The following is a 383,307-nucleotide window of genomic DNA, read 5'->3' on the forward strand; positions in this document are numbered from 1 at the left end:
CACGAGTTCGACGTGCTCATCGACAGCACCGGCATCATGCCGGCCATCGAGACCGGACTGCGCTTCCTGCGCTTCCAGGGCCGGGTCGTTTTCGGCGGCTACTACCAGCGCATGAACATCGACTACTCCCAGGCCTTCCAGAAGGAGCTCTCCTTCATCGCCGCCAAGCAGTGGGCCAAAGGCGACCTGGAGCGTGTCCGCCGGCTCATCGCCGAGGGGCGGCTCGACACCGAAAAGATCTTCACCCACCACCACCGGGTGGACGAATCGATCACCGAAGCCTACCTGCAGGCCTTTACCGACCCGGACTGCATGAAGATGGTCCTGACCTGGAAAAAGGAGGCCGAAACGTACGCCAAACCCTGCCATACGGCACAACCCTGAGCCCCTTCATGGCAGCACGCACACTGGCGATCTACGGCAAGGGGGGTATCGGCAAGAGCTTCACGACGACCAACCTCAGCGCGACCTTCTCGCTCATGGGCAAGCGGGTCCTGCAGCTGGGCTGCGACCCGAAGCATGACTCGACCACCTCGCTTTTCGGCGGCATCTCCCTGCCGACCGTCACCGAGGTTTTCACCGAGAAGAACGCGCGCGGCGAAGAGCTCCGTGTAGGCGACATCGTCTTCCGCCGCGACATCCCCGATTTCCCCCGGCCGATCTACGGCATCGAGCTCGGAGGTCCGCAGGTCGGCCGCGGATGCGGCGGTCGCGGCATCATCTCCGGCTTCGACCTGCTCGAGAAGCTCGGCCTGTTCAAGTGGGATATCGACGTCATCCTCATGGACTTCCTCGGCGACGTCGTCTGCGGCGGGTTCGCCACGCCGCTGGCCCGCTCGCTCAGCCAGGACGTGATCCTGGTCACCAGCAACGACCGCCAGTCGATCTTCACGGCCAACAACATCTGCCGCGCCAACAACTATTTCAGGTCGGTCGGCGGCCGCTCCCGCCTGCTCGGGCTCATCATCAACCGCGACGACGGCAGCGGAGTCGCCGAACGCTACGCGGAAGCGGCCGGCATCAACGTGCTCATGAAGGTCCCCTACGACCTTGAAGCCCGCGATATGGATGACAGCTTCGATTTCGCCGTCCGCCTGCCGGAGATCGGCCGGCGCTTCGAAACCCTCGCCCGCGACTTCCTGGAGAACCGCATCGCAGCGTCGGAAGGCACGGGGCTCGAGTTCGGGGAGTTCGTCCGCCTCTTCGGAGAGGTCAACGAAGATCGCCCCCGTCCGGCAACCGAAGCCGAACTGTCCGGAACCGGAAGCTCCTTTGAAGAAAAGCCCCGGAGCGCCGGCACGGGAGATGAAGCCAGGATGGACGCTTGCGCATCGCAGCTCGAAGAGCGGCTGCAGGCGGTCTGGAGGATGCACGAACGGGAGGGAAGGAGCCTTATGGAGATCGCCGAAGCGCTGCACTGCGCGGAAAGCGAAGCGAAAGCGGATCTGGCCCGCGCCCGCAAGGAGCTGAGGAGGCTCTTCTTCAACGCCTGAGGCCTGCCCCTGAACCGACTGGAACCCGAACGCAAAAGCCCCTGCACATCACTCCGACGTGCAGGGGCTCTCCGTTTTGTGCCGTTGCGGCTTCTGGTCAGGCGTTCGCCTTCTTGGCGGCCCGCTCCCGCTGGTTCTGGTCGAGGATCTTCTTGCGGATCCTGATGCTCTCGGGGGTCACCTCGAGCAGCTCGTCGTCATTGATGAACTCGAGCGCCTGCTCCAGGGAAAGGATCCTCGGAGGGGTGAGGCGCAGGGACTCGTCGGTACCCGAAGAGCGCATGTTGGTCAGCTTCTTGGTCTTGCAGACGTTGATGGTGATGTCGAGTCCGCGGGTGGACTCGCCGACGACCATGCCCGCATACACCTTGGTGTTGGGGGAGACGAAGAATGTGCCGCGATCCTCGAGACTGCTCAGGGCATAGGCGACGCAGACGCCGGTTTCGGCGACGACCAGGGCTCCGGTTTCACGGCCGGGAAGCTTGCCCCGGAACGGCTGGTACTCGTGGAAGACATGGGCCATGATGCCCTCGCCCTTCGTATCGGTGGTGAACTCGAGGTTGTAGCCGATGAGGCCGCGGGTCGGGATCTCGAACTCGAGACGGACCATGCCGCCGCGCAGCGTGCCCATGTGGGTCATCTCGGCCTTCCTGCGGCCCATCTTCTCGATGATGACACCGGTGTACTCGTCGGGAATGTCGATGGTGACATGCTCGATCGGCTCGAGCAGCGCGCCCGCCTCGTCCTTGTGCATGATCACCTGCGGGCGCGCGATGGCCAGCTCATAGCCTTCGCGGCGCATGGTCTCGATGAGGACGGAGAGGTGGAGTTCGCCGCGCCCCGACACGCGGAACGTGTCGGCGCTCTCGGTCTCCTCGACGTTGAGGGCAACGTTGGTCATGACCTCTTTCATCAGGCGCTCGCGGATCTTGCGGCTGGTGACCTCCTTGCCCTCCTGGCCGGCGAACGGGGAGTCGTTCACCGAGAAGAGCATGGAGAGGGTCGGCTTGCTGATCTCGAACGACTCGAGGATCTCGGGGGAGTCGGGGGAGGTGAGGGTCATGCCGACGGTGGCGTCCTGGATGCCGGCGATGGCGACGATGTCTCCCGACGAGGCCTCCTTGGCCTCCACGCGCTGCATCTTGTCGAACTGGAAAAGCTTGGTCACCGTCCCCCTGCCGACGACGCCCTCGGGCTCGACGACGACCAGCTGGTTGCCGGGAGCGACCTTGCCGCGATAGATGCGGCCGATGGCGATCTTGCCGATGTAGTCATTGTAGTCGAGGCTGGTGACGAGCATCTGGAAGCCGCCCTCGTCGTTGGTCTTGGGAGCGGGGATCTCCTTGATGATCATGTCGAGGAGCAGGCTCATGTCACCGTCCTCGTCCGCCATGTCGTACTTGGCGATGCCGTTCTTGGCGGAGGTGAAGAGGTAGGGGAAGTCGAGCTGGTCCTCGTCGGCGCCGAGAGCGATGAAGAGGTCGAGCACCTGGTCGTGGACCTTGATGGGATCGGACTGCGGCCGGTCGATCTTGTTGATGACGACGATCGGCTTGAGCTTCAGCTCGAGCGCCTTGCGCAGCACGAACTTGGTCTGCGGCATGGGGCCCTCGAAGGCGTCGACGAGCAGAAGCACGCCGTCGACCATCTTCAGGATGCGCTCGACCTCGCCGCCGAAGTCGGCGTGGCCCGGGGTGTCGACGATGTTGATCTTGGTTCCCTTGTGCATGGCGGCAGCATTCTTGGAGAAGATCGTGATGCCGCGCTCGCGCTCCTGCGGGTTGGAGTCCATGACACGAACATCGACGTGCTGGTTCTCGCGGAAGGCGCCTGTATTCTGGAAAATCGAATCGACCAGCGTCGTCTTGCCGTGGTCGACGTGCGCGATGATGGCGATATTGCGGATATTCTTGTTCGTGCTCATCTTTTTTTCCTGTAAAAAAGTATATTTATATTCTATGACGGGCGGAATATACATCTTTTTCCTTGCTTTCCGAACGCTTTAGCGCACCGTACACATTTCCCGGAGACAGAGGCCGCTCCACCTGACTTCCGCGCTCCCCCACATATCTTAGCGATGAACAACATACTCTCCAGCAACTTCCCTCTCTTCATCCTGACGCAGGTCGTCTCGATGCTCTATATCGGCACCACGTTCCTCTACGCCGCGCACTTCTTCAGGGACTGGCAGCCGGCAAAGAAGTACAAGCAGCCCGCGCTGCTGCTCACCCTCCTGACCCACCTGGTCTACCTCGGGCTCCTGACCTCGATCGAGGGGTACCGGATCGGCTACTCCACCTTCAACATCATGACCATGGTGGCCCTCACGCTGACGACCACCTACTTCTTCATCGAGTTCACCACGAAGAGCGACAAAACCGGCTTTTTCGTCATCGCGTTCGCCACCGGCGCCGAACTGATATCGTCGATCATGACCGCCCAGGCACCCGGCGACGGCCAGATCTTCACCGGCATCGGCATGGGGGTGCACCTCGTCGCAGCCATCTTCGGCTTCAGCGCCATCGCCATCGCCGGCCTCTACAGCATCCTCTACCTCCTGCTCTTCCGCCAGATCCAGCGGAACCGCTTCGAACTGCTTTTCCAGCGGCTGCCGAACCTCGAGGTGCTCGAGCGGCTCATCATGCACGCCGTCGCCTTCGGGTTCATTTTCCTCTCCGTCACGCTCTTCGCCGGCATGCTCGAGCAGAACGCAACCGGCGGAGCGATCAACATCCTCGACCCCAAGCTCATCACGCTGATCGCGATCTGGCTCATCTACGGCGTGAGCATCTTCATCCGCCCGCTCCTCGGATGGGACATCAAGCACATGGCATACCTGCTCATTTTCCTCTTCGTCTTCATCACGCTCCTCATCACGCTGATGACCGTATTTTCTCCGACCTTCCACAGCACGACCCTATAAATCGTCCCCGCATTTGAAAATATGGGGGCAGTGAGATATATTTCAGACTCAGCTTTATGCCGGAATCCATGGATTTTCCACCATACCCCGCATAACCGGTTCACTAAAACAGCCCTGCTATGAACATCATTTCAGTCGGTGTCAATCACAAAACAGCACCCATTGAAATCCGGGAAAGAATCTCTCTTTCAGAAGTTCAGAACAAGGAGTTCATCACCGGTCTCATTTCCGGAGGACTGGCCCACGAGGCGATGGTGCTCTCGACCTGCAACCGGACGGAGCTCTACGTCGTACCGGCGATGCACGAGGTCACCGGCGAATACCTCAAGGAGTACCTCATCTCGTTCAAGGACGCCCGCAAGGACGTCCGTCCCGAACACTTCTTCAGCCGTTTCTACTGCGGCACCGCACGCCACCTCTTCGAAGTCTCCAGCGCAATCGACTCCCTGATCCTCGGTGAAGGACAGATCCTCGGCCAGGTCAAGGAGGCCTATCGCATCGCCGCCGAAGTCCAGGCCGCAGGCATCCTGCTGACCCGGCTCTGCCACACCGCCTTCAGTGTTGCCAAGAAGGTCAAGACCCGCACCAAGATCATGGAGGGCGCCGTCTCGGTCAGCTACGCCTCCGTCGAGCTCGCGCAGAAGATCTTCTCGAACCTCTCGATGAAGAAGATCCTGCTCGTCGGCGCCGGCGAGACCGGCGAGCTGGCGGCCAAGCACATGTTCGCCAAGAACGCGCGCAACATCGTCATCACCAACCGTACCCAGTCGAAGGCCGAAGCGCTCGCCGAAGAGCTCGGCACCAACCGGGTGCTCCCCTTCGAGAGCTACAAGGAGCACCTGCACGAGTTCGACATCATCATCACGGCCGTCAGCACCAAGGACTACATCATCTCGGAGGCCGACATGCACGCGGCCATGCAGAAGCGCCGCCTGAAGCCGGTCATCATCCTCGACCTCGGCCTGCCGCGCAACGCCGATCCTGAGATCGGCAAGCTGCAGAACATGTTCCTCAAGGACATCGACGCCCTCAAGCACATCATCGACAAGAACCTTGAGCGCCGCCGCCTCGAGCTGCCGAAGGTGCACGGCATCATCGACGAGGAGCTGGTCGCCTTCGGCCAGTGGATCAACACCCTCAAGGTGCGTCCCACCATCGTCGATCTCCAGTCGAAGTTCATCGAAATCAAGGAGAAGGAGCTCGAGCGCTACCGCCACAAAGTCTCCGAAGAGGAGCTCCGGCGCATGGAGCATCTCACCGACAGGATCATGAAAAAGATCCTGCACCACCCCATCAAGATGCTCAAGGCGCCCGTCAGCACCGCCGACAGCATGCCGAGCAGGGTCGACCTCGTCCGCAACGTATTTGATCTTGAAGAGCCCAACCAGTCCCACTAAATCACCAAATCCGTAACCGCCTTGAAAAAACAGCTTATCATCGGTACCAGGTCCAGCCCTCTCGCTCTCTGGCAGGCAGAATTCACGAAAGCGGAGCTCTCGAAGCATTTCCCCGACCTCGACATCACCCTCAAGCTGGTGAAGACCACCGGCGACGTGCTGCTCGACTCGCCGCTCTCGAAGATCGGTGACATGGGACTCTTCACCAAGGACATCGAGAAGTTCCTGATCGCCAAGGAGATCGACCTGGCCGTGCACAGCCTCAAGGACGTTCCGACCGCCACCCCCGAAGGGCTCATCATCAGCGCCTTCACCGAGCGCGAGGATACCCGCGACGTCATCATCTCGAAATCGGGCGCCAAGCTGCTCGACCTCCCGAAGGGAGCCAAGGTGGCCACCAGCAGCCTGCGCCGCATGTCGCAGCTGAAGAGCCTCCGCCCGGACTTCGAGATCTGCGACATCCGCGGCAACCTCAACACCCGCTTCAAGAAGTTCGACGAAGGCGACTTCGACGCCATGATGCTTGCCTACGCCGGCGTCTACCGCCTCAACTTCAGCGACCGCATCTCCGAGATCCTGCCGCACGAGATCATGCTTCCGGCAGTCGGCCAGGGCGCGCTCGGCATCGAGACCCGCGTCGACGACGAGCAGACCCGTGAGATCGTCAAGGTGATGAACCACTCGAACACCGAATACTGCTGCAAGGCGGAGCGTTCGCTTTTGCGCCACCTCCAGGGCGGCTGCCAGATCCCGATCGGCTCCTACGCCTCCTTCAAGAACGGCAACCTGCACCTGCTGGCGTTCGTCGGCTCCACCGACGGCACCGTCGGCATCCGCGACGAGATCACCAAGACCGGCCTCACCTCGCCGAGCCAGGCCGAGGAAGCCGGTATCGAGCTTGCCGAGATGCTCCTCGCGCAGGGCGCTGAAAAGATCCTCTCCGAAATCCGCAAGAGCTGCTGATGCCGACCGTTCTGGTCACCCGCCCGGAGCATCAGGCCGCGGCATTCGTCGGCGAACTCAGCCGGCACAATCTGGACTCGGTCGTCTTCCCGACGATCGAGATCCGGCCGGCCGCAGGCTGGACGGTTCCCGACCTCTCCCCCTTCAGCGGCATCTTCTTCACGAGCCCCAACAGCGTGGGCACCTTCATGCAGCGCCTCATGGACGAACGCCCCGACGAGCTCAAGCGGCTCCGGGAGGCCAAAGTCTGGGCTGTGGGAAAAACCACGGAGAAGGATCTCGGTAAGTACGGGGTAACCACCGAGCCCGTGCCGAGGATCGCAGACGCCGTCAACCTCATGGCCGGCATCCCCGACCAGGAGATCGAAGGCAGGACCTTCCTGTTCCTGCGCGGCAGCCTCTCGCTCGGCGTCATTCCCGAGGTCATCGCCGAACGTGGCGGGACCTGCGTGGAGATCACCGTCTACGAGAACAACCCGCCCTCGCTGGAAGACTCCGCAAGAATCCGCGCAATGCTCTTGGAAGGCCGGCTCGACTGCCTCTCCTTCACGAGCCCCTCCACCGCCGTCAACTTCTTCGACGCGATGGGCTCGACTGCCCTGCCCGAAGGGGTCCTTGTCGCAGCCATCGGCACGACCACCGCCGCAGCCCTCGAAAAGCTCGGCGTAAGGGTGGACGTGATCCCCGAATACTTCGACGGGCCGCATTTCGCCGAGGCCATCGCCCTGGCGCTCAAGTCGCGCTGAACGCCCCGATTCCCGCAAACAGCCAGATCTTTTCGACGCCACAGGCCGCCTGCAGCTGCAGGGCGCCGGGCTCGATTCGCCCGAACGGCGCCTGGAGGAAATCAGTCGACGTCGGGAAGGTCGTCTGCGGCATAGACCCGCACCATCTCCTCTTCGGGAGGCAGGGAAGGGGGCTCCGGAGGAGCGGTCGGAGATTCACGCGGGGATGGGGCGGCCGAAGGGAGGCGATCCTCCTCAAACAGCTGAAGCTGGCCTGATTGTTCAACGGAGGACGGCCACGGCCCGGCCTCTTCGGCAACTGAAGCCGGAGACCCGGCGCCCTCGTTCCCCGAAGAGATCGCCGGCTGCGGCGGCAGTTTCACGGCACGCCTCGGCGCCGGGGCCCGGCGGAGCGCCGCGACGCGTTTCGGCCCTGCCGGCGCAAAGGAGCCGACCTCCTCTTCGACGGCCTCGCGCAGCGACTCCTCGAGTTCGATCTTCATGGCGTGCAGGAGCTGCACGGTCTCGCTGCGGTGCTCGGCCAGCTCGCGGTAGATCTGCCGGCCCATCTCGTCGAGCGCCCTGCGTTCGCGGCCCGGCCAGCCGGAAAGCATCATGAGGAGGATGAGCGAGAGGAGGACGACAGCCAGGATCAGGAGAACGAGTATCATACGGCAGCCGGGATCAGTTCGTTTGGGCGATGGAGCGGAGCAGGCCGTCTCCGAGCTGGCCGTTGGCGCTGACGAGCCCTTCGCCACTCATCGTGGTCCGGCCCCGGTAGTCGAAACACTTGCCTCCGGCTTCAAGAACGATGGGGATGACGGCGGCGCAGTCCCAGGGGCTCATGATCTTGTCGACGGCCACCTCCGCCCTTCCCGAAGCCACCAGCATGTGGCCGTAGCAGTCGCCCCAGCCGCGCACGAGCCCCGCCTCGTGGCGGAGCCGGTCGACAGGATGCTCCGAAGGCGGGTCGAGCAGGTACTCCTTCTCGGTGAAGACGACGGTGGAGGCGGGAATGTCGGCAATGGAGGAAACAAAGATGGGCACGCCGTTCATGAACGCCCCAGAGCCCTTCCCGGCATGGTAGAGCTCGCCGAGCACGGGGAAGTTGATGACGCCGAGTTCGAGACGCCCCTCCACTTCGAGGGCGATCATGACGCCCCAGAGCGGAACGCCGTGGATGAAGGAGCGGGTGCCGTCGATGGGGTCGATGATCCAGCGCCGACCGTTGCCGGAGGGACGCTCTTCGAACTCCTCGCCGAAGAGGCCGTCTGCCGGATGGCGAGCCGCCAGGCCGCTGCGGATCAGCTCCTCGGCACGCCGGTCAGCCTCGGTGACCGGTGAAGCGTCGCGCTTGGTGTCGACCTTCAGCGACTTGCGTGAAAAATATTCGAGAGCCAGTTCTCCCGCCTCGAGGGCGAGGTTCCGGGCCAGCTGGAGATCGGTGTTCATAAGGGTTCAGGACTGTTGGCAGTGGCGGGACAAAAAAAATATAAGAAATTATTCCGCCTGCTCCGCCGGGAGCCCCTCCGCTTTATCCATGCCTGAACCGCGTTATCCCCGCCATCCCGAACAGGGACCCAAGAGCTGACTGCTAGAACCCCTTACAGGGAATCACCGTAACCGCCGCATTCGGGCGGCCCTCAACGAGCAGCGCTCCCGCCGCAGCCCTGATGCCGGTCAGGCACCCGGCATAGGGCCCGACACCACGGAATGTGAGTTGTATGCTCCCATCGGGCAGCGAAAGGGCGGAGGTCGCCTGAAAGTTCGAGGGCCCCGCACTGAAGGTTGCATAGAGCAGCCGAATATCCCCGGCACCGACGGCGGTCGCCGGGTCGGGGGTGATGGTGACCTGGAGGGATCCCTTGAACGCGGCGACATGCGTTATCGAAAAGAAAACCCTGCCAACGCAGGCACTCGTGCGGACGGTCCGGAATCCGGCCTGTGCCGGAAAACCGTACGGCCGGCCTGCGGACCAGCGCAGCATCTCGCGCAGGTACTGCGAGGAAACCGCCCCGCGCCCTTCCGGCTCCGTGCGCTCCATAAGCCGGCCTGTCCGTCCTTTTGCGCTTTCGGCGACGACGTTGATTCGATCCTGGGCAATCCCGATCATAACCGCTCCTTCGAATTTCGAAATTGAAAATGCTGGCGACGCTTCCCGCCGGACACTCCGTCGAGTGCCCACGGGCCTCGAAAACAAGACCAGCGAATATCTCATACCGCAACGACAGCCACAAGAGTACGCCGAAAATCGTACAAATTTCCATTTTGCGTATATCCGGCAAGGCGGAACGCCCGAAATCCGGCGTCCGGCAGGGGCTGCAAGGATATGTCTCAGGCAAAAACGGACGTCCGGGGGCGTTCGAGGAGAGTTGGATATGTCCTCGCCATTACCCTAATTAGGAACGTCGCACACAAAGCCCCCAAGCACAGAAAATCCACCCATGCAGTCCAGGCTCCGCCTCTCGCTTCCTTGCCTCATAGCGCCGCTCCTGCTGCTCTCCCTCCTGACTCTAGAAGCCCGGGCCGATACGATTGTTGCGGCAGGACAGAACAGCATCAACATCACCGCCAGCGTCTCGCTCCTCGAAGACCCGGACGGCACGCTGACGATTGACGAAGTCCGACGGTCGGCGCAGCGGGGAATGTTCCGCAGGGCCCCCGACGGCATCACGGCCCTCAACCTCGGCTATACGACCTCGACCTACTGGATCAGGTTCAGCCTTGCCTCGAAGGATCCCGCACCGGGCGACCTCCTGCTCGAAGCCGCCTATTTCGGCCTGGACGAGCTGACGCTCTATACCCCCGGAGGAAAAGAGCTCCGTTCGGGCAATGCACGCCCGCAAGCGGAACGCTACTGGCCACACCGCTACTTCATCTTCCCGCTGAAGCTCGAACCCGGGGCTGCGGCCGGCGACTACTACCTGAAGGTCTACAGCTCCGACACCCTCATTCTCCCCCTTGTCCTCTGGCACCCCATGGCCTTCATCGAGCATGTCGAGCACGACTTCATCCTGCAGGGGGTCTATTTCGGCGGAGTCGTCTCGCTCTTCCTCTACAGCATGCTCATGTTCGGGGCCCTCAAGGACCGGAAATACCTCCTCTACGCCGCCTTCATCGGCTCGACCGGCGCAGGCTTCTTCTTCCTGAACGGATACGCGAACCTGTTCGAGTCCGCTCCCCTGATCAGCCAGTACTCGACCAAAAGCGCCTTTGCCGCAGCGAGCATATTCGCGACACTCTTCGTCCGCGAGCTGCTGCAGACGAGGGTGAACTACCCACTGATCCACCGCATCCTTGCTCCGGTCATTGCCGTGCACTTCCTGATGGCAATCGCCCCGCTGCTCGGCATCCCCCCCCAAACGACCGGGGTCATGCTCTCGGCGACCCTCATTCCCACGGTGCTGCTGGCCCTCCTCGTCGCGATCCTCAGCGGCAGGGACAACCTTCCGGGTGCACAATATTTCCTGCTCGCGTGGACGCTCTTCCTGATCGCAGCCCTCATCAACAGCCTGTACAACTTCGGGCTCATCGCCGTACACCAGGATACGATGAGCCTCTTGCAGTACTCCAGCGCGTTCGACATGCTCCTCCTGACGATTTCCATCAGCCAGCGGGTGGAGGCCGACCGGAAAGCAAAAGAGGATGCGGTTGAAAAAGCCGCAGAATTCAAGGAAAAAATGATCAGGACGCTGACGGCCTCCGGCGAACGCCTCGAAAAGGAGGTCCGCAGAAGGACGCAGGATCTTGAAGACGCCCTCATGCTCGAAAAAGAGACGTTTGACCGCTACCGGAAGTTCGACGCCATGGTGACGCATGAATTCCGAACGCCCCTGGCGGTAATAGCAAGCCAGAGCCAGCTTGCCCTCAAGGAGCTGGAACACGGCATCGACAACACCTCCACAAACATGGAGGTGATCCGGCAGGCGGCATACCGGCTCAACATGCTCTACACACGAATGGAGGAGAAGGACCGGAACCTCGTCAACCACCACCACAGCGGATGGGAGCAGGTGGAGCTTGGGGAATGGCTGCGGGAGACCGCCCGGGAAATGGCCCGCGCCAGCCACCACACGATCAAGGCCGAGACCGGCGGCGAACCGCTCCGCGTCGAAGCGCAGCCCTTCCTCCTGCGTGTCGCCGTGACGAACCTCATAGACAACGCCGAGAAGTATGCTCCGCCGGGAAGCACGATCGCGCTTGCCCTCGCAAGAAACGGCACGCAAGCAACCATCCGCATCAGCAGCAGCGGTCCTGCGATCCCTGAGGCCTACAGGGAGAAGATCTTCGAAAAACACTACAGGATGCCGGAACAGCGCAACCTCCCGGGACGCGGGCTCGGGCTGTTCATCGTCAGGGACATCATCGAAACCCATAACGGCACCATCACCCATGAAACCCCCGGGAGCGAGGGCAATGCGTTCTGCATCTCCATCCCGCTTGCCAGCAGCGAAGCATGAGCAGCATTCTTGTCATTGAGGACGAACTCCACCTGCGCCAGTCGATCATCAAGTATCTGGCCCTCGAAGGGATGCAGGCGGACGGAGCAGCAACGGCGGAGGAAGCCCGCGGCCGCATTGCCGATGGCGGGTACCGCGTTGTGGTGCTCGACCTCAACCTCCCCGACGGCGACGGCATCGAGCTCGCCAGGGAAATCCCCGAAACAGCGGGCATCGTCATCGTGAGCGCCCGGGGAGCTCTCAATCAGCGGCTCGAAGGGCTCCATGCCGGGGCATACGCCTATCTGGTCAAACCGGTGGAGCTGGCCGAACTCGTCGCCATCATCCGCAACATCACCGCCCGGCTCGGCGACGCGGCCGAGCAGAAAGAGGCCTCCATCTTCAGCACTGCGGCCATAACCTGGAAAGGGGAGTTCTCCGCCGCTCCCCGTCGAACGGTTTCCGGCAGCGGGGAGTGCACCCTGGAGCTGCCGGAAGGAGGTACGGAGGCGGCAGGCTTCATAGAGTTCATGCCCGTCGGGCGGGATATCCTCGCATGCAGGGCGAATTACGCTCCCGAGAGAATCCCGGTCGGAGCATTTGCCGATATCGCCCATATGGAAACCGAGCTCTCGGAAGAGTCCGTCATCCTGACCTCCATGCAAACGGGAAGATGCCGCCTTTCGGAAACCGATACGGCGAGGGAGCACTTCCTGGCACCCGATATGCTGCTCTGCCGGAAAGGGCGGAAGATCTCGGAGCTGCTTTCGCTTGACGCACAGCGCCAGAGCAGCATGCAGACACTCTGCATCAGCAAAACACTTCTGGGCAACATCCTGGAACCGGAATACGCAAAGACGCTCGAAGAGCAGCTCGGCCTTGCCGGCCAGGCACCAGGAACCGTCCTGCGGGTATCGAAAATGATCGGAACGCTCTTCCACTCATGCCTGCCCGAAAACGCCGATGAAGAAAGCGGTCAGCTACCCAGGATCCACTCGAGGATACGGACCCTTATGGACCGGCTGGCCGAAGGGCTCGCACTCAAGAGCGAGCCGACCCCGCAACAAACGCTGCCGGTGCTGCTGGAGCGTATCCACCAGGAACTGCTCACGCCGTCGGCCAGCAACGTCACCCTCGACGAACTGGCGGCACGGTTCTGCTATTCGGCCAAAACGCTCAATGAGGGATTCCGGAAGAGCTACGGCCAGAGCATCGCCAGCTTCCAGCTTACCCGGCGGATGCTCGCCGCACACGACGAGCTGCTCCACACCGACGCCCCCATCAAGGCTATCGCCGCAAAGTACGGCTACACCTATGTCAACCACTTCTCGACAGCCTTCCGGAAACATTTCGGCCGGACTCCGGGATCGATCCGCCAGCAGGCAAAGCGAAAGCGATAAAACGACGCCGCCGGGGCGCCCGCCGCAACAGCAGCGCGTCCATGATTTTACCGGCGCGCGCTTCGCACTGTCTGCGGATTTTATTATTTTAAGGTTTTTTGAGCCGCACTTGCATTACTCAACCATAATCCAGCCATCAGCCCTATGAGCCAGCTCGACCTCCTCAACATCCCCCACCGCCCCAGAAGGCTCCGCAGGACTGCGGCCATCAGGAACCTCGTACAGGAACGCACGCTCACGGTCAACGATCTCGTCTACCCGCTCTTCGTCATGCCCGGCACCAACGGCATAGAAGAGGTCGCATCCATGCCCGGCAGCTTCCGCTACACGATCGACAACGCGGTGAAGGAGTGCCAGGAGCTCTGGGACCTCGGCATCCAGTGCATCGACCTGTTCGGCATCCCGGAACAGAAGACCGAGGACGGCAGCGAATCCTACAACGACAAGGGGATCATCCAGGAGGCCATCCGCGCCATCAAGGCCAAGGTGCCGGACCTGTGCATCATGACCGACGTCGCCCTCGACCCCTTCACCCCCTTCGGCCACGACGGCCTTGTCAAGGACGGCATCATCCTCAACGATGAGACGGTCGAGGTCCTCTGCAAGATGGCGATCTCGCACGCCAACGCCGGCGCCGACTTCGTCTCCCCCAGCGACATGATGGACGGCCGCATCGGCGCCATCCGCGAGTCGCTCGACGACGCGGGCTTTTCCGACGTCGGCATCCTCTCCTATGCCGCCAAGTACGCCTCCAGCTTCTACGGCCCGTTCCGCGACGCCCTGCACAGTGCCCCGCAGTTCGGCGACAAGAGCACCTACCAGATGAACGCCGGCAACACCGATGAGGCGATGAAGGAGATCGAACTCGACATCATGGAGGGAGCCGACATCGTCATGGTCAAGCCGGGCCTGGCCTACCTCGACATCGTCTACCGCGCCAAAGAGCGCTTCGACGTTCCCGTAGCCATCTACCACGTCTCGGGCGAATACGCCATGGTCAAGGCCGCCGCGGCCAAGGGCTGGATCGACGAGGACCGGGTGATGATGGAGTCGCTCCTCTGCATGAAGCGCGCAGGCGGCGACATGATCTTCACCTACTACGCGAAGGAAGCCGCCAAGAGGCTCCGCTGATACTGCAGCGCAACGGAAACAGGAAAGACAGTTCCAGGGAGAAAGGCCCGCGAGGATGTCCGGAAAGGCACCCTCCGGGCCTTTTTCCAAGATAACCCGTAAGAGATGATACGATACTTTACTGCAGGAGAATCCCACGGGCCGGCGCTCTCGGCCATCATCGAAGGCATGCCGGCCGGCGTCGCCCTGAGCCGGGAGGACATCGACCGCGAGCTCCATCGGCGACAGCAGGGCTACGGCCGGGGTGGACGGATGAAAATCGAGCAGGACCGGGCCGAGGTGCTCTCCGGCGTCCGCTTCGGCAAAACCATCGGTTCGCCGGTCGCCCTCGTCATCCGCAACCGCGACTGGGGGAACTGGACCGACAGGATGGCGCAGTTCGAGTCGAACGAGGCGACGACGGAAAAGATCTCCGTTCCCCGCCCCGGCCACGCCGACCTTGCGGGGCGGCTGAAGTACGGCTTCCGGGACATCCGTCCCGTCATCGACCGCTCCTCAGCCCGCGAAACCGCTGCGCGTGTAGCGGCGGGCTCGCTCGCCCGGACCTTCCTCCGCCAGCTCGGCATCGAGATCGGCAGCCGGGTGGCCAGCATCGGCTCCGCCGGCGACAGGGCTGCCGAAACCGTCGTTGCAGAACTGCTTGAGCGAGGCGCCGGAGCGCTTGCCGAAGCTGCCGACCGATCGGAAGTACGCATGCTGGATGAAGCGGCAGGCAAAGAGGCGATGGAGTGCATCGACCGGGCAAAAGAGGCCGGCGACACCCTCGGCGGAATCATCGAAATCTACGTCACGGGGGTTCCTCTGGGACTCGGAAGCTACGTACAGCACGACCGCCGGCTCGACAGCCGGCTTGCAGCCGCCGTCATGTCCGTGCAGGCCATCAAGGGAGTCGAGATCGGCCCGGCGTTCGAGAACGCCCGGAAGCCGGGTTCAGAGGTGCACGACGCGTTCATGCTGGAGAAGGGCAAGGGGCTCAGCCGGCCGACCAACCGCGCCGGCGGGCTCGAAGGCAGCATGTCGAGCGGTGAACCGATAGTGCTCCGCGCCGCGATGAAACCCATCTCCTCGATGCCCACCCCCCTGCAGTCGTTCGACATGGAGACGCTCGAACCCGTCGAGTCCCGCTTCGAGCGCAGCGACACCTGCGCCGTTCCGGCGGCAGGCGTGGTTCTTGAAGCCGTGGTGGCACCGGTCATCGCCAACGCCCTCCTCGAGAAGCTCGGAGGGGATCACATGGAGGAGATCCGGGACAGGCTCGAGCGCTACCGGGCCTCCCTCTGCTCCGCCTTCGGGGCCTGAAGCCCGCCCTCGGCGTTGTACTCCCCGACCAGGCGCTGGTTCATGTCGAGCGAAGGCTCGGCCACCTCGGTGCGGCCGACAATCACGGCCGGCACGCCGGCCACCGTGTAATGCGGCGGCACGTCCTCAAGGACCACGCTCCCCGCCCCCACCTTCGCACCCTCCCCGATCACCACGTTGCCGAGGATCTTCGCTCCGGCCCCGATCAGCACCGAGCGGTGCACCTTCGGATGGCGGTCGCCGGTCTCCTTGCCGGTACCGCCGAGGGTGACCTCGTGCAGCAGCGAGACGTTATCGTCCACCACGGCGGTTTCGCCGATAACGAGGCTCGTGGCGTGGTCGAGCAGGATCCCCTTGCCGATGACGGCCGCAGGATGGATGTCGACGGAATAGACCTCGGAGATCCGGTTCTGCATGAAATAGGCCATGGTCTTGCGCCCGTTCTTCCACAGCCAGTGCGAGAACCTGTAGGCCTGGAGCGCCTGGAAGCCTTTCAGGAAAAGCATGATCTCGAAGTAGTAGACGGCGGCCGGATCGCGGTCCTGCGTTGCGACAAGGTCGCAGACCGCCCATTCCACCCTGTCGGGACAGTCGCGGTAGAAGTCCTCGAGCAGCCCCTGCAGGACCGGGGGCGGAAAATGCTTGGAGCCCAGCTTCACGGCAAGCAGCATCGCAAGCGAGGAGGCGAAGTCGTCGAACTGCAGGATGTGCTGTTCGAGGAACATCCGGATGTCAGGATCGCGGCGGCACTCGGCGGAGGCTTCGCTGACGATGATCTTCCATATTTTGTCGGCGTCTGAAGGCATGGCGGAATACGGCGGCAGCCGTGGAATGGGTTCTATGGGTATGGCGGCATCCTGAACGGCCGCATGCAATGGAGAACAGCTTGCCGCGCCTAAACGATGCAACGGAGAGCCGTTACTGAATGTATGAAAAAATCAGGCGCCAGTCACCCCCTGACAGCGACCCGTTCATGCAGAGGCGCTTTCGAAACAGGGATTTTTTGCGTACACTTTGCTTGCTGAAACCGCCAACAACCCTTCCCCGACCGCCATGCGCATTTCACGCAAGATAGAGATCGATTACGGCCATACCCTGCCGAACCACTTTTCGTTCTGCAACCAGCTGCACGGGCACCGCGGCGTCGTGGTCGCCACCGTCGAGGGACCCGTCGTCGAACAGCGGGGCGACAGCCAGGAAGGGATGGTGATGGATTTCAAGTTCCTGAAGGAGATCATGGTGAAGCACGTCCACGACCGCCTCGACCACGGTTTCGCCGTCTGGAAGGAGGATCATGAAGATCTCGAATTCATCCTGAAGCGCAACACCCGCGTGCTCGTCACCGACGAGCCTCCGACGGCCGAGTACCTGGCCAAGTGGGCGTTCGGGGAGATCAGGAACCACCTGCCGGAAGGCATCGCCCTGAAGAACCTCCGCTGGTACGAGACGCCGAACAACTGGGCGGATTATGACGGACAGGGGGAAAAAGAGTAGGAGAAAAATCAGTCAAGGAGAAAAGCGTTCGACATGATGTATTCGATGATAATTATCGGGGTCCTGAGCATCGTCCCCTTCTGGTGCAAGGAGTTCTGGTGCAGGGAAAAGCCTCTCCCCCCCATTGAAGCCACCCGGAACGCGGTCGTGGACACTGAAAAACGATGCAGTACAGCCTACATCCATGAAGGCAACATCATGCGCACCCAGTGTTTTTTCGAATCGAATTTCGGCATTGCCGTACGGATGACGAAATCGGTTTTTCTGGAGAACGGAAAAGCCTTCACATCCGACTACTTTCTCGGATTCTATGCCGAGAACGAACCTGCCCTGACTGCAGTCAACCAGGAAATGGTCTCCCTGCATTTTGCCGATGGATCCAGCTATGAGGCAGCAGGCTGCAATGACGACAACTCCGTCTGCTCGCTGGTAAGAGAACGAGGGTTCATTCCCGACAACCCTGACGTCGACAGCTACAACATCTACGGAGGGATCGGAATGAAGGAGTCGAAAAGCGGCCTCCTCCACCGGCTGGGAAAGAAGCGGATCATCGCCGTCTCCATCCAGGGAGTAAAGCATCCTATCGACAATGAGACCGGGGAAAAAATCAGGACGGATTTCCTGAAGCTCACCACAACTCCCTGAACCGTTCCAGCCGGGACATGCACGTCCAGGCCGGCGGCTCAGCGTCTCGAGGCATGAATCGCCAGCACAAAGCGCGCTCCCCTGGAAGAAACGCCCTCGTAAAACAGCACCGCCCTGAAATCGGGGCGGCTCCACACCCACTCCTCCTTACCATACACGACCGAAGGAGCCCCCCACGAACGGCTGAGCGCGGCAATCAGGTCACGGCTGAAACCACGCCTCGGATCGGGACGGCTCACCACCTGCACGGAAACGACCCGACGCGGACTGGTGCTGTCGTCGCGCAGTGTAACGACTGTGGCGCTGCCAGGCATCATCCGGGTAAGCACGGAAGCCTCAGGCTCACGGCTTTCAGCAAACGGCTCGTTGGCCAGCAGTTCGTCATACCCCCTGCCGAGATAGCCGGCGGCATGCTCCCATTCGGCAAAACCCTGCCGCCGGAGAGAATCGGCGCTCCGGCCGAAAAAGGTCCGGAAAGCCGCTTTCCGGCGCTCCTCCATAGCGACTTCGGAAGCCGCCGCCCCTGAAACACGGTCCGAATCGGCCCGGGAATGCAGCGCCCTTACCGAAGCCGGATCGAGCAGGCGGAGATGGTCCGGAGAGGTCGAGAATACCTGGTCGATGATCGAAGAGGGAACATGCATCCGCGTCATGTAGCGGAGGCTGGCCTCATGAAGAAGGGCTTCCGCCGAACGGACCCGTTCAGGAGAACGCTGCTCGTGGAATGATTCGGGATAATAGGGGCAATGCACGGCCAGAAAGTCCCCTTCGCGCTTCACTCCGCCGATATAGACGAAAAAAGCCGCGCTGGCACAGGTGCAGTTCTTCGGATCGTCCGGAACGGGCCCTGTTCCGGAAGGGCCGCCGCACCGGGGCCGGTGTGACGGCGACATGGCCGGCGCAACCGAGGTGAGCTCCAGCCGACGCATGGCCATGCCGATCTTCATGGCCTCCACGACGCTGCCGCCCGGCGAAAAGACATACACCCTCGAAACCCGTCCCTCCCCGGCTTTGACCGCCCCGAGAAAAGCCTCGTAGTCCCCGCTGCGGATATGACCCTCGATGACGACGGCACGCGGAAAGCCCTCACCGGCATCGACGGTGCGGATATCGGCTGCACGTACGGAAGCGGAGAAAAAAAGAGCCGTCCACAAAAGCGGAGCCGCCCGAAAAAGAAAGGAAAGCCTCATTACATCAAGAGTTCGATACCGGGAATCATGCCCCGAGGGGGATACGTCCGCGCAATATACCATCCGCCAGCCCTAAGACGGAACCCTAAAAAACGACAGGGCCGGCCCCGTGGCCAGCACCGGCAGGGAGCCGGAGGAGTTGCCGCAGAGACCACCTGATACCCTCGGCAGCACGAACGGCATTGATAACAATGCTTAACAATGCTTGCTGAATATGCCGGCTATCATTATCTTTTCATTAAGCGACAGGAACTCTTCGCCTTTAGTACCCCAAAGCAGTACCCCCATGAAAAAGAACGCCTCCCCCATCACCTCCCAGCTGCACTCCACCCAACAGCTTGCCGGCAAACAACTCATCACCGCCATCGGAAAAGATGCTGAGCTGCACTCAAGGCACGGCATGCATGACTTCGAGAGCGACTACGATTACCTTGAGCCTCTTTCCAGGACCACAGACAGCGTGACGCATGGCCCCAGGGCCGTCGACCCGGACGATACACCGGGAGGAGCCGACCGAAGAGTGGACAGGATCGCTCCTGAAGTCGTGAGCTTCAGTCCTGCCGACGGCAGCCAGAACGTCGCGCTCGATGCCAATATCGTCTTCACCTTCAGTGAAACCGTCACTGCAGGCAGCGGGCTCATCGAGCTGCACAGCGCCTCAGCGACAGGCGACGTGCTCTACACCTTCGACATTGCGACCAGCGGCGCCATCTCAATTACCGGCAACGTCCTGACGATCGACCCCGCATTCAGCCTTGATGCCGGAACCCACTTCTATGTCACCATCGGTGAAGGAGCCATTACCGACCTGGCAGACAACAGCTATGCGGGAACCTCTACGTATGATTTCACCACCGTTGCGGCAACCGATGTCGTGGCTCCCACCCTTACCGGTTTCAGCCCGTCCGACGGCAGTTTCGACGTGGACCCGGATGCGGATATCCTGATTACCTTCAGCGAAGCTGTAACGGCAGGCAGCGGCCTCATAGAACTGCACGACGGATCAGCTACAGGCGAGGTGCTCTACAGTTTTGACGTTGCAGACAGCAGCGAGATCACGTTTTCCGACAACCTCCTCGTCATCGACCCGACCTTCAGCCTTGATGGCGGAACGCACTTCTATGTCACTATTGGAGCGGGTGCCGTGACCGACCTTGCCGGCAACAGTTTTGCAGGCACTGACGCCTACGATTTCACCACCAGCGTACCCGAAGCGACATGGGATCCGGTTTCCGGGTACGGCCTCGTCAATGTCGATGCAGCGCTTGAGCTTGCCACGGGACTTGAGATCGCCGATGCCGACCTCTACGGCGACGGTTATGGCGTATGGGACTGGGGTTTGAACCTCATCGAGGCCCCGGATGCGTGGGCAGCAGGATACACCGGCGAAGGAATCGTCGTGGCGGTCATCGATACCGGCGTCAACTATTTCCACCCCGACCTGTACGACAACATCTGGATCAACACGCTTGAAATCGAAGGAAACGGCATCGATGACGACGGAAACGGATTCGTCGACGACGTCTACGGCTACGACTTCGTAAACGATGACGGATACGCCTTCGACGACAACGGCCACGGCTCCCACGTATCGGGAATTATCGCCGGCATGTACGACGACATCGGCGTAACCGGCGTAGCCTATGATGCATCCATCATGGCCGTGAAAGTACTGGATTCGGACGGTAGCGGAACGTTCCTCGATGTCGCTTCTGGCATTTACTACGCTGTCGACAACGGCGCCGACGTCATAAACCTCTCCCTGGGGGCGTATGGCGTAATCTCTTCCGATCTGGCCCTTGCCCTCAACTACGCCTTCGACAGCGGCGTCATCGTCAGCATGGCCGCAGGCAACGACTATCTTTCATCCCCCACCTACCCCGCCACGCTTGCCGAGACCGACGGAGGGATCGCCGTCGGGGCCATCGACAGCACCGAAACCGTCGCAGCCTTCAGCAATGATGCGGGAACCACCGAACCCTACGACTACGTCGTGGCTCCGGGGGTAAGCATCTACAGCACCTACCTCGAGGACTCCTACGCCATCATGAGCGGCACGTCGATGGCGACCCCGTACGTTTCGGGCGTTGCCGCGCTGCTGCTCGATGCCCAATCCGACTTTGCCGCCGACTGGACGCTCGACCAGCTCGAGGAGATCATTGCAACCTCCGCCCAGACGCTTGACTCGCTCATCGAAGCTGCCACGGAAGGAACTGCGGCCGAAACAGGAGAGAGTGCGGATGCGGCGACGCAGACCGAAGCGAACCTTGATGGCGTCTTTGCCTCCGACGACAGCCCCATGGCGGAGATATCCCTGGACGGCATCACCTCGTTCTTCGATGAGCTTCCGGAAGTCTTTATCGCCTGAAGCACCCCATCCATCCATGGCGATATGCACCGGAAGAGCACCTGAACAGGACCCGTGCATATCGCTCCCGACGACGGCCCGTGTCCACGGGCCGTATCACGGTGGAACACCTTACCACAGCAGCCAACAGCGCATACAACGCTGAAGACATCCCTCCCCCTGCTGGCACGCGACTTGCCGAAGAAAGCTGAGCAGCCATTTTCAACACAAACAGGGAGCCGCCATGCAGAACGGATCGCTCTTCAAGAAACTCTTCGACTTCTCCTTCAAGGAGTTCGTCACGCTGCAGATCGTGCAGTACCTCTATGTGCTGGGGATCGTCTTTGCCGCCATCACGGCCCTCGGCACGATGGGTGCCGCCGTCGGAGCGATGCAGTACAGTTTCTGGCGCGGGGTGGGCGGGCTCCTGATGGGCCCCGTCGTCTTTTTCCTGCTCACCCTCCTGGCCCGACTTCTGCTCGAGGCGCTCGTGGCCACGTTCCGCATCGCCGAGAACACCACGATCCTCGTCGAGCGGAACGAACGGCTCTAGGCCCGCCTCAGCCGGCCACCCTCCGGCGCACGATACGGAGGCTCTGCACGAGGATGTAGAGCGCGAGCGCGATGAGGGTGAGGGCGATCGAGGCGAGCAGGTACTTGCCGGGCTCGGCCGAGAGGAACTCCCTGGTCTTTACGACAAGGGCGCTGATGGTGGTAATGAGCATGAGCACCGCAGGCACGGCCGTCAGCTTCCAGTTTCCGCCCTTCCTGAAGAGCCAGACGCTCGTGACGATGAACACGACGCTGGCCACCAGCTGGTTGGCCGAGCCGAAGATCGGCCATATCGATTTCCAGTTGCCGAGCGCAAGGATGGCCGAAAGGGTGCCGATCACGAGCGTCACGGCGTACTTGTTCTTCATGCCCGGAATGCCGAAGGTCTCGCCGAGCAGCTCCGTGCCGACGTAGCGCGTGATGCGCGTTGCCGAATCGAGCGTCGTCATGACGAAGGTCTTGAGCATCGTGATGCCGATGAGGGCGCCGAACGCGCCGAGCAGGGGCTTTGTCAGCTCGCCGTAGCCGAGCCCGAAGGTCTTGATCCATCCCCCCTTCTGGAACGCCTCCTGGTAGACGTAGCCGTGGGTGCCAGCGGGAAGCTCCTTCCAGTAGAGACCGGCCGTCACGGCGACGATGGCAAGGACCGCCAGCGCCGACTCGGTGACCATGGCGCCGTACCCGACGGCCCGGATGTCCTTCATGGTCGGCAGCTGCTTCGAGGTCGTGCCGCTGGCCACCAGGCTATGGAAGCCCGATACCGCGCCGCAGCCGATCGTGATGAAGAGCATCGGGAACATCCAGCCCTGGTCGGTGGAGAAGGCCACGACGGGAGGCGCATGGAGCTCCGGACGCGAGAGCAGGAGGCCGGCGAAGCCGAAGAACATGCCGGCGAAAAGCACGAGGGCCGCCAGGTGGTCGCGGGGCTGGAGCAGGAGGGTGACCGGCGTTACGGAGGCGATCATGCCGTAAAGGATGAGGATGAGGGTCCACCACTGTGCCGGATTCGAAACCGGCAGGCTCACCGGGTAGCGGTAGCCGAGCACGATGAGGCCGAAGAGCATGAGGACGCCGAGCACGGAGGAGATCGGAATCGAGAACCCGCGATGGTACATCAGCCAGCCGACGAGGGAGGCGACGGGAATGAGGCCGACGGTCGGCAGGACCACCTCGGGAGTGTTGGCCAGCGTCTGGCCGGCGATGGCGGCAAAGACCGCAACGATGAGGATGAGGGTCAGGAAGACGAACAGGCTGAAAACGATCTTTGCGTTCCGGTCGAGAATGTTCTCGGTCAGGTCTGCAATGGAACGGCCCTCGTTCTTGGCCGAAATGGCCAGGGATGCGAGATCGTGCACCGCCCCCATGAAGATGCTCCCGAAGACGATCCAGGCGAGCGCGGGCAGCCAGCCCCAGTAGAGGCAGGCAATGACCGGGCCGATGATGGGCGCCGCTCCGGCAATGGAGGCGAAATGGTGACCGAAGAGGATCAGCCAGTGCTTGGCCGGCACGAAATCCACCCCGTCGTGCTGCTTGACGGCCGGCGTCTCCTCGGCCTCGTCGATGCCGAGCTGCCGGGCCAGCACAGGACTGTAATAGCGGTAACCGAGATACAGCAGAAGCAGCGAGAGAGCCGCAAGAAGAATGGTGGTCATGGAGAGGGTCGGACGATGGGGTGAACGGTAATTATTGGGAAAATAGTCAATTCCACAAATATACGGCACGCTCTCCACCGGAAGCCCGGAGAAGCGGCGTCAAAAGGATATAGTGCCGTAAACGCCCCCGCCTGCGAATGGAAACAGAATGGAGAACATATGACGAGAAGAGTGCTGGCGATACTGCTGCTGCTCACGACGAGCGGCTGCTCCCTCCACCTCCGCAACCACCACGACCGGCGCGACCGCAACGACGACCGGCGGACGGAGGAGCGGGACCGTCGCGACGAACACAGGGATGGGAAAAGGGACGAAGGGCGTGACGAAAAGACCTGGGAGAGGGACGACTACAGATAGTCGGAAAACCGTCACGAACACCCGGCCGGAACCGGTTCGACAGGCATGGATTTGAGCGGGCTGCTTACTTCCGGAGTACGAAAAAGAGCGGCCTCTGGCATGGGGTTTACAAAAACCTCCGTGTCGGTATCGTGACTACCACTATGGGCGGAAAAACAAACCAGGTCAACCAAGGGGGCACCATCGCGGAAACGGTTGAGCAGAAAGCCGAGCCGCACCGCACACTCATCCTTGCATGAGTCCAAAGATCACTCCTCCCTGCTCGTCCAGTAGGCCTCCCCGGCCTGCTCGATGAGCCGGAACCGGCCGCTCTCGAAGAGCTCCCGGAGCCTCGACTCGGCTTTCCCCGGCTCATCGGGGAAACACTCCTCGAGGGCGCTTTGGAGCTCGCGCACCTGGACCGGGTGGCGGAGGGTGATCGAGCTGACCGCCTCGAGCAGGTCCGGGGCGCCCCTGAGATCCATCGAGCCCTTGACGGGATGGACGACAGGAGCGACCTCGTCGAAGAGCCGGACCGCGCGCTCGATGCGCTCCGGCTCCGGAAGCCGGACGTCCTTCTCGGTAGAGGGGCGGGTGGGGATGACGAGGTGCACCATGTCTGGCCCGACCTGGCGGAGCGCCAGGGCGATGTCCCGGAGGGCCTCCTCGGAATCGTTCACCCCGCCGAGCAGCATCACCTCCACCCAGAGCTTTCCCTTGTACACTCTCCGGAACGCCCGGAGTCCCTCCAGATGGCGTTCGAGGGTGAACCCCGGTGCCGGCCGGCTGATCTTCTGGTGAAGCTCCTCACTGCCGGCATTGAGAGACGGGAGCACGGCGTCGGCCCGGAGCAGTTCCCGGCGCACCTCGTCGAGATGGAAGAGCGAGCCGTTGGTGATGACGGCCACCGGAATCGGGGTGAGCGCCTTCACTTCCGCGATAAGATCGCCGAGACCCCGGTAGAGCATGGTCTCGCCGGAACCGACGAAGGTGATCCAGTCGATGTGCCGTCCGGAGTCGAGCGCCTCCTGTATCTCGGAGAGGATCTCCGCGGGAGGGAAGAACTCACGGCGTTCAACCGCGTACTCCTTCGTCCGGCCGAGCTGGCAGTAGATGCAGTTCCAGGTGCAGCTCTTCATCGGCAGCAGGTCCACGCCGAGCGACTGGCCGAGCCGCTTCGAGGGGACCGGTCCGAACACGTGGCCCGCGTGCGGGGCCTTTCTCTCTTCGAGGGGTGCCATAGTTCAATCGACTCCGCTGTTTGCCAGGACCTCCGAGAACTTCACCCGGCTCTCCTCCTCGAACGCCTCCTTCGATATCTTCGGCAAGAGCAGGCTCGCAAGTCCGAAGGCGGCGATCTCCAGGCCGAAGATCGCGCTGTATGCCATCATGTAGCTTCCGCTGAAGGCGTGCACCACGTCGCGGATGACGCCGGCACCGAAATGGCCGAGGAACATCGCAAGGCTCTGCGCGGTGCCCCAGAGGCCGATGTAGACGCCGCTGCGGCCGGCCGTCATGGTCATCATCATGGTGATGTTCGACACGCTCGAGGCGCCGAGCCCGATACCGGTGACGACCAGGCCGATGCGCAGCAGCTGCTCGTCGAGGCTGAAACCGGACACGATGACGATCGAGAACCCGACCATGCAGAAAAGATTGCCGATGAGCGCTCCGCGCTTGTTGCCGATGCGGCCGAGCAGGAAGCCGGTGATGAGCATGAAGACGAGCTGCATGCCGCCCATGGTCGGACGGAAGAGCTTGGTGGTCACACCGACCGGCATGGCGAAGACGTCTGCACCGAAGGGCTCCATGACGATCTCGTTGGAAAAGAGCGCGAAGATGGAGAGGAAAATGTAGAACGCGAAGAACATCGTCTTCGGAGAGCCGGAGAGCAGCCGGATGGACTGCACGAAGCCGAGCGACTCCTCCGCACGGCCTTTCCTTCCGACGGCGTTTCGCTCCTCGACGCCCGCAAAGGCCACGAGCCCGATGAAAAGGGCGACAAGACCGCCGACGACGCCGACCGCCATCAGCCGCTCGGGAGTATAGACGTCCAGGTAGGACCCGACGACGCGGGCCGAAATGATGGTGGTGAGCACCATGAGGGTCCAGCTCGAGGAGGTCACCTTGCCGATGTGCTGCTCACCCACGTAGTCGGCGATGAGCGCGTAGTAGGCGGTGGTGGCCACCTGCAGGCCGAAACCGAAAAGCAGGAACACCACCATGAGCTGCCAGAGGCCGAGGTCGAAGAGGACGGCCGGGAACAGGGTCGCGAAATCCGTTCCGCTGACCTGCACCTGGTAGGCCGCAACGGGAGCGTACATGAACGCAGCGACGCAGCTCAAAAGGCCGAGCAGGATGAAGGGGGAGCGCTGGTAGCCGAAAACGAGCGAGCGGTCGGAGAGATTGCCGGCCCAGACCTTGACACCGAAGACGGCCAGCAGCTCCTTGAGGCTGATGAGGCCGAAAACGATGGTGAAGGCGATGCCGAGCTCCTTGACCATCACGCGGTTGAGCGTATCGTGGAGAAAACCCAGCATGATGCCGAAACCCATCTGGAAGAGTGCGAGGCGGACCAGATTGAAAACGCGCATGAGAGCACAAAAAGATGTTAGGGAAACGGCGGGAAATATAACAAAAAAGCGGCGGCAATCAGCAGAGCCGGCCGGAGAGGGCGGCCGCGAGGCCCGTAAGCCGCCCCTTCGAGCTGCACCGGCCGACCGCAACCTGCAGCGCGCGCGGCTCACCGATCACCATCACCAGCTTCTTGCCGCGGGTGACCGCCGTATAGACGAGGTTGCGTTCGAGCATCGGGTAATGGAGCATCGAAAGCGGAACGACCACCGCGGGGTATTCCGATCCCTGGCTCTTGTGGATGGTGATGGCCCAGGCCGGGGCCATCTCGTCGAGCTCCGCCTGCAGGTAGCGGACCTCCCTCCCGTCGAAAAGCACCCGGAGCTCCCCCTCCTCGTGATCGATCGAGTCGATGATGCCGATGTCGCCGTTGAAAACCTCCTTCTCGTAGTTGTTGACGGTCTGGATCACCTTGTCGCCACGACCGTAGCCGACGCCGAACCGCTCGATGCGCTTCCCGCCCCCGCCGTTGAGCCGTTCCTGCAGGAGGGTGTTCAGCGACTGGGCGCCGAGCGGCCCCTTGTTCATCGGGGTCAGCACCTGGATCTCCTGCAGGGGGTCGAGCCCGAAACGCTCCGGGATGCGCTCGGCGACCACCTGCAGGAGCTTGCGTCGGATCTCTTCGGGCGTGGAGGCGGATACGAAGTAGAAATCCGAGAGTTCCCCACCCTCATGATGGAGGAGCGGCTCGCCGTGGTTGATGCGGTGGGCGTTGCGGATGATGAGGGAGCTCGCCGCCTGGCGGAAGATCTCGGTAAGTCGCACCACCGGCACCGCGCCGGAGGCGATGAGGTCGCTGAGCACAGCGCCCGGTCCGACGGGAGGCAGCTGGTCGACGTCGCCGACGAGGATCAGGGCGGCGCCCGTCGGCACCGCCGGAAGCAGGCGGTTCATCAGCACCACGTCGATCATGGAGGCCTCGTCGACGATGAGGAGGTCGGTATCGAGCGGATGGCTGGAACAGCGCCTGAAATCATAGGTGGCGGGGTCGAACTCCAGGAGGCGGTGGATGGTGCGCGCGTCTCGGCCGGTCGCCTCCGCCAGGCGCTTGGCGGCCCTGCCGGTCGGGGCGGCAAGCAGCACCTTGCGGCCGAAGACCTCGGGCACGGAGAGCAGGGTGCGGATGATGGTGGTCTTGCCGACGCCCGGGCCGCCGGTGATGACGAGCAGCTTGCTCGAGAGCGCAAGGAGGACGGCCTCACGCTGTGAAGGGGAGAGCTCGAGGCGGGAACGCTCCTCGGCCTCCCTGAGGGAGCGTTCGACGTCGATACGGCCCCAGGGCAGCTTCCCGCCGGCGATCCGGGTGATGGCGGAAGCGACCCCCTGTTCCGCAGCCCAGAGCGCCTCGAGATAGAGGTGTCGCTCCCCGCCCTCCCCGTCGGCGACGATACGCCCCGAGGAAAGCTCGGTACGGAGGGCATCCTGCAGGACGGCGTCGGGAATCTGCAGGAGCCGGCGGGCCGAGTCGAAGAGCATCGCCTCCGGAACCCGGCAGTGGCCCCTCGAAGAGAGCTCCTGCAGCACCCAGCCGAGTCCGGCACGGGCGCGCAGCGGCGAATCCTCCGCGATGCCGATGCTGCGCGCGATGGCGTCGGCCGACCGGAATCCGATGCCCGCGACGTCGCGGCTGAGCCGGTAGGGATCGCGCGTTATGAGGCCGACGGCTCCGGCGCCGTAGGCCTTGTAGATCTTCAGCGCCCGGGCCGTGCCGACCCCGTGTGACTGGAGGAACATCATGATCTCCCGCACCGCCTGGTGCTCGCGCCAGGACTCCACGATCCGAGCCTGCTTCTTCGGCCCGATGCCCGCAATGTCGCGCAGCCGTTCGGGCTCCTTCTCGATCACCCGGAATACGTCCGTCCCCCAGGCGCTCATCATGAGCGAGGCCAGGTGCGGCCCCACTCCGCCGAGCATCCCCGAGGCCAGGTAGCGTTCCATCCCCTCCCGGCTCTCGGGGGCGATGACCGAGAGGCTCTCGGCCCTGAACTGCCGCCCCCACTGCCGGTCGTCCTGCCAGTGCCCCAACGCCTCGACATGCTGCCCCTCCGTCACCGAGGCAATGCAGCCGACCACCGTCATGAGAGGCTCGTCCTCATCGACGGAAAGCCGGAGCACGGAGAACCCGGACTCGGGGTTGAAGAAGGTCACCTTCTCGACCACCCCGCTGAGCCGCTCCTGCGCCGTACCGTTGTCAGGCTGCTGCATCATTGATAAAGGACCTCCGGAAGAGTGCGCCGAACGGAAGGATGGCCGGACGGGGCGGATTTGCAAATCAGGGTGAATTTAAGTAATGTGAAGCGAACATACTCATCTTGGGGGTGCTGTCCGTGAGACGGCTGAGATCACACCCTTGTAACTTGATGCAGGCAATGCTGCCGCAAGGAAAGATGAAGCAGGACCCTCCGGCCGCAACGCCTTTCCCGCCCGCTTCACCTCCCGCGCCGCACCGCCTTCAGCAGAGAACCCTGAACCATGGCCCACTCCGACGCCGACCAGCACTGCCCCGACCGCCTCTACGGCAAGTCCTCGAAGAAGATCCACGTCGACGGAGCCATCTGGCCCCTGAAGGTCGGCATGCGCGAAGTCACCCTCTCGCGGCCCTACGTCTCGGGAGGACAGGAGTTCAGGACGTTCCCCCTCTACGACACCAGCGGACCGCATTCCGATGCATCGGCCAGGGTCGATTACGAAAAAGGAATCGCCCCCCTGAGGGACGGCTGGGGGTTCATCGGGCGCGAAACCCTGGAGGCTGCGGAATCCGCCCCCGAAGGCTCGATGACCCGGCGCATTCCGAGGATGGCCAAAGCAGGCTCCGCCGTCACCCAGATGCACTTCGCCCGCAACGGGGTCGTCACCCCGGAGATGGAGTACGTGGCCATCCGCGAGAACCAGCGGCTCGAGGAGTGGATCGCCTCGCACGGCCGCGGCGGCGTGCATGCAAAACCGGTCACCGCGGAGTTCGTGCGCAGCGAAATCGCCGCCGGCCGGGCCATCATCCCGGCCAACATCAACCACCCGGAACTCGAGCCGATGATCATAGGCCGGAACTTCAGGGTGAAGATCAACGCCAACATCGGCAACTCCGCCCTCGGCTCCTCCATCGCCGAAGAGGTCGAAAAGTCGGTATGGGCATGCCGCTGGGGCGCCGATACGGTCATGGACCTCAGCACCGGCAGGAACATCCATACCACCCGCGAGTGGATCCTGCGCAACTCCCCCGTCCCGATCGGCACCGTACCGATCTACCAGGCGCTCGAGAAGGTCGGCGGCGTGGCCGAAAAGCTCACCTGGGAGCTCTACCGCGACACCCTGGTCGAACAGGCGCTCCAGGGGGTCGACTATTTCACCATCCACGCCGGGATCCTGCGCCGGCACCTGCCGCTCGCACGGCAGCGCATGACCGGCATCGTCTCGAGGGGCGGCTCCATCATGGCCAAATGGTGCGCGGCCAACGGGAAGGAAAACTTCCTCTACGAGCACTTCGAGGAGATCTGCGAGATCCTGAAAACCTACGACATCGCCGTCTCGCTCGGCGACGCGCTCCGGCCCGGCAGCATCTCGGACGCCAACGACCCGGCACAGTTCGGAGAACTGAAGGTGCTCGGAGAACTGACGGAGGTCGCCTGGCAACATGACGTGCAGGTGATGATCGAAGGGCCCGGACACGTGCCGATGCACATGATCGAGGAGAACATGCAGAAACAGCTCGAGTACTGCCACGGAGCGCCCTTCTACACCCTCGGCCCGCTCGTCACCGACATCGCCGCAGGCTACGACCATGTCAACTCCTCGATCGGCGGCACCCTGATCGCCATGCACGGCTGCTCCATGCTCTGCTACGTCACCCCGAAGGAACACCTCGGCCTGCCGGACCGCGACGACGTGCGCGAAGGCGTGGTGGTGCACCGCGTCGCCGCCCATGCGGCAGATATTGCCAAGGGCAGCCCTGCTGCCTGGCTGCAGGACGAACTCATGAGCCAGGCGCGCTTCGCCTTCGCATGGGAAGACCAGTTCAACCTCTCGCTCGACCCCGAGCGGGCGCGCAGGCTCCACACCGAAAGCCTCAGGGCCGCCGGGCATACCGATCCCTCCCCGGACTTCTGTACCATGTGCGGTCCGGACTTCTGCTCGATGAAGAAAACGAAGGAAATAAGAAAGCCCGTCACATGACGGGCTTTTGAGTCAATTACGCACATCCTTTCTGGTGCGTCAGGCGATCGGCCACCCAGACCTTGATGAGTGACTGGCGGGAAACGCCCAACCGCTTCGCTTCCCTGTCGAGAGAATCGACCATCCACAAAGGCAACGCAACGCCCACCCTTTTCCGGGACTGATTGACACGCCGGGCATGCCCGAGATCGAGGAACGGGGTGATCTCCCTGTCGCCCTCGAATACCCTGTCGAACTCTTCGGCTCTCATAAATCGCAATCGTGTAGTAATGGCAAAGCCCGTCACGTGACGGGCTTCATGGGTTATGTCCTGAAATCCCGCCCTATCAGCAGGCGGCCCTGACGATGGCCGCGAAGTCGTCGGCCTTGAGCGCGGCCCCGCCGATAAGCCCGCCGTCGATGTCCGGCATGGAGAACAGCTCCGCAGCGTTGGAGGGCTTCACGCTGCCGCCGTACTGGATGCGAATCGCTTCTGCTGCGTCCGCTCCGTAAAGCTCAGCCACCTTCCGGCGGATGATTGCGTGCACCTCCTGCGCCTGCTCCGAGCTGGCGGTCTTTCCGGTGCCGATGGCCCAGACGGGCTCATAGGCGATGACGATATCCGAGACGCCGGCGACATCCTTCAGCCCGCCCTTCACCTGGGAGGAGACCACGGCCTCGAACGATCCGGCCTCACGCTCCTCGAGGGTCTCACCGACGCAGAGGATGACCTTCATGCCCTTCTCGAGCACTTTTTTGATCCGGAGGTTGACCGTCTCGTCGGTCTCGCCGAAATACTGGCGGCGCTCGGAGTGGCCAAGGATGACGTAGCCGCATCCGACGGCCTGGAGCATCGGGGCGGACACCTCTCCGGTGTAGGCGCCATCGTCCTCGTAGTGGCAGTTCTGGGCGGCAAGTGCGACTGCACTGCCTTCAAGTACGTGCCGGACGGTATCGAGCGCAAGGAAGGTCGGAGCAAGACCCACCTCGCAGGCGGAGCAGGAGGTGCCGAGCGCAGCAAGGACGCCCGAAGCGAGCTCCCTCGACTCTGCGACCGTCTTGTTCATCTTCCAGTTGCCTACAACAATTTTTCTGCGCATGAGGGTGTATGGTTAATACTCGGTTTTGATATCTGAATAAATCTTCTCGATCTCGGTGATGCTGAAGCGGTGGCGGCCCGAACGGGCGTCCTTCAGTTCGACCTCCGAGGCTCCGACAGCGGTAAGGGTGCCGTGCCAGACACGGGCTTCACGGGTGACGAGGTTGACTTCGCGGTTCAGGAGTTCCCGGTTGTTGGCAATCCTGTCGGGACGGTAGATGATTTGACGCTTGCCCATGTGAGAGATGGTTGAAGTGATTGGTGCAGTTAACGAAAATCTGCGGCGAATTCCTACTGCCGTTCTGTTACAAATTGCAGGAAAGCGCCTACTTCACGAAAATCTTCAGGATCTCATAGTGCAGCTCGCCCTTCGGCACCGTGATGGTGACCTTGTCACCCACCGCTTTGCCGATGAGCGCGCGACCCACCGGAGAGCGGACGGAGATCTTGCCGAGATCGCTGTCGGCCTCTTCCGAGGAAACCAGCGTGTATCCGATCATCTCCTTGGGATCGTCGAGGTTGCGCAGCTCCACCGAGGTGAGGATATAGACCTTGTCGGTCTTGATCTGCTTCGGGTCGAGTATGGTGGCCGAGGCCAGCTTGGTTTCGAGTTCGGCGATGCGGGACTCGGTCTGTGACTGCTCCTCGCGCGCCGCGTCGTATTCGGCGTTCTCGCTCAGGTCCCCGTGGGAACGGGCCTCGGCGATCTTTTCAAGAACCTCTTTGCGGGTTTCCTGCACCAGAACCTGCAGTTCCTCTTTCAGCTTGTTGTATCCGTCTCTGGTCAGGTAGACTCTGTCGCTCATCTCTAGCGTATTTGTTGTTGGGAAACCACCCTTGGCCATGCCGTCGAGCATAAAAAACAAAAAAAAGTAAAGTCAGCTGCTCATGGGGCTGACTTTACTTATGGAAATGTACAACACCGAAGGGCTTAAGGCAAAAAAAACTTACAGGTTGAAAGCAAAATAAATCTTGTTGCCCTGGCGGCTGACGAGAAGGAAAAGCAGCTCGCCCTCCTTGACGTTTTTGACCGCCTCGCCGTATGCGGCATAGGACTCGACGTTTCTGCGGTTGACGGCCAGAATCACATCGCCCTTGCGCAGCCCGGCCCGGTAGGCGTTGGAGGAGGGCTCGACGGAGGTGATGACGACCTTGCCGGCATCAGGGCTCACGCCGAGTGCGCCCGCCTCGGCAGCAGTGAGCGGCGCGGCGCTGTAGCCGAGCGCGCGGTTCGCCTCGCCGGCCGATGAAGCTGCCGTGGCCTCCGCAGCGGGCTGTTCGGCGAGCCTGACGCGGAGGGCACGCGTTGTACCCTCGCGCAGCAGGGTGATCTCCGCCTCCGTTCCGGGCGCCAGGCCGGCGATACGGTTGCGCAGCTCCACGCTGCTTTTGACCGGTGTTCCGTTGAAGCCGGTGATCACGTCCCCGGTGGCGACCCCCGCCTTCGCTGCGGGACTGAAGGCGACGACCGTGCCGACGAGGGCTCCTTCCGCCTTCGGGAGCCGCATTGCCCTGGCGAGGTTCTCGTCGACGTCCTGGATGCTGACGCCGAGATAACCCCTCGTCACCCGGCCCTTGGTGATGAGGGCGTCCATGACCTTGCGGGCCATGTTCGAGGGCACGGCGAATCCGATCCCCTCGAACCCGCCGGTGCGGCTGGCGATGGCGGTGTTGATGCCGACCAGCTCCCCGTTGATGTTGACGAGCGGGCCGCCGGAGTTGCCGGGGTTGATGGCCGCGTCGGTCTGGATGAAGTCCTCATAGTCGGCAAGGCCAACGTTGGCCCGACCCTTGGCGCTGACGATACCCTGGGTGACCGTGCGGGCAAGGTTCTCGCCGAGCGGGCTGCCGATGGCGATGACCCACTCCCCGACCCGCAGCCGGTCGCTGTCGCCGAGCGCGATGGGTTTGAGTCCCTTCGCCTCGACCTTGATGACGGCAAGGTCGGTCTTGGGATCCACGCCGATGACCTTGGCATCGAGCCGGCGGTTGTCGGAAGTGCGCACCGAAACCGTGTCGGCGCCGTCGATGACGTGGTTGTTGGTGAGGATGTAGCCGTCATCGGTCACGATCACGCCAGAGCCGAGCCCGTGGAGGACCTGCTTGCCCCCCTCCTCGGGATCGAGGCGGGGAAAGCTGAAGAGGTCGTCGAACTGATGGCCGAAAAAGTCGAAGGGCGAGCGGAGGCGCCGGCTGACGGTCTTTTCGGTATAGACCGTCACGACCGAAGGGGTGGCCGATTCGGCAATCTGCACGAAGGCCTCGTTGAAGCTCCTGAGCGACTGGACGGGATAGTCCTCTATGGTGTTTTTGGCCTCGGCGTAATGGGGTTTTCCCGAAAGTAAGAGGCCGCCGTCCCTGCCGGAACCGAATCCCGAGAAGCTGAATTCGAGGTTGCTGAAGACCAGGGCGCCGATGGCGATTCCTGCCAGAAGAAGCAGGAGAGGGTTCATGGTTTTACGATTCCTGTTCATCATGGGTGCTGTCTATGGTTATGGATACGGTACTTCGCGTCTTTACATGGGTGAGGCGAGACGCTCGACGGCGGTCAGGCCCGCCTTCATCTTGTTCATGGTTTCCTGGTACTCCGACTCCGGCACCGAGTCTGCGACGATGCCGCCCGCCGCCTGGAAATAGATGGTGCCGTCATGGACCACCATGGTGCGGATGGCGATGGCGGTGGTGAGGTTCCCCTTGAAGTCGAGATACCCCACGGCCCCGCCGTAGAGGCCGCGCTTCTCTTTTTCGAGCTCGTAGATGATCTCCATCGCCCGGACCTTGGGGGCACCGGTCAGCGTGCCGGCGGGGAAGCAGGACCAGAAGGCGTCCATGGTCCCGAGCTCGTCCTGCAGCTCCCCGCGCACGTTGCTGACGATATGCATGACGTGGGAGTACTTCTCGATGATCATCCGCTCGTTGGTATCGACGGTGCCGATCTTGGCGATGCGGCCGATGTCGTTGCGGCTGAGGTCGATCAGCATCAGGTGCTCGGCGCACTCCTTCTCGTCGGAGAGGAGCTCCTCGGCGATGCGACGGTCCTCCTCGAAGGTGGCGCCGCGGTGGCGGGTGCCGGCGATCGGGCGGGTGTCGACGATCCGGCGTCCCTCTGCGTCGCGTTCGACCTTCACGAGCAGTTCGGGAGAGGAGCCGACGATCTGGAAACCGTCGAGTTCGAAGTAGTAGAGGTAGGGCGAGGGGTTGACGGTGCGCAGCATCCGGTAGACGTCGAAGGGGCGCGTGTTGAGGGGGCGTCGCAGCCGCTGGGAGACCTGCACCTGGAAGATGTCGCCCGCCATGATGTGCTCCTTGGCCACGGCGACCTTCTGCAGGTAGTCCGCCTTCTCGGTGTTCGAGACGACCTGCTCGGGCTTCTCCGGCCTGAAGGCGATCTCGTCGCGCTCGAGCGGGCGGAAAATGCGCTCCGCGATACCCTCGATCTTCCGCTCCGCCGCCTGGCGGTCCGATTCGTCGAGGTGGTTGGAAACCAGAAAGAGCCGGCGCATGATGTTGTCGAAGACGACGAGCGTGTCGCAGAAGAGCAGGCAGACGTCCGGCATACCGGCCGGATCGGGCTCTGCGGCCTTCGGGATGCGTTCGACGAGGTGCATCGAATCGTACCCGAAATAGCCGAACACGCCGGAGGTGATCATCTGCGCCGAACCGTTCTTCCTGCCGGGGATGCTCTCGGTATCGAATGCCGCGAGGCACCGGTCGATCATTTCGCGCAGGCCGGAAGCCGAAGCGGCCACCCCCTCAAGGGCGCCGAAACGCGGATCCAGGACCTCCACGCCGCACTCCCCGTCCACGGTACCGGTGAGAACCGCGACAGGATCGAGCGCGATGTAGGAGAAACGCGCCAGGCGCTCTTCACCCTCGACCGACTCGAGCAGGCAGGTGTTCGGGCCCTGGAGCTTCAGGTAGACAGAAACCGGTGTTTCGGTGTCGGCGTGGATTTCGCGGACCAGCGGCTTGAGAAGAAAGGGGGCTCGGGTATCTGGCATAAATCGAAGCGTACTGGAAGGACCGGTATTCCGGCCCGATTATGAAAATTTTCGTATCATTGCAATCAAAAGAACGACTGCCGGCACCATCCCGGAACATCACCGGAGTCAAGCAGGAAACACATGGCCTCCCGCCCTCCCAACAGCAGCGCGCTCGGAAACTGGCTCAAAGCGCTCGCCCTCTCGCCGGGGGTGCTCTTCAGCGCAGCATACCTCACACTCCACCTTGCAGCAGCCCTCTACCTGAACACGGCCTTCAGGGCGGAGGTTGCCCGGGCGATCGAGCAGGAGACGAACCTGCAGTTCCATGCCGGCCTCCTCAGTGCGGGGCCCTCGCTCGAAAGCGTCACGCTGCGCAACGTCGAGCTCCGCTCCATACACCTTGGCCCCGGGGAACCGGTGCGCACCCTCAAAACGATCACGCTGCCGCTCGGGGATCGCGGCCGGAGACTCTTCAGCAGAAGGACGGCCGAGGCCCTGGAGCGCTCGGTCTGCAACGGCATCATCAACGCCTGCCGGCCGCCCCGCGCTCCGCAAGACCCGGATCAGTGAACCAGGAGGCCCGAGCGCTGCCAGCGGATCGAGCCGAGCTTGTCCAGCGGGTCGGCAAAAAGCGAAAGATCGGGGTTCCACGACCAGTAGACGAGCAGCGCGCGACCGAGCAGGTCCTTCGAGGGGACGAACCCCCAGAACCGGCTGTCGAGGCTGTTGTCGCGGTTGTCGCCCATGGCGAAATAGTAGTCGTCGCCGACCGTGTATGAGGTGGCCGGCACGCCGTCCACGAACACCTCGCCGGCGCGCATCTCAAGCCTGTGGCCCTCGTCGGCGATCAGCCAGGCGTACATCGGAAGCGTCGATTCGTCGAGCCGCAGGACGTCGCCCTTGTGGGGAATGCGGATCGGGCCGTAATTGTCCTTGTTGAAGCCCGAGAACTTCGGAAAGATCATCGGATCCGTCTCTCCCGCCGGCATCCGGCGGCCGATGAACTGCCCGTGGGGCGGCAGCGGCTCCTCGGTACCGTTGACGAAGAGGCGGCGGTTCCTGATTTCGAGCGTGTCGCCGCTTGTCGCCACGCACCGCTTGATGTAGTTGAGCGAACGGTCGTGGGGATAGCGGAAGACGAAGATGTCTCCACGCGAGACCTTCTCGACCGCAGGCAGGCTCAGATCCGTGAACGGGACCTTTGCGCCGTAGACGAACTTGTTGACGAAAATGAAGTCGCCGGCCATGAGCGTCTTCTCCATGGAGCCGGTGGGGATACGGTAGGACTCGACGACGAACACCCTCAAAAGCGAGGCCAGTATCGCCGCGATGATGAGGGCTTCGAACCACTCCCTCGAGTGCTTTTTCCTCTGGCCGTCAGTTGCTGTAGTCAAATGAATTCCGGGGTTAGGGTTACTGATGCTTCACGGCATCGGTACGCACACGTTCTTTGACGCCGTTTTTCCGCCATCCCTGCGCAGCCTCCGCCATGTTCATCGCCGGGAGCCTATTCGTCGATATTGAGGATGGCCAGAAACGCCTCCTGGGGAACCTCGACGCGGCCGACCTGCTTCATGCGCTTCTTGCCCTCCTTCTGCTTTTCGAGGAGCTTGCGCTTGCGGCTGATGTCGCCGCCGTAGCACTTGGCCAGCACGTTCTTGCGCATGGCCGAAATGGTCTCGCGCGAGATGATCCGGCTGCCGATGGCCGCCTGGATGGCGACTTCGTACATCTGCTTCGGAATGATGCCCTTGAGCTTGCCGCAGAGCTTGCGGCCCCACTCGTAGGACTTCGAGCGGTGCACGATGATGGAGAGCGCGTCGACCGGCTCGGCATTGAGCAGGACGTCGAGCTTCACCAGATCGGACTCGCGGTAGCCGATGTACTCATAATCCATCGAGGCATAGCCTTTCGAGATCGACTTCAGCCGGTCGTGGAAATCGAAGACGATCTCGGCGAGCGGGAACTCGAAGTGCATGTTCACCCGCTGGGTGTCCAGGTAGTCGGTGTTCTTGTACTCTCCGCGGCGCTCCATACCGAGCTTCATGATGTTGCCGATGTAGTCGGAGAGCGTGATGATCTGCATGCTGACATAGGGCTCCTCGACGTGCGTGATGCGCGCCGTCTCGGGCATCTTCGAGGGGTTGTCCACAACAACGGTCTCGCCGTTGGTCATGAGCACGCGGTACTCAACGTTCGGCACCGTCGTGATGATGTTGACGTTGTACTCCCGCTCGAGCCGCTCCTGGATGATCTCCATGTGAAGCAGGCCGAGGAAGCCGCAGCGGAATCCGAAGCCGAGCGCGGCGGAGGTCTCCGGGGTGTACACGAGCGAAGCGTCGTTGAGCGAGAGCTTCTCGAGCGACTCGCGCAGGTCCTCGAACTCGTCGGAGTTGATGGGATAGAGGCCGCTGAAAACCATGGGCTTCACGTCCTTGTAGCCCGAAAGCCGCTTTTCGGCAGGCGCTTCGGCGTTCGTGACGGTGTCGCCCACCTTTGCGTCCTTCACGTCCTTGATGGAACAGATCAGGTAGCCCACGTCGCCGGCCTCGAGCACATCCTTCGGCTGGCGCTTGAGAGCCATGGTGCCGATCTCGTCGGCAAGGAAGACCTTGTTGTTGGCGAAAAAGCGGACCCGGTCACCCTTCCTCAGCTTGCCGTCGACGATGCGGATATAGGCCACCGCACCGCGGTAGGCGTCGAAAACGGAGTCGAAGATGAGCGCACGGAGCGGCTGCTGGCGGTTATCGGCCGGGGCGGGAATGCGCTCGATAATGGACTCCATGAGCTCAGCGACGCCGAGGCCGGCCTTGGCCGACACCGGGAGGATCTCCTCTCGCCTGACGCCGATGAGGTCGATGATCTGCTGCGATACCCCCTCGACGTCCGAGGAGGGAAGGTCGATCTTGTTGATGACCGGAATGATCTCCAGGCCCGCCTCGATGGCAAGATAGAGGTTCGCGATGGTCTGCGCCTCGACGCCCTGGGTGGCGTCGACGACGAGCAGCGCCCCTTCGCAGGCCGCAAGGGAACGCGACACCTCGTAGCTGAAATCGACATGGCCCGGCGTGTCGATGAGGTTGAGCGTGTAGTCGAGTCCGTCGCCTGCCCGGTACTTCATCTGCACGGCATGGCTCTTGATGGTGATGCCGCGCTCGCGCTCGAGGTCCATGTCGTCGAGTACCTGCGCCGAATCCATCTGCGTGCGGTCGAGCGTATGGGTCATCTCGAGCAGGCGGTCGGCCAGGGTGGACTTGCCGTGGTCGATGTGGGCTATGATGCAGAAGTTCCTGATGCGGGTGACTTCCGGACTGGACGGGGCCATAGATAAAAAAGCGTTAGGTTCTCTAGTGGAAATGCACGGTGCAAAATATAGTCAAAATAACGGTGATTGCGTCATGGCTCCGGGCCTCAGACGAAGCGCATGGAGGAGAGTTCGGGGCGGAACCCCCGGATGAACTCCGAAGCCTGCATCGGACGCTTGCCCTCCTGCTGGAGCTCGAGCAGCTCGAGCCACCCCTCTGCGGCGCATGCATAGAGCCGATCGCCCTCGACCCGGAGGGTGCCGGGCTCGGAAACGGACGGGGCAAGATCTCCGGAGGGTGCCGAGCGGAAGATCTTCACGGTTTTGCCGTCGAGCGTGGTCCAGGCCGCCGGGCGCATGGCCAGGCCCCGGACGAAATCGTGCAGCCGGGCGGCGCTCCGCTGCCAGTCGATGCGGGTGTTCTCGCGCGTCAGCTTCGGCGCCTTCGAGACCTTCGACTCGTCCTGGACGGCAACCTCCGCGCGCCCTTCGGCGATGAGTCGGAGGGTGTCGACGACGGCTTCCGCGCCGATCAGGGAGAGACGCAGGGCCAGCTCGGTGGCATTCTCCATCGGACCGACCGGAGTGCTCCGCCTGAGGATGATGTTGCCGGTATCGACCCGGTCCTGGAGAAAGAAGGTGGTTACGCCGCTCTCGAGCTCCCCCTGGATGAGGGCGTGGTTGACCGGGGCGGCGCCGCGGTATGCCGGGAGCAGCGAGCCGTGGAGATTGAAGGCGCCGAACCGGGCTGCCTCGTAGACCGCCGGAGGAAGGATCCGGAAGGCCGCCACGACGATGACGTCCGGCTGCAGTTCACGGATCCGTCCGGCAAAAGCGGGGTCCTTCACGTCTTCGACCTCGAGCACCGGAAGGCCGAGCTCGAGCGCGGCCGTCTTCACGGGGGTCGGCTCCGCAGGGGCGTTCTTCCTGCGGCGCGGCCTGTCGGGACTGGTGACGACAGAGACGATCTCGAGGCCGCTGCCGGCAGCGGCAACGGCCCTGAGGGAGGGTACGGCGAACTCCGGCGTACCCATGAACACGATCCGCATGGCGAAGGGCTCCTTCAGTGGTTTTGGTTGCAAGGCATGGCGGAGGAGGAACGGCTCACATGCAGGCCGTTCCGTTCCCGGTGCGGGAGCACTCCCGGGCCAGGGGATAGTCTGTCGGGACCGCCCCCCGGGCGATGTCGTCGAGCTCGTTCTGGATCCTGCGGCGATCCCGTTTCTCCATGCGGTCGACGAAAAGGGTGCCGTTGAGATGATCGATCTCGTGCTGCAGCACGCGGGCCAGCATGCCGGAGAACTCTTCGGTATGCTCCAGGAAGTTCCGGTCGCGGTACTTGAGGGTGATTTCGGCGGGACGGGAGACGTCCCCCTGGACGCCGGGCACGCTGAGACAGCCCTCCTCCATGAGGTTCTTTCCGCGCACGGAGAGGATGTTGGGATTGATGACCACCATCGGCGGCACGTCCTCGTAGGACTTCATGCAGGAGAGGTCGAGCACGAGCAGGCGGATGGAACGGCCGATCTGGGGAGCGGCCAGGCCGATGCCCGAAGCGTTCTCCATCGACTCGAACATGGATTCTATGAGGGACTCGGTTTCGGCGTCCACACCCTTCAGCGGCTTGGCCTTCTGGTGGAGTACGTCGTCGGAATAGGTGTTGATCGGAAGAATCATGGGAGCGGCATTGAATATCTTTTCTCGAAACGTCTGAACGGCCGCCGGGGCGGCCTTTCCGTCCTCTGCACACCAACGCCGGCAGGGCGCGCAAAGTTGCCCCGGAAGCGGTTGGCGCAAGAGGATGAGGGAAAATAACAATATCCGGCAATTTTCCCCGACACCCCGCAAGGGGCCTCTGGGGAGGCGCGTGCGGGCACTTCTTGTTTTTAGTTTGTATATTTAAGCATGAAACAGGAAAACAGCGACAGCGGCCGGAAGCCGAAATCGGCGACCCGCCAGGCGGAAAAGCTCTTCCGCTCGTACATGAAGGCGGAGGGAATGCGCTGCACGACGGAGCGCATCGCGGTGCTGCGCGAAGTGTACGACTCCGGTACGCACCTCGACGCCGACGAGATCTACCGGCGCCTGAAGGAGCAGGGCACCGGCATATCGCGAGCCACCGTCTACCATACGCTCGACCTGCTCTTCCGCTTCCATCTCGTGACAAAGATCGACCTCGGCCACAAGCACACCCACTACGAACGTTCACACGGCGTGGCCAACCACCTCCACGTGGTCTGCGAACAGTGCGGAGCCGTCGTCGAAATCACCAGCGACGAACTCGGCGGGCTGCTCGAGCGGCTCTGCCGAGAGCAGGGGTTCCAGCTCGGCAGTTTCAGCCTCCAGGTGTTCGGCCGATGCATGGACGAAGCCGCCGGCGGGACCTGCCGGCGCCGCAGGAAAACCGAAGGGTGAGACGCAGAGCCCGCCCGGCATCCCTCACTTCTTTTTCTTCGCGATAGCCCCCGGAAAATGGATGCGGCGGTAGGCGCCGCCGAAAAGGCGCCCGAAGCGCTCGAGGGTGTCGAGCCCCTTGCGGAAGGCGTTTTCCGGCACTGCGTCCTCTTCGCTCGGCGTCTGGACAGGCCAGAGCAGGATGAAGCTGTTCTTCTGGAAATACTTGCCGAGATGCGCGGCGATCCGCTCCATCCCCTCCTGGTAGGAGCGGCAGTGGCGGCGGCTCATGACGATGACGAGGCTGTCGTCCGGCTTCACCTCCCCCGAGAGCGCGAGGAAGTCGCTCCAGTCCCGGAAGTGCCGGTACTCCGCCTGCTGCACCGCCGAGCCCCAGCCCTCCTTCAGGGCGGAAATGGTCTCTCGGGTCGAATAGACCACCAGGGGAACCCCCGTGTTTTTGACGATGCTTGAAATCCTGCCGATCCAGAGCCTGAATCCGGCCTCGTATTCGGCCTCGGGAGGGACGATGAGGATGGTGCGCCTGACGGTGTCGAGCGGCTGCACCGGACGGTAGATGTATGTGGTGACGTTGCCGCGACGCAGGAGGGTTTCGGAGGCCTCGCCGAGGAAGCTGTCGCTGAGCCCGCTGCGCTTCTGGTGCAGGCCGAGGATGAGATCGGTGATCTTGTGCTCGCGGATGACGCCGGAGATGCCGTTGGTGACATCGCTGTCGAAACGCAGCAAGGGGATCAGGGCGTTGTCGGTCGAGCTTGCGGCGACCTCGGCCTTCTCCAGGATCTTCCGCCCGCTCTTTTCACCAGCCTCGTCGCTGACGCCCTCATCGGCGACATGGACGGCGTAGAGGCCTCCCGGGATTCTGGGCGACTTCAGGGTAACGCTGAGGTTGATGAGCTCGTCGACCTGGTCCGGACGCCGCAGAGGGATGAGGAAGCGCTCCTCGGGCGCCGGGCCCGGGGATGCAGAGGGTTTCTTCTCCTCCTCCTCGGCATCGGCCGCTTCGGCGACCTTCACGGCGGCCTTCTCGCCGACGATCGAAGCGATGGTGCAGCTGACCAGGATGAAGACGATGGTGCCGTCGAGGATGCGCTCGTCGAGCAGGCGCACCGGAGCCCCGTCGACAGTGTAGCCGGTAACGATGCCGTAACCGATGAGGACCGTGGCGAGGGCGACGGCGGCGTGGGCGCCGATGAGGCCGTAGACGAGGTTGCGCTGGTCGGCGCTCAGGCGGAAGAACTTCTGGGTAAGCCGTGCCGAAAGGGATTTGGCGGCGACGGCCGAGGCGATGAGCACGAGAGCGACCCAGATGCTGCGGAAGTCGCTGAAGAAGCTGCGGACGTTGATGAGCATGCCGACCCCGATGAGGAAGAACGGAATGAAGATCGCATTGCCGACGAAACGGATGCGGTTCATGAGCGGCGAGGTGTGGGGAATCAGGCGGTTGAGGGCCAGGCCTGCGAAGAAAGCGCCGATGATGGGCTCGACGCCGGCCGCCTGGGCGAGGAACCCCGCCATGAAGACGAGAGACAGGACGAAGAGATACTGCAGGACGCTGTCGTCGAAGCGCTTGAAGAACCAGCGGGTGATGGCGGGGAACGCCAGGAGCACGACAAGGGCGAAAAGGATGAGCGAAACGACCAGCCGGATCCAGAATGCGCTCGTGAGCGATCCGGACGACATGCCGGTCACGACGGCAAGCAGGAGGAGGGCGAAGGTGTCGGTGATGATGGTGCCGCCGACGGCGATGTTGACCGCACGGTCCTTGGCGATGCCGAGGCGGCTGACCGTCGGATAGAGGATGAGGGTGTGGGAAGCCAGGATGCTGCCGATGAGGGTGGCCGAGAGCACCGGCAGGCCGAGCAGGAACACCCCCGCGAAGAGGCCGAAACCGAGGGCGATGAAAAAGGTGTAGAGGCCGAAGATGCTGCTGTTGCGGGTGTTCTTGCGGAAGTCGACGACGTCGATCTCGAGTCCGGCCATGAACATGATGTAGAGCAGGCCGACCGTACCGAAAAGCACGATGCTGCTGTCGCGGAGCATGAGGTTCAGGCCGTGGGGACCGACGGCGGCGCCGGCGATGATGAGGCTGATGAGGCTCGGGATCTTCAGCCGGGCCATGAGCAGCGGAGCGAAAAGGATGATGAGCAGGATCAGCGAATACTGCAGCACCGGGTTGCTGAGGGGAAGCGAGATGTCGACTGGACCCGTCAGGAGCATGTGGAATTCGTCATGAGTGTTCCCCCGCTCTGGAGGGTGGCTGATGCTACAGCTCAAATATGCACATCTTTTCAGCAGACGCCAAGCCGCCGACGACTGAAGAGAGAGTTCGTATATTGCACCCGGAAACCGGAAAAGACCCCTGAACGACACACCGCGAAGAGTATGCACTGGATAGCACTATTCATGGCCATCGCCACCGAAGTGGCCGGCACCACCTGCCTCAAGCTCTCGGAGGGGTTCACAAGACCCCTTCCGTCGCTTTTTGTCTTTATTTTTTACGTCCTCAGCTTTACCTTGCTCTCACAGGCGCTGAAGATCCTGCCCATCGGGATGACCTATGCCATCTGGGCCGGGCTCGGAACTGCGGCGGTCTCGCTCATCGGGGTCGTATGGTTCGCCGAAGCCCTCACCCCCATGAAACTCGTATTCCTTTCGCTCATCATCATCGGCGTCGCAGGTCTGCAGCTCTCACAGCAACACGGCGTGTAACAACTGACATGAAACAGGCACCCCCCATCTACCGCAAAATCGTCGTCAAGGTCGGCACGAACGTCATCACCGCCAAAGACGGCAGGCTCGACCCGGCGATCATCGCCGAGCTGACCCGTGGCATCGCCGAACTTGCAGGTGAGGGCGTGCGGGTGATCCTCGTCTCCTCGGGCGCCGTCGGAGCCGGCCGCAGCATCGTCAGGCCATCGGCCGCCATGACGACGGTCGAAGCCCGCCAGGTGCTTGCCGCGACCGGCCAGATCCGGCTCGTCAACGCCTACGCCGACCGCTTCGAGGAACACGGCATGCTGGCCGCGCAGATCCTCGTCACCCGCGAGGACTTCCGCGACCGGCAGCACTACCTCAACATGCGCACCTGCCTCACGGCGCTGCTCCAGCAGAAGATCGTCCCCATCGTCAACGAGAACGACGCGGTCGCCGTGACCGAACTCATGTTCACCGACAACGACGAGCTCTCCGGCCTCATCGCCTCGATGATGCAGGTCGACGCCCACATCATCCTCTCCAACGTGGACGGGCTCTACGACCTCTCGGGAGAGGAGAAGAAGCTCATCGCGGAGGTCGACCCCTCATCGAAAGACTTCAGCCGGTTCATCCGGCCGACCAAATCGGAGTTCGGCCGCGGCGGCATGCTCACCAAGTGCAACATCGCCCACAAACTCTCCCGTCTCGGCATCACCGTCCACATCGCCAACGGCACCACTCCCGGCGTCCTGCAGTCGATCGTCCGCGGCGAAGCCGCCGGAACACGCTTCCGGGCCCGGAAGCCGGAGCACGGCCGCAAGCAGTGGATCGCCCACAGCGAGGGGCTCGAGAAAGGCGCCGTCGTCGTCAACGAGGGGGCACTGGCCGCACTCACCTCGGGCGAGCGCGCAAACAGCCTCCTGCCGGTCGGCGTCACCGCGGTGGAGGGCTCGTTCTCGAAAGGCGACGTGATCCGCATCTGCACGGAGGACGGAAGGACCGTCGGCTACGGCATGGCCGGCTGCGGCGACGAGAAGGCCCGCGCCGCAATGGGAAAGAAGGGCGAGAAACCCGTGGTCCACTACGATTACCTCTACATCAAGCCCGAGTAAGCGGGAGCGAAGACAACTGTATCGAAAATAGTTTGGTTTACACTATGGAGTGGCTTAAATTACAGCCAATGACTCTCTGGAGTCAGATGGGCAACGCCCCGGGGTTTGCGCATAGCTGGCAAGCCGACATGTATTTCAAAAGGCCTGAGGAGACTCGGGCCTTTGTTTTTTCACCCCATTTCCATCGAAACAGCTATACTTGATGCCGAGAATAGGCCGCTCACTCCGACTCACATGACAATCAATGAGCTTGCCATGAGCAATCAGATCACAGTATGGCGGATACGTCATCTGGAATCCCCCCTTTGCCATCGGATAGAGCAGAAGATCTGCCACTTGGGCAAGCGGATTCGCCTTTTTTACCCGCTTGGCATCTCCGGAAATAATCCTGCAATAATCTGTGGCAGCCAATGGCTGGCATCCATTTGAAGTGGCAGCATTGAACGGGTTCCCATTCCTTTTCAGATCGCGCAAATACGAAGCGATATCCCGATCCTCGCGCTTACCCGATTCCTCAAAATGAATCTCCAGGCGCCGGCCATTCATTCCCGAGAACTTGGCCGCCCGTTCCGTCAAAATACAGAATGCCGTCCTGCACATTTGCAAGATCCTATCATCATATCGCTGTTTGTACCGTTCAACATAACCGGATCTGTGGACGACACAAGCAATACCGATAACAGGCAGGCACATAAGGTGCTGATTGAGCTCGGAAAAAAAGACATCCCTATCCGGAGAATCCTTCAGCCAACCGAATTTTCCATAGCCACCTCGAATTTTCGTTGAATGAAGCGGATAGTCAATCCCCCATTTATCCAGAAAAGCATTGTGAGTGTTATTGAGGGCACGGACATCCTCCCCCTTCACGAGAACCCCTCCCAGAGCAAACCAATCCATGGAATCGCGGCGAATGTTGCCCCGTGTGTGGTCAGGATTCCTACTCCCGCTGTCATCGAAGCAGAGAATATATTTTCCGCTCGATCCTGAATCCATTTACATATAACGCTTGCGTCACAGGAAGTACAAATAAACCACTTAACAAAACACACAAAAATCAGCCACAGGAAAGCGAAAAGATTCGTAAAAGAACGCTTCACGAATAGCAATCAATAGGAACCGGACCCACGAGGGTGTAGCAAAAGGCCGAAATGAAATGTAACTTGGGGTTTTTTACGGGCCCGTCTCCAGCCGGGCATGCCAACCATGCCGACCGGGCCTCATGAAACCCACAAGAAGAGATCGATATGAGCACCCTCCCCAACTGCCCCAAATGCAACTCCGAATACACCTATGAGAACGGCGCCCTCCTCGTCTGTCCCGAATGCGGCCACGAGTGGACGCCGGGCGAAGCCGCCCCGGAAGAGGGCACGAGGGTGTGGAAAGACGCCAACGGCAACGTCCTGCAGGACGGAGACACCGTCACCGTCATCAAGGACCTGAAGGTCAAGGGCGCCTCTTCGCCGATCAAGGGCGGCACGAAGGTGAAAAACATCCGCCTCGTCGAGGGCGACCACGACATCGACTGCCGGATCGAAGGGTTCGGGGCGATGCAGCTGAAATCGGAATTCGTCCGGAAAGCCTGAACGCCGAAGGCCAGGACATCGTTACCTGTACTTCACCGCTTCGTTACCACCTGAACCCCCGCAAGGAAACAGACAAGATGACCCTGCACGACACCATCATGGAACGGCTCGATGCCGTCCGGGAAGCGAGCCGCCGGCTCGTCACCCTCAGCGACAGCGAAATCAACGAGATCCTCCTCGACCTTGCCGGACGCATTCCGGAGCACGCACCGGCAATCCTCGAAGCCAACAAAATGGACCTCGGGAGAATGGAGCGCACAAACCCGATGTACGACCGGCTGCTCCTCGACGAAAAGCGCCTCGAGGGAATTGCCGCCGACATGCGAAGCGTCGCCTCGCTCCCCTCTCCCCTCGACATCACGCTCGAGGAACGCACGCTCGAAAGCGGACTCGGACTCCGCAAGGCCTCCGCGCCGATCGGCGTCATCGGCATCATCTACGAAGCGCGCCCCAACGTCACCTTCGACGTCTTCGCGCTCTGCCTGAAATCCGGCAACGCCACGGTGCTCAAGGGCGGCAGCGACGCCGATGCCTCGAACCGCGCGATTGCCGAACTCATCCACAGCGTGCTCCGGGACCACGGCCAGAGCACCGACACCCTCTACCTGCTGCCGTCCGAACGCGAAGCGGCGACCATCATGATGGGAGCGGTCGGCATGATCGACATGATCATCCCCCGGGGCAGCCAGAAGCTGATCGAGCACGTGCGCAATACCGCAAAGGTCCCCGTCATCGAAACCGGTGCCGGCATCGTCCACACGTACGTCGACCGTGCCGCCGACCTCGAAATGGCGAAGGCCGTCGTGGAGAACGCCAAGACACGGCGTCCGAGCGTCTGCAACGCCCTCGACACCCTCATCGTCCACAACTCGCGCCTCCCGGATCTCGGCGAGCTCTGCCGGCCGCTCGCAGAGCACCAGGTCATCATCCATGCCGACGAGCCCTCCTACCTCCAGCTGCTTTCCTCCTACCCAGAAGAGCTCCTCAAGCGTGCCACACAGGAACATTTCGGCACGGAGTTCCTCTCGCTGCAGATGTCGGTGAAAACCGTCGACAGCCTCGACGGGGCACTCGAGCATATCGCACGCTACAGCTCCCGGCACAGCGAGGCCGTCATCACCGAGGACCAGTCGGTGAAAACGGAGTTCTTCCGGCGGGTCGATGCGGCGGTGCTCTACCACAACGCCTCGACGGCCTTCACCGACGGGGCGCAGTTCGGACTCGGCGCCGAGATCGGCATCAGCACCCAGAAACTCCACGCCAGGGGCCCCATGGGACTCCGCGAGCTCACCACCTACAAGTGGCTGATCGAGGGCCAGGGACAGACCAGGCCCCTATGAGCACGCTCTTCGAAGCCAGGGGCATCACGAAATCCTACGCCCTTCCGGGCCGGGAACCGCTTCATATTCTCCGCGAAACCGACATCGAAGCCCGGGAGGGCGAGATGATCACCATCATCGGGGCCTCCGGCAGCGGCAAGACGACGCTGCTCAACATGCTCGGCACGCTCGATTCGCCCGACGGCGGCACCATCCGCTTCGAGGGAGAGGAGATTTTCGGCGGCGGGCGGTACCACATGACAAAAAAAGAGCTCGCGCGCTTCCGCAACCGCCGGATCGGGTTCGTCTTCCAGTTCCACCACCTCCTCTCCGATTTCACCGCGCTCGAGAACGTCGCCATGGCGGAGTTCATCGCCACGAACCGGCTGCAGCCTGCAAAGGAACGCGCCGGGGAACTGCTCGAGGGACTCGGCCTTTCAGAGCGGCTCAACCATCTCCCCTCGGAGCTTTCGGGAGGCGAACAGCAGCGGGTGGCCATCGCCCGCGCGCTCATGAACCGGCCGAAACTGGTGCTCGCCGACGAGCCGAGCGGCAACCTCGACAGCGAAAACAGCCTGCGCCTCTACGAGCTGATGGCCGGACTCTCGAAAGAGCACCGGACCTCCTTCATCATTGTCACCCACAACGAAACTTACGCCGGCATGTCCGACCGCTGCCTCAGGATGCAGGGCGGCCGGCTCAACCCCTGCCTCCTGCAGGACTGACCCCATAGACCGCATGCAAACCGCCAACCCGCACCGCCTCGGGCCGATCACGCTCGCCGACGGAGTCCTGCCGAAAAACGCCTGGACCTTCCTTTACGCCGCATTCGTCTCTATCGGCCTCGTCACCTTCATCTCCATCGGCCAGGCCTACATCCTCAACGAGCACCTCCATATCCCGATCGAAGAGCAGGGCACCATCAGCGGCAACCTGGTCTTCTGGACCGAGGTCGTCGCCCTGCTCTTCTTCGTGCCGGCCGGGGTCGTGATGGACCGCATCGGCCGCAAACCGGTCTACATCGCCGGCATGCTGCTGCTCGCCCTGGCCTACAGCATCTACCCCTACGCCCAAAGCGTCGCGGCCCTCACCCTCGGCCGCATCGTCTACGCCCTCGGCATCGTCGCCGTCACGGCAGGCCTTGCGACCGTCATGGTCGACTATCCGGCCGAACGCTCGAGAGGCAAGCTCATCGCCGTGACCGGCTTCCTCAACGGGCTGGGCATCGTGACCCTCAACCAGTTCTTCGGTTCCATGCCCGAAAAGCTCATCGCCCGCGGCATGACCGGCATCGAAGCCGGCACCGTGGCCCACCTCGGCATCGCCGCCCTCGCTCTCGTGACGGCGCTCATCCTCTCCTTCGGGCTGAAGGGGGGAACGCCGGTGCAAAGAGAGGAGCGCCCTGCGCTCGGCACCCTCATGAAAAGCGGCATCGCCTACGCCCGCAACCCCCGCATCATGCTCTCCTACGGCGCGGCCTTCGTCGCCCGCGGCGACCAGTCGATCATCGGCACATTCCTGCCGCTCTGGGGAACGACGGCCGGCATCGCCATGGGGATGGAACCGGCGGAAGCGGTGAAGAAAGGCACCCTCATCTTCATCATCTCGCAGGCGGCCGCGCTGCTCTGGGCGCCCATCATCGGCCCGCTCATCGACCGCTGGAACCGGGTGACGGCGCTTACGGTATGCATGGGGCTGGCCACCCTCGGCTACCTCTCGCTCATCCTCATCGAAAACCCGCACGAAGGGTACTCGACGATCTTCTTCGTCCTGCTCGGCATCGGACAGATCAGCTCCTTCCTCGGGGCGCAGTCGCTCATCGGCCAGGAGGCGCCGAAAGCGGAGCGGGGATCGGTAATCGGGATGTTCAACATCAGCGGGGCGGTGGGCATCCTCATCATCACCACCCTCGGCGGCAGGATGTTCGACCTGTTCAGCCCGAAGGCCCCGTTCCTCGTGGTCGGGGCCATCAACATGCTGGTGATGCTCGCAGGAATCTACGTAAGAATGAAAGCCCCCGGAACGGGGGCCCACACGGAAGATGAGGCGGTTGCCGGCTGAGCCTCAGGCGAGGATGACGGAAGCGACCCGCTCGATCTCCTCCTCCTTGAGGTAGGGGTGCATCGGCAGGGAGAAGACCCGCGAGGCCATGTCCTCCGTGACGGGGAAGTCGCCGGTCCTGTAGCCGAGGCCCGCATACGCCTCCTGCAGGTGCAGGGGGATCTTGTAGTAGATGACCGAGGGGATGCCCTCCTTCTGGAGCGCGCCCATCAGCTGCTCGCGATCTTTTCCGTCGCGTGCAAGCACCGAGTACTGCGCCCATGCCGAGCGGCTCCCTTCGGGAACCGACGGCACCCTAACCCGCCCTTCGAGGCGGCTCGAGTAGGCTGCGGCCACCCGGTCGCGCATCTCAAGCTCTTCGGGGAAGATCTCGAGTTTTTCGAGCAGGACGGCCGCCTGCATGGAATCGAGCCGTCCGTTCACGCCGATGCGCACGTTGCTGTACTTGTCGGCGCCTCCTCCGTGCACGCGAACCGACACCATCAGTTCGGCAAGCTCGTCGTCGTCGGTGAAGATCGCCCCTCCGTCACCCCAGCAGCCAAGAGGCTTGGCCGGGAAGAAGGAGGTGGCGCCGACCTGGCCGAACGCGCCGGCCATCCGGCCATCCTGCGAACCGCCGAAACCCTGGCAGGCGTCCTCGAGGATCCAGAGCCCGAGACGGCGGGCCTCCGGCTCGAGGCGGCGGTAGTCGGCCGGGAGGCCGAAGAGGTCGACGGGAATCAGGGCTTTGGGTTCAAGGCCTTTCCTCCGGGCCTCCTCCACGCCTTTCTCAAGCAGCGAAGGATCGATGTTGAAGCTCTCCGGCTCGATGTCGACGAAAACCGGCGTGGCGCCGGTGAGGCTCACCACCTCGGCCGTGGCCACGAAGGTGAAGGGGGTGGTCAGGACCGCGTCTCCGGGGCCGATCCCTTTCGCCATGAGAGCGATGAGCAGCGCGTCGGTGCCCGAAGAGCAGGAGAGGCAGTGCTTCGTGCCCGCATAGGCCGCCAGCTTCGACTCGAGCTCGGCCACTTCGGGGCCCATGATGAACTGCACGCGGTCCACGATGGACTCGAGACGGGCCATGACGGCGCCGCGGATCCGGTCTTTCTGGGTTGCAAGGTCGATGAATTGCATGGCGGTACGGGGTTGAACGGTTGAAGGCAGATCAAAAAAACTGTTTTTCAAAGTACGGATTCCGCGCATTCTTCACCACCCCAAAATACGCCCATCCCTGAACCCTCACTCGATCTCGATGCCGTATCCATCCAGCAGCGAAACCACCTCCGGAACGCTGAAGCGGGCGCCGCGGATCCGGTTGGATTCGGGGCTGAAGGCGTAGCCGCGGGAGGTGCGGAAATCGGCACGTTCGAGGTTGGTATGCATGAAGGTCGCCCGGCTGAGGTCGCAGTCGTCGAAACAGGCGCCCCGGAGGTCCGCCTCGCTGAAATCGGCCTCCTCGAGCAGGGATCGCACGAAACGGGTGGCGCGGATCTTCAGGCCGGCAAAGGAGGCGAGGCGCAGCATGCACTCCTCGAACGAGAACGAGAGCATCACCCTGCGGCAGCGGGCGAACTGCACGCCCTGCAGCCTGCAGCCGATGAACGACGTCTCCTGGAAGCTCGCCCCGTCAACCACCGCGAGGCTGCAGTCGCAGCCACGGAAGGTGCACTCCCTGAAGGTACGCAACGAAAGGTCTGTGCCGCCGAAAAGACAGCGCACGAACGAGCAGCCGTCGTAGACGCCCGGCTCCAGGGGGGAGTGGCGGAAATCCACGCCCTCGAACACCCGGTCCTCAATGACACCATCCATCATGCCAGGAAAAAAACGTTGCGGAAAAACGCTGAAACGGCAGGCGCCGCTCCCCCATCATACAAACGGCCCGGCAATGAAACAAGCCACGGCGGAGGAGAGCGGAGGAAACGGCTGAAACCGGAGCCTCTTTTCCCTCGAGGGGCATCTTCCGTTTTTTCGTATATATCACCAACGAACCAGAGACCGGCGGCACGAAGGGGTGCCGCCGGGACTCGCCCACACAGCACCGTCACCTTATGAGCTCCATCTACTTCATCGGCATCGGCGGCACGGCAATGGCCTCGGTCGCCGTCGCCCTCTCCCACCTCGGCCACGCCGTCACCGGCTCCGACACGGGTCTCTACCCGCCCATGAGCACCTACCTCGATGAACACAACATCCGCTACTTCCAGGGCTTCAGGAAGGAGAACCTCGAAAGCGTCCGCCCCGACCTGGTGGTGGTGGGCAATGCGGTGAGCCGCGGCAACGAAGAGCTCGAGTACGCACTCGACGAACAAATGGAGCTGGTCTCGATGCCCGATCTCGTGCGCCGGGAACTGATAGGAAAAAACACCTCGATCGTCGTCTCGGGCACCCACGGCAAGACCACGACGACCTCCATCGTCGCCTGGCTGCTCGAATACGGCGGGCTCCGGCCCGGCTTCCTCATCGGAGGCATTCCGGAAAACTTCGGGATCGGGTGCCGCCCTTCCGGGCGCAGCGAGAACGGGTTTTTCGTCAGCGAGGGCGACGAATACGACACGGCATTCTTCGACAAGCGCAGCAAGTTCCTGCTCTACCGGCCCGACATCGCCCTCATCAACAACATCGAATTCGACCACGCCGACATCTTCAGCTCGCTCGAGGAGATCAAGCGCAGCTTCCGCCTGCTCGTCAACCTCATCCCCTCGAAGGGGGCCCTCATCGTCAACGGGGACGATCCCGTGGCGATGGAGGTGGCCGGAGGAGCCCGCTGCAGGGTCGAGACCTTCGGACTCGGCGAAGGCTGCGACTGGAACGCGCGCGGCGTCACGGTGGAAGAGGAAGGCTCATCGTTCGACCTCTACTACAAGGGGAGCTTCGAACGGCGCTTCCGGGCACCGCTCTTCGGCAACCACAACGTTACGAACACCGTTGCCTCGATCGCCATAGCGACCCTGGCCGGCATGACGCTCGAGCAGGCGGCCGAGGGGCTCGAAGGGTTCCTGCGGCCGAAACGCCGCATGGAGACCGTCGGCACCTACCCGGGCAACATCACCCTCGTCGAGGATTTCGCCCACCACCCCACCGCCATCCGCGTCACGCTCGAGGCGGTGAAGGAGCGTTGGCCGAAGCGGCGCATCCTCACCTGCTTCGAGCCGCGCTCGAACACCACGACCCGCAGCATCTTCCAGCGCGAGCTCGGGGAATGCTTCGGACCGGCCGACGTGGTGGTGATGGGCAGGGTACACCGGCCCGAACGCTACGGACCGGGCGGCGCCCTCGACACCGGAAAAATCAAAGCGGCGCTCGAGGCGGAGGGAAAGAGGGTGTTCCTCGCCGGATCGGACCCCGACGACTACCCCGGCGACATCGTGCGTTTCCTCCAGGGCGAGCTCAGGGAAAACGACGTGGTGCTCATGCTGACGAACGGAAGTTTCGCGGGGCTGAAGGAGGCCTTAACGGAAAGTTTTCAAAAAAAATGAACGTCGACTCCATATTTCAACAATGAAAGTATATCTTCATTCATGTTTTTGCATTGAAATACCAAGCCATCCGCTTCAACGCATCAGACATTCATATCACACGCTCAACTAACCCATCACCCCATAGGACGCACATCATGACAAAAGTGAAAGTCGGCATCAACGGATTCGGACGCATCGGCCGTCTCGTCTTCCGCCAGGCCATGGACAATCCGAAATTCGAGATCGTAGCCATCAACGACCTCTGCGACGTCAAGACCCTCGCACACCTCCTCAAATACGACTCGACCCACAAGAAATTCCAGGGCGAAGTCTCGGTCGACGGAAACAACCTCGTCGTCAACGGAAGGACCATCACCATCACCGCAGAGCGCGATCCCGCCAACCTTCCATGGAAGGCCCTCGGCTGCGAGCTCGTCGTCGAGTCCACCGGCATCTTCACCTCGCGCGAAGCCGCATCGAAGCACCTGGCCGCAGGCGCCAAGAAAGTCATCATCTCCGCTCCCGCAAAGGACAAGATCGATGCGACCATCGTGCTCGGCGTCAACGGCGGGCTGATCACCGGCAGCGAAGAGATCGTCTCGAACGCCAGCTGCACCACCAACTGCCTCGCCCCAATGGTCAAGGTGCTCGAGGACAGCTTCGGCATCGAGAAAGGGTTCATGACCACGATCCACGCCTACACCAACGACCAGAACATCCTCGACCTTCCGCACAAGGACCTGCGCCGCGCCCGCGCCGCAGCGGCCTCGATCATCCCGACCAGCACCGGTGCGGCCAAGGCCATCGGTGAGGTGATCCCCGAACTTGCCGGCAAGCTCGACGGATTCGCAGTCAGGGTTCCCGTGGCAGACGGCTCCATGACCGACCTGACCGCCATCCTCAAGAAGCCCGCCACGAAAGAGGAGATCAACGCCGCAATGAAAGCCGCCGCGGAAGGCCCGATGAAGGGCTACCTCGAGTACTGCACCGACCCGATCGTCTCGCAGGACATCGTCGGCAACCCGCACTCGAGCATCTTCGACTCGCTGCTCACCATGAGCGCAGGCACGATGGTCAAGGTGGTCTCCTGGTACGACAACGAGCTCGGCTACTCGACGAGGGTCGTCGACCTGCTCGAAATCTACTCGCGCTTCGTCTGATCCCGGACAGCAGTCCACATACCAAAAAGAGGCGCCTCCCCCATGGCGCCTCTTTTTTTTCACCCCTCGAATTGAGAGCCGCAGCCTGAGAGGAATTGCAAGCTGAAAGGCCGGCCCTCCCCCCCCCTATCTCACCCTCAGCCGACAGGGCCTGCCGCAGGCGCCCCCCCGAAAAGATGCTTATCGGCATGATTTTTGCACTCCGGATCACGAAGCAGTAACGACCAACGCGACCCCAGTACAACCATGCCAGCAGAACCCAGCGGACCCGGAACGGCAAACCGGCAATCCATCTGCACCGCCCAACTCGAATCGCACGATAGCGATGCCGCAAGACACCTTGCATTGCTGGCGGAAACCGCCGGTGAACTGGCCGGCACCCCGACCGAGGGGATCGATGACGCCGTACGCACAGCACTTGCAAATCTTGGAGCGCTTTTGGCCGCCGACCGGGCTGCACTTTTTCTCGCCGACAGGGGGAGCCGGCGGCTTGAGCGCTCCCATGAATGGCGCTGTTGCGACGCGATTCCAGAGCTGAAGATATCGCCGACACGCCCGGACGTTCCCGTAGAACACAGCGAGCTCTGCAAGGTAGCGGTGGGCACAATGCCCGACAGCGCGTTCAAAAGGGCCCTGCAGGAACAGGGAACCACGTTCCTGGTCATCGTATCCCTGCAGAACGAACTGGGAATGATCGGCATCGAAATCAGCCGTAATCCCGCGGATATCAACGAATACCAGGAACAGATCGCCCTCATCAGCGCCCGGATGGTCGCAAATGCCATCGAACGCCGGGAATCGGCAGCAGAACGGCAAAAAATCGCCCATCGGCTGGAAAACGCCGTCAAAACAGGAGGCATCGGCACATGGGAACTGGATCTGGCCGGCGCCCGCTTCACCTGGGATGAAACCATGTACCGCATCTACGGCCAGAGCCCCGAATCATTTTCCGGACGCTATCAGGACTGGATCGAGCTGCTGCATCCCGACGACAGAGGCTGGGCGGTCGAAGAGAGCCACGACACGAAAAAGATTGTGCCCCAGCCGGTACGGGTCTTCAGGATCCTGCTTCCTTCGGGAGAAATCCGCCATATCAAGGCATCCGCCTCACTCTACCACGACAGCCGGGGGAGAGCCACACACCTGATCGGCACGAATATGGACATCACCGAGCAGATACGCGCCGAAGGCAAGCTGAAACATGAGCGGGACATCCTTTCGGCCGGCCCGGTCTTCACCATCGAGTGGTCCAATGAAGAGAACTGGCCGGTCACATTCGTATCCAGGAACGTCAAAAACAGCCTCGGCTACACCCCCGAAGAGATGCAGGCGGAGGAATTCCGCTATGCGGAACTGATCCACCCCGACGACCTCGACCGAGTCGTCAGCGAGGTGGGGGAACACATGGAAGGCGGCAAGGATCTTTTCGAACAGTCCTACCGGCTCAGGTGCAAGGATGGCCAGTACCGGTGGTTCTTCGACTTCACCCAGTTCCGGCGGAATCCCGACACCGGCAGAGTCACGGCCATCCAGGGCTACATGTACGAGCAGACCGAGCACAAAAAGATCGAGCAGGAGCGCGACCTGCAGCAGGAACGGCTTAGGGAGGTCCTGGAAGGAACCAGGGCCGGAACCTGGCAGTGGAACGTCCAGACCGGCCAGACCTGGTTCAACGAATACTGGGCCGAAATGATCGGCTACAGCCTCGAAGAGCTCCAGCCGCTCTCCATAGACACCTGGATGCGCTTCGCCCATCCCGACGATGTGGAAGAGAGCGGGCGTCTGCTTCAGGAGCATTTCAGGGGGGAAAAGCCCTATTACGAGTTCGAGTCACGCATGCGCCACAAAGACGGGCACTGGATCTGGGTGCTCAACAGGGGCAAGGTCAGCCGCTGGGGCGACGACGGTCGTCCCATCCTCATGAGCGGAACCCACCAGGACGTGACTGATCGCAAGCAGATGGAGGAAACGTCCCTGCAGAAATCCCGGGAAATGGCCGCACTCTATGACGGGATGCAGGACGGCATCGTCATCGCCGACGTCGCCACAAAGAAAATCCTGCAATGCAACCATATCATCGAAGAGATGACCGGCCGGAACCGGGCCTCCCTCGAAACGCTTAGCGTCGAAGCCCTCCACCCTGAAGACAAGCTTGCAGAAACCCTCAATGGCTTCAAACGCCAGTCGGAAGGACTGCAGAAGACCATAGAAAGCGAGGTGCTGCATACGTCGGGAAAAAGGACTCCGGTAAACATCATCACCTCGAGGATCACCTATAACGGGACTCGATGCCTGATGGGCATTTTTCGAGACATCAGCGAAAGCAGACAGGCGCGGGAACGGATCCAGTCGGCCAACATCCAGCTGAACGCCGCCAACCAGCAGCTCCAGGCCAGTGAGCAGCAGCTCATGGCATCCAACCAGCAGCTCCAGGCCAGCGAACAGCAGCTCATGGCAGCCAACCAGCAGCTCCAGGCCAGCGAGCAGCAGCTCCAGCAGACCGGCGAAGAGCTCAAGGAGAAACAGAAACTGCAGGAACTGCTGACCGGGATATCGGTACGCCTGATGAGCACCGACAGCAAACAGGCCGGCCATGCCGTCCAGGAGGCACTCGGCAGCATCGGAACGCATATGAGGGCGGCCCATATCACCATTTTTGAGCGCACCGTCGGCCGAAACGCGCTCTCCTCGACATTCTGCTGGCACACGGACGGAGAGCCCGGCCATCATGCAGACATAACGCTTGACCCGCATCCCCGGTGGATCGGTGAAAGCCTGAACATGAAACCGGTCTTCATCCCCGACATCGCCTCACTTGAGAAAAAGGAGCAGGCCGAGCTCCGCCAATGCTTCACGATGGAAAGCCGCGCACTCCTGATCCTGCCGATAACCGAAAACGGACAGCTCTCCGGAATCATCAGCCTCGAATGGGTCTCGAAACCCGCCATCATCGATACCCACCTCCCCCTGCTCCACATTGGAGCCGAACTGCTCTTCGGTGCGATCAACCGTCAACGGTGGGCGGAGGAGATCACCGAAAGGGAACAGCAGTACCGCTCGATTTTCGAAAACATCCAGGACGTCTATACGGAAATCGAGCTCAACGGCAAAACCATCACCGAAATCACGCCGTCGGTAAGGCAATTCGGGTACGGGCGAGAGGATGTCCTGCATACTGACCTGATGCAGTACTATCGCGACCGCCGTGAAATAACGCAGCTCTACCTCACCCTCTTGCGGCAACAGCGTATTGCCGATTATGAACTCCACCTGCAGAAAAAGAACGGGGAACGCTGCACTGTTTCATTCTCCGGGGAGGTCCATCCACCCGAAGGCCTCCGTCCGGCAAGGGCCGTCGGAACCCTGCGGGACATTACGCAGAGGAAACGCCATGAAGCGCAGATCCAGGAAAACATCCGCCTGAAGAACGACTTCATCTCGATGGTCTCGCATGAACTCCGCACCCCCCTGTTCTCCATCCTGGGATTTTCAAGCATGCTGCTCAAAGAAGCCGATACGCCGCGTACCGACACCCACCGGGAGTTCCTTTCGATCATCCATGACGAAAGCACCCGGCTCTCCACCCTGATCGAGGACGTGCTGACCATTTCACGCATCGATGCCGGCAAGGACAAATACCAGCCGAAACCGATCAAACCGGACCGCGCGATCAACGATATCATGAAAACCCTGCGTCGAAGCGCCCTGAACGCAAAGCTCAACATGACCAGCTCTGCAACCGCAGCAGACATCCTCGTCATGTTTGACGAAAACGCCCTCAAACAGGTCCTGATGAACCTGGTCAGCAACGCCATCAAATTCACGCCGGCAGGAGGATCGGTCACGATTCATCTGCGAAGTGACGATGAAAACGGCATCATCGAAGTCGAAGACACCGGCATGGGCATTCCGGAAAAGGATCAGGAGAAGATCTTCGACAAATTCTTCCGCAGCGAACACTCGGCAAAAAACACGAAAGGAACCGGCCTCGGGCTCGCCATCGTCAGGGATATCCTCACGAGCCTGAACGGTTCGGTCAGCGTGAGCAGCAAACCCGACAGGGGGAGCATTTTCAGGCTGAACATCCCGCTTGCCGAAGTCTCCTGCAGCGCACACAAGCTGGCGGCGGCACCATGAACAACAGCAGGGAAAAACCGGCGACGCAGTTGAAGGGATTCGCACGAACTGCAGTTGCGGCAGGCGCAGTCTATCTGGTTCTCCTCACCCTCATCCTTGCATTCAGCCAGAGGATGTACAACCAGCAAAAATCGGTATACGAAAAATCGGTGATGGGAAACCTGCAGTTCTCGCTGCAGATCACCGAACAGATGCAGAACGAATTAGCCCATCACTTCTTTGAAGACCATATCTGCACCCGGGAGGTCCTTGGACTTATGCGCCAGGCAAACATGGGCGACGAGAAGCTGAAAAAGATCGCGAGAAACCGCCTCTACAGGATCGTCCATCCACTCAGCGAGAGCCTGAAGCAGAAGCACTTCACCCACATCCATTTCCACCTGCCGAACAACGAAAGCTTCCTGAGAACCCATAAACCCGAACGGTACGGTGACGATCTGACACCCTGGCGCCCGTCCGTCGTCATAGCCAACAGGGACAAAAAACATACCAGCGGCTATGAACCGGGGCGGGTCCTCAGCGCCTATCGCAACGTCTTCCCCCTGATGGACCATGGCCAGCACCTCGGCAGCGTGGAACTCTCCATGGACCTGGGATACCTGCGGAAGTCGCTCGTAGAGGTCTTCCACGGCGAGTACGCCCTGCTGCTTCGGTCGCGAAAGCTGGACGAGATACTCTTTTCAGAGCAGAAACAGTCCTATCGCGGGGTGCAGCTGAGCAAAAACTATATTTTCAACGAGCCATCCGGCCCGACCCCCCTGCAGCAGGCGCTCAACAATACACTCAGGGATCGCATACCAGGGCTGATCGAGCAGGGAAAGGGCGGCATCCTGACGGCACGCCACAACAATGCGTACTACGCGGTAGCCTTCATGCCGCTGCAGGATACGCAACACAACCATATCGGCTACCTGGCATCCTACCGCGAGGACGACACGCTGCATAACTATTTCCTTGCGTTCATCTTCCGCTCCCTGCTGCTCACCCTTGTCGCAACGGCAATCCTGGCGATATACCTGATGAAACGGTACGGGTACAACCGCCTGCTAAAAGAACAGAAAAAACAGCAGCAGCTGGAAAAAGGGGCACAGGCCGGGGTATGGACCCTCAACATGCAGAACGGGCGATCGAGCTTCAACAGCGTCTGGTTCGACATGCTCGGCTATCCGCCGGAGGGCACCTACTCGCTCTTCGACTTCGTCGAACCCGAAGACCACGACAAACTGCGCGACGCCATCAGGGAGTTGAGAGGCAATAAAGAGGCCCCCCACGAACTCGAGCTCCGCCTGAGGCACCGTTCCGGCAAATGGATCTGGGTTCTCTGCCGCCCGGAAATCATCCAGCGCGACGGCCACGGGGCCCCCGTGGTACTGAGCAGCGTCACCCTTGACATCAGCGCCCAGAAACGGATGCAGGAGCTGATACGGATGAGCGAGGAACGCCTGAACAGGCTTTTCCAGGCGATCCCCGACCCCGTCGTCGTCTTCGACAGCCGCAGCCGCATGCCGGTCACCTGGAACCGCAGCGCCATCAGCATGCTCAACTATGATGGCTCCGCGCTCAAGAACGTCCGCCTCGAAGAGCTCGTCATGCCCGAAGAAAAGCCGGTCAACGAGTCCCGCGACAGAATCTTCAGCCCGGACGGAGTAACGGCATTGCCGGCCGAGATCCGCTGCAGCAACGGCAGGCGCGTTCCTGTCAAGATCTCATCGACGATGATCATCAGCGGAAGCGAAAACCTCTGCCTCCTGATCTTCAGGGATATCAGCCGGGAAAAGAAAAACGAAGAGCTGCTGATGGAGAACATCGAGATAAAAAACAATTTCATCTCGATGGTATCCCACGAACTCCGCACCCCCCTGTTCTCCATACTCGGTTTCTCAAGTACGCTCATCAAGGACAACGAGAAGCTCGACTTCGAGACCAGGAAAGAGTTCCTCTCGATCATTCATGATGAAAGTTCCCGGCTCTCCTCGCTGATCGAGGACGTGCTGACCATTTCACGCATCGACGCCGGCAAGGAAAAATACAAGCAAGAAAAAATCGACCCCGTAAAAACGCTTGAGGATGTAGTCGACCTGCTGCGACGCAGCCCCGTCAACCGGTGGCACAAGCTGACGCTGGAGCACCCTGAAACGGCACACGCAATCATCTTCGACCCGAGCGCCTTCCGGCAGGTCCTGATGAACCTGATCAGCAACGCCCTGAAATTCACCCCGTCGGGTGGAACCGTCAAGGTCAGCCTCCGCAGTGAGGGAGCGCGCGTATTGATCGAAATAGAGGATTCGGGAATGGGCATCCCTGCGGAAGACCAGGAGAGAATTTTCGACAAATTCTACCGCAGCGAGCACTCGGCCTCACAGGCAAGCGGAACCGGACTGGGACTGGCGATCGTCAGGGAACTGGTCGAGCTCCACAACGGATCCATACGCGTCAGAAGCGCCGTAAACCGGGGCAGCACGTTCACGGTAAGCCTGCCGGGAGCCGATGGCGCACCATAAGCCAACGGAGGAAGACGGAAAAGGGGGGATTCTCCCGGCAGCGCCAGGAGGCCATTAGCGTTTTTTTTGCCAATGTGTTATTATGACAGGACAATGAACCATCGGCCCCGGGCCGCAACCATCCATTTCACTCCATGACGCAACCCAGCAACGCGCCCATGCGGGCCATCATCCTCTACGACAGCAAGACCGCAGGAGGATCCACCGACCGGCTGATCGATTCCATCGGCATGGAACTGGCCAAAAGCGGCGCCTATGTCGAAAAGGCCAGATGCAAGGCCCAGGCCGACTACAGTTTCGTCCAGGAGTTCGATGTCGTCATCATGGGGGCTCCTATCTACTACCTTCTCGTCTCCTCGCAGCTGCTCGGCGCCCTCGTGCAGAGCAACCTGAAGAAGAACCTGAAGCGCAAGAAGATCGCCCTGTTCCTCACCTGCGGCAGCCCCGAGCCGATGGCCACCCTGCTCTACATGCCGCAGCTGAAGATCCACCTGGTGCCGAACAAGATCCTCACCGAGAAGATCTTCTCCCCGCAGCAGCTCTCCGACCCGGCCGTGATCGAAGAGTTCGTCGACGAACTGACGAGTGCCTACCGGAAAGCCACAAGAAAACGCAACTCCATCGTGAGCTGGACGGAAGAGGCCGAAGAGCTGCTCGACGAGGTCCCCTCGTTCTTCCGCCAGCGCATCAAGACCGCGGCGGAGGAGTATGCCGAAGACATGGGCTACACCTCGATCACCCCGGAGGTCATCGACGAGGCGAAAGCGGAGCTCGGCGGCATGTAGGAACGCCCCCACGCCCACAGGTAATGAAGAAAGGCCGGAATATCCGGCCTTTCTTCATTCAGCTCTTTCATGCGATCTGCTCAGCCGAAGATGTCGCGGGCTTTCTCGAAGAAGCTCTTCTCTCCTCCCGCGCTGTGCGCTTCCGGCGCGATGGAAGAAGACTTGCGCAGGTCGCGAAGCAGATCCTTGTCCTGCTGCGAGAGATCCTTGGGCACATAGACATTGACCCTCACGTACTGGTCTCCCCTGCCCGACCCCCTCAGGTGGCCGATGCCGTGTCCCGGGATGCGGAGCATGGTCTCGGGCTGCGTGCCGGCAGGAATGGAGAGCTTCACGGCGCCTTCGAGCGTGGGAACCTCGACCTTCGTGCCGAGCACGAGGTCGGGGAAACTTACGGCGAGGCTGTAGATAACGTCGTCGCCGTTGCGCTGGAAAAGGTCGTGCGGTTTCTCCTCGATCATCACGATGAGGTCTCCCGCCGCGCCGCCGCGGGGCCCTGAGTTGCCCTGGCCTCTCAGCGTCAGGTAGTTGCCGTCCTGCACGCCGGCCGGCACGTTCACCTTCACGGTCACCTCGCCCTGCTTGATGCCTTCGCCGTAGCAGGAGGGGCAGCGGTCCTTGACGATGCGCCCCTCGCCACCGCAGGTCGGACAGGCGGCGATGTTGACGAACTGTCCGAACATGGTCTTCGAGGCCTGGCGGACCTCGCCGGCACCGTGGCAGGTGGGGCAGGTCTCGGTCGCGCCGGTCTTCGAGCCGGTGCCGTTGCACTCCTTGCAGGGTACCTGTTTCTTGATCTTGATGGTCTTCTCGACCCCCTTTGCGATCTCCTCGAGCGTCAGCTTCAGCCGTATCTTGAGGTCGGTCCCCTGAATGCCGACCGAAGCCCTGCGGCGCTGCGAACCGCCGCCGCCGAACGCTTCCTCGAAGCCACCGAAGGGCGAACCGCCCCTGCGCCCGCCGCCGCCACCGCCGAACATGTCGTTGAAGGCGCTGAAAATATCGTTGAAGTCGGCTCCGCCGCCGTACTGGCCGCCGCCGCCCGATGCAGCCGAAGATCCGACGCCGGCATGGCCGAACTGGTCGTAACGGCGACGCTTGTCGTCGTTGCTGAGCACCTCGTAGGCCTCGTTGACCTCCTTGAAATGCTCCTCGGCGTCCTTGTTGTCGGGGTTCTTGTCGGGATGGTATTTCAGGGCCAGCTTGCGATAGGCCTTCTTTATGGCGTCCTTGTCGGCAGTACGGCTGACGCCAAGGACCTCGTAGTAATCTTTTTTCATCTCAGTCTCTCAGAAATTATATGTCTCGTTCACTCCTCGTTCTCTCCGCTCCCCCTATCGGGCCACAATGACCTTCGCGTGGCGCAGCACCCGTTCTCCGAGCATGTAGCCCGTCTGGTACTGCTCGATGATGGTCTCCGCTTCGGCATCCGGATGCTCCATCTGTGAAATCGCTTCATGGAAGTCGACGTCGAGCTTCGTGCCGACAGCCTCGATCGGCCTGACCCCTTTCGACTCGAGCCAGCGGTCGAGGTTCTTCTTGATGAGTTCTACCCCGTCGATGTAGGACTTCGCCGCCGGCGTGATCTCTTCGGGAGCGGGAGGGTTGGCAAGTACCCGCTCGACATCATCGAGGATCGGAAGCAGGTCGCGAAGAATGTTCTCGGTCGCGCGCTGCGAGGCCATGACGGCTTCGCGCTCCTTCTGCTTGCGGAAGTTCTCGAAGTCGGCGGCACGGCGGAGCAGTTCGTCGCGGAACTTCCCGGTCTGCTCCTTTTCGGCCCGGAGCTCGGCCTGGAGCTCGGCGACTTTCGGGTCAGGGGCCTGTGCGGCCGGCTCTTCCGGCTGCCCTTCGGCCTCCTGTCGGTTCAACTGCGTTTCCTGCTCCTGCAATGGTTCTTCTTTCTTCATCATTGGGACTGTATATCTATTCTGAAATTGTGGTTAGTTGACTTCCGACAGCGTCGAGGTCAGGCAATCCGCCATGTAGTTGAGCACGCGGACCGCGTGCTCGTAATCCATCCGTTTCGGCCCAAGTATCCCGAGCGTCCCCACCATGCTGCCGGCATAGTACGGCGCTGAGACGATGGTCAGGTCCTCGGCCTGTCGGGCGCTGTTCTCGCGTCCGATGCTGATCGAGACGTCGTGGCCGGCCGTGCGTTTCTCCGACGTCTTCGGTACGATGTCCTCGACGAGGCGCGCAACGCTGAGCTTGTCCTCGATCATGGTGATCAGCTCCCGCACCCGCTCCGGCTGCTTGAACTCCGGCTGCTCGACGATGTACTCGGCCCCCGAGATGTAGAGCCGCTCGAAAATGGGCGACTCGTCGAACAGGCTGTCGGCCGAGCGCACAATCAGCTCCTTCAGCTGGGGGTCGCAGCTGCTGCCGGCAAGGCGCCGGGTGATCGAGCGGCGTATCTCTGCAAGCGTCAGCCCCGAGAGCCGTTCGTTGAGCACATCGACCACCTCATCCACCTTCCGGCGGCTCAGCTCGTGCGGCAGCTCCATTACGATGGTCTTGACGAAGAGCGACTGGATCGAGAGCACCACCATCATCCTGGTGGAGCTGAGCAGCACCATGTCGAGCTTCTCGAAGACCGCGTTCGAAAGGGTCGGCGACAGCACCACGCTGAGCTGGCGGGAGATGCTTCCGAGCACCTTCGCGGCCGAGACCAGGACCTCGGCCGATGTCCCCCGTCCCTCCATGCTGATCGCACCGAAATCCGACTCCATCCGCCGTTTCTCCTCCTCGTCGATACGCTGGACCTTCATGATGAGGTCTACGTAGTAGCGGTACCCGAGGTCGGTGGGGATGCGGCCGGCAGAGGTATGCGGCTGGCTTATGTAGCCTTCGGCCTCGAGATCGGCCATGACATTGCGTATCGTGGCGTCGGAAAGACCGAGGTTGTAGTTCTTTGCTATGTACCTTGAGCCTACCGGAGCGGCAGTGACAACGTACAGCTGGATGATGATGCCCAGCACCTGCCGTTCCCGAAGGCTCAGCTCACGAGAACCCATCAGAGTGTTACCTGTTTTGATACCTGGCAGTACGCTGCCCGGAGAGAAAAGGGAATGTACGAAAAACACTTCACCGCACCAACAAGGGCACCGATCTCCGGACACGGGGGAAGCCACAGGGCTACCACACCTCCAGAACAAGCTGCGGGAGCAATTAATTTCATGCGGGACGCCGCCCGGAAACGATGCGGTCGTGGCCGGAGTAGTCCTTGGTAACGCTGATCTCCAGCAAGCCCGCTTCAGCAAGGAGCGCCTGCACCCCGGCGGCTCCGTCGGCATGGATCTCAAGCGCGATCCGGCCTCCCGGGCGGAGGAGGCGGCCGGCCGCGGCGGCAAGAGCCCGGTAGCACTCCATCCCCTGCGGTACGGTGAGGGCGAGCCTGGGTTCATGGTCCCGCACCTCCCGCTGCAGTTCCGGCCATTCGGCCTCGGGGATGTAGGGCGGATTGGAAACGATCATGTCGTAGGGGGCGGCGGGAAGGGAGAGGGAGGCGTCCGTCATGTCGCCGTGCCAGAACGAGACGCGCCCGGAGACGCCGTGGCGCCGGGCGTTGGCGGCGGCGATTTCGAGCGCGCCCTCCGAGAGATCGATGCCGTCGGCACAAAGATCGGGGTTCCGCAGCGCCATGGTCACGGCGATGCAGCCGCTGCCCGTGCCGGCGTCGAGGATGCGGGGCCCGCCCGGCGGTGCGGCGGCGTCCGCTGCCAGGAGCTCCAGCGCGTGCTCGACGAGCAGTTCGGTCTCGGGACGGGGAATGAGCACCCGCGAATCGACCGTGAAGGGCTGGCCGTAGAACCACTGTTCGCCGATGATGTACTGGACCGGACGGCCGGCGAGGCGCTCTCGGCAGAGCGCGCGGAAGCGCTCGAGCTCGTCGGCATAGACCGGCCGCTCATACTGGAGGTAGAGTTCGATGCGCTCAACGCCGAGCACGCTCGAAAGCAGCAGCTCTGCGCCGAGGCGCGCCTCGTCGACCCCTTTCGAGGCGAAGAATTCGGCCGTCGTCTTCAGCAGGCCGGCCACCTGCCACTCCTGTGGGGGATTCGTCACGCCTGAAGGATCGCGTTAATCGTTGCGCCGCTCCGCTTCCGGAGCGACCTGAAAAAAGAATGTACGCCCTCCCGGGCAGTATAAAAAACCGCGGGCGCGCCGGATGTCGGGAGATTTGCGTAGCTTTAGCGTCGAACCTGCCATGCGGCGCCATTCTTCACCACACCCGACACCGATGCCGAGACTGCTTCTGATCATCTTCACGATTCTTGCCGCCATGGCAACAGCCCCGAGCGGAGCCGCGGCCTTCACGGGGATCATGGAAATGCAGCTCACGATGCCCTCCGGGCGCTCCGAGCTCACCTACTATTTCGGAGAGCGTGCACAGAAAATGGAGATGTTCACCCAGCTCTCGAAGATCCCCGAGCCGCTGCGCACCGCCGTCATCACCCGCGCATCGGATCCCGACAAAGCGATCTTCATCAACCACGACAGCCGCACCTGGACGCCGCTGAACCTGCGCACGGCTGCCGAGAACGCCACCTTGCTCGACTTCGACAGCAACTACACCCTCGAGCGGCTCGGAAAGGCGTCGGTCAACGGCTACAGCTGTAAGCACGTCCGGCTGAAAAGCTCCACGGATGAACTCGAGCTCTGGATGGCCGAAGGACTCGGGGAGTTCTCCGCCTTCCGCATCCTGCAGTCGCAGAACCCGCGCCTCTCGAACACCTCGCTCTCACGGACGCTCGAAAAAGCCGGGATCAAAGGGTTCCCCGTCCGCATCACGCAGCGCTCCGGCAGAGAGACCTACCGGATGGAGCTCGTGCAGGTATGGCCGAAACCCCTTCCCGACACCGAATTCAGGGTACCCGATGACTACCGGAGGGTAACGGCCGACGACGCCCCCGTCAGCCCGGAGCGCAAGGCCCACCTGAAAAACCTGATGGAAAAGATGAAAAAGTTCGAGCGGTAGTCGTATATTTTTTCTCCGCAGAAGCCTCAACCCTAAGCACCTACATCCGTGGCAGACAAAATCACCGCACGAAACGAAGACTACTCACAGTGGTATATCGACCTGGTACGGTCGGCAAAACTCGCAGACTACTCCGACGTGCGCGGATGCATGGTCATCCGTCCGAACGGCTACGCCATCTGGGAGAAGATGCAGGCCGCCCTCGACCGGATGTTCAAGGAGACCGGCCACGTCAACGCCTACTTCCCCCTCTTCATTCCAGAAAGCTTCATCGCCAAGGAGGCCGAGCACATCGAAGGGTTCGCGCCGGAGTGCGCCGTCGTCACCCATGGCGGTGGAGAGGAACTTGCCGAAAAACTCTACGTCCGCCCGACCTCGGAGACCATCATCTGGTCCTCCTACAAGAAATGGATCCAGTCCTACCGCGACCTGCCGATCCTCATCAACCAGTGGGCCAACGTCGTGCGCTGGGAGATGCGCACCCGGCTGTTCCTGCGCACCACCGAGTTCCTCTGGCAGGAGGGCCATACCGCCCATGCCACCCCCGAAGAGGCACAGGAGGAGGTCATGCGCATGATCGGGGTCTACCGCACCTTCGCCGAAGAGTACATGGCCATGCCGGTCATCATGGGCCGGAAAACCGACAGCGAGAAGTTCGCCGGAGCTGAGGAGACCTACTGCATCGAAGCGATGATGCAGGACGGCAAGGCGCTGCAGGCCGGCACCTCGCACAACCTCGGCCAGAACTTCGCAAAAGCCTTCGACTGCCAGTTCCAGACCAAAGACAGCGGCCTCGACTACGTCTGGGCAACCAGCTGGGGGGTCTCCACCCGCCTCATCGGTGCGCTCATCATGGCACACTCCGACGACCGGGGCCTCGTGCTCCCGCCGAAACTGGCCTCGCGCCAGGTGGTCATCATCCCGATCCTCAGGGGCGACAAGGAAGAGGTGCGCGCCCATGCGCGCTTTATCGCAAAAGCGCTCAACCAGAAGGGCATCGCCACCTTCGTCGACGACAGCGAACAGAACTCGCCCGGATGGAAGTTCGCCGAATACGAGCTGCAGGGCATCCCGGTCCGCATCGAGCTCGGTCCCCGCGACATCGAAAAAGGCATCTGCATCGCCGCCCGCCGCGACTCCGGCGAGAAGATCGAGCTGCAGCTCGGAGAAGAGCTTCCAGCCGAGGTGCAGGGACTTCTCGACGCCATGCAGAAGGAGATGTACCAGAAAGCCCTCCGCTTCCGCGAGGAGAACACCGTGGAAGCGACGACCTACGAGGAGTTCAAGGAGGCCGTCGAGAAGGGATTCGTCATCGCCCACTGGGACGGCACCCCGGAAAGCGAGGAGAAGATCAAGGAGGAGACCAAGGCCACCATCAGAGTCATGCCCGAAGAGGCCGGATACATCGAGCGCTACGGCATGCACGAACCGGGCACCTGCATCTACTCCGGCAACCCTGCCGCCCGGAAGGTGGTCTTCGCCAAAGCCTACTGACCCCTCACGCAAAAACCGCCGTACGCAAAAAAGAGCCGCCGCATCCCGATGATGCAGGCGGCTCTTTTCATTCAGCCGATCCGTTCCGGACGGTTCCTACTCGTCGCGGAAGAAGTCTTTCAGCCCTTCGTCGGTCGGCTTCATCGCCTTGTCGCCCTTGTTCCAGTTGGCGGGGCAGACCTCGCCGAACTGCTCGGTGAACTGCAGGGCGTCAACCATGCGCAGAACCTCGTCGACGTTGCGGCCGAGACCGAGGTCGTTGACCACCTGGTGGCGCACGATCCCCTCCTTGTCGATGAGGAAGAGTCCGCGCAGGGACACGCCGGCCCCTTCGGCAAGCACGTCATAGTCTGCAGACACCGTCTTGTTGAGGTCCGACAGCAGCGTGTAGGTCACGCCCTCGATGCCGCCGCGGCTGCGCGGAGTCTGCAGCCAGGCGAAATGCGAGAACTTGGAGTCCACCGAGCAGCCGATCACCTCAACACCCCTCTTCCTGAACTCGTCGAGCTTCTCCTGGAAAGCATGCAGCTCGGTGGGACAGACGAAGGTGAAATCGAGCGGATAGAAAAAGAGCACCACGTACTTCCCCCGGAAATCCGACAACTTGCACGAATCGACGAACTCCCGGCCGTTGACGACGGCCTCCACATTGAATTCCGGCGCCGTGCGCCCGACAAGAACACCCATGACTCCCCCCTTTGGCTTTTTGGTTGACTTAAAACAGGACTTCTTTTATCCAATATAGAGGATCCAGCGGATTATCCAAAGAAATCCTTATCATTTACGACGGATAACGCCAAAAGGGACGCCACCATTCCGGAGAAACGCAGATGGGCATACACTCGTACTTCAGGTTCAGCGAGCACGGCACCGGGTACCGCCGGGAGCTGCTGGCCGGCATGACCACGTTCTTCACCGTCGCCTACGTCATCGTCGTCAACCCCGCCATCCTCGAGGCGGCAGGCATGCCGAGGGGAGCCTCGACCACCGCCACCATCCTTACCGCCCTCTTCGGCACGCTCCTCATGGGCGTCTATGCAAAACGGCCGTTCGCCGTGGCGCCCTACATGGGAGAGAACGCCTTCTTCGCCTACACGGTCGTGCAGGTGCTCGGATACTCCTGGCAGACCGCCCTTGCCGCCATCTTCCTCAGCGGCGCGCTCTTCACGCTGCTCACCCTGCTGGGGCTCCGGCGCTGGCTTGCCGAATCGATCCCCCTTTCGCTCAAGCACAGCTTCCCGGTCGGCATCGGGCTCTTCCTCGCATTTCTCGGGCTCGGCGACATGGGCGTCGTCGCGCTCGGCGTGCCGGGTGCTCCGGTCAGGATGGCCGACATCACTGCCCCGGGAACGCTGATCGGGCTCGGCGCACTCCTGCTCACGGCGGTGCTCCTCGCCCGGAAGGTCCCGGGAGCGATCCTCATCGGCATCGCCGCCGCCACCGCCGCAGGAATGATGGCGGGCCTCGTCGGGCTTCCCGCCGCGCCCTTCAGCCTGCCGCCCGACATCGGACCCGTGTTCCTGCACATCGACTTCAGGGCTGCCCTCGGCCTCGGCTTCCTCGGCGTCGTCACCAGCGTCCTCATCATGGACTTCGTCGACACGATGGGCTCGCTCTACGGCCTCTCGGCGCGGGCGGGCCTGCTCGACGGCCGGGGCAACCTTCCCGACATCGAAAAGCCGATGCTCGTCGACGCCCTCTCGACCCTCCTGGCCGCCATCCTCGGCACGACGACTGCCGGGATCTACATCGAATCGGCCACCGGCATCGAGCAGGGCGGAAGAACCGGGTTCACGGCCGTCGTGGTGGCCGCGCTCTTCGCCATTTCGCTCTTCTTCTCACCGCTGCTCACCGTCGTGCCCTCCTTCGCCTACGGTCCGCCGATGGTGCTCGTCGGCATGTTCATGCTCGCCTCCGTGACGAAACTCGACTTCAACGACCAGGCCGAGCTGGTTCCGGCCTTTCTCACCATCGCGCTCATGATCTTCACCTTCAACATCGGGGTGGGCATCACGGCGGGCTTCATCGCCCATATCCTCATGAAGCTCCTCACCGGACGCCGCGGCGAGCTGAATGCAGGAATGTGGGTCCTCGGAGCCATATCGACCATCTTCTTCATCTTCTACCCCTACCACTAAACCGTACCCGACACCATGCTGAACGCCAGACTGCACATAGCCCAGACGGACTGCACCCTCGCCAACTTCGAGGAGAACCTCGCCCGCCACTGCCGCCTCGCCGAGGAAGCCCTCGAAAACGGCGCCGACGCCATCGCCTTCCCGGAGCTCTCGCTCTCGGGCTACAACGTCCAGGATGCCGCGCAGGACATCGCCATGCACATCGACGACCCGCGGCTCGACCCGCTCCGGGAGCTGAGCCGGAGGATCACCATCATCTGCGGAGCGATCGAGCTGAGCCGGGACTACGGGGTCTACAATTCAGCATTCATGTTCGAGGACGGGGCGGGACGAAGCATCCACCGCAAAATCTACCTGCCGACCTACGGGATGTTCGAGGAGCTGCGCTACTTCTCGGCCGGCCAGGAGATCACGGCGGTGGACTCGCGCCGGCTGGGCCGCATCGGGGTCGCCATCTGCGAGGACTTCTGGCACGTATCGGTTCCCTACCTGCTCGCGCACCAGGGAGCACAGCTGCTCCTGGTCATGATGTCGAGCCCGCTGCGCATGGCCCCGGGATCAGGCCTGCCGCCGATCGTCACCCAGTGGCAGACGATCGCCTCGACCTACGCCTTCCTCTTCAGCACCTTCGTCTGCTGCGTCAACCGCGTCGGCAACGAGGACAGCTTCACCTACTGGGGAAACTCCTCCCTGACGGGGCCGGACGGCACGGCGCTGGCAACCGCGCCGCTCTTCGAGGAGAAGGTGCTCGAAACCGTGCTGGACTTCTCCGCGGTGAAGCGCACCCGGCTGCACTCGTCGCACTTCCTCGACGAGGACCTGCGGCTGATCTCGGCGGAGATGCAGTCGATCATCACGGGCCGCAAGGGCTGAAAAAGAAGAAATAAACCGGAGCGGCGGCCGTCAGGGCTGCCGCATGGTGAAACCGGGAGGGGTGATGTTGGAGGGGTAGGCGTCCGGAAGCGAAGAGAGCGCCTGCAGGGCCTCGTCCTCACGCCCGAAAAGCGCATAGACGGCCGAGCCGCTGCCCGAGAGCGATGAGAAGACGGCCCCGGCATTGAGCATGAGGCGCTTCACTTCCGCGACCATCGGGAACTGCTCGAAGACGGCCGACTCGAAATCGTTTTCGAAGAGGGCGAGCCGCTCCGTCTCATGGGTTGCGGAAAGGCCGGCGGCGAGCGTCTTGATGTCGGGACGCTCGATGCCGAACCGGCGGTGGAAGTTGCCGTAGGCCCAGGCGGTGGAGATGTGCTCCGAAGGAAACACCGTCACGACGTACCACGGCAGCGCAGAATCGAGGTCCGTCAGTTCGTCGCCGATGCCGCCCGCATAGGCGAGCCCCTCCATCTCGAAAAAATACGGCACGTCGGCCCCGAGCTTCACGGCCAGAGGGTGCAGCTCCTCGAGAGGGGCGTTGATGTTCCAGAACCGGTTCAGGACGCGCAGCACGGCCGCCGCATCGCTGCTGCCGCCGCCGAGGCCGGCACCGAACGGCACCCGCTTGTCCAGCTCGATCGAGACTCCTGCGGAGAGGGAGGCGTGCGCCTGCAGCGAGCGGGCCGCCCTGATGCAGAGGTTGCTGTCGTCGGTCGGGAGGTCTGCGTTGGTGCAGCGCATCGAAATGGTATCGGCCGGGCTGAAGCGGAGGGTGTCGTGCCAGCTGACGGGAGCGAAGATGGTCTCGAGGGTATGGTACCCGTCCTGGCGTTTTCCGGTGATGAAGAGTCCGAGGTTGATCTTGGCGAACGCGTTGACGGAAATAGGGTTCATCGGGGATATCCGGTTGTATTCAGGAACAGCGGGAAGGGTTCCGTTTGTATGAAAAATTTGTCATATTGACTGCGCTGGAAGACATACAGGCATACACAACCAACAACATCAACACGCAGTTACCATGCCCAGAGGAAAGGCCGGCTCCATGCTCCGTTCGTTCGCGCTCTGTATGGCGGCCTCGGCCGCACTGACGATGCTCTCCCCTGCAGCCCGGGCTGCGGGCGAGACCTCCTATGCGACCCTCATCCGGCAGTATGTGGAGCAAGATAAGACATATTTATTACAAAAAATCCGTCAAAAAGCCGTGGTACCTTCAGAGAAGGCCGTCATAGAGGCGCTCCTCTGCGAGGACGGGCCGAAGGCGGTCGCACTCTTCCGCAAGCAGCTGGTCATGTACCCCGATCCGGCCATCGACCCGATCAGCCACCGGCGCATCGCCGACTACAACCGCACCCTCACCGCAGAGGTTCCGGTGCCCCGCCTCTCAAAACCCGTTGCAACGCCCGTCCCCGCAGCTCCGCCGCAGCCGAAGGCCGCCCCCGCAGCGCCTGTGGCGGCAGCCGTGCCGCCGGCGCCCGCGGCCCCCACGCCCGCACCCGAGCCGCAGAAGCCGGCCCGCTACAGTACGACGGCCTACGCCCCCGGCGACACCCATACGCTCCAGTTCGGAAGCTTCAGCAGCCGCGCCAACGCCGAAGCGCTCGCCGACCGCCTCTCCGCTGAAAGTCAGGTCACGGTCGTCTTCGAGAGACAGATGTACAAGGTGCGGCTGGCAAGCGGGTTCAGGAGCGCCGACGCCGCCAAGTCGGCCGGCCGGCGCCTCTCGATTCCCTCCATCACGCTTCCCATCAGGTAGTGCCGCACACTACCGCTACAGCAACAGGCAGATGAAAAAAGAGCACGGCCTCATCGGAAATTGCGACCTCATGGTGCGGCTCGGCCAGTTCGCCCTCCAGGTCGCCGAAACCGACATCACGGTGCTCATCACCGGCGAGACCGGCTCGGGCAAGGAGGTGCTGGCGCGATTCATCCACAACCACAGCCGAAGGGCGTCGGGCAGCTTCATCCCGGTCAACTGCGGCGCCATTCCGGCAGGCATCCTCGAAAGCGAGCTCTTCGGCCATGAAAAAGGGGCCTTCACCGGCGCCGTGCAGGCGCGGAAAGGCTATTTCGAATCGGCCGACCGGGGAACGATATTCCTCGACGAGATCGGGGAGATGCCTCCGGAGACCCAGGTCAAGTTCCTCCGCGTCATCGAAAACGGCCGGTTCCAGCGGGTCGGATCGTCGGAGTCCATCTACTCCGACACCCGCATCATCGCAGCCACCAACCGCAACCTCATCGAGTCGGTCAGCCAGAACGAGTTCCGCGAGGATCTCTACTACCGCCTGCGCAGCGTCGAGCTCCACCTCCCCCCGCTGCGCGAACGCGGCAGCGACATCCTGCTGCTGGCAGAACACTTCGTGCACGAGTTCGAGTCGAAGCACCGCATCCCCTTCGAAGGGTTCAGTCCCGAAGCCACAGAGATGCTCCTGCGCTACCCGTGGCCGGGAAACGTCCGCGAACTGCGCAATCTCATCGAATCCCTGCTCGTCCTTGAAAAGGGACGCCAGATCACGCCCGACGTCCTCGACAAGCACCTGGTGCAGCGGAGCCGCTTCAAGAGCCTGGTCCACGATCCGGTACGCTCGGAAAAGAACGAGCTCCAGCTCGTCTACAGCAGCATCATCCAGCTCCGCCAGGAGGTGAGCGAGATCCGCCAGATGCTCCAGCAGCTCCTGCATGAGGGCCAACCCCGGCACTCCCGGCAGCTGCTCCTGCCCGACAGGACGGAGCCTGCCCGGGATGTTCCCCCGCCGGCGGATCCCGAGGTGCGCCCGCTCGAGGCGGCCGAGAGACAGGCGCTCGCCGAGGCGCTGGAAGCCTCGGGCGGCAGCCGGAGGAAAGCTGCCGCCGCACTCGGCATCACCGAGCGGACGCTCTACCGCAAGATCAAGACCTACGGCCTCTGAACACGATCCGGCGCACCCAGCCACCCCCGACGACAAGAAGCGACACCACGACGGAGGCCTTCGCCAGAAGGTCAGGATGGCGCGTATAGAAGCTCATGTTCCGTCCGAGCGGGACTTCGGCGTTCAGCACCCGCGCCTCCCACCACGGCAGGCTGGCGATGGTTCGGCCGAAAGGATCGATGCACTCGGTCACGCCGGTATTGGCGCAGCGGGCCATCGCGCGGCGGTTCTCGATGCAGCGAAGGCGGCCGATCGCAAGATGCTGCCACGGCCCGTAGGAGGTTCCGTACCAGCCGTCGTTGGTCACCAGCGTCAGCAGCTCGGCACCGAGGCTGACGAACCGGGAAACGTAGCCCGGAAAGATCGACTCGTAGCAGATGATATTGGCGAGCTTCACGTTCGCCCGCCCCTCCCTCGGAAGCTCCATGAGGGCCGGGCCCGGCCCGCGCCCCCAGCTCCCCACCCCGGCAAGGGAGAAGGCCAGGCGCTCGAGCACCGGGAAGTACCCCGAGTATGGCACCCGCTCGGCGAACGGCACCAGGTTCGACTTGCGGTAGATCTGCGGTTCTTCCCCTCCGGGGGTAAGCAGCATGGTGGCGTTGAAGACCTCGAAGTAGCGCCCGCTCGCCCGGTCGAACCGGCCCGGCCCCGCTGAAGGGGGGCGCTCGCCGGGATCGGCATAGACGATGTCCGAAAACCCGGTCAGCAGCGACACCCTCCAGAGCCGGAGGGAACGGCGGAGGGAGAGAAGGTAGTCGCCGTACCCGTCGTCGAGGATGTAGAACGGCAGGGCGGTTTCCGGCCATACCACCAGCTCGGGCCGGCTCTGCATGACGGCACGGTCGCTCAGGAGATAATAAAGCTCCAGGGTCTCGCGGCTGGTGTAGCGCTGCCACTTTTCGAAGGGGTCGATGTCCGGCTGCACGAGGCTCACCCGGAGCATACCGCCCTCGGCCGCCTCCCGGGGCGAGTGCAGGCGGAGGAAGCCGTAGGCCATCGGCACCAGCACCATGAGAAGAAGGACGGGGGCATAGCGCGAAAGCCGCCGCCGGCCGTCGAGCAGGAGGAAAAGGACGAGCACGTTGAAAGCGGCAAGCCAGAAGCTGATACCCCACACGCCGGTGATGTCGGCGTACTGCACCATCAGGAGAAGGTTGGCCTGGGAGTTGCCGAGCGTCAGCCACCCGAGCGAAAGCTCCTGCTGCATGTAAAGCCACTCCCACCCCGTCAGCAGGAAGGGGAATGACAGCAGGGCCGGCCGCACGCCCCAGAGCCTTGCGGCCATGAAGAAGAGCATGAAGGGCACCGAGAGGAACAGGGCCTCGGCCAGGATGGTGAGGAGGCCGCCGGGCAGGGTCGCAAGACAGACCCACCAGAGCGCCCCGGCCGAATAGGCGAGCATGGCGAGGAAGGTCTTCAGGAACACCGAGCGCGCCGACGGGTCCGGGGCGATCGAGTGCAGCAGCGGCACCAGGGCGACCCAGGCCAGCAGCTCGAAATGAATCGAGGGATAGGACGGGAAAGCGAGGGCCAGGAGGATGCCGCTGAGGAGCGGCGGAAGATACGGGGATCGCCGGAACCGGCCGGCCGTCGACGGGAATACAGTCATTGCTTTGGAGCGGTGAATCGATGGACAAAGCCAATGAACGCGGCAATTGCACGAAAAATTATACGACTTTTCGGGCTAAGAGATAAACGGGTGGGATATATTTTGCTTTTTTATTGATTATTTATTCTTTAAATTTATTTCAAGCTGTTATTTAACGGGGGTAGGCTTGCAGTTAAAACGGGCCCCTGCAAATATCCAATTTCAACGCCATCAGAAAAAGGAGAAATCATTATGGCTCTTTTCGGCACTAAAGACGCGACCACCGCTCACTCCGATTACGAAATCGTTCTCGAGGGCGGTTCGAGCTCATGGGGAAAGGTAAAAGCCCGGGCGAAAGTAAACGTCCCCCCGGCCCTCCCCCTGCTGCCCGCAGACTGCAACGTCAAGATCAACGTGAAGCCGCTGGATCCCGCAAAGGGCTTCGTGCGCTTCTCAGCTGTCATCGAGTCGATCGTCGACAGCACGAAGAACAAGCTGGTCGTCGAAGCTGACATCGCCAATGAGACCAAAGAGCGCAGGATTTGCGTCGGCGAGGGCTCCGTCACCGTCGGTGATTTCTCCCACTCGTTCTCCTTCGAAGGCTCGGTCGTCAACATGTTCTACTACCGCTCCGATGCGGTCCGCAGGAACGTGCCGAACCCGATCTACATGCAGGGCCGCCAGTTCCACGACATCATCATGAAGGTGCCGCTCGACAACAACGACGTCATCGACACCTGGGAAGGCACCCTGAAGGCCCTCCAGACCACCGGCGCGTTCAACGACTGGATCCGCGACTTCTGGTTCATCGGACCTGCATTCACCGCACTCAACGAGGGTGGCCAGCGCATCTCGAAGATCGAGGTCAACAGCATCGGCACCCAGAGCGGCGAGAAAGGACCGGTCGGCGTCACCCGCTGGCGTTTCTCGCACGGCGGTTCCGGCATCGTCGACTCCATCGCACGCTGGGCAGAGCTCTTCCCGGCCGACAAGCTCAACCGGCCCGCTTCCGTTGAAGCCGGCTTCCGTTCCGATTCACAGGGTATCGAGGTCAAGGTCGACGGCGACTTCCCCGGCGTCTCCGTAGACGCAGGCGGCGGACTCCGCAGGATCCTGAACCATCCGCTCATCCCGCTGGTCCACCACGGCATGGTCGGCAAGTTCAACGACTTCACCGTCGACACCCAGCTCAAGATCGTCCTTCCGAAGGGCTACAAGATCCGCTATGCTGCACCTCAGTTCCGTTCGCAGAACCTCGAGGAATACCGCTGGAGCGGTGGTGCATACGCCCGCTGGGTCGAGCACGTCTGCAAAGGCGGCACCGGCCAGTTCGAAGTGCTCTACGCACAGTAAGCACCCTCTCGGACAACGACAGAAAGACAGAAGACCGGCAACAGCCGGTCTTCTCGTTTTCATCCGAATCAACGTCCTTCCGCCCCGCCCTCTTCGCCAAGCCCGCTCAACCGAGCAGCTGCAGGATCTCCTCGATCTCCCGTCGAACCTCCCTCAGCAGCATGACCCTGCGCTCGTCGACCACCCGGTTCTTCCTGTCCGACTGGCCGATCTCATCCTGGAGCCGCAGGATCTCCCGGGTCCTGGGATCCTGATTCTTCGGCTTCCCGTCCCGCTTCATCAGTTCGCTGGCCTTGCCGAGCCGGTACCCCTGCTCGTAGACAAGGTCCTTGATGTGGAGAACGAGGGCCATGTCGGTATGGGTATACCGGCGGTTTCCCCGGGTATCGCGTCCCGGCCGGAGCTCCTTGAAGAAAGACTCCCAGTACCGCAGGAGGTAAGCAGGAACGCCGGCGATGCGGCTTACCTCGCCTATCGAGTAATAGTTCTTGCTGGAATCAAACGGCATCTGGCTCCCCCGTGTGGCATTGTTTTGTTTTCGTCATTCTTATTATACATTTACTACCGTCACTTCAACAACACGACGGATGAAAAATCTTCTCAGCCTCTGGCCCTACCTTTCGAGGTACCGCGTAAAACTGCTTGCAGGGTTCGTCTTCATCATCCTGACGAACATCTGCGCCGTCATCGGCCCACGCTACATCCGCCTTGCCGTCGACAGCATGAACGGCCCCTTCATGATCAGCGACGTGCTCCGCAACGCCGGACTCTACGTGCTCTTCGCCCTCCTCAGCGGTTTTTTCCTCTTCCTCGTCCGCCAGAGCATCATCGTCACCTCGCGCCATATCGAATATGATCTGAAAAACGACTACTACCGTCACCTGCAGAGCCTGCCGAGAGCGTTCTACAACATGACGAGCACAGGTGAGCTCATCTCGAGGGGGACCAACGACCTGAACGCCGTCAGGGAGTTCCTCGGACCCGGCATCATGTACTCGCTGAACACCTTCTTCCGGCTGCTCTTCGCGCTGGCAGCGATGATATCGCTTTCACCGAAACTCACCTTCTTCGCCCTCCTGCCGGCCCCGATACTGAGCTGGTCGGTCTACCGTATCGGACGCTCGATGCAGAAACGCTCGAAAAGCATCCAGGAGAGCTATGCGGCCATCACCAACCTCGTCCAGGAGAACCTCTCCGGCATCCGCATCGTCAAGAGCTATACGCGGGAGGCCTTCGAGATCGAGCGTTTCGAGAAGCTCAACGAGGAATATTACGGAAAGAACCTCTCCCTCGGAAGATTGCAGGCGCTGTTCTTCGCGTTCCTCACATCCCTGACCGCATTCTCGCTGCTGCCGGTCATCTGGATCGGCGGAGCGGGCGTCATGGAGGGCACGATGACCATCGGCGGCATCGCCCAGTTCATCGTCTACGTTACCATGCTCAGCTGGCCGATCATCTCCATCGGATGGGTTACGAGCATCATCCAGAAAGCCTCCTCAGCACAGGCGCGACTCGACGAGATCTTCGCCGCCGAGCCCGGCCCCGAGACTGCCGACCGGTCGGCTGAACGCCCTCGAGAACCCGTCCACGAAGGCATGCTCTCCTTCCACGACGTCAGCTTCAGCTATCCGGGAAGCGACGGACAGCCGGTGCTCGAGCACCTGTCGATCGATATCGAGCCCGGAACCAAAACGGCGATCGTCGGCGCCACGGGATCCGGCAAAAGCTCGCTCGTCAGCCTCATCCCGCGACTCTACGACCCGACTGCCGGCTCCATCACCCTCGGCGGGAGGGATATCCGCACCATCCCCGTCAAGGAGCTGAGGGAATCGATCGGGTTCGTGCCGCAGGTCAACTTCCTCTTCTCCGACACCATCGCCCGCAACATCAGCTGGGGAAGCCGCGAGAGCCGGGTCGACGCGGTACTCGAAGCCAGCCGCACGGCCATGCTCCACGACGACGTCCAGGACTTTCCCGACGGCTTCGAGACCATGCTCGGAGAGAAGGGCATCAACCTCTCCGGCGGACAGAAGCAGCGGGCCTGCATCGCCCGTGCGGTTGCCTGGAAACCCTCGATCCTCATCCTCGACGACGCGCTCTCGGCCGTCGACACCGACACGGAGGCGAAGCTCTTCGACGCCCTGCTCCAGCAGCTCCCCGACACCACGGTGATCCTCATCAGCCACAGGATATCGACGGTGAAGAACTGCGACAGGATCATCGTCCTCAGGGATGGCAGGATCGCAGAAAGCGGCACCCATGAAGAGCTGCTCAGCCAGGAGGGCATCTACTTCGAACTCTACAACCAGCAGCTCCTCGAAGAGGAGATCCTCTCCCTCAGCTGACAGGCCGCCGCACCTCTTCCAGGCCGCCGAGCGTGGCAAGCTGACCCATGAGGTCCCGGCGCGCCAGCCCGTACAGATGCACATAGAGCAGATTGAACGAGAGCACCGAGGCCCTGAGGGTGGGCGCCGCAGCTGCGCGTTTCAGGGCGTTGAGGGGGGTGAAAACGCGCCGGGTCAGGGCGGTGTATGAGGGAATGAACTCCTCGAGGGGAATGGATTTCGGGCGATAGAGCATCTCCTGGCCCCAGGAGAAGCGGAATGCGTCGTGGTTCGAGGGGTCGTGCAGGAGCCTGCCCTCGGCGGCAAGCCGGCTGAACAGGCCGGTTCCGGGGATCGGCCGGAGCAGGTTGATGCCCGGTACGTCCACCCCCGTCTCCTCGATGAACGCTTCGATCCGCTGCGGCATGTCCAGCGTGTCGCCGTCGAGGCCGTAGATGAAGCTGCCGTAGACGCAGATCCCCGCATCCCTGATCGCCCTGATCGATGCCACCTGGCGCGATGCCGGGTTGTGGAACTTCTGGTGGGCGTGGTTGCTCCCGTCCCCGATGCTCTCGATACCGACGAGCAGGGCGCCGCAGCCCGAACGGGCGAAGAGTTCGAGCAGGGCGGGGTTCTCGCCGAGCGAGGTGGTCGACTGGCCCACCCAGCGGATGCCGAACGGAATGAGCCCCGTAAAGAGCTCGCGTGCGTAGCGCTCGCTGGCGTTGATGGTATCGTCGAGAAAAAAGAAGATCCGCCGATCCTCCTTCAGGAACCCCTCCACCTCCCGCAGCACCTCTGCGACCGGACGGTGGCGGAGACGGTGGCCGTTCATCACATGGACCGTGCAGAAGTCGCAGCTGTAGGGACAGCCGCGCGTGGTCTGCACCACGTTGGTCGTAAAATAACTCTTCAAATCGAGCATCGACTTGCTGACCGGTCCCCGGCGCGAGAGGTCCGGCGGCACCGACTGGCGGTACTCCGCCCTCAGGGAACCGCGCACAAGATCCAGAAGCACCTCACGCCACAGCTCGTCGGCCTCACCCGTCACCAGAACGTCGGCATGCTCCCGGCAGCGCTCGGGAAAAAGGGTGACGTAGGGCCCGCCGAGCACCACCTTCACCCCGCGCCGGCGGAGGGCCCGGGCAAGTTCGAAGGCGGGACGGACAGCACCGGTCTGCACGCTGATGCCGACAAGGTCCCACTCCCTGTCGGCGGGGAAACGCTCGAAACGGAGGTCGCAGTACTCCTGGCGAACGCCCTCCACCTCGACGGAAGCGAGGATCATCAGCGAGAGCGGAGGGATGGCGAACTGCGCACGGCGGATGATGCGGCTGAAGAGGGTATCCCTGAGAGAGGAGAAGAGGCCCGGGGAACGCTCGCCCTCTGCGAGGAGGGAGGCGCCGTCAACGCCGCTGTCGGCCTGGATGAAGACCAGGAGGACATTCTTCTCAGCTCCGGCCATCGAGGTAGCCCTGGAGCTTTTTGAGTTCGAGCAGGGCGTCGATGGGCGTAAGGCGGTCGACGTCGATTGCCTGCAGCGCTTTCTGCAGGCGCGACTCCACGGCGTCGAAAAGGTTGATCTGCATGCTCTCCCGGACGGCGGGGGCCGCAGGAACGGCCACATCGTGCTTCTCGAGCCCGGCCATGATCTGGCGGGCCCGATCGATCACCTCCGGCGGCATGCCTGCCATCCGGGCCACTTCGATGCCGTAGCTGTTGTCGGTCGAGCCACGCACGATCTTGCGCAGGAAGATCACGCTCTGGGCCGTCTCGATGACGGTGGCGTTGTAGTTGACCACACCCGGGAGGCGCTCCTCGAGCTCGGCCAGTTCATGGTAATGGGTCGCAAAAAGGGTCCGGGCTTTGATGGTGCCGGCGATGTACTCGCTCATTGCCCAGGCGATCGACATGCCGTCGAAGGTGCTGGTGCCACGGCCGATCTCGTCGAGCAGGATGAGGCTCCTCCCGGTGGCGTTGTTGAGGATGCTTGCCGCCTCGTTCATCTCCACGAGGAAGGTGCTCTCGCCGGAGGCGAGGTTGTCGCTGGCGCCGACGCGCGTGAAAATGCGGTCGACGAGTCCGATCTCGGCAGATTCGGCCGGCACGAAACTCCCGGCCTGCGCAAGCAGGACGATGAGCCCCGCCTGGCGGAGATAAGAGCTTTTTCCGGCCATGTTCGGGCCCGTGATCATGAGCATCCGCTGCTGCTCGTCGAACAGGCAGTCGTTCGAGACGAACGGATCCTCGGGAGAAAGAAGCCGCTCGAGCACGGGATGGCGCCCGGCGGTGATCCTGAGATCGCGGCCCTCGTCGATCCCGGGCTTGCAGTAACCATATTCCTCTGCCGCGACGGCGTAGGAGCGGAGGCAGTCCAGCTCGGCGATCACGGCGGCATTCTCCTGCACCGCCGACGCCTCCCGGGCGATCATCCGGCAGAGCTCGCCGAACAGCTCCGATTCGAGCCGGAGGCTTTTCTCCTCGGCATGGAGGATCTTCTCCTCATACTCCTTCAGGGCGGGAATGGTGTACCGCTCGGCGTTGACGAGGGTCTGCTTCTTCTCGTAGAAATCCGGAACCCGGTCGAGGTTGGCCCGGCTGATCTCGATATAGTAGCCGAAGACGCGGTTGAACTGGACCTTGAGCGAGGAGATGCCGGTACGCTGGCGCTCCTCCTGCTGGATCTCCATCAGGCGGTCCTTGGCGGTGGAGGAGATGGCGCGCAGCTCGTCGAGCTCTGGGCTGTAGCCCTCACGCACGTAGCCGCCGTCGCGCATCGAGGCGCCGCACTCGGGATCGATCGCCCGTTCGACGCCGTCGGTCAGCGTACCGAGCTCACGGAGCCGTCGGCCGAGGGCGCGGAGCAGCTCGGAGGAAGATTCGGAGGCAAGGGACTTCAGGCCCGGCACCGTAGAGAGCGAACGGCCGAACTGGAGCACCTCGCGGGGAACGGTGCGCAAGGTGGCGATACGCGCAAGTGAGCGTTCCAGGTCGCCGACCGAGGAGAGCAGCTCGCCGAACGCGCCGCGACGCCGGCGCTCGAGCAGCAGCTCTTCGACGGCATCGTGGCGCATGCGGATCGGGGCGGCCGACAGCAGCGGACGCTGCAGCCAGCGGCGGATCAGCCGCCCGCCGAGGGGGTTGGAGGTACGGTCGATGACCTGCAGGAGGCTGCCGTTGAGCGAGCCGTCCTGCATGGACGAAATGATTTCGAGGTTGCGCTTCGTCTGCAAATCAAGCGTCATGTACTCCCCACCCTGCATCTCGGCGATCCGGGTGATATACTGGAGCCTTCCCTGGCGGGTCTCCTCGAGGTACTGGAGGATGACGCCGGCGGCAACCCGGCCGGCCCGGTTCCCCTCGATGCCGAACCCCTTGAGCGAATGGGTCCTGAACTGGCGCTGAAGGACCTCTCCGGCATGCTCCTCGCCGAACATCCAGTCTTCGAGTCCGGTCACGAGAATGCCGGCACTCCCCTTCAGCATGGCCTCCGCATCGGCTTTTTCCGACTGCGCGACGAGGAGCTCCGAAGGGTGGAGGGATCGGACGAAGTCGGCAAGCGACTCGGCAGGGATGGTGGCCAGGCGGAACTCGGCCGTCGTCACGTCGATATATGCCACGCCGGCGACCCGCTGCCTCCCCTCCTTCATGAGGGCGGCGGCACAGAGGTAGTTGTTCTGGCGGTCGTCGAGGATGCTGTCGCTGTAGGTGATGCCGGGGGTGACGATATCGGTGATCTCGCGCCTGACGATCCCCTTGGCCAGGGCGGGATCCTCGACCTGGTCGCAGACCGCCACCTTGAAACCCTTGCGGACCAGTTTTGCGATGTAACCTTCGCTGGCGTGGTGCGGGAACCCCGCCATCGGGACGTCGGCGGCCGAACCGTTCGAGCGCCGCGTCAGGACGATGTTGACCGCTGTCGATATGGTGCAGGCGTCGTCGAAGAAGGTCTCATAGAAATCGCCGACCCTGAAGAGGAGCAGATAGTCCGGATAGCGCTCCTTCACCTCAAGATACTGGCGCATCATGGGGGAATGCTCTTTCTTCCCTCCGCCCTTTTTTCCTGCCATGGGGGTTACTGGTCAGCCGTTCTCTATAGGATTTCGCCGGTGGCGCCCGCTTCCGGCGGGATGCCGGCCGGGCAAACAGGAAGCTACGGCAGACGCCTTAAATAAACAAGCATCCCCGGGCCGCTTGCCGCACTCGGCCGAGGGAACTATATTGGCACCGGACCTTCCTCCGCAACCCCTTAGCGACCCGACAGCATGTCCTTCGACCTCCTCCCTCTCCTCCGCATGGCGCACGTCGTCTCCTTCGCTGCATGGTTCGGCACCGTCCTGGCCTCCCTCTTCCTCCTGAAGACCCTGGAACCGAAACTGACGGGAGAGGATGGGGAGGGGGCCGCCAGAGAGGCCGCCCTTCTGCTGCGCCGCTATATCGGGCTGGAAACGAAGGTGGCCGACGGCGCCCTTCTCGGACTCGTCGCATCGGGCATCGCGATGGCCTTCCTCCACCACGGATGGACGGGGTGGGTATGGGCGAAAGTGGTGCTCCTCATCCTGCAGGCGGCCCTCACCATGGGCTGGATCATCCGCTTCATCCAGCCCATCACCTACCCCTGCACGCCACGGCAGTTCGCCGGCTGGTACAGGCTCTTCGCCCTCTCCCTCTCGATGTTCGCACTCGTGCTCTCGGTTGTTTTCCTCCTGCACTGAGCGCGAGCGGATAGGCCTCCGTTTTTAGCACTTCTCATTTTGAATTTGAGGAAAAAGAATACTATATTTGAGACCTTTATCATTAATACACTTAATACGAGCAAGATGCAGGCGCTGATCGAGATATCCGACAAACAGTATCTGGTGAGGAAGGGCGACACCCTTTTCGTCCCCAGGCAAGAGACCGCCATCGGCGAGACCATGGAAATCGGTTCCATGGCCACCATCGACGGTGCCAACACCGTTCTCGGCGCAGGAAGCGTCAAGGCGAAGGTTCTTGGCCATGTCAAGGACGACAAGGTCGTGGTCTTCAAGAAGAAGCGCAGGAAACGCTACCAGTCGCGCAACGGCCATCGCCAGCAGATGACCGAGATCGAGGTGGTTTCCATCTAAGAGAAGCAGCACAGGTTTTTTAACGATAATTTTCTTCCCATGGCTCATAAAAAAGGCGGCGGATCGACGAAAAACGGCCGCGACAGCAACCCGAAATACCTCGGCGTAAAGGCAGCCGGCGGATCGACCGTCTCGGCAGGCACCATTATCCTGCGCCAGAGGGGCACCGTCATCAAGCCCGGAACCAACGCAGGCATCGGCCGCGACCACACCATCTTCTCCCTTGTCGACGGGGTCGTGACCTTCCGCAATGGCAGGAACAACAAGAAACAGGTCGATATCCTTCCTTCCTGAGTTTGGCTTGCCATAAATAAAGGTTATATTTCTTTATAGCCGTCTTACCTTAAGACGGCTTTTTTTATGAAATCCCGGGTCCGCCCCGTTCGACGACTGGGGTAGGGACAGATTTTCAAAGGAGTGCCCGGGCACGGCATTCAGGATCATAGCAACTTGCACAGGGCAGCGCCCTGCCAGCGGAACTGACGAGGAAACCCGCCGAAGGCCCCTGCGCCCCGGCAGCCATTCAGCGCAGCATTCCGCCTGGGAAAAGAGCGCCGCAAAAGGGTTGCCTCGCTTCGTGTTGAAGTGCCGTCCGGAATCAATTCATTACACCATTTAAACTGACCGCTTTATGAAAATAACCGTTATCGGGGCCGGAAATGTTGGCGCTACCGCAGCGCTTCGCATTGCAGAGAAACAGCTGGCAAGAGAGGTCGTGCTGATTGATATCGTGGAAGGCATTCCCCAGGGCAAAGCCCTTGACATGTATGAATCCGGACCGGTCGCGCTTTTCGATACGAAGATCAAGGGGTCGAACGACTACAGCGACTCGGCCGATTCGGACATCGTCCTCATCACTGCAGGCCTGGCCCGCAAGCCCGGCATGAGCCGAGAAGACCTGCTGCAGAAAAATGCTTCGATCATCAAGGAGGTCACGAGCCAGGTGATGAAGTATTCGAAGAACCCCATCCTCATCATGGTCTCGAACCCGCTCGACGTCATGACCTACGTCGCCCGCCAGATCAGCGGCCTTCCCGAGGAGCGGGTCATCGGCATGGCCGGCGTACTCGACACCGCACGCTTCAGGAGCTTCATCGCCGAGGAGCTGCATGTCTCGATGCAGGACATCAACGCCTTCGTGCTCGGCGGCCATGGAGACTCGATGGTTCCGGTCGTCAAGTACACGAACGTCGCCGGCATCCCGATCACCGAACTCATGCCGATGGAGAAGATCAACGCCATCGTCGAGCGGACCAAGAACGGCGGCATCGAGATCGTCAACCACCTCAAGACCGGCTCTGCGTTCTACGCGCCGGCCGCATCTGCCGTCGAGATGATCGAATCCATCGTCAGGGACCGCAAGCGCATCCTCCCCTGCACCACCTGCCTGAAAGGCCAGTTCGGCATCAAGGACGTCTACTGTGGTGCACCGGTCAAGCTCGGACGCGGCGGCGTCGAGCAGATCATGGAGATCAACCTCTCCGAGGACGAGCTCAAGGCGCTCCAGCAGTCGGCAGCCATCGTGGAGAAGAACTGCCGCAACCTCGATACGCTGCTCGCCTGAAGAGAGTCAACGACCAGCAAGACATAGACGCAAAAAAGCGACCCAACGGTCGCTTTTTTGCTGAACAGGTGTCCCCCATTACACCTGTTCCACCTCACGGGCGTGAGGAATTTCATCAGGTTCATCGATATACCAGCAACCACCGTGCCAAAGCTCGAAAGCCCGCAGTTTCAGCCATCGGTCTGCTGCTCCCACCCCAATCTGCTCCATACTGAGACAATCCTGCACCAGACTGAACCAGCCGTCCCACTAGCGAACAGGCAAAAAAAAAGCGGCCTTGCAGCCGCTTTTTTTTCGAACAGGTGTCCCCCATTACACCTGCTCCACCCCACGGGCGTGAGGAATTTCATCAAGTTCATCGATATACTTGCAACCACCGTGCCAAAATCCCATCCGCCGCGTCCATCACCATTGGACCGGTAACGGCCGGCACAGCGTGTCCCGATCCGGGACATCACTGCTCCATCCTGCGCCTGGCGCCCCGATGCAGTTGGGACAAAAAAAAAGCGGCCTTGCAGCCGCTTTTTTTCGAACAGGTGTCCCCCATTACACCTGCTCCACCTCACGGGCGTGAGGAATTTCATCAGGTTCATCGATATACCTGCAACCACCGTGCCAAAGCTCGAATGCCCGCAGTTTCAGCCATCACTCTGCTGCTCCCGCCCCAATCTGCTCCATACTGAGACAATCCTGCACCAGACTGAACCAGCCGCCCCACTAGCGAACAGGCAAAAAAAAAGCGGCCTTGCAGCCGCTTTTTTTTCGAACAGGTGTCCCCCATTACACCTGTTCCACCCCACGGGCGTGGAGTTTCTTCAGATTCATGGATAGAGTTGCAACTGGCGTGCCAAAACATACGGCACGAATGAAAAGAGTGGAAAAAACGCACCGGCAGCATCTCTGCAGGAGCGACCGCTCCGAGGGTTCATGGAGAAGCCGTTGAAGCAACCGCTCAGAACAGGACAACCTGTACAGTTATGACACAACTGTTGCAGCAACTGACGCAGTACTGAAAGAGAGATGAAAGAGTGGATAGGTGGCTGGGCGGACGGGCCGCCCACGGGCTCATGCGTTCGACGGGGAATCTGCCGGCTCCTCGTGGGTAACGCAGTGGATGGCGCCGAGCCCCCAGATGAGATCGCTGCAGTCGATGCCGACGACCTCGCGGCCGGGGAAGCAGCCGCGGAGGACCTCAAGCGCCTCATTATCCTTCTCGCACCGGTAGACAGGCACCAGGACCACGCTGTTGGCGATGTAGAAGTTGGCGTAGCTTGCCGGCAGACGCTCGCCCTCATAGTAGACGGGATCCGGCATGGGAAGCTTCACGACGCGGATCGGCTCGCCGCCGAGGCCGGTGCACCCCTTGAGGAGTTCGTAGTTCTCTCGGAGCGGCCGGTAGTTCTCGTCTTCCGGATCATCCTCGACGGCGATGACCACGGTGTCTTCGCTGACGAAGCGCGCCATGTCGTCGACGTGGCCGTCGGTGTCGTCTCCGGCAATCCCCTCACCGAGCCAGAGCACCTTTTTGATGCCGAGCCACCGGCCCAACTCCCGTTCGATCTCCTCACGGCTCATGGAGGGGTTGCGGTTCGGGTTGAGCAGGCAGGCCGTCGTGGTCAGCAGGAGTCCCCTGCCATTGACGTCGATCGCACCGCCTTCGAGCACCATACCTGTGGAAACCGACTCGGTTCCGCGCATCTCGGCAATACGCGAAGGAACGGCATTGTCGTCGTCGTAGGGCTCGTATTTGCCGCCCCACGCGTTGTACTCCCAGTCGAGGATCACCTTCTCTACGCCCTCTCCGCCGACGGTCCTGTAGACGAAATTGGGACCATGGTCGCGGCACCAGGCATCGTTGGTCGGGATCCGGTGCAGGAAGATCCGCTCCATCTGCAGGCGGGGGTGGCCCGACTCGCTGAGCAGGCGGCGCACCTCCGCCTCCATCGCCAGGTCGAGTACGTTGATGTGCACCTCTTCCGAAGAGCTCAGCCACGCGGCGAGTTCAACGAAGACCGCCGGCACCGGCTCGAACTTCCCGGGCCAGGACTCGAGCTTGTGCGGCCATGAGAGCCAGGTTGCCCTGTGCGGAGCCCATTCAGCGGGCATGACATACTGCGGATCGGCCATGGATAGGGGAAGGATGGGGGTTGTTGGTTACCGGTCGGAGTGGACGAGCTGCTCCCTGATGCGCGCGATGCGCGCCATGACCGGAGGGTGCGAATAGGTCATGAAGACGTGGAAGGGATGCGGCGTCAGGTTGGAAAGGTTGCTTCGCGTCAGCTTTCGGAGCGCTTCGACGAGGGCCTCCCCGTGCGGGAAGGTGGAAACGGCGAAGCGATCGGCCTGGTACTCGTGGCGTCGCGAGAGCACCTGCATGAAGACCGAGAGGATGAACTCGACCGGCGTGTAGAGCAGCATGAAAAAGACCAGGCTGCCGTAGACGGAGAGATCCTGCATGAAGAACGCATCGAAAAGCTGGCGGTTGTTCAGGAAGAGGGAGAGCAGGAAGAAGAGCACGCCGAGGTTCAGGATGCTGAGTGCCATGCTGATGAGGATGTGCTTCTTTTTGAAATGGCCGATCTCATGGGCGAGCACCGCAACAAGTTCGTCGACCGTGTGGGCGTTCACAAGCGTGTCGAAAAGGGCGATGCGCTTGCGTTTTCCGAAGCCGGTGAAAAAGGCGTTGGCGCGGGCGGAGCGTGTGGAGCCGTCGATCACGTAGATTCCCTCAAGCGGGAACTCCACACCCCGGGCATAGCCGGTGATCGCCTCCTTCAATTCGCCGTCCTCAAGCGGGACGAAACGGTTGAAGAGCGGCATGATCCAGGTCGGGGCCACGTACTGGAGAAGCAGGCTGAACACCGTAAGGGCGCCCCATGCCGGCAGCCAGGCCATGGGCCCCGCCGTCTCGAAGAACCAGAGCAGGACGGCGACGACGGGCGCGCCGATGAGGAGGGTGAGCAGGAACGTCTTCAATAGATCGGCTGCGAACACCCCGGGCGTGGTCCGGTTGAATCCGAACTTCTCCTCGATGACGAAAGTCTTGTAAATGCTGAAGGGCAGTGAGAGAGCCGCCTGAAGGAGCATGAGCGAGCCGATGTAGAGCACTCCGGTCGGGATGGAGCCCAGGGCGAACCCGCGGAGGAACTGGTCGAGGATGTTGAACCCTCCCGCAAACCAGAAGGCGAGCAGGACGACGAGGTCGAAGGCGCCGCTGTAGAGAGAGAGGGCGGTCGAGGCGCGAAGATAGGCCTGCGACCTGCCATAGGCTTCGTCGTCGAAGATGCCCTCGAACTCTGCCGGCAGCGGGGCACGCGACGCACGGAGGTTGAGCAGCTCGGAGAGCAGGCGAACGAGGAAAGTCGCAAGCAGCGTGAAAAGGACGACGGCGCCGAAAACGTTCATCTCAGTCGGATGGATAGGGTTCACTCTTCGTCGAGAAACCGCTTCTGCAGTTCCCCGTAGGTTTCAATGCGGCGGTCGCGCAGGAACGGCCAATGCGAACGGTAGTGGCCGATCTGGCTCAGGTCGCACTCGGCAAGCAGGACGCACTCGCCCTCAGCCGGCGCAACGCTCTTCATGGAGCCGAACGGGTCGGTGACGAAGCTGTTGCCCCAGAACTCCAGATCCCCTTCGCGCCCGACCCGGTTGGCCGCGGCGACGAAGACGCCGTTGGCGACCGAATGGGACTGCTGGATGGTCTTCCAGGCCGCAAGCTGGGAGCGGCGGACCTCCTGGGACTCCTCCCCGGCTGCCCACCCGATGGCGGTCGGATAGAAGAGTATCTCGGCGCCTTTCAGGGCGGTCAGGCGCGCCGCCTCGGGATACCACTGATCCCAGCAGATGAGCACGCCGATATCGGCATAGCGCGTCCTGAAAACCTGGTAGCCGAGGTCTCCGGGCGTGAAATAGAACTTCTCGTAAAAACCCGGATCGTCGGGGATATGCATCTTGCGGTACCGACCGAGCAGGCGGCCGTCGGCGTCGATCACCGCCGCAGTATTGTGGTGCAGGCCACGGGCGCGCCGCTCGAAAAGCGAGGCGACGATCACCACCCCGAGCTCCCCGGCCAGCTCCTGGAGCACGGCGGTCGTGGGTCCGGGAACCGGCTCGGCAAGATCGAACGGTTCGTACTCCTCGGTCTGGCAGAAATAGAGCGAGGAGAAGAGTTCCTGCGTGCAGATGATTTTGGCTCCGGCTGCAGCGGCCTCGCGGATCCCGGAGAGGGCCTTCCGGAGGTTTTCCTTCGGGTCGGCCGTGCAGCTTGACTGTACGAGGGCGATGGTGACGATGTCTGAGCTCATAGAGGCTGTGGCTCGGTTAATGGATGAGGAGGCCCAGCGAAAAGAGGGCGCCGTAGACGGTCATGAGCCTGCCGGTGCCGGCAAGCACTTCGTTGAGTTCACGCCCCTGGCTCCGCTGGAGCGAGCGGACCATCCTGAAAGCGAGCGGAGCGGAAAGCAGTGCGAGAAGCGACCACGGGGAATAGCCGAAGGCGGTGAGGGCCGGCGGGACGAGGTAGGCCAGCACCGTCAGGGCAAGGTAGAGCATGCGGGCCCGCGGGGCCCCGATCCTTGCCGGCAGGGTCATCTTGCCGACCTTCCGGTCGGTATCAATGTCGCGGATGTTGTTGCAGAGGAGGATGTTGACCGAAAAGGCACCGGGAGCCGCCGCAGCCAGGAGCACCGGAACGGCCAGCGAACGGGCCTGCACGTAGTAGGTACCGCCGACAGCGACGAGACCGAAGAAGATGAAGACGAAGAGGTCGCCGAGCCCCGAGTAGGCGATCGGCCGGGGACCTCCGGTGTAGGCCCAGGCGAAAAGCATCGAGAGGAGGCCGACGAGCAGGATGGGCCATCCGGCAAGAGCGACGAGGTAGAGGCCGAGCAGGAAAACCGCCGAGAGCAGGATCACGGAGACCCGGATCATGGTCTTTTCGCTGATCAGCCCCGCCGAAACGGTACGCGTCGGACCGAGCCGCTCAGCGCCGTCGGCCCCCTTGCGGAAATCGTAGATCTCGTTGATGAAGTTCGTCGCCACCTGGATGCCGAGGGCGCAGACAAGGGCGACGACTGCCGGCAGGGGGCTGAACAGGCCGTCGGCGGCCGCCACGGCGGAGCCGACGACGACGGGAACCGCCCCGGCCGGAAGCGTTTTCGGGCGGATGGCCAGCAGCCAAGGACTAGGCATTCGGGGCCTCGCTCTTTTTTTCCCTGGCCATTTTGACGCTGCTGAAGGTATGGCGGATCTTCTCTCCCGGCTTGATGTAGGTCAGGCTGTGGCGGACGGCCATGGCCGCGTCGCTGAGTCCGGTCTGGATGATCTTCAGTTTTCCCTGGTAGGAGGCGATGTCTCCGGCCGCATAGAGCCCGTCGACGGTGGTCTTCATGTGGGAGTCGACGACGACAGCGTTGTCGACCAGTTCGAGCCCCCAGCCGGCGATCGGGCCGAGATTGGACTTGAAGCCGATAAGCAGGAGCAGCCGGTCCGCCTCGACGCTGAACGTGCTGCCGTCGCGCCGGCGAAAATGCACCGCCTTGAGCCCGTCCCCGTCAAAGTCGATCGAGGCGACTTCCGTATTCAAAGAAACGTCGATGGTGCCGGACTCCCTGGCCTCGTCCACCTCACGGGCGGTCTTGCCGTGCCCCTGGAACTCCTGCATCCGGTGCACGAGCGTCACCTTCCCGGCCACGCCCATGAGCCCGACGGTCCAGTCGAGCGCGGAATCGCCGCCGCCGACGATCACCACCTTCCTGTCACGGAAATCCGCGACGTTCTTCACCGCATAAAAAACCGAACGGTCCTCGAGCGGGGAGATGTCCCCGAGCTGCGGCAGCTTGCGAGGCGAGAACGCCCCGAGCCCCGCGGCCAGAAGCAGCGCCCTCGAGACGAAGGTCCGGCCGGAGGCCGTCGTCACCTCGAAATCCCCGCCCTCGAGCTTGCGGTATGCGGTCACCGTCTCCGAAAGGACCACCTCCGGGCTGTACCGCTCGGTCTGCTGCCAGAGGCTCTCGACGAGCCCTGCGGCCGGGACCTCGGGAAATCCGGCGACGTCGTAGATGTGTTTTTCGGGGTACAGGGCCGAAAGCTGCCCGCCGAGCTGCGGCATGCTTTCGATGATCCTGCAGCTGATGTTGTTCATGCCGCACTGGAATGCAGCGAATATGCCCGTCGGCCCGCCGCCTATGATGGTAAGGTCGGCTATGCCGTCAGGAGAAACGCGATGTGGTGCCATTCGGATGGAGCCCCGGTTACTGATTGGATTTTTTCAGGTAGATCATCCCCTCCGGATTGACCATCCCGTAGAGAATGGTGATCAGATGGTCGCCCTCGTCAAGCTCATGGATCTCGACGTGCTCGGCGTCCTGCTTCTCGACCTGGTTGCCGGCATTGTCCCTGAAGTAGAAGATGGCGCGCACGCCGCCGTGCGGGGTCGATCCCACGAACTGGTAGTTGCCGTCCTCGAGCTCTTCGAGGGCGCAGCCCGGAGTGCCGGCCTTGATGGGGCAGGAGGCGCACTGGGAGTAAAAGCCCTCCTCGGATTCGGCAAAATCGCAGACAGGAAATTTCATGACGGGGTTCTTTCTTTTTTCTTCGGCTTATTGGGTGCCAGCAAATATAATATTTACATTGTTTTTTTTACTGCTGCAGGCCCTAAACACCTCGGTTTTCCTGCCGGCAGCCTTCTTTCAACGGACTACGGAGTATTCACTGGGATGCTGGCAAAACGGATCATCCCCTGCCTCGACGTACGGGACGGCAGGGTCGTAAAGGGAATCAATTTCGAAGGGCTGAGGGACGCGGGCTCTATTCTCGAGCAGGCGCGTTTCTACAACGGTGAACTTGCCGACGAACTGGTCTTCCTCGACATCTCCGCTTCGCTCGAATCACGCAGAACAACGCTGGAGGAGGTGCTGAAAGTTTCTGGCGAGGTGTTCATCCCGCTGACCGTCGGCGGGGGCATCAACTCGGTCGAGCGCGCCCGCGAAGTCTTCCTCCACGGAGCCGACAAGGTCTCGGTCAACACCGCAGCGGTCAACGACCCCGAACTCATTTCGCGCATCGCCGAGCGCTACGGCTCACAGGCCGTGGTAGTGGCCATCGACATCAAGAAGGTCGACGGACGCTACATCGTCCATACCCACTCGGGCAAAAAGCCGACCACCTACGAAGCCCTCGAATGGGCACTGAAAGTCCAGGAGCTCGGCGCAGGAGAGATCCTGCTCACCAGCATGGACCGCGACGGGACGAAAGAGGGCTACGACAACGAGAGCCTCGCCATGATCTCCACGGCGGTACATATCCCCGTCATCGCATCAGGCGGAGCCGGGTCGCTCGAGCACCTCTACGACGGGTTCACGAAAGGTCGGGCCGACGCCGCCCTTGCCGCATCCATCTTCCATTTCCGCCAGCACTCCATCCGCGAGGCCAAGGAGTACCTTCGCGAGCGGGATATCCCCGTCAGGCTCTGAGCGCTTCGGGAACCGCCCTGTAGGCCCTGATCGAGCGGAGCTCCAGGCGGAACGGCCCGACCTCTTCCCTGGAAACCAGAAGGCCGATCTGCACGATCGAAGAGCGGTCGAGAGGTGTCGCCCCTTCGATGGAGCGGCCCCTGAACGAAGCCGAAAATCCCGAAAACGGCAGATCCACCTCCATCCACTTTCCGGCAACCGGCTCAAAATCGCTACGGTAGACGATGCCGTCGTAGCTGTCGTCGTTGCGGATGCGGAAACTGTAGCGGCGGCCGTCTCCCCGGACGAAAAGCCGGAGGCCGTCGAACCCGCTGAAGTCACGCTCTTCGGGAAACGTGCGCACCGAGGCGAACCCGCCGCCGTTCTCCGTGGAGAGCACCCCGTCGAACACCGCGGTGCCGGGATCTGCAATAGAGAGGCGGCTCACGGAAATCCCGCCCATAATGCCGTCGTCGACGCTGTGCCACTTGAGGCACCTGGTACTGGAGAAGTCGCAGAGCATCCGTTCCTGCATGCCGGTATGGGTTTAGGGGATTGATGTTTCGGCCGGATAAGAAGTACTGGAATAGTAAGGCATCCCTTCGTATTTTCAATGGCAACAACAAAAAACCGCCACCAAAAGATCCCGTCCTCATGCACCGACTGCTCTCATCAACCCGCTTTCTGGTCATCCTGGCCGTTGCAGCGCTCTTTGCCGCCGCCGTCACGCTGCTTGTCTACGGCGCCGTTTCGGTCGGGAGCCTCATAGTCCAGGCCATCCTCTCCGGATCGATCACGCCGAAAGGCGGCAAAAGCCTGGTGCTCGGCTTCATCGAAAGCGCAGACCTGTTCCTCGTCGCAACGGCCCTCTACATCATGGCGCTCGGCCTCTACGAACTCTTCATCGACGATACCGTTCCCATGCCCGCATGGCTGCAGATCCACACCCTCGACGACCTGAAGGAGAAGCTGGTCGGGGTGATCGTCGTCGTCATGGCCGTCGTCTTCCTCGGCCATGCCATCACCTGGCACGGCGAGAGCTCGATCCTCTATTTCGGAGGCGCAGTCGCGGCAGTCACCGCGAGCCTCGCGCTCTTCAACGGCCAGAAGAAAAAGAAGGACCCGAAAGCCTGAGGCCCGCTCAGAACCACTTCCTCGTGCGGAAGAAGAGGATCATGCCGATAAAAATCGAGGCCATGAGCCCGAGCACCCCGTAGTACCCCCACGGCCAGGAAAGCTCCGGCATGTAGCGGAAGTTCATGCCGTAGACGCCGGCGATGAAGGAGAGCGGCATGAAGACGGTGGCGATGATGGTGAGCACCTTCATGATCTCGTTCATCCGGTTGTTGGCGATGGCCAGCCAGGTATCGTACATGCCGATGACGATGTCGCGATAGGTCTCGACCGTTTCGATGACCAGCACGATGTTGTCGAGGATGTCGCGGAAAAAGGGCCCGCTCGCCTCGTCGTCGATCACCCGGTAACGGTCTCGGCCGATGCTGTTGATGATCTCGCGCAGCGGCCAGACCGACTTGCGAAGAAGAATCAGCTCCTTCTTCAGGGTGTACATCGCCGGAAGCGACCCCCTTGCCGCCGTCTCGGTCAGCAGGTCGTCGAGGGTCTCGATCCGGTCCTCGAAAGCTTCGAGAACGGCGAAGTAACTGTCGACCACCGCGTCGACAAGAGCGTAGGCCAGATAGTCCGCACCCTTTTTCCTGACATTCGTGCCGGCATTCTCCAGCCGCTCGTGGATGGAGGCGAAGAGCGGGCCCGGCGCCTCGCGGAAACTCAGGACGAAATCCTCCCCGACGACGATCGCCAGCTGCTCCTCGGCAAGCCCGCCCTCTTCGGCGTCCGTCTGGAGCGTCTTGAGGACGAGGAAGAGATACCGGTCGAAATCCTCGATCTTCGGCCGCTGGAGGGTATGGAGGATATCTTCGAGCGTCAGGGGGTGGAGCCCGAAGTGGGTACCGGCCTCCCCGACGAGCCCGACGTCGTGCAGGCCGTCGATGTTCACCCAGAGCACCTCGCCCTCCCGGCGCATCCCGAGGGCATCCCTGAGGTTCCCGACGACCGCGCGCCGCACACACTCCTCGCTGTAGCTGAAGACGGTAATCACCGGGCTCTCCATCTTCCGGCCGCCGGTATGGACGAGGGTACCGGGCGCCGTGCCGATGGTGCCGGCCATGCGGCCAATGATCTTTTTCATCGGCCGGCGGGAGGAAGCGGCTCCCGCCGGACGGACTCTGTTTTTTCGGGCATGCTTCATCAGCTCTCCGTTGGGGATTTCAGGAACGCGTCCACTGCCAGTTGCGGATTTCGGGCATATCCTCGCCGTAGGTCCGGATGTACTCACGGTGGGCGATGAGCATGTCGCGCACATGCTGCTTCACATAGGCCGCCTTCTGGCGGAGGCGCGGCACCCGCTCGACCACGTCGGCCACCAGGTGGAACCGGTCGAGGTCGTTGCGCACCACCATGTCGAACGGCGTGCTCGTCGTCCCCTCCTCCTTGTAGCCGCGCACATGGAGGTTGTGGTGGTTGGTGCGGCGGTAGGTCAGCCGGTGGATCAGCCAGGGGTAGCCGTGATAGGCGAAAATGATCGGACGGTCGACGGTGAAGATCTCGTCGAAATCCCGGTTCGCCAGGCCGTGGGGATGCTCTTCGGGCGGCTGCAGGGTCATGAGGTCGACGACGTTGACCACCCGGATCTTCAAATCGGGGATCTTCTCGCGGAGGATCTGCACCGCGGCAAGGGTTTCAAGGGTCGGCACGTCGCCCGCGCAGGCCATGACCACGTCGGGATCGCCGTCTTCGGTATCGTTGGAGGCCCACTCCCAGATGCCGATGCCGCTCGTGCAGTGCCGGACGGCCGACTCCATGTCGAGCCACTGCCATGCGGGCTGCTTGCCGGCGACGATGACGTTGATGTAGTCGCGCGAACGCAGGCAGTGGTCGGTGACCGAGAGCAGCGTATTGGCGTCCGGCGGCAGGTAGACGCGGATCACGTCGGCCTTCTTGTTGACGACGTGGTCGATGAACCCCGGGTCCTGGTGGGAGAAGCCGTTGTGGTCCTGCCGCCACACGTGGGAGGTGAGCAGGTAGTTCAGGGAGGCGACGGGGCGGCGCCAGGCGATGTCGTGCTTGCACACCTTCAGCCACTTGGCATGCTGGTTGAACATCGAATCGATAATGTGGATGAACGCCTCGTAACAGGAGAAGAACCCGTGTCGGCCGGTAAGCAGGTAGCCCTCCAGCCACCCCTGGCAGGTATGTTCGGAGAGGATCTCCATCACCCTGCCGTCGGGAGCGAGATGGTCGTCGTACGAGCGGACCTCCTCCATCCAGGTCCGGTCCGTCACCTCGAAGAGCGCGCCGAGGCGGTTGGATGCCGTCTCGTCGGGGCCGAACACCCTGAAGCGCGGCTCGCCGCGGTTGGCCTGCATCACATCGCGCAGGAACGCGCCCGTCACCCGGGTCGCCTCGGCCTCGACCGATCCGGGCTCCGGCACGGAGACGGCGTACGCCCTGAAATCCGGCAGCACAAGATCCTTCAGGAGCAGTCCGCCGTTGGCATGCGGGTTGTCGCCCATGCGACGCCTGCCTTTCGGGGCGAGCTCCTTCAGCTCCGGAAGCAGCGTCCCTTCCGGGGTGAAGAGCTCTTCGGGCCGGTAGCTTTTCATCCACTCCTCGAGCAGCCTCAGATGGGCGGGATTCGTGCGCACCTCGGCAAACGGCACCTGATGCGCCCGCCAGAAGTCCTCGACCTTCTTGCCGTCGACCTCCTTCGGCCCGGTCCACCCCTTGGGGGAACGGAGCACGATCATCGGCCAGAGCGGCCGTTCCACCCTGCCGCCGCTGCGCGCGGTGCACTGGATCGAAGCGATGGCATCGAGGCATCCGTCCACGGCGGCGGCCATCTGGCGATGCATCGCATCCGGCTCCGACCCCTCGACGAACCATGGAGCGTACCCGTACCCCTCAAGGAGACGGCGGAGCTCGTCGTGCGGAAGGCGGGCGAGCAGCGCGGGGTTGGCGATCTTGTAACCGTTCAGGTGCAGGATCGGCAGCACCGCACCGTCCCGACGCGGGTTGAGGAACTTGTTGGAGTGCCATGAGGTGGCCAGGGGCCCCGTTTCGGCCTCGCCGTCGCCGATGACGCAGGCGACGACCAGATCCGGGTTGTCGAAGGCCGCCCCGTAGGCGTGCGAGAGACTGTAGCCGAGCTCGCCGCCCTCATGGATGGATCCGGGCGTCTCCGGCGCCACGTGGCTCGGAACGCCCCCGGGAAAGGAAAACTGCCGGAACAGCTTCTCCATACCGGCCTCGTCCTCCGACACGGCGGGGTAATACTCGCTGTAGGTCCCCTCGAGCCAGACGTTGGCCAGGAGGGCCGGACCACCGTGGCCGGGCCCGGAAATATAGATCATCTCGAGGTCCCGCTGCCGGATCGCCCGGTTGAGGTGCACGTAGATGAAGTTCTGTCCGGGAGTCGTCCCCCAGTGTCCGAGCAGGCGCGGCTTGACATGATCGGCCGTGAGCGGCTCGCGCAGGAGCGGGTTGCGGAGCAGGTAGATCTGGCCCACCGAAAGATAGTTCGCCGCACGCCAGTAGGCGTCGAGTCCCCGGATCTCGGAGAGCTCCAGCCCCTTCTTTTCCGTTTCCTTTGCCATCGTTGCACTCGTGGTATTCATCACTTCGTCTCCCTGTGGTTTATCGGTTAGAGTGATTCAACAAGCTTCAATGCCTCGCGGGCGATCAGCTGCTCCTCGTCGGTCTGCATGACCCGTACCATGGCCCGTCCGGGCGAGTCGAGGGAAATCACCGCCGCATTCCCGCTGTTGCGTTCTTCGTCGAGCCGGAGGCCCATGCAGCCGAGGCCCCGGCAGATGCGACGGCGCACCTCGGGCGAATGCTCGCCTATCCCGCCGGTGAAGACCAGGAGATCAAGGCCGCCGAGAACAGCGAAGAGCGAGCCGAGCTGTTTTCGGGCCTGGTAGCAGAAGAGCTCCACGGCAAGGCGGGCAGCCGGGTCGGAAGCCTCCGCCGAGAGCAGGTCGCGCATGTCGTCGCTCCGGCCCGAAAGGGCGAGCAGGCCCGAACGGCGATTGACCATATCCTTGACCTCCGGGGGCGACATCCCCGCCTCCTCGAGCAGGTAGAGCACCACCCCGGGGTCGAGATCCCCGGTCCGGGTGCTCATGACGAGCCCGCCAGCCGGAGAAAACCCCATGCTGGTCTCGATGCTCCGGCCGTCACGAACCGCGGCCATGCTGGCCCCGTGGCCGAGATGGGCGAGGACGACCCGTCCGCTCACGGCGGCACCCACCCCCATCCGGCGGAGCTCCCGGAGCAGGTACTGGTAGGACAGCCCGTGAAAACCGTAACGCTCGACCCCCCGCTCCCTCACAGGGAGGGGAAGTGCGTAGGTCCTGGCGACCTCCGGCATGGTGCGGTGGAAGGCGGTGTCGAAACAGGCGACCTGGCGGGCTTTTTCCATGAACCCGGCGGCGAGCTCCACTCCCTTGAGGGCCGGCGGGAGATGTTCGGGAGCGTAGGGAACGAGGCGACGGATGTCGGCCGTCACCTCCGGCGTGAGAAGCGTCGGCTCGCCATAGCGGGGGCCGCCGTGCACGATCCGGTGGGCAATGACGTCCGGCCCGGGGCCCTCAAGGGAGCGGATCCGGGAAAAGATCCGGCGGAAGGCCTCCTCATGGTTCGCGGCATCGGCCGGCCCCGCCTCCGGGGAGGCGCCCGCTCGACGGAAACCGAAGGTGCCCCCTTTTGTGCCGATCCGGGTCAGCTCGCCGGCATACACCGGCCGGGAGAGCTCAAGGGAGCTGTAGAGCGCGAATTTGATGCTTGAAGAGCCTGCATTGAAGACGAGAATGTTTTTCATCGCGACAGGAAGTGGCCTTCATGAACGAGCTGTGGCATATGCAAACTACGCAAAGAACGGCACAAACCGATACGGGAGGCGACAGCGGCAGGGTACGCCGATATAAAAATGCGTCCCGCCCTCCGCTCCGCCCGGCCGACGAATTGCCTATATTGGAAAAAAGGTCGCAACCCGGATTCCCTACGGCCATGACGACAATGAGAGACTTCATCAGAGGACTGCCCAAAGCCGAGCTCCACCTGCACCTGGAGGGCACGCTCGAACCGGACATGATGCTCGAACTTGCCGCACGCAACTCGATGCAGGCACCCTTCCCGGATGTGGAAGCAGCAGAAAAAGCCTACCGGTTCACCGACCTGCAGTCCTTCCTCGACATCTACTACCGCTCGACGGCGGTCCTCGTGACCGAAGAGGACTTCCGCCAGCTCACGCTCGCCTACCTGCAGAAGGCGGCCGCCCAGAACGTCCGCCATGCGGAACTCTTCTTCGACCCCCAGGCCCACACGGCCCGTGGAGTCGCCTTCGAAACCGTGCTGAGGGGAATTGAGCGCGCCGCCGAAGAAGCCCACCGGACCCTCTCCGTCTCGACCCGCCTCATCATGTGCGTGCTTCGCCACCTCACGGAACGTGAAGGCATGCGGATGCTCGAGGAGGCCGTCCGATGGAAACGCTGGATCACAGGCATCGGCCTCGATTCATCGGAACGGGGCAATCCACCCTCAAAGTTCCGCAACCTCTTCCGCAAAGCGCGCGAGGAAGGGTTCCTGCTGACGGCCCACGCCGGAGAAGAAGGCTCGGCCGAGAACGTCAGGGAGGCGCTCGAGCTCCTGCATCTCGACCGCATCGACCACGGCGTGCACTGCATGGACGACCCGCAGCTCGTCCGGGAACTGGTGCGCCGGGCCGTACCGCTCACCGTCTGCCCGCTCTCCAACGTGAAGCTCGGCGTCTTCAGGAGCATGCAGGAGCACAACCTGAAAGCGATGCTCGAGAGCGGACTCATGGTAACGCTGAACTCCGACGACCCGGCCTATTTCGGAGGCTACGTCAACGAAAACTTCACCGCGGCGGCCGAGGCGCTCGGCCTCGACTTCCGCCAGATCGCCACGCTTGCCGAAAACTCCTTCAGGGCCTCATCACTCAACCCCGTGCAGAAACAGCTTCACCTCGACGAACTGGCCGGTTACGCCCGCCGCTGCGAAGCCTGCCGCTGAACCCGGAATCCGATGCAAAAAGAACGCCCCGAGCCTTTCATAACCGCCGACGCCATAGCGAAGCGGATCCGGGAACTCGGTGAGGCTATTTCGAACGAGTACCCCGACGCCACGGAGGAAAATCCGCTCGCCCTCGTCGCCGTCCTCAAGGGAGCCTGCATCTTCGCCGCCGACCTCATCCGCACCCTCAGCATCCCCTGCACCATCCAGTTCATCTCCGCCTCCAGCTACGGCTCGGGCACCGTCTCATCGGGCCAGGTCGAGCTCGACCACGACCTCGCCGTGGAGGGCAGGGCGGTGCTCGTCATAGAAGACATCGTCGACACCGGGCTCACGATCCTGAAAATCACCGAAACGCTCCAGGAACAGAACCCCTCGAGCCTGCGCATCTGCACCCTGCTCGACAAGCCCTCCGCACGCGTCCACCCCGTCAGGGTCGACCATGTCGGCTTCAGCGTGCCGGACCGGTTCCTCATCGGCTACGGCATCGACTGGAACGAACACTACCGCGAACTCCCCTACCTCGCCCTGCTCGACGCCTGATCCGCCCCGCCCGCCAACCCCGCACTCCCGCCCCGGGCCGGGGCCGCACGGGAGGCCGCACTGCGTCCCAGAGCAGAAATCACAGAAATGTCTGAATATTTATTTTATTTGAACTAAAAATCCTTATTTTTTAAGGAAACTAAACCCTATACACTAAATCACCCCGGCGACGACACCAGCCAACCCAACGGAATCGGAACATGACCACTTCGGCAGCCGCGGCCCCTGAATGCACCTCGAGGCCATGGATCATCGACACCACGCTCCGCGACGGAGAGCAGGCCCCCGGCGTAGTCTTCAGCGACCGGGAAAAAACCGACATCGCCCGCATGCTCTCCGAAGCCGGCGTCGATGAGCTCGAAGCGGGCTACCCGGCCATCAGCCGCGAAGAGGAGACGATCATACGCAGCATCGCCGCCCTGCACCTTCCGGTACGCCTCACCGGCTGGGCGAGAGCAAAATGGGAGGATATCGAGGCGGTCTGCCGAAGCGGGGTCGAAGGCGTCCACATCAGCTTTCCGCTCTCGCCGCTCTACCTCGAGCTCATGGGTCGCGACTACGACTGGGTGCAGGACCAGCTCCAGGACCTTGTCATACGCGCCAGGCGCTACTTCCGCCACGTCAGCGTCGGCGCACAGGACGCGACGCGAACCCCTCCGGAGACGCTGCGGCGCTTCATCGCCGACGCGGGAAGGGCCGGCGCAGAACGGGTCCGCATAGCCGACACTGTCGGCGTCTCCACCCCGCTTTCGATCTGCCGTCTTCTCGACCGGGTGCTTGTGGCGGGCGGGCCGATGCTCGAATTCCATGCGCACAACGACCTCGGCATGGCGACGGCCAACGCCCACACCGCCATAGAGGCCGGCTGCGGAGCCGTCAGCGTATCGGTAGGAGGGCTCGGCGAACGGGCGGGCAACGCCGCACTCGAAGAGCTCTCGATCGCCCTCCGGCTCTCCGGCAGGCACGCCACCGCCATCGACACCACCCGGCTCACCGCACTATGCCGGGCCGTCTCGGAGGCCTCCGGCCGCTCGATACAGCCGCAGAAGCCGGTCGTCGGCCGTGCGGCATTCCAGCATGAATCCGGCATCCACTGCGCCGCCCTCCTGAAGGATCCGCTCTCCTACCAGCCCTTCATGCCGGCGCTGGCCGGCATGGCGGAGCACGAACTCGTCATCGGCAAGCACTCCGGCAGCGCGGCACTCAAGGACTTTTTCCAGAAAAAAGGCATCGCGCTCACGGCGAACGAAGCCGCGGCGACCCTCAGCGAGGTGCGCAGGATCGCCACAGAAAAGAAGCGCTCGCTCCGACCCTCCGAGCTTGAAGCCATTCACGACACCCTCAAAAAAGGACTCTGAACGAAAAGAGGAGAGAGCGCATGCTGACACCCCAGGAGCAGGAGAACCGGAGCATCAGCCTCCTGGCGGAGGTCGGCCGGACCGTCACGAGCGAAAACGACATCGGCAAGGTGCTCACGCTCGTCCTCTTCATCATGTCGGAACACATGAACATGCTGCGCGGCATGATCACCATCCTCAACCGCGACACCTCGGAGATCGTCATCAACCACTCCTTCGGGCTCACCGCGGATGAGAAGGAACGCGGCCGCTACCGCATCGGAGAGGGCATCATCGGACAGGTGGTCAAGACCGGCCGGAGCGTCATCGTCCCCGACATCAGCGACGAGCCGCTCTTCCTCGACCGCACCCGCTCGAGGGAGAAGGAGCAGAAAAAGGGACTCTGCTTCATCTGCATCCCCATCCGCTCCGGAAGCGAGATTATCGGCACCCTCAGCGCAGACCGGCGCCTCAGCCACCCCGAGGAACAATCCGAAAAGAAAAGCGCCAAAAACCCGAACACCGAGGCCGACCTGCTGCAGCACTACGTCGACCAGCTCTCCATTATCGCCGCAATGATCTCGCAGGCCGTCCGCCTCCGCCAGCTCGCAAGCGAAAGCGACCGCCACGACCAGTTCCATCCACCGTCGATCCCCGCAGAGGAAGCGCGCGAAGAGGAGATCGTTCCGGAAGAGATGCGGCCGAAAAACATCATCGGCAACGCCAAGCCGATGCACGGCCTGTTCCGGCTGATCGACAAGATCGCCGGCACCAGCGCCACCGCGCTCATCCTCGGAGAAAGCGGCGTCGGCAAAGAGCTGGTCGCCAGCGCCATCCACTTCAGGAGCCGCCGTTCGTCGAAGCCCTTTATCAAGTTCAACTGCGCCGCGTTGCCGGAAAGCATCGTCGAGAGCGAGCTGTTCGGCCATGAAAAAGGCGCCTTCACCGGCGCCTCATCCACCCGCCAGGGACGGTTCGAACTGGCCTCCGGCGGCACCATCCTCCTCGACGAAGTCGGTGAACTCAGCCTCCCCGTCCAGGCCAAACTGCTTCGGATCCTGCAGGAAAAAGAGTTTGAACGGGTCGGGGGATCGAAGACCATCAAGACGGACGTGCGCGTCATCGCCGCCACGAACCGCAACCTGGAAAACCTGATCGTCGACGGACTTTTCCGCGAAGACCTCTACTACCGGCTGAACATCTTCCCGATCACCGTCCCGCCGCTGCGGGAACGCAAGACGGACATCCTCCTGCTCGCGGATTATTTCGTGGAGAAGTACAACGCCATGAACCAGAAGGGGATCCGACGGATATCGACGACGTCCATCGACATGCTGATGCGCTACCACTGGCCGGGAAATGTGCGCGAGCTGGAAAACTGCATCGAACGGGCCGTCATCCTCAGCGAAGACAACGTCATCCACGGCTACCACCTCCCCCCGAGCCTGCAGACCGCAGAGTCGAGCGGAACCCCCTGCACCGGCTCGCTGCAGCAGAAACTCGAGGCGATCGAGAAGGAGATGATCATCGAAGCCCTGAAAAGCACCAAGGGCAACATGTCGCGCGCCGCCGCCGAGCTCGGGCTGTCCGAACGGATCATAGGGCTCCGCGTCAGGAAATTCGGGATCGACTACCGCAAGTTCCGCCCGTAAAAAAACCACCGTTCCGTAGGAAAGCCCGCAACACCCCCACCGGCCCGGCCCCAGCCGAGCAACCGGCCACAGTTCCGGAGGCGCCGCGACCGAAACCTCCGCCCTCGCCCCGATCCACCCAAAGCAGCAGATCCGCCCCAACCCCCGCCGGGGGCGGACACGTCCCGAACGAAAGACATTTCCCACCATTATGTAGCCGATCGGACATTCCTACATCCCCGAAGGAAACAGGCGCGCGCAAAACGCCCGATACATCATGCGCAAGGGGACAAAAAAAAACATCCGGACTTTTTCCATCCCGACAGAAACCCTTCCATAACAACGCGTTACACACATCCGGATCCGACGCGGGACCCAACAGAAGAGCCAGCCCCGAACTTTGGCACGCATATTGCAATAGTATCCATAAATATTCAGGCGAAGAAAAATAAAAGCCTCAATATTTAAAGAAGGAAGCACAACAACCCTAAACACGAACCACCATGAGAAAAGTTGCGATTTACGGCAAAGGCGGCATCGGCAAGTCGACCACCACGCAGAACACCGTCGCCGGCCTCGCCGAGATGGGCAAGAAGGTGATGGTCGTCGGCTGCGATCCGAAAGCAGACTCCACCCGCCTGCTGCTCGGCGGACTCCAGCAGAAGACCGTGCTCGACACGCTCCGCGAGGAGGGCGAAGAGGTCGAACTCGAAGACATCATCAAAGAGGGATACAAGGCGACCCGCTGCACCGAGTCCGGCGGACCGGAACCGGGTGTGGGCTGCGCCGGCCGCGGCATCATCACCTCGGTGAACCTCCTCGAGCAGCTCGGCGCCTACGACGACGAGTGGGATCTCGACTACGTCTTCTACGACGTGCTCGGTGATGTGGTCTGCGGCGGATTCGCCATGCCGATCCGCGACGGCAAGGCCGAGGAGATCTACATCGTCTGCTCCGGCGAGATGATGGCCATGTACGCCGCCAACAACATCTGCAAGGGCATCCTGAAGTATGCCGACGCCGGCGGAGTGCGCCTCGGCGGCCTCATCTGCAACAGCCGCAAGGTCGACAACGAGCGGGAGATGATCGAGGAGCTGGCCCGCAGGATCGGAACCCAGATGATCCACTTCGTGCCCCGCGACAACTTCGTGCAGCGCGCAGAGATCAACCGCAAGACGGTCATCGACTACGACCCGACCCACCCCCAGGCCGACGAGTACAGGGCCCTTGCCAACAAGATCAACGACAACAAGATGTTCGTCATCCCCAAGCCGCTGGAGATCGAAGAGCTCGAGTCGCTGCTCATCGAATTCGGGATCGCCAACTGAGAAGCAACAACCAGAACCGGCGCCAGGCAAGGCGCCACAACCAAAACGGAGTATACCGCCAATGTTAATGATCAGGACAATCGTACGGCCCGAAAAGGCTCATGAAGTCATGCAGGCACTGCTTGATGCAGGCTACCCGGCCATCACCAAGATCTCCGTCGTCGGACGCGGCAAGCAGCGCGGCCTCAGGGTGGGCGACGTCGTCTACGACGAACTGCCCAAAGAGATGCTCTTCACCGTCGTGCCCGACGCCGACAAGGACTTCGTCGTCCAGGCGATCCTCGACAGCGCAAAGAGCCAGGGCGAGGGCAAATTCGGCGACGGAAAGATCTTCATCTCCGCAGTCGAGGACGTCTACACCATCAGCTCGGGTCTTCAGGAAAGCGAACCGACGCTCGCTGCAGCAAAGGAGGCCTAAGGATGAAAGAGATCATTTCAGTCATACGGATCAACAAGGTCAACGAAACAAAAAAAGCGCTCGTCGACGCCGGCATCCCCGGCTTCACGGCGACCGGCAGGGTCATGGGCCGCGGCAAGGGCCAGGTCCACTACGACATCCTCAAAGGTGCCGAAGAGGGCCATCCCGAAGCGATCGCCCTGCTCGGCGACACGCCGCGCCTGGTCGCAAAGAGGATCCTGACGGTGGTCGTGCCCGACGAGCTCTGCAAGACGGCAATCGAGACCATCATCAGGACCAACCAGACCGGCAAGCCGGGAGACGGCAAGATCTTCGTCACCCCCATCACCGAAACCATCAGGGTGAGGACCGGGGAAGCCGGAGACGAGGCGCTCAACTGAGAAAGACTATACAACAAGGTGTAAACGGAGAAATCTACATGGAGGCGAACAACACTATCCGGGATCCTCAGGCGATACGCGAGGAACTGGTACAGAAATACCCGGCGAAGGTCGCCAAGAAGCGGACGAAATCGATCGTCGTCAACGATCCCGAAACCGTCCCCGAGGTACAGGCCAACGTCCGGACCGTCCCGGGCATCATCACCCAGCGCGGCTGCTCCTACGCCGGATGCAAGGGCGTGGTGCTGGGACCGACGAGAGACATCGTCAACATCACCCACGGACCCATCGGCTGCGGTTTCTACAGCTGGCTCACCCGCCGCAACCAGACCAGGCCGGCCACCGAAGCGGACGCGAACTACATGCCCTACTGCTTCTCGACCGACATGCAGGAGGAGAACGTGGTCTTCGGCGGCGAGAAGAAGCTGAAAGTGGCCATCCAGGAGGCCTACGACCTCTTCCACCCCAAGGCCATCGCCATCTTCTCGACCTGCCCGGTCGGACTCATCGGCGACGACGTCCATGCCGCCGCACGCGAGATGAAGGAGAAGCTCGGCGACTGCAACGTCTTCGGCTTCAGCTGCGAGGGCTACCGCGGCGTCAGCCAGTCGGCGGGCCACCACATCGCCAACAACGGCGTCTTCAAGCACATGGTCGGCCGCAACAACGAGAAAAAGGAGGGCAAGTTCCGGCTCAACCTCCTCGGCGAGTACAACATCGGCGGCGACGCCTTCGAGATCGAGCGCATTTTCGACAAGTGCGGCATCACCCTGGTCTCGTCCTTCAGCGGCAACTCCACGGTCGGCCAGCTCGAGAACGCCCACATGGCGGACCTCAACGTCATCATGTGCCACCGCTCGATCAACTACATGGGCGAGATGATGGAGGCCAAGTACGGCATCCCATGGATGAAGGTCAACTTCGTCGGCGCCGAGTCCACCGCCAAGTCGCTGCGGCGCATCGCGCAGTACTTCGGCGACGAAGGTCTGAAGAAGAGGGTCGAGGAGGTCATCGGGGAAGAGATGCCGAAGGTAACGGCGGTGATCGAGGAAATCCGCCCCCGCACCGAAGGCAAGACCGCGATGCTCTTCGTCGGCGGCTCGAGGGCCCACCACTACCAGGACCTCTTCGACGAGCTCGGCATGACGACCGTGGCGGCAGGCTACGAGTTCGCGCACCGCGACGACTACGAAGGCCGCGAGGTTCTTCCCAGCATCAAGGTCGACGCCGACAGCAAGAACATCGAGGAACTGAAGGTCGAAGCCGACCCCGAACTCTACAGGCCGCGCAAGAGCGAGGCAGAGCTCGAGGCGCTGAAGGCAGAGGGGCTCGAGATCAGCGGCTACGAGGGCATGCTGAAGCAGATGTCGAAAAAGTCGCTCGTCGTCGACGACATCAGCCACTACGAGTCCGAGCGGCTCATCGAGATCTACAAGCCCGACATCTTCTGCGCCGGCATCAAGGAGAAATACGTGGTCCAGAAGATGGGCGTACCGCTCAAGCAGCTCCACAGCTACGACTACGGCGGCCCCTACACCGGCTTCGAGGGCGCGGTGAACTTCTACCGGGACATCGACCGCATGGTCGGCAACCCCGTCTGGAAGCTCATCAAGGCCCCCTGGCAGAAAGAGGACGCCGGAGAACTCGAGGCCTCCTACGCCGAAGGCTGAGGGCCGCAACCACCCTGAAACAAGTAAAAGGAGAGATTCTGAAATGTTACTACGACACACCACCAGCGAGGTCAAGGAGCGCGAAGGGCTCACGATCAACCCGGCAAAGACCTGCCAGCCGATCGGAGCCATGTACGCCGCACTCGGCATCCACGGATGCCTGCCTCACAGCCACGGCTCCCAGGGTTGCTGCGCCTACCACCGCAGCACCCTGACCCGGCACTACAAGGAGCCCGTCATGGCCGCGACCAGCTCGTTCACCGAAGGCGCATCGGTCTTCGGCGGGCAGGCCAACCTGCTTGCCGCGATCGACACGATCTTCTCGGTCTACGATCCCGACATCATCGCCGTGCACTCCACCTGCCTTTCGGAGACCATCGGCGACGACCTCCAGCAGATCACGAAGAAAGCGCTCGACGACGGGAAGATTCCCGAGGGCAAGCACATCATCTACGCCGCGACCCCGAGCTTCGTCGGATCGCACGTCACCGGCTACGCAAACATGGTGGCCGGCATGGCCCAGCAGTTCGCGGTCTCGACCGGCGAGAAGAAAGACCAGGTGAACCTCGTCGCAGGATGGATGGAGCCTTCCGACATGCGCGAACTCAAGCGCATCTCGAAAGAGATGGGGGCGAAGGTCGTCCTCTTCCCCGACACCTCCGACGTGCTCGACGCACCGCAGACCGGCAAGCACGAGTTCTACCCGAAAGGCGGCGTCACCGTCCCCGAGCTGAGGAGCACCGGCGACAGCAAGTGCTCGCTCGCACTCGGCTGCATCAGCGCCGAACCGGCGGCCGTCGCACTCGACAAGAAGTGCGGGGTGCCCTTCGAAACCCTCGACATGCCGATCGGCATCTCGGCCACCGACCGGTTCGTGATGGCGCTCTCGAAGGCCGCCGGCGTGAAGGTGCCCGACGAGATCACCGCCGAACGCGGCAGGCTGCTCGACGTCATGACCGACATGGAGCAGTACTTCCACGGCAGGAAGGTGGCGCTCTTCGGCGACCCCGACCAGCTCATCCCGCTCACGGAGTTCCTGCTCGACCTCGGCATGCAGCCGAAGCACATCGTCAGCGGCACCCCCGGCGCACGCTTTGCGAAGCGCATGAAGGAGATCCTCCAGCGCGCACCGGGCGCCAACTTCAAGAACGGCCTGAACGCCGACATGTTCCTGCTGCACCAGTGGATCAAGAACGAACCGGTCGACCTCCTCATCGGCAACACCTACGGCAAGTACATCGCCCGTGACGAGGACATCCCGTTCGTACGATACGGCTTCCCGATCCTCGACCGCATCGGCCACAGCTACTTCCCCTCGGTGGGCTACACCGGCGGGCTGCGCCTCGCCGAAAAGATCCTCGGCGTCCTCATGGACCGGCAGGACATGAAAGCGAAGGAAGAGAAGTTCGAGCTCGTCATGTAACACAACTCCCCCGACGTGCCGCCTGCCATAGGCGGCACCTGAAGGGAGCAGGCAACAAAAAACGCTCAGCAAAAGGACAACGAACAATGGAGCAGATAGGCATCCTCGAGGGAAGGGAGAAACAGATCTTCGAAAAGAAGGAAGGGGCCGCGGCGTTCGACATCTCGTGCGAAAAGACCAGCCTCTCCGGATCCGTCAGCCAGCGCGCCTGCGTCTTCTGCGGCTCGCGCGTGGTGCTCTACCCCGTCGCCGACGCCCTGCACCTCGTCCACGGCCCCATCGGCTGCGCAGCCTACACCTGGGACATCCGCGGATCCGTCTCTTCGGGCCCGGAGCTGCACCGCCTCAGCTTCTCCACCGACCTCCAGGAAATGGACGTCATCTACGGAGGAGAAAAGAAACTCTACCTGTCGCTGATCGAGCTGATCGAGAAGTTCAGCCCGAAAGCGGCATTCATCTACTCAACCTGCATCATCGGCCTCATCGGTGACGACATCGATGCCGTCTGCCGCAAAGTCCAGCAGGAAACGGGCATCCCCGTCCTGCCGGTCCACTCGGAAGGCTTCAAGGGCACGAAAAAGGACGGCTACAAGGCCGCCTGCACCGCCCTCATGAAGCTCGTCGGAACCGGCCCCATAGAGGACATCAGTCCATACAGCATCAACATCCTCGGCGAGTTCAACCTCGCCGGGGAAGCCTGGATCATCAGGAAATATTACGAAGAGATGGGCATCGAGGTCGTCTCCACCATGACCGGCGACGGCCGGGTCGGCGCGGTGCGCCGCGCCCACGGTGCGAAGCTCAACGTCGTGCAGTGCTCCGGCTCGATGACCAGCCTCGCAAAAGACATGGAGGAGAAGTACGGCATCCCCTACATCAGGGTCTCCTACTTCGGCATCGAGGACATGGCGGCGGCGCTCTACGACGTGGCAAAGCACTTCCCCGACCGGCCGGAGATCATGGAGAAAGCCAGGGAGATCGTCAGCCGCGAGGTGAAGACGCTCTACCCCGAGCTCCAGAAATTCAAGCAGGCCCTCAGCGGGAAAAAGGCCGCCATCTACGTCGGCGGCGCATTCAAGACCTTCTCGCTCATCAAGGCGCTGCGCTCGGTCGGCATGTCGGTCGTGCTCGCCGGCTCGCAGACCGGCAACAAGGACGATTACCTGGCCCTCAAGGAGATGTGCGACGAGGGAACGGTCATCGTCGACGACTCGAACCCGGTCGAGCTCTCCAAGTTCATTCTCGAAAAAGAGGCCGACCTGCTCATCGGCGGCGTCAAGGAGCGCCCCATCGCCTTCAAGCTCGGCGTCGCCTTCTGCGACCACAACCACGAACGGAAGATCCCGCTGGCGGGATTCGAAGGCATGTACAACTTCATCCTGGAGGTCTACCAGTCGGTCCTCAGCCCGGTATGGCAGTTCGCTCCGCGCAAAGGAGGCTCACTGTGAAACACGCGAAAACGGCGACCCAGAACGCCTGCAAGCTCTGCAACCCCCTCGGCGCCTGCCTGGCGTTCCGCGGGATCGAACAATGCGTCCCCTTCCTGCACGGCTCGCAGGGGTGCGCTACCTATATCCGGCGCTACCTCATCAGCCACTACAAGGAACCGATCGACATCGCCTCGTCGAACTTCAATGAGGAGACCGCCGTCTTCGGCGGCAGCCACAACCTGAAGCTCGGCCTGAAAAACGTGACGCAGCAGTACATGCCGGAGGTGATCGGCATTGCCACTACCTGCCTGTCCGAAACGATCGGCGACGACGTGAAGGGAATCCTCCGGGAGTACCGGAAGCAAACCGCCGCCGACTCCGGCGCTCCCGTCCTCATCCACGCCTCGACGCCGAGCTACCAGGGCAGCCACATCGACGGCTTCCACGCCGCCGTGCGCGCAACCCTGGAGGCGCTGGCCGAGAAAGGCGCCCCCGACAGCAGCGTGAACCTCTTCCCCAACATGGTCTCGCCGGCCGACCTGCGCCACATGCAGGAGATCCTCGACGACTTCCGGCTCCCCTCGATGATCCTGCCGGACTACTCGAAGACGCTCGACGGCGGCCCCTGGGCCGAGTACCACCGCATTCCGCCGGGCGGCACCGCGACCGCAGCGATCGCCCGGTCCGCCAGCGCCATCGGCAGCATCGAGTTCGGCTCCACGCTCGAGGCCTCGAAATCCGGAGCGGGGTGGCTGGAGTCGAAGTTCGGCGTGCCGCGCTACCACCTCCCGCTGCCGATCGGCATCAGGGAGAGCGACCGGTTCTTCGAGCTGCTCGAAACCCTCTGCCGGAAGCCGCGCCCGGAGAAGTACCAGGACGAGCGACGCCGGCTCGTCGACGCCTACGCCGACGGCCACAAGTACATCTTCGGCAAGACGGCGGTGCTCTACGGCGAAGAGGATCTCGTCATCTCGATGGCGGCCTTCCTGCGTGAGATCGGCGTCCGGCCGGTGCTCTGCGCCTCCGGCGGCAAGAGCGGGCTCATGAAGGCAAAGCTCGGGGAGCTCGTGGGGGACCTCGAGGGCGAGGGCATGAAAGTACGTGACGGCGTCGACTTCTCGGACATCGAGGACGAAACGGAGCTGCTCCGGCCGGACCTCATCATCGGCAACAGCAAAGGCTACACCATGTCGCGCAAGAGCAGGATCCCGCTCATCCGCATCGGGTTCCCCATCCACGACCGGTTCGGCGGACAGCGCCTGCACCATCTCGGATACCGCGGCACCCAGGAACTCTTCGACCGCATCGTCAACACCGTGATCGAAGGACGCCAGAACGACTCTGAAATCGGATACACATACCTGTAATACGGGAGGAACCAACCCATGAAACTCAAGCTCGAAAACCACCCCTGCTTCAACGACTCGGCCCGCCACAGGTTCGGCCGCATACACCTGCCCGTAGCCCCGAAATGCAACATCCAGTGCAACTACTGCAACCGGAAATTCGACTGCATGAACGAGAGCCGTCCCGGCGTCACGAGCCGGGTGCTCTCCCCCGGCCAGGCCCTGCACTACCTCAAGGAGGCCGTGGCGCTCACCCCCTCGATCTCGGTGGTCGGCATCGCCGGCCCCGGCGACCCCTTCGCCAACCCCCTGGAGACCATGGAGACGCTGCGGCTCGTGCGCCGGGAATACCCCGAGATGCTGCTCTGCGTGGCGACCAACGGCCTCGAACTGCTCCCCTACATCCCTGAGCTCAAGGAGCTCGAGGTGAGCCACGTCACCATCACCATCAACGCCATCGACCCCGCAGTCGGAGCGGAGATCTACGCCTGGGTCCGCCATGAGAAGCGCATGCACCGCGACACCGAGGCCGCAGAACTTCTCATCGGCCGCCAGCTCGAAGCGCTCCGGGCACTGAAGGAGGCCGGCATCACCGCCAAGGTCAACACCATCATCATCCCCACCGTCAACGACCACCACGTGCAGGACGTCGCACGCCACGTCGCCGGGCTCGGAGCCGACATCCTCAACTGCCTCCCCTACTACAACACCAGGGAGACCGTCTTCGAGAACATCGGGGAGCCGCCGGCGGAGATGGTGGCCGAAATCCAGCTTGCCACGAGCGCATACCTGCCGCAGATGAAGCACTGCGCCCGCTGCCGCGCCGACGCGGTCGGCATCATCGGCCACCTCAACAGCGAGGCGGTCCAGGCAAAGCTCCTGGAAGCGGCGGCCCTGCCGAAGAACCCTTCGGACCACCGTCCCTACCTGGCCGTCACGAGCCTCGAAGGGGTGCTCGTCAACCAGCACCTCGGCGACGCCGACCGGTTCCTCATCTACGGCATGGACCCCAAGACAGGCGACTGCACCCTCGTCGACAGCCGCCCCGCACCGTCACCGGGGGGCGGGCAGCACCGCTGGGAGGCCGTGGCGGACGTCATCAAGGACTGCCGCACCCTGCTCTGCAGCAGCGCGGGCGACAACCCCACCATGGTACTCAACACCCGCGGGATCGAGGTCATGGTGCTCGAAGGGGTGATCGAGGACGCCGTCGGCGGCATCTTCCGGGGAGAGGACATCCGCCACATGGCGCGCAACAGCCGCAAGCACGCCTGCACCGGCACGGGAGGCGGCTGCGGCTGAGAAGAGAGAACGAACCGTCAATCAACCCCAAACCAACAAACAGGACACCGACCATGGACAAACCCAAACACCACATCTTCGTCTGCGCCAGCTTCCGCGCACAGGGCGCCCCGCAGGGCATCTGCCACAAGAAGGAGTCGCTCTCGCTCATCCCCTACTTCGAGAGCGAGCTTGCCGACCGCGGCATGACGGACGTGGCCGTCTCGGCCACCGCCTGCCTGAACCTCTGCGAGAAGGGACCGATCGTCGTCATCTACCCCGAGAACTTCTGGTACGGCGAAATCGACAGCGAAGAGAAGGTCGACGAGATCCTCGACGCGCTCGAAGAGGGAGAGGCATGCCTGGCACACATCATCCACTGATTATCCTCAACGCGCTGTCTTTTCGTGATGGAAAGACAGCATTTTCCCCACTATTCGTTATATTCAAGAAGTTATAACGAATAGCAACCGAAAGACGACCGAAACCGATGCCCCACGCCAAACGCTATAACCAGAAATACATAACGGATTCCCCGGCGGCGCCGCTGATGACGCTGCTGATTGCCGGAACGCTGCTTGCCCCTTCCGATGGGGCCGCGCAGTCATCGGGCCCGGAGCTCTACCGGCACCACTGCAGCAGCTGCCACACAATGACGCCGCCTCCGGAAAAAGCCCCGCCGATCGTCGGCCTCGCCCACTTCTACCATAAGGCGTTCGAAAAGCGGGAGGACGGGGTACGCCACATCATGGACTTCATCGCCAGCCCCGAACCCGGCAAGTCGAAGCTCCGCGCCCCGGCCATACCCCGCTTCGGACTGATGCCGCCGGTCGAGCTCACGAAGGAGGAGCTCAGGACCGTCTCGGAATGGCTATGGGACAGCTACGAGCAGGCCTTCGTCCCGCCGGACTGCCCTGAATGAGCGGCGGCACGGCATTTTTTTTGGCCATCGCTATCACCTGAACAACACAACGCAACCAACCGCACCACACCGATGAAACTGACAGCCACACCAACCGCACTCGCCCTCACGGCGCTCCTGGCGGCAGGAACCGCCCGGGCCACCGAGGCGCCGCCCGACAGCACCCTCATCCGCTACACCGCCGAAGAGCTCACCGTCTCGGGAGAGAAGGGCGACATCCTCCGGCAGGTGACCGGAGACGAGTCGAGCATCCTCAACCCGTCGCAGATGTCGGTCTACAAGGTCATCAACATGATGCCCTCGCTCAGCCAGCAGAGCGTCGACCCGTACGGCCTCGCCGACATCGTCAACTACCATGAGGCGTTCCGGTTCCGCGGCGTCGAAGCCACGGCGGGCGGCGTGCCCTCCACCACGGCCAACGTCGAAGGGCTGCCCGTCACCGGCAGGCCGGGCGGCGGAGCGACGATCTACGACCTCGAGAACATGGAGAACATCACGATCTACTCGGGCGTCATGCCGGCAAACAGGGGGCTCGGCCTTGCCGACGTCGGCGGCAAGATCGAGATGGAGATCAAGCGCCCGCAAGAGGAGTTCGCGGTCGACGTGAAAGAGAGCGTCGGCAGCAACGATTTCCGGCGCACCTACCTTCGCCTCGACACGGGCGAGATCGGACTGGGCCTGAAGGCCTTCGTTTCCGGCTCGACGAGCTACGCCGACAAGTGGAAGGGGGAAGGAGCGAGCAACCGCAACAACCTCATGCTGGGCGTTTCGGAAACCTTCAGCGAGCGCGTCAAGCTTGAAGCCTTCCTCACCTACAGCAAGGGACTGATCCATGCCTACAGGGCCCTGGGCTACAGCGACATCAGCGACCTCGATACCGCCTACAGCAAGGACTACAGCACCGACCCCACAAGCGTCTGGTACTACGACTACAACAAAAACGAGTTCGAGGACTGGATGGCGATGGCCAACCTCGAGGTGAAGACCGGCGAACACTCGACGCTCAACATCAAGCCCTACTACTGGAGCGACAAGGGCTACTACCTTGAAACCGCCACGGCACCCGGCGGCAGCAACTTCATCAAACGCTGGGACATCGACCACGACCTGAAGGGCATCCTCACCGAGTATGCGACGAAGATCGGCGACGTCGACATCGATTTCGGGTACCTCTACCACACGCAGGAGCGGCCGGGACCGCCGACCTCATGGAAAAAATACTCGGTTGTGGGCGGAGAACTGAACTTCACCGGATGGGCGATCCTCTCGAACACCTCCAGCCACGAGCTGCACGAACCCTTCATCGAAGCCAGATACCGCACCGGCGACTGGACGCTGGAGGGCGGCCTGAAGTATGTCAACTACACCCTGCCCTCCATCATCACCTACAATACGACGGGCATCGGGGACATCAGCTATGAGGATGCGCTCGCAACGGATCCCGGTATCGTGGCGGCCAAAAGCGCCCTCGACGAAAAACGGTTCAGCAGGCTCTTCCCGAACCTGACGCTGACCCGTACGCTCAGCGACAACGCCACGGTGCACCTCTCCTACGGGGAGAACTACGTCGCCCATGTCGACATCTACCCCTACTACATCTCCAACTACACCGCCTTCAGTGACAAAGACAAAGGCATCACCTTCGAGCAGCTGTGGGACGACCGCGAGATGGAGATCTCGCACAACCTGGAGCTCGGCATCGAGCTCTCGGGTGACGACTGGAAGCTCGCGCCGACCCTCTACTACGCCATCCACAGCAACAAGCAGGCGGTGCTCTACGACTCTTCGATCGACGCCTACTACCCGATGAACGACGCCGACGCCAAGGGATACGGCATCGAGCTCGAGGGGGAGTACCGCCCGTCTTCCAAACTCAAGTGCTACGGCTCGTTCTCCTGGAACCGCTTCTATTTCGACCAGGAGATCGCCTCCGACGCAACGGGAAATGCGACCATCGACGTCAAGGGAGAGCAGGTGCCCGACGCGCCTGAATTCATGGCAAAAGGAATCGTAAGCTACCGCCTCGGCGACCTGACGATCTCGCCGGTCGCCCGGTACACTTCGACCCGCTACGGCGACGCGCTCCACGAGCAAAAGGTCGACGGCGCGACCCTTTTCGACCTGGACCTCACCTGGAGCCGGCCGATGCTCGGCTTCAAAAACGTCGACTGTTCGCTCTCGTTCATAAACATCTTCGACAGGAAGTACGTCAGCATGATCAGCACCTCGGACTACAAGACCCTGAAGACCTCCTACCAGCCCGGAGCGCCCTTCACCCTCATGGCCACGCTGGCCTTCCATTACTAGCGTTTCTCCGCAGTGCCTGTTCTTTCCTCGTTTGCACCTCCCGGCGTTTCTCCGGCGCCGGGATTTTTTATAGGACGGAAAGAGCCGCACCATGGCGAAAATCAAAAAAAATCGCAGCCGGGCCCTAAATCCAGCTGTTGAACGCCTCGATTGCCCTATATTTGAACTGATGTATAATGGAGCTAATACCTACGAACGAAGCAGAAGCAGGGAACACCATGGCCAAATGCATGCACGACGAAATCGGGCTCGAGGGCGACATCTGGTTCCAGAAGGACAGGAACCGCTTCCTCGGCGGAGACCGGATAGCACTTCTGGACAAGATCGAGGAGCTCGGCTCCATCAACAGCGCCGCCAAGGCGGTGGGCATCAGCTACAAGACCGCCTGGCACCTGGTCAACATGATGAACAACCTCTCCGAAAAGCCGCTGGTCGAACGCACCGCCGGAGGCAAGGGAGGAGGGGGCACCGTCCTCACCCGTGAAGGCAAAAAAGTGCTCGAACAGTTCAGGGTGGTGCAGGAGGAACACCGCAAATACCTGCAGAACCTTGAAGCACGGCTCGGCAACACGCGTCAGCTCCATCAATTCCTAAAAATGATCTCCATGAAAATCAGCGCACGCAACGTCTTCTCCGGCACCGTCGAGCAAATCACGCTCGGAGCCGTCAACGCGGAAGTGGTCATCAAGCTTTCCGGCGGAGCCCTCATCACCTCCATCATCACCAACGGCGCGGTCAGGAACCTGGCGCTCAAGGAGGGCATGAGCGCCTACGCCATCATCAAGGCCAGCTCCATCATCATCGGCAAGGACCTGCACGACGCCCACCTCAGCACCCGCAACCTCATGTGCGGCACCATCTCGAAACTGATCGAGGGCCCGGTCAGCACCGAGGTCGACGTGGAGATCGGCGGAGGGAACGTCATCTCGGCCATCATCACCCACGGCAGCTCCGAGCGGCTCGGCCTCAAGGAGGGCGGGCACGCCTGCGCGGCATTCAAGGCTTCGAGCGTCATCCTCGGCGTGAACTGAACGACGAAGCGCGCATAACCCGCCCCACCGGAGCCCCCGCACGACGGGGGCTTCGCCCTTTAAGTTGGCAACCACCCGAAGAAGGGATATCTTGTCCCCCTGTCAAGAACAACAAGGAATCCGGGTAACAGCGCCAATTGAACCTTTCACCAGAAAACATTCCCCCGCTTGAGGACCGCTACCGGCGGAAGATCAGCTACGCCCGCATAGCCGTCACGCGCTCCTGCAACCTGCGCTGCTCATACTGCATGCGCGAAGAGCACGAAAACGGCCAACCCTCCGAGATGATGAGCTACGCCGAAATCGGCTCCATCATCGAGGCCCTGGCCTCGATGGGGGTCGAAAAAGTGCGCCTCACCGGCGGCGAGCCGCTCCTGCGCCGGGACATCTCCGATATCGTCCGCAGGGCAAAACAGACTCCCGGGATTCGGCGCGTCACCCTCACCACCAACGGCCTCCTGCTCGACCGGCATCTGGACGGGCTGATCGAAGCGGGCATCGACGCACTCAACGTGAGCATCGATTCGCTCGATGCGCTGCGTTTCCGGGAGATCACGCGCCGCGACGAATTCGGGCGGGTGAAGGCGAACCTCGACCGGCTCATCTCGCTCGGCACGATACCGGTGAAGGTGAACGTGGTGATGCTGCGCAGCATCAACGACCAGGAGCTCCCCGCCTTCATAGAACTGACGAGGGACAACCCCGTCACCGTCCGCTTCATGGAGCTGCAGCCCTTCGACGACCACCAGATCTGGAGAACGGGAAAGTTCCTCGGCATGGACAAAATCCGCGAGCGCCTGCTCGAGCTCCATCCCGAAATGGAGGAGCTGCAAGGGTCGGGAACGCAGTACTACAGCTTCCGCCTTCCGGAACACAGGGGATCCGTCGCCATCATTCCGGCCTACACCCGAAACTTCTGCCAGAGCTGCAACCGCATCCGCATCACGGCCGGAGGCCGGGCGATGAGCTGTCTCTACGAAAAGAAAGGAACGGACCTTTTTGAGGTCCTCAGGAGCGGTACGGGAAATGAAGCGGAACGGCAGGATGCGCTGCGAGCGCTCTTCAGAGAGTGCATCGCCTCGAAGCCCGAAGACGGAAGGAAGATAAAGGATGCCGGCAGCTCTGCCGGCACGAGCATGTCGGAAATCGGAGGCTAGGCTTCGTCGATCTTCATGCCGGGCTCGACCCGACCCCCCTCGAGGACACGCGAGAAGATCCCCTCTTTCGGCATGATGCATTCGCCGGTCGCCACCTGGATGGGACATCCCCCGTTATGGCACTCCTTGCCGATCTGGGTGATCTCGAGCACCACCCCGCCCTCGAGCTTCAGCCGGTCGCCGACCGAGAGGGCCGAAAGATCGAACCCGCGGGTCACCAGGTTCTCGGCGAACATCCCATGGCTGAGTTCGGGCATTTTCGTGCGCATCCTGTCGATGCTCTCTCCGGCGAGCAGCGACACCTGGCGGTGCCAGTCGCCGGCGTGGGCGTCACCCTCGATCCCCCAGCCCTTGCGGAACTCCGCACGCTCCACCGGTGACTTCAACTCCCCTTTCTCGCTGCTCAGGCAGACCGCTTCGATATGTCCCATGACCGGAAGATTTTCAGGTTGGCATGGGGGAGGCCCTCCCGGGACCAGCCCCACACAAAAAATTCACTGGTAATAAACGCAATCGCTTGGAAAAAGCGAAAAAATGTATTAACAATTGTTAACAACGCAACAAAAAAAAGGATCCGATGCAACAGAACAAACAAAAGAGCCTCAACGAAGCAGGCATTCCGATGCCCATAGTAACCCTGAACCGCGCCCTGCTGCTCGGAGGCGTCCTGGCCGCAGGAGCGTTCAACGAGCCGCTCATCACGACGGCGCTCGTCCTCGTCATCCTCCCGGCCGTAATCTTCGGCAGGAAAGCGAGCCCCGTCTTCATCCTCGGCACCATGCTCTTCGGAGAGGGCCGGGAAGGTGCGGAAACCGAAAACCCGAAACTGATGCGCTTCAACAACGCGATCGCCCTCATCCTCCTCACAGGGGCCCAGGCCGCATTCCTTGCCGGAGCGCCCGCTGTGGGCTGGGCCCTCTCGGGAGTCGTCGCCATAGCCGCGGCGATGGCCCTCGGCGGGTTCTGCTTCGGCTGCGTGCTGTTTTACCGATTCAATCTTGAACGCCACAGACTGCTGGCAAAAACCCCATCCATAAAGCGATAAGCCATGAATACAGGAACACGGCGATTTGAAACCCTCGCCCTGCATGCAGGGCAGCAGACGGACGGAACCCTGTCGCGGGCAGTACCCGTCTACCGCACCAGCGCCTACCTCTTCAGGGATACTGCGCATGCCTCCAACCTCTTCGCGCTCAAGGAACTCGGCAACATCTACACCCGGCTGATGAACCCGACGACCCAAACCCTCGAAGAGCGCATCACCACGCTCGAGGGCGGCGCCGCATCGGTCGCCCTCTCCTCAGGGACGGCGGCGATCTTCAACACCATCGTCACCCTTGCCGAGGCGGGAGACAACATCGTGGCATCGCGCAACCTCTACGGGGGAACCTACACGCAGTTCGACGCCATCCTCCCGAAGCTCGGCATCGAGGTCGCCTTCGTCGACCCCTCGGAGCCGGAGGAGTTCGAGCGGGCGATCAATGAAAAGACCAGGGCGCTCTACATCGAAACCATCAGCAACCCGACGCTCGACTACACCGGCGTGCGCACCATCGCCGACATCGCCCACCGCAACGGCCTGCCGCTCATCGTCGACGCGACCTTCACCACCCCCTACCTCCTGCGCGCGATAGAGCACGGGGCCGACATCGTCATCAACTCGCTCTCGAAGTGGATCGGCGGCCACGGAACAGCCATCGGCGGCAGCGTCACCGACGCCGGGCGCTTCGACTGGGGAGGCGGGAAGCATCCGCTCTTCACCGAGCCGGACGCCAACTACCACGGCATACGCTGGGCCCGCGACCTTCCCGAAGCCCTCGCTCCGGCGGCCTTCGCCCTGAGACTCCGCACCGTTCCGCTCCGCAACCTCGGGGCCTGCCTCTCGCCCGACAACGCATGGATATTCCTCCAGGGGCTCGAAACGCTGCACGTGCGCATGGAGCGCCATTCGGCAAATGCCATGCATGTCGCCGAACACCTCCGGCGCCATCCGAAAATCGCATGGGTCCGCTACCCCGGCCTGCAGGACGACCCGTCCCACCCTGCCGCCGCCAGGGAGCTGCAGCAGGGGTTCGGGGGAATGGTGGTTTTCGGTCCCGAAGGGGGGTATGATGCGGCAATCCGCATCATCGACTCCATCGGCATCTTTTCACACGTAGCCAACGTCGGAGACGCCAAGAGCCTGATCCTCCATCCCGCAAGCACCTCCCACAGCCAGCTCTCCGCCGAACAGCTCCGTCAGTCGGGCGTGAAGGAGGACCTCGTCCGCCTCTCCGTGGGGCTCGAACACCCGGACGACCTCACCCGGGCGCTCGACCTTGCGCTCGAGGGCTGCTGAAGAGTGCATATCGGGAAGAAGGCGGGAGGATTATTGCAGAAACTCACTACCTTGTAAAAAAAAGACCGCCCATGCAGTTCGAAACCCTCGCCATCCACGACGGCCAGACGCCCGATCCCCATACCGGCTCGGTCACCGTGCCCGTATACCAGACCTCGACCTTCGCCCGGAGCGGGCTGGAATACGACGGCGGATTCGTCTACTCGCGCATCGGCAACCCCACCCGCCAGGCGCTCGAAAACGCGCTCGCCCTTCTCGAGGGCGGAGGCCACGCGCTCACGTTCGCCTCGGGCGCGGCGGCCACCATGGCTGCGCTGCACGGCCTCAGGCCCGGTGACCATATCGTCTCCGGCATCGACGTCTACGGCGGCACCTACCGCATCTTCAAGGAACTGCTCGCCCCGATGGGCATCACCACCTCTTACTGCCACGGCGGGACGACGGAAAGCTACCTCGAGGCCATCCGGCCGGAAACGAAGCTCGTCTGGGCGGAGAGCCCGAGCAATCCGCTCATGCGCCTGGCCGACATCCGGGCACTCTCGGCCGGTTGCCGTGAACGCGCCGTCACGCTCGCCGTCGACAGCACGTTCGCCAGCCCCTACTTCCTGCGTCCGCTCGAGCTCGGGGCCGACCTGGTCGTGCACAGCACCACGAAATACCTCGGCGGACACAGCGACCTCATCGGCGGGGCTGTCGTCACAGGCGACGAAGCCCTCCACCAGCGCCTGAAAACCTACCAGGCGGCGGCGGGAGCCGTACCATCCCCGTGGGACTGCTGGCTCGTGTTGCGCGGACTGAAAACCCTCAAGGTGCGGATGAAGGAACATGAGTCGAACGCCATGCACCTCGCCCGGTTCCTCGAAGGCCATCCGGCCGTCCGGCGGGTACTCTACCCCGGCCTGCCCTCCCACCCCCAGCACGAACTGGCCAAGAGCCAGATGAAGGGGTTCGGAGGAATGCTGACGATAGAGATGAAGGGGGGGATGGAGGCCGCCGGGAAACTTATTTCGGGGCTGAAGCTGTTCATACTTGCCGACAGCCTCGGAGGAGTCGAGTCCCTTGCGGCCTCGCCATCGAAAATGACCCTCTGGGCCCTCACCCCGGAGGAGCGTGCCGCCAGGGAGTGCACAGAGGGTCTCGTCCGGATCTCCGTCGGCCTTGAACACCCGCAGGACCTCGAGCAAGACCTCAAGAGTGCCCTCGAGGGATGCCGTTAGGCACGAACCCCGAAAATCAACCTGAAAGAACCCGCGAAGAAACCGCCCGAATGCTTACTATTGTACTGAACGGAAAACCCGAAACGGTAGCCGAAGGCTCGACAGTGGCCGACATGCTCGCCGCCGCCGGAAGCGACGGCAGGACCGTGGCGACGGTACTCAACGACCACGTCGTCCGCCCCCCGGAGCGTTCGGCCGCCGTCCTCAGGGAAGGCGACCGGATGGAAATCCTGGTGTTCGCCGGAGGCGGGTAGAAAGAATGATTGAAACGAATACAGCAGTTATGGACCCCATGGACCTCCTTCACATAGGCCCCCGCACCTTCAGCTCACGGCTGATCCTCGGAACCGGCAAATTCAGCAGCAGCAAGGTCATGCTCGAGGCCGTCAGGGCATCGAAGGCGGAGCTCGTCACCGTCGCGCTCCGCCGATTCAACCGCGAGCAGCTCGAGGACGACCTCTTCGGCCCGCTCAGCGAGCTCGAAGGCCTCACCCTCATGCCGAACACCTCCGGCGCCTCGACGGCCGCAGAAGCCGTCAAAGCCGCCCACATCAGCCGTGAGCTCTCCGGCAGCCCCTTCATCAAGGTGGAGATCCACCCGAACCCCCACCACCTCCTGCCTGACCCGATAGAGACCTTCGAGGCCTCAAGGATCCTTGCCTCGGAAGGGTTCCTGGTCATGCCCTACATCGCGGCGGACCCGGTGCTCGCCAAGCGGCTCGAAGAGGTCGGATGCGCTTCGGTCATGCCGCTCGGCGCGCAGATCGGCAGCGGACAGGGACTCACGACGGCCGGCATGCTCGACATCATCATCCGTGAAAGCACCGTTCCCGTCATCGTCGATGCAGGCCTGCGCGCCCCGTCCGAAGCGGCGCGCGCCATGGAGATGGGCTGCAGCGCGGTGCTCGTCAACAGCGCCATCGCCGCCGCCGCCGATCCTGCCGAAATGGCTGCGGCCTTCCGCGACGCCACGGCGGCGGGACGCAGCGCACTGCGCGCCGGGCTGATGACGGCCGGAAACGAGGCCGTTCCGACAAGCCCCCTCACCTCGTTCCTCGGAGAGAGCCGATGAAGGGCATTCCCGCATGGCTTTCCGATGAAAGCGGCACGGCCGAAATGCGCCGGATGCTTGAAGGCGCCCAGCCCTTCGACATCGAAACGCTCGCCGCCCGTGCCCGCTCGATCACCCTCCGCCGGTTCGGGCGCACCATGTCGCTCTACGCCCCGCTCTATCTCTCGAACCACTGTCCGAGCGGCTGCGCCTACTGCGGGTTCGCCTCCGACAGGACCACCCCGAGACGAAGGCTCGAGGAGGACGAGATCGGACGGGAGATCGCCGCCATGAAGGAGCTCGGCATCCAGGACATCCTCCTCCTCACCGGAGAGAGGACTCCGCAGGCCGGCTTCGACTACCTGCGCCGGGCCGTCGTGATCGCCGCCCGTAAGATGGCGCGCGTCTCCGTCGAAACCTTTCCGATGACGGTCGAAGAGTACCGCGAGCTGGCCGAATGCGGCTGCACGGGAGTGACCATCTACCAGGAGACCTACGATCCCGAACGCTACCTCGAACTCCACCGGTGGGGACCGAAAAAAGATTTCCTCCACCGGCTCGAAACCCCCGAACGCGCGCTCGAAGGGGGCATCAAGACCGTCGGCATCGGAGCCCTGCTCGGGCTCTCGGAACCGGTAGAAGAGGCGCTCAGGCTCTATCGACATGCGCGCCACCTCTCAAAGAAGTTCTGGAGGGCCGGCATCTCGGTCTCGTTCCCCCGCATGCGCCCCGAACAGGGTGGCTGGAAGCCGCCCTTCACGGTCGGCGACCACCAGCTCGCCCGCATGATCCTGGCCTTCCGCATCGGCCTGCCCGACATGGACCTTGCGCTCTCGACGCGGGAGCGGGCATCGTTCCGCGACGGGATGGCCGGGCTCGCAGTCACGCGCATGAGCACCGCCAGCCGCACGACCGTCGGAGGATACGAAGAGGGCGGCACCGGCGAACGGGGGCAGTTCGACATTTCCGACGAGCGGAGCGCCGAAGCGTTCTGCCAGGCGCTCAGGGAGCGCGGCATCGAACCGGTATTCAAGAACTGGGACGGCGCCTACAACGGTCCGGCCACACTCGCCCCGTCTGCGGAAGGGCCGAAGGAAACGGCAGCATGCCCCTGAGCGGGAGGGAACGGGAGCGTTACAGCCGCCACCTCGCGCTGCCCGAAATCGGCGCCGGGGGCCAAAAGCGGCTGAAAGCCTCCAGGGTGCTCGTGGTCGGCGCCGGCGGCCTCGGTTCCCCGGCGGCCCTCTACCTTGCCGCGGCCGGCATCGGCACCCTCGGCCTCGTCGACGACGACCGGGTGGAGGAGAGCAACCTCCAGCGCCAGATCATCCACACCGAGGCCTCACTCGGCGCCCTGAAGGTCGACTCGGCCGGAGAGCGGCTGCTCGCCCTCAACGCGGAGCTCCGGCTGGAAAAACACCCCTGCCGGCTGGACGAAGAGAACGCCGTCAGCCTCGCCGCAGCCTACGATTTCGTCCTCGACGCCACCGACTCGTTCCGTTCGAAAGCGCTCATCGCAAGGGCCTGCCACGAAGCATCGACCCCATACTCCCACGGCGGCATCAGCCGATTCAGGGGGCAGGCGATGACGGTCGTTCCCGGAAAAACCGCCTGTTTCCGCTGCCTCTTCGACGAGGAGCTGCAGGAGGAGGGTTCGGCTCCCGAAGGCCCGCCCGGCGCCCTTGCCGGCATCATCGGCTCCATGCAGGCCCTTGAGGCCCTGAAGGTGCTGCTCGGGATCGGCCGACCGCTCTTCGACCGCCTGCTTTCCTGCGACGCCCTCTCGATGGAGCTGCGCACCATCCCCGTCGACCGGGATCCGCACTGCCCGGTCTGCAGCGCCCCCCGGAAGGAGAAGAAAGGATGAGGAGCGCGGTTTGGACATCCACCGGGGGCGGCATACATTACGCATTCACCGTTCCGGAGCGCCCCGCTTCCGGACCCCAACAGCATCCCCGCACACTATGACGGCCAAAGGGAGAACATGGTTTCAGGCGCCCTGGCAGTACAGGGAATCAGCACTCACGGCGATCACAGCCACCGCATTCGGGTTTGCCGTGCAGTACACCCTCAAGGGCACCGGCATCGACATGCCGCAGTGGCCGCTGAACGGAGTCTCGCTCGCGCTCCTCGCCCTCGCCACCCTCACGATCGCCCTCGCCTTTCGGCGACGACCCTTCGTCCAGTGGCTCGGCGGCATCCCGCTCGGGCTCTCGCTCATCATCGCACTCGCCCTGATCTCCTTCATCGGCGGCATGGTCCCGCAGGGCATAGAGGGCTCCCCCCTTGCGCTCCGGCTCGGCCTGCACGCCGTCTTTTCGAGCTGGCCCTTCGCGTTGATCGTCGGGCTCTTCCTCCTCAACATCGGCCTTTCACTCGTCTGGAGGACGGTGCCCTTCAATATCGGCAACCTGCAGTTCATCCTCTTCCACGGCGGGTTCTGGCTTGCGCTCGCCTGCGGAGTGTTCGGCCGCTCCGACCTCGAACGGCTGATCGTACCCGTCTACGAAGGACGCAGCTCCAGCCACGGAATGATCTCCGGAGAAGGACGCGAGCTGCGCCGGCTTCCCTTCTCGATCCATCTCCACGACTTCTCCATCGAGGAGTACCCGCCCGAGATCCTGCTCTACGATCCGGCAGCGGACCGCTTCATCATGGACGAAAGCCAGACCATGACGGAGATCCGCCGCGGGGTCGCCCTCACATGGAAAGGCACCCGGGTCGAAATTCTTGACTACCTCCCCTCAGCCATGCCGGGAGCCGACGGCACCCCGGTCGCGGCCCCGACGGCGGCAGGCATCCCCTACGCCATGGTGCGCATCACGGGAACAGGAGCGCAGCCCGACACCTGGATCAGCACCGGAGGACCCGGCATGCGGCCCTACGCCGCAGAAGTCGGCTCGCGCTATCTCATCATGATGCCGGGCTCACCCAAAACCTACCGCTCGGCCGTCACCATCAGGGGGCTGGACGGAAGCTCGAGGGAGGCCCTGCTCGAGGTGAACAAGCCGGTGAATTTCGCCGGATGGAAAATCTACCAGATGGGCTATGACGAGGCCTCCGGCCGCTTCTCGACCCTCAGCCTGCTCGAGGCGATCCGCGATCCGTGGCTGCCGGCGGTCTATCTCGGGCTCTTCATGATCCTCGGGGGCAACGCGCTCTTTTTCTGGAACGGCATCAAACGATCGGGAGTAGAGAGATGATCCTAGATTTCACCACCGCGGCATACCTCTCCATCGCACTCTGGGCCTCCGGCACCATGCTTTCGGTCGCATCGAAACGGGCCCCGGCGTTGCAACGGCCCGCCACGGCGCTCAATCTCGGCGGCTCGCTCGTCATGATCGCCTTCATCGCCCTCTACTGGTCGGCGCTCGAGCGCCCGCCCCTTCGCACCCTCGGCGAGACCCGGCTCTGGTACGCCGCACTCATCCCGCTGGTGGGCCTGCTCGTCGAAGGGCGCTGGAAGATCTCCTGGCTGAAGTACTACTGCATGGCGCTGGCCTCATTCTTCCTCACGATCAACCTCATGCACCCCGAGGTCTTCGACAAGGCGCTCATGCCGGCGCTGCAGAGCCCGTGGTTCGTCCCCCACGTCGTCGTCTACCTCGTCGGCTACGTGCTGCTTGCCGCATCATCCGTTTCCGGATGGCACAACATCTTCCTCACCTGGAGGAAGAACAACACCCCGCAAAACGACGCGCTCGCCCACTACCTGGCGCTGCTCGGCTTCGTCTTTCTGACCTTCGGCCTGGTCTTCGGAGCGCTCTGGGCGAAGGATGCGTGGGGGAACTACTGGTCCTGGGACCCGAAGGAGACCTGGGCCTTCATCGCCTGGCTGATCTACCTCGGCTACCTGCACGCCTCGAGCTCGAGGGTGGATCGGCTCAAGCTCCAGTGGTACCTGGCGCTCGCCTTCCTCGTGCTCCTGGTGAGCTGGTTCGGCGTCAACTACCTGCCGACAGCCCCAAACAGCGTGCACACCTACCAGCAGAGCTGAGGGCGCGATCCTGCGCCCTCACTGCAGACTCCGGCACCAGACGTTCATGCTTTCGATTCCGCCCGAGATGTTCGTATTGTTGACGAGCGTGCCGCCGAAGAGGTAGCCTGCCCTGGCAAAGGTGATGTTCATGCCGGCCGAAGCGGCGCGGGCTATGGTATAGGCCGTCTTCATCCCCCGGGCGCGCATGCCCTCCTCCATCACCCTGAGCAGGTGCAGCCCGAACCCGTGGCCGCGCCACTTCGGCAGGGTCGCGAAATCGGTCATCTCCACATTCAGCCCATCCAGATCCATCTCCGACGAGGCAAGCGCCACGAGCGAACCCTCATGCTCGACGCCGTAGTAATCGACATGGGTCTGCATGGTTTCAAGGAGCCACCGGGGATCATCGATCGGAAAGGGGTAGGAGGGGAAGACCTCGCGGTATATCGCACTCATCACGGGAATGTCCTCAGGCGTACAGGGCCTCAGGCGGAACTCCGGGGGAAGGGCTTTCGACGGCCGGGCCCCCTGCGATCGGGCCAGGCGCTCGATATCCCGGATCGTTTCGGCGTCCGCCGCAACGGCCCGTTCGGGATCGAGGAAGAGGGCGAGGAAGAGAGCCGTTTCCCGGCCACCGTAAAATCCCGGCACACGGGCCTCCTCACGGAAGCCGAGTTCGAGGAAAGGAGCCGCGGAGCCCTCGGGGACCTTCGCGAAGATCTTGGTGTAGCCGTTCCGGCGGGCCATGTCGACCAGGCCGCGAGAAAGGGCGAGAGGATCGCTCCCGGCCGGATCCATCAGGTAGATCCGGCGGCTGAGCGGTCCGTGCTGGATGAGTGCGCCCTCGAAACGCTCTATCGTATCTCTTGTCATGACGGTCTTTTTGTATCGGGAAAGATGAGTGAAACGGGTACGAACAGCATCGCCGAAAAGAGGATGCCGTAGAAGGTCGGATCGAGGCCGACGGCCCCGAGGGCCGGGGGCAGCTGCCACAGGCCGTAAAGGAGGGTGAGGGTGAGGCTTCCCCCTCCAGCCATTGCGACAAGGGCGCCTGTCGACGAGGCGCGCCGCCAGAAATAGGCCCCGAGGGTCGGGACGAACAGGCCCGAAACCATGAAGGCGTAGGCCTGGAGGATGGCCTCGAGCACCGTCGTGAAACGCACGGCAAGCAGCACCGACAGGACGCCGACGGCGAAAGTCACGAGCATGGAGAGCCGCACCGAGCCTTTGCCGTAGGCGCCGTCCCTCAGGAGGTAGCGGCCGATGAGGTCGTTGGTGAAGTTGCCCGATGAGGCCATCATGCAGCTGTCGGCCGTCGACATGATCGCCGAGAAATAGGAGGCGATGACGATGCCGGCCACCCCGGCCGGCAGCACCCCGCCGATGAGCATCGGCATGGCCGTTTCCGGCTCGGCTTCGGGAAAGACCACCCGGGCGCACATGCCGAGGAACACTCCCGTGAAAGCCATCACCGGATACTCGAAGAAACCGGCCACGTACCAGGCTTTCCTGGCGTCGGCCTCGTCGCGGCAGGCGTACATCCGCTGATAGAGCGTCATGCCGACGAACCATATGGGGATGATGGTGACCATCCAGTTGAGGAAGGTCACCGGGTCGATGGCCGTCAGCGAAAAATACCTCGAAGGCAGCTGCTCCCTGAGCGCCTCAATCCCGCCGATCCTGGCAAGGGTCGCCGGCACCGTTACCAGGAGCAGTCCGCCGAGCAGGACGATCCACTGGACGGTGTCGGTGTAGATGACCGCCTTCAGCCCGCCGATCACGGTATAAAGCACCGTGACGACGGCAATGACGTAGAGCGAGAACAGCACGGGATCGATGCCGAAAGGGTTGCTCGGCAGGATGGTCGCCGAGGCGAGTTTCGCGCCGGCAAGCATCTGTGCGGCGGTGAAGCCGAGGTAGCCGAGGGCGGAGATGAGGGCGGCAAGGAACGCCACCCGTCCGTCGTAGCGGTGGCGGAGGAAGTCGGGGTAGGTCATGAACCCCTCACGCCGGTCGAGCCGCTTGATGCGCGGAATAAGCAGTACGGCCGAGAGCCAGGCGCCGACGAGGCCGGTGAAGAGCAGCCAGCTGCCCGAAAGACCCATGAGGAAACCCACCCCGCCGAGGCCGATCGAAAACCCTCCGCCGACGTCGGTCGCCACGATCGAAAGCCCCACGTGCACCGGGCTGATCTGTCGGCTGCCCACGTAGTAGTCCTCGGCGTCGCCGTTCCGCCTGAAATGATAGAGGCCGACACCGAGCACCGCCAGCATGTAGAGGCCGAAAATGAGGTAGTCGATCCACGCCATCACTCCCCGGCCTCCTCCCCCCTGCGCCTGGAATGGCGCTCGTTGGAGGAGGGTACCAGCGAAATGGTGGTATCGTGGTCCGAGAGCAGCTGCTGGATACCGATGGCCTCCATGGCGTCGGCGTCGTCGAGGTTGAGCTGCAGGTCGCACCGGTCGCAGTTGCGGTCGCAGAAGGTCGGTTCGTACGAATCCGGCTCCTTGTACGTGGTGATCACCCCCTCGTAGTTGCGCAGCACCACCTTGTTGGTCGACCAGGAGATCAGGTAGTTCGGCATGACGGGGATCTTCCCTCCGCCGCCAGGCGCGTCGATGACGTAGGTCGGCACACAAAAGCCGCTCGTATGTCCGATCAGGCTCTCGAGGATCTCGATCCCCTTGCCGACCGGCGTGCGGAAGTGCGAAAGCCCCTCGGAAAGATCGCACTGGTAGAGATAGTAGGGGCGCACCCGGTTGCGGACCAGCTTGTGGACGAGCGCCTTCATGATGCGCGGGCAGTCGTTGATGCCGGAGAGCAGCACGGTCTGGTTGCCGAGCGGTACGCCGCCATCGGCCAGGCGCGCCAGCGCATTCTTCGACGACTGCGTGATCTCGCGCGGATGGTTGAAATGGGTGTTCACCCAGACCGGCTGGTACTTTTTCAGCACCGCCACGAGCTCCGGGGTGATGCGCTGCGGCAGCACCACGGGAGTGCGTGTGCCGATGCGGATGACCTCGACGTGTTCGATCGCGTGCAGCTCACCGAGGATCCAGTCGAGATAGTCGTCGGAGAGCAGGAACGGGTCTCCGCCGCTGAGCAGGACGTCGCGCACCTGCGGCGTACGCCGGATGTAGTCGATGCCCTCACGGATGGCCGAACGGCCGGGAATGGTATCCTTGTCGCCGACCTTGCGCTTGCGGGTGCAGTGGCGGCAGTACATCGGGCAGGTGTTGCTGACAAGCAGCAGCACCCGGTCGGGATAGCGGTGGGTGACGCACGGTGCCGGGCTGTCGGCGTCCTCATGCAGCGGATCGGCCATGTCGCCATGCATGATCTCCAGCTCGCGGGGCGAGGGGACACTCTGCAGGAAGACCGGGTCGTTCTCCATGTCCAGGATATTGATGAGCGAGAGGTAGTAGGGGGTGATGGACATCGGGAACTTCTCGACGGCCTTGCCGAAGTCCCTCCGCTGCTCGTCGGAAAGGGTGATGCCGAGCAGGCGTTCGAAGGTGGCGAGGTCGCGGATGCTGTGGCGCATCTGCCACTTCCAGTCGTTCCAGTCCGCAACGGTTGCGGCCGGATCGATGCTCTTGATGATCTGCTGCTGTGTCGGAGAGAGAGGCATAGGGTTTTACAGGTGGACGATTTCCGGATCGAGATGGTCGGCGAGCCTGCCGAGCAGACGCGAGAGCTGCTCCTGCTCATCCAGGCTCATGCGGCCGAGGGCCCTGGCATAGGAATCGCGCATCAGTTCGGGCACCGAGTCGACGAGCGCCTGCCCCTCCGGCGTCACGGAAAGCAGGACCTTGCGCTGGTCCTCCTGCGAACGCGAACGGGAGACGAGGCCACGCGCCTCGAGCCGGTCGAGGATGCCGTTGACCGTGCTCGCACCGAGGTGCAGCTCGGCGGCAAGCTGCGAGAGGGTGCGCACACTCTCTTTCTCGAGGGCCTGCAGGCAGAGAAACTGCGGGGAGGTGATCTTCCACTCCCGGTAGAGCCTTCTGGAGTGCACGTCGAGCGCCCTCGTGATGCGTCGCAGGGCATGATACCCCCTGCCGTCGGGACTGCTTGGAGCCAACACGGAATGCGGCATGATCCACGGAAATCTGGTTATGAGAAACTTTCGCACACGATATTTTCGTACACGAAACATTCGATCATAACCTACACAAACCCGTCCAATAATGCAAGCCGTACGGAAAACAACCCCGGAAAGCCCCTCAGGGCTTGACCCACTGGCGCTGACGGTGGGAGGCCAGGCCGGCGGCGAGCACCTTCTGGACGACGAGCCCGTCGGCGAAGGAGGCCGCGTCGGGAATGCGCCCCTCACCGTTGCGCAGGGCTTTGACGGCCCGGTGGGCAAGGAAGGCGAATCCGACGGCGAAGATGCCGTGGACGGCCAGCGAAGAGTGGCGGATCTTCTCCTGCAGGACGAGCTCGTCCCAGGGGAGGATCGGCTCGACCTGCGTCCAGCGGGGTGCGTCGACGAGACTGCGCGACCCCTTCGAGCCGCCGGTCCCGACCTCCCAGAGCCGGCCCGCCCCGTCGAGCCGTATTGACTTCAGGCTGCCGGAGACCTCGAAGGAGAACCAGGTGTAGGAGCCGACCGTCGTGACCTGCATGAGGGAGGGGGCGGCGAGGGCGATCGAGGAGGGACCGAAGCGCATCTGCATCGAGAAGCTGTCGTCGGAGGTTGCCGCCCGCATCCGTCCCTCGCGGTCGGGCCGCTGCGGAACGCTGGTCGTGAGGTTGCAGGAGACCTCGGCGATCTCGCCGATGAGGAAGCGGTTGAGGTCTATGAGGTGCGAGCCGATTGCGCCGAGCGCTCCCCCGCCCCGCTCCCGGTCGCTCCACCAGCTCCACTGGAGATCGGGACGGCTGCGGCTCGAAAGGTTGACGATCGCGCGCACGTCGTAGACCCTGCCGATCTCGCCGCTCTCGATCATCTGTTTCATGGTGCGGACCGCCGGGTGCATCCGGAGCTGGTGGTCGAGGAGGGCGAGGCCCGGAGAGACGAGCGAAGCGTTGAACATCGATTCGGCCTCGGCGACCGAGAGGGCGAAGGGCTTTTCGCAGATGACGCTCCGGCCCCGCTCGAGCAGGGCCGTGACCATCTCACGATGCAGGAAGGGAGGCGTGGTCACACAGACGAGGTCCAGCTCGCAGTCGAGCAGCCGGCGCCAGTCGGCGAAGCCTTCCGTGATGGCGAAGGACTCCATGAACTTCTTCCGGTGCTTCTCGGTGGGACTGGCGACGGCCGCAAGCTCGGCATCGTCCATCAGCGAGAACGCGGGAGCCTGGGCGATACGCGACCACCCGCTTCCAAGGAAACCGACCCGTACCTTTTCTTTCATCGTCCGGACATAAAAAAAGGGTGACCGCAATCACCCTTTTCAGTTGGAATGGAGCCGCCTCAGAGAGCCTTTTCCTTCTGTTCCTTGGCGAGCCGGGCCTTTTCGATATAGCCCTTCTGGATATCGCGCGAGACGTTGTAGGCCTTCGAGAGGCTGTCAGAGCGCCAGAGCAGGGCGTCGAAGGCCATGCAGATGTTGCGCAGATAGGGGATGCCCGCCTCGGTAACCCTCACGCTCTTCTCTCCGAGAACGACCATGCCGTCGTTCTGCATGTCCTCGAGGCGCATGAGCGTGACGTCGAGCTCGTCGGTGTAGAGCTTCGGATCGGCCCATGAGGTCTCCTGGCGGCACATGAGGTTGAGGATATGGCGGCGGAGCACAAGGTCCTCGTCGGTAAGCAGGTGGCCGCGGTGCAGCGGGAAGCGTCCCTCGTTGACCGCCTTGATATAGGCGCCGTCGGTCCGCTCGTTCTGTGCGAAGGCGTACCAGGTGTCGCTGATGGAGGAGGAACCGAGCGCCAGCATCATCTGGGTGGTGTTCTCGGTATAGCCCATGAAGTTGCGGTGCAGGGTGCCACTCTTTGCCGCCTCGTAGAGCGCATCGCCCTCGATGGCGAAGTGGTCCATGCCGATCTCGTGGTAGCCGATCGACTCGAGCATCGCACGTCCCTTGTCGTAGAGTTCCTGCTTTGCGTCACCCACCGGAAGATCCTCTTCCTTGAAGCGGCGCTGCCCCTCGTACATATGGGGGTTGTGGCCGTAAGCGTAGAAGGCGAGGCGGTCGGGACGAAGCTCCATGACCTTCTCGATGGTGTCGGTGATGGTGGCGAGGGTCTGCTTCGGAAGACCGTAGACCAAATCGAAGTTGACGGAGGTGAAACCGATCTGGCGCGCCAAGTCGACCTTCTCCTTCACCAGCTCGAACGACTGGGGACGGTTGATCTCCTTCTGCACGATGGGGTCGAAATCCTGGATACCGAAGCTCACGCGGCGGAAACCGCCGTTATAGAGGGCCTCGAGATGCTCGCGGGTGGTGGAGCGGGGGTTGGTCTCGAAGCTGAAGATATGACCCTCCATGCGGTTGACGTGGCTGAAGAGGCCGTCGATGAGGCGGGTGAGGTTCCGGGGGCTGAGGAAGGTCGGGGTGCCGCCGCCGATGTGCAGCTCCTTGACGTTGAGCGTGCCGGGAAAGACGTCGAGGTACATCTGCCACTCCTTGAGGAGCGCATCGATGTAGGGATCCTCGTACGAGTGGTCCTGGGTGCGGTGGGCGTTGCAGCCGCAGAAATAGCAGTAGTTCTCGCAGTAGGGGATGTGGATGTACATGCTGATCCCGGAGGTCTCGTTGCTGTCGTTGAAGCCCTTGACCATCGCCTCCTTCCACTGCTCCTGGGTGATGCCGTCGGTGCTCCAGGAGGGAATGGTCGGGTAGCTGGTGTAGCGGGGACCGGGATTGCTGTATTTCTCTGCGAGATTTGTTGCCATTGCTGTCTTCCTCAAGAAATGAAATATTATTTTTTTAAATTCGACATTCTTCAAAATACACAAAACTCGGCAATTTCATAAACCCGTCAGGCACCGTGCCGCCCCCGGCCGGACTGCCCGGAAGCAGTTCCGCCTGCCATTATATTTCTTCAGGATATGAGCTTACAGCATACGGCATCAGCGACCCCGCAGGTCGGCATCATCATGGGCTCCGACTCTGATTTCGAGATCATGAGGGAGGCCGCGAAGGTGCTCGACGAGTTCGGCGTCCCCTCCGAAATATCGGTCATCTCCGCGCACCGCACCCCGCGCGACCTCGAAGCCTATGCCAGCGGAGCGCGCGCCCGCGGCCTCAGGGCAATCATCGCCGGCGCAGGCGGGGCCGCCCACCTGCCGGGAGTGACCGCCGCCATGACGGAGCTGCCGGTCATCGGCGTGCCGATCTTCAGCAAGAAGCTCAGCGGCCAGGACTCGCTCTACTCGATCGTCCAGATGCCGGCCGGCATCCCGGTGGCGACCGTCGGCATCGACAACGCCCGCAACGCCGCGCTCCTGGCCGTCCAGATCCTGGCGCTGGCCGACCCGAAGCTCATGGAGGCGTTCGTCGCCTTCCGAGAAAAGCTCGCGGAGGCTTCGCGCCAGAAGACCGAAAAGATCCGCCAGCGACTCGGTGAAAACGGCTGAGGAATGGATCGGAAGCCTCGGGCTGCGGCAGCATCCCGAGGGGGGCTGGTACCGTGAAAGCTGGCGCAGCGACGGCAGCTACCCCTTCGACGCCGGCAGTCCGTTCAAAGGTCCGCGCTCTTTTTCGACCGCCATCTACTACCTCTTGCGGGAAGACGAGCGATCCTGCCTGCACAGGATCGGCTCCGACGAGCTCTGGCTATGGCATGCGGGCGCTGCGCTGAGGGTGGACATGCTTGCAGGAGGGCACCGCGCATTCACGCTCGGTTCCGATCCCGATGCCGGAGAGGTCCTGCAGGGTGTGGTGGAGGCAGGAGCATGGTTCGGGGCATCCCTCGAGAGCCCCTCACCCGGCAGCTACGCCCTCGTCAGCTGCGTGGTGGCGCCGGGATTCGACTTCGGGGACTTCGTGATGGCGGAGCGCCGGGAGCTCCTGGAGCGGTACCCGAAAGAGCACGGAATCATCGAGAAACTGACGCGGTAATAATTGTTATATTCGCTCCAGATTTTCCGTTCTTTTTTTTACCTTACGGCACGTTACGCCATTTTTGCCCCCGACCCCGCAGGCACGGCGGCAGACACACTGATACCCTGAAAAATACAAGAGCCATGAAAAAGAGAGTCGTTATCGTCGGAGGCGGTTTCACGGGCATGAACGCAGCCCGCGTCCTCGGCAACAGAGACGATGTTGAAGTCACCCTTATCGACAGGCGGAACTACCACCTGTTCCAACCGCTCCTCTACCAGGTCGCCATGTCGGCACTCGACGAGGGAGACATCGCCGCGCCGCTGCGCAACATGCTCTCCATCTACGACAACATCACCGTCTACAAGGGCATCGTCGAGCGCATCGACGCTGAGAACCACACCATCCACACCGACTTCGGTCCGGTCGAGTACGACTACCTGATCCTGGCCTGCGGCGTGCGCCACCACTATTTCGGCAACAACCAGTGGGAGGAGAACGCACCGGGCCTGAAAACGCTCTCGCAGGCCAAGGAGATCCGCCGCCGCATCCTCGAAGCCTACGAGGCGGCCGAGCGCAGCAGCGATCCGGTCGAGCGCAAGAAGCTCCTCACCTTCGTCATCGTCGGCGGCGGCCCCACGGGCGTCGAGCTTGCCGGTTCGATCGGCGAGATGAGCCGCTACACCCTCTCGAAGCTCTACCACCAGATCGACCCGAAACTGACGCGCATCTTCATCGTCGAGGCCGCCCCGCGCATCCTCGGCTCCTTCGCGCCCGAACTTGCCAGCAAGGCGACCCGATCGCTCGAGCAGCTGGGAGTCCAGATCTGGACCAGCAGCATGGTCAGCGACGTCGACGAGAACGGCGTGCAGATCGGCAACGAGCGCATCGAAGCGGCCACCGTCCTCTGGGCGGCCGGCGTCACGGCCATCAAGCTCGGCGACAACTTCGGTGCCGAAACCGACCGCATCGGAAGGATCGTCGTCGAAGGCGACCTCTCCGTGCCGGGCCACCCCGAGATCTTCGTCGGCGGCGACCAGGCATGCTCCCTCAACGCGGAAGGCAAGCCCCTTCCCGGCATGGCTCCCGTCGCGCTTCAGCAGGGCAACTTCATCGGAAGGACCATCCTGCGCGACCTCAAGGGCAAGGCCCGCAAGGCGTTCCAGTACAAGGACAAGGGCCAGATGGCCACCATCGGCAAGAACCGCGCGATCGTCCAGATCGGCAACGTCAAGTTCGACGGCGCACCGGCCTGGTTCGCATGGCTCCTGGTCCACATCTACTACCTCACCAGCTTCAAGCACCGCGTCTTCGTCCTGATGCAGTGGGGATGGTCCTACTTCACCTTCGGCTTCGGCGCCCGGCTCATCGTCAACCGCGAGTGGCGGTTCTACCCCGAGGCCGGACCGCACCGCAAGGAGCCCGCGCCGTGACGGCACGCCGCTTTGCGCCCGCCATCGCAGGACTCCTGACCGGAACGGCATTCCTCGGCCTGGCCGCCTGGCTTGCCTTCACCATGGGAGGCGCTGAAGGAGGGCTGGGCACCGACCTCACCCTCTACTGCCTGCTGACGGGCTCGTACGGCGCATGGCGTATCCTGCGCTCCTGGATGCTGTGGCGACAGAGGGAAGAAAACGCTTGAAAGCAAGGCGATTCATCACTATACTTCTTCCCAAAGGCACTCCATCTCACCTGTAGTCCACTACCCGGCATGAACACTCTTGCAGTAACCCGCGAAACCGAAGAGCAGCTCTTTTTCCACAACTACTCCCGCCTGCCGATAGCCGTCACATACGGCGAGGGCTCGTGGCTCGTCGGAGACGACGGAACGCGCTACCTCGACATGATCGCCGGCATCGGCGTCAACGCCCTCGGCTACGGGGACACCCGGCTCGAGAAGGCCATCGCGGAACAGGCCGGGAAGCTCATCCACGCATCGAACCTTTTCCTGATGCGTCCCCAGTTCGAACTGGCGGCCAAGCTCATCGAGCTCTCCGGCCTCTCGAAAGTCTTCTTCGCCAACAGCGGGACCGAAGCCGTCGAAGCCGCCATAAAAATGGCCCGCAAGTGGGCCGTCGACCACGGCGACCAGGGGAAGAACGAGGTGCTCTCGCTGAGCAACTGCTTCCACGGCCGCACCTACGGCGCCATGTCGCTGACCGCCAAGCAGCAGTACGTCGAAGGGTTCCACCCGCTGCTGCCGGCCCTCGGCATGGTGGACTTCAACGACGTCCGGGACCTCGAGCAGAAAGTCTCCGACCGGACGGCAGCGGTGTTCATCGAGGCGGTCCAGGGAGAGGGCGGCATCCACCGGGTGTCGAAGGAGTTCTGCCATCGCCTGATGGAGCTGCGCGAGAAGCACGGGTTCCTCATCGTGGCCGACGAGATCCAGGCCGGCTGCGGCAGGACCGGAACGTTCTTCAGCTACGAGCAGCTGGAGCTCGAGCCCGACCTCGTCTGCCTCGCAAAACCCCTCGGCGGCGGCCTTCCGCTCTCGGCCGTCATCGGCAGCGAGAAGGTGCAGGGCGTGCTCACCTACGGCAGCCACGGCACCACCTTCGGCGGCAACCCGGTCGCCTGTGCGGCGGGCCTGGCCATGATCAGGGCCATCGAGGAAGACCGGCTGATGGAGCGCGCCCGGGAGACCGGAGAGTTCTTCCAGGAAGAGCTCTCGAAGCTCAGGGAGCGCCATGCCGCCATCACGGATATCCGCCAGTACGGGCTCATGATCGGCATCACGGTCGAAGGCGAAGCCCGACACTATGTGGAGCGGGCCCTCCGGCACCGTGTCATCATGAACGCGACCAGCCGCAACGTGATCCGGCTCCTCCCCCCTCTCGTCATCACGAAGGAGGAGGCGCAGCGCTGCATCGGCGTGCTCGACGAACTCTTCACCGAGCAGGAGAACGGTGGCTGAGAAGAAAAAAAGGACCGGGCGCCCGGAACCATCACGTGCGATGCCGCTCGGGCGGACAAACTATCTCGTCATTGCAGGCGGTGCGGCCCTGATCGTGCTCAGCTTCTGGGCGATGGCGATCGAGCACCGGGTCGACGGGTTCTTCGCCCTGAACGTCGCCCCGGTCCTGCTCGTCGGCGCCTATGCGGCCGTCGCCTTCGGCATCCTCATCCGTCCCCGCAGGCACTGAGCCATCTGCCGCCTCCGGCAGGAAGGCACCGGACAGGAAAGCAGGAGCGCCCCCGAGGGGCGCTCTTCGTGTTTCATGGGTGAACCGGGAAACCGCCCGAAGCGGCTGCGTTCAGTTGATCTGGAAGCGGATCGGCACGGTGAACCAGACCTTGATGGCCCGTCCGTTCTGCATGCCGGGAAAGTAGCGGGACTCCATGACGGAGCGGATGGCGACCTCGTCGAAGTGGGTGCAGTCGGCCGGTACGCGCTTCATCACCACAGCCCGCAGCGGACGGCCGTCCTCGCTGATGAGCACGCTGACAAAGACCTTCCCCTCGATCCCGGCGATGCGGGCCATCTCAGGATAATGCGGTTTCTTCTGGTCGAGGAACCCCGGCATCTTCTCGCAGGGGATGAAGACCGGCCCGCCCTCTCCCGTACCGTCGATGCTTTCGGTCTGTATGGCCTCGCGCAGCTCCTTCTGCGTAGCGATGGTCTGCTCGGCCGGCACCTCGTCCTCCTTGACCTTCCTGATCTTGCCGACGTTGGGAGCCGCTGCGGCAGGAGCCGCGGGGCGGACAGGAGCCGGCGGAGGGGCGGCGAGCGGAGGAGGAGGGGGAAGCTGGGTGACGCTGGTGACCACCTCGTAGCACTGGACCATCTGACCCGAGTGGCCGGAACCGCCGAAGAGCGAGGTGAGTCTCCCCCAGTTTGCCGCGAATACCCAGAAGACGAAAAGCAGAAGCACGGCGGTGATCACGCCGTGGGTCATGAAGATGTGCGCCTGGCGGCGGAGGGTGAGGTTGCCGTAGTGGATGCCGCGAAGGCGGTCGGTATCGAGATACTCCTCACCGAGCGACCATCGCGAGGCTTTTGCCTCGGCGTCGATTTCGCGATGTATGTTCTTGAGTCTTGACTGCACGGCTCGCCTGTTCTGTTCGGGTGAAGATTCGCCTATACGGCTTTCCTGATTTCCAGGTCGTCCTGGGGTGTGTAGTCGTCAAGGCTGAACCGGTCGATCTTCATCAGGTTCAGTTCGTCGATGATGTCGACAAGCTGCTTGTAGCGGGCTTTCTCGCCGATCTTGACAACGATCACCAGCTTGCTGTTCACTGTGGTCTGCTGGCGCAGGAGGCTGCGGAGCTCGCCGCTGAGCGAGAGCCGGGAATCGTCCTCCTCCTCATAGAGCGGAATGCGCTTCGGCCTGAGATCACCGAGGGAGCAGTAGGCCATGCCGTCGCCGGGAATGCGCAGCGTCAGGATGTTCGAGCCCGCCACCTTCACCTCGCCCCTTTCGGGAGGGATGTTGATCTCCATGGTGTTGGATTTGGAGAACGTGGTGGTCAGCATGAAGAACGTGAGCAGGAGAAAAGCCACGTCCACCATCGGGGTCATGTCGAGGCGGAACCCGATGCGCCGGTTCTTCCGCTTCCCGGCCTTCCTGCCGCGCCCCTCTCCCGGAGTGTCGACCATACCCATGCTAGCGGCCCTCCTTTTCAAGGACGGTGACGAGGTTGAAGGTCAAAAGGTTCGCCTTCTTGTAGACCTTGATGACGTGGTCCACCGCCTCGAAACCCGCATCGGCGTCGGCGCGAACGACGGGCCGAAGCCGCTGGTCGGCGAAGCGGGCCATCACGATGAAACGATGGAGCTCGCCGCGCTCGACCGGAAAGGTCTCGGCGAGGCGGAACCCGTCGAGCGAATCAGCCACGGCGGCCTCAGCCATACCCGCAGCCTCCAGCTTCGGACGGATGACGGCCTGGAAGAGCCGCTCGCGCGTCGACTGGGAGGAGACGCCCATATAAAAATCGTCATTGCCGCTGACCGTCACCGTCAGCACCTCCGACTCCGGAAGCTTCTGCTCGGAGTGGGACGAGGGGAGATCGATCTGCACCGGTTCGGGCGGACGGAACTTGGTGGTGAGCATGAAGAACGTCAGCAGCAGGAACGCGACGTCCACCATGGGGGTCATGTCGAGGCGGAACCCTACCCTTTTTGCCTTGATCCTTGCCATCTGGCCTTACCGGCTGGTTCCGGTTCCGAGAGTCTGGATGATGTAGAAGGCCGCCTCGTCGATCATGTAGCTGAAGCGGTCGACGCGGGTGGTGAAGACATTGTAGGCCACGATGCCGAAGATGCCGCCGACGATGCCGAGCGCGGTGTTGAAGAGCGCCTCGGATATGCCGAGCGACAGCTGCACGGCGTCCGGAGCGCCGGCGGTCGCCATGGCCTGGAAGGCCCTGATCATGCCCATCGTGGTACCGAGAAGCCCGACCATGGTGGAGATGGAGGCGATCGTCGATATGGCGACCAGGTTCTTCTCAAGCAGCGGCATCTCCATGGTGGAGGCCTCCTCGACTGCCTTTTCCATCTCGCTGATCCTCTTCTCGCGGTCGGTCACGTTGAGGGCCGCCAACTGGCTGTAACGGTCGAGGACCGAACGGAGCACCGCTCCGAGCGAGCTCTGGTGGTCGTCGCAGCGTGCGATGGCGCCCTGGACGTCGCCGTTGTTGATGTCCTGCTTGATGGCCTGGACGAACTCGGGGATGTTGCCCTTGCCGGCCGCCTTCTGGAGGGCGATGACGCGCTCGACCGTGTAGGCGATGACCATGAGGATGAGGGCCATCAGGACCGAGACCACCGGACCGCCCTTCCAGATCGCATGGAAGATGGAGTCGGGAGGAGTCGTGCCCATCCAGAGATAGAAGAGGAAGGATACGATGTAGGCCGCAGCGATGAGCAGGCCGGTGAAGAGTCCCTGTTTCATGGATAGTTGCTTTCCGTTAATTTGCTATACTGCAGAAGGAAGACCTCGGGGCCTCGGCCGAACGGGCGGAGCAGCTCGGCTGCAGGGGTATTGGTATTAAGTTAGTAAATAAGTTTACGATTTTTCAACACCTACCGTCATACTAAACGGCAAAGGCGGCAAAAAAAACGCGACGGATGATCCCCCATGAGACCATCGACGAGGTTCGCCAGGCGGCCGATATCGTCGACATCATCTCCGACTACGTCAACCTTCGGCAGGCGGGGCGCAGCTTCAAGGCGCTCTCGCCCTTCACGCAGGAGAAGACGCCCTCATTCGTCGTATCGCCCGAAAAGCAGATCTACAAGTGCTTCTCTTCCGGCAAGGGCGGCAACGTCTTCTCCTTCGTCATGGAGATGGAGAAAGTCTCGTTTCCCGAGGCCGTCGAACTCGTCGCAAAGCGCTCGGGCATCGACATCAGCCGCTTTACGACGAAGAACGCCGGGAGTGACGCGAAGGAGGACACCCGCACCGAAACCCTCCGCTGGGCCGCCCGCCACTTCCACTCGACGCTCGAGGCCGACCACGGCAGCAGCGGCTACGCCTACCTTGCCGCGAAGCGGGGGCTCACGGCCGCAACGATCAAAAGCTTCGGGCTCGGCTACGCCCCTCCCGGCTGGGACCACCTGCTGCATGCGGCCAAAACGGCGGGGATAGACCACAAGCACCTCGAAAGCCTCGGCCTCATCACCGAAAACCGCCAGAAAAGGTCCTGGTACGACACCTTCCGCAACCGGGTGATCTTCCCCATCTTCTCCATCGGCGGACAGGTGGTCGGCTTCGGAGGCAGGACCCTTGAGGACCGGCCGGACACGCCGAAGTACCTGAACTCGCAGGAGAGCTCCCTCTTCGAGAAATCCAAACTGCTCTACGGGCTACACGCCGCAAAAAACGAGATCCGCCGCAGCGGCCGCGCCATCCTCGTCGAAGGCTACATGGACGTGCTCGCGCTGCACCAGGCCGGCATCACCTCGGCCGTGGCCTCCTGCGGCACCGCCCTCACCCGCTACCAGGCCAAGATCATCCGCCGCTACGCAAAAAAGGTCCTCTTCGTCTACGACGCCGATCCCGCCGGCAGGAAGTCCATGATGGCAGGCATCGACATCCTGCTCTCGGAGAACCTCACCCCGGTCGTGCTCGTGCTGCCGCCCGGAGAAGACCCCGACAGCTTCGTCAGGCGGGAGGGCAAAGAGAAGTTCCTGGAGTTCAGCGGGAAAGAGAGCCTCTCCTTCCTGGACTTCCAGATCCGTTTCCACCGGGAAGCGGGCGACTTCGACACCCCGGAGGAGAAAGCCGACGCCATCCGCTCGATGGCCGCGACCATCGGCCGGGTACCCGACCCCCTGCGCCGGGAACTCTACCTGCAGGAGCTTTCCGAAAAACTCGGTATCAGCCTCCAGGCGCTGCATGAGCTGCAGGGGAAGGAACGCCCCGCCACAAGGGAGAGCGCCCGCCGCCCGGATCCGAAAGCGCAGCCGAGGGAGCAGAAGCCGCTCAACCGGGGACCGATCTCCGTCCTGGAGAAGACCTTCGTGAAGGCACTGATCGAAAGCACGGCCTACGGGAACACCGTCCTCGAGTTCGCAGCCTCGCACGAGACGATGCTGAGCCTGCGCCACCCGGCAGCAGAGCATGTCTTCCGGCATATGGTGCGGCGCTACCACGAGATTTCCGACGATCCCGACGCCCGCATCGACATGGCGACGGAAATCGGCCTCCTCGCCGACCCCGAAGCCGAAGCTCTGGCCTCGGGCCTTCTCATGGACCAGCCGGTCAGCAGCAAGTGGCTCGAAAAGACCGACCTGCACGCCGACAGCGCACGCCGCTGCCTGGCGATGTTCCTCGACGCCTTCAAGAACCTCATCCTCGAACCGCTCATCGACGAGAAGGACCGGCTGACGGAGGCGATACGGACCGAAGCGGAAACCAGCAGGGAGATCGAGCTTTCAAAGGAAAAAATCGCTCTCGACAAGAAGATCCGAAAAACCGCCCTCGAGCTCAACGCGATGATCGCCTCGATCCTCGACCACCGTCCGTAACGGCGGAAAGAGTCGGCGGCCCTGCGGTTGCAGAAAAAAAAAGAGCCGCTTTCGGCATGCACCGGAAGCGGCTCTTTCGTTTCGGGCCAGTTACCGGCTCAGGGGGTCATGCCGTAGCCGTCGAGCGGGTTCTGGAGACAGAGGGTGCGGATCTCCTCCTTGACCTCACGGCAGACGTTCTCAATGCCGGAAGCCGCCGCGCCGCTGATGACACGGTCGATGAGCTCGACGATCTTGGTGGCGTCAGCCTCCTGCATGCCGCGGGTCGTCATGGCTGCCGTGCCGACACGGATGCCGCTCGTCACGAAGGGCGACTTGTCGTCGAAAGGAACCATATTTTTGTTGACCGTGATGCCGGCATCGTGCAGGAGGTTCTCGGCGACCTTGCCGGTGACCTCCTTGTTGCGCAGGTCGAGCAGCATGAGGTGGTTGCGGGTTCCTCCGCTGACGATATCGTAGCCGAGGGAGATGAATCGCTCAGCCATCGCAGCCGCATTCTTGCGGACCTGCACGGCATACTCGCGGAACTCCGGCTTCAGGGCTTCGCCGAAGGCGACCGCCTTGCCGGCGATGATATGCATGAGCGGACCGCCCTGGATGCCGGGCATGACCTCGGCGTCCATGACCTCCGACATCATCTTCACCCTCGGGCCGTTCTTGGTCTTCACGGTGATGCCCATGGGGTTCTCGAAGTCCCTGCCCATCATGATCATGCCGCCGCGCGGACCGCGGAGGGTCTTGTGGGTGGTGGTGGTCACGAAGTGGCAGTGCGGCATCGGATCGGAAAGGAGACCTGCGGCGATGAGGCCGGCGGGATGGGCGATGTCGGCCATGAGGAACGCGCCGACCTTGTCGGCGACCTCGCGGAAGGCCTTGAAATCGAAGCCCTGGGAGTAGGCGCTCGCACCGCAGATGATAAGGCGCGGCCTGAACTCGAGGGCCATCTCCTCGACCTTGTTCATGTCGATGAGGCCGGTCTCGCGGTCGACTCCGTAGGAGCGGGCGTCGAACATCTGGCCGGAGAAGTTCACCGAGCTGCCGTGGGTGAGGTGGCCGCCGTGGGAGAGGTCGAGACCCATGATCCGGTCACCGGGCTTGAGGACGGAGAAGAGCACGGCCATGTTGGCGCTCGAGCCGGAGTGCGGCTGGACGTTGACATACTCGCAGCCGAAGAGCTTCTTTGCGCGCTCGCGGGCGAGGTCCTCGGCGATGTCGACGAACTCGCAGCCGCCGTAATAGCGCTTGCCGGGATAGCCCTCGGCGTACTTGTTGGTCATCACCGAACCGCAGGCCTGCATGACCGCGCGGCTGGTGAAGTTCTCGGAGGCAATCAGCTCGAGTGTCTCCAGCTGGCGGCGCGTCTCGCCGGCGATCGAACTGAAAACCTCGGGGTCCTGCATCTTCAGGATGTCGGTGTCCATCTTATGTCGTTCCTTTTTCCTTGTTGAATGGAAGTTTATGGTTGCGTTGAAATCAGGGGTTCACTGGTTGCGGTGGCACGAGCAGCTGATCATGTGGCCCATCTTGTCGCGCTTGGTCTCCAGGTAGAACTGGTTGACCTCGTTCGGTGCGATCTCGAGCGGGACGCGCTCGACGATCTCGAGGCCGTAGCCCTCCAGCCCGACCACCTTCTTGGGGTTGTTGGTGAGCAGGCGCATCTTGCGCACGCCGAGGTCCTGGAGGATCTGGGCGCCGATGCCGTAGTCGCGCAGGTCGGCCTTGAAGCCGAGCCGCTCATTGGCCTCGACCGTGTCGAGACCCTGGTCCTGCAGGTTGTATGCCTTGAGCTTGTTGATGAGGCCGATCCCCCGTCCCTCCTGCATGAGGTAGACGAGCACACCGCGTCCCTCCTTCTCGATCATGCGCAGGGCCGAAGCCAGCTGGTCTCCGCAGTCGCAGCGCAGCGAGGCGAAGATGTCGCCGGTGGCGCACTGCGAGTGCACCCGGACGAGCACCGGCTCGCCGGTGGAGACGTCGCCCTTGACGAAGGCCAGGTGGTTGTGATGGTCGATGAACGACTCGTAGGCGATGAGGCGGAACTCGCCGTGGGAGGTCGGAAGGTTCGATTCGACGGCACGGTGCACGAGCTTGCTCTGCTGCATGCGATAGGCCACGAGGTCCTTGATGGTGATGAGCTTCAGGCCGAACTTCTCGCGGAGCTTGAGCAGCTCGGGAAGCCGGGCCATGCTGCCGTCTTCGTGGAGGATCTCGCAGAGGAGGCCCACCGGGTTGCAGCCGGCGAGGCGGCTGAGGTCCACGGCCGCCTCGGTGTGGCCGACACGGCGCAGCACGCCGCCGTCCATGGCGCGAAGCGGAAAGATGTGTCCGGGGCGCGCGAAGCTGTCGGCGTGTGAGGCCGGATCGCCGAGCATCTTGATCGTCACAGCCCTGTCATAGGCGGAAATGCCTGTCGTCACCCCTTCGGCCAGGGCGTCGACGGAGACGGTGAAGTTGGTCTCGTGCTGTGAGGTGTTGCGCTGCACCATCGGATCGAGCTGCAGTTCGCGGGCCCGCTCCATCGTGACGGCCACGCAAAGCAGGCCGCGTGCCTCACGGGTGATGAAGTTGATCATCTCGGTCGTCACATGGTCGGCCGCAGCGATGAAGTCGCCCTCGTTCTCACGGTCCTCGTCGTCGATGACGATCACCAGTCGGCCCTGTCGGATATCCTCGACCGCCGACTCTATGGTATCGAATTTGATGCTGTCCATGTGGGGTAATACGCTGGTTGTTTCCTTGTACATCCTTATCCGAAAGCACCTGCAATGTAAAAAAATCCCCGTCCATTCTCACGCCGCCCTCCGCCACTTTTGTTATGGGGGCGCATTTTCGTATACTCTCCGGGCTTTAGAATAAGACCGTGAATCGTTACCTTTACAGTCAGCCCCGTCACAGAGCCATTTAACTCATTTCGAGACCGCATGAGCACACACGCTTCCGCCCTCGGCGCCAGAGTCGACGCCCTGGCGGCGAAACTCCCCAGGGAACGCCTTCAGGCAGCCAAGGAACACGGTTTTTCAGACACCCAGCTCGCAAACATCTTCAGTACCGAGGAAGCCGCGGTACGCCAGCTCCGCAAGCAGTACGGCGTCGAATCGGTCTTCAAGACCGTCGACACCTGCGCCGCAGAGTTCGATGCCAGGACCCCGTACCACTATTCCACCTACGACGAGGAGAACGAATCGGTCCGCTCCGAAAAGAAGAAGGTGATCATCCTCGGCGGCGGCCCCAACCGCATCGGCCAGGGCATCGAGTTCGACTACTGCTGCGTGCAGGCCGTCTTCGCGCTGCGCGAGGCCGGCTACGAGACCATCATGGTCAACTGCAACCCCGAGACCGTCTCGACCGACTACGACATCGCCGACAAGCTCTACTTCGAGCCGCTCACCTTCGAGGACACGATCCGCATCATCGAGCATGAAAACCCGCTCGGCGTCATCGTCAGCTTCGGCGGGCAGACGCCGCTCAAGCTCTCCGGCAAGCTCCACGACGAGGGAGTCACCATCCTCGGCACCTCGCCGGAAGGCATCGACCTGGCCGAAGACCGCAAGAAGTTCGGCGCGCTGCTCGACCGGCTCAACATCCCGCACCCCGACTACGGCACGGCCGTCAACCTCGAAGAAGCGCAGGCCATCACCCGCCGTATCGGCTACCCGGTGCTCGTCCGTCCCAGCTACGTGCTCGGCGGCAGGGCCATGAAGATCATCTACAGCGACGACTCGCTGAAGGAGTACGTCGACCAGGCACTCTTCATCAGCGAGAAATACCCGCTCCTCATCGACCGATTCCTCGAAACCGCCGTCGAATTCGACATCGACGCGCTGGCCGACGAAAGCGACTGCGTCATCAGCGGCATCATGCAGCACGTCGAGGCCGCCGGCATCCACAGCGGAGACTCGACCTCCATCCTCCCCTACCACAACATCAACCCGGAGGTCATCGCCACGATGAAGGAGTACACCCGCATCATGGCGGAGAACCTCAAGGTGGTCGGCCTCATGAACGTGCAGTACGCGGTGCAGAACGACAGCGTCTACGTCATCGAGGTGAACCCGAGAGCGAGCCGCACCGTCCCCTTCGTCGGCAAGGCGACGGCCATCCCGGTCGTCAAGATCGCCACCCGCGTCATGCTCGGCGAGAAGCTCTCGGACCTGCGCCGCGAGTTCGACCTCAAGGACTGCGACGAGCTCGGCATGAAGCACCTGGCCATCAAGGAACCGGTCTTCCCCTTCTCGAAGTTTGTCAAGTCCGGCGTCTACCTCGGCCCCGAGATGCGCTCCACCGGCGAAGCCATGAGTCTTGCCGACCAGTTCCCCGAAGCCTTCGCGAAAGCCTACCAGGCGGCCAACATGCACCTGCCGCTCTCCGGCTCGGTCTTCATCAGCGTCAACAACCAGGACAAGAACCCCCGCATCCTCGAAATCGCCCGCTCGCTCTACCGCATGGACTTCGACCTTGTCGCCACGGAAGGCACCTACCGCTTCCTCAGGGACAACGACATCGAATGCAAGAAGGTCTTCAAGGTTGGCGAAGAGGGACGGCCGAACATCTTCGACATCATCAAGCACGGCAAGATCAACTTCGTCATCAACACCCCGAGAGGCGAGCAGGCCCTGCACGACGAAGAGGCCATCGGCGCCGCCTCGGTGCAGAGCAACGTGCCGTTCGTCACCACCATCGAAGCCGCGGAGGCGTCGGTGCAGGCGATCGACTGCATCCGCCACCAGGAGTTCGGGGTGAAAAGCCTCCAGGAGTACGCCAGCTATCGCAACGCCCGCTGAGACCAGACCGATGAAAGAGACCTACCAGTACCACCTTGACGAATCGATCCGTCTCGAACTGAACCTTGCCCGCCTCTACACGCTCTTCCACGACGCGTCGGAGGAGGACGAGGAGTTCTGGTGGCAGCTGGCCATGGAGGAGCGCGGCCACGCCGCCCTCCTGCAGCAGGAGAAGAAGCAGCCGCAGCCGGAGACATTCTTTCCCGGCAACCTCCTCGCCAAGGACCTCGCCGCCCTCGAGGCCGCAAACCGCAGGATCAACGCCCTCATCGAATCGTTCCAGCAGCAGCCCCTTCCCCGGGCCGATCGGTTCCGGACCGCGCTCGAGCTCGAGCTCTCGGCCGGTGAGTCCCACTACCAGGAGTTCCTTGACAGCCCGACCGAATCTGCGGCCGCAAGCATCTTCAAGCAGCTGAACCAGGAGGACCGGGACCACGCCAAAAGGATCAGGGAATATATGGACGCAGAGGGGCTCGGGAACTGAGCCCCTTCCTTTTTCAGGGCATCACCGCAAAATGATGCCGGTAGGCGCCCGACTCGTCTATTTCGAGCAGGCTGTAGCGGTTGGGGCTGTAGCGGAAGCTGCCGCCGTTGATGAAGCGTATCCCCCCGAGAACATAGGACTGGAAACGGTGGAAATGCCCGTGAAGGACGATATCCGCACCGATCGCGCGCATCGCCGCGAGGAACTCCTGGCGGTTCTTGAGCTCCATCGTCCAGTCGAAGGCCTGGTCGAGCAGCGAATCGGTGCCGTACACCTTCAGTGCATGGTGGCAGAGTCCCATGACGAAACACCCCTGCATCGCCCGGAGCGCCTCGGGTGAGCGCACCGCCCGAAGCTCGGCCGGATCGACCTCTCCCCTTGAACCGAGCGGGTTCTCGGTCGGCGACCAGGCGCTGACGGAGTTGAAACCGGCGATGGCCAGTTTCAGGGAAGGAAAACGCAGGACCTTGATGAAGGGAAAGCCCGCGTCCCGGAGCTCGTCGCCGGTCACCAGGTCCCGGAAGAAGCGGGAGAAGCTTGCGGCCCTGGCACGGCATGCCCTGTCGCGCGCACCGGGCAGCGGGTTGAGGGCGTTGTAGAAACGCATCTCCTCCTCGAGGTTCGTAAGGTCGTGGTTGCCGGGAATCACCGTCGTACGGGCCCAGTCGTACCAGCCGTGGCGAAGGAGGAGCTCCCGGACGATTTCCCAGTCGGCCTCTTTGGCGCGGTCCGAGAGGTCGCCGGAAATAATCAGGTGGTCGACGCCCGAATCGGTGAAATGGCCGAGCATGCTGTCGAGGTCCTCCAGCTGCCGGCGATCCCCCTTTCCAGCCACGTGCAGGTCGGAAATATGCGCGATTGTAACAGTACCTTTTTCCATCAGCAAGAGAAGCTTGCGGTTTTCTTCTGTAAAAGAGTAAATTGAGCCATTAAAATTATGACGGCCCCCAAAAAGGCCGTAATAAACCTCACCACAGGAAGATACCAAAGATACTTCCTTTCATTCCAATCCGCGGCCTCCGAGCCGGAAAAATACCCCTCAAAATCATGCAGAAAAAGATAATTGCACTCAAAGAACTGGCCGGGAACCTCTGGTGGTCCTGGGATACCGAAGCGAAGCAGGTCTTCGAAGACCTCTCTCCCCTGCTCTGGGAGCGGAACAACCACAACCCCGTCGAACTCCTCCGCCACATCTCAAACGAGGAGCTCGCCGCACGATGCCAGTGCGAACTGGGAGAGCGCATCGAGAAGGCCCATGCCCGCTTCCGCGCCTACATGGAGAAAAAGGACACCTGGGCTGCCGGACATGCTGCGGAGCTGACCAAAAGCCCGGTTGCCTACTTCAGCGCCGAGTTCGGCATCCATGAGAGCGTGCGCATCTACTCGGGCGGCCTCGGCGTGCTCGCCGGCGACCACATCAAATCAGCCAGCGACCTCGGCATCAACTTCATCGGCATCACACTCTTCTACAAGGAGGGCTATTTCCGCCAGTACCTCAACCACGACGGCTGGCAGATGGAGGACTACCCGCTCCAGTACCCCGAGAGCCTGCCGGTCGAAAAGGTGACCGGACCCGACGGCAAGGACCTCATCGTCTCGGTCAACATCGCGCAGAGCGAGGTGTTCGCCCAGGCCTGGAAGCTGAACGTCGGACGCGCCACGCTCTATCTCCTCGACACCAACATTCCCGCCAACGAGTCGCACTACCGCGACATCTGCTGCAGGGTCTACGGCGGCGACCAGAACATGCGCATCAACCAGGAGATCGTCCTCGGCATCGGCGGAGCAAAGCTCATCTCGGCGCTCGGCCTGAAGCCTGCGGTCTATCACATGAACGAGGGCCACTCGGCTTTCCTCACCCTCGATCTCCTCGCCGGGGAACTCGCTTCCGGAAAGAAGATGGAGGATGCCGTCGCCGCGGTGCGCTCACGCTGCGTCTTCACCACCCACACCCCTGTCCCCGCCGGCCACGACCGGTTCTCGAGGGACATGATGCACTACACCTTCGACAAGTACCTGACCCTCACCGGCATGCCGTTCGAGGAGCTGATGGAGCTCGGCGCAGAGAACCCGGAGGGCAACGACGGGCTCTTCACCATGACGGTGCTCGCACTGAAGCTCTCGAGGACCGCCAACGGCGTCTCCAAACTGCACGGACAGGTGTCGCGCGAAATGTGGCAGCACCTCTACCCCGAGGCGAAGGTCGATGAGGTGCCGATCGGCCACATCACCAACGGCGTGCACGCACCGAGCTGGTCCTGCGGCTACACCGAAAACTTCTGGAGCCGCTTCAGCGAGGGCATCGAAGCAATGACCCTGTCCCGCGAATCGGCAGAGGCGGCGCTTCAGAGGGTCTCGGACGAAGAGCTCTGGTCGCTGCGCTACACCCTCAAGCGGAACCTGATCGACTTCATCTACCGCTACCTCTCCAACCAGCTCTTCCACCAGCACAGCATGTCGGGCTACAACCAGTACGACGCGGTGCATTCCGGAAAGAACACGCTCTCACCCGACGTACTCACCATCGGCTTCGCCCGCCGTTTCGCGACCTACAAGCGCGCCCCGATGATCTTCAGCGACCTTGAGCGCCTCAACCGGATCATCAACAACCCGAAGATGCCCCTGCAGATCGTCTTCGCAGGAAAGGCCCATCCGCACGACGATGCCGGAAAGGACTTCATCCGCCAGATCGTCGAGCACTCGCGCCGTCCGCAGTTCATGGGCAAGGTCATCTTCCTCGAGAACTACAACCTCGGCGTTGCCAAGCACATGGTCTCGGGCGTCGACATCTGGCTGAACAACCCGATCCGTCCGATGGAGGCCAGCGGCACCTCGGGTGAAAAGACCGTGCTGCACGGCGGCCTCAATTTCAGCGTCCTCGACGGCTGGTGGCCCGAAGCCTACAACGGCGAGAACGGCTGGTCGATCGGCCACGGTGAAACCTTCGAGAATTACGAGGAGCAGGACCGGTTCGACGCCGAGCAGATCTACCAGGTCCTGGAAAACCAGATCCTGCCGACCTTCTACGAGCGCAACGCCAATAACATCCCGACCCGCTGGATCAAGAAGATCCGCAACGCCATCGCCACCATCGCACCGGAGTACAACACCCACCGCATGGTACGCGACTACGCCAACAAGTACTACCTGACGGGCGGAGGGAAATAATGCCGCCATCCATGGCAGCTGAGAAGTGACGATGGAAGAGGGGCTGCCGGCAGAAGAACCGGCAGCCCTTCTTGTTTTCGGCCTGATCGGCCCTACAAAAACGAACCAACGCAGTCAACATGGGCAACAACACAGCAACGGCGGCCGCAGTCGACCTCGGCCGGGGGCTTCGGCTCAAGTCCCCCGTCCTGCTCGCATCCGGCACAGTCTCCTACGGCGAGGAACTCAGCCGGCTCACCGACCTCTCGAAAATCGGCGGTATCGTCACCAAGGCCATCTCGCTCGAACCGAGGGCCGGCAATCCCCCGCAGCGCATTGCAGAAACCCCGTCGGGGATGATCAACGCCATCGGACTGGCCAACGTCGGCATCGAGCGTTTCATTTCCGAGAAGCTTCCGTTCCTCCGCACGCTCGGCACTTCCGTCGTCGTCAACATCGCCGGCCGCTCCATCGACGAGTACGCCGAGGTGGTCTCACGGCTCGACGCCCTGGAAGGCCTCGACGGCTACGAGATCAACCTCTCCTGCCCGAACGTCAAGGGCGAGTGCATGATCATGGGGGTGAGCCCCGATGCCACCCGAGAAATCGTCACCGAACTGCGCACCGTCACGAAACGCCACCTCATGGTCAAGCTCACGCCGAACGTGACCTCGATCAGCGCGATCGCCCTGGCGGCCGAATCGGCGGGAGCCGACTCGGTCTCGCTCATCAACACGCTGGTCGGCATGGCCATTGACTGGAAGAACCGCCGCCCGCTCCTGAGGAACGTCACCGGCGGGCTCTCGGGACCGGCCATCAAGCCGGTCGCCCTGGCGAAGGTATGGGAGGTGGCCGGCGCGGTCTCGATCCCGATCGTCGGCATGGGCGGCATCGCCTCGTTCGACGACGCCATGGAGTTCCTCGTGGCGGGAGCGAGCGCCGTGCAGATCGGCACCATGAACTTCGTCGAGCCGGACATCGGGGAACGCGTCGCCACCCGGATGGAGGAGTTCTTCGGCGCACCCGGCGCCCCTTCGATGCAGGAGTTCCGCAAGAGCCTCGTCACCGGCTGAAGCGGAGCGGAGGAAACGGTTCAGAGCCTGAGGCTGCGGCGGCTGGAAAGAAACTGGCTGCGGCGGCGCCAGGCTCTTTTCGAACCCATGATCCGGTACTGCCGGATGATGCGGTTCTTCGAGAGGAAGGCGGTGTTGGTAAGCTGGGCGATGATGCGCGACTCCGTCTCGCTGACGTCGACGTCCGAGGGGCCGGCGTCGGAGAGCAGCTTGACGATGAGCGGAGCGCACTCGAGCGTGATGAAGAGCATGGTGATGAAGGCGATGGCATTGGCCGAAGAGCGGTCTGCGCCGTCGGAAGAGTGGGCGAGCTGCCCCAAAGCCCAGTTCCGGTCGGCGAATCCCGCCGTCGATGCCTTTCGGGCGAGCATCTCTTCGGAGAGCATCCGCTGGCGGTCGAGCCCCTCGGCCACCTTACGATCGGAAAGGTATCCCTGCAGCCCGGCAATGCGCGCGGCGAGGAACTCGAGACGCTGCTCCTTGGAGCGCACCACAGCCTCCTTGTTTTTCGCGTACCTGCCGTAACCCGGCACGCCTGAGGTCGTGCTGCTCGCCGAACCGAACACCTCCAGCTTCAGCTCCTCGCGCAGCCGGTCGACATCCTTCGAAAGCGCGTCGTACTCCGTCTGGAACCGCTCCAGCCGGGCACTCTCCATCCGGTACTTCTCATTGAAGGCGTCGCGAACCCCCTCGATCTCGGCCTGCTGGTCTGCCAGGTACTTCTCCTCGAGGCGCGAACGGATCTCCTTGTCGAAGATCTTCAGCTCCAGCGGCCGGGCGATGACGACGGCGATGAGGACAGCGAAGACGAGCCGCGGAGATGCCTGGTAGAACTGGCGCAGCCCGCGGGAGGTTTTCTTGATGCTTGAGACGATATAGCGGTCGAGATTGAAGATGGCAAGCCCCCAGACAAGGCCGAAAAGCACCGCCCAGAGCGCTGCGAGCGGGTTGCCGGAAAAGACGAAGAAGAGCGCGTAGCCGCCAGAAAGCGCGGCGAACAGCGCCGTGAAGAAGATGGTGGCACCGATACCCGTATATTTGCTGTGCTCGGTCGGGTACTTCTCGATGATCTCCAGGGGCGTACCCGAGGCGATCCAGAAAAAACGCTGCAGTCGGTTAAGGTTCATAGGGCCCTCGACGGGGGAATTCGGGAAAACTGTTTCGGGTTCAATGTACGCCGGGGGACGGGAAAACCAATCCCCGGGGAGGTTCGATTATTCAGCGATTTATCCTATCTTACGAGCCAGCATCGAACACCAACCAAACCCCGTAGCCACATGCGTATTGGAATCGGCATCGACGTACATCCGTTTCAGGAAGGCCGCAAGCTCGTCGTCGGCGGCGTCGACATACCCTCCCCGAAAGGCCTCGAAGGCCACAGCGATGCCGACGTGCTCCTCCATGCGGTCAGCGACGCGCTGCTCGGTGCGGCCGCACTCGGCGACATCGGCCTCCACTTCCCCAACACGAGCCCCGAGTACAAGGACATCGACAGCATGATCCTCCTCAGGCATGTCGGCAAGCTGCTCGAGAAGAACGGCTACCGGACCGTGAACGTCGACGCCATGCTGCTCATGGAAGCCCCGAAGATCGCCCCCTACGTGGCCGACATGCGACGGAACATCGCCCGCTGCCTCCAGATCGACACCTCCCTCGTCTCGGTGAAGGCCACGACCAACGAAAAGCTCGGCTACATCGGCCGGGAAGAGGGCGCCGCAGCCCACGCCGTCTGCATCATCGACAGCATCTGAAGCACAAAACGCAGTCCACTAGACCTCGCCGCGCAGCACCTGCACCGGCATATAGCTCGTCGCCTTGCGCGCCGGACTGAGTGAGGAGAGTACGGTGACGAAAATGCCGAAGGCGATCACCATGAGGTGCGCCTCCGGCGTCTCCAGGATGTTGATGCGGTCGGCCTTCAGCACACCGGCGGTCGTCGCCGCAAATCGGATCGACGAGACGAAATGGCAGATGACGTGCCCGACCGGGCTGCCGACGAGGACGCCGAGGATGCCGATCATGAGCCCCTCGAGCATGAAGATCCAGGTGATGCTTTCGGCCTGCACCCCCATCGAGCGCATGATGGCGATGTCCTTCACCTTCTGCAGCACCACGGTCGTCATGACCGAGGAGACGCCGAGCCCGGCGACAATGAACACGAACCCCACCAGCACCAGCGTAATGGCCGCATTGCGGTTGTAGAAATCGATCACGTTGCGGTTGGTCTCGTCCCAGCTTTCGCTGCGGTACCCGGTTGCCTCCTGAACGGCCGCGGCCGTCCGGGAAGCACGCTCCACATCCCCGACCGACAGGCCGATGCCCGTCACCGCGTTGGGAGCAACCGACTCCATGCGGCGGGCAAGCGCCAGGTTCACGAATGCCTCGCGCTCGTCCTTGGCATTGAAGCCGCTGCTGAAGCGCCCCACCACTTTCGCCGTGAACTCCCTGCCCTCTCGGTTGACGAGCACGATCCGGTCACCATGCGAGGCGCGGAGCTTCTGGGCAAGCAGGTCCCCCACAAGGATGCCGTCGGGCGTGTAGGCCAGCTCGTCGAGGGCATCCGGCTCGAGCAGGTTCTTCTTCAGCCCCGCGATGCCGCCCTCGAGCGAGGGCACCACCCCCTTCGTCACGCAGGGGGTGAAGCGGCTCCGGTTGCGGGCGATGAGGCGGCTTTCGACGAAAGGCGAAACCCCCTTCAGCCCCGGGACGGCTGAAACCGACTCCAGCACCCCCTGGTAGTCCTTGATGACCTCCTCCCGGTCGGGAGTGACGTTCTTCTCCACCATCGACACCCTCCCGGGCCGGGAGGGAACGACGAGATCCGGAACGAGCGGGCGCACCCGCTCGGCCTTCACCACGACGTTCGGGACGGTGTCGATCACCTTCCTGACGACGTTGGCCGACGACCCCTTCGCAACCGAGATGGTCGTCACGAGCATGGCCGAGCCCACCGCGACGCCGAGCGCGGTCAGCACCGTCTGGCGCTTCCGCTCCCTGAGATGTACCCAGGCAATCCGGAAATGATCGGTCCAGTCCATGGGGAGAATTAACGTTGAAAAATCACACAAAAAATCTATTTTGACTGCAGAGCGGAGGCCCCGGTCGGCGCAAGCACGGCACCGGCAGACCATGACATAATACGCAATTCCGCAGATCATAATCCACCCCTAAAGAGACAACAAGGAGATCGTTACGGTGAAAAAAATCGGCATCCTCACGAGCGGCGGCGACTGTGGCGGGCTCAACGCGGTCATCAAGGGCGCAGCCCTCATGGCCCATTCGAAGGGCCTCGAACTCTTCGTCATCCCGAACGGCTACGCCGGCCTCTACAACCTGATCGACCAGGAGTGCCTCGTCAGGCTCGACCAGGAGCGGCTCGACCGCTTCGACGCAACCTTCGCAGGCTCCGAAGCCGGACACTCCCGCGTCAAGATCAAGGCGATCAGCAATCCCGAGAAGTACAACCGCATCAAGGCCGGCATGAAGAAGTTCGAGCTCGACGGCCTCGTCATCAGCGGCGGCGACGATTCCGGCAGCGTCATGGTCGACCTCAACCAGAACGGGATCCACTGCATCCACGCACCGAAGACGATGGATCTCGACCTGCAGACCTACTCGGTCGGCGGCGACTCCACCATCAACCGCATCACCGAGTTCGTCCACGACCTGAAGACCACCGGAAAGACCCACAACCGGGTCCTCGTCACCGAGGTCTTCGGCCGCTACGCCGGCCACACGGCCTTCCGCAGCGGCGTTGCCGCCGAGGCCGACTGCATCCTCATCCCCGAGATCCCCGCAGACTGGGACGTGGTCTACCGCCACATCAGCGAACGCTTCACCCGCAGGATCCGCCAGAGCGACGTGCACAGCGGAACCTACACGATCGTCGTGGCCGAGGGCCTGAAGAACGCTGACGGCAGCGACATCGTCGACGAGGCTGCCGGCGTCGACGCGTTCGGCCACAAGAAGCTTGCCGGAGCCGGCAAGTTCACCTGCCAGGAGATCCAGAAGCGCATGAAGGCCGATCCGGCCATGCCGCTCTTCATGAAGGAGACCGGCATGTTCGTCGAGGGCATCTACGAAATCCCCGAGGTCCGCGAGATCCATCCCGGCCACCTCGTCCGCTGCGGCAGCTCCTCGGCCTACGACACCAACTTCGGATTCGAGGCCGGCGCAGCCGCCATCCTCCTGCTCCTCGACGGCAAGACCGGAGTCACCGTCTCGAAGGTCAAGGGACGCAAGGTCGAGTACATCGAGTCGGAGAAGGCCATCGTCCAGCGCCATGTCGACCTCGAGCAGGTCGCACTCTACGAGTCGCTCGGCATCTGCTTCGGGCGCGTCCCGGTCGAATACGACCCCATCCTTCGGGAAGTCGAGGGCGTCTACGATCGGATCTACTGACCCTCACGGTCCCTGCTGCAGCCCCGCAGTCGCCTGCGGGGCTTTTTTTTCGGATTTGTAAAATCCGCCGAACAACATTTATCTTTGTGCTGAACCGCAGGCAACGAACCAACACACACCAACGACCGCATCATGAACAAGTCGCATAAAATCTGGATGAACGGGGAGCTGATCGACTGGAACGACGCGAAGATCCACATCCTCTCGCACGTCGTCCACTACGGCTCGTCCACCTTCGAAGGCATCCGGTGCTATGAAACCTCGAAGGGATCGGCCATTCTCTTCCTCGACGAGCACATCCGCCGGCTCCGCGACTCGTCGAAGATCTACCGTATCGAGATCCCCTATTCGGAAAAAGAGCTGAAGGATGCCGTCATCAGCACCATCCATGCCAACGGCCTCAAGTCCTGCTACATCCGTCCCATCGTCTACCGCGGCCAGGGCGCACTCGGCGTCAACCCGCACCGCGCCTCGATCGAAGTCGCCATCGCCACCTGGGAGTGGGGTACCTACCTCGGTGACGATGTCCTCGAGACCGGCGTCGACGTGCGCGTCTCCTCGTGGAACCGCGTCGCCCCGAACACCCTGCCCGCTTGGGCCAAGGCCGGCGGCAACTACCTGAACTCGCAGCTCATCAAGATGGAAGCCCTGATGGACAACTACGCCGAAGGGCTCGCGCTCGACGTGAACGGGTACGTCTCCGAAGGCAGCGGCGAGAACATCTTCGTCGTGCGCGACGGTGTCATCCACACCCCGATGTCGGGCCAGTCGATCCTTCCGGGATTCACCCGCGGGGCGATCATGCACATCGCCGGGGAACTCGGCTACGAGGTGAAGGAAACCATGATCCCGCGCGAGGCGCTCTACGTCGCCGACGAGGTCTTCCTCACCGGCACGGCGGCAGAGATCACCCCGGTGCGCAGCATCGACAAGTACCCGATCGGTGACGAGAAACGCGGACCGGTCACCGAAGCCCTCCAGCACGCCTACCTGAAGGTTGTCCAGACGGGAGAGGATCCCTACAACTGGCTCACCTTCATCTGAGGCCCCCGAACGCATGAGCTGGAACAGGATCATCGGACAGAAACAGCAGGTCCGTGTCCTCTCAAGCGCCCTCAAGAAAGGACGCCTTGCACATGCCTACCTTTTCAGCGGCCCCGAAGGTTCCGGCAAGGAGATGACGGCATTCGAAATGGCCGCGACGCTCAACTGCCGGGCCCCGGACGCCATGGAGAACGGCGCCTGCGGCACCTGCCCCGACTGCCTGCAGATCCGGGAGTTCCTCCACCCGAACGTCGAGTATCTCTTCCCGGTCGAAGCCGCGCTGCTCGAGGGCGGCGGAGAACAGCAGAAGAAGGAGAACAAGAAGTTCACCGAAGCCAAAGAGCGCTTCCAGACACTCATCGAGCAGAAGAAGGAGAACCCCTACTTCTCGCCGGCGATGGACCGCTCGATGGGCATCCTCACCGAACAGGTCGTCCAGCTGCAGCAGAAGGCCGCGTTCATGCCACGCGAAGGATCAAGGAAGGTCTTCGTCATCTCGCAGGCCGAGAAGCTCCACCCCTCCGCTGCCAACAAGCTGCTCAAGCTGCTCGAGGAGCCTCCGGCCCATGTGCTCTTCATCCTCACGACATCCAGGCCCGACTCCCTGCTTCCGACCATCCGATCGCGCTGCCAGGAGATCCGCTTCCAGCGGGTGTCGCAGAACGACCTGCGAGGGTGGCTTGTCCGGCATCGGCCGGAGATCGCGGAGCCGGAGCTCGGCTTCATCGTGAACTTCTCGAGGGGGAACCTCCGCCTCGCCTGGGAGCTCATCGCCGGAAGGGAGGAGAGTTCGGAACCGCAGACCATCGCCCTGCGCCAGCTGGCGCTCGACTACCTGCGCAAGGTGCTCGCCCCGAAACGCTTCCACGAGGCGCTCACGGCCGCCGAAGAACATGCCCGCAACCTCTCGCGGAGCGAACTGACGCTCTTCATCGGAGCCATCCTGCTCTTCCTGCAGGACACCTGCCACCGCAGGCTCATCCCCGACTTCCGGAACCTCAACAACCCCGACATCGAGGATGCCGTCGACCGGTTCGCCAGGAACTTCCCGAACGCCGACTATCTGGGCGTGTCGAATCTGGCGGAGGAGTCGATCCGCTCGATCGAGCGCAACGCCAGCCCGCAACTCACGATGGCCGCCTTCACCGGCGCCCTGCGCCCCCTCCTGCAGCGGGCCTGAACGCTCAGCCCCCTTCCGAAGGGCGCACCGTCACGCCGCGGACCCAGTCGAGATACCCCTCCAGCCCGCCCGTCACCGGAAGCCGGATGATCTCGGGCACCTCGTAGGAATGGAACTGCCGGATGTACTCCTCGAGCCGCCGGTAAGCGGCATCCGTGGTCTTGATGAGAAGAAGGGTCTCCGGCTCACGCTGCAGCTCCCCCTCCCAGAGGAAGAAACTCCGGACCTCCGTCATCTGCACACAGGCGGCAAGGCGGTTCGAGAGAATCCCCTCGGCGAGCCCCTCGGCCTCTTCCCGTGAGGGAGCCGTCGTCACCACCATGCAGCAGCCCTCACGGCCCGCATCCACGGCAGTCACAGCTCGAGAAGCTCTTTAGGGAAGCGCTGCAGGGGGCGGGCGCCCCCGGCCTCCAGCACCACGGTATCTTCGATGCGCACGCCGAAGCGCCCCTCGAGGTAGATGCCCGGCTCGATCGTGAAGACCATCCCCTCCCGGAGCACGACCTCGCCATTCGGGCTGATGCGCGGCTCCTCGTGCACCTCGAGGCCGATGCCGTGGCCGAGCCCGTGGCCGAACGCCTCGCCGTACCCCTCTTCGGCGATGAAGCTGCGGACGAGTGCATCGAGCTCCGAAGCCCTCATCCCGCAGCGGGCGGAACGGAGACCGAGCGCCTGCGCCTCGCGGACCACGTCGTAGACCCGCCGCATCTCGCCGGGCACCCTGCCGAGCGCCACGGTTCGGGTCTGGTCGGAGGCATAGCCGCCGACATGGCAGCCCATGTCGATGGTGACGAGCGAGCCCTCCCTGAAGTGCTCGCCGCTCGGGCGGGCATGCGGCATGGAGGAATGCACGCCGCCGGCGACGATCGGCTCGAACGAGTCCTTCTCTCCTCCCAGCTTCCGGTGCAGGCAGGAGATCTCGGCGGCGATGTCCAGCTCGCTCACCCGCTCCGACACCATGGGAACCACCGCCTCGAGCACCCTGTGGCTGACGGCGGCGGCCTCCTGCATGCGCTCGAGCTCAAACGGGTTCTTCACCATCCGGAAGGGGGTGAAGAATCCCGCAACCGGCTCCAGCCGGCACCGGCCTGAGAGCGCCTCCATGAGCCGCGTGGCCTCAAGCCAGCCCACGCTGTCCGACTGCAGTGCGACCGTTCCCCGGAGCGGATGGCGGCCGGAAGCGAGCTCGGAGGCCACCGTCCCGGAAATGACGACCGTCTCGGAACCCGGGGCCTCAGCAGCCGCCTGCTCGCGGTAGCGGAAATCGGTGAACAGGCGACAGAGGCCGGAGGTCACCAGCAACCGCGCGCTCGAACCTGAAAATCCCGTCAGCCAGCGGATGGTGGGAAGGTCGGTCAGGATGAAGGCATCGTACCTGCGCTCCTCCATCGCCCGTCGGACGTCGGCGAGCGCCGCCGCCCGGTACTCCTCTGCTGCTGGCATACCCATGGAAACATGACTGATTATTTAGTATAAAAAACGTGCTGGCACGCTCTGGCACTTGCATAGCTGGCAATTCTTCTTAATATTGCAGATTTACGAATATTTCTCCCCATTTGCCAACAATTCAGTATTAATGCCCGCAAAGGAATTACTTGAAAAGCTCCAGGCCGGAGAGCAGCTTAGTGCCGATGAGACCAAACGCTGCATGGACGGCATCATGGACGGCCTGTTTTCGGAAGAGGCCGTCACCGGCCTGCTCACCCTCATGCAGAAGAACGGCATCACCGCCGACGAGATAGCCGGCGCGCGCCGGAGCATGATGCAGCGGGCCACGCCGATCCGTCTCGACGACCGGGCCGTCGACACCTGCGGCACGGGGGGGGACAGCGCGGGCACCTTCAACATCTCGACCGCGGCGGCGCTCGTCGCCACCGCCGCAGGAGCCTGCGTGGCCAAGCACGGGAACCGGTCCATCACCAGCCGCTGCGGCAGCGCAGACGTACTCGAAGAGCTCGGCATAGAAATCGAACTCCCTCCGGAGGCAACCGAAGAGCTGTACCGCAGGACCGGGTTCGCCTACCTCCACGCCCCGCTCTACCACCCCTCGATGAAAGCGGTCGCCGACATCCGCCGCAAAATCGGCACCCGCACCATCTTCAACATCCTCGGCCCCCTCATGAACCCCGCAGGGGTCACGCGCCAGATGGTCGGCGTCTTCGACCGCGAGCTCATGGATCTCTACGCCGAAGCGCTCCTGAAGACCGGATGCCGCCACGCCCTCATCGTGCACGGAGAGACCGAGACCGCCATGGCACTCGACGAGCCGAGCATCTGCGGCCGGACGCACATCATCGAGCTCCACAACGGAGAGCGCGAAAGCCACACCGTCCGACCGACCGAGTTCCACCTCCACGAATGGCCGCTCGAGGAGATCAGGGGAGGAAGCCGCGAGGAGAACGCCGAAATCATCCGCCTGATCCTTGACAACAAAGCTCCAGAAGCGCACCGCGAGGCGGCCATCTTCGCCGGGGCCATCGCCTGCTATGTCGGCGGCGTGGCCAACTGCATCGACGAAGGGGTCTGCATGGCCAGGGAAGCAATCGCCCACGGCACGGCCAGACGCAACACGGAAACCATCATCGAGGCAAGCCGCGAGCTGAAAGCACGGTACCGCTGAGGGGCGGCTGAAAAGCCTTACGGTTATTCTCAAAAAACTCGTATACTCTTGGACGTGGCCTTTTTCTGCGGATTTCCATCCACGGCACAAAGGCCGCCTGAAGCCGCCGAATGCTGAAGCGAGAAGAATTGCACCCCATGAACGGTTCCACCATGCCCGAGACCGACATCCAGCACGCCATCAGTGAAAAGCTGCGCCATTACGGCATCAGCGATTCCCGCCGGCAGCTGATATCGGAAGCGATCGAGAACGTCAACCGCCCCGGGTTCCGGATCGAACCGGGAGCCATCCTTCCGCTCATGAAGCCCGTCACCTGGTTCCCGCCGATGTGGGCCTTCGCCTGCGGCGTGGTCTCGACCGGAGAGAGCGTGACGGAGAACTGGTCCATCCTGCTCCGCGGCGTCATCCTGGCAGGCCCGCTCATGTGCGCCATGTCGCAGACCATGAACGACTACTTCGACCGCGAGGTCGATGCAATCAACGAACCCGAACGCCCCATCCCCTCGGGAAAGATCTCCAAATCGGCCAGCTGGCTGATCACCTTCAGCCTCATCGTCACCGGATTCCTCGTCGCCCTCTCCATCCACCCCTACGTGATGGCGATCGCCTTCGTCGGCGTCCTGATGTCGCACGCCTATTCCGGGCCGCCGCTCCGGGCAAAGCGCAACGGCTGGTTCGGCAACCTCATCGTGGGCCTCGCCTATGAGGGCGTAGCATGGCTGACCGGCAGCTTCGCCATCACCCAGGGCGTCCCTTCGGGCGAAACCATCGCCCTTGCCATCATCTTCTCTCTCGGAGCCCACGGCATCATGACACTCAACGACTTCAAGTCGGTCGTCGGCGACAACATCCGCAAGGTAGCCTCCATTCCGGTGCAGCTCGGAGAGCGCAACGCCGCCATCCTGGCCGCCGCCATCATGGACCTGGCGCAGCTTGCCGCCATGATCATCCTCTTCCGGAATGGCTCCACCGTCATGCTCGGCATCGCCGGATCGCTGCTCATCGCGCAGATTCCGATGCAGCAGATCCTCATCGCCAATCCCCGGCAGAAAGCAGTCTGGTACAACGCCTTCGGAACCCTGCTCTACGTGCTCTCCATGATGGTCGCCGCAATCGGCATCCGACCGTAGGCTAACATTCCGTTTCCTTTTTCTGAAACTATTGCTATATTGCGGTTCGTTTTTTCAACTCCACTAGAGATCGCACCATGTCCAAAGTCTGTGTACTGACCGGTAAAAGGCCCAAGTACGGCAATACAGTCTCGCACGCCAACAACCACCGCCGCACCCGTTTCGAGCCGAACCTCCACACCAAGAGGATCTGGATCGAGGAAGAGAAGCGCTGGGTGAAAGTGAAGCTTTCCGCCAAGGCGATGAAGATCATCGCGAAGACCGGCACCGCCGAACTGGCCAAACTGGTAAAGTAACACCCGCCCGCACCACCAGCGGGGAACCCTGAACAGTTCCTAGAAAGGCTCAATCCCCAAAGGTTGAGCCTTTTTTGTCGATGCAGAAAAAAATCACCATCTATACCGACGGGGCCTGCAGCGGCAACCCCGGAAAGGGCGGCTGGGGAGCAATGCTCATGTACGGCAGCGCCGTGCGCGAACTCTCGGGCCACTCCCCCGCCACCACCAACAACCGCATGGAGCTGACCGCCGCCATCGAAGCCCTCCGTGCCCTCAAGGAACCCTGCACGGTTGACCTCTACAGCGATTCGAGCTACGTCGTCAACGCATTCCGTGAGGGATGGCTGGATCGCTGGCAGCGCAACAGCTGGAAGACCGCCGCGAAGAAGAACGTCGAGAACACCGACCTCTGGAAAGAGATCCTCGAACAGACGGCGCGCCACCGCGTCACCTTCCACAAGGTGAAGGGACACAGCGACAACCCCTACAACAACCGCTGCGACGAACTGGCCCGACAGGCCATCCAGAAATAACCTCAACGGGAAAAGAGAGATGACGAGCACTCCTGAAGGAACCGCCCCCAGACAGAAGCGTTCACTCAAGAAAGGATCCGGGCTCCTCATGGTGATGAGCGGACTCGGCTTCCTCGGCTTCCTCTCCGTCGTCCTCTGGATCAACTGGCCGAAGGATCGCCCCGCTGCCGAACCGCTCTCCCCCTCCGTCCGCTCGATCGTCGAGCGCATCCCCGGCCGGTCCGACGCACTCATCTACCTCGGCATGAAGGATGTCAGGGAGAGCCGGTTCTGGAAGGAGGCGCTGCCCGACTCGCTGCGCGAGCTGCCGATCTTCGAGGCTCCCGGCAAACTGCAGCGGCTGATGACGGCCGCTTCGATCGATCCGGCCCGCGACGTCGACACCCTCCTTTTGAGCTTCCGCAAAAGCGGCTACCGCGACCAGCACTTCCTCTGCGTGGCCCGTGGACCCTTCGCCCGCAAACTCCCCGACTCGCTCCTCCGCCAAAACAGCCGCGAACGGGCCGATATCGCCGGACGGCAGTGCTACGGACTCGACAGCGCGCTCTGGGTGTGCCGCACGGCACCGGACGAGGCCGTGCTCGCCGACAGCCGCGAGATGCTGACCGGGTACCTCAGGCCTGTAGGCAGCTTCCTCGAGCGGGACTCGCTCGCCGCAGCCATGATCGAGAGAGCCGTCTACAAATCCCACCTCTGGTTCGCGCTCCCCTCGGCCGCATGGACCTCCGGCGCGCTGAAAAGCCTGACGTCGAAGAACAGCGACGTCGGCGCCCTCGGGAACCTGAACCGCATACAGCATCTGGCGCTTTCGGTGAAGCTCGACGATGCCCTTCGGGCACAGACCGAGTGGGTCTATCAGACTCGCCAGGCGGCCTGGTTCGCATCCACCTTCCTCTGGGTTGCCGTGAAACTCTCGGCGATCTCGACCGAAAGAACCTCGCCCGAAACGCGTGCCCTGCTCGAGAAAATCTCGATCGAGCAGAACCTCGAATCGGTGATCACCCAGACGGAGCTCCCCATCTCGCTCTTCACGAACAAAGCCGCAGGGGACAAAAGATAACCATACCGGCTGAGACCCGACCCTCAGGGCAGCCGCGAAAGGAAACAGACGCGGCCGCCCTTCCACACCGCCTCCATCCCCTCCGAGAGCTCCACCCGCCGTCCCGGCTGGGTTCCGAGAAGTGATGTGAGCCGGTCGAGCACCGCGGCATCGACCGGGAGTCCGAGCTCCGAAAGCGAACGTTTGAACACCTCCTTCCGCTCGAAGAGCGTCAGACGCCGAAGAGCTCCGACGTCGAGCCACCCCTGCTCCGCAGAGAGGCCCGGGTTCTTTCGGAGCAACCGCTCGAAATATCCCTCGAGAAACTCCTCCAGCTCCCCGGACTGCTCCGAAAGGCGCTGCATGGCCGGACGGAACCGCCCCGGGAACCGCTCCTCGATGAGCGGGATCAGACGGTTGCGGATGAAGTTGCGGTCGTAGCGGTCGTCGGCGTTCGAGGCGTCGAAGCGGCTCTCCACCCCCCGCTCCCCGAGATAGGCCTCGATGTCCCCACGCTGCATGAAGAGGAGCGGGCGGATGATCTGGCCGCGGCGCGAGCGGATCCCCCGCAGCGAAGGAAGCGAAGAGCCCCGGAACATGTTGAACAGCATGGTTTCGGCGTTGTCGCCGGTGTGGTGGCCCGTCGCGACCTTCGTATACCCCTCCTTTTCGAGCAGTTCGCGGAAGTACCCGTAACGGAGCTCCCGGGCCTCCTCCTCCACCGAGCGCCCGGCGGCTCCGGCCAGTGCGAGGGTGTCGAAGCGCCGGACGAAACAGGGAAGGCCGAGCGATTCGCAAGAGCGGCGTACGAATGCCTCGTCGCCATCGCTCTCAGCTCCCCGGAGGGTGAAGTTGCAGTGCACGACGGCGAGCGTACAGCCGAGCGCCCGGCGTACCGCCATGAAGAGGATGAGAAGGGCCATGGAATCCGGCCCGCCCGAAACGGCAAGGAGCACCCGCTCTCCCCGCTCGACGAGGCGGCGGGTGCGGACTTGCTCGAGGAAGCGTTTTTCGGTCGGATTCAGCCGAGGGGTCTTGTTCATGGCTTGGCTTGCTTTCAGCCAATATACGCAAGCCGGAGCGAAAGCCGCCCGGCGAAAAGATCCTCCGTTTTTATGCTGAACGGCCGAAATTCGTTATCATGCAACCAGATAAACTCACCAACCCCGCTTCCGCCATGTTCACTCCCTACGGCCGCTCCACGCTCCTGAAAACCGTCATCATCGCCCTGCTCCTCGGGCTCTCCGGGCTCCTCTTTCCGCCCGCCGCCGGAGCAGCCCTCGCTGTTCTCGCCCTCCTCCTCTCGGGCTTCGCGCTCTGGTTCTTCCGCGACCCCGAGCGCAGCCCTGCCGAAAGCGGCCGAGTCATCCTGGCACCGGCCGACGGGAAGGTCATCCTCGTCGAAGAGCGCGACCACCCCTTCACAGGAAAAGGCTCGACCCTTGTGAGCATCTTCATGTCCCCCCTCAACGTCCACGTCAACCGCATCCCGGTCAAGGGCAGGGTCCGCCTCCTCGAATACCACCCCGGATCGTTCAACATGGCCTTCGACCACCGGAGCATGGAAGAGAACGAGCGCATGGACATCGGCATCGAATCGGAGGCGGGGAAGGTCTTCTTCAGCCAGGTCTCCGGGTTCCTGGCCCGGCGGATCGTCTGTCCGCTCGAGCTCGGCGAAGCCGTCGAATGCGGCAGGCGGTTCGGCATGATCAAGTTCGGTTCGCGGGTCGACATCCTCATCCCCCCGGGCTCGAAACCGGCTCTCACGGTCGGAGAGAAGACCCGGGCGGGAGAAACCCTCATCGCCCGCTACTGAACAGCCGACGGGCTGCGGGGCCGAAAAAAGCTTGCGTAAGGCAGACCTATTGAGTATATAAGTATCAAGGTATAAAGCATTCACTATTTCAACCCCCTTTTTGGAGGAATCAACATGTTTGGACTAGGCGGCCAGGAACTGATTCTCATACTCATGATCATTCTCCTGCTCTTCGGCGCCAAGAAGCTTCCCGAACTGGCGCGGGGACTCGGCAAAGGCATGAAGGAGTTCAAGAAGGCCCAGAGTGAGATGGAAGAGGAGTTCAACAAGGCCATCGACGAGACACCGAAAAAGAAGAGTTCCGCAACGGACGGAGAATAACGCCAGAGAAAGCCCGACACCGGGCTTTCTGCTTCACTCCCATACCCAAGCGCCATGCTTCACAGCCTGTACATCAGAAATTTCGCCCTGATCGAAGAGCTGACGCTGGAGTTCCAGCCGGGCCTGACGGTCATCACCGGCGAAACCGGTGCCGGCAAGTCGATTCTGCTCGGCGCCCTCGGCCTCGTGCTCGGCGACCGGGCCAGCAGCGAGCTGGTTCGCAGCGAAGCCCCGAAGGCCGTCATCGAAGCCGTTTTCGGCAGCGACATCCCCGCCGCCCTCGCCCCCCTTCTCGAATCGGCGGGCATCGAAGCGATGGAGGAGCTCATCCTGCGACGGGAGCTCTCCGCCTCGGGCCAGTCGCGCTGCTTCATGAACGACACGCCCTGCAACGTGGCAACCCTGCGCAGCGCCGGCGACCTGCTCATCGACCTGCACGGCCAGCATGAGCACCAGATGCTGCTCAACCCCCAGACCCATGCCGGCATGCTCGACGGCTTCGCCGGCACCGCCCCCCTGGCCTCGGCATGCAGAACCCTTCAGGATGAGTTGCGCCAGATGCGCCGCGAGTGCCGCGAGATAAGGGAGAACGAGGCCGCCCTGCGCGAAAAGCACGAATTTCTCCTCTTCCAGCAGCAGGAGCTCGCAGAGCTCGGCCTCGGCGCAGGGGAAGCCGAAGAGATAGACCGGGAGATCACCCTGCTTGAAAACGCCGAGACCGTCGCCGAGCAGACGGCCGAACTCAGCCGGATCCTCTACGAGGGAGAACCGGCCATCTATTCGGAACTCGGCCGGGCCCGCCACCTGATCGAAAAGCTTGCGGCCCTCGACGCGCGTTTCGAGCCGCTCGCCACTGAGGCGGAAAACGCCCTCGGCGTCGTCGACGAGCTCTACCGCTTCAACCGCAGCTACACCTCCTCGATCGACTTCAACCCGACGCGGCTTGAGGGCCTCCGGGAGCGCCTGCACAAAATCCAGCGGACGGCGAAAAAATACGGTGTGGAGCCCGAAGAGCTCCGCGGGATGCTCGAGCGGCTCGAGGCCCGGCTCTCGGAAGAGGGATCGGGAGAAGAGCGCCTGAAGGAGTGCGAAGCGCTGGCCGAAATAAAACGCCGGGAACTCTCGGAAGCCTCGGCCGAGCTTTCAGCAAGGCGGCGAGAAGCCGCATCGGGGCTCGAGGAGGGCATCGCCAGCCACCTCGCCGAACTCGGCATCCCGAAAGCCGTCTTCAAGGTCCGCTTCAGGAGCGATGAGGATCCGGAAGGCGAAGTGGAGATCGAGGGAACACGCTACCGCGCCTCGGACGCCGGACACGAGACGATCGAGTTCATGCTCTCGTCGAACCCCGGCGAAGCGCCGCGGCCGCTTGCCAAGATCGCTTCCGGAGGCGAGATATCCCGCGTGATGCTCGCAATGAAGAGCGCGCTCGGCGGCGCCTCGGAACTGCCGACCCTCATCTTCGACGAAATCGACACCGGCATCAGCGGCCGCATCGCCCAGAGCGTCGGCAGCAAGCTGCAGGAACTCAGCCGCCTCCATCAGATCGTCGCCATCACCCACCTGCCGCAGATCGCCGCCATGGGCGCATCGCATCTGGCAGTGCGAAAATCGGTGGAAAACGGACGGACCGCCACAAGCGTAAAGGTGATCGAGGGCAACGACAGGAAGGAGGCGATCGCCGCGCTCATCAGCGGAGAACAGCTCACCGAGGCCTCGCTCGCACTTGCCGGAGAGCTGCTCGAGTCTGCGGGAAACGGAGCCTAGCGGCCGCCCCGGAACAGGGGCCCCCGGTGCAGCCGTTTAGAAAATCGGGAAGATTCCCTTATACTAGGGCACCCTGAACATCCACGATCGAAAAAAACAGAACACCGCATATGTCCACACGACACCTGACAGGCTCCGCCGTTGCGCTGGTCACCCCTTTCCATGCCGACCTCACGGTCGACCATGAAGCGCTCAGGCGCCTGGTGGAGTTCCATGTGGAGGCCGGCACCGACATCGTGATCCCCTGCGGAACCACGGGCGAGTCGCCCTGCCTCACCGAAGCCGAGGAGGCCGAGATCATCCGCACCGTCCGCGATGCGTCGAAGGGACGGGTCATGGTCGGGTCAGGAGCCGGCTCCAACTCGACGGTCGAAGCCGTCCGCATGGCCAGGAGCGCCGAGGAGGCAGGGGCCGAGACCATCCTCTCCGTGGCCCCCTACTACAACAAACCCTCCCAGGAAGGGCTCTACCAGCACTACCGCCGGGTCGCAGAGGCCGTTTCGATCCCGATCATCCTCTACAACGTCCCCGGCAGGACCGGATGCAACATCGAGGCCAAAACCGTCCTGCGCCTTGCCCGCGAGTTCGAAAACATCGCGGCCGTCAAGGAGGCCACCGACAACATGGCGCAGATCGCCGAGCTCCTCGACGGCCGACCGGAGAACTTCTCGATCCTCACCGGTGAGGACCCGCTCATCCTGCCGTTCATGGCCATGGGCGGCGACGGCGTCATCTCGGTCGCCGCAAACCAGATCCCTCGCGAGATCAAGCGCCTGGTCGAAAGCACCCGCGAAGGCCGTCTCGACGAGGCCCGCGAGCTCAACCGCCGCTACCGCCGCCTGCTCCGGCTCAACTTCATCGAAAGCAACCCCGTGCCGGTCAAGTACGCGCTCGCCCGGATGGGAATGATCGAGGAACACTACCGCCTCCCCCTCGTCCCGCTCACCGAGGCGTCGAAAGCAGAAATGGACCGCGAGCTCAAGAGCCTCGGTCTCGTCTGAGAACGACAGGGAAAGAGAATGGAGAAGAGACGAAAAAGGGCCGGCTGAACACCGGCCCTTCGGCATTGGATGGAATGGCGGAAGCGGATCGTCAGCAGAGCTCGGCGAGCGCCTCGGCGAACCGGTCGAGCTGCGCTTTCGTGCGCTTTTCGGTCACGGCGACAAGCAGCCCCTCCTCCCCGAACTCAGAAAGGTCGCAACCGGCGAACACCTTGCGCTCAAGCATCTTCGCGACGATTTCGGAAGGCGCGACGGGCGTATTGACGACGAACTCGTTGAAGAACGGAGCCCCGAATCGGAGCGAGAACCCCGGAATGGCGGTGATGCGCTCCGCCAGGTAGTGCGCCCTCGAGAGCGACTGGCCGGCGACCTCGCGAAGGCCCTCTTTTCCGAGAAGGGAGAGGTAGACGGCGGCCTGCAGGGCGTTGAGCGCCTGGTTGGAACAGATGTTCGAGGTGGCCTTCTCCCTGCGGATGTGCTGCTCGCGCGTCTGGAGCGTAAGAATGAAGCCGTCCTCGCCGTTTCGGTCCTTCGTCATGCCGACGAGACGGCCGGGCAGCTTGCGCACCAGCTCCTGGCGGACCGAGAAGATGCCGAGGTAGGGACCGCCGAAGCTCTGGGAACTGCCGAGCGGCTGGCCTTCGCCGACCGTGATGTCGGCGCCGTAGGTGCCGGGAGCCTCGAGGACGCCGAGCGAAACGGGATTGGCCGAAACGATGAAGAGCGCTCCCTTTTCATGGGCGATCTTCCCTATGGCCTCCACATCCTCCAGGCATCCGTAGAAGTTCGGCTGCTGGACGACGACGGCCGCGACCGTGTCGTCGACGATCCCTTCGAGCGAGGAGAGGCTGCCGACGCCGTCCTGAAGGTCGTTCTCGGCGATCTGGCAGTCACCGGACGCCTCGAGGTAGGTTCCGAGGACCGAACGGTTCCAGGGATGGAGCTTGCCGGCCACGACCACCTTCCGGCGGCCGTTGACGTTCATTGCCATCAGCACCGCTTCGGCAAGGGCCGTGGCCCCGTCGTACATCGAGGCGTTGGTGACATCCATGCCGTAGAGACGGCAGATGAGACTCTGGTATTCGTAGATCGCCTGCAGGGTTCCCTGCGAAACCTCAGCCTGGTAGGGCGTATAGGCCGTATAGAACTCGCTGCGCGAGACGATCGGGCGGATGGCCGTCGGCAGGAAGTGGTCGTATGCCCCGGCGCCGAGGAAGCTGACGTAGTCGGCCGTGCTGCGGTTGTGGGCGGCCATCTCTTCGAGCATGGAGCGGACCTCCATCTCGTCTGCAGCCGGAGCCAGCTCGAGCGCTTTTTTCAGCCGGACCTCCCGGGGGATGTCGACGATCAGGTCATCGAATGTCGACGCTCCTGCTGCGCGGAGCATCGACTCCCTGTCAGCATCGGTATTGACGATGAATGGCATCCGCTTACCCTCCGATCAGTTCGCTGTATGCGGCGGCATCGAGCAGGGCCTCGACCGACGCGGGATCTTCAAGCTTCAGCTTTACCATCCAGCCGCCCTCGTAAGGGTCCTGGTTGACGGTCTCGGCACTGTCGAGTCCGGCGTTGACCTCCAGGATCTCTCCCGCCACGGGAGCGAAGAGGTCGGCCACCGTCTTGACGGCCTCGACCGTTCCGAAGATCTCATGCGCCTTCAGGGCGGTGCCTGCGGGCTTGAGCTCCACGAAGACGATGTCGCCGAGCTCCGACTGGGCGAAATCGGTGATGCCGACAAGGGCGGTCTGGCCGTCCGGAAGCATCTTGATCCATTCATGGTCTTTGGTATAGCGGAGATCGGAAGGAACGTTCATGGCTGAAAAAGGTTACGTGGTTGAAACAGCTGACATACGGAAATCAAGTTAACACTTTTTTCCAAACAAACGCGCGCAGGCCGACTCTCAGGAGAGGCGCTGGCGCATGGCCTCGTAGAGCATGACGCCAGCCGAAACGGAGACGTTCAGGGACTCGACGCACCCGGCCATCGGGATGCGCACCGTCCGGTCGCAGAACTCCATGGCCTCGGGAGCGAGCCCCGAGCCTTCAGCGCCGAGCACGATGGCGGTCGGGCGGCGGAAGTCGGCGTCGGTATAGTTCGTTTCGGCCTCCATGTCGGTGGCCAGCACCTGGACACCCTGGCGGTGAAGCTCCTCGAGGCAGCGGACGAGGCTTTTGACCTTGGCGACCCGCATGTGGGAGAGCGCCCCGGCCGAGGCCTTGTGGACGACGGCGTTGACCGGGGAACCCTTGCCTTCGACGAGGACGACGCCGTCCGCGGCGACCGCTTCGGCGGTCCGGATGATGGCGCCGATGTTGTGGGGGTCGTCGAGCCCCTGCAGCACGACGAGGAGCGGAGCGGTGTTGCGCGGGACGGAGAGCAGCTCGTCGAGGCTGTAGTAGGTGACGGTGCTGATGAGCGCGCAGACGCCCTGGTGCTTCGTCGTGCCGGCGATGAGCGAGAGCTTCTCGAGCCGGGCCTTGCCCGTCACGATCTTCTGGCGTCGCGCCGTGATGAGGATCTCCTTCAGTTTCGGGTGCGAAGTGTTGAACTGGAAATAGATCTTCTCGACGCTTTCCGGCTTTTCGCGCAGAAGCTCGAGGACGGCGTTGCGGCCGTAAACGATGTTTTCGGAGTGCCCGACTTCCGTCATGGGTCTCTATGGGTAAAATGGCAGAATACGAAAAAAACGACCCGGAGGACAGATTCCGGAGCGAGTCCCCGCAAGCGCTGCGAGGCACCCTGAATGTAATTTAAATTCAGCAATATTAGATTTTTTTCTATCTTAACTATTCGCATAGAAACGAATCTCGCCCGGCGGAAGCAACTATTTCCCCTCCATCCGCAGTTGTTTCTGTCGTACAGCACTAGCACAGGCCTTTCCAATAAATACAAATCCAGTGACTGCCAGTATGAGCCGGACATATAAGACCATGGAAGGAAACGAGGCCCTCGCCTACGTCTCCTACCGCACCAGCGAAGTTATCTGCATCTATCCAATCACGCCGGCGTCACCGATGGGTGAATATTCGGATGCATGGGCAGCCGAAGGGCTCAAGAACATCTGGGGAACCGTTCCCAAGATCGACGAACTGCAGAGCGAAGCCGGTGCCGCTGCCGCTGTCCATGGCGCGCTCCAGACCGGCTCGCTGACCACCACCTTCACCGCGTCGCAGGGCCTGCTGCTGATGATCCCCAACATGTACAAGATCGCCGGCGAGCTGACTCCCTGCGTCATCCATGTCTCGGCCCGTTCACTGGCGGCCCAGGGGCTCTCCATCTTCGGCGACCACAGCGACGTCATGTCGGTTCGCGGCACCGGATTCTCGCTATTGGCCTCGAGCTCGGTCCAGGAGGCCATGGACATGGGCCTCATCGCCCAGGCCGCGACGCTCGAGTCGCGCGTGCCGATCCTGCACTTCTTCGACGGCTTCCGTACCTCGCATGAGATCGCCAAGATCGAGGTGGTCCCGGAAGCGGTCATCAGGGAGATGGTTCCCGAGGAGCTCGTCATCCAGAACCGCAGCCGCCGCATGACCCCCGACGCGCCGATCCTGCGCGGCACCTCGCAGAACCCCGACACCTACTTCCAGGGCCGCGAGACCGTCAACAGCTACTACACCGCCGCCGCCGAAATCACCGAGCGCATGATGGAGAAGTTCGGCGAACTGACCGGCAGAAACTACAAGATCTACCAGTACTACGGAGCCCCCGACGCCGAGCGCGTCGTCGTGCTCATGGGCTCGGGCGTCGAAACCGTCCGCGAAACGGTCGAGTACCTGAACAAAAGCGGCGAGAAAGTCGGCGTCATCAACGTCCGCCTCTTCCGTCCCTTCGACGTCGAGCGCTTCGTCGCGGCCTTCCCGAAAACAGTCAGGCAGGTCTCGATCCTCGACCGCATGAAGGAACCCGGCAGTGCCGGCGAACCCCTCTACCTCGACGGCGTCAACGCCCTTATGGAAGGCGTGGAGAAAGGGCTGCTGAAGGCCATGCCGGAGGTTACCGGCGGCCGCTACGGGCTCTCCTCGAAGGAGTTCACGCCCGCCATGGTCAAGGCCGTCTTCGACAACATGGCCGCAGCCTCGCCGAAGAAGCACTTCACCATCGGCATCAAGGACGACGTCACCAACCTCAGCCTCGACTACGACGCATCGTTCTCGATCGAACCCGACGAGATGTTCCGCGCGCTCTTCTACGGCCTCGGCTCGGACGGCACGGTCGGCGCCAACAAGAACAGCATCAAGATCATCGGCGAGAACACCCCGAACTACGCCCAGGGCTACTTCGTCTACGACTCCAAGAAGGCGGGATCCATCACCACCTCGCACCTGCGCTTCGGACCGAAGGAGATCCACTCGACCTACCTCATCTCGGAGGCGCAGTTCATCGGCTGCCACCACTGGATCTTCCTCGAGATGATCGACCTGGTGAAAAACCTCAAGAAAGGCGGCACGCTGCTGCTCAACTCGCACTACGCCCCCGGGGAGATCTGGGAGAACCTGCCGCGCATCGTGCAGGAGCACCTGATCGCCAAAGAGGCGAAACTCTTCACCATCGACGCGTACAAGGTTGCCGGCGAGAGCGGCATGGGCCAGCGCATCAACACCATCATGCAGGCCTGTTTCTTCGCCATCTCCGGGGTCCTGCCGCGCGAGGAGGCCATCGAGCAGATCAAGCACGCCATCAGGGTCACCTACGGCAAGAAGGGCGACGAGATCGTCAAGCAGAACATCAAGGCGGTCGACAACACGCTCACGAACCTCAACGAGGTCACGATCGGCGCAGTCGCCGACAGCAAGAAGACGCTGCGCGCGCCGATCGTCGGCGAGGCGCCCGACTTCGTCTGCAACGTGCTCGCCAAGATCATCGCAGGCGAGGGTGACGAGATTCCGGTCAGCGCTCTTCCGGCCGACGGCACCTATCCGACCGGCACGGCGAAGTTCGAAAAGCGCAACCTGGCATCCGTCATCCCGGTATGGGAGCCCGACCTCTGCATCGAATGCGGCAAATGCGCCATGGTCTGTCCCCACGCAGCCATCCGCGCGAAGGTCTACGACCCGAAATACCTCGAGAACGCACCCCGCACCTTCAAGTCCATTGAAGCGAAGGGCGCGAGCTGGAACGGCATGAAGTACACCATCCAGGTGGCTCCCGAGGACTGCACCGGCTGCAAGATCTGCGCACACATCTGCCCTGCACGCGACAAGTCGAACCCCGAGCGCAAGGCACTCAACATGGCCCCCCAGGAGCCGCTGCGAGAGACCGAAGTCGACAACTGGAACTACTACCTCCAGATCCCGGAATTCGACCGTACGAAAATCAATCCGAAGCTGATCAAGGAACAGCAGCTGCAGGAGCCGCTCTTCGAGTTCTCCGGCGCATGCTCAGGCTGCGGCGAGACCCCGTACGTAAAACTGATGACCCAGCTCTTCGGAGACCGCCTCGTCATCGGCAACGCCACCGGCTGCTCCTCGATCTACGGCGGCAACCTGCCGACCACCCCGTACACCTGCAACGCCCAGGGCCTCGGACCGACATGGTCGAACTCGCTGTTTGAAGACACCGCGGAGTTCGCGCTCGGCTTCCGGCTCTCCATCGACAAGCAGCAGGAGTACGCAGGCGAACTGCTCAGGAGAATGGCAGGCACCGTCGGCGACGGCCTCGTCGGCGAGATCCTCGAAGCCCGCCAGCTCACCGAACCCGAAATCTTCGAGCAGCGCAAGAGAGTTGCCGAACTGAAGCAGAAGATCTCCCAGGTCGACTCCTCCGACGCACGAAACCTCATGTCGGTTGCCGACATGCTCGTCAAGAAGAGCGTCTGGGGTGTAGGCGGAGACGGCTGGGCCTACGACATCGGCTACGGCGGCGTCGACCATGTCACCGCAGGCGACAAGAACGTCAACCTCCTGGTCCTCGACACGGAGGTCTACTCCAACACCGGCGGACAGGCCTCGAAAGCCACCCCGAAAGCCGCAATCGCAAAGTTCGCAGCCGCGGGCCGTCCGGTCACCAAGAAGGATCTCGGGCTCATCTCGATGAGCTACGGCAACGCCTATGTCGCATCCGTCGCACTCGGCGCCCGCGACGAGCAGACCCTGAGGGCGTTCCTCGAGGCGGAGGCCTACGACGGCCCCTCCATCATCATCGCCTACTCGCACTGCATCGCGCACGGCATCACGATGGAGCACGGCCTTGACAACCAGAAAGCCGCGGTCGACTCCGGACACTGGCTCCTCTACCGCTACAACCCGGACCGCCTCAAAGAGGGGCTCAACCCGCTGCAGCTGGATTCGAAGAAGCCGAAAATCCCGGTGACCGAGTTCCTCAACATGGAGAACCGCTTCAGGATGCTCAAGAAGAGCCACCCGGACATCGCCGAGGCCTACTTCGCAGCCATCCAGAAAGAGGTGGACGCCCGCTACGCGCACTACGAGTACCTGGCGGCGCGGACATTCGAGGCCAAGTAACGGCGCTCGACACCAGACAACAAGAAACGGCGGGAACCTCCCGCCGTTTTCTTTTTCATCTCTTTCTTGCCGCCCGTTCAGCCAATCCGGCCAACCCTTCCGATCACTTCGCGCCCCCGGAACCAGCCCGCTTCAGTTCCAGCTCAGCGGCACGCCGCTCCATTGCCGCCGCCTCATCACCCTCTCCCATCGCACGATAGAGCTCGGAGAGGTGGCGGAATATCTCGGGCTCGTCGGGCTCGAGCTCAGCCGCTTTGCGCAACCGCAGGAGAGCCTCGTCGAACGCTCCCTGGCGGTAGAGAATCCAGCCGAGCGTATCGAGAAAGACCCCGCTCAGGGGTTCTTTCGACACCGCCCCTTCGGCAAGCCGTCGCGCCTTTTCCAGCTCCGTTCCGCGCTCGGCGAGGCTGTAGGCGAGGTTGTTCATGACGAGAGCATCCTGGGGATCGAGCACGAGCAGCCGCTCATAGACCGGAATGCTCTTCGTCGACTGCCCGAGCGTGTCGTAGGCGAATGCCAGAGTGCTGAGCGCCCTGAGATGCAGCTCCCGCTCCCCTTCGATTTCCGGGGAACGGAGCGCACGCTCGAGCAGGCGGGCGGCACCCTGCGGGTTGCCGGACTCGTAGAGTACATATCCTTCCAGCACCCGGTATCGGAGCCGCTCGGCAGGGAAATCCCGCAGTGCACGGCGAACCGAGATGAGCGCTTCGGGGAACCGCTCCGAGGCCAGGAGGGCCGTAACCAGGCTCTGGCGCAGGTCGCTGTTCATTCTGTCGAGACGAACGGCCGCCCTGAAATCCTGCACCGCCCCCGGGGAATCGCCGTCCCGCAGGCGCACCCACCCTCTCAGCATCAGCGGTTCGGCATGTTTCGGATGGCGCCGGCAGCTCTCATCGAGCATGAGCCTGGCCGGAACGCGATACAGGGTGTCGGAAACGGACTCCGTCAGGTAGAAACGGGTCAGCTCGAGCTTCTTTGCAACGGTCGGGCGCACCGTATCGTAGAAGGCTGTAAGGTCGGAGCGGAAGGCGGCCATGTCGACGGAGCGGACGGATACCTCGAAAAGCGCCAGCCAGGCCGGAACGAAACCCGGGGCCGCCTGCAGGGCCTCACGGAAAGTAGCGGCCGCATCGGCGAAATCCCCGGTCCGCAGATAGATGCCTCCGAGCGTCAGCCGCAGCCGTCCGTCCCCCGCTCCGCCGGCGATCATCTCCTTGAGGGAGGCGATGGCCTCCGGATAGCGCTGCATGCGGATCTCGAGCAGCAGCACCTGGGAGCGTGCGGTCTCGTTCCCGGGATCGAGCCGGAGGACCCGGCGGAAGACCGCAAGGGCCTCCTCGGGCTCTTCGGCAGCGAGATGCTCCATGGCGAGCCAGCTCAGAAGCTCGGTGTTGACCGGGTCCATCTCCGAGAGCCGGCCGTAGAGTTCCACGGCCCGTTTGCGATCCCCCATCGCATGGGAGATGTCTGCGAGCAGGCCGGTGGAGTATCGGTTGGAGGTATCGAGAGCGAAGGCGCGCTCGCCATATGCCCTTGCCGAATCGAGCTCCCCGAGGGCCAGGAACTCTTTCGCCATGGAAAAGTGGAGCGCCGCATTCTTCCGATCAGCGGAAAGAAGGGATCGGTAGCCGCTGATGGCTGCCGGATGATCTCCTCCGGCGGCAAGGAACGATGCCCTGATGAACGCCTGCTCCCGGGCTGAGGCGAGCGAGTCGACGCCGGCGTCGACCTCGCTTCGACGTGCCGGGGCGGAGCTGCATGCGGAGAGCAGCAAGAAGGAGAAGAGCAGCAGCAGGAGCGGCGCCCTGTGCCGATGGCATTCAGTCGAAACGCGCTTCATCGAACAGGGTTCCGGAAATGGATGAGCTCCCGTCGGAAAAGCGAAGCTGCGCGCGCGGCGTCGCCACCCGCCCCCGAGGGGTGCGGGAGAGGTAGCCCGCCTGGATAAGATAGGGTTCATAGACCTCCTCGATGGTGTCCTGCTCCTCACCGACCGAAACGGCAAGCGACGCCACACCGACCGGACCTCCGCCGAAACGGTTGACGACGGCGTCCATAATCTTCTTGTCCATGTCGTCGAGCCCCTCTTCGTCGATCTCGAGGGAGTCGAGGGTCTTCATGGCGGTCCCGCGGCCGATCGACTCCATGCCGTCGACCTGGGCGAAGTCCCGTGCACGACGCAGCAGGCGGTTGGCGATGCGCGGGGTGCCGCGCGAACGGCCGGCGATCTCCATGGCGGCGTCGCGCTCGATGCCGATACCGAGAATCCCCGACGAACGAAGGATGATGGTTTCGAGCAGCTGGGGATCGTAGTAGTCGAAGCGGCTGGAGATACCGAACCGGGCCCTGAGCGGAGAGCTCAGCATGCCCGAACGGGTCGTCGCCCCGACCAGGGTGAACGGCTCGATCTTGAGCTGCACGGCTCGCGCCGACGGGCCGCTGTCGAGCATGATGTCGATGCGGAAATCCTCCATGGCCGAGTAGAGGTACTCCTCGACGGCCGCGGGCATGCGGTGGATCTCGTCGATGAAGAGCACATCGCCCTGCTGCAGGCTGGTCAGGATGCCGGCGAGGTTGCCCGCCTTGTCGAGCATCGGCCCGGAGGTCGCCTTCAGCGATCCGCCCATCTCGGCGGCGATGATGTGGGCGAGCGTGGTCTTGCCGAGGCCCGGCGGACCGGAGAGCAGCACGTGGTCGAGGGCATCGCCACGCATCCTGGCCGCGGCGATGAACACCTTCAGGTTGTCGGTCAGGCGCTGCTGGCCGGTGAAGTCCTCCATGCGCCGCGGACGAATCTCCTCTTCGAAGCGCAGCTCCTGTATGTCAGCGGGGGTATTGAGCAACTCTATTTTCAAGGCAGGCTAGGGTTTCAGAGCTTGATACGGGGATCGACGACGGCGTAGAGTACGTCGGCGATGAGGTTGCCGAAGACGATGAGGATCCCCGAAATGAACGTATTGGCGATGATAAGCGGATAATCACGCGCGAAAATGGCTTCGACCGTCACCCTTCCCATGCCGGGAAAAGCGAAAATCACCTCAATAAAGAGGGCTCCGCTGAAGATGAAGGGCAGCGAGCTGCCCATGAGGGTGATAACGGGCAGGAGGGCGTTGCGCAGGGCGTGGCGGAAGATGACCAGCCGTTCCGGCAGACCCTTGGCCCGGGCCGTGCGGATGTAGTCCTGGCGGATCACCTCGAGCATGCTTCCCCGCACGTAGCGCGCGATGCCGGCCGCGCCGTTGATGCTGAGCACCGTGACGGGCAGGACAAGGTGCCAGAGCCGGTCGATGGCGAAACCGAGGGGCCCGAACCCTTCGGCCCCCACCTCGTTCAGGCCCGAAGCCGGAAAGAGCGGAAAGCGGAGGGCAAAAAAGATAATCATCATGAGGGCGAACCAGAATTCCGGCATAGAATAGAAGAACAGCGCGGTGATGGTCAGGAAGCGGTCGAGGAAGCTGTTCTGGCGGACCGCCGAGATCACCCCGATGATGATGCCGAAGGTGAAGTTGGCCACGAGTGTGAGCAGGGCGATGGTGACGGTGATCGGAAGCGCAGAGGCGATGACTTCGATCACCGGCTGCTGAGCGCGGCTGAAACTGCGCCCGAAATCCCCCTGGAGGACATGGCCGAGCCACTTGACGTACTGGATCAGGAGCGGGTCGTTCAGACCGTACTGCTCGCGAATCTGCATGGCGACGTTGGGACTGATGCCCGGCTGGATGAAAAAAGCCGCCGGATCGCCCGGTGCAAGCCGGATGATGAAGAAGGTCAGGGTCAGGACGCCGAATATGAGCGGCACGGCGACAAGCAGCCGCTTGAGGATATAGGTCAGCATGCGATGGTTCTAGGGAGCAAAGGTTCCGGAAGGACTGAGCGTCCAGTCGTCGATGTTGTAAAATACACCGGAAATGTTGAGTTCCTCACCTTCGATCCGCCGGCTGAACCCCTGGGTCTCCCTGATCCAGTAGAGAAAGGTGACGGGCTGGTCGCGGTGCAGGATCTCCTGGTATGCCATCCAGGAGGGGCGAGCGTCGAGCGGATCCATCTGCTCCTTGGCGACGGCCGAGAGGCTGTCTATCTGCGAATTGCGGTAGCCCATGAAGTTGAAGCGGCTCTTTTCGAGGTCAGAGCCCCACACGTCCATCGGGTCGATCTCAAGCCCGATCGACCAGCCGGCCATCCAGGCGTCGAGACGGCGGTTCTGCAGGTTATCGAAGAACACATTCGACTCCTGGACCTCGAGCCGGCACTCGATGCCGACCGCGCGGAGGTTCTGCTGGATGATGACGCTCGCGTAGTTGCGCCGGGCGTTGCCCGCGTTGGTGTAGAGAATGAAGCTGAACCGCCTGCCGTCCTTCTGGAGGATGCCGTCCGGACCCGGGATCCAGCCCTCACGGCGCAGGATTTCGGAAGCCTTGCGGGGGTCGAACGGGTAGGGCTGCACCTTCGGGTTGAAGGCCCATTTCAGGGAGGGCGAGATGTCGGTGACGGCCTCGACGCCGTAGCGGCCGAGGTAGCCGTCGATGATCGACTGTCGGTCGATGGCCATGGTGAGCGCACGGCGCACGGGGGCGGAACCGAAGAGCGGATGGGGAACGATGCGGCCGTGCTGGCGGTACTCGTCGCGATCGATGTTCGACCATCCCACATAGTCGTAGACCCTGAGTCCGACGCTCTTGATGTCGACAGGGTTCTTCGCATGCTCGAGTCCCGCGAAATCCTCCGGCTTGATATTTTCGACCACATCCACCGCGCCGGTCTGCAGCTGGGCGAGTCGCACGGTGTAATCCGGCACCACCCGGAACGAAATCTGCGGGATATTGCCGGGCTTGGGAAGGTTCGAACGGTGGTTGCTCCGAAGCACCAGCTCCTGCTGCGCCTTCCAGGACTGGAGCCGGTAGGGACCGGCGCCGAGCGGCTTGCGGTTGAGCGGCGAATTGCGGAACTCGGCCGGCTTGACGTTGCGCCAGAAGTGCTCCGGCATCGGCGCCAGCGAGGTGTGGAAGAGGGCGAGGTACTCGGGAACGGGCTTGTGGAAGCGGAACACCAGGGTGGTATCGTCGGGCGCGGAAAGCGCCCTCCGGAAATCCACCTCGCCCTTCTCGGCACCCTCGAGTTCGGCGAGGTACTGCTGGCGGGGGCTGGCGATCACGGGATCGGCATAGAGGCGATAGGCGAAGAGGAAGTCGCGGGCGACGATCGGCTTGCCGTCGTCCCAGAAAGCGTCGTTGCGGAGCGTGTAGGTAATGGCGCGGTGATCCGGCGCCATCGTCCAGGTCCTGGCGAGCGCCGCCTTGGGGGTCTTTCTCGTCGTCCCGTCGGGCGAGGGGCGGAGCTGCTTTTCGAGCGCCATGTAGTTGAGCAGGCCGGTCGTGGTGTCGAACTCGCTCTGGAGCAGCGAAGGGTAGATCAGGCTGAAGATGTTCGATGAGGTGACCGAAGCACCGATGACCGGGTTGAGGTAGTCGGCGTCGCCGAGAGAAGTCAAAACGAGCGTCGAGTCCATGGCCGAACCGCCGGCATGGCCACGGCCTCCGCCGGAGCATGCGGAGGCCGTGAGAAGCAGAAGGCAGAGCGGCAGCATCAGGAGGCGCCGCACGGCCCGGGGAGCACTGCTCCCCCTATACGAGGATGTCGCCCTCTGATCTTTCGTCATTGCTTATCACCTGTTTTATCCTGTCGGTCAGGGCCTCGGCGGCCACATAGTTCGAATAGCGTTTCAGAAGGAAATTGAGGGCGACCACTTCGATGATGACCGTAATGTTCTTGCCGGGGAAGATGGGGAGCTGGACGAGCGGCACCTCAACGCCGAGGATCTTGATCGACTTGGTATCGAGGCCGAGACGCTCGTACTCCATCTCCTTGTTCCACTCGAGAAGCTCCACGACCACCTGCACGTCCTTATGGTCGCGGATGGCCCGGATGCCGAAGTTCGCCTTCACATCGACCACGCCGAGACCGCGGATCTCCATGAAGTGGTCGATGATGTTATTGCGGGAGGCGCTCAGCTGCGTCGTCTCGCCCTTGCGCCTGATCACCACCACGTCGTCGGCGACAAGGCCGTGGCCTCGCTCGACAAGGTCGAGGGCGATCTCGGACTTGCCGAGGCCGCTCTTGCCGGTCAGCAGCACCCCCACGCCGTAGACGTCGACCATCGAGCCGTGGTACTGCTGGTAGAGTGAGAACTGGTCATCGAGGAAATCCGTGACCTGATAGATCGCCTTGGTCGAGGAGTGGCGCGTCACGTAGACGGGTATGCCCGCCTCGGTGGCCATGTCGAGCAGGTCGGGGTGGAGTTTATTGTTGCTCGTCAGGATAATGCAGGGGACCTTGAAACGCGTAAGATGTCCGAAGGCCTCGAGACGAACCTCGTCGGTGAGGTGGTTGAGAAAGCGCGTCTCGGTGTTGCCGAGGATCTGCACCCTCTTGTAGGTGAAAAGGTTGGTGAAGCCCGCCAGCGCCAGTCCCGGACGGTGGAGGTCACGCTCGAAGATACGCCGTTTCTGCTCATCGACCTCGTTGAGCCGCCGGAGCCGGATGTCATGGGCCCGGCCGATATTATTAAAAAAATAGGCGACCGTCACTGATCGCTTCTTCAGGCCTTTCTGGTCGAGATTCATGGGTCCGGCATCGATGGTGAAGGAAAACTCCTGCAGCCGCCAGGGAGGCCGGAAAGGGATGGCCCCCTCCGGCCCCGCTGGCCCGGCTCAGTGAATTTTCTCCTTGTATTTCTGAAGCTGGCGGCCAAGCGCCGCCACGCAACCGTCTATGCAAAGCTCGTAAGCCGCTCCGGACTCCTTGGCGATGAAATCGTGCTGCGGGACATGCAGGGTTATTTCGGCGTTCTTGTTCTTTTCGTAATCGTTCTTCTGGTGATCGAGAATGACGTGGCAGCTGATGATCGAAGGGTAGAGCCTGGTAAGCGACTGCACGGCGCTGCGGGCATAGTCCTCTATGGCATTGTGGTTATTGGAATGGCGCAGGGTGACATTGATCATGGGCGTGTCGCTTCCGGTGTCTTTGGTCATGACAACCTCCGTGGATATATGGGTGAAGAGAATGAAGGAACAGGGTCCGGGCATACTGCCTCCGGACCGTCAAAGCTTCGATCAGGCCTTCGGGTGGGCTTTCCTGTATACCTCCCTGAGGCGTTCGAAAGTCACATGGGTATAGATTTCCGTCGTCGAAAGGTTGCTGTGGCCGAGCATTTCGCTCACGCTCTGGAGGTCGGCACCGCCGTTGAGGAGGTGTGTGGCGAAGGTATGGCGCAGCGTATGCGGGTTTTTCTTCTTCTGCTCGGTCACCGCGGCAAGATAGCGGCGGGTCATCCTCTGGACAAGCATGGGATAAATCTGTTTGCCTTTGCCGGTCAGGAACACATGGCCTGACTCCCCAGCAGCCCCATCTCCTTTCATTCTAAAGAAGTTTGAGCGGACTTCAAAATATTTTTTGAGGGCTGAAACCGCCTCTGCGCCAAGCGGAACGATGCGCTGTTTGCTCCCTTTTCCGGTCAGTTTCACGTACCCTCCGACCAGGTCCACGTCGCCCATCCCGAGGCCGGTCAGCTCCGAAATCCGAAGGCCGCAGCCGTAGAGCAGCTCGAGGATCGCCCGGTCGCGCAGGAGGGTGAAATTGCGCTCCAGCTCCGTGCCGTGGGCGTACCCCTCCCGGTGCGGAGCCATCGGCACCACCTCCTCGAAGAGCATCGTAGTCTCGGCTTCGGTCAGAAATGCAGGAACGGGGCGGCTGAAGCGCGGCACGGATACGGAAGAAAGCGCGCTCTCAGAGATCCGCCCGGACTCGTGGAGATAGCGGAAGAAACTTTTCAGCGAAGCCAGCTTGCGGGCGATGGAGCGCTGTGTGATGCCGCGCCGGAGCAGCTCGCCCATGAAAAGGCGCACAAAGGCGGGAGTGACGAGGGAGGGATCGAAGTCCGCGCCGGCGGAAGCACCGGCGTTGCGGACATAAAAATCGAAAAACTGTCGAAGGTCGGTGCGGTAGGCGACGACCGTCGTCTTCGACAGGTTCCTGCGCCCGCGCCCGGAGAGCAGGAACTCTTCGAGGAGGCGCTCTATGGGTGAAGCCGGCCGATCCATCAGCAGTGCGGGAAGAGAGGGTTCGGATGCGGGAACCGGGCTCAAGAAAAAGGCAGTGCGACGAGCTCCCGTTTCTCTTTAATGTAGTACAATTTATCCCCCCTCCGGAGGAAATTGTTCCGCGCCGGCATGAGGCCGCGCTCCTCCATCACGTCGCCGTACACCTCCCGGCCATCCTTCCAGATCCGCAAACTCGAACGCCACCCGCCATGCTGCGACTCATGGAAGGCCCCGGCAACACATCCGCCAGAGACGATCGACTCGCCGCCCTCCCGGCCGTCGGGCAGCCGCACGCCCTCATCGGGAAGGCTGATCCCCTGGCGCTCCTCCTCGCTCGAAGCCCTCATGCGGTGCGAAGCCGCATCGAGAGAAGGACGCTCCTCGCCCGTCAGCGGGTCGAGCAACAGGTAGGTCCGCTCGGGAAATCCGGCGAAGGAGGTCTGGCGGCAGGCCAGGATCCCTTCCGGCAGATGGGCGGCATGCTCAAGATCGGGCCGCGACCATGCGTGCCTGCCGCTCTCTGCCTCCAGGGCCCAGATTCCGCGGTGCAGAGGGCTCCCCTCCTGCCATGCATGGAGGTAGACCAGCTGCTCGTGGGTCGACTCGATGCCGACGAGCCAGCCACCGCCGATCGGCTCACCGGAAAGCGGATCCAGCGGCTGGAAGTCGTCGAGCAGCACCTTGCCGGAGGAGGGGTCGAGGGAAAAAAAGAGGGAACGGCGCTCCGCCGCAAGGCGTTTCTGGCCGAAGATGGTGCCCGAAAGGGTAAAGGAGAGCTGCCAGAGCAGTGCACCGGCGTCATACCGCCAGGCCGGCCGGTGTTGCTTTGCGCTCCCCATCTCAGCGGGTCAGCCGGTAGATGTTGACCGCCACGGGCTTGCCCTCCCCGCGATGTTCGCGGGCGTGGGCCGTCACCGAAAAACCGTTCTCGGCGGCCAGTTCGAGGAACTGCTCGGCGAGGCGACGGCGGGGATCGGCGATATAGGCGCAGCCGTCCGGCTTGAGCAGCCGGTCGATCGAAAGCAGGATCGGCAGAAGATTTACCCGCTCATAGAGCACGTCGGCGGCAAGAAGCGTATCGAAACGCTCCTCAAGGCGCACGTTGCGCCAGTCGAGCCGTTCGACTTCGAGCCGCACGTCGTTTTTAAGGGCGTTGCAGCGGATGAAGCGCAGCGCCTCGATCGAGTAGTCTGTAGCCACCACGCCGGCACCGAGCGAAGCCGCGACGACCGAAACGAGGCCGGTACCCGCACCGATCTCAACCACCCGCTTCCCTGAAAGGGGAACCGACTCCGAGAGGAAATCACAGAGCGCCAGGGCGGATGGCCAGATCTCGGCCCAGTAGGGCATCTGTTCGTCCTTGAGGAACTCCTCGGGATCGATCCGATCAAGCAGGGCGTAGCTGTCCTTGACGCTGGTGAAGCTGAACTGACGGCTGCCGATGCGGCAGTCGGTCTCGAGCAGCTCGTACTCCCGGGCCAGTTCGGCCATAAGCCGGCCCGGCCCGCCGTTGTTCTCTTCAGCCGAAATCGTCATCCTGCAACGCAATGGGGTTCAACAAAAAAATCAAACGGAATGTACTGAAAATCACTCTGGATTTCTATTTTTCCAGCACACCGGCTACTTCGGGCGCCGAGAGCCCGTGACAACCATAAACACCCTGCTCCCATGAAAAGAGAGATCCTGGAAGTCTTCGACAACACCTACCCGGAACGCGACTATACGATCGAGATCGTCAACCCCGAGTTCACCTCGGTCTGCCCCAAGACGGGACTGCCCGACTTCGGCACCATCACCGTCAGCTACATTCCCGACAGGACCTGCATCGAGCTCAAGTCGCTGAAGTACTACTTCCTCGAGTTCCGCAACGCCGGCATCTTCTACGAGAACGTCACCAACCGGATCCTCGACGACCTCGTCGCAGCCTGCAGCCCCCGCAGCATGACCGTCAGGACCGAGTGGAAAGCCCGGGGCGGCATCACCGAAACCGTCACGGTCAGCCACAACGCATCGAACTGAGTGCACCCGGGCGGCAGCGGAAAAACGGACTGGACGCAGAAAAGCCCCGGAGGAACACTTCGGGGCTTTTCATTTGCCGTTCGGGCAGAACCTTGTGCCGGCCTCAGAACTTCTCGGTCAGGTAGATCATGATGTCGGTGGCCTCGCCGTCGGAGATGCCGGAACCGGGATAGTCCTGCATGCGCTTGACGATGATGTCGACCTTGCCGGTCTTCTTGTACTTGGTGCGGAGGGCGTCCTCTACGGAACCGAGCGTATGGCACTTGTTGCAGCGGCCGTCGGTCAGGTCCTTGGCTGCCGCGAAGTCGAAGCCTTCGGGTGCGGGAGGCACGTTGGTGGTGGCTGCCGGCTGGTTGAGGAATGCGGTAAGGTCTTCAACGGTGCGGATGTACTCGCCATCGAGCGTCGTAGTGCGACCCGTGGTGGAGAGCAGGATGCCGGAAGGACGGAGCCAGAGAACTGCGAACATCACGGCGACGATTGCGATGATGCTCAGCGGAAGGCTCAGGAACCACTTGTCGCTGACCTTCGAAGAGATCTTGCCGAACCCGCGGATGATGAGCGAGGCGCAGAGAATGAGCATGAACCAGCCGGTAAAGGAACGGAGCGGGGTCAGAACCGAAGAGATGTTCTCTGCCGGAACCTTGAAACCGGTCAGAAACGACACTCCGAAAAACAAAGCCCCCATCAGAGCCGCGCCACCGAATGCAAGGGCGATAAGCTTACCGTTTGATTTGTTGTCCATGACTGGTAATGAATTAGGAGTTAGTGGCTTACCATAAGATTATTGAGTAAGATAAACATAAATCGCATAGGCGGCAAACATTAACCGCAAAAACCCCGGCGAGGAGGGCGGCTCCCCGGGAGAGCCGTCTCAGCGGCCAGCCTCTCGCCGTCGGATGCAGTCGGCAGGCGGGGAGGGGATTTCATAAATCCCGAGCAAAGAATATATTAGGGGCTTTCCAGCCAGAATTTCGCACAACCGCAACCCTCCGCCAAATGACACGGAAGCATACCATTCTCACCGCCCCGCTCCTTGCCGCGGCACTCTTCATATCGGCTCCCGCAGCGCCCGCAAGGGCTGCAGGAACCGTCGAGGAACGCATCGCCAGCCTCGAGCGCGAACTGGCCGAACTCAAGGCCCTGCTGCAGGCGCGCCCAACCGCCGAAACAGCAACCCAAGCACCTGCACCGGCCCCGCCGGCGCCCGACATGCAAAGCCCGGCAGTCACCGCAGCTCCCGGCGTCAAGGTCCGCCTCTACGGCTTCGCCCGCTTCGACGGGGCCTACGACACCGGCAGGCTTTTCCCAGGCAACATCGCCCTCTACGCGCAGCCCGGCAGCGACAGCGACGCGGAATGGAGCCTCACCGGCAACGCGAGCCGCATCGGCATGGACCTCTCCGGCCCGGACACCGGGAAGATGAAGCTCTCGGGGAAGATCGAGTTCGACTTCTTCGGAAAAGGAGGTGACGAAAACGCTGCAGCGCCCCGCCTCCGCCACGGCTACCTGAAGGCCTACTGGCCCGAAAGCGACTTCAGCATCCTCGCCGGCCAGACCTGGGACGTGAACTCCTCGCTCATCCCCTTCGTCGACGACGCCGGCCTCATGTGGAACGCCGGCAACATCGGAGGGCGTCACGCCCAGCTGCGACTCACCAAGGGCTTCAGGGCCGGCGACACGGAACGTGTAGAGGTGGCTGTCGCCGCTGCACGCACCATCGGTGACACAAACAGCATTACCGGCGTAGCAACCGACAACGGCAAAGACGCCAACATCCCGACCATCCAGGGCCGCGTGGCCCTCTCCACCCCGATCCTCGTGGCCGACAAGCCCGCAACGATCGCGGTTTCGGGTCACTACGGCCAGGAGCAGTGGGACACGGACGCCTCGAACACCTCCGTAGCCGCCGACACCTGGTCGGCAAGCCTCGAGCTTTCCATGCCACTTACCGACAAGCTCCTTTTTGCCGGCGAATGCTTCACCGGAGCCAACCTCGAGAACTACTGGGGCGGTATCGGGCAAAGCCTCGGCTCGACCGGCAATGAAACCCGCGCAGAGGGCGGATGGGCGGCCATGCGCTACACCCTCTCCCCCACCACCACGGTGGCGTTCGGCGGCGGCATCGACGATCCGGACGACAGCGACCTCGCTGCAGCCGGCCGAGCCTTCAACCGGACGATCTTCGCCAACGTGCTGGAGAGCATCACGCCGAACTTCATCATCGGCCTGCAGCTCTCGGAGTGGAAGACCGGCTATGTCGGCGGCAGCGACAGCGACGTATGGAGGACCCAGACCTCCCTCACCTACAAGTTCTGAAAAAGGGAGTGCATCCCTGCCCCCTCCGGGGCGGAAACAGCACGAGCCGCAGGGATACTGCGGCTCGTTGCGTTTCAGGCTTCGGGGTGTTGCGTTTCAGCGGATGACGATGTCGCAGGGCATCACCGTCAGCACTTCGAAAGCCCGATCGCCCCGCAGCATCGGGTAGAGAGCCGCGGGAAGCGGAGAAGCCCCCTGCATGAACCTGCGCGCGGCACGAGACGCCAGCTCTCCCTCCGCACGCGAAGCGATTCGGGAAAAATCGCCCTGCATGAGCAGCTCAAGCCAGCTCTTCTCGCTCGGGTAAGAAACGATCCCGGGGCGGCGGGTGCTGTCGATGCCGCCGAGCCGCCGGGCCTCCCGGAGCGCGTCGAACAACCCGCCCTCACGATCGACGAGGCCGACCTCGAGCGCCCTGCGTCCCGTCCATACGCGTCCGCCGGCAAGCGAATCGACCCGGGCAGGATTCATCCTTCTCGAGCGGGCAACCTTCCCGACGAAGTCACGGTAGACCTCGCCGGAAGCCTCGACGAACTTCCCGTAGGCCTCGCGGTCGAGAGGCTTGTAGATGGAGTTCGCATCGGCATTCCGGCCCCTCGTCACCACGTCGCGGCCGAGCCCGATCTTCTCGACGAGTCCGCTGATCTCGGGCTTGAGGGCATAGACGCCGATGGAACCGGTGATGGAGAGCGGTTCGGCATAGATCGACCGACCTGCAAGGGCGGCCATGTAGCCCCCCGATGCCGCCACCCCGGACATGGAGACGACGAGGGGCTTCTTTACGGCAGCCGAGTCGAGCATCTCGAGCATCTCGGCGGAGGCCAGGGCGTCGCCGCCGGGACTGTCGATGCGCAGCACCATGGCCTTCACCCGACTGTCTGCGAGGGCCCCGCGGAGGGAGCTGCGCACCGCATCGACGTCCACGCCCGAACCCATCCCGAGCGCCTCCTCGCCCGCAGTGCGGACGATGGGGCCGGAGAGGGTGATGAGGGCGAGCCGCTCCTTCGTGTCGGACTTCACCGGCCACTCCATGGCCGAGCGGTAGCGGTCGGCATCGACGATAAAGCCGCTCTCCGCCTCAGGCTCCTTTCCGCTGAGGCGCCGTTCGAGGTCACGGCGGAGCCGCCAGGAAGAGGCAACCCCGTCGGCGAGCCCGCGGCGGACCGCCTCGCGTGAGGTCATGAGCGTCACGTCGTCGATGACGGAGCGGAGCGAATCGGGCTCGAGCCCGCGACGCTTTGAGACGTAGCCGATGTAGTCACGGTAGACCTCGTCGAGCAGCGCTCCGATCTCCTCGCGAGCCTCGGGGCTCGGACCGGTACGGACGAACGGCTCGATGCCGCTCTTGTAGCGCTTCCACTGCGCAGCCTGGAACGAGACGCCGATCTTGCCGAGGGGGGTGGCATAGTAGAGGGTTTCGGCGCGAAGGCCGTCGAGCAGCATGAATCCCCCCTCCTCGACGACCACCGAATCGCATGCGGCGCCGAGCATGACGTCGCTGTCCTCCGGACTTCGCAGGAAGGCGACGACCTTCCTACCGCCCTCACGCATCCGCTCGATCGCACTCCTGAGCTCGGCGACCTTCGAGGGCGTCGTGCGCACCCCTCCGATGTCGAGCAGGACCGTCTCGATCCTGGGATCGGCGGAGGCCTGCTCGAACATGAAGAGCAGTTCCTGCAGGGAGAGCGGCCCTTCCGCGCCGGCGAAAGGAAGCGACGACGACGGCGAGGCACGCTCCTCGAACGAGCCGGAAAGCGGCACCGAGAGCACGAACCGATCGGGCAGCGAACGGCCGCGATGGGAAAGCCAGAAGATGAGGACGAGGCCGACGAGCGTCACGAGCAGCGTGAAGAGGCACCCCCGACGGAGGCAGCCGGATTTCTTTCGGATCGTTTTCATGACAGGAATGTCGTTGGTTCGCTATGGATAGAGCAGACAGCTGACCTGGTGGGAACCGTCCCCTCCAAGCGGCTTCAGGGAAGGGGTTTTCATTGAACACTCCGGCATGGCCGAGGGGCAGCGGGGGTGGAAGGGACATCCCGAGGGAACGCTCATGGGACCGGGCTGGTCCCCGCCGAGGATGATGCGCTCGCGCTTGCGTCCGGGCTCGGGCGTCGGTATGGCCGAAAGGAGCGCCCTGGTATACGGGTGGGCGGGGTTGCAGTAGAGCTCCCGGGCGCCGGCGATCTCGACGATGCGGCCGAGATACATCACCGCGACCCGGTCGGAAATGTGCTCGACGACGGAGAGGTCGTGGGCGATGAAGAGGTAGGTCAGCCCCAGATCCCGCTGCAGGTCCATGAGCAGGTTGATGATCTGGGACTGGATGGAGACGTCGAGCGCCGAGACCGGCTCGTCGCAGATGATGAAACGGGGGTTGAGGGCCAGAGCCCGGGCGATGCCCACGCGCTGGCGCTGCCCGCCGGAGAACTCGTGCGGATAGCGGTTCTCGTACTCCTGCGGCAGCCCTACCACGTCGAGAAGCTCCAGAATGCGACGACGGGCATCCTCCCCCCTGGCAAGGCCGTGCACCTGGAGGACCTCGAAAAGCATCTGGCCGACGCTCATGCGCGGGTTGAGGGAACCGAACGGATCCTGGAAGATCATCTGCATGCTGCGTCGCAGGCGGCGGAACTCGCCGGAGCCGAGAGAGGTGAGCTCGCGCCCCTCGAACTCGATCGAGCCGGTGAGGGCGCCGTCGCCGAGTCGCACGAGCGCCCGGCCGAGCGTGGTCTTGCCGCAACCGGACTCCCCGACGAGGCCGAGCGTCTCGCCTTCGCCGATCGAGAACGACACGCCGTCGACCACCCTGAGGGGGGCCGGCCGGCGGAACCCGCCGCCCTTCACACTGAAATCCACCCGCAGGTCACTGACCCGGAGCAGCTCCCGCTCTTCAGCCATCGCCATCAAGCATGTTTTTTCGAAGTACCCTTTCTGTTATTTTGACTATATACTAAAAGCATTCTGAAACTACCACAACAAAGCCCTTCCCCCGGGATCATCCTGCCCTTGAGCACCCAAACGCACCACAGCGGCACCCTTTTCGTCGTCGCCACCCCGCTCGGCAACCTTGGTGACATCACCCTGAGGGCGGTGGAAATCCTGCGCGAAGCCGGCGCCGTCGCCTGCGAGGACACCCGCCGCACATCCATCCTGCTCAAGCACCTCGGCATCGAGGGAAAGAAGCTCCTCAGCTACCACAGCCACAACGAGGCCCAGGCCATCAACCGTGTCGCCGCGCTGCTCGAGGAGGGCGTCCAGGTCGCCCTCGTCACCGATGCCGGCACCCCGGTCATCAGCGACCCCGGCTACGGGATGCTGCGCGCACTCCACGAACGGGGCATCGCAGCCATCCCGGTCCCCGGCCCCTCGGCCCTGACGGCGGTCCTCTCGGTCTGTCCGCTGCCCTCGAGCAGCTTTTATTTCGCGGGGTTCCTGCCGCACAAGAAGGGGCGCAAGAGCCGGCTCGAGCAACTGGCGGCGATGGATGCGACCTTCGTGCTCTACGAATCGCCCTTCCGCATCCACAAGCTGCTCGACGAACTCGAGGCCCTCATCCCCGATGCCGAGGTGTTCATCGGCCGGGAGATGACCAAGATGCACGAGGAGTACCTCTGCGGCACGATCCCGGAAATGCGCAGGGCGCTCAACGAATCGAAGACGAGGGGAGAGTTCGTCGTGGCCGTCCACCCGCCCGAAAGGAAGAAGAACCCTAAAAAGACAGACCGATATGCAGACCATCACTGACCCCGCCGAAATGCAGGCCATCGCAGGGAAGCTCCGCACGGGACGGCAGCTCGTCGGCGTGGTGATGACGATGGGCGCCCTGCACGAGGGGCATCTCAGCCTGGTGAAGCTCGCCCGCCAGCAGGCCGGTACCGTCATCATGACCCTCTTCGTCAACCCGTCGCAGTTCGGCGAGGGAGAGGATTTCCAGCGCTACCCCCGCCCGTTCGAGAAGGACGAGGCGCTGGCCCGCTCGGCCGGCGTCGACTACCTCTTCGCCCCCGCGCCGGAGGCGATGTACCCCGAAGGGTTCCGGACCACGGTCAGCTGCCGCGGCATCACCGAACGCTTCGAAGGGGAGCTCCGCCCCGGCCACTTCGACGGAGTGGCCACCGTCGTCTCGAAGCTCCTGAACATCACCCGGCCGCACGTGGCGGTCTTCGGAGAAAAGGATGCCCAGCAGCTCGCCCTCATCCGGCGCTTCACGCGCGACCTCCAGATGGACGTCGAGATCCTGGCGGCACCGACCGTGCGCGAGGAGGACGGCCTGGCCGTCAGCTCCCGCAACATCTACCTCTCCGGCGAAGAGCGGCAGAAAGCTCCCGTCATCCGCCGCGCCATCCTGCACGCGGGAGGCATGGTCGAAGCCGGGGAGCGGAGCCTCACGGCCGCTGCAGCCGAAGCAGGGCGGATGATCACCGAATCAACCGGATTCGGGCTCGACTACGCGGCTTTCGTCGACGAGGAGACGTTCGAACCTGCCGAAAAGGCCGTGGAAGGACGTGAGTACCGCCTGCTCGTCGCCGTGCGCGCAACCGGCGTCCGGCTCATCGACAACGAGAAATTCCGCGCATGAGGGAACCCCGCGGCAGATGCCGCAAACAACTTTTTTATAGTATATTCAAAGACAGGCTTCAATACCGCCCCCATGCAGGCGGAAAGCCGGCGGCCGCGCAAGCACCGGGCCGCACACCGTTTTCCCATCACCAATCCAAGCGAGTTTTATGATTATCACGAAAGAAATTGATCTCGGCCTCGGCAAAACGATCTCGATCGAAACCGGCAGGATGGCCAAGCAGGCCGACGGCGCCACCGTGGTCCGTATGGGCGACACCATGGTCATCGCCACCGTCGTCTCCAGCAGGAAGGCCCCTTCGGTCAACCAGGACTTCTTCCCGCTCCAGGTTGAATACCGCGAGAAATACTATGCCGCAGGCAAGTTCCCCGGAGGGTTCTTCAAGCGTGAAGCCCGCCCCTCGGAAAAGGAGATCCTTTCGGCCCGCCTCATCGACCGCGCTCTGCGTCCCCTCTTCCCGGACGGCTACTACCATGAGACCCAGGTCATCATCAACGTCATCTCCAGCGACCAGCAGAACGACGCCGACGTGCTCGGCGGCCTGGCGGCATCGGCGGCCATCATGGTCTCCGACATCCCCTTCGCCAACGCCATGTCGGAAGTCCGCGTCGGCCGCTCCGGCGGCATGTTCGTCATCAACCCGACCATCGACGAGCTCGAGAACAGCGACCTGGACATCTCGATCGGCGGAACGGCCGACACCATCTGCATGCTCGAGGGCGAGATGCAGGAGATCTCCGAAGCCGAGATGCTCGAAGCCATCAAGTTCGGCCACGAGGCGATCAAGAAGCTCTGCCGTCTGCAGGACGAGCTTGCCGCCGCGGTCGCAAAGCCCAAGCGCCCCTTCACCCCGCTGCAGGTCCCTTCGGAACTCACCGGGTTCGTCAAGAACGCCTGCGAAAGCCGCCTGAAAGAGCTCGCCTACAAGCCGCTCGCAAAGGAGGAGCGCGCCGATGAGACCAAGGCGATCTACGGCGAGACCGTCCAGCAGACGATCGAGCACTTCAGCGCCGCGCTCACGGCCGAAGAGCTGGCCGCCGACAGCTCGAAGGCACTCTGCCTGAACGAGCACATCATCGAGGAGGAGATCCACTCGATCGAGAAGAAGGTCATGCGCCGCATGATCCTCGACGACGGCAAGCGCCTCGACGGCAGGAACCTCGAGCAGGTGCGTCCCATCACGATCGACCTCGGCGTCCTGCCGCGCGCACACGGCTCGGCACTCTTCACCCGCGGCGAGACCCAGGCGCTCGTCGCCGTCACGCTCGGCACCAAGAAGGACGCGCAGTCGGTCGACACGCTGACGAACAACAACGACAAGCGCTTCATGCTCCACTACAACTTCCCGCCCTTCTCGGTCGGCGAGGTCGGCAGGCTCGGTTCCACCGGACGTCGCGAGATCGGCCACGGCAACCTTGCCGAGCGCGCCATCAGGATGGTCGCCCCCGGCGAGCAGGAGTTCCCCTACACCGTCCGCATCGTCTCGGAGATCCTCGAGTCGAACGGATCCTCGTCGATGGCCTCGGTCTGCGGCGGCACCCTCGCCCTCATGGACGGCGGCGTCCCGCTGAAGAAGCCCGTTTCGGGCATCGCCATGGGCCTCATCAAGGACGGCGAGGAGTACGCGGTCCTCTCCGACATCCTCGGCAACGAGGACCATCTCGGCGACATGGACTTCAAGGTGACCGGCACCCGTGAGGGCATCACGGCCTGCCAGATGGACATCAAGATCGACGGGCTGGACTACCACATCCTCGAGAACGCCCTGGCCCAGGCAAAGCGCGGCCGCTTCCACATCCTCGACAAGATGGAGGAGGCCATCCCGACGGCACGCGAGGAGCTCGCGACATACGCCCCGCGCCTCACCTCGATCCAGGTCCCGGTGGAATCCATCGGCCTCATCATCGGCAAGGGCGGCGAGACCATCCGCAGCATCACCGAGGAGACCGGCGCGGAGATCAACATCGACGACGACGGCACGGTCACCATCGCCTGCTCGAACAACGACGGCACCAAGGCCGCCGTCGAGATCATCAAGGCGCTCATCGCCAAGCCCGAGGTCGGCACCATCTACGTCGGCAAAGTCCGCGACGTGCGCGACGAGCTCGGCGCCTTCGTCGAGTTCATCCCCAAGACCGACGGCCTCGTGCACATCTCCGAGATCTCCAAGGAGCGGGTCGCGAAAGTCAGCGACCACCTGAAGGTCGGGGACCGCATCAAGGTCAAGCTCGTCGACATCCGCAAGGATCCCAGGACCGGCAAGACCCGCTTCGCCCTCTCGATGAAGGCGGTCGAGGACGAGCCCGTGACCGAAGGCGCCGGCGAGAACAGCTGAGCACACTGAACGAGAAGAAGCAGTGCAGGAACCCTGCACTGCTTTTTTTATTCCCGAAACCGACAACCAAACCCAACCAGGCCGGAGCAGGAGCACGGCAGACACACGATGAAGTACGATTTTCCTCAGATTGAGAAGAAATGGCAGGCCTACTGGCAGGAACACGCAACGTTCCGGGCCGAGGAGGGCCACCAGAAGCCCAAATACTACGTCCTCGACATGTTCCCCTACCCGAGCGGCACGGGACTGCACGTCGGGCACCTCGAAGGCTACACCGCATCCGACATCGTCGCCCGCTACCGCCGCAGCCGCGGCCATAACGTGCTCCACCCGATGGGATGGGACGCCTTCGGCCTCCCCGCCGAGCAGTTCGCCATCCGTACCGGCACCCACCCGCGCCTGACGACCGAGAAGAACGTCTCGAGCTTCCGCCAGACCCTCCAGTCGATGGGCTTCTCGTATGACTGGACGCGGGAGATCAACACCACCGACCCCGACTACTTCCGCTGGACCCAGTGGATCTTCCTCAAGCTCTACGAAATGGGGCTCGCCTACCAGTCAGAGGTCGACGTCAACTGGTGCGTCGAACTCCGCGCGGTGCTCGCCAACGAGGAGGTCGAGGAGAAGGTGGCCGAAGGGCTCACCGTCGTGCGCCGGCCGCTGCGCCAGTGGGTGCTGAAAATCACCGCCTACGCCGAGCGGCTGCTCGAGGACCTCGAGGGGCTCGACTGGCCGGAGAACGTCAAGCAGATGCAGCGCAACTGGATCGGCCGTTCGGAAGGCGTGGAGGTCGATTTCGAGCTCCGCTGCCACCGCAGGATGCTGCGCGTCTACACCACCCGGCCGGACACGCTCTTCGGCGCGACCTACCTTGTCATCTCGCCGGAGCACCCCATGGCCGAGAAGCTCGCCACGGCGCAGCAGCTGGTCGAGGTGAAGCGCTACATCGCCGAGGCCAGGCTCAAGACCGAGCTCGAGCGCACCGGCCTGCAGAAGGAGAAGACCGGCGTCTTCACCGGATCCTACGCCATCAACCCCGTCAACAACGAGCCGCTGCCCGTCTGGATCTCCGACTTCGTGCTCACCAGCTACGGCACCGGTGCGATCATGTCGGTCCCCGCGCACGACAGCCGCGACTGGGAGTTCGCCAAGAAGTTCGGCCTCCCGATCCGCGAGGTGGTCAAAAGCCCGCACGACGTCCTGGAGGAGGTCTACGAGGGCAAGGACAGCACCGCCGTCAACTCAAGCAACGATGAAATCAGCCTCGACGGGCTCCGCTTCCCGGAAGCCTTCGAACGGATGGCCTCATGGCTCGAGTCCAGGAAACTCGGCGAGCGCAAGGTCAACTACCGCCTGCGCGACTGGATCTTCAGCCGCCAGCGCTACTGGGGCGAGCCGATCCCGATCAAGCATTACGAAGACGGCTCGATCGAAGCCGAAACGGAGCTGCCGCTCTGCCTTCCGGAAGTGGAGGCCTACCAGCCCACCGAAACGGGCGAGTCGCCCCTGGCCAACATCGAAGAGTGGCTCTTCGGCCATGACGAACACGGCAGGTTCCGCCGCGAGACCAACACCATGCCACAGTGGGCCGGCAGCTGCTGGTACTACCTGCGCTTCATCGACCCCCGGAACCGCGAAAAGCTCGTCGACCCCGGTGAGGAGCAGTACTGGATGAACGTCGACCTTTACATCGGAGGCGCAGAGCACGCCGTCCTGCACCTGCTCTACGCCCGCTTCTGGCACAAGGTGCTCTTCGACCTCGGGGTGGTCAGCACCAAAGAGCCGTTCCAGAAGCTCTTCAACCAGGGCATGATCCTCGGCGAGGACAACGAGAAGATGTCGAAGTCGAGAGGCAACGTCATCCCGGCCGACCATGTGCTCCACAAGTACGGCGCCGACGCCGTCCGCCTCTACGAAATGTTCCTCGGTCCCCTCGAGCAGGTCAAGCCCTGGAACACCAACGGCATCGAGGGCGTGAGCCGCTTCCTCGGCCGCGTCTGGCGCCTGGTCCACCCCGACATCGACGGCCCGGCCGTTGCACCCGGGGAGGAAGCGATGCCCGACGAGCTCCTGCGCCGCATGCACAAGACCGTCAGGAAGGTCCGCCTGGATACCGAGAACCTGAAGTTCAACACCGCCATCGCCGAGATGATGGTCTTCGTCAACGAGCTGCACAGGACGGGCTGCCGCAGCAGGCAGGCGATCGAGACCCTCGTGCTGATGCTCGCCCCCTACGCGCCGCACATCGCAGAAGAACTCTGGGAAGGGCTCGGCCATGCCGGCTCGATCGCCCGCGTCCCCTTCCCCGACTTCGACCCGGCCCTTGCCGTGGACGACGTGCTGACCATCGCCGTCCAGGTCAACGGAAAGCTCAGGGGAACCTTCCAGTGCGCCGCCGGCACGCCGAAGGAGGAGATGCTCGAATCGGCCAGGGCGGTCGAGTCCGTCCGGAAGTTCCTCGAAGGCGCGACGATCATGAAAGAAATCGTCGTCCCCGCCAAACTCGTAAACTTTGCCGTAAAAGGGTGAGATCAATCCGGCAACATCACCGGTATTGCACTACCGGTGATTGCCAGTAATATTTTTTTTATGTAAAATTCTTTTTCGATCCGCCATAACGTTTGCCAGGCGGCCGAAGGCCGCACAAGGGACTTTTTTTCAACACCTTTAAAATCGGGATCAATGGCTACTGACGACAAAAAAACAGCAGCGGGGCAGGCAGCCTCATCGTCCAGCTCAAAAGAATCAATCAGCTCCGTCCTGTCTGAAAAGCGCAAGTTCCCGCCTCCGGCTGCGTTCACATCCAACGCCAGGATAAAGTCTATGGATGAGTACGAAACGCTCTGCCGCGACGCCGAAAAAGACCCCGATGCCTACTGGGGGGGCCTTGCCGAAGAGTTCCACTGGTTCAAGAAATGGGACAGCGTCCTCGAGTGGAATACCCCGTACGCCAAATGGTTCCAGGGCGGCACCACCAACATCTGCTACAACGCCGTCGACGTCCACGCAAACAGCTGGCGCAAGAACAAGGCCGCCATCATCTGGGAGGGTGAAGAGGGCGAGCAGCGCGTGCTCACCTACGGCGAGCTGCACCGTCAGGTCTCGAAGTTCGCCAACGTGCTGAAAATCGCCGGCATCAAGCCCGGCGACCGCGTGGCCATCTACATGGGCATGGTCCCCGAGCTGATCATCGCCGTCCTTGCCTGCGCCCGCGTCGGCGCAGTCCACAACGTCATCTTCGCCGGCTTCTCGGCGCACGCCATCACCGAGCGCGTCAACGACTCGCGCGCCAAGCTGGTCATCTGCTGCGACGGCACCCGCCGCCGCGGAAGCTCGATCAACCTCAAGAACATCGTCGACGAGGCCATCGTCAACACCCCGTCGGTGCGCAGCGTGATCGTCCTCAAGGTGACCGGAGAGGACATCATGATGCACGACGGCATGGACCACTGGTGGCACGACCTCATGGGCCTCGCCTCCGACGAGAGCGATCCGGTCGAGGTCGAGTCCGAGCATCCGCTCTTCGTGCTCTACACGAGCGGTTCGACCGGCAAGCCGAAGGGCATCCTGCACACCACCGCCGGCTACATGGTGCACGCCGCCAGCTCCTTCCGCTACGTCTTCGACATCCGTGACGACGACATCTACTGGTGCACGGCCGACGTCGGCTGGATCACCGGCCACAGCTACCTCGTCTACGGTCCGCTGCTCAACGGCGCCACGCTCCTCATGTACGAAGGCGCGCCGAACTATCCCCAGTGGGACCGCTTCTGGGACATCATCAACCGCCACAAGGTCACCATCCTCTACACGGCACCGACCGCCATCCGCGCATTCATCCGCGCCGGAGACGAGTGGGTGACCAAGCACAACCTCAGCTCGCTGCGCCTGCTCGGCACGGTCGGCGAACCGATCAACCCCGAAGCCTGGATGTGGTACCACAGGGTGGTCGGCCAGGAGAAGTGCCCGATCGTCGACACCTGGTGGCAGACCGAAACCGGCGGCATCATGGTCTCCCCCCTCCCGGGCGCGACCCCGACCAAGCCCGGTACCGCCACCCGCCCGCTTCCCGGCATCATGGCCGACGTCGTGCAGAAAGACGGCACCCCCTGCGGCCCGAACGAGGGCGGGTACCTCGTCATCAAGCGGCCGTGGCCCTCGATGCTGCGCACCATCTACGGCGACAACAAGCGCTACGAGGAGACCTACTGGTCGGAGTTCCACGACATGTACTTCACCGGCGACGGCGCCCGCAAGGACGAAGACGGATACATCTGGATCATGGGTCGCGTCGATGACGTGGTCAACGTCTCCGGACACCGCCTCGGCACGAGCGAGGTCGAAAGCGCCCTGGTCTCCTACGAGGCCGTCGCGGAAGCCGCAGTCGTCAGCCGCCCCGACGAGATCAAGGGCAACGCGCTCGTGGCCTTCGTCACCCTCAAGGACGAGTACGAGGGCGACATGAAGCTGCGCGAGGCGCTGCGCAACCACGTGGCCAAGGAGATCGGCCCGATCGCCAAGCCCGACGAGATCCGCTGGGCGAAGGGACTGCCGAAGACCCGCAGCGGCAAGATCATGCGCAGGCTGCTCCGCGAGCTTGCCACGAGCAACGAGGTCAAGGGCGACGTCACGACGCTCGAGGACTTCGGCGTGCTCGAAACCCTCCGCGAGAAGGAGGACGAGGATTGATCCTCTCCCCTTTCCGCATCATGCAGAACGAGAAAAGCCCGGCGATCCCGGGCTTTTCTTCGTTATGGCCACATCGGAAAGAGAGAATCAGTTCAGCTGCCAGATGGTGAAGTTGAGATAGGAGGCGAAGCTCACCCAGAGGAGGTACGGCACGAGCAGCCAGGAGGCGAGCGGAGAAATGAAGCGGAACTGCACCATGGTGGAGACGATCATCAGCCAGAGCAGCACGATGACGAAGAGGGCCAGCTGCGGGGAGTGCAGGCCGAAGAAGGAGGCCGACCAGGCGAGGTTCAGGAGCAGCTGCAGGAGGAAGACCGACACTGCGGCCCACGGCACCCTGCCGCCGGGCGCGCCTTTCGTGAGCACCAGCGAGAACGAGATCGCCATCATGAGAAAAAGCAGGCTCCAGACCGGAGGGAAGAGCCAGTCGGGCGGGTTCCAGGAGGGGCGCTGGAGGATCTGGTAGTACCACTCCGAACCGGGAACGGGAGTGAAGAGGCTTCCCAGGTAGGCGAACAGGAAACAGAGAGCGAGGCTTCCTGCCGTGTAAAGCGGATTGAGCTGTTTCATCGAAGGTGGGGTAAGCGGGTTAAGGGTAAGAAAAACTGCACTGTATCGTACAACAACATACACAGAGGGGGGAATAATTCCGCACTTCCGAATCGCCCGGCCGGCAGTCGGTGAACTTTTCGGGCCGAAGTGCTTATATTGGCCGGCAGAGCCGCATCAACCATAGTCCCAACCGCCATGCAAGAGACCCCGAAAGAGTTGCAGGTCGCCGAAGAGGCCGCCCGCGCCGCAGGAGCCATCACCCTCAGGAAATTCGGGGAGCTCTCCACCCGGGAGATCCACCGGAAGGATTTCCGCGACTTCGTCACCGAGACCGACAGGGCCTGCGAAGCCGAGATCAACCGGATCATCCGTGCGGCCTTTCCCGAGGACGGCATGCTCTGCGAGGAGGGCACCACCGCCGAGGCGCGCTCCGGCAGGACCTGGATCGTCGATCCGCTCGACGGCACGCTGAACTTCATCCACTCCTTCCCCGTCTTCTCGATCAGCATCGCCCTCAAGGACGAACGCGAAGGGCTGACCCACGGCGTCGTCTACCAGCCGGTGCAGGACGAACTCTTCACGGCCGAAAAAGGCAGGGGAGCCTACCTCAACGGCCGGCGGATCTCGGTCTCCGACCGCCGTGAGGAGGAAGGCTGGCTCATCGCCACCGGCCTCCCCTTCAAGGAGTACCACTACATGGAGGCCTACATGGCGATGCTGCAGGACGTCGTCAGGGTGTCGGCCGGCATCCGCCGCGCCGGTTCTGCGGCCGTCGACCTCGCCTACACCGCCTGCGGCCGCTTCGACGGGTTCTGGGAGTACGTGCTCTACCCGTGGGACTTCTCGGCCGGCGTGCTGCTCGTGCGCGAAGCCGGCGGCACGGTCACCGACTTCCGGGGGGAGACGGACGTCTACCGGAGAAGGAGCATCATCGCCGGCAACCCCGAGACCCATCCGCTCCTGCTCGGGATGGCCGGGAAGCACTTCCCCGAAGCCGGCTGAGGCCACGCTGCTGATTTGAAGAGGAGGCGTCACTTTATTATCTTGAAGGTCTCGAATATTTCCCCCCGCAAGTCGGGGATCATTTCCCGCCGCCATGAGAGGCGCACGGGAGCTAACAACCACCGCTATGCTCATCCACCAGCGCACCCTGCAGAAAGAGGTTTCACTCTGGGGCACAGGCCTCCACACCGGCAAGGAATGCATGATCACCTTCAAGCCTGCACCGGCGAACTACGGCTACCGGTTCATCCGCACCGACATCGCCGAGAGCCCCGAGATCCCCGCGCTGATCGACAACGTCGTCGACGTGCTGCGCGGCACGACGATCGCCGTCGGCGACGTCAAGGTGCACACCACCGAGCATGTGCTGGCGGCCCTCTACGGCCTCGAGATCGACAACTGCCGCATCGAGATGAGCGGCCCCGAGCCCCCCGTCATGGACGGCAGCTCCCACCCCTTCGCCGAAGCCCTCCTCGGAGCCGGCTTCCAGGAGCAGGATGAACCGAAGGACTACCTCGTCATCGACGAGACCATCGAATACCACGACACCGAGAACGGCGTCGACATCGTCGCCCTTCCGCTCGACGACTTCCGCGCCACCGTCATGGTCGACTACAAGAACCCGGCCCTCGGCTCCCAGCACTCGGGCCTCTTCAACCTCGAGAAGGAGTTCCTCAGGGAGTTCTCCCCCTGCCGTACCTTCTGCTTCCTCAGCGAAGTGGAGTCGCAGGCCAACCAAGGCATCATCAAGGGAGGGGACGTCGACAACGCCATCGTCATCATCGACAAGAAGATGGAGAAGGACGAGCTGCACAAGCTCAGCGAAAAGCTCGGCGTCGAAAGCGACCATCTCGCCCTCGGCCAAAACGGCATCCTCAACAACCGCGAGCTGCGCTTCAAGAACGAGCCGGCGCGCCACAAGCTCCTCGACCTGCTCGGCGACATCGCCCTGCTCGGCATGCCGGTCAAGGCGCAGATCCTCGCCGCCCGTCCCGGCCACGCCTCGAACGTCGAGTTCGTCCGCCAGCTGAAAAAATACGCCGACCGCAACAAGCTCGCCCGCCAGTACCAGCACGAGAAGAAAGCCGGCGTCATCTTCGACATCAACGCGATCCAGAACATCCTGCCGCACCGCTACCCGTTCCTGCTCATCGACAAGATCGTGGAGTTCAAGCTCGACGAGAAGATCGTCTCGATCAAGAACGTCACCATGAACGAGCCCTTCTTCCAGGGCCACTTCCCCGGCAACCCGGTCATGCCCGGCGTGCTCATCATCGAAGCGATGGCCCAGACCGGCGGCATCATGATGCTCAACGGCAAGAACAACACCAAGGAGAGCGTGGTCTACTTCATGGCCATCGACAAGGCCCGCTTCCGCAAGCCGGTCCTTCCGGGCGACACGCTCGTTATCGAAGCCGTCATGACCAACATGCGCCGCAGCGTCTGCCAGTTCGACGCCAAGGCGTTCGTCCGCGGTGAACTCGTCTGCGAAGCCTCGCTGATGGCAACCGTCATGGACAAGCCCGGAGAGAAGAAGTAAGCGCTCCCGGCCAAAGGCCCGGAACAGGATTCAACGAGAAAAGGCCTCCGTACGACACGGAGGCCTTTTGCGTTCTGCCGGGGAAGGAAGGATGCGCCTTCAGGACTTGTAGGAAAGGCCCTTGTGGATGCGCCAGAAGCGGATGCAGTAGAGGACGAAGGAGTAGAAGAGCATGACGGCCGAGAGATAGAGGAAGAACTCCTTCACGGGCCAGCGCAGGAAAAGGGGATTCGGCCAGACCATCGTGATGAAGAGCATGGAGACGAAGCCGACAGCCCATTTCCCGGGCCAGAGGGAGGTCACCACGACCTGGTGGTGGTGGCGGACCCAGGCGGCACCGGAAAAGATCAGGAGGTCGCGGAGCACGGCGAAAAGGACGAACCAGAGAGGCAGCTGGCCGACCCAGAGAAAGTAGAGGGCGACGCTGGCCAGGCAGAGCTTGTCGGCCAGCGGGTCGAGGATCTTGCCCATCTCGGAGACCTCGTTGGTCCAGCGCGCCGCCTGGCCGTCGAACCAGTCGGAGAGCACGGCCACGATCATGATGACGATGGCGACGTCCGTCCTGCCGTTGTGGAAGAACCAGAGGAACCAGGGGATCAGGAGGATCCGCAGGAAGCTCAGGAAATTGGGAAGGTTGAAGATGTGCCCCTGCACGGCTAACGCTTTAAAGGTTCAACAACGAGATCGGGACACGCCCGGATGAATTCCGTCCAGCCACCACCCTTCCGGGAGTGGGCCTTTCTCTGGAGCTTCGGCGCGCCCGCCCCCCGGCGCTGCATGTCGCAGAGGGCGAGGGCGAGGGCATCGGTCACGTCGAGCGGCTTCGGCACGGCACCAAGGCCGAGCACCCTGGCCACCATGCCGGCGACCTGCTCCTTGGATGCGCCGCCACGTCCCGTCAGGGCCAGCTTCACCTCCCGGGGGGCGTACTCAGAGAGTTCGAGGCCGCGGCTCGCGCCGAGAGCCATCACCGCCCCCCTGACCTGGCCGAGCTTGAGGGCCGACTGCACGTTGCGGCCGACGAAGGCCGTCTCGATGGAGATCCGACCGGGTCCGAAACGGGCGATGAGCTCGCCGAGCGCCCCGAAGATCTCCCCGATCCGTTCCGGGTGGCTTTTGCGGGGGCTGAGCCGGATGACGCCGCATTCGAGCATGCGGTACGTCCCCCGATCCTCCGACACCACCCCGTAGCCGGTGCTGAGGCTGCCCGGATCGATCCCCAGCACGACCATCCGCCTAGTCTTCCAGGCTGTTCATCGCGCTCTCGCTGATCTCCATGTTGCTGTAGACGGCCTGGACGTCGTCGTTGTCCTCCAGGGCGTCGATCAGCTTGATGACCTTGCGGGCGTCCTCGGCCTCGAGCTCGATGTAATTTTCCGGGATCAAGTCCATTTTCGCGTTCTCGTAGGGGATCCCCTGCGCCTCGAGCGCCTGCTTGGCCGCCTCCAGGTCGCGCACGTCGGTCAGGACCGTGTAGTTCTCGCCGCCGTCGCTGGAGAGATCCTCGAGCCCGGCGTCGAGCAGCGCCTCCATGAGGGCCTCCTCGTCGCAGGCCGAGACGGGGACCTCGATGCTGCCCTTGCGCTGGAACATCCAGCTGACGCTGCCGCTCTCGCCGAGCGAACCGTTGTTGCGGCTCATGATGTGGCGGATGTCGGCGACGGTGCGGTTGCGGTTGTCGGTCGCGGTCTCTATGATGAGGGCGATGCCGGCCGGGCCGTATCCCTCATAGGTGATCTCGTCGTAGGTAACGCCCTCGAGCTCGCCGGTCCCCTTCTTGACGGCGCGCTGGATGTTGTCCATCGGCATCGAGTTGGCGCGCGCCGTGTCGATGGCGAGGCGCAGCCGTGGGTTGCCCGCAGGGTCTCCGCCGCCCATCTTGGCCGCGATGGTGATCTCCTTGACCAGCTTGGTGAAGAGGTTGCCCCGTTTCTGATCGGTGGCCGCCTTCTTGCGTTTGATGGTGGCCCATTTACTGTGTCCTGACATGATGCAAACTACTGTAGTGGTTGTACCCCGGAGAGGCCCGAGGAATCCTCCGGCGCGCCCGGGAAAGAGAGGCTGCATAGGCGCATCGGTGCGCCCGTCCTATGATAATAGATTTATTTTCTTTAAATAAAACCGAAAGTGCCGGCTTTGGTGTAAGTTAATCACAAGAGAAATCAATGACAAACCTGACGATCGCCTATCAGGGCGAGCCCGGAGCCTACAGCGAGATCGCCGCACTCCGCCTCGGCCGTCCCCTTCCCTGCAGCTCCTTCGAGGAGGTCTTCTCGGCCGTCGAGGAGCGCAGGGCGGACTTCGCCGTCATACCGATGGAAAACTCGCTCGGGGGAAGCATCCACCGCAACTACGACCTCCTGCTCGAGCATCCGGTCATGATCGCCGCCGAAACCTTCGTGAAGGTCGAGCACTGCCTGCTCGGCCTCCCGGGTTCGTCGCTGGAAATGGCCGGCCGCGTCCTCTCGCACCCGCAGGCGCTCGCACAGTGCCGCAACTTCTTCCGCACGCACCCGAACCTCCATGAGGAGGCCGCCTACGACACCGCCGGCAGCGCCAAGATGATCGCCGAGGAGAAGGACCGCTCGAAACTGGCCATCGCCTCGAAGCGCGCGGGCGAGCTCTACGGGCTCGACATCCTCCGGGAGAACCTGCAGGACGAGGAGTGGAACATCACCCGGTTCTTCTGCATCACCCACTCCGAACACCCCGGTTCGATCGAAGACATCCCCGCTTACGGCACCGGCCAGTACAAGACCTCCATCGCCTTCACCCTGCCGAACCAGCAGGGCTCGCTCTTCAAGGCGCTGGCCACCATGGCCCTGCGCGACATCGACCTGACCAAGATCGAGTCCCGACCGTTCCGCCAGAAGGCCTTCGAGTACCTCTTCCACGTCGACGTCATCGGACACCGCGACGACGCCCCGATACAGCACGCCCTCTCCCACCTCCAGGAGTTCGCCACCATGGTCAGGGTGTTCGGCAGCTACGGGGTGGTGGCGCCATGAACGACCGCCAGTTCAGCATGTTCGGAGGCGACGGGGACAGCGTGCGGGAAACGCCGCCACCGCCCTCCGGCGACCGGCCCGAGCTCTTCCTCATCGACGGCATGGCCCTGCTCTACCGGGCCTACTTCGCCCTTCTCAGGGCCGGCATGAAAACCCGCGACGGCCAGCCGACCGGAGCGCTCTTCGGCTTCCTCTCGACCCTGCTGCGCATCTACGAGACCTACCATCCCCGCTACCTCGCCGCCGCGTTCGACAGTCGCGAAAAGACCTTCCGCCACGACCTATTCGGGGAGTACAAGGCCAACAGGGAGGCCCCGCCGGAAGAGATGACGGGCCAGATAGAACCACTCTTCGAGCTCCTCCGGGCCCTCAGGATCCCGATCCTGCGCACCCCGGGCTACGAGGCCGACGACCTCATCGGCACCGCGGCACGGCAGTTCGAGAAAGAATGCAGCATCTACATCGTCAGCCCAGACAAGGATCTCGCCCAGCTCGTCCACGACGGGGTGCGGCTCCTCCGGCCCACGAAAAACCAGAACGAGCTGCAGCTGATGGGCCCCGAGGAGGTACGCGAACAGTTCGGCGTGCCGCCGGAACAGTTCACCCAGTTCCTCACCCTCACCGGCGACACCTCCGACAACATCCCCGGAGCCCAGGGCATCGGACCGAAAACCGCGGCCTCGCTGCTTTTGCGCTTCGGCTCGATCGAAGAGGCCTACCGCCACATCGGCGAGCTCACGCCGAAAGCCCGCAAGAGCCTCGAGGAGTTCCGGCCCCGCCTCGAGCTCATCACCGACCTGGTCACCATCCGCACCGACCTGGAACTCGAAGTCACGCTCGACGAGCTCGCCTGCACCACGCCGGAGCGACGGGAGCTGCTCGAACTGCTCGGCAGGCTCGAGCTCAAAACCATCGCCTCGCGCCTGCCCCTGGCCTTTCCGGAAATCGGCCCCCTGGCAGGGAGCGAGGAGCGCGGCCCGACCGGCGAAACGGAAGGGGACGACCCGCAGGAAACGCTCGGCGACCCCCGCGACGGAGCCGATTACGGCATGATCTCGACTGAAGAAGAGCTCGGGGCCTTCGTCTCGGAAATGCTGAAAAAAGAAAAAATCGCCGTCGACACCGAAACGACCTCGCTCGACACCTTCAAGGCCGAACTTGCCGGCATCTCGATCTCGGCCGAACCGCACTCGGCCCGCTTCATCTCCTTCGCAGGCACCCGGCTCGAGCGCACGCGCTCGATCGAAATCCTCCGCCCGCTCCTCGAGAACCCGGCCATAGCCAAGACCGGCCAGAACCTCAAGTACGACATCCTCGTCCTGAAAAGCTACGGGCTCGAACTCCAGCCGGTCGCCTTCGACACGATGCTGGCCAGCTACGTGCTCGACCCCGACGCCAAGCACAACCTCGACGACCTTGCCGCCGCACACCTCCGGCTCAGGACCACCAAGTACGACGAGCTCACCGGCACGGGAAAGAACCGGCTGCACATCTACGACGTCGAACCCGGCAGGCTCACCGACTACGCCTGCCAGGACGCCGACGTGGCCCTGCAGCTCGAAGGGGTCTTCGAGCAAAGCCTCGAACGTGAGCCCCGGCTCCTGGAGCTCTGCCGGCAGATCGAGTTCCCGCTGGTCCGCGTGCTTGCGGCCATGGAGCACCGCGGGATCAGCATCGACCTCAAACACCTCGAAGAGACCTCGACGGCGGTCGGCAGCCAGCTCGAACTCCTCACCGAGAAGATCCACGCCGCGGCCGGCACCACGTTCAACATCGACTCTCCCAAGCAGCTCTCGAACATCCTCTTCAACGTTCTCGGGCTTCCGACGAAGAAAACGACCAAGACCGGGTTCTCGACGAACGTGGAGGTGCTCGAGGAGCTCGCCCCCCTCCACCCCATCGTCGGCGACCTGCTCGACTACCGCAGCCTGCAGAAGCTCAAGAGTACCTATATCGACGCGCTCCCGAAGATGGTGAACCCCCGCACCGGGAAGGTGCATACCTCCTTCAACCAGCACGTCACGGCCACCGGGCGGCTCTCCTCGTCGAACCCGAACCTGCAGAACATCCCGATCCGCACGGCACTCGGCCGCGAGATCCGCAAGGCGTTCATCCCGACCGAAGACCGTAACCTCCTCCTCTCGGCCGACTACTCGCAGATCGAGCTGCGCATCGCCGCGGAGATCTCGAAAGACCCGAAACTGATCGAAGCGTTCCGTAACGGCGAAGACATCCACCTCGCAACGGCCCGGGTCATCTTCGACACGGAGGAGATCACCTCCGACATGCGCCGCAAGGCCAAGGAGGTCAACTTCGGCGTGCTCTACGGCATCCAGCCCTTCGGGCTCTCAAAGCGGCTGAACATCCCGAGGAACGAAGCCAGGGAGATCATCGACACCTACCGCCAGAAGTATCCGGGGCTCTTCGAGGCCCTCGAGCAGATCGTCCGGGAGGGCAGGGAGAACGGCTTCGTCACCACCCTGCTCGGACGCAGGCGCTACCTCGGCGACCTCACGAGCCGGAACGCGAACGTGCAGAAGGCCGCCGAGCGGGCGGCCATGAACACCCCGATCCAGGGGACGGCGGCCGACATCATCAAATGCGCCATGAACCTCTGCAGCGAGCGGATCGAAACCGCCGGCATGCGTTCGCAGATGCTCCTGCAGGTTCACGACGAGCTGGTCTTCGAAACCCCCCCTGAAGAAAAGGAGGCGCTCTCCTCGCTCGTCGAAACGGCGATGACGGAAGCGGCCGCAGTCTGCGGACTCCGGAACGTCCCCGTCACGGTCGACATCGGAACGGGGAAAAACTGGCTCGAAGCGCACTGAACGGGGCTTTCGGCGAAAGGAAGGCGGGCATGCCGTTATACGAAAAACTTTTTCTATATTCCAGAATTCGTGAGGCGCTTCCCGCTCGAGACACCGTATCCATACACCGCATGTTCGTAACAAAACGGCCAGATGTCCCCCGGGGACACATGAGACTCCTACAGGCGTTCCGGCCCTCGCGGCTCCCGTTCGCCCGTCAGGCCATGGCGGCCGTCATCCTCACGGCATCGGCATTCATGGCGCCCACCCCTGCACTCCCGGCCGAAACCCCGGCCACGGCAGCGGGCAAGCCCTCCGGCACGGAGATCATGATCGAAGAGATGATCCGGCAGATGGACACCCCGGAAGCAGCCGCATCAGCACCCGCAGCACCCGCTGAAGAACCCGCCGCATCGGTCTTCCTCGCCTGCATACCGAACGTCCGCCCCGTCGGCGGATCCATCACGAGCGGATTCGGCTACCGCAAACACCCCATCTACAACCGGAGGATGTTCCATACGGGCATCGATTTCTCGGCCGCGGAAGGCTCTCCCGTCGCAGCCACCGGCAACGGCACCGTAGCCTTTTCCGGCTACGAGAAGGGCTACGGGCAGAAGGTGATCATCAACCACGGCTTCGGCTACTCGACCACCTATGCCCACCTGTCGAAGTCCCTCGTCCGGCAGGGCCAGAAGATCCGCCGCGGAGAGGTCATCGCACTTTCGGGCAATACCGGCATCTCGACCGGCCCACACCTCCACTACGAGGTCCACAAGGACGGCGTCAGGGTCGATCCGGCCGCCTACTTCTTCGATGCCGACAACCCCGACAGGTTCATCACCATCCAGCAGCCTTCGGCCGAAGCGATCGACTCGAACTCCTAAACACAATGAACAACACAACAGACTGAAGTATGTACTGGAATCTTGATCTTGCTCGCTACATCGCTGATGCGCCATGGCCGGTAACGAAGGACGAACTGATCAACTACGCCAACAGGACCGGCGCTCCGCAGCAGGTCGTCGAAAACCTGCAGGACCTGCCCGAGAGCGACGAGATGTACGAGAGCATCGATGAAATATGGCCCGACTACCCGACCGATGAAGACTTCTGCTACGGCGACGAGGAAATGCTCAGCTAGGATGGAACGCCGCCCTTCATTTTTTTTTTAGCCCGCCCCCCATTTTCAGCGGTTGTCGTATGCCTCATGACGCTCCTCATGCTGGCATCGGTACCGGAGCGGCTCCACGCTGAAGCCGCTGCCTCCGCGAAAACCCCTCCAGAGAACACCCCCTACGTCGGCGACGTCCGCTTCATCGGCAACCGCGCCGTCACCGACCGGGAGCTGCTGCAGGTCATCATGACCGCTCCCCGGAAATCCCTCTTCGGGCTCGGCATCTTTGCGAAGAACCGCCAGCCGTTCAATGAGGAGAATTTCGAAAAGGACCTCACGCTCCTCAGGAAGCTCTACACCTACAAGGGGTATTTCTTCGCGGACCTCGACCCGCACCTGACCGAGAAGAACGGTGGAAAAAGGATCGACATCGACATCAGCATCCGCGAGAACGAACCGACACGCATCGACACCCTCTCCTACCTCGGCCTCGAAACAGCGCCGGACTCACTCCGGCGGACCTACCTCGAAGGCGCGCTCCTCGAGACGGGTGCGATCTTCTCGGTCGAGAAGCTCATCAACGAGCGTGACCGCAGCCTCGCATTCTTCCGCGAGCACGGCTACGCCTTCTTCAACGAGGACAGCCTCCGCATCCGCGTCGACACCGTCGGAACCAGAGCCGGAGTCCAGATGATGCTGCACCTGCCACGCCGCCTGCACTACGGCGGGGTCGCGGCCGTCGTCCACAACCCGCTCCAGCGAAAGAGCACGAAAGCCCCCGGGGAGTTCGAGCAGGACTCCCTCAGCGTCCGGATCGCCGGTGGCCAGAAGGTCTTGCCGGTACTCATCACCTCGGCCATCGACTTCCGGCCGGGCATGCTCACGCGCCAGAGCCGGGAACAGAAGACCCTCGAGAACTTCGGCTCGACCGGCATCTTCAGCTCGATCTACATCCAGCAGGACTCCGTCAGGGACGGCAGGCTCTACAGCACCGTCCACCTCGAGCCGGCACCGAAACACCAGATCGAACCCAAGATCCTCGCAGACAACCGCTACGGATCGCTCTTTCTCGGCGGCGCCCTGGCCTACGAGAACAGGAACCTCTTCGGCGGCGCCGAGCAGCTCCGCACCTCGACCGAGTACGGCTCGCAGCTCGGCTCGAGCAACTCGTTGCTCGCCAACATCCCGGAAAGCGACTACGACCCCGTCGTCCCCTATGAGCTGCGGCTGAAGAACACCCTGCTCCTGCCGGTCCTCAGGAAACCCGGCAACTACTACAGCGCCTCGGCTGAATACTCGAGGAGCCGCCAGCCGGTCCTGCTGACCAGCACCAACGCCCTCGTACGGGGGAGCTACAGTGCCGCGACAGGAAAGAAAGGGCGCATCGACTTCGACTTCTTCGACATCGAATGGGTGCAGAAAGACTCCCTCAGGGGGTTCGGCACGCTCTTCCGCACCGAGCTGGCCGAGAACATCGGCATCGACCATACCGATGAGGCGGCCGTCAGCGCAGGACTCGACAGCCTGCTCGACGCCCACGTCAACCAGACCTTCCGGCTCCGGTACAGCCGTTCGAACCGCGACCCGCTGCGCCCAATGAAAACGATATGGAAGACCGACCTGCTCCTCGAACAGGCCGGCGCCATCCCATGGCTCGTCGACGAGTACATCGACAGGAAAAGCTACAGCGGGTTCGCCGACAGCGATCCGCAGATCTTCGGCACCACCTACTCGCAGTACGTCAAGGCCGACACCCGCGTCACCTTCGATCGGCCGCTTACATCGAAAAGCCGGCTCGCCGGCAAGCTGGACGTGGGATGGATGGCACCGTACGGAAAGGCGGAAACCACTCCCGAGGAACGCCGGTTCTACGCGGGCGGATCGAACAGCATGCGCGGCTGGCTCTTCAACACGCTCGGTCCCGGCAGCAGTTCGAGCGAAGCGGCCGCCAACTTCGGCGCCGACGTCAAGGTGGAGCTCGCAATGGAATACCGGCTGAAGTTCTTCCGGCTCTTCGGCCAGGAGTCCGGCGTCACCTTCTTCACCGACGCCGGCAACATCTGGAACCGCAAGGGGCCCTACGCCTTCAGTCTCGACTCACTCACCCGGGACTTCGCATGGGACCTGGGCCTCGGCCTCAGGATCGGATCCCCGATCGGCCCCTTCCGCTTCGACTTCGCCTGGAAGCTGCACGATCCGGCAGCGCCGGATCCCTGGCTCCTCGGAGCCGGAGGAGCCACCTTCAACTTTGGAATTGGCGAAGCGTTTTGATTATTTGAACAACTCTTTTTCCATCCCCTAAACAGCTCAGCGATATGGCCTCACAGACCACCCTCCTTGCCCCGTCGATCCTCTCGGCAGACCTCATGAACCTCGGCGCCGCCCTCAAAACCGCCGAAGACGCCGGAGCCGACTGGATCCACTGCGACATCATGGACGGGCACTTCGTGCCGAACATCACCTTCGGCCCGATCGTCGTCCAGGCCATCGCGAAAAACACCTCGATGGTCGTCGACACCCACCTCATGATCTCCGACCCCGACCGCTACATCGAGGAGTTCGTCAAGGCCGGCTCCCACCAAGTCACCGTCCACCAGGAGACCTGCCCGCACCTGCACCGCACCATTCAGTACATCAAGAGCCTCGGGGCGAAAGCGGGCGTCTCGCTCAACCCCGCAACCCCGGTCTCGACGCTCGAGGAGATTCTCCCCGACCTCGACCTCGTCCTCCTGATGTCGGTCAACCCCGGCTTCGGCGGACAGAAGTTCATTCCCGCCTCGATCGAGAAGATCGGAAAGCTCGACAGGATGCGCCGTGAGCTGAATCCCGAACTCGTCATCGCCGTCGACGGCGGCGTGACCGAGGAAAATGCCGATGAGGTTGTCAAGGCGGGCGCCGACGCGCTGATCGCCGGTACGGCGTTCTTCAGGGCGGCCGACCCCAGGGCCGCGGCCGGGAAGATCAAAAGCGCGTCTCGGTAAGGAAAGAGGAAAAGGGACTCTCAGGCGGGCCAGCCGAGCTCCTGCAGCTCGGGGTTCGTCTGCAGGCCCTCGCCGATAAGGACCGCCTGGAACCCGGCGTCGCGGACGAGCCGGATGTCGGAGGCCGTCTTCAGGCCGCTCTCTGAGACCGCAATGGCCCCGGAGGGGAAATGGGGGCGAAGTGCGACGGAGGTCCCGGGATCGACCGAGAAGTCCTTCAGGTTGCGGTTGTTCACGCCGATGAGGGTGGCGCCGGCTGCGGCAGCGGTGTCGAGCTCCCTGCGGTCGTGCACCTCGACGAGCACGTCGAGGCCGATTTCCCCGGCGATCTGCAGATAGTCGCAGAGCTGGCGGGAATCGAGGGCCGCCACGATGAGGAGGATGGCGTCGGCACCCATGAGGCGCGACTCGAAGATCTGTGCCCCGTCGACAATGAAATCCTTGCGGAGCACCGGAAGCGGCACGGCTTCAGAAACCCGGCGGAGGTACTCCCCGGAGCCCTGGAAGAACTGCCGGTCGGTCAGCACCGAAAGGGCCGATGCGCCGATTTCATGGTAGCGGAGGGCGATCTTCACCGGATCGAAATCATGGACGATGACCCCGCGCGACGGGGAGGCCTTCTTCACCTCCGCGATGAGCCGCACGCCCTCTTTGGAAAGCGCCGCGGCAAAGCCCCGGCAGGCCGGGAGCGAAGCGGAGAGCTCGAGGAAACGCGCCTCCGGCCGTAAGGGCCTGAGCGCCTCCACCTCGCGCCGCTTCTCCTCGAGTATCCTTGAAAGGTAGGTCATCCCGGAGGGTCCCGCTCAGTCGGCCGCAGCCAGCTCTCTCAGGCCGTCCTCGAACTCCACGATCTCGCGGATGTTGTCGAGGAACCAGCGGTCGATCCCGGTCGCATGGTATATCTCGTCTACCGTCGCACCGGCCTGGAAGGCGTAGCGAAGGTAGAACATGCGGTCGGCCCTCGGGATCTTGATCTTCTCGAGGACGTCGTCCTTGGCGAACTTCTTCTGCTGCGGCGTCATGTCGACGATGTTCATGAGGTCCTTGCCGTCGGAGCCGAGGCCGGCGCGCCCGATCTCCAGGCCGCGCAGCGACTTCTGGAGCGCCTCGCGGAAGTTGCGGCCGAAGGCCATCACCTCGCCGACCGACTTCATCTGCACGCCGAGGCGCGAGTCGACGTTCTTGAACTTCTCGAAATCCCAGCGGGGAACCTTCACCACGCAGTAGTCGATGGCCGGCTCGAAGCTGGCGGGGGTCGACTTGGTGATGTCGTTCTGGATCTCGTCGAGCGTGTAGCCGACAGCGAGCTTTGCGGCCACCTTGGCGATCGGGAACCCGGTCGCTTTCGAAGCCAAAGCCGAGCTGCGCGAGACGCGGGGGTTCATTTCGATGATGACGATGCGGCCGTTGTCGGGATGGATGGCGAACTGGATGTTGCTGCCGCCGGTCTCGACGCCGATCTCGCGGATGATGCGCACCGAAGCGTCGCGCAGCTCCTGGTACTGGCGGTCGGTCAGGGTCTGGGCGGGGGCCACCGTGATGCTGTCGCCGGTGTGAACGCCCATGGGGTCGACGTTCTCGATGCTGCAGACGATGATGACGTTGTCGGCCAGGTCGCGGATGACCTCAAGCTCGAACTCCTTCCAGCCGAAGAGGCACTCCTCGACGAGCACCTCGCCGATCGGGCTCTCGGCAAGGCCGCGGCGGACGACCTCGTAGTAATCGGCCTTGGTCTCGGCGAACCCGCCGCCCGTGCCGCCGAGCGTGAAGGAGGGGCGGATGATGATCGGCAGGCCGATCTCCTCGAGGGCGTCGCGGGCCTCCTTTTCGTTGCGGACGAAGAATCCCTTGGCCATCTCCAGTCCGAGCTTCTTCATCGCGTCGCTGAAGAGCTCGCGGTTCTCCGCCTTGCGGATGGCCCGGAGCTTCGCGCCGATGAGCTCGACGCCGTTGCGCTCGAGGATGCCGGACTCGGCAAGGCTCACCGCGGTGTTGAGCGCCGTCTGGCCGCCCATGGTCGGCAGCAGTGCGTCGGGTTTCTCCTTCTCGATGATCTTCTGGACGTACTCCGGGGTGATCGGCTCGATGTAGGTGGCGTCGGCCAGCTCGATGTCGGTCATGATGGTCGCAGGGTTGCTGTTGACCAGGATGACCCGGTAGCCGTCCTCCTTGAGGGCCCGGCAGGCCTGGGTACCCGAATAGTCGAACTCGCACGCCTGGCCGATGACGATCGGACCGGCTCCGATCACTAGAATGGACTTGATGTCTTCCCGCTTTGGCACTGGTATCTGGGGTTAGGATCTTCTAAAACTTCGCTGTTCCGTAATGTACTAAAATTCCCCCACTCCGCCACGAGCGCAAACGCTCATTCGACGACGCGGATCTGCTCCTGGTGGAAGCCGCCGGACTGGCGGCGCAGCCAGGCGGTGACCTCTTTCGGGCGGCCCTCCGAAAAGGAGATGATGAGCATCGTATGGCCGGGCCTGGCGAAATCGACGTCGTGCAGGGAGGGCACGGCCGGGGAGTTGATGTGGGAGTGGTAGGATCCGACGATCGTGTAGCCGAGGCTGCGCGCCTCCTTCTCCACGTCGCAGTATTCGTTGTGGGAGATCTCGAAGCCGTTCTCGCGGCCGTGGTAGAGGCAGTTGCGGCAAGGCGCCACCTCATGGACGACGTTCTCGATGTTGCCCCGGTGGTCGACGTGCTGCACGCCGGCAAACAGCCCGCAGCACTCCTGCGGCAGTTCGCGGAAGGCCTGTTCCTGGATGATCTCGAAGGCTCTGCGGGGTATCTTCATTGCAGCGGAAACGGAAGCGACGGTTGAGTATGGTTGAGGGCTAGAGGGCCCGGGCTCCGATGTCGCGGCGGAACACCGCACCCTCGAAATCGATTGTCCCGACGCCTCGGTAGGCCGCCTCGAGGCTCTCCTTCAGGGTGGGGCCCATGGCGGTGACCGAAAAGACCCGCCCGCCGGCGGTCGTGAGCCGGCCGTCGGCATAGGCCGTGCCGGCATGGAACAGGGTGCACTCGGGCATCGAGGAGAGCGAGGGGTCGATGGTGACGGGAAGGCCGGTCGGATAGCTGTCGGGATAGCCGCCGCTGGCCATGACGACGGTGGCGGCCGATCCGGGATGCATCTCGAAGTCGGCATCCCAGAGCTCTCCCGAGACGCTCGCCATCAGGGCGTCGACGAAATCGCTCTTCAGGAGCGGAAGCACCACCTGGGTCTCGGGGTCGCCGAGCCGGGCATTGTACTCGACGACGGAGGGCTCGCCCCCGTCGATCATGAGCCCGACATAGAGGAACCCGGTGAAGGGGCACCCCTCGGCCTTCATGCCGTCGAGCGTCGGACGGATGATGCGCTCCTCCACCGTCCACATCACCTCGGGAGTGACGAGCGGAGCAGGGGCGTAGGCACCCATGCCGCCGGTGTTCTTGCCGGTATCGCCCTCGCCGATGCGCTTGTGGTCCTGGGCGGGCAGGAAGAGGCGGTAGGAGGTGCCGTCGGTGAGGGCGAAGACGCTCGCCTCCTCTCCTGTAAGAAAGTCCTCGACGACGACCTCGTCGGCCGCGCTGCCGAAGATGCGGTCGTCGAACATCTCATGGACGGCGCTGCGGGCGGTCTCGACGTCCGGGGCGATGATGACGCCCTTGCCGCCACAGAGTCCGCTGGCCTTGAGCACCTGCGGCCAGGAGCCGGAGGAGAGGCCGTCGAGATAGGAGAGCGCCTCCTCTTTCGAGCGGAACACGTGGTAGCCCGCCGTCGGGATGCGATGGCGGCGCATGAAATCCTTGGCGAAGACCTTGCTGCTCTCGAGCCTGGCGGCCGCTTTCGTGGGGCCGACGATCTTCATGCCGGCTTCGCGGAACAGGTCGACCAGACCCGCTTCGAGCGGCTGCTCTGGGCCGACGACCGTCAGATCTATCTGCTCCCGGCGGGCGAAGGCGAGCAGGCCGTCGAGATCGACGGCCTTCAGCGCGACGTTCTCGACCTTGCCCTGCATCATGGCGGTACCGCCGTTGCCGGGTGCGGCGTAAACCCGTTCCACGCGGGGGCTCTGTGACGCCGCCCATGCCATCGCATGTTCGCGCGCGCCGCTGCCGATGATAAGTACCTTCATGTTGCTCGAGTTCTAAGAGGGCGGTTTATCGGCCGGGGAGTGTTACATTACTTCCAGCCGCAATGCGGATAGCTTGTATATAAGGCAGAGCGGGCAAAAAAAACAATTAAAAAATTTCACCGGGGCCCGCTCCACGCTACGCAGGCGGCCCGGCCAGAGCACCATGGCACTCCCGGCACTCATCTCGGCCCGCATCCTGCCCGCAGCCCTCCGCCTCCTCTTCGCAAGCCTGCGGCTCTCGGTGGAGCCCAGGGGGTTCAGCCTGCCGGAACCGGGATACGGGTGCCTTTTCGCCTTCTGGCACGGGGACATGGCCGTAGGGTGGCTGCTCTCGCGCCGGCTCTTCGGACAGCGCCCGAACACGGCGGTGGTAAGCCGCTCGAAGGACGGCGCCATCCTCTCCGACACCCTCGGGGCCTTCGGCTTCCGCCTCATCCGCGGCTCGAGCTCGAAGGGGGGCGGGGAGGTCCGCGCCGCCATGACGAAGGCGCTCCTGGAGGGCGGCGTCGTCACCCTCACCCCCGACGGCCCGCGGGGACCGGCCGGGCAGTTCAAGTACGGAACCGTGCGCATCGCCTCGGAAACAGGACGCCCGCTCATCTTCGCCACCGTCCGTTTTTCGGGAGGACGGCGCCTCAACAGCTGGGACCGCTTCATGATCCCCCGTCCCTTCTCGAACGTCACCGTCGTGCTGCAGCACATCGACGTTCCCCGTTTCGGCTCCGAAGAGGAGCTGAGGCACTATTCAGAACAGCTCCCGCTCCGCCTCGGCCATGCATGAGAATCCGCTCTCCATCCTCCTGCGGCCCGCCGCGCTCCTCTACGGCCTCGTCGCATCCGTACGCAACCGGCTCTTCGACGACGGCATACTGAAAACGTGGCACTCCCCCATTCCCGTCGTCTCCGTCGGCAACCTGACGGCCGGCGGAACCGGCAAGACCCCGCTGGTCGACTGGGTCGTGAAATACTACCTCTCGATCGGCTGCCGGCCGGCCGTCGTCTCACGCGGGTACGGCCGCCGCACGAAGGGCGTGCGGCTCGTCTCCGACGGACAGAGGATCCTTCTTTCGAGCCGTGACTCGGGCGACGAGACCGCCATGCTCGCCACCGGCAACCCCGAAGCCGTGGTCGTGGTCGCCGAACGCCGCAGCCGGGGGGTGCAGTTCATCATGGAGCACTTCAAGGCCGAGCGCCCCGATGTCATCATCCTCGACGACGCCTTCCAGCACCGCCAGATCGAGCGCGATCTGGACATCGTCGTCATCAACTCCCGGGAGCCATTCTCCGGCGCCCGCATGCTGCCCGAAGGGCGGCTGCGCGAACCCCTCGAGGGCGTCGGAAGGGCCGACGCCGCCGTCATCTCCAAGATCACCGACGAAGGGAAAGCCGACGCCATCGAGGCCGCGCTGGAAGGACGAATCGGAACCATCGCGAGGAGCCGGGTGGCGATCGGAGGACTCCGCCCGTTCGGGCCCGCGGCCGGCGGGACGCCGCCGCCCGATCCCGCAGAGGTCGAGGCCCTGGCCTTCGCCGGCATCGCCTCACCCTCCTCCTTCGTCGAAAGCCTGATGAAAAAGGGGGTACACGTCCGGGAACAGCGCTTTTTCGCAGACCATGAAGCCTATACGGAGAAGAACTTCCTGCCGCTTGTCGAGGAGGCCCGCCAAAAGGGGCTCTGGCTCATGACGACGGAAAAAGACCGCTGCCGGCTCGAGGGAGAGCCGGCACTGCTGGCCCAAACTGCAGGGGTCCCCTGCTGCAGCCTGGAGATTTCGACCGGCTTCACGAGGGGAGAGGAGAGGCTGCGGGGGATGCTGAAGGCCGTGGTCAGGGAGTGAGAAGGCGGCCCCTCACTGCTCCTTGACGATGGCCGAGACCGCCTTGAAGCGCTCGGTGCCGGCCTCGCGCAGAAGCTCGAACATGGCCATCTCCGTGCTGGAGAGCGAAGCGCCGGCTTTTTCGATACAGCGGATGCCGAGCGAACGGTTCTCTTCGCTGCGCGATGAGACCGCATCGGTAAGCAGGTGGACGTTGTAGCCGAAATCGAGCAGCTCCACCGCCGTCTGGTAGACGCAAACATGGGTCTCCATGCCCGCCAGCAGGATGTCGTTGCGGCTGAACGCCCTGAGGCGCGACATGAAGTCCTCGTCGCCGCAGCAGCTGAAGGAGAGCTTTTCGACCGGCTCGGCGCCCGGCAGCAGCTCCATCAGGGAATCCACCGTCTTTCCGAGCCCCTTGGGATACTGCTCCGTCACAAGAACCGGAACCTCGAGGATCGTGCATGCCCGTATCATGCGCCCGACGGCCCCCACCACGGCCTCGGAGGCGTGGACGCTCGGAGCGAGCCGGCCCTGCACGTCGACGACGAGCAGAAGGGTTTCTTCTGGAGTAATCATGGATAATGAGCGGTTGAGACTGAGAGAAAATACCTTTTCGTAACTTTCAAGATACGGTTAATGTCGAACGAACAAGTCAGAAAAAATACCCGGCCGAAGGGCAAGCGCGGCGAGCACCTCGTCGCGATGCAGTTCATCCTGATCTTCACCTTCATCGCCATGCCCGTCTATCCGCCCGGAGCGCTCCAGGCGCCTCCGGAGGCCGTGCGCTGGGCGGCGTTCGGCCTCCTGGGGCTCACGGCGGCCGTTTTCGGAAGCCTCGGATCGAAACACCTCAAGGATGTCCTCACCCCGCTCCCCTATCCGGTCGAGCACAGCCGGCTGATCACTACGGGAATATACTCCCTCGTTCGCCATCCCCTCTACTCGAGCCAGCTCTTTCTGGGGGCCGGGTGGACGATCTTTGCCTGGAGCCTGTCGCACCTCCTGCTCACCGCCGTGGCGTTCCTCTTCTTCAGCTACAAGGCCTCGAAGGAGGAGGGCTGGCTCACCCTGCGCCATCCCGAATATGCCGACTACGCCCGGCGGGTGAAGAAGTTCATCCCCTTCATCTACTGACCCTTCCGGTCCCTCACGCAACGCACCGAGAGCCCGAGGCTGCGGGCGACCTTCACCAGAACGATGCGCTGCGGCTCCTCCCGCCAGACCTCCCGGTCCCAGGCTTCGAAGGCGCCCGAAGAGTCGGCGGTCCAGAAAAAGGCCGAACTGGCGGCACCATAGAACGAACCGAGGCAGTTGCGGCTGCCGCAGAAGCTGATCGAAAGCCGCCGCAGCGCCCCCGGCTCGGCCGCGGCCCGGTCCCACTCCTCTCCGCTCGCCACATGCCACCCCTCGGGCGCAAGCCCCCGCGGGTCGTGCACCGCATACCAGTTGTAGAGCCTTCCGCACCGCGAGCCGGGAGCGTCCGCGCCGTCCGAACGGCACCAGGCGCCCTCGCCCTTCGAAGCGGCATCGTGCCACTCCTCCTCCGTACGGGCCTCCGGAACAGGGTCGCCGTTGCGGTAACGATCCACGTCGAGGTTGCGGGCGCTCCACAGCATCCCGGAGGGGCGGGCGCAGCCCGAGGCCGCAAGCAGCATGAAGAAGAGGACCGCGGCCCGCAGTGCAACATTTCGGCGAAAGGCGTACCTTTCCATTGTTATTTCTCCCGTTTCAGCCCCGGAGGGCAAACCAACACTACCGGCATCATGAAAAAACGAATCGGCGTCATCCTCTCCGGATGCGGGCACCTCGACGGATCGGAAATCCAGGAGGCGGTCCTCACCCTTCTTTCGATCGACCGTATGGGAGCCGAAGCGGTCTGCTTCGCCCCCGACATCCCGCAGCACCATGTCGTCAACCACCTCAGCGGGGAGGAGGAGCCGGGAGCCCGGCGCCGCGTGCTCGAAGAATCGGCCCGCATCGCCCGCGGCAGGGTCGCCGACCTCTCGAAGTTCGATGCCGACCTGCTCGACGCGCTCGTCATCCCCGGCGGATACGGGGCGGCCAAGAACCTCTCGACCTATGCCTTCAAGGGTGCGGAGTGCGAGGTCGACGAAGGGGTCGCCCGCGCCGTCCGCCTGATGCACGAAGCCCGGAAGCCGATCGGCTTCATCTGCATCGCGCCGGCAATCGCCGCCAAAGTGCTCGGCCGCGAGCACCCCGAACTCACCATCGGCAGCGATGCGGAGACGGCGCGCAGCCTCGAGGCGATGGGCGCCCGGCACAGAGAGTGCCCGGTCTCGGAGGCCCACGTGTGGCAGGAGGGAAAGATCGTCAGCACGCCGGCCTACATGCTCGGCCCCTCGATCGCCGAGGTGGCAAAAGGGATCGAACGGCTCGTCGAAGAGGTGCTCGCCCTAGCCTGAAGCCCGCCCCCTCCGGAACGGCACGCCCGCCTCTCTCGGCGGGCGCGAGCGGCCCCCGAACCCCGCGAGGACCAGGAGCGTCAGCACGTAGGGCATCGACTGCACCGCCTGGGAGGGCAGCCAGCCGCCCTGGGTCCAGATCTCCAGGGACTCGGCCGAAGCAAAAAAGAGGCCGGCAAGCGCCGCGCCTGCCGGGTTCCACCGCCCGATGATCATGGCGGCAAGCGCCATATACCCCCTCCCGGCCGACATGGAGTCGGTGAAGGTATGCTGCTGGAAGACGAGGAACGCCCCGCCGAGGGCTGCCAGAACCCCCGAAACAAGGACTCCCGAATATCTCAGGCGCTGCACGCTCAGGCCCGCGCTGTCGGTTGCCGCGGCATCCTCGCCGGCGGCACGGAGCCGCAGGCCGTAGGGGGTATGGAAGAGCAGGTACTGGGCGAGGGGAACGACGGCGAGCGCCGTGAGGAACAGCGGGTCCAGGAGCACCGAACCGGCCCCGAATCCGGCGACGCGCTCGGAATTCATGGAGCTGCCGTAGAGAAGCACCAGCCCGAAACGGGTAGCCCCCATCACGAGGATGTTCATAGCGATGCCGGAAACGATCTGGTCCGCTCCGAGCGTTACGGTGATGAAGGCGAAAAGCATGGCGACGAGCAGTCCTGCGGCGACGGCCGCCCCGACCCCCGCTGCGGCGGAACCCGTCAGGTGCATGCCGGCAGAAGCCGCGAACGCACCGGCGAGGATCAGCCCCTCGAGGGCCAGGTTCACGACCCCGCCACGCTCCGAGAACACCGCCCCGACCGAAGTCAGGACATAGGGCACGGCGATGCGCAGGATCTGGAGAAAAATGACGGCCAACTCGATATCCATAGGATAGAAAGATTCGGCCGCCAGGAACTCGCCCCGAATGGTCGATTGGATGTTTGCTGAACGGAAAATAGTCATTCCCGCACATATTCCACCAACCATTGAACCACCATCCAGCCATGCCGACCTCGGAAATCTCCAGCAGCAAAAACGTACGGAAGCAGTACATCTACAAGTTCTCGGGCGGCAGGGCCGAAGGGGACGCCTCGATGAAGAACCTCCTCGGCGGCAAGGGAGCCAACCTGGCCGAAATGGCCAACATCGGCCTGCCGGTGCCCCCCGGATTCACCATCTCCACCGAGGTCTGCACCTGGTACTACGAGCACCAGCAGAGCTACCCCGAAAACCTCTTCGAGAGCGACATCCCCGAAGCACTCCGTTCGGTCGAGGAGGCGCTCGGAAAGAAGTTCGGCGACCCCGAGAACCCGCTGCTCATCTCGGTCCGCTCCGGGGCGAGGGCATCGATGCCCGGCATGATGGACACCATCCTCAACCTCGGGCTCAACGACCGGACGGTCGAGGGCCTGGCGGCAAAATCATCCAACCCCCGCTTCGCATGGGACTGCTACCGGCGGTTCGTACAGATGTACGGCGACGTGGTGCTCGGACTGCGGCCGGCAGACAAGAAGCAGAAGGATCCGTTCGAAGAGATCCTCGAAGCCGAGAAGGAGAAACTCGGCGTACGGGAGGACACCGAGCTCGGTACAACAGAGCTGCAGGAGATCGTCCGGCTCTACAAGAAAGCCATCCTTGAGCATACCGGCAGGACCTTCCCCGACGACCCCCATGAGCAGCTGCAGGGAGCCGTAGGGGCCGTCTTCGAAAGCTGGAACAACGAACGGGCCCAGGTCTACCGCCGCCTGAACCACATCCCCGGTTACTGGGGAACGGCATGCAACGTCCAAGCCATGGTGTTCGGCAACATGGGGGAGGACTGCGGAACCGGCGTGGCCTTCACGCGCGACGCCGCGACCGGCGAGAACGTCTTCTACGGGGAGTTCCTGATGAACGCGCAGGGCGAGGACGTGGTGGCCGGCATCCGAACCCCGCTCGAAATCGCCCGGCTGAAGGAGGAAAAGCCGGAGATCTACCGACAGCTCGACGGGATCCGCACCACGCTCGAGCAGCACTACCGCGATATGATGGACATCGAGTTCACCATCGAAAGCGGCACCCTCTACATGCTCCAGTGCCGGGTGGGCAAACGCACCGGGCCGGCGGCCCTGAAAATCGCCGTCGACATGTTCCGCGAAGGGCTCATCGACGACAGGGAGGCGCTGCTGCGCATCGAACCCGAACAGCTCAACCAGCTCCTCCGGCCCGTCTTCGACATGAAGGAAAAGCAGGCGGCCATCGAGGCGGGCCGGCTCCTGGCCAAAGGCCTGAACGCGGGCCCCGGAGCCGCCACCGGCAAGATCTGCTTCAACGCCACCGATGCGGCCGAACTCAGCCGCCGCGGCGAGGCGGTGATCCTGGTGCGCATCGAAACCTCCCCCGAAGACATCAAGGGAATGGCCGTCTCGGAGGGCATCCTCACCGAACGGGGAGGCATGACCTCGCACGCCGCGCTCGTCGCACGCCAGATGGGCAAGGTATGCGTCGCCGGCTGCGGCGCCCTCTCGATCGACTACCAGAAAGGCGAGATGCGCGTCGAGGGCTCCGAGATCGTGCTCCGCGAAGGCGACGACATCTCGCTCGACGGCACTACCGGCGAGGTCATCGCCGGCAGCCTGCCGACCCGCAACTCCGAGATCGTCGAGGTGCTCGTCGACGGCACGCGCAAACCCGAAGACGCCCCTTCGTGGGAGGTCTACCGCCAGCTCATGGAGTGGGCCGACCGCTACCGGCGGCTGCAGATCCGCGCCAATGCCGACCAGCCGGACCAGGCGGCCACAGCCCTCACCTTCGGCGCCGAAGGCATCGGGCTCTGCCGCACGGAGCACATGTTCTTCGGCGGAGAGCGCATCCAGGCCATGCGGGAAATGATCCTGGCCGACAACCTGGAGGAGCGCAACACCGCAATCCAGAAACTCCTCCCCTACCAGCGGGACGACTTCTACGGGCTCTTCAGGACCATGGGCTCCCGCCCGGTCACCATCCGCCTGCTCGACCCGCCGCTGCACGAGTTCCTCCCCGGCTCCGACGAGGAGATCATGCGTCTTGCCCTGAAGATGGGCAAACCCTACGAACACGTCAAGGAGCGCATCGCCGACCTCCACGAGTTCAACCCGATGCTCGGCCTGCGCGGATGCCGGCTCGGCATCCTCCACCCCGAAATCACCATCATGCAGGTGCAGGCCATCATGGAGGCCGCCTGCCGGCTCCGCCAGGAAGGGCTCGAGGTGGTGCCGGAAATCATGGTTCCGCTCGTCAGCACCCACCGGGAGCTCGAAATCACCGCCGAGCTCATCCACAAAACCGCCCGCAGCGTCGTGGCCGAGCAGTGGACCGGAGTGCGCTACCTCGTCGGCACCATGATCGAAGTCCCCCGTGCAGCCATCACCTCGGCCGAGATCGCCAGGGCCGCCGACTTCTTCAGCTACGGCACCAACGACCTCACCCAGATGACGCTCGGCATGAGCCGCGACGACTCCGGCCAGTACCTGCCCTCCTACCAGCAGCACGACGTCTTCGCACGCAACCCGTTCGAGTCCATCGACATCGCCGGCGTCGGCAAGCTCATCTCCATGTCGGCCGCCGACGGCCGGAGCGTGAAGCCGGACCTCAAGCTCGGCATCTGCGGCGAGCACGGCGGCGATCCCGCCTCGGTCGAGTTCTGCCACAAGGCGGGGCTCAACTACGTCTCCTGCAGCCCCTACCGGGTGCCGGTGGCGCGCCTGGCCGCAGCACGGGCCGCACTCCTCGACTGAGCGCCCCCCGGAAGGGTCAGGATCGGCAAAGGCGGCTGCGGCCGCCTTTTTCCGTTCGGCCGCAACCGCCCCGGAAACGCTGGAAAGGCCGAACCGGTTGAAATAGCACCCGATAAAGGTTGGCGTTTCAGGGGAACATTCATAGATTTGAAGACGGCGCCGTTTCCGGGAACCGCCACCCCCGACCTTTTCACTACAGAGCATCGCATGGATTTCAGTCATATCAGCATCAGGGGCGCCAGGGTCCACAACCTGAAGAACATCTCGCTCGAGATCCCCCGCAACCGGTTCGTCGTCGTTACGGGCCTGTCCGGATCGGGCAAGTCGAGCCTCGCTTTCGACACCATCTACGCCGAAGGACAGCGCCGGTTCATGGAGACGCTCTCCCCCTACGCGCGCCAGTATATCGGCAACATCGAGCGGCCGGACGTCGACTTCATCGAGGGGCTCTCGCCGGTCATCGCCATCGACCAGAAAAGCACCAACCGTTCCCCGCGCTCGACGGTCGGCACCATCACCGAGATCCACGACTTCGTCCGCCTGCTCTACGCCAAGGCGGGCAGGCGCTACGACCCCGTGACCGGCCAGATGCTGCAGAAGCAGAGCGAGGAGGACATCACGGCGGCGATCTGCGCCCTGCCGGCCGGCACGAAGATCCAGATCCTCTCCCCGCTCGTCACCGGGCGCAAGGGGCACTACCGCGAACTCTTCGAGCGGCTCATGCTGAAAGGCTGGGTAAGGGTGAGGGTCGACGGGGAGTACCGCGAAATGGAAAAGGAGATGCAGCTGGAACGCTATCGCACCCACACGATCGAACTCGTCGTGGACCGCCTCGTAACGGGCCCCGACGCCCATGAGCGCGTCGAAAAGGCGGTCCGGCTCGCCGTCTCGATGTCGGAACACCGCTCGAGCGTCGTCTGCGACCCGGTGACGGACGAAAGCCATGCATCCGAAGAGCGCACCTTCAGCACGCGCTACGCCTACTCCGACGGCTCCGTGCCGATGGACACCCTGGCCCCGAACCACTTCAGCTTCAACTCCCCCTTCGGCGCCTGCCCCGAGTGCAACGGGCTCGGCGAAGAGATGCGGCTCTCGACCCCGCTGATGGTACCCGACCCCTCGCGCTCGCTCAACGAAGGCGGCGTGGACCCCTTCGGCAAGCCCGGCAAGCGCAACCTCTGGCAGGTCATCCGGGCCATCGCCCGCGACTACTCCTTCACGCTCGACACCCCTCTCGAAAAGATCCCCGACGAAGCCATGCAGATCCTGCTGCACGGATCCGGCAGCCGGACCTTCGACGTCAGCTACACCTACTCCGGACAGGAGACCTCCTATCCGCAGAAGTTCCCCGGAGCGCTCCCCTACGTCGAGGAGGTCCGGAGCAACGCCTCCTCGCCGAAGGTCCGCGAATGGGCCGAGAGCTACATGGAGCGGCAGCCATGCCCCGTATGCGGCGGGGCGCGCCTGAAGCGCGACAGCCTCCTGGTGAAGGTCGGCGGGCTCAACATCGCCGAAGCCGAGGCGCTCCCGCTCCCCGAGGCGCTCGAATTCTTCCGTTCGCTCGACCCGGACCTCACCCCGAAGGAGAAGCTCGTCGCCGAACCGGTCCTGCACGAGATCACCAAACGGCTCGAGTTCCTGCTCAACGTCGGACTCTCCTACCTCTCGCTCGACCGCGGCTCGCAGACCCTCTCGGGCGGCGAGGCCCAGCGCATCCGGCTCGCCTCGCAGCTCGGCTCGCAGCTCAGCGGCGTGCTCTACGTGCTCGACGAACCGAGCATCGGGCTCCACCAGCGCGACAACCACAAACTGATCCAGTCACTGCTCCGCCTGCGCGACCTCGGCAACACCGTGCTCTGCGTGGAGCACGACCGCGACACCATGCTCGAAGCCGACGAGATCATCGACATGGGCCCCGGAGCGGGCGAGTACGGCGGAGAGATCGTCACCCAGGGGCCGGCCTCGGCGCTCGACCCCCAGTCGCTGACGGCGGGCTACCTCTCGGGAGCGCTCAGGGTCTCCTGCGAACCCGAGCCGGCCACGGAGGAACAGGAGGAGCAGAAATACCTCCGGCTCAGGGAGTGCACCGGCAACAACCTCAAGGGGGTCGACCTCACGATCCCCCTCGGCCGGCTCGTCAGCATCACGGGGGTGAGCGGCTCGGGAAAGTCGACCCTCGTCAACGAGACCCTCTACCCGATCCTGGCGCGCCACTTCTACCGCTCGAAGCTCTCCGCCTATCCCTCGAAAGGCATCGAGGGGCTGCAGCACATCGACAAGGTGGTCGCCGTCGACCAGTCGCCGATCGGGCGCACCCCGCGCTCCAATCCGGCAACCTACACGGGGGCGTTCACCTTCATCCGGGACTTCTTCAGCCGGCTTCCCGAGGCCCAGATCCGCGGCTACAAGGCGGGCCGGTTCAGCTTCAACGTCAAGGGCGGCCGGTGCGAGGCCTGCCAGGGCGCCGGCACGCGCAAGATCGAGATGAACTTCCTGCCGGACGTCTACGTGCAGTGCGAAAACTGCAAGGGGGAGCGCTACAACCGCGAAACCCTGCTCGTGAAGTACCGCGGCAAATCGATCGCCGACGTGCTCGAGATGACGATCGAGGAGGCCGCGGAGTTCTTCGTCGACTTCCCCCGCATCAAGCGCATCCTCTCGACCATGCAGAGCGTCGGGCTCGGCTACCTGAAGCTCGGCCAGCCATCCCCCCTGCTCTCGGGGGGCGAGGCCCAGCGCATCAAGCTCTCGGCGGAACTGGCCAAGATACAGACCGGAAAGACGCTCTACATCCTCGACGAACCCACCACCGGGCTCCACTTCCAGGACATCCAGCACCTGCTCGAGGTGCTCCGCCGGCTCGTCGACAAGGGCAACACCGTCATCATCATCGAGCACAACCTCGACATCATCCAGAGCAGCGACTGGATCATCGACCTGGGCCCGGAAGGCGGCAGCGGAGGGGGAACGATCGTCGCCGAGGGGACGCCGGAAGAGCTGGCCGAAAGCGGCGCGTCCCACACCTCGCACTTCCTCGCCCTGGAACTCGAACGGCTCGAAAAAGCCGGCCGTGCCGGCTGAGAAGGCCCTGGGAACGCACACAGACAGATAGGAGGAACACCCGGATGAGCATACGGCAGAACACCACGACCGGACGCCGCCTGGCGGGGCGGCTCGAAAAAGGGGCCGACCTGCTCCGGGCCCTCGCAGAGATATGCCGCTCCGAAGGGATCACCGGGGGACGGCTCGAGGCGATCGGCGCCGTGACGGCAGCCGTCATCGGCTACTACGACCAAGAGGAGCGCCGCTACCGCTTCACCTCCTTTCCGGGAGGGAGGGAGATCGTCTCCCTCACCGGCAACGTCTCGCTGCTCGACGGGGAACCGATGGTGCACGCCCACATCGCGCTCGCCGACCGCGAGGGCAGGGTCGTCGGGGGGCACCTCGCCGAAGGCACCACCGTCTTCGCCTGCGAGTACCTCATCGAAGAGCACGAGCCGGCAGAGGGCGACCCACTCACGCGCAGCCTGGACGAAGCGACCGGGCTGAAGCTCTGGATGTAGCGCTGCAATTGCCAACCACCCCACTCAATCAATCAAACAGCCATACCAAACCCATCGGATTCGATGGGATGAAGTCCGGCGCAGGCACCCGGATCTGGATCGCTGCTTGGTCAAGAATGAAAGAGTAAACCTATAAGCTGACTTACAAACTGTGCTTGTAAAACAAGAAAGAGCTACAAAGAAAGCCGTTGAGCAGGAAAATGCAGCCGTTCGGCTCCGGCTCCGCCTGTCGGATGGATACGGGCAATCCGCACCGCGCTCGGTGTGACGAGGCAGTCCATTCATGATGCGGAGCGTCGTGAGATGATGGGGCCATCACCATCGCTCAATTGCGTGAAATCTCCATCCGCTGTTTCCCGAACGGGAACGGACGCCATAGCCGTCTGATGGCAGACATCATCGTCGAGCGGCTTTTCGAGCGGGAGCGTTGCAGCTGGGGAGCCGGAAACCGTTCCGCGGCAGGAGAGGCGCGAACGGCATACATCAAAGCAATAAGAGCCGCCGACGCGGGCGATTACCGCCTCTTATCCGTTTTCGCCCGTTCCTGACGCGAGGCCTCACGCCCCAACCAGCCGCAGGTACTCCTCGAGTACGGGCAGGTCGGCCTCGGGGAAGCGGTAGCTGGAAAGCATGTCGCAGGAGATCCATGCCAGATCGTCATGTTCAGCCAGAACAGGTTCGCCGCTGACGAGCGAGCAGCGGAAGGGAACGAGGCGGAGGGAGAAGTCCGGGTAGGCGTGCTCGACCGGCGTGAGGGGGGCGAGGATCTCGACCCTTATCCGCATCTCCTCCATGAGTTCGCGGTGGAGGGCCTGGCGGGGGGTTTCGCCGGGTTCGACCTTGCCGCCGGGAAACTCCCAGAGTCCGCCGAGCGGCCTGCCCTCAGGGCGGCGTGCGATGAGGAAGCGGCCGTCGCGCTCGACGATGGCGCAGACGACCTCGCCGATATGCCGCGCAGGCGCCCTCACTTCAGCTGCAGGAGGAGGTCGGGGCTGATGGAGATCTCGATACCCTGCATGATGCTCTCGAAGAAGACGACCAGGCGCTCCTCGCGGCCCGCCTTGACCACCACGCCCTCCATATCCTTGAAGGGTCCTGCAAGCACGCGCACCTTCTTTCCGTAGGGAATGGAGGAGACCGTCTGGTGCAGGGAGTCCGGCTCGCGGACCAGCGTCTTCAGCCACTCGATGTCACGCTCGCCGATCACCGACGGGTTGCGGCCGATGCCGATGAACTTCACGACCCCTTCGGTCTCGAGCACCTTCACATGCTCGTGCTTCATGTCGATGTTCACGAACACGTAGCCGCGGAAGAGCGGCTCGTATACCTTCTTCTTCCTATCGCTCCACTGCCGGATGGTCTCCATGAGCGGCAGGAAGCTCTCGAGCTCCTTCTCCAGGAGCCACTGGTGGACCTTCTTTTCGTAACGGGACCGGACATAGACCGCGTACCAGTGCGGATCGAAACCTTCAGTCATACGGGAATACGGAACATGGATATTGACAAACACCCCTGCGAAAAACCGGATTTCTCCCGAATTCCGGCACCTTTTTCGGCAGAACCCGCGCACGAGGGGGCTGAAATGTAATCCCTGCCGGGCTGAAAACCACACGGCGGAAAGAAATAATCGCAAAAAACACGAAAACCCGCAACTCCCCTCACCCTCTCCGCAGCGCGTACCAGGCAATACCCATCATCTCGCGCAGGGCGGTGAAAGAGTCGCCGAGCGACTCCGGATCGGGCAGGAACGAGAGCAGGGTGAGGCGCGCCTCGGGCTCCACCCTGTAGTCGACCCGGCAGGGCTCGACCCGGAACCCCTCCCGCCGGAAGAGCATGAGCGAGCGCGGCATGTGGAAGGCGCTGGTGACGAGGATGATGCGACGGCCCTCTCCGAGCAGCTCCCTGGCGCGGCGGGCCTCCTCGGCGGTGTTCGCGGCAACGCCGGTCACCCGCACCGCCCCCTCCGCCACCCCGAGCCGTATCGCCCGGCGCCGGAGCAGCTCGCCCTCGGGAACGAAGTTCGACTTCCAGGGAAGCCTGCCCCCCGTAAAGACGAGCAACGGCGCACGCCCGGCCCTGAAGAGCTCCACGGCGCCCTCGAAGCGGTCGGCCGCCTCCCCCCACTCTCCTAGGGGGGCGCCCGGGATCTGGTTCGTCATCCCGCCCGCCACCACGATGGCGTCGGCCGGAGTCGCCGAAGCAGCCGGAAGCCGTTGTGCCGGACCCTCCATCACGCCCATGAGGGCGTTGCCGACGACAGGCATCGAAAAGCCCCAGAGGAGGGCGATGCCGAGCCACACGAGCGAGCGGCGCCGCAACAGCGTTCCCAGTGCGACGAGCAGCACGGTGAGCCCCGGGGGAAGCAGGAGGAAGGGCAGGATCTTGTAGAGCATCAGCATGCGGCGGCCTCCCCCTCGGGATGTTCCGCGCACCAGCGCTCCATCAGCTGGAGGAACCGCCGGCCGTAGCGCTCGAGCTTCGCCTCGCCGACGCCGCTGACGCCGAGCATCTCCTCCTCGGTTCGGGGGCGCTGGAGCGACATGTCGCGCAGCGTACGGTCGGAAAAGACCATGTAGGGAGCAAGGCCCTGCTCGCGGGCGATCTCCAGACGCAGCAGCCGGAGCTGCTCGAAAAGCTCCCGGTCGCAGGCGCCCTCCGCCGGCGAAGACTTCCGGCGCGCGCCCTTCGGAGCCTCCCTGCGCACCGCCATCTCCACCTTCGCCTCTGCGCGCAGCACCGCCACGGCCTTTTCGGTCAGCATGAGGACCGGGTAGAGGCCTTCCGACTTCACGATCACCCCGCGCACCTGCAGCTCGTCGACGAGCTGGCGCCAGAACTTTTTCTCACGACCCTTCCCCGCCCCGTAGGTCTTGATCCGGTCGTGGCCGAGCTCCAGGATCTTTTTGTTCGAGCTGCCGGTGACGATATCGATGACATGCGTCGCCCCGAAGCGCTCGTCGGTCCGGACGATCGCCGAGAGCAGGATCTGCGCTTCGACGCTGCAGTCGAGAGCGCTGTAGCTGCCGTTGCAGACGTCGCAGGAAGCGCAGTTCTCCTTCGGGTAGGCCTCCCCGAAATGCCCGAGCAGGGCGCGGCGGCGGCAGACGGCCGAAGCGGCGAACGCCGCCATCTTCGAGAGCGCGGACAGCGCACGGGCGCGCTCTTCCCCCTCCGGCATCGCGTCGATGAAGAAGCGGACCTTGGCGATGTCGCCCTGGCTGTAGAGGAGGGTGCAGTGCGCCGGCTCGCCGTCGCGTCCGGCTCGGCCGGTCTCCTGATAGTAGTTCTCGATGCTCCTCGGAAGGTCGGCGTGGATGACGAAACGGATGTTCGACTTGTCGATGCCCATGCCGAAGGCCACGGTGGCCACGATCACCTCCGCCTCGTCGCGGATGAAGGCGTCCTGGTTCCGCTCCCGCTCCTGGTCCTCGAGCCCCGCATGGTAGGGCAGGGCCCGGATCCCCTTCCCCTGCAGCATGCGGGCGGTGTCGCCGACGCTCTTGCGGCTCGCGCGGTAGATGATGCCGGCCTTGCCCCGGTGGCGCTTGAGCAGGGAGAGGATCTGGCGGTCGGCGCCCTCCTTGAAGAGCACCTCGTAGGTGAGGTTCGGGCGGTCGAACGAGGCCCGGACGAGAAAGGGGTCGCGCAGCGCGAGGCGGCGGAGGGTGTCCTCCTGCACGCGCTCGGTGGCGGTGGCCGTGAAGGCGGCGACGGGGGCGGCTCCGGCGAGTTCCACAAGCGCCGAAAGCGAAAGGTAGTCGGGGCGGAAATCGTGGCCCCACTCGGAAATGCAGTGCGCCTCGTCGATCACCGCCATGCTGATCCGGACCCCCGAGAGCATCGAGCGGAAGGAGTCGACGGCGAAGCGTTCGGGCGCCACGTAGAGCAGGTCGAGCCGGCCCGCCATGAGATCCCGAACCACCGCCTGCCGCTCTTCGGGGGGCTGCGTACTGTTGAGGAAGGCCGCCCGGATGCCGTTCTGGCGGGCCCCGTCGACCTGGTCCTTCATGAGGGCGATGAGCGGGCTGACGACGAGGCAGGTGCCCTCGAGAAGGACGGCCGGGAGCTGGTAGCAGAGCGACTTGCCGCCTCCCGTCGGCATCACGGCCATGACGTCTCGCCCCTCGAGGAGCGCCCGGACCACCTCGTGCTGGTTCGGGCGGAACGAGCGGAACCCGAACACCCGGTGGAGCGTCTCATGGACCGCCGCATCAGAAACCTGAACCCTCATGGAACGAAGCTGGAAACAGTTGTGGGAAAGCCGGAACCCTCCGGCATGACCCCTTATATACGCAGAACCGCCGGGAATGCAAAGGCGGCAGAGGAAGGGCGGGCTAGCGGAGGCCGCGGAGGCCCAGCCGGACAAGCCGGAAAGCCGAACGAAGCAGGGCGGGGTCCGTAAGGAAGGGGAGAAAACGCGATGCGCTCCCGAGCGGCTGACGGGGGTTGTTGCGCAGCCACTCCCCCTGGTAGAGCACCGCCATCAGGCTGTCCATCGGAACCGAAGCGGCGAAACGGGCGAGATCCGCAAGGCGGAGCCCCGCCGCTCCTGCGACCGGCGTCATCGTGAGCCGGCGCGTGCCGTCCTCCGCCTCGAGCAGGAACTCGAGCGCCCTTCCCCCGGAAAGCCCCACCCGCAGCCGTACCGGCCGCAGCGCCTGGGCGGAACGGTGTTCGCGCGTCAGCATGCCCCCCTCGGCCCCGGCGAACCCCAGGAGCGCCCTGGAGAGGGCCTCCTCGATCGCCTCCGGCGTGAGGCTCCTGTTCACCCGCAAGAGCAGCGAGATCTGGAGCAGTTCGGCCATGAGCGCAACCAGCGCCCCCCTCTTCCCGCCGCGCTTCATGAGTGAACCGAAGCGGCTGAAGGAGAGGGTGCAGTAGGCCATCAGCTCCACCAGCTCCCCGGGCCCCATCCCTCCGGCAGAGACCACGGGGCTGAAGTTGTTGTAGAGGTCCCAGTCGCGCGAGCGGATCATCCCCTCGCGCTCATAGGTCCGGTAGACCTCCGTGCCGGGATAGGGCGTCATCACCATGAAGAGCACCTGGCTGAGCCCGAGCCGGCGGGCGTAGTCGGGGTAGCTGCGGCAGGACTCGGCCGTTTCGTCCGGCGTGCCGAGGATGAAGTACCCCTCGGTGCCGATGCCGTGTCGGCGGCAGATGGCGACGGCGCGCTCGATCTCCTCGAGGGCGTTCTTCTTGTTGAGAAGGCGGAGGGTCTCCGGGTTCGGGCTCTCGATGCCGATACCCACCTTCTGGAGCCCCACCGCCTTCAGCTTCTCCATGATCTTCTCGGCCCGGACGAGGTCCGCCGCCCTCGTCTCCGTCATGATCCTGAAGTTCGTCAGCCCCCGCTCGATCATGAGGTCGCAGATCCGCTCCGCCCGCCTGATGCTGGTGAGGAAGTTGGCGTCCCAGATCTTCAGCAGCTTCTTCGTTCGAGGGTCGTGCAGAAGCTCGATCTCCCTGACGACGTTCTCCGCCGAACGGGCCCGCCACTTCCCGTGCATCTGGCTGTTGGCGCAGAACGAGCACGACCAGGGACATCCGCGCGAGGTGTAGATGGTGTCGATGGAGTACTCCCCCCCGTGCTCCCCGTAACGCTCCGGGCGGAGATTGCGCAGGGGGAAACGGATGGTGTCGATGTCGGCGATGAGGGGCCGCGGCTCCGTCCTGACGATTGCGCCGCCCTCGCGGTAGGCGATCCCCTTGAGGGTGCGCGACGGTCCGCTGAGCACCAGCTCCCGGAAGGTCTCCTCCCCCTCCCCGATGACGACGAGGTCGATGGCGGGCTCCCGAAGCACCTCTTCGGGAAGCGCCGTCGGGTGGAAACCGCCGACCACGACGAACGAGCCGGCATCCCGTGCGATGCGTGCAAGACGGAGCGCCTGGTTCCAGGCGCCGGTCATCGAGGAGATGGCCACAAGATCGCAGGGGTGCCTCCGGAGGAGGCGTTCGAGGCTGTCGAAGACCCGCTCGTCGTAGCAGTGCTCCGGCATGACGAGGCTCTCGGCCACATCCTCCACCGCGGCGCCGAGGTACGCGACGCCGATGCAGTCCGAGATGTAGCGCGGAAACGGGGTGACGACCGCCTGCGGAGCCTCGACGAGGCACAGGTTCCTGAAATATGCCATACCGGCCTCACGGCTTGCGAGTATTGAAAAACCTGCAAGGAAGACTGTCTCTTCACTTGCCCGCCCTTGTAATTCCGGCACAGTGGGGATGCCATGGGCGGCTGAACGATCTGTGTGTGTAAAAGTAATGTACGCAAACGCGGCAGACATAAAAAAAGCCGCCCCCGAAGCGATCCGGGGGCGGCCGTGCCGGAAACCGGCAGCGCTGGATGGAGGAAAGGGATCAGGCGCCGGCCATCATGGCCTCGACGTCGCCCTCGACCGTTCCGATCCCTTTGATGCCGAACTTCTCGACGAGCACCGAGGCGACGTTCGGGGTCAGGAACTCCGGAAGCGTGGGTCCGAGGCGGATGCCCTTCACGCCGAGATGGAGGAGCGCAAGCAGCACGGTGACCGCCTTCTGCTCGTACCAGGCGATGTCGAAGGAGATCGGCAGGTCGTTGATGTCGTCGAGCCCGAACACCTCCTTCAGCTTCAGGGCGATGACCGCCAGCGAGTAGCTGTCGTTGCACTGGCCGGCGTCGAGCACCCTCGGGATGCCGCCGATGTCGTCGAGCTGCAGCTTGTTGTAGCGGTACTTGGCGCACCCGGCAGTCAGGATCACGGTGTCGTCGGGCAGCGCCTCGGCCACGCCGGTGTAGTACTTGCGCGAGGCATGCCGTCCGTCGCAGCCGGCCATGACGACGAAGCGCCTGATGGCGCCCGATTTCACGGCATCGACCACCTTGTCGGCGAGGGCGATCACCTGGTTGTGGGCGAACCCTCCGACGATCTCGCCCGTCTCGATCCCGACCGGGGGCTTGCAGCCCCTGGCCAGCTCGACGAGCGCCGAGAAGTCCTTGCTGCCGCCTTCCGGGCGGGCCGGGATGTGGCGGAGCCCGGGATAGCCCGCCATGCCGGTCGTGAACATCCGGTTGCGGTAGGACTCGCGGACCGGCACGATGCAGTTCGTCGTCATGAGGATCGGGCCGTTGAAGGACTCGAACTCACGGTCCTGCTGCCACCAGGAACCGCCGTAGTTGCCGACGAAGTGCGGGTACTTCTGGAAGGCCGGATAGTAGTGGGCCGGGAGCATCTCGCAGTGGGTGTAGACGTCCACGCCGGTGCCCTCGGTCTGCTTCAGGAGGTCCTCCATGTCCCGCAGGTCGTGGCCGGAGATGAGGATGCCGGGGTTGGTGCCGACGCCGATGTTCACCTTCGTGATCTCCGGGTTGCCGTAGGTCGAGGTGTTGGCGCGGTCGAGCAGCGCCATCGCCTTCACGGCCGTCGCGCCGGTCTCCAAAACGAGCGCGGTCAGTTCGTCGGCGGAGTGCTCTTCGACGAGGGCGGCGAGCCCCCTGGCGTAGAAGGCGTAGATCTCCTCGTCCTCGAAGCCCAGCACCGAAGCGTGGTCGGTGTAGGCGGCAAGCCCCTTCAGGCCGTAGAGCACGAGGCTCTTCAGCGAGCGGAGGTCCTCGTTCCCGTCATACGAGTCGAGGCCCACGCTCTCGGCTTTGCGGAGGAACTCCTCGCGGCTGCTTCCCGTCCAGCCGAGGACGTCGAGCTCCGGCACCGGGGAGAGCTTCGCCAGGAGCCGGTCACGCATGGCCAGCGTTTTGTTGATCTCCTCCGTGATCGCCACGTCGTCGAAATTGGTGTTGGTGACGGTGACGAAGAGCGATTCGCTGATGCGCCGTCCCGCCTCGGGCGGCACCCCGCCCTCCTGGCGGCCCGCCGCAACGCCGAGCCCGACGGCGGCGTAGACCAGGACGTCCTGGAGTTTTGCCGTCATCTCGTCCTTTCCGCACACCCCCCTCGCAGTGCATCCCGTTCCGTGGATGCTCTCCTGGCACTGGTCGCAGTACATTGCCATGATCTTCTTCTCCTTTGTTTTTATGTTGTTGCCTGTTCGGCCGGAAGCAGGTCCGCAAGCCGCCTGTCGGCCGCCGCCCCATCCCTGTCGCCACTCTTCTCTTTCATCTCCGCCCGGCTCCTGAAGGCCGCCCTGAGGAGAAGCCGGTTGTTCGGGCGTTTCTCGATGATGGCCGTGAAGTCCTCGATCGCCCCATCGAGATCGCCCTCTCGCGCCCGGCACATCCCGCGGTTGCCGAGGGCGACGATGGCCTCGCGGAAGCGCAGTCCCGTCTTCAGGGCCATCGTGTAATCCTTTTCGGCGCCGTCCCACTCTCCCCTGCTGCTTCGCGCGTTGCCGCGGTCAAACCAGGCCATGGGATCAAGGGGCCTCTCCTCTATGAAACGGCTGAGCTCCCCTTCCGTTCCCCGGTATGCGCCCATCGCGTCTTTCAGCATGCGTCCTCCCGTATCGGCCTCAGTGTACCCAGGCTTCGTCAATCACCTCTCCGCGGATCGAAACGACGATCCTTTTGACCGGCACTCGGCGCGATGCCCGCCTCAGGGCCTCCTCGACCACCGCCATCAGTCCCCCGCAGCAGGGCACCTCCATCAGCATCACCGTGATGGTGTCGACGCCGCCCAGATCGATCATGGCGGTGAGTTTTTCCAGGTAGACATCCATGCCCGAATCGAGCTTCGGGCAGGCGATCGCAAGGCTCCTCCCCCTGAGGTGGCGGCTGTGGAAATCCCCCATCGCGAACGCCGTGCAGTCGGCCGCGAGCAGGAGGTCGGAACCCCGGTAGTAGGGGGCGTCGGGCGAAACCAGGTGCAGCTGCACCGGCCACTGCCGCAGCGCACCCGGCCCTCCGGCCGCGGGCTCGGGAGCCTCCGCCTCGCCGAACGCCACCGTCCGGCTTCCGGGGCATCCGCCGCCGGATGGACGTGCGGCCGGCGCGCCGCCCGGAGCGGCGTGGAGCGGATTTTCGATCCCGTTCTCCGCCATGTAGGAGAGCGCTTCGCGCAGGTACTCCGTGGCGCCGTGGTCGCGCAGGTGGCAGAGGTGCGCGGCAAGCACCGCCGCACCCTTCGGCACGATCCCCTCCCGCATCACCCGCCGTTCGTCGTAGGGTTCCGCCTCGCGGGTCTCGATCTGCATGGCACCGGTCGGGCAGTGGCCCACGCAGGCGCCGAGCCCGTCGCAGAAGAGGTCGCTGACGAGACGCGCCTTGCCCCCTATCAGCTGCAGCGCCCCCTCTGGGCACCCCGGGATGCACTCGCCGCAGCCCGTGCAGCAGCTTTCGTCTATCTGTATCACCTGTCGTTTCATTCGATGCACTCCTGTTGGGGCACCTTCCCCGCCGCTTCCAGGTCGCGGAGCAGGCTGCCGATCGTTATTTTTTCGAATTCGTTCTGCACCACCCGTTCGATGCGCAGGATCTGGTGGCGCAGCACACAGCGCGCGCGATTCTTGCAGAGCTGCTTGCGAAAGAGGCACTCCGAGACCTGCACCGGCCCCTGGAAGATCTCGATCAGCTCGCGCACGGCGACCCCGTCGGGATCGCGCTTGAGCATGAACCCTCCGGAAGCCCCCTCACGTGAGACCACCAGGCCATGGTGGATCAGCTCCTGCAGGAGTCGGCGCAGGAACTGGTAGGGGATCTCCTGCTCGGCGGCGATCACCTTCGCCGAGAGGTACCTTCCCGGCGAGGAGGCGAGGGAGAGCAGCGCCCGCACGGCGTAGTCGGTTTTTTTGTTCAGTACTTTCATTGCAGCCCGTTTTAAATGATACCAATTAAGTATCAGTTAGGATAATGAAAAGGAAATCCCGGTGCAAATAATTCCGCGGCGTACGATTTTTTTTGAAAAATCATTCCCGAGCCCTGCCGTGCCGCGATATGGGAACGGTTTTTCGCGAAATAGAGGGGGGACGTTATATTGGGATTTCAGGCTGCCGCCACGGCGCTGCAGCAGAGAACAGGAACAAGCCCCTGAAGGAAGAAAGGTTATGCTGCAACAGAAGACCGCCGCCTACCAGGCAATCGAGAGGCTGCGCCGAAGCGGCCGATTCCCCTCCGGAGAGGAAAGGACGGAGCGGCTGAAAGAGGAGGCGGACCGGTTCATCGCCGAGATGCGCCGCGAGCGCACGGCGGCCGCACGGGAGCTCGGCGGGATCTTTCACCTGCAGGAGTTCTTCGACGGCACGCTGCGGACCGACGAAAGGGAGCTGATGGACAGCCCCGACCTTCCGGAGGACCGGAAGCTCCGGATGGCCCGGGCCCTCGAGCGCCAGAGCGGCATGCTCCAGCTGAACCGGCGCTTCGTCGCCCTCCTCTCGCCCCTCATACGGGAGCTGGCCAGAGGAAGCGGCCGCGAGACGAGGGTGCTGGAACTTGCCGCCGGCGCCGGAGGACTTTCGCTCGCACTCGGCCGCGAAACAAGGGACCGGGGACTGCCCTGCCGGGTGACCGGCACGGACATCGTAGCGGCCTACGTTGAAGCCTCGAGCCGGGAGGCCGAACGGGAAGGGCTGGAGGTGCGCTTCCGCACACTCGACGCCTGCCGCGCGGAGGAGATCGAAAGCGAACCGGCCGACCTGGTGCTCGTCGCCCAGAGCCTGCACCACTTCAGCCCGGGGGAACTCGCACTGATGGTGAGGGGCGCCAGGGAGGCGGGAGCCAGGGCGTTCGTCGGCATCGACGGGTACCGAAGCCCCCTCGTTGCCGCCGGAGTGCCGCTCGTGGCCGCCCTGCAGGGCATCGCCGAGTTCGCCCTGGACGGGCTGACCTCGGCGAGGAAATTCTACAGCGAAGCGGAACTCGACGCAGTGATCGAAATCGCCACCGGGGAGAGGAACCACCTGGTCCTCAACCGCTGGCCGCTCACCCTCGTCCTTGCACGTTTCGACGGCGTGCGGGCAGAAGAAACAGAGATTCCCCTGGCCTGAGGGCCGGAAGAACATTGAAGAACATTGTCAATAACCCAAGACAAAGGAGCACCCGAGATATGAAACCACTCAAGATCGTCGCAGCCGCCGCCCTGGCGCTCGCAGCCATCCAGTTCGTTCCGTTCGGCCGCAGCCACGTCAATCCCCCGATCACCGGAGAGCCCGCCTGGGACACTCCCCGGACCCGCGAACTGTTTTTCCGGAGCTGCCGCGACTGCCACTCGAACGAAACCGTGTGGCCATGGTACAGCAATGTCGCCCCCCTCTCCTGGCTCGCATCGCTCGACGTCTCGATCGGACGCAGGAAGTTCAACGTCTCCGAGTGGGGACGGCCGGGGCGCAACGAGGGAGACGAAGCCGCAGAAGAGGTGAGGGAAGGAAAGATGCCGCCGTGGTTCTACATGCCGTCGCATCCCGAAGCCCGGCTCACCCCGGAAGAGAAGGAGACGCTTGTGCGCGGCCTTGAAGCCACCTTCGGAACGAAGGACGGACACGATGGCGAGGGCCACTAGGCAGCGGGCGGGGCAATGAACGGCACCCGGAGGCTTGCGCTCCACATCGGGCTTTTCCTTGCCACCGTCCTCACCACCCTCTGGGCCGGGGTCGCCTGGTCCGGAGGAACCGTGCGGCTTGAGAACGCGGGAGCCTGCCTGCGCTCACTGCAGGGGGGCGCCGCCTACAGCGCGGGACTTCTCACCTTCCTCACCGTCCACGAGTTCGGCCACTACTTCGCCAGCCTGCGCCACGGCGTCAGGGCCACCCTCCCCTACTACATCCCGGTCCCGCCGCTGCCCTCGCTGCTCAGCCTCGGCACGATGGGTGCCGTCATCAGGATCCGCGACAGGATGCCCGGCACGAAGGCCCTCCTCGACATCGGCGCCGCCGGCCCGCTCAGCGGGTTCATGGTCACGCTCGGCCTCCTCGTATGGGGGTTCCTCGCCCTGCCGGCAGTCGGCGCCGCCGAAGCGCACCCGCTTGCGGCGGCCGACGCCGGGGAGACGATCGTCTTCGGCCGGAACCTGCTCTGGATCATCCTCGAAAGGCTGCTCCGGCCGGAGGGCCCTGTCCCGATGAGCCAGCTCCCGCTGCACCCGCTGCTCTTCACCGGATGGATCGGCGCCTTCGTCACCGCCCTGAACCTTCTGCCGGCCGGACAGCTCGACGGAGGCCACGTCACCTACGCCATGTTCGGCCGGAGGGGCCACCGGCGGATCGCCCGCACGACGCTCTCGGCAATCACCCTCCTCGGCCTCCCCTCGATGCTTGAGCTGCTCCTGCCGGGCACGGTCCCGGGGGCCCTCCTGGCATGGTCCTGGCCGGGGTGGCTGCTCTGGGCCGCCATCATCTGGAAGCTCCTCGGCACCGCCCATCCTCCGGCCCTCTCCGAGCGAAGGCTCGAGGGCGGGCGTCGCGCCGCCGGGTGGCTCACCGCCTCGGTCTTCCTCCTCACCTTCACCCCCGTTCCATTCAGCGTACTATGAACGACGACGCCACGACCCCCTTCCGCTGCCGCAGCCGCACGCTCGACTTTTCCCTCGGGGCGAAGGTCATGGGCATCCTCAACACCACGCCCGACTCCTTCCACGACGGCGGCACCCTCGCCTCCTCCTCCGGCGGGCTCGACCTCGAGCGGGCGCTCGAACGGGCGCGGCGGATGCTGCGTGAGGGCGCCGACATCCTCGACATCGGCGGAGAGTCCACCCGGCCCGGAGCCGAGACCGTCGGTACCCCCGAGGAGATCCGGCGCACCGCGCCGCTCATCCGGCTCCTCCGCCGTGAAACCGACGCCGTCATCTCCATCGACACCTACAAGGCGGAGGTGGCCGAAGCGGCCCTCGAAGCCGGCGCCGACCTCGTCAACGACATCTCCGGGTTCTCGTTCGACGGCGCCATGGCGGGGGTCTGCCGTCGCTACGGCGCCGCGGCCGTCCTCATGCACACGGCCGTGCGTCCCGCCGAAATGCAGTGGAGCACCGGCACCACCGAAGGAGAGGGAGACATCGTCCGATCCGTCCGGGAGTTCCTCGCGGAGGCCGTGCGGCGCGCCGAGGATGCGGGGGTCCCCGACACCATCGTCGACCCCGGGTTCGGGTTCGGCAAGAGCGTCAGGGAGAACTTCGAACTCCTCCGCCGCCTCGGCGAGCTGCGCGCCGCCGGCCGGCCGATCCTTGCCGGGCTCTCGCGCAAGTCCTTTCTCGGCAAGGTCTCCGTTCCCGAAGGCGAAGCGGCACTGCCGACCGGGGAACGCCTTCCGGCGACGATCTCCGCCGAGACCCTCGCGCTCGTGCAGGGAGCCGACATCATCCGGGCCCACGACGTGCGAGAAGCCAGGGCCTGCGTCATGGTGGTGCGGGCGATGCGCGAAGGAGCCGGCTGAATGCCGCCCGGCATGCGTCCCTACTGTTTTTTTTCTTACCTTACAAGCTTATAAGAGAGCAACCCCCAGAGCCGCCCCCATAGCGGACCCCGACTGAACCAAGCACCGTCAGGATGTACCTCTCCAAGATCGAACTCTTCGGGTTCAAAAGCTTCGCGCACCGCGTCAGGATAAGCTTCGACAAGGGACTGACGGCCATCGTCGGGCCGAACGGCTGTGGCAAGACCAACGTGGTCGACGCCATCCGCTGGGTCCTCGGCGAGCAGAAGTCCTCGCTGTTGCGCTCGGCAAAGATGGAGAACATCATCTTCAACGGCTCGAAGAACCTCAAGCCGCTCAGCTTCACCGAGGTATCGCTCACCATAGAGAACACCCGCAACGTCCTGCCGACCGAGTATACGGAGGTCACCGTCACGCGCAGGATCTACCGCAACGGAGAGAGCGACTTCCTGCTCAACCAGGTCCCCTGCCGGCTCAAGGACATCCTCGACCTCTTCACCGACACCGGCATGGGCAGCGACGCCTACTCGGTGATCGAGCTGAAAATGATCGAGGAGATCATCAGCAACAAGAGCGAGGAGCGCATGAAGCTCTTCGAGGAGGCCGCCGGCATCACCCGCTACAAGCAGCGCCGCAAGCAGACCTTCCGCCAGCTCGAGAGCGCCTCGCGCGACCTCAGCCGCGTCGACGACCTCCTCTCGGAGGTGGAAAAGAAGGTCCGCAGCCTGAAGCTCCAGGTCCGCAAGGCCGAAAAGCTCAAGGAGCTCAAGACAGAGCTGCGCGCGCTCGGCCTGGCGCTCTCGTGGAAACAGATGGAGGAGCTCCAGGAGAAGGTCGAACCGCTCGAAAAACGGATCCAGGAGGAGGAGAACCAGAACCACGAGCTCGCGGCCAGGATGGCCACCGAAGACAGCGCCATCCAGGAGGCCGAGGTACGCCAGCTCGAAGAGGAAAAAGCGCTTTCCGACAGCCAGAAACGGGTGAACGCCTGCAACGAGGCGGTCCACGAACTCGAAAAACGCATCCTCCAGCAGGCCGAGCACGAAAAGAAACTGCACTCCGACATCGAGCGCGTCACTGCGCTTTCGGAGGAAAAGAGCCGGCAGATCGGGCGCGAACAGGCCGTTTCGGCGGAGCTTGAGGCCAAAAGGCCCGAAAGCGAGCGGAAGTGCAGCGAGCTGGAGGCGGCCTACCGGGCGCTCGCAAAGGAGCACGACCAGCTCAACGCCACGCTCCGCCGCCAGCGCGACACGCTCGCCCGGGAGCGCGCCGAGAGTGCCGAGCAGCAGAAAGAGGCCAACCGGCTCGCCATGCAGCGCCAGTCGCTCGAAGCCCGCCGCGAGCACCTCCGCGGCACGATTGAGAGGCTCGAGGCGAAAAAGAGGGCCGCCGAAGAGAAGCTCGAAACCTCAAAGCCCGAAGGCGACAGGCTGCGCCGGGATCTCGAGGCGAAAGGAGCGCTGAGGGAGGATGCGCGAAAGGAAGAAGAGGCCCTCGCCGAAAAACGCGAGAAACAGCTCGCCCTGCTCGAGTCGCTCAAAGAGGAGCTCCTGACGCTCCGCCAGTCGGCAGGAGGCATCCAGAACCGGATACTGCTCGCCAACTCCGTCCTCGACAGCTTCGAGGGGATGCCGGAGGGGATCGGGTTCCTGGAGAAGGAGCAGGAGAAGCGGGCGGGCATCGGCTGCATGACCGACCTCATCTCGACGGGCGAGGAACACCGCCGGGCCCTCAACGCCGCCCTCGGCGAGGCGATGAACTACTACGTCTCGAAGACGCTCGACGAGGCACGCGAAGGCGCCGCCGCGCTGCGCCGGAAAGGCAAGGGAAAGGTGCACTTCCTCGTACTCGAGCTCCTGAAGGCCAAAGCGGCCCGGCCGGCAGCGATCGAAGGGGCCCGCCCGGCCCTCGAGCTCCTTACGGCGCCCGCCGAGCTCGAGGGTGCGCTCGCGTTGATGCTCGAGGGCTGCTACGTCGTCCTTGACCTCGCCGCGGCAGAAGCGCTCGCATTCAAGCACCCGGAGGCGACCTTCGTCACGCCCGAAGGGGAGAAATTCTCCCTGCAGGGCACCCTCCTCGGCGGCAGCCCGAAAGGGAGCGAAGGACTCCGGCTCGGCAAGAAGACGGAACGCGACCGCCTCGAAAAAGAGCTCGCCTCGCTTGAGCGCTCGATCGGCGTGAAGGAGGAGGAGCGCAGGAGCGTCGAGGAAGGGCTGCAGGGGCTGAAGGGCGACCCGCTGCGGCGCACCATCTCCGAGCTGGGAAGCGCACTCTCGGCACTCGAGCGCCAGATCGCCCGCCACGAAGCCGAGGGCAACGCCCTCCGCCAGGAGATCGCCGGCGCACAGTCGGAAGCGCGCACCGCCGGCGAAGCCGAAGCTGCGGCCGCCGCGGAACTCGAAAAGCTCCTCCCCTCCCTCAAGGAGGGAGAGTCCGGCACCGAGCGCCGCCACGAGGCCATCGGGGCCCTGCAGGCGGAGCTCACCGAGCTCGAGGAGCGCCACCACGAGATGGGCCGCCAGGTGCAGAACCGCCAGAGCAGCTGGCGCGACGCCCTGCTCGAGCTCGAAAAGCTCCGGCTCGGAATCGAGGGCTCGAGGAAAAACCGTACCGCCCTCGAGGAGGAGGTCCGCCGCCTCAAAGAGGAGGAACAGACGGCAAGGGAAGCGCTCAAAGGGGGCGAGGGAGATGCCGCCGCCATGCAGCAGGAACTCGAAACGCTCATGGTGCAGGCCGCCACGGAGCAGAAGGCGCTGAACGAGAGGGAATCGAACTACCGCCAGGAACAGGTCCGCCACCAGGACGCGCGCGCCGGGGTTCGCGAAATGAACCGCAAGCTCGAGGTCGGTCGCCAGCTGCTCGCGGCGCTCCGGGAGGAGCGCGCCGAAGTGAACCGCAAGCTCGACCACCTCTATACCGAGGTGCGCCTGAAGTACGGCCTCGAGCTCTCGACGATGGAGCGCCCCCCGATGGAGGGAACCGAAGAACCCGAAGCCGCCCTCAGGCGCCTCGAGGAGCTCGAGCGGCAGCGCGAGCAGTTCGGGGCCGTCAACGAGCTGGCGCTCGAGGAGTACGACACCGAAAAGGAGCGATTCGACTTCCTCACGGAACAGAAAGCCGACCTGGCCGCAGCCGAGACCCAGCTGAGGGAGACCATCGAGGAGATCAACCGCACCGCGCTCCGGAAGTTCGAGGAGACCTTCCGCGAGGTACGAAAGAACTTCACCACGATCTTCCAGGAGCTCTTCGACCCCCAGGACGAGGCCGACCTGTTGATCCACACCGCCGAAGACCCGCTCGAGGCCCACATCGAGATCGTCGCCAAGCCGAAGGGCAAAAAGCCGCTCTCTATCGAGCAGCTCAGCGGAGGCGAGAAGGCGCTGACCGCCCTCTCGCTCCTCTTCTCCATCTACCTCGTCAAGCCGAGCCCCTTCTGCATCCTCGACGAGGTCGACGCGCCGCTCGACGACGGCAACGTCGGACGGTTCGTCAAGCTCCTGAAAAAATTTGAGAATAACACCCAATTTATTATTGTTACGCACAACAAGAACACCATGGCCTCGTGCCAGGCGCTCTACGGCGTCACAATGGAGGAAGAGGGCGTATCGAAGCTGATACCGGTCCGACTCGAAAAAATCAGGCACTGAAGGGTGCCGGGAAGCGTACATGCCCAGAAAACTTGTGTTGTTTGACATAGACGGAACGCTGCTCAACGTCGGCCCCGTCAACCGCCGGGTCATCCAGGATGCACTCCTGGAGGTCTACGGCACCGAAGGCAGCGCGGCGACCCACAGCTTCGCCGGCCGGATGGACAACGTCATCATCCGCGAGGTGCTCGAGGAGACGGAGCTCGCGGCGGAGGAGATCGAGGAGAAGTTCGACCGTGCCAAGGCGGCCTACATCCGCCTCTTCCGGGAGCGCGCCACCCCGGCCGACGTCACCCTCACGGAGGGCGTCGTCCCCCTGCTCGAACGGCTCGCCTCCCGCACGGACATCCTGGTCGGGCTCCTGACCGGCAACTTCGAAGCCTCCGGCCGCCACAAGCTGAAGCTGCCCGGCATCAACCACTTCTTCCCCTTCGGCGCCTTCGCCGACGACGCGCCGCACCGCAACGACCTGCCCGCCGTGGCGGTCGAGAAGGCCCGGCAGCTCACCGGAGAGCGCTTCAGCGGCCACGACGTCGTCGTCATCGGCGACACCGAACACGACATCAACTGCGCCAGGGCGCACGGCGCCCTCGCGCTCGCCGTCGCCACCGGCACCTACTCCCTCGACCGGCTCCGTACGCACGAGCCCGACGTCCTGCTGGAAAACTTAAACCGGCCGGACATCGTTATAGGTGAGATACTCCGGCCTTCAACCATTTAACACCGCTCTTTTATGAAGACCTACCGTAGACAGATCCGTGAAAAGATCCTCCAGGCGCTCTATACCATGGAACTCCGCGAGACGGACATCGAATCTGCGGCCGACTGGCTCCTCACCCCCGAAATCAAGGGCGACCCCAATGCCATGAAGTTCTTCAACCTCCTCCTCGGCAGCATCAAGGGGAACAGGGAGGAGATCGACCGGCTCATCGCGGCCCATACCTTCAACTGGGACATGAACCGCATCGCCATCATCGACAAGAACATCCTGCGCATGGCGCTCGCCGAGCTCCTCTACTGCGAGGACATTCCGCCGAAGGTATCCATCAACGAAGCCATCGAGATCGCCAAGAAGTTCAGCAGCACCGACAAGAGCAGCAAGTTCGTCAACGGCATCCTCGACGCCATCTTCAACGAACTGAAGGCCGAAGGGAAGATCCGGAAGAACGGCCGCGGCCTCATCAACCACTCCCCGGCCAAAGCGCAGAAAAGCGAACCGGAAACGTAGCCGCAAGCGTGATGCCCGCCTTGACGACCCTTTCCGAAGAGCGCCGGATCGTCGCCGTCGGCGACATACACGGCTGCGTCCGGACGCTCGAGGCACTCCTCAGGGCGATCGAGCCGGGCCCCGACGACCAGCTGGTCTTCCTCGGCGACATGATCGACCGCGGCCCGTCCTCCCGCCAGGTGGTGGAACTGCTGCTCCGGCTCGAACGGCGCTGCAGCTGCCACTTCATCGCCGGCAACCACGAGCTCATGCTGCTCGAAGCCATCGCGACGGGGAACCCCGACGCCTGGCTCCGGAGCGGCGGCATGGCGACCGTCGAATCCTACGACGGGCTCCTGCCGATGGAGTTCCCTCCCGAACACCTCGGGCTCCTGCGGCGCTGCCGCACCCACGTCGAGACCGAACACTACCTCTTCGTGCACGGCGGCATCGACCCCGAGCTCACCGTTGCCGAGAACCTCCGATTCCATGAACCCGAAACCTTCAGCTGGCGTCGTGAGCATCTCCAAAGCCCCTACCTCGAGGAAGGCGGCTTCCCCTGGGAAAAGACGGTGGTCTGCGGTCATACGCCCGTCCCCGCGCCGCTCCTGACGGAGAACCTCATCGCCCTGGACACCGGCTGCGTCTTCACCGGGCGGGCGCACCTCGGAACGCTTTCGGCCATCATCCTCCCGGAACGGAGGATCATCAACCGGAAAAACATCGAAACACACCCCTGACCCACGAACCATGAGCCTCCGCCCGAAAGAGAAGATCGAATTCCTCCGCGAAGTCCTCGGAGCCCGCTACCCCGACCCGAAGAGCGAACTGGTCTTCAGCTCCCCCTTCCAGCTCCTCATCGCCACCATCCTGGCCGCCCAGTCCACCGACCGGCAGGTCAACGTCATTACGAAGGAGCTCTTCAGGGCGGCTCCCGACGCCGGGCGGATGGCATCGATGGAACTCGAGGAGGTCAAGGGGTACGTGCGCTCGATCAACTACTTCAACAACAAGGCGAAAAACATCCTCGCCGTCAGCCGGATCCTCATGGAGGAGCACGGAGGAGAAGTCCCCGAAAGCCGCGAAGAGCTCGAAAAGTTGCCGGGCGTCGGGCGCAAGACGGCCAACGTCGTACTCGCCGCAGCCTTCGGCCGGCCGGTCATGCCGGTCGACACCCACGTCCACCGGGTCTCGAACCGCATCGGGCTCTGCCGGACGGAAAAGGTCGAGGAGACCGAAGCGGCGCTCATGAAGATCATCCCCGAAGAGTGGGTGGTCGACTTCCACCACTACCTGCTCCTCTTCGGCCGCTACACCTGCAAGGCGAAAAAGCCGGCCTGCCGGGAGTGCCCGGTACGCGAAATCTGCCGGAACCCCCAGGACACATGAACGAAGAAGGCGCACGGTCCCCTGAACGGAACCGTGCGCCCTCGGGGAACGCCAGCCGGGAAGCAGTGCGACTAGAGCAGCTCGATCTTCCGGTCGACGGCGTACTCCCACTCGCCCTCCGGACGGTGGCGTTTACCCGCCCAGAGCTCGAGCGTGACCCCCCTCGGTGAGGGAATGGGAGAGGTGAAGATCTCGACCTGGAAGATGAACTCCTCGAGCAGGTCCGACCAGGCCTTTTCAAGCGAGCCTCCACCATACGCGCTGCACGCTTCAAGCCCCCCCTGGCCGGAGCGGAAATAGTCGGTAAGGTAGACGAAGCTGTCGGGCATGAGGAAGCCTCCGCGGAAGGTGCCGCGGGAGCGTTTGAGGCCGGGCAGCTCCACCCAGAACTCAAGCAGCGACTCCCCGTCGAGCTCGCGATCGGCGGCAAAGCGGCCGACAAGCTCGCGGACGGTGGTGGCGATGAGCGCACGGTTCTCGTCGCTGAGTTCGTGCATGGCGAAGTTCGGCGTATGGTCTCGCATGGCGGATGGCGTGTCTGTTATGGGTTCGTCGGAAGGGGGAATCAGTGGTAAATATACGCCCTATTCGGCGGCTCTCCCAACATCCCCTCAGGAAATCGTGCCGGGCGCATGCCGCGCACGGCGTTGGCCATATAGACGGCATCGGCCTCCCGGAGGTCCCGGAGGGTGAGCGGCTGCTCCCGGGCGTCGGGCCGGGTGCGGAGGATGTAGGAGCGCCAGACCCCGTCGAGGATGCCTGCCTCGAGGGGAGGGGTGAGAAGGCGGCCGCCCTTCCTGACGAAAACCGTGCTGATGGCCCCTTCGGCCACCTCGCCCCGCTCGTTCAGGAAGAGAAGCTCGTCGAAGCCCTTGTCCGCGGCACGGCGATAGCGCCGGTCGTAGAACTCCCGGAGGGTGGTCTTGTGGCGCAGCATCGGGTTCCGGGAGTCGATGCGCTCCTCCGACAGCAGCAGGCGGAGCGGCTCGGTTCCCTCCCGGGGCTCGATGGCAAGGGCTTCGGCCGAGAGCACGCCCCCGGCCGAAAGGTCGAGCCGCACCTTGAACCGGCGCCCCGAGGAACGAAGCGTCCGCTCGAGCCGCAGAAGCTCGGCTTCAGCCGCCTCGAGACTGAACGGCAGCCCGAGCGCCGCAGCCGATCCCCCGAGCCGGCGGAGATGCTCCGGAAGCAGCAGGTACTCCCCGTTCCAGAGAATGCTCTCGAACAGCCCGAATCCGGGCCGGGAGGTGGCGCCGAGGATGGCCGCCTTCAGCCGGCACTCCTGGAGCTCCCGCTCCGGCTCCGAATCCCAGACGATCCCTCCGCCGGCGCCGTAGAGGCCCGCCCCATCCTGCAGCTCCGCCGTCCTGATGGCAACGCTGAAGACCATTCCGCGCTTCGGCGAAATCCAGCCGATCGTCCCCGTATAGGCCCCCCTCGCCGAATCTTCGAGCCGTCCGATGAGCTGCATCGAGCGCACCTTCGGCGCCCCGGTGACGGAGCCGCAGGGGAAGAGCGCGCGGAAGAGGTCGAAAAGGGAGGTTCCCGGGCGGAGCTCGCCGCCGATGCGGGAGACCATCTGGTGCAGGGTCGGCCAGCTCTCGGTCGCAAAAAGCTCCCGCACCTCGACCGAACCGGGACGGCAGATGCGGCCGAGATCGTTGCGCAGGAGATCGACGATCATGAGGTTTTCCGCACGGTCCTTCCCCGAATCCGTGAGGCCACGCAGGAGGCGGCTATCCTCCTCCTGCGTCCGGCCGCGCGCCGCGGTCCCCTTCATCGGCATGGTCTCGATCGCGCACCCGTCCGAGCGGAAGAAGAGTTCGGGCGAGAAGGAGAGGATGCTGCGGCCGGCAGCCCGGACGAGGGCGGCATAGGAGGCGGGCTGGGAGGCGTGCAGCCGGCTGAAGAGGGCGGAGGGAGAGCCGTCGGTGCGGAAGCGGTAGCGGCCGGTGAAGTTGACCTGGTAGACGTTGCCGGCCGCGATCTCACGGCGGACGGCCGCGATCTTTTCGCCGTAGGCCGCTTCGGCGAGGCTGAAGGAGAGGTCGTAGGGCCCGGCGTCGCCGGAAACGGCCCCACGGGCCCTCGCCGCTTCGGCCTCAACGGCCGTAAAACGCTCCGGCACGCCGTAGACCCCGAACCACCCCATGGGAAGGCCGTCGGCCCTCGGAGCCGCATCGGGGAACGAGCCGCTCTCGAAACCCGCTCCGGCCTCGTAGTCGAGCCATCCGGCAAGGTGGAACCCCCGGTCGAGCCACCCTTCGAGTTCCCGGAAGAACCGCCCGAGCTCCTGCGGCCGGTGGAGCGCAACTGCAGCCACGGGATCGGAAAAAAGCATGGCCGCGCACCCTTCGGGCTCGCAGAACGCCGATTCCAGCCAGACGGATCCCTCCCGGCCGATGCCCCCCGCCACCTTCAGGCCCGCTCGAACCGGATGGTGCGGCCGAGCACCGTTTCGAGCCATGACTTCAGCTGCTCGGCGGCCCAGATCTCGATGTCGGGATCGGAGTGGGTCGTCAGACAGAGGAGCAGGCGCTCCCCCTCGTCCCGGACCTCGATGCGCTCGACGTTCTGGCGATGGCCGCGCTCAAGGCCGTTGGCGATGCGAAGGATCCCAGAGAGCACGTCGATTGCACGCCGATGCTTCGCTTTCAGCGAGGCGTAGGAGGCATGTTTTTCCGAAGGAGGCGACTTGCGGTGGTAGCGGGCGACGTTGGCGATGACGGCGGTTTCCGAGGGGGAGAAGCCGCGGAGCTCGCCGTTGAGGATGATGTACTGCGAGTGCTTGTGGTGCGAGGAGATGGAGATGAAGGTGCCGATGTTGTGCAGGAGCGCCGAGTATTCGAGCAGCTCGCGGTAGTGGCCGTCGAGGCCGTGGAGTGAGGCGAGCTCGTCGAAGAGCTGCAGGCTGAGCCGGGCGACCTGCTCCGAGTGCTCCCGGTTCCAGCCGCAGCGGAACCCAAGCTCCCGCACGCTCTCCCGGCGGATGTCGAGCTCGGGATCGGGGCACCGGCGCGGACTGCCGAGACTGCACTGCTGCAGGTAGTGCAGCACCATCCCCTCCCGCAGCGACGAGTCCGAGACGACGATCTCCTCGAGCTTGAAGAGGCGGAAGATCATGTTGACGAGGATCAGCCCCGGCACGATGAGATCGACCCGCTTCTCGTCGAGGCCGGTCATCTTCCTCCGCTCCAGGGAGCCGAGCGGCATCACCTTCCCGTAGAGTTCCTCGAACTCGCTGCGGGTGAACGAGCTGCTGTTGAGCGAACCCTCGCCCTCGCCGCCCTGCATCGAGCGGATCATGCGCGCGATGTTCTCGGCCGTGCCGGAAGAGGCGATGGCCCGGTCGACGCCGATCTTCCCGGCAGCCTCCACGGCCGAGACCATCTCGGCGGCGAAGAACTGCTCGAGGAGCTTGACTTCGCGGGAAGTGACGGGATCGTTCGAAATGAAGCGCTCGAGCATGCGGGCCACACCGATCTTGCGGCTCTCGAGCAGGTGGACACCCTGGCGGTTGGCGATGACGAACTCGACGGATCCTCCGCCGATGTCGAAGAGGAGGTCGTAGCCGTCGCGGAGGGCGACGGCGTTGCGGACCCCGTAATAGATGAACTCGGCCTCCTCGAGTCCGGAGATCACCTTCACCTTCAGGCCGGTCTCGTCGCGGATGCGCTGGATAAAATCCTGCTGGTTCTTGGCCTCGCGGATGGCGCTCGTGGCAAAGGCGAGGACATTGTGCAGCTCCACGCCGTGCTGGGCGGCAAGGACCAGGAAGTTCTTCAGGGCGGCGATGCCGTCGTGCATCGAAGCATCGTCGAGCATTTTCGTCGAGATGCTTCCGCGGCCGATGCAGATCATGTCCTTGACCCGGTCGATCTCGACGATGCCCTTTCCGGGGCTGTCCTCGACAATGACCATGTGGAAGGAGTTCGTACCGAGATCTATGGCAGCAACCCTCATGGCGTCGTCCGGCATAGTGGTGCGGGGATGGGATTTCAGGGAAGCGGAAGAGGGCCTTGCAGGGCCGCTATCCGTCAAAGGTAGTGAATTTTAGAAAAAAAGACGGGCGGGAGAGTTGGATATTTCGATGTATATTCCGCCAGAATCCCCCTTTCCGCCGGCGGCGGAAATCACCCGTCCAGCAGAAGCAGGAGAACAGACCGACAGCCGCATGGAACACAACGACCGCCTCGGCCTGCGATACGAAATCGCCCGAAAAGCCATCCACCTCTCGTCGCTGGCGATCGCCCTCATCTACTGCCATATCGAGCGCGAGCTCGCCCTTACGCTGCTCGTCCCGCTCTTCCTCGGCTTCTTCTCGGTCGACCTCCTGAAAAACTTCCGCGGGCCGGTGGCCGACTGGTACCACGGGACCTTCGGCTCCATGCTCCGCGAGCATGAGCTCGAAGGAGAGAGGATCCACATGAACGGCGCCACCTGCATCACCCTCTCCGCACTCCTGCTCGTCCTCCTCTTCCCCAAGATCATCGCCATCACGGCCTTCTCGATGGTCGCCGTCTCCGACACCATGGCCGCCCTCGTCGGCAAGACCTTCGGCCGGCACCGCTTCGGGCACAAGAGCCTGGAGGGCAGCGGTGCGTTCTTCCTCTCGGCGCTCGCCATCGTCGCCGTGGTTCCCAACATCGACCCGATGGCCGGCGTCACGATGGCCGTGACAGGCACGCTGGCCGAAGCCTTCGTCTTCCGCATAGCGGGCTTCCGCATCGACGACAACCTGACCATCCCGCTCACGGCGGCAGCGGCCGGCATGCTCTACTACCTCCTCTTCATCCCGGACGCCCTCAGGCTCCTCTCCATCTGCCGCTGAGCGCCCATGCAGACCCGCATCACCGAATCTCCCGAAGAAGCCGCCCTCATCCTCAACCGGGGAGGGCTCGTCGCCTTCCCCACCGAGACCGTCTACGGCCTCGGCGCCGGCATCAACTTCCCCGAAGCGGTCGAGGGGATCTTCAGGGCCAAGGGCCGCCCCTCCGACAACCCGCTCATCGTCCATGTGGCAAACGTGGAGCAGCTCGAAACGGCGGTCTCCGAAATCAGCCGGGACGCGCGGCGCCTCATGGAGAGGTTCTTTCCCGGTCCGCTCACCCTCGTGCTCGAAAAAAGCGGAAGGGTGCCCTACTCTGTCACGGCAGGACTCGACACCGTCGGCATCCGCTGCCCCGCCCACCCCGTCGCCCACGAGTTCCTCTCCCTCTCGCGCTGCCCCGTCGCCGCCCCCTCGGCCAACCGCTCCGGGCGGCCGAGCGCAACCAGCTGGGAGGCGGTCATGGAGGACCTTGACGGACGCATCGACTGCATCCTCAAGGGCGAGGCGAGCCGGATCGGCCTGGAATCGACCATCGTCGACTGCACCGGAGAGGCCCCCGTCATGCTGAGGGCGGGAGCCGTCGGCCTCGAGGAGCTGCAGCAGGTCGCGCCCCGCACCACCGCCGCAGGGCCCGCCAGGGAGGGCGAGACGCCGAGGAGCCCCGGGCTCAAGTACCCGCACTACGCCCCCCGCGCAACGGTCGTGGCGCTGGAGGCCGGAGAGAAGCGAAAGCCGCAAGGAGCGTCGGCCTACATCGGCATCGGCCAGGCTCCCGATGGAACGGCGCTCGCGCGCCGGTGCGGGAACCTCGACGACTACGCCCGCGAGCTCTTCGGGTTCTTCCGAGAGTGCGACCGCCGGGGCATCCGCACCATCTACTGCGAACTCCCGCCGGAGACCGGCATCGGCCGCGCCCTCCGGGACCGGATCAGGCGCGCCGCCGGAGGACACTGACCCCCGAACCCGTCAGAACGACCAGAGGCAGCCGAGATGCAGCGAAGCGGGTGAATCGGTCGCGCGCTGGTCGTCGCCGCTGCTGTAGACCTCCCGGTCGGAGTAGGAGGTCACCTCGTAGCGGGCCACGAGTTTCAGGCCGGCCCGTGCCTTCCAGGAAGCGAGGAAGAACATCGACTTCCCGCGGCCGTTGTAGCTCCCGAGGTCGAACTGCATCGGCAGCCCGTCCTCGTAGGCATAGAGCGTCGCATCGGAACTGTCGGTATTGAAGAGGGTGCCGCGCCACTTCAGGCCGAGCCTGCCGGCACTGTAGTTCAGCTGCTCGTAGGCGAGCCACCCGTCGTAGGAAGGGGTCCCGCTGTAGAACTCCCTCGTCACCCGCTTCACCTCCCCGCGCGTCCGGGCGCTGAACCCCCGGGCGACCTTCAGGTCGCAGTCCAGGCGCAGGCGGTCGGTCTCGGCCATCACCGCCGTATAGACTTTATCCTCACTGTCGTCGCCGCAGTCGACGTACTCCCCGTCGACGAGCGGGCACTGCTTCACGGCCTCCTCCTTGCGCTTGTGCTGCAGCTGCATCGTCCACTTGAGCGAACGCGACGCCTTCCACACGGCGAAGAGGCGCATGTCGTGGCCCTCCGACGGGTAGAGGTAGTCTGAACTCAGCTCCGGGAAGCGGAACCGGTCGTAGTATGCGCCGAGCTGCACCTTCCGGCTCAGCTTCACGTCGATTCCCGCATAGTACCCCTCTTCGTTCGAAGCGTCGTCCCCGCGCTCGGCGAACGCTCCGGCGAAGGGCGAAGAGTAGCGCGCGCCGTACCGCCGCACCGCCGCCACCGCACTCACCCCGCTCACGGGCTCCCAGCTCACCCCTCCGGTCCAGGAGGCGTCGTCGGGCTTCTCCGAAAAGGCCGCCTCCATGAAGGCGCCCACGCGGCCGGTCGAAAGCGCCGCCTCGATGCCCGTAAGGCTGGCGGACGAGGCCTCCTCGGCGGAATACCCCTCCTCGACGAGTGCGGCGAGAGGCTCGCTGTAGCGGTAGTGCACCAGGCTTGCGCCGATGCGGCCGTCGAAGGCGCCCGTGCTGAAGTTCCAGAGCAGGTTGGCGCCCGAGGCCTCCTCGGTGACATTGTCCATGCGGGAGGTCTCGAGCTCCGTGCGGTGGTAACCGGAATCGTCGAAGCTCGTGATGAGCCCGGTGTCGCCGATGCGTCCGTCGACCCGGTTGGAGGAGGTGAAGGCGGTCAGCTCGAAATCGCCGGGCCGGAGGGTGGCCGCCGCTCCCTGCAGGAAACCGTACTCGGCGCTCGAGGAATAGGGCGAGAGCCTCCGGGAGCGGAGCCGGACGCTGCCGGCCGGGTCGGAGCCCTTGGAGAAGTAGCGGTTCTGGCCCATAACGAGCCCTTCGCCGAAGTTGAGGGTGTAGTTGCCCAGGACGGCGCTTTTGAGGATGCCGAGGTCGTAGGCGTTGAGGCTGAAGGAGGTGAAGTCGTCGAGGTCCGCCTCCCCGACGTCCTTCTCCTGCACCACGCTCGCCTTCAGGTGCGGGACGGCGAGCTGCAGGCGGTTGTAGAGCTTGTAGTTGTCTCCGGCGTAGCTGCCGTCGGTGATGCCCCGGCGTTCGGGATACTCGGTGAACCAGCGGGTGTAGAGGGAGCCCTCGACCTTGTCCCGCAAGGCCTGCCGACGCAGCGTGAGGTCCTTTTCGAAGACGATGTAGGGCAGGCACCTCCGGGCCTTCTCCCCGCCGATCAGCGCCGTAAGCGCCTCAAGGTTGCGGATCGGGGCACGCCGCCGCCCCTCGATGATGCGCCGGGCGTCCTCGGACGTGAGCCAGGGAAGATGGAGGAGGTCCTCGGCGGTGGCTTCGTTGATCGGGATCTTCTGCCGCCGGAGATCGGCGAGCTCCTCGAGGAGAGGTTCGAGGTTGTCTTCAGGCCCCACGGTGTCGAAAAGGAAATCGACCTCTTCGGTTCCTGAGGCATACAGGGAGGGAGATGCAAGAAAAAGGGCAACTGCCGAGATGATGACGGCCAGCACCCGCATGGCCCGACCGTCTTCATTGTTGGTGAATCGTCTCATGGCCACGGGGGTTGTCCTGCGTGAACGAAACGTCTCAGGGCGCGCCGGTAAGACGGCGGAGCTCCCGGACCTCGGCGCGCGTGAGATGACGCCACTGGCCGCGGCGCAGGTCGCCGGCGGCGAGCCCGGCATAGGCGGACCTGTCGAGTCGCGTCACTTCGAAACCGAGTGTTTTGAACATCCTGCGAACCTGGCGGTTCTTTCCTTCGTGGATGCTGATCCAGACCTGTGAGCCGTCTCCCATGATCCTGGCCTGGCACGCGCTGACCTGCTCCCCGGTGTCGCTCAGGCGCATGCCGCCCGTGAGGAGAGGAAGGGACGCCTGCGGGAACGGAGCGTCCAATACCGCAATATACTCTTTTTTCACAAGAGACGAAGGATGCATGAGCCGGTTGGCCAGCATCCCGTCGTTGGTGAGCAGAAGCACCCCGGTGGTCTTGCGGTCGAGCCGGCCGACCGGATAGACCCGCTCCCTGACGTCGATGTAGTCCAGCACCGTCTCACGCTGGCGCTCGTCGCTGCTGGTGGTGATGGCGTTGCGGGGCTTGTTGAAGAGGATGTAGAGCAGGTGCTCCTCGGGCTCGGCGAAGATCGAACCGTCGACGATCACCTCGTCGCGGCCCGTTACCACCTTCAGGCCGGGCTCCGTCACCACCCTGCCGTTGACGCTGACCCTGCCCTCGAGGAGCATCTGGTCGGCGGCCCTGCGCGAGGCGATGCCGCACATGGCCAGGTAACGGTTGATCCTTATCTCTTCACCCTTCGGCTGTTTCGGGCTGCTGCTGGCCATCTGCTGGTTCCTGTTCCTGCCCTTCGAAGAGCTCCCCGTCTCCGTCCGGCCGTGATAGATACTCCTGCTCCTCGTGCTCGCGAAGGATCTCCTTGATCTCGCGGAGCTTCGGCAGGTCTTTTAATGATGAAAGATGGAAAAGGTCGAGGAACTCTTTCGTGGTTCCGTACTGAAGGGGCTTGCCGGGGGAATCGGCACGACCCCGCACCTCGATGAGCTCGCGCTCCATCAGGCGGTCGATGGCGTAATCGGGGCTCACCCCGCGGATCTCCTGGATGGCGCTCTTGGTCACCGGCTGGTGGTAGGCGACAACGGAGAGTACCTCGAGGATCGAGCGCGAGAGGCGGCGGCGGATCTTGGGCGACTCGAGCTTGCGGAGCAGCTCGCCGAACTCCTCCCTCGACAGGAACCGGTAGCCGCCGGCGAGGCGGTGGATGTGGAAGGTGCGACCCGATTCGAGATACTCCGCATTCAGCCGCTCGACGATCTCCTGCAGCTCGCCCGAATCGAGCGAGGTACCGGTCACCTGGCGGATGGTCTGAAGGGTCACCGCATCTTCGGAGGCGAAGATGAGGGCTTCGACCTGCTGCGCTAGCGAGTGTTCCTGCATCTGGGGAATGGGGAAATCCTGCGGTTGGAGGAAGGGCGGCCGGACCGCCGGACGGACCCGCTACTTGCGGCGCGCCGTCGAGAAGTTGTGGTCGATCTGGATCCCCTCCTCGAAGTTGTACCAGAGCTCCTGGCAGGGGAAGTTGCACTCGTAGAGGGCCTTGCCGATGATGACCGAGTCGACGCCGATCGACTCGAGGCCGGCCAGGCGCCGCAGGTCCTCGGAGCTCGACACGCCGCCCGAGGCGGTCACTTTCATGCCGGCCTGCTCGGCGAAGCGTTTGGTGGTCTCGTAGCCCACGCCCTGGAGCATGCCGTCGCGCGTGATGTCGGTGTAGATGATCCGCTCGACGCCCATGTCCTTCATGCGGAGGGCCAGCTCGAAGTCCTTCAGCTGGCTGCTCTCGGTCCACCCCTTGATCTTCGGCACGCCCCCGACGGCGTCGATGCCGACGACGATCTTCGAGGCGCGCCAGGACTTCAGGACCTCACGGATCAGTTCGGGGTTGGTCACCGCCGCCGAACCGATCACCACGCGCCCGACTCCCATGTCGAGGTAGCGCTTCACGTCGTCTGCAGAGCGGATGCCGCCGCCGACCTGGACGGGGATGTCGAGCTCGTCGACGATCTCGCGGATGCGTTCGAAGTTCACCATCTGGCCGGTAAGGGCGGCATCGAGGTCGACGACATGCAGCATCTTGGCGTTCTGCTTGCGCCAGATGATGGCCATGTCGATCGGATTGTCGAGATAGATCTTCTGCTGGCTGAAATCACCTCTGGTCAGCCTGACGCACTTTCCGTCCTTTATGTCGATAGCGGGAATGATCAGCATGTCGGGTCGCTGCTAGTATCAATGATTGAAAGAGTAGAGGGGGGAGCGGCTAGCACTCCGCGAAATTCCGAAGAACCCGGAGACCGGCTTCGGAGCTCTTTTCCGGATGGAACTGCACCGCGAAAATACCATTTTTTTCAATGGCCGAACAAAAGTTTTTTCCCGCGAACCAGGTCGTGGCGGCGATGCTCGGCGCCTCTAAGGGCTCGCAGTAGTAGGAGTGCACGAAATAGAAGAAGGTGTGGTCCTCGATGCCGCGGAACAGCACGCTCTCTTTCTGCTGGTCAACGGAGTTCCATCCGATCTGGGGAATCTTGTCGGTCGTGCTCTCGAAATGGCGGACGCGGCCCGCCACGAGGTCGAGGCCGCGGTGCGAACCCATCTCCTCGCTCCCGCTGAGCATGAGCTGCATGCCGAGGCAGATGCCGAAGAGGTGGCCCCCCTTGTCGACATGCTCAAGGATGGCGTCGGTGAAGCCGAGCCGGTCGAGGGCGTCCTTGGCCTGGCCGAAAGCGCCGACACCGGGAAGGACGACCTTCCTGGAACCCGCCATTTTCGACGGATCGCTGCTGACGGTTGCCGGAATGCCGAGGTAGTCGAAGGCTTTCTGCACCGAACGGAGGTTTCCGGCGCCGTAATCAGCTATGAAGACCATATGCAGGCGGATTTCAGGGGGACTCGCGGGGCGACGCCGCCCTCCGAGCCCATTTTTTAATTCAATATATAATCCGTATCATGTTAGCTTTTGCGCCCCACCGAAAAGAAGTAGCCGGATTCCATAAACTCATACGAAACAGACGAACCAATGTATAGAATTGTTTCCTCAATTTTCTTAGCTGAAAATATCAAAAAAATAGAAATTGAGGCCCCGCGGATCGCCAAAAAGCGAAAAGCAGGCCAGTTCGTCATGCTGCGTGTCACCGACCACGGCGAGAGGATTCCCCTGACGATCGCGGGATCGGATCCCGAGAAGGGCACCATCACGCTCATCGTCCAGGGCATGGGCAAGTCCACGAGGGCGCTCAACCTGCTCGAGGCCGGCAGCTCGATCGCAGACATCGTCGGTCCGCTCGGCACCCCCTCCCACATCGAGAACTTCGGCACCGCCGTCAGCATCGGAGGCGGCGTCGGCACGGCCATCGCCTACCCGACCGCCATCGCGCTCAAGGAAGCCGGCAACCACGTCATCACCATCAACGGCGCCCGCTCGAAGGACCTCGTCATCCTCGAGCGTGAGATGCAGGAGGTTTCCGACGAAGCCTACATCACCACCGACGACGGCTCGTACGGCTACCACGGCTTCGTCACCCAGAAACTCCAGGAGCTGATCGATTCCGGCAGGAAGATCGACTTCGTGCTCGCCATCGGGCCGATTCCGATGATGAAGGCCGTCGCCGAGGTCACCCGCCCCTACGGCATCAAAACCGTCGTCAGCCTCAACCCCATCATGGTCGACGGTACCGGCATGTGCGGCGGCTGCAGGGTCACCGTCGACGGGGAAATCAAGTTCGCCTGCGTCGACGGGCCGGAGTTCGACGCCCACAAGGTCGACTTCACCAACCTCGCCGACCGCAACAGGATCTACCTCTCCGAAGAGAAGGAGTCCTCCTCCGGGGAGCACCGCTGCCACCTGCACCAGCAGAAATAACCCCGGGGCACCACCCGACGAGAGCCGAGCACAACCCTATTACAACCGAACACCACCATGGACGCCAAACACATCACGAATAAAGAACGCATGGCCATCCCGCGCCAGCCGATGCCCGCCCAGGACCCGAATGTCCGCAACAGGAACTTCAAGGAGGTCAACCTCGGCTATACTCCCGAACTGGCAATGCAGGAGGCCCTGCGCTGCATCCAGTGCAAGGACCCGGTCTGCATCCAGGGCTGCCCGGTGAACATCAAGATCGACGAGTTCATCCAGCTGGTCGCCGAAGGAGACTTCCTCGGCGCTGCAAGGAAAGTGAAGGAGGACAACGTACTGCCCGCCGTCTGCGGCAGGGTATGCCCCCAGGAGGACCAGTGCGAGAAGGCCTGCATCATCGGCAAGAAGCACCAGCCGGTCGCCATCGGCAACCTCGAGCGCTTCGTCGCCGACTGGGAACGTGAGCACGGGGAGCCGGAAATGCCCGAGGTCAAGCCCCCGACCGGCAGGAAGGTCGCCGTCATCGGCAGCGGCCCTGCAGGGCTCTCCTGCGCCAACGACCTCATCCGCCAGGGCCACGAGGTGGTGGTCTTCGAGGCACTCCACGAACTCGGCGGCGTGCTCATGTACGGCGTTCCCGAATTCCGCCTCCCCAAGGAGATCGTCCGCCAGGAGATCGAGGGGCTGAAGCAGATGGGCGTGAGGTTCCAGACCGACGTCGTCGTCGGCCGCTCGGTCACCATCGACGAACTGATCGAGGACGAAGGCTTCAACGCCGTCTTCATCGGCGTCGGCGCCGGCCTGCCCTGGTTCATGGGCATCCCGGGCGAGAACCTCGTCGGCGTGCTTGCGGCCAACGAGTTCCTCACGCGGGTCAACCTCATGAAGGCCTACGACTTCCCCGAAGGCAGCGACACGCCGGTCTTCGACTGCCGCGGCAAGAACGTCGCCGTCTTCGGCGGCGGCAACACCGCCATGGACGCGGTCCGCACCGCCAAGCGGCTCGGTGCCGAGCACGCCTACATCATCTACCGCCGCTCCGAGGCGGAGATGCCCGCACGCGCCGAGGAGATCCACCACGCCAAGGAGGAGGGCATCGAGTTCCTCCTGCTCATGAACCCGCTGGAGTTCCTCGGGGACGACAAGCACTGGCTCACCGGCGTCAAGTGCATCAAGATGGAGCTCGGCGAGCCCGACGATTCCGGCCGCCGCCGTCCGGTGCCGATCGAGGGCTCCGAGTTCACGCTGCCGCTAGACATGGCCATCATCTCCATCGGCAACGGCTCCAACCCGCTCATCAAGCAGACCACCCCCGACATCGAGGTCAGCCGGCGCGAGACCATCGTCGTCGACGTCAACACCATGGCCACCTCGAAGGAGAACGTCTACGCCGGCGGCGACATCGTCACCGGAGGCGCCACCGTGATCCTTGCCATGGGCGCGGGACGCACCGCGGCAAAAGCCATCAACGAGAAACTGATGGGAACGGCCGCAAGCCACGACGAATGGTAGGCTGAGAAAACGACGTTCAGAAGGCGCCGAGCACCCGATGCCAGGCGCCGAGCGTCAGGAAGGAGAACACCACACCCAGAGCGACCATCAGCCCGGCAAGCGGCGGGTCGATGTCGTGCTCTGCGGCGATGATGCCGGCCGTGATCATCGGCGGCATGGCCGCTTCGAAAAGCATCACCTCTGCGGAAAGCCCCCGCATCCCCACCACCCCGAGATAGAAGACCGAGAGCAGGAGCGGCGCAAGCACCAGCTTGAAGCCGAGCCCCAGCGCGAGGCTGCGCCCGTTGCCGCCGATATGGCCGGGACGGAAGGCGAACCCCACCGAAAAGAGCGCCAGCGGAGCGAGCGTCCCGCCGAGCCGGCCGAGCACGGCCGTCAGCCACTCCGGATAGCTGAAGGGCATGAGCGAGAACGCCAGGAGGAGGCTCAGGAAGGGGGGAAAGTAGGCGATGCGCTTCACAATGGAGATGAACGAGGGCCGCCCCTCGGAGTAGATGCCCGCCACCGTGATGCCGAGGGTGGAGAGCACCATGAAGGAGCCGAGCTGGTCGACCATGATGCCGTGGGCGATCCCCGCCCGGCCGTAATAGGCCTCGATCATCGGCAGGCCGAGGAAGGAGGTGTTGCCGAGCCCGCCGGTCAGGATGAGGGCGCCGACACTCTTCCTCGGAAGGCGGAGCAGCCGCCCCGCCACCAGGAAAAACGCCGCGGCGGAAAGGAAGTGCAGCCAGGGCATCGAGGCCAGGAGGAGGACGGAGCCGGTGATGCGGAGGTCGTGGACGTAGAGGAGGGTCAGGGCCGGCAGCGAGACGTGGATGATGAAGCTGTTGAGCGCGGCGGGGGTGGCCTCCGGCATGCGGCCGCTCCTCCGGAGGAGGAAGCCGAGCAGGAAGCAGCAGAGGATGAGGAGAAGGTTGTGCACGAAGAGAGACTAGGGCTTCCCGGCCGGGGCCTTCACATGGGCTTCGAGCCCCTCGCGGAACCGTTCTTCAGGCACCGGAACGACAAGTTCTCCGCTCCTGAGCCCTTTCAGCACCTCGACGAAGGCGAGGTCGGAGGCACCGGTTTGCACCGGCTGCTTCTTCAGCCTGCCGTCCTCGATTTTCCAGACGAAGCTCTCCCTCCCCTCGCGGAACACCGCCCCCTTCGCCACGAGCAGCGCGCGGGGCTTGACGTCGAAGATGATGTTGGCGGTAGCCGTCATGCCGGCCTGCACCGAGCCCGGCGGCATGTCGCCGACGAGATAGATCTTCGAGGTCTTCGTCACCCGGTCCGTCATCGGCACGACCCTCGAGACGGCAGCCTGGTAGCGGCGGTCGGGATAGGCGTCGAAGACCACGGCCGCCTTCTGGCCGACCCGGACCCTCGGAACGTCGAGCTCGTCGACCTCGACGACGACCGCGTAGGCGCTCGTGTCGACCACCGTCGCCACAAGCGTTCCGCTGGAGACGTAATCACCCGCCTTGACGTCCTGCAGGGTAAGGATCCCGTTGAACGGGGCGCAAACCGTCAGCTTCTGCAGGTCGTCCTCGACCATCTTCAGCCGGTACTGCCTCTGGCTCAAAAGCTCCCGGGCCTGTACCCGGGCCTTTTCGGCCCGGTCGAACTCCTGGCGCGAGACGGCGCCCTCCCGGAAGAGGTTCTCCTTGCGGCTGAAGTCCAGCTCGGCATCCTTCAGGGCGGCCTCCTGCTCCCGCATGGCGGCACGGGCTTCGCGCACGGCGAACTCCGGACGGGGACTGCGGAACGTCATGACGGCCTGGCCCGCCCGGACCTGCTCGCCCTCGCGGGCGCCGATACGCTCCACCGTCCCGGAAAACTCGGCCGAGAGGTTCGCTGCCGCATCGGCCTCCACGTACCCGGTCGCATAGACCGCCCGGACCAGCTCGCGGTACTCCACCTGCTCGGCCTCGACGTCCACCGTCCCGCCCTTCACGAGCAGATAGGAGACCGTGAGGAGGAACAGGATGCCGAGGGCGATCGAGTACTTGGGATAAATCTTCTTCAGGGATTGCATGGGCCTGTTGGCAATTGTTTAAGGATTTTAAAGTTACATCTTTCTGACTTTTTCTCCATTGCGACCTTGGTTTTTCCAGAATTTTGGTCAATCTTAAAAAACTGAATCCCCCTCCGGCCGCGCCAGTCGGCCGTTTTCGTTCAGGAACTCTTAACCGGGCAGTGAAATCATGGGTGAAAACGAAGGTATCGACAAAAGCTTCCTCGACACGGTAAAATTCGATGACAGGGGACTGGTCCCGGCCATCGTCCAGGATCATGAAACCGGCAAAGTGCTCATGATGGCGTGGATGAACCGCGAGAGCCTGGAAATGACCCTCGAGCGCAGGAAAGCCTGCTACTGGAGCCGCAGCCGCAACAAGCTCTGGCTGAAGGGCGAATCGTCCGGCAACATGCAGGACGTCCACGACATCCTCATCGACTGCGACGGCGACACCCTCATCCTGAAAGTCTCCCAGATCGGCGGAGCCTGCCACGTCGGCTACCACTCCTGCTTCTACCGCAGGGTGCTCGAAAACGGCAGCATGGAGATCTGCGACACCCTGATGTTCGACCCCGAAGAGGTCTATGGCAAAAAAAGCTGAACAACGCTGAACGAATATAATGGCATCCCCTGCGAAAAAGACCGCTGAGAAGCTGAACCTCAGCAAATCGAGACCATCTATACAGCAGATGTTCGACGAGGTCGCGCCGACCTACGACTTCCTCAACCACCTGCTCTCGCTCGGCATCGACAACTACTGGCGCGCCGCGGCGACGAGCCGCGCCCGCAAACTCCTTCAGGGCGTCCCCTCTCCGCGCATCCTCGACGTCGCCACCGGCACGGGGGACCTGGCCGATTCCATGTCGAAGATCGACGGAGCGAGGGTGACCGCGCTCGACCTCTCCCCCGAGATGCTCACGATCGCCCGCAGGAAGTACCCCTCGATCGAGTTCCACGAGGGCTGCGCCGAGGAGCTGCCCTTCCCGGACGCCAGTTTCGACATCGTCTCGGCCGGATTCGGCGTGCGCAACTTCGAAGACCTCAGGAAAGGCATGCAGGAGTTCCACCGGGTCCTGAAGCCCGGAGGGCACGCGCTCATCATCGAACCGATGATCCCGCGCACCCCGGTCCTGAAAAACCTCTACCTCGTCTACTTCAAGAAGGTCCTGCCGAAAATCGCGGGGCTCTTCAGCAAGTCGACCTTCGCCTACGACTACCTCCCCCACTCGGTCGAGCAGTTCCCGCAGGCCGAAGCCTTCACCGCCATCCTCAGGGAGAGCGGCTTCCGGAGCGCAGAGTACCGCCCGATGACCTTCGAGACCTCGATCCTCTACATCGCAAAGAAATAAGGAAAAGGGGCAGACCAGCCTCAATACCGCCAAAACTTCCACCGATTCTCCGAAAAGAATTATAATTCCGGGGAATCGTGGCGTATATTGATCCAGTGCATGCACCTCTTTTTTTTAGCAACCGTTATATACCGCAAAATATAACGAAACACCCCACAGCCATGAAAAAGACACTGGCCATCCTCTCCATGCTGGCCGCGGCAGGCTGGAGCCAGGAAGCCGCCGCCGCGGCCCCGATCGAATGGAACTGGAAAGGCGACCTCCTCTACCGCTACGAGTCCAGCCGGCTCGACACCGACCCGCGCTTCGACGGCAGCCACCGTCTCGGCATGCACTTCGGCGCCTTCCCGAAAATCAACGACGAGATCTCGGGCGGCGTGGAGGTCGCGACAGGCAAGGACAACCCGACCTCGCGCCTCTACGTCCTCGGCAGCGGAGACGCCTTCAGCATGAGCGACCTGATGCTCAACCAGGCCTATCTGGAGGTCCGCCCCCTCTCCTACGGGCTTGAGGGGAAGGTCGCCCTCTCGGCCGGCAAGCGTGACGTCAGCGAGTGCCTCGTCAGGGTCAACGACCTCCTCTGGGACACCGACGTCACGCTTGAAGGCCTCACCCTCCAGTACGCAAAGCACGGAAAGAAGCTGGAGCAGGGCCTCAGCGCCACCACCGGCTACTACATCCTCGACGAAGCGGACGGAACAGCAAACGATCCGGCTCTCTGGACCGCACAGCTCGCATGGAGCGGCAAGGCGGGAGGCGTCGGCTACATGCTCGGAGGCAGTTACTACGACTACCTGCATATCGAAGGATCCACCATCGCCGACTGGGCCTATGCGAAAGATCCCGCCAACCCGTCATCCTTCGGCAATACCTTCACCGGCACAGGCACAGGAAAAATCCTGACCTGCGACTACAACGTCCTCGAGCTCTTCGCCAACGCGGGCGGCACGCTCGGAAACGGGCTCCCATGGAAGGCCTACGGCCAGTATGCCAGCAACGTCGCCGGCGGCGTCGAGAGCAACGACACGGCCTACCTCGTCGGCGCTACGCTCGGCAGGGCCGACAGGGTCGGGAAATGGTCGCTGGACGCAAACTACGTCTCGATCGGGAAGGATGCCACGCTCGGCGCCTTCACCGACGGCACCCGATTCAAGGGCGGCACGGACGGCCAGGGCGTCAAAATCAGCGCCACCTACGTCCTCGTCAGGGACCTCTTCGTCGCACTCAAATACTATAACCACGAAAAGGTGATCGACAGCGGCAACCGATACCAGCTCTGGCAGACCGACATGCTCGTCAGGTTCTAGCAACCGCCTTCCGGGACGAACGGCTTCCCGACGAGAGAGAGGAAGGCCGCCCTCACCAGGGGCGGCCTTTTCTGTTTTCTCCGGACCTGCACTCCACCCGCCCTCAGGGCTGTTCCCGGCGGTAGCGGCTGAAGTTCTTGCAGACGTGGCCGTCGCGGAGACGGTCGGCGTGGATCTTGCGCACGAGCTGGACCACGTGCTCAGGCTCCTGGACATGGAAGATCATGTGCATCTCCTCGCGGTTGAAGAGCCCCCGGCGCACCACCTCCTCCTCCAGCCAGGAGAGGAGGTCTTTCCATATCCCGCCGAAGAGGATGATGGGGGTGTCGCAGATGTGCTCGACCTGCACCAGCTGCCAGGCGTAGAAGAGCTCGAGGAGGGTCCCGATCCCGCCGGGAGCGACGACGACAGCGTCGCTGAGGGCCATGAAGGTGTCGAGACGTGCACTGAAGCGCGAGAACTCCTCCTTGATGTCGAGGTAGGGGTTCGGCGCCTGCTCGTGCCGCAGGCGGATGTTCAGCCCGATCGACTGCGAGCCGGAGTTGGCGTGCTGGGATCCGGCGTTGGCGGCCTGCATCAGGCCCGGCCCGCCTCCCGTGACGATGTCGAAGCCCGAGGCGGCAAGCCCCCGGGCGATGTGATAGACGTCGGCGTAGTCGGGGTCTCCCTCCTGTATGCGTGCCGAACCGAAAATCGCTACGGTGTAATTGGGACGCTCCATGACTCCTTGGGGGTTAGAGCATTGCTTCGAACTCATCCTCGCCCAGGACCCTGAGGCCGAGCTTGAGGGCTTTTTCGAGTTTGCTGCCGGCCTCGCTGCCCGCCACGACGAGGCCGGTCTTCCTGCTGACCGTCGAGGCGATCCTGCCGCCCCTCTCGAGCACCAGCTCGGAGGCCGACTGGCGGTCATGGCGGCGGAGGGTGCCGGTAAAGACGACCGTCACTCCTTCGAAGTTCCTGTTGAGGGTCGCCTTCGGCGGAGCGGCCTCGAGCGGGAGGCGCGCATCGCGGAGCTTTTCGAGCAGTGCCGGAACCGAGGGCTTCATGAACCACTCGCGGATGCTTTGGGCGATGACCGGGCCGATGTCGGGTACTTCGGAAAGCTCCTCCAGGGAGGCCAGGCGAAGCGCCTCCATCGAGGGAAAGGCGGCGGCCAGCTCGCGCGCCGTGGCCTGGCCGACATGGCGGATGCCGAGCGCGAAGAGCAGGCGGGCGAAGCTCTCTTTGCGACTCTCGTCCAGCGCGCGAAGTAGGTTGCGGGCCGATTTCGGGCCCATGCGCTCAAGGCGGAGAAGCTGCGGCTCCTGCAGGAAGTAGAGGTCGCCGGGATCGCGGACGAGGCCGAGGCGGACGAGCTGATCGACGAGAGACTCGCCGAGGTTCTGGATGTCCATCGCGTTGCGGGAGGCGAAGTGCAGCACCCTCCCCTTCAGCTGCGCCGGGCAGCCCTCCTCGTTCGGACAGTACCAGCCGACCTCGCCCTCCTCGCGCACGATCGGCGTCCCGCACTCGGGGCAGAGGGTCGGAAGCGCGACGGCCCGGGCGTCTGGCGGGCGATCCTTTGCGACGACGCGGATGACCTTCGGGATGACCTCGCCCGACTTCTCGACGACGACCCGGTCGCCCTTCATCACGCCGAGCCGCTCCATCTCGTCGAAGTTGTGCAGGGTCGAGCGCGAGACGGTGGAGCCGGCAAGGCGCACCGGCTCGAGTTCGGCGACCGGCGTGATGGTACCGAGCCGGCCGACCTGGAAGACGACGTCAATAAGCACGGTGGTGGCCTGCTGGGCGGGGTACTTGTAGGCGATGGCCCAGCGCGGGCTCTTGCTCGTCGCCCCGAGGGTCCTCCACTGGCGGACATCGTCGAGCTTGAGGACCACGCCGTCGGTTTCATAGGGAAGCTTCCAGCGCCCCTCGCCCCACTCCGCGATGAACGAGGCGACCTCCTGCATGCCGTGGCAGAGCCGGTAGTGGCCGCCGGTGAAGAATCCCGCCTCTTCGAGCATCCCGAGGCGGCGGAAGTGCGGCGTGTCGGCGTCGCGGATCCCGTCGAGGTAGTAGGCGACGAATCGGAGCCGGCGGCGGGCCACCTCGCGGCTGTCCTGCAGCTTGAGCGTTCCGGCGGTGGCGTTGCGCGGGTTGGCGAACCGGTCCTCCTCGGGACGGGTTTCGTTCAGCGCCTCGAAGTCCTCCTTCTGCATGAACACCTCGCCGCGGATCTCCATTTCGCGCCCCTCCCCCTCCCGGAAGGCGCCGTCGAACTCCCGGAGCCGGAGCGGCACCGTCGCGACGGTGCGCAGGTTCGCCGTGATGTCGTCGCCCTTTCGTCCGTCGCCCCGGGTGGCACCCCGCACGAGGATGCCGTCGCGGTAGAGGAGGCTGACGGCGACACCGTCGAACTTCAGCTCCGCGACCATGTCGCGTCCCTCGGCCCCCTCGGCCTCGAGCAGCCGCTCCACGCGCCGGGCGAACTCCTCGACCTCTCGGATGGAATAGGTGTTCGAGAGGCTGAGCATCGGCCGGCGGTGCTCGACCGGCGGAAACTCCTTCGTCACGGCGCCGCCGACCCGCTGGGTAGGGCTGTCGGGGGTGCGGAGTTCGGGATGCTCATGCTCAAGGCGAACGAGCCGCTCGAGCAGCCGGTCGAAATCGTAGTCGGAGATCTCGGGGCGGGCCTCCACGTAATAGAGGTGGTTGTGGCGCTCGATCTGGCTCCGCAGCGCTTCGGCCTCCCGCCCCACTTCTTCAGTACACGCCATATGAGCTTACCACCAGGGCTGCCGGAACTGGGTGAAAGCCCAGCCGGAAAGATTCTTGAGGAATCCGAGCGAACCGTCCACGCCGAGCTTGTCCCAGGTCGCCTTCAGCACCTTCGGGTAACGCCAGGCGACCCGGAGCATCACCACCGCAAGCTCCTCGATCTTCATCTCGTCGCGGAACATCGCCTCCCGGTATCGCTCCGGCAGCTCGTCGAGCGCCACCATCACCTCGTTCATGAGGTCATTGACGAAGTTCGGCTCGTCGGTCTCGCGATCGAAACACATGTACTTCATGAGGTTGGCCATCGAGGCCACGTTGGGTTCGTAGGCGCTGACGCATTCGAGCGTGCGCCGGTCGAGCTCCCCCGAGAGGAGCGCACGCTCGAGCCCCGCCGTCAGCCACCCGAGGTTGCGCACCATCGAGCCGAAGCCGCAAAAGGTGAGAGGCGAGGCGAGCGAGGCGGCGTCGCCGAAAAGCAGGATGCGGTCGTCGGCGATCGGGCGCGTGCGGCCGAACCCGTCATGGAAGTAGGCCGGGATGATGCCGTAGACCGGCCGGTGTACCCGGAAGCCGCTGCCGGGCTTCTTGTACTCGCCGAGCCGGCGGAAGTAGGTGTCGAAAAGGCCGATGAGCGACTTGTCGTTTGCTGAGTCGACCTCGTCGTAGAAGAACAGGTAGGTGATGTAGTCGTCGCCTTTGGCGGGGAACCCCTCCCAGATGAGCTGACGGCCCCGCTCGCCCGACATGTCGGCCGGAGCGGTGCTGGCGAGGATCTCGCCGGTCTCGAAGTCCACCCCCTCCAGCCCGCTGGCAATGGTGCCGACCGTCGGGCAGACATGGGTCTGCGGCCGTCCGGCGCTGAGCTGCATGGCGATCGGCGAGAGAATGCCCATTACGTCGACAAGCACCTTCGAGCGGAACCACGAACGCTTTCCCGCCCCGTCGCGTGTCTCGACGACGACATGGTCGCTGAAGCGCCAGCAGCGCTCGAAAGAGAGGCCGGAACGCACGCTGCAGCCCGGCGATGACTCCACCTTCCCCGTCGCAATGCCGAGCAGCCGGTCCGCCTCGATCGCGCAGTCGAGCACGTTCTGCATGTAGAGGCGCTTCTGGCTCCCGTCCTCCTTGTGGAACTCGACCCATCCGGTCTTGTATTTCCTGGCGATGACCGACTCAAGCTCGTCGGCGCTGAACACCCCGGTCTCCTCGAGCCTGAAGAGCTCGCTGCGGGAGATGTTCCAGTCGCGTGTCGAGCGGCCCGGCGTGTTGCGGTCGAACACCATCACGCTGCGGCCGTAACGGCGGGCCATGACGGCGGCATGCAGCATGCCGAGAGTGCCTCCGGCATAGATGATGTCGTATGTCGCCTCGATCGATGCCTCCGGCGGCAGCGCCGGGGCGTCCACGATCGCCTCCGGAACCGGCTCGTTCAGCCGTTCCCAGTAGCGGTCGAGCTCCCGGACGGAGCGAAGGTGGGCTTCCCCGTCCGGAAGAGCGGAAAACGCCCGGTAGAGGTCCGGGTGGCTGGTTCGAATGCTTTCAAGCTGAGTCTGCATGCGGCTGGCGGTTTGTCGCTGGTGGCTGGTTAGGTGGCGGGGGCCGGTTCGCGCTCCCTGAGGCGGCGGTCGCTCTCGATCCGGCCGTCGACGAGGTGGATGCGCCGTCCGGCGCGGTTGGCGAACTCCTCGTCGTGGGTGACGACGATCACCGTCTGGCCGAGCTCGCGGTTCAGGCGGTCGAAGAGCCGGTAGACGTTGTCTGCCGAGCGGGAATCGAGGTTGCCGGTCGGCTCGTCTCCGAGCAGCACCGTCGGCTCGTTGGCCAGGGCACGGGCGATGGCCACGCGCTGCTGCTGACCGCCGGAAAGCTGGCTCGGCTTGTTCGAGTACTTGTCCTGCAGCTCGACCATGTCGAGCAGCATCATGGCGCGCTCACGGGTCTCGCTGCGCGTCAACCGGCCGCCGATGAGCATCGGCATGGAGACATTCTCCAGGGCGCTGAATTCGGGAAGAAGGAAATGGAACTGGTAGATGAAGCCGATCTTGCGGTTGCGGATGCGCGTCATCTCCCGCTCGTCGGTATCGGTGATGTCCTCCCCGTCGAGATAGACCCGGCCGGAGGTGGGCTTGTCGAGCCCGCCCATGATGTAGAGCAGGGTGGACTTGCCGGAGCCCGAAGGACCGGTGATGGCGAGGAACTCACCCCGCTCGATCGTGAGCGAAAGGTTCGGGATGATGGTCTGGCGAACGTCTCGCGACAGCTCGAGCTCCCTCTGGATATGTTCAAGCCGGAGAATTTCTTCAGCCATCGAATCGGTGGTTCATTGGGGGTTATGGCCCAAGATACGAACAAAACCGACTGAAAGGAACCCTTAAATCGGCGCCGCGCAATGCTCATCCGCCCCCGGAAGCAAACAGCCGCCTCAAGCGCAGGGAAACGTTGACGAGGGCGATGAGCACCGGCACCTCGACCAGGGGACCGATGACTGCGGCGAACGCTTCGGGCGAATGGATGCCGAACACCCCGACGGCAACGGCAATGGCCAGCTCGAAATTATTGCTCGCCGCGGTAAAGGAAAGCGTTGCCGTTTTCTGGTATCCCGCACCGGCGCTCCTTGCGATGAAGAAGGAGGTGAAGAACATCAGCACGAAATAGATGAACAGCGGCAGGGCGATCCGCAGCACGTCCATCGGTATGGCGACGATATAGGCCCCCTTGAGCGAAAACATCGCCACGATCGTAAAGAGAAGCGCCACGAGGGTAAGAGGGCTGATGCGCGCAACGAACTCCCTCTCGTACCACTCCCTACCCTTACGGCGAATGAGAACGAATCGGGTCAGAAACCCTGCAGCGAACGGAATACCGAGGTAGATGGCGACCGAAGCCGCTATCTCGACGATGGTGATATGCACGCTGAAGGAGGTGAGTGCGAACCAGCCGGGCATCACCGTCAGGAAGAACCATGCGTACATCGGGAAGAAGAGCACCTGGAAGATCGAGTTGAATGCCACCAGCCCGGCGGCGTACTCCCGGTCGCCCCCCGCCAGGTCGTTCCAGACGATGACCATGGCGATGCAGCGCGCAAGGCCGATCAGGATGAGCCCTGCCATGTAGTGCGGCATGCCGGAGAGGAACAGCACAGCAAGCGCAAACATCAAAAGAGGCCCGATGAGCCAGTTCAGGAGCAGGGAGAGCATGAGCACCTTCCGGTTCCGGAACACGTCCGCGAGCTCTTCGTAGCGGACCTTGGCCAGAGGAGGATACATCATGACGACAAGTCCGATGGCGATCGGTATGTTGGTCGTGCCCGTCCCCATGCGCCCGAGGGCGTCCGGGAGGAACGGGAAGGCCCAGCCGGCCCCCACGCCCGCCGCCATGGCCAGAAAGATCCAGAGCGTCAGGTAGCGGTCCAGAAATGAAAGCCTTGCTGAAACTGCCGTCATCTCACCCTCGCCTGATTTCCTCGTTGTAGAATGCCAGGAACCCTTCACGAATGCCGTCGCGGACCCTGCGGAACACCCCGAGCATCTCCTCTTCGGAGCCCTTCGCCTCCGCAGGGTCTTCGAAGCCGATGTGCAGGCGCCGGCCCACCCTGCCGGTAAAGACCGGGCATGATTCCCTGGCCCCGTCGCAGACCGTCACGACGAAATCGAACGGACGCGAGAGCAGCCCTTCGACGCTTTTCGGCCGGTTCCGGCTGATGTCGATGCCGGCTTCGGCCATCACGCGCACCGCCATCGGATGCACCGATTCAGCCGGCACCGTTCCGGCCGAGCAGACCTCAAGGTCCGGATCGAACGAACGGAGGAACCCTTCGGCCATCTGGCTGCGGCAGGAGTTCCCGGTGCAGAGTAGCAGAACGGACTGCTTCATGGGATCGGTTGTTTTTCAGGTTAGAGCACCAGGTTGAACACGTAGCCGACAAGAACGATACCGGAGGCGACCACGCCGGCGAAAACGGCGATGAGCCTCGGCCGGAGCACCTTTCGCAGGATGAGCATCTCGGGAGCAGAGAGCGCGATCACGCTCATCATGAAGGCCATCACGGTGCCGAGAGCCGCCCCCTTCGAGAGCAGCGCCTGCACGACGGGAACGATGCCGGCGGCGTTCGAGTACATCGGCACGCCGACGAGCACGGCCGCCGGGACCGACCACCATGCGCTGCGGCCCATGAGCGAAGCCATGAAGTCCTGCGGAACATAGCCGTGGATGCCGGCTCCGAGCCCGACGCCGAGCACGATGAAGAGCCATACCCGCCCCACGATCTCGCGGACATGGCCGAGCCCCTCGAGCATGCGCTCCGGCCAGGCCATCGCCTCGGGGACGGCCCTGCCCGGTTCGGCGCTGCCCTGGAGCTTTTGCACCCACTCCTCGAGATGCCGCTCCATTCCGAGCCGGCCGATCACCATGCCGGCCGCGACCGCCACTGAAAGGCCCATCGCCATGTAGAGCAGGGCCACGCCCCAGCCGAAAAGGCCGAAGAGCAGCGCGAGGGCGATCTCGTTGACCATCGGTGCGGCGATGAGGAACGAAAAGGTGACGCCGAGCGGCACCCCCGCCTGCAGGAACCCGATGAAGAGCGGGACGGCCGAACAGGAACAGAAGGGAGTGACGATACCGAGCGCCGCAGCCATCATGTTGCCGAGCCCCAGCCTGCGCCCGGAAAGCATGGCACGCGTCCGTTCAGCCGAAACGAAGGTGTGCACCACCCCCATCAGAAAAACCACCCCCACGAGCAGCATCATCACCTTCGGCACCTCGTAGATGAAGAAGAAGAGCGCCTCGCCGAAGGCCTCGGCCCTCGTAAGGCCCAAAAGCGCGACAGCGGCTTCCGACATGGCCTCGAGCCTGCCGTACAGCAGCACCCACAGGAGGGCGCCGAGCATGAGCGCGCCCCAGGAAAGGAGCGACTTCTTCATGGCGCTCACGAGCAGCATGACGAATCCGCCGCACCAGTCGAACCACCGCGGCAGCAGCACCCTTTGGCTTTCGGGGCGAGCATCGAGCGGATCTCGTCCGCCGCGGGCACCCGGCCCGCCGAACGGACCTCGCCGTCGACGACGAGCGCCGGCGTGGAAAGCACGTTGTAGGAGACGATCTCCTGAATATCTTCGATCTTTTCGACCGAGGCCTCGATGCCGTCCCGTTCGATGACCGATCTGACCGCTTCTGCCAGCTGGTTGCATTTGGCGCAGCCGCTTCCGAGAATTTTTACCTGCAGCATGAAAGACTCCTTCTTTTTAGACGTTTATCGCAAATGAACGATTATTAAACAGAGAACAGACTAAACGACCTCAGCCGCATCCGCACGACGGGGGGGCCTCGGCAGCGAAGAACCCTGCGAACAGCGCCCTCGCCCTCTCCCACTCCTCGCGGTTGATGCAGTAGCGGACCTTCGGGGGGTTGATCTCGCCCTGGATCAGCCCCGCTTCGAGCAGCGCCTTCAGGTGCTGCGAAATCGTCGACTGCGCCATCGGGATGAGCCCGGTCAGCTCACCGGTGAAGCAGCAGGCCTCCCGGCTGAGAAGCTCGAGGATCCTGATCCGCACGGGGTGGCCGAGCGCCTTGGCCACCGAGGCCATCCGCACCTCCCGGCCGCTGTATTCCACCGCTGTCGACGTTCGCTGCATACCGTTCGTTTAGTTTATCGTAAATATACGATAAGAGAAAACAGAAACAAATCTGTCAACCGTGAAAATTTTCACAGACCGGGCAATTCGCTATATTCAGACAGATATAACGAAATGCGCCTCCAGCTCCGTACTTTCGCCAACAGAACAAAAAAACATCGAGAAAGCGCCATAACTCATAATTATTTTAGGTGAAGCAATAAAATAGCCTCACACTTTATTACATTACGGTATACATCGCAAGCCGCCGAAGGCCCGGAAACAACCCCGGGGAACCCGAACACCCCATAAACAGCAACGACGCCATGACGCTCTACCAGCTCCCCGACCCAGAGATCGACCGCTTCATCGAAGAGGACGTCCCCTACGGCGACCTCACCACGAGCCTGCTCGGAATCGGCGGAAAGCCGGGATCCATCACCTTCACCACGCGCCACGAGACCACCCTCTGCTGTACGGAGGAAGCGGGACGCATCTTCGAGCGGCTGGGGGCAACGGTAGCGACCCTGAGCCCGAGCGGCACCGAGGCGGGCCCCGGCACGATGTTCCTCTCGGCGGAAGGAACGGCCGCGAGCCTGCATGCCGGATGGAAGGTGGCGCTGAACATGCTCGAGTACGCCTCCGGCATCGCAACGAGGACCTCGGGCATCGTCAAAAGCGCCCGAAGCACCAACCCGGCCATCAGCATCGCCACCACCAGGAAGTCTTTTCCCGGCACGAAAAAGACCGCCATCAAGGCGATCCTTGCAGGCGGGGCGACCCCACACCGGCTCGGGCTGTCGGAATCGATCCTGGTCTTCCGCCAGCACACCGAGTTCCTCGGCGGGATCGACAGCTTCCTTGAACGCATCCCTTCGCTGAAGGAGCGTGCCCCCGAGCACAAGATCCTCGTCGAGGCCGACAGCCCCGAAGAGGCACTCAGGATCGCCGCGGCGGGAGCCGACGTGGTGCAGATCGACAAGCTTCAGCCCGATCGGCTGAAAGAGCTCGTCCAGGCCCTGCGCGACATCGCTCCCAATATCAAGATCTCGGCCGCGGGAGGCATCACCCCCCAGAATGCCGCAGCCTACGCCGCAACCGGCATCGACATCATCGTGCTCTCATCGGTCTATTTCGGCAAACCGGCGGATATTGCCGCCGCCATGCAGCACTCCTGACCCCTTACAGGCCATGACGAACCGCATCCTCTCGACCATCCGGAAAGGAGCCCTGGGACTGCTGCTCACGATCACAACAGCAGCTCCGCTAGAGGCCGGCGAGCTCCACACCTCGGTCGGCGTGGGCCTGAAAGACGTCTTCAACGAAATCGTTGCCGGCTACACAACACGCCACCCCGAAACGACCTTCGTCAAGAACTTTGCCCCCACGGGGGCGGTTGCCAGCCAGATCATGCACGGGGCCAGGACCGACTTCGTCATCTCCGCCGACAGGAAATGGATGGAGTTCCTCAAAGAGCACGGAGCCATCGACGCCTCGACGGAACGGCTCCTGGCACGCAACTCGCTGGTCTTCATCGCAACGACGGCGCAGCGGGTCGAGGGCATGCAGGATCTCGAAAAGCTCAACCGGATCGCCGTCGGCAGCCCCAGAAGCGTCCCTGCCGGAGACTACGCGATACAGGCCGTCACGAACGCCGGCCTGGCCGGCACCATCAAAGGCCGCTTCATCATGGCCCGTGACGTGCGCGAGTGCCTCATGTACGCAGAACTCGGCGAGGCGGACGGCGGCTTCGTCTACAGAACCGATGCGCTTTTGGCAAAAAAGGCGACCATCCGCTTCAGCGTACCCGAAAAGCTCCATGCGCCGATCGAGTTCCGCATGGCCCTCACCCCCGGGGGCGCCGCAAAACCCGAAGCCAGGGCGTTCATCGCATGGCTGCAGCAGCCCGAAGCCCGGGCAGCCCTCAAGAAGCACGGCTACATCGTCGACTGAATCCCTGAACCTGCCATCTGCACCATACCTATGAACAGCCATCCGACCACCGCCAGGGGCGCCACCCTGCAACGCGCCGCACTCCTTCTCCTCCTTGCCCTCACCGCTGCCGTGCCGGCCATGGCCGGGGAACTTCGGCTCAGCGTCGCCGCAAGCCTGAAAGACGCGGTCGGCGAACTGAGCGCGAACTACACGAAAAAGCATCCGGAGACCACCTTCAGGAACAACTTCGCCGCCTCCGGGGCACTCGCCGGCCAGATCCACAACGGAGCACCGGCGGACATCTACATTTCGGCCAACAAAAAATGGATGGCCTTCCTGCAGACGGAGAAGGAGGTCGACCCGGCGAGCGTCAGGATCCTGGCCAGGAACACCCTCGTCTTCACCGGCACCGCCTCCGGAATGGTCACCTCGATGCAGGATCTTGCAACGCTGCACAAAATCGCCATCGGCAGTCCCAAAAGCGTCCCCGCCGGCCAGTACGCAATGGAAGCCATCACGAACGCCGGCATGGCCGGAAAGCTCGAGGGCAGGCTCGTCATGGCCAAGGACGTTCGCGAGTGCCTGATGTACGCCGAGCTCGGCGAGGTGGACGGCGGGTTCGTCTACAGGACCGATGCGCTCCTGGCCAAAAAGGCGAGCATCCGCTTCACGGTCCCCCGGCAGCTCTATCCTCCCGTCGAGTATCCCATGGCCCTGACCGTCGCCGGCGCCGGGAACGCCGAAGCGGTCGCCTTCTTCGCCTACCTGAAAAGCGGAGAGGCCCGCAGGGTGCTCGAGCGCTACGGGTTCGTCACCAGATAAGGGCACACCGGCATGCAGCTGACCCCCGAAGACATCCAGGCCATCAGGCTCTCCCTCCAGGTAGGCATCGTCGCCACGGCCTGCTCGCTCGTGCCGGGCTTCGCCGTAGCCTGGGTGCTGGCATTCAGGGAGTTCCGCGGCAAGGCGCTGCTCGAGGTCCTCGTCAGCCTCCCGCTCACCCTCCCCCCGGTAGTCATCGGCTTCCTGCTGCTCCTCCTCCTCGGGCGCAACGGCTGGGCCGCCCCGTTGCTCAATACCCTCGGCATCCAGCTCATCTTCACCTGGAAAGCGGCGGTCATCGCCTCCGCGACCGTAGGCTTTCCGCTCCTGGTCCGCTCGATACGGCTCGGCATGGAGTCGATCGACCCCAGCCTCATCCAGGCCGCCCAGACCCTCGGCGCCCCCTGGCACGACCGCCTCCTGACGGTGGTCCTGCCCCTTTCGATGCGGGGCATCCTTGCCGGATCGTCGCTCATGTTCGCCCGGAGCCTCGGCGAGTTCGGGGCCACCATCATCGTGGCCGGCAACATCCCCGGCCTGACGCAGACCATCCCGCTGGCCATCTACGACTACGCCGCCTCGCCGGCAAGCACCTCGATGGCGCTTTCGCTCTGCCTGGTATCGGTAGCCATCTCCGTCGTCGTCCTCTTCCTCCACGAAAACCTCGCCAGCCGCCTGGCCGGAAGGAGGCAGAGATGAAACTCCGCTTCGAGGCCGAAAAAGATTTCGGGAGCTTCCGCTTCGAGGCCGCCACCGAGGTCGAAGGGCGTACGATCGGCATCTTCGGCCAGTCGGGCAGCGGGAAATCCACCCTGGTCCACCTGGTCGCAGGGCTCCTGCAGCCCGACCGCGGGGAAATATTCCTTGACGGCGACTGCCTCTTCAGCAGCAGCCGGGGGGTGAATCTCAGCCCTCGAAAGCGGCGTGTGGGGCTGGTCTTCCAGCATGCGGCCCTCTTCCCCCACCTGAGCGTCCGCTCGAACCTCCTCTACGGCTACCGGCGCACGAAATCCGAACACCGGCGCATCGACCCCGGCCTGCTCATCGACGCGCTCGGGCTCGGAGGACTGATGCAGCGGGGGGTAGGAACCCTGTCGGGAGGCGAGAAACAGCGGGTCGCCCTCGGCCGCGCCGTCCTGGCAAACCCCCGCCTGCTCCTGATGGACGAACCGCTCTCGGCGCTCGACGACACGCTCCGCTTCCAGATCATCCCCTACCTGAAACGCGTAAGCGAGGAGTTTGCCGTTCCGGCTCTCTTCATCTCCCATTCGGTCATCGAGATGCAGCTCCTGGCCGACCGCGTCCTGACCATCCACGGAGGCACCGTTACCGGAGAGTGCTCCCCGGACGCCCTGGCACGCAGCGCCATGGCCGAAAACCGCAGAGGCTACACCAACCTCCTGCAGCTCTCGGGAGCGTCACCCGAAAACGGACTCTTCCGATACCGGTGGGGCGAAAATTGCCTGCAGATCTCAGACGGCCGGAACGGAGGAAGCGCACTCTACGAACTCTCTTCGCGCGACATCATCCTCTTCCGCAACCACCCCGAGGCCATCAGCGCCCGCAACCTCCTCGAATGCCGCGTCGCCGAACGCTTCGCTGCCGACCACCGCGTAGGGGTCGTGCTCGAATCGGGAGGCCGGCGCCTGGTGGCCGAAATCGTCCGGGATGCCGCCGAAGAGCTCGGCGTCAGGGAGGGTGCGACCGTGTTCGCCGCCATCAAGGCGTCCTCCTTCCGCCGCCTGCTCTGAGGGGGGGCCGCATCAACTTTTTATTTCAGGAACCCGTTTGCTACTTTTGAAGGAGTGGCAGCACAGGAGACCTAACGCACCCAACCGCAAGCACATGACCCAACCGGGAAAGAAAGTCTGCTTCATGACCGGGGCCACCGGCCGGCTCGGCAGCGAGATCGCCCTCTCCGTGGCCGGACAGGGATACACCATCTTCTTCACCTGGCACGCCTCGGAGAAGAAAGCCCTCGAGCTGCTCGAAAAGATCCGATGGATCAGCCCCGAATCGGAGATGGTGCGCTGCAGCACCTCGAAGCCGAAGGAGATCGGAAAAGCCTTCGAGGCCTTCAGAAAAAAGTTCGACCGGCTCGACCTGCTCATCGCGAGCGCCTCGAACTTCTTCGCCACCCCCCTGCCGGAGGTCACCGAAGAGGAGTGGGACAGCCTCGTCGACACCAACCTGAAGGGCACCTTCTTCACCATGCAGGAGGCGGTGCGGATCATGCAGAAGCAGCCCTTCACCTCGAAGATCATCACCATGGCCGACGTCTCGGCCGACCTGGTCTGGAAGAACTTCGCCCCCTACACGGTGGCCAAGGCCGGCGTGGTACACCTGACCAGGGTGTTCGCCAAGACCTTCGCCCCCCGCATCCTCGTCAACGCCATCGCGCCCGGTACCGTGACGCTCAACCCCGGCAAGGAGATGGAGACGGAGGAGGAGATGCTCAGGCGCATCCCGCTCGGCCGGCTCGGCGACCCGCTCGACATCGTCCGCGCCCTCCTCTTCCTGCTCGAGAGCGACTACGTCACCGGCCAGGTCCTCGCCGTCGACGGAGGGAGGCTGCTCGACTGAGATTTTTCCCCGAACCCCTTCGGGGAGTTTTCATATATTGCACTGGAACCACCTACAACTTTTTTCCTTCACCTATGGAACAGGACGTCCCGGTCATCATCCACGGCGCAGACGACGCCGCAGCATCGTCGAAAGCTTCGGCTGACGGCCGTATCCCCGAATCCATCCGCGAGATCAGCGACTCGCTCTCCGATGCCTTCAGCCGCTTCAGGGAGAGCGAATCCTACGACCGGCTGCTCGAGGGAGCGGCGGAGACCAAGGACTACATCCAAAAGAATCCCGGCCCGTCGCTGCTCTACGCCCTCGGCGCAGGAGTGCTTCTCGGCCTCATCCTCGGCAGGCGCCGCTAAGACGCATGAAACCGACCAAAGAGTCCGGAACGGACAGGCGGAAGGGGGGCATTCCGAAACTCCTCGACGAAACCCTCAGCTCGACCCTTGACGACGTCAAGACGATCGTCGACGCACGCATGGAGCTCATCAAGATCGAACTCTCAGAGAAGCTCGCGATCTTGACGGCCGTTCTTGTCATCGCCGTGATCCTCGTTGCCGGAGCGGCATACCTGGTAACCACGATCGCATTCTTCGTCGGAGAGCTGACGGGGCACGTCTCGCTCGGGTTCCTCTCGGTCAGCCTCGTCTTCATCGGAGCCTTCGTCTTCCTCACCCGGTTCCGGCCGAACCTGCTGAAGGACCTGATCCAGAAATTCATCATCTCCCTCTATGACTAAGAAGAACGAGCATCTCGAAAGCGTACAGGCACGTATAGAAGCACTGCAGGAGACCATCGCCGAACGGGAACGCGACATCAGGGAGCGGGCGGGCAGGTTCCAGGAACGCCTGGAAAAGGAGATCTCCCCCGTCGAAATGGTCCGCCGGCACCCCTGGCAGGCGGCCTTCGGCGCCCTCGCCGTCGGCTTCCTCACCGGCAGGATGCTCAGGGGCGGCGGCTCCCCGGCCGAACACCCCGAGCAGCAGGAGTTCCCCCAGGCCCCCCTGGCCCCCATGGCGCAGAGGAGCGCAGTCCTCCCGGACATCCGGCTCGAGCTCATCCGCTCGGCAAAGGAGCTCGGCGTCAGCTACCTGCAGCGCTACATCGACAGCCGGTTCCGCAAAACGCCGGAAGCACCCGTACAGCAGAACTGAAGGCCATCCTCCGCTTGCCGGCCTGCGCCGGGCGCCCGAGCCCCGAAATCGTGCGCCGCAGGGCGACTTGTCGGGGAAATTGCGTACCTTGCCGATGACCTTCTGAAGACCGTCGTGCACCGCGGTGGAGCACGCAAACCACAACCCGCTGCGGTGCGCCGCCGCTGCACCAGAGACTATGACCATCAAGAACACCCTGCCCGAGGCCCTCACAAAGGAACACTTCTACGTCAACAGGAAGGCCCGGCAGCTCTTCCACCTCACCGACCCCGACTTCCTCTCCCTCCCCGCGACGGGTTCAGGAAGCCTCCGGGCCGCAGAACGGCAGGCAGCCGTCATCAACGACTACCTGAAAAAGGAGCAGCAGGGTGCGGCAAAACCGATACTGCCGGCCCAGCTCCACGGCATGAAACTCCTGCACGAGCTCTTCCATTTCGTGATGGCCCGCTCGATCGCACGCCGGGAGCCCGACCTGCTCGAAAAAGCCTACGGGCGGTTCAGCCGGGAGCTCTCCGAAGAGCAGTCGGCCGCCTACCTGGCCCGCTTCCTCACCACGTTCCCGACCACAGGGGTCTTCACCGGAGCGGAAAGCCCGGCCGATGCCCTCAGCCGCCCCGAAGAGCGGATCAACCTTGTCGAAGAGTCCTTCCTCGTCTGGCTCAACAACCAGAACCCGGCACTCGAGCCCTTCTCGGCGCTCATCAGCGACAGTGAACTCAGACGGCAGGAGGCCTACCGCAAACTGATCCTCGCGCTCCAGTCCTCGATGCAGGCCATGGGCCCCGTCGGCCCCGACAACGAGGACCTCGCAACCCTGCTCACCCGGCCCATGCGCCACGCCCCCGACTCCATCCTCGAGCAGCTGCGCTACATCCGGCTCAACTGGTCGGAGCTGCTCGAGGGCTCGTCCTTCTGGGAGCTGCTCTCCGGCGCCATCGAGCTGATCGAGGACGAGGACAAGTACCTCTTTTTCGAACGCATCTCACGCGAACAGGGCCGCCACGAGTACGCCTTCTTCGACAAGGACGCCTTCGTGCCGGACTACTCCTCTCTCGACGACGGACCGGCCAACTACTCCAGCGACTCGAGCTGGATGCCGGAGGTGGTCATGCTCGCCAAGAGCACCTACGTCTGGCTCGACCAGCTCTCGAAGACCTACGGCCGCGGAGTGCACCGCCTGCAGGACATCCCCGACGAAGAGCTCGACCGCATCGCCGCTCAGGGCTTCACCGCCCTCTGGCTGATCGGCCTCTGGCAGCGCAGCCACGCCTCGCGCGAAATCAAGCAGATGCAGGGCAACCCCGAAGCGAAAGCCTCGGCCTACGCCCTCGAGAAATACGACATCTCCGACGACATCGGCGGATACGAAGGCTACCAAAACCTCCGCCACCGCGCCATGCAGCGCGGGATACGCCTGGCCAGCGACATGGTTCCGAACCATACCGGCATGGACTCGGAGCTCGTGCGCGAGAGGCCCGACTGGTTCCTCTCGGCATCGAACCCGCCCTACTACAACTATTCGTACACCGGACCGAACCTGAGCCCCGACCCGCGCTACACCATCCAGCTCGAGGACGGCTACTGGAACCGCACCGACGCCGCGGTCACCTTCAAGCGCATCGACCACACGAGCGGCGACACCCGCTACATCTACCACGGCAACGACGGCACGAACATGCCGTGGAACGACACGGCGCAGCTCAACTTCCTCTCGGCCGAGGTGCGTGAAGCCGTCATCCAGCAGATCCTCCATGTGGCAAGGATGTTCCCGATCATCCGCTTCGACGCCGCCATGGTGCTTGCCAAGCGCCACATCCAGCGGCTCTGGTTCCCGCTCCACGGCCAGAGCGCGGCCGTCCCGTCGCGCTCGAGCTACTCGATGAGCATGGCCGAGTTCAACGCCGCCATCCCCGAGGAGTTCTGGCGGGAGGTGGTCGACCGCATCCACCAGGAGGTGCCCGACACGCTGCTGCTGGCCGAAGCGTTCTGGATGCTCGAGGGCTACTTCGTGCGCACGCTCGGCATGCACCGCGTTTACAACAGCGCCTTCATGCACATGCTGAAGAAAGAGGACAACGCCAGCTACCGCTACCTCATCAAGAACACCCTGGAGTTCGACCCGGAGATCCTCAAGCGCTACGTCAACTTCATGAACAACCCCGACGAGGACACCGCCATCGCGCAGTTCGGACGGGGCGACAAGTACTTCGGCGTCTGCATCGTCATGCTCACCGTCCCGGGCCTGCCGATGTTCGGCCACGGCCAGGTCGAGGGGTTCACCGAGAAGTACGGCATGGAATACGCGAAGGCCTACTACGACGAACAGCCCGACGGGCACCTCGTCTGGCGGCACTACCAGGAGATCTTCCCGATCATGAAGAAGCGCCCTCTCTTCGCCGAGGTGCAGAACTTCTACCTCTACGACGTCTACTCCCCCGAGGGATCGGTCAACGAGAACGTCTTTGCCTACTCGAACATGCATAACGGCGAGCGCGCCCTCGTCATCTACAACAACAGTTTCGAACGGGCGACAGGATGGGTGAAGACCTCGGTCGGGTACCTCCGCGACGGCCAGATCCGGCAGAGCTCGCTCGGAGACGGCCTCGCCCTCACAGACGAACACGACGCCTACGTCGTCTTCCGCGACCAGTCGTGCGGCCTGGAGTTCATCCGTTCGGTCCGCGAGATCAGGGAGCAGGGCCTCTTCATGGCCCTCGACGGCTACAAGTACAACGTCTTCCTCGACTTCCGCGAGGTACGCCCCTCCAGGCTCAGGCCATACGACCGCCTGGCCCGCCAGCTCGACGGCCGGGGCACGGAGTCGATAGAGCACGACGTGCTCGAAATCAGCCTCTCGCCGCTCCACCGCAGGATGCGCGAAACCCTCGAATGCGCTCCCCGTCCTTCCCGGAAGGCGGCGGACGCCGAGCGATTCCGGGCCCTCACCGCCGCCCTGCTCAGGGACCTTTCGAGAGAGTTCAGCTCGCTGATGGAAAAGCCGCTCGAGGTGCCCGAAGCGGTCGAAGGGCTCGCTGCCCGGCGCTTCACGAAAGCAGCCGAAATCGAGGCCGGGCTGAAACTCGAGCCCGACACAAAAAAGCTCCGGGCAGCGCTCGGCATCGAAAACGGGGAGGAGTCCGAAACCACGGCCTACGGAACCCTTGCCGCCCACTGGATCCTGCTCGAAGCCGTGCAGGAGATGCTTGGCGAAAACGGCGAGCTGCAGCGCAACCTCGTCGACGACTGGCTGCTCCAGGGAACGCTCGGCGCGCTCTACGGCGAAGGCTCCCTCTGCTCGGTTCCGGGAGAGGGCATCGCGGAGCTCGTCTCCTGCCTCGCATCCCCTGCACCCGATCCGGTGCCTGAAGGGCTGGCCGAAGCCGCGCTGGAGGCCATGCGCTCGATCCGCCGGAGCGGATCGAACCACCTCGACCGGATGCTCCAGCTCGAGGAGCACCACCAGAAGCACTGGTTCCGCGAACACCGCTTTGCCATGCTCGCCGCCTGGCTCACCCTCCGCGCAGTGCTCACTCGGGGCGAGGCCGAAGGGAGCGATGCGCCGACAACGAAAAAAACAGACGCAGTCCCCACGGCCGCATGGCTGGAGGCGATCGAAACGCTCGACATGCGGGCGTTCCTGGCCGGCTACGAGCTGGGATCGCTCTTCAGGGGCGGAGCGGCCTGAAGAACCGCCGGAGCGACGGAAGGGGCCCCGGGAGCGGCCCTTTTCCGCCGCAAGCCGGAGCGCCTCGCCGAGAGGGCCCTCCGCATGAAAAATCACCGCCCTCCGGGAAACCCTCCCGCGCTCCCCGCTGTTCGTGTACAGGAAGTTCCGTATTGCACAACAAGAAGGCGCATATCGATCCCTGCGCTTCGCACCGACAACAACCCCAACAGCGCCACAGCCCACCGTGTCAATCCTGCTTGCCATAGGCTTTCTCGCCTCAGCCATCGCGCCGCTGCTGCACCGGCGCTTCAGGGAGAATTTCGGCTGGATCGCCCTCATCTTCCCGCTCTCGATGTTCCTGGGGCTGCTCTGGCACTATCCGACGGTTGCCGGAGGCATGGTGGTCCGGGAGTCGATTCCCTGGGTTGCGTCGCTCGGCGTGAACCTCTCGTTTGCGCTTGACGGGCTGAGCCTGACCTTTGCAATGATCATCACCCTCATCGGAGCGGCGGTCTTTCTCTATGCAGGAGCCTACATGAAGGAGTACCCCGATGCAGGGCGCTTCTTCCTCTATATCGGCGTCTTCATGACCTCGATGCTGGGTCTCGTGCTCTCCGCCAACACGATCCTGCTCTTCATCTTCTGGGAACTCACCAGCATCAGTTCATTCCTTCTGATCGGCTTCAACCACCAGAGGGAATCATCGAGAAAATCAGCCATCCAGGCCCTCCTGGTCACCGGCGGGGGCGGCCTGGCGCTGCTGGCCGGCTTCATCCTGCTCAGAGAGGTGACGGGGAGCTTCGAGATCGCCGACATGTACGACATGAACGCCCTCATCACCGCCCACCCGCTCTATCCGGCAATCGTCGTGCTGATGCTGCTGGGGGCGTTCACGAAGTCTGCGCAGTTCCCGTTCCATTTCTGGCTCCCGAACGCCATGGAAGCGCCGACACCGGTCAGCGCCTACCTGCACTCGGCGACCATGGTCAAGGCCGGCATCTACCTGGTCGCCCGCATGAACCACGAGATCGGCGGAACGCCGCTCTGGCAGGACACGCTGCTCGCCACCGGAGCCGCAACCATGCTCTTCACCTCGGTGCTCGCGCTGGGTGCGACCGACCTGAAGAAACTGCTTGCCTATTCCACCCTCTCGGTACTCGGCACCCTCATGCTTCTGCTCGGCATCGGCTCGCCGCTTGCCATCAAGGCGTTCTTCATCTACCTCATCGCCCATTCGCTCTACAAGGGAACACTTTTTCTCGTGGCCGGTACGCTTGACCATGAGACCGGCACCCGGGACGTCCGACGCCTGGGGGGACTCCGCCGCGCCATGCCGATAACGGCGGCCACCGCGGCGCTCGCATCCTTTTCGATGATGGGGGTGATCCCGCTGGTGGGCTTCATCGGCAAGGAGACCGTCTACAAGTCGATCCTCGAGCTCGACACCTGGGGCATCCCCCTCATCGCGGCGGCCGTGACGGCCAACGCCTTTATCGTGATGGTCACGCTCCTTGTGGGATTCAGGCCCTTCTGGGGCAAAGCCCGCGCCACGCCGAAACATCCGCACGAAGCGCCCCTGAAGATGCTTCTCGGGCCGGGGCTGCTTGCCGTTCTCGGCCTGCTCTTCGGCCTGTTCCCGGACCTCTTCATCTCAACCCTCCTCGACCAGTCCGCCTTGAGCATCCTCTCGGAAAAGATCGGGCTGAAGATCACGCTCTGGCACGGCGTCAACATGGTGCTGTTCCTCAGCCTCGCCACCCTCCTGGCGGGGGGAGTGGCCTACCGGCTCCGCAACGCCCTGCAGGAACGTCTCGACGGGTTCAGGGCGCCCGCCCTCATGAAGCCCTCCTCATGGTACGAAGCCCTGGTGGGAGGAATGCTGAAATCGGCCAGACTGCAGACCGCCCTGCTGCAGAACGGCTACCTCCGCAACTACATCCAGATCGTGCTGATCACCGCCCTCTCGGCAGCCGCCTATGCGCTCTACCAGGCGGCCGACCGGGTCAGGATCGTGCCGGACGTTTCCATCACGTTCTATGAGGCGGCGCTCGGCATCATCATCATTGTGGCCACATGGATGCTCGTCACCTCGCAGTCCCGACTGAAGTCGATCGTGGCGCTCGGCGTCGTGGGATTTTCGATCGGCATCATTTTCGTCATCTACGGCGCGCCGGACGTGGCGCTCACCACCTTCGCCATCGAAACCCTCAACGTCATCCTCTTCGTGCTGGTGCTCTACCGCCTTCCGAAGTTCGTCAGCCTCTCGAGCACCTCGAACAGGATTCGCGACGCCATCATTGCCGGATCGGCCGGCCTGTTCATGACGATGACCATCCTTTTGGCCACCTCGTTCGATCTCTCCTCGAAACTGAAGGAGTATTATGCGGCGGCAAGCGTGCCGGAAGGAAGAGGACGCAATATCGTCAATGTGATCCTGGTGGACTTCAGGGCGATCGACACCCTCGGGGAGATCACCGTGCTGGCGATCGCGGCGCTCGGAGTCCTGGCCCTCCTGAAGCCGGGGCCGGAGGAGGGACGGAGGCCATGAACTCGATCATCCTTGCGACGGCATCGCGCTATCTGCTGATGCTGCTGTTGATGTTCTCGGTCTTCCTGCTCTTCAGGGGGCACAACGAACCGGGCGGAGGATTTGCCGGCGGGCTCGTGGCAGCCGCAGCCTATGCACTCTACGTTATCGCGAACGGAATCGATGCGGCACGCTCCGTCCTGCGCACCGATCCCATGCGGATCGTGGCGGCAGGCCTGGCAACGGCCCTGTTGAGCACCCTCCCGTCGCTCTTGGCGGGAAAACCCTTCATGACCGGCATCTGGATCGACACCATGAGCCCCGTCGGCAAGATCGGCACGCCCCTGCTCTTCGATATCGGAGTCTACCTCCTGGTGCTCGGCATGACGCTCACCATCATTTTCGCACTTGCGGAGGAGGACGCCACGAGATGACCCTTCTTCTTGCCATCATCACCGGCGTGCTCTATGCCGCCGGCATCTACCTCATGCTCCGGCGGAGCATGGTGAAGGTGATCTTCGGGCTGATCTTCCTCGGCCATGCGGCCAACCTCATGATCTTTACCGTGGGGCGCCTCTGCAAGGGAGCGCCGGCGTTCGTGGAGGAAGGGGCCATGCAGGCCGTCGAACCCTTTGCCGACCCCCTGCCGCAGGCCCTCATACTCACGGCGATCGTCATCGGATTCGGAGTCCAGGCCTTCACCATCGTCCTCTTCAAGCGGACCTACCGCACGCTCGGCACCGAAGACCTCGACGAGATGAGATCGACAGACCGGCTTCCGGAGGAAAACCCATGAGCATCCTGCCCATCCTGCCGGTGCTGATTCCGTTTGCGGCGGCGATACTCATGCTCCTGCTTGCGAACAGGACGGCCGCGCACCGGGCGCTGAACCTCTTTTCGACGCTGCTGCTTGCCGCAGCCTCCGGCTTCATGCTCCAGAGCGTGGTGGCGGATGGCCCGATGGCGCTCCGGATCGGAGGCTGGGACGCCCCCTTCGCCATCGCCTTCGTCGCCGACACCCTTTCGGCAGTCATGACGTGCGCCGCCGCGCTCATCGGGCTCACCACGGCGATCTACTCCCTCGGCGCCGTCGACAAGACGAGGGAGCACCACTTCTACCATCCGCTCCTGCAGCTGCTCCTGATGGGCGTCAACGGCGCATTCCTGACGGGCGACGTCTTCAACCTCTATGTCTGGTTCGAGGTGATGCTCATCTCCTCGTTCGTGCTTCTGGTCCTCGGAAGCACCCCCCGGCAGCTCGAGGGTGCGATCAAGTACGTGACGCTGAACCTGCTCTCCTCGGCGATTTTCCTGGCGGCCACCGGCATGCTCTACGGCATGGCAGGCACCCTGAACATGGCCGACCTGGCACTCAGGATCCCCCATGTCGAGCACCGCGAACTGATGCAGGTCGTCTCGGTGCTCTTCCTCGTCACCTTCGGGGTGAAAGCGGCCCTCTTCCCGCTCTTCTTCTGGCTTCCGGCCTCATACCATACGCCGCCGGTCGCCGTATCGGCCATGTTCGCCGGCCTGCTCACCAAGGTCGGCGTCTACGCGCTCATCCGTTTCTTCACGACCATCTTCACCGGCGAGGACGCCGAGCTGGCCCACCGGCTGCTCCTCTGGACGGGAGGGTTCACCATGGTGACGGGGGTGCTCGGGGCGGTCGCGCAGTATGACGTGCGCAAGCTGCTCAGCTTCCACATCATCAGCCAGATCGGCTACATGGTATTCGCGGTTGCGATCCACTCGCCGCTGGCGGTGGCCGGCGGACTGTTCTACATGCTGCACAACATCGCCGCCAAGACCAACCTCTTCTACATGGCCGGGATCATGAAGCGCCTCGGGGGATCCTACGACCTGCGCCGGATCGGGGGGCTCTACCGCCCGTTCCCCCTCCTGGGGCTGCTGTTCCTCGTTCCGGCCCTCGGCCTTGCGGGCATCCCTCCCCTGTCCGGCTTCTGGGCGAAGCTGCTGGTGATACGGGCAGCCATGGAGACGGGCCACTGGACGCTTGCCGGCATCGCCCTCGGCGTCGGCATGCTGACGCTCTTTTCGATGATAAAGATCTGGAACGAGGGGTTCTGGAAGGAACACCCCGATAGCGGCCATGATCCTGCCGACTCCTCCTTCCACGATCTCGGGCCGGAAAAGCAGGCCATGATGATTGCGCCGGTCGTCATGCTTGCACTGGTGACGGTGGCGTTCGGGTTCTGGTTCGAACCCGTCTTCGCCCTCGTCGACCACGCCGCCCGGGAGCTCCTCGACCCTGCGCGCTATATCGCTGCGGCACTGGGAGGTGCTCAATGAATCCGTTCCTGATAAACCTGCTGCTGGCCATCTCCTGGATGCTGCTCGTCGGCGAGGTCAGCGCCTCCACGTTCTCGGCCGGTCTCGTGATCGGATACGCGCTCCTGTGGCTCTCGAGATCGGCATGGAAGGAAAGCCGGTATTTCCGGAAGCTGCCGAAGGTGCTCGGCTTTTTCCTCTACTTCCTCAAGGAGCTCCTCATCGCCAACCTGAAAGTGGCATTCGACATCGTCACGCCGAAGAACTATATGAAACCCGGCATCATCGCCGTTCCGCTCGACGTCAAGAGCGATATCGAAATCACCCTCTTCGCCAACCTGGTCACCCTGACGCCCGGCACACTGAGCCTCGACGTTTCGGAAGACCGCAGCACGCTGTACGTGCACGCCCTCTATGTCGAGGATGCCGGGCGGTTCAGGAGCGCGCTGAAGGAGGGACTTGAAAAAAGATTGCTGGAGGTGATGCGATGAGCTTCATGGAGTGGGCCGTACAGCTGTCGGTGATCTTCATCGGCCTGTCGATACTGATCATCTTCGTGCGCCTCGTCATCGGGCCCTCGATCGAGAACCGCATCGTGGCGCTCGACCTGCTTTCGGCCAACGCGATCGCATTCATCGCCGTCTACTCGATCCAGAAGAATACCACGACGTTTCTCGACGTGGGCATCATCGTGGCGCTTCTGGCCTTTCTCGGCACGGTGGCGTTCGCCTATTATCTCGGAAGGAGGAATGCACCATGACGGAACTCCTCAGCGGAACCCTGCTGCTGCTCGGCACCCTGTTCATCCTGCTCTCGGCGGTCGGCATCCTGAAGATGCCGGACCTCTACACGCGCATGTCGGCCACCACGAAGGCCTCCACGCTCGGCATCGGCCTGGTGCTGCTCGGCACCATCCTCTACTGGCAGGATTTCGGGATCGCCTCCCGGGCCATCGCCATCATCCTCTTCCTGTTCCTGACGGCCCCCGTGGCCGCCCACATCATCGGCCGCGCAGCCTACTTCGGCGGTGAGCCCCTGTGGAAGGAAACCCGCATCGACGAACTCGGGGGACGAAACTCCCCAGGGAAGAAGAGGGAGCGGGCGGAGAAGGGCTGACGGCAGAAGAAGGAACCGGGGCGGAAACGCCGGACCCTCCCTCCCCAACGACCAGAAATTGAACCCGGAATCGGAACGGGCACAAAAAAAGCCGCCCCGTGCGTGGTGCATGGGGCGGCTGGGGATGTTGCCGTTCTCGTGAGCGGCTCAGAGCGCGCTGTATTCAGCGTAGACCCTGTAGGTGTTGATCACGAGGAAAGCGAGGACCAGAAGGCCGAAGATGGTGAAGAGCGGGCTCTTCTCTTCGCGCGAAGCCTTCCTGTCGATGAACGGCACTGCGCCCCATACGACGGCTCCGATGGTGAAGAGGATGATGGCCATGAGTTCACCGCCCTCGAAGGTGAAGTCCTTCAGGAGCTGGAACTGCGCCCAGAAGTACCATTCCGGCTTGATGCCGACCGGTGCGGAACCGAGCGGATCAGCCTGGACGCCGATCTCCCACGGGAAGACTGCGGACAGGTAGACAAGGAGACCGAAGCCGATGAGCCAGCCGATGGCATCCTTGGCAAGGAAGGTGGGGAAGAACTTCTCGTAGCCCTTGATCATGCCGGACTCCTTGTAGCCGATCGGTGCGGAGGTACCGAGCACCTGCACCAGGAGAAGGTGTGCGGAAAGGACGAGAAGAAGCAGGCCGGGAAGCAGCACGACGTGCAGCGAGAACATCCTGGTCAGGGTCTCGGGGCTGACCTCTTCGCCACCGCGGAGGATGTCGACGAGGATGGCGCCGCCGGGCATGACCTTGGGAACCTCGGTTCCGACCTGGGTAGCGAAGAATGCAAGCTCGTTCCAGGGCAGCAGGTAGCCGGTGAAGCCGAACCCGAGGCTGAGGACGAGAAGCACGAAACCGCTTACCCACATGAGCTCACGGGGCTTGCGGTAGGACTTCATGAAGAAGGTGCTGAACATGTGGATGAAGGCCATGCCGACCATCAGGTTGGCAGACCATGCATGGATCTGGCGGATGAGCCAGCCGAAAGGCACTTCCTTCTGGATGAAGACGAACGAGGAGAACGCCTCTGCGCCGGTCGGCTTGTAGTACTGCAGAAGCAGGAGGCCGGTCAGCACCTGGATCATGAAGAAGAACAGGGTGAGGCCGCCGAAGTAGTACCAGAACGACAGCTTGTGCTTCGGAACCTCTTTCTTCTTCAGGTAGGCGATGACGGGCTCAAGGACGTAGAAACGCTCCTGGAACCATGCACCGACGGGGCTGACCTTCGAATCCTTGAACGGATTCGTGTCGGCGCGCTCTACCGGCGGCTTGTAGACTCCGCCCTGTGCGGCGGCGGGTTTGGCGGCGGCGGGCTTCGCTGCCGCAGGCGCTGCAGGCTTTGCCGCAGCAGGTTTTGCGGCTACCGGAGCTGCCGGCTTTGCGGCTCCCGGTGCAGCGGGTTTCGGCTTCGGCGGCACATTGCCCGCACCGGCATTCTGATTGTTTTCAGCCATATTTCCAGACTCCCTTGTTTTTCAGCAAAAGTTTGAGATTACACGATCGAGATGATGAGGTCGTCGCCTTCTACCCGGACACCGAAGGGAGCCAGGGGAAGGGGCTGCGGACCCGAGATGATTTCACCGGTCTGGGTGTACTTCGCACCGTGGCAGGGGCAGAAGATCTGATTGTCCTTGTCTTCCCAGCGGACGAGGCAGCCGAGGTGGGTGCAGACTGCGCTGCAGGCGGTCAGCGTGCCGTTGTCGTTGATGACGATGACCTTGTCCTTGTTGAATGCGAAAATCTTGCCGCTGTTGAGGGGCACCTCAGAAGCTTTTCCTACGACCATCTCCTTGACCTCCTTGATCTCACGGACGGGGGGAATGATGAATTTGACGACGGGATAGAGAGTCGAAACAGCAACGGCCGCACCGACGCCGCCGACAACCTTGCCGAGGAAGCCGCGGCGCTCGAAATCAACGCCCTTCAGACCCTCTTCACGCGCTTTTCCGCCGGGAACCGATCCCGATGAAGAGGCCGGTGCACCACCTTCAAGGGCACCCATCCTGGACGGGCTCTTGAAATTACCTTGTTGTGCCATTACAATGTATCTCCTTTTAAAAGCTATTGTTATGAAGTAAGAAAACAGGTGCCGCAACGCCCGCCCTCACGTTCGTGGCGTCTCTCCCTGCAGGCGACGGCGAACAAACTCAGAATTTACCAAATTCTACCGTTTAAACCAATCCAATCGATCTTTAATAAAATTATACCTCCGGTACATGGCGGACTCCTCCCCGTCGCGCCAGACCCGGCTCCGGGTGAAGAAACGCATGAAGCGGGACTCGAGCCGGACAGGACTGAGGAACTCCGAAATCCCCCCGAGCCCGTCGATGCGCTCGCCGTCGAGCTCGAGGCTGATGCTCGAGGAGAAGCGCAGGTAGAATGGCCCCGCGTCGAGCACCCGCTGCTGGTCGATGGTGATCGCGACGTCGCCGTCGGTGATCCGGAGCTCACGGCCGTGCGGAGGAGCGAAGAACCCCCGGGTGAAACGGCTCTCGCTGAAACCGGCGCCGTCCCGGACGACGGTGCCGCCCCGGAGGTTGTCACCGAGCATGAGGAGGGTGAGCGGCTTGAAGGCGGGGTTGCGGAAGAAGATCACGTAGTAGATGACGTCGACCCGCTCGGAGAAGGCCCGGCCCCAGTACCAGCGGGAGATGTACTCCTGCATCGGCATGGTGCCGAGGTTGTGGTCGTGGTAGCCGTCGGCCCGGACCTCGATGCGCCGCGACGCCACACCCGGCCGGGCGTCGCTGACCTCGACCCGCCCGCTGACCTCGGCGCGCGGGACCCTGAGCAGCCACTGGTGGCAGGGCACGGCCCCCTCGTTGTTGCCGTCCCGGCGGCGGTAGTCGACCGTGCGGCACGCGCTGAAGAGGAGCTCGGCCTGCACCGACTTCTGCCGTGCGGGAAAGTCGAAGTCGATCGAAAGCCGGTACTCGTCCCTCAGCGCATCGTAGGTGAAGCGGCTCTTCTCGAAGGCGGCGCCGACGGCCGTGCGTGAACTCTCGAAGAGCCCGCGGCGCCCCTCGCGGATGAAGTTGATGGTTTCGCGCCCCTGCTCGTAGAGCTGGAAACTGAAGCCGGCGTAGTCGAGCGGGGCCGGGGCGCCGTCGGAACCGCCGGCGCCGTTGCGCTGCCAGCGTTCGTAGTGCTCCTGGTATGAAGGGGAAAAGGGAAACCCGGCGAACCAGATGACGACGATCGAAACGCCGCTTTGGGGGTCTTCGATGTCGAAATACCACCACTCGTACGCACCGGGATCCTGCAGGTCATGCCATCTCTCCTCAGCAGGCTCAGTGGTGATGTTCATACCGGAGGATGATGAGGTTCGGGCTCCTGAAAGGCTGGTGGAGGCGCTATGGATATGGGGGTTGCACGCATGCCGGCTGGCGGGAGGGCGGCGCCCCGTGTCCGGGGAGAGGCCGCCTGCGGCCGGATGGTGGACAGAGAGGGAGTCGAACCCCCGACACATGGATTTTCAGTCCATTGCTCTACCAACTGAGCTATCTGTCCATCGTTCATTCTCGCTTGAGAGGCGATAATATAGGAAGTTTTCCAGAACCTCCAAAAAGGAAAAGAGAAAAAAAGCGGGACCCCTTCAGGAGCCCCGCTGCGAAGCCCGGCCGCTCAGGCCGGAACCGAAATGCACTCCATTCCCTTGCGGATGCGGCGCAGCACCGCCTCGCGGCCGAGCACCTCGAGCATATGATAGAGGCTCGGGCCGAAGCTCACGCCGGAGGCCAGGATGCGCAGCGGGTGGATCAGCTCGGCAGCCTTCAGCCCCTTCGGCTCGACGAAGGCCTTGAGGGCCGCCTCGATGCCATCGGCCGTAAAGTCCGGCAGGGTCTCGAGCACGGGGAGGAACTCCGCGAGCAGCTGGTTGGTGTCCGCCTTCCAGCGTTTTTTAACGGCCTCCTCCTCCCAGCTTTCCGGCTCGAAGAAGAAGTAGGAGGAGAAGGTCACGAACTCGTGCTCGAAGCCCACGCGCTCGCGCATCAGCTCGACGACCTCCGTGAGGTAGGCGTCCGAGGTGATGGTCTGTCGATCAAGCAGGCACGCTTTCGAAGAGAGCTCCTCCTCCAGGATCGGACGGATGGTCTCGATGATCTTGGCGACAGGGCGCTCCTTGATGTACTGCTTCTCGAGCCAGTTGAGCTTGTCGATGGTGAAGATCGAGCCGGCCTTGCCGACGCGCTCGAGGCTGAAGCGCTCGACCAGCTCATCGAGGCTGTAGACCTCCTGCTCGCACCCTTCGCCCTCGTTCCAGCCGAGCAGGGCGATGAAGTTCACGATCGCCTCCCGGCTGTATCCTTTGTTGATGTAGTCCTCGACGGCCACGTCGCCCTGGCGCTTGCTGAGCTTCGAGCGGTCGGGGTTGAGCAGGAGGGGAAGGTGCGCGAACTTCGGCGGCTCCCAGCCGAAGAATTCGTAGAGCAGGAGATGCTTCGGCATGGAGGGAAGCCACTCCTCGCCGCGGATGATATGGGTGAACTCCATCAGGTGGTCGTCGATGACGCTGGCGAAGTGGTAGGTCGGGAAACCGTCGGACTTCATGAGCACCTGGTCGTCGATGGTGGCCGAGTCGAACTCGATGGGGCCGCGGATGATGTCCTCGAACCAGACGGAAACATAGTCGGGAACCTTCATGCGGATGACGTAGGGTGCGCCGCTCTCGAGCATCTTCTTCGTCTCGCTCTCCGGCATCGTCCCCCCCATGCTCTCCGGCAGCCACTTCCGGTTGTACTTCGGCTGGAGGCCCTGCTTCATCTGCAGCTGGCGGTTCTCGTCGAGTTCCTCCGAAGTCGCGAAACAGTAGTAGGCGTTGCCATCCTCGAGCAGCTGCCGGCAGTACCCGGCATAGATCTCGAGCCGCTCCGACTGGAGGTAGGGACCGAAATCGCCGCCTTTCGAGGGGCTTTCGTCCGGCACGAGGCCCGCCCACTCGAGAGTCTTCAGGAGGTTCTGCTGCGCCCCCTCGACCTTCCTGCTCTGATCGGTATCCTCGATGCGGATGATGAAGTCGCCGCCCATTTTCCTGGCGAACAGGTAGTTGTAGAGGGCGGTGCGGAGTCCGCCGACGTGAAGATACCCTGTTGGAGACGGAGCGAACCTGGTTCTGACCCTTTTACCGACCATGTGCATTGGCTGTTAAAGATTTGACAGTGAGTTGAGTGCGGCGCCGCCGGACCAGGGGAGGCCCGGAGCTAAGAGCTTTGAATTTAAGAAAAACTCCCTGTTTTTGCACAGGGAAGCCCGCCGGCAAATAAACTTTTTGCTTTCCATCGCAGTTTTACTTTTAATTACTTGTGACGTCGTAAGTTACATTTTGCCCCTAAGCAAAACGCCATCCATGCCCGAGACACCAGTGAAACCCCCGGGGAGCGACAGCTCCCGCAACCGATTCAAGCCGGTCCGCGACGGCGGCGGCGATCCAGGCTGGACGCCGGGCGGCCAGGGCCCCAAGGCCCCTTTGCCCCGCATCCTGCTCTTCCTCGTGATCGGCCTGGTCGCGCTTTTCGCCCTGCAGCGCTTCCCCCCTGCGCCAGGCGGCCCCGAAATCATCTACAACAGCTACCGCGCCCTCGTCGACGAAGGGTCGGTCTCGGAAATCGACGTGCAGACGCTCGAGGACAAGTCGGTCGTTCTCAAGGGCCGGCTGAAGGCGCCCGCCGAGCTGCAGCTTACCGACGACACCACCGTCGAGTCCGACCGGTTCTCGGTGCGCCTGCCCGCCTTCGGCGTCGAGCAGGTAGACATGCTCGCCACGAAGGGCATCCGCGTGAAGGTCGAGGAGGGCCGCGGAGGGATCTACACCGTTCTCGTGCTCTTCCTGCCCTGGATCATCTTCGGGGCCATCTACTTTTTCTTCATCCGGCGCATGAACGGACAGAACGCCGGGCAGAAAAACCTCTTCAGCTTCGGCAAGAGCCGGGCCAAGATGGTCTCGGAGTTCGACGTCAAGACCACCTTCAAGGACGTGGCCGGTGTCGACGAGGCGGTCGAGGAGCTGCAGGAGACGGTCGAATTCCTCACGAGTCCCGGGAAGTTCCAGAAAATCGGCGGCAAGATCCCCAAGGGGGTTCTCCTGCTCGGCCCTCCCGGCACCGGAAAGACGCTGCTTGCCAAGGCGATTGCCGGTGAGGCGAAAGTTCCGTTCTTCTCGATATCGGGCGCGGACTTCGTCGAGATGTTCGTCGGCGTCGGAGCGGCCCGAGTGCGCGACCTCTTCGAACAGGCAAAGAAGAACGCCCCCTGCATCGTCTTCATCGACGAGATCGACGCGGTCGGCCGCAGCCGCGGCGCAGGCCTCGGCGGAGGACACGACGAACGCGAGCAAACCCTCAACCAGCTGCTCGTCGAGATGGACGGCTTCACGACGAGCGACAACGTCATCCTCATCGCCGCCACCAACCGTCCCGATGTGCTCGACACGGCGCTCCTGCGCCCCGGGCGCTTCGACCGCCAGATCACCATCGACAAGCCCGACATCCGCGGCCGCGAGGCGATACTCGGGATCCATACGGCAAAGACCCCGCTCGAGGCGGGCGTCGACCTCTCCATCATCGCCAAAAGCACGCCGGGCTTCTCGGGGGCCGATCTGGCCAACCTCGTCAACGAGTCGGCGCTGCTTGCCGCCCGCCAGGGCCAGGATCTCATAACCGCCGAGGATTTCGAACAGGCCCGCGACAAGATCCTGATGGGCCCGGAGCGGCGCAGCATGTACATCTCCGACGAGCAGAAGAAACTGACCGCCTACCACGAAGCCGGCCATGTGCTCGTCGCGCTCCACACCAAGGGGTCCGACCCGATCCACAAGGTCACCATCATCCCCCGCGGCCGGAGCCTCGGACTTACCGCGTACCTGCCGCTCGAGGACCGCTACACCCAGAACCGCGAGTACCTCGAGGCCATGATCACCTACGCGCTCGGAGGACGTGTGGCGGAGGAGATCGTCTTCAGCGAAACCAGTACCGGAGCGGCCAACGATATCGAGAAAGCGACCTCGATCGCCAGGAAAATGGTTCGGGAGTGGGGCATGAGCGAAAAACTCGGACCGATCAACTACGGCGACAGCCACAAGGAGGTCTTCCTCGGCAAGGACTACTCGCACGTGCGCGAGTACAGCGAGGAGACCGCGCTGCAGATCGACGTGGAGGTGCGTACGATCATCGTCCGCTGCATGCAGAACGCAGAAAAGATCCTCAGGGAGAACCGCGAGATGCTTGAGCGCCTGGCCGAGCGGCTCATCGAAAAAGAGTCCCTCGGAGCAGAAGAGATCGGCGAAATCACGGGCATCCGCCAGGAAGTGCTCAAGATGTCGGCGGAGTGATGGAGAACCAGCTGCTGCAGAATGTATCGATGCTGCTCATCGGCCTCTCGGCCGGCGTGCTCTCGGGCCTCTTCGGCATCGGGGGCGGCATCATCATCGTGCCGGCCCTGGTGCTGCTCCTCGGCATGACGCAGCAGACCGCCAGCGCCACGTCGCTCGTAGCCCTTCTTCTGCCGGTCGGCATCCTCGGTGTGCTGGAATACTATCGTGAGGGGAAGATATCGATGGACAACGTCTGGCTCGGGCTCCTGCTCGCCCTGGGGCTGTTCACAGGGGCGTACTTCGGCGCCCGGATCGCAACCCATCTGTCGGGCCCGATGCTGCGCCGCGCCTTTGCGGTCTTCACCGGAATTGTTGCCCTTCGTTTATGGTTTAAGTAACTGTCTCGCAAACAATAACCCAAGTCGTACCAACTATGGGAAACACAACCACGAAAGCGGACCTGGTCAATGTTATTGCCCACAGGACAGGCCTGACCAAAAATGAGACGGAGACGGTGGTCGACGCGCTGTTCGAAAGCATCATCGACTCGCTGAAGGCGGGGCGGCGCATCGAGATCCGCGGGTTCGGATCCTTCAACATCCGCTACAAGAACCTCCGCCAGGCCCGCAATCCCAGGACCGGCGAGAAGGTGACGGTAGAGCCGAAGAACGTGCCGACCTTCAAGATCTCGAAGGAGTTCAAGCACGCCGTCAGCGAGAGCCTGAAAGGCACGACGCCCTGAGGCTCCCGCATACAACGCTCTTCAGAGATCGAAGGGATCGTCGATGATCTCCAGCGAGAGCTCTTTTCCGTGGTCGATGAAACCGATCCTGATGTAGTGGAGATTGCCGGGCGCAAAGATGTCAGCGCCCTTTTCAGCCGCATGCAGGATGATGTGGCCCTTGTGATGGCCGAGCTCCTTCGGCAGATCGCCCCACCGCTTCAGGACGATGTTCGTATAGGACTCCCCTTCCCTCACCGCAACCTGTCCGCAATCGGAAAGATCGCTGATGACGTCGGGCGCCGAGACGAGCGACATCTCCTTGCCGACCCAGATGCTCAGCAGTTCGCAGTGGAACGGCAGAAACACCGAGTTGCGGATGACCATTCCCTTTCTGCCGTCCTTGACGGCATCAATAAAACTCTTCATAGCAGTGCCCCCCTTTTTTATGCGGGGGGTTCGTTATAGTTCGTTAGAGCATCAGAAATTGAAGAACATCAACCAGAGAACGACAAAGAACGGAATCAGGAAGGGGATGGAATACTTGTAGATATACTCCACAAAATCCGGAACATCCACTTCAGCCTGCGCGGCGATGTTCTTGACCATGAAATTGGGGGCGTTGCCGATATAGGTCAGCGCGCCGAAAAACACCGAAGCAACGGATATCGCCATCAGGTAGATGTCCGAAGAAACATCGCCCGACACCGGGGAACCGGCACCTGCTGCGAACGTCCTTATCTGGTCAGCGGAATTGATATCCAGACCGAACTTGCCGAGCGATCCGGCAAGGAAGTTCAGGTAGGTCGGAGCGTTGTCGAGCACGCCGGAGAGCGCACCGGTCATCCAGTAGAAGCGCGTCACCGAGAAGTCGCCGGCATGCTGGCTGGCGTAGTCGCCGATCAGCTGGAGGGCGGGAATCATGGTGGAGAAAATGCCGATGAAGAGGAAGGCGACCTCCTTGATCGGTTCGAAGTTGAACTCGTTGCCCTTGAGCGCGGCATGGTCTGCGGTCTTGTAGGCGGCCACAGCCACTGCGCCCATGATGACCTCCCGGATGCCGAACGGCACGTGCAGCATCTCCTGCAGGCTCGGGAAGCCGGGAATAACGGCAGGATCGAGGAAGACCGAAACGATGATGACCCCCAGATAGAGGAAGTTGCGCGATCCGGTGACTGAAATCCGGCCATCTCCGGCAGGAGCTTTCGCAACCCCGGCACCGGCACGCATGTCAAGCACCATGAACACGGCGATCAGGCCGAAGACAGCGACGACCCAGGGAATCCAGACTTTCGAGATCACCCAGAAGAACGGCACGCCCTTCAGGAAGCCGAGGAAGAGCGGAGGATCCCCGATGGGGGTCAGCCCGCCGCCGATATTGCTGACGATGAAGATGAAGAAAACGATATGGAAGGCCTTCAGCCGCCCCTCGTTGATGCGCATGTACGGGCGGATGAGGAGCATCGAGGCGCCCGTGGTCCCGATAATGTCGGCAAGCACCGCACCGAAAAGCAGCAGCAGTCCGTTGACCGCAGGGGTGCCTCGCCGATCGATATTGATCAGGATGCCTCCCGATACAATAAAGAGCGAAGCGATCAGCGCGATGAAGGAGATGTACTCCTCGAGGGTGTGCATGAGCGTATGCGTGCCATGCTCCATCAGGAAGCCGTAGTAGACCGAAACGATCGCGCCGAGCCCGACGGCGACCTTCGGATAGTGGTGCTCCCAGAAACGGTGGTAGAAGAGCGGACCGGTCGCGATCATGAGAAGAAGCGCGACGAACGGCAGGACAAGCCAGACGGGAGGCATGTGATGCATGGTTTCGACCGCTGCAGCGGCTGCCGTGAGCGCCGCTTCGTGATGTTCTGCTGCCATTTCTTACTCCCCCTCGAATTCAGTGAGAGAAAAGACGCGGTACCCCTTGTCCTTGATCTTCCGCTCGCCGCCGATGTCCGGCAGGTTCACGATGAAGGCCATCTCGGCGACCACGCCGCCGACCTTCTCGACGAGGGAGGCTGCGGCAAGCGCCGTGCCGCCGGTGGCGAGCAGGTCGTCGATGAGCAGGACCCGCGAACCCTTTTCGAGGGCGTCGATATGGATCTCAACCTTGTCGGTGCCGTACTCGAGGGCATACTCCTGCGAGACGGTTTCGGCCGGGAGCTTGCCGGGCTTGCGGACAGGAACGAACCCCTTGCCGAGGGCGTAGGCCAGGGCGCTGCCGATGATGAAGCCGCGCGCCTCGATGCCGACGATCACGTCGAAGTCGACGCCGTTCTCCAGATAGCGCTGGGTCAGGTTGTCGATGACGAGCCGGAACCCGACGGGATCCTTGATGAGGGTGGTGATGTCGCGGAACATGATACCCTTCTTCGGATAGTCGGGAATCGCGCGGATGCGGGATTTTATCGGCATGGGAGGATTCGGTTTGGTTGTGTCAGAACAAAATGAACTTTCAAGATAACAGTCTGCCATGTAATTGCAAACCCTCGCCGAGCCGCTCGACGAGGACCGGAAGCTCCCTTCCGGCAAGCCCCTCCCCGCCTTCAGGAGACTCGACCTCCACGCGCAGGTACTCCGGCGTGTACCCCCGGCACCCCTCCTCGAAAAGCACCATACGCCGGCTGCCGACGGCCTGCAGGGCATACGAGCGCGCCTTGTCCTCTCCGAGGCGGATGAGCTCGGCCGAGCGGCGCGCGGCCTCCTTCGGCTCGACCCTCCGGCGCACACCGGCCTCAACCTGCCGGGCGAGCAGGGTTCCCGGCCGGACGGAGCAGCTGAAGACGTGCAGGTAGCTGAGCGGCAGCGATTCGATGAAACGGCACATCTCCCCGAACTCCTCCTCCGCCTCCCCGGGATAGCCCACCATCACGTCCGCCCCCACGGCGCACCCCGGCACGGCATCCATGGCACGCAGTACGGCGTCGCGGTACCCGGCGGTGGTGTAGCGGCGGCCCATCGCCCCGAGGATCCGGTCCGATCCGGACTGCAGCGGCAGGTGCAGATGCGGCACGACACGCCGGGATGCGGCGACGGCCCTGAGCACCTCCCGGCTCAGCCGGTCCGGCTCGAGGGAGCTGATGCGGATGCGCGAAACCGGCACCTCCTCGAGCATTGCGAGGAGCTTCGCAAAATCCACATCCCCGCTCCGGTAGTCTCCGGTGTTGACTCCCGAGAGCACGATCTCGCGGTAGCCCGACAGGGCAAGCTCGCGTGCCTGGCGAAGCACCTCGCCGGGCTCGAGGGAGCGCGAACGACCGCGGGCAAGGGGGATGGTGCAGTAGGCGCAGCCGTAGTCGCAGCCGTCCTGGATCTTCAGGAACGCCCTCGTCCGGCCCCCTCCGGCGGGCGGGGAGCTGCCGGGACGGGCCCGGCGCAGCTCCGAGAGCGGGCCGGCGGCCACCGCCGGCGGCGCCCCCCTCTCCCCCTCGGCTGCCTCGAGGTAGCGGCAGAGCTCGAACTTCTCGCCGGTGCCGAGGACGGCCGAAACCCCCTCGATGCCGGCAAGGAGCGAAGGGCTGAGCTGGGCGTAGCAGCCGATCGCCACCACACGGGCGGCGGGGTTCATGCGAACGAGGCGCCGGATCTTCTGGCGGCACTTCTGCTCGGCCTGGCCGGTCACGGCGCAGGTGTGGACGATGACGAGCGCCGGCCCCTCATCGGGTCCGCACTGCTCCCAGCCGAGCCCCTCGAGCCCCCGGAGAATGGATGAGGTTTCGGCATAGTTCAGCTTGCAGCCAAGCGTGACCGCCGCAACTTTTTTATTGTTTTTATTGTTCATGGCGTGGCGAAAACCGTACTGAAAACGTATTCATGATAAAAAACCCGATCAAGGCAAAACCCGAAAAGCAATATTGCTTGCAAGCAAAAAAGCATTCATATATATTTGACTCTTTAACCGGCAATAATATTCCAAGAACAAAACGCTGCACACATTATGGCACAGGATGGTATATCACCCGACAAGTTCGACCGCTTCATCGAGAAGTTCGACCAGTTCCAGTCGCTTGTCGAAGAAAAAAAGAACCTGCAGGCGAAAATAGCCCGGATGCGCGATGAGTTCAATGAAACGATCCGCCCGCTCGAAAACGAACTGGCATCGATCATCCGCAACCTCGAAAGCAACCTTTCCCGGCTCGAAGGCGGCAGCGCGCAGAAAGCCGCCACCTCCTCCCGCCGTTTCTCGCGCGGCCAGCTCGGCACGGCCATCAAGGACCTGCTCCGCGCCCATCCCGCCAAGGCCTTCAAGCCCCGCGAGATCGCCGACGCACTCGGAACCAAAGGCACCACCATCAGCATCTGGTTCAACAAGTACGGAGCCGCCGACAACGATATCGAGCGCATTCCGACCGGCAAAGAGGGCAAACGATTCCTCTACAAGATCCGCTGAAAACTCTTTGGAGAAACATTTTCCGAGAGGGAAAAAGCGCACTTCAAGTGCGCTTTTTTCATTCTCCTCCTTCTAGTATCCGAGGCTCCTGCGGTTATGGTAGAAATTGAGCGCAAGGCCGACCATGATCATGTTGCCGACAAGCGAGGAACCCCCGTAGGAAACAAACGGAAGCGGCACGCCGATGACCGGAATGAGACCGAGCGTCATGCCGATGTTGATGATGACATGGATGAGAAGAAGCGAAACGAACCCGGCAAGGGTGAGTTCGACGAACCGGTTCTTGATGTTCGAAATCGCCCAGATGAGGCGAAGGACCAGGGCCGCGAAAAGCAGTATCAGGAGCGAGGAACCGATGAAGCCAAATTCCTCGGCGACGACACAGAAGATGAAATCGGTCCACTGCGCCGGAATGAAGCGAAGCTGGGTCTGGGTGCCCTCGAGGAACCCCTTGCCGAACAGCCCGCCGGAGCTGATGGCGATCTTGGCCTGCAGGGCGTTGTAGCCCGCCCCCTGGGGATCCGACATCGGATCGAGGAAGGTCTGTATGCGTTTCATCTGGTGGGGCTTGAGTATCTCGCCGGCGAAACGGTGCACGAAGAGCCCTGCGACGAGGCCCGAACCGACGACGGCGGGCTGGTGCAGCCTGAACCCCTTCTTCTGCACCATCATCACCACCAGAAGAAGCAGGCTGAGGCCGATGACGGCCCAGATGCTGAAGAACCCGGTAAGCAGGAGGATGAGGGGAAAGGCGAGCAGCATCAGGATGTAGATGTCGAACCCTGCCATGATGATCATCGGCGCGATGAAGGAGAGAGCCGTCAGCGTCGTGCCCATGTCGGGCTGCAGCATGATGAGCACCGCCGGCAGGAGCGGTATGGCAAGCGCCGTCATAAGGTGCGGCAGGGAGTGGATGTCGGTATCGTCGTCGGAGAGGAAACGGGCGAGGGCGAGGATGGTGGCCATCTTTGCGATCTCGGAAGGCTGGAAGCTGAAGAACCCGATCCGCACCCAGCTGGTCTGGCCGGCAATCTTCGTACCGAAAATAAGGACGACCACGAGCATGAGCATGCCGAAGGCGTAGAAGATGTAGGCTCCGTCCTTGATGACGCGCACGTCGTTGTAGTAGACGAACACCATGGCGAGCCCTCCCAGGAGCGCCCAGGTCAGCTGGCGGAAGAAGAGCGAAAGGTCGCCCGAACCGTTCGTCGCGCTGTAGACGGCCATGAGCCCGAACACCACGAGCCCGGCGAGCGGCCCCAGGAGCCAGTAATCCAATCCATGCTGTTTGCTCATTCCGCTGTGTAAAGTCGATTGTTCATTCCCGAGCGAATCGGTAATTTAGTATAGTAAACATTCAGTCCCGACCGGAAAAAATAACACGGCAGCCCCATCCATGGAACCAACATCATTCTCCTGCGGATTCGCAAGCATCATCGGGCCGCCCAACGCCGGCAAGTCCACACTCCTCAACGCGCTGCTCGACTGCAAGCTCTCGATCGTCACACCGAAGCCGCAGACTACGCGCAAGCGCATCACCGGCATCTACCACGACGAGCGCACGCAGGTCGTCTTCCTCGACACGCCGGGCATCATGGAGCCCATGCAGAAGCTGCACGAGGCGATGCTGAAGGCCGCCCGCGACACCCTCCAGGACGCCGACGTGGTCCTGGCCATGCTCCCCTTCCGGAAGAAGGACGGCCCGATCGACTTCGAGTTCGCCGAAATGCTCCACAGCGACTGGCTGAAAGGAGCGGGCAAGCCGGTCCTGGCCGTCCTCAACAAGAGCGACCTGGTCACCGCCAAGGAGCAGAAGGAGGCCGAGGCATGGATCAGCGAGCACTGGAAACCGGCCGCGATACTCAGCATCTCGGCCCTGAAGGGAGTGAACCTCCCTGAACTCCTCTCGGCCCTCCGGCCCTTCCTCCCCCTCAACCATCCGCTCTACCCCGAGGACGAGCTCAGCACCGCGCCGGAGCGCTTCTTCGTCGGCGAAATCATCCGCGAGAAGATCTTCCTGCTTTACGGCCGCGAGGTCCCCTACTCCACCGAGGTCCAGGTCGACGAATTCCGCGAACAGCATGAGAAGGACCCCACGAAAAAGGACCTCATCCGCTGCTCCGTCATCGTAGAACGCGACACCCAGAAACAGATCCTGATCGGCCGCGGCGGCCAGGCCCTGAAAAAACTCGGCCAGGCCGCCAGGAGCGAGATCGAGGAGCTCATCGGCCGGCCCGTCTTCCTCGAGCTCTTCATCAAGGTGCGGCCCGACTGGCGCAAGAAACACGGCCTCTTGAAATCCTACGGATACTGAGGCATCGACACGCCGAGGTCAGCTGAAGCATCAGTGCGCCCAAAAGCAAATATTGGACACCAAACGGCATTTATTGTCCAATATTTGCGCAACACCGAAAAATCCCGTACCATCATAAAAAGACCAAACGCACCACCATGACGACCCAACGAAATGTCACTATAGATTCCCTGCTACGGCATTTCGCCGGGCGCCCCCATGTAAGCCGGGACGAACTGCTGCACTATTACCGCTCCTTCGTGCCCGGCCTGAACGAGTCTACGTTTGCATGGCGAATTCATTCGCTCAAGGGCAAGGGGGTGATTCAGCCCGTACGGAGAGGGGTCTACGCCCTCTCAAGAAAACCCGTGTTTCATCCGAAACCGGAACCGAAGGTCACGGCGATTGCCATGCAACTCCGGAGCCGGTTTCCCCATATGCGCTACTGTGTATGGAATACCCGATGGCTGAACGAGTGGATGATTCACCAGCCCGGACGATACCAGATCCTTGTCGAAGTGGAAGCCGAGATGGCCGAATCTGTTTTTTATTACCTCAAGGACGAGTACCATACGAACGTCTACCTTGACCCCGACAAGCTCACGCTGGAGCGATACATCCATGAAGAACCGCAAGCCGTCATCGTCAGGCGGCTGATAAGCAAGGCGCCTCTTGATAAAGGCAAGACTATCCCCACCCCATCTCTTGAAAAGATACTGGTGGACCTTTTTGTGGACCGGTCTCTCTTCAGTGCATTTCAGGGCAGCGAGCTACCGCATATTTTCGACACCGCCCAGGAGACCTATACGCTCAACATCACCAGAATGACGGCTTACGCCAAACGAAGGGGAAAGGCAACTGAACTGATCGCATTCTTGACAACCAACACCCGCATCGGCGAGGCACCGGGCGTATGATCTCCGCGACATCATACCGGCCGGAATGGCTCGAGAGGAAAAGAAACGAACACTCCGGCAATCGCCCCAATCCGGCAATCGTGGAAAAAGTAGTCTACGCGCTTTCCCTCGTTGAACAGTTGTCGGAGAGCGACCTCTCCTTCGTCTTCAAAGGAGGAACCAGCCTGCTGCTGATGCTGCCCGAACCAAAACGGTTCTCAATTGATGTCGATATCGTAACCGCCGAAAGCAGGGGGAAGATAGAGTCCGCATTATCAGTCATTTGCTCCGGCGGAATATTCCTTTCATATGAACTGGACGCACATAGAAGCTATAAGCCCGGCATACCGAAAGCACATTACAAGCTCACGTTTTTTTCAGAATGGGATCATGCGAAGCGTACAATCCTGCTCGACATCCTTTTTGAGGAACATGCCTATCCGATGCTTGTCCAGGCACCGATTTTCAATGAGTGGATTCAGACGGACGGGAGAGACAGCACTGTTCAGGTGCCCTCTATCGGATCCATCCTTGGCGACAAGCTCACGGCGTTTGCACCCAATACCGTTGGCATTCGCTTCAAGACGGAACACGCCGACGGACGCATTGTCGAAAAGCAGATGGAGGTTATCAAACAGCTCTTCGATATCAGCACGCTGTTCGATTGCCCGATCGATGTCGAGCACTTGAAAGAATCTTTTGCAATGACCGCAACAAAAGAAATTGCTTATAAAGCAGGAGAAAAAATCCAGCCGGAACAAATCCTCGATGACATTATCACCACATCACTGATGATCGCTTCACGCGGAAGGTTCTTTGATCCAAAAAGCGACTACCGGCATGTTACGTATGGGCTCACACAAATAAAGCCATACATCTACAGCGGTTCGTTCCGTATCGACGATGCAATCGTCGCTTCATCAAAAGCGGCGTATCTTGCGGCAATCATCCTGACCGGCTATTCAGGGGTCATTCAGCGGTGGCGACAGGACGAGGAGACAGAGGCACAAGGGATTTCATCAACCGAATACCGGTTCCTCAACAAGCTACGGAACATACCCGAAGGACCTTTATTCTACTGGCGCCAGGCCTTGAGCCTGCTTGGGAAAGCATAGCGCCGGGGAACGCCCCCCGTCGGACACAAAAAAGCCCTCCACCTGCAAAGGGGAGGGCTTTTTCGTTGCTATGTCCGGAACGCGGACGGAGGATTGCCGTTACTGGCGATCTCCCTTCCTGTCCGATCCCTTCGGCTGGGGTTCCAGCTCGGCGGTCGCATCCTCGATCTCCTTCTTCTCGTTCGGATGGGCCTGGAGATAGGACTCGATCTCCTCCTTGCTCTTGTCCTTGAAGTACTCGAGCGCGGAGAGGATGATGCGCTTGTTCTCCTTGTCGAACTCGATAACGCGGAGCGGAAGCTCGTCACCGGCCTTGAAGGAGGCGTGGATGTCCTTCACGCCGCCCTGGAGCAGGTGGGTCGCAGGAACGAACCCGTCGACCTCTCCGGGAAGGATGACGATGACGCCCTTCTCGATGATCTGCGAGACCGTGCCCGGGGTTTCTGCGCCGACAGCGTACTGCTGCTCGAAGCCGCCCCACGGATCGGGGTTGATCTGCTTGTGGCCGAGGGCGATGCGGCGTGCGTGCACGTCGAACTTCAGCACCTTGACCTCGAGCTCCTGGTTCTTCTTGACCAGTTCGCTCGGGTGGCGGATCTTCTTGGTCCACGACAGGTCGGAGATGTGCACCAGGCCGTCGACACCCGCCTCGAGCTCGACGAAGACGCCGAAGTCGGTGATGTTGCTGACGGTACCCTTATGGCGCGAACCCTCGGTGTATTTCTCGCTGAGGGCGATCCAGGGATCCTCGTTGACCCGCTTCATGGAGAGCGAGAGCTTGGTGTGGTCCTTGTCGATGTTCAGGATCACGCACTCGACCTCCTGGTTGAGGGTAACGAACTGCCCCGGATGCTTGATATGCTGCGTCCAGCTCATCTCGGAGATGTGGACGAGGCCTTCGATGCCCTTCTCGATCTCGACGAAGGCGCCGTAATCGGTGATGGAGACAACGCGGCCCTGTGCCTTGGAGCCCACGGGGTACTTGAGTTCGATATTCTCCCAGGGGTGAGCCTCAAGCTGCTTCATGCCGAGAGAGACACGCTTGGTGTTCTCGTCGAAGGCGACGACCACGACCTTGATCGGCTGGTCGAGCTCGACCACCTCGGAAGGATGGTTGATGCGGCCCCAGGTGATGTCGGTGATGTGGACGAGGCCGTCGAGGCCGCCGAGGTCCACGAAGATACCGAAGTCGGTGATGTTCTTGACCGTACCCTCGAGCACCATGCCGACCTTGATGTTGGCGAGCATCTCCTCGCGGCGTGCTGCGTACTCCTCCTCAAGGATGACCTTGTGGCTGACGACGATGTTCTGGGTGACGGGGTTGATCTTGACGACCCTGAAGTCCATGGTCTGGCCGACAAGAGCGTCGAAATCGCGGACAGGCTTGACGTCGATCTGCGAACCGGGAAGGAAGGCCTCCACACCGGAGAGCGAGACCGTCATGCCGCCCTTGACGCGGTTGATGATCTTGCCGGTGATGATCGTGTCGTTCTCGATTGAATCGTAGATCTTGTCCCAGATGCGGAGCACATCGGCTTTCTTCTTGGAGAGGATGAGCTGGCCCATCTTGTCCTCGATGTTCTCGAGGTAGACCTCGACCTGGTCGCCGACCTTGATCTCGTCCTCGTCGCGGAACTCGAGCAGGGAGACAATGCCTTCCGACTTGAATCCGACGTCGATGGTGACGTCCTTGTTGGAGATCGAGACGATCTTGCCCTTGACGATCTCGTCCTCGGCAAGGTCGTTGAGCGTGCTCGTGTAGAGCTGCTCCATCTGGGAAAGTTCCGCGGGCTCGTAGTGCGCGTAGTACTTGATCTTCTTGCGTGCCGGCTTTTCCTTGACCGTTTTTTCGACTGCTGCTGTTTCTGACATACTTTTTTCCTTTCTCTCAGTGATTTCCGGGCCTGCCGCGAGAGATTTCGACAGGGGGTTTCAGGGTTGACAAAAAAAAACAAGAACGAAAACGAATGAAAACGCTGCCGGCGGCCCTCAGCCCGCGGCCTCCGTCTTTCTGGCCAGCCGGTAGACCATCTCGACCTGCTGGTCGATATCGAGCTTCGAGGTGTCGATCTCAACGGCGTCGGGATGCTTCCTGAGGGGAGCGTGCTCCCGCTCGGCGTCGGCGCGGTCCCGCTCCAGGATCTCGCGCTCGAGGGTCTCGATGTCGGGAAGGGCCGTTTTGCCCTCCGACTTGGCCTGGAGTTCGAGCAGACGGCGCCGTGCCCGCTCGCGGGCGTCGGCGACGAGAAAAATCTTCAGTTCGGCGTCCGGGAAGACCACGGTGCCGATATCGCGGCCATCCATGACCACTCCGCGGCCGCGGCCGAGCGCCTGCTGCATGACAAGGAGGCAGTCGCGGACCGGCTTGAGGGAGCTCAGGAAGCTCACCTCGCGGCTGACGCGGTTGTCGCGGATCTCCCGGCTGACGTCGCGGCCGTCGAGCAGGATGCGCTCGCCCTCAAAACGGATGGAGATGCCCTCGAGGATCGAAGCGACCTGTCCGGGGTCCCGGCGGATGGATTCGAGCAGTCCGCCCTCGATCGCCTTCAGGGCTACCGAGCGGTACATCGCGCCGGTATCTATGTAGGTATAGCCGAGCTGCCTGGCGACCCGTCGGGCGGTCGTGCTCTTGCCCGAGGCGGCCGGTCCGTCGATGGCTATGATGATGCGGTTGGTGCTGATGATCCCCGGTCTCCTGCATTTTGAATTAGCCCGCTAGTTTATAAAATAAATTTGCTTTTTCCAAACATTATGGTTAGATGAAAAGGCCTTATATTTACGTCCCGTTCTGAACCAAAACATCTCGTCCCATGGCACTCCGCTGCGGAATCGTCGGCCTCCCCAACGTCGGCAAATCTACCCTTTTCAACGCCATCACCGCCAAGCAGGCCGAAGCGGCCAACTACCCGTTCTGCACGATCGAGCCGAACGTCGGCACGGTGCTCGTGCCGGATCCCCGCATGCAGGAGATCGCCGACGTCGTCAAGACCCCGACCCTGGTGCCGACCACACTCGAGATCGTCGACATCGCCGGCCTCGTCAGGGGAGCCAGCAAGGGCGAGGGACTCGGCAACCAGTTCCTCTCGCACATCCGCGAGGTCGACGCCATCGTCCACGTGGTCCGCTGCTTCGACGACTCCGACATCATCCACGTCGAAGGCAGGATCGACCCCCGCGACGACGTCAACACCATAGAGACCGAACTCATGCTCGCCGACCTGGAGAGCATGGAGAAGCGCATGGACAAGCTGCGCAAGAACGCCCGCAAGGAGAAGGAGCTCGGGGCGCAGGTCGAGCTCGGCGAGAAGGTCATCAAAGGCCTCTCCGAGGGCATCCCCGCCCGCCGGATCCTTGAAACCCCCGAAGAGGCCGAGGCCGCGAAGCAGTTCTTCCTGCTGACCTCCAAGCCGCTCCTCTACGCCGCCAACGTCGGCGAGAACGACCTGCCCGACGGCAACGACTACACCCGCCAGGTCGAGGAGATCGCACGCGAGTCCGGCTCGAAGATGCTCATCATCAGCGCGAAAACCGAAGCAGAGATCGCCGAACTTCCCGAGGAGGAGCGCCCGGAGTTCCTCGAGAGCCTCGGCCTCGAGATGTCGGGCCTCGACCGGCTCATCCAGACCGCCCACGACCTGCTCGGCCTGCAGGTCTACTTCACGGCCGGCGTGAAAGAGGTCCACGCATGGACCATCCGCAAGGGCGCCGCAGCCCCCGAGGCCGCCGGCGTCATCCACACCGACTTCGAGAAGGGCTTCATCCGCGCGGAGGTGATGTCGTGGAAAGACCTCATCGAGCTCGGCTCCGAGCAGAAAGTCAAGGAGGCCGGAAAGATGCGCTCCGAGGGCAGGGAGTATATCGTAAAAGACGGCGACGTCATCACCTTCCGCTTCAACGTCTAAAGGAGCACCCGACCATGCAGCGCAACCCGGGACCGGACTCCCCCATCGGCATCTTCGACTCCGGCGTCGGAGGACTTACCGTCGTGCGGGCAGTACGGGAGGCCCTTCCCCATGAGCGCATCATCTACTTCGGCGACACCGCCCGGGTACCCTACGGCCCCAAGTCGCAGGTCACCATCCGCCGCTACGCCGAGGACGACACCTGGGTCCTCATGCGCCACCAGCCCAAGATGGTCATCGTCGCCTGCAACACCGTCTCGGCGCTCGCCCTCGACGTCGTCGCCCACTGTGCGGACCCGCTGCCGGTGGAGGGGGTGCTCGAAGCCGGCGCCGCGCTGGCGGTCGAACGCACCCGGAACCGCCGCATCGGCGTCATCGGCACCCAGGCCACCGTCTGCTCGAACGCCTACCCTTCGGCGATCAACCGTCTCGACCAGGGGGTCGAGGTCTTCTCACGCGCCTGCCCGCTCCTGGTGCCGCTCGCCGAAGAGGGAATGGTGGAGCACGAGGCAACGCGCCTCATCGCCAAAGAGTACCTCCTGCCGCTCGTCGACGAGGGGATCGACACCCTCGTGCTCGGCTGCACCCACTACCCGATCCTGCGCAGTGTCATCGAAGAGACGGTGGGCAGCGCAGTCGCCATCATCGACTCGGCCGAAGCGGTCGCCATGCGCGCCGCCGAAAAGCTCGGCCGCACCGGCATGCTCTCCGGGCGCAGGGAAACCGCGCCGCCGCACCTCATGGTCAGCGACCTGCCGCAGAAGTTCGGCAGCCTTTACCGCATCTTCATGGACAGCGAGATGCCGGACGTAGAACTCGTGGAGGCCTCCGCATCATGAAGATCAACCTCGACAGGACCTCATCGGGATTCTGCTTCGGCGTGCAGTCCACCATCGACGTGGCCGAGGAAAAACTCCGCCAGCTCGGCAGCCTCTACGCCCTCGGCGACGTCGTCCACAACGAGGTGGAGGTGAAGCGGCTCGAAGCCCTCGGACTCATCACCATCGACCTCCAGCGCCTCGAACGCCTCCACAACGCCCCCGTGCTCATCCGCGCCCACGGCGAGCCGCCCTCGACCTTCCGGACGGCCGGGGAGAACAACATCAGCGTTACCGACACCACCTGCCCGGTGGTGGCAAGGCTCCAGGAACGCGCCCGCCAGCTCCGGGAGCTCGGCTACCAGGTCATCATCTACGGCAAGAAGTCGCACCCGGAGGTCGTGGCCATCAACGGCCACTGCGGCGGCACGGCCGTCATCATCCGCCACGCCGACCTCTCCGACGGGGAGGAGCTCAGGGCGCTCGACTTCTCGAAAAAGAGCGCGCTGATTTCGCAGACCACCATGGACGTGCCCGGCTTCGAGCTGCTGCGAAGGAACCTCGAAGAGCTCTTCATGCGGGAGAGCGGAAACAGCGAAGCATGGCAGGAGGTGAAGGACGCCGACATCAAAGCGGCGCTCAAGGGAGAGCGTGAGCTCGGAGGCCGCCTCTACCGCGACACCATCTGCCGCCAGGTCTCCAACCGCAACGACGGCCTGCGCGCCTTCGCGCGCGGCAACGACGTCGTCATCTTCGTCGCCGGACGCAAAAGCTCGAACGGCCAGATGCTCTACAACATCTGCCGCGAGGCCAATCCGGAGAGCCATTTCATCGAGGACGTGGAGGAGATCGACCCGGAATGGTTCAGGCTGAAGGACGGGGGGACGGCAGAAAGCGTCGGGGTGTGCGGGGCGACCTCGACGCCGATGTGGCTGCTCGAGAAGGTTGCCGCGAGCCTGGAGTCACTGGCCGCGGAAGGATGAGAAGAGCTGCAGGAGCGCGGCCAGCCACTCCTGCAGCTGCGCGAAAAGCGGCGAGACCCCGGCGCCGGTGAAGTAGAGGTAGGCGGCGTAGAGCACGACGATTGCCGCAGCGACCAGCGCCACCTGCACCACCTTCTTCAGGACGAAGAACAGCACGAAAACCGCCACCACGAGCGCCAGGGCGACCGAGACGGCAAACAGCACCGGGTGCATCCCGAAATAGGCGACGATCTGCTCCATACCCTTACCCTCCCATCCGGCCCCGTCCTTCGGGGCATTGCTGTTTTCAGTTCAAAAGATACCCTTCGAGCGCCCGGGCGACCGCTTCGGAAGGGGCCTCTGAGGCAAGACCCGCACGGGCCTCGAGCAGCTCCCTGCGCATGGCGGAGAGCGCTCCGGGGTCGCTGAGCAGGCGCGTGGCCTCGCGCGCTATCCCCTCCGGCGAGGCGGCGTCCTGGATGAGCTCCGGAACGGCCTGTTCCTTCGAGTGGAGACCCCTGGCGACGATATTGGCGAGCGAAATGCTCGTCAGCTTCACGAGGCGGCGACCGATCGCGTAGTTCAGCCGGCCGGTGCGGTAGACGACCACCATCGGCATGCCGAAACAGAGCGACTCGAGGGTCGCCGTACCGGAGGTGACGAGCCCGAGGTCGCTGTACTGCATCACCTCGTAGGCGCTGCACTCCACCACCCGCACCCCGTCATTGTCCCCGTCATTGTTCCAGAGAGCGTCGAAAAGCGCAGGGTCGAGCTGCGGAGCGCGCCCGAGCAGGAAGACCACGTTGCGGCTTTCGGCAAGCAGCGCTGCCGCGCCGGCCATCGAGGGAAAGATGTGCGAGAGCTCCTGGCGGCGGCTGCCGGGCAGGAGGCCGACGAGCTCGGTGCCCGCAGCGATTTCATGGCGGCGCATGAACTCCTCCTTCGGCGGGAGCGAGACGTCCCGGAGCTCCTCGACGACCGGGCTGCCGACGAACTCGGCCTCGACGCCGTGGCGGCGGAAAAACTCCACCTCGAAACGGAAGATCACCAGAAGGCGGTCGACGTAGCGCCGTATCGCCTCGACGCGGCGCTCCTTCCAGGCCCAGACCTGCGGGGAGATGTAGTAGACCACCGGAATGCCCTCCTCATGGAGAAAACGGGCAATCAGGAGGTTCATGCCAGGATAGTCGACAAGCAGGGCCGCGTCGGGCCGCTCGCGCCGTATCTCGGCCTTCAGCTCCCGGATGACCCGTTTGAGGAAGGGGGCGTGGCGGAGCACGTCGACGAAGCCCATGATGCTCATCCGGCGCGTATCGTAGAGCAGGCGGGCGCCGAGGGCGCGCAGCCGCTCTCCCCCGATGCCGAAGACCTCAGTTCCGGGGGCCCGCTGAAGAAGCCGCGAGACCGGTCCCGCCGCATGCAGGTCGCCGGAAACCTCGCCGGCAAGGACAAAAAGCTTCCCAGCCATCAGTTGCGACCGAAAGGAGAAGATTGCGGGAGATTCTGCGGGAACATTGTATGTACGGGGGGGAAACTGTATTTTGGGAAAGATTTTCCACGGTTTTTCCTTTCCCATTATATCAAAAACGATACAGAATGCAAGTCAAATTCGGCACGGACGGATGGAGGGCAATCATAGCAAAAGAATACACCTACGACAACCTCAAGCTCGCCGCACTTGCCAGCGCGAAGTACTTCCAGAACCACCCGCTGAAGGCCAAGGGGGTCTGCGTCGGCTATGACACCCGCTTCATGTCGAAGGAGTTCGCCCGCTACACCGCCGAGGTCTTCTCCTCCGTAGGGCTGAGGGTCTTCCTTGCAGACGGTTTCGTTTCCACGCCGGCCGTCTCGCTCTTCACGAAGTCGAAGGAGCTGGCCGGCGGCATCGTCATCACCGCATCGCACAACCCGGCCATCTACAACGGCTTCAAGGTCAAGGCCTCCTACGGCGGGCCGGCAAGCCCGGAGGTGATCGCAGAGATAGAGTCCTACCTCCCCTCGATCGATCCCTCGACCGAGATCCGCCCGGACGAGAAACTGATCGAGCCGGTCGACATGAAGGGCTTCTACATCGACTACCTCGCTTCGAAGGTCGACCTCCGCCTGATCCGCCAGACGCGCATGAAGATCGCCCACAACGCCATGTACGGCGCCGGGCAGGACGTTGTCAAGCGCCTCTTCGACGAGTCGATGGTCAACTGCTACCACTGCTCGGTGAACCCGGGCTTCGGCGGCATCAACCCCGAACCGATCCCGCCCTACATCGAGGAGTTCGTGGAGTTCTTCCGCGAGGTGGAGACCGACGTGGCCATCATCAACGACGGCGATGCCGACCGGATCGGCATGCTCGACGAGAACGGGGAGTTCGTCGACTCCCACAAGCTCTTCGCCATCATCCTCAAGAACCTCGTCGAGGAGAAGCAGCAGCGCGGCGAGGTGGCCAAGACCTTCGCGCTGACCGACGTCATCGACAGGATCTGCCAAAAGCACGACCTCGTGATGCACGAACTTCCGGTCGGCTTCAAGTACGTCAGCACCCTCATGGCCACGCGCGACATCCTCATCGGCGGCGAGGAGTCGGGCGGCATCGGCATCACCGCCTTCCTGCCGGAACGCGACGGCGTCTACATCGGCCTCTTCATCCTCGAGATGATGGCCCGCAAGGAGAAGACCCTCTCGCAGCTGGTCCAGGAGCTCTACGACGAGTACGGATTCTTCAGCTACCGCCGGCTCGACCTGCGCGTCAGCGAGCAGCGCAAGGCGGCCATCATCGAGAAGGCCTCGAAGGGCGACCTCCCCTCGATCGCCGGATTGCCGGTACTGAAGTTCAACGACCTCGACGGCTACAAGTACCACTTCGAGGGCGGATGGCTGCTCATCCGGCCGTCCGGCACGGAGCCGATCTTGAGGATCTACTGCGAAGCCGACTCGACGGAGAAGGTCGACAAGGTGCTCTCGTTCGCCTCGAAACTGGCCTGAAGAGGGCCCGAACGCCGAAATGAGCGATGACACCGCAGGATGAACAGTTCAAAAGGATCGTCGCCGAACACCAGGACATGGTGGTCGGCACCTGCTACCGGTTCGTCTTCAACCGCGAGGATGCCGAGGACATCGCCCAGGAGGTCTTCGTGGAGGTCTACCGTTCGCTCGACCGGTTCCGCGAGGAGTCGAAGCTCTCGACCTGGATCTACCGCATCGCCGTCACCAAGTCGCTCGACCACCTCCGGCGGCTGAAGCGCAAGAAGCGTTTCAGCTCGCTGAAACGGATGATCGGGGCGGAGGACCCCACCGTGAACATCGCCGCCCCCGCGAAGGAGACCCCCGAGGAGGCGCTCGAGGACACCGAACGGGTGCAGGTGCTGCAGGAGGCGCTCCAGTCGCTGCCCGACAGCCAGAAGACGGCGTTCCTGCTCAGCAAGCAGGACGGCTACAGCAACCAGGAGATCGCAGAGATCATGCAGACCTCGGTCTCGGCGGTGGAGTCGCTGGTGCATCGGGCGAAGAAGAAGCTGCAGGAACTGCTCGAGGAGTATTACCGGCGGCACTGAGCGGGAAAACCCGGGCCGCACAAGTTTTTACGAAACCTGTCGTCAAATACTGTAAACAACCCCTGAAACGATGAGCCGTACAAGCCATAACGACATGCACGCCAGAGAGGAAGCACGAAAGACGATGGAGATCCTGGAGAGGATGGGAGGCATAGAGGCCCACCACCTGTTCCGGGCGCGACTGAACGAACGCATCGAGCGCGATTCGGCCACAGGAGCCCTCGGCCGGACCGGCGCCCCTAGAGCGGCGAACTACCGGCTCGCCTTCATGCTGCTGCTCATCCTCATCAACCTCGGCTCGGCGCTCGTCGTGCTCATCCAGAACGCCGGGGACTCCACGCCCGCCATCAGCGAGATGCTCTCAAGCTTCGGCGACGACTACTCCAGCTCGACCTTCGCCTACTACCAGGACCAGCCGGTCCCCGACGCCCCGGCGGAGACGGAAGCGGCTCCGGCCGACCTGCAGGCCCGATGAGGAAACGCTGGCAAAGCCGACCCCAACCGCAACCGGCACCGACAACATGACTGCCCACATGCCATGAACTTCCTGACCACGAAACGGCTCGTCACCACGGCCCTCATACTCCTCGTCATCCTGAACGTCACCCTGCTCGGGGTGCTCTGGTGGCAGAACACCCGCAAGCCCGAACCCGGTCCGGTGAGGGTGACGCGCGAGGTAAGCCGCCAGGTCTTCTTCCAGCTCCCGCTCTCCCTGACAAGCGAGCAGGCCCGCTCCTTCCAGGAGCTCCGCCGCGAGCATTTCCGGAAGGTATGGCCCGAAATGAAGGCCATCGCCTCGCTGAAAGAGCAGCTGGTCGAAGAGTCCTTCAGCCAGACCCCCGACACCCTCAAGATCTCCGCGCTGGCCACGGAACTCGGCCGTCGCCACGCCCTCGTCGAGAACGCGCTCGCCAGCCACTTCCACGAACTCGCCGCAGTCTGCACCCCCGCCCAGCGCGATTCGCTCAAGGCCATGCTCCGCCAGCTCTCGTCGCGCAAGTTCGTCACGCACCAGGAGCGCTGGCGCGAAACCACAGAGGGCCGGGAGCCATAGCGCCGGCCTGAACCAACAAACACCCCACCATGAAAAAAGCCGTCAACTGGAGGATCTTCATCAGCCTCGGCCTCGTCACCTCCTTCCTCATGCTCCTCGTCTCGGGAGTCGTGCTCTTCATCGCCCCTCCCGGCAGGGTGGCCAACTGGAGCGGCTGGCAGATCCTCGGACTCACCAAAAGCGCCTGGCAGGACCAGCACACCCTCTTCGGCCTCGCGTTCGCCGTGCTCTCGATCTTCCACCTCTTCCTCATCAACTGGAAAGCCTTCCTCAGCTACATCAAGGCCAGGGCGTCAAAGGGGCTCAGCCACCCGCTGGAGCTCTCCCTGATCCTGCTTCTCACCCTCCTCGTCGGCGTCGGCACCGCACTGAAGATGCAGCCGTTCTCCGGCATCACCGCGCTCGGCGACCAGCTGAAGAACGGATGGGAAAGCACTGCCGCCGAACCGCCGGTCCCCCATGCCGAGGCGATGACGCTCAAAGAGCTCGCCGAGCAGCCCTCGGTTCCGATGAGCGCCGAAGAGATACTCGAAACCCTCCGCAACGCCGGGCTCGACGCCAGATCCACGAATGAGACCCTCGGCCAGATCTCGAAGCGCGCCGGCATGACGGCGGCCGAAGCCTACCGGCTCATCCGGCCGGCCAAACAGGAGATCGGCAAGGAAGGGTTCGGGCGCAGGACGCTCGAAGCCCTAGCGGAAGAGGGAGGCGTCGCGCCGGAATCGCTCCGGCTCGCCCTCGAAGCCAAGGGCGTCAGCTCGAAAGCGGACGAGAGCATGCGCTCGATTGCCGAATCGAACGGCATCGCCGTTTCGGAGCTCCGCCGGATGGTGGAGGAGATCCTGCGCTGAAGAAACCTCCGGGGGCCGACTCCGGCCCTCAGCGGCCCCGCGCCAGCCGGCCCCGGAGTTTGCGGAGGACGAGCGCCGACTCCTCTCGGAACAAGAACGCCGCAACCAGCAGGTAGCCGGCAAGCAGCGCACCCTTGAGTGCCGCATCGGCCGGCAACACCCCGGGAACCGTCCCGGCCCACCCGGCGCCGACACCCGCCAGAAGAAGGACCAGCAGCTTCTCCCAGTCGTAGCGGACCGGATAGGCGCGCAGCGAGAAGTAGGCCATCATGGCGCTCATCACCACCGTGCCGGCGACAATCGCCCAGGCCGCGCCCTCCATCCCCGAAAGGGGAATCAGCCACCAGCAGAAAAAGCCCGTCACCGCCGCGCCGGCGAAGGTCACCGCCGGAAGGTAGCGGGTCGTGCCGGTGATGAGGATGCCGGCCGAAAGGTTGGTCGAAACCATGTCGAAGACGTAGCTGAGGAAGATCCACGGCAATACCGAAAGACCGATCCAGTAGCCGGGCGGCAGGAGGTAGAGCCTCCCTCCGTAGTGATGGCGCACGAGGTCCGGCACGAAGAAGGTGGCGGCGAGTGCGATGAACATGGTGAGCACGGTCGAAATGCTCAGCACGTGGCGGAAGAGCCGCTTGGCGTCGGGATCGGCGGAGTGCTGGAGGAAGAAGGGCTGCCAGGCGAAGCGGAACACCTGGATCAGGAGCTGCAGCACCACCCCGAAGGCCGCCACCCGGCCGTAGATGCCGACCACGTCAGAGGCCTCGAACCCGCTGCCGTAGATGCGCTCGATGTCGGAAGCGGGCATGCGGATGAGGATGTTGCGGTCGACGAGGTGGATGAGGAGGCCGGCGATGCCGGTAGGCACGTAGGGCAGGCCGATTTTGAGCATCTCGCGGAGCTCGGCGAAGGAGAAGGCGGCCTTCAGGCGTCGGAGCACCGGAAGGAGCATCGCGAGGGTCAGGAGGGAGCCGAGGATGTTGGCGAAAAACGCCCCTGAAAGTCCCTGCCGGAGCGGACCGAGCAGGACGAAAGCGCTCGCGACCACCATGAGAACGCCCGAAATGCGCGCCACGGCGAATCGAACCGCCTGGCGCTTGAGCCGCAGCTCGGCGAAGGGGATCACAAGCAGGGTGTCGATCCAGAGGATCAGGGCCGCGTAGCGGATGAAGGGCTGCTCGCCGGGCGAAAGCCCGATCATGGTCGAGACCTGCGGCGCGAGCAGGAACAGCAGCGCGGTGAAAAGGGTCGAGGTGAAAAGGAGCGAGATGAACGCCGTCGAGAAGAGTCCCCGCTCGTCCCGCCCTTCGCGCATGGCGTCGGAGGCGCTCTTCAGGTAGGAGGTCTCCAGTCCGTAGGAGAAGAGGACGTTGGCGATGGCGATGTTGGCGTAGACCAGCGTCTGGATGCCGTTGTCGAAGGTGGATAGCTGGTTGGCGTAGAGCGGAACCAGCAGGTAGTTGAGGCTGCGGGCGAGGATGGTGCTCGTCCCGTAGATGACGGTGTCCTTGAAGAGGAGCTTGAGCTTCGAAAAGAGCATCGGCGCTGACCCGTCGGAAACTATGCCTGCCCTGAAACGTCCGGCTTCCGGGCTTCATCGCCGGTGCCGTTCTGGGACTCGCGGCGGCGGCGCACCTCCTCCTCGTCGATCTGGAACCGCCCGTCCTTCTCCTTGACGGGGATCTTGGAGATCACCTCTCGCAGGTGGGCCTGGGCCTCCTGCTGCTGCTTTTTGAGCTTGTCGAGCTCCGTTCCGCTGAGCCCGATCGGGTTGTCGGGGTCGATGAGGGTCGACTTCAGGGACTCGATCTCGAGCGACTGTTCCCTTTTCATGTAGCCCACGAACTTGCGGAGCAGGAAGATGAAGAAGAAGAACACCAGCAGCGAAAAGACCATGATGGGGATCCAGCTCATAATCGGAACGGGAATGAGTGATGAAGGAAACGGAAGTTATTGCAATGTAGCCGATATTCCTTTTTATTGAAAGGACAACCGGACTCTTTTCAGCGAACCCCCACCCGAAAACACGATGGAGAGAACGCCCTCCCCCGACACCCTCCACCCGCTCACCCTGAAGGGAAAGAACATCCTCCTGCAGGAGGCCGAAGCCATCCGCACCATGGCCGAACGGCTTGAGGGCAGCTTCGCCGAGGCCGTCGGCCTCCTTGCCGGCTGCCGGGGCAAGATCATCATCTCCGGGATGGGCAAGTCCGGCATCATCGGCCAGAAGATGGCCGCCACCATGAGCTCGACCGGCTCGACCGCCGTCTTCCTCCACCCCGCCGAAGCGGCCCACGGAGACCTCGGCATCGTGCAGAAAGAGGACGTCGTCATCGGCCTCTCCAAAAGCGGCACCACCGAGGAGCTCAACTTCATCATCCCCCCGCTGCGCCAGATCGGAGTGAAGATCATCGCCATGACCGGCAGCCGGCGCTCCTTCCTCGGCGAGAACGCCGACATCGTGCTCGACACCGGAATCTCGGAAGAGGCCTGCCCCTACGACCTGGCGCCGACGACCTCGACGACCGCCATGCTCGCCATGGGCGACGCCCTTGCCATCGCGCTGATGGAGGAGAAACGGTTCACCCAGCGCGACTTCGCCCTCAGCCACCCCAAAGGCGCGCTCGGACGGCGCCTCACCGTCAGGGTCCGCGACATCATGGCCAAGGAGGATGCGGTGCCGGTGGTGGAGGAGAGCGCGACCCTCGCCGAACTGATCCTCGAAATGACCGCAAAGCGCTACGGCGTCAGCGCCGTCGTCGACAAGGATGGGCGACTGAAAGGGATCTTCACCGACGGCGACCTCCGCCGCCTCGTCCAGAAGGGCGGAGAGTATCTCTCGCTCAGGGCCGGGGAGGTCATGACCCCGGAACCGAAAACGGCCGGAAGCGACATGCTCGCCAAGGAGTGCCTCGACGTGCTCGAGACCTGGCGCATCACGCAGCTCATGGTCTGCGACAACGACGGCCGGCCCGTCGGAATCATCCACCTGCACGACCTGCTCACCCTCGGGCTCTGAAGCCGGAAGAACGAAACACCTCTTCCCCCCCACTGCCCTGAAACAGCGACCCCCGCCTCAGCGGGGAGGACGCTCGACCATCATGGGCCCACCCCCGGAACGGCTCCCGGCTCTCCCCAACACACTCCTTCGAATCCATGCTTTCGATGACCGGAACAAGGAATGCCGCCATTTCTGCAATAACGTCCGGCAAACCACCACAGGGCATGCTCGGCTTTGACTTTTTCACAAAGGCCATCCACGGTGTCGTTTTCTCTGAATCCAGATAAAACGACGCCGTAACCCTTCCGATTCAATATCAGCGGCTCGAATCATCCCCCGGTTTCTGGTCGGATCGAGTGCCTCCTCCTGCCTGCTCATACATCGAATGATGAGGATTTGCAAAAGACTATCGAACAAAAGACAAGACCGGTGCCTTCGCCATAAACAGCGAACCCCCGCCGAGGCGGGGGTTCTTCTCTCTTATGCTGCAGTCCCTGTCAGGATGCCGAGCGGCCGAGGGCCTTCAGCATCGCCTCGCCCATCTCGCCCGGGCTGTCGACGACATGGATGCCGGCGGCCTGCATCGCCTTGATCTTCTCTTCGGCGGTACCCTTGCCGCCGGAGACGATGGCGCCGGCATGTCCCATCCTGCGGCCGGGAGGTGCCGTTCGGCCGGCGATGAAGCCGACGACCGGCTTCTTGAAATACTTTTTAATGTACTCGGCAGCCTCCTCCTCGGCGCTGCCGCCGATCTCGCCGATCATGATGAGACCCTCGGTCTCGTCGTCCTTGGCGAACATCTTCACGGCGTCGATGAAGCGGGTGCCGATGATGGGGTCGCCGCCGATGCCGATGCAGGTCGACTGGCCGAGCCCGACCTGGGTGAGCTGGTGGACGGCCTCGTAGGTCAGGGTGCCGCTGCGGGAGATGACGCCGATCGAGCCCTTCTTGTGGATGAAGCCCGGCATGATGCCGATCTTGGCCTCGCCGGGGGTGATGACGCCCGGGCAGTTCGGCCCGACGAGCACCGCGCCCTTCTCCTGGACGAACGCGTAAGCCTTCATCATGTCGTTGACCGGGATGCCCTCGGTGATGCAGATGATCACCTTCAGCCCGGCGTCGGCGGCCTCCATGATGGCGTCGGCGGCGAAGGCTGCCGGCACGAAGATCACGGTGGCGTTGGCCTCGGCCTTCAGGACAGCCTCCCTGACGGTGTTGAAGACCGGAACGGGGCGGCAGAACTTGTCGCGGTCGTTGCCGTTGTACATCACCCCGCCCTTGCCGGGGGTGACGCCGGCGACGACGTTGGTGCCGTACTCGAGGATCTGCGAAGTATGGAAGGTCCCCTCGCCGCCGGTGATGCCCTGGACGACCAGGCGGGTATCCTTATTGACCAGTACGCTCATAGTATTAAGGTTGTTTAGTGGTTGCTGATGGCTGGTTTGCGTGAGGACTCCGGGCGCTCGAGATGGCGCGCGATGCCGAGCATCCGGCCCTCCTCGAAGAAATTGCTGATCAGGTGGATGCCGACCGGCAGGCCGGTGCTGTCGTAGCCGACCGGAACGCTGAGGGCGGGCATGCCGACGATGCTGGCCGGAACCGTATAGACGTCGGCCAGGTACATCTCGAGCGGATCGGCCGTCTTGTCGCCGATGCCGAAGGGGGGGAAGGGCGAGGTGGGGCCGGCGATGACGTCGACCTTCCCGAGCGCCTCCCGATAGCGGTCCTGGAAGACGCGGCGCACCTGCTGCGCCTTCTTGTAGTAGGTGTCGTAGTAGCCGGCGGAGAGCACGTAGGTGCCGAGCATGATGCGGCGCTTGACCTCCGCTCCGAACCCTTCGGTGCGGGACTTGACGTACATCGAGCTGAGGTCGTCGGCCGCAGCGGAGCGGTAGCCGTAACGGGCGCCGTCGAAGCGGGCGAGGTTGCTCGAGGCCTCGGCGGTGACGAGGATGTAGTAGGCGGCGATGGCGTAGTCGCTGTTGGGGAGCTTGATGTCTATGAGCTCGGCGCCGCGCTCGCGGAGCGATTCGAGCCGCTCGCGGACGATGTTGGCCACGTCGGGATTGAGCCCCTCGTTGAAGAACTCTTCGGGCACGCCGACCCGCAGCCCCTCGAGCGAGAGGGCGTCCATCTCCTCACCGTAGGAGGCGACCGGGTGCGAGGATGAGGTGGCGTCCCGGGGGTCGACACCCGCCAGCACCCCGAGCACGAGGGCCGCGTCCCGGCAGTTCAGCGAGAGCACGCCGATCTGGTCGAACGAGGAGGCGAAGGCCACGAGGCCGTAGCGCGAGATGCGGCCGTAGGTCGGCTTGAGACCGACGATGTCGCAGAACCCTGCCGGCTGGCGGACCGATCCGCCGGTGTCGGAACCGAGGGCCACCATGCAGAGGCCTGCGGCCACGGCCGCCGCCGATCCGCCGGAGCTGCCGCCCGGAACGCGGGTGCTGTCGAAGGGGTTCGGCACGGGACCGAACGCGGAGTTCTCGTTCGAGCTGCCCATGGCGAACTCGTCCATGTTGGTCTTGCCGAGGAAGATGGCGTCCTCCGACTCGAGGCGCTGGACGGCCGTGGCGTCGTAGACGCTCTCGTAGTTCTCGAGCATTTTCGAGGCGCAGGTGAGCCGGACGCCCTTCATCGAGATGTTGTCCTTGATGGCCATCGGAAGGCCGAAAAGGCGGCCGGGGGCGGCGCCTCCGGCAAGCTTCAGGTCGAGCTGGCGGGCCCGTTCCATCGCTTCCTCGGCGAACACCGTGATGTATATGTTGTCGCCCTCATGGCTCCGGATGCGCTCGAGATACCCGGCGGTGACCGCTTCGCACGTGGTCTTGCCGCTGAGCAGGCTGGAGCGGAGGTCTGCGTAACTACTGAATTGCACGGCTCTTCTGGATTGTTATTTGGTGGACGGCCCGGGGCAGCGGGACACGCAGGTCGGGCCCCGATAACCCTTCAAAACTGCAGGGGGTCCGATTGGCTGTAAGGTTTGTATAATAACAAATAGATCCATATTATTCAATTTGAACCGTTTTGAAGATCGATCGAAAGAGAACGCTGTCTAACGCCGGAAAAACGGGCAACAGGAATACCGATACGGAGCACACGAAACACATGGCCCTGATAAAGAAACTGGACCAATCCGCCATGAAAAAAGGGCACTGGTTCACCGGGGATATCGAAACCGAAGACGTCAGGGCGCAGAGAGAGCTGAAGTCCACGTGCGAGCTCCCCTCGCACATCGCCATCATCATGGACGGCAACGGCCGCTGGGCGCGCCTGAAAGGCAAGACCCGCGTCGAGGGCCATGCCGCCGGCGTCAACTCGGTACGCGACGTGGTGGAGGCCTCGGCCCAGCTCGGAATCGGCTACCTCACGCTCTTCACCTTCTCCACCGAAAACTGGAAGCGCCCCGAAAAAGAGGTCTCCGCCCTCATGCAGCTGATCGTGCGCATCCTCGCCCGCGAGACCCGCGCCCTGCACGACAACAACATCCGGCTGAACGTCATCGGCAACACCGCCCTCCTGCCGGAGAAGGTCCGCACGGTGCTCGAGCACACGATCGAGCTCACGAAGAACAACAGCGCGCTCGTGCTGAACATCGCGCTCAGCTACAGCGGCAAGTGGGACATAGCACAGGCCTGCAAAACCATTGCCGAAGAGGTGAAGGCGGGAGTCCTCGATCCCGACGACGTCACCGAAAAGCTCATAGAATCGCGGCTTTCGACCGCCTCCATCCCCGACCCGGAGCTCATCATCCGCACCAGCGGCGAGTTCCGCATCAGCAACTTCATGATCTGGCAGAGCGCCTATTCCGAAATCTATTTCACCAACACCTACTGGCCCGACTTCCGCCGCACCCAGCTCTACGACGCCATCCGCGACTACCAGGGCAGGGAGCGCCGCTTCGGCCAGACCAGCGATCAGGTCCGCAAAGCCGATACACCCGGAACCCAAGCATTAACCCGTCTGAACGAGAACGCTCGATGAACATCCCGAACAAACCAGCCCTCACCCTTCTGCTCGCAGCACTCCTCGCATCCCCGTCGAAAGGGGCCGAAGCCCTTGCGGCGCCGGCAACCGCCGCGCAGCCGCAGGAGGAACTCTTCACCGTCGCCTCCATCTCGTTCAGCGGCCTGCAGGCGCTCAAGGAGGAGGACCTCAAGGGCAGCCTCCCCCTGAAAGAGGGCCAGCGCATCCCGATTCCCGGCCCGGAACTCTCCGGCGCCATGCAGTACCTCTGGAACCTCGGCTACTTCAGCGACATCACGATCGAGCGCCAGGACCTCGGCGGACGCAGGATCGCACTCAAGTTCAGGGTCGGCGAGCTCCCGGTGCTCGACGCCGTCGCCTTCAGGGGAAACAAGAAGATCAAGACGGAGGAACTGGAAAAGACCGCAACCCTCCCGCTCACGAAGACCGTGACCGAGCAGGAGCTCGTCACCGCGGCGAACAAGATCGAGAAGCTGTACGCCGGCAAGGGCTACCTCACCGCAGGTGCAGAGTTCAAGCTCCAGAAGTCCGAAAAAACGAACCACGTCACCGCGCTCTTCACCATCAGCGAAGGAAAGAAAGTCTCTATCGAGAAGATCACCTTCCACGGCAACAAGGCCTTCGACCAGGGCAAACTGCGCGGCGTCCTGAAGGAGACCCACCAGAACTCCTGGTGGCGGAGAATCTTCGGCAGCCCGAAACTCGACCGGGACAAGCTGCAGGAGGACAAGGACCTGCTCGTGGAGTTCTACCGCAACAACGGCTACCGCGACGCCCGCATCCTGCGCCACGAGGTCTCCTACACGAAGAACAACAAGGGGCTCCTGCTCGACCTCTACCTCTATGAAGGTCCCGAGTACCACATCCGCAACATCACCTGGACCGGCAACTCGAAGGACTTCGCGACCACGGAGATCCTGAACGCAACCTTCGCCATCAAGAAAGGCGACCTCTACAACGCCAAGCGGATCCAGGAAAGGCTCAACTACTCTGAGGACAACACCGACGTCAGCTCCCTCTACCTCGACCGCGGCTACCTCGCCTACCGGGCAAAGCTGCAGGAGCAGGTGGTGCAGCCCGACTCGATAGACCTTCTGATCAACATCGAAGAGGGCGGACAGTTCCAGCTCGACAGGATCGGCATCAAGGGCAACACCAAAACGAAGGACCATGTCATCCGCCGCGAGCTCCACACCGTACCTGGCGACATGTTCAGCCGCAAGAACGTCGTGCGCAGCGTCCGCGAGCTCAACATGCTCAACTACTTCAACCCGGAGACCCTGCAGCCCGACATCGATCCGCATCCTGAAACGAGCACCGTCGACCTCACCTACAACGTCGAAGAGAAGCAGACCGACACCTTCAACGCCTCCGTCGGGTACAGCGATGCCGGCTTCACCGGCGGCCTCGGCGTAACCTTCAACAACTTCTCGCTCGAGGACATTTTCAAGGCCGAGGCCTACAAGCCCATCCCGCATGGCGACGGCCAGAAACTCGGATTCCAGTGGCAGTTCGGCAGCGACGAGTACCGGACCCTCTCGCTCAACTTCACCGAGCCCTGGGCGTTCGACACCCCGACATCGGTCGGATTCTCTGCCTTTACGAGCCACCGCTCCTACGACTACACCGACGACGGGGAATACAACCCGAAACCGGTCGACCAGTACGGCACGACCCTCTCCGTCGGCAAGCGCCTCAGCTGGCCCGACGACTACTTCTCCGTCAACTGGCGCCTGAAGTACCTGCACAGCGAAGGCGAGTTCCTCACCTTCATCGACAGCAGCGCGCCCCAGACGTCCGACGAGTACTCCGTCACCCAGACCATCACGCGCAACAGCATCGACAACCCGATCTATCCGCGCAACGGCAGCAAGAACTGGATCTCTGCGCAGCTCGCCGGCGGCATCCTGCCCGGCACCGTCGACTTCTACAAGTTTACCGGCAGTTCCAGCTGGTATGTGCCGCTCAACCGCAAGTTCGTCCTGAACCTCTCGACCCAGCACGGCTACCTCGGAACGTTCTCCAGCAGCGACTACATTCCCTACACCGAGTACTTCTACATGGGCGGCAGCGGCATGTCATCGCTCCCGACCGTGGCGTTGCGCGGCTACGACGACCGCAGCCTCGGCACGAAACTCGGAGACGACTCGACCTCGGAACTCTACGGCGGAAAGATCTACTCGAAGTTCACCACCGAGGTCCGCTACCCGCTGACGCTCTCCTCCTCGGCCAGCGTCTACGCCCTCGTCTTCGCCGAGGCCGGCGACATCTGGATGAACGGCTCCGAGGTCGACTTCAGCAGCCTCAAGAAGTCCGCGGGCCTCGGACTGCGGCTGTTCCTCCCGATCATCGGCCAGGTCGGCATCGACTACGGCTACGGCTTCGACAAACCGCACCTGGACGCCGACAAGACCGGCTGGAACTTCCTCTTCAGCTTCGGCACCGGCATGGAATAAGCCGACGCCCTACAGCACCACCCGAGCCGGCCCGTTGTGGCCGGCTTTTTTATTCCCCGCAATCCTCGAATAGGCTTTGCCTCTACGCCAATTTTATATACATTATATATATGAATCCCCATTTCATGTAGTTCATGCATACATAACCGAAAAAGACGGACAACCACAAAATGACAACTACCATGAAAAAGAACATCGCGATCCTGGCTGCGGGGCTGGCATTTACGGGCTTTGCAGCTTCCCCGGCAATGGCGGCGGACCACTACATCAGCGGCAACGCCGGCATCTCCTGGATGAACGACATCGACGACGCCCCGAACACCGCCGACAACCTCGTCATGGACGGCGGCTACATCGTGCTCGGTGCGCTCGGTTGCGACTACGGCGACTACCGGCTCGAACTCGAGGGCGGCTACCAGCAGAGCGACGTCGACTTCTACAACACCAATGCTTCGGGCGGAGAGGTCCAGATCTACTCGCTGCTCGCCAACGGCTACTACGACATCGATGCCGGCGGGTTCGAGCCCTATGTGACGGCAGGCGTCGGCGTCGCCCAGATCAAGCTCCACGACATCGGCGCGACGAGCAGCAACGAGAACGCACTGGCCTACCAGATCGGTGCCGGCGTAGCCGTACCGGTCGGTGGCAGCGTGATGATCGACGCCCGCTACCGCTACTTCTCGACGATGGAGTTCCTGAACGATTCTCAGGCCGGTACGCACAGCGTCCTGCTCGGTCTGCGCGTCGGACTCTGAGCCGCATCGTTCAGAATTGGGCGCACCCAAGAAAAAAGGAGGCATCTGCCTCCTTTTTTTATTATGACAACCCTGTTCGGCGCTCCCTCAGGAGCTGCTCCTGAGGCGTGAGATCTCATCACGCAGCCTGGCGGCCTCCTCGTAGTTCTCGCTCTGTACCGCCTCGGCAAGCGCCGACTGCAGCTCTTCGAGCTTCGCACCGGGCCCCGGAGGGGGTAATGGCGCCTCGAGTTCCTCGATACCACCCTCTTCGGACACGAACTCCGAGGCAGCCTCATCCTCTTCCTTCTGCTCCTCCTTTATGCCCGCCTCGGCCATGATCTCCTCACTCACATACACCGGAGCGCCGAAGCGGACCGCAATGGCGATGGCGTCGCTCGGGCGTGCGTCGATCTCCTGGACTATGCCGTTGACCTCGCAGACCACCTTCGCGTAGAAGGTTTCGTTATGAAGTTCGTCGATGAAGATTTCGTTGACGTGCAGGTCGAAGGCGTCTGCCACGTTTTTGAACAGGTCGTGGGTGAAAGGCCGCGGAGGCTTGATGTTCTCGAGCTTCAGGGCGATGGCCTGCGCCTCGAACCCGCCGATGATGATCGGAAGCCGGCGGCTGCCCTCGAGTTCGTAGAGGATGAGGGCGTAGGCGCCGTTCGCATGCGGGCTTGTCGACAGCCCGAGTATGTCTACCTGTACTTTGTCCATATGGCGGTCTCTCTGCAGGGAATTGCGTTCACAGTCTCAACGTCAATGTACTCTTAATCATTTCATTTCCGCAACTCCCGCACCGCTTCGATGAAGGCGGGAAGGGCCGTGTGGAGATCGGCCACGAAACCGTAGTCGGCCACAGCGAAAATCGGAGCATGGGGATCGGTGTTGATGGCGACCACCGTGCCGGCGCGGGCGATGCCGGCGAGGTGCTGCACCGCACCGGAGACGCCGCAGGCGATGTAGAGGTCCGCAGAGACGGAGCGGCCGGTCTGGCCGACCTGCTCCGCATGCGGGCGCCACCCCAGGTCGACGGCCGCACGGCTGGCGCCGACCGCCCCGCCGAGGAGCGAGGCGAGTTCCTCGAGCAGCCGGAACCCTTCAGCCCCCCCGACGCCCCTGCCGCCGGCAACGACGACCCGGGCCTCGCCGACGTCCGCCAGGCCGACCCGCATCACCAGCTCGCGGAGGACGGGCCCGGGATCAGCTCCTGCGGAAACGGGAAGTTCCACGACACGCATCGGCTCCCCCCCGCCTCGCTCCTGCCGGCCGGCGGAGGAAGCGACGCTGTGGATGCGGATCTCGGCATCTGGGCGGAACCCGGCCAGGGCCGCGCCGGAATAGACCGGTCGCAGGCAGCCATCAGGTCCGCCGCACCCACCGAGGAGAGCGGCCCGAAGCCGGACACTGAGAAGGGGTGCGAGGTCGGCGGAGAGGGCCCCCTCGGCGAAATACACCTCGGCGGCGCCTTCCCGGCGCACGGCCTCTTCAACGAGTGCGGCGTAAGGCTCCCGGCCGTAGAGGCCGAGCGACGGGTCGGCGGCGTGGTAGAGGGTGCCGGCGGCGGCGGGGAGCATCCCCTCATCGACAGGGCCGGCGAGCACGGCCGCAATGGGACCCTCGCCCCGGAGACCGGCCATCTCCCGGACACGGGACAGGAGGTCGAGCGAAGCGTCCTTCAGCCGGCCTTCGCGCTGTTCGAGGAAGACGAGATGGCGTCCCATTAAAGTACCTCCCCTTTCCGGAGCAGGCGCACCAGCTCCCGGACGTCCCCGGCCATGCGGCACTCCTTGTGCCGCTCTGCCGGCCGGAGGGATTCGAGCGACACCCTCGGCTCCGGAACGTCCCGGGCAGAAAGCACCTCGACGGGTTTCTTCCGGGCCTCCATGACCCCCTTCATGCTGGTCTTGCGCGGCGTGTTCAGCCCCTTCTCCGCCGAGAGCAGGATCGGAAGCCGCGCCTCGAAGCGCTCGAGCCCCCCCTCGATCTCGCGCTCGAGCCGGAGCGTGCCGTCCGGCGCCGCCTCGAGCTTCGTCACCCCGCTGAGGGAAGGAACTCCGAGAAGGGTGGCAAGCATGCCCGGCACCTCGCCGCTCCTGAAATCGGTCGACTCCCTGCCGCACAGGACAAGCTCCGGCACCGCCTCCCCGTAGACCGCCCTGAAGGCCTCCCGAAGAATGGAGGCGGTCTGCCACGGATCGCAGGACTCCGGGCCCTCGACGATGACGAGCCGGTCCGCTCCCATGGCGAGAGCCTTCTGGAGAAGCGGCTTCTTCGAGGCGGGAGCGACGCTGAAGACCCGAACCGTGGCGTCCCCCTGGCGCTCGCGCATGAGCAGCGCCTCCTCGAGGGCGTATTCGTCGTAGGGGTTGAGGACCTCGCTGATCCTGGACGTGTCGAGCGCTCCGTCCCGGAAACCGATGACGGACGCGGTATCCGGCACAAGCGTGACGCAGACGGCTATCTCCATGGAAATCCCGTGTTGAAATGGTTGCGGTAAGGGTGGAAAGCAGAAAAGCCGCTCTGAAAGCGGCTTTTCGTTGTGTGCCCGAGAGGAGATTCGAACTCCTACACCTTTCGGCGCTACCCCCTCAAGATAGTGTGTCTACCAATTCCACCACTCGGGCACGTAAAAATCAATGATCTGCAAGGAACATCAGTGAGAATAGAAGGGCTCGAACCTTCGACCCTCTGCTTAAAAGGCAGATGCTCTACCAACTGAGCTATATTCTCAACCTGTACGATCGCTCAGCGACAACACCCGAACTTACTTGTTCTGGTAACGCAGACGCTTCTTGTGACGATTCTTACGGCGCATCTTTTTACGCTTGTGGACCGCCATCTTATGTCTTTTTCTCTTTTTTCCGCAGGGCATGTAGTAACCTTTCCTCTTGTTTTAAAGGCTGATAATATAGGAACATTTTTCTAAACCAAAAACAGAAAATGCAAAAAATCTCTAAACATCATCGATTCATGTACTTGAAGAACTCCTTGTTGTCCTTCGTGTCGGAGAGTTTCTCGCGCATGAACTCCATGCACTCGATCGGATTCTTCTCGGCGAGGTACTTGCGGAGCAGCCAGGTGCGCGAGAGCTCCTCCTGGCTGAAGAGCAGCTCCTCCTTGCGCGTTCCGGAACGGAGGATGTCGATGGCCGGGAAGATGCGCCGCTCGCTGAGCCGGCGGTCGAGCACGAGTTCCATGTTGCCGGTGCCCTTGAACTCCTCGAAGATGACGTCGTCCATGCGCGAGCCGGTGTCGACGAGCGCCGTGGCGATGATGGTGAGGCTTCCCCCCTCCTCGATGTTGCGGGCCGCGCCGAAGAACCGCTTCGGCTTGGTCAGCGCGTTGGCGTCGATACCGCCCGAGAGGATCTTGCCGGAGTGCGGGATGATGGTGTTGTGGGCGCGGGCGAGGCGGGTGATCGAGTCGAGCAGGATCACGACGTCGCGTCCGACCTCGACGAGACGCTTGGCCTTCTCCATGACCATGTCGGCCACCTGGACGTGGCGCTCGGGGTCCTCGTCGAAGGTGGAGCTGACCACCTCGGCCTCGACGCTGCGGGCCATGTCGGTGACCTCCTCGGGGCGCTCGTCGATGAGCAGCACGATGAGGTAGACCTCGGGGTGGTTCTTGATGATGGCGTTGGCCACCATCTGCAGCAGCATGGTCTTGCCGGTCTTGGGCTGTGCGACGATGAGTCCGCGCTGGCCCTTGCCGATCGGGGTGAAGATGTCCATGATGCGCCCGCAGTACTCGTTCTGCTTGGTCTCGAGCTTCAGCCGCTCATGGGGGAAGAGCGGCGTGAGGTTCTCGAAGAAGGGCCGCTCGCGCGTGATTTCCGGCTCGGCGCCGTCGATGGTGTTGATTTTGAGCAGCGCGAAGAACCGCTCGCCCTCCTTCGGGGCCCTCACCTGGCCGCAGACCGTGTCGCCGGTCCGCATGCTGAAGCGCTTGATCTGGGAGGGAGAGACGTAGATGTCGTCGGGAGAGGAGAGGTAGTTGTAGTTCGGGGAGCGGAGAAACCCGTAGCCTTCGGGGATCACCTGCAGGACGCCGGTATTGACCATGACGTTGCCGCTTTCGGGATCGGAGCTCTTCTGCGACTGCGCCTCGATGATCTTGAAGATCAGCTCCTCCTTGCGGAGCCCTGCGGCCGAGACGCCGATCTCCTTGGCCATGGCGTTCAGCTCGTAAACCTTCTTCTTCTGGAGCATGTTGATGTCCAGACTTTTGGCGACGGGATTGTTCGACATTGTACGGTGTGCTTGTGTTAAGCGCCTCTTGGAGCGCCTTCTATTGTATGACGGTGAGGACAAGGGAAGATCCGGTACCCGAATGCGGCACAGAACACGCCAAAGAGCGGCATGGAGCGGAGATGTACGGGGAGCGGATGTATTGGCAATGGGATAGTGTCGTGAAGAGGACCCTTTCGGCTGCTGGAGCCGGAACTGAAACCAACGAATTCGTTATAACGGCGGATCCTACTTAAATATACAACTTTTTAGCTCGTTAAAAAAAAACGGTTCACTCCTCCCCCGCCCTGCCGCCGCCGAAGGCGCCCGACTCGAGCAGCGCGCCGGCGAGGTAGAACGACCCGGTAACGAGGATGAGGGTATCGGGAGCGGCCTGTCGCCGGAGGGCCGAGAGCGCCCCGGCCGGCGTATCGAACGCCCGGGCTTCGGCCCCGAGCGAGCGGCAGAGTTCGGCAAGCTCACGGGAGGAGACGCCGCGTTCCGTCGGCAGGTCCGCCACGGCGAACCGGCGGCCGAGGCGCATGAGCTCACGCAGCATCGCGGCGCCGTCCTTGTCGGAAGCGAGCCCGAAGAGCGGCAGCACCTCGCCGTACCTTTCCGCGAAGGGCAGGAGCGCGTCCACGGTCGCGCGCATCCCCTCGGCGTTGTGCGAGACGTCGAGCAGGATGTCGGGCCTGCGGCCGATGAGCTCCAGGCGCGCGCGGTAACCGGTGGAGAGCAGCCGGTCGAGCCCGAGGCGCACCGCATCCTCCCCGACCCCCGCGTCGAGGGCGAGAGCCACGGCCGCCGCAACGCCCGCGGCGTGGAAGGCGCCGGTAAGCGGAGCGCGGAGCCCGCCGAAGCGCCCGCCTGCGGTGACGACGTCGAGCTCGAGAAGGCCCGGCTCCGCATGCACCGCCTCGGCAAAGAAGTCGCGGTTGAAGGCCTGCAGCGCCGAGCCACAGGCCGCAGCCGCATCGCGCAGGGCGGGGAAGGACTCTGCGGCGGCCGCTCCCCCGTCGGGATCGATGGAGGTGAAGACCTTCGAACGGGGCTTGATGATGGCCGCCTTCTCGGCTGCGATGGCGCCGATGGTGGTGCCGAGCCACTCCGTATGGTCGAGGCCGATGCCGGTGAGGAGCGCGTAGTCGGAGCGCACCACGTTCGTCGCGTCGAGCCGCCCGCCCATCCCGGTCTCGATGACCGAAACCTCGACCCCGCTGTCGGCGAACCAGCAGAGGGCGATGGCGGTCGTCACCTCGAAAAAGGTCGAGTGCAGCCGGAGGGCCGCCTCCTTCAGCACGGTCGCGTAGCGGGCGACCTCATCCTCGCCGATGGGGCGCCCGTCGATGCGCATCCGCTCGGTGAAGTCGACGAGGTGGGGGGAGGTGTAGAGCGCGGTCTTTCTGCCTGAGGCCGTGAAGATGGAAGCGACGGCCGAGGCCGCAGTCCCCTTGCCGTTCGTGCCGGCAACGTGCACCACCTTACCGAGCCGGTGCTCCGGGGAACCGGCAGCTTCAAGGAGGAGGCGCACCCGTTCGAGCCCCGGCTTGATGCCGAAGCGGTGGAGGGGAAAGAGGAAATCGAGCGTTTCCTGGTAGGTCACGGCTGTGTGCTAACGGTTATGCATGGCGCCGAGCGCCGATTTCAGGATCTCCTCGACGCTGCCGTCCGGGTTCGAGCGGAGCTCGGTCGAAACGGCCGCTTCGGCCGCGGCTTTCGAGAAACCGAGCGTGACGAGGGCCGAGGTGGCGTCATCGCGGGTTCCGGCCGCCTGCACGCCGGCAGGGACCGAGGCCGCAGCCCCGGGCGAGAGTTTCAGGATACGGTCGCGCAGCTCGAGGATGATGCGGGCGGCCGTCTTGCGCCCGACGCCCGTCACGCCGAAAAGGCGATCGGGGGCGTTCGAGAGGATCGCCTCATGGACCTCCCCCACGGGGAGCGCGGAAAGCACCGCCAGGGCGAGCTTCGGCCCGACGCCGGAGACGAGGAGCAGGAGGCGGAAGAGCTGCTTCTCCTCTTCGCTTGAAAAACCGTAGAGCTGGAGGGCGTCTTCCCGGACGGAAAGATGCGTGTAGAGGACGGCTTCGCCGCCCGCGGCGGGAAGGGTGCGGGCCGTACCGCCGGAGATGAGGAACCGGTAGGCAATGCCCGACACCTCGAGAACCGCTTCTTCAGGCAGGACCGAAACGACCCTGCCGCGGAAATATGCGTACATGGAAGAGAGTGGAAGCCCGGCCCCGGGGAAGGGGCCGGACGCGGGTTACTTTGCCTCGGCCTCGTAGCCGTTGAAGAGGCGCGTAAGCTGCGACTTCTTGCGCGACGCCTTGTTGGCGTGGATGTAGTTCTTGACGCCCAGGCGGTCGAGCTTCTGGACGGCGGAACGGTATGCGCTCTCGACCTCGGACTTGTCAGCACGGGCCTCGATGAGCTTCTGCATGTTCTTGATCAGGGTCTTCAGCTCTTTTTTGCGAGCCCTGTTCCTGGCGTTCCTTCTTTCCGACTGGCGGAGTCTTTTTTCAGCCGACTTGTGTAAAGGCATAAATCGATCGCTCTTTATGAGAATTAGTGGTATCCAAACCCGGGTGTCGCTTGAGGCGCCGGCCGGAGCCGACCTCAAGAACAAAGGGCATGTAATATACGGGAAGCACTCAAAAAATCAAAAACCCATCCCCTCTTTTTTCTTATATTAGGGCCGAATCCCCGAAAAACGCCCCCGAGGGGGCCAAGCACCTTCCCGTCATGAGCCTCATGATCAGCGTTTCCGGCATCCGGGGCGTGGTCGGCGAAAGCCTCACCCCCGCGAACCTCACGGCGTTCTCGACCGCCTTCGCCCGCTGGGTGCTAGCCGAGCGGGAGCGCAGCGGCGGCGAAGGCCGGGCCCGGATCGTCGTCGGGCGCGACACCCGCCCGACCGGCAGCGCCGTCAGCGCCCTCGTCCGGGGCGCGCTCATGCTCTCCGGCTGCGACGTCCTGGACATCGGCGTGGCCACCACCCCGACGGTGGAGCTTGCCGTCACGGAGGAAGCGGCCGACGGGGGGCTCATCATCACCGCCTCGCACAACCCGGTGCAGTGGAACGCCCTGAAGATGCTCAACCGCCGCGGCGAGTTCCTCGACGCCCGGGAGGTCGAGGAGCTGCTCCAGCTCGCCGGCGAGGAGCCGGCAGCCAGCGCCCGCTGGAACGAGGTGGGCTCGGCCTCGGAAAGCCGCCGCCACGACGCCCTGCATATCGACAGGATCCTCGCCCTCCCCTTCGTCGACCCCTCCGCCATCCGGGAGGAGGGGTTCAGGGTGCTCGTCGACTGCGTCGAGGGAGCCGGGGCGACCATCATGCCGGAGCTCTGCCGGCAGCTCGGCATCCGGGAGATCGTGCCCGTCGCCTGCGGCGGCAGCGGCATCTTCCCGCGCAACCCCGAGCCGATCGAGGAGAACCTGCAGGAGACCATCCTGGCCGTGAAGGCCGCCGGCGCCGACTTCGCGCTCGTCGTCGATCCCGACGTCGACCGGCTCGCCCTCATCAGCGAGGACGGCACGCTCTTCGGCGAGGAGTACACGCTCGTCGCCTGCGCCGACTTCTACCTCAAGCACAACCCCGGACCGGTGGCCAACAACCTCTCGAGCAGCCGCGCGCTTCGCGACATCGCAGCCCGCTACGGCATGGAATGCTTCAGCGGGAAGGTCGGCGAGGCCAACGTCACCGAAGTCATGAAGGAGCAGGGTGCGGTCATCGGCGGAGAGGGCAACGGCGGGGTCATCCTCCCCGAACTCCACTACGGCCGCGACGCCCTCGTCGCCACGGCGATCTTCGTGCAGGCCTTCGCCGCCTGGAGGAAAAGCCACCCCGGAGGGGGGCTCTCGGCGTTCCGCCGGGAGTTCCCGGACTACGAGATGTCGAAGCAGAAGGCGGAGCTCGGGGCCGGCGGCCGCGAAACACTCCCCGCGCTCTTCGAGAAAGTCCGCGCGATGCACCCCGAGGCAGAGGCCGACACCAGGGACGGCCTGAAGCTCGACTTCAGCCGGAGCTGGGTGCACCTGCGCCCCTCGAACACGGAGCCGATCGTGCGCATCTACTCCGAAGCCCCCACGAAAGAGGAGGCCGAGGCACTCGCCTCGTCGGTCCGCCACGTCCTGGAAGCGGCACATGGGTAGGGGGCCGATGGGAGGACGGGGCGGGTTCACCACCCAGCAGGACGACACCCTCAAAGGCCGGAAAGGCTCCGCCGACGGCTACATCGTCTCGCGCCTCCTGCAGTACGTCAAGCCGATGAAGGGGCTGGTTGCCACCGCGATGCTCGTCACCATCGGCGGCTCCTTCCTCGGACCGATGCGCCCCTACCTCACGAAAGTCGCCATCGACGACCACATCTCGAAAGGGGACCTGCACGGGCTCGCCACCATCAGCCTGATCCTCGGCGCCGTCATCCTCCTCGACGGCCTCAAGCAGTACGCCGCCACCTGGCTGGCGCAGCTGATCGGCCAGAAAGCGGTCTTCAACATCCGCATGGACGTCTTCAGCCACCTGCAGAAACTCCCGGCGCGCTTCTACGACCGCAACCCGATCGGAAGGCTCATCACGCGCACCACCAACGACATCGAGTCGCTCAACGAGCTGCTCTCGAGCGGCATCGTCACCATCCTCGGCGACACCCTCCAGCTCGTCTTCATCGTCGGCATCATGGTATGGATCGACTGGCAGCTCACGCTCGTCGTGCTCGCCATCCTGCCGCTCATGCTCTACGCCACCTTCTTTTTCAAGAGCCGGGTCCGCAAGGCCTTCGGCGACGTGCGCACGCACCTGGCCCGGCTGAACACCTTCTTCCAGGAGCACATCACCGGTATGTCGATCGTGCAGCTCTTCAACCGCGAGGAGCGCGAGTCGGAGCACTACGCCGAGATCAACCGCGACCACCGCGACGCCAACATCCGCACGGTCTTCTACTTCTCCATCTACTACCCCCTCATCGAGACCCTCAGCGCCGCGGCGGCGGGGCTCGTGATCTGGTACAGCGGCGTGCGCCTCCTGAAGGCGGACCTCACGATCGGCGTGGTGATCTCGTTCGTGCAGTACATCTCGCTCTTCTTCCGCCCGCTGCAGCACCTCTCCGACAAGTTCAACACCATGCAGACGGCGATCGCGAGCTCCGACCGCATCTTCCGCCTGCTCGACGAGAAGGAGGGGCTCGAGGAGGACAGCGCAGCCGATACGAACGGGCAGCCGCTGCACTTCAGGGAGTCGATCGAGTTCAAAAACGTCTGGTTCGCCTACGAAGGAGAGAACTGGGTGCTGAAGGACGTCTCCTTCACGATACGGAAGGGAGAGAAGATCGCCATCGTCGGCGCCACCGGCAGCGGCAAGACCACCATCATCAACATCCTCTCGCGCCTCTACCCCTACCAGAAGGGCGAGGTGCTCCTCGACGGCGTCCCGCTCGAAAAGATTCCGCAGCAGTCGCTGCGACGGCGGATAGGCGTCGTCATGCAGGACGTCTTCCTCTTCTCCGGCACCATCCGCGAGAACCTCGCGTTCGCCAACCCCAACCTCCCCGTCGAAACCCTCAGGGCTGCGGCCGAAACGGTCGGTGCCGACCGGTTCATCAGGAAGTTCCCCGAAGGCTACGAGCACCGCATCCTCGAAAACGGCACCGGGCTCTCCGCCGGCCAGAAGCAGCTGATCGCCTTCGTGCGCGCCCTGCTCTACAACCCGGAGGTCCTCGTCCTCGACGAAGCGACGAGCTCGGTCGACACCGAGACCGAAGGGCTGGTCGACCGGGCCACCCTGCGGCTCATGAAGGGGCGCACCTCCATCATCATCGCCCACCGCCTCTCCAGCGTCCAGAGGGCCGACCGCATCATCGTCCTCCACAAGGGGGTCATCCGCGAAACCGGCACCCACCAGGAGCTGCTCCGAGAGCGCGGCCTCTACCACAAGCTCTACCTGCTCCAGCACCCGGAGAGGCTCGCCGCCGAGGGGGCATAGGATAGGCTGCTGCCCGCACCGCTCGCAGAAGCGCACTGGAAGGCCATCACCGAAACCCTCCACCGCCCCGAAACGCCCGGCTCACGCTTCCCCTGAAAGCCCTCCGCCGAGCGACGCCGCCACCGCGTAGCTGATCACGTCGACCTCGCTGCGCTTCTGGTGCTCAAGGCCGCCATAGATATTGCATAAAATGATGATGATCGCCGACAGATGCAAACAGGGCTCGGCGTACAGCCGGACACCCCTCAAGGCCCCCTACAGCGAGCTGTCGCGCAGCACCTGCACGGGTTCGAGCTTTGCCGCTCGGGCTGAGGGGAAGATGGCGGCGAAGGTGCTGATGAAGACCGTGACGCCGATGACGTAGACGAAGTAGAGCGGGTTGGTGGACATGCTGAACCCGGTCTTGGTGATGGGGCCCTGGGAGTTCTCGACGGGGATGCTGGCGAAGAGGTCTATGGCACCGATGGCGAGCAGGCCGCCGAAGAGCGCGCCGACGAGGCCGACGAGGAACCCCTCGAGCACGAACATCCCCACCAGCTGGCGCCGCGAGAAGCCGAAGGACTTCATGATGGCGATGTCGCGGCTCTTCTCGAAGATGGTGGTCACCAGGATGTTGGCCACCCCGAACCCGGAGACCACCCCCACGAACGCCACCAGCGAGAAGACGATGTAGCCGATGCGGGCGAAGAGCGAGAGCACGCCCGAGTTGGCCTCCTGCCAGGTGAGCGAGCGGTACCCGGTGAGCGCCTGGAGCTCGCGGGCGAGCGGGGTGTTGTCGAGCGGGTCGCGCACCTTCAGGGCGATGCCGCTCACCTTCCCGGCCGGCATGCCCTCGACGATCTGGGCCAGCCGGAGGGAGGAGAAGACGCTGTTGTCGGTGGCGTTCACCCCCGAGAAGAAGATCCCCGACACCTTGCACTGCCGGCTCGGCCCGGACCCCGGGATGATGGTCACCTCGTCGCCGAGCTTCAACTGCATGTCGCGGGCGACGGTGCGGCCGACGAGCAGCCCGTTGGCGGTGCGGCGGAACATCGCCGCGTCGCCCTCCGTCAGCTTCCCCCCGATGCCGCTGATGGCGTCCTCCCGTTCGAGCTCCACCCCCTTCAGGAGCAGCGGCTCGTTGCGGCGGCCCTTGACGAGCATCACCTGCGTCTCGACGTAGGGCGACGCGGCCCGTACTTTAGAAGCGTAGGCCGGGGAGGCGAGCATCGAGAGGATGCGCCGGTAGTTGGAGACCTCGTCGCGCTCCTGCTTCTCGGTATGGTCCTCGACCATGGAGACCGCCTTGGGGCGCGCCGCCTCGAGCACGTTGACCGGCACGGGATCGATCTCCTCGCCCTTCAGGGTGATGTGCGGGGCGACGTCGATGATGGTCTCGACGAAGGAGTCGAGCAGGCCGCGGGTGAGCGAAATGGTGGTGATGAGCACCATGGTGCTGACGGCCACGCCGACGATGGTCGTCACGCTCTGGCGCCGACGGCCGAGAAGGTGGCGCATGGCGACCTGGAAGAGAGTCTTGAGCATGGTCGGGCGTCGGAGGGAAGCGGAATGTTACGGGAATTTTTATTAAGTTATGACTTTTAGCGGGAAGTAAGAAAAACCCTTAACGGACAGCGGGGGCGGCCGGCCGGCATGAGTACAACCATCACCAACAGCACTGCGGAGCGCAAGCACAGCCACGTCGACATCTGCCTGCACGGCGAGGTCGCCTTCAGCTCGGCCACGACCGGCTTGGAGCGCTACCGGCTCCGCCACAACGCCCTGCCGGAGGTGAGCTTCGAGGAGATTTCGACCGAGACCGTCTTCCTCGGAAAGCACATCGGCATGCCGCTCATGATCTCCTCCATGACGGGAGGCTACAGCGAAGCGGCCGACCTGAACCGGCAGCTTGCCGAATGCGCCGAACGGTTCCGGATCCCCCTCGGCGTCGGCAGCATGCGCCAGGCGCTCGAGGACACCCGGCACCGCGACAGCTTCTCCATCGTCCGGCGCCACGCCCCCACCACCCAGCTCTTCGCCAACATCGGCGCCCCGGAAGTCGCCCGGGGGCTCTCCGACGAGGACCTCCGCACCATGACGGAGCTCATCCGGGCCGACGGGCTCATCGTCCACCTCAACGCCGCCCAGGAGCTCTTCCAGCCGGAGGGCGGAACGGATTTCCGGAGGGTGCTCGACCGCCTCGCCGACATCGCCGCAAAACTCGACCTGCCGGTCATCGCCAAGGAGGTCGGCTGCGGCATCGGCGCCGAAGCGGCCCGCCGCCTGCTCGCCGCCGGCGTGCGGGTCATCGACGTGGCCGGGGCCGGCGGCATCAGCTGGCAGAAGGTCGAGGAGGCGCGCTACACCCGCCGCTTCGGCACCGATGCCCGCTTCAGCGAAGGAGCGCTCGACGAGCTGCTCAACTGGGGCATCCCGACGGCCGAGTGCGTGGTCGAAGTCGACGCCCTGCGCCCCCGGGCCGGCGGCACGAAACCCTTCTTCGTCATCGCCTCCGGAGGCATCCGGAGCGGCCTCGACATCGCAAAGTCCATCGCCCTCGGGGCGGACCTGGCGGCCTCGGCCGGGGCGCTCCTGAAGGCGCTCCACCAGGGGAGGCTCGAGGAGACCCTCGGCGCCTGGCAGAACGACCTGCGCGCCGCCATGTTCCTCACCGGCTCCGGAAGCGTGGCCGAACTCCAGAAAAACCGGCCCATCGCCGTACAACGCCCGTAACCCTTCACAAGAGAAACCATGACCGTCACGCAAGCGCTCGTAGAAGAGAAATACCGCCGGTACCACAAAAGGATCAACGACGCCCTCGGCGGGTGCTTCGCCGCCACCACCCCGGCCACCCTCTACGCCCCGGCCCGATACATCCTCGAAGGCAAGGGGAAGCGGATACGCCCCTTCCTCACCCTGCTCGCCTCGGAGGCCGTCAGCGGCAGCTCCGAGAACGCGCTGAAGGTGGCGCTCGCCGTCGAGGTGCTGCACAACTTCACCCTGATGCACGACGACATCATGGACGAGGCCGAACTCCGCCACAACCGCCCCACCGTGCACCGTGAGTGGAACGCCAACGTCGCCATCCTCTCCGGCGACATGATGATCGCCTACGCCTACGAGCTCGCCCTGCAGGCCGACACCAGCCGCCACGCCGAGCTCATCCACATCCTCAACCACGCCAACATCACCATCTGCGAAGGCCAGGCCCTCGACATGGAGCTCGAGGAGAAACAGGACGCCACGATCGCCGACTACCTCGACATGATCTCGAAGAAGACCGGCCGGCTCATCTCGGCCGCGCTCGAGGCCGGCGGCGTCGTCGCCGACGCGACCCCCGCAGAGGTGGAAAGCCTCGTACTCTTCGGCGAGAGGATCGGCCGCGCCTTCCAGATCCAGGACGACTACCTCGACATCATGGCCGAGGAGGGCAAGTCCGGCAAGATGCCCGGCGGCGACGTCATCAACGGCAAGAAGACCTACCTCCTCCTGCGCTCGCTGGAGCTCACCTCGGGAGCGGACCACGAGCTGCTGCACTCGATCTACATGAACAAGGGGATCGGAAAAGAGCGCGTGCCGGACGTCAGGGCCATCTACGAGCGCTGCGGCGTGCTCGAGGAGACCGCGGGGCTCATCAACCGCGACACCGAAGAGGCGCTCACGGCGCTCGAGAGCCTGCCGCACGCCGAAGGGCGCGACTACCTGCGGGGATTCGCCAACATCCTGATGAAGAGGGACTTCTGAGGGAACGGGAACAGGAAGAGGCGCGCACCCTCCTGCTCGCCCTCACCCGCATCCCGGGCGTGGGGCCGGCGAAGCTGAAAACGCTCGCCGCCTCCCGCCCGGACCTCACCGGCATCCTCAGGCTCGGAAGGAACGAGCTCGCCCTCGTGCCGGGCATCGGCGAGAAGCTCGCCGCCGATATCCACCGTTTTCTCCACTCCCCCGCCCTCAAGACGGCAGAGGACGAGGCGGAGCGCCAGCTCGAACAGCTCCACCGCCTCGGCGGGAGGATGGCGACCATCCTCGACGCCGACTACCCCTCCCTCCTCCGCGAGATCTACGACCCGCCACCCTGCCTCTTCATCCGCGGCACCCTCCCGCCCCCGGACGTTCCCGGCATATCGGTCGTCGGCACGCGCAAAGCCTCGACCTACGGCAGGAGCGCGGCAAGCCTCCTGGCCGGCGGGCTTGCGGCAAGGGGCGTCTGCATCTACAGCGGGCTCGCCTACGGCATCGACACGGCGGCCCACCGGGCGGCGATCGAGGCGGGAGGAACGACCGTCGCCGTGCTCGCCACCGGGGTCGACACCGTCTACACCGACCCGAACGGGAAGCTCTGGCCGAGGATCCTGGAGCGGGGAGCGCTCATCTCGGAAGAGTGGATAGGCTCGGAGACGGACGCCGGGAAGTTCCCCAAGCGCAACCGCATCATCTCGGGCATCTCCGCCGGCACCCTCGTCGTGGAGTCCGCGCTCCGCGGCGGCTCGCTCAACACCGCCTCGAGCGCGCTCGAGCAGAACCGGGAGGTGTTCGCCGTGCCGGGCTCCATCTTCAGCGAAGGATCCCGGGGCACGAACCGCCTCATCCAGGAGGGCCAGGCAAAACCCGTCATGGCGGTCGAGGACGTGCTCCAGGAGTTCGGGCCGGCCTTCGCCCCCATAGGCTGAAAAAGAGCCGCCCGGCGCGCGGCGGAGCCATAGGTTTTCGTCGCGGAATTATTACCTTTGAAAATGCATTTCCGGTGGTTTAGGCCGCTTAGGACCCCGTAAGGGACCGCTTCAAAACAACAAACAAAAAACAAGATGAACCGCATGAGAGACATTCTGAGCGCATGCCGCCGCACCGCCCTGGCCGCGATCTTCGGCCTCGCCATCGCCGCTCCTTCCCTCCAGGCCGCTCCCGCCGGCGCCGGCAAGGTGGGCGTCGTCGACTTCCCGAGGATCCTCCAGCAGATGCCCGAGGCCAAGCAGGCCGAGGCGACCCTGAAAGCCACCGCAGCCCCGTTCGAAAAGGAGCTCCAGCGCCAGCAGGCCGAGCTGCAGAAAGCGGCCGAAGCCTACGGCGCCGAGCGTGCCGCGATGAGCAAGCAGGCCCGCGACCTCAAGGAGAAGGACCTGAACCTGAAGGCCCAGGGCATGCAGAAGTACAAGCAGGAGAAGTTCGGCCAGGGCGGCGCGCTCGACCAGAAGCAGCAGCAGCTGATCGTCCCCATCCGCCAGAAGCTCCTCACGGCCATCAAGACCATCGCCGACCGTGAAGGCTACTCGCTCGTCCTCGACAAGCAGGCCATGGTCTACGGCACCCCGGAGAGCGATTTGACCTTCAAGGTCATGAACCAGCTCAACATCAAGTAATCACCAGACCGCTTACACCATCCTGCTTCATGGGCATCCCTCTCAAGCATAGCGCAACCCTCCGGCGGGGTGCCCATACACTCCTCCTCATCCTCTGCACCGTCCTCATTGCGGTGCTCTCGGGCTGCGCTTCCGACAGCGGCCGCGAAAGCGACCCGAACGCTCCCGTCGTCGAGGACAACAGCCCGCTCCAGGAGAGCTGGCAGGTCGAGTTCGTCGTCTCGGAAGAGGGAGTGCGCAAGTCACTCATCAGGGCCGGCCACGTCACGGAGTTCCGCGTAGAGGGGAAGAGCGAACAGCACCTCGACCAGGGTGTGAAGGTCGAGTTCTTCGACGCCGAAGGGCAGCGGACGACCGAAATCACGGCCGACCGCGCCGTCGTCTACGATAACCAGGACATCGAGGGGATGGGCCACGTGGTGATACGCTCAAGCGACAACACCGTCATCCGCACCGAATACGCCAAGCGCTCAGGCCTCGACCGCAGGATCCGCTCCGACCGGTTCGTCACGATCGACCGGCCCGACCAGCGGATCAGCGGATACGGATTCGAAAGCGACCAGGAAATCCGCCATTATCGTATATTCCGTGGCAGCGGAGAGGGCATCCTCAAGCAGTAACCCCAACAGACCATAAGGAACAGAGCTTTTCATGAAACTTCACCTCCTCAAATCGAAGATCCACAACGCAATCGTCACCAGCGGCGACCTCGAGTATGAAGGCAGCATCACCATCGACTGCGAACTGCTCGAAAAAGCCGACATGATTCCCAACGAGAAGGTCCTCGTCGTCAACAACAACAACGGCGAGCGCTTCGAGACCTACATCATCAACGGCCGGCGCGGCTCCCGCGAAATCCAGCTCAACGGCGCCGCCGCGCGCTGCGCGCTTCCCGGCGACGAGATCATCATCATGACCTTCTGCGAAATCGAGGCCGAAGAGGCCCGGGAGTTCAAGCCGATGGTGCTCATCGTCGACCAGAACAACAACCCCAAGCGCCGCCACCGCATCGGGGAGGAAGACGAGCAGCTCGACTGAGCAGGCTGCTTGAGAGCAGAAGAAGCACACCGGGCCCCCAGAAAACTACGCACATGTCCCTCGCAATCGTCATCATGGCCGCGGGCAAAGGCACCCGCATGCAGTCCGACCTGCCGAAGGTCCTCCATAAGGCCGACGGCCGCGCGCTCGTCGAGCACGTCATCGTGAAGTCCGAAGAGCTCGATCCCGAAAAGATCGTCCTCATCGTCGGCCACAAGGCCGAACTGGTAGAGGACGCCGTCAGGCACTTCCCCGTCACCTGCGTCCTGCAGGAGCCGCAGCTCGGCACCGGCCACGCCGTCATGCAGGCCGAAGCGGCCCTCGAAGAGTTCCGGGGGGAGGTTCTCATCCTCTCGGGCGATGCCCCGCTCTTCACCACCGAAACGCTCCGCCGCCTCATCGGCTTCCACCGCGAAAGCCGCGCCGCGGCGACGGTGCTGACGGCCGACATGGATGACCCGACCGGGTACGGCCGCGTCATCCGCAGGGCCGGCACCGACAGCGTCCTGCGCATCGTCGAACAGAAGGACGCCACGGAGGAGGAGAAGGCGGTGCGGGAGATCAACAGCGGCGTCTACGTCTTCGAGGCCGAAACGCTCTTCGGTTCGCTGCAGGAGATCGGAACCGACAACGCGCAGGCGGAGTACTACCTCACCGACGTCTTCGGCATCTGCTTCCGGAAGGGAAAGAGGGTCGCGGCATGGAAGACCCCGAACCCCGACGAGATCCACGGCATCAACACCCCCGAGCAGCTGGCCCGCGCCGAAGCGCTCCTGCGGCGCGCGCACTGAAGGCAGAAGAAAAGACGAGGATGGCGACACAGAGGAGCCATCACAACGGGAAGCCGGGTCCAGCCCGGCTCTTTTCGTGTCCGTTCCGAGGAACGGAACGCCGCTATGGGAATGGGAGGGTAATGGAGGGGAACGGTGCCGCCTACTTGCGCGACCGGCGTGGTTTCTCCTCGGAGGGAACCGACGGGAGGGTTGCCGAGGGGGAGCTGGTGTCGATGCCCTCCTCACTCTTCTCGATGCCGGTGTCGCGCATGGAGTAGAACTCGACGAGGTTGCCGTCGGGATCCATGACGAAGAAGGCTCGCCCTTCGCGGCGGTTCGAGGGGCGGGTGACGAGGTGCACGCCGCTCTTCTCCATGAGGGCCGCGGCTTCGTCCACCTCGTGGTTCGAGGGGAGGCGGAACCCGAAATGGTCGACGCGGATGTCGCGCGCCTCGCGGGTACCGGGGGTCTCGGCCTTCACCAGCACCAGGAGGTCGGAACCGATCCTGAGATAGGTGATGTTGGCGCCGACCCGGTGGTCGAGGCCGAGGCCGAGGATCCCGGTGTAGAACGCTTCGGACTCGCGAAGGTCGTTGACCCGGAGGGTGATCTGGTTAATTCCCGTCAGTTTCATGCTCATCCTCGATCTTCGCCGGTTTGGGTTCAGCGGGCTTCTCGACCGTGTAGTCGAACTTGTGGTTGAAGAACTCGCCCACTGCGCGGTGTGAGGCCTTCTCGCGGCACTCGAACTCGAGGCTGATGGCGATCTGCTCGGGGAAGACCCGGTCGGACTCGCTCTCGCTGCTCGGGTTGCGGATCATCTCCTTGTAGGGAAGGAGCTTCTCCTCGAGCTCGGCGCGCTCCTCCTCGTGGATCTTGCGGGCACGCTTGGATATGGCGACCACGGTTTCGTAGAGGTTGTCGTGGGTGCTTCTCAACTTGTTCAGGTCAACGGGTTTGACTGACATCGTTTCGGGTGGTTTGCTTAGTTGAAAGAAAGTTCTCTATTGCCCGGCCGACGGCTTCGACCGCCTCCTCCAGGTCGTCGTTGACGAAGACCCGGTCGAACCGGTCCGCGTAGCCGAGCTCGAGCTCGGCACGCTCGAGGCGCGTTTTCAGGCTCTCCTCGTCCTCGCTCTTGCGCGAACGGAGCCGCTCCCTCAGCACCTCCATCGAAGGGGGCTTCAGGAAGACGAGGAGCGAATCGTCCCCGAAAAGCCGCTTGAGGTTCATTGCGCCCTTCACGTCGAGGTCGAAGAGCAGGTCGGTGCCTTCCCGCATCGCCTCGCGGGTCTTTTCCAGGAGGGTTCCGTAATGGTTGCCGAAAAAGAACTCGTGCTCGATGAATCCCCCCTCGTCGACGGTGCGAAGGAACTCCTCCGTGGAGAGGAAGTGGTAGTTGACGCCGTCCAGCTCTCCCTCGCGCATGGGGCGGGTCGTCGCGGAGACGGAGAAGCGCATGGAGGGGAAACGCTCGAGGATACGGCGCGCGATGGTCGACTTTCCGGTGCCGGACGGCGCCGAAAAGACGACAAGGCGTCCCTCTCTCTTCCCCTGTGCTGTCATACGTCTTACTCTATGTTCTGGAGCTGCTCGCGGATCTTCTCCAGCTCCTCCTTGATGTGGACGACCTTCTGGGAGATCTCGGCGCTCTGTGATTTCGATGCGATCGTATTGGCCTCGCGGAGCTGCTCCTGGAGAAGGAAGTTGAGCTTCCGTCCCGTGCCGCTCTCGTCGTTGTGCATCTCTTCGAGGAAAAACTTGTTGTGGCTGCGGAAACGCGTGAGCTCCTCGGTGATGTCGAGCCGGTCGGCCGAAAGCACCAGCTCCATCTCGAGCCGGTCGCGGCTGTAGGCGATGTCCCTGCCGGCGACGGCCTCTACCTTCGCGGCAAGCTTCCGCCGCACGGTTTCGAGATTGCCTTCCGAGAGGGTGCTGACAAGCGTGAGGGTATCGTCGATCTCGGCGATGCGCCGGGCGAAGTCCTGCAGGAGCTCCCTGCCTTCCCGCCGGCGCATCTCCTTGAGCTTTTCGACCGCCTCGAGGACGATGGGGCAAACGAGCGCCCAGAGCGCTTCGGAGTCGTCGAGCGGGGAGGCCGCGCTTTCGAAGACCTCGGAAAAACGGAGCAGGTGGTCGAGCGTGACCTCCGGCTTCACGCCGGAGGCAAGGGCGAGCTCGTCGAGCAGCCGGCGGCAGGCGCTGGCCTTTTCGGTGTTGACGCTCGTCTGGAGGGGCTCGCTTTCGTCCATCTGGACCTGCACGTAGACGGAGATCTTTCCCCGCTGGAACCGTGCCCGGACCATCTCGCGGACCTCGAGCTCGTAGGAGAGGAGCTGACGGGGCAGCTTGACGCCGATCTCGGCGAACCGGTTGTTGACCGAGCGCAGCTCGACGAGGGCTTTCACCCCGTCGTGCACCCGTTCGGCGCTGCCGTATCCGGTCATACTTTCCAGCATAGTCCCACCCAGCTCTAGAGGTTGTGCAATAACGCGCAGCCGTTCCGGACGCACCGGCCGGCGGGATTCATGCCCGACGGAAAGGGTGCGCCCGGATACGGAAAACCGGCTTACTTGCGCAGATCGAGGTCGGCGAGGACCTGGCGGTAGCGCTCGATGTCGACCTGCTGGAGGTACTTCAGGGCCTTCTTGCGCTTGCCGACGATCATGAGCAGGCCGCGGCGCGAGTGCTTGTCTTTCGGATGTGCCTTGAGGTGCCCGGTGAGCTCGGTGATCCTGCGGCTGAACAGGGCGACCTGTACTTCGGTCTTGCCGGTATTCTTGTCGTTGCCGCCGAACTCGGTGATGAGTGCTGCCTTGTGCTCTTTTGAAAGCGTCATGTTCTCTTTCTGTTAGTAATGGTAAATCGGTTGACCTGCAATATAATATTCCTAACGATACAACTCCACCGTTTTTTTATCTTTTTCAAGCTGTTCGCTGAGCGCATCGAACGAGGGGAACTTCCGCTCGTCGCGCACGAAGTGCAGGAGGCTGAAGCTGAGCTCCCGGCCGTAGAGCGATCCCTCCCGGCCGAGGATGTGCGCCTCGATGGAGAGCGGGCCCTCCCGCCCGACCGTCGGGCGCACGCCGACGTTCATCATCGCCCGCCACACCCGGCCGTCGATTTCGGTCTCGGCGACGTAGACCCCCGCGCGCGGCAGGAGCTTGTGCGGGTCGGTGAGCCGTATGTTCACGGTCGGGAACCCCAGCCCCCTTCCGCGCCCGTCTCCCCCGACCACCGTGCCGCCGAGCCGGAAAGGGGAGCCGAGGAACGCATTGGCCTCCTCGACGCGCCCTTCCCTGAGGAGCTGGCGGATGCGGGTGCTCGAGAAGTGCCCGCCCTCGAGCCGCACCTCTTCGACCACCTCGACCTGGAAGCCGAGCTCGCCGCCGAGGCGCCGAAGGTCCTCTCCCCCGCCCCGCCGCCCGCGGCCGAACCCGTGGTCGTACCCGACGACGATGCTCTGCAGGCCGATCATCCCGACCAGCACCTCCCGGATGAACTCCTCCGAGGTGCGCGAGGCGAACTCCGGCGTGAAGCGCACGATGAAGAGCAGGTCGACCGATTCGGCCTCGAGCAGCCGGATCTTCTCGTCAAGCGTCGTGAGCAGCCCGAGCGGACCGGTCAGCTCGCCCCCGAGCACCCGGCGCGGGTGCGGCTCGAAGGTCACCACCACGCTGCGCAGCCCCCGCTCCCGGGCGATCGAGACCATCCGGGAGATGATCCTGCGATGGCCGCAGTGCACCCCGTCGAACGCCCCGACCGTGACGGCCGAGGGAACGGCCGTGAACGCCGCCTCGCCCCCTGAACGCAGGGGACGGACCTCGTGGCTGTCGTAGATAACGATCTGCATCTTCGCCTGCTCCCTGTTAGCGATTACTCTTCATGACCGCCCGCTTCGGCATCAAACGCCGTCTGGCGCTCGATGCGCTCCATCGCCTCAGCGACCCTCATCGCATCCTCCACCCGGTAGGGACCGATCGCCGTCCGTCGCAGCCCGGCGAGATACCCGCCGACCCCGAGCTCGCGTCCGAGCTCATGGGCGATCACCCGGATGTAGGCCCCCTTCGAGACGACGAGCCGGCAGTGCACGAAGGGCAGCTCGACCCGCTCCACCTCGAAAGAGTGGATCACGATGGGGCGCGCCTTGCGCTCCTTCACCTCCTCGCCCCGGCGCGCCATCTCGTAAAGGCGCCGCCCCTCGTGCCAGACCGCCGAGTGCATCGGCGGCTGCTGCAGGCGCGGTCCCACGAACGAAGCCGCAACGCGGCGGACGTCCGCTTCGCTGAGGTGGTCTACGGGGGTCTGGCGGCACTCTTCGGTCTCGACGTCGTGGCTCGGGGTCTCGGCGCCGAGCTTGATCGTGGCCAGGTACTCCTTGTCGAGCCCTTCGAGGGAGGAGATCTCCTTGGTCCTGCGTCCTGTCGCCAGGATGAGCAGCCCGGTGGCTTTCGGGTCGAGCGTGCCGCAGTGGCCGACCTTGCGCTTCAGCCCGCCCCGCTTGTAGGTATTGCGGATCTTGGCGACGACGTCGAACGAGGTCCAGTCGAGCGGCTTGTCGACAAGGAGGAACTCCCCCGCTTCGGGGACGCCCGGGGTTTCGGTGTGCAGTACTTCCATCAGAGGCAGGCTTCCCCGGCGCTCAGGCCTGCTCCCCGTCGTCCTTGCGGACGCTGCGGAGCAGTTCCTCGATGCGGCTGGCCTGTTCGTAGAGCCGGTCCTCGTGGAACTCGAGTTCGGGAATGCGGCGGAACTGGTGGCGGATCCTTCCGGAGAGCATGTGGCGGATGTTCTTCGTCTCCTCCTGCAGGAACGCCATCGCTTCGTGCCGCTCGCTGGAGCTGCCGATGATGGAGACATAGGCGCGCGCAAGCCCGAGGTCGGCCGTGACCTTCACGTCGACCACGGTGAGCAGCGGCCCGCCCCGCGGATACTCCTTCTCGAGGATCGCTCCCAGCTCATGCTGCAGGAGCGATGCGACTTTTTCTGTTCGTCTCGACATAGGTCGGCTGGCAGGGAATCAGAGTTTGCGTTTCTTCTCGACGATGCGGTAGGCCTCGACCACGTCGCCGACCTTGATATCGTCGTAGTTCTTCAGGCCCACGCCGCACTCGTAGCCGGCATCGACCTCCTTGACGTCGTCCTTGAAGCGGCGCAGGGTGTCGAGCTGGCCGTCGTAGATCTGCACGCCGTCGCGCAGGAGGCGGACCTTGGCGTCGCGCAGGATCTTGCCCTCGAGCACGTAGCAGCCGCCGACGTTGCCGACCTTCGGCACCCTGAAGACCTGGCGGATCTCGAGCGAGCCGAGGCTCTCCTCGTGCAGCTCCGGCGAGAGCATGCCCTCGAGCGCCTTCTCGACGTCCTCGAGCACGTGGTAGATGACGCTGTAGAAGCGGACGTCGAGGTCCTCCTTCTCGGCGAGTTTCTTGGCGTTGACGTTCGGCCGGACGCGGAAGCCGATGATGATGGCATCGGAAGCCGCTGCCAGCAGCACGTCGGTCTCGGTGATCTGGCCCACGCCCTGGTGGATGATCTGCACCTTCACCTCGTCGTTCTGGATCTTCATGAGACCGTCGGCGAGTGCCTGGATCGAGCCGTCCGTATCGGCCTTGATGATGACGCTGAGCTCCTTCATGAGGCCCTCCTTGATCTGGCGGGCGATGCTGTCGAGCTTGACGCGGGTGCTGCGGCGGAACTCGTGCTCGCGGCGGATGATCTGGCGCTTCTGGGCCAGGTCGCGCGCCTCGCGGTCACCCTCCATGACGGTGAGGACGTCGCCGGCCTGCGGAAGGTCCTCGAAACCGAGCACGCTGACGGGCTGCGACGGGCCGGCCGCCTGGATGCGCTTGCCGCGCTCGTCCATCAGCGCACGGACCTTGCCCATGATGTTGCCGGCAACGAACGGGTCGCCGACCTTGAGGAAGCCGCGCTGCACGAGCACGGTCGAGATGACGCCCTTGCCCTTGTCGAGCTCGCTCTCCACGATGACGCCGCTGGCGGGAACCTCTTTCGAATAGTTGCCCTTGAGCTCGCGGACGTCCGCTTCGGTCAGCACCTTGTCGAGCAGCTCCTCGATGCCGAGACCCTTCTTGGCCGAGATCTCCTGGCACTGGCTCTCGCCGCCCCACTCCTCGACCAGTACGCCGGCCTCGGAGAGCTGGGTCTTGATCTTCTCGGGGTTGGCCTCCGGCTTGTCCATCTTGTTGATGGCCACCACCATCGGCACCCCTGCCGCCTTGGCGTGGTTGATCGCCTCGATGGTCTGCGGCATGACGCTGTCGTCGGCCGCGACGACGAGGATGACGATATCGGTCACCTGGGCACCGCGGGCGCGCATGGCGGTGAAGGCCTCGTGACCCGGGGTGTCGAGGAAGGTGACCTTGCGGCCGTTGGCAGCCGTCACCTCGTAGGCCGCCACGTGCTGCGTGATGCCGCCGGACTCGCCGGCCACCACGTTGCTGTTGCGGATGTAGTCGAGCAGCGAGGTCTTGCCGTGGTCGACGTGGCCCATGATGGTCACCACCGGGGGACGGGTGGCGAGGTCCTCCTCGCGGTCGACCGCCTCTTCGACGGCGGTCGCCTCGACCTCGGAGATGAACTCGGCCTCGAAGCCGAACTCGAGGGCGATCAGCTCGATCGACTCCCTGTCGAGACGCTGGTTGATGGTGACGAACTTGCCGAGAGTGAAGCACTTCTGGATGATGTCCCTGGCGGTCACGCCCATCAGCTCGGCGAGCTCATGGGGAGAGGCGTACTCGGTGACGCGCATGATCTGCTGTGCGAGCTCGCGCTCCATGTCCGCCTCCTCCTGTTCGCGCTCGCGCTCCATCTTGCGCTGCTTGCGGAACTTCGAACGCGAACCGGAGCCGGAGCTGTCGTCCATGCCGCTGACGGTGGCGCGGATGTTGGCCGAGATGACTTTTTCGTCGACGGCCGGCTTCTTCTTCTTGCCCTTCTTCTTGCCCATGCCGAACCCTTCCGAGACGACCCCTCCGGCGGGCTTCTTCTTGGGCTTGCCGTCCTCGCCGACCTCGGTGGAGCCGGAGGTGTCGAACTCGTCGCGGAGTTCGACGGCCTGCTCGCGGAAGTTCTTCTTCTTGCCCTTCCGCTTGCGGTCGGCCTCGCTCTCGATCTCGAGCGTGCCGAGCACGGTCAGCCCGCCGATGTTCTTCGGCGCGTCGTAGGAGACGATCTGGTCGTTGGGAGCCGCCTCGACCGGAGCCGGAGGAGCCTCGGGAGCGGGGACCTCCGAAGGGGCCTCGGCCGCGGGTGCGGCTTCAGGCTCTGCGGAGGGGGCTTCGGGAGCGGCCGGAGCGGGAGCCGGAGTCTCTGCGGCCTCAGCCTGCGGGGCCACGGGGGGCACCACGGGAGGAGTCACGGGGCGGACGGGAGGCTCGGCGACCGGAGGAGGAGGCGGCGCGACGGGTCCGGGCGTGAGGGTCTCGCGGAGCATCTGCTCCTTCTCGACGGCGCGACGGGACTGCTCTTCGAGGCGCGTGAGACGCTGCTGCTTCTCGGCGCGGATCTTCTGGGTCTCCTCGACCATCTTCTTCTCGTCGCTGAACTCGCTGAAGATCAGGGCGCGGATCTCCCCGTCGACCATCGAGGAGGTCGAGGCGACCTTGGCCCCCTCCCCCTTGACGAAGCGCAGGACCTCCTGAGGGCTCACCTGGAGCTCTCTTGCTATGTCACTGATCCGGTATTTCTTGTCCATGTCCTCAACGGCCATATACATCCTCCTCTGGATTAAAAAACTCTTTACTCGTTATCCACCTTCCGGCGCTGCGCCCTCACTCCTCTTCGGAGGCCGGCTCTGCGGCGTCGGCCGCGCCTTCGGGAGCCTCACCGGCCGGAGCGTCCTCAGCCCCGGCGCTCTCCCCCTCGATCTGTATGGCGACACGGTCCGCCTCGAAGAACATCGGCTCCGGCTCACGGAAGAGCTCTTCGAGGTCCTCGTCGGAGAACTGCTCCTTCACGGTGCGGTAGATGGTGTCGGCGATCTTGTGCCAGTAGCGCTTCTCGTCCTCGGAGATGCGGCGCTCGCGGGGCCTCGAGGGGCCGCGCATGCTCTTGCCGAACACGGTGACCTCATCGGGACGCTGGGGACCGAGCAGGGCCTGCTCGATCTCCTCCACACCGGCCTTGAGGGCCTTTTTGGCGGTATCGAGCCCGGCGTCGAGCAGCTGGTAGATCATGTCGTCGCCGAACTCCTCGCGGAACTCGATGATGTCGATGTCGGTCGGATCCTCCATCGAGCGGTCGATGACGTCGCGGTAGACGTCGATTTCATAGCCGGTGAGCTTCTCGGCCAGATGGATGTTGTTGCCGTTCTTGCCGATGGCGTACTTGATCTGGTCGGGCTTGAGCATGACGCGGGCCTTGCGGGTCTTCATGTCGGCGTGGACCGTCAGGGGGTCGATCTTGGCCGGCTGCAGGGCGCGCGAGATGTAGACCTGCGGCTCGTCGCTGTAGTAGATGACGTCGATGTTCTCGTTGTTGAGCTCTTTTACGATGCTCTGGATGCGCTTGCCGCGGTAGCCGACGGTGGCGCCGACGGGATCGATGCGCGCACTCGTCGATTCGACGGCGACCTTGGCGCGTTCGCCCGGCACGCGGGCGATGCCCTTGATGACGATGAGCCCGTCGAGGATCTCGGGAACCTCCTGTTCGAAGAGCTTGTAGAGGAACCGGTCGTCGACGCGGGAGACGATGACCTTCATGCCGCCGTCAGCCTTCTCCTTCTCCTCGACCGTGCCGTCGTCGAGGCGGATCTTCTGGCGCTCGCGCTCGATGTTCTTCACATAGAGCTTCATGCGCGGGGTACGGCGCGGGTTGTCTTTCTTCATCATCTCCGACTTCGGAAGCACCAGCTCCACGCGGTGGTCCTTCGTCGTGTTGTAGGTAAAGATCACCTCGTTGGAACGGACCTGGTAGACCTCGGCGGCGACGACCTCGCCGACCTTCTCGAGGCACTCTTCGTACACAACCATGCGCTCGAGGTCGCGCACCTTCTTCTGCACCGACTGCTTGATGATCTGGATGGACTTGCGCGACAGGTAGTCATCGAGCTTGATGGGACCCTCTTCATAGTAGTCCCCGACTTCGAGCGACTCGTCGATCTTGCGGACCTCCTCGAGGCTGATCTCGATCGGGGCGATGTCGACCTCCTCGACGATCTTCTTGAGGATGTAGACCTCGAAATCCCCTCTCTCGGGGTTGATGAAGATGTTGGCCTCGACCTCCGGGTCGTAGTCCTTGCGGAGCTGCTTCTGGATGATATCCTTGAGGAGGTCGGCGATGTCCATCTTCACCGCGGCGCTCTCGGTGCGCTTGTCGAGGAAGATCTTGGACTGCTCGATTTCACCGAACGCGCTTGCGATCTGCGCCTTCCTGTCGACTCCTTCAGCTTTTACCTGCTTTCTGGCCATCTCATTCAATGATTGTGTGCATTTAGAAAAAAAGACAAACTCAAATTTCGGGTTCCGCAGCTGCCTCAAGCACCGAGGCGAGCTCCAGCGTAACCTTCTCCGCCGCCTCCTGCTTCCCCTTCTTCTTCTCGGGAAGCGGCTCGAGCGTAATCGTGCCGCCGTTCTCTTCGAGCGACACCTCCAGCAAGCGGCCGGTGAACTCGTGCGCCAGGCCCTCGGGGTCGCGGTAGCGGACCCTCAGCAGGCGGCCCTTGTGGCGGCCGTACTGGCGCGGCAGCACGAGCGGCTCGCCGAGCCCGGGGGATCCTACGATGAGGTCGAAGTCCTCGCCCATCGTCCCCGCGAGCTCCTCGTCCTCCTCGAGCCGCTCGCGGATGCGGCGGGCGAAGAAGGAGCACTGGTCGATGCGGACCCCTTCGTCGGAGTCCACCACCACCTCGATCTTGCGGTGGACGGCCGAACCCTTCACCCTCACGGCGACAGGGTAGACCCCCTCGCCCTTCGTGCCGAGGGCGCCGTCCAGCACCTCGAGGACTATCGTCTCTATACGGCTCTCTATCGGAGACTGCATGGCTGCTTTCAACTAAGTTTTTCGTCCGGACAGGAACCGGGGGAAAACAAAAAAGTGGGGGATCCCCACTTCGCATAAGAAAAATTCCCGGACCCCTCTCGAACACTGCACGCTAATGTACGAAAAAAGCATACAACCGTCAAAATGATTCAAGCCGCCTCACTCTTCGTCGCGAAGCCGGCTCTCCACCACCTCGTACTCGGCCTCCTCGGCCTGCGCCGGAGGATCAACAGGGCGTCTCCCGCCGGGCTGCACGCGCCCCTCGGCCGCGCCCCGGAAGAACGAGATCACGGTGCTCCGCAGCACCCGCATGATGAGCCGGCCCATGAGCCAGAGGACGATGAGGAAAAGGAAGAATTTCAGCATGTACAACTATACAACAGCCGGAGCCATAAAAAAAATCCCTCCGGCACCATTTCCCCGGTGACGCCCACCCCCATGCTTGGAAACGGAGCGGAAAAGATTTATACTTTTTAAAAGTACGAATTCAAGCAAAAGTTGTCGCCTTGGAAGAACAATTCAGCGCCACCATACGACAGAAGATCGTCGACTCGCAGGCCAGGCCCTTTCCCGTCTTCACCCGGAGGGACACCCGCATACCGGCCATACCGGGCAAAGCCGTTGCGGTCATCGGCATGCGCCGGGCCGGCAAGACGACCCTGCTCCAGCAGATCATGCAGGAGCATGAACAAGAGGGAATGCGACGCGAAGAGATGCTCTACTTCAGCTTCGAGGACGAGCGGCTCGGCGGGATGCGCTCGGGGGATCTGCATCTGGTCATAGAGGAGTACTACCGGCTGCACCCCGGGCTCCGCGACCGGACGAAAGCCCTGTTCTGTTTCGACGAAATCCAGGTCGTTCCCGGCTGGGACACCTTCGTCCGGCGCATCCTCGACAGCGAACAGTGCACCGTTTTCCTTTCCGGCTCGTCGGCACGGATGCTTTCGCGTGAGGTCGGCACCAGCATGCGGGGCAGGGCGGTCGAGGCGGCCGTCTATCCGTTCAGCTTCAGGGAGTACCTGCGCCACCGCGATCTCGAACCCACGGAGAGGCCGGAACGGTGGACCAAGGCCGTACGCTCCACCCTCCGCCATGAACTCGGAGAGTACCTCGTCTACGGAGGGTTCCCCGAAAGCCTGGGGGTGAGGGGGCGCGACCGGATGGAGCTCCTGAAAAGCTACGTCGACGTGGCGCTGCTGCGCGACGTCATCGAACGCTACGAGGTGTCGAACCCGACGGCGCTGCGCTGGCTGGTCCGCCGGTTGCTCGCCAATCCGGCGGGCTCCTTCAGCATCAACCGCTTCCACAACGACCTGAAGTCCCAGGGCATCACGGCAGGAAGAGAGAGCGTCTACGACTATCTCGGCTATCTCGAGGACGCGTCCCTCCTCAGCACCGTCCCGATAAGCACCACCTCCGAACGCCGCAGGATGGTCAACCCAAGGAAAGTCTACCCCGTCGACACGGGGCTGATCGACTGCTTCGACCGCTCCGGAAAGGCCAACACCGGCCACGCCCTGGAAACGTGCGTCTATCTGGAGCTCTGCAGAAGGGGACATGAGGTCGCCTACGTCAGGACCGGCGAAGGGTACGAGGTCGATTTCCATGCGACGGACCCGGAGGGGAACGAGATGCTGATCCAGGTCTGTGCAACCGCGGCCGACAGAAAGACTCTTGCAAGGGAGGTGTGCGCGCTCGGAAAAGCTGCAGAAGAACACCCCCGCGCCGAACTGCTGCTGATCACGATGGAGCCGCCGGAGGGAAAGGAGCTTTCAGGAAAGGTCAGGGCCGTGCCGGCCGAAGAGTGGTTGCTGGAAGAATGAGCGGGAACGACACAGGAAGCCGCACTGCTCCTGACCGTAACGACTGATTTCAGCCTGCCGGGTCAAGCTGCCGCAGGAGCTGCTTCTCGTCGACGCCCTGCAGGAACACCTCGCGGCCGTCGACATGGACGACGGGGATGTCGTAGCGGTACCGGGCCATAAGGTCGGGGTCGCTCGTGATGTCGACCTTTTCGAGCCGGAAGGGCACGCGCCGGTGCACGCGCCGCAGCACCTCCAGCGCCTCCCGGCAGAGGCAGCAGCCGGGCTTGCCGAAGATGGTTACGACTGGCTGACCCGTCCTCATGATTCCGGTCGCATCTCCACCGGCGTCTCCTGCACCATGCTGATCACCAGCTTCATGCCGCAGGCGCTGGCATAGCGGCGGAGGGTATGCAGAGACGGAGAGTGGTCCTGCCGGCCGAGACTCGATTCGATGCGGGCGACGACGGGCTGTGAGACACCCATGCGGGAGGCCACCTCGCTCTGCGTCATCCCGGCGCTCCGACGGGCGTCGAGGAGCACCCCCAAAGCGGCGAATTCGTCCTCAAGGGCATCGTATGCAACCCTGAAAGCAGGATCGGAGGCACGCCTCTCCGCCCCATAGGCCCTGGGATCGAAAGCGATCGGTGTATATGCGTCTGTTTCCTTCATCCTTTTACTTCCTTCAGCCGTTTTCCGGCAATCTGCACTATGCCATGCATTCGGGCAATTATAACACATAAGCTATAATCGCCCAAGCCCCCCCTCGCCCATAACCGTCATATGAAGCACCTCGTCATACTGCAGGGAGGAGTAGGGGCGCCCCCGGTGAACGTCAAAGCCGCAGGGCTGAGGGAAAACAGAAGAGGAAGGGTACCGGGGCCTGAGGGGACCGGGGAGGTTCATCCCCTCTGGCTCTCCTCGACGGAGGTCTCGCGGAGGATGTCGATGATGGCGCCGATCTCGAGCGTGGTCTGCTCGGAGGTCACGAGGTTCTTCAGGCCGTAGCGGCCCGTCTCGAACTCGGACTGGCCGATGAAGAGCGCGTAGGCGGCGCGCAGGCGGTTCGCCTCGCGCATCTGCGCCTTCATGCTGCGTCCGGCAAGGTCGATCTCGGTGCTGATGCCGGAGCGGCGGAGCCGGAAGGCCACCTCCATGCCGTGGTCGGCGAGTTCAGACTGCTGCACCACCACGTAGACCATGGGTCCGCGGGGATTGAGGGTGGCGAAGAGCCCCTGCTTCTCCATGGCGATGAGGAGGCGCTCCATGCCGACGGCAAATCCCACGGCCGGCATCTCCTTCCCGCCGAGCTCCTTTGAGAGGCCGTCGTAGCGGCCCCCGCCGCCGATGGCGTCCTGCGCTCCGAGCGCCTCGCTCGTCACCTCAAAGGCGGTATGGCAGTAGTAGTCGAGCCCGCGCACGAGCAGGTGGTCGACGTCGTAGCCGATGCCGCGGTCGTCGAGGAAGCGGAGCACGCGCTCGAACTCCTCGACACCCTCGGCCTTGACGTAGTCGAAGAGGCGCGGCGCGCCGGCGATCATCTCCCTGAGGGCGGGGTTCTTGGAGTCGAGGATGCGGAGCGGGTTCTTCTCGAGTCGCTCCCTGGAGGAGTCGTCGAGCTCTGCCTCGTAGGGCCGGAAGTACTCACGCAGCGCCTCGCGGTAGCGGGCGCGGTCCTCCAGGTCGCCGAGGGTGTTGATGCGCAGGCGCAGGCCCGAGAGACCGAGGGTCTCGAAGACCTGCATCATGAAGGTGACGACCTCGGCCACGGCGGCCGGTGAGGAGGCGCCGAGCAGTTCGGCGCCGAACTGGGTGAACTGCCGCTGCCGTCCCGCCTGGGGGCGCTCCTTGCGGAACAGTTCGCTGATGTAGTAGAGCTTGTGGACGGGGGCCTGGGAGAGGAGGTTGCGCTGCAGGGCGGCGCGCATGACGCCGGCCGTCATCTCGGGCCGCAGGGTGAGCGAGCGGCCCGCCGGGTCCGGCTGGAAGGTGAACATCTCCTTGCCGACGATGTCCGTCGTGGCGCCGATGCCGCGCTGGAAGAGCTCGGTGTACTCGAAGACGGGGGTGCGGACCTCGCTGAAGCCGTAGAGGGAGGCCATGCGGTGCACCGCCGACTCGACGTGCTTCCACTGAGCGCCCTCTTCGGGAAAGATGTCCCGCGTTCCCTTGACTGCCTGATACTGCGACATAAGCCCCTATACGATCCTGTAGTGCACTTGGCTGTTGCGATTGACTGCCCCCGTTCAGATCTGCGGCAGGTCCTTCTCCTCTTCCCTGAAGAGCTCGAGGACCCCGGAGGAGGACTCGGCGTGCAGAATCCTCGCCCGGATGTCCTCCCGGCCCGCAAGGCGGGTGATGCGGCCGAGCAGCTTGAGGTGCTCGGCGAGCATGTCCTCCGGAGTCGCCAGGAGGAAGATGATCTCCACCGGCTCCCCGTCGATGGCGTCGAAGTTGATGCCCTGCTTCAGGGTCGCCACGGCAAGCACCGGGTGCGTCACCGCGCCGGTCTTGGCATGGGGAAGGGCGATCTTCTTGCCGATGCCGGTCGACATCTCCCGCTCCCGCTTCAGCACGTCCGCCCTGAGCCGATCGACGTCCTTCACCCCCGAATGCTCCGAGACGATCGAAAGCATGTTCTCTATCACCTGCTCCTTCGACTCGAGTTCGAGGTTCAGGGCGATGTATTTCTCGGAAAGAAGGCTCTCGATCTTCATTATGACATTCTTACGGGATCAGGTTGCCGGAGCTCGGGAACGGAGCGGGGATGAGGGTGCTCCGTCGTTGAATTTGAAACGCCAATATACGCAATAAGGAACGAACCTCTAAACGGAGAATCAAGCCGCAGGCGCAAACCCCATCAACGCAATCCGGGATTTCCGAACGATGGCGTTTCAGGCTGCTCGCCGCGTTCCCGGCAGAAATCGAGGTACTCGTCGACCGATGAGCGGAACGCCTCTGCGAGTTCGTCATCATTCCGTCCCCGGAAGGTCACGACGTCCCTGATGCCGAGCACCTCTCCGTGAAACATGGCGGTGGCGTCATCGGACTCCACCCGAGCGGTGTATCCTATGTATGAATGCAAGGTGGTCCATGTCTGCCGTTAGAGGCCGAAACAGCGGGAAACAATCTTCAGCCAACGAGCAAGTTCGTATACTACACGTTGACGGACAACGCGAAAAAGAAAAAGCATGGAACCGAAAAGCGACATCGAGCAGGGGATCAGAACGGTGCTGGAACAGCACCCGAAGGTTACGCTTGCCATCCTCTTCGGATCGGTGGCAAACGGCACCGCCCGCTTTGAAAGCGATCTCGACCTTGCCGTCCACGGCGAAAGCCCCCTCACGACCGACGAAAAAATGCGCCTGATCGGGGACCTTGCCGTGCTCAGCGGCCGCCCGATCGACCTGGTCGATATGCGCACGGCAGGACTTCCCATTCTCAAGCAGATCTTCACCAAAGGGCGAAGACTCCTCGGCTCGAACTCTCTTTATGCGACGCTGCTCACCCGCTTCCAGGTCGACTACGCCGACTTCATGCCACTACGCGAACGGATGCTCAGAAAGAGGCGGATGCGGTGGCTCGGGAAAAGAGAGGACGCACCTTGAGGCCCGAAGGCGCGGAGCACCGCGCCTTCGGGGATGGTTACCGGGTAAGAAGGTAGAGGAACGGCGCGACGAACATCACCGTGTCGAACCGGTCGAGCACGCCCCCGTGGCCGGGGATGAGCGAGGAGGAGTCCTTCACCCCGGCGTCGCGCTTGAACATGGACTCAATGAGGTCGCCGGCAGGGCTGAAGAGGCCGATGAGAAGGCCGGCCAGGAGCGCCCGCTCCGTACCCACCTCCGGAACCAGGGCCGAGAACGCCCAGGCGGCCGCAACGCTGCCCGCCACCCCGAAGAAGAACCCCTCCCAGGTCTTGTTGGGGCTGTGGCGCTCGAAGAGCTTCCGCGCGACCACCTTCCCGCCGGCGAGGCTGCCGCCGAAGTAGGCGGAGATGTCGGTCGCCCAGATGCTGACGAACATCAGCAGCACCCAGGCCTCGCCGGAGCCGTTCATCGGCTCCATGCGCAGGCGCAGGAGGGCGCCGAAGGAGAGGTTTACGTAGAGGAGGCCGGCAAGGGCGGAGCCGAGGTTGAGGAGGGGCGATCCCTCATGCGAGAAGAGCTCGAGGAGGAAGAGCAGCATCACCGCGCCGAGCAGCACCACCCAGAGCTCGACGAACCGGAAATAGAGGTCCCCCTGCAGGAGGAGCGTCAGGAAGAGCATCAGCGGGAGCGCAGGAGGGCTGGCCTTCAGCGCGGCCAGGCGGTGGAACTCGAAGGTGGCGAGCAGGGAGAGCAGCAGGAAAAAGCCGAAGAACCACCCGCCTCCCGCCATGATGACGAAAAGGAGCAGCGGGATGCCGACGGCGGCCACGAGGACCCGCTGGAGGAGGTTTACGGAAAGAAGTTTAGCCATACGGTTCAGTCGTTACTGGGCCGAAGGGACCCTTGGAGAAGCGCCGCATCGCAAATGCGAAGAGCACGAGCGAGAGCGGCAGCACAACCCACCACCACCCGGTCATGAGCAGCGCTTCGGGCGGAGGGCCGGCCTCCGGGCCACCGAGGCCGAGCAGGAGGAGTGCGGCGAGGTTGTTCAGGAAATGGACGGCGACCGGTACCGCGAGGTTGCCGGTTTTGAGGTAAATATAGCCAATATACCAGCCAAGCAAAGCCAGCGGAAGGAGATTGGCGGCACTCATGTGGAAAAAGGCGAACACGGTACCGGTGAGCAGCACCGCACTCGAGGGGCGCATCGCGGCCGCATAGTTCGACTGCACATACCCCCTGAAGAGCAGCTCCTCGGTCACTGCCGGCACGACGGCCAGGACCGCAACCACCGCAAGCAGCTCCGGGAGCGAGCCGATGCGGGCGAGCTCGGCGATGAAGGACTCCATCAGGGCCTGCTGGCGCACCACCTCGGCCCCCGCATCGCCGAGCGCCGGCCAGAGGTAAAGGTTCTGCAGGCCGGCCACCGTGTAGACGAGCGGCTGGAGGAGGAACACCCCGAGGGCACCGAACCCGACGAGACGCATCTCTACCCGCTTCCCCACCCCGAGGAAGCGCAGGCTGCCGGCAGAAAAGAGCCCCCCTCCGGCGTGCCGGGCGGAGAGCACGAGCACCGGGAGCGCCAGCACAAGCAGCTGGCCGAGCGCCTGCACGAGCCGCAGCGACCCCACCATTTCGCCGATGCCGCCGCCGTCCACGACGTCCGCGCTCCCGCCTGCAAGCGAGAAGAGCAGCGACCCGGCGAGCGGGTAGAGCACCATAGTGACGACGAGGAAGATGGTGGTGAAGAGGAACGAAGGCCGGCGAAGGGCTACAGGGTCCATCATGCGAAGAAAAGGAAATATGGATTTAAGCATCGGGGCACAGACCATGCACAGGATAGCCCCGCAAGATGTAAAAACCGAAGCGTCAAGTCAAAACAGGCAGGGTGGTGACCAGAGAAAATGCCGGAAACTTTCACAAAATGAAAGTTCAGGACATTTCCGCCGCCGGTATGAGGTAAGGTTGCCCCCTGCGGACACCTCAAAAAAGAGACAGAAAGCGTACATTGCAGGCACAAAAGGAACACCAACCGTACCCGTAACCCTCGGCCCCCATCTTGAAGAGCAGCGACGAACACGGCACCGCACACGTCCAGGGCAAAAGGATAGCCGCAGCAAGGATCCTGCAGGCGCTCTCGCGCTTCCGCAAGCACGACTACGACGGTCCCATCCGCTCCATCGCCATCCTCATGGCCGGCCGGTACGGCGACAGCATCCTCCTCACCAAACTGCTCCGCCAGCTGAAGGCCGCGCTGCCGGAGGCCGAACTGCATGTCATCACCTCGCGCACGGGCACGGAGGAGTTCTTCCGTCACTCACCCTACGTGTCGGGCACCTTCTGCCTGAAAAGCGGCATAGGGGCCTGGCTGAAGTTCCTCCTCACCCACCGCTACACGGTACTCTTCAACCCCAAGGATCTGCCCTCGACGAGCAACCTCCTGCTCAGCACCCTCCTCAGGGCCCGCATCAAGGTCTCGCACAGCCATCCGTTACATGAGGGGATATTCGACCGGCTTACGGCAATCGACAAAACGAGCCACGTAACCGAACAGAACGCAGGGCTCCTCGAAGCGCTCGGATTCGACCGGAAGCAGTACGCCGCCATACGCCCCGAGATGCCCCGCTACCCTGTGAGCGAAGCCGTGAGAGTATTTGCAGAAAGCATCTCCGGACAGGGGTGCATCGGCATCAACCTGAGCGCCGGCGGCCCGTCCCGATACTGGACCACCCCGAACTGGGAGGCGCTCATACGGCAGTTCCCCGAAGAGCACTTCATCGTCTTCGCCGCCGGAGAGCAGCTGCAGGACAAGGCGAAGCTCGAAGCCGCACTCGAGAACGTCCTCCCCTCGCCCCCGACCGCGAGCCTCGGCGAGGTCTCCGCAATGCTACGGGAACTGAAGCTGCTCGTCACCCCCGACACCTCGCTCGTGCACATCGCCGCATGCCACGACACGCCCGTCGTCGCCTTTTTCCCCAGCGACCGCACGGCGATGAACGGCTACGCCCCGCTCAGCAGCCGAAGCACCATCGTCGCTTCCGACACCCACCTCGTCCGCGACATCGGGGTCGAAGCCGTCGCCCGCGCCATGCACCGGCTGCTCGGGGAAGAGGGGCGGAGTACGGGGTAATCTTAGTATATTCGGCCATTACCCGAACACGCCCGCTGTTATCAGGGCGCCTCAACCAGGACAGCACATGCAAGGCTCCGCTTCCGCAAAGAGAACGTTCATCCTGCTCCTCGTCTTCACGGCCGTGCTCTACGTGGTGAACTTCCACATCAACGACATCTGGACCGAAAACGAGAGCTTCTACGCGGACGCGGTCCGCGTGATGCTGCAGAAGGGGGACTTCCTCAACATCACCTACAACGGCGAACCCCGCTTCGTCAAGCCGCCGCTCACCTACTGGCTGATGGCCGGCTCGGCCTCCATCTTCGGCCTCAACGAGTTCGCCCTCCGCCTGCCCGTTGTCGTGATGGCGTTCTGGACCGTGCTCCTCACCTGGTCGATGGCCAGGATGCTCTACGGCGACAAGGCCGCCCTCTACGCGCTGGCCATGCAGGCGATCGGCATCCAGTTCATCGCCGGCAAGCAGTACGCCTCCCCGGAGATTCCGCTGGCCTTCTTCTTCACCCTCACGCTCTGGCTCTTCCTCAAGAGCGAGAAGAGCGGCAACGGCTGGTACAGCACGGCGTCGGCCGCCGCGCTCGGCCTCACGGTCCTCACCAAAGGGTACCCCTACTTCATCGTCATCGGCGGCATCATCCTTAGCTACATCGTCATCGACTCCCGTTTACACGGGAAGGAGATCCTCCGGCGCATATGGCGGCACCGCCCGATCTCCGGCGCAGCGATCGCCCTGGCCATCGGTATGAGCTGGGTCGCCGTGATGTACCTCACCTACGGCGAGGCGTACCTCAGTGTCCTCAGCAACGAAACCGTGGAGCGGGCGTTCAGCTACCGCGCCGACCTCCTGAAGGATCTCCTCTTCTACCCCGAGGTCATCCTCTGGAGCTTCTTCCCCTACTCGCTGGTCTTCTACTACGCGCTCATCGGCACCGCCCTGCAGCCGTTCCGGCTCAGGAACATCGCCTTTCCCATGGCCTGGTTCACGGTGATGCTCGTCATCTTCACCGCCTCGAAGGGCAAGATCCCGACCTACTTCATCCAGGCCCATCCGGCGATGGCCCTGCTCGCCGCCGCATGGATGAGCGGTGTTCCCGCCCCGTCGAACAGGGCGGCAGGCGTCCTCTGGCATGCCGCGTTCATCCTCCCGGCGGCCATAGGGATACTCCTCGGCGCCGCCATGGTCTACGTGTTCAGCCTCCCATGGGCATTCTATGCCATACCGGCCATAGCGCTCGCCCTGATGCTCGCCCCCTACACCCGCTCGCTCTCCTACGCCCCGTTCATCGGCACCTTCAGCGCGCTGCTGATTTTCAGCACGGGCATCATGCCGCAGATCGAGACGCACCGGCCGATCGACCAGCTCGGCAGGGCGATCGGCCGGCTCCACATCCCCGATGAGGTTCCGATCCACCTGCAGACAGTGAACACGAAACTCTACAACTTGCCATTCTATGCGCAAAGGGAGGTCATCTACCAAGGTAGTGCCGCGAATGTCCCCTGGCAGTCGCCGCCGGTTCTCGCGCTCGTCAAAACGGCGGACCTTCCGGACTCGCTCCGCCAGTACGGCATCTGGAGCGGGGACATCTACACCGCGCGCAGCAGCGAGTCGCGCCTCATGATCTTCATCCGCTACCACCTGAAGGCGCAGAAGGGGGACAAGAGCGGGTTCACCAACTTCACGGCGGTTTACCGGAAAAGTGGGCCCTCACAGTAAGGACAGGACCGCAACCACATATAGCCGGAAGCAACACGCCACAACGACTTCAACAGAACGCCAAAGAGCGTCGTCACCCTCACCCGCAATTAAACCAACCGCCTCCAGGAACGGAACAATCAGTGCGAAGAGGGCGTTGGATTCTAAGAAAATGAGCTACATTGTAGCTACAGAACCCCGTCACGAACACGACATCCAATGAGGACCACCATGGTAGCGGATACCGACATACGGGCACGAATCGATCGGGCCACCAAAACAGAAGCCACGGCAATACTTGCGGCAATGGGACTGACCACATCTGAAGCCATACGGCTGCTGATGAAAAAAATAGTGGCGGAAAAGGCCTTTCCCTTCAACCCCCTCATCCCGAACGACGAAACCATCCGGGCCATCAAGGAAGCCCGGGAGGGCAAAGCCGTGTCGGTTGGCTCAGTGGATGCACTCTTCGAGGAACTGAATGCGGACGATTAAACGCACAAACAAGTTCAAATCGGATTACAGGCGGGAGCTGAGCGGAAAACATGGTAAAAAGCTTGAGGGATTGCTTCGGTCCTTACTAAGCCTCCTTTTGGAAGACCAGCCGTTGCCAAGAAACCTGGTCGACCACCCCCTGAACGGACTCTGGAAAGATTGCCGTGACTGCCACATCAAACCCGACCTCGTGCTGATTTACCGCAAACCTGACGAACACACACTCGAACTGGTTCGCATCGGCTCCCACAGCGAACTGGGGTTATAAAGTCAAAACTCACGCCATGCCCCCCCTTGCAGCACCGTTCAAAGGCCCTCTCAATAGCGTCGTCATCCTCGCCCGCGAGTGCTTCGGCGACGTCATCATGCTCACACCCCTCATCGCCGCCCTGAAGAAACGCCACCCCGAAGCGAAGATCTACGTCGTTGCCTTCACCCGCATCGTTTACAATTTCTTCAAGAGCGACAGGAACGTAGAGGCCGCCTACCACGCCAAGCGCGAACTCGGCCGGTATTTCTTCGAATTCCTCCCCAAAAAGTACGACGTGCTCTTCAACTCGAAGGACCACCCCTCTACCAGCTTCCTCCTGCAGTCGCGCCTCATCAGGGCGCGATACAAAGTGGGATTCAGGGGCAACGGCAACGAAGCACTCTTCGACTCCCTGCTCGAGCTGCCGGAGGGCACCCACGAGTCGCAGCGCAACCTCGAACTCCTCCGGACCATCGACGGCTCAGTGCCCGAACCCCCGAAACCCTACATCCCGGAAATGCCTGTGGGCGAAGCGGTGCGGGAGATCCTGGAGAAGCTCCCGCAGAACCGGTACGTGGGCATCAACATCAGCGCCGGCACCCCCGGCGGACACCGCACGGTCGAGCAGTGGTCGGAGCTCATCGGCAGCTTCCCCGACGAACGCTTCGTCGTCTTCTCGGCCCCCGGCGACCTCGAGGAGAAACGCCGTATCGAAGCCCCCCACGAGAACGTGCTTGCAACACCCCCGACCAGGAACCTCCACGAGGTATGGAAGATCCTCGACCGGCTGAAGCTGCTCGTCACGCCCGATACCTCGCTGGTCCATGTCGCGGCATGCTCCGACAAACCGGTCGTGGCGCTCTACCGCCACAACCCGAACGACAGCCGGGCCTTCGCCCCCTTAAGCACATATCAGGAGGTGCTCACCTCTCACTCGCAGGAGGTGATGGATATAGAAAATGAAACAGTGATTGAGGCGGTCAGACGAATGCTCGAACAGCTACCAGCCGGCAATCGCTGAATACACCGATTCCGGCGCAATGTTCACCTGGCAGCGATAATGCCCGTACCGGCAGGTCCGCTCGAAACATGGCGCACAGGGCTCGTCCGACTGCATGATGAAGCTCCGCCGGCCGAGCGGCCGGGTCCATACGGGGCTCGTCGAGCCGAAAAGACCGACGAGCGGCGTACCGATAAACCCGGCAAGGTGCATGAGCCCCGAATCGTTCGACACCACGGCTTTCGCGGCCGCCATGATTGAGGCCGCCTCCACGAGGGAGGTCTTGCCGGTCAGGTCTTCCGCCCGGCCGGGGGCCGCAGCGGCGATCCTACGCGCCTCGTCGCGATCGGCGGCGGTGCCGAGCACCACGATCCGCCCGTCCTTCTGCAGAAGGGCGAGCTCGGCAAAATGGGGCCAGCGCTTCGCCGGTCCGTAGGCGGCACCTGGGCAGTAGACGAATGTGCCGCGGTAGCGTTCGTCGGGCGGCACCGTCTTCCCGCCCCACGCTTCAGGTTCGCGGTACAGCACACGGAGGATCTCGGAATACTCTTTCGTGATATGCTGCGACTTGTCCCGGAGCCCGCCCGGCAGGCGCTCCGTCAACAGGAACCCCCGCAACTCCTTCGCCAGCCCGCGGCGGGCCGGAATGCCGGCACGGAACGCGAACCATGCGGAGGAGAATGAGTACGGCAGGAGGGAGATAGCGGAAAACCCGCCTGCACGCACGGCCTCGAGCGAATGCTTCCGCTCACCCTCATCACCCCGGTCGAAAGGGATCTGCGGCAACTCGGAGAGCAGTCCCACGAGCCCGCCCATCTTCTTCGGCACGAGGAGCGTGGTCTCCGCCCGGCGCTCCGAGGGGAGGCGCTCGACGACGGAGAGGGCGAGCAGGAGGTCCCCGATCCAGTTCGGCAGGAGGATGGCGGAGCGGCGCTTCATTTGACGGCGATAAAGTATTTCTTGCTGAGCTCGAGCCCTAGCGCCCGCTCTACCTTCAGCATCAGCCGGTGCTTCTTCTCCCGCTTCGTCAATACGTGGCCGGGGTTGGCCCTGAACAACCCCTCCTCCTTCGGCAGCCATTCCTTAATCACCGCCGGATGGGTACCGCTGAACGGCTTGATGATCTCCTGGTCGATCTCGCCGTAGTCGATGCGTTTGTAGCTGTTGCTCCAGTACTTCTGCACACTCTCCGACTTGCGGTTCATCTCCTCTTCGCTCCGTACCCAGCCGTAGTGGTAGATGTGCGCGCCGCTGTGGGCGGCCCGGGGGTAGCGGGTCACCCGCCCCCGATCCGCCAGCACGTGCCAGAAAAGGCCGTCCGGCGCACAGCTCTTCACGGAGTTCTTGATGATGCGCGCCTCCCGGCGGTACCAGCCGGGAGAGTCGAGCACGCTCTGTGCGTTGCCGTAGAAATGGTGGTAGTCGAACGTCAGGGCTTCCACCCGCTCATCGTCCTTGTGGCGGCGGCAGGCGGCGACGATCTTCTCCAGCTCGTCCTCGTGCACGATCTCGTCGCCCTCGAGATAGAAGGCCCAGTCGCCGGAGGTGTTGAACTGCGCGATCATCTTCTGCTGGCCGTAGACGTATCCGCCCGACTGCATCTTGTCGTTCCAGCGCGACTCGATGATGCGGATCTTCCGGTCCCCGATCGAGCGGACCCGCTCGAGCGTGTCGTCGTCGCCATAGCCCACGTTCACGACGAACTCGTCGACGATGGGCAGGACCGAACGGATCGACTCCACGAAGGGAAAACCGAAGATGGTCCCGTTCCTGATGAAGGTGAATGCGCTGATCTTCATGCCTGCTGCTTCTCCAGATACTTGTCGATGCCGTTTGGACAACGGACGCGTTTCTCCGTAATGGCCTCCTCCAGGAGGCGGTCGTTCTCCGGCAGGGACTGCCGTGCGTTCTCCCTGTGCCACAGATGCGCGGCGATGGCGCTGAAGCGCACGTTGCGCCTGAGCACTCCGCTGTTCAACATCCTCACGGCGAACTCGCTGTCCTCGCGCCCCCATCCCGTGAAATCCTCGTTGAAGCCGTTGACGCGGATGCAGTCCTCCCTGAAAAACGACATATTGCAGCTCCGTATGCCACGGAGGTGCTCCGTCGTCCTGGCAAGCATTCCGGCAAGCCAAGGAAGGCGAAGGGCGCTCTTGCGGTTGCCGATTCCCCTGCCGAAAGGAGAAATGCCGATATCCTTCGAAAGCAGCCGTTCACGGGTGGCCTCTTCTGAAACCATCACCCGCGATCCCTGGATAAAGGTTTTCCGGCGGGCAAGCCGCTTGTGGTCCCTGATGAAATCGCAATGGAGCACCATGTCCCCGTCAACGATCACCACATACTCGCCGCAGGCAGCGGCGATCGCCCGATTCCTCGACGCCGCAGCCCGGAACCCGAGGTCCTCCTGCCACACATGCACCACCGGCACCGGAGCGGAGCGCCGGTATCGCTCGACCAGTTCGGCGGTATCGGGCCGGCTCCCGTCGTCGGCCACGATCACCTCGTCGGGCGGCTCCGTCTGACGGAGCGCGCTCATGAGCGAAAGCTCGAGCGCCTCCGGCCAGTTGTAGGTGGTGATGACGAGGCTGCACTTCATCGGCGGTTGGCTTCGTAGAGCTTGATGTACTTGTAGAAGACCCCGTTGGCGTTCGAGACCGATATCAGGAGTCCCTCGTAGCCGTACAGCCACCCCCGCTTCAGGACGTAGTACTTGAAGAAGGAAAACGCGGCATAGAGGAACGCCTGCAGGGCCGTGACGCGCTTCTTCCCCTTCCGCTCCTCGGCCCAGAGCGTCGAGTAGTGCTGCAGTTTTGCGATCAGTTGCGAGGCGTTGTCGTAGGCGTAGTGCTTCAGGCGTCCGCCAAGCATCACGACCCGCACCCCATCACCGATCTCGAGCCCCTCGTGGATCATTTTGTCGTTGAAGCGCACCCCGTTCCGGTTGAAGAGGCGTTCCACCCGGTCGTTGTCCCAGCCGCAACCGTTGATGAGCCGGCCATGGTAATGGTTGTCGCGCCCCACTGCGTAGACGCACGCCTCGTCGAGCTGCATCCCGAGGATCTCTTCGGCAAGCTCGTCGCTCACCACCTCGTCGCTGTCGATTGAGAGGATCCAGTCGTTCGAGGCCTTCTCCACGGCGAGGTTCTTCATCGGCCCGAACCCGAGAAACGGATGCTCATAAACAACCACGTTCGGAAAGCTGCGGGCGATCTCGAGCGTGCGGTCGCGGGAGCCGCTGTCGAGCACGACCACCTCGTCGAACCGCCGCAGGGCTTCAAGGCACTCCCGGAGGGTCGCTTCCGAGTCCTTCGTCAGGACCGTTACCGTGATCTTTTCAGCCAAGCTTCGACCTCATGGAAAATGGTTTCGGGTTCGATATGGTACAGGCAGTCGCTCCTGCCGTGGTGGTCGTCGCAGCCCGCCTTGCCGCAGGGCACGCACTCCATATCCGCCTGGAACATGGTGATGTTACCGTAGCGCTGCACCGGCATGCTTTCGCGGGTTGCGCGGTGCAGGCCGTTGCACCAGGGCGACCACGTGGCAGGGAGCGTAGGGCCGAAGATGGCGAACACCTGCCGGTCCTGCGCTGCGGCGATATGCATGTTCAATGTATCAGCACCAATATACGCCATTGAGCGCGCACTGAGCGCAATCAGTTCGTCCATGCTGGTGCAGCCGATGAAATCATGGAGGTTCCGGAGCTTCGGAAGCGAGCGTTTGATCCCTATGTCCACGGCGCTCTTGGAGCCCGTCACCACGATCGCAACACCGAGCCCGTCGAGCATCGCGAGGAGCTTATTGCGGTGCTCCTGGGGGTAGACCTTGTACTCGTACTGCGCCCCCGGATGGAAGAGGATGAACTCCCCGATCCCCCGCTCCGCAAGCATCCGCTCCACACTCTTCCCGGCTGCGGCCGTATGGTGCGCCCGCACCTCCAGCGGTCCGCCGTCGATGCCGAGAAGCCCCAGGGCTGCGGTGTTGTTCTCGAGGATGTGCCGGCCCGTATCAAAGCGATAATGGCCTGAAAGCAGCAGCCGCTTCCAGCGGGACTTCCCGGGATCGGGCTCGACGGCGCTGATCGCCTTCCTGGCGGCCACACGTGCGAACAGCACCGAGCGGTCGCTCGCCGTGAGGCTGATGGCGAGGTCGTACTTCAGGAAAAGCTTCCTATAGAGCGCCATGGACTGTCCCTTCTTCCCCTCTGCACGCTCTCGGTAGGAGTAGGTGTGGATCCCGCTGACATGGGGCAGCGTTTTGGCGATGGCGAGGGTGTCGTCGTTGACGAGCAGGTCGATACGGGGGTTGCCGTACGCCCGCGCGAGCCCCCTGAGCAGGGGCTCCGAGAGGAAGACGTCGCCGTTGGAGCGCTGGACGACGACGAGGATGTTTTCAGGGGAATGTTTAACCAAAGACGTCCTCCCCGCTGAGCAGGCGTTCGTAAAGGGTGAGGTAGTTGCGGGCACAGACCGCCGAGGAGAAGTTGGCCATGGCCCAATCGCGGCAGTCGGAGGGACTGCAGGCCGTCGCCCGTTCGAGCGCCTCGGGGAACTCCTCGTCAGTGCTGAAGAGCGCTCCCACCTCGGGCGTCACGATCTCGGGCACCGCCCCGCGCGGCGTGGCGACGACCGGCGTACCGGAGAGCAACGACTCGACGAGCACGAGACCGAACGGCTCCTCCCAGCTGATGGGAAAGAGCAGTGCCTGTGCGTTGGAGAAGAGCTCCGCCTTCTCTTCGCCGGCCACCTTGCCGACGAACTTCAGCCCCGGACGGAAGCTCTCGAGGAACCCGCCCCCCTTGAGAAGATCGAGGCGCGTCCCGCCGGCGAACACCGTGCGGTGGCCGTACCGCCGCGCAAGCCGTATGGCACGCTCGGCCCCCTTCGCCCTGCGCCGGATCAGCGAGAAAAAGAGCAGGTAGTCCTGCTTCCTGTCGCGGAAATGGAACTCTGCCGGGTTGACTCCGTTGTATACAAATACCTTCCGGCCATGCTGACGGGCATGGTTCCGGCTTATACAAACTGTATTTCTTGGTAACTGGTGCCCAACCCCAACACCATGCAGAGTGTACAGCCATGGCCTATCAAAATCATCAGTTGGTGGCCAGGAATTGAAATGAACCACATCAACATCGGACGGAATGGCGCGCAGCGCGTCCTCACGGGAATTTGCGGGTATGCACTGCACCCCCGGAACATCAGTGCCGCTTGGAGCTACGAGGAAAACTGCATGCCCCAGCTTAAGATACTCCATAATGAGCCAGGCGATGAGCCGCTCGGTGCCTCCGTACTTCTTCGTCGGAAGCCGGGTATCGTTGACGATGCAGATCTTCATTCCAGTGTTTACCCCAGAAACTGCTTCAACGGGAAAAATCCCCGCCACTTCAGACGACGCACCCAAGAGCGAAAAAACACAGCTAACTGCCCGCGCTTATGCGCATAGGCTGCAAGCTTAAAAAAGGGGAAACTACCGGACAGAACCTTTCGGCTCAACAACATTGCAGAACGCTTCATCCGTACCCTTTCAAGCAACTGAACATTACCCATAAGCCTCAAATCATCCATTCGCTGCATCAAAACGGCCAGATATCCGTCTACCCCTCTAAGTTTTCGTGTGACAAAATCATCAAAAGACGTTGTCCTCTGGATAGATTGGGCAGTCAGCCCACCCTCATGACGATATAGAACCAACGGTTCATCGATATATTCAATGCCACCGATCAGAGCGCTTCGGAATCCCATAACGAGATCCTCAATGCACCTTTCGTGCGTGATCGGTCCGAAAACGCCCTCGATTTGTTTCGTAAATGCCACCGTAGCACCGATAATCAAGGCGCCGCTTTCAGCCATTTCGGCAAGACCCATGCCGCCCTCGATTATTGGAGGGACCCTAATACCCTCAATAGCACCGCCCTCACACATCAATGAAACGGACGAATGAATCAGGGTGGCCCTTCGGCCCGAAGCGAGATAACGCTCAACCATTTTTTCCGTTCGAACCGCAAGAGAGACATCATCACCAGCCGCATACACAATCAACTCACCAGAAGATAGCGCGGTAATGCGGTTAATATGGCGAATCAAGCCAAGATTTACGGGGTTCCGATTGTGGCGGACCCGATGCGGCCCACTATAGGTAGCACAAAGCTCTTGAACGATTCGAAAGGTATCGTCCGTAGAGGCATCATCGGAAATAACGATCTCAAGCGGCGAATAGGTCTGAGCAAAAGCGCCTTGAATCGCTTCTCGTATGAATCGTTCCTGATTGTAGGTAATCAAGAATAACGTAGCCTTAACAGGCTCGTCATTACCGCCTAATGCCCGTGCTTTGTTCAATGGAGCTCCCATTCTCCGTCACGGCGCACCATATGGAGCGTATATGGCGTCACCTGCCGTTCATCCATAATCCAGGCAGCAAGCTGGCGCTTCTCGCGCAGTTTCTCCAACTTTCTTTTCACTCCTCTGCTACCAACCCTCGACCGGAAATATTTCAGGTCGCCAAGAGACTTCAACCCCGTAGACTTCGCGATGGCTTTCTGGGTAATCGAGCCGAAATGGTGAAACACCGACGCTCCTACTATACCGAGAGAAACGCCCGCACGCCGGCAGCGGTACAGATACTCGGCATCCTCATAGCCACCGAGCCGCCGGTCCGTGTCAGGGAACCCGACCTTTTCGAATACGCTACGGTGGATTGCGAAACAGACCCCATGGAACTTGCCGCGCCGGACCATGCCGGACATCTTGCGGAGATACCCTGGCGCAAATGCCGCAAAGCCATAATCGTCGATCCCTTCGAGCAGAGCCGGACTCACGACCCCAAGTTTTTCGCGTTCAGCGGCATCAAGCAGAGCATTGATCGCATCCGGCCCGGCAAGCACGTCGTTGTTCAGCAACACGACCCACTGGGCATCAGGACTCAGGACGACGCCCTGTGTCCATGCACAGCCGCACCCGAGATTGACATGATTGCGCAGCTGCCTGAACTCAGGATGATCGCCCAGCCACTGCGCAGTATCGTCGCTACTCGCATTGTCGACAATCAGAATCTGATCGGGACACACGTTCTGCAAGAGGAGACTCTCGACACACTGGACAGTGTAACTGAGCTGGTTGAACACGGGAACGACGATCGAGAAGCGTTGCGGATCCAGAGGCATAATAAGAGGGGTAAAGTGATAAACGGGGTCGCGGTACGAAGAGCCTTTTACGGGTTCTTCCAGCGGTTATGCAGCCAGAACCACTCTTCAGGCCACCTGTAAATATACTCTTCGAGCACCCTGGTGTACCTTGAAGCGAGCAGGAGCATATCCTCTTTGCAGATGGTAAGACCAGAGGTATCGATTTCCTGGATCTCGACCCGGTATCGCCCGTCGTCCCCGTGACGGCACATTCCCACAAACAAGGGGACCTTGGCCTTGAGAGCAAAGAAAGCCGCACCCTGGAACATACTGGCTCGGCGGCCGAGGAACTCTCCGGAAACGCTCGAGCTCGGATCGGACTGATCTCCGAGGATGGCAAGCACTCCGTTTTCGGAGAGCAGGCGCAATCCGGGCCTTACCGAATGGGCATCGTAGACCACGCTGTTGCCGCGCAATGTCCTGAACCGGTTCATGGCCCGGTCAAGCGCCGTGTTGCTCAACTCCTTCACGATGATGGTCATCGGCTTGGCCTTCAGGCCGAAGGCGAGCGCCATCAACTCCCAATTGCCGTAGTGGCCGGAGAGCATCACGGCGCCCCGCTTGCCGCCATCGGTCCCGTTCAGGAACGGCGTGACGTCGATATCGACCAAAGCCTCGACATCCTCAAGGTTGCGGATCAAGGGAAAACGCAGGACGTCGATGAACGTCTCGGCGATATTGCGATAAACCCTCGTGGCTATCCGTCGCAACGCCTCGGGCGACTTATCTGGAAACGTCAGCGCAAGGCTCCGGTAGACCAGCTCCCTGCGAAGGCCTACCACATGATGGATGAAATCGCCAATCAGGTCTGCCAGTCGCATGGCAACGGGACGGCTTATGATTCGAACCAGCACACCGAGAAGCATGACCGCCCTTGCCACGAAGGCCTCAAGCGACCTACCCCATTTTCTCAACAACTCATCCTTCCTGCTGGTCAAAGCCGCCATGCGCCATACCTCTGTTCAAGCCGATAAAACTTCAGCTCAAGATACAAAACAAACGCACATCTACCGACTCCCTGACACCGCGAAGCAGCAACCCATCTTTTCAAATTTATAAAGTATATTAGCGGTTCAGCAGATGAACCTACACCGGACTACCCCATGGCCGTTCTCCTCAGAATCCTTCGCTACCTCATCCCATCCAAAGGAAATATCATGCTGGTCGTCGTCGTCAGCATGCTCACATCACTGTTCAGCATCGTCTCCATCTACTCCATTCTCCCGCTGCTCAACACCGTCTTCACTTCCGGCGAGAGCGTCACCATGGCAGGACATGCCTCCTCAACCGGAATCCCGGAGGGTCTCGGAGTAAAACCAGCGCAGTCGGCCGTACAGACATCGCCCCCGGCCGCACAGGACACCGGAAGATTCAGCTTCAAGCGCGACACGAAGGCCCTCAAGGTCTGGGCCATGGCAAAGTACCAGAGCCTCTTCAGCGCCGAGACCAAAGAACGCATGCTCCTGAAAATCTGCTTTTTCCTGATCAGCGCCTTTGCCCTCAAGAACATCTTCGTCTACATCAACCAGCAGCTCATCTTCCGGATTCAGAGCAAGACCGCAAAAAAGCTCCGCGACGACATATTCGCGAACATCATCGAAATGCCTCTTGCCTACTTCCACAAAAACAAGGTGGGCAACCTGATGAACTATGTCTACAACGACGTTGAAAACGTCGACCGCAGCATCAGCACCACCCTCGTCAACTTCCTGCAGAACCCCTTCTCGATCTTCGTCTACGTTGCCGTGCTGCTCGCCCTCAGCTGGAAGCTGACGCTCTTTGCCGTCGGCAGCTCGCTCGTCATCTTCTTCTTCATCAGCCTCATCGGCAACAGCATCAAGGGCCACGCCCAGGCCCTGCAGGAGCGGCTCAGCGACATGAACTCCGTCCTGCAGGAGAAGTTCAACGGCATCAAGCTCATCAAGGCGACCTCCTTCGAGGATGTCGAGCTCCGCAAGTTCAAGGCGTTCACCGACGATTTCCGAAAGACCACCATCCGCATCTTCCGGCTCCGCGACCTGACCGGCCCCCTCAACGAGACCCTCCTCATCGGCGCCATCGCCATGGTGCTCTGGTTCGGCGGCCTGCAGGTGTTCGCCGGCGTCATGACGGCCAACGAGCTGCTCGTCTTCGCCTTCACCCTCTACTCCGTCATGGGTCCGCTAAAGATGGTCGGCAACGCCCACAACTCGCTGCAGATCGGCCGGGCTTCGGCAGAGCGGATCTTCGAGGTGCTCGACACCGAGCCGACCCTCCTGAACGGCACCAACCCCCTCACCGCCTTCCGCGACGCCATCCGCTTCGAGAACGTCTCCTTCAAGTACCGCCGGGAGGCCGACGCCCCCTATGTGCTCGACGGCGTCAGCTTTGAAATAAAAAAGGGCGACACAGTCGCCCTCATCGGTCAGTCCGGTTCCGGCAAGTCCACCGTGGCGGACCTGCTCATGCGGTTCTATGACGTGGACTCCGGCCGCATCACCATCGACGGCATCGACATCCGCGAACTTGACTACAAGCAGCTCAGGAGAATGATCGGCGTCGTAAGCCAGGAGGTAGTGCTCTTCAACGACACCATCGAGCACAACATCGCCTACGGCGTGCACGAAACGGTCCAGCACGAACGCATCGAAGAGGCCGCCAGACTCGCCAACGCGCACGGCTTCATTTCCGACAAGCCCGACGGATATAACACCCTCATCGGGGACCGGGGCATCCAGCTCTCCGGAGGGCAGCGCCAGCGCCTGGCCATCGCCCGCGCCATGGTCAAGAACCCCGAACTCCTCATCTTCGACGAAGCCACGAGTGCGCTCGACAACGAGTCGGAAAAGGTGGTGCAGGATGCCATCGACCACGCCATGGAGCACCGCTCCTCGCTCGTCATCGCCCACCGCCTCTCGACGGTGAAGAATGCGAGCAGGATCATCGTCATGGAGCGGGGGAAGGTGGTTGAGTCAGGTACCCACCAGGAGCTGCTCGCAATGAACGGCGCCTACAGGAACCTTTACGACCTGCAGTTCAACCAACCGCAACCTTGAGCCCCTATGAGCACTTACCTTGAACTGAAAAGGAAAATCGCCAAGCACCTCATGCGAAGCAGCATAGGCCTGCCGAAAACAAAGGATCTCAGCGCGCTCTATCGGAAGTACGAAGCCAACAGTCTGGAGGCAGAATCATCAGCAACACTCGACATCGGCTGCGGCAACGCCCCCCGCAACCCGTTCGGTGCCGCCGAACTCTTCGGCATCGACGTCTTCGAAAACTCTGAGAAAGGGATCAGGAAAGCCGATCTGGCCATAGAGCCCATCCCCTTCGCAAACGACACCTTCGACTTCCTGACGGCCTACGATTTCCTGGAACACGTCCCGAGGGTGGTCTACCTGCCGGAACGCCGGTTGCCGTTCGTCGAGCTCATGAACGAAATCTGGCGGGTGCTCAAGCCAAAGGGCATCTTCTTTTCCTGTACTCCGGCCTATCCCTTCCCACCGGTCTTCCAGGATCCCACGCATGTCAACTTCCTTACCGAAGAGACCTTCCCGCTCTATTTCGACGACCAGCACCGATGGGGCGCCATGTACGGCTTCACCGGCAGCTTCCGGATCCTGGAGCAGTACATCAACGGCCAGAGCCTGATCAGCGTGCTGCAGAAAGCCTGACTATTCCTCCGTCAGTTGTTCAAGCCAAAGCCGATAGGTGAACGTACTGAGATAGACGAAAAGCATGGTTGTAAAAAAACTACGAGGATAGGTGTCGCTCAGCATAATCACGGCGAAGATAACCGGCAAGAAAATACCGAATCGCCACTAAAACGGATCGCTCAATCGGGAGGACCTATACCACTGGGCAAAGAGGATGGATACATGGGAGAGTATACCGAGCAGACCGAACTGCACCGCATCGATGCCATCCAGTCGTCCCATCATGCAGGCTCCCTGTAGATGATGGCGCTGAGAAAGATGAACAGCATGAGGCTGAAATGCAGTTCGATGTAGACGTCGCTCCAGAGAATCGCAACAAACATTATCGGGATAGAAAGGCCTAGATAATGTTGCAACGGAACTGAAGAGCGAAGAGCAGACCGGATCTGGGAGAAATAGATTGCAAAAACGGCTATAAGACCCAGCACGCCGAACTGCGCCATCTTCAGCACATAGGAATTATGGACATCGATATCAAAAAGGTATTCCGGCGTATCGCGCCTGTGAACCTTCTCAAGCTCAGCAACGAAATCCCCGGTACCGACACCAATAAGGGGATGCTCCGCAAAAACGGTCAATCCATTGAGAGCATATACAACTCGGGCGCCTACGGACGTATACTCAGCAGAGTTATGCAGCTGAATATCGGATATTCCCGAATCGACTCTCTGCCTAAAGTCAGGAACGCCGTTGTAGACAAGAGTAAACAGGATCGGGATGCCGATCAATACGCTCACAGCCGCCTGCAGCAGGCGCTCCCGGTAGTACTGAAAAATGACGACCACAATCAGGACAAGAAACATCAACTGACCAGCCCGTCCATTGCTGATGAAGATGTCGGCGGCAAAAAGCAGGGCGAGAACACCGGCCAACGTTTTTTTCCATCTTCCCGCAGCAGGATCGAACAACACATAATAGAGTGAGACAGCACAGGCCGCGCTCAGGTATATCGGATAGTGGATATGGCTCATGAATGCCGTAGGATCACCATTACCCACGGTAAAGGAGGAGAACAGAGAGGGGCTAACCCTGAAATACATGAGGAACGATATCGTGCAGCTAAGGAGCATGGAGGCCAGAAACGACCATAAGACCGCCTCAACATGCTCGCACTTCAGCACCATCATAAAAACAGGAACCAGGAGAAATAGGCTGGCTCTCGAAAACGTGTGCCAGCCACCGGCCATATCCTCGGTCCACAGCAGGCCGACGATGTTCAGCAACCAGAATGCCAGCAGCGCCCATACGACGCGGTTATTGCGGACCTTTTCAAAATCGCTGCGGAAGTCGGCCCCTACCAGCCAGAGGAAAAAGATGAGTCCGGCAAGGATGTACGTAGGCGCAATCCACATCGGGAGGATAAAGGCGTAGGGAACCAGCAGCAGGGAAGTGAGGGTCCTGAGGCCTGTTTTGAACGCACCGCGCGGTGCCGGGGGTTGGATCGGATCCATATGCCTATGCTCCAGTATGGATAAAAATCATGAGGGGCTGAACTCGTCCAAGATACGCATTCGACAGGGGCCGCAAGGCATATTCGGTGAAAAAAAAGCACAAAAAGGCATGAAAGCCTGTGAGACTGCAGGAATATGCCGGCGCCGCCGGCACTTCGTTCAGCATGAAGCCTACCTGACGACTCGAGCCCCTCGGATACCCTACCCTGATTGCGGCGACATCAAGCTGCTTGCGTGTTACCGCCCGCAGCACTGCTTGTACTTTTTCCCGCTCCCGCAGGGGCACCGATCGTTGCGGCCCGCACGGGCCTCCGAACGGATCGTCCCGCCGCCGTGCCGCGAGAGGTACTCGCGGCGCCAGGGCGCCCAGAACTCCCGCAGGTCCAGCACATGGAGGTCCAGTTCGTCAAGCAGCGCTTCCTTCATCTCCTTAAGCTGCCGCTGTTCAGCAGCCGGCGCCTCGTCGAACATACCGGCCATCATGGCAAACGGAGTGAGCAGCATCTTGCCCTGCTCATCCTCAAAGGTCCGATCCCACACAGCCTCGTCGATCATGGCCCCGCACATGAACCCCTCGGCCCAGTCCCTGACCGCCAGCGGCCGCTCCTCGGGAGAGTCGACCCCCAGTTCGTCGAAAAGCGGCAGATACCCCTCAGCATCGTCGCCGAGCTCGCCCAGCACGCTGTTGTAGTAGGTGAAGAGCAGGCCCATCGCCTGCTCCACCTCCCCTTTGGAGGAGAACGCGGGCTCCCGGCCGTCCCCGGTGATATCCCACACCCACGGCAGCCAGCGGTCGGGCATGATGGTTTCAGGGTGGATCGCCAAGGCCGCAAAAAAGCCGTCGAGCATCATGACCGACATCGTGCCCTCCTCCGTCCCCCCGGTCTCAAGGAGATCGCGAAGTCCCACGAGCAGGGCCATCCCCTCGCTCACCGATTCAGGCGAGCGCATATCCTCGTCCCGGGGGAAGAGCCGCCCGACCTCTTCGTTGAAGGGGGCGCAGTCGAACGCATCGGCCTCCCCCTCCTCGCCGGGGCTCCCAAAGAGCGCGGCGTACCCCGCAACTCCCCCGCAGTCCTCCGGCGGGCAGGCGCCCGACCCATCAAGGCACCACAGCGGATACTCGTCCGGCCCAAGTTCGCCGACCGAGCGGAGAACGAGCTCATGCGCCCAGTCGTCCCCGAAGTCGTACCGATAGAGGCACCGCTCGCCCGGCTCCGAAAAGAGCGAGCGGAGCGTATGGTGCCGCTCGTCGAAGACATCCTCGCCCGATCCTTCCTCCCCGGGTTCACCGTAGCGCCGACCGTCGGCCCCTGCAAACTCATGCAGGTGCCGACCCTCCCAGCCCATTACCAGCTGGAGCGAAGTATGGACGAGCGGAAGCTGGGCGTCTGCCGGCATGCGAACCCGCCGCCACACGGGAGGCTCGGCATGCAGGAGCGATACATCGAGTTCATACACGAGCATGGCGACCTCGGGATCATACGATTGAAGTGGTTCCGGACACGGAAGACCGGATAAAATAAGGCCCCGGGCATTCGCAAACAAGGCAGCGCCTTAATCTTCCACCTGCTACAACTCCTGAACGGCGGGGCGCCCACTTGGCGACTGCCTGGGCATCGCGCACAACCCCACGGCGGAGAGGGCAGGCATCCAATGGGTTCGTTTTGTAAAAAAAGCATTTCGCCCCGCGAACCTCACCCCGCCACTGAACCCCTCCCCATTCATAGGACAGCTATGTGGGGAAGCTAAGTTTGTTTTGCGTATAGCCCCTTAAGTCGATTGAATACGAACGTTTTGTTCAAGCTCAACCATAATTATTTTGGCTCTTCGTCAAATTTAGTGGGAATGCGGGAGGAAATGGATAGCTTGACGTAGTCTCAAGCCTCACCAATCCAACCCGCAGTCTCGTGATGGAATCCCTGATCTCTCATTACCAGCAGCTTCTTGG

The 383,307-nt window shown here is 63.1% G+C and carries 363 protein-coding genes, 3 tRNA genes and 1 riboswitch (1 of these 367 cut by a window edge); of the genes, 188 read left to right on the forward strand and 178 right to left on the reverse strand.

The features are described 5' to 3' along the window. Together bchC and E0L29_RS01565 are read left to right on the forward strand one after the other, a co-directional pair. Positions 1–384, forward strand: the 3' portion of a protein-coding gene (bchC, locus tag E0L29_RS01560) for a chlorophyll synthesis pathway protein BchC (RefSeq protein ID WP_131354688.1). 618 nt of this gene lie to the left of the window's left edge; the window shows 384 of its 1,002 coding nt (coding positions 619–1,002); the start codon falls outside the window, past its left edge; its stop codon occupies positions 382–384. 8 nt (positions 385–392) lie between these two features. Then, complete coding sequence (locus E0L29_RS01565; RefSeq protein ID WP_131353830.1) at positions 393–1,493, forward strand: chlorophyllide a reductase iron protein subunit X; 1,101 nt, start codon at positions 393–395, stop codon at positions 1,491–1,493. Positions 1,494–1,590: 97 nt separating this feature from the next. Here E0L29_RS01565 and typA read toward each other — a convergent pair whose 3' ends face one another. Next, positions 1,591–3,417 carry a translational GTPase TypA gene (gene typA / locus E0L29_RS01570; RefSeq protein ID WP_131353832.1) on the reverse strand — a complete coding sequence of 609 codons (1,827 nt, stop codon included), beginning with the start codon at positions 3,415–3,417 and terminating at the stop codon, positions 1,591–1,593. A gap of 153 nt (positions 3,418–3,570) precedes the next feature. Here typA and ccsA (E0L29_RS01575) point away from each other — a divergent pair, with 153 nt between their 5' ends. The 4 genes from ccsA (E0L29_RS01575) (at position 3,571) to E0L29_RS01590 (ending at position 7,522) form a co-directional block, all read left to right on the forward strand. Further along, on the forward strand, positions 3,571–4,416 hold the full coding sequence (gene ccsA, locus E0L29_RS01575) for a cytochrome c biogenesis protein CcsA (RefSeq protein ID WP_131353834.1): 846 nt from the start codon (positions 3,571–3,573) through the stop codon (positions 4,414–4,416). 119 nt (positions 4,417–4,535) lie between these two features. Beyond that, on the forward strand, positions 4,536–5,813 hold the full coding sequence (gene hemA, locus E0L29_RS01580) for a glutamyl-tRNA reductase (RefSeq protein WP_131353836.1): 1,278 nt from the start codon (positions 4,536–4,538) through the stop codon (positions 5,811–5,813). Between the two features lie 21 nt (positions 5,814–5,834). Next, positions 5,835–6,776 (forward strand): hydroxymethylbilane synthase, encoded by a 942-nt coding sequence (hemC, locus tag E0L29_RS01585; protein ID WP_131353838.1) that lies wholly within the window; start codon positions 5,835–5,837, stop codon positions 6,774–6,776. Beyond that, complete coding sequence (locus tag E0L29_RS01590) at positions 6,776–7,522, forward strand: uroporphyrinogen-III synthase (protein WP_131353840.1); 747 nt, start codon at positions 6,776–6,778, stop codon at positions 7,520–7,522. Before hemC ends, E0L29_RS01590 begins: the two co-directional genes overlap by 1 nt. Here the strand turns inward: E0L29_RS01590 and E0L29_RS11480 are convergent. The 4 genes from E0L29_RS11480 to E0L29_RS01605 form a co-directional block, all read right to left on the reverse strand. After that, positions 7,509–7,655, reverse strand: coding sequence for a hypothetical protein (locus E0L29_RS11480; protein WP_165498798.1), 147 nt, complete (start codon positions 7,653–7,655; stop codon positions 7,509–7,511). The genes E0L29_RS01590 and E0L29_RS11480 overlap by 14 nt on opposite strands. Beyond that, positions 7,624–8,172 carry a hypothetical protein gene (locus E0L29_RS01595; protein ID WP_131353843.1) on the reverse strand — a complete coding sequence of 183 codons (549 nt, stop codon included), beginning with the start codon at positions 8,170–8,172 and terminating at the stop codon, positions 7,624–7,626. The genes E0L29_RS11480 and E0L29_RS01595 overlap by 32 nt, the downstream gene beginning before the upstream one ends. A gap of 13 nt (positions 8,173–8,185) precedes the next feature. Next, positions 8,186–8,953 (reverse strand): histidinol-phosphatase, encoded by a 768-nt coding sequence (gene hisN, locus E0L29_RS01600; RefSeq protein WP_131353845.1) that lies wholly within the window; start codon positions 8,951–8,953, stop codon positions 8,186–8,188. Between the two features lie 142 nt (positions 8,954–9,095). Continuing rightward, the gene (locus E0L29_RS01605) at positions 9,096–9,614 is read right to left on the reverse strand and encodes a hypothetical protein (RefSeq protein WP_131353847.1); all 519 of its coding nucleotides are present in this window, start codon (positions 9,612–9,614) and stop codon (positions 9,096–9,098) included. Between the two features lie 331 nt (positions 9,615–9,945). On the opposite strand from E0L29_RS01605, the gene E0L29_RS01610 reads away from it, so the two are divergent. From E0L29_RS01610 to aroC, 4 genes are all read left to right on the forward strand, one after another. Beyond that, positions 9,946–11,961 (forward strand): sensor histidine kinase, encoded by a 2,016-nt coding sequence (locus E0L29_RS01610; RefSeq protein ID WP_131353849.1) that lies wholly within the window; start codon positions 9,946–9,948, stop codon positions 11,959–11,961. Continuing rightward, the gene (locus E0L29_RS01615; RefSeq protein WP_131353851.1) at positions 11,958–13,340 is read left to right on the forward strand and encodes a helix-turn-helix domain-containing protein; all 1,383 of its coding nucleotides are present in this window, start codon (positions 11,958–11,960) and stop codon (positions 13,338–13,340) included. Before E0L29_RS01610 ends, E0L29_RS01615 begins: the two co-directional genes overlap by 4 nt. Positions 13,341–13,484: 144 nt before the next feature. Then, positions 13,485–14,471, forward strand: a complete 987-nt coding sequence (gene hemB, locus E0L29_RS01620) for a porphobilinogen synthase (RefSeq protein ID WP_131353853.1) — start codon at positions 13,485–13,487, stop codon at positions 14,469–14,471. Positions 14,472–14,576: 105 nt separating this feature from the next. Further along, the gene (gene aroC / locus E0L29_RS01625; protein WP_131353855.1) at positions 14,577–15,770 is read left to right on the forward strand and encodes a chorismate synthase; all 1,194 of its coding nucleotides are present in this window, start codon (positions 14,577–14,579) and stop codon (positions 15,768–15,770) included. Here aroC and cysE read toward each other — a convergent pair. Next, positions 15,734–16,576 carry a serine O-acetyltransferase gene (gene cysE, locus E0L29_RS01630; RefSeq protein ID WP_131353857.1) on the reverse strand — a complete coding sequence of 281 codons (843 nt, stop codon included), beginning with the start codon at positions 16,574–16,576 and terminating at the stop codon, positions 15,734–15,736. The two genes, aroC and cysE, sit on opposite strands and share 37 nt — an antisense overlap. Before the next feature lie 247 nt (positions 16,577–16,823). On the opposite strand from cysE, the gene E0L29_RS01635 reads away from it, so the two are divergent. Continuing rightward, a complete protein-coding gene (locus tag E0L29_RS01635) occupies positions 16,824–17,264 on the forward strand; it encodes a 6-carboxytetrahydropterin synthase (protein ID WP_131353859.1) in 441 nt (146 codons plus the stop codon). 147 nt (positions 17,265–17,411) lie between these two features. Continuing rightward, entirely contained in the window at positions 17,412–17,909 is a 498-nt protein-coding gene (locus E0L29_RS01640; RefSeq protein ID WP_131353861.1) for a hypothetical protein, read from the forward strand. 38 nt (positions 17,910–17,947) lie between these two features. On the opposite strand, the gene E0L29_RS01645 is transcribed toward E0L29_RS01640, so the two are convergent. After that, complete coding sequence (locus E0L29_RS01645) at positions 17,948–19,099, reverse strand: hypothetical protein (protein ID WP_131353863.1); 1,152 nt, start codon at positions 19,097–19,099, stop codon at positions 17,948–17,950. A gap of 286 nt (positions 19,100–19,385) precedes the next feature. Here E0L29_RS01645 and E0L29_RS01650 point away from each other — a divergent pair, with 286 nt between their 5' ends. After that, entirely contained in the window at positions 19,386–21,467 is a 2,082-nt protein-coding gene (locus tag E0L29_RS01650; RefSeq protein ID WP_131353865.1) for a S8 family serine peptidase, read from the forward strand. A 223-nt stretch (positions 21,468–21,690) separates the two neighbouring features. Then, entirely contained in the window at positions 21,691–21,999 is a 309-nt protein-coding gene (locus E0L29_RS01655; RefSeq protein WP_131353867.1) for a DUF4282 domain-containing protein, read from the forward strand. Between the two features lie 7 nt (positions 22,000–22,006). On the opposite strand, the gene E0L29_RS01660 is transcribed toward E0L29_RS01655, so the two are convergent. Continuing rightward, complete coding sequence (locus E0L29_RS01660; protein ID WP_131353869.1) at positions 22,007–23,650, reverse strand: carbon starvation protein A; 1,644 nt, start codon at positions 23,648–23,650, stop codon at positions 22,007–22,009. 159 nt (positions 23,651–23,809) lie between these two features. Here E0L29_RS01660 and E0L29_RS01665 point away from each other — a divergent pair, with 159 nt between their 5' ends. Further along, positions 23,810–24,007 (forward strand): hypothetical protein, encoded by a 198-nt coding sequence (locus E0L29_RS01665; protein ID WP_131353871.1) that lies wholly within the window; start codon positions 23,810–23,812, stop codon positions 24,005–24,007. A gap of 248 nt (positions 24,008–24,255) precedes the next feature. Here E0L29_RS01665 and E0L29_RS01670 read toward each other — a convergent pair whose 3' ends face one another. Genes E0L29_RS01670 through E0L29_RS01680 form a run of 3 tightly spaced genes read right to left on the reverse strand, consistent with a single transcriptional unit; the run spans position 24,256 to position 28,828 of the window. Beyond that, a complete protein-coding gene (locus tag E0L29_RS01670) occupies positions 24,256–25,227 on the reverse strand; it encodes a radical SAM protein (protein ID WP_131353873.1) in 972 nt (323 codons plus the stop codon). Between the two features lie 3 nt (positions 25,228–25,230). After that, positions 25,231–26,580 carry a BCD family MFS transporter gene (locus E0L29_RS01675; RefSeq protein WP_131353875.1) on the reverse strand — a complete coding sequence of 450 codons (1,350 nt, stop codon included), beginning with the start codon at positions 26,578–26,580 and terminating at the stop codon, positions 25,231–25,233. Positions 26,581–26,638: 58 nt separating this feature from the next. Continuing rightward, on the reverse strand, positions 26,639–28,828 hold the full coding sequence (locus tag E0L29_RS01680; protein WP_131353877.1) for an ATP-dependent RecD-like DNA helicase: 2,190 nt from the start codon (positions 28,826–28,828) through the stop codon (positions 26,639–26,641). Between the two features lie 96 nt (positions 28,829–28,924). After that, positions 28,925–29,021: riboswitch (TPP riboswitch) on the forward strand. Between the two features lie 71 nt (positions 29,022–29,092). On the opposite strand from E0L29_RS01680, the gene thiC reads away from it, so the two are divergent. Beyond that, positions 29,093–30,790, forward strand: a complete 1,698-nt coding sequence (gene thiC / locus E0L29_RS01685; protein ID WP_131353880.1) for a phosphomethylpyrimidine synthase ThiC — start codon at positions 29,093–29,095, stop codon at positions 30,788–30,790. 16 nt (positions 30,791–30,806) lie between these two features. On the opposite strand, the gene E0L29_RS01690 is transcribed toward thiC, so the two are convergent. The 6 genes from E0L29_RS01690 to trpE form a co-directional block, all read right to left on the reverse strand. Further along, the gene (locus E0L29_RS01690) at positions 30,807–31,040 is read right to left on the reverse strand and encodes a CopG family transcriptional regulator (RefSeq protein WP_131353882.1); all 234 of its coding nucleotides are present in this window, start codon (positions 31,038–31,040) and stop codon (positions 30,807–30,809) included. Positions 31,041–31,116: 76 nt separating this feature from the next. Further along, on the reverse strand, positions 31,117–31,869 hold the full coding sequence (tpiA, locus tag E0L29_RS01695) for a triose-phosphate isomerase (protein WP_131353884.1): 753 nt from the start codon (positions 31,867–31,869) through the stop codon (positions 31,117–31,119). A 12-nt stretch (positions 31,870–31,881) separates the two neighbouring features. After that, complete coding sequence (locus E0L29_RS01700) at positions 31,882–32,106, reverse strand: hypothetical protein (protein ID WP_131353886.1); 225 nt, start codon at positions 32,104–32,106, stop codon at positions 31,882–31,884. 88 nt (positions 32,107–32,194) lie between these two features. Continuing rightward, positions 32,195–32,674 carry a transcription elongation factor GreA gene (gene greA / locus E0L29_RS01705; protein ID WP_131353888.1) on the reverse strand — a complete coding sequence of 160 codons (480 nt, stop codon included), beginning with the start codon at positions 32,672–32,674 and terminating at the stop codon, positions 32,195–32,197. 141 nt (positions 32,675–32,815) lie between these two features. Further along, positions 32,816–34,342, reverse strand: coding sequence for a DegQ family serine endoprotease (locus tag E0L29_RS01710; protein ID WP_242664260.1), 1,527 nt, complete (start codon positions 34,340–34,342; stop codon positions 32,816–32,818). 42 nt (positions 34,343–34,384) lie between these two features. Then, complete coding sequence (trpE, locus tag E0L29_RS01715; RefSeq protein ID WP_131353890.1) at positions 34,385–35,869, reverse strand: anthranilate synthase component I; 1,485 nt, start codon at positions 35,867–35,869, stop codon at positions 34,385–34,387. 123 nt (positions 35,870–35,992) lie between these two features. On the opposite strand from trpE, the gene E0L29_RS01720 reads away from it, so the two are divergent. Further along, a complete protein-coding gene (locus E0L29_RS01720; protein ID WP_131353892.1) occupies positions 35,993–36,421 on the forward strand; it encodes a hypothetical protein in 429 nt (142 codons plus the stop codon). Here the strand turns inward: E0L29_RS01720 and lepB are convergent. The 4 genes from lepB to def all read right to left on the reverse strand — a co-directional run bounded on the left by lepB (position 36,415) and on the right by def (position 40,832). Continuing rightward, positions 36,415–37,245 carry a signal peptidase I gene (gene lepB, locus E0L29_RS01725; RefSeq protein ID WP_131353894.1) on the reverse strand — a complete coding sequence of 277 codons (831 nt, stop codon included), beginning with the start codon at positions 37,243–37,245 and terminating at the stop codon, positions 36,415–36,417. The genes E0L29_RS01720 and lepB overlap by 7 nt on opposite strands. Positions 37,246–37,358: 113 nt before the next feature. Then, positions 37,359–39,176 carry a translation elongation factor 4 gene (gene lepA / locus E0L29_RS01730; protein ID WP_131353896.1) on the reverse strand — a complete coding sequence of 606 codons (1,818 nt, stop codon included), beginning with the start codon at positions 39,174–39,176 and terminating at the stop codon, positions 37,359–37,361. Between the two features lie 86 nt (positions 39,177–39,262). Continuing rightward, complete coding sequence (fmt, locus tag E0L29_RS01735) at positions 39,263–40,204, reverse strand: methionyl-tRNA formyltransferase (RefSeq protein WP_131353898.1); 942 nt, start codon at positions 40,202–40,204, stop codon at positions 39,263–39,265. 55 nt (positions 40,205–40,259) lie between these two features. Continuing rightward, positions 40,260–40,832: a peptide deformylase gene (gene def / locus E0L29_RS01740; RefSeq protein ID WP_131353900.1), complete on the reverse strand. Its 573-nt coding sequence runs from the start codon at positions 40,830–40,832 to the stop codon at positions 40,260–40,262. A gap of 228 nt (positions 40,833–41,060) precedes the next feature. Here def and E0L29_RS01745 point away from each other — a divergent pair, with 228 nt between their 5' ends. Then, positions 41,061–41,570, forward strand: coding sequence for a transcriptional repressor (locus E0L29_RS01745; RefSeq protein WP_131353902.1), 510 nt, complete (start codon positions 41,061–41,063; stop codon positions 41,568–41,570). A 24-nt stretch (positions 41,571–41,594) separates the two neighbouring features. Here E0L29_RS01745 and E0L29_RS01750 read toward each other — a convergent pair whose 3' ends face one another. Next, the gene (locus E0L29_RS01750) at positions 41,595–43,787 is read right to left on the reverse strand and encodes a cation:proton antiporter (RefSeq protein ID WP_131353904.1); all 2,193 of its coding nucleotides are present in this window, start codon (positions 43,785–43,787) and stop codon (positions 41,595–41,597) included. A 165-nt stretch (positions 43,788–43,952) separates the two neighbouring features. On the opposite strand from E0L29_RS01750, the gene E0L29_RS01755 reads away from it, so the two are divergent. After that, positions 43,953–44,279: a multidrug efflux SMR transporter gene (locus tag E0L29_RS01755; RefSeq protein ID WP_131353906.1), complete on the forward strand. Its 327-nt coding sequence runs from the start codon at positions 43,953–43,955 to the stop codon at positions 44,277–44,279. Between the two features lie 8 nt (positions 44,280–44,287). Further along, entirely contained in the window at positions 44,288–45,376 is a 1,089-nt protein-coding gene (gene proB, locus E0L29_RS01760; RefSeq protein WP_131353908.1) for a glutamate 5-kinase, read from the forward strand. A gap of 135 nt (positions 45,377–45,511) precedes the next feature. Here proB and E0L29_RS01765 read toward each other — a convergent pair whose 3' ends face one another. Continuing rightward, positions 45,512–46,369, reverse strand: a complete 858-nt coding sequence (locus E0L29_RS01765; RefSeq protein WP_131353910.1) for a DUF3800 domain-containing protein — start codon at positions 46,367–46,369, stop codon at positions 45,512–45,514. 251 nt (positions 46,370–46,620) lie between these two features. Here E0L29_RS01765 and E0L29_RS01770 point away from each other — a divergent pair, with 251 nt between their 5' ends. The 4 genes from E0L29_RS01770 (at position 46,621) to E0L29_RS01785 (ending at position 50,339) form a co-directional block, all read left to right on the forward strand. Next, the gene (locus E0L29_RS01770) at positions 46,621–46,959 is read left to right on the forward strand and encodes a zinc ribbon domain-containing protein YjdM (protein WP_131353912.1); all 339 of its coding nucleotides are present in this window, start codon (positions 46,621–46,623) and stop codon (positions 46,957–46,959) included. A 77-nt stretch (positions 46,960–47,036) separates the two neighbouring features. After that, positions 47,037–48,299, forward strand: a complete 1,263-nt coding sequence (locus E0L29_RS01775) for a glutamate-5-semialdehyde dehydrogenase (protein ID WP_131353914.1) — start codon at positions 47,037–47,039, stop codon at positions 48,297–48,299. Further along, positions 48,296–49,003 (forward strand): ABC transporter ATP-binding protein, encoded by a 708-nt coding sequence (locus E0L29_RS01780; protein WP_131353916.1) that lies wholly within the window; start codon positions 48,296–48,298, stop codon positions 49,001–49,003. The genes E0L29_RS01775 and E0L29_RS01780 overlap by 4 nt, the downstream gene beginning before the upstream one ends. A 13-nt stretch (positions 49,004–49,016) precedes the next feature. Further along, positions 49,017–50,339 (forward strand): MFS transporter, encoded by a 1,323-nt coding sequence (locus tag E0L29_RS01785; RefSeq protein ID WP_131353918.1) that lies wholly within the window; start codon positions 49,017–49,019, stop codon positions 50,337–50,339. 3 nt (positions 50,340–50,342) lie between these two features. Here the strand turns inward: E0L29_RS01785 and E0L29_RS01790 are convergent, their stop codons facing one another. Together E0L29_RS01790 and E0L29_RS01795 are read right to left on the reverse strand one after the other, a co-directional pair. After that, positions 50,343–51,455, reverse strand: coding sequence for a DegT/DnrJ/EryC1/StrS family aminotransferase (locus tag E0L29_RS01790; RefSeq protein ID WP_131353920.1), 1,113 nt, complete (start codon positions 51,453–51,455; stop codon positions 50,343–50,345). A 105-nt stretch (positions 51,456–51,560) separates the two neighbouring features. Beyond that, positions 51,561–52,133: a pentapeptide repeat-containing protein gene (locus tag E0L29_RS01795; RefSeq protein WP_131353921.1), complete on the reverse strand. Its 573-nt coding sequence runs from the start codon at positions 52,131–52,133 to the stop codon at positions 51,561–51,563. A 236-nt stretch (positions 52,134–52,369) separates the two neighbouring features. On the opposite strand from E0L29_RS01795, the gene murC reads away from it, so the two are divergent. From murC to E0L29_RS01820, 5 genes are all read left to right on the forward strand, one after another. Then, positions 52,370–53,797, forward strand: coding sequence for a UDP-N-acetylmuramate--L-alanine ligase (gene murC, locus E0L29_RS01800; RefSeq protein WP_131353923.1), 1,428 nt, complete (start codon positions 52,370–52,372; stop codon positions 53,795–53,797). Between the two features lie 137 nt (positions 53,798–53,934). Continuing rightward, positions 53,935–54,939 (forward strand): type I glyceraldehyde-3-phosphate dehydrogenase, encoded by a 1,005-nt coding sequence (gap, locus tag E0L29_RS01805; protein ID WP_131353925.1) that lies wholly within the window; start codon positions 53,935–53,937, stop codon positions 54,937–54,939. Between the two features lie 246 nt (positions 54,940–55,185). Then, positions 55,186–59,076 (forward strand): PAS domain-containing protein, encoded by a 3,891-nt coding sequence (locus tag E0L29_RS01810; RefSeq protein WP_131353927.1) that lies wholly within the window; start codon positions 55,186–55,188, stop codon positions 59,074–59,076. Then, positions 59,073–61,577 (forward strand): ATP-binding protein, encoded by a 2,505-nt coding sequence (locus E0L29_RS01815; RefSeq protein ID WP_131353929.1) that lies wholly within the window; start codon positions 59,073–59,075, stop codon positions 61,575–61,577. Before E0L29_RS01810 ends, E0L29_RS01815 begins: the two co-directional genes overlap by 4 nt. 134 nt (positions 61,578–61,711) lie before the next feature. After that, complete coding sequence (locus tag E0L29_RS01820; RefSeq protein ID WP_131353931.1) at positions 61,712–62,362, forward strand: flavodoxin domain-containing protein; 651 nt, start codon at positions 61,712–61,714, stop codon at positions 62,360–62,362. Positions 62,363–62,442: 80 nt separating this feature from the next. Here the strand turns inward: E0L29_RS01820 and dnaJ are convergent, their stop codons facing one another. The 4 genes from dnaJ to prmC all read right to left on the reverse strand — a co-directional run bounded on the left by dnaJ (position 62,443) and on the right by prmC (position 66,430). Beyond that, a complete protein-coding gene (dnaJ, locus tag E0L29_RS01825) occupies positions 62,443–63,642 on the reverse strand; it encodes a molecular chaperone DnaJ (protein WP_131353933.1) in 1,200 nt (399 codons plus the stop codon). Between the two features lie 54 nt (positions 63,643–63,696). Continuing rightward, a complete protein-coding gene (locus E0L29_RS01830; RefSeq protein WP_131353935.1) occupies positions 63,697–64,275 on the reverse strand; it encodes a nucleotide exchange factor GrpE in 579 nt (192 codons plus the stop codon). 30 nt (positions 64,276–64,305) lie between these two features. Next, positions 64,306–65,379 carry a heat-inducible transcriptional repressor HrcA gene (hrcA, locus tag E0L29_RS01835; RefSeq protein WP_131353937.1) on the reverse strand — a complete coding sequence of 358 codons (1,074 nt, stop codon included), beginning with the start codon at positions 65,377–65,379 and terminating at the stop codon, positions 64,306–64,308. A 160-nt stretch (positions 65,380–65,539) separates the two neighbouring features. Further along, positions 65,540–66,430, reverse strand: a complete 891-nt coding sequence (prmC, locus tag E0L29_RS01840) for a peptide chain release factor N(5)-glutamine methyltransferase (RefSeq protein WP_131353939.1) — start codon at positions 66,428–66,430, stop codon at positions 65,540–65,542. Positions 66,431–66,605: 175 nt separating this feature from the next. Between prmC and E0L29_RS01845 the strand changes: the two genes are divergently transcribed. Further along, positions 66,606–67,343, forward strand: coding sequence for a DUF4412 domain-containing protein (locus E0L29_RS01845; RefSeq protein ID WP_131353941.1), 738 nt, complete (start codon positions 66,606–66,608; stop codon positions 67,341–67,343). A gap of 48 nt (positions 67,344–67,391) precedes the next feature. Then, positions 67,392–68,837, forward strand: a complete 1,446-nt coding sequence (gene proS, locus E0L29_RS01850) for a proline--tRNA ligase (protein WP_131353943.1) — start codon at positions 67,392–67,394, stop codon at positions 68,835–68,837. A 96-nt stretch (positions 68,838–68,933) separates the two neighbouring features. On the opposite strand, the gene E0L29_RS01855 is transcribed toward proS, so the two are convergent. Then, positions 68,934–69,524 carry a peroxiredoxin gene (locus E0L29_RS01855; protein WP_131353945.1) on the reverse strand — a complete coding sequence of 197 codons (591 nt, stop codon included), beginning with the start codon at positions 69,522–69,524 and terminating at the stop codon, positions 68,934–68,936. Positions 69,525–69,667: 143 nt separating this feature from the next. Here E0L29_RS01855 and E0L29_RS01860 point away from each other — a divergent pair, with 143 nt between their 5' ends. Together E0L29_RS01860 and E0L29_RS01865 are read left to right on the forward strand one after the other, a co-directional pair. Beyond that, the gene (locus E0L29_RS01860) at positions 69,668–70,975 is read left to right on the forward strand and encodes an NCS2 family permease (RefSeq protein WP_131353947.1); all 1,308 of its coding nucleotides are present in this window, start codon (positions 69,668–69,670) and stop codon (positions 70,973–70,975) included. Between the two features lie 15 nt (positions 70,976–70,990). After that, entirely contained in the window at positions 70,991–71,848 is an 858-nt protein-coding gene (locus tag E0L29_RS01865) for a nitrilase-related carbon-nitrogen hydrolase (protein ID WP_131353949.1), read from the forward strand. A gap of 30 nt (positions 71,849–71,878) precedes the next feature. On the opposite strand, the gene ispE is transcribed toward E0L29_RS01865, so the two are convergent. Further along, a complete protein-coding gene (gene ispE / locus E0L29_RS01870) occupies positions 71,879–72,745 on the reverse strand; it encodes a 4-(cytidine 5'-diphospho)-2-C-methyl-D-erythritol kinase (RefSeq protein ID WP_131353951.1) in 867 nt (288 codons plus the stop codon). 124 nt (positions 72,746–72,869) lie between these two features. Here ispE and E0L29_RS01875 point away from each other — a divergent pair, with 124 nt between their 5' ends. After that, a complete protein-coding gene (locus tag E0L29_RS01875) occupies positions 72,870–73,604 on the forward strand; it encodes an SPOR domain-containing protein (protein ID WP_131353953.1) in 735 nt (244 codons plus the stop codon). Positions 73,605–73,635: 31 nt separating this feature from the next. Further along, entirely contained in the window at positions 73,636–74,760 is a 1,125-nt protein-coding gene (locus tag E0L29_RS01880) for a sigma-54 dependent transcriptional regulator (RefSeq protein ID WP_131353955.1), read from the forward strand. On the opposite strand, the gene lnt is transcribed toward E0L29_RS01880, so the two are convergent. Next, a complete protein-coding gene (lnt, locus tag E0L29_RS01885) occupies positions 74,741–76,369 on the reverse strand; it encodes an apolipoprotein N-acyltransferase (protein WP_131353957.1) in 1,629 nt (542 codons plus the stop codon). The two genes, E0L29_RS01880 and lnt, sit on opposite strands and share 20 nt — an antisense overlap. Before the next feature lie 231 nt (positions 76,370–76,600). Between lnt and E0L29_RS01890 the strand changes: the two genes are divergently transcribed. Beyond that, positions 76,601–77,701 (forward strand): bacteriochlorophyll a protein, encoded by a 1,101-nt coding sequence (locus tag E0L29_RS01890; protein WP_131353959.1) that lies wholly within the window; start codon positions 76,601–76,603, stop codon positions 77,699–77,701. 106 nt (positions 77,702–77,807) lie between these two features. On the opposite strand, the gene E0L29_RS01895 is transcribed toward E0L29_RS01890, so the two are convergent. Further along, positions 77,808–78,209 (reverse strand): MerR family transcriptional regulator, encoded by a 402-nt coding sequence (locus tag E0L29_RS01895; protein WP_131353961.1) that lies wholly within the window; start codon positions 78,207–78,209, stop codon positions 77,808–77,810. 79 nt (positions 78,210–78,288) lie between these two features. Between E0L29_RS01895 and E0L29_RS01900 the strand changes: the two genes are divergently transcribed. Beyond that, positions 78,289–80,046, forward strand: a complete 1,758-nt coding sequence (locus E0L29_RS01900; RefSeq protein ID WP_131353963.1) for an ABC transporter ATP-binding protein — start codon at positions 78,289–78,291, stop codon at positions 80,044–80,046. Here E0L29_RS01900 and E0L29_RS01905 read toward each other — a convergent pair. Both E0L29_RS01905 and mutS read right to left on the reverse strand, forming a co-directional pair. Further along, the gene (locus E0L29_RS01905) at positions 80,039–81,490 is read right to left on the reverse strand and encodes a radical SAM protein (protein WP_131353965.1); all 1,452 of its coding nucleotides are present in this window, start codon (positions 81,488–81,490) and stop codon (positions 80,039–80,041) included. The two genes, E0L29_RS01900 and E0L29_RS01905, sit on opposite strands and share 8 nt — an antisense overlap. After that, positions 81,477–84,095 (reverse strand): DNA mismatch repair protein MutS, encoded by a 2,619-nt coding sequence (mutS, locus tag E0L29_RS01910; protein ID WP_131353967.1) that lies wholly within the window; start codon positions 84,093–84,095, stop codon positions 81,477–81,479. Before mutS ends, E0L29_RS01905 begins: the two co-directional genes overlap by 14 nt. Before the next feature lie 195 nt (positions 84,096–84,290). On the opposite strand from mutS, the gene E0L29_RS01915 reads away from it, so the two are divergent. The 4 genes from E0L29_RS01915 to mdh all read left to right on the forward strand — a co-directional run bounded on the left by E0L29_RS01915 (position 84,291) and on the right by mdh (position 86,697). After that, the gene (locus E0L29_RS01915; RefSeq protein WP_131353969.1) at positions 84,291–84,740 is read left to right on the forward strand and encodes a hypothetical protein; all 450 of its coding nucleotides are present in this window, start codon (positions 84,291–84,293) and stop codon (positions 84,738–84,740) included. Between the two features lie 105 nt (positions 84,741–84,845). Beyond that, positions 84,846–85,133, forward strand: coding sequence for a 50S ribosomal protein L21 (gene rplU / locus E0L29_RS01920; protein ID WP_131353971.1), 288 nt, complete (start codon positions 84,846–84,848; stop codon positions 85,131–85,133). A gap of 39 nt (positions 85,134–85,172) precedes the next feature. Next, positions 85,173–85,427, forward strand: a complete 255-nt coding sequence (gene rpmA, locus E0L29_RS01925) for a 50S ribosomal protein L27 (protein WP_011358238.1) — start codon at positions 85,173–85,175, stop codon at positions 85,425–85,427. Between the two features lie 337 nt (positions 85,428–85,764). Beyond that, a complete protein-coding gene (gene mdh / locus E0L29_RS01930; RefSeq protein ID WP_131353973.1) occupies positions 85,765–86,697 on the forward strand; it encodes a malate dehydrogenase in 933 nt (310 codons plus the stop codon). Positions 86,698–87,762: 1,065 nt separating this feature from the next. Here mdh and E0L29_RS01935 read toward each other — a convergent pair. From E0L29_RS01935 to E0L29_RS01960, 6 genes are read right to left on the reverse strand one after another with little or no spacing between them, the layout of a single operon-like run. Then, the gene (locus E0L29_RS01935) at positions 87,763–88,824 is read right to left on the reverse strand and encodes an agmatine deiminase family protein (protein ID WP_131353975.1); all 1,062 of its coding nucleotides are present in this window, start codon (positions 88,822–88,824) and stop codon (positions 87,763–87,765) included. A gap of 27 nt (positions 88,825–88,851) precedes the next feature. Further along, positions 88,852–90,102, reverse strand: coding sequence for a M48 family metallopeptidase (locus E0L29_RS01940; RefSeq protein ID WP_131353977.1), 1,251 nt, complete (start codon positions 90,100–90,102; stop codon positions 88,852–88,854). Between the two features lie 20 nt (positions 90,103–90,122). Further along, positions 90,123–91,001 carry a carbon-nitrogen hydrolase gene (locus E0L29_RS01945; RefSeq protein ID WP_131353979.1) on the reverse strand — a complete coding sequence of 293 codons (879 nt, stop codon included), beginning with the start codon at positions 90,999–91,001 and terminating at the stop codon, positions 90,123–90,125. A gap of 16 nt (positions 91,002–91,017) precedes the next feature. Continuing rightward, positions 91,018–91,887, reverse strand: a complete 870-nt coding sequence (locus E0L29_RS01950) for a 1,4-dihydroxy-2-naphthoate polyprenyltransferase (RefSeq protein ID WP_131353981.1) — start codon at positions 91,885–91,887, stop codon at positions 91,018–91,020. Then, a complete protein-coding gene (locus E0L29_RS01955) occupies positions 91,880–92,932 on the reverse strand; it encodes an NAD(P)/FAD-dependent oxidoreductase (protein ID WP_131353983.1) in 1,053 nt (350 codons plus the stop codon). Before E0L29_RS01955 ends, E0L29_RS01950 begins: the two co-directional genes overlap by 8 nt. Before the next feature lie 16 nt (positions 92,933–92,948). Continuing rightward, a complete protein-coding gene (locus E0L29_RS01960) occupies positions 92,949–93,269 on the reverse strand; it encodes a hypothetical protein (RefSeq protein ID WP_131353985.1) in 321 nt (106 codons plus the stop codon). A gap of 144 nt (positions 93,270–93,413) precedes the next feature. Here E0L29_RS01960 and hisF point away from each other — a divergent pair, with 144 nt between their 5' ends. After that, positions 93,414–94,169: an imidazole glycerol phosphate synthase subunit HisF gene (gene hisF, locus E0L29_RS01965; protein WP_131353987.1), complete on the forward strand. Its 756-nt coding sequence runs from the start codon at positions 93,414–93,416 to the stop codon at positions 94,167–94,169. Here the strand turns inward: hisF and E0L29_RS01970 are convergent. After that, complete coding sequence (locus E0L29_RS01970) at positions 94,159–94,683, reverse strand: CIA30 family protein (RefSeq protein ID WP_131353989.1); 525 nt, start codon at positions 94,681–94,683, stop codon at positions 94,159–94,161. The two genes, hisF and E0L29_RS01970, sit on opposite strands and share 11 nt — an antisense overlap. Positions 94,684–94,802: 119 nt before the next feature. Here E0L29_RS01970 and E0L29_RS01975 point away from each other — a divergent pair, with 119 nt between their 5' ends. Then, positions 94,803–95,282: a YqhA family protein gene (locus tag E0L29_RS01975; RefSeq protein ID WP_131353991.1), complete on the forward strand. Its 480-nt coding sequence runs from the start codon at positions 94,803–94,805 to the stop codon at positions 95,280–95,282. A 7-nt stretch (positions 95,283–95,289) separates the two neighbouring features. Here E0L29_RS01975 and corA read toward each other — a convergent pair whose 3' ends face one another. The 3 genes from corA to E0L29_RS01990 form a co-directional block, all read right to left on the reverse strand. Beyond that, positions 95,290–96,357: a magnesium/cobalt transporter CorA gene (gene corA / locus E0L29_RS01980; RefSeq protein ID WP_242664238.1), complete on the reverse strand. Its 1,068-nt coding sequence runs from the start codon at positions 96,355–96,357 to the stop codon at positions 95,290–95,292. A gap of 79 nt (positions 96,358–96,436) precedes the next feature. Next, positions 96,437–98,821 carry a phosphoketolase family protein gene (locus E0L29_RS01985; RefSeq protein ID WP_131353995.1) on the reverse strand — a complete coding sequence of 795 codons (2,385 nt, stop codon included), beginning with the start codon at positions 98,819–98,821 and terminating at the stop codon, positions 96,437–96,439. Between the two features lie 47 nt (positions 98,822–98,868). Beyond that, on the reverse strand, positions 98,869–100,047 hold the full coding sequence (locus tag E0L29_RS01990) for an acetate/propionate family kinase (RefSeq protein ID WP_131353997.1): 1,179 nt from the start codon (positions 100,045–100,047) through the stop codon (positions 98,869–98,871). A 188-nt stretch (positions 100,048–100,235) separates the two neighbouring features. On the opposite strand from E0L29_RS01990, the gene E0L29_RS01995 reads away from it, so the two are divergent. The 17 genes from E0L29_RS01995 (at position 100,236) to moaA (ending at position 119,465) form a co-directional block, all read left to right on the forward strand. Further along, on the forward strand, positions 100,236–101,261 hold the full coding sequence (locus E0L29_RS01995) for an adenosine deaminase (protein WP_131353999.1): 1,026 nt from the start codon (positions 100,236–100,238) through the stop codon (positions 101,259–101,261). Positions 101,262–101,273: 12 nt separating this feature from the next. Continuing rightward, complete coding sequence (gene hpt, locus E0L29_RS02000; RefSeq protein WP_131354001.1) at positions 101,274–101,804, forward strand: hypoxanthine phosphoribosyltransferase; 531 nt, start codon at positions 101,274–101,276, stop codon at positions 101,802–101,804. 200 nt (positions 101,805–102,004) lie between these two features. Next, on the forward strand, positions 102,005–103,162 hold the full coding sequence (locus E0L29_RS02005; RefSeq protein ID WP_131354003.1) for a homocitrate synthase: 1,158 nt from the start codon (positions 102,005–102,007) through the stop codon (positions 103,160–103,162). 20 nt (positions 103,163–103,182) lie between these two features. Then, on the forward strand, positions 103,183–104,793 hold the full coding sequence (locus E0L29_RS02010) for a sigma 54-interacting transcriptional regulator (protein ID WP_131354005.1): 1,611 nt from the start codon (positions 103,183–103,185) through the stop codon (positions 104,791–104,793). Positions 104,794–105,275: 482 nt separating this feature from the next. Next, positions 105,276–106,100, forward strand: coding sequence for a nitrogenase iron protein (nifH, locus tag E0L29_RS02015; RefSeq protein WP_131354007.1), 825 nt, complete (start codon positions 105,276–105,278; stop codon positions 106,098–106,100). A gap of 61 nt (positions 106,101–106,161) precedes the next feature. Beyond that, positions 106,162–106,518 carry a P-II family nitrogen regulator gene (locus E0L29_RS02020; RefSeq protein ID WP_131354009.1) on the forward strand — a complete coding sequence of 119 codons (357 nt, stop codon included), beginning with the start codon at positions 106,162–106,164 and terminating at the stop codon, positions 106,516–106,518. Between the two features lie 2 nt (positions 106,519–106,520). Next, the gene (locus E0L29_RS02025; RefSeq protein ID WP_131354011.1) at positions 106,521–106,898 is read left to right on the forward strand and encodes a P-II family nitrogen regulator; all 378 of its coding nucleotides are present in this window, start codon (positions 106,521–106,523) and stop codon (positions 106,896–106,898) included. 38 nt (positions 106,899–106,936) lie between these two features. Beyond that, on the forward strand, positions 106,937–108,568 hold the full coding sequence (nifD, locus tag E0L29_RS02030; RefSeq protein WP_131354013.1) for a nitrogenase molybdenum-iron protein alpha chain: 1,632 nt from the start codon (positions 106,937–106,939) through the stop codon (positions 108,566–108,568). A 43-nt stretch (positions 108,569–108,611) separates the two neighbouring features. Further along, on the forward strand, positions 108,612–109,991 hold the full coding sequence (gene nifK, locus E0L29_RS02035) for a nitrogenase molybdenum-iron protein subunit beta (protein ID WP_131354015.1): 1,380 nt from the start codon (positions 108,612–108,614) through the stop codon (positions 109,989–109,991). 86 nt (positions 109,992–110,077) lie between these two features. Next, positions 110,078–111,439: a nitrogenase iron-molybdenum cofactor biosynthesis protein NifE gene (nifE, locus tag E0L29_RS02040; RefSeq protein WP_131354017.1), complete on the forward strand. Its 1,362-nt coding sequence runs from the start codon at positions 110,078–110,080 to the stop codon at positions 111,437–111,439. Beyond that, the gene (locus E0L29_RS02045) at positions 111,436–112,788 is read left to right on the forward strand and encodes a nitrogenase component 1 (protein ID WP_165498800.1); all 1,353 of its coding nucleotides are present in this window, start codon (positions 111,436–111,438) and stop codon (positions 112,786–112,788) included. Before nifE ends, E0L29_RS02045 begins: the two co-directional genes overlap by 4 nt. Before the next feature lie 18 nt (positions 112,789–112,806). After that, positions 112,807–114,069 carry a radical SAM protein gene (locus E0L29_RS02050; protein ID WP_131354021.1) on the forward strand — a complete coding sequence of 421 codons (1,263 nt, stop codon included), beginning with the start codon at positions 112,807–112,809 and terminating at the stop codon, positions 114,067–114,069. A gap of 53 nt (positions 114,070–114,122) precedes the next feature. Next, positions 114,123–114,431 carry a (2Fe-2S) ferredoxin domain-containing protein gene (locus E0L29_RS02055; RefSeq protein ID WP_131354023.1) on the forward strand — a complete coding sequence of 103 codons (309 nt, stop codon included), beginning with the start codon at positions 114,123–114,125 and terminating at the stop codon, positions 114,429–114,431. Positions 114,432–114,538: 107 nt separating this feature from the next. Next, on the forward strand, positions 114,539–114,970 hold the full coding sequence (locus tag E0L29_RS02060; protein ID WP_242664239.1) for a c-type cytochrome: 432 nt from the start codon (positions 114,539–114,541) through the stop codon (positions 114,968–114,970). Between the two features lie 72 nt (positions 114,971–115,042). Beyond that, the gene (locus tag E0L29_RS02065; RefSeq protein WP_131354025.1) at positions 115,043–117,277 is read left to right on the forward strand and encodes an outer membrane beta-barrel protein; all 2,235 of its coding nucleotides are present in this window, start codon (positions 115,043–115,045) and stop codon (positions 117,275–117,277) included. Between the two features lie 218 nt (positions 117,278–117,495). Beyond that, a complete protein-coding gene (locus E0L29_RS02070) occupies positions 117,496–118,308 on the forward strand; it encodes a TOBE domain-containing protein (protein WP_131354028.1) in 813 nt (270 codons plus the stop codon). Between the two features lie 137 nt (positions 118,309–118,445). After that, complete coding sequence (gene moaA, locus E0L29_RS02075; RefSeq protein WP_131354030.1) at positions 118,446–119,465, forward strand: GTP 3',8-cyclase MoaA; 1,020 nt, start codon at positions 118,446–118,448, stop codon at positions 119,463–119,465. On the opposite strand, the gene E0L29_RS02080 is transcribed toward moaA, so the two are convergent. Next, entirely contained in the window at positions 119,462–119,896 is a 435-nt protein-coding gene (locus E0L29_RS02080) for an MOSC domain-containing protein (RefSeq protein WP_131354032.1), read from the reverse strand. The genes moaA and E0L29_RS02080 overlap by 4 nt on opposite strands. A 146-nt stretch (positions 119,897–120,042) precedes the next feature. Here E0L29_RS02080 and E0L29_RS02085 point away from each other — a divergent pair, with 146 nt between their 5' ends. From E0L29_RS02085 to ccsA (E0L29_RS02125), 9 genes are all read left to right on the forward strand, one after another. Next, positions 120,043–120,510 carry a DUF4395 family protein gene (locus E0L29_RS02085; protein WP_242664240.1) on the forward strand — a complete coding sequence of 156 codons (468 nt, stop codon included), beginning with the start codon at positions 120,043–120,045 and terminating at the stop codon, positions 120,508–120,510. 3 nt (positions 120,511–120,513) lie between these two features. Beyond that, positions 120,514–121,803, forward strand: coding sequence for an O-acetylhomoserine aminocarboxypropyltransferase/cysteine synthase family protein (locus tag E0L29_RS02090; protein WP_131354034.1), 1,290 nt, complete (start codon positions 120,514–120,516; stop codon positions 121,801–121,803). 71 nt (positions 121,804–121,874) lie between these two features. Beyond that, a complete protein-coding gene (locus E0L29_RS02095; protein WP_131354036.1) occupies positions 121,875–123,020 on the forward strand; it encodes an aminotransferase class I/II-fold pyridoxal phosphate-dependent enzyme in 1,146 nt (381 codons plus the stop codon). A gap of 50 nt (positions 123,021–123,070) precedes the next feature. Beyond that, a complete protein-coding gene (gene thiS, locus E0L29_RS02100) occupies positions 123,071–123,274 on the forward strand; it encodes a sulfur carrier protein ThiS (RefSeq protein ID WP_131354038.1) in 204 nt (67 codons plus the stop codon). Between the two features lie 38 nt (positions 123,275–123,312). Beyond that, entirely contained in the window at positions 123,313–124,092 is a 780-nt protein-coding gene (locus E0L29_RS02105) for a thiazole synthase (RefSeq protein ID WP_131354040.1), read from the forward strand. Then, a complete protein-coding gene (gene thiH, locus E0L29_RS02110) occupies positions 124,089–125,186 on the forward strand; it encodes a 2-iminoacetate synthase ThiH (RefSeq protein WP_131354042.1) in 1,098 nt (365 codons plus the stop codon). Before E0L29_RS02105 ends, thiH begins: the two co-directional genes overlap by 4 nt. Continuing rightward, positions 125,177–125,938, forward strand: coding sequence for a HesA/MoeB/ThiF family protein (locus E0L29_RS02115; protein ID WP_131354044.1), 762 nt, complete (start codon positions 125,177–125,179; stop codon positions 125,936–125,938). Before thiH ends, E0L29_RS02115 begins: the two co-directional genes overlap by 10 nt. Before the next feature lie 97 nt (positions 125,939–126,035). Beyond that, complete coding sequence (locus tag E0L29_RS02120; RefSeq protein WP_131354046.1) at positions 126,036–127,274, forward strand: cytochrome c biogenesis protein ResB; 1,239 nt, start codon at positions 126,036–126,038, stop codon at positions 127,272–127,274. Next, complete coding sequence (gene ccsA / locus E0L29_RS02125; protein ID WP_131354047.1) at positions 127,271–128,068, forward strand: cytochrome c biogenesis protein CcsA; 798 nt, start codon at positions 127,271–127,273, stop codon at positions 128,066–128,068. Before E0L29_RS02120 ends, ccsA (E0L29_RS02125) begins: the two co-directional genes overlap by 4 nt. A gap of 18 nt (positions 128,069–128,086) precedes the next feature. Here the strand turns inward: ccsA (E0L29_RS02125) and ablB are convergent, their stop codons facing one another. The 6 genes from ablB to hemN form a co-directional block, all read right to left on the reverse strand. Beyond that, positions 128,087–128,923, reverse strand: a complete 837-nt coding sequence (gene ablB, locus E0L29_RS02130; RefSeq protein WP_131354049.1) for a putative beta-lysine N-acetyltransferase — start codon at positions 128,921–128,923, stop codon at positions 128,087–128,089. After that, on the reverse strand, positions 128,920–130,359 hold the full coding sequence (locus tag E0L29_RS02135) for a sodium:solute symporter family protein (protein ID WP_131354051.1): 1,440 nt from the start codon (positions 130,357–130,359) through the stop codon (positions 128,920–128,922). The genes ablB and E0L29_RS02135 overlap by 4 nt, the downstream gene beginning before the upstream one ends. Next, on the reverse strand, positions 130,359–131,681 hold the full coding sequence (gene ablA, locus E0L29_RS02140; protein WP_131354053.1) for a lysine 2,3-aminomutase: 1,323 nt from the start codon (positions 131,679–131,681) through the stop codon (positions 130,359–130,361). Before ablA ends, E0L29_RS02135 begins: the two co-directional genes overlap by 1 nt. A 6-nt stretch (positions 131,682–131,687) precedes the next feature. Beyond that, on the reverse strand, positions 131,688–132,149 hold the full coding sequence (locus E0L29_RS02145) for a MarR family transcriptional regulator (RefSeq protein ID WP_131354055.1): 462 nt from the start codon (positions 132,147–132,149) through the stop codon (positions 131,688–131,690). 127 nt (positions 132,150–132,276) lie between these two features. Next, entirely contained in the window at positions 132,277–133,410 is a 1,134-nt protein-coding gene (locus tag E0L29_RS02150; protein ID WP_131354057.1) for a Gfo/Idh/MocA family oxidoreductase, read from the reverse strand. 59 nt (positions 133,411–133,469) lie between these two features. Then, positions 133,470–134,894 carry an oxygen-independent coproporphyrinogen III oxidase gene (gene hemN, locus E0L29_RS02155; protein ID WP_131354059.1) on the reverse strand — a complete coding sequence of 475 codons (1,425 nt, stop codon included), beginning with the start codon at positions 134,892–134,894 and terminating at the stop codon, positions 133,470–133,472. A gap of 156 nt (positions 134,895–135,050) precedes the next feature. Between hemN and purE the strand changes: the two genes are divergently transcribed. The 6 genes from purE (at position 135,051) to E0L29_RS02185 (ending at position 139,190) form a co-directional block, all read left to right on the forward strand. Beyond that, positions 135,051–135,578, forward strand: coding sequence for a 5-(carboxyamino)imidazole ribonucleotide mutase (gene purE, locus E0L29_RS02160; RefSeq protein WP_131354061.1), 528 nt, complete (start codon positions 135,051–135,053; stop codon positions 135,576–135,578). Continuing rightward, on the forward strand, positions 135,565–136,062 hold the full coding sequence (locus E0L29_RS02165; RefSeq protein ID WP_131354063.1) for a cupin domain-containing protein: 498 nt from the start codon (positions 135,565–135,567) through the stop codon (positions 136,060–136,062). Before purE ends, E0L29_RS02165 begins: the two co-directional genes overlap by 14 nt. Before the next feature lie 125 nt (positions 136,063–136,187). Next, positions 136,188–137,477 (forward strand): NAD(P)/FAD-dependent oxidoreductase, encoded by a 1,290-nt coding sequence (locus E0L29_RS02170; RefSeq protein WP_131354065.1) that lies wholly within the window; start codon positions 136,188–136,190, stop codon positions 137,475–137,477. Further along, positions 137,474–137,686: a hypothetical protein gene (locus E0L29_RS02175; protein WP_131354067.1), complete on the forward strand. Its 213-nt coding sequence runs from the start codon at positions 137,474–137,476 to the stop codon at positions 137,684–137,686. Before E0L29_RS02170 ends, E0L29_RS02175 begins: the two co-directional genes overlap by 4 nt. A gap of 69 nt (positions 137,687–137,755) precedes the next feature. After that, positions 137,756–138,961, forward strand: coding sequence for an aspartate aminotransferase family protein (locus E0L29_RS02180; RefSeq protein ID WP_131354069.1), 1,206 nt, complete (start codon positions 137,756–137,758; stop codon positions 138,959–138,961). Then, on the forward strand, positions 138,954–139,190 hold the full coding sequence (locus E0L29_RS02185; RefSeq protein ID WP_242664242.1) for a hypothetical protein: 237 nt from the start codon (positions 138,954–138,956) through the stop codon (positions 139,188–139,190). The genes E0L29_RS02180 and E0L29_RS02185 overlap by 8 nt, the downstream gene beginning before the upstream one ends. Before the next feature lie 111 nt (positions 139,191–139,301). Here the strand turns inward: E0L29_RS02185 and E0L29_RS02190 are convergent, their stop codons facing one another. Genes E0L29_RS02190 through E0L29_RS02205 form a run of 4 tightly spaced genes read right to left on the reverse strand, consistent with a single transcriptional unit; the run spans position 139,302 to position 141,938 of the window. Then, a complete protein-coding gene (locus tag E0L29_RS02190; RefSeq protein ID WP_131354071.1) occupies positions 139,302–140,093 on the reverse strand; it encodes an energy transducer TonB in 792 nt (263 codons plus the stop codon). A gap of 32 nt (positions 140,094–140,125) precedes the next feature. Beyond that, positions 140,126–140,650, reverse strand: a complete 525-nt coding sequence (locus E0L29_RS02195) for a biopolymer transporter ExbD (RefSeq protein ID WP_131354073.1) — start codon at positions 140,648–140,650, stop codon at positions 140,126–140,128. A 1-nt stretch (position 140,651) separates the two neighbouring features. Further along, entirely contained in the window at positions 140,652–141,185 is a 534-nt protein-coding gene (locus tag E0L29_RS02200) for a biopolymer transporter ExbD (protein ID WP_131354075.1), read from the reverse strand. Positions 141,186–141,191: 6 nt separating this feature from the next. After that, complete coding sequence (locus E0L29_RS02205; RefSeq protein WP_131354077.1) at positions 141,192–141,938, reverse strand: MotA/TolQ/ExbB proton channel family protein; 747 nt, start codon at positions 141,936–141,938, stop codon at positions 141,192–141,194. Positions 141,939–142,114: 176 nt separating this feature from the next. Here E0L29_RS02205 and dnaG point away from each other — a divergent pair, with 176 nt between their 5' ends. After that, complete coding sequence (dnaG, locus tag E0L29_RS02210) at positions 142,115–144,016, forward strand: DNA primase (protein ID WP_131354079.1); 1,902 nt, start codon at positions 142,115–142,117, stop codon at positions 144,014–144,016. 98 nt (positions 144,017–144,114) lie between these two features. On the opposite strand, the gene glyA is transcribed toward dnaG, so the two are convergent. Both glyA and E0L29_RS02220 read right to left on the reverse strand, forming a co-directional pair. Beyond that, positions 144,115–145,437 carry a serine hydroxymethyltransferase gene (glyA, locus tag E0L29_RS02215; protein WP_131354081.1) on the reverse strand — a complete coding sequence of 441 codons (1,323 nt, stop codon included), beginning with the start codon at positions 145,435–145,437 and terminating at the stop codon, positions 144,115–144,117. 60 nt (positions 145,438–145,497) lie between these two features. Then, on the reverse strand, positions 145,498–146,727 hold the full coding sequence (locus E0L29_RS02220; protein ID WP_131354083.1) for a bifunctional 3,4-dihydroxy-2-butanone-4-phosphate synthase/GTP cyclohydrolase II: 1,230 nt from the start codon (positions 146,725–146,727) through the stop codon (positions 145,498–145,500). A gap of 210 nt (positions 146,728–146,937) precedes the next feature. Between E0L29_RS02220 and carB (E0L29_RS02225) the strand changes: the two genes are divergently transcribed. After that, entirely contained in the window at positions 146,938–148,797 is a 1,860-nt protein-coding gene (gene carB, locus E0L29_RS02225; protein ID WP_131354085.1) for a carbamoyl-phosphate synthase large subunit, read from the forward strand. 10 nt (positions 148,798–148,807) lie between these two features. Continuing rightward, positions 148,808–149,281 carry a rubrerythrin family protein gene (locus tag E0L29_RS02230; protein WP_131354087.1) on the forward strand — a complete coding sequence of 158 codons (474 nt, stop codon included), beginning with the start codon at positions 148,808–148,810 and terminating at the stop codon, positions 149,279–149,281. 13 nt (positions 149,282–149,294) lie between these two features. On the opposite strand, the gene E0L29_RS02235 is transcribed toward E0L29_RS02230, so the two are convergent. After that, on the reverse strand, positions 149,295–150,161 hold the full coding sequence (locus E0L29_RS02235; protein ID WP_131354089.1) for a metallophosphoesterase: 867 nt from the start codon (positions 150,159–150,161) through the stop codon (positions 149,295–149,297). Positions 150,162–150,328: 167 nt separating this feature from the next. On the opposite strand from E0L29_RS02235, the gene glgP reads away from it, so the two are divergent. Continuing rightward, on the forward strand, positions 150,329–152,449 hold the full coding sequence (gene glgP, locus E0L29_RS02240; RefSeq protein WP_131354091.1) for an alpha-glucan family phosphorylase: 2,121 nt from the start codon (positions 150,329–150,331) through the stop codon (positions 152,447–152,449). A 119-nt stretch (positions 152,450–152,568) separates the two neighbouring features. Next, complete coding sequence (locus tag E0L29_RS02245; RefSeq protein ID WP_131354093.1) at positions 152,569–153,501, forward strand: dihydroorotate dehydrogenase; 933 nt, start codon at positions 152,569–152,571, stop codon at positions 153,499–153,501. Positions 153,502–153,521: 20 nt separating this feature from the next. On the opposite strand, the gene E0L29_RS02250 is transcribed toward E0L29_RS02245, so the two are convergent. Then, on the reverse strand, positions 153,522–154,628 hold the full coding sequence (locus tag E0L29_RS02250) for a DUF4407 domain-containing protein (RefSeq protein ID WP_131354094.1): 1,107 nt from the start codon (positions 154,626–154,628) through the stop codon (positions 153,522–153,524). Positions 154,629–154,778: 150 nt separating this feature from the next. On the opposite strand from E0L29_RS02250, the gene ispF reads away from it, so the two are divergent. After that, complete coding sequence (ispF, locus tag E0L29_RS02255) at positions 154,779–155,252, forward strand: 2-C-methyl-D-erythritol 2,4-cyclodiphosphate synthase (RefSeq protein WP_131354096.1); 474 nt, start codon at positions 154,779–154,781, stop codon at positions 155,250–155,252. A gap of 18 nt (positions 155,253–155,270) precedes the next feature. Here the strand turns inward: ispF and E0L29_RS02260 are convergent, their stop codons facing one another. Further along, positions 155,271–156,539 (reverse strand): FtsX-like permease family protein, encoded by a 1,269-nt coding sequence (locus E0L29_RS02260; protein WP_131354098.1) that lies wholly within the window; start codon positions 156,537–156,539, stop codon positions 155,271–155,273. Positions 156,540–156,696: 157 nt separating this feature from the next. Between E0L29_RS02260 and E0L29_RS02265 the strand changes: the two genes are divergently transcribed. The 3 genes from E0L29_RS02265 to holB all read left to right on the forward strand — a co-directional run bounded on the left by E0L29_RS02265 (position 156,697) and on the right by holB (position 160,126). Continuing rightward, positions 156,697–157,902 (forward strand): 6-phosphofructokinase, encoded by a 1,206-nt coding sequence (locus tag E0L29_RS02265; protein ID WP_131354100.1) that lies wholly within the window; start codon positions 156,697–156,699, stop codon positions 157,900–157,902. Positions 157,903–158,034: 132 nt separating this feature from the next. After that, positions 158,035–158,946, forward strand: coding sequence for a branched-chain amino acid transaminase (locus E0L29_RS02270; RefSeq protein ID WP_131354102.1), 912 nt, complete (start codon positions 158,035–158,037; stop codon positions 158,944–158,946). 13 nt (positions 158,947–158,959) lie between these two features. After that, positions 158,960–160,126, forward strand: coding sequence for a DNA polymerase III subunit delta' (holB, locus tag E0L29_RS02275; protein ID WP_131354104.1), 1,167 nt, complete (start codon positions 158,960–158,962; stop codon positions 160,124–160,126). Between the two features lie 4 nt (positions 160,127–160,130). On the opposite strand, the gene cutA is transcribed toward holB, so the two are convergent. Next, the gene (gene cutA / locus E0L29_RS02280) at positions 160,131–160,484 is read right to left on the reverse strand and encodes a divalent-cation tolerance protein CutA (protein WP_347564565.1); all 354 of its coding nucleotides are present in this window, start codon (positions 160,482–160,484) and stop codon (positions 160,131–160,133) included. After that, positions 160,481–161,575, reverse strand: coding sequence for a Xaa-Pro peptidase family protein (locus E0L29_RS02285; protein WP_131354106.1), 1,095 nt, complete (start codon positions 161,573–161,575; stop codon positions 160,481–160,483). Before E0L29_RS02285 ends, cutA begins: the two co-directional genes overlap by 4 nt. Positions 161,576–161,702: 127 nt before the next feature. Between E0L29_RS02285 and trpD the strand changes: the two genes are divergently transcribed. The 5 genes from trpD to E0L29_RS02310 all read left to right on the forward strand — a co-directional run bounded on the left by trpD (position 161,703) and on the right by E0L29_RS02310 (position 165,747). After that, complete coding sequence (gene trpD, locus E0L29_RS02290) at positions 161,703–162,746, forward strand: anthranilate phosphoribosyltransferase (RefSeq protein WP_131354108.1); 1,044 nt, start codon at positions 161,703–161,705, stop codon at positions 162,744–162,746. A gap of 137 nt (positions 162,747–162,883) precedes the next feature. After that, positions 162,884–163,876: a chlorophyll synthase ChlG gene (chlG, locus tag E0L29_RS02295; RefSeq protein ID WP_131354110.1), complete on the forward strand. Its 993-nt coding sequence runs from the start codon at positions 162,884–162,886 to the stop codon at positions 163,874–163,876. A 77-nt stretch (positions 163,877–163,953) separates the two neighbouring features. Further along, on the forward strand, positions 163,954–164,172 hold the full coding sequence (rpmB, locus tag E0L29_RS02300; protein ID WP_131354112.1) for a 50S ribosomal protein L28: 219 nt from the start codon (positions 163,954–163,956) through the stop codon (positions 164,170–164,172). 80 nt (positions 164,173–164,252) lie between these two features. Then, a complete protein-coding gene (gene rnhA / locus E0L29_RS02305; RefSeq protein ID WP_131354114.1) occupies positions 164,253–164,687 on the forward strand; it encodes a ribonuclease HI in 435 nt (144 codons plus the stop codon). Positions 164,688–164,706: 19 nt separating this feature from the next. Beyond that, positions 164,707–165,747 (forward strand): hypothetical protein, encoded by a 1,041-nt coding sequence (locus tag E0L29_RS02310; protein WP_131354116.1) that lies wholly within the window; start codon positions 164,707–164,709, stop codon positions 165,745–165,747. Positions 165,748–165,770: 23 nt separating this feature from the next. Here the strand turns inward: E0L29_RS02310 and tilS are convergent, their stop codons facing one another. Next, the gene (tilS, locus tag E0L29_RS02315; RefSeq protein ID WP_131354118.1) at positions 165,771–166,769 is read right to left on the reverse strand and encodes a tRNA lysidine(34) synthetase TilS; all 999 of its coding nucleotides are present in this window, start codon (positions 166,767–166,769) and stop codon (positions 165,771–165,773) included. Between the two features lie 134 nt (positions 166,770–166,903). Between tilS and E0L29_RS02320 the strand changes: the two genes are divergently transcribed. From E0L29_RS02320 to dapA, 4 genes are all read left to right on the forward strand, one after another. Beyond that, on the forward strand, positions 166,904–167,542 hold the full coding sequence (locus tag E0L29_RS02320) for a phosphatidylserine decarboxylase (protein WP_131354705.1): 639 nt from the start codon (positions 166,904–166,906) through the stop codon (positions 167,540–167,542). A 114-nt stretch (positions 167,543–167,656) separates the two neighbouring features. After that, entirely contained in the window at positions 167,657–167,863 is a 207-nt protein-coding gene (locus E0L29_RS02325) for a twin-arginine translocase TatA/TatE family subunit (protein WP_131354120.1), read from the forward strand. 54 nt (positions 167,864–167,917) lie between these two features. Then, positions 167,918–169,627 carry a DNA repair protein RecN gene (gene recN, locus E0L29_RS02330; RefSeq protein ID WP_131354122.1) on the forward strand — a complete coding sequence of 570 codons (1,710 nt, stop codon included), beginning with the start codon at positions 167,918–167,920 and terminating at the stop codon, positions 169,625–169,627. Positions 169,628–169,737: 110 nt separating this feature from the next. After that, a complete protein-coding gene (gene dapA / locus E0L29_RS02335) occupies positions 169,738–170,628 on the forward strand; it encodes a 4-hydroxy-tetrahydrodipicolinate synthase (protein ID WP_131354124.1) in 891 nt (296 codons plus the stop codon). 91 nt (positions 170,629–170,719) lie between these two features. On the opposite strand, the gene gcvPA is transcribed toward dapA, so the two are convergent. From gcvPA to rlmB, 3 genes are all read right to left on the reverse strand, one after another. Next, positions 170,720–172,054 carry an aminomethyl-transferring glycine dehydrogenase subunit GcvPA gene (gene gcvPA / locus E0L29_RS02340; RefSeq protein ID WP_131354126.1) on the reverse strand — a complete coding sequence of 445 codons (1,335 nt, stop codon included), beginning with the start codon at positions 172,052–172,054 and terminating at the stop codon, positions 170,720–170,722. 4 nt (positions 172,055–172,058) lie between these two features. Next, entirely contained in the window at positions 172,059–172,442 is a 384-nt protein-coding gene (gene gcvH / locus E0L29_RS02345) for a glycine cleavage system protein GcvH (protein WP_131354128.1), read from the reverse strand. Positions 172,443–172,529: 87 nt separating this feature from the next. Next, the gene (gene rlmB, locus E0L29_RS02350) at positions 172,530–173,279 is read right to left on the reverse strand and encodes a 23S rRNA (guanosine(2251)-2'-O)-methyltransferase RlmB (protein WP_131354130.1); all 750 of its coding nucleotides are present in this window, start codon (positions 173,277–173,279) and stop codon (positions 172,530–172,532) included. 259 nt (positions 173,280–173,538) lie between these two features. On the opposite strand from rlmB, the gene nifJ reads away from it, so the two are divergent. After that, positions 173,539–177,093, forward strand: a complete 3,555-nt coding sequence (gene nifJ, locus E0L29_RS02355) for a pyruvate:ferredoxin (flavodoxin) oxidoreductase (protein ID WP_131354132.1) — start codon at positions 173,539–173,541, stop codon at positions 177,091–177,093. A 103-nt stretch (positions 177,094–177,196) separates the two neighbouring features. Here nifJ and E0L29_RS02360 read toward each other — a convergent pair whose 3' ends face one another. The 9 genes from E0L29_RS02360 to E0L29_RS02400 form a co-directional block, all read right to left on the reverse strand. Next, a complete protein-coding gene (locus E0L29_RS02360; RefSeq protein ID WP_131354134.1) occupies positions 177,197–178,933 on the reverse strand; it encodes a tetratricopeptide repeat protein in 1,737 nt (578 codons plus the stop codon). Beyond that, positions 178,914–179,948: a Holliday junction branch migration DNA helicase RuvB gene (ruvB, locus tag E0L29_RS02365; protein WP_131354136.1), complete on the reverse strand. Its 1,035-nt coding sequence runs from the start codon at positions 179,946–179,948 to the stop codon at positions 178,914–178,916. Before ruvB ends, E0L29_RS02360 begins: the two co-directional genes overlap by 20 nt. A gap of 14 nt (positions 179,949–179,962) precedes the next feature. Beyond that, positions 179,963–180,928 carry an ABC transporter permease gene (locus E0L29_RS02370; protein WP_131354138.1) on the reverse strand — a complete coding sequence of 322 codons (966 nt, stop codon included), beginning with the start codon at positions 180,926–180,928 and terminating at the stop codon, positions 179,963–179,965. Positions 180,929–180,937: 9 nt separating this feature from the next. After that, entirely contained in the window at positions 180,938–182,677 is a 1,740-nt protein-coding gene (locus E0L29_RS02375) for a peptide-binding protein (RefSeq protein WP_131354707.1), read from the reverse strand. A 37-nt stretch (positions 182,678–182,714) separates the two neighbouring features. Beyond that, complete coding sequence (gene hprK, locus E0L29_RS02380) at positions 182,715–183,713, reverse strand: HPr(Ser) kinase/phosphatase (protein WP_131354140.1); 999 nt, start codon at positions 183,711–183,713, stop codon at positions 182,715–182,717. 87 nt (positions 183,714–183,800) lie between these two features. Then, the gene (locus E0L29_RS02385; protein ID WP_131354142.1) at positions 183,801–184,121 is read right to left on the reverse strand and encodes an HPF/RaiA family ribosome-associated protein; all 321 of its coding nucleotides are present in this window, start codon (positions 184,119–184,121) and stop codon (positions 183,801–183,803) included. A gap of 81 nt (positions 184,122–184,202) precedes the next feature. After that, positions 184,203–185,189 carry a tyrosine-type recombinase/integrase gene (locus tag E0L29_RS02390; RefSeq protein WP_131354144.1) on the reverse strand — a complete coding sequence of 329 codons (987 nt, stop codon included), beginning with the start codon at positions 185,187–185,189 and terminating at the stop codon, positions 184,203–184,205. 41 nt (positions 185,190–185,230) lie between these two features. Continuing rightward, positions 185,231–186,028 carry a hypothetical protein gene (locus E0L29_RS02395; protein ID WP_131354146.1) on the reverse strand — a complete coding sequence of 266 codons (798 nt, stop codon included), beginning with the start codon at positions 186,026–186,028 and terminating at the stop codon, positions 185,231–185,233. A gap of 1 nt (position 186,029) precedes the next feature. Then, the gene (locus E0L29_RS02400; RefSeq protein WP_131354148.1) at positions 186,030–186,725 is read right to left on the reverse strand and encodes a methyltransferase domain-containing protein; all 696 of its coding nucleotides are present in this window, start codon (positions 186,723–186,725) and stop codon (positions 186,030–186,032) included. 132 nt (positions 186,726–186,857) lie between these two features. Here E0L29_RS02400 and queF point away from each other — a divergent pair, with 132 nt between their 5' ends. Beyond that, positions 186,858–187,208, forward strand: a complete 351-nt coding sequence (queF, locus tag E0L29_RS02405; protein WP_131354149.1) for a preQ(1) synthase — start codon at positions 186,858–186,860, stop codon at positions 187,206–187,208. 103 nt (positions 187,209–187,311) lie between these two features. On the opposite strand, the gene E0L29_RS02410 is transcribed toward queF, so the two are convergent. Continuing rightward, the gene (locus tag E0L29_RS02410) at positions 187,312–187,953 is read right to left on the reverse strand and encodes a photosystem P840 reaction-center cytochrome c-551 (RefSeq protein WP_131354151.1); all 642 of its coding nucleotides are present in this window, start codon (positions 187,951–187,953) and stop codon (positions 187,312–187,314) included. Between the two features lie 254 nt (positions 187,954–188,207). Between E0L29_RS02410 and E0L29_RS02415 the strand changes: the two genes are divergently transcribed. Beyond that, positions 188,208–189,527 (forward strand): DcaP family trimeric outer membrane transporter, encoded by a 1,320-nt coding sequence (locus E0L29_RS02415; protein WP_131354153.1) that lies wholly within the window; start codon positions 188,208–188,210, stop codon positions 189,525–189,527. A gap of 96 nt (positions 189,528–189,623) precedes the next feature. Here E0L29_RS02415 and E0L29_RS02420 read toward each other — a convergent pair whose 3' ends face one another. Further along, a complete protein-coding gene (locus E0L29_RS02420; protein WP_131354155.1) occupies positions 189,624–191,426 on the reverse strand; it encodes a S49 family peptidase in 1,803 nt (600 codons plus the stop codon). Between the two features lie 21 nt (positions 191,427–191,447). Next, positions 191,448–192,428, reverse strand: coding sequence for an oligopeptide/dipeptide ABC transporter ATP-binding protein (locus E0L29_RS02425; RefSeq protein ID WP_131354710.1), 981 nt, complete (start codon positions 192,426–192,428; stop codon positions 191,448–191,450). Positions 192,429–192,536: 108 nt separating this feature from the next. Here E0L29_RS02425 and rsmI point away from each other — a divergent pair, with 108 nt between their 5' ends. The 4 genes from rsmI (at position 192,537) to leuS (ending at position 198,973) form a co-directional block, all read left to right on the forward strand. Beyond that, positions 192,537–193,274, forward strand: coding sequence for a 16S rRNA (cytidine(1402)-2'-O)-methyltransferase (gene rsmI / locus E0L29_RS02430; protein ID WP_131354157.1), 738 nt, complete (start codon positions 192,537–192,539; stop codon positions 193,272–193,274). After that, entirely contained in the window at positions 193,258–194,109 is an 852-nt protein-coding gene (panC, locus tag E0L29_RS02435; protein ID WP_131354159.1) for a pantoate--beta-alanine ligase, read from the forward strand. Before rsmI ends, panC begins: the two co-directional genes overlap by 17 nt. A 148-nt stretch (positions 194,110–194,257) precedes the next feature. Continuing rightward, positions 194,258–196,444, forward strand: coding sequence for a polyribonucleotide nucleotidyltransferase (locus E0L29_RS02440; protein WP_131354161.1), 2,187 nt, complete (start codon positions 194,258–194,260; stop codon positions 196,442–196,444). Positions 196,445–196,552: 108 nt separating this feature from the next. Then, positions 196,553–198,973 carry a leucine--tRNA ligase gene (gene leuS, locus E0L29_RS02445; RefSeq protein WP_131354163.1) on the forward strand — a complete coding sequence of 807 codons (2,421 nt, stop codon included), beginning with the start codon at positions 196,553–196,555 and terminating at the stop codon, positions 198,971–198,973. A gap of 2 nt (positions 198,974–198,975) precedes the next feature. Here the strand turns inward: leuS and E0L29_RS11485 are convergent, their stop codons facing one another. Then, on the reverse strand, positions 198,976–199,245 hold the full coding sequence (locus tag E0L29_RS11485) for a hypothetical protein (RefSeq protein ID WP_165498781.1): 270 nt from the start codon (positions 199,243–199,245) through the stop codon (positions 198,976–198,978). Here E0L29_RS11485 and acs point away from each other — a divergent pair. Continuing rightward, on the forward strand, positions 199,127–201,133 hold the full coding sequence (gene acs, locus E0L29_RS02450) for an acetate--CoA ligase (RefSeq protein ID WP_131354165.1): 2,007 nt from the start codon (positions 199,127–199,129) through the stop codon (positions 201,131–201,133). The two genes, E0L29_RS11485 and acs, sit on opposite strands and share 119 nt — an antisense overlap. Positions 201,134–201,220: 87 nt before the next feature. On the opposite strand, the gene E0L29_RS02455 is transcribed toward acs, so the two are convergent. Further along, positions 201,221–201,703 (reverse strand): TspO/MBR family protein, encoded by a 483-nt coding sequence (locus E0L29_RS02455; protein ID WP_131354167.1) that lies wholly within the window; start codon positions 201,701–201,703, stop codon positions 201,221–201,223. A gap of 177 nt (positions 201,704–201,880) precedes the next feature. On the opposite strand from E0L29_RS02455, the gene E0L29_RS02460 reads away from it, so the two are divergent. Together E0L29_RS02460 and E0L29_RS02465 are read left to right on the forward strand one after the other, a co-directional pair. After that, the gene (locus E0L29_RS02460; RefSeq protein WP_131354169.1) at positions 201,881–202,687 is read left to right on the forward strand and encodes an inositol monophosphatase family protein; all 807 of its coding nucleotides are present in this window, start codon (positions 201,881–201,883) and stop codon (positions 202,685–202,687) included. Between the two features lie 127 nt (positions 202,688–202,814). Then, positions 202,815–204,227, forward strand: a complete 1,413-nt coding sequence (locus tag E0L29_RS02465) for a bifunctional UDP-3-O-[3-hydroxymyristoyl] N-acetylglucosamine deacetylase/3-hydroxyacyl-ACP dehydratase (protein WP_131354171.1) — start codon at positions 202,815–202,817, stop codon at positions 204,225–204,227. Between the two features lie 99 nt (positions 204,228–204,326). On the opposite strand, the gene E0L29_RS02470 is transcribed toward E0L29_RS02465, so the two are convergent. From E0L29_RS02470 to E0L29_RS02480, 3 genes are read right to left on the reverse strand one after another with little or no spacing between them, the layout of a single operon-like run. Beyond that, complete coding sequence (locus tag E0L29_RS02470; RefSeq protein ID WP_131354173.1) at positions 204,327–204,881, reverse strand: CDP-alcohol phosphatidyltransferase family protein; 555 nt, start codon at positions 204,879–204,881, stop codon at positions 204,327–204,329. A 2-nt stretch (positions 204,882–204,883) separates the two neighbouring features. Continuing rightward, entirely contained in the window at positions 204,884–205,459 is a 576-nt protein-coding gene (gene ruvC / locus E0L29_RS02475; protein WP_131354175.1) for a crossover junction endodeoxyribonuclease RuvC, read from the reverse strand. Between the two features lie 4 nt (positions 205,460–205,463). Beyond that, on the reverse strand, positions 205,464–206,216 hold the full coding sequence (locus tag E0L29_RS02480) for a YebC/PmpR family DNA-binding transcriptional regulator (RefSeq protein WP_131354177.1): 753 nt from the start codon (positions 206,214–206,216) through the stop codon (positions 205,464–205,466). A 176-nt stretch (positions 206,217–206,392) separates the two neighbouring features. On the opposite strand from E0L29_RS02480, the gene pheA reads away from it, so the two are divergent. From pheA to rpe, 6 genes are all read left to right on the forward strand, one after another. Next, positions 206,393–207,235, forward strand: a complete 843-nt coding sequence (gene pheA, locus E0L29_RS02485) for a prephenate dehydratase (protein ID WP_131354179.1) — start codon at positions 206,393–206,395, stop codon at positions 207,233–207,235. Then, on the forward strand, positions 207,232–210,063 hold the full coding sequence (gene polA, locus E0L29_RS02490) for a DNA polymerase I (RefSeq protein WP_131354181.1): 2,832 nt from the start codon (positions 207,232–207,234) through the stop codon (positions 210,061–210,063). The genes pheA and polA overlap by 4 nt, the downstream gene beginning before the upstream one ends. 149 nt (positions 210,064–210,212) lie before the next feature. Beyond that, positions 210,213–210,926: a M23 family metallopeptidase gene (locus E0L29_RS02495; RefSeq protein ID WP_242664245.1), complete on the forward strand. Its 714-nt coding sequence runs from the start codon at positions 210,213–210,215 to the stop codon at positions 210,924–210,926. A gap of 29 nt (positions 210,927–210,955) precedes the next feature. Further along, entirely contained in the window at positions 210,956–211,183 is a 228-nt protein-coding gene (locus E0L29_RS02500; protein ID WP_131354185.1) for a DUF2795 domain-containing protein, read from the forward strand. Between the two features lie 66 nt (positions 211,184–211,249). Continuing rightward, entirely contained in the window at positions 211,250–213,427 is a 2,178-nt protein-coding gene (locus E0L29_RS02505) for a BamA/TamA family outer membrane protein (RefSeq protein WP_131354187.1), read from the forward strand. Positions 213,428–213,471: 44 nt separating this feature from the next. Beyond that, the gene (gene rpe / locus E0L29_RS02510) at positions 213,472–214,137 is read left to right on the forward strand and encodes a ribulose-phosphate 3-epimerase (RefSeq protein ID WP_131354189.1); all 666 of its coding nucleotides are present in this window, start codon (positions 213,472–213,474) and stop codon (positions 214,135–214,137) included. A 20-nt stretch (positions 214,138–214,157) separates the two neighbouring features. Here rpe and trpC read toward each other — a convergent pair whose 3' ends face one another. The 4 genes from trpC to purD form a co-directional block, all read right to left on the reverse strand. Continuing rightward, entirely contained in the window at positions 214,158–214,925 is a 768-nt protein-coding gene (gene trpC, locus E0L29_RS02515; protein WP_131354191.1) for an indole-3-glycerol phosphate synthase TrpC, read from the reverse strand. Between the two features lie 15 nt (positions 214,926–214,940). Next, complete coding sequence (carB, locus tag E0L29_RS02520; protein ID WP_131354193.1) at positions 214,941–216,419, reverse strand: carbamoyl-phosphate synthase large subunit; 1,479 nt, start codon at positions 216,417–216,419, stop codon at positions 214,941–214,943. An 83-nt stretch (positions 216,420–216,502) separates the two neighbouring features. Beyond that, positions 216,503–216,934, reverse strand: a complete 432-nt coding sequence (locus E0L29_RS02525) for a M67 family metallopeptidase (protein WP_131354195.1) — start codon at positions 216,932–216,934, stop codon at positions 216,503–216,505. Positions 216,935–216,974: 40 nt separating this feature from the next. Beyond that, the gene (gene purD, locus E0L29_RS02530) at positions 216,975–218,258 is read right to left on the reverse strand and encodes a phosphoribosylamine--glycine ligase (protein WP_131354197.1); all 1,284 of its coding nucleotides are present in this window, start codon (positions 218,256–218,258) and stop codon (positions 216,975–216,977) included. 163 nt (positions 218,259–218,421) lie between these two features. On the opposite strand from purD, the gene E0L29_RS02535 reads away from it, so the two are divergent. After that, positions 218,422–219,039 carry a lysophospholipid acyltransferase family protein gene (locus tag E0L29_RS02535; RefSeq protein ID WP_131354199.1) on the forward strand — a complete coding sequence of 206 codons (618 nt, stop codon included), beginning with the start codon at positions 218,422–218,424 and terminating at the stop codon, positions 219,037–219,039. Further along, positions 219,032–220,096 (forward strand): tetraacyldisaccharide 4'-kinase, encoded by a 1,065-nt coding sequence (gene lpxK, locus E0L29_RS02540; protein ID WP_131354201.1) that lies wholly within the window; start codon positions 219,032–219,034, stop codon positions 220,094–220,096. Before E0L29_RS02535 ends, lpxK begins: the two co-directional genes overlap by 8 nt. Positions 220,097–220,108: 12 nt before the next feature. On the opposite strand, the gene E0L29_RS02545 is transcribed toward lpxK, so the two are convergent. Beyond that, positions 220,109–220,654: a hydrolase gene (locus tag E0L29_RS02545; RefSeq protein WP_131354203.1), complete on the reverse strand. Its 546-nt coding sequence runs from the start codon at positions 220,652–220,654 to the stop codon at positions 220,109–220,111. A 60-nt stretch (positions 220,655–220,714) separates the two neighbouring features. Between E0L29_RS02545 and E0L29_RS02550 the strand changes: the two genes are divergently transcribed. Further along, positions 220,715–221,212 carry an isoprenylcysteine carboxylmethyltransferase family protein gene (locus E0L29_RS02550; RefSeq protein WP_131354205.1) on the forward strand — a complete coding sequence of 166 codons (498 nt, stop codon included), beginning with the start codon at positions 220,715–220,717 and terminating at the stop codon, positions 221,210–221,212. On the opposite strand, the gene E0L29_RS02555 is transcribed toward E0L29_RS02550, so the two are convergent. Continuing rightward, positions 221,206–221,790 (reverse strand): fibrobacter succinogenes major paralogous domain-containing protein, encoded by a 585-nt coding sequence (locus tag E0L29_RS02555; protein ID WP_131354207.1) that lies wholly within the window; start codon positions 221,788–221,790, stop codon positions 221,206–221,208. The two genes, E0L29_RS02550 and E0L29_RS02555, sit on opposite strands and share 7 nt — an antisense overlap. 51 nt (positions 221,791–221,841) lie before the next feature. Between E0L29_RS02555 and elbB the strand changes: the two genes are divergently transcribed. Beyond that, positions 221,842–222,501 carry an isoprenoid biosynthesis glyoxalase ElbB gene (elbB, locus tag E0L29_RS02560; protein WP_131354209.1) on the forward strand — a complete coding sequence of 220 codons (660 nt, stop codon included), beginning with the start codon at positions 221,842–221,844 and terminating at the stop codon, positions 222,499–222,501. Here the strand turns inward: elbB and E0L29_RS02565 are convergent. Next, on the reverse strand, positions 222,493–223,374 hold the full coding sequence (locus E0L29_RS02565; protein ID WP_131354211.1) for an ABC transporter permease: 882 nt from the start codon (positions 223,372–223,374) through the stop codon (positions 222,493–222,495). The two genes, elbB and E0L29_RS02565, sit on opposite strands and share 9 nt — an antisense overlap. A gap of 116 nt (positions 223,375–223,490) precedes the next feature. Between E0L29_RS02565 and ppdK the strand changes: the two genes are divergently transcribed. From ppdK to E0L29_RS11490, 4 genes are all read left to right on the forward strand, one after another. Next, positions 223,491–226,241 (forward strand): pyruvate, phosphate dikinase, encoded by a 2,751-nt coding sequence (gene ppdK / locus E0L29_RS02570; protein WP_131354213.1) that lies wholly within the window; start codon positions 223,491–223,493, stop codon positions 226,239–226,241. Positions 226,242–226,448: 207 nt separating this feature from the next. Further along, positions 226,449–229,322, forward strand: coding sequence for an excinuclease ABC subunit UvrA (gene uvrA, locus E0L29_RS02575; protein ID WP_131354215.1), 2,874 nt, complete (start codon positions 226,449–226,451; stop codon positions 229,320–229,322). 44 nt (positions 229,323–229,366) lie between these two features. Further along, positions 229,367–229,804, forward strand: a complete 438-nt coding sequence (locus E0L29_RS02580; protein ID WP_131354217.1) for a PPC domain-containing DNA-binding protein — start codon at positions 229,367–229,369, stop codon at positions 229,802–229,804. 386 nt (positions 229,805–230,190) lie between these two features. Then, positions 230,191–230,352 carry a hypothetical protein gene (locus E0L29_RS11490; protein ID WP_165498801.1) on the forward strand — a complete coding sequence of 54 codons (162 nt, stop codon included), beginning with the start codon at positions 230,191–230,193 and terminating at the stop codon, positions 230,350–230,352. A gap of 9 nt (positions 230,353–230,361) precedes the next feature. On the opposite strand, the gene E0L29_RS02585 is transcribed toward E0L29_RS11490, so the two are convergent. From E0L29_RS02585 to E0L29_RS02625, 9 genes are all read right to left on the reverse strand, one after another. Continuing rightward, positions 230,362–230,772 (reverse strand): (deoxy)nucleoside triphosphate pyrophosphohydrolase, encoded by a 411-nt coding sequence (locus E0L29_RS02585; RefSeq protein ID WP_131354219.1) that lies wholly within the window; start codon positions 230,770–230,772, stop codon positions 230,362–230,364. Continuing rightward, the gene (locus E0L29_RS02590; protein ID WP_131354221.1) at positions 230,769–231,281 is read right to left on the reverse strand and encodes a UpxY family transcription antiterminator; all 513 of its coding nucleotides are present in this window, start codon (positions 231,279–231,281) and stop codon (positions 230,769–230,771) included. Before E0L29_RS02590 ends, E0L29_RS02585 begins: the two co-directional genes overlap by 4 nt. 181 nt (positions 231,282–231,462) lie before the next feature. Beyond that, positions 231,463–232,203, reverse strand: coding sequence for a YdcF family protein (locus E0L29_RS02595; protein WP_131354223.1), 741 nt, complete (start codon positions 232,201–232,203; stop codon positions 231,463–231,465). Further along, entirely contained in the window at positions 232,197–234,035 is a 1,839-nt protein-coding gene (gene recQ / locus E0L29_RS02600; RefSeq protein ID WP_131354225.1) for a DNA helicase RecQ, read from the reverse strand. The genes E0L29_RS02595 and recQ overlap by 7 nt, the downstream gene beginning before the upstream one ends. Before the next feature lie 103 nt (positions 234,036–234,138). Then, positions 234,139–235,935, reverse strand: a complete 1,797-nt coding sequence (locus E0L29_RS02605; RefSeq protein WP_131354227.1) for a radical SAM protein — start codon at positions 235,933–235,935, stop codon at positions 234,139–234,141. A 223-nt stretch (positions 235,936–236,158) separates the two neighbouring features. Next, positions 236,159–237,787, reverse strand: coding sequence for a hydroxylamine reductase (hcp, locus tag E0L29_RS02610; protein ID WP_165498802.1), 1,629 nt, complete (start codon positions 237,785–237,787; stop codon positions 236,159–236,161). 20 nt (positions 237,788–237,807) lie between these two features. After that, entirely contained in the window at positions 237,808–238,224 is a 417-nt protein-coding gene (locus E0L29_RS02615) for a tetratricopeptide repeat protein (RefSeq protein ID WP_131354229.1), read from the reverse strand. 19 nt (positions 238,225–238,243) lie between these two features. Beyond that, entirely contained in the window at positions 238,244–239,095 is an 852-nt protein-coding gene (locus E0L29_RS02620) for a 4Fe-4S binding protein (protein ID WP_131354231.1), read from the reverse strand. After that, positions 239,092–239,535, reverse strand: a complete 444-nt coding sequence (locus E0L29_RS02625) for an Rrf2 family transcriptional regulator (RefSeq protein WP_131354233.1) — start codon at positions 239,533–239,535, stop codon at positions 239,092–239,094. The genes E0L29_RS02620 and E0L29_RS02625 overlap by 4 nt, the downstream gene beginning before the upstream one ends. A 238-nt stretch (positions 239,536–239,773) precedes the next feature. Between E0L29_RS02625 and E0L29_RS02630 the strand changes: the two genes are divergently transcribed. The 9 genes from E0L29_RS02630 (at position 239,774) to nth (ending at position 249,332) form a co-directional block, all read left to right on the forward strand. Then, the gene (locus E0L29_RS02630; protein WP_131354235.1) at positions 239,774–240,712 is read left to right on the forward strand and encodes a methyltransferase domain-containing protein; all 939 of its coding nucleotides are present in this window, start codon (positions 239,774–239,776) and stop codon (positions 240,710–240,712) included. Between the two features lie 59 nt (positions 240,713–240,771). Next, positions 240,772–241,224 carry a heme-binding domain-containing protein gene (locus tag E0L29_RS02635; RefSeq protein WP_131354237.1) on the forward strand — a complete coding sequence of 151 codons (453 nt, stop codon included), beginning with the start codon at positions 240,772–240,774 and terminating at the stop codon, positions 241,222–241,224. A gap of 15 nt (positions 241,225–241,239) precedes the next feature. Beyond that, a complete protein-coding gene (locus E0L29_RS02640) occupies positions 241,240–242,193 on the forward strand; it encodes a site-2 protease family protein (protein WP_131354239.1) in 954 nt (317 codons plus the stop codon). Next, on the forward strand, positions 242,190–243,089 hold the full coding sequence (gene folP, locus E0L29_RS02645; protein ID WP_131354241.1) for a dihydropteroate synthase: 900 nt from the start codon (positions 242,190–242,192) through the stop codon (positions 243,087–243,089). The genes E0L29_RS02640 and folP overlap by 4 nt, the downstream gene beginning before the upstream one ends. A gap of 113 nt (positions 243,090–243,202) precedes the next feature. Continuing rightward, entirely contained in the window at positions 243,203–246,736 is a 3,534-nt protein-coding gene (smc, locus tag E0L29_RS02650) for a chromosome segregation protein SMC (protein ID WP_131354243.1), read from the forward strand. Positions 246,737–246,755: 19 nt separating this feature from the next. After that, a complete protein-coding gene (locus E0L29_RS02655; RefSeq protein WP_131354245.1) occupies positions 246,756–247,457 on the forward strand; it encodes an HAD family hydrolase in 702 nt (233 codons plus the stop codon). A 12-nt stretch (positions 247,458–247,469) separates the two neighbouring features. Next, complete coding sequence (gene nusB / locus E0L29_RS02660) at positions 247,470–247,964, forward strand: transcription antitermination factor NusB (protein WP_131354247.1); 495 nt, start codon at positions 247,470–247,472, stop codon at positions 247,962–247,964. Positions 247,965–247,975: 11 nt separating this feature from the next. Beyond that, positions 247,976–248,683 (forward strand): metallophosphoesterase family protein, encoded by a 708-nt coding sequence (locus E0L29_RS02665; protein ID WP_131354249.1) that lies wholly within the window; start codon positions 247,976–247,978, stop codon positions 248,681–248,683. Positions 248,684–248,693: 10 nt separating this feature from the next. Then, entirely contained in the window at positions 248,694–249,332 is a 639-nt protein-coding gene (nth, locus tag E0L29_RS02670; protein WP_131354251.1) for an endonuclease III, read from the forward strand. Between the two features lie 71 nt (positions 249,333–249,403). Here the strand turns inward: nth and E0L29_RS02675 are convergent, their stop codons facing one another. Genes E0L29_RS02675 through E0L29_RS02685 form a run of 3 tightly spaced genes read right to left on the reverse strand, consistent with a single transcriptional unit; the run spans position 249,404 to position 253,310 of the window. Continuing rightward, positions 249,404–249,856, reverse strand: a complete 453-nt coding sequence (locus tag E0L29_RS02675) for a hypothetical protein (protein ID WP_131354253.1) — start codon at positions 249,854–249,856, stop codon at positions 249,404–249,406. Positions 249,857–249,897: 41 nt separating this feature from the next. After that, positions 249,898–251,799 carry an aminodeoxychorismate synthase component I gene (gene pabB, locus E0L29_RS02680; RefSeq protein ID WP_242664246.1) on the reverse strand — a complete coding sequence of 634 codons (1,902 nt, stop codon included), beginning with the start codon at positions 251,797–251,799 and terminating at the stop codon, positions 249,898–249,900. Next, entirely contained in the window at positions 251,751–253,310 is a 1,560-nt protein-coding gene (locus E0L29_RS02685) for a Ppx/GppA phosphatase family protein (RefSeq protein ID WP_131354256.1), read from the reverse strand. The genes pabB and E0L29_RS02685 overlap by 49 nt, the downstream gene beginning before the upstream one ends. Before the next feature lie 196 nt (positions 253,311–253,506). On the opposite strand from E0L29_RS02685, the gene E0L29_RS02690 reads away from it, so the two are divergent. Beyond that, positions 253,507–254,163 carry a diacylglycerol/polyprenol kinase family protein gene (locus E0L29_RS02690; RefSeq protein ID WP_131354258.1) on the forward strand — a complete coding sequence of 219 codons (657 nt, stop codon included), beginning with the start codon at positions 253,507–253,509 and terminating at the stop codon, positions 254,161–254,163. Between the two features lie 6 nt (positions 254,164–254,169). Further along, positions 254,170–255,117, forward strand: a complete 948-nt coding sequence (locus E0L29_RS02695) for an L-threonylcarbamoyladenylate synthase (protein ID WP_131354260.1) — start codon at positions 254,170–254,172, stop codon at positions 255,115–255,117. Between the two features lie 12 nt (positions 255,118–255,129). Here the strand turns inward: E0L29_RS02695 and E0L29_RS02700 are convergent, their stop codons facing one another. From E0L29_RS02700 to hisH, 5 genes are read right to left on the reverse strand one after another with little or no spacing between them, the layout of a single operon-like run. Further along, positions 255,130–257,196, reverse strand: coding sequence for a helix-hairpin-helix domain-containing protein (locus E0L29_RS02700; RefSeq protein WP_242664247.1), 2,067 nt, complete (start codon positions 257,194–257,196; stop codon positions 255,130–255,132). Between the two features lie 34 nt (positions 257,197–257,230). After that, a complete protein-coding gene (locus E0L29_RS02705; protein WP_131354264.1) occupies positions 257,231–257,986 on the reverse strand; it encodes a pseudouridine synthase in 756 nt (251 codons plus the stop codon). After that, complete coding sequence (gene scpB / locus E0L29_RS02710) at positions 257,952–258,596, reverse strand: SMC-Scp complex subunit ScpB (protein WP_131354266.1); 645 nt, start codon at positions 258,594–258,596, stop codon at positions 257,952–257,954. The genes E0L29_RS02705 and scpB overlap by 35 nt, the downstream gene beginning before the upstream one ends. A gap of 60 nt (positions 258,597–258,656) precedes the next feature. Next, positions 258,657–259,427 carry a 1-(5-phosphoribosyl)-5-[(5-phosphoribosylamino)methylideneamino]imidazole-4-carboxamide isomerase gene (gene hisA, locus E0L29_RS02715; RefSeq protein ID WP_131354268.1) on the reverse strand — a complete coding sequence of 257 codons (771 nt, stop codon included), beginning with the start codon at positions 259,425–259,427 and terminating at the stop codon, positions 258,657–258,659. A 49-nt stretch (positions 259,428–259,476) separates the two neighbouring features. Then, the gene (gene hisH, locus E0L29_RS02720; protein WP_131354270.1) at positions 259,477–260,082 is read right to left on the reverse strand and encodes an imidazole glycerol phosphate synthase subunit HisH; all 606 of its coding nucleotides are present in this window, start codon (positions 260,080–260,082) and stop codon (positions 259,477–259,479) included. Positions 260,083–260,232: 150 nt separating this feature from the next. Between hisH and E0L29_RS02725 the strand changes: the two genes are divergently transcribed. Both E0L29_RS02725 and gltA read left to right on the forward strand, forming a co-directional pair. Continuing rightward, entirely contained in the window at positions 260,233–261,075 is an 843-nt protein-coding gene (locus E0L29_RS02725; RefSeq protein ID WP_131354272.1) for a sulfide/dihydroorotate dehydrogenase-like FAD/NAD-binding protein, read from the forward strand. A gap of 57 nt (positions 261,076–261,132) precedes the next feature. Beyond that, complete coding sequence (gene gltA, locus E0L29_RS02730) at positions 261,133–262,584, forward strand: NADPH-dependent glutamate synthase (protein ID WP_165498803.1); 1,452 nt, start codon at positions 261,133–261,135, stop codon at positions 262,582–262,584. 16 nt (positions 262,585–262,600) lie between these two features. Here gltA and E0L29_RS02735 read toward each other — a convergent pair whose 3' ends face one another. Then, a complete protein-coding gene (locus tag E0L29_RS02735) occupies positions 262,601–263,506 on the reverse strand; it encodes an AEC family transporter (protein WP_131354274.1) in 906 nt (301 codons plus the stop codon). Positions 263,507–263,515: 9 nt separating this feature from the next. Next, positions 263,516–264,601: an efflux RND transporter periplasmic adaptor subunit gene (locus E0L29_RS02740; protein WP_131354276.1), complete on the reverse strand. Its 1,086-nt coding sequence runs from the start codon at positions 264,599–264,601 to the stop codon at positions 263,516–263,518. Between the two features lie 169 nt (positions 264,602–264,770). Between E0L29_RS02740 and hisI the strand changes: the two genes are divergently transcribed. From hisI to E0L29_RS02755, 3 genes are all read left to right on the forward strand, one after another. Then, positions 264,771–265,184, forward strand: coding sequence for a phosphoribosyl-AMP cyclohydrolase (hisI, locus tag E0L29_RS02745; RefSeq protein ID WP_131354278.1), 414 nt, complete (start codon positions 264,771–264,773; stop codon positions 265,182–265,184). 19 nt (positions 265,185–265,203) lie between these two features. Beyond that, positions 265,204–265,932, forward strand: coding sequence for a bifunctional demethylmenaquinone methyltransferase/2-methoxy-6-polyprenyl-1,4-benzoquinol methylase UbiE (gene ubiE / locus E0L29_RS02750; RefSeq protein WP_131354280.1), 729 nt, complete (start codon positions 265,204–265,206; stop codon positions 265,930–265,932). A 161-nt stretch (positions 265,933–266,093) separates the two neighbouring features. Continuing rightward, positions 266,094–267,239, forward strand: a complete 1,146-nt coding sequence (locus E0L29_RS02755) for a putative porin (RefSeq protein WP_131354282.1) — start codon at positions 266,094–266,096, stop codon at positions 267,237–267,239. Positions 267,240–267,342: 103 nt separating this feature from the next. Here E0L29_RS02755 and E0L29_RS02760 read toward each other — a convergent pair whose 3' ends face one another. From E0L29_RS02760 to E0L29_RS02800, 9 genes are all read right to left on the reverse strand, one after another. Beyond that, complete coding sequence (locus E0L29_RS02760) at positions 267,343–267,960, reverse strand: LOG family protein (RefSeq protein ID WP_131354284.1); 618 nt, start codon at positions 267,958–267,960, stop codon at positions 267,343–267,345. A 13-nt stretch (positions 267,961–267,973) separates the two neighbouring features. Continuing rightward, positions 267,974–269,998 carry an NAD-dependent DNA ligase LigA gene (ligA, locus tag E0L29_RS02765; protein ID WP_131354286.1) on the reverse strand — a complete coding sequence of 675 codons (2,025 nt, stop codon included), beginning with the start codon at positions 269,996–269,998 and terminating at the stop codon, positions 267,974–267,976. 6 nt (positions 269,999–270,004) lie between these two features. Next, positions 270,005–271,555, reverse strand: coding sequence for a hypothetical protein (locus tag E0L29_RS02770; RefSeq protein ID WP_131354288.1), 1,551 nt, complete (start codon positions 271,553–271,555; stop codon positions 270,005–270,007). A gap of 29 nt (positions 271,556–271,584) precedes the next feature. Further along, entirely contained in the window at positions 271,585–272,307 is a 723-nt protein-coding gene (locus E0L29_RS02775) for an ABC transporter ATP-binding protein (RefSeq protein ID WP_131354290.1), read from the reverse strand. 85 nt (positions 272,308–272,392) lie between these two features. Further along, on the reverse strand, positions 272,393–273,442 hold the full coding sequence (gene arsB / locus E0L29_RS02780; RefSeq protein WP_131354292.1) for an ACR3 family arsenite efflux transporter: 1,050 nt from the start codon (positions 273,440–273,442) through the stop codon (positions 272,393–272,395). A 1-nt stretch (position 273,443) separates the two neighbouring features. Further along, complete coding sequence (locus tag E0L29_RS02785; RefSeq protein WP_131354294.1) at positions 273,444–273,872, reverse strand: arsenate reductase ArsC; 429 nt, start codon at positions 273,870–273,872, stop codon at positions 273,444–273,446. Positions 273,873–273,892: 20 nt separating this feature from the next. Continuing rightward, entirely contained in the window at positions 273,893–274,918 is a 1,026-nt protein-coding gene (locus E0L29_RS02790; RefSeq protein ID WP_165498813.1) for a permease, read from the reverse strand. 5 nt (positions 274,919–274,923) lie between these two features. Continuing rightward, positions 274,924–275,223 (reverse strand): thioredoxin family protein, encoded by a 300-nt coding sequence (locus tag E0L29_RS02795; RefSeq protein WP_131354298.1) that lies wholly within the window; start codon positions 275,221–275,223, stop codon positions 274,924–274,926. A gap of 70 nt (positions 275,224–275,293) precedes the next feature. Beyond that, positions 275,294–275,629, reverse strand: coding sequence for a metalloregulator ArsR/SmtB family transcription factor (locus E0L29_RS02800; protein ID WP_131354300.1), 336 nt, complete (start codon positions 275,627–275,629; stop codon positions 275,294–275,296). A 305-nt stretch (positions 275,630–275,934) separates the two neighbouring features. On the opposite strand from E0L29_RS02800, the gene modD reads away from it, so the two are divergent. The 17 genes from modD to mnhG all read left to right on the forward strand — a co-directional run bounded on the left by modD (position 275,935) and on the right by mnhG (position 291,692). After that, complete coding sequence (gene modD / locus E0L29_RS02805; protein WP_131354302.1) at positions 275,935–276,786, forward strand: ModD protein; 852 nt, start codon at positions 275,935–275,937, stop codon at positions 276,784–276,786. Between the two features lie 13 nt (positions 276,787–276,799). After that, positions 276,800–277,561: a molybdate ABC transporter substrate-binding protein gene (modA, locus tag E0L29_RS02810; protein ID WP_131354304.1), complete on the forward strand. Its 762-nt coding sequence runs from the start codon at positions 276,800–276,802 to the stop codon at positions 277,559–277,561. Positions 277,562–277,591: 30 nt separating this feature from the next. After that, positions 277,592–278,365, forward strand: a complete 774-nt coding sequence (gene modA / locus E0L29_RS02815; protein WP_131354306.1) for a molybdate ABC transporter substrate-binding protein — start codon at positions 277,592–277,594, stop codon at positions 278,363–278,365. Between the two features lie 12 nt (positions 278,366–278,377). Further along, a complete protein-coding gene (gene modB, locus E0L29_RS02820; RefSeq protein ID WP_131354308.1) occupies positions 278,378–279,064 on the forward strand; it encodes a molybdate ABC transporter permease subunit in 687 nt (228 codons plus the stop codon). Continuing rightward, positions 279,061–280,116 carry a molybdenum ABC transporter ATP-binding protein gene (modC, locus tag E0L29_RS02825; RefSeq protein ID WP_131354310.1) on the forward strand — a complete coding sequence of 352 codons (1,056 nt, stop codon included), beginning with the start codon at positions 279,061–279,063 and terminating at the stop codon, positions 280,114–280,116. Before modB ends, modC begins: the two co-directional genes overlap by 4 nt. A gap of 94 nt (positions 280,117–280,210) precedes the next feature. Further along, on the forward strand, positions 280,211–280,948 hold the full coding sequence (locus E0L29_RS02830; RefSeq protein ID WP_131354312.1) for an SDR family oxidoreductase: 738 nt from the start codon (positions 280,211–280,213) through the stop codon (positions 280,946–280,948). 74 nt (positions 280,949–281,022) lie between these two features. Next, positions 281,023–281,298: a hypothetical protein gene (locus E0L29_RS02835; RefSeq protein ID WP_131354314.1), complete on the forward strand. Its 276-nt coding sequence runs from the start codon at positions 281,023–281,025 to the stop codon at positions 281,296–281,298. A 5-nt stretch (positions 281,299–281,303) separates the two neighbouring features. Further along, entirely contained in the window at positions 281,304–281,678 is a 375-nt protein-coding gene (locus E0L29_RS02840) for a phage holin family protein (protein ID WP_131354316.1), read from the forward strand. Beyond that, positions 281,671–282,093: a hypothetical protein gene (locus E0L29_RS02845; RefSeq protein ID WP_131354319.1), complete on the forward strand. Its 423-nt coding sequence runs from the start codon at positions 281,671–281,673 to the stop codon at positions 282,091–282,093. The genes E0L29_RS02840 and E0L29_RS02845 overlap by 8 nt, the downstream gene beginning before the upstream one ends. 178 nt (positions 282,094–282,271) lie before the next feature. Further along, complete coding sequence (locus E0L29_RS02850; protein ID WP_131354322.1) at positions 282,272–285,778, forward strand: alpha-amylase family glycosyl hydrolase; 3,507 nt, start codon at positions 282,272–282,274, stop codon at positions 285,776–285,778. Positions 285,779–286,004: 226 nt separating this feature from the next. Continuing rightward, positions 286,005–288,308 (forward strand): putative monovalent cation/H+ antiporter subunit A, encoded by a 2,304-nt coding sequence (locus tag E0L29_RS02855; RefSeq protein ID WP_131354325.1) that lies wholly within the window; start codon positions 286,005–286,007, stop codon positions 288,306–288,308. After that, a complete protein-coding gene (locus E0L29_RS02860) occupies positions 288,305–288,721 on the forward strand; it encodes a Na+/H+ antiporter subunit B (RefSeq protein ID WP_131354328.1) in 417 nt (138 codons plus the stop codon). The genes E0L29_RS02855 and E0L29_RS02860 overlap by 4 nt, the downstream gene beginning before the upstream one ends. Beyond that, positions 288,718–289,083 carry a Na+/H+ antiporter subunit C gene (locus tag E0L29_RS02865; RefSeq protein WP_131354331.1) on the forward strand — a complete coding sequence of 122 codons (366 nt, stop codon included), beginning with the start codon at positions 288,718–288,720 and terminating at the stop codon, positions 289,081–289,083. The genes E0L29_RS02860 and E0L29_RS02865 overlap by 4 nt, the downstream gene beginning before the upstream one ends. Then, positions 289,080–290,597: a Na+/H+ antiporter subunit D gene (locus tag E0L29_RS02870; RefSeq protein ID WP_131354332.1), complete on the forward strand. Its 1,518-nt coding sequence runs from the start codon at positions 289,080–289,082 to the stop codon at positions 290,595–290,597. Before E0L29_RS02865 ends, E0L29_RS02870 begins: the two co-directional genes overlap by 4 nt. Then, on the forward strand, positions 290,594–291,067 hold the full coding sequence (locus tag E0L29_RS02875; protein WP_131354335.1) for a Na+/H+ antiporter subunit E: 474 nt from the start codon (positions 290,594–290,596) through the stop codon (positions 291,065–291,067). Before E0L29_RS02870 ends, E0L29_RS02875 begins: the two co-directional genes overlap by 4 nt. Then, the gene (locus E0L29_RS02880) at positions 291,064–291,336 is read left to right on the forward strand and encodes a monovalent cation/H+ antiporter complex subunit F (RefSeq protein ID WP_131354338.1); all 273 of its coding nucleotides are present in this window, start codon (positions 291,064–291,066) and stop codon (positions 291,334–291,336) included. The genes E0L29_RS02875 and E0L29_RS02880 overlap by 4 nt, the downstream gene beginning before the upstream one ends. Continuing rightward, positions 291,333–291,692 carry a monovalent cation/H(+) antiporter subunit G gene (mnhG, locus tag E0L29_RS02885; RefSeq protein ID WP_131354341.1) on the forward strand — a complete coding sequence of 120 codons (360 nt, stop codon included), beginning with the start codon at positions 291,333–291,335 and terminating at the stop codon, positions 291,690–291,692. The genes E0L29_RS02880 and mnhG overlap by 4 nt, the downstream gene beginning before the upstream one ends. 147 nt (positions 291,693–291,839) lie before the next feature. Here the strand turns inward: mnhG and E0L29_RS02890 are convergent, their stop codons facing one another. The 5 genes from E0L29_RS02890 to gltX all read right to left on the reverse strand — a co-directional run bounded on the left by E0L29_RS02890 (position 291,840) and on the right by gltX (position 296,814). Continuing rightward, positions 291,840–293,135 carry a cytochrome b N-terminal domain-containing protein gene (locus E0L29_RS02890; protein ID WP_131354344.1) on the reverse strand — a complete coding sequence of 432 codons (1,296 nt, stop codon included), beginning with the start codon at positions 293,133–293,135 and terminating at the stop codon, positions 291,840–291,842. A 38-nt stretch (positions 293,136–293,173) separates the two neighbouring features. Continuing rightward, positions 293,174–293,719 (reverse strand): Rieske (2Fe-2S) protein, encoded by a 546-nt coding sequence (locus E0L29_RS02895; protein WP_131354347.1) that lies wholly within the window; start codon positions 293,717–293,719, stop codon positions 293,174–293,176. Between the two features lie 126 nt (positions 293,720–293,845). Continuing rightward, on the reverse strand, positions 293,846–294,988 hold the full coding sequence (locus tag E0L29_RS02900; RefSeq protein WP_131354350.1) for a carotenoid 1,2-hydratase: 1,143 nt from the start codon (positions 294,986–294,988) through the stop codon (positions 293,846–293,848). 127 nt (positions 294,989–295,115) lie between these two features. Beyond that, positions 295,116–295,191 (reverse strand) — tRNA-Phe (locus E0L29_RS02905). A gap of 114 nt (positions 295,192–295,305) precedes the next feature. Next, complete coding sequence (gltX, locus tag E0L29_RS02910; RefSeq protein ID WP_131354352.1) at positions 295,306–296,814, reverse strand: glutamate--tRNA ligase; 1,509 nt, start codon at positions 296,812–296,814, stop codon at positions 295,306–295,308. 214 nt (positions 296,815–297,028) lie between these two features. On the opposite strand from gltX, the gene ftsH reads away from it, so the two are divergent. The 3 genes from ftsH to E0L29_RS02925 are packed head-to-tail and all read left to right on the forward strand — an operon-like array spanning position 297,029 to position 299,732. Further along, complete coding sequence (gene ftsH, locus E0L29_RS02915) at positions 297,029–299,008, forward strand: ATP-dependent zinc metalloprotease FtsH (protein WP_131354355.1); 1,980 nt, start codon at positions 297,029–297,031, stop codon at positions 299,006–299,008. Continuing rightward, positions 299,008–299,388 (forward strand): sulfite exporter TauE/SafE family protein, encoded by a 381-nt coding sequence (locus E0L29_RS02920; RefSeq protein WP_131354358.1) that lies wholly within the window; start codon positions 299,008–299,010, stop codon positions 299,386–299,388. The genes ftsH and E0L29_RS02920 overlap by 1 nt, the downstream gene beginning before the upstream one ends. 35 nt (positions 299,389–299,423) lie before the next feature. Then, on the forward strand, positions 299,424–299,732 hold the full coding sequence (locus tag E0L29_RS02925) for an HU family DNA-binding protein (RefSeq protein ID WP_131354361.1): 309 nt from the start codon (positions 299,424–299,426) through the stop codon (positions 299,730–299,732). Positions 299,733–299,753: 21 nt separating this feature from the next. Here E0L29_RS02925 and E0L29_RS02930 read toward each other — a convergent pair whose 3' ends face one another. From E0L29_RS02930 to E0L29_RS02945, 4 genes are read right to left on the reverse strand one after another with little or no spacing between them, the layout of a single operon-like run. Further along, positions 299,754–300,140: a hypothetical protein gene (locus tag E0L29_RS02930; protein ID WP_131354364.1), complete on the reverse strand. Its 387-nt coding sequence runs from the start codon at positions 300,138–300,140 to the stop codon at positions 299,754–299,756. A 51-nt stretch (positions 300,141–300,191) separates the two neighbouring features. Further along, positions 300,192–301,586, reverse strand: coding sequence for a sodium:proton antiporter (locus E0L29_RS02935; RefSeq protein WP_131354367.1), 1,395 nt, complete (start codon positions 301,584–301,586; stop codon positions 300,192–300,194). Positions 301,587–301,589: 3 nt separating this feature from the next. Next, on the reverse strand, positions 301,590–302,123 hold the full coding sequence (locus E0L29_RS02940; RefSeq protein ID WP_131354370.1) for an adenine phosphoribosyltransferase: 534 nt from the start codon (positions 302,121–302,123) through the stop codon (positions 301,590–301,592). Between the two features lie 40 nt (positions 302,124–302,163). Beyond that, complete coding sequence (locus E0L29_RS02945; protein WP_131354373.1) at positions 302,164–303,489, reverse strand: MiaB/RimO family radical SAM methylthiotransferase; 1,326 nt, start codon at positions 303,487–303,489, stop codon at positions 302,164–302,166. A gap of 156 nt (positions 303,490–303,645) precedes the next feature. On the opposite strand from E0L29_RS02945, the gene E0L29_RS02950 reads away from it, so the two are divergent. Continuing rightward, positions 303,646–304,098 carry a hypothetical protein gene (locus tag E0L29_RS02950; RefSeq protein WP_131354376.1) on the forward strand — a complete coding sequence of 151 codons (453 nt, stop codon included), beginning with the start codon at positions 303,646–303,648 and terminating at the stop codon, positions 304,096–304,098. 72 nt (positions 304,099–304,170) lie between these two features. Here E0L29_RS02950 and rodA read toward each other — a convergent pair whose 3' ends face one another. After that, positions 304,171–305,394 carry a rod shape-determining protein RodA gene (rodA, locus tag E0L29_RS02955; RefSeq protein WP_131354379.1) on the reverse strand — a complete coding sequence of 408 codons (1,224 nt, stop codon included), beginning with the start codon at positions 305,392–305,394 and terminating at the stop codon, positions 304,171–304,173. 100 nt (positions 305,395–305,494) lie between these two features. On the opposite strand from rodA, the gene era reads away from it, so the two are divergent. The 3 genes from era (at position 305,495) to E0L29_RS02970 (ending at position 308,402) form a co-directional block, all read left to right on the forward strand. Beyond that, positions 305,495–306,412 carry a GTPase Era gene (gene era / locus E0L29_RS02960; RefSeq protein ID WP_131354381.1) on the forward strand — a complete coding sequence of 306 codons (918 nt, stop codon included), beginning with the start codon at positions 305,495–305,497 and terminating at the stop codon, positions 306,410–306,412. 137 nt (positions 306,413–306,549) lie between these two features. Continuing rightward, the gene (locus E0L29_RS02965; protein ID WP_131354384.1) at positions 306,550–307,308 is read left to right on the forward strand and encodes a DUF6577 family protein; all 759 of its coding nucleotides are present in this window, start codon (positions 306,550–306,552) and stop codon (positions 307,306–307,308) included. Beyond that, positions 307,305–308,402 (forward strand): nucleotidyl transferase AbiEii/AbiGii toxin family protein, encoded by a 1,098-nt coding sequence (locus tag E0L29_RS02970; RefSeq protein ID WP_131354388.1) that lies wholly within the window; start codon positions 307,305–307,307, stop codon positions 308,400–308,402. Before E0L29_RS02965 ends, E0L29_RS02970 begins: the two co-directional genes overlap by 4 nt. A gap of 99 nt (positions 308,403–308,501) precedes the next feature. Here the strand turns inward: E0L29_RS02970 and rpsA are convergent, their stop codons facing one another. Continuing rightward, complete coding sequence (gene rpsA, locus E0L29_RS02975; RefSeq protein WP_131354391.1) at positions 308,502–310,274, reverse strand: 30S ribosomal protein S1; 1,773 nt, start codon at positions 310,272–310,274, stop codon at positions 308,502–308,504. A 117-nt stretch (positions 310,275–310,391) separates the two neighbouring features. Then, positions 310,392–311,087: a (d)CMP kinase gene (gene cmk, locus E0L29_RS02980; protein WP_131354397.1), complete on the reverse strand. Its 696-nt coding sequence runs from the start codon at positions 311,085–311,087 to the stop codon at positions 310,392–310,394. Between the two features lie 125 nt (positions 311,088–311,212). On the opposite strand from cmk, the gene ychF reads away from it, so the two are divergent. Genes ychF through E0L29_RS02995 form a run of 3 tightly spaced genes read left to right on the forward strand, consistent with a single transcriptional unit; the run spans position 311,213 to position 314,105 of the window. Next, a complete protein-coding gene (gene ychF, locus E0L29_RS02985) occupies positions 311,213–312,304 on the forward strand; it encodes a redox-regulated ATPase YchF (protein WP_131354401.1) in 1,092 nt (363 codons plus the stop codon). 14 nt (positions 312,305–312,318) lie between these two features. Beyond that, on the forward strand, positions 312,319–313,143 hold the full coding sequence (gene murI / locus E0L29_RS02990) for a glutamate racemase (RefSeq protein WP_131354406.1): 825 nt from the start codon (positions 312,319–312,321) through the stop codon (positions 313,141–313,143). Next, on the forward strand, positions 313,140–314,105 hold the full coding sequence (locus E0L29_RS02995) for a 4-hydroxy-3-methylbut-2-enyl diphosphate reductase (protein ID WP_131354410.1): 966 nt from the start codon (positions 313,140–313,142) through the stop codon (positions 314,103–314,105). Before murI ends, E0L29_RS02995 begins: the two co-directional genes overlap by 4 nt. On the opposite strand, the gene E0L29_RS03000 is transcribed toward E0L29_RS02995, so the two are convergent. Together E0L29_RS03000 and lpxB are read right to left on the reverse strand one after the other, a co-directional pair. Continuing rightward, positions 314,085–314,345 (reverse strand): hypothetical protein, encoded by a 261-nt coding sequence (locus E0L29_RS03000; protein ID WP_131354414.1) that lies wholly within the window; start codon positions 314,343–314,345, stop codon positions 314,085–314,087. The genes E0L29_RS02995 and E0L29_RS03000 overlap by 21 nt on opposite strands. Positions 314,346–314,391: 46 nt before the next feature. Continuing rightward, positions 314,392–315,552: a lipid-A-disaccharide synthase gene (gene lpxB, locus E0L29_RS03005; protein WP_131354418.1), complete on the reverse strand. Its 1,161-nt coding sequence runs from the start codon at positions 315,550–315,552 to the stop codon at positions 314,392–314,394. Between the two features lie 128 nt (positions 315,553–315,680). On the opposite strand from lpxB, the gene E0L29_RS03010 reads away from it, so the two are divergent. From E0L29_RS03010 to E0L29_RS03030, 5 genes are all read left to right on the forward strand, one after another. After that, entirely contained in the window at positions 315,681–317,063 is a 1,383-nt protein-coding gene (locus tag E0L29_RS03010) for a phosphoglucomutase/phosphomannomutase family protein (RefSeq protein WP_131354423.1), read from the forward strand. Positions 317,064–317,089: 26 nt separating this feature from the next. Further along, complete coding sequence (locus E0L29_RS03015; protein ID WP_131354426.1) at positions 317,090–317,632, forward strand: RNA polymerase sigma factor; 543 nt, start codon at positions 317,090–317,092, stop codon at positions 317,630–317,632. Between the two features lie 70 nt (positions 317,633–317,702). Next, positions 317,703–318,107, forward strand: a complete 405-nt coding sequence (locus E0L29_RS03020) for a hypothetical protein (protein ID WP_131354429.1) — start codon at positions 317,703–317,705, stop codon at positions 318,105–318,107. A gap of 63 nt (positions 318,108–318,170) precedes the next feature. After that, positions 318,171–318,686 (forward strand): periplasmic heavy metal sensor, encoded by a 516-nt coding sequence (locus tag E0L29_RS03025; RefSeq protein ID WP_131354432.1) that lies wholly within the window; start codon positions 318,171–318,173, stop codon positions 318,684–318,686. Between the two features lie 29 nt (positions 318,687–318,715). Further along, positions 318,716–319,537 (forward strand): DUF4405 domain-containing protein, encoded by an 822-nt coding sequence (locus E0L29_RS03030; protein WP_131354435.1) that lies wholly within the window; start codon positions 318,716–318,718, stop codon positions 319,535–319,537. Positions 319,538–319,565: 28 nt separating this feature from the next. On the opposite strand, the gene E0L29_RS03035 is transcribed toward E0L29_RS03030, so the two are convergent. Together E0L29_RS03035 and E0L29_RS03040 are read right to left on the reverse strand one after the other, a co-directional pair. Further along, entirely contained in the window at positions 319,566–321,074 is a 1,509-nt protein-coding gene (locus E0L29_RS03035; protein WP_131354440.1) for an oligosaccharide flippase family protein, read from the reverse strand. A gap of 20 nt (positions 321,075–321,094) precedes the next feature. Beyond that, positions 321,095–321,448, reverse strand: coding sequence for a hypothetical protein (locus E0L29_RS03040; RefSeq protein ID WP_131354443.1), 354 nt, complete (start codon positions 321,446–321,448; stop codon positions 321,095–321,097). A 115-nt stretch (positions 321,449–321,563) separates the two neighbouring features. On the opposite strand from E0L29_RS03040, the gene E0L29_RS03045 reads away from it, so the two are divergent. Continuing rightward, positions 321,564–322,553 (forward strand): KpsF/GutQ family sugar-phosphate isomerase, encoded by a 990-nt coding sequence (locus E0L29_RS03045; protein WP_131354447.1) that lies wholly within the window; start codon positions 321,564–321,566, stop codon positions 322,551–322,553. Positions 322,554–323,032: 479 nt separating this feature from the next. Here the strand turns inward: E0L29_RS03045 and sucD are convergent, their stop codons facing one another. Together sucD and gatA are read right to left on the reverse strand one after the other, a co-directional pair. Further along, positions 323,033–323,941, reverse strand: a complete 909-nt coding sequence (gene sucD / locus E0L29_RS03050) for a succinate--CoA ligase subunit alpha (protein WP_131354450.1) — start codon at positions 323,939–323,941, stop codon at positions 323,033–323,035. Between the two features lie 14 nt (positions 323,942–323,955). After that, positions 323,956–325,413, reverse strand: a complete 1,458-nt coding sequence (gene gatA / locus E0L29_RS03055) for an Asp-tRNA(Asn)/Glu-tRNA(Gln) amidotransferase subunit GatA (RefSeq protein ID WP_131354453.1) — start codon at positions 325,411–325,413, stop codon at positions 323,956–323,958. 230 nt (positions 325,414–325,643) lie between these two features. Between gatA and E0L29_RS03060 the strand changes: the two genes are divergently transcribed. The 3 genes from E0L29_RS03060 (at position 325,644) to E0L29_RS03070 (ending at position 329,733) form a co-directional block, all read left to right on the forward strand. After that, positions 325,644–326,519, forward strand: a complete 876-nt coding sequence (locus tag E0L29_RS03060; protein ID WP_131354456.1) for an isoprenyl transferase — start codon at positions 325,644–325,646, stop codon at positions 326,517–326,519. Continuing rightward, the gene (bamA, locus tag E0L29_RS03065) at positions 326,516–328,978 is read left to right on the forward strand and encodes an outer membrane protein assembly factor BamA (protein ID WP_131354459.1); all 2,463 of its coding nucleotides are present in this window, start codon (positions 326,516–326,518) and stop codon (positions 328,976–328,978) included. Before E0L29_RS03060 ends, bamA begins: the two co-directional genes overlap by 4 nt. A gap of 182 nt (positions 328,979–329,160) precedes the next feature. Beyond that, positions 329,161–329,733 (forward strand): outer membrane beta-barrel protein, encoded by a 573-nt coding sequence (locus E0L29_RS03070; RefSeq protein ID WP_242664249.1) that lies wholly within the window; start codon positions 329,161–329,163, stop codon positions 329,731–329,733. Positions 329,734–329,820: 87 nt separating this feature from the next. Here the strand turns inward: E0L29_RS03070 and E0L29_RS03075 are convergent, their stop codons facing one another. From E0L29_RS03075 to rpsT, 9 genes are all read right to left on the reverse strand, one after another. Continuing rightward, a complete protein-coding gene (locus E0L29_RS03075; protein ID WP_131354465.1) occupies positions 329,821–330,432 on the reverse strand; it encodes a bifunctional nuclease family protein in 612 nt (203 codons plus the stop codon). A gap of 62 nt (positions 330,433–330,494) precedes the next feature. Next, on the reverse strand, positions 330,495–331,439 hold the full coding sequence (locus tag E0L29_RS03080) for an electron transfer flavoprotein subunit alpha/FixB family protein (protein WP_131354468.1): 945 nt from the start codon (positions 331,437–331,439) through the stop codon (positions 330,495–330,497). Next, positions 331,439–332,185, reverse strand: coding sequence for an electron transfer flavoprotein subunit beta/FixA family protein (locus E0L29_RS03085; RefSeq protein ID WP_131354471.1), 747 nt, complete (start codon positions 332,183–332,185; stop codon positions 331,439–331,441). The genes E0L29_RS03080 and E0L29_RS03085 overlap by 1 nt, the downstream gene beginning before the upstream one ends. 75 nt (positions 332,186–332,260) lie before the next feature. Then, positions 332,261–332,342, reverse strand: a tRNA-Leu gene (locus tag E0L29_RS03090). A 33-nt stretch (positions 332,343–332,375) separates the two neighbouring features. After that, a tRNA-Lys gene (locus tag E0L29_RS03095) sits at positions 332,376–332,448 on the reverse strand. Between the two features lie 230 nt (positions 332,449–332,678). Continuing rightward, complete coding sequence (gene rho, locus E0L29_RS03100; protein WP_131354474.1) at positions 332,679–333,968, reverse strand: transcription termination factor Rho; 1,290 nt, start codon at positions 333,966–333,968, stop codon at positions 332,679–332,681. 271 nt (positions 333,969–334,239) lie between these two features. Beyond that, positions 334,240–335,553, reverse strand: a complete 1,314-nt coding sequence (locus E0L29_RS03105) for a Mur ligase family protein (RefSeq protein WP_131354477.1) — start codon at positions 335,551–335,553, stop codon at positions 334,240–334,242. 9 nt (positions 335,554–335,562) lie between these two features. Beyond that, positions 335,563–336,165 (reverse strand): Holliday junction branch migration protein RuvA, encoded by a 603-nt coding sequence (gene ruvA / locus E0L29_RS03110; protein WP_131354480.1) that lies wholly within the window; start codon positions 336,163–336,165, stop codon positions 335,563–335,565. Between the two features lie 45 nt (positions 336,166–336,210). Further along, entirely contained in the window at positions 336,211–336,489 is a 279-nt protein-coding gene (gene rpsT, locus E0L29_RS03115; protein ID WP_131354483.1) for a 30S ribosomal protein S20, read from the reverse strand. A gap of 200 nt (positions 336,490–336,689) precedes the next feature. Here rpsT and glmM point away from each other — a divergent pair, with 200 nt between their 5' ends. Next, positions 336,690–338,099 carry a phosphoglucosamine mutase gene (glmM, locus tag E0L29_RS03120; RefSeq protein ID WP_131354486.1) on the forward strand — a complete coding sequence of 470 codons (1,410 nt, stop codon included), beginning with the start codon at positions 336,690–336,692 and terminating at the stop codon, positions 338,097–338,099. Positions 338,100–338,106: 7 nt separating this feature from the next. Beyond that, positions 338,107–339,927 (forward strand): ABC transporter ATP-binding protein, encoded by a 1,821-nt coding sequence (locus E0L29_RS03125; RefSeq protein WP_242664250.1) that lies wholly within the window; start codon positions 338,107–338,109, stop codon positions 339,925–339,927. An 81-nt stretch (positions 339,928–340,008) separates the two neighbouring features. Here the strand turns inward: E0L29_RS03125 and E0L29_RS11675 are convergent, their stop codons facing one another. Together E0L29_RS11675 and E0L29_RS03130 are read right to left on the reverse strand one after the other, a co-directional pair. After that, a complete protein-coding gene (locus E0L29_RS11675; protein ID WP_278248901.1) occupies positions 340,009–340,143 on the reverse strand; it encodes a hypothetical protein in 135 nt (44 codons plus the stop codon). 39 nt (positions 340,144–340,182) lie between these two features. After that, the gene (locus E0L29_RS03130) at positions 340,183–341,451 is read right to left on the reverse strand and encodes an FtsX-like permease family protein (RefSeq protein ID WP_131354493.1); all 1,269 of its coding nucleotides are present in this window, start codon (positions 341,449–341,451) and stop codon (positions 340,183–340,185) included. A 108-nt stretch (positions 341,452–341,559) separates the two neighbouring features. Here E0L29_RS03130 and fni point away from each other — a divergent pair, with 108 nt between their 5' ends. From fni to E0L29_RS03165, 7 genes are all read left to right on the forward strand, one after another. Then, positions 341,560–342,639, forward strand: coding sequence for a type 2 isopentenyl-diphosphate Delta-isomerase (gene fni / locus E0L29_RS03135; protein WP_131354496.1), 1,080 nt, complete (start codon positions 341,560–341,562; stop codon positions 342,637–342,639). 18 nt (positions 342,640–342,657) lie between these two features. Further along, positions 342,658–343,650 (forward strand): polyprenyl synthetase family protein, encoded by a 993-nt coding sequence (locus E0L29_RS03140; RefSeq protein WP_131354499.1) that lies wholly within the window; start codon positions 342,658–342,660, stop codon positions 343,648–343,650. Between the two features lie 50 nt (positions 343,651–343,700). Then, positions 343,701–344,576, forward strand: a complete 876-nt coding sequence (gene dprA, locus E0L29_RS03145) for a DNA-processing protein DprA (protein WP_347564570.1) — start codon at positions 343,701–343,703, stop codon at positions 344,574–344,576. Between the two features lie 144 nt (positions 344,577–344,720). Then, positions 344,721–345,263 carry an OmpH family outer membrane protein gene (locus E0L29_RS03150; RefSeq protein WP_242664252.1) on the forward strand — a complete coding sequence of 181 codons (543 nt, stop codon included), beginning with the start codon at positions 344,721–344,723 and terminating at the stop codon, positions 345,261–345,263. Between the two features lie 29 nt (positions 345,264–345,292). Further along, positions 345,293–345,883: an LPS export ABC transporter periplasmic protein LptC gene (gene lptC / locus E0L29_RS03155; RefSeq protein ID WP_131354506.1), complete on the forward strand. Its 591-nt coding sequence runs from the start codon at positions 345,293–345,295 to the stop codon at positions 345,881–345,883. Positions 345,884–345,914: 31 nt separating this feature from the next. After that, positions 345,915–346,301 (forward strand): aspartate 1-decarboxylase, encoded by a 387-nt coding sequence (panD, locus tag E0L29_RS03160; protein ID WP_131354509.1) that lies wholly within the window; start codon positions 345,915–345,917, stop codon positions 346,299–346,301. Positions 346,302–346,354: 53 nt separating this feature from the next. Then, on the forward strand, positions 346,355–347,092 hold the full coding sequence (locus E0L29_RS03165) for an NTP transferase domain-containing protein (RefSeq protein WP_131354512.1): 738 nt from the start codon (positions 346,355–346,357) through the stop codon (positions 347,090–347,092). Positions 347,093–347,234: 142 nt separating this feature from the next. Here the strand turns inward: E0L29_RS03165 and E0L29_RS03170 are convergent, their stop codons facing one another. The 12 genes from E0L29_RS03170 to E0L29_RS03225 form a co-directional block, all read right to left on the reverse strand. Further along, a complete protein-coding gene (locus tag E0L29_RS03170) occupies positions 347,235–347,708 on the reverse strand; it encodes a VOC family protein (protein WP_131354726.1) in 474 nt (157 codons plus the stop codon). Next, entirely contained in the window at positions 347,689–348,042 is a 354-nt protein-coding gene (locus E0L29_RS03175; protein ID WP_131354516.1) for a DNA-directed RNA polymerase subunit omega, read from the reverse strand. Before E0L29_RS03175 ends, E0L29_RS03170 begins: the two co-directional genes overlap by 20 nt. Next, entirely contained in the window at positions 348,023–348,640 is a 618-nt protein-coding gene (gene gmk / locus E0L29_RS03180) for a guanylate kinase (protein ID WP_131354519.1), read from the reverse strand. The genes E0L29_RS03175 and gmk overlap by 20 nt, the downstream gene beginning before the upstream one ends. Before the next feature lie 5 nt (positions 348,641–348,645). Further along, positions 348,646–349,533 carry a YicC/YloC family endoribonuclease gene (locus E0L29_RS03185; RefSeq protein WP_131354521.1) on the reverse strand — a complete coding sequence of 296 codons (888 nt, stop codon included), beginning with the start codon at positions 349,531–349,533 and terminating at the stop codon, positions 348,646–348,648. Positions 349,534–349,643: 110 nt separating this feature from the next. Next, a complete protein-coding gene (gene rpsO / locus E0L29_RS03190; protein ID WP_131354524.1) occupies positions 349,644–349,913 on the reverse strand; it encodes a 30S ribosomal protein S15 in 270 nt (89 codons plus the stop codon). Between the two features lie 51 nt (positions 349,914–349,964). Next, complete coding sequence (locus E0L29_RS03195) at positions 349,965–350,927, reverse strand: bifunctional riboflavin kinase/FAD synthetase (RefSeq protein WP_131354527.1); 963 nt, start codon at positions 350,925–350,927, stop codon at positions 349,965–349,967. 23 nt (positions 350,928–350,950) lie between these two features. After that, positions 350,951–351,694, reverse strand: coding sequence for a tRNA pseudouridine(55) synthase TruB (gene truB, locus E0L29_RS03200; protein WP_131354530.1), 744 nt, complete (start codon positions 351,692–351,694; stop codon positions 350,951–350,953). Between the two features lie 22 nt (positions 351,695–351,716). Next, positions 351,717–352,076: a 30S ribosome-binding factor RbfA gene (gene rbfA, locus E0L29_RS03205; protein ID WP_131354533.1), complete on the reverse strand. Its 360-nt coding sequence runs from the start codon at positions 352,074–352,076 to the stop codon at positions 351,717–351,719. An 18-nt stretch (positions 352,077–352,094) separates the two neighbouring features. Continuing rightward, positions 352,095–354,803, reverse strand: a complete 2,709-nt coding sequence (gene infB / locus E0L29_RS03210; RefSeq protein WP_131354536.1) for a translation initiation factor IF-2 — start codon at positions 354,801–354,803, stop codon at positions 352,095–352,097. 61 nt (positions 354,804–354,864) lie between these two features. After that, positions 354,865–356,502: a transcription termination factor NusA gene (nusA, locus tag E0L29_RS03215; protein WP_242664253.1), complete on the reverse strand. Its 1,638-nt coding sequence runs from the start codon at positions 356,500–356,502 to the stop codon at positions 354,865–354,867. 40 nt (positions 356,503–356,542) lie between these two features. After that, positions 356,543–357,073 carry a ribosome maturation factor RimP gene (rimP, locus tag E0L29_RS03220; protein ID WP_131354539.1) on the reverse strand — a complete coding sequence of 177 codons (531 nt, stop codon included), beginning with the start codon at positions 357,071–357,073 and terminating at the stop codon, positions 356,543–356,545. A 159-nt stretch (positions 357,074–357,232) separates the two neighbouring features. Further along, positions 357,233–357,439 carry a hypothetical protein gene (locus E0L29_RS03225; RefSeq protein WP_131354542.1) on the reverse strand — a complete coding sequence of 69 codons (207 nt, stop codon included), beginning with the start codon at positions 357,437–357,439 and terminating at the stop codon, positions 357,233–357,235. Positions 357,440–357,579: 140 nt separating this feature from the next. Here E0L29_RS03225 and E0L29_RS03230 point away from each other — a divergent pair, with 140 nt between their 5' ends. Next, complete coding sequence (locus E0L29_RS03230; RefSeq protein WP_242664254.1) at positions 357,580–358,896, forward strand: ATP-binding protein; 1,317 nt, start codon at positions 357,580–357,582, stop codon at positions 358,894–358,896. A gap of 49 nt (positions 358,897–358,945) precedes the next feature. Here E0L29_RS03230 and E0L29_RS03235 read toward each other — a convergent pair whose 3' ends face one another. The 5 genes from E0L29_RS03235 to E0L29_RS11495 form a co-directional block, all read right to left on the reverse strand. Next, positions 358,946–359,200, reverse strand: a complete 255-nt coding sequence (locus E0L29_RS03235) for a glutaredoxin family protein (protein ID WP_131354548.1) — start codon at positions 359,198–359,200, stop codon at positions 358,946–358,948. Beyond that, a complete protein-coding gene (locus tag E0L29_RS03240) occupies positions 359,197–359,547 on the reverse strand; it encodes a helix-turn-helix transcriptional regulator (RefSeq protein ID WP_131354551.1) in 351 nt (116 codons plus the stop codon). The genes E0L29_RS03235 and E0L29_RS03240 overlap by 4 nt, the downstream gene beginning before the upstream one ends. Positions 359,548–359,777: 230 nt before the next feature. After that, a complete protein-coding gene (gene hisS, locus E0L29_RS03245) occupies positions 359,778–361,067 on the reverse strand; it encodes a histidine--tRNA ligase (RefSeq protein WP_131354554.1) in 1,290 nt (429 codons plus the stop codon). Between the two features lie 54 nt (positions 361,068–361,121). After that, on the reverse strand, positions 361,122–361,592 hold the full coding sequence (locus E0L29_RS03250) for a PTS sugar transporter subunit IIA (protein ID WP_131354557.1): 471 nt from the start codon (positions 361,590–361,592) through the stop codon (positions 361,122–361,124). Positions 361,593–361,735: 143 nt separating this feature from the next. Beyond that, positions 361,736–361,906 carry a hypothetical protein gene (locus tag E0L29_RS11495; protein ID WP_165498804.1) on the reverse strand — a complete coding sequence of 57 codons (171 nt, stop codon included), beginning with the start codon at positions 361,904–361,906 and terminating at the stop codon, positions 361,736–361,738. 160 nt (positions 361,907–362,066) lie between these two features. On the opposite strand from E0L29_RS11495, the gene E0L29_RS03255 reads away from it, so the two are divergent. Beyond that, entirely contained in the window at positions 362,067–362,483 is a 417-nt protein-coding gene (locus E0L29_RS03255) for a nucleotidyltransferase domain-containing protein (RefSeq protein ID WP_131354560.1), read from the forward strand. Positions 362,484–362,520: 37 nt separating this feature from the next. Here E0L29_RS03255 and E0L29_RS03260 read toward each other — a convergent pair whose 3' ends face one another. Further along, positions 362,521–363,336 carry a phosphatidate cytidylyltransferase gene (locus tag E0L29_RS03260; RefSeq protein ID WP_131354563.1) on the reverse strand — a complete coding sequence of 272 codons (816 nt, stop codon included), beginning with the start codon at positions 363,334–363,336 and terminating at the stop codon, positions 362,521–362,523. Further along, positions 363,329–364,252 carry a CPBP family intramembrane glutamic endopeptidase gene (locus tag E0L29_RS03265; protein ID WP_131354566.1) on the reverse strand — a complete coding sequence of 308 codons (924 nt, stop codon included), beginning with the start codon at positions 364,250–364,252 and terminating at the stop codon, positions 363,329–363,331. The genes E0L29_RS03260 and E0L29_RS03265 overlap by 8 nt, the downstream gene beginning before the upstream one ends. A 272-nt stretch (positions 364,253–364,524) precedes the next feature. Between E0L29_RS03265 and E0L29_RS03270 the strand changes: the two genes are divergently transcribed. The 5 genes from E0L29_RS03270 (at position 364,525) to E0L29_RS03290 (ending at position 369,054) form a co-directional block, all read left to right on the forward strand. Then, on the forward strand, positions 364,525–365,595 hold the full coding sequence (locus E0L29_RS03270; protein ID WP_131354569.1) for a glycosyltransferase family 9 protein: 1,071 nt from the start codon (positions 364,525–364,527) through the stop codon (positions 365,593–365,595). A 67-nt stretch (positions 365,596–365,662) separates the two neighbouring features. After that, positions 365,663–367,309 carry a glycosyltransferase family 39 protein gene (locus E0L29_RS03275; protein WP_131354572.1) on the forward strand — a complete coding sequence of 549 codons (1,647 nt, stop codon included), beginning with the start codon at positions 365,663–365,665 and terminating at the stop codon, positions 367,307–367,309. Between the two features lie 210 nt (positions 367,310–367,519). Continuing rightward, on the forward strand, positions 367,520–367,783 hold the full coding sequence (locus E0L29_RS03280) for a type II toxin-antitoxin system RelB/DinJ family antitoxin (RefSeq protein ID WP_131354729.1): 264 nt from the start codon (positions 367,520–367,522) through the stop codon (positions 367,781–367,783). Beyond that, the gene (locus E0L29_RS03285; RefSeq protein ID WP_131354575.1) at positions 367,770–368,051 is read left to right on the forward strand and encodes a type II toxin-antitoxin system YafQ family toxin; all 282 of its coding nucleotides are present in this window, start codon (positions 367,770–367,772) and stop codon (positions 368,049–368,051) included. The genes E0L29_RS03280 and E0L29_RS03285 overlap by 14 nt, the downstream gene beginning before the upstream one ends. Before the next feature lie 16 nt (positions 368,052–368,067). Beyond that, on the forward strand, positions 368,068–369,054 hold the full coding sequence (locus E0L29_RS03290) for a glycosyltransferase family 9 protein (protein ID WP_131354578.1): 987 nt from the start codon (positions 368,068–368,070) through the stop codon (positions 369,052–369,054). Here the strand turns inward: E0L29_RS03290 and waaF are convergent. The 9 genes from waaF to E0L29_RS03335 are packed head-to-tail and all read right to left on the reverse strand — an operon-like array spanning position 369,034 to position 377,157. Continuing rightward, positions 369,034–369,972, reverse strand: coding sequence for a lipopolysaccharide heptosyltransferase II (gene waaF / locus E0L29_RS03295; RefSeq protein ID WP_131354581.1), 939 nt, complete (start codon positions 369,970–369,972; stop codon positions 369,034–369,036). The two genes, E0L29_RS03290 and waaF, sit on opposite strands and share 21 nt — an antisense overlap. Next, a complete protein-coding gene (locus tag E0L29_RS03300; protein ID WP_131354584.1) occupies positions 369,969–370,832 on the reverse strand; it encodes a glycosyltransferase in 864 nt (287 codons plus the stop codon). Before E0L29_RS03300 ends, waaF begins: the two co-directional genes overlap by 4 nt. Beyond that, on the reverse strand, positions 370,829–371,629 hold the full coding sequence (locus E0L29_RS03305; RefSeq protein ID WP_131354587.1) for a glycosyltransferase family 2 protein: 801 nt from the start codon (positions 371,627–371,629) through the stop codon (positions 370,829–370,831). The genes E0L29_RS03300 and E0L29_RS03305 overlap by 4 nt, the downstream gene beginning before the upstream one ends. Then, positions 371,626–372,375 carry a glycosyltransferase family 2 protein gene (locus tag E0L29_RS03310; protein ID WP_131354590.1) on the reverse strand — a complete coding sequence of 250 codons (750 nt, stop codon included), beginning with the start codon at positions 372,373–372,375 and terminating at the stop codon, positions 371,626–371,628. The genes E0L29_RS03305 and E0L29_RS03310 overlap by 4 nt, the downstream gene beginning before the upstream one ends. After that, the gene (locus E0L29_RS03315) at positions 372,354–373,442 is read right to left on the reverse strand and encodes a glycosyltransferase family 9 protein (protein ID WP_131354593.1); all 1,089 of its coding nucleotides are present in this window, start codon (positions 373,440–373,442) and stop codon (positions 372,354–372,356) included. The genes E0L29_RS03310 and E0L29_RS03315 overlap by 22 nt, the downstream gene beginning before the upstream one ends. Then, the gene (locus E0L29_RS03320) at positions 373,435–374,364 is read right to left on the reverse strand and encodes a glycosyltransferase (RefSeq protein WP_131354596.1); all 930 of its coding nucleotides are present in this window, start codon (positions 374,362–374,364) and stop codon (positions 373,435–373,437) included. The genes E0L29_RS03315 and E0L29_RS03320 overlap by 8 nt, the downstream gene beginning before the upstream one ends. An 8-nt stretch (positions 374,365–374,372) precedes the next feature. After that, entirely contained in the window at positions 374,373–375,365 is a 993-nt protein-coding gene (locus tag E0L29_RS03325) for a glycosyltransferase (protein WP_165498805.1), read from the reverse strand. Further along, positions 375,362–376,189 carry a glycosyltransferase family 2 protein gene (locus E0L29_RS03330; protein ID WP_131354602.1) on the reverse strand — a complete coding sequence of 276 codons (828 nt, stop codon included), beginning with the start codon at positions 376,187–376,189 and terminating at the stop codon, positions 375,362–375,364. The genes E0L29_RS03325 and E0L29_RS03330 overlap by 4 nt, the downstream gene beginning before the upstream one ends. Positions 376,190–376,236: 47 nt before the next feature. Next, positions 376,237–377,157: a lysophospholipid acyltransferase family protein gene (locus E0L29_RS03335; RefSeq protein WP_131354605.1), complete on the reverse strand. Its 921-nt coding sequence runs from the start codon at positions 377,155–377,157 to the stop codon at positions 376,237–376,239. On the opposite strand from E0L29_RS03335, the gene E0L29_RS11500 reads away from it, so the two are divergent. Genes E0L29_RS11500 through E0L29_RS03345 form a run of 3 tightly spaced genes read left to right on the forward strand, consistent with a single transcriptional unit; the run spans position 377,075 to position 379,863 of the window. Further along, complete coding sequence (locus E0L29_RS11500; RefSeq protein ID WP_165498782.1) at positions 377,075–377,269, forward strand: hypothetical protein; 195 nt, start codon at positions 377,075–377,077, stop codon at positions 377,267–377,269. The two genes, E0L29_RS03335 and E0L29_RS11500, sit on opposite strands and share 83 nt — an antisense overlap. Before the next feature lie 44 nt (positions 377,270–377,313). Further along, a complete protein-coding gene (locus E0L29_RS03340) occupies positions 377,314–379,245 on the forward strand; it encodes an ABC transporter ATP-binding protein (protein WP_131354608.1) in 1,932 nt (643 codons plus the stop codon). Between the two features lie 6 nt (positions 379,246–379,251). Continuing rightward, positions 379,252–379,863 carry a methyltransferase domain-containing protein gene (locus E0L29_RS03345; protein WP_207387744.1) on the forward strand — a complete coding sequence of 204 codons (612 nt, stop codon included), beginning with the start codon at positions 379,252–379,254 and terminating at the stop codon, positions 379,861–379,863. A gap of 263 nt (positions 379,864–380,126) precedes the next feature. On the opposite strand, the gene E0L29_RS03350 is transcribed toward E0L29_RS03345, so the two are convergent. Then, the gene (locus E0L29_RS03350; protein ID WP_131354611.1) at positions 380,127–381,356 is read right to left on the reverse strand and encodes an O-antigen ligase family protein; all 1,230 of its coding nucleotides are present in this window, start codon (positions 381,354–381,356) and stop codon (positions 380,127–380,129) included. Between the two features lie 237 nt (positions 381,357–381,593). Beyond that, on the reverse strand, positions 381,594–382,823 hold the full coding sequence (locus E0L29_RS03355) for a UPF0149 family protein (protein WP_131354614.1): 1,230 nt from the start codon (positions 382,821–382,823) through the stop codon (positions 381,594–381,596). Positions 382,824–383,307: the final 484 nt, after the last annotated feature.

This window comes from Chlorobium sp. N1, assembly GCF_004332115.1.
Classification (GTDB): Bacteria; Bacteroidota; Chlorobiia; order Chlorobiales; family Chlorobiaceae; genus Chlorobium.

Coding starts and splice junctions, on each gene's coding strand:
- E0L29_RS02145 (WP_131354055.1), bottom strand. CDS start 132,149: ATGCCGCATTCCGTGTTGGCTCCAAGCAGTCCCGACGGCAGGGGGTAT.
- trpE (WP_131353890.1), bottom strand. CDS start 35,869: ATGCCAGATACCCGAGCCCCCTTTCTTCTCAAGCCGCTGGTCCGCGAA.
- E0L29_RS02525 (WP_131354195.1), bottom strand. CDS start 216,934: ATGAAGATACCCCGCAGAGCCTTCGAGATCATCCAGGAACAGGCCTTC.
- modC (WP_131354310.1), top strand. CDS start 279,061: ATGAAACTCCGCTTCGAGGCCGAAAAAGATTTCGGGAGCTTCCGCTTC.
- E0L29_RS03165 (WP_131354512.1), top strand. CDS start 346,355: ATGTCCCTCGCAATCGTCATCATGGCCGCGGGCAAAGGCACCCGCATG.
- nifD (WP_131354013.1), top strand. CDS start 106,937: ATGGAGGCGAACAACACTATCCGGGATCCTCAGGCGATACGCGAGGAA.
- E0L29_RS02285 (WP_131354106.1), bottom strand. CDS start 161,575: ATGGGTATGCCAGCAGCAGAGGAGTACCGGGCGGCGGCGCTCGCCGAC.
- E0L29_RS02245 (WP_131354093.1), top strand. CDS start 152,569: ATGGGCAACAACACAGCAACGGCGGCCGCAGTCGACCTCGGCCGGGGG.
- E0L29_RS02250 (WP_131354094.1), bottom strand. CDS start 154,628: ATGAACCTTAACCGACTGCAGCGTTTTTTCTGGATCGCCTCGGGTACG.
- E0L29_RS02845 (WP_131354319.1), top strand. CDS start 281,671: ATGACTAAGAAGAACGAGCATCTCGAAAGCGTACAGGCACGTATAGAA.
- E0L29_RS02420 (WP_131354155.1), bottom strand. CDS start 191,426: ATGAAAACGATCCGAAAGAAATCCGGCTGCCTCCGTCGGGGGTGCCTC.
- rbfA (WP_131354533.1), bottom strand. CDS start 352,076: ATGTCGAGACGAACAGAAAAAGTCGCATCGCTCCTGCAGCATGAGCTG.
- E0L29_RS02945 (WP_131354373.1), bottom strand. CDS start 303,489: ATGAACAATAAAAACAATAAAAAAGTTGCGGCGGTCACGCTTGGCTGC.
- E0L29_RS01745 (WP_131353902.1), top strand. CDS start 41,061: ATGAAACAGGAAAACAGCGACAGCGGCCGGAAGCCGAAATCGGCGACC.
- greA (WP_131353888.1), bottom strand. CDS start 32,674: ATGAGCGACAGAGTCTACCTGACCAGAGACGGATACAACAAGCTGAAA.
- lpxB (WP_131354418.1), bottom strand. CDS start 315,552: ATGGCTGGGAAGCTTTTTGTCCTTGCCGGCGAGGTTTCCGGCGACCTG.
- thiC (WP_131353880.1), top strand. CDS start 29,093: ATGGCCCACTCCGACGCCGACCAGCACTGCCCCGACCGCCTCTACGGC.
- glgP (WP_131354091.1), top strand. CDS start 150,329: ATGCAGAAAAAGATAATTGCACTCAAAGAACTGGCCGGGAACCTCTGG.
- ruvC (WP_131354175.1), bottom strand. CDS start 205,459: ATGGTCGTGCTGGGGATCGATCCGGGCAGCCTCAGCACCGGCTACGGG.
- E0L29_RS01700 (WP_131353886.1), bottom strand. CDS start 32,106: ATGGGCAAGCGTCAAATCATCTACCGTCCCGACAGGATTGCCAACAAC.
- E0L29_RS02940 (WP_131354370.1), bottom strand. CDS start 302,123: ATGCCGATAAAATCCCGCATCCGCGCGATTCCCGACTATCCGAAGAAG.
- E0L29_RS03300 (WP_131354584.1), bottom strand. CDS start 370,832: ATGAAGATCAGCGCATTCACCTTCATCAGGAACGGGACCATCTTCGGT.
- E0L29_RS03240 (WP_131354551.1), bottom strand. CDS start 359,547: ATGAAGGAAACAGACGCATATACACCGATCGCTTTCGATCCCAGGGCC.
- thiH (WP_131354042.1), top strand. CDS start 124,089: ATGAAGGGCATTCCCGCATGGCTTTCCGATGAAAGCGGCACGGCCGAA.
- E0L29_RS03070 (WP_242664249.1), top strand. CDS start 329,161: ATGAAAAAGAACATCGCGATCCTGGCTGCGGGGCTGGCATTTACGGGC.
- hprK (WP_131354140.1), bottom strand. CDS start 183,713: ATGAATCTCGACCAGAAAGGCCTGAAGAAGCGATCAGTGACGGTCGCC.
- E0L29_RS02180 (WP_131354069.1), top strand. CDS start 137,756: ATGAACACTCTTGCAGTAACCCGCGAAACCGAAGAGCAGCTCTTTTTC.
- E0L29_RS01830 (WP_131353935.1), bottom strand. CDS start 64,275: ATGATGAAGAAAGAAGAACCATTGCAGGAGCAGGAAACGCAGTTGAAC.
- E0L29_RS02120 (WP_131354046.1), top strand. CDS start 126,036: ATGACGGCCAAAGGGAGAACATGGTTTCAGGCGCCCTGGCAGTACAGG.
- E0L29_RS02550 (WP_131354205.1), top strand. CDS start 220,715: ATGTCGAACGAACAAGTCAGAAAAAATACCCGGCCGAAGGGCAAGCGC.
- fni (WP_131354496.1), top strand. CDS start 341,560: ATGAGTACAACCATCACCAACAGCACTGCGGAGCGCAAGCACAGCCAC.
- E0L29_RS02205 (WP_131354077.1), bottom strand. CDS start 141,938: ATGAAACAGGGACTCTTCACCGGCCTGCTCATCGCTGCGGCCTACATC.
- panD (WP_131354509.1), top strand. CDS start 345,915: ATGAAACTTCACCTCCTCAAATCGAAGATCCACAACGCAATCGTCACC.
- rpe (WP_131354189.1), top strand. CDS start 213,472: ATGGCCTCACAGACCACCCTCCTTGCCCCGTCGATCCTCTCGGCAGAC.
- E0L29_RS01790 (WP_131353920.1), bottom strand. CDS start 51,455: ATGCAATTCATCGACCTTGCAACCCAGAAAGACCGGATCCGCGGCGCC.
- E0L29_RS01970 (WP_131353989.1), bottom strand. CDS start 94,683: ATGCAGGAACGGATGCTCTGCGACTTCTCCAGTACCAGGTGCCTCAAG.
- E0L29_RS03075 (WP_131354465.1), bottom strand. CDS start 330,432: ATGGACAAAGTACAGGTAGACATACTCGGGCTGTCGACAAGCCCGCAT.
- pheA (WP_131354179.1), top strand. CDS start 206,393: ATGACAAACCTGACGATCGCCTATCAGGGCGAGCCCGGAGCCTACAGC.
- hisS (WP_131354554.1), bottom strand. CDS start 361,067: ATGTCGCAGTATCAGGCAGTCAAGGGAACGCGGGACATCTTTCCCGAA.
- E0L29_RS02390 (WP_131354144.1), bottom strand. CDS start 185,189: ATGGATCGGCCGGCTTCACCCATAGAGCGCCTCCTCGAAGAGTTCCTG.
- E0L29_RS11480 (WP_165498798.1), bottom strand. CDS start 7,655: ATGCCGCAGACGACCTTCCCGACGTCGACTGATTTCCTCCAGGCGCCG.
- E0L29_RS02685 (WP_131354256.1), bottom strand. CDS start 253,310: ATGCCGGACGACGCCATGAGGGTTGCTGCCATAGATCTCGGTACGAAC.
- E0L29_RS03125 (WP_242664250.1), top strand. CDS start 338,107: ATGGGAGGACGGGGCGGGTTCACCACCCAGCAGGACGACACCCTCAAA.
- E0L29_RS01770 (WP_131353912.1), top strand. CDS start 46,621: ATGAGCACCCTCCCCAACTGCCCCAAATGCAACTCCGAATACACCTAT.
- rho (WP_131354474.1), bottom strand. CDS start 333,968: ATGTCGAACAATCCCGTCGCCAAAAGTCTGGACATCAACATGCTCCAG.
- E0L29_RS01820 (WP_131353931.1), top strand. CDS start 61,712: ATGACGCAACCCAGCAACGCGCCCATGCGGGCCATCATCCTCTACGAC.
- hisH (WP_131354270.1), bottom strand. CDS start 260,082: ATGGTCTTCATAGCTGATTACGGCGCCGGAAACCTCCGTTCGGTGCAG.
- E0L29_RS01955 (WP_131353983.1), bottom strand. CDS start 92,932: ATGGCACCACATCGCGTTTCTCCTGACGGCATAGCCGACCTTACCATC.
- E0L29_RS02375 (WP_131354707.1), bottom strand. CDS start 182,677: ATGCTGCCGCTCTGCCTTCTGCTTCTCACGGCCTCCGCATGCTCCGGC.
- E0L29_RS01610 (WP_131353849.1), top strand. CDS start 9,946: ATGCAGTCCAGGCTCCGCCTCTCGCTTCCTTGCCTCATAGCGCCGCTC.
- E0L29_RS03355 (WP_131354614.1), bottom strand. CDS start 382,823: ATGCTCGTGTATGAACTCGATGTATCGCTCCTGCATGCCGAGCCTCCC.
- E0L29_RS02535 (WP_131354199.1), top strand. CDS start 218,422: ATGGCACTCCCGGCACTCATCTCGGCCCGCATCCTGCCCGCAGCCCTC.
- ppdK (WP_131354213.1), top strand. CDS start 223,491: ATGCCGACCTCGGAAATCTCCAGCAGCAAAAACGTACGGAAGCAGTAC.
- nifJ (WP_131354132.1), top strand. CDS start 173,539: ATGAGCCGGACATATAAGACCATGGAAGGAAACGAGGCCCTCGCCTAC.
- modA (WP_131354304.1), top strand. CDS start 276,800: ATGACGAACCGCATCCTCTCGACCATCCGGAAAGGAGCCCTGGGACTG.
- E0L29_RS01615 (WP_131353851.1), top strand. CDS start 11,958: ATGAGCAGCATTCTTGTCATTGAGGACGAACTCCACCTGCGCCAGTCG.
- E0L29_RS01985 (WP_131353995.1), bottom strand. CDS start 98,821: ATGGCAAAGGAAACGGAAAAGAAGGGGCTGGAGCTCTCCGAGATCCGG.
- E0L29_RS03255 (WP_131354560.1), top strand. CDS start 362,067: ATGGAACCGAAAAGCGACATCGAGCAGGGGATCAGAACGGTGCTGGAA.
- rpmA (WP_011358238.1), top strand. CDS start 85,173: ATGGCTCATAAAAAAGGCGGCGGATCGACGAAAAACGGCCGCGACAGC.
- E0L29_RS02615 (WP_131354229.1), bottom strand. CDS start 238,224: ATGCTGAAAGACGCGATGGGCGCATACCGGGGAACGGAAGGGGAGCTC.
- E0L29_RS02400 (WP_131354148.1), bottom strand. CDS start 186,725: ATGACGATTTCGGCTGAAGAGAACAACGGCGGGCCGGGCCGGCTTATG.
- E0L29_RS02455 (WP_131354167.1), bottom strand. CDS start 201,703: ATGAAACAGCTCAATCCGCTTTACACGGCAGGAAGCCTCGCTCTCTGT.
- E0L29_RS02920 (WP_131354358.1), top strand. CDS start 299,008: ATGGAGAACCAGCTGCTGCAGAATGTATCGATGCTGCTCATCGGCCTC.
- E0L29_RS02235 (WP_131354089.1), bottom strand. CDS start 150,161: ATGGAAAAAGGTACTGTTACAATCGCGCATATTTCCGACCTGCACGTG.
- E0L29_RS02640 (WP_131354239.1), top strand. CDS start 241,240: ATGAACGGCACCCGGAGGCTTGCGCTCCACATCGGGCTTTTCCTTGCC.
- tilS (WP_131354118.1), bottom strand. CDS start 166,769: ATGAACAAGACCCCTCGGCTGAATCCGACCGAAAAACGCTTCCTCGAG.
- E0L29_RS02105 (WP_131354040.1), top strand. CDS start 123,313: ATGGACCTCCTTCACATAGGCCCCCGCACCTTCAGCTCACGGCTGATC.
- E0L29_RS01815 (WP_131353929.1), top strand. CDS start 59,073: ATGAACAACAGCAGGGAAAAACCGGCGACGCAGTTGAAGGGATTCGCA.
- E0L29_RS02545 (WP_131354203.1), bottom strand. CDS start 220,654: ATGATTACTCCAGAAGAAACCCTTCTGCTCGTCGTCGACGTGCAGGGC.
- pabB (WP_242664246.1), bottom strand. CDS start 251,799: ATGGCTCGAAACGGTGCTCGGCCGCACCATCCGGTTCGAGCGGGCCTG.
- E0L29_RS02890 (WP_131354344.1), bottom strand. CDS start 293,135: ATGGCTGAAAACAATCAGAATGCCGGTGCGGGCAATGTGCCGCCGAAG.
- E0L29_RS02260 (WP_131354098.1), bottom strand. CDS start 156,539: ATGGACTGGACCGATCATTTCCGGATTGCCTGGGTACATCTCAGGGAG.
- E0L29_RS02055 (WP_131354023.1), top strand. CDS start 114,123: ATGGACAAACCCAAACACCACATCTTCGTCTGCGCCAGCTTCCGCGCA.
- E0L29_RS02800 (WP_131354300.1), bottom strand. CDS start 275,629: ATGCAGCGAACGTCGACAGCGGTGGAATACAGCGGCCGGGAGGTGCGG.
- E0L29_RS03025 (WP_131354432.1), top strand. CDS start 318,171: ATGAACTTCCTGACCACGAAACGGCTCGTCACCACGGCCCTCATACTC.
- E0L29_RS02360 (WP_131354134.1), bottom strand. CDS start 178,933: ATGAAGCGCGTTTCGACTGAATGCCATCGGCACAGGGCGCCGCTCCTG.
- lptC (WP_131354506.1), top strand. CDS start 345,293: ATGGGCATCCCTCTCAAGCATAGCGCAACCCTCCGGCGGGGTGCCCAT.
- hemA (WP_131353836.1), top strand. CDS start 4,536: ATGAACATCATTTCAGTCGGTGTCAATCACAAAACAGCACCCATTGAA.
- E0L29_RS01880 (WP_131353955.1), top strand. CDS start 73,636: ATGAAAAAAGAGCACGGCCTCATCGGAAATTGCGACCTCATGGTGCGG.
- acs (WP_131354165.1), top strand. CDS start 199,127: ATGGCTACTGACGACAAAAAAACAGCAGCGGGGCAGGCAGCCTCATCG.
- E0L29_RS03330 (WP_131354602.1), bottom strand. CDS start 376,189: ATGCCTCTGGATCCGCAACGCTTCTCGATCGTCGTTCCCGTGTTCAAC.
- mnhG (WP_131354341.1), top strand. CDS start 291,333: ATGACGGAACTCCTCAGCGGAACCCTGCTGCTGCTCGGCACCCTGTTC.
- queF (WP_131354149.1), top strand. CDS start 186,858: ATGAAAAGAGAGATCCTGGAAGTCTTCGACAACACCTACCCGGAACGC.
- ablB (WP_131354049.1), bottom strand. CDS start 128,923: ATGACAAGAGATACGATAGAGCGTTTCGAGGGCGCACTCATCCAGCAC.
- E0L29_RS03260 (WP_131354563.1), bottom strand. CDS start 363,336: ATGGCTAAACTTCTTTCCGTAAACCTCCTCCAGCGGGTCCTCGTGGCC.
- E0L29_RS01670 (WP_131353873.1), bottom strand. CDS start 25,227: ATGGCACCCCTCGAAGAGAGAAAGGCCCCGCACGCGGGCCACGTGTTC.
- E0L29_RS03265 (WP_131354566.1), bottom strand. CDS start 364,252: ATGATGGACCCTGTAGCCCTTCGCCGGCCTTCGTTCCTCTTCACCACC.
- E0L29_RS02325 (WP_131354120.1), top strand. CDS start 167,657: ATGTTTGGACTAGGCGGCCAGGAACTGATTCTCATACTCATGATCATT.
- E0L29_RS02635 (WP_131354237.1), top strand. CDS start 240,772: ATGAAACCACTCAAGATCGTCGCAGCCGCCGCCCTGGCGCTCGCAGCC.
- polA (WP_131354181.1), top strand. CDS start 207,232: ATGAACGACCGCCAGTTCAGCATGTTCGGAGGCGACGGGGACAGCGTG.
- E0L29_RS03030 (WP_131354435.1), top strand. CDS start 318,716: ATGAAAAAAGCCGTCAACTGGAGGATCTTCATCAGCCTCGGCCTCGTC.
- corA (WP_242664238.1), bottom strand. CDS start 96,357: ATGAAAAAGATCATTGGCCGCATGGCCGGCACCATCGGCACGGCGCCC.
- E0L29_RS02085 (WP_242664240.1), top strand. CDS start 120,043: ATGCAACAGAACAAACAAAAGAGCCTCAACGAAGCAGGCATTCCGATG.
- E0L29_RS03275 (WP_131354572.1), top strand. CDS start 365,663: ATGCAAGGCTCCGCTTCCGCAAAGAGAACGTTCATCCTGCTCCTCGTC.
- hrcA (WP_131353937.1), bottom strand. CDS start 65,379: ATGGGTTCTCGTGAGCTGAGCCTTCGGGAACGGCAGGTGCTGGGCATC.
- E0L29_RS02595 (WP_131354223.1), bottom strand. CDS start 232,203: ATGCTGATGCTCTACAAGATCCTGCCCTTCCTCCTGCTTCCCCCGGGG.
- lnt (WP_131353957.1), bottom strand. CDS start 76,369: ATGACTGTATTCCCGTCGACGGCCGGCCGGTTCCGGCGATCCCCGTAT.
- lepA (WP_131353896.1), bottom strand. CDS start 39,176: ATGGCCCCGTCCAGTCCGGAAGTCACCCGCATCAGGAACTTCTGCATC.
- E0L29_RS02770 (WP_131354288.1), bottom strand. CDS start 271,555: ATGCAGACTCAGCTTGAAAGCATTCGAACCAGCCACCCGGACCTCTAC.
- E0L29_RS01915 (WP_131353969.1), top strand. CDS start 84,291: ATGTCCTTCGACCTCCTCCCTCTCCTCCGCATGGCGCACGTCGTCTCC.
- E0L29_RS01595 (WP_131353843.1), bottom strand. CDS start 8,172: ATGATACTCGTTCTCCTGATCCTGGCTGTCGTCCTCCTCTCGCTCATC.
- E0L29_RS03175 (WP_131354516.1), bottom strand. CDS start 348,042: ATGTCAGTCAAACCCGTTGACCTGAACAAGTTGAGAAGCACCCACGAC.
- E0L29_RS03040 (WP_131354443.1), bottom strand. CDS start 321,448: ATGAGCTGGATCCCCATCATGGTCTTTTCGCTGCTGGTGTTCTTCTTC.
- mdh (WP_131353973.1), top strand. CDS start 85,765: ATGAAAATAACCGTTATCGGGGCCGGAAATGTTGGCGCTACCGCAGCG.
- E0L29_RS01645 (WP_131353863.1), bottom strand. CDS start 19,099: ATGAGGCTTTCCTTTCTTTTTCGGGCGGCTCCGCTTTTGTGGACGGCT.
- E0L29_RS01755 (WP_131353906.1), top strand. CDS start 43,953: ATGCACTGGATAGCACTATTCATGGCCATCGCCACCGAAGTGGCCGGC.
- ubiE (WP_131354280.1), top strand. CDS start 265,204: ATGGCATCCCCTGCGAAAAAGACCGCTGAGAAGCTGAACCTCAGCAAA.
- lpxK (WP_131354201.1), top strand. CDS start 219,032: ATGCATGAGAATCCGCTCTCCATCCTCCTGCGGCCCGCCGCGCTCCTC.
- nusB (WP_131354247.1), top strand. CDS start 247,470: ATGAAGACCTACCGTAGACAGATCCGTGAAAAGATCCTCCAGGCGCTC.
- E0L29_RS01845 (WP_131353941.1), top strand. CDS start 66,606: ATGCCGAGACTGCTTCTGATCATCTTCACGATTCTTGCCGCCATGGCA.
- E0L29_RS01795 (WP_131353921.1), bottom strand. CDS start 52,133: ATGATGGATGGTGTCATTGAGGACCGGGTGTTCGAGGGCGTGGATTTC.
- ftsH (WP_131354355.1), top strand. CDS start 297,029: ATGCCCGAGACACCAGTGAAACCCCCGGGGAGCGACAGCTCCCGCAAC.
- E0L29_RS01690 (WP_131353882.1), bottom strand. CDS start 31,040: ATGAGAGCCGAAGAGTTCGACAGGGTATTCGAGGGCGACAGGGAGATC.
- E0L29_RS01990 (WP_131353997.1), bottom strand. CDS start 100,047: ATGAAAAACATTCTCGTCTTCAATGCAGGCTCTTCAAGCATCAAATTC.
- E0L29_RS02965 (WP_131354384.1), top strand. CDS start 306,550: ATGACGACCCAACGAAATGTCACTATAGATTCCCTGCTACGGCATTTC.
- E0L29_RS02705 (WP_131354264.1), bottom strand. CDS start 257,986: ATGGCCAGCAGCAGCCCGAAACAGCCGAAGGGTGAAGAGATAAGGATC.
- E0L29_RS02565 (WP_131354211.1), bottom strand. CDS start 223,374: ATGGATATCGAGTTGGCCGTCATTTTTCTCCAGATCCTGCGCATCGCC.
- E0L29_RS02875 (WP_131354335.1), top strand. CDS start 290,594: ATGAATCCGTTCCTGATAAACCTGCTGCTGGCCATCTCCTGGATGCTG.
- E0L29_RS02080 (WP_131354032.1), bottom strand. CDS start 119,896: ATGGGACATATCGAAGCGGTCTGCCTGAGCAGCGAGAAAGGGGAGTTG.
- rimP (WP_131354539.1), bottom strand. CDS start 357,073: ATGCAGTCTCCGATAGAGAGCCGTATAGAGACGATAGTCCTCGAGGTG.
- E0L29_RS02060 (WP_242664239.1), top strand. CDS start 114,539: ATGCCCCACGCCAAACGCTATAACCAGAAATACATAACGGATTCCCCG.
- E0L29_RS01675 (WP_131353875.1), bottom strand. CDS start 26,580: ATGCGCGTTTTCAATCTGGTCCGCCTCGCACTCTTCCAGATGGGTTTC.
- fmt (WP_131353898.1), bottom strand. CDS start 40,204: ATGCGGATCGTGTTCATGGGTACGCCGGAGTTCGCCGTACCCTCCCTC.
- E0L29_RS02970 (WP_131354388.1), top strand. CDS start 307,305: ATGATCTCCGCGACATCATACCGGCCGGAATGGCTCGAGAGGAAAAGA.
- E0L29_RS01940 (WP_131353977.1), bottom strand. CDS start 90,102: ATGAACGTTTTCGGCGCCGTCGTCCTTTTCACGCTGCTTGCGACTTTC.
- rpsA (WP_131354391.1), bottom strand. CDS start 310,274: ATGTCAGAAACAGCAGCAGTCGAAAAAACGGTCAAGGAAAAGCCGGCA.
- E0L29_RS01775 (WP_131353914.1), top strand. CDS start 47,037: ATGACCCTGCACGACACCATCATGGAACGGCTCGATGCCGTCCGGGAA.
- E0L29_RS02850 (WP_131354322.1), top strand. CDS start 282,272: ATGACCATCAAGAACACCCTGCCCGAGGCCCTCACAAAGGAACACTTC.
- E0L29_RS02050 (WP_131354021.1), top strand. CDS start 112,807: ATGAAACTCAAGCTCGAAAACCACCCCTGCTTCAACGACTCGGCCCGC.
- E0L29_RS03045 (WP_131354447.1), top strand. CDS start 321,564: ATGGAGAGAACGCCCTCCCCCGACACCCTCCACCCGCTCACCCTGAAG.
- E0L29_RS01960 (WP_131353985.1), bottom strand. CDS start 93,269: ATGAAATTTCCTGTCTGCGATTTTGCCGAATCCGAGGAGGGCTTTTAC.
- E0L29_RS03195 (WP_131354527.1), bottom strand. CDS start 350,927: ATGCAGATCGTTATCTACGACAGCCACGAGGTCCGTCCCCTGCGTTCA.
- trpD (WP_131354108.1), top strand. CDS start 161,703: ATGCCCGCAAAGGAATTACTTGAAAAGCTCCAGGCCGGAGAGCAGCTT.
- E0L29_RS03140 (WP_131354499.1), top strand. CDS start 342,658: ATGACCGTCACGCAAGCGCTCGTAGAAGAGAAATACCGCCGGTACCAC.
- rpsO (WP_131354524.1), bottom strand. CDS start 349,913: ATGACGCTTTCAAAAGAGCACAAGGCAGCACTCATCACCGAGTTCGGC.
- dnaG (WP_131354079.1), top strand. CDS start 142,115: ATGATCCCCCATGAGACCATCGACGAGGTTCGCCAGGCGGCCGATATC.
- rpsT (WP_131354483.1), bottom strand. CDS start 336,489: ATGCCTTTACACAAGTCGGCTGAAAAAAGACTCCGCCAGTCGGAAAGA.
- E0L29_RS03305 (WP_131354587.1), bottom strand. CDS start 371,629: ATGAAGTGCAGCCTCGTCATCACCACCTACAACTGGCCGGAGGCGCTC.
- E0L29_RS02370 (WP_131354138.1), bottom strand. CDS start 180,928: ATGCTGACCTATATCCTCAAGCGGCTGCTTGTCGCCGTGCCGCTCATA.
- recN (WP_131354122.1), top strand. CDS start 167,918: ATGCTTCACAGCCTGTACATCAGAAATTTCGCCCTGATCGAAGAGCTG.
- rnhA (WP_131354114.1), top strand. CDS start 164,253: ATGCAGAAAAAAATCACCATCTATACCGACGGGGCCTGCAGCGGCAAC.
- E0L29_RS03085 (WP_131354471.1), bottom strand. CDS start 332,185: ATGGAGATAGCCGTCTGCGTCACGCTTGTGCCGGATACCGCGTCCGTC.
- purE (WP_131354061.1), top strand. CDS start 135,051: ATGAGCTTACAGCATACGGCATCAGCGACCCCGCAGGTCGGCATCATC.
- E0L29_RS02675 (WP_131354253.1), bottom strand. CDS start 249,856: ATGCGAGACCATACGCCGAACTTCGCCATGCACGAACTCAGCGACGAG.
- E0L29_RS01710 (WP_242664260.1), bottom strand. CDS start 34,342: ATGAACAGGAATCGTAAAACCATGAACCCTCTCCTGCTTCTTCTGGCA.
- gap (WP_131353925.1), top strand. CDS start 53,935: ATGACAAAAGTGAAAGTCGGCATCAACGGATTCGGACGCATCGGCCGT.
- smc (WP_131354243.1), top strand. CDS start 243,203: ATGTACCTCTCCAAGATCGAACTCTTCGGGTTCAAAAGCTTCGCGCAC.
- murC (WP_131353923.1), top strand. CDS start 52,370: ATGAGCTCCATCTACTTCATCGGCATCGGCGGCACGGCAATGGCCTCG.
- aroC (WP_131353855.1), top strand. CDS start 14,577: ATGATACGATACTTTACTGCAGGAGAATCCCACGGGCCGGCGCTCTCG.
- hisI (WP_131354278.1), top strand. CDS start 264,771: ATGGGTGAAAACGAAGGTATCGACAAAAGCTTCCTCGACACGGTAAAA.
- E0L29_RS03080 (WP_131354468.1), bottom strand. CDS start 331,439: ATGGGACGCCATCTCGTCTTCCTCGAACAGCGCGAAGGCCGGCTGAAG.
- E0L29_RS03010 (WP_131354423.1), top strand. CDS start 315,681: ATGCAAGTCAAATTCGGCACGGACGGATGGAGGGCAATCATAGCAAAA.
- hisF (WP_131353987.1), top strand. CDS start 93,414: ATGCTGGCAAAACGGATCATCCCCTGCCTCGACGTACGGGACGGCAGG.
- E0L29_RS01680 (WP_131353877.1), bottom strand. CDS start 28,828: ATGATGCAGCAGCCTGACAACGGTACGGCGCAGGAGCGGCTCAGCGGG.
- E0L29_RS03035 (WP_131354440.1), bottom strand. CDS start 321,074: ATGCTCTTTTCGAAGCTCAAGCTCCTCTTCAAGGACACCGTCATCTAC.
- E0L29_RS02995 (WP_131354410.1), top strand. CDS start 313,140: ATGAAGATCAACCTCGACAGGACCTCATCGGGATTCTGCTTCGGCGTG.
- E0L29_RS02460 (WP_131354169.1), top strand. CDS start 201,881: ATGCAAGAGACCCCGAAAGAGTTGCAGGTCGCCGAAGAGGCCGCCCGC.
- E0L29_RS02830 (WP_131354312.1), top strand. CDS start 280,211: ATGACCCAACCGGGAAAGAAAGTCTGCTTCATGACCGGGGCCACCGGC.
- carB (WP_131354085.1), top strand. CDS start 146,938: ATGAGCACACACGCTTCCGCCCTCGGCGCCAGAGTCGACGCCCTGGCG.
- E0L29_RS01865 (WP_131353949.1), top strand. CDS start 70,991: ATGCTGAACGCCAGACTGCACATAGCCCAGACGGACTGCACCCTCGCC.
- E0L29_RS01810 (WP_131353927.1), top strand. CDS start 55,186: ATGCCAGCAGAACCCAGCGGACCCGGAACGGCAAACCGGCAATCCATC.
- E0L29_RS03345 (WP_207387744.1), top strand. CDS start 379,252: ATGAGCACTTACCTTGAACTGAAAAGGAAAATCGCCAAGCACCTCATG.
- E0L29_RS01785 (WP_131353918.1), top strand. CDS start 49,017: ATGCAAACCGCCAACCCGCACCGCCTCGGGCCGATCACGCTCGCCGAC.
- era (WP_131354381.1), top strand. CDS start 305,495: ATGGAACCAACATCATTCTCCTGCGGATTCGCAAGCATCATCGGGCCG.
- E0L29_RS01935 (WP_131353975.1), bottom strand. CDS start 88,824: ATGGCCGATCCGCAGTATGTCATGCCCGCTGAATGGGCTCCGCACAGG.
- E0L29_RS03000 (WP_131354414.1), bottom strand. CDS start 314,345: ATGGAGCAGATCGTCGCCTATTTCGGGATGCACCCGGTGCTGTTTGCC.
- E0L29_RS02690 (WP_131354258.1), top strand. CDS start 253,507: ATGGAACACAACGACCGCCTCGGCCTGCGATACGAAATCGCCCGAAAA.
- E0L29_RS02740 (WP_131354276.1), bottom strand. CDS start 264,601: ATGCAATCCCTGAAGAAGATTTATCCCAAGTACTCGATCGCCCTCGGC.
- E0L29_RS11500 (WP_165498782.1), top strand. CDS start 377,075: ATGACCGCCCTTGCCACGAAGGCCTCAAGCGACCTACCCCATTTTCTC.
- rplU (WP_131353971.1), top strand. CDS start 84,846: ATGCAGGCGCTGATCGAGATATCCGACAAACAGTATCTGGTGAGGAAG.
- E0L29_RS01660 (WP_131353869.1), bottom strand. CDS start 23,650: ATGACCACCATTCTTCTTGCGGCTCTCTCGCTGCTTCTGCTGTATCTC.
- rpmB (WP_131354112.1), top strand. CDS start 163,954: ATGTCCAAAGTCTGTGTACTGACCGGTAAAAGGCCCAAGTACGGCAAT.
- E0L29_RS02775 (WP_131354290.1), bottom strand. CDS start 272,307: ATGGCTGAAGAAATTCTCCGGCTTGAACATATCCAGAGGGAGCTCGAG.
- E0L29_RS02665 (WP_131354249.1), top strand. CDS start 247,976: ATGCCCGCCTTGACGACCCTTTCCGAAGAGCGCCGGATCGTCGCCGTC.
- E0L29_RS01655 (WP_131353867.1), top strand. CDS start 21,691: ATGCAGAACGGATCGCTCTTCAAGAAACTCTTCGACTTCTCCTTCAAG.
- E0L29_RS02025 (WP_131354011.1), top strand. CDS start 106,521: ATGAAAGAGATCATTTCAGTCATACGGATCAACAAGGTCAACGAAACA.
- E0L29_RS02605 (WP_131354227.1), bottom strand. CDS start 235,935: ATGGCATATTTCAGGAACCTGTGCCTCGTCGAGGCTCCGCAGGCGGTC.
- E0L29_RS02555 (WP_131354207.1), bottom strand. CDS start 221,790: ATGGAAAGGTACGCCTTTCGCCGAAATGTTGCACTGCGGGCCGCGGTC.
- chlG (WP_131354110.1), top strand. CDS start 162,884: ATGAACGGTTCCACCATGCCCGAGACCGACATCCAGCACGCCATCAGT.
- E0L29_RS02630 (WP_131354235.1), top strand. CDS start 239,774: ATGCTGCAACAGAAGACCGCCGCCTACCAGGCAATCGAGAGGCTGCGC.
- E0L29_RS11490 (WP_165498801.1), top strand. CDS start 230,191: ATGGCAGACATCATCGTCGAGCGGCTTTTCGAGCGGGAGCGTTGCAGC.
- gcvPA (WP_131354126.1), bottom strand. CDS start 172,054: ATGCCATTCATCGTCAATACCGATGCTGACAGGGAGTCGATGCTCCGC.
- E0L29_RS02415 (WP_131354153.1), top strand. CDS start 188,208: ATGACACGGAAGCATACCATTCTCACCGCCCCGCTCCTTGCCGCGGCA.
- E0L29_RS01650 (WP_131353865.1), top strand. CDS start 19,386: ATGAAAAAGAACGCCTCCCCCATCACCTCCCAGCTGCACTCCACCCAA.
- E0L29_RS02135 (WP_131354051.1), bottom strand. CDS start 130,359: ATGGCGTGGATCGACTACCTCATTTTCGGCCTCTACATGCTGGCGGTG.
- E0L29_RS01975 (WP_131353991.1), top strand. CDS start 94,803: ATGCACCGACTGCTCTCATCAACCCGCTTTCTGGTCATCCTGGCCGTT.
- gcvH (WP_131354128.1), bottom strand. CDS start 172,442: ATGAACGTTCCTTCCGATCTCCGCTATACCAAAGACCATGAATGGATC.
- folP (WP_131354241.1), top strand. CDS start 242,190: ATGAACGACGACGCCACGACCCCCTTCCGCTGCCGCAGCCGCACGCTC.
- E0L29_RS02395 (WP_131354146.1), bottom strand. CDS start 186,028: ATGGGGAGCGCAAAGCAACACCGGCCGGCCTGGCGGTATGACGCCGGT.
- E0L29_RS02795 (WP_131354298.1), bottom strand. CDS start 275,223: ATGCTGCAGGTAAAAATTCTCGGAAGCGGCTGCGCCAAATGCAACCAG.
- E0L29_RS02865 (WP_131354331.1), top strand. CDS start 288,718: ATGACCCTTCTTCTTGCCATCATCACCGGCGTGCTCTATGCCGCCGGC.
- ccsA (WP_131353834.1), top strand. CDS start 3,571: ATGAACAACATACTCTCCAGCAACTTCCCTCTCTTCATCCTGACGCAG.
- E0L29_RS02425 (WP_131354710.1), bottom strand. CDS start 192,428: ATGGCTGAAGAGCGGGAGCTGCTCCGGGTCAGTGACCTGCGGGTGGAT.
- def (WP_131353900.1), bottom strand. CDS start 40,832: ATGATTCTTCCGATCAACACCTATTCCGACGACGTACTCCACCAGAAG.
- dapA (WP_131354124.1), top strand. CDS start 169,738: ATGTCCACACGACACCTGACAGGCTCCGCCGTTGCGCTGGTCACCCCT.
- hpt (WP_131354001.1), top strand. CDS start 101,274: ATGCAAAAAGAACGCCCCGAGCCTTTCATAACCGCCGACGCCATAGCG.
- ychF (WP_131354401.1), top strand. CDS start 311,213: ATGGCACTCCGCTGCGGAATCGTCGGCCTCCCCAACGTCGGCAAATCT.
- E0L29_RS02695 (WP_131354260.1), top strand. CDS start 254,170: ATGCAGACCCGCATCACCGAATCTCCCGAAGAAGCCGCCCTCATCCTC.
- E0L29_RS02270 (WP_131354102.1), top strand. CDS start 158,035: ATGAACAAGTCGCATAAAATCTGGATGAACGGGGAGCTGATCGACTGG.
- sucD (WP_131354450.1), bottom strand. CDS start 323,941: ATGAGCGTACTGGTCAATAAGGATACCCGCCTGGTCGTCCAGGGCATC.
- E0L29_RS02095 (WP_131354036.1), top strand. CDS start 121,875: ATGCAGTTCGAAACCCTCGCCATCCACGACGGCCAGACGCCCGATCCC.
- E0L29_RS03235 (WP_131354548.1), bottom strand. CDS start 359,200: ATGAGGACGGGTCAGCCAGTCGTAACCATCTTCGGCAAGCCCGGCTGC.
- glyA (WP_131354081.1), bottom strand. CDS start 145,437: ATGGACACCGACATCCTGAAGATGCAGGACCCCGAGGTTTTCAGTTCG.
- E0L29_RS02020 (WP_131354009.1), top strand. CDS start 106,162: ATGTTAATGATCAGGACAATCGTACGGCCCGAAAAGGCTCATGAAGTC.
- E0L29_RS03350 (WP_131354611.1), bottom strand. CDS start 381,356: ATGGATCCGATCCAACCCCCGGCACCGCGCGGTGCGTTCAAAACAGGC.
- E0L29_RS02500 (WP_131354185.1), top strand. CDS start 210,956: ATGTACTGGAATCTTGATCTTGCTCGCTACATCGCTGATGCGCCATGG.
- E0L29_RS02840 (WP_131354316.1), top strand. CDS start 281,304: ATGAAACCGACCAAAGAGTCCGGAACGGACAGGCGGAAGGGGGGCATT.
- E0L29_RS01665 (WP_131353871.1), top strand. CDS start 23,810: ATGACGAGAAGAGTGCTGGCGATACTGCTGCTGCTCACGACGAGCGGC.
- dnaJ (WP_131353933.1), bottom strand. CDS start 63,642: ATGAAAAAAGATTACTACGAGGTCCTTGGCGTCAGCCGTACTGCCGAC.
- glmM (WP_131354486.1), top strand. CDS start 336,690: ATGAGCCTCATGATCAGCGTTTCCGGCATCCGGGGCGTGGTCGGCGAA.
- E0L29_RS01605 (WP_131353847.1), bottom strand. CDS start 9,614: ATGATCGGGATTGCCCAGGATCGAATCAACGTCGTCGCCGAAAGCGCA.
- hemB (WP_131353853.1), top strand. CDS start 13,485: ATGAGCCAGCTCGACCTCCTCAACATCCCCCACCGCCCCAGAAGGCTC.
- E0L29_RS02785 (WP_131354294.1), bottom strand. CDS start 273,872: ATGAAGCAGTCCGTTCTGCTACTCTGCACCGGGAACTCCTGCCGCAGC.
- E0L29_RS02725 (WP_131354272.1), top strand. CDS start 260,233: ATGTATAGAATTGTTTCCTCAATTTTCTTAGCTGAAAATATCAAAAAA.
- E0L29_RS02005 (WP_131354003.1), top strand. CDS start 102,005: ATGACCACTTCGGCAGCCGCGGCCCCTGAATGCACCTCGAGGCCATGG.
- E0L29_RS02150 (WP_131354057.1), bottom strand. CDS start 133,410: ATGAAAGAAAAGGTACGGGTCGGTTTCCTTGGAAGCGGGTGGTCGCGT.
- E0L29_RS01635 (WP_131353859.1), top strand. CDS start 16,824: ATGCGCATTTCACGCAAGATAGAGATCGATTACGGCCATACCCTGCCG.
- E0L29_RS02200 (WP_131354075.1), bottom strand. CDS start 141,185: ATGGCAAGGATCAAGGCAAAAAGGGTAGGGTTCCGCCTCGACATGACC.
- E0L29_RS03320 (WP_131354596.1), bottom strand. CDS start 374,364: ATGAAGATCTGCATCGTCAACGATACCCGGCTTCCGACGAAGAAGTAC.
- E0L29_RS02065 (WP_131354025.1), top strand. CDS start 115,043: ATGAAACTGACAGCCACACCAACCGCACTCGCCCTCACGGCGCTCCTG.
- E0L29_RS01750 (WP_131353904.1), bottom strand. CDS start 43,787: ATGCTCCTGACGGGTCCAGTCGACATCTCGCTTCCCCTCAGCAACCCG.
- E0L29_RS02880 (WP_131354338.1), top strand. CDS start 291,064: ATGAGCTTCATGGAGTGGGCCGTACAGCTGTCGGTGATCTTCATCGGC.
- E0L29_RS03225 (WP_131354542.1), bottom strand. CDS start 357,439: ATGCTGAAATTCTTCCTTTTCCTCATCGTCCTCTGGCTCATGGGCCGG.
- hemN (WP_131354059.1), bottom strand. CDS start 134,894: ATGGCAACAAATCTCGCAGAGAAATACAGCAATCCCGGTCCCCGCTAC.
- thiS (WP_131354038.1), top strand. CDS start 123,071: ATGCTTACTATTGTACTGAACGGAAAACCCGAAACGGTAGCCGAAGGC.
- gltX (WP_131354352.1), bottom strand. CDS start 296,814: ATGGTCGGTAAAAGGGTCAGAACCAGGTTCGCTCCGTCTCCAACAGGG.
- E0L29_RS02495 (WP_242664245.1), top strand. CDS start 210,213: ATGAGACTCCTACAGGCGTTCCGGCCCTCGCGGCTCCCGTTCGCCCGT.
- E0L29_RS03130 (WP_131354493.1), bottom strand. CDS start 341,451: ATGCTCAAGACTCTCTTCCAGGTCGCCATGCGCCACCTTCTCGGCCGT.
- E0L29_RS02835 (WP_131354314.1), top strand. CDS start 281,023: ATGGAACAGGACGTCCCGGTCATCATCCACGGCGCAGACGACGCCGCA.
- E0L29_RS02625 (WP_131354233.1), bottom strand. CDS start 239,535: ATGAAAGTACTGAACAAAAAAACCGACTACGCCGTGCGGGCGCTGCTC.
- E0L29_RS01945 (WP_131353979.1), bottom strand. CDS start 91,001: ATGAGCTCAGACATCGTCACCATCGCCCTCGTACAGTCAAGCTGCACG.
- E0L29_RS02480 (WP_131354177.1), bottom strand. CDS start 206,216: ATGTCAGGACACAGTAAATGGGCCACCATCAAACGCAAGAAGGCGGCC.
- leuS (WP_131354163.1), top strand. CDS start 196,553: ATGAAGTACGATTTTCCTCAGATTGAGAAGAAATGGCAGGCCTACTGG.
- E0L29_RS02230 (WP_131354087.1), top strand. CDS start 148,808: ATGAAAGAGACCTACCAGTACCACCTTGACGAATCGATCCGTCTCGAA.
- E0L29_RS03185 (WP_131354521.1), bottom strand. CDS start 349,533: ATGCTGGAAAGTATGACCGGATACGGCAGCGCCGAACGGGTGCACGAC.
- proB (WP_131353908.1), top strand. CDS start 44,288: ATGAAACAGGCACCCCCCATCTACCGCAAAATCGTCGTCAAGGTCGGC.
- E0L29_RS01720 (WP_131353892.1), top strand. CDS start 35,993: ATGGCCTCCCGCCCTCCCAACAGCAGCGCGCTCGGAAACTGGCTCAAA.
- E0L29_RS02590 (WP_131354221.1), bottom strand. CDS start 231,281: ATGACTGAAGGTTTCGATCCGCACTGGTACGCGGTCTATGTCCGGTCC.
- E0L29_RS01995 (WP_131353999.1), top strand. CDS start 100,236: ATGACGACAATGAGAGACTTCATCAGAGGACTGCCCAAAGCCGAGCTC.
- cysE (WP_131353857.1), bottom strand. CDS start 16,576: ATGCCTTCAGACGCCGACAAAATATGGAAGATCATCGTCAGCGAAGCC.
- E0L29_RS03280 (WP_131354729.1), top strand. CDS start 367,520: ATGGTAGCGGATACCGACATACGGGCACGAATCGATCGGGCCACCAAA.
- E0L29_RS02010 (WP_131354005.1), top strand. CDS start 103,183: ATGCTGACACCCCAGGAGCAGGAGAACCGGAGCATCAGCCTCCTGGCG.
- purD (WP_131354197.1), bottom strand. CDS start 218,258: ATGAAGGTACTTATCATCGGCAGCGGCGCGCGCGAACATGCGATGGCA.
- E0L29_RS02655 (WP_131354245.1), top strand. CDS start 246,756: ATGCCCAGAAAACTTGTGTTGTTTGACATAGACGGAACGCTGCTCAAC.
- modB (WP_131354308.1), top strand. CDS start 278,378: ATGCAGCTGACCCCCGAAGACATCCAGGCCATCAGGCTCTCCCTCCAG.
- E0L29_RS03015 (WP_131354426.1), top strand. CDS start 317,090: ATGACACCGCAGGATGAACAGTTCAAAAGGATCGTCGCCGAACACCAG.
- E0L29_RS02220 (WP_131354083.1), bottom strand. CDS start 146,727: ATGGACAGCATCAAATTCGATACCATAGAGTCGGCGGTCGAGGATATC.
- E0L29_RS02440 (WP_131354161.1), top strand. CDS start 194,258: ATGATTATCACGAAAGAAATTGATCTCGGCCTCGGCAAAACGATCTCG.
- E0L29_RS01900 (WP_131353963.1), top strand. CDS start 78,289: ATGAAAAATCTTCTCAGCCTCTGGCCCTACCTTTCGAGGTACCGCGTA.
- E0L29_RS01895 (WP_131353961.1), bottom strand. CDS start 78,209: ATGCCGTTTGATTCCAGCAAGAACTATTACTCGATAGGCGAGGTAAGC.
- E0L29_RS01565 (WP_131353830.1), top strand. CDS start 393: ATGGCAGCACGCACACTGGCGATCTACGGCAAGGGGGGTATCGGCAAG.
- E0L29_RS03290 (WP_131354578.1), top strand. CDS start 368,068: ATGCCCCCCCTTGCAGCACCGTTCAAAGGCCCTCTCAATAGCGTCGTC.
- E0L29_RS02790 (WP_165498813.1), bottom strand. CDS start 274,918: ATGAAGAAGTCGCTCCTTTCCTGGGGCGCGCTCATGCTCGGCGCCCTC.
- E0L29_RS03285 (WP_131354575.1), top strand. CDS start 367,770: ATGCGGACGATTAAACGCACAAACAAGTTCAAATCGGATTACAGGCGG.
- E0L29_RS02950 (WP_131354376.1), top strand. CDS start 303,646: ATGGCACAGGATGGTATATCACCCGACAAGTTCGACCGCTTCATCGAG.
- E0L29_RS03250 (WP_131354557.1), bottom strand. CDS start 361,592: ATGAAGATCGAGAGCCTTCTTTCCGAGAAATACATCGCCCTGAACCTC.
- E0L29_RS02465 (WP_131354171.1), top strand. CDS start 202,815: ATGCTCATCCACCAGCGCACCCTGCAGAAAGAGGTTTCACTCTGGGGC.
- typA (WP_131353832.1), bottom strand. CDS start 3,417: ATGAGCACGAACAAGAATATCCGCAATATCGCCATCATCGCGCACGTC.
- trpC (WP_131354191.1), bottom strand. CDS start 214,925: ATGACCTACCTTTCAAGGATACTCGAGGAGAAGCGGCGCGAGGTGGAG.
- rlmB (WP_131354130.1), bottom strand. CDS start 173,279: ATGACGGAAGTCGGGCACTCCGAAAACATCGTTTACGGCCGCAACGCC.
- E0L29_RS03170 (WP_131354726.1), bottom strand. CDS start 347,708: ATGAAACTGACGGGAATTAACCAGATCACCCTCCGGGTCAACGACCTT.
- E0L29_RS02320 (WP_131354705.1), top strand. CDS start 166,904: ATGTTCACTCCCTACGGCCGCTCCACGCTCCTGAAAACCGTCATCATC.
- infB (WP_131354536.1), bottom strand. CDS start 354,803: ATGGCCGTTGAGGACATGGACAAGAAATACCGGATCAGTGACATAGCA.
- hcp (WP_165498802.1), bottom strand. CDS start 237,787: ATGGCAATGTACTGCGACCAGTGCCAGGAGAGCATCCACGGAACGGGA.
- E0L29_RS03340 (WP_131354608.1), top strand. CDS start 377,314: ATGGCCGTTCTCCTCAGAATCCTTCGCTACCTCATCCCATCCAAAGGA.
- ccsA (WP_131354047.1), top strand. CDS start 127,271: ATGATCCTAGATTTCACCACCGCGGCATACCTCTCCATCGCACTCTGG.
- uvrA (WP_131354215.1), top strand. CDS start 226,449: ATGGATTTCAGTCATATCAGCATCAGGGGCGCCAGGGTCCACAACCTG.
- E0L29_RS02385 (WP_131354142.1), bottom strand. CDS start 184,121: ATGACCAAAGACACCGGAAGCGACACGCCCATGATCAATGTCACCCTG.
- E0L29_RS11495 (WP_165498804.1), bottom strand. CDS start 361,906: ATGTTTCACGGAGAGGTGCTCGGCATCAGGGACGTCGTGACCTTCCGG.
- tpiA (WP_131353884.1), bottom strand. CDS start 31,869: ATGCGCAGAAAAATTGTTGTAGGCAACTGGAAGATGAACAAGACGGTC.
- nth (WP_131354251.1), top strand. CDS start 248,694: ATGAGCCTCCGCCCGAAAGAGAAGATCGAATTCCTCCGCGAAGTCCTC.
- modD (WP_131354302.1), top strand. CDS start 275,935: ATGACGCTCTACCAGCTCCCCGACCCAGAGATCGACCGCTTCATCGAA.
- nifK (WP_131354015.1), top strand. CDS start 108,612: ATGTTACTACGACACACCACCAGCGAGGTCAAGGAGCGCGAAGGGCTC.
- E0L29_RS01590 (WP_131353840.1), top strand. CDS start 6,776: ATGCCGACCGTTCTGGTCACCCGCCCGGAGCATCAGGCCGCGGCATTC.
- arsB (WP_131354292.1), bottom strand. CDS start 273,442: ATGACGGCAGTTTCAGCAAGGCTTTCATTTCTGGACCGCTACCTGACG.
- E0L29_RS02930 (WP_131354364.1), bottom strand. CDS start 300,140: ATGAAGAGTTTTATTGATGCCGTCAAGGACGGCAGAAAGGGAATGGTC.
- ligA (WP_131354286.1), bottom strand. CDS start 269,998: ATGGCGTGTACTGAAGAAGTGGGGCGGGAGGCCGAAGCGCTGCGGAGC.
- panC (WP_131354159.1), top strand. CDS start 193,258: ATGCAGACCATCACTGACCCCGCCGAAATGCAGGCCATCGCAGGGAAG.
- E0L29_RS02090 (WP_131354034.1), top strand. CDS start 120,514: ATGAATACAGGAACACGGCGATTTGAAACCCTCGCCCTGCATGCAGGG.
- gmk (WP_131354519.1), bottom strand. CDS start 348,640: ATGACAGCACAGGGGAAGAGAGAGGGACGCCTTGTCGTCTTTTCGGCG.
- nusA (WP_242664253.1), bottom strand. CDS start 356,502: ATGGCCAGAAAGCAGGTAAAAGCTGAAGGAGTCGACAGGAAGGCGCAG.
- E0L29_RS01875 (WP_131353953.1), top strand. CDS start 72,870: ATGCCCAGAGGAAAGGCCGGCTCCATGCTCCGTTCGTTCGCGCTCTGT.
- E0L29_RS02700 (WP_242664247.1), bottom strand. CDS start 257,196: ATGAGACGATTCACCAACAATGAAGACGGTCGGGCCATGCGGGTGCTG.
- E0L29_RS02895 (WP_131354347.1), bottom strand. CDS start 293,719: ATGGCACAACAAGGTAATTTCAAGAGCCCGTCCAGGATGGGTGCCCTT.
- E0L29_RS01950 (WP_131353981.1), bottom strand. CDS start 91,887: ATGCCTAGTCCTTGGCTGCTGGCCATCCGCCCGAAAACGCTTCCGGCC.
- rodA (WP_131354379.1), bottom strand. CDS start 305,394: ATGAGCAAACAGCATGGATTGGATTACTGGCTCCTGGGGCCGCTCGCC.
- nifE (WP_131354017.1), top strand. CDS start 110,078: ATGGAGCAGATAGGCATCCTCGAGGGAAGGGAGAAACAGATCTTCGAA.
- ablA (WP_131354053.1), bottom strand. CDS start 131,681: ATGCCTCTCTCTCCGACACAGCAGCAGATCATCAAGAGCATCGATCCG.
- E0L29_RS01765 (WP_131353910.1), bottom strand. CDS start 46,369: ATGGATTCAGGATCGAGCGGAAAATATATTCTCTGCTTCGATGACAGC.
- E0L29_RS02935 (WP_131354367.1), bottom strand. CDS start 301,586: ATGGCAGCAGAACATCACGAAGCGGCGCTCACGGCAGCCGCTGCAGCG.
- recQ (WP_131354225.1), bottom strand. CDS start 234,035: ATGAGGGTTCAGGTTTCTGATGCGGCGGTCCATGAGACGCTCCACCGG.
- nifH (WP_131354007.1), top strand. CDS start 105,276: ATGAGAAAAGTTGCGATTTACGGCAAAGGCGGCATCGGCAAGTCGACC.
- E0L29_RS01780 (WP_131353916.1), top strand. CDS start 48,296: ATGAGCACGCTCTTCGAAGCCAGGGGCATCACGAAATCCTACGCCCTT.
- modA (WP_131354306.1), top strand. CDS start 277,592: ATGAACAGCCATCCGACCACCGCCAGGGGCGCCACCCTGCAACGCGCC.
- E0L29_RS02860 (WP_131354328.1), top strand. CDS start 288,305: ATGAACTCGATCATCCTTGCGACGGCATCGCGCTATCTGCTGATGCTG.
- E0L29_RS02195 (WP_131354073.1), bottom strand. CDS start 140,650: ATGGGTATGGTCGACACTCCGGGAGAGGGGCGCGGCAGGAAGGCCGGG.
- E0L29_RS02505 (WP_131354187.1), top strand. CDS start 211,250: ATGACGCTCCTCATGCTGGCATCGGTACCGGAGCGGCTCCACGCTGAA.
- murI (WP_131354406.1), top strand. CDS start 312,319: ATGCAGCGCAACCCGGGACCGGACTCCCCCATCGGCATCTTCGACTCC.
- E0L29_RS03020 (WP_131354429.1), top strand. CDS start 317,703: ATGAGCCGTACAAGCCATAACGACATGCACGCCAGAGAGGAAGCACGA.
- E0L29_RS03335 (WP_131354605.1), bottom strand. CDS start 377,157: ATGGCGGCTTTGACCAGCAGGAAGGATGAGTTGTTGAGAAAATGGGGT.
- E0L29_RS02755 (WP_131354282.1), top strand. CDS start 266,094: ATGAAAAAGACACTGGCCATCCTCTCCATGCTGGCCGCGGCAGGCTGG.
- E0L29_RS02620 (WP_131354231.1), bottom strand. CDS start 239,095: ATGAAACGACAGGTGATACAGATAGACGAAAGCTGCTGCACGGGCTGC.
- E0L29_RS01860 (WP_131353947.1), top strand. CDS start 69,668: ATGGGCATACACTCGTACTTCAGGTTCAGCGAGCACGGCACCGGGTAC.
- scpB (WP_131354266.1), bottom strand. CDS start 258,596: ATGCAGGAACACTCGCTAGCGCAGCAGGTCGAAGCCCTCATCTTCGCC.
- hisA (WP_131354268.1), bottom strand. CDS start 259,427: ATGCTGATCATTCCCGCTATCGACATAAAGGACGGAAAGTGCGTCAGG.
- E0L29_RS02070 (WP_131354028.1), top strand. CDS start 117,496: ATGGCCAAATGCATGCACGACGAAATCGGGCTCGAGGGCGACATCTGG.
- gltA (WP_165498803.1), top strand. CDS start 261,133: ATGGACGCCAAACACATCACGAATAAAGAACGCATGGCCATCCCGCGC.
- E0L29_RS02925 (WP_131354361.1), top strand. CDS start 299,424: ATGGGAAACACAACCACGAAAGCGGACCTGGTCAATGTTATTGCCCAC.
- E0L29_RS02115 (WP_131354044.1), top strand. CDS start 125,177: ATGCCCCTGAGCGGGAGGGAACGGGAGCGTTACAGCCGCCACCTCGCG.
- E0L29_RS02870 (WP_131354332.1), top strand. CDS start 289,080: ATGAGCATCCTGCCCATCCTGCCGGTGCTGATTCCGTTTGCGGCGGCG.
- E0L29_RS02580 (WP_131354217.1), top strand. CDS start 229,367: ATGAGCATACGGCAGAACACCACGACCGGACGCCGCCTGGCGGGGCGG.
- truB (WP_131354530.1), bottom strand. CDS start 351,694: ATGGAAGTACTGCACACCGAAACCCCGGGCGTCCCCGAAGCGGGGGAG.
- E0L29_RS03150 (WP_242664252.1), top strand. CDS start 344,721: ATGAGAGACATTCTGAGCGCATGCCGCCGCACCGCCCTGGCCGCGATC.
- hisN (WP_131353845.1), bottom strand. CDS start 8,953: ATGAACACCGATCTCCAGCTGGCCCGGAACCTCGCCCTCGAGGCGGGA.
- E0L29_RS01890 (WP_131353959.1), top strand. CDS start 76,601: ATGGCTCTTTTCGGCACTAAAGACGCGACCACCGCTCACTCCGATTAC.
- E0L29_RS01855 (WP_131353945.1), bottom strand. CDS start 69,524: ATGGGTGTTCTTGTCGGGCGCACGGCGCCGGAATTCAATGTGGAGGCC.
- ispE (WP_131353951.1), bottom strand. CDS start 72,745: ATGAACCCTATTTCCGTCAACGCGTTCGCCAAGATCAACCTCGGACTC.
- waaF (WP_131354581.1), bottom strand. CDS start 369,972: ATGAAGCGCCGCTCCGCCATCCTCCTGCCGAACTGGATCGGGGACCTC.
- E0L29_RS02310 (WP_131354116.1), top strand. CDS start 164,707: ATGACGAGCACTCCTGAAGGAACCGCCCCCAGACAGAAGCGTTCACTC.
- E0L29_RS02760 (WP_131354284.1), bottom strand. CDS start 267,960: ATGGAGCGTCCCAATTACACCGTAGCGATTTTCGGTTCGGCACGCATA.
- E0L29_RS02410 (WP_131354151.1), bottom strand. CDS start 187,953: ATGGACAACAAATCAAACGGTAAGCTTATCGCCCTTGCATTCGGTGGC.
- holB (WP_131354104.1), top strand. CDS start 158,960: ATGAGCTGGAACAGGATCATCGGACAGAAACAGCAGGTCCGTGTCCTC.
- ruvA (WP_131354480.1), bottom strand. CDS start 336,165: ATGTACGCATATTTCCGCGGCAGGGTCGTTTCGGTCCTGCCTGAAGAA.
- E0L29_RS02170 (WP_131354065.1), top strand. CDS start 136,188: ATGAAAAAGAGAGTCGTTATCGTCGGAGGCGGTTTCACGGGCATGAAC.
- elbB (WP_131354209.1), top strand. CDS start 221,842: ATGAAAAAACGAATCGGCGTCATCCTCTCCGGATGCGGGCACCTCGAC.
- E0L29_RS02900 (WP_131354350.1), bottom strand. CDS start 294,988: ATGAACATCACCACTGAGCCTGCTGAGGAGAGATGGCATGACCTGCAG.
- mutS (WP_131353967.1), bottom strand. CDS start 84,095: ATGGCAGGAAAAAAGGGCGGAGGGAAGAAAGAGCATTCCCCCATGATG.
- bamA (WP_131354459.1), top strand. CDS start 326,516: ATGAACATCCCGAACAAACCAGCCCTCACCCTTCTGCTCGCAGCACTC.
- E0L29_RS03060 (WP_131354456.1), top strand. CDS start 325,644: ATGGCCCTGATAAAGAAACTGGACCAATCCGCCATGAAAAAAGGGCAC.
- ispF (WP_131354096.1), top strand. CDS start 154,779: ATGCGTATTGGAATCGGCATCGACGTACATCCGTTTCAGGAAGGCCGC.
- E0L29_RS01905 (WP_131353965.1), bottom strand. CDS start 81,490: ATGGCCGGAGCTGAGAAGAATGTCCTCCTGGTCTTCATCCAGGCCGAC.